Here is a 461,373-nt window from a genome sequence, read left to right as displayed (position 1 = left end):
GGGGCATTTTCACAGGCTATATATTTGGCAGGTTCGGTATCACTCAGATTCTGGTGCTTATGCCAGGCCCAGGAAGGAATATATACAGCATCACCAGCTTCCCAATGTACTCTTTCATCCTCTACTTCTGTCCAGCCTTTTCCTTCAATGACAAATAATACGGTTTCATACGTATGGCGGTGTCTGTTGGTTTGTTGCCCGGGAGTTAAGCCTCCAATCGTCATGCTCACATTCTTACTCGGTAGGTCTACAAAGAAAACGGGATGCTTTCTTTCTGTTGAAAACTGGTTGTGCTCTCCTGCATTTTCTACATTTTTATGGATCAAATGGCTTGGTTTTACATACTTTGGTCTTGCAAAAGTTTCGTGAAAATCTTTAGAACTGAATTGTTTCTTGTCCATGATTTTAAAATTATTATGGTTTTGTGCTTTATTGCATGACAAAATTATTTTATATTTGGACTGTTTAAATGATTCAGTTTTTACATAAATAGATAGTCCAGATGTTACGCCCTTGGAAATTGGAATTAGAAATTGATAAAAAGCTTGATAAAGCTGTTTACCTACAGATTGCAGATACTATTATCACTGATATCCGCTCAGGAAGATTAAAAGCGGGTGATGCACTTCCCGGAAGCCGAAATCTTGCACAGACTTTGAAAATAAACAGGAATACGGTTGTAGAAGCCTATCAGGTGCTGATTAATGAAGAATGGGTAATTTCAAGAGAAAGAAAAGGTATTTTCGTATCAGAAAATCTCCCTGTCTTGCATGAAAAAAATGCAGATGCACTGCATGATTCTAAAAATCAGCAGGTCTTGCCTAACGGAATTTTAATTAATTTCGATGATGGCCATCCCGATAGTAAAATTGCCCCTGTAACAGAACTGGCAAGAGCTTATAGGCAGATTTTCAGTATTAAAGCCAAATGGCAGATGATGGGTTATGGAGATGAACATGGAGATATGGAATTCAGAAAAATGATCTCCCAGATGCTTAATCATCAGCGCGGAATGCATATTCATGAAAACGAAATTTCTATTACCCGAGGCAGTCAGATGGGCATGTTCCTTACTGCTCAGAGTCTTTTAAGCCCTGGTGACATCGTTATTGTAGAAGATCCCGGCTATCAGCCTGCATGGCAAGCGTTTCAGTATGCGGGAGCACAGCTTTTGTTCGTGCCTGTAGATCATGAAGGAATCAGTGTCGAGGCTGTTGAAAAACTTTTAAAACAGCATCGGAATATAAAAGCATTATATAGTACTCCTCACAGGCAATATCCTACTACCGTTACGCTGAGCCTTTCAAGAAGATTAAAACTGATTGAGTTGTCAAATCAGTACAATATGACCATCATTGAAGATGATTATGATAATGAGTTTCACTTCGGATATCGTCCTATTCTCCCGATTTCAAGTTTTCCCGAACTGCACAATTATGTGTATATCGGAACTTTAAGCAAGGTGGTAGCTCCCGCTTTGAGGATTGGTTATCTGGCCACTAAAAATCAGGAACTGCTGAAAAGAATTGGTGATCTGAGAAAGATTATTGATGTGCATGGAGATGTCATTATGGAACAGGCAGTTCTTCAGCTCATTAAAGAAGGTGCCATAAAAAAGCATATCAGAAAAGCAACCGTACATTATAAGAACAAAAGAGACTTTGTTTTTGAATTGCTGAAAAAACATATGAAAGATATTGCTGATTTTACGCTCCCCGAAGGTGGTCTGGCTTTTTGGATTGTTCCTAAAGTACAATTGGATTGGGATGTGATAACAGCTTTATTACTAGATAGAAATATTAAGATTATTCATCCTAAACAATACAGTCAAAATCAGGTGAACGGATTCAGATTAAGTTATGGGGCACTTTCTGAGGAACAACTGGAGCAAAGTATTCCTTTGATTGCTGAGATTTTTTCAAGATTTGTGACCCAAGATAAGGTTGAATTATAATGGGAAATAATTTATGCCGGATGTTTTTATCCCTCGCAGATTTTACAGATTACACAGATTTGTATGCTATGTGTAATCTGTCAGATCTGGAAGATTTTTATGTAAAAAAAATTATTAATTTGGATAAGGCAGAAATGATTAAATGAGTATGGAACACTACTCTACTTCAAAGACAGCCTGAATCTCTACGGAAGAACCTACAGGAATAGAAGAAGCCCCCAAAGTAGCTCTGGCATGTTTTCCTTTTTCCCCGAAGACTTCAACAGCAAGATCGGAAGCAACGTTCATCAGATCTGCATGTTTTGTATAATCATCTTTGGTATTGAAAATTCCGGTAAGCTGTACACATTGTTTTACTTTGCTCAAATCTCCTCCCACTGCTTCATTTAACACTGAAATTACGTTCAGCATCGTTACTTTTGTAGCATCTTTTACCTGTTGCTCATTTACTTCAACACCTAATTTCCCAGGATTAAAAATTTTACCGTCTTTTAAAGCAACCTGATTGATAAATACCAGATTTCCCGAACGGACAAACGGCTGATAATTTCCTGCCGGTTTCGGAACCTGTGGAAGTGTAATATTTTTTTGCTTCAGTATTTCACTGAAATTCTGGTGATTTTGAGTAACAGCTACTGTTTTCTTAGGATGAGTATCCTTTAACGCCAGTGCTATTTTTGCGAAATTTCTTCCCTGAAGTTCAGCAATATTTCGTTCTCCTTTCGTTGGTCTTTCCACATCTTTCAGAGAAGCCATGCTGGTAACTCCCAACACCGTATTTCCCTGTGGGATAGCTTTATTTAGCTCTTCTGTTCCACGAATTCCATTAGATACCAATACCATCCCGTGCACAGCAAGGCTGTTCCAGAAGGCCTGAAGAGCAAGCTCCTTTCCTGCTCCACTTCCCGCTGACATAAAGACAGTGGCAGGAACTCCTTCCAAAGCATGATTGGTCCATAACTGAACGGTTTTCGATAAAAATTCACTCATCCCCGTACTGATATTCCCGAAATAAACCGGTGAACCAAAAGCAATTCCATCATAAGAGGTAAGTTCATCTACTGTTGCTACAGGAAGATTTTTCAGGGTTGAATTGGATGAGGCTTTGACTAATTTGATATAAGGAACCGCATTGTTTTCGCTTTCAATTCCTTTGGCTATTTCTTTAGCCAGTTCGTAAGTTCCGCCATTATCGGAATGGATAAGAACCAATATTTTAGCTTTATTTTGTGCCATGATCTGAGTGTTATTAGATAATAAAATTAAAATAAAAAAAAGACATAATTTTTTCATTCTGAATAAGATATAGATTATTTTTTGGATTAATCATGTAGTTATTACATTGATAATACAAAATTACTATTGTCGTTTTTATTAAATTTGCCAAAATATACATATAAAACGACAACATGAAATGTGGACTGATTGAAAAAACAGAAAGCCAGTTTGTAGATTCTATAGAAAAAGAAGCTTACGTATGGTGCGAAAAAAACTGGAAACATGATGATTACGAACACAGGCATAACCGTGCTCAGCTTACATTTGTGGAAGAAGGCTATCAGTATTTTCATATTGACAGGAAAATTTATCTTGTCCCACAACATCATGTCATCTGGATTCCCTCAGAAAAAGCCCACAAAATTACTTCAGAGGCACAAACCGTTAATCTGATGGTATTCCTTTTCAAATCTGTTTTTGAAGATGAATTTTATCAGAATGTTCAGGTATTTGCCGTTCCCCCTGTTTTGAAAGAAATGCTTTTGTATGCCTCAAAATGGAACCAATCTCTGGATGAAAATGAAGAACAGGATATCTTCTTTAAAGCTATTTTAAAAAGTCTTCCTAATTTCTGCAAGGAAAGCAGCGGCCTGGAAATTCCTGTACCTGCTGATACCAGGCTGATTCCTGTATGCAATGATATCAACACTAATTTTAAATATAATCTGGATATTGATTCTTTAGCCGAAAAAGCGCAAATGTCTGTGCGAAGTCTCCAGAGAATTTTCAAAAATGAAACAGGAATTACCTTACAAAAATATCTGCAGCTGACCAGGATTTTAAAAAGTATCGAATTGATAGATACCAAACAATATACCTTGAGTGAAGTAGCTTATAAAGTAGGATATCAAAGTCTTTCAGCGTTCACATCATCTTATTTTGCGATTATGCAGACCAAGCCAAAGGTGAATAAAAATTAAAATTTTTGGATAGAACTTATCATTTAATTCCAATACTTATTTTAGAATTAATACCCTATTGAGTTCACTTTTAAAACATCCCAGAATAAATTCTGTATAGTATAACTGAGCATTTAAAGCTTGAGTTTTAGGATGCAGTTCCAGTTTCTTTGTAAGAATAATTTCTCCTTTATAGGAAAATGAAAAATAAGCGAAAACCTTATAGCCTGAATTAATAATTGGAGTACAATAACCCGTTGTAGAAATAGACCAGTCTGATTCAAAAAGTTTTGCCACATTCAGAGCCATAGCCTGAGAAATAGCTTCTGCAGCTCCGTCATGATCATCAGGTCCGGGTCTGCTGACCTTAAGAAGTCTTACTTTTTCCGGCAGTGTATAAGTTGTCATACCGCCTTTGTAGAATAAAGGAGCATCCGGCATCTGTGAAAAAGCAAGCTGCAGGCAGCCGGAAGTAACACTTTCAGCGATGGAGACAGATTCATCAGCAGCTACAAGAAACTGGCTTATATAATTGAGAAGATTTTGTTGAAATTCCATAGTATTTTATTTTGTGAGGTTCATTTAAAACGGTCATACAAGAGACCAAAAAGCTGCTGAACAAATGAATACAGCAGCTTTCATGATTAAGTATTGAAATGGTGTGAAAGGTGTTTTTTATAACTTATTAAAATGTAAAGACATTTTCAACAAGGCTGTCTAAAACCTAATCTGTTTTACTGTTCTCAAGAATATCAAGAAACCTATTGATATATTCTTCTTCTTTCAAAACCTTATAATAAGCTGTTTTTGCATATAAAGTGAAAGAAGGTGATTCAAACCTTACTTCTGTTTCCCTCTCCGCAGTAACAGATGTATTTTGGGAATGAAATTCACGGATATGAAGAATATACTCTTCAATGCATGTATTGATTGTTCCTTTAAGGACATCACATGTTGCATTCTTTTTGATCTTCTCCAAAGACTTGATCAGAAAAGCCGTCACTCCGTATGAATTGATTATAGGCGGAAACAGAGATTCATTCTCTATCATATTATTTTTATCATTCAACCCGGAATGCCGTAAGGTGTCGTTCTCAAATATCATATTCAAAAAATGGTATTAGTTATGGGAAGCTTTTAAATATTGCTCGAAATAATGAAGGTCATTTTTATCTTTAATAGACAGGTAAAACATGATTTGTTCCGGTTCTTTCAGTCCAATGCTGCTGAAGCAGTCAAAATGGGCAATGAGTGCCTGTATGTTTTCAATATCAATATCTTTCAGGATGATGAACAAAAGAAAGATGTTTTCTTTAATTTCTTTAGCATAAACAGCTGCTCCATCTTCAAAGCAATCTCCTTGATGAGTTACTTTTACAAATTCTTTATGCTTCAGAGTATTTATTATTTTCTGACAGTTCATACATTTTGATTTCATGGTTAAAATAAGCCTGTTATAAGCAAGCTATAAAGTATACTGTACCCTTTTAATCTCCCTGTTTTTCATTAAAATTAACAGATGTGTCGGTACTATCTGTCAGTTCCCAGTCTTCATTTTCGGTAATATAAACATTGTTGACCGCACTTACAAAAAATGGGTGAAGCAGAGTTTTTTCTCTATCATTTTCCAGTATAAATCTCTCATTCTCATCCGGTTTTTTTATAGCGGAGTTGGTATTGTGGGATTCTGTGATTTTATCGGCTATAATATGAATATTTAGTTTGATTATTACAGCCCGTAACTGGCACTAACAGCAATTTCAAAAATGAATACTTTTATATTCAATTCAGTTAAGATCTTAAGAATGGTATTGAAAACTGCTCTATCAAATGTACATAAGAATAACTCACTTTTTTATGATCTGAGTCATTAAAATCATATTTAATATAAAATTTTACGATCTTTTAAAGACAGTATGCCATCTTTTTCCATTTTTTTTAAGTTTCTGATTACTGTTTCTACACGTAAGCCCGTAAGATTGGCAATCTGTTGACGTGTAAATGCAATATGGAAACAATGATGACAGTCTTCATCATGATAGCTTTTAAGATAATCCATTAAGCCTTTCAGTCTCTGCATAGGATTTAGTGAAGCCAGGCTCTGCATCATTTTCAATTTATAATAAATTTCCTGAGAAAAACAGGCATTCATTTCAAGAGAAAGATGAGGATGTTTATCGATCATTTCCAGAAAATTATTTTTGGGAAGCCTTATAATTCTGGAGGTATCAAGACAAACTGCATTCACAGGATAATCCTGACTAAGAAAAAGCATTGCTTCCCCAAAGCTTTGGTTTTTACCTAAAATATTATGAATAAACTCTTTTCCTTCTTCACTATAATTATTGAGCTTCACCTTTCCACTACCAATCTGAAAATAATAAAGCGCATGATCTTCTTCTTTAAAAATAACTTCCTTTTTTTTATATATCCTGTCTTCTGCGCCATAGGAGTACAAAAGATTTTCATCAATATTCATGCAGCTTATTGTTTTCATAATTTCAATGGATTTTTTTAATGAAAAACAAATAATATGCCTGAAATAAGGTTAATATAGAATTTTACGATTTTCAATTCTCACAATTTTATCTCTTTCCATGTGTTTAATCGTTCTTATCGCGGTTTCCACACAAAGCCCTGTAAGGCTAGCCATTTGCTGCCTGGTTAATGGAACTAAAAAAGAATAAGGACTCAGATCTTTTTGAGAACTTTTAAGATAATCCATTAGTCCTCTAAGCCGTATAGAAGGGTTTTGAGAAGAGAGGCTCTGCATCATTATGAATTTATAATAAAGACGTTCTGAAAGAAAACTGTTTACCTCCATATATAATTCCGGAGATTGATTCAGCAGATTGAAAAAAGCAGATTTATGAAGTCTCAGAACACTACATTCTGTAATAGCTTCTGCATTTACCGGATATGGTTTTTCTATAAAAAGGATAGATTCTCCACAGCTTTCCCCGTCTGATAAAATATTTTGAATAAACTCTTTCCCTTCCTCATTATAATTGTTGAGCTTTACTTCTCCTTTAACAATCTGATAATAATAATTAGGAATGTCCCCTTCAAAGAATATTACTTCTGAAGGGGTATAACGTCTCGTTTCTGCTCCCGCTGAAATCAAAATGTTTTCGTCGATAACCATAATAGCTTTTTTTGGAATTGTTTTCTTCTTCCTATCTTCCTAGTCTTAGTAAAAATATTATTGGTAATCGATTCTAAGATGCATGCAAAAACCGCACCTTAATTATTGTTATTAAAGTTAAAAAATGTTAAAAATTTCAACAACTTTAAATCTTTTTACATTTATTAATTAAATATCATTACTAAAAACACAATTAAATTGCTTTTTTGATATCTTATTTTAAAAATTTCAGTTTCAACAATATGTAAAAATACCAAACAATAAACCCCGCTTTATTTGATTAAAACAGGGTTTTCAAAGTAACAACAGGAAAATCTGTTATTTTTTTGATATTTTGTTGTTATGGGTTTTTGTGATATTTATAAGTTTTTTTGAAAAAACCGCACACCTTATATTGTACCGGAAGGGATTGGATTTATTTTGGAAATAAAATTCATCCTGATTTTTGTAGTGATGAGGCAAAAGGAAATTATGATGGACCTATTTTTGTTATAACTGAATTCAGGAATGCTCTATATTTCATTATTTTGCAAATTTCTTAGTTCCTGCAACACATAGTATCACTCCTACTGTTACGCCCAGCATTCCCATACTCACCTGCTCATGAAGAAGCCACGCAGCCAGGGCCAGGCCAAAGAAAGGTTGAAGTAACTGCAGTTGGCCAACAGTTGCAATTCCTCCTTGTGCCAATCCTTTATACCAAAAGATAAAACCAATAAACATACTGAAAAGAGAAATATAAGCCATCCCAAACCATCCCTGAAAGCTGACTTGCTGAATATTTTCAGGAAAGTAAATAAAAAATAAAGGAATCATTACAGGCAGTGCCAATACCAAAGCCCAGGAAATTACCTGCCAGCCTCCTAACGTTTTAGATAATTTAGCTCCTTCAGCATAGCCCATACCACATAAAATAACGGCAAGAAGCATCAGAATATCGCCAATAGGTGATGCTGATATTCCTTGTGAAACAGCATAGCCAATCACCAGAAGGCTTCCTACAATCGAAAAAAACCAAAATATAGGATGAGGTCTTTCCCCACCACGCATCACACCAAATACAGCAGTTGCCAAAGGGAGCATTCCCAGAAATACAATAGAATGCGCTGAAGTAAGATATTGAAGTGCCAACGCAGAAAGAAGGGGAAACCCAACCACACAGCCAAGAGAAACCAACAATAATGGAATCAGATCTTTTTTGACAGGACGTTTTTCTTTCCCCAGCCATAATACGATAAGCGCCAAAACACCTGCAACCGCTGCACGAACAATCGTTACAAAAGTAGGACTCATTTCCATTACGGCTAATTTAGTAGCCGGCAAACCGCCACTAAATAAGACTACACCTATAAATCCATTGATCCAGCCATTTATATTTTCATCTTTTGATAGTTGTTTTGTCATCATTTTATTCAAGCTTTTAATTAATATTCAAAATTAGAAAGGATAATTAAATAAACACAGTATCAGTTTTGTATATTTGCATGAGCACAGTTTAAAAATATGAGTAAAGAATTTTTATATACAGAAATTGCAGACGGCATTGCAGGACAGATCAGAAATGGTATTCTAAAGACAGGAGACAAGCTTCCTTCCGTGAGAATGCTATGCCAGGAACATCAGGTGAGTATGAATACGGCCAAGCGTGTTTTTCTGGAACTGGAATCACAGTCTTTGGTAGAATCTAAGCCACAATCTGGTTATTTTGTAAGCCAGCTGCTCTCTGCCAAACTTCCTTTACCCGAAGTAAGCCGCCCATCATTGATCGCCAATAATGATGAGCCGGATGAACTGATCAGTAAGGTATATGAAAATATGGGTAAAAAAGACCTTACTTTTTTCTCTATTGGTATTCCATCAGGAGCTCTCTTACCTCAGGCTAAACTTAAGAAAGAAATTGTAAACGCCACCAGGGAATTAAAAGACGGCGGCACCGAATATGAAGAACTTCAGGGAAATCTGAAATTAAGAAGAATGATTGCTGTACGTTCCTTGCAATGGGGAGGAAATCTGAGCGAAAATGACCTGATTACCACCAATGGTGGAATGAATGCTCTTTCTTTCTGTTTAATGGCTTTAGGAAAACCAGGAGACACCGTTGCTATCGAAAGTCCTTGTTACCCAGGAATCCTTCAGCTTGCCAATGGTTTGGGATTAAAAGTTCTGGAACTTCCTACCCATCCTACTACCGGAATAGAAATTGAGGCTTTAAAAAAATTAATTCCTAAAATAGATCTGTGCCTTTTGATTCCCAATTTCAATTCACCTTTGGGAAGCTGTATGCCTGATGAAAACAAAAAAGAAATTGTAAAAATACTTTCTGAAAATAATATTCCTTTAATAGAAGATGATGTCTATGGAGACCTTTATTTTGGTTCCAGTCGCCCGAAATGCTGTAAATCTTTCGATAAAGACGGAAATGTGCTGTATTGCAGCTCTATTTCCAAAACTTTAGCTCCCGGATATCGTGTAGGCTGGATTGCACCAGGAAAATATAAAGATAAAATTCTGAAGCTTAAACTTCTGCATTCTACATCTTCTATTTCGATTGTGAATGAAGCTGTTGCCAATTTTCTGAAATCCGGAAAATATGAAAAACATCTTCAGCAGCTTCGCAGAACATTACAGTTCAATTACCAGAACTATGTACAGACCATTGCAGAATCTTTTCCTGAAGGTACAAAAACCAGTCGTCCGCAGGGAGGTTTGTCTTTATGGGTAGAATTTGATAAAAAAATTCGAACAACAGAATTATACGATCTGGCCATCAAACAAAACATCAGTATCGCTCCCGGAAGAATGTTTACCTTTCAGGAACAGTTTGAAAATTGTATGAGACTTTGCATAGGACTCCCATGGTCAGAAGATACACAGGCAAAACTCAGACAGGTTGGACAGCTTGCCAAAAAGATTTATTTAAAGTAAGGAAGATGGAGGCTGGAAGATGGAAGTTATGTACATCCCTAACTAGAGTTGACCGTATTGTTATTTAATATCTCATTGTTAAATATATTCAAAATAGGTTTATTAATGTTCATATTTTGTCTCCAATATTCTTCAAATTTTTCTGGAGACATTTTACCAATTGCATTATGCGGTCGTTTAGTGTTATAATGGTTGACCGCTTTTTTAATAAACCTTTTAAGCTGCTCAAAGTTCTTTGGATTCCAATATTGGATATAATCATTCTTTATGGTTCTATTGATGCGTTCTGCATAAGCGTTCTCCTGAGCAGAAGCACCCATACTTATTGTACTGTTATGGGCTTTTAATAAATCAATATAATCCCTTGAAGTGTATTGACTTCCTCTATCTGAATGATGAACCTTTGGAGGCTGGTTATTTTTCAATGCCATTTTTAAAGCTTTCAAATTGGCTGAAGCACGCATATGATCTGATACACTAAAGCCTACAATTTTCTTGGTATAAACGTCTATAATAAATACGGCATAGTAGAACTTGTCTTCAATTGGAATATAAGTGAGATCCGATTGCCAGAGAGCAGAAGGAGATGATATTTTCATTCCTTTTATTACATTAGGAAAATAAATCTTTGAGGCAATTGTAGTTCTTTTATAATTTTTCTTGATGTTTAAACGATAACCCAACTGCATGAAAATCTCTATAAAATTATCTCTACCAATAAAGTTAGGTTTTAATGTATAGTACATTTTTTCAACTCCACAACCCGGATGTTCCCTTCTTAGTTCATCGGCATCCATGATCAATGCTGCCAGTTTTACATCAAATTCCTGTTGTCTTTTTACCTGTTGATGTACAGCCTGTTTACTCACGCCAATGGACCGATAAAACATATTCATGGAATAGTTTACTTTTTCTTTGTTTGATCTAAACCATTGGATTGTGGAGTGGCGAAGTTTTTTTTGATGTCAATATGTAATTCGGTTTTAGCTAAATCTATCATCTTCTCCAAATAATCTATTTTGATCTGCTTTTGCCCCACACTGCGTTCTAACTCACGGATACGATCCTCTAAGTCTTTAACTTTTTGTGTACTGCTTATTTTCATTTCAATAACTCTTTGTCCTGGTTCGTTAAAGGTAGAAAATTTATAAATCCAATTATAAATGCTGCTATTACTAATTCCATAAAGTTTTTCCAGCTGAAGAGTACTGTAGGTGCCTTTTTCAAAGAGAGAAACTATTTCACGTTTAAATTCTTCAGAATAAATCCTATTCTTTTTAATAAGTCTGATGTTTACTTTCATAATAAATTGATCTTTTTTTAGTCAACTTATTTCAGGGACGTACATTAAAATAGTTTTAAAAATAACTTATCTCAATTCTTATTGATATTGTAAAGGATATCTTATAACTCTTGAAGTTCTTTTATTCACCAGAACTTCAAGCCTCCTTCTTCCATCTCCCAGCCTTTCTTATTTATTATCCGGGATGAAATTTTTTCTCGCCAGCTCCTTTCTTACACGGCTCAGGCTCTCAGGAGTAATTCCGAGGTAAGAAGCAATCATCCATTGTGGAACTCTCAGGAGTAAATCCGGATACATTTTTATGAATTTCATATACCTTTCTTCTGCAGTCTCTCCCAATAAAGAGTTGATCCTGTTTTGAAGACTTCTGATATGTTTCTGAAGAAGAAAATCACTTCTTTCAATACTATTCGGAAATTGTTCTACCAGTTTGTTGAAGAAATCAGGATGAAGAAACAAAACTTCAGAATCTTCCACTGCTTCTATATAATAAATGGATTTCTCATTAAAATAAAGACTGCTTCGGTCAGAAATCAGCCAACTTTCCGGAGCAAACTGTATAATATGTTCCTTTCCGTTTTTATCAATGGAATACATCTTTATCAGCCCTTTTTCTACGAAGAAAATATGACGGCAGATTTCGCCATACTGAAGAAGAAACTGATTTTTAGGAATTTTCTTTACTTCATAGTGCAGACTACACGTATTCACATTCTGAAGCGGAACATTTAAAACTTTGGCTAAATAATTATTTATATTCTTCATGATACAATCTGGCTTAAAGAAATGTCCTGGTGTGAAGCACTGTTAAGAGGTTTTCCGTTCTCTATGACAATCAGTTGCGGACTTTCGTGTCTGATTTCAAAATCTGCTGCTATTTTGTTAGAAACAGGTCGGTGAGCCAATAAATCCAGGTAGTAAACATTCACCGGCTGATCTGAATTCTCTATTTCTTTTTCAAAATTTTTCAGAACAGTTCTGCTGATAAAGCAACTTGTAGAATGCTTGAATATGGCTATCTTATTCTGAAAAGAGTCTTCCATTGCTTTGGCTAGGTCTTCTTCAGATTCTATCTTTTTCCAAAATGTTTTTTGGTCAGGGGTTTCGTCTTTACCACCGAATATTTTATCAAAAAAACTCATACATTAAATTGTTTTAGATGATGATCAAGATGTTTGTACTCTAAAAATGTCCAGTCTTTTTCAGTCATTGTACCGAATAATCTATGGCGGTCCGGCAGGTTGTTTTTTTCACAGACTTCCCGGAATTCTTCCAGCGTTTTCAGCAGATTGGTTTTTGATACATCAAAATCACACTCAAAATTAACGATTAGTTTTTGAAAAGTAGGCATGTTTCTGGGAATTCCATTATTGAAAATATGCATTTCTATTTTAGTAAAAATCCCTACTGCCTCAAACATGACATTAATACGGGGAAGCTCGAGCTTTCCCAAAGCCACCTGAAGAACTAAATCACAATGCTTTAGCATTTGACATACATTCATCTTTCCCCATTTCCCATGAGAATTTTCAGATAACAGAGAAATTCTGTCTTTAATTTCCTGATAGTATATTGGATTATTGAGACTCTTCCTTACCAACCTTTTTCTATCTTCAGATTTTCAATATGAGCAAAATGATGATTACAGTGCCACACGTATAAAGCAAGGCTTTCTCTTAAATTATAATTCTTTTGATGCTCAGGATGATGAAAAGTTCTTTCAAACTGTTTATTGGTAAGACTTTTAAGAAGAACTACCCATCTTTGGTGTGTTCCTTTCAGCATTCTCATGGCCGGTTTTACGGGCATATGAAAACTGTCCTGAAGTTCCGCCCATTTCGCTTCATCATAAGGCTTTATGGTAGGGTTTTCTTCTGTCAGCGCCAGTTTGAACCGGATAAAACTGTTCATATGGCTGTCAGAAAGATGGTTCACAAGCTGTCTTACTGTCCAGCCTCCTTCTCTGTAAGGAGTATCCAATTGATCGTCTGTAAAATGTTCAATGAGATTCTTTAGCCGCCCAGGAAAGTCTTTGATTACTTTGATATAAGTATCCAATGTGGTATCACAAATGTTTTCAGGCACTTCAAACGGGCCTATTGGAAACTTTTTTTTCTCTAAATCACTCATTGTTCAGGTTTTAATTTTTTTATTATTACCGATTGGTATTACTATTATTTATTAGAATAATTGACGAATATCAGCTTGTGCGAATTTATCAAAAATTCAAGAATATAAAGTGAATAAAGCATTAATTATACCGATAATGATTTTTGTGGTATCGATTTTTCATTAAAAAAGGCTTCAATTGTATAAACTGAAGCCTTTCTTAATTATAATGAAGTATTAATATCCATGTAAATCAATACCTTCTGTTCTTTGCAGGGTTACTTTTCTCCCCATTTTCTTTTGAATCACTCTGAAATGCTGCAATTCATCATCCGTCAGAATACTGATAGCTGTTCCTTTTTCGTTGGCACGCCCTGTTCTACCAATACGGTGAATATAATCCAGTGGTGAACGCGGCAACTCGTAATTGATAACACATGGCAGAGATTCAATATGGATTCCTCGCCCAATTAAGTCTGTAGCCACCAAAATCTGAGCTCCGTTTACTTTAAATTCTTCCAGATTATTTCTTCTCGCTCCCTGAGATTTCTGGCTGTGAATAGCCACTGCTTTTATTTTATTCTTTTTAAGTTTCTCTACCAGATTATCTGCAGATCTTGTAGATGAAACAAAAATCAAAGCCTTTTCTACTTTCTTTTCTTTGATCAGGTATCTTAAAAAAGGTCCTTTATTTTCCGGAGCAACATGATAGGCTAATTGTTCAATATTATCAATTTCTACTTCTTCTTTTTTAATCTCAATAATCGTAGGATTGATGGAAAGACGTTCTTTCATTTCAGCCACTTTATCATTTAATGTTGCCGAAAATAAAGTAGTTTGTTTCGCTACAGGCATCATGGCAAAAAGTTTATTCATCTCTTCACCAAATCCTAGCTGAAACATTTTATCTGCTTCGTCAATCACCAAATGTTTAATTCCTGAAATACTCAATGCATTATGATCAATTAAATCCAGCAAACGTCCCGGAGTTGCAATCAAAACTTCCACTCCAAACATTCCCTTCATCTGTGGATTGATAGAAACACCTCCATACACGGCCATCGTACGCACTTCCCTCTTTAGATTTTCTGTGAATGCTCTGCAAACTTCATCGATCTGAATAGCTAATTCCCTAGTAGGAACCAATATTAAAACCTGAACATTACGGTCTTTTTTAACTTCCGCATTCTGTAATTTTTCTAGAATCGGCATCACAAAACAAGCTGTTTTACCGGAACCTGTCTGAGCAATTCCCATCAGATCCTTCCCTTGCAAGATGACAGGAACAGCCTGCTCTTGTATGGGGAATGGTTTTAAATACCCTAGTTTTTTGACAGAACGAATAATATTGTGTGATAATCCTAACGATTCAAATGACATAAAAATACTTATTTGCTGCAAAGATACGCTATTGATATTTGGTGTAAGCCTCAAAATACAATAGCCTGCAGATAAACTTCAATTATTTAAAATTTTATGCCTTTCATTCATAAACATTGAAAATTTATGTTGCCGATTTGTCCGATAATTCAGGTTTGGACAAATTTTTGAAGATTAGTTTTGTAAATTTATCAAAAATTCGAGAAATCAAAATATGAAAAAAGCGTTAATAATAGTCGATGTACAGAATGATTTTTGTGAAGGCGGAGCACTTGCAGTCCCTGGAGCCAGCGAAATTATTCCATACATCAATCTGCTGATGGAGGAAAATGAATATGATCAGGTGGTTCTTACCCAAGACTGGCATCCTGCAGGTCATAAAAGTTTTGCAAGCAGCAATGGAAGAAAGGTAGGAGAAAGTATTATTTTAAATGGAGTTCCACAATTTATGTGGCCGGATCACTGTATTCAGGGAACTTTTGGGGCAGAATTCCATAAAGATCTGAACAGAGACAAAGTAACCCACATTGTACAGAAAGGTAAAAATATTGAAATTGACAGCTACAGCGGTTTCCAGGATAACAACCACTTTATGAAAACCGGTTTGGATGACTTCTTGAAATATCATGATATTCAGCTGGTAGAAATCGTAGGCCTGGCATTAGACTATTGTGTTAAATTTACAGCGCAGGATGCCGTAGCCAACGGATATGTCACTTGTCTTCACTTCAATGGAACACGTGCTGTCAACGTAAAACCTGACAACGGCAGAGATGCCATCTATGAAATGATTGAAAAAGGAGTAACTGTATTAGGGTAATTCTTTTTAATGATGAATTATAAATGATGAATTATAAATGATGAGTTATGAATTTTAAAATTTATAGCTTAATAAAATAAAAAAGCGCAGAAAAAAATTCTGCGCTTTTTATTTTTATCCTAAAGATACTTTTTGAAAGGATGGAGTAAGTTAGAAATCTGAATCTGTTATTCATCATTTATAACTTATCATTCATCATTATTTTAAAGCATTTTAAGGTTGTTCACTTCCAGTTCTGTAAGGATTCTCCAGTGTCCTCTCTTGATATTCTTCTTCGTTAATCCTGCAAACATTACTCTGTCTAAAGATTCTACTTCGTATCCTAATCTTTGGAAAATTCTTCTGATAACACGGTTCCATCCGATGTGGATCTCAATTCCGATTTCATTCTTAGGTTTCCCTTCAATATATGAAATCTGATCAACCACAGCTACTCCTTCATCAAGACGGATACCTTCTGCAATAAGACGTAAATCTTCACCAGTAAGCTTCTTATCCAATGTTACATGATAAATCTTCTTAGCATCAAAAGATGGATGCGTCAGTTTTTTAGTCATGTGTCCGTCATTGGTTAATAAAATAACTCCTGTTGTAGAACGGTCCAGTCTTCCCACCGGGAAAAGTCTGTAAGGAGAAGCATTCGCTACAAGATCCATTACAGTTTTTCTTGCTTTATCGTCTTTTGTAGTAGAAATATAACCTTTTGGCTTATTCAAAAGTACATATACAGGTTTCTCAGGAGTAATGCTTTGTCCGTCAAAAACTACTCTGTCTGTTTTTTGTACCTGATATCCCATTTCAGTTACTACCTTTCCGTTGACTTCTACCAATCCCTGAGTAATCAGTTCATCAGCTTCTCTTCTGCTGCAGATTCCGGAATTAGCGATATACTTGTTAAGACGGATGCTGTCTTTATGAACGTCTTTTTCAATTTTATTCAGCCTTCTTTTCTGTACAAAAGATCTTGTTTTGTCATCATTTCTTTCTTCACCATTAGATGGTCTTCTTCCGTATTTCAGACTGCCTCTTTCATACTTATCTCTGGTATCGAAATTTCTTCCGCCTCTCTTCGGTTTTCCGAAAGATTTTTTCTCATAGCTCTCACTTTTGTTCGTGATATAAGGTTTTCTTTCAGATTTTGAACCTGAATCTTCGTTAGAATTTTCGAAACTGTCTGTATTTCTTTTGAAAGGTTTCTTTTCAAATCTTGAGTTGGATCCCTGATGTTCTGGTCCTTTTCTTCCTCCGTCTTTAGAGAACGGTTTCTTAAAAGGCTTTGATCCTGAAGAATTTCCAGATCTGGAAGCACGAGAATCATCAGAACTTTTCTTGGTTGAAATTCTTGGTCTCTTTGGTCTGTCTGAATTATTATTATCTCTGCTCATTCTAAAAATTTCTGCAAAGATAGTAATTTAGTTACGAGTTAAAAATTAAGAATCATAACTTTGCACTATAGTTTACATTTTAACTTTACATAAAATAGAAGATGATAACAATATTAAACGATAATTTTTCACAGCTCAACGAGTTTCTTCACGAAAAAACTTTCAGTAAAATTTTCATTCTTGTAGATGAAAACACACATGAATACTGCCTTCCTGTTCTTTTAGGAAATATGGAAACGGATCTTGGCTTTGAAATTTTAGAGATTGAAGCGGGAGAGGAAATGAAAAATATCCAGACAGCCAATCAGCTTTGGGAAATTCTTACAGAAATGCAGGCGGACAGAAAAGCGCTGGTGATCAACCTTGGTGGCGGTGTAATTACGGATATGGGCGGATTTGTTGCATCTACTTATAAAAGAGGAATACAGTTTATCAACATCCCTACTACCCTTTTATCAATGTGTGATGCTTCTATAGGCGGAAAAACCGGGATTGATCTGATGCACTATAAAAATATGGTGGGAACTTTTGCTTTCCCTGAGCAAATCTTTATTTTCCCGAAATTCTTAGAGACATTGCCTTTTAAAGAATTAAGAAGCGGATTTGCTGAAATGCTGAAACATGGGTTAATTGCTGATAAAAATCATTGGGATCAGTTGATCCAGATCCGTAAACTGGAAGTGGAAACGGTAATTCCACATATTCAAACGTCTATGAATATTAAGCAGAATGTTGTAGATCAGGATTTCCATGAGCAGAACATTAGAAAAACCCTTAATTTCGGGCATACCATAGGACATGCGGTAGAAAGTTTATGTCTGCAGCAGGAAAATCCAATCCTTCATGGTGAAGCAGTGGCTATGGGAATGATTGCTGAAGCTCATCTGGCTTATCTTGAAAACCTTATTTCTGAAGAAGATTCAAAAATAATCATTGAAAACATTCAGAGATATTATCCATACCTTGATATCAGCGATTTTAAGGATGAAGATATTACCGCATTATTACTAAACGATAAAAAGAATACAGACAGTAAAATCAATTTCTCTCTGCTTTCGGGAATAGGTTCATGCATCTATGATCATCAGTGTAGCCAGGAAAATATCCTTGAATCTTTATCTTTTTATAGAAAATTGAACGATGCTTAACGTTTTTTTCGAAAAATAAATTCATTTTAAAACCTGTTTTTGACAAAATTGTCAATTTAGACCATGTCTAAACAAACATTTATTTAAAATTGTAATCCATTAATAATCAACAATATATTCAAAAAATCACTTAAACACTAAGTGATTTTTTTATTGATTTTACTCATAAAAAATATTTTTGGCAAGCAATTTGAAAGATACTCTGCGTTCAACTGAAAAGCTGAACAAGTAGTAAAATTTAAAATTAAGAAAGAGTAAAATTAAAAAAATTAAAGTTATGAAAAAGTTAATTTTAGGATTAGCGTTAACTGCAGGAACATTCGCATTCGCTCAACAAACAGGAAACACATCTTCTAATCCGGTAACATTTGGGGTAAAAGGAGGTATGAACGTTTCTTCACTTTCAAAAGATAGCGGTCTTGATGATCAGAAATCTAAAATAGGATTCAACGCAGGTGTATTTGCCAACATTCCATTAGCAGCTTCATTCAGCGTTCAGCCAGAGGTTCAGTATTCACAATATGGTAATAAATCAAATTATACTTTAGGAAACACTAAGTTTTCTGCTTCTACCAAATTAGATTATATTACAGTACCGGTAATGTTCCAGTACAACCTGATTCCAAATCTTTATGTGGAAGCAGGACCGGAATTTGGTTTCATGGTAAGCGCTAAAAACAAGTTCAAAAATGAATCAAACGGAGATTCTAACACTACTGATAACTACAAAGACAATCTAAATACATTTAACTTTGGTATCGGTCTTGGAGCTGGATATTATTTCACTCCGAACTTAGGACTTACTGCAAGATATGTTGCAGGTTTAACAGATGTAGCGAAAAACAGACCTAGTGGATCTGATGCTACAAGAAACAACCTATTCCAGGTAGGATTAGCTTATAAATTTAAATAAGCTACACATTCACTAACAAATTTTATATTCAATAGAAAAGAACAGATTAATTTTTTAATCTGTTCTTTTTTTATGTTAAAATAACAAAGGGTTGTCAAAACAACAAAAATACATCCCAATTTGATGACTTATCAATTTGTTAAAAACCCATAAAGTCTTTATACAAGGGGTTTACCGGCATATTGTTCGTTGCTTCTCCGACGTTAAACAACGTAAAATTTAAACTAATCTATGAAAAAGATTTTTCTAGGCCTGGGCCTTATTGCATGTACTTTTGCTTTTGCTCAAAGCACTTCCACTTCTACTGAAGCTACTACTCCATCCACATCTACTTCTAAAATCAAATTCGGTTTGAAAGCGGGACTTAATGTTTCCAATCTTTCTAATATGGATATGAATTCAAAAGCGGGATTTTATGGTGGTGTTTTTGTGAATATTCCTGTCGCTAAGGATTTTTCAATTCAACCGGAAGTTTTATACAGCGCTACGGGAGCTAAAGAAAAAGGAGGTAGTAATGCAAAACTCAATTTAGAATATCTTTCCGTTCCGGTAATGTTCCAATATAAGGCACTTCCAAATTTCTATGTAGAAGCAGGGCCTCAATTTAATTTTTTAATTGATGCAAGGTTAAAGAAAAGTGAATCTACAAGCCTTCTTAAAAATGGAACTCAATCTTTCGATTTTGGAATCGGATTGGGAGCAGGCTACTATATTACCAAAAACATTGGGATAAATGTGAGATACACTGCCGGATTATCTGATATTGTAAAAACAAAATATCACTACGGATATGACAGAGAAGGATCTGTAAGAAATGGTGTATTCCAGGTAGGAGTAAACTACAAATTCTAAAGCTTTATTAAGCTTTTTTCATTAAGTTTTTATAATTAAAGTGGAGTCGGATTAATTTTAATCTGGCTTTTTTAGTACAATAAAAAAATTATTCTTCAAAAAATACAGTAAATAGTAGATTTACAGCACATTTAAACTTTGGCACGCCATTTGTTTCTTAATGAAATGTTAAATAAAACTTAATAACTATTAAAATATAAAACTTATGAAAAAGATTTTTTTAGGCCTTGCCCTAGTAGCAGGTACTTTTGCATTCTCTCAGAAGACTTCAACTTCTACTGCTTCAACTTCACCAGTTAGATTTGGTGTAAAAGCAGGTCTTAATATCTCTACTATTTCTAACAGCGATTTAAACTCAAAAGCTGGATTTTATGGTGGTGTTTTTGCTAACATTCCAGTAGCACAAGACTTCTCTGTACAACCAGAAGTATTATATAGTGGTATGGGTGGTAAATACAAAGGTAACAGTGATATAAAACTTAACACAGATTATATCGCAGTACCTGTAATGTTACAATATAACCTGATTCCTAACTTATATGTAGAAGCTGGTCCTCAATTCGGTTTCCTTATCAGTGCTAAAGGAAAGAGTAATGGTGGTTCTGTAGATGTTAAAGACAACCTGAAAACTTTTGATTTCGGAATTGGTCTTGGAGCTGGATATTATTTCACACAAAATATTGGAGTGAACCTAAGATATACTGCAGGATTATCTGATGTTCCTAAGAACAACAACGGTGATGCTGCCAGAAACGGAGTATTCCAGGTAGGTTTAGCTTATAAATTCTAAAAACAAACTTTCTATTCAATACAAAGCCGGGTTTACAATAATCCGGCTTTTTTATTGTTTGAATATTTTTTGGCAAGAAATTTGCCTATTGAATAGTTGATTGTACTCTATTCCGGAATTTCCAATTTTACAGTTCCTGTTTTACAATGAATAGGTATTGATTCAGTTGAGTATTCAATTGAAATTCAAACCTAAATCTAACTATTACCATTAATTTTTAACGAGAACTGCAACAAATGGCTGGACATTAGAGTGCACAACAGAATACTGAAAAGTGTTTTGTTTTATTTAAAATACATTTTGATTTCAATAGAAAAAGTCAGGTTTATTAGTTTAAGCCTGACTTTTTCGCATACTGCATGATTTTTATCACTTCTACTCTTTATGGCAGATATTTTGACGCAAACAAAAAAATAAAACCTAAACCATGAAAAAAATTTTTCTAGTACTTACACTTGTTGGCTCTTTTTTAATGAATGCACAGGAAAAAGAACAGCCTTCCACCACACCATCTTCAGTAAAATTCGGGATTAAAGCCGGTTTCAATGGTTCTGCTTTCAGCAGAGGTGAAAGAAATGAAGTTGATAATAGTGAAAAAATAAAAGCAGGTTCACATATCGGAGTGTTTGCCAATATTCCTCTTGCTGAAAAATTCAGTATACAACCCGAGCTTCTTTTCAGCCAACTAGGCTCAAAAACGGAAGACCTCTTTATTCATGATTCGGGAGACTATTTTACGAAGCAGGAATATGATTACAAAACAAATTTAAACTACCTTACTCTTCCTATTATGGTTCAGTACAATATTCTTCCTCAATTGTATGTGGAAGCAGGACCGGAATTCGGTTTACTTCTGGGAGGAAAAATAGAAGGAGACGGAAGAAACGAAATGAGATACGATGGTACAACTGTTGTTAGTACTGAGAATTTCTCCAATAAAATTCCGATGAAAATATATAATAAGTTCAATTTCGGAATCGGAATTGGTGCAGGATATTATTTTACTCAAAATTTTGGAGTGACCGCCAGATTTACGGCAGGTATAACAGGAATCTTCAAGAATGATTACGGTAGTAAAGTCAGAAATAATGCGCTTCAGCTTGGAGTGGCTTATCGCTTTAAATAGAGATATTTATTATTTTCAAAACTGATGCCGGGCTCTAAGAGTCCGGTATTTTTATTTCTATTCTTAAAAATAACCCAGAAAACTTAGTTAATTCTTGAAAAAGCTAATTTCAGTTTAAAATTTTTCATCATTTCAATTATCAACAATAAAGCCCATCAGGCGTTCAAGTATTTTCACAAAACATTCAGTTTGCAACATATTTATTCATCAAAAAGGGATAAATGATTGAAAAAAAACTTCCTGAAAACAGCCTGAAAACCCTTATAAACAGGCATTTTTTAACTTTGGCAAGCAATTTGCAAAATAATACGAGTCAGATTGAGAGATCATCCGGCACACAAATAGTAAAATTAAAAAATAAAATTATGAAGAAGTTATTTTTAGGATTAGCATTAACTGCTGGTACGCTAGCTTTTGCTCAGGAGACAGAAACAAAGACGGAAACGAAAACAGTAAATGCATCACCACTAAAAAAAGATGTTCAGCCTATTAGATTCGGGATTAAAGCAGGGGGAAACTCGGCTTATTTCAGTCAGCAGAAGTTTGGTATCAATAGCCAACAACTAGGTTTCCACGCTGGTGTATTCGTTAACATTCCAATTTCAAAACAATTCAGCTTCCAACCAGAGGTATTATACAACCAAATGGGTGCAAAGGATGTAATGTATTCTACAGAAACTGACAATGGTGTAACGAACGTAAAGACCAAGGTACAAAGCAGAGTAAAAATGGATTACATTTCAGTTCCTTTAATGGTTCAGATGAGACCAATGGAGAAGTTTTATATTGAAGCAGGACCTGAATTCAGTTATTTCATCAGTGGAAAGAATAAAGGAGAATCTACTGTAGCTAGTACTACAGGAGGGGTTACAACCACTACTGCAAGTTCTCACTCTACAGATATTGACAAAGATATGATCAACAGATTCAATTTCGGATTAGGTCTTGGTTTAGGATATGATATCACTTCCAATATCGGGATCAATGCAAGATATGTAAACAGCTTAACAAAGATTGATAAGAGCATGTCTGCTGCTGAAAATAACAACAGAGTATTTCAGTTAGGTCTGAATTATAAATTCTAATCAAAGAACCAATTTTTTAACCCTAAGTGCAGAGTAATCTGTACGCATAAAATAGCCGGAAGTTTTTCTTCCGGCTATTTATATTAGAATATAATTGTAACAGGCTTTTATTCAAATATTCTCGGATCATCACTGATGACACCGTCTATTCCCATCTCTTTTAATTCTTTTAATCTTTCTTTGGTATTTACAGTCCATGGGATTACTTTCATCCCTAATGAGTGGCATTCCTGCACTAATTGCGGGGTCACCAGCGTATGTTCAGGGCTGTAAATAGTAGGCGTAAAACTAAGGAACTTCATATCTCCGGCTACTCCAGTCAGATGATTAGGATACATTTTGAACTTTTCTACAGGAATATTTTTAAAATAAGCCTGTTGCTGTGCCAGTTTTTTATCATCTACCTTTTCTACAAGTAAAGCGGTCATGATTTTAGGGTAGTTTTTATGAAGAATTTCCAGTGTTCTGGGATCAAAAGACTGAATGATCACTCTGTCCTGAATCTTTTTCTCGATAATAATCTTCATCATCAGATCTACAAATTCTTTCGGTTCAGGATGAAAAATAGTATCAGAAAAAGGACGGGTTTTTGTTTCTATATTGTAAAAAGGCAATGGTCTTTTCAATTCTCGGGCATAAGCTTCAGATGCATCAATGACGTCTGAAAAGAGAGGTTTCTGAACCTTCATTTTCTTTTGATCAGGATAGTTATTCAATTTTTTTAATCCTACGTCAAATGTTTTGATCTTTGCATAAGGCATTTCATAAATTTTGTAATAAAAACCTGAATCTTTGGGAATATAGGTTCCATCTGGTTTTGTAACCAATTCCGGTGAAAGAAAAGCATCATGAGAAAGAATTATCTTTTTATCTTTCGTGATGGCCAGATCCATTTCCAGAGTTGTCACATTCATTTTCAATGCGTTCTTCATGGCCGGGATTGTATTTTCGGGGTAAAGAGATTTTCCTCCACGGTGTGCCTGATTATCAAAAGACTGTGAAGAGTAAAGCTGGGCAAACACCAGAAAGATCCCGGTAAAAAGTGCATTTTTCATATCCTGAAGTTTTAATCTGACAAAATTAAAACTCCTTTATATATTGTATAATACAGGAATATTAAGCTTTTGCTACATTTAAATAACAAAAGAGCCGGATTATAAATCCAGCTCTTCTATTTTGATATTTTTTCGATCAAGAGATTAATTGAATAAATCTACCTCTTCACCTTTTCCAACAGGATATTCTTCTGTAAAGCATCCGAAACAGTGATTAGCTGATCCTAAAATGTCTTTCAGGTTGTCTATGCTTAAAAACTCTAAGGAATCTACCCCAAGATAATTTTTAAGTTCTTCCGTAGTCATATTTGCTGAGATCAGATCATCTTTAGACGGAGTATCAATTCCCAGATAACAAGGAGCAATAATGGGTGGAGAAACACTTCTGAAGTGGATCTCTTTTACGCCTGCATCTTTTAAGATTTTAACCAGTCTTTTGGATGTTGTTCCACGAACAATAGAATCGTCAATAATGACTACTCTCTTATCTTTCATCTCAGAGATGATCGGGTTCAGCTTAAGGTTCACTACCCTTTCTCTCATTTCCTGTGTAGGAACGATGAAACTTCTTCCGATATATCTGTTTTTGATCAAAACAGGACGGAAAGGTATTCCTGAAGCTTTAGAGAAACCAATAGCAGCCGGAACTCCGGAATCCGGAACCCCAATTACCAAATCAGCTTCTACCGGAGCCTGTTCCCAGATTTTCTCTCCAGATTTTTCTCTGATCTCGTATACATTGATGTTTTCTAAAGTAGAGTCAGGTCTTGCGAAATAAATATATTCGAAAGAACAGATTCTCTGCTTACCTTTCGCTTCATCCATCATATAAGAATGAAGTTTTCCAGGCTCGTTTTCGTTGGTATAAATGATCTCACCAGGAAGGATATCACGCACATACTGAGCTCCTACAGCATCCAATGCTACAGATTCAGAAGCCACTACATAAGATTTCTCATCAATAGCTCCCAACACCAACGGACGGATTCCGTTGAAGTCTCTGAACGCAAAGAATTTATTTCTGGTCATCCCTACTACGGAATAAGCTCCTTCGATCTTTTCCATTGTAGCTTTGATCGCTCCACGAAGACCTAAATCAAGGTTTTTCTGGATCAGTCTCAGGATTACTTCAGAATCGGAAGTTGCTCTGAAAACTACGCCTTCAGCTTCTAATTCTGCTTTTAATTCTTTGGCATTGGTAAGGTTACCGTTGTGTGCTATAGAAAGTATAATCTGGTCATATTCGTTTTTCGCGAAAAATGGCTGGAAATTATATTTCTTCTTATCTCCTGCAGTGGTATAACGGGTATGCCCAATTGCAGAATTTCCCATAAAAGTTTCAGGTTCCTGAATTTCTTTATAAACATCCAAAACCAGTCCCTCGTCTTTCATGTTGGTGATTCTTCCATCCTTTAAAACGGAAATACCACAAGCTTCCTGACCTCTGTGCTGTAATGCAAAAAGACCAAACTGTGAAAGAGAGAAAGTATCCAGATCATTATCCGAATACATTCCGAAGATCCCACACTCTTCATTAGGAGCATCCAGTCTTTCCTCTTCCTGAGTTCTGAAAAGATTCCTTCCGTAAGTCTGGGTTTCAAACTGTTTTAAATATTCACTTTTATGAATGTCTAAACTTTTCATTTCTATTTTTTCTAATGATTAGAAGTTAGATATTAGATGTTAGAAATTAGTCTAAGTTAACTTCAATTATAATTTTAAACTTGCCTTTAATGAATAAATCATTTTTTGAATTTCAGCTAAAAGTTCCTTTAAAGGAGCTATTTTCATTTCAGATATAAAATTTAAATCAATCAGTAACTGAAGTTGAGTTTGTAGCTCATAAGTAGAACCAAACGCAATTCCAAGGAACTGATAAAATTCATTTTTATTATTTCTTCCGGCTCCCTCAGCAATATTAGATGGTATCGAAACTGCACATCTTCTGATTTGAGATTGTAGTCCGAATTTTTCCTCCGTGGGTAATTCAGCAGAAATCAAATAAACTTCTTTCACCAAAGCCATTGATTTTGTCCAAACCTTCAAATCTTCTATCCGGTGTGATTTCATCCTAATTTCTAATATCTAACTTCTAATTTCTGAAATTATTTTGCAAGTAAGTTCTTCAATCGGTTATAGATTTCAACATAAGCCTCAGTAACTTCTCCTAAGTCTCTTCTGAATCTGTCTTTGTCTAATTTCTTCATGGTATCTTTATCCCAAAGTCTGCAAGTATCAGGAGAGATTTCGTCTGCTAAGATGATTTCACCGTCTGAAGTTTTACCTAATTCGATTTTGAAATCTACCAGGATGATATTGATTTTGTCAAACAGGTCGATAAGGATATCATTGATATCTGAAGATAACTCATACATCTCGTCAAGCTCTTCATAAGTAGCTGCTCCTAAGAAAACGGCATGGTGATCATTGATAAGCGGATCTCCCAATTCATCTTTTTTATAGCAGATATCGAAGATCGTTACCGGAGATTTAATTCCTTCTTCCACTCCTAATCTTTGTGCCATACTTCCTGCAGAGTAGTTTCTTACTACCATTTCCAAAGGAATGATAGAAACTTTTCTTACCAGCTGCTCTCTTTCGTCTAATTTTTGGATGAAATGAGTTTTGATCCCTTTTTCATTTAAATATTCAAAAATAAGAGTGGTGATCGCATTGTTCATTTCCCCTTTAAGGTCTACCTGACCTCTTTTTTGAGCATTAAATGCTGTAGCATCGTCTTTGAAACGTACTACTACTTCATCAGGATTATCGGTTGCAAATACTTGTTTTGCTTTCCCCTCGTACAACATTTCTTTCTTTTGACTCATAATTTTACTTTCTAAATTGTAGTTAGATTTATTGATTTATTTTATTATTATTCCTGTTAAGACAGCCAGTCCAAAACTCAACAGTGTACCAATTAATACATATTCTGTAAGCTTTCTCTGTTTTGCCTGTGCAAGGTCGCTGAATCTGAAAACAGATTTGGCAGCCACCATGAAACCTACGCCTTCCCAGTGATTCACCATGATAAAAGTGAAGACCAGCAGACGTTCTAAAATTCCGATATATTTTCCGGCACTTGATAAAGATTCGGTTTGAATAGTGTTGGGGCCATCCGGAGCAGGCGTCCATGATGACAATAAGATTTTGATAAAAATAGAAGCTGGTGTTGTTAAAAACAGGGCAGCCATCATTACCTTTAAAAATTCCTGATTCTGTAAAAACTCAAAGCTGAATTCCTGGAAATATAAAGAAACTCCACCAATCACCAGAACATGCAGCAACTGATCTATGAAAAACCATCTTTTCTTAGTCTTTACATTCTGAAAACTAAGCTTGGCTGCATCAATAATAAAGTGAGTAATTCCCACCAGAACAGCCACCCACCAAAGCTGAAGATCCCAAAGAAAAACAAGACTTAAAATGGTGTGAATCAGAACATGAATGTATAAAAACTTACTTTTTAGTTTATAGTTTTCCTTATCTGCAACCCATGAATTTGGCTGAAGTATAAAATCTCCGAGTAGATGTGCCAATATGAGTTTGATAAAGATCATGCCTATAGTTCTGAGATTTTCTTTCTGAAATACTGATTGGTTTCCACGATGAGCTCATAGTTGGCTCGTTTCAGTCTCTGGCTTACCGAAGACTGTGAAATAGCAAATCTCTTAGCAAGATCTTCCTGTGTGATATCCTGATTCATGATCATTTCATGAATAATCTCTGCCGTAGCCATTGTCCAGTTATCAAAATCCTTGGACGACCATTTCAACAGGATATTAAGATCTCTGTCCACCGGATCACTGGAGGTTTTAATAGCAACCGTATGACCGTCGCTTTTAAGATCATTAAGCAGTCTTCCTGAATTCACATAAGCTGTACCGTTAGATTCAGTGATTTTCTCAGAAGAGAAACTTTCCTCACCAATACCTATGGCCATTCTTACATCCAGATTTTCGACACTTTTAATAAGAGATTTTATGGCTAGAAAACGCCAGAAAACGTCATCAATTTTGCACTTGAACTGAAACTCATCTCCTCTGTAGATTTCCCATGTGTGAGGAGCGCTTCCCCATTTTTCGAGAAGATGTTTAAGTCTGGTAATCCAAACTTCAGTGTCCGCATGCTGTGAATTTATAATATCACCGGTAATGACCGCTATCATACTGCAAATATAAGCATAATTACTTATATATAAAAAATATAAGCAGAAACACTTATAGATATTCATTATTAGCGAATCAGCTTATATCAATGATGCAGTAAACATAAGGCTTTTAAGACTTTATATAAAGCTACAAAATTACAGAAATGCAAAAAAAATGTTCGATCTTTTGTTATGTTGCCTACTTTAACTCTACTTTTTTATACTTTTTTTGATAGTAAGAAGCTATTCCTGCTATCCGCTCATACTCCTCGCTCCTTCCTGTTCCAGCTCCTTAACCCTCCAACTCTCCCACTTACGCTCCGGGGTAACCGCTGCTATCAGGGCTAAACAGTCATTGCAAACAAAGCGAAGCAATCTCCTGAATTATTTCTATACCATATAAAAATAACGAGGCTGTCTAAAAAGTCCAAAAAAATATCCCCGTTACTTAAAAAGTTTCGGGGATTTTTTTGTTGTTTGTCCTTTAAGATTTATCTTTAAGGTGCACCCAAACAAACATTGATATGAAAGTACGGTTTAAATCTTTACCCACCAATACTCCCAGCTTATTTCCTGAAGATATTTTTGATAAGATAGGTGCTAATGATCCGGTACGTCTTATCAATGAATTAGTGGATAACTTGAATATCGATCATATTATAAGTGAATATAAAGGCGGTGGAACGACAAGTTTTCACCCCCGGATGATGATCAAAGTTTTATTCTATGCCTATTTCAACAATATTTATTCATGCCGTAAAATAGAAAAGGCACTTGGAGAAAATATTCATTTCATGTGGCTTTCCGGCAACAGTAAGCCTGATTACAGAACCATCAATTACTTTAGGAGCAAACGGCTTAAAAACCATATTCACCGTCTTTTTGCAGATGTTACCGTTGTTTTGCAGAATTTAGGTTACGTAAGTTTAAATGTTCAATATATAGATGGTACAAAAATAGAATCATCTGCCAACCGATACAGCTTTGTATGGAAAAAATCTGTAGAAAAGAATAAATTAAAACTGGAAGCTCAAATTCATTCCGTACTTGAAGATATTGAATCCCAAATCAAAGAAGAGCGTTATGAATCCCATGAAAAGACCCTTCCAAAATCTATTGACAGCAGAGAGCTTCAGGATAAAATAGCAGAACTTAATCACTCTGTGGCACAGGACAATAAAACCGGTAAGAAGCTCATTAAAAAGCTTCAGCATCAGGACCTGCCCAGATTACAGAAGTATGAAGATCAATTAAAAATACTCTCAGGCCGCAACAGTTATAGTAAGACAGATCCCGACGCCTGCTTCATGCGGCTCAAAGACGACCATATGAAAAATGGGCAGCTTAAGCCAGCCTATAATGCACAGATCAGTACTGAAAACCAGTTTATCACCCATTACAGCATTCATCAGACTCCTGGAGATACCACTACATTGAAGGATCATCTTAACAGCTTTGAAAATCAGTATCACAAACAAAGTAAAGAGGTAGTAGCAGATGCCGGATATGGAAGTGAAGAGAATTACGAAATGATGGCAGAAAAAGCTATAGAGGGCTATGTAAAATATAATAATTTTCATAAAGAACAGAAGCGCAGTGAGAAGAACAATGCGTTTGCTGTACAGAACTTATATTATAATGAGGAAAATAACTTCTATGTATGTCCCTGCGGACAGCAAATGAACTTTATCGGTAAAGGCAAAAGAATCAGCAGTAACGGATATGAATCTCAGGTACATTATTATCAGGCTTTCAGATGTCAGGGTTGTCCTCTTAGAGAAAGCTGCCATCAAAGCCAGGATAATCGATTAATCGAAGTGAATTATAATCTGAACCATCACAGAATGAAAGCCAGACAAAGGCTGATATCTGAAAAAGGGCATTACCACAGAAGTAAACGGCCTATAGAAGTAGAAGCTGTATTCGGGCAATTAAAAAGCAATAATAAATTTTCAAGATTTACTCTAAAAGGACTTGAAAAAGTAAATATTGAATTTGGATTAATGGCATTGGCACATAATCTTAGAAAATTAGTGAAAAACAGAAAACTTAACCGTAAAAATTGGCTAAATACACTTAAATGCAAACAACATATGCATCTTTTCCATAAGTATATGAAAATCCAAAAGTATAAAATTGCTGCATAACTATACGCAGTCTCAAAACAAAAAAAAAGAGGCTGACCTTTTTGGACAGCCTCTTTGGCTGATAGTATTTAAATCTGATTTTATTTACTTTTTAATAAACTGATGCGCTTTCTCATCAAGCTTTAAGAAATATATTCCTGCAGGAATTCCCATCACCGGAATACTTTTCTTATATCTGAAAGGATCCTTCTCCGCATAAATTACTTTCCCGGAAAGATCTATAATCTGAGCTGTTTTTACATTGGTAACTTCTCCGTTCACATATAGATTATCGTAAACAGGATTCGGATAGATGGTAAACTCATTATTAACAGTAATCAATTCCGCTGTAGACAAAGCACCACCCAGATCCTGACAGTAATTGGACGGGTAAGAATCCCATTCACTGATAGTAAATGTATCGTTAGGCTGATTGATCGTATTCTTTCTATATAAAGATACATTCCCATTGTTGTTCGTTGTATATTTTACTCCGATAGCATCTACTGTCACCGTTTTATTATAAGCTAACTCAACATAGTTTCCACCTGCAAACATCATAGGATCAGAAGCTGTTACAAATCTTGCCTGGCCAGCGGTATAACATGACAGAGTACCTTTTGGATTCAGAATAACAAAAGTTTCGTTATTCCCTACTTTACCTTCCAGTTCATAAGTATCTCCACTGTAAATAGCTCCTGAAGAATTATTTTTAAACTGAATATTAATCCTGTAATTATTTAAATTAACTTCATGTCCCGTTTTATTAACGATTTCCAGAGCATTATTCTTAATAAATTCAGTATTCGTTCCCGATATATATTTTGTAATCATAAGATCCTGAGCATATGAATCCGAAGCAATCGTTGAAGCTGTCAATGTATTGCTGAATGGAGATTCCAGATATGCTTTATCAAAAGCTTTCACTGTAAAGGTATAAGTAGTTGAAGGATTCAGATGATCTATACTTATGGAAGTCCCTTTTGTAACAGCAACAGGCGTCGTTGATCCATTCATATAAACCCTGTACCCTAAAACATCAGTATCCGGAGAAGCTGTCCAGTTCAGATTGACAAAATAAGCATTCTGCTGGGTTGAGACCAGTGATCCCGGAGCTGCAGGAGCTATATTATCAGGCGTTTCGGACCAGATCATATCAATCCACTCGGGATGATCTATAAATGGATTTCTGTTTTTCTGTATCGTATAGATGGTATTGTTCCGGTCAATTTCTCTTTGGGAAACAGGATCTGCGGCACTCCATTGTTTCAGCATAGCAATATAGGCAAGATCAACCGCTCTTTCTTCCGTTCCATCCAATGGACATTGATCGGTAACCGGAGTAAGATTAGCAGAAGTAGTATAAGCCGTATTGAATGAGCCCAATTTTCCTTCATATCGAACTGCAAAATACAACAAGCTCCTGGCAATATCCCCTTTGAATTCATTAATAGGTTCATACACTCTTCCCGTATAAGGGTAGTTTGGAATGGCTGCATTGGATATTCTCGAAGTATTGGAAAAAATATGATGGTTGGTATTATTTCCTATCCCATAAGGATAATTGCTTCTTCGCTGATTGATATAGCCATCCACAGGAATAATAAAGTTCAGATCCGAATACATAGGATAATCACTGATGGACGAGCTTGTACTGAACGTACTTTGTGGCATCATATGCTCTCGGTTGTATCCCTGACCTTCCGCACCAACTCCCGCCACCATCTGGTCTACAGTATATTCATAGGAATCAGGCCCAGAAGGAATTTCAGAATAGATATCTAGTAAATATTGAGTATTGGAAGCATCATGATCATAATATTTATCCAGATCAGTCTGTCCATATAATACCTTAAGATCGTCATAATGCCAGTTGACCATCTTTTCGGAAATAATATCGTGAAGTTTTGATTTCAGAGCATACCCTGTCAATCCTGCTGTTCCATCGTAATATCCGGCAGGAGCCTGCGCAGAAATATAAGAGGAAATTAAAATGATAGGAAGTAGAATTTTTTTCATACTTTAAAAATTGGGGAACTAAAATAGTGAAATAAAAAACGGAAAAGACTGAATATTTTATTAAGAAAGTATTAATTCTCAAAATATAAAAATTTGAAAATTAAAGGGATTACCCTTTAGATATTACGATTGAAATAATTTATTTTAGCATTCCATCAATTTGGTTATCTTTGGGAACTAACTATTATTATATGAATACAGAGACTATTGACAACATCAAAATGATAGCGGAAACCGCTAGAGAATTCGCAGAAAAGAACATCAGACCGAATATTATGGAATGGGATGAAAGCCAAACGTTTCCAAAAGACTTATTCCACCAATTGGGTGAGATGGGTTTTATGGGAATTGTAGTTCCTGAACAATATGGAGGTTCTGGCTTAGGGTATCATGAGTATGTTACTATTCTGGACGAAATTTCTCAGGTTGACCCATCTATTGGTCTTTCTGTAGCAGCACACAACTCACTTTGCACCAATCATATTTATGAATTTGGAAATGAAGAACAAAGACACAAATGGCTTCCTCAGCTGGCTTCCGGAAAAGTAATCGGAGCTTGGGGACTTACAGAGCACAACACAGGTTCTGATTCAGGAGGTATGTCTACTACAGCTGTAAAAGATGGTGATGAATGGATCATCAACGGAGCTAAAAATTTCATTACTCACGCTATTTCAGGAGATATTTCCGTAGTAATGACAAGAACAGGAGAAATAGGGGCTAAAAATAACTCTACAGCTTTTGTTTTAGAAAAAGGAATGCCTGGTTTTACTTCTGGAAAAAAAGAAAATAAACTGGGAATGCGTGCTTCTGAAACAGCAGAATTAATTTTTGATAACGTACGTGTACCGGATTCTCACCGTTTAGGAGAGGTAGGCGAAGGTTTCAAACAAGCTATGAAAGTTTTGGACGGTGGTAGAATCTCTATTGCTGCATTAAGTTTAGGTACTGCAAGAGGAGCTTACAAAGCTGCTTTGAAGTATGCAAAAGAAAGACATCAGTTCGGAAAACCTATTGCAGATTTCCAGGCAATCAACTTCATGTTGGCAGATATGGCTACAGAAATTGATGCTGCTGAACTTCTTATCCAAAGAGCTTCTACGCTTAAAAATGCAAAACAAAAAATGACAAAAGAAGGAGCTATGGCTAAACTATACGCTTCTGAAGCTTGTGTAAGAATCTCAAACAATGCGGTTCAGATCTTCGGAGGATACGGATATACAAAGGACTTCCCTGCTGAAAAGTTCTATAGAGACTCTAAGCTTTGTACGATTGGAGAAGGAACTTCTGAGATCCAGAGACTGGTAATCGGAAGAGATATCACGAAATAACATTTTAAAATCCCAATACAAATGATTAAACAGGCACTTTTAGGTGAATTTCTGCATGAAGCTGAAAACACCAGAAAAATTTTACAGGCAATACCCGACAGCGCACTGGATTGGAAACCGTCCGAAAAAAACTGGACAACCGGTCAGCTCGCCTCTCACATTGCTGAAGTATACAATTGGTACGAATCCACTTTCAATAAGGATGTTTTTGATATGGGTACGTACAAGTATGACAAAGGAGATATTTCCAAAGCGGAGAATATCCTTGCAAAATTTGAAGAAAATGTTGCCAACGCACAGAAAGTTCTTGAAAACTCGGATGAAAACACTTATTTCAATGAGTGGAAAATGGAAATGGACGGAAATGTACTTTTCCCTCCTATGCCAAAAGTTCAGGTGGTAAGAGCATTTCTTTATAATCATTTGTACCATCACAGAGGTGAGTTGGTGGTTTACCTAAGATCAACCGGAAATAAAGTTCCCGGACTTTATGGTCCTACTGCTGATGATAAAATGTAATTAAAGATTGCATACATTCAATATAGTAAGCTGTTTCATTTTGAAACAGCTTTTTTTATTAACAGAATGAGTGGAGCAGTAATATTTAGCAAAATTTATTTCACTAATATTATTCATACATAATTACATAATCAATAAATCACATTGCCTCTTTTTGATAAATTAATAAATAAAATACTTATTTTTTATTTTTTTTAAATTAAAATTCATTTCATCACTTTCACTTTTCTTTTATTAATAAGCTTTTTCAATTATATTCAATGCATCGCATAATACATTAAGGCCAGAGTCCAAAATTCCCTTAAAAAATTTTGTTTTTCGTAACATATTTTTTATTAGATTTGGAATTCCACAATCAAATTTAATATTTAATATGAAAAAACAATTAACGCTGATTGGAATGCTCCTTATTTCGGGTATTTCTTTCGCACAGACTGACCGTCTTTGGTCTGAAGGTTCAAAAAGAACTTCATCAGAGATCTTTGAAAACAAAACCAGCATCAGCAATCCTAAGGTATACAACCTGGATATCAACGGATTGAAAAACATTCTGGCAAAAGCTCCCAAAAGACTGGCTGCAGGCGAAAAATCAGAACTCATCATCTCTTTTCCGAATTCTGAAGGCAGAATGGAAAATTTTAAAGTGAGGGAGAATTCCAATTTTGCCCCTGAGTTGGCAGCAAAATATCCGGATATCAAATCCTATGTAGGACAAGGTCTGGATGATCCTAATTCCACAGTCTATTTCAGTGTTTCTCCACTAGGACTGTCATCCATGGAAATTTATGGTGATAAATCGGCTGTTTTCATTGAGCCTTACACCAAAGATCTTTCTTCGTATGTAGTGTACAGAAAATCTGACAAAAAAGATGATCTTAACAAATTTGAATGTACCGTAGTAGATGCTGCACAGAAAGGAGTTTCCAATTCCGCTCTTGCAGCAAGACCTAACGCTGATGATGCTAAACTGAGAACATTCAGACTGGCATTATCCTGCACAGGAGAATACACTACTTATTTCGGAGGTACAAAAGCTCAGGCTTTAGCAGCAATGAATACCACAATGACCCGTGTAAACGGTGTTTTTGAAAAAGATTTCGCTGCAAGAATGGTTCTGATCGCTAACAACGACGCGGTTATTTACACCAATGCTTCTACAGACCCTTATTCTGCAGCTTCAGGAATGAGCAGCTGGAATTCTCAGCTACAAAGCACTTTAACCTCTGTAATTGGTGAAGCCAACTATGACATCGGACACTTGTTCGGAGCTTCAGGAGGTGGAGGAAATGCAGGATGTATCGGCTGTATCTGTACAAACGGATCTAAAGGAAGTGGTTATACTTCTCCGGCAGATGCCATTCCTTCAGGAGATAATTTCGATATCGACTATGTAGCTCATGAAATGGGACATCAGTTCGGTGGAAACCACACTTTTTCTCATGGAAATGAAGGTACAGGTGTAAACGTGGAACCAGGATCAGGATCGACCATCATGGGATATGCAGGAATCACCAGCCAGGATATCCAACCGCATTCTGATGCATTTTTCCATGCGGTAAGTATTCAGCAGATTACCAATAATATTAAAGCTAAAACCTGCTCCGTTAATACCAATACAGGAAATTCCATTCCTACAGCTAGTGCAGGTTCAGATTACACCATTCCAAAAGGAACACCATTCGTACTGACAGGTACAGGAACGGATGCTGACGGTGATTCTTTAACCTACATCTGGGAACAAATGGACAGTGCTTCTTCTTCTCAGACGGGAGCAAGCTCTGCAGCAAGCGCTACAAAAGCTTCTGGACCTAATTTCAGATCATGGACTCCTACCACTGCACCTGTAAGATATTTCCCAAGAATGGCTTCGGTTTTAACGGGGGCAACTACTACAGCTGGTTCTGAAATCACAGTAGAAGCTCTTTCTTCAGTAGCCAGAACATTAAATTTCAGATTTACCGTTCGTGATAACAAAGCCGGAGGTTCCGGAAATAATTCTGACGATGCAGTAATCACCGTGAATTCAACAGCAGGACCATTCCTGGTAACTTCACAAAACTCCGCAACAACTTATGCCGGAGGAAGTTCTCAAACCATTACATGGGATGTAGCAGGAACTACTGCAAATAATGTGAATACAGCCAATGTAGATATTCTTTGGTCTACAGACAGCGGAAATACATGGACAACTCTATTGGCAGCAACTCCTAATGATGGTTCACAAGCGGTAACGATTCCTAATGCTACGACAACAACGGGAAGAATTATGGTAAAGGGATCAAACCACATTTTCTTTGATGTCAACAATGCCAACATCTCTGTTAATGCAGGATCAGGAACTCCTGACACGGTTGCTCCTACAGCTCCTACCCTTGCTGCTTCAGGAACTACAGCTACAACCACTAACCTTTCATGGTCTGGAGCTACAGATAATGTTGGAGTTACCGGATATGACGTATATCAGGGTGCTTCATTAATTGGTTCTACAGCGTCTACTACATATACTGTAACAGGACTTTCACCAGCAACTACGTATTCTTTCTCTGTGAAAGCAAAAGATGCAGCTGGAAATGCTTCTGTATCCAGTAATACAGTAAGTGTGACAACTCTTTCTGGAGGAACTGTTACTTATTGTTCTTCTTCGGCCTCAAATACAGCAGATGAAAGAATCGGAAATGTAACCTTCGGATCTATTAATAATACGTCTACAGGAACTGCAGGATATGAAAACTTCACTTCAGTTTCTACCAATGTTACAAGAGGAAGTGCTTACACCATTTCCATTACTCCGGTTTGGACTTCTACAAAATACAGCGAAGCTTATGCAGTTTATATTGATTACAACGGAGACGGAGACTTTACAGACAGCGGAGAACTGGCATGGACAAAAGCAGGGTCTACAACAAGTCCGGTTACAGGATCTATTACAATCCCGGCTACTGCTACTGTTGGATCTACAAGAATGAGAGTAATGATGAAGTATAGTTCAATTCCTACTTCTTCATGTGAAGCCTTCACTTATGGACAGGTAGAAGATTATACGCTTAATATTGTTTCTTCCGGAAAAGGAGATCTTCATAGTACGAAAGATCTGATCACCGATGTGAAGCTTTATCCAAACCCTGCAAGAGATATACTTTATATTTCCAATACAACTTCTGAAGATTACAAAATCTTCGATATGGGTGGAAAACTAATCGACTCAGGAAAACTACAAAGAGGATCCGTGAACGTAAGCAACCTTATCAAAGGTGCTTATATGATTCAGATTGGAGAATCTTCTAAGAGATTTGTTAAAAACTAATCCCTTTACAATTAAACGATGTGAAAAAACTGCTCCTTATGGAGCAGTTTTATTTTTTTCCAATGTAAAATATCATCACAATAAACAATTACAAATGAAATTAATCACATAAAAACATTTTATTTAAACAAAATAACTATAATTTGAGTTTTTTAATTTAAATTTATCGCATAACAATATTTTATTGTGCCGTTTACCCAGATTGTATTTAAGGGAGCTCCAAAGCCGTTTTTGACGTCTCATGCAGCTGCTGCTTCTGACTCTATTTTGGCGTAAATTGATATTTCTACACTTTACTGTCAGAAAAGTGTATTATTAAAACAAATTCCAGTCTCAAAAATTTCTCTTACTGAACAGAAAATCATTACTCATCCTCATTTCAGTAATTCATTTAAGATCTTTGTAAATAATATGATGTTTCAAAAAGGTAATTCCCTCTAATACCTCAATATTTTAAGATAATTTAAAATTTTTTATATGAAACATTTATTTAAGTACATCTTTTTTTTAGCCATCACTTCTTTCTCGGTTGCCTGTAGCTCTGACGATGATGAAGTAATAGACATCAATCCGGATGTGACCACTGTATTCTACAAAAACGCAGATGAATTGGCAGTAACCTATGACCCCAGTAATTCGGTAAGTCAAGCCATAAAAAATCAGGCTTACGACTTGTATAAAAGAGGCAAATGGAGTGAATTGGAATCTCTTTTTAAGGCCAATAATTTAAATGGCGGATGGCCGCCTGCTAACGGAGGCTACAATATTGTTGATGATGTTCCTTTACAGGTTGGACAGAAATTTGACAGATACAGCGGAGCGGTTGGCAACTATACCGGCACGGGAGTTCCTACATTAGGAGGAAGTTTTACAAGTCCTATTATCAATGGTTACACTTATACTTTTACTCAAAGAGCTTTAAACCAACCTGAAGACAAGTACGATTTTTACTATGAAATTGATGTTTTGAATAGCTCTATGCAGTTTAAAACCCAAACCGCAGACATTATTCCATGGTTCAGTCAGGCGGGAAAAGGAAAACAAACCATGTGGAAAATCCCTATCGACATCAACACGGGTTATCAGAAAACATGGAATAAGCTGGCTGAAGAAGGTTATATAAAAGTTACCATTAAGAAAAGTCCCAGCGGAAAATACCCTAACTTAGTAGGCACAGTTATTCAGCCATAAATCAATCCAGATGTATTCAATATCAGAAAAAATAAGCATAACCGAAAAAGTTTTTGTTGAAAAAAGCACCTTCATCAACGATGAAACTCTCCCTTCAGCAATAACCACTTTCACCTGCTGCCATTGCGGAAACAAAAATACTATTGCAATAACACCTTATGAATCAGGATTTCCTATTCTACAACTGTACCATGATGATAAAGTATTATCCAAAGATGAATTGTTAAAGCACAAAATTGCCAATGGAACCTCTCAAAGAATGTTGCATTTCGGAGAATTAACAGTTAATGATTTACCTACTTTATATTTTGGTACCGATTGCACTTCCTGTCATTCAAAATATATAGGCGTTTTCAGCTATGGGGAAAAGCAGCCAGGATTGATGATATTGACCATCTCCGGAATCTGGAAATATGAGTAATTGAAATCCTATCTATATCCTATTAAAAGTCCACAAGTTTCAGATTGTGGACTTTTTTCTTACTTTAGCGAAGAAATTAATAACATTATCAATAACCAGGAAAACACGTTAATTCATGAAAAAGATTACTTTACTTCTTTTCATGCTGTTCTTTGAGTCAGCATATTCACAAAAAACACTTGCCCAATATCCTGATGGCCAGTTTCCTTACCAAGGAGGTTCCCTCCAGTTGTTCTCAGATATGCAGGACTATTTCCTGAAAAGCGGCTCAAAACCATGTGATCAAAATGAGATGTATTTTGTAAGCCTAAAGATTGATGAGAATGGTAAACCTGCTTTAATAAAGAAAAAGAGTGATGACCCTATTATAGAAAAGAACAAATGTGCTTTTACTCTTGCTGTCAAATCTTTAGGGAGCTTAAAAAACTGGCAGCCTGCAGAGCAAAACGGAAAGAAAGTTGCCGCTTATTTCGATTTTCTATTTCAACCCAAGGATTTTTTTGAAAATTACAAACCCGATTATGATATTGAAAAATCATATCAGTCCGCTGCCATGCCCGGTGGAATAAAAGCATTTAGAAAAGAGGTTCTTGAAAGCTTAAGTAATTATTTGGATTGGGAAACTTACAACCCAAAAGGAATATTTCTTATATCCTTTGCAATAGATGAAAATGGAGAGATCACCAATGTGGATATTGAACCCAAAGTAGAAAACAATAAAATTCTTCTTGAGGATGTAAAATTTGCTCTGAAAAAAATAAAAGGAAAGTGGAGTCCTGCAAAAACGAATGGAACACCAGTAAAATCATGGTTTAGAATGTCTATTAACTTTAGTTCGCGGGAGTAAAATAAAAACATTAGACAGCCTGCGCTTTTGGGTCTCATATTTTACTCGTGTACATTTCACATTTTACAAATCCTTTTCTATCTTTGTGGGAAATAAAAAAATTCATGGATAAAATTGATAGTCTGAACCAAGTAGCAGAATTCCATACTACTTTCAAAGCCCCTATTTTAGATACCCCACAAATTCCTTCTCCGGAAAGATGCAATTTGAGAGTAGAACTTTTACAGGAAGAATTAAACGAACTGAAGCAGGCGATTGCTGACAATAATATTGTAGAAATTGCTGATGCATTGTGTGATCTTCAGTATGTTTTGAGTGGTGCGGTACTGGAATTCGGACTTGGCAACAAATTTGTAGAGCTATTCAACGAAGTTCAGCGCTCCAATATGTCGAAGGCATGTGATAATGAAGAACAGGCAAAAGAAACTGTTGAATTTTACAAAGAGAAGGAAGTAGAATCTTTTTATGAAAAGTCTGGAGAAAAATTCAATGTTTACAGACAGGCAGATCATAAAGTATTGAAAAACAAATACTACTCTCCTGCTGATTTAAAATCAATTATCGAAAAATAAAATATGAAAAAATTTATTACCAATATTGTTGCCCTTTCAAGTCTGTTCTTAGCAGCACAACAATTTAGCGCTCAAAAAGTAGTGGTAAACCGTGAAGTTGAAACTACGAAAGATGGCAAAATGCTTTTGGGAAACCAGTTGAAAGAGCAGTTTTTAAAAGCTCCTTATGCAGATTGGTATGTAAAAGAACATGATGAATATGCTCTTGACCAAAAAGCAGTCAGTGAATTAAAAAAAGAGAAAATCGGGACTTATGATATTATTGTTTTCATGGGAACCTGGTGTGAAGACAGCCACAGAGATTTTCCTAGACTGATGAAAATATTGGAAGCCGTAGGTTATCCGGAAAATAAATTGAATATTATTGCTGTTAACCGTAAGAAAGAATCTCCTACCGGAGACGAAAGCCTTTACAATCTTCAGAAAGTTCCTACCATTATCCTGAAAAGATATGGAAAAGAAGTAGGTAGAATTATAGAAATGCCTACCACAGGATATATTGAAAGGGATTTGGTTCAAATTCTTAAAAAGAACGATTCATCTGTCATCAAAGAAATTTTTAAATAGATTTTGAGAAATTATAGAACAATATTATCCTTTGTAGCCGGTGCCGGTGCGATGGTGCTGCTATTTTTTGGTCTGAAATCCTGCCTGAACCTTGGAAATAAAACTGAAAAATCGGATTATTATATCCTGACCAATCAGATTTCCAAGATGAATAAGATGGTGGTTTTGGAGCAGAATACTTCCAGTATGCAGAAAACCAAAATGGGTTATGAAGTTTTTGGAAAAGAAATTTCCAGCAACAGCATTATTACTTACACCAAGACTAATGCGCAGGTTTCTTACGATCTTAACAAAATGAAGATCGAAGTAGATTCCATCAATAAGAAGCTTATTATTACAGAGCTTCCTGATGCTGAGATCAGAATAACTCCAAGTGTTGAAATTCAATCTCTGGATGATTCTTTTATTAACAGGATCTCGGAAAAAGACATTAAAAATGTTACAACTAAAGCCAAAGAAACGGCAGAAAAATCAATCGATCAGAATCAATTAAGAACTGAAGGCCGTAAGCAGTTGATGGAAAATCTGAATAATGTTTTTGTTCTGGCGAAGGCTTTGAATTATGAAATAGAGGATAAAACCGGAAAGATTGGTATTCTGGGACTTTAGGAAAAATATTTCTGTTTGGCAAACCCTTTGAATGATACTATCCATATTGTTGACATTTAAAAATCAAAGTCATGGATAAAAAAGGAAAAACCAATAAGAAAGAATCTGCCAATACCGCAGAAACCCAAAAGCAAAATCAGGATTTCCAGAATATTCCTGCAGCATCCAAAAACACCAATCCACCTGATATTGATAAAGAAGATATTCAGAAGTCTTCTAAAAATAAGACAGGAAAAACGGATAATACAAAGGAATAAAAGAGCTGTTAAGGCTTATTGATCACTAAAAAACGAAAAGTTCCGTCTCATATGAGGCGGAACTTCTCTTTCTAACTATCTAACTGAACTTTTGTTTCTATACAATGGTAGATTTTCCGATCTTGATATTTTCAAAATTATAATAAGACTTTTCGGAATATCTGATATGGTCAGCAATAAAGCTTCCCACTTCACTTGTTGAATAATATTGCTTGGTGTTAAGATCAACTGTAACATACTTATTTTCAATAGCATGTTCTACTGATTGCCTTAGTTTGTCTGCTGCAATCTTTAAATTAAGATGATCCAGCATCATCGCTACGCTTAAAATAGAAGCAATAGGATTAGCAATTCCTTTTCCTTTTGCCTGTGGATAAGACCCATGAATAGGCTCAAATAAAGCATTCTTCTCTCCTACTGAAGCTGATGGCAGCAATCCGATAGAACCTCCGATCACACTTGCTTCATCCGAAATAATATCACCAAACATATTTTCCGTTAGAATAACATCAAAATGCTTAGGATTAAGAATCAGCTGCATGGCTGCATTGTCTACAAACATATAATCAAGCTGTACATCAGGATATTCAGGAGCAATTTCCTGACAAGTTTTTCTCCATAATCTTGAAGTATCCAGAACATTGGCTTTATCAATAAGGGTAAGTTTTTTCTTTCTTTTCTGAGCTTCCTGGAATGCCATATGCGCAATCGGAATAATATCTTCACGACTGTATTTGCAGACATCATAAGCATAAGCTCCTTCCGGATCTGTAAATTTTTCACCGAAATAGATTCCGCTTACCAATTCTCTGAAAATCTGAATATCTGCTCCTTCAATAATTTCTCTTTTCAAAGGACTTTTATCAATCAGAGATGCGTACGTTTTCAAAGGGCGGATATTAGCAAACAGTCCCAATTCTTTACGGAGCTTCAATAATCCCTGCTCCGGTCTTACTTTCGCTTCCGGATCATTATCAAAAACCGGATCACCAATAGCTCCAAAAAGCACAGCATCAGATTCTTTACAGATTTTTAAGGTTTCTTCAGGCAAAGGATTTCCTGTTTTAAAAATAGCTTCTGCACCGATTAATCCATAGTCAAAATGGAATTTACATTGAAATGCTTCAGCAATAGCATCCAATATTTTGATGCTTTCACTGATGATTTCCGGGCCAATCCCATCTCCGGGAAGAACCGCAATTTTAAAATAATTGTCGCTCATTTGCTTTTTGTGTTTTTAATTCAAATTCTGTGATTGTCTGCTTTCTGCTTATTAAAAAATCAATATCGTCATAACCGTTTAGCAGGCATATTTTCTTGTAAGAATCAATTTCAAAGGTTTCTGTGGTATCTTTAAAGCTGATGGACTGTAATTCCACATCAATAGCGATTTCATTATCAGGATTTTCATTGATTCCTTCTAAAATTTCTTTTAAAAATTCTTCCGAAACTTTTACAGGAAGAAGTCCGTTATTCAGAGCGTTTCCTTTGAAGATATCAGCAAAATAACTGGAAATAATTACTTTAAAACCATAATCTGTCAAAGACCAGGCTGCGTGTTCACGGCTGCTTCCACAACCGAAGTTATTTCCTGCCACCAGAATTTCACCTTCGAATTTAGGATTGTTTAAAACGAAGTCCGGATTCGGTTCTCCGGTATGAATATTAAACCTCCAGTCTCTGAACAGATTTTCTCCGAAGCCTTTTCTGTCTATACTTTTCAGGAATCTAGCCGGAATAATCTGGTCTGTATCTATATTTTCTGCCGGCAATGGAACTGCGCGGGATTTTAAAACAACTAATTTTTGCATTTATTCTATATTGTTTAGACTTAGAACCACAAAAGGCACAAAAGTTTTCTTTTTTACTTTTCAATTTACTTAACTGAAGTTCACATAAGAATGAAAATCAAAGATTTTCAAAAAGCTTAAGTTTTCTTTTTCTACAAGCAAATGGAATCTTCTTCTTACTTAAGTGTTATCATCTTTTGTGTCTTTGTGGTTAAATTCTTTTTAGTTTACACTTTCAAAAGCTGAAATTTTACCTTCTATTGCTGCTTTTGCTGCGGTAAGCGGACTGGCAAGAATTGTTCTTGAACCTTGTCCCTGTCTGCCTTCAAAGTTTCTGTTGGAGGTGGAAACACAATATTCTCCTTCAGGTATTTTATCATCATTCATCGCCAGACATGCTGAACATCCCGGCTGACGGATCTGAAATCCTGCATCACTGAATATTTTATCCAAACCTTCCTCATAAATCTGCTTCACCACTTGTTGAGATCCGGGAACAATCAGTGCTTTTACAGCCTCAGACTTGCTTTTCCCTTTGATATACTGAGCGGCAGAGCGGAAATCTTCTATCCTTGCATTGGTACAGCTTCCTATGAAAACATAATTAACCTTGATACTGTTAACTGCCTGTCCGGCTTCCAGTCCCATATATTTTAATGCCTTCTCTTCAGATTCATTTTGCGGTGCCGGAATCACTTCACGGATTGAAATCCCCATTCCCGGATTGGTACCATATGTAATCATTGGGTAAATATCTGAAGCATCAAAGCTGAGTTCTTCATCAAAAACAGCTCCTTCGTCTGTTTTCAACGTTTTCCAATACCCTACTTTTTCATGCCATTCTTCTCCTTCCGGAGCAAATTTTCGTCCCTGTACATATTCAAAAGTGGTTTCATCAGGAGCAATCATGCCTCCTCTGGCTCCCATTTCAATGCTCATATTGCAGACTGTCATTCTCCCTTCCATGGACATTTCTTCAAATACATTCCCCGCATACTCACAGAAATATCCTGTTCCTCCGTCTGTTCCTAATTTTGAAATGATATAAAGAATCACATCTTTAGGCTGAACATTTTCATTCAATTTACCATTGACTGTAATCCTCATTGATTTTGGTTTGTTCAGCAACAAGCATTGACTGGCAAATACCTGAGCCACCTGACTGGTTCCAATCCCAAAAGCAATAGATCCAAATGCACCATGCGTAGAGGTATGGCTGTCACCACACACAATACTCATTCCCGGCTGGGTAATTCCCAATTCCGGAGCGATGATGTGAACAATTCCCTGATATTGGTGTCCTAATCCGAAAAGTTCAATATTGTTTTTCTTACAGTTTTCCGTAAGCTGCTCTACCTGATTTCTTGAAAGTTCATCTTTAATAGGCTGCTCCTGATGTAAAGTAGGTACGTTGTGATCTGCAGTAGCTACAATCTGTTCCGGCCTGAATATTTCCAGATTTCTGGATTCAAGTTCCGCAAAAGCCTGAGGGCTGGTTACCTCATGAATAAGATGTTTGTCTATATAAATGATCTGAGGTCCGTCAGGAATGGTTTCTACCACGTGAGCGTCCCAAACTTTATCAAAAAGTGTCTTTTTACTGTTGTTCATTGTTTACTTTATCTTGATTTAAATCAAACCTATCCTATTTTTCTACTGAAAGAATCCATCATCAGGCTCAGATCATCATTTCCTATTTCTTTTTTAAGGTCAGCGATTTTCAAAAATTCCTGATACAAATAATCAAGTTCATTTTTGGTCACCTCAAAGCCAATATGTTTGAAACGGTAGGCCAATGCTGAACGTCCGCTTCTGGCTGTAAGAATAATGGAAGAGGCATTCACACCTACTTCGGCAGGATCAATGATTTCATACGTTTCTCTGTTTTTAATCACACCGTCCTGATGAATTCCTGAACTGTGAGCAAAGGCATTAGCTCCTACGATAGCTTTGTTTGGCTGTACAGACATTCCCATCAGGTCAGACACCATCACACTCATTTCATTTAACATTCTGGAATTCACATCCGTATGCAGATTCAAGTCTTTATGCTGTTTTAAAATCATGACGACTTCTTCCAATGCTGTATTTCCTGCTCTTTCTCCCAATCCGTTGATCGTACATTCAATCTGACGTGCCCCGTTAATTGCTCCGGCAATAGAATTGGCAGTTGCCAGTCCCAAATCATTGTGACAATGGCATGAAAGCACTGCTTTTTCAATTCCTTTTACGTTTTCTCTCAGATATTTTATTTTCTGACCATACTCTTCCGGTAAGCAATATCCCGTGGTATCAGGAATATTAAGAACAGTGGCTCCTGCTTTGATCACCGCTTCACAAACTCTTGCCAGATACTCATTATCTGTTCTTCCGGCATCTTCTGCATAAAATTCAACGTCCTCCACATATGTTTTCGCATATCTTACTGCATCAGCGGCTCTTTCAATAATATCTTCTCTTGTGGAGTTGAATTTGTATTTAATATGAGAATCAGAAGTTCCGATTCCTGTATGGATTCTTGGTTTCTTTGCCAACTTCAGCGCTTCTGCAGCTACATCAATATCTTTTTTGTTCGCTCTTGTGAGTCCGCAAACCTTCGCATTTTTTACCAGCTTTGAAATTTCTGAAACCGATTCAAAATCTCCGGGGCTGGAAATTGGGAATCCTGCCTCGATAATATCAATCCCTAATTCATCAAGCCTTTCAGCAATAATCAGTTTTTGTTCCGTATTCAGTTTGCATCCCGGAACCTGTTCCCCATCTCTCAGTGTCGTATCAAAAATTTCGATTTTTTCGGAATTCATAAGTGAAGTTTTTTACTTAATTTTGGCTCAAAACTACAGCTTGCGATATTTTTTTATTTTCACTTTTTCTGAAAATTACAATATTCAACAGCTCGAAAAACAATTGTATTTATTTATTAATCAATAATTTAATTCCCCCAAATTTACAATGGCAGAATTGCAGAAAGATTTTTTGTTTGTACTGGTAAAGTCATTGACCACCTCTGAAAAAAGACAGTTTAAGTTATACGTAAACCGTCTCGGAATTAATGTAGATGCCAAATTTCTATTGTTATTTTCTGAAATGGATAAGATGAAGGAATATGATGAAAGCATTATCATTGAGAAAAAAATTTCCACCAAGCAGCAGCTTTCTAACCTTAAGGCTCACCTTTACAAACAGATTCTGGTAAGTCTCCGTATGAACCCGAGTCATCAGAACTACAGAATCCAGCTTCGTGAACAGTTGGATTTTGCAAACATTCTGTATCAGAAAGGGCTTTATAAGCAGGCTTTAAAGATATTGGACAAGACCAAGCAGACAGCTCTGGAACTGGATGAAAAAAGTATCGCTTCAGAGATTATAGACCTTGAAAAAGTAATTGAATCCCAATTTATTACACGAAGTATTGAAGGCCGTGCCGAAGAGCTTATCAAGCAGTCTCAGGAGATCAGTAAACAAAACCGCTATACGACAAAACTATCCAATCTTTCGCTGAAATTATACAGTGAGATGCTTACCCATGGCTATGTAAAAAACGATGCAGACCGACAGGAAGTGCTGGACGTCTTTAACTCCGAAATTAAAAATATCAACCCTGAGAAACTGAATTTCACCGAAAAACTATGGTATTACAAAGCCCATGTCTGGAAAAACCAGCTTTTACAGGATTATAAATACACGTTGAAATATGCCTATCAGTGGGTGGATCTTTTTCATAAAAAACCTGAAATGATCTACAGCCATCCTGTATGGTATATTAAAGGGAATACTTATTTGCTGAAAATCCTGTTTTTATATGGAAATATTGATATTCTGGAAGAACATTTTCAGAATTTCAATAAAATGGTACATGCGGAGAATTTTGTTCAGAATGAGAACCTTCAGTCTCTTATTTTTCTTACTCAGTACAATACGCTGATGAATATTCACTTTGTAAAAGGAGAATTCTTCACAGGAACCAAGCTTATTCCTGAAGTGGAATTAAAAATGGAAAAGCTTAGAGAAAGGATTGATGAGCACCATTTTATGATTCTGTATCTTAAAATGGCTGCCATGTTTTTCGGCAGTAAAATGTTTGAAAAATCCATTGAGTATTCTATGAGAGTCATAGAATCCAGAGGAAATGTACAGGAAGATCTTTTGTTTCATACCAGGATCCTGATCTTAATGGCAAAATATGAGTCTGGAAATGATGAAGATTATGATGAATTTATTGCTTCTACCTTGAAGTTTGCCCGAAAGATGAAGAAGCCGGAAGAATTCCATTTTGAAAGCATTCAGTTTTTTAAGAACCTGAATAATCAGGTGCCGGATCAAAGACAGAAAGCATTTGAAAGTTTTGATAAAAAGCTGGAAGAGTATTCCAACAATGAATATTACAGACGTTCATTATTCTATATTGATATTCATGGATGGATTAAATCTAAAGTTCAGAATGTGGATGTAATTGAAATTATCAAGCAGAAAGTAAAGTATAAAAGAAAACATTAATTAAAAAAACATAAAATACTATATTTAAATATTTTAACACATTTTATTTAATGTAAAATTGAATGTTAAAAATAATTAATTTCTAAAAAATTATCTCTCACAGACTGAGCTGATTTCGCGGATCAACATAAAAAATCTGCTTCATTTGCTACATCTGCGAGAGAATAAAATCATCTAAAATTGTAAAACGCAATATTTTAATTTCATTACTTTCCGATAGGGAAATATAAAAAACATTTAAAATATTAATATTTACAGCATGTATTACCAGGTCGCTCCTCTGGAGCTTTATTTTACGAGGACTTCATTTTTTTCTATTAGCAGTAAATCCCGATGGGATTAAAAAGTCCAGCTCCAATAGGAGCTAACGGTTAATAGGACGTATTTGTTTTAAAATTATTATAGCTCCAGAGGAGCGACCTGTTATTTATGCTTTGATTTAATCAGACAAAAATGATTTTATTTGTACAGGTTTTCTATAAAATTCAGTGCATTTTTATGACTGATTTTTTCAACCAGCTCTGATGAAAAGCGTTCTTCAATTTCTTTATTGATGGCAGGATATCCAGATGCATTGGAATGCTCCGGAAAGAAAAAAGGATGGCGGGATTTGTCCGGATGATCCTTCCAATAGAAATAATCTGCTCCATAGGCAATGCTGTCTTCTCCTCCAAGATCCAAACCATATTGAATATGTTCGTACAGTCTTTCCGGATGATCAATATCCACATAATCTTTGATAAAATTCAGACCTATTAAGCCTTTTCTGTTGATTACTTCCTTTGCCAGTTCATCAGGAAGGTTTCTGTTGTTTTTATAAACGGACCTGTAGTTGGAATGGCTCGCCAGAATAGGAATTGAGTAATTTTTCTGGTCAATATAAGTGAAAATATCATAGGCCAGCTGATCACTTGTGTGGGCTAAATCAATAGCAATTTTACGGTCAGCAATATAATCGATCAGCACTTTTCCATCGTCCTTTAAGCCGGCCGTGGCATTATTTCCGCCTCCAAAACGATTTTCAAGATGATGGGTAATTCCGATATAAAAAACATTCTGGGTATTTTCAATAATGGTTTCCAGATTTTTGAATCCGGATTCCAGACTTTGGCTTTCATCACAGAAAGCAGAAGCATTCTCTATAGAAGCAATAACTCCTACCCGATTTTTATTCTCCAAATCATTGTGATTGCCTTTATTAAAAAGGAAAAAGTTCTCATTTTTAATTAATTTTGAAAATAATTTGCTTTGTTCCAGACCATGAACTGTACTATTCGCTCCTGTTCCTGCGTACATAGCCATCACCTGAAGTTTTACATTTCCTTCATGTAAATAAGGTAGTGAACAGCCAATTTCTTTGTCATCAATAGCCGCATCGGATCTTAGCAGATAATATAATAAATCGCAATGCAAGTCAACATTTATAGCATTCATATTAATTTGTAATTTATTTGTTGTTAAAGACTTACAAAAAGAATAAGGATCTTAATATTGGCATTATCATTAATAAAAAATCAAAGGTATTTTTCTATGAAAAACGAAATATGGAATTCAGTGAGACTAAAACCATCTGCATCTTTTACATTTTTAATATTAATTCTCATTCTAAATATGTGCTAATATAGTATTTTATCTAAAAATTCCGTATTTTTGCATCTTAAAATTTCTTAGTAAACAATGATAAAAATTACACTTCCAGACAATAGTGTCAAAGAATTCGAAGGAGCAGTGACTCCTCTAGATGTGGCAAAATCTATAAGCGAGGGATTGGCTAGAAACACCATTTCCGCAATTGTTAATGACAAACAAGTAGAAACAACCACACCTATAACCACGGATTCTACGGTACAGCTTTTGACCTGGAATGATGATCTTGGAAAGAAGGCTTTCTGGCACTCTTCTGCCCACCTTTTGGCGCAGGCAATCCTTGAGTTTTATCCTGATGCTAAGTTGACCATCGGTCCTGCTATTGAAAGCGGATTCTATTATGACGTAGATTTCGGGGATGAAAGCTTATCTGAAAAAGATTTTGAAAAGATTGAGAAAAAGATCTTAGAAAATGCAAAGAAAGGTTCTACCTTCTCTCTATACCCGGTTTCTAAAGATGAGGCTTTAAAAACGTATGCAGACAATCCGTATAAAGTTGAATTGATCTCTAATCTTAATGATGGAGAAATCACTTTTGTAACGCACGATAACTTCACAGATTTATGTCGTGGTGGTCACATCCCGAATACAGGAATCGTAAAAGCGGTTAAAATATTAAATGCAGCAGGAGCTTATTGGAGAGGTAATGAAAAGAACCCTCAATTAACAAGAGTATATGGTATTTCTTTCCCTAAGCAGAAAGATCTTACTGAATATCTTGAAAGATTGGAAGAAGCTAAAAGAAGAGACCACAGAAAATTAGGTAAAGAACTTGGAATCTTTGCATTCTCTGAAAAAGTAGGTGCAGGTTTACCACTTTGGTTGCCAAAAGGTACTGCTTTAAGAAGAAAACTGGAAAATTTCCTTTCTGATGCTCAGAAAAAAGGAGGTTATGAATTCGTAATGTCTCCACATATCGGGGCAAAAGAATTATATGTAACTTCAGGACACTGGGATAAATATGGAGAAGATAGCTTCCAGCCGATTAAAACTCCGAACGAAGGAGAAGAATTTTTGTTGAAGCCAATGAACTGTCCTCACCACTGTGAAATCTACAAAACTTCACAATGGAGCTACAGAGATTTACCAAAAAGATATGCAGAATTTGGTACTGTTTACAGATATGAGCAAAGTGGAGAACTTCACGGTTTAACGAGAGTTCGTGGATTTACTCAGGATGATGCTCACCTTTTCTGTACTCCGGATCAGCTTTCTGAAGAATTTGAAAAAGTAATTGATTTAACGCTTTATGTGTTCAAATCTTTAGGTTTTGAAGATTTTGTCACTCAGGTTTCATTAAGAGATCCTGAAAACAAACAAAAATATATCGGTTCCGATGAAAATTGGGAGAAAGCAGAAAGTGCGATCATCAATGCAGCTCAAAAGAAAGGTTTAAAAACAGTAGTAGAATACGGAGAAGCAGCATTCTACGGTCCTAAACTTGACTTCATGGTGAAAGATGCTTTAGGAAGAAAATGGCAGCTTGGAACTATCCAGGTAGACTATAACCTTCCGGAAAGATTTGATCTTCATTATATTGGAAATGATAATGAGAAACACAGACCGGTAATGATTCACAGAGCACCATTCGGTTCTATGGAGCGTTTTATTGCTATTTTGCTGGAAAATACTGCAGGTGATTTCCCATTATGGCTAAGCCCGGATCAGTTTATTATTCTACCAATCAGTGAAAAATATGTAGATTATTCAAAAAAAGTTTCACAATTTTTGGAAAATCACGATATTAGCGGTCAGATTGATGACAGAAACGAGAAGACAGGTAAAAAGATCCGTGATGCGGAATTGAATAAAATTCCTTTCATGCTTGTAGTAGGAGAAAATGAAGAAAAAGAAGGCACGATTTCTGTAAGAAGACGTGGAGAAGGAGATCTTGGAGTAATGAAGATGGAGGATTTCGTTGCTTACTTCAAAAAAGAAGCAGCCATATAAATTTTAAATTAAAAGATTGAAGGATTCAAAAATTAAATAATTAATTGGAATCTTTCAATTTTAAATATTTAAATCAATTAAATTAAGTAATTAACCAATAAAATTATAATACAATAGCACAAAGATTTAACAACAGGGGCCCACAGAGACGTCCGGTACAAGAGGACTTACACTTGATCAACGATAAAATTCGTGTGAGAGAGCTTCGTTTAGTGGGCGATAACGTAGAGCCAGGAATTTACCCAATTGACAAAGCAAGACAAATTGCTGCGGAACAGGAATTGGATTTAGTAGTAATTTCTGACAAGGCAGAACCATTTATTGCAAGAGTATTGGAATACAAGAAATTCTTATACGAGCAAAAGAAAAAACAGAAGGAACTTAAAGCTAAGCAGGTAAAAGTGGTAGTAAAAGAGATCCGTTTCGGACCTCAGACTGACGATCACGATTACGAATTCAAAAAGAAGCATGCTGAAAAATTCCTTGAAGAAGGTTCTAAATTAAAAACCTACGTATTTTTTAAAGGACGTTCGATTATCTTTAAAGACCAGGGAGAAATTTTGCTTTTAAAACTTGCTCAGGAACTAGAGCACGTGGGTAAAGTAGACCAGCTTCCTAAACTTGAAGGAAAAAGAATGATTATGATGATGAGTCCTAAAAAACCAGCAAAATAATTAAGTCATTATTTTATATAAAAAAACCTCAAAGTAATTTGAGGTTTTTTTATGCTTACATTTTCAAAAGAGATTGCCCCGGACTACTCTATTGTTTATCCTTCAAAATCTCCACAGTCATGTTCTGTGAAAAGTGGCAAAGCTTTTTGGGTGGTAAAATATTTTGATATTCTTTTGTTCTTCAACTCCAGCTTTTTGCCTTCTATCACAAGTTCATAAACGGGTGCTTTATCTATTTGAGTTAAAATATAGGTTCTCTCCGGTGTTTTAAAAATAGTTTTACCTCCTTCATTAGAGAATGAAAAATCACTAATTTCAAAACTGTCTTTTTCATCACAAACATTGGTCCATTTGATTTGATTCTTTGTTATAGAAAGACTTGTCAAATCGCATGAATAGCAGTTTCCCGAAAATTCTATCCCATATTTTTCGTACACGTCTGTACTCTTGCTGTTCAAGAGATCAATCGGAACCAATGTTGAAAAATCAGCTGGTATTTCTACTGGTTCCGGATCATTCTTCACTGATTTCGGTTTAGATGCTACAACATCTTTTTTGGTGTCCGGAGAAATATTTGTTTCTACTTTTTTGTCTGTAGCGGGTGAACAGGATGCTAATAAAGCAGTCACAACTGAAAGGCTGATTATTAAGTTTTTCATTTTTATAAAGTAAATTACAATATTGGTTTTATCGTTTTGTAAAATTCTCCAAAATCCATCGTTCAATATATCCCTGTTTTCAGCCATTTATTCCCTATATCAGGCAGTTTTTGTTGGCTTCTGATCTGAATACTGATACATTTGCCCCAAAATATAGAAAATGAAAATACTCAATCAAATTTTTATATCATCTATGGTTGTTCTTGCAGGATGCAACCAGCAGAATAAAAAATCAGAAACGGATAAAGAAGAAACTGAAGTTAAGCAAAAAACAATAACCCTTGGTGATTTCAAAAAAATAAAAGGGGTGGATAATGTTCAGGAGGTACCGTTTCAATTATTTACCCAACTGGATTCTATACAATTTTTTGTAACGCCGAGTAAGGAGGCGGCCCATTTGAAAATGCCTTACAATAAGTTCGATAATTATTATGGATTCGAAGAGTTTGAGGATTTTTATTCTATTCACTACAGCATTAATAATAACATTTCGAACAGCATTGAAGCTTTTGTTTTGAAATCGGAATTCACGCCTTCTTTTGAACTGACTTTAAAAGATGTGGATCTTTATGAGATTCGAAGCAGTACATTTAAAAAATCATCTGATTTTAAAAACAAGTCTTTTAAAAAATTTGGAACTATTGCTGAGATTTCAGAGCAGGAATTTAAAACCAATTCAAAAAAAAGAATGGGTGAAGCATTGGTAAAAAATCCGAATATACAACTACAGGAAGGCAACTGGGTATACAAAGAAAATGGCAGAGAAGAAGTGATTACCCAACATGAAAATATATCCACAGAAACCGGACCTCTGGCTAATGAATATGTAGGAAGATCACCTTACTTAAACATGGAGGTTTTCAGAGAAAACTCTGATAAAGTTGTAGATTCTTACTATTCTTTTTTCAATATAAAAAATGCAGTATTGTTTGAACTCAGCACAAATGGTTATCCACAAATTCTTCCTTCCAAAAGCTGGGTTACCTGCATTTCATCTAACAATGATGTGGGAAGCGATTTTATCATCACTCAATACTTACCACAAACCAAGAAACAGGATAATCTTTTATACGTGAATTTCACCAAGTTCAAAATAGCTGATGATAAGAAGGCATTCTGGACCGATAACGATACCTTTTATGCAGAAGTATATCCGCTTAATTCAGCTGCTGCCAATGGTAAAAAGCAGAAAACAGCCTATATAAAAATTCAGCTGAAGGCTGATCTTTTTTAGTAAGGAAACTGAGAGAATTAGGATCTCAATGGAAATATAATTTACACTTAAAGGAATGAACTTATGCAAACTTTTATATTTTGAAACATTAAGATCGTATTAAGATGTTGAGAGTATTAAGATAAGCTCCGCTTTAAGCTTAAAGATAAGAATGATTTATCTTAATATACTTTATTTCTTAAACTCTTCTTAATGGTTTATTAGATAAAAATTTTAATAATTTCAATAATAAAAAACCCCTGAAATCAGCGAGTGTACAGGGAAATAAAGTCCAATATCTTTGCTGCAATAATTTAAAGAGATACAATGAAAAAATTAAGTTTGACTGTCCTTTTTTGTTTATTAAGTTTTATGACTTTTGCACAATCGCTAAAAGTAGTTATTAAACAGGACGGAAAAGTAATACAGCCGGTAAATGATGTTTATGAACTGAAGAAATCTCCTTTCCTGTTTGAGATTACCTCTACCAATCTTGAAGGTTTTTTAGTGGGCGCTACTACAAATAAAGATATCTATGGTGCAGCTTTGGGTGTTTTAAATGCTGAAGTTCCATGGTTTCAGAATACAGGTATGGCAGAGGAACTTTATAACAAGGATAAAGAAATGTTTCTGATGGATTCTGCTCCTTCTTATTGGTATTATACGGATGCGAAAGATCACAGATTTGATAAAAATCCTAAAGGTAATGCAAAGCAATGGACTGCCACACGTACTATAACAAGGTTTTATGATATCATGGTAGACCAGCCTATCAATTTAAAAGATTTTGACGGCAGAGTTTTCATCCTGATGTATCAACCTGAATATAATGACGAATATGATTTAATAGGAAAGAAAAACCTGTTTCAGGCTGCGTTGAAATTCAAAGATTAAAACAAACACACCAATTATTTGATTATATAAGAAAAAGGTCTGCTTTTACGATGTAAGCAGGCCTTTTTTGTAGATGAATATTTTATTCAATAATCAATCCATATTCTATGGCTAACTTTATAGCTGAACTCAGGTTGGATGTCTGAAATTTTTCAATAAGATTTTTTCGGTGGCTTTCTACGGTGTGAGGGCTTATAAAAAGCTTTTCCGCCATTTGATTGGTGGTAAGTCCTTTCGATGCTTCCGCCAGAATTTCTTTTTCTCTTCTGGTTAGTTTCGGAACCTGGCTTAATCCATCTGTTGATTTTTTCTCCAGAACAGATTTGGTTTGAGAGCATAAAAACCTGTCACCGCTATATACAGCATTAATTCCTTCGATAATTTCGGAAACTGAAGCATTTTTTTGAATGTATCCTAAAGCACCTTCAACCAGAGTACTGTTAATTACGGGCAGTTCATTATGAACACTAAGGATAATAATCTGAAGGCTGTTATACTTTTTCTTTAAAGGTTTGATGAGTTCAATGCTGTTGGTATCAACCAGATTGATGTCAAGCAACAGAATATCAACAGGCTGTTTTGCAAGACCTGCATTCATTTCCGAAACATTTTTGAAACAATCAACAACATCTATTGTATCACTGTTTCCTAAAATATTTTTAAGTCCTTCCAATAGAAGTGGGTGATCGTCTGTTATGGCTACTTTTATCATGTTTAATGAATAGGGATTTGAAGTTCTATACTGGTGCCAATATTCAATTCGGAGTTGATATTCATTGTTCCTTTTAAAAATTGGACTCTCAGTTCTATATTGTGAAAACCTGCCGTTTTTCTAACGTCTAAGTTGGCATGATCGAAACCTTTACCGTTATCCTCTACTGTAAGGTTTAATAGATTTTCTTCTTCGCTTATCTGAACAATAATTTCTGAAGTATCGGCATGTTTTATCGCATTATTGACTAATTCCTGAATAATTCTATAAATGATCAATTGCTTTTCTTTCGATAGCGAATTGCTGTAATTGATGAACTCTGTGTGGATTTCCAAAGCATTATTGGAAATTCGGGAAGCAAATTCCTGAATAGCTACTTCCAGGCCATATTTTGTCAATAAATCCGGCATTAAATTATGCGCTACCCTTCTTAGTTCTTCTACCGCACCATCAATCTGTTCAATTGATTTTGAAATTCCTTCTTCTATATTTTCAGAATGATGAGGATTTAAATAAGAAAGTTGATGCTTAGTTCCTGAAAGCAAACCTCCCAATCCGTCATGGAGATCACGCGCCAGACGACCACGCTCCTGCTCCTGTCCTTCAAGCAAGGCTGTAAGCGTAGAAATTTTGGAGTTCTGTTTCTCCTGTTCCATGGCTAAAGCATGCAGTTCGTCTCTTCGCTTAATGGATTTAGCACGTTGTTTATAGGCATAAAGCAATAAGAGGATCAAAACGATAAAGAAAATAATAAAAAAGACATAATAGGTATTGATCTTCTCTTTGAAGGCTAATAGTTTTTTGTAGCTATCAATATCATTATTCTTCTGTTGGGTTTCCAGTTTTGCTAAACGAAGCTGCTGTTCTTTTTTCTCTGATTCAAGTTCTGAAAATTTTAGTCTTTCACGCTGATTTTCTTCCACCAGTTTTAAGTTGTTGTAAACCTGTTCACGCTGTGCGCGAAGGATATTGATTAACTTAATTTCCTGTGCTTTTTTGTCACTTTCTAATTGTAGCTTGATGTATTTCTGCTCTTGTCGTTCTTTATCAAACTGAGATTCTAATCTTTTGGTAATATCAAGTTTTTCCTGATCGTAAACACTTTTATATTTATCAACATAGCTTTTATAATAAGTCAGGGCTTCTTTATAATTGCCCTGCTCTTCACTAATTCTGGATAAAGATTCAAGAATAGACAATTCTATATTATGATCCCTTACCGGGCTTTTTCCAATCTCCATGGAAGCTTTTAGAAAATAAGATTTAGCTAAATCATAATTTTTATCCTGTAAAGCTAATTCTGCCAGAATTCCAAATGATGAAGCAATATGAATAGGATCGCCTATCTCCAGACTCACATTATTGGCTAAGCTGGCATACTGTATTGCTTTATCTCTATCAAATTCAGTATATAAATTGGCTAAATTGATCGCAGCATATGAAAGACTGCTTCTGTTGAGCATTACACTCTTGTTTTTATTAAAAGTTGTTATAGCCTGCAGATAGTATTGCTCTGTCTTATTTCTAAACTCTGTATTCGATGGATTTTGGGTATATTTCTGTTCATATACATATCCCATTCTCATATAGGCATCGAAGATAAGGTTCGGATCATTTTGTTTGGATGCCAGCAGCAAGAACTGTTTGCTATACTTCTCTTCCAGCTGGAATTCATTAAGGTTGGAATAAATCGTAGATAATTCTTTCGCTACGTTACCAAATCTCCCATACAATGTAGAGGTTGTGGGTGAGTTTTCATAATATTCAATCGCTTTTAAATACGCAGTAACAGCTTCAGCCGTTTTATTATTGCGGGTGAGAATCCAGCCTTTTGCATAGTGAAAATACCCTTTCGCCTCATTACTATTGGTTTTTAAACTGTACCCTTTTGCCATCTCCAGGCTTTTCAAAGATTCAGCAGTTTTATTATCAAGGCGATAATTCATTGCCTGTACAGCATACAAAATAGTAGCATATTTTCCATCAGTCTGTTTTGCAGCAATAGAAATGTTGGTATTTAAAATCTGATAAGATTTAGGCTTAAGGTTATGGAAAAATAAAGCAGTAGCGTATTTAGGAGCAAGATTCAGCCGTTCAGCTGTATTATTTGAAACCTGATTATATTCTCTTTCCAATCTGTTCAAAACATCCTGTGCCTGAATGAAAAACGGACAAACCAACAAAGTAAATATAAATAATAACCTGTACATCAAACCCTTATCTTTATTAAGTTGCATTATAGTAAAGAACGTAAATATAGGTAAATACCTGCTAATCGATTGTTGGCTTGTATTCTTACCAAAAAAAATACTTTATATCTGTGTTGATGTTAGATGCATATTTTGTTGCAAAATAACTATCATCTCATACTTTTACAGCTTCTTCTTCACTCAATTCTATTTTGTTATTGTTTTTACCCATGTTTTTAATAGTGTGTTAGTTCGAAATAAGAATTGATCATTGAATTGGGTATGAAAAAGAAAGCTATAAAAGTTATAAATGAAAGATTTTAACCGTTTTATCTTTAGTAAATTTTGAGTCAAAGATAAAAATAGAAGTTGTACAAAAACATCCCTGATAACAGGGGTTTTTACATCTTTGCATCTTCTGAGAAAACCTCTTAAGATACCTAACCCGCAAAACACACTACAGCAACACCGTATAGAAATAAAATGCAACTAAAGCGACTCCAATAGTTCCGGAAATGAGAAATAGGAGCAAATAATATCCTCCACTTTTATTTTTCTTCTGTACAGAATTTATTATAAAAATAATAAGGGTGCACAAAAATCCTGCTCCGAAAAATAGAATCAGCACAGCAAAGAATATGGCTCTTTCAATCTGTAAATCTGCGGATGAAAGCATAATGATATAGGTTTATAAGTTAAATATGAATTCAGAAGACCTGAAAGAAATTATAGAAACCATCAAGTAGAGCTGAATTTGATCCTCAATAGTAGAAAGAATCAAAGAATAAGACAATCCCGATTATCAGCTATATTTCATCGGATAGGTATCATTTTCCAGAGATTATTGACCAGCAGTTTTTGAATTTTTACTCTGGTATATCCTCATAAGATAAAGAATACCAGCCTATTCATTATTTAAATAATTTTATTCATATATTATTATCATTTATAAATTTTTAATCAATTATTATCTTATATCAAGATATTGTGAAGATTTTCTATCTACATTTGTGATTATAAAAAAATCAAATACACTATTTATTAATTATTAAAAAAAGAAACAATGAGCACACTTACATTAAAAGACGGAACAGAAATTTATTACAAAGATTGGGGAAAAGGACAACCGGTTTTCTTTCACCACGGATGGCCATTATCCAGTGATGACTGGGATGCACAAATGTTCTTCTTTTTAGAACAGGGCTACAGAGTAATTGCTCATGACAGAAGAGGACACGGAAGATCTGAACAGACTCCTTACGGACATGACATGGATACTTATGCATCTGACGTAGCAGAAATTGTTGCAGCTTTGGATTTAAAAGATGTGATCCATGTAGGACATTCTACAGGTGGTGGTGAAGTGATCCGATATGTAGCAAAACATGGTAACGGAAGAGTGGCAAAAGCTGTTCTGGTAAGTGCAGTAACACCTATTATGGTTCAGAATGAGAACAATCCGAACGGAGTTCCTATCTCTGTTTTTGATGATATCCGAAACAATACTGCAAAACACAGACAGCAATTCTTCAACGATATTACCTTCCCTTTTTACGGTTACAACAGAGAAGGAGCTAAAGTTTCAGAAGGAATTCAAAGAAACTGGTGGAGACAGGGAATGAACGGTTCTATCAAAGCACATTATGACTGTGTGAAAGCATTCTCTGAGACAGATTTCACTGAAGATCTTAAAAGTGTAGATGTTCCTGTATTGGTAATGCATGGCGAAGATGACCAGATTGTTCCTTTTGAAACAACAGGTAAAGTAGCCGCTACTCTTCTTAAAAACGGAAAACTGATTTCTTATCCTGGATTCCCGCACGGAATGCCAACAACAGAAGCTGAAACGATCAACAGGGATTTATTAGCATTTTTTCAATCATAATTAAGTAACACTATTATATTACAAAACCGCAATTGAATAAGTTGCGGTTTTTTTATTTATAAACACTAAAAAGTGTTTTAAATAAATCTTATAACACCCATTAATAAATACTTTACACTAAAAATAAAATCTTTAATCAGTGAATTATATTGATAATTTATTATATTTGCGCTGTTAAAAAATAACCTATGAAAACAAAATTAATGACTTTTTTAAGTCTTTCAATGCTTTTGGCTTCTTGTGCTCAGGATGAGACACGCGATAATGTAATGCCAGTTGAAAAGCAAGTTGCAGCCAATGGAAGTAAAACTTCCGGTATTGCAAGTCGTTCAACTGTTACTTTAATAAAGGAAGTATATCACCCTTCTATATTAAACGCAGGACAAGCTATTACTTTAGAAAATAATGGTCAGAAGTACCAACTCATCATGCAATATGACCATAATCTTGTGTTATACAGAACCGTAGCGGGTCATACATATGCACTATGGAAATCAAACAGTTACAGAAATAATTTAAGTTCTCCTTCTACACTTGTTGCACAAAACGATGGAAATATGGTCATCTATAACAATGGAATTCCTCTTTGGAATACTAATAAAACTGCCGGTTTTTATGTGAATGATCCTCATATGAAGCTTCAACTCTTTTCAAAGACTGGAGCTGCCATTCCTACGGGATATAGAATGAAGTTTGTTCTGGGAGGGAATAATCTAAATATTAATGATGTCTTCGAGATAGATTTCGAGTAAAAGGACTAAACTTATTACTAAACCGTTTCTTTGAGACGGTTTTTTATTGATGCGATAAAATCAAACATTATAAACATCCGAATTGATTTTTTTTGTATCTTTGCAAACTATTATTCCTAATGTCTTTAGGAGTAGCCAAAACAGATATTGATAACAAAAACAATAAAAAAGCAAAACAATGCCAAAATTAAAAACGAAATCAGGTGCTAAGAAACGTTTTGCTCTTACCGGAACAGGTAAGATCAAAAGAAAAAACGCTTACAAAAGCCACATCTTAACTAAGAAAGAAACTAAGCAGAAGAGAAATCTTACGTCTACTTCTTACGTAGCTAAAGTGGATGAGAAAAGCGTTCAACGTCAATTAGCAATTAAGTAGTTTTTATAAATCTATATTCGGTTTATAAGAATTCAAACAAATTCACAATTTTAACCCTGAAACGGTGCAAACAAGAGCAATAACACTGCCGCCCTTTTCAAAAAAACAATTTAAATTATGCCAAGATCAGTAAATGCCGTAGCTTCAAGAGCTCGCAGAAAGAAAATTTTTAAGCAAGCTAAAGGTTTCTTCGGAAGAAGAAAGAACGTTTGGACTGTAGCTAAAAACGCGGTAGAAAAAGCAATGCAATATGCTTACCGTGGTAGAAAAGAGAAAAAGAGAAATTTCAGAGCACTTTGGATCACTCGTATCAACGCGGGAACTAGAGAGCACGGAATGTCTTACTCTCAATTTATGGGAGCTCTTAAAAAGAACAACATCGAACTTAACAGAAAAGTTTTAGCAGATTTAGCAATGAATCACCCTGAAGCTTTCAAAGCTGTTGTAGATCAAGTAAAATAATGTAGAATAGATTTTGTTATCAATATAAGTCCCGGGTTTTCCCGGGATTTTTTTTGTTATATACTTTTATTACCGTTAAAAATCCAGCTGACACTCTTATAAATCCTATTATAATTTCCATATTAACAGTAAACCTTATTAGATAGAATTAATAAAACATGAATTTATCATTGAATACACTTAATACTAAAGAAAAATTTACCTAAATATTATTCATTTAATGAATTTTAAACTAACATAATAATAAATTTAATAAAAAGATATATTATTATTAATAAATCAAGCAAACAGACACTATTCCATTTAAAAATCAACAATAAATGATGATTTATTGCTATATTAGCAATCTCTAAAGAAAGTATTAAAAATGAAAAAAGTTGCAGCTTTTTTGCTCACTTCCATTGCACTGCAAAATATGAGTGCACAAAGTTTTATTCAAGCTTATAAGGACAGAGCAGATATGGTTACTCAAACCAACATTACTACAAACCTTCAGGAATTTGCCGGGTTTGGAGTAAAAAAAACAGGTACAACAGCTAATAATAATGCTCTGGACTGGCTTAAAAACAAATATCTGTCTTACGGATATACAGCAACTAATATGTCTGAAGATTCTTTTACCTACGGAAGCAACACTTCAAAAAATTTAATTATTACCAAAACAGGAACAGTATACCCTAACCAATACATCATTATCTGCGGACATTATGACACAATTGTAGGTCCTGGAGTAAGTGACAACGGCAGTGGAACTTCCATTATTCTGGAAGCAGCGAGAATCTTGAAAAATGTTCCCACAGAATACTCTATCAAGTTTATTCATTTTTCCGGGGAAGAACAAGGACTTGTAGGAAGCAACCATTATGTAAACAATGTAGCTTATCAGAATGGTAATAAGGTTCTGGATATAAAATTGGTTTTAAATATTGATCAGGTAGGAGGTCTTATAGGAAATAATAACAATACCATCAACTGTGAAAGAGATGAAGGCGGAGTATCTTCCAATAATGCAATATCCAATACTCTGACTCAGGAATTGATGACCTGTACTACCCTTTATTCCCCTCTTCAAACGAATCTATCTCATGCTTACAGCTCAGATTACATGCCTTTTGAAGCGAAAGGGTACACTATTACCGGATTCTATGAAACCGTCCAAAGTAATAATGAACATACCGTAAGTGACACTTTTGCCAACCTGGATCCTGTATATGTTTTTAATGTAGGAAAAGCAGCCGTAGGAGCCTTACAGCATTTTGCTGTTGCATCTACTTCCAGCAACCTGTTAGGCACCAACGAAGCATCTGCACAAAAATCAGGTGAAGCAATCAGGATTTACCCTAATCCGGCTAAAGATCTTGTGACAGTGGAATTTCAGGAAAAAGTAAAACAATTCAAAGTTGAAATCAATGACATGTCTGGAAATACCGTGTTATCACTTGAAAACCAGGAAAAAATAAATACTTCAGGATTAACAAACGGGGTTTATACTTTTACGATCAAAACGGATAAGGGAAATACAACAAAAAAAATAATCATTAATAAATAATATCAGTCTGAATATTCTGAATAGGTTTTCTATTGAAAGGATATTCAGACTGAATACTGCAAAATGAAGAAAATCGCTACTTTTTTATTGACTTCTATCGCTATTCAAAGTATTGGAGCTCAAAGTTTTATTCAGGCTTATCAGGACAGGGCAGATATGGTAAATCAAACCAATATTACAACCTACCTTCAGGAATTTGCTAATTTAGGGGTAAAAACTACAGGGTCAACCGCTAATGCCAATGCACTGACATGGCTCAAAAACAAGTACCTTTCTTATGGATATACAGCCAGCCAGATGACAGAAGATCCTTTCACTGCAGGAAGTTATAATTCTAAAAATCTGGTCATTACCAAAACAGGTACCGTATATCCTAATAAATATGTAATCATCTGTGGACATTTCGATAGTATTACCGGTTTAGGAATCAATGATAACGGAAGCGGAACTTCTATTATTCTTGAAGCGGCAAGGATTCTGAAAGATGTTCCGACTGAATACTCTATAAAATTCATCCATTTTTCCGGAGAAGAACAAGGACTTCTGGGAAGCAAACATTACGTAAACAATGTAGCATACCAGAGTGGCGTTCGTGTTCTGGATATTAAACTTGTTTTCAATCTGGATCAGGTAGGTGGTGTGATGGGCAACAATAACAATACGGTTTACTGCGATGAAGATCAGGGCGGACTTTCTTCCAATAATGCCGCTTCGGCTGCTGTAACTCAGGAACTGAGAAACTGTACGGCACTCTACTCTCCTCTTTTAACCGCTGTAGATCCGGCTGCCGATACAGATTATATTCCTTTTGAACAAAAAGGCGAAGTGATCACAGGTTTCTTTGAAAGAATAAGAAGTACCTATCCGCATACGGTGAATGATACTTTTGCCAATACAGATCCTGTATACATTTACAAAATAGGAAAAGCATCTGTGGGAGCATTACAGCATTTTGCCGTTGCTACCGGCACATTGGGAACACATGAAACTGCTGTAAAAAATATGTTGGAAAGTGTAAAAATCTACCCAAATCCAGCAAAAGATGTCATCAATATTGAACTTCCTGATTCCGGAATTAAAAACTTTACTTTTGAAATCACTGATTTCCAGGGACGTTCTATTTTCAAAAGAAACAATGAAACAAAAATCAACGTTTCTTCACTTGAAAACGGAGCTTATATCGGAATTTTAAAAACCGGAGACCAAAAGGTCGTAAGAAAAGTGATGATCGAAAGATAATTTGCATTACTATACAACCATATGAATACAAAAACCTTTGAAGCAGTTCAGAGGTTTTATTTTTTCACACCAGACCCATATTACAGTATTTACAACACATACACAATAAATAATGTGATATTCATAATAAATATTCTTTTATTTCAAAATATTAAACACTTTGTTGTGATTTATTTACTACATTCGTGTTACCAAAATAATATTATTTATATGAAAAAATTCACAACACTTTTATGCTCTGCATTAATGATGCAGAGTATTGCGGCTCAAACTTTTATTCAGGCTTACAAAGACAGAGCGGATTTGGTAACCCAAACCAACATTACGAATAACCTTCAGGAGTTTAGTAATTTAGGCGTAAAAACTACAGGTTCGGTAGCTAATACCAACACATTGAACTGGATCAAAAATAAGTATCTTTCTTACGGCTATACTGCCAGCCAGATCGAGGAAAGTCCTTTTACCTTTGGAAGCACCAGTTCGAAAAATTTAATTATTACCAAAACCGGAACACTTTATCCTAACAAATATGTCATTATCTGTGGGCATTTCGATACCATTTATGGCCCGGGAGTAAATGATAATGGCAGCGGAACATCGATTATTCTAGAAGCAGCAAGGATTCTGAAAAATGTTCCTACTGAATATTCTATAAAGTTCATCCATTTTTCCGGTGAAGAACAGGGATTAAAAGGAAGCAGCCATTATGTGAACAATGTAGTATATCAGGGAGGTGTCCGCAAATTGGATATCAAACTGGTCTTCAATCTGGATCAGGTAGGCGGAGTGAAAGGAAATAACAATACAACGGTATATTGTGATGAAGATCAGGGAGGTGTTTCCAGTAACAATGCCGCTTCTGCAGCTGTCACTCAACAGCTTAGAAATTGTACAGCGCTCTACTCTCCTCTTTTAACTGCTGTAGATCCGGCAGCTGATACAGATTATATTCCTTTTGAGCAGAAAGGTGAAGTGATTACCGGTTTTTTTGAAAGGATAAGAAGTACTTACCCTCACAGCTCTAAAGATACTTTCACTAATATGGATCCTGTTTATGTATACAAGATCGGGAAAGCTACTGTGGGAGCATTACAGCACTTTGCAACAGCTTCTACTACAATGAGCAAGCCTGCCTCTAAAAATTCATTGGAAGCTGTAAAAATCTATCCTAACCCAGCCAATAATGTTCTGAATATTGAATTACCGGATTCTAAAGAAATGAATTTCAGTTTTGAAATCAGTAATTCTATGGGAAGATCACTTTTGAAAGTGAATAATGAAAGAAAGATTAATGTTTCCGGCCTTCAAAATGGAGTATATATTGGAGTTTTGAAAATGGGTGAAGAGACTTTGGTTAAGAATATTATGATTGAAAGATAAAAATTCACTCCATTGATAATAAAAAAACAGCAGGACTATTCCTGCTGTTTTGTTTTATGAATTAAATAATTTTAAAGCTCTTCAACAATCTGTTCTCTTGTTTTGTTATTCAAATCGATAGTCTTTGTTGGAATAAGCTTGTTAGGCACTATATTTCCTGCCGGCCTTATCCATTCTTTTACTCCAAAACGAAAATCCAGTTTTGTATTGGGAGTCTGGAAATTGATCAATTCTCCGAAATGATTGGGATGTCCTTTTTCAGGCATTTCTCCTGCTACTTCTGCCAGTTTATTATCCAAAACCATTACACTGAACATCATAGCGCTGGAGAAAGTATTTTTGCCAACAATGACATAAGTCTTTCCACTGAACCGCAACGGGTTTTTACCCGCGATTATAGAACGCGAGTGTATTGGATAATAATCTCCGTCCTTTATTTTATTATACTCAGGAGATTCTTTATTATTCGATTTTAAATAATCAGCATATTCTTTACTTTTTTTCCATTTTCCCTGGTAGCTTTGGTAAGGTTTGTCTGAAAAGTAATTAATAAGTAAATTTCCCACTGCAGAATTTCCTCCGGAATTGTTGTGAACATCAATGACCAGCTTTTTAGCATTGTCTTTTTTGATTTGGGTGAAAATACTATCAAATTTTGTTTTCCACTCTTCCAGAGTAAATGTATTCCTATCGTCAAAGGTATTGACTGTTAAATAAGCATAATCCTTTATCTTTTTATAATCAACAGGTTTAAAATCTTCTTTTTTCTTTGGCTGCATTTTTGACGCATTCGCTTTCAACTGTTCCAAAGAGATGCTTTTCACTAATGTATGCAATCCACTTTTAAATTTCAGATTGTAGTCATCTGTGATAAAATAGCAGAATTTATTAATCATTATCCAAAACCGATCAACAGCTGTTGGAATTCGTTCTTCTTTGGCTCCCGGAATGGTTTGTGCACAATTTTCCAACACTTCATTGATAGATATATCATTCAATGAAAGCAATTCATCACCAATGTTCAGCTTATTGTCTGAATAGTTTTCTGTAAGAAGCATTTTTCCATTTTCATACTTAAACTTCAACGGCAATACTTTCATGCTTCTTTTTATGCTATCTGTAACACAGAAATCAGACATTGAGCTATGTTCATCGTTTAATGTAACAATCAAGGGTTTTGCGAGGTAGTAAAAATCCTTTTGAGTCATGCCATCTTTCAGAGACTTACGGATATCTGTATATTTTTTTTCAAATTCGGATTTTGAGATCTCAGTATAGGGGTTTATATGTGCATTGACTATTTTGTCTTTAATAAAATCTATATCCTGCTCCAGTTGTTGTTTTGTGAATTTCTGAGCGTAAAGTTCATTACAATTTTTCTGAGCAAAAGCAATCTGAACAAAAAATGCGGCTATCAGGGTTAATTTTAATTTCATGATATTCTTTTCTAGCCAGATTAGTATTTCAGATCCGGTCTTTGTTACAGCATTTATTTACCATTGGGATTGTCAATAGTAACATCATATTTTAAAGCAAATCCTTTGATTTTAGAAACGATATCCTCTTCATTAATAAATCCATCTCTGATATCTGTCAATAATTCCTCCAGAGTTACTTTATAAAGATCGGCCTCATTACATGATAAAAAACGGAGCATTTCTTTTAAAGCATTATCAAAATCTTTAAGTTCACAATAGGATAAATATTTTAACTGAGATGCTAATTCATTGTGCTTGTCTCTTTGTAATAAATTATCCGCAATATCAATAGCCCATTGATATTCTCCTAGTTTATACCAGCAGTTTGACATGAATAATTGTCTGTAGTTTTCAGATTTGGGAGATAATCCATTTAAATTTTGCAAGATTGTAATGGCGGGCATATATTGTCCATCATTCATAAGATCCAGAGCTGTTTGTAACTCGTTAATCATATGTAAGTTTATTTTTTAAGGTTAAGAAACATTTTTCATTTTCAGGATGTATCAATTTTTTTCTTTTTATCTTAAAATAGTGTTTTTTATTTACCGAAACGCTGTCATTTTTCCCTAATGTACTTTGATATTGTGAAGTCAGAAGCAAAGTATCATTTTTCACAGCCCAAACTCCCGAGAATTGTTCAACAGATCCGGGATACATCAAAACAAAATTATTCTTCTTTAGGGTAAGTATAGAGCTTGGAGCATCAGTTACATAACAGATGTTCACATATTTCCCAAGCTTCAGTTGGGAATTGTAGCTTGCAAATGAAAAAATACAAAATAGTATAATTATTTTTCTCATTATACAGTTCCTGTATAAATTACTTAAAATATTTTATTCCTTTTATTATTGAAAAAATCATTAAGACTCCAACCATAAAGATTAAAAAGATATTCTTTAAATCAACCACACTAATACCTTTAACAGATTTATCCTGAAATAAAAAAATGAATACCGGGACAAGACAAATGGCTGACCAAATTACTAAAGCATATTTCATTTCCTAAAATAAACATTTTTTCAAAAATACTATGAATGAATGTCACGAAATGAACGAGACTGTCCAAAAAGTTTTGGCAGCCTCTTGTTGTTATAAAGAAATAGAATTTAGGAGAGTTTGAGGATCATATAAATGTCTTGAATCAACCTTAGATCTGACACTTTATATAAAAAGCCATTCTTGTTCGATAAAATTTAAATAGAATTAACAGGTCGCTCCTACGGAGCTTTATTTTATGGGGATTTCATTTTTCTACTAACAGTAGATCCCGACGGGATCAAATTTAGCTCCAATGGGAGCTGACTGTTAATAGAACGTATTTGTTTTAAAATTAGAGCTCCGGAGGAGCGACCTGTTAATTCATAGCATAAATATTAATATTTTCAATGTATTTATACTTTTTATCGGACAGTAATGGATCGCATAAAAAAGACTGTCCTTTTTGGACAGCCTCATTTTTATAAAAAGATTCAAATTAATAATTAAAATTAAGAGAAACCGTGTAATATCTTCCGTTTCCGCGTACATATTCTGCATCCCGAGCGGTATACATCGAAGTTGGTGTGAAATAAGAAGTGTTGAATACATTCTCTATTCCAAGTCCTATGGTCAGAAGTTTATTCAGTTTATAGCTTCCCTGAACATTGAACAGGTTAAAGCTTTTCACAGGGCCTTCTCCTTCATCATATTTTCCGGATGCAGCAGGTTCAAACTTATCTCTCTTAAACGAGTACATATGATAGACTCCCAACTGTAATTTCTGCGCCTTATCATTCCATTTGACGAAAGAATTCAACCTTGCGGGTGCAATTCTTAAACCGCTTAAATACTTTTCGTAGCTGTTGTCATTTTTCACATCCACTTTTCCTTCCTGATAGGTGTAATTAGTTCCGAAAGTCAATCCCTGTGTCGGATAGATATTCACCGCCAATTCTACTCCGTTAATGTACTGAGGAGCACGAAGCGGAGTCCAGAAACCATTTACAGAAACAAGATCAGCTCCCAGCTTGGAGTAATTATAAAAATAACTGGCTGAAAAATCTACATACTGCCCGATCTTACTGTTGAAACCAATTTCATAGTTGTCAATAACCACAGGATCTGTATTGATTTCACTCAGAACATTGCTTTTCGCATCTCTCAGCACACGGCCCAGATCATAGATATTAAATCCTCTGGAATAAGAAGTGAAGGGCTGGAAGAAATCAAATGCCACATAGCTCACTCCTACATTGTAAGACAGGTTTGAATAGTTTAATCTTCCTCCTTCTACATTGAAGGGAACATCTTTGTTAGAAGGTAAAGTAGTATAATCAGGAACTTTTACGGACATTTTATCCCATCGAACGCCTGCTTTTACCGTCAGATCATCAGTAAGAAATAGTTTTCCCTGTACGAAAGGCGCTGCAGCCAGCATATTCATTTCCGGAACCCACATTCTTCCGTCTACCAATGGCTGACTTGTTTTCTCATTTAAGAGATCCAGACCATAGGTCAATGAACCTTTTAATCCTTTCTCTTTTCCAAATTCTGTATTAAAATCTGCTCTGAAACCGTATTTTTTCTCTAAAATAGCTGATTGTCCTCCTGTTTTCCATCTTGGAGCATTCCTGTAATCATAAATCGTGTAAAAGTCCTGGAAATACAAGGTAGTGTTAAGCGTTGTATTGCGGAAAATATTCTTATTGATATACTTAAGATATCCGTTGTGGTTATATCTAGTTCCTTCTTTTACACCTTCCCGATCTCCTAATTTCCCGGTAGAAGGCTTCTCACCATATTTCCAAAGATCTAAAATATATTTGGAATCCTGCAGGCTCGAATAGTAATTATACATCACTTCCAGTCTGTTGCTGTCATTCAAATCATATCCTATTTTAGCAAAGATATTATTGACGGCAGTTTCTCCCAATCCATATCGTGGATTCTGAACCAATCCTTCGCCATCTATTTTTACTCCGCTTTGAGTAAGAGTTCCATTCACCAGATAATCGAATTTTCCTACTTTTCCGGAGAAACTTTGTGAAACTCTGTATCCTGCGCCACCCTCTGATTTGAACATTTTGTTATTAAACAGATCATGACTGGTAAATCCTAATACCGTTCTACCTGAAAAAGTTTTACCAGAAGTGCTTTTTTGAGTAATATAATTAATGATTCCTCCTTCTGCACCATTCCCATAAATGGAAGTTGCTCCTTTTACCACTTCAATTCGTTCTAAGACCGAAGGATCAATGCTTCTGATTTCTCTGTCGTTGTTACGTAACGGACTGGATTGTGGAATTCCGTCGATCATAATCAAAACATTTCTTCCTCTTAATGTTTGTCCTCTGTTGCTCACCAGATTATTTCCAAACGCTAATCCTGGTACTTTGTAAGCCAGGATATTACTGAGATCAGCAGAAATCAATGACTGCTCTGCAATTTCCTTTTTATTGATAATGTTGACGGTAGAAGCTGTTTTCTTTACAATTTCCGGAGATCTTGATGCGGTAACAATCACTTCATCAAGCCTGTTCTGTTCTAATGAATCTTTTTTCTGGGCAGCGACTTGAGAAAATGCCACAAGGCTTCCGATTAAGAAAATAGATTTATTCATACTTAAGTGTTATTTAGAATAATTAAAAACAAAAGTACGATTTTTAACAGCCTTTGAATTATGAGCGTTTTAACAACCTTTCTCCTGATATAGTTTTAAATTAATTCATTAAATACATTTAAATAAAATAATCCAACAATAAGATTTATATAGTTTATTTTATCAATATCAACTGATAATCGTCATGTATAAAAAATCCCAACACTTTATTGGGTTTTATAATTTTTTCTGCCTTAATAAAAAAGGAAGCGTCTCAAAAGTGTCATTCTGAACACTTGGCTTTTGTCATTCTGACGAAGGAAGAATCTCATTGATAAATAACTACATGGGATTCTTCACCGCGTTGTTGAACTACGTTCACAGACCTTCAGTAAGTTGCTTGACTTTTGAAACAATCTCTTTATTTATCTCTGTTTTTAAGAATTTCCTCAATCTCTTCCAGCGAAAATCCTTTTGCTTTCAATAAGATTAAGAAGTGATACAGCAGATCTGCAGCTTCATTTTTAAAAAGATCTTCATTGTCATCTTTAGCTTCTATAACCAATTCTACGGCTTCCTCTCCTACTTTTTGAGCCATTTTATTGATTCCTCTCTGATAAAGTGAATACGTATAAGAACCTTCAGTTTTGGCATCTATTCTCTGAGAAATTTTTTCTTCCAGCTCATAAAGAAATCCTTTGGCATTCTTTTCTCCAAAACAGCTAAAAGTGCCTGTGTGACAGACTACATTCTTTGGAACGGCTTTAATTAAAATGGTGTCCTGATCACAGTCGATGTCAATACTTTTTACCGTTAAAAAGTTACCCGATTCCTCACCTTTTGTCCAGAGTCTGTTTTTGGAACGGCTGAAAAAAGTAACAATTCCTTCTTTTTTTGTTTTCTCAAAAGCTTCTTCGTTCATATAGCCCAGCATCAAAACCTGCAGCGTTCTGTTATCCTGAATGACTACGGGAACAAGCCCATTATCTTTATTAAAATCTATTTTCATCGTACTTCTATTTTTTGAGTTTTTAACTGTTGTTTTAAATCCAGAATCCCTATTTCATTAAAATGGAAAATACTGGCTGCCAATCCTCCTGTAGCTTTGGTTTCATTAAATACTTTAACAAAGTCATCCACCTTACCGGCACCTCCGGATGCTATCACTGGAATACTGATATTGTCTGAAACCAGCTTTGTGATGCGAAGATCAAAACCATTTTTTGTGCCATCACCATCCATCGAAGTCAACAGAATTTCTCCTGCTCCAAGAGATTCGGCTTGTTTTGCCCATTCTAGCGTAGAGAGTTCGGTAGCCTCTCTTCCACCTTTGATATGCACCAGATCTGTATCGCCTACTTGCCTTGTATCAATAGCAACCACCACACACTGGCTTCCGAATTCCCGGGCCAGATCAGAGATAAGTCCTGGATTTTTCACCGCTGAAGAATTGATACTGATCTTGTCTGCACCTGCTTCCAAAAGCTTTCTTACATCTTCCACAGAGGAAATCCCTCCACCCACCGTAAAAGGAATGCTAAGCTCTTTGGCAATCTCTTTTACCAGCTCTACAAACGTTTTTCTGTTCTCAATAGTGGCAGTAATATCCAGAAAAACAAGCTCATCAGCTCCTTCCTGTTCATATTTTTTGGCAAGTTCTACGGGATCTCCTGCATTTTTCAGGTCTTCAAAATTGATTCCCTTCACCGTTGCTCCATCTTTGATATCCAGACATGGAATAATTCTTTTCTTAAGCATTTTCAATAAAATTTTGAAGTTGTTGTAAGCTTATTTTTCCTTCGTAAATTGCTTTTCCGATAATTGTCCCCGCACAGCCGATATCTTTCATTTTATATACATCAGCAATCCCTGAAATCCCTCCGCTTGCTACCAGCTGAACAGATGTTTTATATAAGATCTCAATATACAACCCTGTTGAAGGTCCTTCCAGCATCCCGTCTTTTGCAATATCAGTACAGATAGCAGTTTGTATCCCTTTTTCCTGATACTGAAGGATGAAGTCGATGATGTCATTATCACTTTCTTCGAGCCATCCGGAGGTTTTGATTTTTCTGTTGTCGCAATCAGCTCCAAGGATAATTTTCTCAGCGCCATATTTTTGAATCATTTCATAGCAGAATTCAGGATTTTGCACCGCAATACTTCCTAAAGTGATCTGTTTTGCTCCAGAATTAAAGGCTGTTTCAATATCTTCCTGAGTCTTTAATCCTCCTCCAAAGTCGATATGCAGCGAAGTAGCATGAGCAATATTCTCTAAAACCTTCTGATTCACAATATGTTTTGATTTCGCTCCGTCCAGATCCACCAGGTGAAGAAACTGAATGCCAAAACTTTCAAATTCTTTCGCCACTTCTAAAGGGTCTTCATTGTATATTTTCTTTGTATTGTAATCTCCTTTTGATAAACGGACACATTTACCGTCGATAATATCAATAGCCGGAATTATTTTCATCATTATAAATTTATAAAGTTTTTAACGATCTGATTTCCCACAATTCCTGATTTTTCAGGGTGAAATTGCACTGCATAGAAATTATCTTTCTGCAATGAAGCACTGAATGGCAGGATATAATCACAAACAGAAGTGGTAAAGTCTGAAAGCTCACAATAATAGCTGTGTACAAAATACACATCACTGCTCTTTTCAATTCCTGAAAACAATGGTGAAATCTGTCCTGAAACAGTATTCCAGCCCATGTGTGGAACAATATCCTTTGCCGGGAATTTTCTGACATTGATATCAAAAATTCCCATTCCTTCAGTATTTCCCTCTTCATTTTCCTTACACATCAGCTGCATTCCCAGACATATCCCTAAAACCGGCTGTGTAAGGCTTGGAATCAAAAGATCAAGTTCTTTTTCCTTCAACAGTTTCATGGTGGATGAAGCTTCTCCTACGCCTGGAAAGATCACTTTATCGGCTTTTAAAATCTGCTCAGGATCATCCGTGATCACAGAATCTATCTTCAGCCTGTTGAGGGCATTCTGGACAGAGTTTACATTTCCTCCGTTGTATTTTATTATGGCAATCATATTTATAAACTTCCTTTTGTAGAAGGTAAACTGTAGTTACTATCCGATTGATTCACTGCCATTTTCACTGCTTTCGCAAAGGCTTTAAAGATGGATTCAATTTTGTGGTGTTCATTATCCCCTTCTGCTTTGATATTCAGATTGGATTTCGAAGCATCAGTAAAGGATTTAAAGAAGTGAAAAAACATTTCTGTAGGCACATCTCCTATTTTTTCTCTTTTAAACGGCGCATCCCAAACCAACCATGGTCTGCCACCGAAATCAATAGCCACCTGAGAAAGACAGTCGTCCATCGGAAGCAGAAAACCATATCGTTCAATCCCTTTTTTCTTTCCTAAAGCTTTTAAAATAGCTTCTCCCAGCACAATTCCTGTATCTTCAATGGTGTGGTGCTCATCCACGGCAAGATCTCCGTTTACTTTAATGGTCAAATCCATATTTCCGTGTCTTGCAATCTGATCCAGCATGTGATCAAAAAAATGAAGCCCGGTTGAAATATCTGACTTTCCGTTTCCATCAAGATTAACTTCAATTTCGATATCTGTTTCATTGGTTTTGCGGGAAACTTTTGCCTTCCTCATTCCTGATTTTAAGAACTGATAAATCTCTGACCAGCTTGTAGTAGAAAGTTCAGATTCACTATTTAAGTTTTGGTTAAGATAAATAGCCTTAGATTTAAGGTTTTTAGCGAGTTGTACATCAGTACTTCGATCACCAATTACATAGGAATTTTCCAGATCATAATTGCCATAGATATATTTTCCCAACATTCCAATTCCTGGTTTTCGGGTAGGAAGGTTTTCGGATTCAAAGCTTTTATCAATTAAAATATCACTAAAAATGATTCCTTCATTTTCAAATGCCTGCAACATTTTTGCGTGAGGTTTTATGAAATCTTCTTCAGGAAAACTTTCTGTTCCCAGTCCATCCTGATTGGTTACCATCACCAATTCATAGTCTAACTCATTAACAATTTTTGCAAGGTTTTGAAAAACTCCCGGATAAAACTCAAGTTTTTCCAGAGAATCTACCTGAAAATCTGTTGGCGGTTCAATAATCAGTGTTCCATCACGGTCTATAAAGAGTACTTTTTTCATATGTTTTTTATAAAATTGTTTTAAACCATTAAGCTTTTTTAAGTGATTAAGAATTATTAAGATAGCTAAAGCTATTAATTTAGTTATATTCTTACTTATTCATCTTTGATGAATCTTAATTTTTCTTATCCTCTTCATCTTTCTTAACGGTTTATATTCCTTTTAAAAGGTTAATTAATTTTTCATTTTCCGAACGATTTCCCACATTAATCCTGATACATCCCGGAATGGCAGGATCTCTTCTGCTGGTTAAGATTTCTTCTTCCAACATTCTTGCATACACAGAATCCACATTTTCCATTCTGATCAGGAAAAAATTGGCATCTGTTGAAAAGACTTTGGAAATACATTGAATTCCTTCAAACTGCTGCTTCAACCATGTTCTCTCTTCCAGAATACGAGTTACGTTCTCCTGAAGTCTGTTTTCTTCTTCTAAAGTCTTTAAAATCAACTCCTGGCTCAAAACATTCACGTTATAAGGTGCTTTTACCGTATTAATAAGGCTGATAATTTCTTCAGATGCATAAGCCATACCTACTCTTGCGCCAGCAATTCCCCATGCTTTAGAAAAGGTTTGCAGTACAATCAGGTTCGAATATTTCTCCAACAGCTCCAGACTTGATTTTTTTCCGGAAAATTCAATATACGCTTCATCTACCACTACAATTCCGTTGAAATTCTGAAGATAAAATTCAATATCATCCACACTGTTTCCGGTAGGGTTATTAGGTGAACATAAAAAGAAAATCTTCAGTGAAGGATCTTCAATTACCTTTAAGAAATTCTCTTTTACAATTTCAAAATTTTCATCCAGATCCAGTTTCAAAACTTTATTCTCGTTGATCGTTGCATAGAAGCCATACATCGCAAATGACGGATTCATCATCAGAATGGCATCTTTTTTAGGCTCGCAGAAAATTTTGATGATAAGATCTATCAGCTCATCACTTCCGTTCCCTATGGCAATCTGTGAAGGTGAAACTTTTTTAAGCCCTGCAAGCTTGCTTTTAAGCTTTTTCTGGGTAGAATCCGGGTAACGGTTGCATTCTCCGAAAGGGCTTTCATTCGCATCCAGCATTACCGGAGCATTAAATTCATTGTGATCCCTGAAACTGATGTAGGGTTGTAATTGTAATATATTTTCTCTTACGAGTGTTTTGATACTGTTATTTTTCATTGTATTGATTTTCTTTTAAAAAACTGATTCAATATAAAATCGTTTTTAAACCATTAAGATGAATTGAGTTATTAAGAATAGTGAAGAAAACATCTTCCGATCTTTATTAAGCAATGAGCTGAATTCAAATGTATCTGAATCTTAATTTTGCTTAAAAGCTTCATTTTTTTTGATAAACGCAATGGACGCAAAGTTTTTTAATTCTGTAACGCTTTTTTAAGGCGCAAGAAAATCTAAGATTTTCAGCAAGTAAAGCGTCATACTTTTTCCCACAGATTTCACAGATTTCACAGATTTTTCATATTTGCCTTCTTCATTGCAGAATCTGCGAGAGATTAAAACTTTGATATTCAATTTTATCGGAGATAAAATCCTTGCGTCTTAAAAAGGGTTCTCATTATAATTCTCTTGCGTCTTTGCGTTTTCCAACATTCTTACTTTAGTCTTATTGACACTGCATTTTTGTGAGCAAACAATCCTTCTGCTTCTGCCATAAGCTCTATTGTTTTTCCTAAATTCTGAAGCCCTTCTTTCGAAAGATGCTGGAATGTTATTTTTTTTACAAAACTCAAATGTATTTGAATCTTATCTTTACTTAAAGGCTTCATTTTCTTAATGGTTCAATTTTTTTGATAAACGCAAGGGCGCAAAGTTTTTTTCTAATCTTTTACTTTTTAAGGTGCAAGAAAATCTAAAAGTTTTAGCAAGTAAAGCGTCATTCTTTTCCCGCAGATTTCACAAATTTCACAGATTTTTTATATTTGTTTTTTTCATTTGGAGAATCTGTGAGAAATCAAAATATTTGGTACTCAATTTTATCGGAGATAAAATCTTTGCGTCTTAAAAAGGTGTCTCATTATAATTCTCTTGCGTCTTTGCGTTTTCCAAAAATTATTATTTTAATCTTATCGAGACTGCATTTTTATGAGCAAACAGTCCTTCAGCTTCCGCCATGAGCTCTATTGTTTTTCCTAAATTTTGAAGACCCTCTTTTGAAAGATGCTGAAATGTTATTTTTTTCACGAAACTGTCCAGAGACACCCCACTGTAGTTCTTTGCATAAGCATTCGTAGGAAGTGTATGATTGGTTCCGCTGGCATAATCCCCTGCGCTCTCACAGGAATAATTTCCTAGGAAAACTGAGCCTGCATTCTGAACTTCCGGAATATATTTTTCAAAATTATCAATCGCCAGAATAAGGTGTTCCGGAGCATAAAGATTGCTGAATTCAAGAGCTTCTTCCAGAGAATCTACTAAAATAAAAGAACTGTTTTCCAAAGCCTGGCCGGCAAATTCATTTCGTGGCAAGTCCCTGACCTGCTGCCCAACAGCCTTTATAGTCTCCTCAAATACTTTAAAGTCTGTCGTTATAAAAACAACCTGACTATCACTTCCGTGTTCTGCCTGTGAAAGAAGATCGGCAGCGCAAAAATCAGGAACTGCCTTTTCATCTGCAATCACAAGAACTTCACTCGGTCCGGCTGGCATATCGATAGCAACTCCATACCGTTGTGCATATTCTTTTGCCGCTACTACAAACTGATTTCCAGGACCGAAAATTTTATTGACGGAAGGAATACTTTCTGTTCCAAAAGTCATCGCTGCAACAGCCTGTGCTCCGCCTGTTTTAAAGATTTTCGAAACTCCACAAAGTTTTGCAGCATAAAGAATGGCGGGATTAACATTTCCATTTTTATCCGGTGGCGTGCAAAGGATTATTTCTTTACATCCGGCAAGATTTGCAGGAACCGCCAACATCAACACTGTAGAAAATAAAGGAGCTGTCCCTCCCGGAATATAAATCCCAACGCTCTCTACAGCACGGTTTTCTCGCCAGCAAACAACTCCTTTTGTTGTTTCAATTTTCTGAATTTCCTGCTTTTGAGAAGCGTGAAATATTGAAATATTTTCTTTCGCCTGTTGAATAGCCTGCTTCAATTCATCTTGAATCTGATTTTCTGCTTCCTGAATTTCGGCATCAGAAACTTTTATGCTCCGGGTTTCTGCTTTATCAAACTTTTTGTTGAATTCTATTAAAGCTTCATCACCCTTTTTTTCCACTTCTATGAATATTTCTGTGATCAGACCTGAAATTTCTTTCTGTTCCAAAACAGGACGTTTTACCAGGTCTTTCCAGGTGTCTTTTGTGGGATATCTGTATATTTTCATTGTACTATTTTTTAAACCTTTTTTTGAACCATTAAGAGTCTTTAAGTTGTTAAGTTTCATTAAGATCATAGCTTAAGCTATTTTATTCAGCTACCTGATACCTTAATAACTCAATTTTTTATGAACGCAAAGGCGCAAGTTTTTTAAATCTTTACTTTTTTAAGGCGCAAGAAAATCGAAGATTTTCAGCAAGTATTTGAGTTATATTTTTTTTATTTCAAGCGACATTAAATTTTATCAGAGATAAAATCTTTGCGTCTTAAAATAGTATTAACTTTATTTTCATTGCGTCTTTGCGTTGAACAACATTTACAATTATCAATTTTCTAAATAACCATTTTATCAATGGGGATGATTAGGATATCCTGAGCACCATTTTCTTTGAGTTCGTCAATGACATCCCAGAAACGTTCTTCATCAATCACAGAATGAATACTGCTCCAGCCTTCTTCCGCCAATGGAATAACCGTAGGACTCTTTAATACCGGAAGAACACCGGCAACTTTCTGTATTTTTTCATTGGGAACATTCATCAGAATGTATTTTGAATTTTTTGCTTTTAAAACCGCTTTGATTCTGAATACGAATTTTTCAAGAATGGCTTCTTTTTCAGCTGATAACTGAGGTGTTTGAGCCAACACAGCTTCCGATTTCAGTAAAGTAACTGTTTCTCTTAACCCATTTTTGAATAAAGTGCTTCCAGAGCTTACAATATCACAAATTCCATCGGCCAGACCGATATTAGGAGCGATTTCCACTGAACCTGAAATAACGTGAATATCTGATACGATTCCTTCTTTTTCTAAAAAGTTTTTAAGGGTATTTGGGTAAGAAGTAGCAATTTTTTTACCCTGAAAATAAGAGATGTCGTCTGTTTCTACTTCTTTGGGAACAGCCAGTGAAACACGGCATTTTGAAAATCCAAGTTTTTGGATCGTTTTGATGTTTTTACCTTTTTCAACCAGAAGATTTTCGCCAAGAATGGCCACATCCACCACTCCGTCTTCCAGATATTGCGGGATGTCTGAATTCCGAAGGTACATGATTTCCATCGGAAAGTTATCTACTGAAACTTTGAGTTGGTCTTTACCATTATTAACAAAGATTCCGCAGTCTTTGAGAAGCTGAAGAGATTCTTCGTAAAGCCGGCCGCTTTTTTGGATTGCAATTTTTAATTTACTCATTTTGCCTTTTTTGGGTCCGAGCAAATAAAAACTGATCTATTGAAATTTCTGATGAGAATTCAGGAAACAAAAAAACCGTCTATTTACTCAGACGGTTTTTATTATTTTTGATTTTAGCACATACTTATATCAATCAATTCCGCCTAACAGAGATGATGATGATAATGATGTAATGCTAAAAATGTTGGTTTCATTGTATTGAATTATGATGCAAATGTAGGATTTATTTTTAAAATGCAAAGTTTTTTCAGATTAATTTTTGATAAAAATTCATCAGCTCCTTCGCAATGGGCTCGTCATTAAACTTCTGAACAAACCCGAAACCCTTTTCCTCACGGCGTTTTCTCTCGGATTCATTTTCCCAGAGAAATTTTAATTTGGCTCGGATATCAAGATCATTATCAGGATTCACATACACTGAATCTTTTCCTCCTGCTTCCGGCAGGCAGCTGGTATTGCTCGTCACCACAACCGTTTTGGAGAAAAGTGCCTCAATGACAGGGATTCCGAAGCCTTCAAAGAAGCTTGGATAGACAAAAATATCTGCCAGTTTATAGAGACAGGCCAGCTCATCCATAGAAACACCTTCAAGGAAAAGCACCTGCTTTTCTATTTTATTTTTTTTCAGGAAACGTTCTATTTTCTGGTAGTATTTTGTCTTTCTTCCCACCACAACCAATGGAATTTCTGTACCATTGATGGCTTTTACAACATTCAAAAGGTTTTTACGGTCTTCAATAGTTCCTACATTCAAAACAAACCTTCCGGGAAGCTTAAATTTCTCTTTGACAGCTTCCATCAGTTCCGGAGACTGCTGTTCTTTAAAAGCATGATGACATCCCTGATAAATAACTTCAATTTTAGTCTCAGGAACTTTTAAATACCGGATAATATCTCTTTTGGTCTGTTCCGAAATCGCAATGATTTTGTCAGCGGTATCAGCGGCTTTTTTGAATTTCCAGAAATGGATTTTCCTGTCAAAAAAAGAATAATACTGAGGATATCTTACAAAGATTAAATCATGAATGGTAACCACCTTTTTAATAGGTTTCGGATCCCATTTCAGAGGAAGTTCACCGGATAATCCATGGAAAATATCTGCTCCCTGTTTCTGGGCATCTTTACCCATTTTCAACTGACGGGAAAGGTTTCCTTTTGAGGTTTCAATATATTGGACATTCTGGCGTTCCAGAATATCTTTTCCTCTCTCGGATTTGTTTTTATTGAGTAACAGATATTCGTTCTCCGGTTCATACCTGGAAAGGATTCTTACAAGGTCTCTCGAGTAGTTTCCAAGGCCGGACGTATTGTGGAAAAACCGTTTTGCATCAAAGGCAATCTTCATCGTTCTATCTGTTTTTGAAATTCCTGAAATGTTCCGAATGTATGTCCTTTTTCTTTCAACCAGCCTACAAACGAATCAAATCTTTCCACCATTTCTTTTCCTGAGTTTTTTACAGTAAATCCGGGAAGTTTAAAGGCTTCATCTTTAATTTCTGCAAATTCCCAGGGATGGAAATAAATGTTTAGATATTTGTCTTTTTTCAAACAGTCCGAAGCCAGTTTTTTATAGAAAAATAAAGGAAAATTATGAAAACTTAACCAAAACAAAGGGATTCTGAAATTAGGAGAAACCGAAGCCGGAACCTGAGTCACATTTCCTTCTTTGAAATAGGTTCGGGATACTTTTAAATTATTATATCTTCCCGGCAAAAATGTAGGATTGATGGAGGAATTGTAAGAATATCCTGCTCTTTCCACTTCTTTTTCGTCCACAGGCATCATTCTCGGCATTCTTAATCCGGTCACCTTTGTGGAAAATAATTCTTCCAGTTTTTCTCTGGATTCTTTCAAATGTTTGTCTTCAAATTCTGAATGAAACCATGTGTGAGAAGCCAGTTCATGCCCTTCATGTAGCAACCTTTCAATAAGGTGTTTGCTGTTTTCCGCAAAAACTACTGTGGAAAAAAAAGTAGCTTTGGCATTATGTTTTTTAAGGATATCGAGAATTCTCTCTAATCCTGTCTGTGAAATTGAAATCTGCTTTTCAAAGGGAATTTCACCCTTATATTCTAATGGCATATCAAATTCTTCAATATCAAAACTCAATAAAACCATTCTAAAAATTTTTGTTTTTAATAATATAATTAGGTCTGTCTTTCACCTGTTTAAATATTTTACCTAAATAAATCCCCATGATTCCGAGGATGATCAACTGAAGGCCTCCGAAGAATACAATGGTCATAATCAATGATGCCCAACCAGAGATCTCAGTTTTTGCAATAAATGAATGAATCACATAGGCTCCATATCCAATGACTGACAGTGCCGAGAATAAAAATCCCAGATATGCCGCCAGATAAAGTGGTTTTACACTGAAAGCAGTGATTCCGGTGAAGGCAAAAGTAAACATCTTTTTAAGGTTGTAACTGCTTTTTCCTGAAAGTCTTTCTGCTGCTGTAAAGTCGATTCCTGTTTGTTTGAAACCCATCCAGCTCGTTAATCCTCTCAAGAATAAATCGTCTTCATTAAAGTTTCTCATGACTTCAACAGCGCTGGCATCCAATAATCTGAAATCTGAGCCGCCTCCTTTTGTTAAATTAACATCGGATAAACTTGATAAAAGCTTATAAAATAAGTCTGAGGTTTTTCTTTTAAAAAATGAAATCTCTTTGGGATAGGTTCTAAAGGTAAAAACTACATCATAGCCTTCTTCCCATTTCCGGATCATTTCAGGAATCAATGCAGGAGGATGCTGAAGATCTCCATCCATAGAAATGACTGCATTCCCAAGGGCATTGTCCATTCCGGCTTTTACAGCCGGTTGGTGACCAAAATTGCGGGAAAACTCGATGAATTTCACTTCATCATATTGACTGGAAAGTTCTTCTAATTTTTGTTGCGTATTGTCTCTGCTGCCATCATTCACAAATATGATTTCAAAGTCATAATTGTTTAAACCATCAAAAACTTCTTTAATTTTCTGATGGATCATGGCAACGTTTCCTTCTTCGTTATAAGCGGGAATTACAATTGAAATTTTCTTCATATGTATTAATTCAGGCTGTAATTTTTCTCAAAATCTTTAGTCAGAAGCTCATAAGTCACTCTCAACCAGATTACAATACAAGGTACGGCTTTTAATGAATATTTGATGATATAATTCTCTTTTACAAATTTCGGGAACAGATCCGAAGTTGAGAAACATGTGAAAATAATGACAAAAACCAACAATCCAATGATCAATGGTGTTCTTTCTTTCTGAAGGAAAAACCAGATCAAAACTCCTACTACCGCTATGATATACGTGGGAGATTCTGAACTTGAACTGAACAATACCAAGAACAGTAATGTGGAAGCCAGAATCATCAGTTGAAATGCATAATGCTTGTATTGCTTAATTCTGATGTAAGGTAAAGCAAAAAGAGGCAATCCACCTGCTAAGAACACAAGGTTAGAAATGGATGCATCTCCTAAAACTCTTCTTACAAAGCCCATTAATGAGATATCCTGCATATTTCCTAATACCTGATTTTCGCTATTCTTTTCTACAATAGACTGAAACCAATCCGAGTAGCACTGAATAACAAACTGCGGACTTGAATAGGCCATCGGAAGTACGAAAAACAATATAGCAATGCCAATTCCTGAAAGAATAAATTTAGTTTTATTTTTAATGAAGAAAAACTGTGTCAAACCTACAATTCCGTAGATTTTCACAAATATTCCTATTAAAATTGCGGTTACAGATTTGACTTCTTTTCTTTCGTAAATATATACTGCAGATAACAGTAAAAGACCTGTCAGCGCCACATTGAACTGCAGACTTAAAGCCGCAGTAATGTATTCCTGAAGGCAAAGCAATCCGAAAATGGCCTTCTTGCTGTCTGAAAACGGCAGTTTATAAATTCCGTAGATAAAGATAAAAGTATTAGCAATATTCCAAAGTGAAATTCCCAGCCAATCCGGCATCATGGCAAACGGTGCAATCAATGCACTGAAAAATACACCATAATGGTTCAGATCAAAATAAAGATCAGGATAATGGACAAATAAGTTTTTCTGATGAATGGTATTAAAGAATACATTTTTAAAAATCAGATAATTATTGATCGCATAATCTCCTCTCAGGTATTTGGAAATTGCTGTAACAACGGATATAATAAGATAAACCCCAAATATATATTTAGGGTTTAATAGTATTTTAAGAAATTTTTCTTTCAAGATTGTGGTATTAGATTAAAATATTAATCTTAAACGGCTACATTATTGTCTCTCAATGCATCATTCAGAGATGTTTTCTTGTCTGTAGATTCTTTTCTCTGACCAATGATCAGCGCACATGGAACCTGATATTCTCCAGCAGGATATTGTTTTGTATAGCTTCCAGGGATTACTACTGAACGTGCAGGAACTCTTCCTTTGATTTCAATTGGTGTATCTCCTGTAACATCGATAATTTTTGTAGAAGCGGTCAATACTACGTTTGCACCCAATACGGCTTCTTTTTCTACGTGAACTCCTTCTACAACGATACATCTTGATCCGATAAAGCAATCGTCTTCAATGATTACCGGAGCAGCTTGTAAAGGCTCCAATACTCCACCGATACCAACACCACCACTCAGGTGAACGTTTTTACCGATCTGTGCACAGCTTCCTACTGTTGCCCAAGTATCTACCATTGTTCCGGAATCTACATAAGCACCAATGTTTACGTAAGATGGCATCATAATTACTCCAGGAGCAATATAAGCACCTTCTCTCGCTACTGCATGTGGAACAACTCTCACCCCTTTTTCAGCATAACCTCTCTTCAAAGGCATTTTATCATGAAATTCAAACGGGCCTACTTCAATAGTTTCCATTTTCTGGATCGGGAAATACATTACCACAGCTTTCTTTACCCATTCATTTACCTGCCATCCGTTTTCTGTAGGTTCTGCAGTACGAAGTTCCCCTTTATCAACTAAAGAAATAACCTCTCTGATCGCCTTCTGGCTGTCTTCATTCTGCAATAATTCTCTGTTGTCCCAGATATTTTCAATAGTTTGTTGTAATGACATGTTTCTTATTTAAAATTATACCGGCCAAAGATACAAAAAAGTTCAGCAAAACGGGTTTTAACATCATGCTTTTAATAAAGTCTCAGCATGCGCTTCACCCTCTTTTTGTAATCCATATAGATTTGTCCGTGTTCTTTTAGCAGATACTCTTCTTCAAGCCTTATTTGAATCTGCATCAGAATACTACCAATCAAAAGGCAAGAAAAAGCAATTACAGTCGGGAAAGCAAGGAAAAATCCCACAAGACTGATGGTCATTCCCAGAAATATAGGATTTCTTGAGAATCTGAATAATCCGTGAGTAACCAGTTCGGTTTTTGTTGAATTATCAATCCCAATCCTCCATGAATTTTTCATTTGCATCTGGGCTATAACCACCCAAATCAAAGCAAAAAACATTAAAATAATTCCTGTGTACTGAAAAAGATCATATTCCAGCACATTGATTTTAAATGCAGGGAAAATTTCTTCCGGAAAAAACAAAAGAAGTATTGTATACATAAACAAAGCAAATAAAATCAGCTTAAAATACAACCCCACGAGCCCGTACGCAGAATCATCTTTGGGAAGAACATTAGGGTTTTTGCCAATCTGCCGGGCTACTTTATAACTCATTCCAACAAAGGAAATGATAAAGAAAAGCATGAAATAGAAAGGAATAAAAAATCGGATAAAATCTGCCATAGGACTATAGTTTTGAGCAAATTTGCTAAGTTTCGTGATGCAATACTATTGCAATGATGAATGGCAGATAGATGACAAACGGAAACATAAAAATTCCCCTCCTCTGGAGGGGTGGCGAAAATTCAAAGAATTTTTGACGGGGTGGTTAAAGAAGTTTTGGCTAAAGCCGGTTGAAGTTTTTGTTTTTCGATAAACGGGATTCCTTCGGCTAAGCTCAGGATAACAACCCGTTTCTATTGAATATTTTAACTGATATTTACTCCAAAATAATAAACTCCATTGTTTTCGCAATATGTTTTTCCTGAATAATTCCCTGTGAGTATGGGCTATTATGACTGGAATTATATTTTGTGAGATAGGCCTGATTAATTTCTTCAGTAAGATTATTGATATCCTCCGGGATGAGAGCTTTTATAGGATAAATCATTTCACCACATTGAATTTCTCCTAAAGAATTTTCTAAAAAGCTATTGTACCAGCTTCTTTCAGCAAGTCCCCATGATCTTGCGAATATCCGGTTTTGGACTACAACCATCCATATTTCGAGAAATTCAGGTCTTTGATATCCGGCTTTTATTCCGATAATCGTATGGTTTTGAATGTAATCTAATGCTGTTTCTTTATTCATTGTCTTAATTTTGTGTAAAACTAAAACATGAAAACAAGAATGAAAACTTATTTATGTATACTGTCAGAAATATGATGTCATCAGGTGTTTTTCTGATGTGTGGTGTTTTTAAAGCATCATATTACCAAGAGCTGTCTGCAAACATTCTTTATAACTTTTGGCGACTGTAATTTTTAAATCACCGCAGAGTAAACGGTTATCTTCAAAAGATTCAATATTGGTCAGATTGACAATGTATGAATTATGGACGCGCATAAATTCGTCCGGAAGGGTTTCTATAAGGTCTTTAAGTGTTTTGTAGTAAATATATCTTTTATGGTCTGTGGTATGAACTTCTACATAATTTCCAAGTCCTTTAATGACATTTATATCTTTAAAGAAAAGCTTTATCAGCTTTTTATCTGATTTGATGAAAGCAAAAGTCCGGTTCTCTATCATTTATTTAAGATATTTACAGTACTCTTTGGGCATGAAGGTAGGCCTTATTCCAGTATTTTTCGTTCAGGGACGAAATAATTACGCCTTTTGAAGTAGAAGCATGAATAAATTTCACTTCTCCGTCAGGACCAATATCGTGAACAATTCCCACATGAGAAACTCTGCTTCCTCCCGCTGTCGCAAAAAATAACAGATCACCTGGTTTTACGTCTTTGATATCAATATTCTTTCCGGCATCGGCCTGATCAGAAGATCTTCTGGGAAGATTAAAATCATTTTCTTCAAATACTTTTACAGTAAATCCGGAGCAGTCAAATCCCGAAGAAGTATTTCCTCCGAATTTATAGGGTGTTCCGATATACTTTTCGGCATCTTTCAAAACATCATTGATTGATCTTGAAACACTGCCACTAAATTTTGAATCCAGTTTTCTTAGATTTTCAGCTTTCGCTACGGCCTTTGTATTTGATTTTTTGCTTGCAGAAGCACTTTTAGAGGATCCGCAGGAAACTACAAAAACAGAGGCTGCCAGGACAATCACCATCTGCTTTACTTTTATTTTTTGTTGAAATAATTCCGTTCCCATACTCTTCTGATTTATAATTAATTAACAAAATACATCACAAATATACATTTTATAATTTAATTATGCTATAACTATACTACAACTATATTATAAATATATGTTAAAATTTTGGTTTTCATTATTTATTGGTATATTTGATTTCTATTTTGAAGATATGGCAACCTATGAAAGTGTAATCAAGATCACCGGAGCAGTGGGCGATCTGGTGTTTTATACTCTGAATGGCAAAAATGTGGTTCGGAAGAAAAGCGGTTTCAATAAAGCTGCGTTTAAGAAAAATCCGTCCTATGAGAAAGTAAGACAGAACAGTTCTGAATTCGGGCACTGTTCCAAAATGGGGAAGATGATCCGGAAAAGCCTGGAAATATATATTAAAGAAGCTGGTGATCCCCTCCTCTACCAAAAGTTTGCAAAGGTGATGACTACCATCAAAGATTTAGATACCATTTCTGAAAGAGGAAAAAGAACGGTTGAAAACGGTTTAAAGACTGAAGAAGGAAGAAAACTCCTGAGAGGATTTCAATTAGGCACGGTAAATCAAATTTCTGATTGTATAAGAATGAAAGATCATGTTCTGTATAAAAATGATCATTGTACCTCAGACCATGCAGTGATTTTAACTTTAAAATTAAATTCTGAAAAATATAGTATAGAAAGTAATGAAGAAATGGTGTATTGGAATCAGCAACAAAATACGTCTTTTAAAAAGCATTTTTCTGATGATGATTTCCTGCTCTATTTTATAGCATTAAAGAATGAAAATGATAAGATTACCCATATGGGATTTGTTTAAATAAAAAAGTCTGCAGTACATTCTGCAGACTTTCTTGTTTTATTTCTTCTCTCCTTTCCAGCTTCCTGATACTGCAGGGGTTGGAAGTGAGTTGGACCAGTTTCCGTTTCCTTTCTTTTCTGTTGTTAACGTTCCTTTGAAATCTCCTTGTGAAGGTAGTCCTACTCTGGCGTTAAGATCTCCTGTCTCACTTAAATTTCCGGTAATGCTGTAGTTTTCATTATTAACATCGGAATGCATTGTTCCTACCACTTTACCACTTTCATCTACCACAAAGTTCCAAACTCCTTTATCTGCTCCTTCATAAGAACCAGACCATGTTCCTACATAATCATAAATAGTATCATCATCAGAGCTGCAACCGATAAATAAAAACGCCGTTAATAAAAGTAAAAAAAGTTTCTTCATAGTTTCAGTAGTTTTATAACCTAAAATCCTGTTATTCTCCTATACTTTCCTTCCAAAAATCCAGTCATAGAGAATATTGCTTAATATTTATTATTTTTTTGTTCCGTGCAAATCTACTAATTTTTTTTATTCAAATTATCTGAATTTTAATTAGCACCCAATATGTTTATTAAAAAACAACATATTCCGGCTAAAATACAAATATTTTTCAAACAAATAGAGCCTCTATACATTTTGAGTTATTTAAAAAAATATACCTAAAGTTGGATATTAATACGTTTAATATTCATTTACAATTAGTTTACACTAGATTTCATGCCATTTGCATTCTATTTTAAAGATATTTCTTACCTTAGTGAAAAATTTAACCTTTTCAAAAAATTACATGAAAACAAAAACATTATTTTTGGCAGCACTTGCTATTTGCGGTAGTTCGACAGCACAGGTTGGGATTAACACCGCCACTCCAAGTCATACTTTGGATGTTAATGGTCTGGTAAGAGTAAGAGGACTTTCAAATGCTGAAAAAAAGATTGTTGCAGCGGATGCGCAAGGAGTTTTAACTCTTATTTCTCCTGAAGAAATTTTTGCGCCAAAGGCTATTTTGAACACATCAACCTCTTCCAGTGAACAAAGATCTACTGTATACGAAGGAAAATGTTTCCAACCTGGTGACAATGCTTCTTCCTGTACTGTTTCTGTAAACCATTACTCCTCTTGTGCGGGGTTCAGTAATCCCGTAGACACTCAAATCATTGTAGGACAAGGAATTAATACAGGAAACGGACAGTTTTTGGGAACATGGACAGCCCGATATGTTGATAATAAAGGATTTGCAAACGCAACTGCTGTTGCCAATCAGACAGCACCAGACTATCCGAGAATCTCTTACCCAAGTACCAATACAGTGAACTATTTAGGAAGTGGAAACTTTGCAGGTCAATGTAATACGGACTTGGTCACTACCATCAACCAGGCCACCGGAGATATAAAAGTAGAGTCTGTAAAGCGAAGCATGTACGCACACCTTGTGTACCTTATAAATATTGCCCGCTCCAGATCTTTATAATAGTTGATATTTGATTTCAAAAAGGCAGCCACAATATTTTCATTGTGGCTGTTTTTGTAAAATGAAAAACCCTCTGAATTTTGATAAATTTCTCATACATTGAACTTCACATTATAAAATTTATTTTCTACAGAAAAGCCTCCCTTTTTAGGAGGCTAAAAACTATTATTGAATGAATGAAAAACTTATCCCAAATGTATGAAATATTCATTCAGGCTTTTATGAGTACAGTCATAATCAGCTGTTTTCCATAATTCATTAATTGATAATCTCTCCTTTACCATTATCCAGTTTATCACGGAATTTCTGAAGATCTTCCGGAGTTGGCCTACTCCATTCTGTAATTTCTCCGATAATTTTCAAAGGCATTTCGGAACGATAAGATCGGGTTGGATTTCCCGGGAATTTTTTATCCGTTACATTAGGATCATTTTCGAAATTCCCTGTGGGTTCTACAATATATACACGATCTGCTCCATCGCCTTTTGCCAATGCTGCAGCAAGTCCTGCTCCATTGGTTAAAGCGGTGAAGTAAATATGATTCATTTTGAATTCTGATTTATAATTAGAATTTCCACCCGCTGTCAACAGCCCTCCTATTTGTAAGTCGGCTTTTGTTCCATGGTAAAAAGGACCTTTATCAGACGGATGGTTTTGAAGTAACACTGACAATTCAGCATTCTTTTTTGATTTTTCTGAATCTCCTAAATCCTCATAACATCTGGAAATATTCCGGTAAAGAGAAGGTAAGGCACTTTTAACGGTATCATCATTTATTTTTAAAGCCAACTCTAAGGAAGTTTCAAGCCATTTCAACCTATCAGCAGTGTTTTTTTGGTGACGTGCTACATAATAAGCTGCCAGAAACTTTTCATGATCGTCCGAAGCTTCTTCCGAAGCTTTTAAAAATGATTGAGCTGCTTCTTCAGGCATTCCTTTGTCTTCAAAGCCCATTCCTTGCAGACAAAGCTTGATCACAGGATTAAAAGGAGAAAATTCCATATTTTATTTTTTTTCAAATCTAGGAGATTCTATTGGAAATCTTTTATTTAAAAATGTATAGTTGGAAAATTGAAAAAATAAAAAATTCTTTTTTATAGTTTAAAATGAAAGCTATTTTCCTGCAAGTCACTTATAAAACGGTGTTATAATCTAAGAAGTAAGGAAACGGTACAACTAAAAAAGTTAAGCCCCAATTAAGGGGCTTTATTGTTTAATTTTGCTTTTTCTTCTCAAGATTTTCAGAGAATAAAAGAATCTCTTTATTTACTAGATCTGCATTTACTTTTTTTGTAATGATACTGCTATGACTTGCATTCATTATTATTTGTTTTCCTTGAGAAGAGAGTTCTTTTAGTTCTTTTTGCATACCGAACCATAATTGAAGTTCCTTTTCAGGATCAATTCCGGCTTTCCTGTATTTTTCTTTCTGGGATTCTTTATACTGTTCTGTAGCTGTAAATACCAAAACAGGTAATGAATCTAATTTCTTTGCCTCACCTGCACGCTTCAGTACATCATTAGTAAGTTCATTCTCTCTTAAAAACATCTTAAAAACATCACCAGAATTATAAGTTAGCGACTGTGAGCGACTATATGCTTCTTTGGGCAAATCATCACCCTGATATGGTTCTTTACTAAATATTTTGTTATAAATGCCCAAAATACCTAGATCCGCAAGTATAGATCCTATTTTAAATAGTTTTGCTTGTCCCTTGGGAACCAATTCTTTTTGGGCTAATCGGTTCCATTGTTCAGGATGACTTGAATCTATGAAAACGATTCCTTTCACTTCGTTTGGATAAAGATCTCTAAATATTCTATTATAAGGACCTCCCATAGAATGTCCCACTAAAATGTAAGGTGGCTTCTCTCCAGCTTTCTTTAATAATTCATGAAGCTGATATGCGTAAAACTCAGGAGATCTATCATTAGTGTTACTCGATTCGCTAAACCATTTTCCATCTCTGTCATAGCGTATAACTCTCGTTTTATCTTTTAAGCCTTCTGCAATCCAGTGCAGCATATCTGTATTACCATGTGCCCCTGCTTCAATAATAACCGTAGGTAGAGATTTTTTATTCCCGTCTATTCTTACATGGATGTTAGTTCCATTCACATTTACTAATTGACCTGGCGGAACTGGTTTCGGAGAAAATAATCGGTAACACATGCCTAAGAACAGGAATAATATGAGAATTCCTAGTATAAGTTTACCTAAAAACTTAAATATTCTTAAAATTGATTTCATAGTTATTTTTAAATTTCAAATTGATATCGAAAGAAGTGTCGAAACAGAATATTTTATGAAGATCTAAATTTGATCCGCATAAATATAATATAGAGAATCTTTGAGATGGGCATGATTAGAAGTTTTGTACTAATATAACAAAAGCCCTTATGAAAAGGGCTTTCCTGAAGTGGAGAATACGGGATTCGAACCCGTGACCTTTTGACTGCCAGTCAAACGCGCTAGCCAACTGCGCCAATCCCCCGTTTTTTATTGTAAGGCGGTACAAAAGTAAGTATTTAAATGATATTTGCAACTATTTTATAGTTTTAATTGAATTAAAATTAATAGAAATAGGCTCAGCGACCGCAAAAGCCATCATTCCTCATTGAATAACTTCCCAATTAATCCTATTTTTGTCTGAAATTATAATACAATCATGCAACTCTATACAGAAAGACTCCTTCTACGGGATATTACGATTGATGACAAACAGGATATTTTCGATTACCGCTCAGATGCCGAAGCCAATAAATTTCAAGGATGGATTCCTGAAACCCTGGAAGAAGTGGAAAGTTTTATCCAAAGAAATACTAAAGAATTCAACCAGCCTGAAAGTTGGTATCAGCTGTTGATTGCTGATAAAGAAACAAAAGCAGTCATTGGAGATATTGGAGTTCATTTTATAGGAGATGAAAATGTACAGGTAGAACTGGGAATTACCTTAAACACCTTATTTCAGGGTAAAGGTTATGCTTCCGAAGCTTTAAAAGGTATCATTAGTTTCTTGTTTAATGATTTGCATAAACACAGAATTACAGCTTCCGTAGATCCTGATAACACTGCTTCTCTTCAGCTGATGGAAAGAATCGGATTAAGAAAAGAAGGGCACTTTGTGAAAAGTCTGTTCTGGAAAAATAAATGGGTTGATGATATTATTTATGCAGTTCTTCGTGAAGAATGGATTACTAAACAAAAATAAATACAGCTCTTCAAAGCATTGCCCTGAGAAATATTCTATCCCAACTTACAATACTGTATATTTTTCATAAAATGGAGTGAATTTTGTTCTGACAATCGTTAAAGCAACCAAACCGTTGCAGATCAAATAGGATACAATCATTGTATGGAACAATTTTTTTATCGTAACTGTAATCCAGTTATCATTTTCAATCAATGAATACATCTCTTTTTTTAAGTGTGTAATAACATGTTCCTTCTTCTTTCCGTTTAATGAAAATAAGTCTTTCATAATCTTTGGTAATCTTTAATAATTTTTAGTTTAACAAGTTTTTATGTTGGCTTATTTCATGGGTTAGCTTTATTATTCCAAATATAGTGAAATATATAATGTTTACTTTATGACACAAATCATAAAACGAGTGTTAAAATATCCTAAAAAAGGCCTGTTTCAGTTATCTTTTCTTAAATTTTCTATTTCCAAAGTGTATTTTATTTGAGTACGTTCCTAAACAATCAGTCCTGGAAAATAGAAATTTATAGTCCTACCCTATAGACCAAAAGAGCCGAAATTGAATATTTCGGCCTTTTACTTCTTAAAAATAAAGGTTTTTACTTTTCAAATAATGGATCAGTTCTTTCGGACGGTCAGTCTGAATAATGTTGACTCCTTTATTAATATACCAATAAAGATCTGGATGATCCAGAACGAGGTCATCATTATTTCCGGCGTTATGATGCGGCCATAATGAATTGACCCAGATTTTAAACTTATTTTAAGTTTAAATCCTTAGCAATAACTCATCATCGGAGTTCCAAAGAAAAATTTTCTCTTCAGAAAGAAAAATCCAAATCATCAGCAGAAGGTCTGAAATTGGAATGCATAGCTGCTGTAAAATAATCACAGAATACCTGATACACAGCAGAATTGGTATCTGTTGCCCGGATTCCCAGCTGTGTATAAATAGTAAGAATCTGATGGGATAATCTTTGAACCAGCTCTACTCCATATTGGTGAATCTCGTGTTGTTGATCGTCTGAAATCTCTTTGTGATCACCGAGTATATTTTCTACTTCTCTGGCAATGTTTAGTACTTTTTCCAAATGTTTTTCAACAGACTTTGTGAAACTTTTGAAATGGATCTCGGGACGAATATCTACTGCCTCTTCAATAAAATGAGAAGCCATTCCTAAATAATTGACCAACAGCGTCAAGTCTGCAAAAACCCGAAACGGAATGGTATCCAAAATATCATTGGTGAAAAAGGTATCATACACAAAACTGTAATCTTCACTAACGAGAACATTTTCAACAGTGAATGAATAGGTACCGCTGGCTTTCATACCCATAGATTTCCAGTTGGGAATAATTTGAGCCCTTTCTTTCGGAATAATGAATGAGTGAATGATCTCATTACCGCCTTTATCCATTATAGGTTTCCCGTTTTCCGTAATCTTGGCATTCAATGTGAAATGGGTCAGATGAGGTGCTCCTGTTGCAAAATTCCATGAACCGTTGATCAGATAAGTGCTGTCATCTTGTTTTTCTGCTGTACCGCCAATCATTCCGCTGCCGCCAAAACAGGTTTCAGAATGGGTGAACAGTAATTGAGCAATTTCAGGTTTGATATTTCTTGAAAAGTAATTCGCTCCTGCACAAAGTGTCAGCATCCAGCCAAAACTTCCATCGGTTTGAGCCCAGCTGAATAAGGCTTTAAGTCCTTCTTCAAAACGATAACCGAGTCCTCCATATTTTTTGGGAACCCAGATTTTAAGTAATCTTTCTTGATGAATATATTGTATTACCTCATCAGAAATTCCAGAAGCTCCATGAAGTTCTTGTCTGATCTCTTTAGTACTCAGCATTAGCTTTGGATTTAATGATTTTCTGCCATTCTATATATCCGGAGATGGCTACTAAAAATAAGAATGACGTCAAAACAGCATAGAGATACAATTCTTTATGAATCATTAAAGGAATGGAAATAATATTACTGACATTCAGTATCACCCAGTTTTCAATTTTTCTTCTCGCCATCAGCCACATTCCTGCCCAGGCAAAAGCACTTACCAGAGAATCCCAGACCGGAACATCCGAATCGGTAAAATGGGTAAGAAAAGACCAGAATAAGATAAAAGTTCCCAAAACAATTCCTCCGGTAATCCATTTTTCCGTGGTAGTGGTAACCGAGATTTCCATTTCAGATTTTTGCTTCCCGAATTTCCAGTACAGCCATCCGTAGATGCTCATGACCAGATAATAAAGATTCAAGGTAAATTCAGCGTACAGCTTGGAAGTAAGCATCACATACAATGTAAGCAGAATTCCTGCAATTCCGAAAAGATAGTTGTTGACGTTGTTTTTACGAGCCAGTAAAACCTGAATGACTGAAAATAAGACTCCAAACCATTCCGGTAAGGTAATTTGTTTTAAAATGTCCTGCATCATATTAATTATTGGAAATCAAATGATGAGATGATCAGTAAGCAATCCCTACGCCGGCATTACCCGGATCAGGTGTGGAAGTACATTCCTGGGTATCATCTCAGCCACTTTTATCTGTAGCACCCCATTGTTGGGACAAAGGTGCAGCTTTTTTGTGGAAAAAGAAAGGACTTCAGGCTTTTAATTTTGGAAATATAATACTTCTATTTATGCTTTAAAATAAATATCCTATGCTTCACGAACTAACCGGAATGTAAGATTAATACGTTCCTTCATGGAGGATACAGACTTAGCAATTCTATGCTCCCAGTTTTCCTGAAGATCTCCTTTCATAATCAATAATGAGCCGTTAGGAAGTGGCAGACTGTATTTACTCTGATGATGGTCTTTTTTCCTGAAATCAAAGTTTCTGGTCTGCCCCAGACTTACGGATGCAATCACAGGACGTTTTCCATATCTGCTTTCCTTATCCCGATGCCACGCAACAGAATCATTATGATCTCTGTAAAGATTAAGCAATACAGAATTGAACTGATAACCGAATGTTTCTTCTATCCTTTGTTTTAAAGAAAATAATTCGGGAGTCCAGACATTATTATCCACTTCACCGTTTCCTAATGGATAATCCGTTTTCGGATCACCATACCAGGCTGTTAGGCGTGGCGTCAGAACCGTTTTATCATACATTTTCTGGGTACGCTGCTTCCAGGGGGCGGTTTCAAGCAGATGATTTTTAAGTTGGTCCGCTTCGTCCTGACTCAGGAAATGTTCTCTGTATTCCAAAAGGTCTTTTGGAAATTCATATAAATCTTCTGTGTCGAACAAGCTGAGCTGAGTCATATTTTTAGTTTTTAAAATAATAGAAAACCTTATGTTATCTTAGAAAATGGATTTGATACAAATAATATCTTCAAATATATTAATATTGATACAAAACAAACCAATCTTTAAACATCATTAGAAAAAAATACATTCCGTAGAAATTTCAGGTGAAGCACATCATTATTTTTATTCGTTAAAAACAATCCTCTTTTTTGTATAATTCACTTTTATAACAAATTGTAAATTAAACATCTGAAATAATTAATACTTCCAAAAAAACGAGTAATAATGCATTATATGCACACAATAGCATATCACTTCGGGAAGATTTAATACTCAATTCAAAAATAATTATTCATCTTTGCAGCCTTAAAATCAAACACGCTAGTTTATTTCATGAACATTACTTTTAAAAAGCGACTAATTATAGCGCTTGTATTACCTACGGCCGCCATCTATTATGGGCAGAGTACGAAGGATTCTTTAGAGAAATCTAAATCTATTGATGAGGTTATGTTGGTAGGTAGAAACCTTTCCCAAACAGCCAAAGAGAGAAAAACACCTGTTGCAGTTTCCAACATTAAGGCTGCAGAAATTCAGGAAAAACTGGGAAACAGAGAATTCCCTGAAATTATGAAGTCTACTCCATCCGTTTATGTTACCAAAGTAGGTGGTGGTTTCGGAGACAGCAGAATCAACATGAGAGGTTTTGACGGAGCTAACATTGCAGTGATCATCAACGGACAGCCGGTGAATGATATGCAAGGTGGAACTGTGTACTGGTCTAACTGGACTGGGTTGGCTGATATTGCAAGCAACATCCAGATTCAAAGAGGTTTGGGAGCTTCTAAATTTGTTGTTCCTTCTGTAGGAGGAACGATCAATATTGTAACCAAAGCTACCGATTCTGAGCAAAAAGCAATGGTGAAAGGAGAAGTTGGAAATGACAACTACTCCAGAATATCTGCTATGTATTCTTCCGGATTAAAAAACAAATGGGGAACAACCGTATTGCTTTCCCGTTGGCAAGGTGATGGATATATCAATGGAACAAAAGGTGAAGGTTACTCATGGTTTTTCTCTACAGGATTTAAGCCTAATGAAAAGCATGCGTTCAATTTTATCGCTACCGGAGCACCACAGGTACACGATACGAGAAGGTCTTCTGCAACCGGAGCTAATGTGGCAACACTGCAACAATTTGGAACTTATGGAAGAAGATATAACCCACAAACAGGAATGCTTAATGGTTCTCAATTCAATTTAGCACCGAACTTCTACCACAAGCCTATCGCTTCATTAAACTGGGATTGGAATATGAATGACAATCTGAAGCTATCCACAGTTCTTTATGGTTCATGGGGACGCGGTGGCGGTGGTACCGGACTTAACGGTTCTATCAAAAACGCAGCCGGACAAACCATGAATTTCATGAATTATGGCGCAGGTGGTGATGGTACAATCAACTGGGATATGATTTACCGTTATAACAGAGGCGGTATGGTAACGGATTATAATGGAAATAGCTTCCAGAAATCTACTTTTACTGCTCCTGCAGGTTCTCCTGGTGATTACAACGGGCAATATGTATCTACTCTGAACGGAACCAGCGGTATCGTGAGAAAGCAAAGTATCAATGCGCATGACTGGTACGGAGTAATTGCAGACCTTAATTACAAAAAAAATAACTGGACTTTCAACGGAGGAATTGATCTTAAGACTTATAAAGGAGCTTTGTATGACATTGTAACAGATATGTTGGGATCAGATGCTTTATTTGTTCCTGGCACAGCAAATGCTCCAAAAGGATATTATATTAATCAAACTGTAAAACCGGAACCGCTTACCAAGCTTAAAGATGCTCAGAAAGTATCTATCCATAATGAAGGACTGGTAAAATGGGCAGGTATTTATGGAATGGTTGAGTACAGTTCTGAAAAGCTAAGTGCTTCTGTTCAGGGATCTGTTTCCGAGCAATACTACAAGAGAGTGGATTATATGCTGTATACTCCAGGAAATCAGGAGACAAAATGGTATCATAAAACAGGATATATCGTAAAAGGAGGTGCTAACTATAATATAGATGATCACCATAATGTATTTTTCAATACCGGAGTTATTTCAAGACAGCCTTTATTCAATGCGTTATTCCCGTCCAACCAGAATATCTATAATGATGCTAAGAATGAAAGAATCTTCTCTGTAGAGTTAGGATATGGTTTCAAATCACGTTATATAGATGTGAACATCAATGCTTACAGAACGCAGTGGGATGACAGATTTATTTCAAGAACATTCAATGCTACGGCAGCAGATGTTGCAAAATTCCCTCAGCTAAATCTTGGAAGCGCTTATTTCTACAATGCTCTGAACGTAGGTCAACTTCACCAGGGAATCGAATTGGAAGCAAAGGCAAGACCTTTTACGAACCTAAGATTAAGAGGAATGGTATCAATGGGTAACTGGAAATATAAAGGAAATGCTAACTTCAACATCCTTGATGTTCAGAACAACCAGGAAATAGCTGGAGCAACCGGAACCATCAATATCAAAGATCTGAAAGTTGGAGATGCAGCCCAAACAACAGCAAGCATCGGAGCAGATTATAATATCACCAAAGCATTCAGTATTGATGCCAACTGGGAATATTATGACAAGCTTTATGCTCAGTTCAACCCGATCAACTTCCTTACTGAAGCAGCAAGAGAAAAAGGAATTGTAAAATTGCCAAGCTACCATTTATTTGATGTAGGGGCTTCTTACAAATTCACGCTGGATGCGAAAAAATCTTTAACATTGAGAGCTAACGTGTACAACTTATTCAACAAATATTATATTTCTGAATTAAGCTCCAATATCTTCGCAGGTGATAAAATTGCGAATGGTCCGGATGCCGGAAAAACTTATCAGGAAGCTGGTAGAGTGTATCAGGGTGTTGCAGACGGTAATACAGGATTCCTTGGTTTTGGAAGAACCTGGTCTGTTGCAGCCACTTTGAGATTCTAAGATAATATATTTTAATAATGAATCAATTGAAAAGGCTGTCTCACTTTTGGACAGCCTTTTCTTATTTTAATCACAGGCATCAAAAAATAATGTCTTGGATATTTTTACGACTTAAAAATTTTTAGGTTTTTTATTCTGGGCAGCCTGTCTGGCTATTTCATCAATACGATTTTTTCTGGTTTCGGGTCTTTTGGCAAGTACAATCCATTGCAGCAACATTTTTTTCATGGATTTGCTCAAACTTAGAAAATAGGTTTCAGAACCTTCATGCTCATTAAATGCTTCGCTCAGGTCTTCAGGGATTATAAGGTCTTCTACAGAATCCAAAATATTCCATGAACCATTCTCTTTGGCAATTCGAATGGTTTCAAATCCTGCTTGCTTCATCAGATTATTTTCTATCAGCTTCTGAACCTTATCCTTATTAATTTTTGACCAGGTACTCTTAGGCTTCCGTCTGCTGAATAGCTGCATAAACGAGCCTTCGTCTATGGTTTTTCTAGTACTGTCAATCCAGCCAAAACAAAGGGCTTCATCTACCAGATCCGTCCAATGAACAATGGGTAAATTTGATTTTCTGGTATTACAGATAAGCCATACAGACTGCTCTATATGGTGATTCTCTTCCAGCCATTGCCTCCATTCTTCCTGTGTATTGACACAGAAGGTTTGTTTCTCTGCAATTTCTCCCATAACTTTTCTTTTATTGATGTAAAAATAGAATACTTTAGTGACAACAGTTTGTCAGTATTAAATATATAACATCCTATCATTGTATTCGAGTAAACAATTCTGAAACAGCAAATAAAAATTACTTCGAGTTCTTCACCTGCAACGCTCTCTGATAAAAAGACTGATTGGCAATTTTCTCTTCTGCTTCATCAATAGCAGTCAGCAGATTGTTTTTATTGTCGGAAATATCGCCTAAAATCTGAGCCATCAGTTCCCAAACAGGTTTCATTTTTTCAATAAGTTCGTTCCCTTTTGAAGTCAGCTTAAAGAGTCTTTTACGTTCATCCTGCTTATCTTTTTCCCATTGTATCAATTCCTGTTTTTCCAGTTCTTTGAGTAGGGTTATTGTAGATGGATGGGTATACCCTATTTCGTTGGCTATTTCAACAACGCTTGCTATTTCTTTTTTATAAATGGTGAAAATAACCGGAAACCATTTCAACTCGAAATCAATTCCGAATGCTTTATAGATAAGTGCTCCATCTTTCCTCAATTGTTCACTAAGGCGGTGCAGTCTGGTGGATATGGCAAGAATTCCTGCTTCGTTGATTACATTCATATTCAGTCAAGATTTAAGTGGTAAAAAACATCATCAGCACTCATCAAAGGAAATTTAACAGGAAGATCGCTTTTTTCAATCTTTACAAATTCATTCCTTTCATAGAAACGCTGTGCTGCTTTCAGTACCGTTATGGTTCCCAAATATAAATCATCAATTCTGTTTTCGCGACAGAAAGAAATTAAAACTTCCAATAATTTCTGGGCAATATTCAGCTCTTTTCCTCTGAATTCTTTTTTCACAAACATTTTCCTGATCGCTCCTGCCCTTTCGTCAAATTTGACCAACGCTATAGAACCCACCAGCTCATCATCTACAAAAGCACCCCAAAAATTACCTCCGGCTTCGGTGTAAAAACTTTCTATCTGCAGAAGATCAGGTTGATCTTTAATAGTAATCGGAATATTAAACTCTTTCTGCTGAATCGTCAAAATCAGATCAATGGCCTGCTCTGAGTAGGAATTTCCTATGGGTTGTATCTGTAATTTCATAGTGTTTATATTTTAAAGTACAAAACTACGTAGTTGAATACATATATCCAAATTGATTTTACTTTTTAAAGAATTTTAACATCGAATTTAAAAGCCGGAACTTTGTATATGATCATATTTATGTAATTTTCTTTGCTCAAAAATTAATAATCAAAACATCATTTCAAAAATGAAAATAGAGAATCTGAAGGCTTTCGATGGACAGCATTGTGAGACTACTGCCACAGGAACATTATTACAACACATCGGAATTGAACTTTCCGAACCTATGCTTTTCGGGTTAGGTGAAGGTCTCGGCTTTATCTATTGGAATATGAAAACGATGGACTTCCCTTTCATCGGAGGACGAATAAAACCAGATTTGCTCACTCAGAATTTAGCCAAAAATCTGAATCTTGAATTAACGGTTAAAGAAACCTCTTCACAGCAAAAAGCATGGGATAATGTAAAAGAACTTCTTGATAACGGACAGGCAGTAGGCTTGAAATTGGATTGTTACCATCTGGAATATTTCTCAAACCCATTTCATTTTGCCGGACATTATGCTGCTATGTATGGTTATGATGATGAAAATGCTTTCCTGATTGATACCAGGCAACAAGGTGGAAAAGTACAAACTTCTTTAAAAAGTCTGGCCTTGGCACGTTCCGAAAAAGGTCCTATGGCTTCCAAAAATCTGTATTATACCATCAGGAAAACACACCCAAAATTTGATCTGGAAAAATCCATCATCACTGCAGTCCAAAAGAATGCAGCTGAATATCTGAATCCACCCATTACCAATATCTCCTACAAAGGAATTTTAAAAACAAGTACTGAAATTGTCAAATGGTTCAATACGAGTAAAGACATTGAAGGAGAATTTAAACAAGCAGCTTTGCTAATGGAAAAAGCGGGAACCGGTGGTGCTTTGTTCAGAAATTTATACCGTTATTTTTTGAAAGAAAGTTATGAATTGCTCCAGCTAAATCCGTTAAAGGCAGGTTATGAAGCCTTCACAGAAATTGCAAAACTCTGGACAAATGTGTCTCAGCTGTTTGAAAAAGTGAGCCAGACAAAGGAAATTCAATATATTCATGAGGCTTCGGATATTTTAAAAACAATATCTGAAAAAGAGAAAAAAGCGATGGAAACCTTAGCTGCTTTATAGTTTTTTTGTAAAGTCTTTAAGCTTATAATAAAAAAACGTATGCCATTTCTGACATACGTTTTTATGATATTAAATAACTAAATATTATTATTTCCAGCCTCCGCCTAAAGCCTGATAAAGCTCTACGGCTGCTTTCATTTTACTGTATCTTGCATTAGAAATGTTAAGCTCAGCATTCAATGAATTCACACTGGCATTCAACACTTCAAGATAATTCGCCATACCATAGTTCACCAATTCCTGGGAATAGTCAACCGATTTTTTGTAGGCATCCAGCTCTTTTTGTTTCAATTCAATGAATGAATCCTGAACAGAGAAAACTCTGATGGCATCCGAAACTTCTTTTCCCGCAGTCAGAACTGTTTTTCTGAAGTTTAAATAAGCAGTTTCTTTATTGGCTAGACTTACGTCATAGTTCGTCTGAATCTGTCTCTTATTTAAAATCGGCTGAGCCAGTCCAGCCACTACATTGGCAAATAAAGAGTTCACACTAAACAGGTGGTCAATATCTACCGACTGTACACCTCCGCTTCCTGTCAGTTTTAAAGTTGGATAAAACTGAGCTTTGGCAGCATTGGTCAGCTCAAAAGCATTCATTAGATTATACTCTGCTCTCATTACATCCGGACGGTTGGCCAGAAGTTGAGTCGGATAACCTAATTTCAAATCGATTGGAAGATTTTGCCCTTCCAATGTAGATCTTTCGATAGAGTGAGAAGGCTCTCCCATCAGAAGACTCATAGTATTTTCTAGCAACTGGATCTGTGTATCAATATCAATCAGTAATGATTTGGCATTGAAAACAAGAGCCTCACTTTGCTGTACTGCTACTTCAGTAACTGTTCCGGAAGTTTTTAAAGCCTTAGTTGCTTCAAGGTTTTTCTCTCTTACCGCAATGGTTTCTGAAATAATTCTCTTCTGTGCATCAAATGTCAACAATTGATAATATGCAGAAGCGATGGAAGATACCAAACTGCTTTTAACAGCTTTATGCGCTGCAACAGTCCCTAAATAAGTAGCCAGCTGTGCTTTCTCCTGTGCTTTTAATTTACCCCAGATATCCGCTTCCCATCCAATACTTGCCGTAATGTCAAACTGATTCACATAACGTCTTGATCCGATAATCTGTCCAAACTGTGTATTGATAGACTGTGTCTGAAATGTATAGTTGGGTCCTATGGAAACAGTAGGCTGATAGGCTGCTTTGCTTTGTTTAAGATATGCTTCCGCAGAATTAATACTTTCCAAAGCAATTCTGATATCAAGATTGTTCTCCAGTGCTTTAGAAATATGCCCCTGTAATATCGGATCCGTAAATATCTCTTTCCAAGAAATATCGGCAATACTAGCACTGTCCGAAGGAAGCATATCCGTACGGAACAGCTTTTCGTCTACAACATTCTTCGGTCTTTCATATTCTTTTCTTGCCATACAGGATGAAATGGCGCCGAGTATGAAAACTGAAAAAGTGATTCCTTTTATGATGTTTAATAAACTCTTCATTATAAAAAATTAGAAATTAGATGTTAGAGGCCAGAAGTTAGATAGAGCTTTAGACTAATTTCTAAATATCTAACTTCTAACTTCTCTAATTAATTTTATTCTGCTAAATTGATATCTTCTTTTTTGATAGGTTTGATCTTCTCCTGCAGTGTTTCAAAAATCACATACAGAACCGGAATTACAAATAATCCCAAAACAGTTCCTATCAATAGTCCGATTGCCGCACCCGTAGCGATAGATCTGTTACCTACTGCTCCAATTCCACTTGCCAGAACTAACGGCAATAAACCGAAAATAAAGGCGAATGATGTCATTAGAATAGGTCTCACCCTGGCTTTCGCTGCATTGATGGCTGACATTACAATGGTTTCACCGTGATGTCTTCTCTGAACAGCGAATTCAACAATAAGAATTGCATTTTTCGCCAGTAGTCCCACGAGCATGATCAGGGCAATCTGGAAGTAAATGTTATTTTCCAGTCCCATAATCTTCTGACCGAAGTAAGCTCCCATTACCCCAAGAGGAAGAGAAATAATAACAATCAGCGGAAGGATATAACTTTCATACTGCGCAGAAAGGATAAAGTAAACGAAGATCAAACTTAGTCCGAAAATCAGAAGTGTCTGAGATCCTGAATTTAATTCTTCTCTGGTTAACCCTGTAAATTCTACGGCATAGTTTTGATTCAGGGTTTCATCCGCCACTTGTTGTACAGCAGCAATCGCATCCCCGGAACTGTATCCGTCAGAGTTTGCTCCTGTCACCTTCACGGAAGTAAACAGGTTATAACGGCTTACAGATTGTGGTCCATAGGCTTTTGTCAATGTTACAAACTGTGAGATTGGAGTCATGATCCCTGATCCTGTTCTCACATAGAGCTGATTCAGATTGTCAATATTCTTTCTGTTCTCAGGAAGAGCCTGAACCATCACCCTGAACTGCTTTCCATACTTGGTAAAGTCGGCAGTATAAATACCCCCAATATACCCCTGCATAGTCGCCAGAATGTCGTTTACAGAAACCCCAAGCTGCTTGCTCAGAGGAACATTAATTTCCATCTGATACTGAGGATATTTTGTATTGAATGAAGTCTGTGCAAACTGAATTTCCGGTCTCTGCATCAGCTTACCGATGAATTCATTCGTTTTAGCATCTAAATCAGCATATTCACCCCCAGACTTGTCCAGCAATACCATTTCAAAACCGGCACTGTTACCAAATCCCGGTACACTTGGCGGTTGGAAGAATACCACTTTAGCATCAGGAACAGATCCTACGATTCCAAATAATTTTTTGGTGATATCTTCAGAAGTCTGTCCGTCTTTTTTTCTTTCTTCGAATGGTTTTAGTTTCACAAAGGCAAGACCGTTGTTACTTCCGTTTCCGGATAAGAATCCTCTACCCGTAGAAATTGTTACATTCTGTACTCCCGGAACTTTTAATGCTTTTGCCTGAAGTGTTTTCAGAGCATTATACGTTCTTTCCATAGAAGCTCCCGGAGGAAGCTGAACATCTGTAAAGATAATCCCTCTGTCTTCTGTAGGTACAAAACCTTTCTTCATGCTGCTGCTTGCCCAGAATAAGATCCCTCCGGTAACAGCAAAAATAATTAAGGTAACCCATTTATGTCTTAACAAGAATACAAATCCTCTTCCGTAACGCTCAGTAGTTGTTTTAAAAGCAATATTAAACTTATAGAAAAACTTCTGTAACAGATTCAGACTTTGATACTCTTTATGATGCTCTGCGTGAGGTTTCAGGAATAATGAACATAAAACCGGACTCAGCGTTAATGCGTTAATAGCAGAAATGATGATGGCAATGATCAGCGTAATACCAAACTGCTGGTAGAATACCCCTGTAGGACCAGTAATAAACGTTACAGGAATAAATACTGCCGCCATTACCAAAGTAATAGAAATAATAGCTCCTGTAATCTCATCCATTGCTTCTACTGTGGCTTTTTTAGCATCAGAAATACCATGTTCCATCTTGGCATGAACAGCCTCGACGACGACAATGGCATCATCCACTACAATACCAATGGCCAGTACCAATGCAAATAAGGTTAAGAGGTTCAATGAATATCCGAATAAATTCAGGAAGAAGAACGCCCCCACAATAGATACCGGAACCGCAATGGCCGGAATCAGCGTAGATCTGAAGTCCTGAAGGAAAATATACACTACAATAAATACCAGAATGAAGGCTTCGATCAGGGTATGTACTACCTTTTCAATAGAAGCTTCCAGGAATTCGTTGGTATCAAAGTTAAAAGTATACTTTACACCTTTTGGAAAAGTTCCCTCCGCAGATTTCAGATAGGCTTTGATATTTTTAATAATCTCCTGTGCATTAGATCCCGGCGTCTGGAAGATCCCCATACTGATGGAAGGATTGTTTCCGTTCTCCCCGATTCCTGTATAAGACTGTCCTGCCAGTTCTACTTTGGCAACGTCTTTCAGCATCAGGTTTTGTCCGTTTGCAAGAGATTTGATGATGATATTATCGTACTGTTCTTTATCGTTGAATTTACCTACATATTTGATGATATATTCAAAAGAACTTCCACTGTTTTGTCCGATAGAACCTGCAGCAGCTTCTCTACTCTGCTCATTGATAGCATTGGTAACATCCGTAGGAGTTACACTGTAGGCAGCCATTTTTGCAGGATCCAACCAGATTCTCATGGAATAGTTTTTACCACCGAATACGTTGGCATCCCCTACACCATTTACCCTTTTCAGGTTCGGAATAATGTTGATATTCAAAAAGTTCTGAAGGTATACGTCATCCAAATCTTTATTTTCAGAATAGAAAGACATATACATCAGGGCACTGGTCTGCTGCTTCTGGGTTACAACCCCTGAACGTGTTACTTCAGATGGCAAAAGAGGTGTTGCTCTCGCTACACGGTTCTGTACGTTTACCGCTGCAATATCCGGGTCTATTCCTTGCTTAAAGAAAACCTGGATCTGAGCAGAACCGTCATTCCCGGCACTGGAAGTGATATAATCCATACCTTCCACTCCGTTGATCTGTTCTTCCAAAGGGACTACCACACTTTTCATCACCGTCTCAGCATTGGCTCCCGTATAGTTCGCGGAAACACTTACCGTAGGCGGCGCAATATCCGGATACTGTGTAACCGGTAACGAGATCAGCCCTAGCACACCGAGAATCACAATCAAAATTGAGATTACGGTAGATAAAACCGGTCTGTTAATAAAGTTTTTTATCATTAGAATTTCGGTTTTATAGATTGAACAAGACTATCCATTTTAATTGGCTTCGGCTTCACAGCAGTTCCCGGTTTCAGACCTCCGATACCGGCTGCAATAACCGTTTCTCCTTTATTAACTCCTGATTTAAGAAGAGCCATATTGTCAATTCTGTCGATAACATTTACAACAACGTTTCTGGCAGTATCGCCTTTTTCTACTTTGTATACGTAAACGATACCTTGTTGCTCATAAGTAGCACTTTCGGGTACAACAAGAACATTATCGTAATGCTGAGGGAATCTGATGGTTCCACTGTTACCATTACTTAATAATTTCTGAGCATTCGAGAAAGCAACTCTGAACTGGATAGTTCCGGTTGTAGGATCAATCTGACCGGTAATGGCTTCAATTCTCCCTTTTTCAGGATAAAGACTTCCATTGGCTAACTGAAGTTCCACCATGGGTAAGTTTTTAATTTTCTCAGGCATAGATGCACCCGGAGATTTTTCAAGGAAATCAAAATATTCCTTTTCATTCATCGCGAAGTAAGCATAGATCTCAGACGTATCTGAAATTGTTGTCAGAGGTGTCTGATCAGACGGCCCTACCAAACTTCCTACTTTTAATGGCAGTCTTCCGATCACCCCAGAAATAGGAGCACGAATGATAGAATATTCAATATTGGCTTCTACTCCTTTATAATTCGCTTCAGCCTGTCTTTTGGCAGCATTTGCCTGTTGAAGCTGAGCCTGAGCCTGAGCCAACTGAGCCTGGGCAGTCTGTAGCTGTACGTTGCTGATGATATTTTTCTGAACCAGAGGTTTTAGTTTGTTTACTTCAACCTGTGCTGCATTTACAGAAGCCTGAGCCGCTGCAACACTGGATGCTGCTGCACCTATTCCTGCTTTGGAAGCTGCTGCATTTTCGTTCAGGATATTGGTTTCCAAACGGAACAAAGGCTGCCCTTTGGTAACATATTGTCCTTCATCTACCAATACCTGGGTAATATACCCTTGTATTTTTGCACGTACATCATTGTTTACTCTACCCTGAATGGTAGCCGGAAACGTCTGATAACCCACTATATTTTTTGACTCCACGGAAACAACCGGATACGGCTTGGCACCATCCTGTTTCGGAGCTTCTTTTTTGCAGGCTGTCAGTGAAAACGCTGCAATGGAAAGTATAACTAGCTTATTATTCATTTTATAGTTTATTAAGAGATTCCTGAATATTTTCTATGTTTTTATTTAAGAGTGCTTTGTAAACTTCTATTCTTTCGTTGTATCCATCATCTTTACTTTTTTTAAAATTGTTTAAATCATCTAATAGTCTTAATTCGTCCTGCATCTTTTGGACAATTTTTTCGAATCGTATTTTCTTGTATTCATCATTGATGAAAAAATACCGTTTCCGCTCATCCATTTTGTTATGGTCTACGATAAGCTGGGCATTGAGCAGTAATGAAATACTGGTAGAAACAGAGCTTTTGCTCGCAGAGAGCACTTCAACAAATTCGTCAAAAGTAATTCCTACTTTCTCATAGTCGAAAAGAAGGTAGGAATAAATTTTTGATGCTAAAGGGGGTAAGCTGAACACGGTGCCATAGAATTTTACGGCATCTTGAAAAATTTTTTCATCAATTTCTATACTTTGGTGCATAATATAAAAATTTGAACAAAAGTAGAAATTAGTTCAGAACCAAACGAACAAACCTGATAGAGTTTATAAATACAGGGCGTTTTAAAAATTCAATGAAAGTTGATTTAACTTTTTGATTAAATTATAATCTTCTCAAAAGCTTTTCTCATTCCGTCTCTTAAAAGAACTTCTCCGCAATAAGAATAACCTCTGCCTTCAAGGATTTTCAACATGGCAATATTGTCATGGTTCGTATCCACTTTAATACTTTGAATTCCATGGGATTTGGTAAATTCTTCAATCTTATCAAAAAGTTTTTTAACCATACCCTGCCCTGCAAATTTTTCATCTACAGCCACTCTGTGAACTACAACAAATTCACCATCACTTAACCATGCTCCTTCAATGGTGCTGTAAGCGGGTTCATCATTCATAATAAGTGCTGCATATACTGCAATCTCGCCATCAATTGTCATAACGTGACCAAATCCTTTCGCAATATCGCTTTCCACTGTCCCGAGATTAGGGTATCCGTTCTGCCATTGGGTACTTCCATCCTGTCTTCTTCTTTCAATGGACTGCTGGATGATTTCCCAAATAATGTTTCTGTCTTCAATTTCCGCTTGTCTTAGTTTAATCTCCGGATTCATGTTGTAAAATTTGATTAAAAGATTGATGTAAGAATTAAAAGAGTTACTGCTTGTTCAATTCTTAAATCAATGGTTTATAATTAATTAAAAAACCGAAAATTAATTAAAATTAATTTTCGGTTCGAAGTAGTAAAATTTAAAATTATGAAATTGTTTATTGATTTTCACTTTGTTGAAGGTAAGCATCAATAATTTCAAATGCTTTTTTTTCTTCTTCCAGATCTACCATTACTTTCAGCGAAGTGGCTGTTGGCGTAGTGGTAAACGTAAGATAGTTATTTTCAACGGTATTTGCAATTTGCGCATCATCCAATTTAGACTTAACCAACTGAATTTCTGAAGGGTTATCACTTACATAAACTGATACTCTCGTACTTCTTTCCATATTCTAATTGTTTGAGTATCTAAATATACGATGTTTTTTTCAAAATTACAAATCCCGGGTTTTAAATTTTATTAATATTGTTTTCAATTTTATCTAAAGCAAGTTGGATTTCTTCTTTAGTAACATTCAAGTGAGGTCTGAAACGAAGAGACTGATCTCCACAAGGAAGAATGATTAATCCGTCATTGAAAAGCTCATTCATCAGGTGGTTTCTCTGCTCTGCAGTAGGAAGATCAATAGCACACATCAAGCCTCTTCCTCTTGCGTTTGAAATTTTTTCAGGATATTTTTCAGCAAGAGCTTTTAAGCTTTCCAGTAAGAAGTCTCCAACTACTCTTGCGTTTTCAACAAGATTTTCTTTCTCAATCACTTCCATTACCAACTGGAAACGAAGCATATCGATAAAGTTTCCTCCGAATGTAGAATTGATTCTTGAGCTTTCTCTGAAAACATTGTTCGGAACCTGATCAAACTTCTCTTTATTGGCTAAAACCCCACAAACCTGAGCTTTTTTCCCGAAAGAAATGATATCCGGTTTTGCTGTAAAATGCTGGAAAGCCCACATTTTCCCTGTAATAGCAATACCTGTCTGAACTTCATCAAAAATAAGTAAGATTTCGTTATCATCACAGATTCTTCTTAATCCTAATAAGAATTCGTCTCTGAAATGATTGTCACCTCCTTCAGCCTGAATAGGTTCAATGATGATACAAGCCACTTTATCAGGGTGCATCAAAATTGCCTCTTCAATCTGAAGTAAAGCAAGATTTTCATTTTTGATGGTTTCTTCAAGGTTTTCTTCAGTAATCGGGAATTTTAATTTTGGATTTAAAATTCTCGGCCAGTTAAACAGCGGGAAATATTGGTACTTTCTTGGGTCAGAAGTATTGGTTAAGCTCAAAGTATAACCACTTCTTCCGTGGAAAGCCTGTTTGAAGTGAATACAGATTCCAGCTTCAGTATCTAATCCTTTTTCAAAGTTTTTGCGGGTTTTCCAGTCGAAACATGCCTTCATTGCATTTTCAACTCCCATTGTTCCGCCTTCGATAAAGAAAGCGTATTGTAATTCTTCAGGGATAACTACTCTTTCAAATACTTCAAGGAAATGAGCGTATTCTTCTGAGTAAACGTCAGCCAAAGTAGGTTTGTTCACCGCCATTCTTCCCAACCATTCTGATCTTTCAACAAGATAAGGGTGATTGTATCCGATGGATGCTGATGCAAACATAGAGAACATATCCAGGTATTCTCTGTCTGTCAGTTTATCATAAAGCCAAGATCCGTGTGATTTTTCAATATCCATCACAAAATCGAAACCGTCTGCCAACACATGTTTTCCTACTGTTTCTTTTACTTTATTTGCTTTTATATCTAATGTGTGTTCCATAATAAATTTGTAGTGTGATTTAATAAATGAATGATTAAAGGACGCTAATAATACAGCATTTAACCATTCAGGTTATTAATTTTTTTGTTTTTTTGAATACTTTAAGTAAAGCTTTTATAAATCAAATTTAATCCCTTGTGCCAAAGGAAGTTGTGCAGTGTAATTTATAGTATTGGTTTGTCTTCTCATATAGTATTTCCAAGCGTCAGATCCTGACTCTCTTCCTCCTCCGGTTTCTTTTTCACCACCGAAAGCTCCACCAATTTCAGCACCGGAAGTTCCGATATTGACGTTGGCAATACCACAGTCTGAACCTGCATGAGAAAGGAATAATTCTGCCTCTCTTAAGTTCTGAGTCATGATTGCAGAAGACAATCCCTGAGGAACATCATTCTGAATAGCGATCGCTTCCTCTAATGTTTTGTATTTGATCAAATATAGGATCGGTGCAAAAGTTTCGTGCTGAACAATCTCATAAGAGTTTTTCACTTCAGCCACGCAAGGTTTTACATAGCATCCGGATTCGTAATCTTTACCAGATAAAACTCCACCTTCAACAACGAATTTCCCACCTTCTTTTTTACATTTTTTGATAGCTTCTTCGTATTGATTTACGGCATCAGTATCAATAAGCGGTCCTACATGGTTTTTCTCATCCAATGGATTTCCGATTTTCAACTGACCATAAGCTTTTGCCAATCTTGTTTTCACTTCATTATATACACTTTCGTGGATAATCAGTCTTCTTGTTGAAGTACATCTCTGACCAGCAGTTCCTACAGCTCCGAAAACAGCTCCGATAATCGACATGTCGATATCAGCTTCTTTAGTAATGATGATCGCATTGTTTCCACCTAATTCAAGAATAGACTTCCCGAATCTTTCTGCTACTTTAGAAGAAACCATTCTTCCTACTCTTGTAGATCCTGTGAAAGATACCAACGCTACTCTTTTATCATCTACCAGTTTCTGTCCGATTTCGTGGTCTGATACCAATACACTTGAAACCCCTTCAGGAAGATTATTTTCCTTCAGAACTTCCATCATGATATTCTGGCATGCAATAGCACAAAGCGGTGTTTTCTCAGATGGCTTCCAGATGGTAACGTTACCACAAATCCAAGCCAGTGCAGTGTTCCAGGACCATACAGCTACCGGGAAATTGAATGCAGTGATAATCCCAACAACTCCTAGCGGATGGTATTGCTCATACATTCTGTGTCCAGGTCTTTCAGAGTGCATCGTGTACCCCTGAAGCTGTCTTGAAAGTCCTACTGCGAAGTCACAGATATCAATCATCTCCTGAACTTCACCAAGACCTTCCTGTAATGATTTACCCATTTCATAAGAAACAAGTTTACCAAGATCGTCTTTATATTCTCTTAATTTTAAGCCCAGCTGTCTTACCATCTCTCCTCTTTTTGGAGCCGGAATCAGCCTGAATTCCTGAAATGCCTTTTGAGCAGTTTCAATTACTTTGTCATAATCACTTTCTCCGGAAGTTTTTACTTTAGCGATCAATTTTCCGTCCACAGGAGAAATGCTTTCTATCACCTTTCCTGAAGCGAAATATTTTCCGCCCACTGAAGTCCCTTTGTTCTCTTCTTTGATACCAAGATTTCTAAGTGTTTTTTCAATTCCGAAATCCTTTACTTTTTTTGACATAAAATCTTACTTTTCGTTCTCTCTAAAGATAAAAATATTATGTGAACCTCAAAACTTTAATTTTTAATAGGCTTTTTATTTGGACTAATTATAAACATGCTTATCTTTGTAGGGTAATCTTTTTGATAATCACCAATGGAAAATTCACAAGAAAACAACTCAAAGCTTAAAAAGTGGTTCAAGCGTGTGGGATGGGCAGGATTAGCTTTCTTTACCATAAAAGGCTTAATTTGGCTCGTTATATTCTACGTTGGAGCAGATAGCCTTCAGAGTTGTATACAATAAAAAAGCAGAGAAAATTTCTCTGCTTTCTTTTTGGTAGAAGGTTAACCGAATTATTATTTCTTTATTGAAAGGCTAAAAAAGGAGGTCTTTTTTATATTTTCTCTAATTTAAAAAAAGGGAAAATAAAGGATTTTATTGAAAATATTTCCCAAAAAGATTATTTTTCTTCTGCCTTTCGTCCTATTAAACTACTCTTTCTTCTTTCTCCCTGCATTCACCAGGCTCTGATGCAACAGGTATTCTATCTGTCCGTTCACACTTCTGAATTCATCATTGGCCCACTTTTCAAGAAGTTTATAAGTAGACTCATCTATCCTTATCACAAAGGATTTTTTTCCTTTGCTTTCCGAAGAGTTCTGAGCTTTTTCTGATTTCATTTTCTAAATTCTCTAACATTATTTCTGACTATTTTTAGTGTAAAAGTTATCTGCACTAAAATCTAACTGTTAATTGTTCACTTCTTAATTATAAAGTGTTCCCGCATTTAATATTGGGGTTGCTGCTTTTTCACCGCAAAGAACCACCATTAAATTACTTACCATTGCCGCTTTTCTTTCATCATCAAGATCTACGATATTTTCTTCAGAAAGCTTTTTCAATGCAAGGTCTACCATTCCTACCGCTCCTTCTACAATCTTAGTTCTTGCAGCAACGATAGCTGTCGCCTGTTGTCTCTGAAGCATGGCTCCTGCAATTTCTGAAGCATAAGCCAGGTGTGAAATTCTTGCCTCCTGAATCACAATTCCAGCCTTTGAAAGACGATCTGTAAGTTCCTGTTCCAAAATAGAATTAATTTTATCTCCTCCTTCTCTCAATGTAATAGGAGCATGATCATCTTCCAAATTATCATAAGGAAAGCTCATCGCCAAATGTCTTACAGCCGCTTCACTCTGCATTTTTACAAAATCTGAATAACGCTCCACATCAAAAGCCGCTTTATAAGTATCTCCTACTTTCCATACAATTACAACTGCAATTTCAATAGGGTTACCCATTTTATCATTTACTTTCAAAGTCTGACCTTGTAAATTCTCCGAACGTAAAGACATTTTCTGTGACGAATACAAAGGATTGATAAAAAACAATCCGTTCTCTTTTACACTTCCCACGTATTTTCCAAAGAAGTTCAATACTCTCGAATGGTTAGGCTGAATAATCATTAACCCTTTTAAGAAAAAGCACGAAAGAAGAAAGCAAAGCATAGAGATAACCACATAGGCTATACTTTGATCTACTCCACTCACAAAGAAGTATACTGCTGCAACAAACAAGGCCAGGCAAATGACCAATGTAAGATAACCCGACATGGGTTTTAATGTTTTTTCCATGATTGAATTTTAATTTGATATTATTTTGATATCATAAAGATAGTAATGAATTTTGAATTACAAGTGAATAATTTTGTTTTTTTTGAGGTGCGAGTTTCGGGGTTCGGGATACAGGGTTCAGGTATTTTAGCTAACGCAAAGTTCGCGAGGTTAATTCATTAGGATGTATTTTATTTTTGTTCGCAAAGCCACTTCGTTTAGCTAAGACCAATAATTTCTGTGCTGAGTGAAACGTCTTTGCAAACGATATTTTAGCATTATCAAAATCATTGCGACCCTTAGCGTTTAGAAAACATCAACTCCTTATACTTTACAAAGCACAAGAAATAACAAGACAAAAAAAATCCCGGAAAGTGAATTCCGGGATTTTAGTGTATGTATTTAAAAGTCTATTTCTTCGTTAAAGCTTTAAACTTGATATAAGAAACAACTGATAGAAGGATCATTGTTCCGATTCCGATGTATACCCAAGCTGGTACTGGTACCGGATCTCCTGCTGCGTATGAGTGAAGTCCGCTAAGATAATAATTAACTCCAAAGTAAGTCATTACCATTGAACAGAATGCAAACATTGTTGCTACGTGAAATGCCCATCTGCTTCTCAATCCAGGTACTAATCTCATGTGCAATACAAATGCATATACCATAATGGAAATGAAAGCCCATGTTTCTTTCGGGTCCCAGCTCCAGTATCTTCCCCATGATTCGTTGGCCCAGATTCCTCCTAAGAAGTTTCCTACTGTTAATGCAAACAATCCGATCGTTAATGACATTTCAGAAACAATTACCAATTCTTTTAATGTAGTATCGTGGTGAATTTTATAGGTTTCTTTATTGGATATAATATAGAATACCAATGAGATTACCGCAATAATCATCGAGAGTGCGAAGAATCCGTAACTTGATGTAATAATAGCTACATGAACAATTAACCAGTAAGATTTCAATACCGGAACAAGTGGTGTAATCTGCGGATCAAGAGCAGAACCTCCGTGTGCAAATCCCATCATGATAACTGCTACCATAAATCCGGCTGCAGGAATTAATGCATTAGCATTTCTGTACAGGATTAAACCTGCTGTAATACCAACCCAAGAGATAAAGATAATGGCTTCATAACCGTTACTCCAAGGTGCATGTCCTGAAATATACCATCTTGCCACAAGTCCTAGGAAATGCAATAGATATCCAACTAAACCAACCGCAATAATTACTTTAATTACTTTGTTTAGTATTTTATTTGATTTGAATAATTCAACAAAACCTAGAATCAAAAGAAGACCACCAACAAGCGTGTAGAAAATCAACAATTTGAAGTTGATATCTGCTTTATTCATGAATACTTCAAGATCAACTTTAGATTTAGCAGGAACAACTGCTTTACCCCATTTCTGCTGGTATTCTGAAAGCTTCGCCAGTTCTGCATCTGCTTTGCTCCAGTCCCCTGTTTTCTGTGCTGTAAGCGCTTCTGCAAAGTAAGGTCCCATCACCTGCTGAGACTCCATATCCGGTTCAAATTTCTGGTCTAACCATGAATGCCATGTATGATTGGCGTCATTTTTCACAGGAACAATTCTCATAAACTGACCACTGAAGAACTCATTGAAGATCTGTACTCTTTCGTTTACAGCAATTACTTCTTTATCATAGTTCGTTTGTTCAGCCGGTTTTTTACGGAATGCAGTATTGTAATCATGCTCCAGAATATAATTTAAGTTTCCGTTAGCATCTGCCGGGAAAAGGTTCATCAGTGAAGTATAACCATCTTCATCTGCCTTTGTTTTATTTTTCAGTTCATCACCACCTTTAGGTCCTACTTTGATCATAGGAACCATTGTCCAGCTTGGTGTGTCTGTATTGATAGAAAGAAACCATTGGTTAGCCGTAAGAGACTTCCCGTCTGTTCCTTTGAATTCGTCTTTTTTGTATAATTTTCTTAAAACATCTAATGCTTCTGTGTTGATAGGAACAATTCTTCCTTCAAAACTTTGCACCAAAAGATATCCGAATTTATCAGCATGTTCTTTGCTGATTTTGTTTCTTGCAATGATTTCATCCGGAGAAATAGATCTCATTTTCCCCATTGGAGTAGCCAGAGAGTTCTGCTTTGGAGCAGCACCATCAAGTGGCTGGGCAGACGGAGCCGGAGCGTGAGAATGGTTATCTCCTTCCACGTGAATATGTTCTCTGCTTCCGTCAGTAGTTCCGTGAGTTTCGATTTTTTGAGCATTTAAACCTAAACTTAAGAACAATAAAAGTATACCTGCTGCTTTCTTTTTATTAACGTCAGCCAGCATTTTATTTAATTTCCAGAAATGAGTTCCTTTCCAGAAGAAAATAACAAACATTCCAAGGAATAAAAGTCCGTATCCGATATAAGAAATCAAAGTTCCCCAGTAATCGTGGTTTACAGAAAGAACGGTTCCCATTCTGTCCGGATCAAAACTCGACTGGAAGAAACGGTATCCTTTATGATTAAGAACGTGGTTCATATAGATTTTATAAGGAGTTTCTTTACCTTCATCAATGATTTTCACATGGCTTTCGTAAGCACTTGGAGATGAACTTCCAGGATACGTTTCCATTACGAAGTCATCCAGTTTCAATGCGAAAGGGGTGTTGTATACTTTAGGTCCGAAACCTACCATGATGTTTAAGCCATCCATCGTCACCTGCTTGTACGCATTTGGGTTTCCTTTTTCAACCGAAAGGTCAACAATTTGTTTGGTTTTTGGCCCCTGAAGCTCAATCTGAAGCATATCAGGAACATTGGCATCTTTCTTTCTGTCGCCTTCAATAGCCATCAGTCTTCCTTTTTTAAGACCTTCAGGAACTACAAGCTTCAGTTCGTTGATGGTATATAAACTTCTCAATGCCAAAGGTTGGAATTCATCTTTCACTGTGGTTCCAGTTGCCTGCGTAGCCATGGTCATGTAGTTTGCATCTACAGGAGTTTTGATGAATAATTTTCCGCCTTCATTTTTGAATTCAACAGCTCCTTCAATCGCTCTGTTGAATGTCACCAAAGTTCCGTTGATGGATTTTGTTTCTCCCGGTTTGATGTAAATGTTTTGTCTTCCGGTGTTTCCGGTAGAAACCAAATGAAGATACTCAGCTCCGTTTGGCTCAGCTACAAGGCTGTCTTTTTTTCTTTGGATGTATTCCTTGGCAAACACTTTCACTTCTTTTCCGTGGAAGTCATAAGTTGCTTTTAGATCCTTGTGTAAAGGAGACATCAGATAAGGAACATCCTGATAATTCAGTACATCACCCTTTTCTTCTATCTGAATTTTAAAGAAATTTTTATCGGTTACGATTTCGTTGGATGTTTCACCTTCTCTGATGTGCATTGTTCCTTCGAAACTGATGTATCTGGTGATAGCACCACCAATAAAAATAAACACAAAGGCAAGGTGGAAAACAAGAACCGGCCACTTATCTTTTTTCCACAGTCTGTATCTTCCGATATTTCCTATGAAATTGAGAATCAGTAAGACCATGATCAGTTCGAACCATTTAGCCTCATAAATTAATGCTTTTGCTGTAGGAGTTCCGTAGTCGTTTTCTAAGAACGTTGCATAAGCCATCGCGAATGCGTACACCAGCAACAATACAGCCATTGTCCTGGTTGAGATAAGAATATCTTGGAGCTTCTTCATGATTTATTGTACTTGACATGCAAAAATAAGCATGATAAACCACAAAGAGCTTAAAAAAAGCTGTTTTTTATCACTTTGGCCTCGGTTTTGCTTATTTTGAAACATTCTTAATAAGCCCGAAAACATTAGGAAAAATTCAATTTTTAAAAATGTGAAAATTCGGATTTATATTACCTATCCAGATAATCGAGACACTCTATTTCTCTCCTGCTGTTTTTACCGCAATTAATTGATATAAAACTCATTATAACCCCAACCTGTAACCCGCCTCCATTTTTAATTTTATTTCGCCTATTAATTCATCAATCCCACAGAATGATTCATCCATTTCTTTCGCTTTTAAAAACATATTCAGTGCATCCTGGTACTCCATTTTTCTCATATGATAAATTCCCCAATTTTTATATGCATCGGCATTTTGAGCATCAAGCTTTAATGAATCTTCAATATCCCGGAGTCCTTCTTCATAGAGGTCTAAATTAATCTTTGCAAGTCCGCGGTTATTATAAGAATATGAAAATTTTTTATCCACTGAAATGGCTTTGGTTAATAAAGGGATAGAGTCTTCATATTTTTCAAGAAGAATTAATGTATAGCCTTTATTATTTAAAGCAAATTTATTGTTAGGATCCATTTTCAAAGCTTTATCATAATATTCAAGAGACTCTTCCAATGTTCCTGTTTCAGTAAACGTTAATGCAAAATTCGTCCAGTCATCTGCAGTCATAGAAGGATTATTTTCTTTGAATTGAACAGCGATTTCTTTTGCTTTTTCATAATTCTTACTGTTAATATGGGATACTATTGCCATCCGATAGATATTGAGATCTTTTGATTCCTGTAATAAAGTATCAAAAATGGATGCAGCTTCAGGATACTTCTTCTCATGAAATTTATATACTCCTTCTGTATATTCTTCAGGGAGTTTTCTCTGCCGGATAAGATTGATGATAGCCCTTCCATCATTAAAAATCGATCTTCCATCACTCATACAAATAGTTTTCTGGCTCGGAAAAATATTGATTAAAAAATCAATTGCTGACGAAACCATTAATACGATGAAAAATAACGTAAGAAATTGAGTATTTGCAATGATAAAATAAGAGAGTAACGCTAATAATAAAGAGGCAGCCGGCCCTCCAAACACATATAAAACATGCTTATTGACCGAAAATCTTTTCTCTTCAGATTCACACAGCCCTCTTCCCCATTTAAGAGGATTTTTAAATATATAAAAAGAAAAATCTTTGAAATTGACAGGAAAACTGTTATCCTTATCTCCATAAGAACCAATAAAGACATGTACTTTTTTTCTTGTAATCAGCCACACGGTAACAGCATGTCCCATTTCATGAAAAAAAACCGTTAAAGGCCTGATCAATGCTAAAAAGACGAAAATAAAAATTCCAGGGACACCAAATAATTCCATTAAAAAAAGTCTTCAATCAGTTATTAATTATCATTCTTTGTCATATTGAATGCAATTTTTGAAATGACAAAAAACTGTGGCAATATACTTATTTTTCCAATGATATTTTCTTCCTGATTTTACTTAAAAACTCATGGGTGATACCAAGATAAGATGCCACCTGCTGTTGGGTAATTCTCTGTTCCAGTCCAGGATACTTTTCAAGAAATTCAAGATAGCGTTTGTCTGCCGTTTTACCCGTTAAGGAAAGAATTCTCCTTTGCAGCGCTACCGAAGATTTCTGGTTCATGATTCTGAAAAGCTTTTCTATCTGTGGCATTGTTTCATACAGATCTTCCTTATCTTTTTTAGAAATCATCAATACTTCACTGTCTTCAAGGGCTTCAATATTCAGAATACTGGGAACGTTATTGATAAGACTGTCAATATCTGTAATCCACCATCCTTCCACTGCAAAATATAAAGTCTGCTCAAATCCGTTTTCATTGAGATAGTAGATTTTAAAGCAGCCACTCAGCACAAATCCTTCAAAAAGACAATATTCTCCTTCTTTGAGAACAACCTCTTTCTTTTTAAACGCTTTGAGTTCAAAAGGTTTTATAAACTGCGTAAGATCCTCTTCTGACAGGTTGACGTATTGATTGATATTTTTAAGAAGTAAATCGGACATGGGATTATTTAAGCAAAATAAAGGTATCAAAATTATTGACACCTTCATGAAATTAAGTTATGTTAAGTTATTTTTGTTCCTAAGCAATAGAACTTCAATTTTTGTTGGGTAAATGCTAAGGCGCAAAGTTTTATCATACATATTGTTTATTTTAAGACGCAAGAAAATCGAAGATTTTCAGCAAGATGACCTGTTTTAAATTTTATCGGAGATAAAATCTTTGCGCCATATAGCAAAATTTTTAATATCATTTTGCGCCCTTGCGTATCCAAAGAAGCCTACTTGCTTAAAAATTCATTCGTATTTATTATACCAGCATAAAGACTTCCAAGAGCAGAGATCCCGGCCAGAAAAGACTTTTGTACATCTGCTGCTTTTACCACTTCCCCATTCAATTCCCGGTTTCTGGTTGCTGTTGCATCTCCGATAATCATATTATGAAAACCAAAATCGAAAGCAGCTCTGGTAGTTGCTTCTACACAAACATCTGTCATCATTCCTGTAATCACCAGATTTTTAATTTTCTTTGAGTGAAGATAATTCAACAGATCTGTTTCCCTGAAACTATTGGGAAAATGCTTAACGATAATTTTTTCATCTTCCTTCGGTAAAACCAGATGATTGATTTTAGCTCCCTCTGTATCCGGAAGGAAAAACGTTGCACCATCGTTGGTAGAAATATGCTGGATGTGAATAACAGGCAGATTGTTTTTCCTGAAATATTCTAAAATACTTCTGGTATTTTCGGCAGCCTGTTCACTTTTTTCCAGTGTCATCTTTCCTTCCGGGAAATAATCATTTTGTACGTCGATAATGATTAATGCAGTGTGTTCCATTTTTTGTTTTTGTGCGTTCATTGTAATCATTGAAATTAATATCAGACCTAAGGTCAGAAAAGTTGTGAATGTATTTTTCATATGTAAAATTATAGGTCAAAATTACAGATACTTCAAGTCCTGACCTTTGAACTAGTTCAAAAAGCACTATTGAGATACAATAATTTCTAATATTGTTATTTTTTTTTAATCTCCTTCTATTTAAATCGAAAATTTTATTATCTTTTTTAAAGAAAAACAAATAATAATCAGTTAATATAATTTAACGGTATCAGATTTGGATAAGCAAAAAAAATAGCCTTATTTTATTCTATCATAAAAGAAAATATTTTTAAAGTAAAAATTTTAAATAACCTTTATAAAAGCGGGATTACCAAAATGTTTTTTGGGTAAAAAAGATTCATTTAGTGTTGAATAAAACATTAAATTTGCGACATTGATATTATGGATAAAAAGACACAAAAAAAACCGACTGAATCGCCTGAGAAAGGCAGAATTTTATCTAAGCCACGTATTTTTTTCGGGCTTACTTTTATACTTTTATCGGCTGTTCTTGCATTCTCATTCGTCTCTTATCTGATGAACTGGAAAGCAGATCAAAGCCAGGCAGGAACCATGCTGGACAAAAGCATAAAATCTTCCAATATCTTTGGTAAGGTAGGTGACTGGCTGGGGAATATTTTCATTTTTGAAAGTATTGGTATTGCCTCATTCATCATCGCATTTTTACTGCTTGTGGTAGGAACACTGATTCTTAAGAAAAAAATATTCAAACCCTGGAAAACTATTGGACACTCTTTATTTTTTATCTGCTGGCTTCCTATTTTTATGGGAGCACTTACTAAAGGTCAGGGGGTTTTAGGAGGTGTCTATGGATATCAGATCATGGACTATCTTAACTCCATCATCGGAGCAGTAGGTTTGTGGACCGTATTAGCAGCAAGCATCCTTCTCTATTTTATTCTTGAATTTAATCTTCGTCCAAGTTCTATCAAAGCAAAACTGGATAAGATCAATGAAAATACGATTGGAAAAGTAAAATCTATGATGCCAGACTCCAATGATGATTTCGAAGCTGATGAGGAATTGAGAGAAGAAGCAGAGGAAGCGGAAGAAGAAACCACCTCCAGAGTTACAGTAAGTGATGTAACAAATCATACTGTCAATAATCCAATCAATACAATGAAAGAACCAGAACCAGTAAGTATTCCGAAAGGATTTCCTGAAGTTCCGGTTTCAAACGAGATAGAAACTATTACCACTCCGAACCATACTTCTTTTGATCCGGAACCCAAGGAGGTTTCTCAACCTGTAAGTTTAAATCTTTCTACCAAACCAATTGTTCCGGTTTCCAGCCCTGAGGAAGCATTTGACATCAGACCTTCTGCTCCGTCTCCGGCAGCAACAACTGCTCCGGCACAGGAAAATATTAAATTCAATGTAGAAGTAGCTCAGGTGATTGATGTTTTGGATGATTCTGATAAAAAGTCTCAGGAACTTGTAGAAAAGCATGGATTGTATGATCACAAGCTGGATCTTGCAAATTTCCAGATGCCACCTGTAGAATTACTGAAAGATTATGGAAATGAAGAGATTTCTATCAATAAGGAAGAATTAGAAGAAAATAAAAATAAGATTGTTGGACTTCTAAAGAATTTCAACGTTGGAATCGCAGAGATTAAAGCAACTATCGGGCCTACAGTTACACTTTATGAAATTGTTCCCGAAGCAGGAATCAGAGTAGCAGCGATTAAAAAACTGCAGGATGATATTGCATTGAACCTTTCTGCATTAGGAATCAGAATTATTGCTCCAATGCCAGGGAAAGGAACTATCGGTATTGAGGTACCAAGAAAAAATCCTACGATGGTTTCTATGCGTTCTGTTATTGCTTCTCAAAAATTCCAGAATACAGATATGGATCTTCCGGTAGTTTTCGGAAAGACTATTTCCAACGAAATCTTCATGGCCGATCTTTCGAAAATGCCTCACTTATTGATGGCTGGAGCAACAGGTCAGGGTAAATCTGTAGGGATTAATGCTATTCTTACTTCCCTTCTTTATAAAAAACACCCTAGCGAACTGAAGTTCGTCATGGTAGACCCTAAAAAAGTAGAACTTTCATTATATTCAAAAATTGAAAGACATTATCTGGCAAAACTGCCGGATGCAGAAGAAGCCATCATTACAGATACCAATAAAGTAATCAATACACTGAACTCTCTTTGTATTGAAATGGATACCCGATATGATCTTCTTAAAAATGCTTTCTGTAAAAACTTAAAAGAATATAATAAGAAGTTTACGGAAAGAAAATTAAATCCTGAAAACGGACACCGTTATTTACCTTATATCGTATTGGTAGTAGATGAGTTTGCTGATTTGATTATGACGGCAGGAAAAGAGGTTGAATTACCTATTGCGAGACTTGCACAGCTTGCCAGAGCTGTAGGAATCCACCTTATTGTAGCTACACAGAGACCTTCTGTAAACGTAATTACAGGTATGATCAAAGCCAACTTCCCTGCAAGAGCTGCTTTCAGAGTAATCTCCAGTGTAGACTCCAGAACGATCCTTGACTCTCCGGGAGCAGATCAGCTGATCGGTAAAGGAGATATGCTTTACTTCAATGGAAACGAAATCTTAAGACTTCAGTGTGCTTTCGTAGATACTCCGGAAGTGGAAAGACTGGCAGAGTTTATCGGCGAACAAAAAGGATATGCTTCGGCATTATTACTTCCTGAATATGTTTCTGAAGATTCAACAAGTACTGTAGGTGCTTTTGACCCGAACGAAAAAGATGCTTTATTTGAAGAAGCAGCAAGAATCATTGTTTCTACACAACAGGGATCTACCTCAATGCTTCAGAGACAATTGAAACTGGGTTATAACAGAGCCGGAAGAATTATGGATCAGCTGGAAGCAAGTGGTATCGTGGGAGGCTTTAACGGAGCAAAGGCAAGAGAGGTTCTGATCAGCGACCTGCATTCTTTGGAACAGTTTTTGGAAGATCTGCGTAGTTAAAGGAAAAATGAATAGTTTTAACCTTAAGAGTTAAAAAAAATCTAACGATTATTAAATAAAAAAATGAAGAATATTATTTCAAAAGTTATATTAGGAAGTTTTGTTGTAGGTGCAGTAGGTATGGCCAACGCTCAGAAGATTGATGCTAAAGCTAAAAAGATATTGGATGATATTACAGCCAACTACAATTCTAAAAAGAATTCTTACTTCAAATTTTCTTTTGGAAGCGGTCTTAACGGACAGGTGACGAAAACAGAACCTGGTATTTATTATGTAGCAGGAGAGAAATACAAACTGAAGATCATGGATACAGAACAGATCTTTGACGGTAATAAAATTTACAACATCAACGCGGATGATATGGAAGTAACCATTGCTAAACCTAACGGAAGCAGCACCATGTTCTCCCCTATCAACTATCTTACAAACTATAGAAATGATTATAATGTAACTTATAACGGTAAGAAAGTGGTCAATGGTGTAAATGCAGACTTTATTAAACTGACTCCGGTAAAAGCAAACGGAATAAAATACGTATACCTTTTTGTAGATTCAGCGAAAAAACAAATGGTAAAACTGGAACAGCATGGAAACAACAAAGATGTTGCTGTAATTGCTATTAAAGAGTACAAAGAAAACCAGGAGCTGGATCCTAATATGTTTGTTTTTGACAAAAATAAGTTTAAAAACTACATCGTTACAGAACTTTAAAAAGCTGAAAGTGAATTCGCAACTATGTAAATTTACTTTTAAAGTTAAAAAAATAACAAAATATAAAAAGCCACAAGTAAACTTTGTGGCTTTTTGATTAATTTTGGCGCATGTTAAAAATACTAGACCGATACATTATAAAAACCTTCTTTGGACCGTTTTTCTTTATATTCAGCGTATTGTTTTTCATTTTTATTGTAAACATTATCTGGGTACAGTTGGGACAGTTTATGGGAAAAGGATTAAGCTACTGGCAAATCCTTAAACTTCTTTTTTATCTTGGGGTAAATGTAATCAGTATGGTTCTCCCCCTTACGATCCTTCTGGCGAGTATCATGTCATTTGGTGAATTTGGAGAACGTTACGAGCTTGCAGCAATGAAAGCAGCAGGGATTCCATTGACCCGGGTAATGACTCCTCTTCTTGGAATTTCAACGGCACTTGCTATCATGTTGTTTTTCTTTTCCAACAATATTATTCCGGATTTTCAGAAGAAAGCCAAGAACATGCTTTTCAATATCGCCCAAACCAAACCGGCCATCAACTTTACTCCGGGACAGTTTATTGATCAGATTCCAGGTTATATGGTAAAATTTGACAAGATCTATGGGGAAAACGGAGAAAATATTGAAGGCGTTTTTGTTCATAAAAAGGCCAATGCTTACGAAAACCAACAATCTGTAGTGGCTGAAAAAGGAAAATTTGTTCCGGCTGTTAACAAGAATTTTCTAAAGCTTGTTCTTTATAACGGCTATGTATTCGAAGATGCTTTTGCCGGAAAAGGCGATAATGTAAGGCTAAAACAGCCCGATCAGGCTATTAAATTTGATACATTGGTATCTCACTTTGACATCAGTGAAATCATCAATAAAGCCATCGAAAAAGAACAGATTACCGATGACTACCGTTTCCAGACTTACAACCAGCTTGACGGAACGATTACAAAAACCAAAAAAGACAATAAACAGTTCTTTGATAACATCGGATCCGAGGTTCTTAACCAAACCAATTCTGTGATTACCTACATGGATAAAGGCAACAAACATAAAGTAGCTCCGAAGACCCAAATCAAACTGGACACAGTAAAAGGGGATAAAAAACTGGAAATCATTTACAATTCCTACAACAGATTAGACAATCTGAAATCAACACTGGAATCTAAAAAGAATGAATACAGTTCTAATGTAAAATACTTCAGTAAAGTGGTTATTTACCAGCAGAGAATTGTTGCATATTCTGTTACCTGTATTATCTTCTTCCTGATTGGATCAAGTTTGGGGTCTATCATCAGAAAAGGAGGAATGGGACTTCCGGTAATCATCGCTATCGTTATTTTCATCATCTTTTATGTAATGAATGTTGGGGTAGAAAACATGTCTTGGAGCGGAAAAATGAATCCTTACCTTGCAGCATGGCTTCCTAACCTGATCCTTCTTCCTTTTGGAGTCTGGATGACTTATAAAGCACTTACAGATTCACAATTGTTTGATGCAGAAAAATACAAAGCATTGTTCAAACCAATCACCAAAAGGTTTACAAAAAGCAAAGAACATCAGAGATATCAATAATTCTGATATAGAAATAAAAAAGCTTCGGAGTTTCTCCGAAGCTTTTTTCATATAAAGACGTGAAAACATCAATACAATGTCTATAAAACAAAAGAGGCTTCTCATCAGAAACCTCTTTATTATTTTTTAAAACTGATACACAAAAGCATTAATATTCATCCCTGCTCCTACAGACGCAAATAAAACTACATCATTCTTCTCTATTTTATGATGTTCCAGTTCATCCTTTAAAATCATCGTCAGCAAAGAAGGAATTGTCGCTACACTGCTGTTTCCCAGTTTATGAATCACCATAGGCATAATGTTTTCCGGAACTGGTTTTCCATATAATTGATAAAACCTGTTCACGATGGCTTCATCCATTTTTTCGTTCGCCTGATGAATGATAATCTTATTTAACTGATCAATGGAATATCCACTGTTGTCAAGACATTTTTTCATGGCATCCGGAACATTCACCAGAGCAAATTCATATATTTTCCTGCCATCCATCTTGATGTATCGGGTATCCGGGCATCTTTCGTTATTGTAAGATTTTCCAAAATACAGATAGTCTTTCTCTTCAAGTGTATAAGAAGCCGACAAATGAGACTTTATCCCCGAATCATCATCCTGATTTACTTCCAGAACAGCCGCTCCTGCTCCATCTGCATAGATCATACTGTCTCTGTCGTGGATATCCACTACACGGGAAAGGGTTTCTGCCCCAATAACCAAACATCGTTTTGCCAAACCGGATTTGATAAACGCATGAGCCTGTATTACCCCTTCAATCCAACCCGGACATCCAAAAAGAACATCATAAGCAACGCAGAAATTATTTCTGATTCCCAATAAATGTTTCACCCTCGCAGCAAGACTGGGTACCATATCAGACTGGACGGTACCGAAACGAACATCCCCGAAATTATGGGCAAATATAATATAGTCCAATGTTTCAGGATCAATTCCCGCATTTTCTATGGCCGAACGTGCCGCAATAACTCCAAGGTCAGAAGTAACCTGTGTACTGTGCGCATATCTTCTTTCTTCAATACCTGTAATCTTTTTTAACTTATCTGTAATGGAGGCATTATTCTCTTTTAATAATATCCCTTCTTCATTAAGAAAAACATGTTTATCAAAAAATAAATTGGTTATTGTTTCCGATGGGATATAGTTTCCTACCCCGATTATTTTTGTCATCATTATAGTATCTGTTTCCTGTTTTTTAATTAAACGTCAGGAATAATTCATTAAATATAATGAATGAACGTAAATACTTAACAATATAGTATGGAATAAGAATGTATTGCATTGTAAAAAGTAAAATGTAACAGTAAAAATCACAAAAAAAGAGGTCTCTCAAAAGAAACCTCTCTCATAATATTTTCAAAAACTGAAAATTATACTTTCATAATTTCAGCTTCTTTTGTTTTAAGATGCTCATCGCAAAGTTTTACATATTTATCTGTATACGTCTGGATTTCTTCTTCCACTCCTTTTACAACATCTTCAGAAACTCCTTCCAGTTTTTTAAGTTCTTTCAAACCTTCCTGTCTTGCGTTTCTTACTGTTACTTTAGTGTTCTCAGATTCTACTTTAGCCTGCTTTGCAAGTTCCTTTCTTCTTTCCTCAGTTAAAGGCGGAACATTAAGGATAATATTTTCTCCGTTGTTAGAAGGAGCAAAACCTAAGTTAGAATTGATGATCGCTTTTTCAATGGCATTGATTGCCGTTCTGTCCCAAGGTTGAATAGAGATTGTCATTGCATCCGGAACAGAAACATTCGCAACCTGGTTGATAGGAGTCATCGCTCCATAATATTCTACCATTACATCCTGAACCATTGCCGTAGAAGCACGTCCTGCTCTAATTCTTTGAAATGCGTGATCCAGGTGCTTTACAGCTGCATCCATGTCTTGTTTTACAGATTCTAATATAAGATCTAATTCTTCCATTATTATATTAAAGTTTGATAAATTACACATCTATTAATTCAACTGAATATCAATTAATTAAATCCAAAAACACCGTAAACATCAGGGTTTCCTTACTATTTTAAATTATTTTTTACTATTCAGTGCTGCAAAAATAATGATTATTTCCATATTTTGGTAACTGAACTCTCTATTTTACTAAAACTATGATTTTTTAAAATGGGAGTAGTTATAAAATTATTTTCACTATCAGCTTTTTTGATCATAGAAGCAAAAACCAATTATATAGGATTTTCTTGCTCCCAACACTAAGCCAACAGAAGTTTATTTTCTAAATTTGGCTTATACTCCTTATATATTTTTTTACTTACAACCATATTTTCACTAAGACCATCCAACAAGTTAAAGTTTTCAACTAACTTTCTAAAATTTGAATCTTCTTTTTTCGATATTGTATAGTAGAAGATAGTCAACCTCTCCACTCTACTTAATTGAGAATTAATAATTGACACATAGTATTGCTTATCAATTATTTCAGACTTATCTATAAGCTTCAATACATTATATAGTGTGGTAAAATATTTTGTTAGGCCGTCCCCGTAAATCGAAAAGTGTGCTAAGAATAATGGAATAAACTCTTCCTTTCCAACTTTTTGAAATTCCTGGTCACGAAAAAAATCATAAGGATTATCATTATAATTTTTATCATTATTTTGATTATACCTATTTCTTAAACCTATATCTAAGTTTCTTTCTACGCCGTCTAATAGTAAAGCAAATACTCCTGTACCTGCATATCTTTCTCCATCAGAATTAAACGCCATTGTTTTAATATTTCCATGAAATAAGGATATCATTTGAAAAAAAGTATTTTCGAACTGCTGGATTTTCATAGTATTACTTTGGACTTCAAATTCTTCCCTAGTTTTCTCCATTTCACTCCTAGTAAGCTCCAACTCTCTTTTTTGTAATTTTAACTCTTCCCTTTGCATCAAAATAGTCAATATAATTCCAGTAAGCGCTAATCCTGAAAATAGAGCGTTTACTGCACCAAAGGAGTCTCCTATCTCATTCCCTCTATCTACTAATAATCCTAAGACAATTAAAGAAATGATCCATAAACTAACAATTACCAACCCGACGGCTTTTGCAAGTCTTTTTAAGTCTAGTTCTTTATCATCTCCATTATTGTCAATCATAATTTTTAGTTTTCACAAATATAACAAAAAGCCTCTTCAAAAATAAAACCCTAATGCGCGGGCGGTTTTATTTATATCTAGACTTGTTAATTCTGTAAATTTCTAATTCATCCTTAAGAAGTGAGAGTAATTTTGAGCATTCATCATAAGCATCTTTAAAAAGTTGATCCAGACTATCATCCGATAATTCTTCCTCCCTAAAATAAACATTGTGAAATGCCTTATCCATCTTAAACTTTAGATCTCTAATTCCCTTTAACACATTATCACTTAAAAATATATAGTAATCTGAATAACCCTCAGTTAGTTCTTGCGAAATTTCTCGCGGCTTCTTTCTGTATGAATCAATATTATCACAATACTTAATGTCATTATTTAAGCTGATTATATCACCCATAGTAATTGTTAATCTCTGAGCTAAGTTTGAATATGATTTAGCCTTGTAGCTAAATAAATGATCTCTTATCTTGTCGCTCCTCTGAAATCTGTAAGTAAGATATGAACCTGTCATTGCGCCACCCAAAGCTGCGAATAAAGGAATTACAGTTTTGCTTATATCAGTAAAGAAAGCCATTTCCTCAGTTGTTAAACCAAATAATAACATAGTTTTCGTTTGGGGCAAATATAAAAAAAGTCCTCTTAAAAAGAAGGCTTGTGTATTATTGGAGGCTGTTTCTTTTGGCAATCCCAGATTTTCTTTCTTAATATTCCACAGATCATATTTCGGAATTAGCATTGTTTTCGCATAATAGCTAATTCCAACATGTATTTTATGCACTTGTCTCCTCTTTGAAAAAAAGAAAGTTATTTTTCATCTAAAATCCAACTTCAAGCAAAAAACTTCGGGTACAAATACCTATAGAACATTTTGGTTATTTCTACTTAGTGTGATATCATTTTTAATAACGTCCTTTACTCTGTTCTTTTAAACGAAACATTGGCAGGTATTTTAAATGAAATCCTTGCCATAAAAAACGGAAAGTCTTACAGAAGACATTTCTTATCAATTAAAAATTTTAACCTTATTTTAAACCAATCACATCATGACAAATCCATCATTAGATGCCTATCAACAAGTTTTCGGTATGGCAGGTCTTGCCAACCGTGCCGGAGGCTACAACGGTTTTGGTATCCAACTACAGCAACAGCTTCAGTATGATTTATCCTATTATTTTAACAATGTTCCTCCGGTTAAAATAATGGATCAGAAAACACCTTCCATAGCTAACCCTTCAGCCGTATCGGAATTAGGAAACTGGGATCTGGTCTGGGGTCCTGCCCTGATCGAAGAAAAAAATGAAAAGGGAGTTCCTACTGGTGTTGCAGATAATGCATTATATGTTGTTAAGTCTAATGCTGTCGCATTTCCGGGAGGTCCTACATTACCTACCTACGTTGTGGCCATTGCCGCCACTAATCCTTCATCACTTTACGATTGGGAAACAGAAGATTTCTCAGTTGCAGAAGTGGTAAACTGGACTACTTATAACCCTTCCAATTTCGCTCCATCGGCTTATAATGGCACTGACCCTTATATTTCAAAGGGAACTGCTACTGGTATCAGTATCCTTCTCGGGCTTGAAAGCCCACAATCTGCAGCTTCACCGAATACTACATTGCAACAATTTTTGGCAGGCTTAAATCCGGATCCGGATACCGCCATTATATTTTGTGGACACAGTCTTGCCGGAGCACTATCTCCTACCCTTGCTCTTTATCTGAAAGAAAATAAGGATCTGAATGCTTTCGGGGTAACGCTTGTATATCCAACTGCCGGACCAACGCCGGGTGAGGCAGCATTTGCCAATCTGTTCAATAGTAAATTCCCTCCATTGCCTCCGGGATGGCAGCAACAATCAGGCACTTATCAAAGCTGGAATACCATGCACTGGAATAATCTGGATGTAGTTCCTCATGCGTGGCCGGTATCAGAACTGGAGAAAATTGCAACTATATATGGTCAGGCCACTAACAATATGACTCCTTATATATTACAAACTTTACAAAAATTGGCTATTGATGATTCTTCAAAATCAGGAGCCAGTTATACAAGAATACAAAACCAATCGCTTCCAGGGCAACTCCAAACCACTATCAAAACACCTCCTGAAACTTTGCAGGATTATATGCTTCAGCTAGGCGTACAACATGTGGCCATGTATAATGGTATTCCTGCAGCAGGACCTAACCCTCAGGTAAATGGACTTATTTTACCACAGCCATTACCAAAACCGGCCGTTTTAAATCTGGTACCGGGAGTAACTGCTGTTACAGAATCTGAGATGGTTATAAAAATAATGAATCAGATCCTTGAATGGATTTTGTCCCATTACACTTTGGTTGAAAAAGAAAATGCCAAACAAAATGCCAGTGTGGATAAATAATTAAGATTAGTGTTAAAATGAAAACACCTGTCACAATTACTGTAACAGGTGTTTTTATATTTTTTAGGGCTTATATTGATTATAAATTAACCAAAGTACCTACATTTTCTCCGTCTACGATTTTTTCTAAATTTCCATCTTTGTTCATATCGAATACAATGATTGGCAATTTGTTTTCGTGGCTTAATGTAAAGGCAGTCATATCCATTACTTTAAGGTTTTTCTCAAATACTTCATCAAAAGATAATGAGTTGTATTTTACAGCATTAGCGTTCTTCTCAGGATCGCTGTCGTAGATTCCGTCTACTCTTGTTCCTTTTAAGATTACATCAGCTCCGATTTCGATAGCTCTTAATGTAGCCGCTGTATCAGTCGTAAAATAAGGGTTTCCTGTACCTGCTCCGAAGATTACAACTCTTCCTTTCTCAAGGTGTCTTACTGCTCTTCTTTTGATGAAAGGTTCAGCCACTTTATCCATTTCGATAGCAGACTGAAGTCTTGTTTTGATTCCTGCATCTTCCAATGCTCCCTGTAAAGCCATTCCATTGATAACAGTAGCAAGCATTCCCATATAATCACCCTGCACTCTATCCATACCTTTTGCAGCTCCGGCTACACCACGGAAGATATTTCCTCCTCCAATCACGATCGCTACTTCACAGCCTTTTTCAACTACTTTTTTGATCTCAGCTGCATATTCCTGCAGTCTTTCAGTATCAATACCGTATTGTCTGTTTCCCATTAAGGCCTCACCGCTCAGTTTCAGAAGGATTCTTTTATATTTCATCTTTTATTTTTAAGTAACTTTTTATTAGTATGGGTTTCCCCAGAATTTGATTTTGCAAATATAATCATTAATGATATTGATAAAAGAAAAATATTTAAATAGAAATAATGTAAGAAATATTTTGAAAAGTACGAAAAAGGATTATTTTTGCATTAATTATAAATTGAGTTGAAGAAAATTATCATTTTTTCATTATTTCTATCAGGAATTGTTTCTTATGCGCAAACAGGAACAAATGTCTATCCGTTCTTAAATGTACCTGTATCTGCAAGACAGGCTGCTTTGGGTGGAGATGCAATTTCGGTAAGAGATTATGATGTTTCCTTTGCTATTGCAAACCCTGCCCTTTTAAATAAAGATTCTGATAAACAGCTTTCTGTAAACGCAACGGCTTACCTTGCCGATTCGAAATATGGAACGATTGCTTATGCCAAAGACTTTGAAAATGGCCATATGGCTACCATCAATGCAAGGTATATGAGCTATGGAAGTATTCCGAGGACGGATGAAAGCGGTTTCGAAAACGGAGAATTTAAAGCTTCAGATGTAGCGATTGGTGCGGGCTATGCCTACCAGTTTGAAGAAGACTGGACGATTGGTGGAGGACTTAATTTCATCACCTCAAAAATTGACAACTATACTTCTTCCGCCATCTCAGGAACAGCGGGAATTACCTATCATAATAAAAAGAACAAAGAAGTACTATCTCTCGTGATGAGAAATTTTGGCTTTCAGCTGAAATCTTTTAACGGAACAAGAGAGAATCTTCCTTTCAGGGTTGATCTGGGATACACCAGAATAATCAAGAACTTCCCTCTTGCCATTACTATTACAGCGCATGATCTTCAGAAGTTTGATATTTCTTCAGAAGAAAATCTGGATGGGCAAAAAGTAGGTGCTGGCAGAAAAATCGCAGACCACTTTTCATTGGGGGCAGAATTGTTTCCGGAAAAAAACTTCAACATCAGACTGGGCTATAATGTAAAAAGAGGAAATGAACTGGCGGTTGCAGATCAGAGAAACTTCTCAGGACTTTCTGCAGGATTTGGAGTTAAAGTTTCCAGATTCCGTATTGATTACGCCCACGTAAGATACCACAACTCTTCGAATGTCAATCAGATAGGAATTTCTATGGACCTTTCCAGCCACAGAGGAGAATAACCTTCCTGACCGGAAATTTCTTAATTATTCCGAAATTTTCTTACTTCTTCTTGATTTTCTAAAAAAAATCTTGAAATTTGCAGTATGAAAAAACCTGTAATTGCTATCGATGGGTACTCGTCTACCGGAAAAAGTTCTATCTCTAAAGTCATTGCTGATAAACTGGGACTTATTCATATGGATACAGGAGCGCTTTACAGAGGAGTTACCTGGTATGCTTTGCAGCATTGTCTGAATGAAAACGGTGAGATTGATCTGAATACACTGTTCTCTTCTTTTAATCAAATCAAACTTGAATTTAAAAATAACGACGGCACCCTTATTCTTTTCCTTAATGATACCGATATCTCTAAGGAAATCCGAACCAATATTGTATCTGACAACGTAAGTCTTGTTGCCAAACAGAAAGAAGTAAGAGATTTCTTACTGCAATCGCAGCGCACTTTGGCAGAAAAAGGAGGTGTTATTATGGACGGACGTGACATTGGGACAGTAGTTCTGCCAAATGCAGACTATAAATTCTTTCTTACTGCCAGCATTGACGAAAGAACCAACAGAAGGTTTCTGGAACTGAAAGGCCTGGGAATAGAAGCAGATAAAGAACAGGTAAAGCAAAACCTTATAGAACGTGACAAGATCGACAGTGAGCGTGAAATAGCCCCATTGAAGCAGGCTGACGATGCTATCGTAATTGATAATTCGGCACTCACCAAAAAGGAAACCATAGAAGTTATTTTATCTCACATCAAAAAGATTTAACAATTTTTAATAGGCTTCAAGCCTCCTTTGGTATACAAATTGTAAGTTTTATTACTGTAAAAACTAATTTATTATTAATTATTAAAAAACTTAAAATGTCTAGAAAAGGAAATAATACAGCAGGTATATTGGCAGGACTTCTTGCAGGTGCTGCGGCAGGTGTAATCTTAGGAATGTTATACGCACCGGAAGAAGGTAAAGAAACCAGAAAAAAAATCAAAACTAAAGCAAATGATCTTAAAGATCAGGCTAAAAATAAATACGGAGAGGTTTCTGAAAAAGTAAAAGACCAATATGGCAATATTTCTTCTACTTTCAAAGAAACGGCGAGTAGCGTAGCACATACTGTGAAAGACGGATATGATAAGTACAAAGATCAGATTGTTTCTAAAACTGCAGATTTGGCAAAAGATGTAGAAGCGGAACTGAATGATCTGAAAAAATAAGTAATTTATCTTTTTTAAGTAAATTACGGAAAGGAACTTTTGTGCGAAAGTTCCTTTTTTTGTAACTTTAAAAAAAAACAATGATAGAAACTATTAAAGAATACGCCTCCAAGAGAATAGATCTTCTGAAAATTGAAGCGACTGAAAAGTCGTCACTTTCTGCCGGGCTCATTACTTACTTTGTAGTACTGCTTGTTGCTTTTGCTTTTTTTATTATCCTTTTCAATTTTGGAATTGCTTTCCTTATTGGAAAAGCACTGGATAATTACTCATATGGATTCCTCATTGTGGCAGCATTTTATGCGCTGGTAATGGCGTTTGTGGTGGCCTTCAAAACTAAGATTGTCAATACTGTTGCAGATCAGGTTATTAAATTTTTAAATCATTAAACTATGGGCAGAAAATACGAGAGCATAGAAGAATTAAGAAGAAAGAAAAAACTGCTTCAGGGTGAAATAAGTGATCTGGAAAATCTTCTTACCTTCAAAAATACAAAAGAAAGCTTAAGTGCATTTACCAATGGTTTAAGTGATCAGTATCTTCAGGAAAAGATTGATGAAGACGGTGATGAAAAAGTAGTTTTAAGAAAGGATGTCATTGCCAAACAGCTTACTTCAGAGGTGAAAGATCTTCTGATCAGCAAAAATACAGCTGTAGGAATTGCCAGCTCCGCATTCAAAGGAGGAAACATTACCGATGGTCTTGTTAAACTGGGAGTTACCGCTATCGTAGGAAATTACGCCAAAAAGAATATGAAAAGCTCCAACTGGAAGAAAAAACTGATTGGTGCAGCATTGATTTACCTTGCTCCTATTGCTCTGAAATATGTCAGAAAAAAGATGGAGGTCTATCAGAAAAACAAAAGTGTTTCAAGTATGGAACAACTGATATAAAAATAAGATATTAGAAACCAGACGCTAGATACTATTCAGTAATATTTTACAATAATTTCTAACCTCTGGTTTCTTATTTTTCTATTTTGAAAATAACTGTCCTAAAATAATCCCTGCAGCCATTGATACATTCAGGCTTTCTGTAGACTGGGATTTTCCAAATCTCGGAATACTGATACTTTTCTGTAAAAGCTTTTCTGTTTCCGGTCTCATTCCGTTTCCTTCGTTTCCTAAAATGAGATTAACCTTTTCAGGTTTTTCAAAAGTATAGATATTCTCTCCTTCCATATCTGTTCCGATATTTACATTCTCTGTCTTAGAAAGATATTCCACAAGATCAGTGTACACTACATTTACTCTGGTAAACGAGCCCATTGTCGCCTGAATCACTTTTGGATTGTACACATCTACGGTATCTTCACTGCAGATAATCTGTTCAATTCCGAACCAGTCTGCCAAACGTATAATAGTTCCAAGATTTCCCGGATCCTGTATTCCATCCAAAACCAATTGTATATTCTTATCTTCCCATTTTTCTTCCTCGGCAAGATAACATACCGCCACAGAATCTTTTGGTGTTTTAAGAAAACTGATTTTTTTTAATTCATTTTCAGAGATATGGGTAACAGGGATATCACTACGGTCCAATTTTTGTGGATCGGTTGATAATATTTCTTTAACTTTAAAGTTAGAATTAAAAAGTTCACAAATGATTTTATTACCTTCAACCAAAAACAAATTGTATTTTTGTCTGAACTTCTTTTTATCTAAAGATTGTAAAACTTTTATTGTATGAGCTGTAAGCATTATAAGAATTCTCCTCAAAAATATTATAAAATTATCTCATTTGCAACATTTGTTGGTCTCCTTTATGCTTGTAGTACGACAAAAAAAGTTCCTGAGGGCGAATATCTGCTTACCAAGAACAGTTTAGAGTTCGAGGATAAGAGAGAATTTTTCGACGAAGAGCTGAAAGATTACATCCAGCAGAAACCCAATAAAAAGCAATTTCTTTTCATGCCATTGAGTTTACTGCTCTACAATATGGCAGATACGAAATATGACACTATACTTAATGAATACATGACCTATCCCGGTGAGATGAGAAATCAGAAACTGAGAGACTCTTTATTCCTTAAATATAACATGAAAAGCAGTGTCGGAAAAAGTCTTCTTTTTGACCGTTTGCTGCACAATTGGGGTACAGCACCGGTAATTCTTGATCAGACCAGAAGCGAAAAAAGCGCTGAATCTATCAAGAAAAGACTTACCTACAGAGGATTTTGGGATGCTGATGTAAAGTTCAATCATACACTGGATTCTGCTTCCAAAAAAGCATCTGTTAATTATTCGATCAAGCATAACGAGCCTACACGTATCAAGGATTATTTCTATAATATTCCGGATCAGGGAATCAAAGGATATTACAACTATAATCTGAACAGAAGCCTTGTAAGATCAGGACAGATTCTTGACCAGACCGTTTTGGAAAGAGAAGTAACCAGAATTACTGATCTGATGAGAGAATTTGGTTTCTACAGGTTCAATGCTTCCAATGATGAGGTTTATTTTGTGGCCGATTCTCTTAAAAGCAGAAAACAGGTTCCATTAACCCTGGAAATTCATAAAGATTCACTGGATACGCCTTATAAAATAGCCACTTTTGGAAATATTGATGTTGCCATTGTGGATGAACCTGGTGATTATCCTAAAAATACAAAGAAAGACAGCTTAAGGAGAATCAGATTCCATACGGTGAATGATAAGTACAAACTTTCATCCATATGGAGGGCTATTATTCCGGACAGCAAAAAAGTTTTTGATCAGACGAAACTGGATGTAACCAAGAGAAATCTTTTATCGATGAATAACTTTAGCATCGTTAAAGCAAGAGACTCTCTGAGACAAGGCGGAATGACTTCCCCTAACGACAGTATTGTGGATGTTTTATATGTATTGAAACCACTTCCAAAGTATGAACTTAAAGTGGGAACAGATATTAATTATTCCCAGATTTTAAATCTCGGGATATCTCCTTCTGTAGATCTTACCACCCGAAATGTTTTCAGAGGGGCGGAAAACCTTTCAACAAGCCTTTCAGGTACATTTGGGTCTATCCGAAGTACCAAGGATATTGATAAGAGGGTTCCTGCTTACGAAATATCGGCTCAGACATCATTGAATTTCCCGAGGCTGCTGCTTCCTTTTAATTATTATAAATTCATTCCTAAACGATATACACCAACTTCTTCTATCCTGTTGGGAGCATCTATACAGAACAATATCGGTTTGGGAAGACTTATTTTCAATACGGGATTAAACTATCAGGCCAGTGTCAATGACCAGGTATATCACAAGCTTACTTTATTCAATACTCAGGTCAGTCTGACGAAAAATAAAGATGCTTACTACGATTACTTTGTGAATGACGGAAGGGTAAAAGATGAAGTTTTCGGAAATTACTTTATGTTTGATGCAGATACTCAACAAACCGGACAGGACTATAAAGATGGAAAACTCAGCGTAGATGAAGTTTCCAAGAAAATTATCGAGAACGATGCTTACCGTGCAAGTCTTAATCAGGAGGGAACTGATCTTTTAACAGCTTTCAGAGGGACATTGGTGAACAAAGACAGACAGACTCAGGATGTCCTTATTTCTTCCATGATCTACAACTTTGTATATAGCGAAATTGGAAAAAAAGAATATCCTAATGCATTTTATTTTAACGGAAAAGTAGAGCTTGCAGGTAACATCTTAAGCTTATTCAATAAAAAAGATAATGACGGAGGTATTGTTACCGGTCCACAGAGAACTATTTTCGGGTTACCTTATGCACAATTTGTAAAATTTGATATTGACACCAGAAAGTATTTCAAGTTTAACGGAAATCAGACGTTAGTACTTCGTCAGTTTATCGGAGTTGGAATTCCTTTTGGAAACTCTCAGGATATGCCTATCATCAAGTCTTATTTCAATGGAGGTTCCAATGATATCAGAGCCTGGGTAGCCTTTGGGGGATTAGGTCCTGCAGATTCTCAGGTGGATGAAAGAGTTCGTACCTATATGACGGACAATGTAAAACTTACCACCAATATTGAATATAGAATTCCTTTCAATAAAACTTACGAAGGAGCTTTATTTACCGATATCGGGAATACATGGAGTCTTCGTAACTATAATGACGGCTATGGAGATGAATTTAAATTCGGTAAGTTCTGGAAACAGGTAGGTATCGGAAGTGGATTCGGATTAAGATTGAATATCGCTTACGTTACTGCAAGAATTGACCTTGCGTATAAGATTTATGACCCGAATAAACCTGAAGGTGACCGATGGAGATTCAAAAACATCCAGCCTTTCAAACCAACAGTTAATATCGCGTTCGGATATCCTTTCTAGTCCGGAGAAACGCCTAAAATAAAATAAACTACAGCAATCACACGGGCGAGGATTTCCCTCGTCTGGTTTCTGTAGAAGCTCTCAGGTTTTGTGACATCCTGCGCATCAAAGCCCAAAGCATTCATATCATTATTTCTCGCAAAAAACAATGCTCTTAGGTTGTGATATCCCTGAGATACAATAATGACATTTTTCTTCTTATAAACATCCTTACAACGGAGAATACTTTTATAGGTATTAAAACCTTTCGGATCTTCCACAATAATATCTTCAGGCACACCTTCCTGATTGATCAGATAGTTTTTCATTGCTCCCGGCTCGTTATAACCTTTGCTTTTCTCCCCGCTTACTATAATTTTCTTGATTTTCCCATGATGATAAAGAAGTGCCGTGGCATCCATTCTTTTGGTGAAATAAGGATTGGATTTTCCGGATCTCATTTTTGGAGATGTTCCCAGAACTAATGCAATTTCCCGTGGCGGAATTTTTGATATTTTGGTATAGGTTCTCCCGTTGGTAAGCCCGAAAACCCACACATTACAGAAGCATATCATCAGAATTCCCAATTCCAATGATATAAATCCAAGGTTAAATATGTTCCTAATAATTCTCAACTAAGATCAAAGTTAAGCTTTATTTTTTTACTTTTCACAATAGACATACAAGCTAAAATATGTCCCTGCTCTTCCTCTTTTTCGGTAAGATACTCATTCTCCAACAGTTCCACCTCTCCTTCTTCCAGAGAACATTCACAACTTCCACAGATTCCGGACTTGCACGAATAAGGTACAGGGAACTTCTGCATCAGAAGCTGTTGAAGGATTTTATCCTTGTTATCAGGAAGCTGGGTCGTATATTTTTTTCCCAGCATGGTAAATTCTACCTCAATATTTTCAATCAGAGGAAATTCTTTTTCTACAGGATAAATATCATCATTGAATTCTTCAAAAAGTTCAAAATGGATATTCTTTTTCGGAATTCCGTGGTGATAGCAGGCGTTAGCCAATGTCTTGATCATTTCTCCTTTCCCACAAATAAGCACTTCATCTACCGCATCCCAAATAGTAGATTCTTCATCTGTATCGTCCAAATGAAGAATCTGGTTGATAATAAGATTCAGTTTCTTTTCATCCAGCCTACCATAGAAAAACTGATCTGCTGTTTTTTCCTGTGAGAAAAAGTAAAATATCTGAAGCCTGTCTCCACATGTTCTGGCAAGATTATCCAATTGCTCTCGGTAAACTAAATCGTCTGAGCTTTTATTTCCAAAAAATAAGAATAATCTCGTTCTGGGCTCGTTGTGAAGAATATTTTTAAAATGACTTAAAATCGGGGTAATTCCAATACCGGCTGCAAAAGCAACAATAGTCCTGAACTCACTGGGTTTAGATACAATGGTAAATCTTCCTGCAGGTTCACTCACCCACAGTTCATCACCAATATTATAATTTTGAAATAACTGCGAAGTGGCTCCTTCAGAGGAATTGACCTTTATTCCCAGACTTATTTTCCCTTCATAAGGAGCTGAAGTCATTGAATAATCATTAATAACCTCTGACCCATGTGATTGAAATCGTATACTAACGAACTGCCCGGCCTCAAACCTGAAATTTTCTTTTAAATTCTCAGGAATATCAAACTCCAGAGAAAAAGTATTTTTGGTCAGCTCTTCCTTTTTCGCTATTTTTAACGGATGAAACTGTATCAGTTTCCCTTTATAGATTTGTTGTTCCATAACTTCAATTCAAAAATAGATAAAAAATAATTTATGAAGAAGATAATTTTTTCCATGTTACTTCTTACTGCACTGTACAGCTGTAAAAAAGAAGGTCAGAAATCTGAAAATACCGCAGCTGCAGATTCTCTTTCTGTATCTCAAACTACAGAAACAGAAGGAAGTACAGCCATTCCCAAAGAACTTTCTCCTGAAAACGTAAGTCAGCATTTAGCAAAAAATAATGATACGTTATATGTAACCAACTTTTTTGCAACCTGGTGTGGCCCATGTATCAGAGAAATTCCAAGTTTTAAAAGTAAAATGGATGAGTTGAAAGGAAAACCTGTAAAGTTCACTTTCGTCAACCTTGATGATAAAGCAGATTGGGCTGGTGCTGTCAAGAATTTTGCCACCGAAAATAAATTGGGAGGTAATATTATCTTACTGGATGGACAAAAATTAGATCAAAACTTCTTTCACAACAACTTCAAACAATGGGACGGTGGTTCTATTCCTTTTACTTTCATGAGAAAAGGTGATAAAACCGACGAATATCTGGGAATGATGACAGAAGATGTTTTGAATTCAAAAATTGATTCTTTTTTAAAATAAAATAGACTGAACTCTTTCTGAATCATGTCAAAAAGATTTAAAATCCTGTGTTTTTTATTCGTGATCGCCATTATTATAAGTGCTGTCATTAATCTGAACACAGGATTTTTAGGTTTAAGTTTTCAGGATTTCTTTCAGGATTCGGCACATAGCCAGATTGCTGAGATCCGCATCAACCGAGTTCTCGTAATGATGCTGGCTGGAATTTCCATTCCTACTTCTGGTTTTCTGATGCAGGAATATTTCCAAAACCCACTCGCTGGGCCTGATATATTGGGAATAACCTCAGTCGCCAGTTTATCGGTTGCCTTTTATATTTTCTTTTCCCATAATATTTTACTTCCTGAATTTTTACAGAACAGTTTTCTCAGTTTATCAGCTATTGGAGGCAGTTTACTGTTAATGCTGATCCTGCTGTCAATGTCAAACAGATTTCAGGATAAATCCTATCTTATTATTTTCGGTTTTTTGGTATCTGCTTTTGCTGGTGCTATTGTATCACTGTTACAATTTTATGCAGAAAACCAGAGTCTTAAAAACTATATTTTATGGTCTTTCGGGGCGAATAATATGGTAACGAGAAACCAGATTTATGTGTTGTTTATTTTAGTTTCAATTGGTATGTTTATATGTTTCAGAGCGATAAAACCACTCATTGGAAATTCACTGGGCAATTCCTACGCACAAAGTTTAGGAGTGAATCTGAAACAGCTGAAACTTTTAATCATCGTTGCATCCTCTCTCCTATCCGCTTCTGTTACGGCATTTTTGGGGCCTATTCTTTTTATTGGAATTATTGTTCCCCACTTTTGCAGGCTGGTCTATAATCCTTCAAAATTATGGCAGCAATGGATTCTTAATATGTTTCTGGGAATGCTGATCATGCTATTCTTCTCAGTTATTGCAGAAAAAACACAGATCCCTTTGAATGTGATAAGCTCCGTATTCGGAATTCCTGTGATTTTGATGATGCTTTTGAAACAGAATAAAGTGTAAGATTTTTGTTGGAAAACGCAAAGACGCAAGGTTATTTTTAATTATAACTTTTTAAGGCGCAAAGATTTTATCTACGATAAAATTGAGCACTGCATATTCTAAACAAAGAACATCCCCAATCTCTTGCTGAAAATCTTCCATTGAGCGAAATCGAAATGTTCTTGCCCCTTAAATAATCACAATCTATTTATAAGCCTTTGCTCCTTTATGTCTACCCAACAGACTTCCCAATAAACTTAACACTATAGTTTTGGAAATGTTGATAAGTATACACTCACATCTAATATACTTATCTAACAATTCATATATCTAAGCTCAAATATGGTAGCGATGGATTCATAATATATTTCTGGGAATGCTGATCATGCTATTCTTCTCAGTTATTGCAGAAAAAACACAGATCCCTTTGAATGTGATAAGCTCTGTATTCGGAATTCCTGTGATTCTGATGATGCTTTTGAAACAGAATAAAGTGTAAGATTTTTGTTGGAAAACGCAAAGACGCAAGGTTATTTTTAATTATAACTTTTTAAGGCGCAAAGATTTTATCTACGATAAAATTGGATACGGTATATTCTAAACAAAAAAATATCCTAATTCCCTTGCTGAAAATCTTCGATTTTCTTGCGTCTTAAAATATAAAAATTGTATAAAAACCTTTGCGTCTTTGCGTTTACCCAACAACACACCTAAATAAAATATTTTAAGGTATAATATCCTTTCCCTAACAATTCATATATTTAAACTTAACAAAACACCACAAATGACAGAAAATGAAATTTCAAAAATTGTTTTTGAAGCAGGCTTAAAGATTCATAAAAAGCTTGGAGCAGGACTTTTTGAACATGTATATGAAGAATGTATGTTCTATGAATTAACAAAGTCAGGATTTCTTGTAGAAAAACAAAAATTACTTCCTATTATTTATGAAGATTTGAGAATAGAAAACGCTTTCAGACTTGATATGATAATTGAAAACAAAGTGATTCTGGAAATAAAAGCAGTTGACTACATAAATCCTACTCATAAAGCTCAATTACTAACCTATTTAAAAATGTCAAATTGCAAATTGGGTATGCTGCTCAACTTTCAATCTGATGTCTTCAAAAACGGAGTAACAAGAATTGTAAACAATTTGTAGAATAAAAGTTAGGCAAAGACAAATTCCTTGCACCTTAAAACATTATTTTTGTAAAACAATTTTGCGCCTTCGCGTATAACCAATAAAAACATGCACCTACAGATCAAACAGGCTAATATCGGCTACAATACAACATTAATCTCCAATGCTAATGCAGATTTAAAGCTTGGTGATGTCTGCCTCCTGATTGGTAATAACGGTGTAGGGAAAACAACATTGATCAAATCTATTCTGCATCAAATGCCTTTACTGCATGGAGAGATTGCTATTAACGGAAAAAATGTGAAAAATCTTTCCGTAAAAGAAATTGCGGAAAATATTGCTATTGTCTTTTCAAAGTCGGTTATTCCACAGCATTATACGGTTGAAGATCTTATTTCTCTGGGAAAATACATCTACTACCCTTTTTATTTTGAACTAAAAAAAGAAGACCGTGAAGAAGTGGCTCATATTATTGAAGAACTGGACCTGAATCAGTACAGATATACTCTTTTGAAAAACCTGTCAGATGGAAATCTTCAGAAGGCATTTATCGGGCGTGCTATTACTCAAAATTCATCTATCATTATTCTGGATGAACCGACTACCCATCTGGATGAAAAAAACAAAATTATTATTCTAAAAACCCTAAGAAAGCTGGCCAAGGAACAAAACAAACTTATCCTGTTTTCGTCCCACGACTGGAGACTCGCCAAAGAGTTTGCAGACAAAATATGGTATATAAAGGAAAATCACCTGTATTCAGGGATTGTGGAGGATATTTTGCTTCAGCACGATGAACTTACTAATGCTTCGTTATTTCAAATCAACGAGACCTTTATTCCACCTTTTATCTCGGCACCGCAATTTCACAAGGAAATGCTGTATTCTTTACTTCAAAAAAACTTCCAAAAAGACCTGTCTGAGCTAAATTTTGAATTTCAGGACAGTTTTTGGGTAATTAATAAAGATTCCCACACTTACCAATGTGAATCTTTTGAAGAAATCGTTAATTTGATTCCAAACATTCATTAATACTGAATTTTCTTTAATTTATTCACATATTATGCATGCATAGTATTATGCAAGTCATACAATTTAATCCGTTTATTTACAGCCTATTAACAAAATTTAACGTTAATAAATATTATGCATGCATAATATTTATTAAATTTGGGTAAAACCATTGGCGCAAAAATGATGGATAATAATAAGGAAAAAATAGAAAACGTAGATTTAATTTTAAAACAGACCTGGTTGGCTGTTTCTAAAATGTACACAGAACTGGCTCAGGAACATGATTCCACTGCAGTACAGGCACTCACTCTTCTTAAAATAGATCCCAAAGAAGGAACCAGAAGTACGAATCTTGGTCCGAAGATGGCTATTGAACCCACTTCATTAACAAGAATCATCAAACTTCTTGAAGATAACGGATACATCTATAAAGAAAAGACCACCACTGATAAAAGAGAGGTGATCATTAAACTTACAGACAAAGGATTAAATTCCAGAAACATGTCTAAGGAAGTCGTTGTCAACTTCAACAAGAAAGTGATGGAGAAAATAGCTCCGGAGAAACTGGATGCTTTTAAAGACGTGATGACTGAGATCATGAAAATCGCAAACGAATTATTGAATAACAGAAAATAAATTATGATGCAACCTTAGGGTTCATATAATATTATACAAATAAAAATTTACATATGAAAAGAAGAATCAAACATGTAACGGTTCTTGGTTCAGGAATTATGGGAAGCGGAATCGCTGCTCACTTCGCCAACATCGGCGTTGAAGTATCACTTTTGGATATTGTTCCTTTTGAACTTACTGAAGCTGAACAAAAAAAAGGTTTGACCAAAGATGACAAGGTCGTAAGAAACAGAATTGCTTCCGAAAACTTTGAAAAACTTAAAAAAGCAAGTCCTGCACTTCTTTATTCACCAAAGTTTGCAGACAGAATCAAAATCGGAAATTTCGATGATGATTTGCCGAAAATAAAAAACACTGACTGGATCATTGAAGTAGTAGTAGAAAGACTTGACATCAAGAAGTCTGTATACGAAAAAATTGAACAGTTCAGAAAACCGGGAACATTGATTTCTTCTAATACATCCGGTATTCCTATTCATTTCCTTACAGAAGGAAGAAGCGAGGATTTCAAAAAATACTTCGCGGGAACACACTTCTTTAACCCTGTAAGATATCTTCCTCTATTAGAGATTATCCCAACTAACGATACAGATCCTGAGATCATCGATTTCTATATGAATTATGGGGCAAAATTCTTGGGTAAAACAACCGTTTTAGCTAAAGATACCCCAGCTTTCATCGCCAACAGAATCGGTGTATTCTCTATGATGGATCTTCTTCACAATGTACAGAAATTAGGACTTACCGTTTCTGATGTTGATAAATTAACCGGTCCTGTCATCGGGCGTCCAAAATCGGCTACGTTCAGAACAGCTGACGTTGTAGGTCTTGATACTCTGGTAATGGTAGCCAACGGAGTTCGTCAAAGCGGTGCAGAAGCGAATGACTTCAATGATGTATTTGCTCTTCCTCCTTATATCCAGAAAATGATGGATAATAAATGGTTAGGTTCAAAAACAGAACAAGGTTTCTATAAAAAAGTGAAAAACGCAGAAGGAAAATCTGAAATTCACGGATTAAACCTTGATACTTTAGAGTATGAACTTCAAGGAAAATCATCATTCCCTACTTTAGAATTAACAAAAGCTATTGATAAACCGATTGACAGATTCAAAGTATTAATCGGTGGTAAAGATAAAGCTGGTGAATTGTACAGAAAGTCTTTAGGAGCATTATTCGCTTATGTTTCTCACAAAGTTCCTGAAATCTCTGACGAAGTTTATAAAATAGACGATGCGATGAGAGCTGGTTTCGGATGGGAAAACGGTCCATTTGAAATCTGGGATGCTGTAGGTGTTCAGAAAGGTATTGAACTGGCTAAAGATGCCGGATACGAGGTTTCTGATTGGGTTAAAAATGTAGAAACGTTCTATAAAGTTAATGACGAAGGACAAAGCATTTACGTTGATAAAAACTCAGGAGAATACAACAAAATTCCTGGCCAGGATGCATTCATCATCTTAGATAATATCAGAAAAAATAAAACACTTTGGAGCAATTCAGGTGCTGCGATTGAAGATTTAGGAGATGGTATCATCAACTTCGAGATCCGTTCAAAAATGAACTCTCTTGGAGGCGAAGTTCTTGACGGATTAAACAGAGCCATTGATTTAGCTGAAAAAGAATATGACGGATTAGTGGTTGGAAACCAGGGAGCTAATTTCTCTGTAGGAGCTAACCTTGCCATGATCCTTATGATGGCTATTGAGCAGGATTGGGATGATTTGAACATGGCAATTGCTTACTTCCAGAAATCAATGATGAGAGTACGCTACTCTTCTATTCCTGTAGTAGTTGCTCCTCACGGAATGACTTTAGGTGGAGGATGCGAAATGACCATGCATGCAGACCGAGTAGTTGCAGCGGCAGAAACGTATATCGGACTTGTAGAAACCGGAGTTGGAGTAATTCCTGGTGGTGGTGGTACTAAAGAATTGACTTTAAGAACTTCCAGAGAATTCCACAACGATGATGTTAAAAATAACAGACTTCGTGATGCTTTCATGAACATCGCCATGGGTAAAGTAGCAACTTCTGCTTATGAAGCTTACGATATGGGAATCCTTGAAAAAGGGAAAGACATCGTTTCTGTAAGCAAAAACAGACAAATTGCTGAAGCTAAAAAAGTAGCGAAACTATTAGCAGAACAAGGATATACTCAGCCAATCGAGCAAAAAGTAAAAGTTCTTGGTAAAGACGCATTAGGAATGTTCTACGTAGGAACAGACCAGATGCTAACCGGAAACTTCATCTCTGCACACGATAAGAAAATTGCTGATAAACTGGCCAACGTAATGGTAGGTGGAAACTTATCTGAACCAACAGTGGTAACAGAACAGTATCTATTGAACCTTGAAAGAGAAACGTTCCTTCAGCTTTGTGGAGAAAGAAAAACTCTGGAGAGAATCCAATATATGTTACAGAACGGAAAACCATTAAGAAACTAATACTTTCAAAAATAATTAACAAACACTTTGTCATTCCGAAGGAATCCAAACATTGGATAGATGCTTCCAGCATGACAAACAGTATGGTTAATTTTTATAACAATTAATTAATAAAACAATGTCAAAGACAGCATACATAGTAAAAGGTTTCAGAACTGCCGTTGGAAAAGCTCCAAAAGGAAGTTTAAGATTTACAAGACCTGATGTAATGGCGGCTACCGTTATTGAAAAATTAATGGCTGAGCTACCACAATTAGATAAAAACAGAATTGATGACCTTATCGTAGGAAATGCAATGCCGGAAGCTGAACAAGGGCTGAACGTTGCACGTCTGATCTCTTTGATGGGGTTAAATACCGATAAAGTTCCGGGAGTAACCGTGAACAGATACTGTGCATCAGGAAGTGAGGCAATTGCTATTGCTTCTGCAAAAATCCAGGCTGGTATGGCAGATTGTATTATCGCTGGAGGTACAGAATCTATGTCATACATTCCAATGGGAGGTTATAAGCCGGTTCCAGAAACGGATATCGCAAAAACAAACCCTGATTACTACTGGGGAATGGGCTACACAGCAGAAGAAGTTGCTAAACAATATAATATTACGAGAGAAGAACAGGACCAGTTTGCTTTTGAATCTCACATGAAGGCTTTAAAAGCTAATCAGGAAGGAAAATTTGCCAACCAGATTGTTTCGATTCCTGTAGAATATAATTTCCTTGACGAAAATCAGAAGCTTCAGTCTAAAAAGTTTGATTTTTCAGTAGACGAAGGGCCTAGAGCTGATACTTCATTAGCTGGATTAGCCAAACTAAGACCTGTATTTGCCAACGGAGGAAGCGTAACTGCCGGAAACTCTTCTCAGATGAGTGACGGAGCGGCTTTCGTAATGGTAATGAGTGAGGAAATGGTAAAAGAATTAGGACTGGAGCCTGAAGCTAGATTAGTGGCTTATGCTGCAGCCGGATTAGAACCAAGAATCATGGGAATGGGGCCTATTTATGCTATTCCAAAAGCATTGAAACAGGCTGGTTTAGAATTAAAAGACATCGATTTGATCGAGCTTAACGAAGCTTTCGCCTCTCAATCTGTTGCTATTAAAAAAGAATTAGGTTTAAATCCTGATATTTTAAACGTCAACGGAGGAGCTATCGCCCTTGGACACCCGCTTGGATGTACAGGAACAAAACTAACGGTACAACTTCTTGATGAAATGAGAAGACGTGGTAATAAATACGGAATGGTTTCCATGTGTGTGGGAACAGGACAGGGAGCGGCTTCTATTTTTGAACTGCTTTAGATAGACAAATAGATGATAGACAAATAGATGATAGACGGATAGATGATAGACGGATAGATAATAGAAGGTAAAAATATAAGGAATGCATGAATGATTTTAAAAGGCACAATTTTAAGAAGCTTAAAATTTGGCAAATGGGTATGGAATTATCAAAGTTGACTTTAGATATTACAGATACTTTTCCAACTTATGAAAAATATGGGTTGAAAAGTCAAATGGACAGATGTTCAATTTCAATTCCATCAAACATAGCCGAAGGTTCAAGCAGAACAAATAAGTCTTTTAGTCATTTTTTAGATATTTCTTTAGGTTCTTCCTTTGAATTGCAAACACAGATATTGTTGGCAAATCATAGAAAATATTTATCTGATGAAAAAACCGAAATCTTTGAAATTAAGATTGAAGAATTTCAAAAAGCGACAATGGTATTTCAGAATACTTTAAATAGAGATTAATAAAAAAGACAGAGAGATAATAGACAAAAAGATAATAGACAAAAAGATAATAGACAGAGAGATAATAGACAGATAGAAAATAGACCACGCTAAATCATCTATCATCTATCCGTCTATTATCTCAATATCTCAAAAAATTTTAAAAACAAAATAATATATGGCTACATTAAAAGGCGGAGAATTCCTAATCAAACAGATTCCTGCAAACGAAATTTTCAGTATTGAAGAACTGAATGAAGAACAAAAGATGCTTCGTGATTCTGCGAAGGAATTTATAGATAGAGAAGTAGTTCCTCAAAGAGAACGTTTTGAGAAGAAAGATTATGCATTTACTGAGGAGACAATGCGTAAACTGGGCGAAATGGGAATGTTGGGAATCGCTGTTCCTGAAGAATACGGAGGTCTTGGAATGGGCTTTGTGACTACAATGCTTGCTTGTGATTATCTATCAGGAACTACAGGTTCATTAGCTACAGCGTATGGAGCACACACCGGAATTGGAACGTTGCCAATCGTTCTTTACGGAACTGAAGAACAAAAGAAAAAATACCTTCCGGATTTAGCAACGGGAACAAAATTCGGAGCTTACTGTTTGACAGAGCCGGATGCTGGTTCTGATGCCAATTCAGGAAAAACAAAAGCAAAACTTTCCGAAGACGGAAAACATTATATCATCAACGGACAGAAAATGTGGATCTCTAATGCAGGATTTGCAGATACATTTACACTATTCGCTAAAATTGATGATGATAAAAATATCACAGGATTTGTAATCAACAGATCTGAACTTGAAAACCCTGGAAGCTTAACTTTCGGAGAGGAAGAGCACAAATTAGGTATCCGTGCTTCTTCTACCCGTCAGGTTTTCTTCAATGATATGAAGATCCCTGTGGAAAATCTTTTAGGAGAGAGAAACAATGGTTTCAAAATCGCTTTGAATGCATTGAACGTAGGCCGTATCAAATTGGCTGCAGCATGTCTTGATGCACAGAGAAGAATCTTAAACCACTCTATCCAATATTCTAACGAAAGAAAACAGTTTGGTGTTTCTATCGCTACTTTCGGAGCGATCAGAAAGAAAATTGCTGAAATGGCAACCGGAGTTTTCGTAAGTGAAGCAGGTTCTTACAGAGCAGCTAAAAACGTTCAGGATAAAATTGACGAATTGGTAGCAGGTGGATTAAGCCATCAAGAAGCCGAACTGAAAGGTGTGGAAGAATTTGCAGTAGAATGTTCAATCCTTAAAGTATTCGTTTCTGATCTTGCTCAACACACAGCAGACGAAGGAATCCAGGTATACGGAGGGATGGGATTCTCTGAAGATACTCCTATGGAAGCTGCATGGAGAGATTCAAGAATTTCAAGAATCTATGAGGGAACCAACGAAATCAACAGATTGCTTGCAGTAGGAATGCTTATTAAGAGAGCAATGAAAGGTGAATTAGATCTTTTATCTCCTGCAATGGCAATCAGCAAAGAATTGATGGGTATTCCTTCATTTGAAGTTCCTGACTATTCAGAATTCATGAGCGAAGAAAAAGCAATTATCGCCAACCTTAAGAAAGTATTCTTAATGGTTTCCGGTGCTGCCCTTCAGAAATATATGATGGATATTGAAAAACAACAGCATTTATTATTGAATGCTTCTGAAATCCTTAACCAGATTTATATGGCAGAATCTGCAGTATTAAGAGCAGAGAAACACTTCTCTCCTGAATCTGTAGAAGCAGCTATGGCTCAATTAAACCTTTACAAAGCGGTTGAGAAAATCATCACTGCCGCTAAAGAAGGAATCGTTTCTTTCGCTGAAGGAGATGAGCAGAGAATGATGCTTTCAGGATTAAGAAGATTCACTAAATATACCAACCATCCGAATGTAGTAGCGCTTACTGAAAAAGTAGCAGCACACTATATCGAGAAAGGAGCTTATTAGTCTTTAATAACATAAATTTGATTCAGCGTCTCAATTTTTGAGGCGCTTTTTTTATATGTGTTGATAATAACAACCACCGAATTTACTGGCATTCAGTGTTTTTATTCAAAAAAAATCATTATTTTTATTTTAAATAAAATAACACATGAAAATTTTATTATTTCCAATACTCCTTATTTCCGTTACTTTTTCAGCACAAAAAAAAGACAATTTACTTCCTGTTCCCAAGATGGATACCACAAAAATGGTTACTAAAGGGAAATTCCCGGGATATTTTGCTCTGAAACCAGATCAACCTCAAAAAGAACTTTACAAAATATTAACGGTTAAGCCCAATGATACCACTCTATATCTGGCTTTAAAAGAACCTTCTAAGGATTATTCACAATATAAAATTTTAAATACGATTACTCCTGATAGGCTTCAGGTCAATCGGAAAAAAATACTACCTTCCAAATAACATAACACAAACTAAAAACTATTACCATGGGAAAATTTATTATCTCTAAAAGAACAAATGGAGACTTTCAGTTCAACCTCAAAGCTGGAAACGGGCAGGTTATTTTAACCAGCCAGGGATACAGCACCAAACCATCCTGCGAAAGTGGAATCGGATCTGTAAAGACCAATGCACAGGAAGATGCAAAATTTGAAAGAAATACGGCCAATGACGGCAGATGCTATTTTAATCTCAAGGCAGGAAACGGACAAATCATAGGAACCAGCCAGATGTATGAATCTGACAATGGCATGGAAAACGGAATAGAATCCGTAAAAAACAATGCTCCACATGCTCATATAGAGGATGAAACAAACTTTTAAAATCATATAAAATATTCTTCATAAAATGCCTTATTTTTTTAAGGCATTTTTTATTTTTGTACTCTATTTTTCATTAGAAATGACAAAAGAAGAATTACTTAATAAAGCAATAAAAATCGCCGATAAGGCTCATAAAGGACAAACCGATAAATACCATGCTCCATACATTGCCCATGTAATGCGTGTAATGAATTATGGTAAAACACTGGACGAAAAGATTGTAGGGGTTCTGCACGATGTTGTGGAGGATCACCCACTGGAATTCAGCCTGGATTATTTAAGATCGGAAGGATTCCCTGAATATATTATTTTTGCCATCAGCTGCCTTACAAAGCTTGATCCGGAAGAAGACTATGATGAATTCATCAAAAGAACAGAACGCTCTCTCCTTTCTGTTGCAGTGAAGCTGAATGATCTTCGTGATAATATGGACCTCAGAAGAGTAAACAGAGAGCTTACTCCTAAGGATATTAAAAGATTTAATAAATATCTGAAAGCCTATCGTTATCTGATAGAGAAATATTAATCCGCACCCGGGAAATCGTAAGTTTTCGTGTGATGATCTGTTCCATCGATATTGATGTTTAACGCAAGGTAAACGAAATGTAAATTTTTGTTTCCTTTTGCTTCAAATTCACGCTGCCACAGATATCCGCTCACAATACCGAAATAATCATCAATCTGATAGCCGAAACCGCCATAGACTCTGTTTCTGGCGAAAGTAGGCTTCATCGGAGAGACAAAGAACACCTCGTCATAAGCATTGGCGAAAACAGTTCCTTTCTTAATGGTTTTTGCATTTAAAGGGACACTTACGTTCAGACGGTATCTGTAACGCATTCTCTGGGAAGTCTGATCTGTTTTTGGCTCATAGAACCAGCTCTTTTCAGCACGGAAACGGTTTTCAAACTTTACGATACCTTTCTTGATATCGATAACGTCCTGAAGCCATACCCTGAACTCTTCTCTGCTCAGACTATGTTCTTTATAGTTAACATATCTTCCAAGCCCCACGAAAGGTTTGTGGTTTTTGGTAAGATTATACCCTAATCCTCCTTTTATTTCATAATAATCGGGGTAGGTATAATCTTCGTTACCACGCATCTGCCCTTCAGCATAAAGGAAAAATTTCGGATGAAACTTATAGGTCAGAGTCACTGCATTGAAGCTGGAAATGTGTTCCTGTGCTTTAAAAAAAGATATTCCAAGTAATAAACCTAAGCCTATAAGACGTTTCATAAAAAATTTTTGCAAATGTATATTTTTTAACAATTTGTTAATATTAACTTTTATTCATGTTCAAATTAACAATTACTTAATATTGATTGTATAAGAAAAACCAATATGGAACCATCTTTGCGGCATTCCCACTCCAAATGCTTCGGTATATTTTGTGTTGGTCAAATTGTTAATCAACACATATACTGAGTAATCTTTTTTAGCAAAGCTCAGCTTCTCATCTACAAGGTTATACGTCCCAAGATTTACTCTTTCATTGTAGCGGTAAACAAGCTCATTGGTAAAGTTTTTCAGGAATTTCACCTCTAACTTGGAAACAAACTGATGTTTCAGATTGTCCAGAATATATCTTGAAACCACACCAGCTTTTTCCTCATATTTGCTGTCAATATATGTGTAGCCAACTGTATATTTTAACCATTCTGTCGGTCTATGACTCCACTCTGCTTCAATTCCTTTGGTTTTGATATCTCCTACATTCTGAGCATACCATACTTTATCACTCAGGTCTTTTTTTATCCAGTCAATAGAGTTGCTGGAATTTCTTAAAAACCCGCTGATTTTTGCCAAAATTCTGTTATTCTGATATTGATATCCTACTTCTGATGACAGAGCATTTTCAGGCTGTAAATCAGGATTTCCCTGTTCCGTTTTACTTACATAATAAAGCTCGGTAAAAGTGGGTACACGGTGTACTTTTGCGATGTTTCCGTAGATTTTAGAATTAGCATTAAAGTTATAGCCTACATCAAGCCCCGGATAGAAGAAATTTCCTTCCTTAGAATAATTAGCCCATGAAATTCCCGGACTGATGTTCAGTTTTTTATCCAGTAATGAAAAATGGTGTTCAAAGAAAACCTGAGACACAAAACGGTTTCGGTCACCCAAATTACTGCTTACTAAAAATTCTTTTCTCAGTTCAACCCCAATTCCGGTTGTTCCCAATCCCCACTGATAGCTGGAATTCACTTCTCCACCCACATTATTTCCGATGTGCATATTTCGGTAAAAATCCGGATTCCATCGGTCATAAAGGTACATATCCTGTCCTCTTCTCCAGTATACATTAGAGCTAAGCTTTAGCTTTCCAAAAGTCTGCTGATGAGCCACACTTACAATAGAAGCCTGTGTTTCCTCATACTGCTTTGTAGCAGCGCTGGAAGCATAAAAGCCATTGGCTCCGAATTTCTTTTCTGAAAACCCGGCCTGTACTCTCACATCTCCGTTTTTAATATTCAGCTTTCCCTGATAAAATACATTTCTGATTTCATAATCTGTATTGAACATATACCCTTCTGAAGAAGCAGAATTCGCCTGAAGGGAGTTCGTGAACTTTTCATTTCCAATCTGAGCGTTAAGTCCAAGACCATAAGAACCATAATCACCTCCTTCCGCACTGATTTTCACTTTCTTCCCTGGAGTAGTTCTGGTAACAATATTGATAACACCGGCATAAGCATTCTGTCCGAAACGTCTTGCTGCAGGGCCTTTTATAATTTCAATCTTTTCTACTTCATCCAGATCTACCGGAATATTCATATTGTTGTGTCCGGTCTGGGAATCATTCATCCTGATTCCGTTCAGAAGCAGCAAAACCTGCTCAAAAGAACTTCCACGAAAACCGATATCACTCTGCACTCCATTAGCTCCTCTCCTTCTGATATCCATTCCCGGTACCTGTTGAAGGATTTCGTCTATACTTTTAGCCGGAGAATTTACAATGTCTTCTCTGGTGATAACACTGATGTTTTGATTGGCACTTTTATAAGGTGTAGAGATAAATTTTCCCTGAAATTCGATGCTTTCAATATCTGTTGTCTTTTCCTGTGCATTTACCCAAAGTAAAGATCCCAGAAAAAAAGCACTTCCTATCTTTTTGATCATAATCGTTTTCGTAGTTTTTTTAACAGAGTCCAAAAGTAAGGGAGTTCACCAAGACAGGCAAATGATAGTTGTCATAAAAAAAGATGCAACGTAATGCTGCATCTGTGTGAGGGAGTAATTCTATCTTTTTCTCATTAAATGTGTAACTAGATCTCTGAATAATTTTCTCATTTCTATATTACATATTTACGGCTACAATTTTAAATAATTTTACAACATAAAACAATAGTTAAATAAAAAAACACAATATATTTTTAAAAATTATATAAAACACTGTAAAATAAACCGTAAAACAACATTAAGTCCACAAAAAATATTCATTTTTATCATTCATCAACAGATCTATTTCCTTTTTTGTCTTCTTATTTCATGCAGATAATAACAATTTTTAACAATAAGATAAGCGTAAATTTTTCGCTAAAATTTCGTAATTTTGTGGGTCTTAATTTTACGATGAAATTATTCTTTTTTCAATGGTATTTCTGTCAGCAATCTAAAAAAATATAGCTGCGAATATCAGATGAATCTGGGAATACAGGTAAGAGTTCAATTGATGACAGCCTAGGAAAATTCCAAGGCAAAACACCATTACTGGCAGCCTTAATGCTGTACAGTCTTTTTATGAATAAACAAAATATGGCTAACACAACAGAAATAGACATAAAAAAACAGATTTTCGTTAAGAATGCACATCTTAACAATCTGAAACATATAGACGTCCTGATTCCGAAAAATAAACTTATTGTTATTACAGGAGTTTCAGGAAGTGGAAAATCCTCTTTGGCCTTTGATACTATTTATGCAGAAGGACAGAGAAGATATGTAGAAAGTTTAAGTTCTTATGCCCGTCAGTTTTTGGGAAAATTAGAAAAACCAAAAGTGGATGATATCAAAGGACTTGCGCCTTCTATTGCCATTCAGCAGAAAGTAATTTCTTCCAATCCGCGTTCTACGGTGGGAACTTCTACGGAGATCTACGATTATATGAAGCTTTTATTTGCAAGGATCGGGAAAACCTTTTCACCGGTTTCCGGAGAAGAAGTGAAAAAAGATTCGGTGTCTGATGTGGTAGACTTCATTAAAGCTTCTAAAAAGGATACTTCTTTTCTATTGACCGCTCCTTTGGAATATGATGTTGATAATTTTAAAGAAACCTTAAATATTTTAAAACTGGCAGGTTTCACAAGGCTTGAAATCAATGGAAATGTTGCCGGAATTGAAGACCTGGAAAGCTTTGGATTCGCTCCTGAGAAAGGAATGACCATCAATCTTGTAATCGACCGTTTCTCGTACGAAGAAGACGAAAGTTTTTTACAGAGACTTGCGGACTCTATTCAAATGGCATTCTATGAAGGACGCGGCTATTGTTCACTAAAGAACACAGAAACGGAAAAAGTAAAGGAATTCTCTAATAAATTTGAGCTGGACGGCATGGAGTTCCTTGAACCCAATGTTCATTTTTTCAGTTTTAATAACCCATACGGAGCATGTCCGGCATGTGAAGGATACGGAAAAGTAATCGGAATTGATGAGGATCTTGTAGTTCCTAACAAAACATTATCCATCTACGAAGATGCTGTTGTCTGCTGGAGAGGAGAAACGATGAGCGAATGGAAAAAAGATTTCATCAAAAAAGCAGGTGACTTCCCTATCCACAAACCTTACCATCAATTAACAAAAGAACAGAAAAACTTCCTTTGGAAAGGTGACGGAAAGAGTAATTTCCCATGCATCAATAATTTCTTCAAAATGCTTGAAGAAAATCTATACAAAATCCAGTACAGAGTAATGCTTTCCCGTTACAGAGGAAAAACCCTTTGTCCTACGTGTGAAGGCTTGAGACTTCGTGAAGAAACGAGCTGGGTAAAAGTAGACGGACACAATATTCAATCAATGATTGAACTGCCTTTGGATGAGCTGGCTCCGGTCATTAATGGATTAAAGCTTTCAGATCACGACAAAGAAGTAGCTAAAAGACTGATTTACGAAATCACCACCCGTCTTGAGTTTTTATTAAAGGTAGGTTTAGGCTATTTAACATTAAACAGAACGTCCAATACCCTTTCAGGAGGAGAAAGTCAGAGAATTAACCTGGCAACCAGTTTAGGAAGTTCTTTGGTAGGTTCTATTTATATTCTGGATGAGCCTTCTATCGGACTTCATTCTAAAGACACCGAAAACCTGATCGAAGTATTGAAAAACCTTCGTGATCTTGGAAATACCGTCATTGTAGTAGAACATGACGAGGATGTGATGAGAGCGGCAGACTATATTATTGATATCGGTCCGGAAGCAGGTTATCTTGGTGGTGAACTGGTATTTGCCGGGGATTATAAAGACCTGAAAAAAGCCAATACTCTTACTTCAGAATATCTTACCGGAAGGCTTGAAATTGAAGTTCCGAAGAAAAGAAGAAAAGGAAAAGAATGGATTCATATTAAAGGAGCCCGCCAGAATAACCTTAAAAATATAGATGTAGATGTTCCTTTGGAAAGTCTGGTCGTGATTTCCGGAGTTTCAGGAAGCGGAAAGTCTACTTTGATGAAAGAGATCCTTACCAATGACATCCAGATCCAGCTTGGAATGGGTGGTAAAAAAGGAGATTATGATTCTGTAGAATTCCCTAAGAAACTGATCAAAAATATTGAATTGATTGACCAAAACCCAATTGGAAAATCATCCCGTTCAAACCCTGTAACGTACTTAAAAGCTTACGATGATATCCGTGATCTTTTTGCCAAGCAGAAAGTGGCCAAAATGATGGGCTATAAACCTAAACATTTCTCTTTCAACGTGGATGGCGGAAGATGTGATGAATGTAAAGGAGAAGGGGTGATCAATGTTTCCATGCAGTTTATGGCAGACATTGAGCTTGAATGTGAGGTTTGTAAAGGAACACGATTCAAGAATGAGATTCTTGAAGTAAGATTTGATGAGAAAAACATCTCTGATATCCTTCATATGACGGTAGATGAAGCATTGGCATTCTTTAAAGATAATAATGAAGAAAAGATTGTAACGAAGCTGAGACCTTTGCAGGAAGTAGGTTTAGGTTACCTGCAGCTGGGACAAAGCTCTTCTACCCTTTCCGGTGGTGAGGCACAGCGTGTAAAACTGGCTTCATTCCTTGTAAAAGGCGTAACCACGGATAAAACATTATTCATCTTTGATGAACCTTCCACAGGGCTTCACTTCCATGATATTCAGAAATTACTGAAATCATTGCAGGCATTGATTGATCTTGGACATTCGGTAATTGTTATTGAACACCAGCCTGATATTATCAAATGTGCCGATTATATTATCGATATCGGTCCGGAAGCCGGAAAACATGGTGGCGAAGTTGTATTTGCAGGAACACCTGAAGATCTGACTAGAAATAAAAAGTCCTATACGGCAAAATACATCAAAGAAAAATTGGAACAATAAATACAATCGGCTGTTTTAAAACAGCCGATTTTTATGGAGGTTTAGAAGAGTCTGAGAGTCATATAAATGTCTTGAATCAACCTTAGATCTGACACTTTATATAAAAAAACATTCTTGCTCGATAAAATTTAAATAGAATTAACAGGTCGCTCCTCCGGAGCTCTAATTTAAAAACAAATACGTTCTATTAACAGTCAGCTCCCATAGGAGCTAAATTTGATCCCGTCGGGATCTACTGTTAGTAGAAAAAATGAAATCCCCATAAATTAGAGCTCCGGAGGAGCGACCTGTTAATTCATAGCGTAAATATTAGTATTTTTATATTATTAATCTGTAACGATTAGTTAGGACTAGTCAATTATTTATCTTTATTCAACTTATTAACCCATTACAAAATTATTTTTTATGCCTTGGAATCCCGAATTATACGATCAATACAAAGATGTACGTTACAAACCCTTTTATGATTTAGCAGCATTAATTAAGCCCGAAAATAATATAAAAGCCATTGATTTAGGTTGTGGAACCGGAGAACAAACCTCTATTCTTACGGAAAAACTCACAGGTTCTACATTCTTAGGAATAGATTCATCAGCAGAAATGCTTGAAAAATCTAAGAAATTTGAAAATAATAATCTTCATTTTAAGCTTCAGACTATTGAAGAGGTAGCACAATCTGACCAGAAATGGGATCTTGTCTTCAGTAATGCCGCTTTACAGTGGGCTGATGATCATGAAACTTTATTTCCTAAAATCATTGGACTGCTTTCGCAAAATGGACAATTAGCCATACAAATGCCCGTTCAGAAAGAAAATATTCTGAACCAGATTCTAGCGGAAATGGCAGATGAGGAGCCTTATTCATCCCAATTAAATCATTTTAACCGTGATTCTCCGGTGCTTTCAATGGATGATTATGCCCAGATATTATTTGATAACGGAATTCAGGATATTGAAATATTTCAGAAGGTCTATCCTATCATTGCAGATGATCACGAAGCCTTATATGAGTTTATTTCAGGAACTGCATTATTGCCTTATTTAGAGCGTCTTGAAGGAGAACAGAAAAAAAAATTCATCTCTGAATTTAAATCGCGTATTGCAAAAAGGTTTACAAAATATCCTGCTATCTATGCATTTAAACGCATTTTGATGTATGGCCGCAAAAAATAGAAAATCTTAATACTCAATTAAAAAACTGCCACAATTGTCATTCTGACGAAGGAATAATCCCATTAATAACCAATGATATGAGATTCTTCATTACACTCGTTTCATTCAGAATGACAAAATTGTAGCAGCTTCTTCTTTATAGGTTCTTTACTCTTTCAGATTATACAGGAACGGACTTTCCCTGATATACTCTGAGTCTTCAATCTGAGACACCAAAAACTCAGCCAGATCAGCAGCACTGATTCCTTCTCCTTTACAGTCTGTAAGGTTTGCTTCCGTTAGAAAATTGTCCTGTGTAAGATGAATCAGAGGTAGTCTTACCAATGTCCAATCCAAGTTGCTATCCAGAAGAAATTCATATTCTCTCTGTTTATCTGCTGTAGTCTCAGGATAGTTCTGGTACATCCAGTCTGTCGCCATTTTTACGTTTTCATTTTTATGATCAAACGGTGTATTTACACTCAAACCTGTAGTTACAATATACCGCCTTATTCCATGATGATTCATTGCAGAGATGATATTTTTTGCAGCATCACTGAATATAGCCTTCTCTCCTTTTGGCTGTCCTAAAGTACTTATGACAAGATCAGTTCCTTCAATCAAAGTATGAATAGCTACTTCATCCCTTGCATCTCCTTTTACCACTTCAATTAATGGATTTTGGAGAGTGAAATTCTCAGGATGTTTTAGTAAAAGTTTAAGAGAATATCCTTTTTCAAGAAGGTTTTGTACCAGATATTGTCCGGATTTTCCTGTTCCGCCAATGATGGCAATTTTATAGGTTTTCATAATGATTTTTTTTAATATTAAATATCAATAATCAACAGCTGATTCATCGCTAATGACCATTAATATTACAAAAGACGAATTGTCTTTACTTTAGATAAGATATAACAGATGTATTGGGTTCAGAAAATTGAACCTAAGATGTTCAGGTCAAAACCTGACTCACAGTAATATGTATTACGAGATTTTAATGAATTAAAGTTACCTATTTTCCTTATTAAAAAAATTTAAAATTTATGATTTTGACAACATTTATTAAAAGAGAAAGTTTTTAACTTTGATAACAAGCTTACTATCAATATATTCCACTAAATCCACTTTACACCAATAAAATATAATAATATGGAACCCTTTACAGTAAACATTCCCGAATCAGTGATAACCGATCTTAAAAACCGTTTACAAAATACCCGCTGGCCGGGAGAACCCGAAGGCTCAGGATGGAATTACGGAACCAGCGAAGCTTACCTGAAAGAACTTACCCACTATTGGATCAACACCTATAACTGGAGAATGCACGAACAGCAATTGAATCAACATCCTCAGTATATCGCCCTGATAGACGGAATTCTTATCCATTTTCAATATATAAGAGGAAAAGGTCCCAACCCTAAGCCATTAATCCTGACCCATGGCTGGCCGGACAGCTATTACCGTTTTCATAAAATTATTCCGTTACTTACAGAAGGTGAAAAGAGCTTTGATCTTGTTATTCCTTCCATTCCGGGATTTGGCTTTTCTGATAAAACAGCAGTCAGCAGCGAAAAAGTGGCAGATCTTTGGAAAAAATTGATGACTGAAGTACTTGGCTATGAAAAATTCTGTGCTGCCGGAGGAGATATAGGAATGGGTGTCGTAAAAGCATTGACTTCAAAATATCCTGAAGTACTGGAAGCTGTTCACCTTACCGACGTAGGCTATCCTACCGGTCAGGAAGATTTCACTACAATGAGTAAAGAAGAACAGGAATTCGCACAGTTTGTCCAGCAATGGTGGTACAGCGAAGGCGCTTACGCAATGGTACAGTCTACCAAGCCACAATCGCTGGCCTATGGTCTCAATGACTCTCCTGTAGGGCTGGCTGCCTGGATCATTAGCTTTACCAATGCAGGAGCTTCTCCGGAACTGATTGAAGCAGCATTCGGAGGGAAAGATGAAATGCTTACTAATATTATGATCTATTGGGTAACACAAACTATAGGATCTTCCGCCAGAATGTACAAGGAAGATGCAGCGGCTTTATGGAGCGGTACGCAAGTACATCAAAAAAGCAATGTTCCTGCAGGAGTACTTGTATTTCCCCGTGAGGCCCAGTTTCCGAAAGAATGGGCAGAACGTTTTATAAATGTAACCAGCTTTAAAAAGATGAATGAAGGAGGACACTTTGCTGCATTGGAATTGCCTTATCTATTTGCAGATGAGTTAAGATCATTCTTTTATTCTGTCAGATAAACGATTCATGAAGTACGATCGATCCTACCTTTTAGCAGCTTCCTCTTGATGATAAACTGTTAATCCTTCTAAACCATTACTAAAATTTGTTAACAAAGCATGATTTTTTTGGCGAGTTCTTTTATTTTAGCTGAAATTAATAACTTATGAAAAAATTGACCTACACTATTGTAGCAGCATTTTTATTCTGTTCAGTGGAAGCTCAAATACAAAATGCCGGTTTTGAAAACATGACCGATGGATTACCTAACCATTGGAATATAAAAAAAACAGATTCATACGAGGGTAAAATAGATTACACCCAATATTTCGGAGGAAAAGCCTCTATGCAAATCGCAGGAAAATCTGATAATTACAAAGATTTTCAATCTTTTTCTCAAAAAGTTCCTCTTAATATTGAGCAATTACAGAAAATAGAAATCAGTGCTTATATAAAATCCAAGAACACCAAGGGGAAAATCCTTCTATGGACTCAGGTGAAGGACGAAAGTGGAAAAATGATTGACTTTGGAAATTCAGACTCACAGCAAAAGGTTATAGCTGTCAATAAAGACTGGACGAGATATTCTTTGATTTTCACTGTTGATAAAAATGTAAAAAGTCTTCTTCTTGGAGGAGTATTCTCAGGAAGCGGAACTGTTTGGTTCGATCATTTTGAGCTGAAAACAATTTCATTATCAGATGAAGAACCTTCAAAAGTATCTTCAAAATACATTCGGGATTTTAAAAATATTGTAAAAAAGAATTCGATCTTTTCAGATCAACTAGATTGGAAAAATATTGATAGCAATCTTGAACATCTTTCAAAAGGAATGAAAACTATTGATGATACCGATCCTGCATTGGGTTATATTATACAAAATCTAAGACAGGCTGGTGATAATCATTCATTTATTTCCGGAAAAGAACGTTCTGAAAAGCAAAAGAAAAGCAATACCAATGAAGCAAAACCCGATTCCAGACTGATAGATCAGCATATTGGCTATATTTCAGTTCCCGGTTTTGGTTCCTTAAACACAGAAGTTGGAAATGATTTCGCCTTACAGATCCACAATATGATTAAAAAACTGGACTCTGAAAATACGATTAAAGGCTGGATTGTAGATCTGAGAGGCAATACGGGAGGAAATATGTACCCTATGATTTCAGGTCTCGGAAGCCTGATTGGAGAAGGAACATTGGGATATTTTGTTTACAAAGACAAAAAATCTCCATGGGTTTATAAGAACAGAAAGTTTGGTGATAACAAAATTACAGAACCTTATGACCTTAAAAGCGGGCAGTCTAAAATTGCAGTTCTGATAGGCCCAAGCACGGCCAGCTCCGGAGAAGCTACAACGATTGCATTTATTGGAAAAAGCAATGTAAAACTCTTTGGAAAACCATCGGCAGGTTATACTTCAGCCAACAGTGTTTATCCGCTAAGTGACGGTAAAAGCTTTGCGCTGGCTTCTTCTTATGAAATGGACCGAAACGGGAAAGTGTATTACGGAAAAATTGATCCGGACGTTCCAGTAGAATCTAAAGAGGGTCAGGATATGGATATTGAGACCGCAAAAAACTGGATTTTAAATTAGTTCCAGACTTATCCACAAAAAAATGTGGATAACTTGTGAATTTTAACATTAAATTCATATTTCGTATTAAAATTATTACTACATTTACTATGTAATAAACATCGAAGTGGAAACTTTATTTGCTTTTCTTACTACTCTTGAAATTGCAATTAAATTTGAAATAAAAATTTAAGCACAGCATTGTCGGCTGTGCTTTTTATTGTTGTCTAATTAAAAAAATGAGATGTATTTATCTACTGGATCTGCCTCTAAAGGGCAGATTCTTTTATCCATATATCCCTTCAAATAAGGTTTTTAGAGTTTTTGAATCCCTGAACACCTATTCATTCTAAGCTGTATCAATGAGCCGGGCAGAAAGCCCTTCATCAATGCAAAATTCATTTTAATCAGATTGTTCTTTATGATGTTGTAATCTCCTCTGTTTTTTCCCCTGTACGGTATAACATTTGTATTTTACAATTTAATTATCAACATTATGGACGAAACGAAAATAGAATCTTTAGACCTGATTAATGATAAGTATTTAATAGATGAATATTTTAAACTTAAAGTGAATAAGGAATTAAATATTGACATTGATCTTAGCTCTGAATATATCACTGCACATAATATAGTTTCAAAAAAATTAATTCTTGTGCAGACATTTTCTCATGTCATTATGGAAAATCCCCAGCTCTATCTTTTATTACGTTCTTTAATTCATAACATCAACAGTTATCACATAACGAAAAGTCAAATGATTTCTGCTCTGAACAATAAATAAAAAAATCTCTCAAAGTTTGAGAGATCTTTTTATTGGGAAAATCGAAAGATTTACACCTGTTCTTTTATATGTTTTGCCACCATTTCTTCAAGATCATCCAGATTAAAAGGTTTTGAAACATAATCATCTGCCTGTGCTTCGGAAGCTAAGGCAGCAATATCATTGTTTGCCGTAACATAAATGACAGGAATGTGATTAAATTCTTCGCTGTTTTTCAAAAGTTTTGTAGCTTCCACTCCTCCAATTTTCGGAATCCAGTTATCCATCAGAATAACATCGGGATGATATTCAGCCACTTTCTCCAGAATATCATGTGAAGTTTCTGAGATTCTGACCTCGTAGCCATTCTCTTCAAATATGATGGTAATCACTTCCAAAATAGCAGCGTCATCATCAAAAATTAAAATTTTCTTTTTGTTCATATTATTTAGGTTATTCTATTACAACTGATTGATATAATCTGCCAGATTATCCGGTTTGATAATTTGGTCATAATCTATCTCTTCTACGGCATGTTTGGGCATATATTCCACTTCTGCCGTTTCAGGATCCTGAATCCATACCTGTCCGTTATTTTTTTTAATATAAGACAGCCCTTCTACTCCATCAGCATTGGCTCCGGAGAGAAGAATTCCAATCATATTCTCTCCATAAATTTCTGCTGCAGACCTGAAGGTGACATCTATTGAAGGACGAGAGTAATTCATTTTTTCTGAGCTGTCCAGTGACATATTTTTCTTATTTTCAAACAGCAAATGATAATCTGCCGGAACAATATAAATGGCATTATTGTCCATTTCAGTTTTATCTTCTACTTCTATCACCGGTATCTTCGTAAATTGCTGCAATAAGGTTCTCAGAATGTCTCCTGATTGGGCTTTACGGTGAACCACCACTACAATTGGGATTTTTAGAATATCATTCAGGTTTTTGATCATTTCAATAATGACCTGTAAACTGCCTGCTGATCCTCCTATAACAATTAATTCAATGTTTTTCTGTGATTCCATAGCATTGGTTATTAATGATGATCAAGCTTTTTCCAGATTTTCTGGTCTTCAATCTGATGATAATTCTTTTCAATAGTGGAAAACCTGAGTGTCTCTTTTGCTCCCAAAGCCAGAAAACCTAAATTTTCCAGACTGTTATCGAAAAGATTAAAAACTCTTTCCTGCAGTTCTCTATCAAAATAAATCAGAACATTTCTGCATATAATCAGCTGGAAACTATTGAAAGAACTGTCTGAAACCAGATTGTGGGTAGATAAAATAAGTTTTTCCTGTAAGCTTTTATCAAACTTTACACTATCATAATTGGCCGTATAGTAATCTGAAAAATCACGTTTCCCTCCTGAAAGCATATAGTTTTCAGAATATAATTTCATTTGGTATAACGGGAAAACACCAGCTCTGGCTGTCTCAAGAACTGCGGGATTTAAATCTGTACCATAAATCAGGGATTTATCATACAGCCCTGCTTCTTTCAATAAAATAGCGATAGAATAAGCTTCTTCTCCCGTAGAACAACCAGCAATCCAGATCCTGATCAGGGGATAAGTGCCTAATTGCGGCAGAACTTTCTCACGTAATGCTTTGAAAAAGGAAGGATCCCGAAACATTTCTGTGACGTTTACCGTAACTTCTTCTACAAAACGCTTTAAATATTCTGCATCATTCATGAGGGTATATCTAAGTTCCGCAAAGCTGGTAAACCTGTCCAAAAGGCATATTCTGTTTACTCTTCTTTTAAACGAAGCCCTGCTATAACCGGAAAAGTCATAGCCATACATTTCATAGACATCGTTGATCAGATATTCTATTTCTTCATCTTTTACGATACTTGGTTCCAGCATCTATGAAAGTTTTTCTATTGCCATTAGTAAAAGGTCTACATCAATGGGCTTTGAAACATAATCATTAGCGCCTACCTCAATGCATTTCTGACGGTCTTCAGGCATAGCCTGTGCAGTTACTGCAATAACTGGAATATCTTTGATTTCAGAAGTGTTTCTTATGATTCTTACTGCTTCATAGCCGTCTATTCCAGGCATCATCATATCCATAAGTACCATTGAAAAATCAGGGTCAGCTTTTAGCATATCCAGAGCTTCCTGAGCCATTGTACAGGTTTCTATTGCATATCCACGGGCCTTAAGGGTGAGTTTCAATGCGAATATATTGCGTGGATCATCATCCACAATTAAAATTTTCTTTTTCATCAGAATTTTATCTGTTTAACTTTCATATAACCAAACGCGAAGCAGCGACAACAGCTGATCAATATCTACAGGTTTTGAGATATAATCCGATGCTCCTGCCGTAATGCATTTCTCACGGTCTCCAATCATTGATTTTGCAGTTACCGCTATAATAGGCAGCCTTTTAAATGCCGGCATTTTTCTGATCTGCTTTATGGTTTCATAGCCATCCATTTCCGGCATCATCATATCCATTAAGATCACGTCTATATCAGGATTGTGTTGAATTTGTTCCAGGGCATGCTTTCCGTCCATGGCTACGATAACCTCCACTTTATATTTTTCCAGAGCTTTGGTTAAAGAAAAAATATTGCGTACATCATCATCGGTAATCAGGACTTTTTTGCCACTCAGAACCTCCGTTAGAGATCCCAGCATTCTGCCTGCAGTACTTTCTGCGGAATTGTTTTTTTCTTCCACCAGATGCAGGAACAATCCTACTTCATCCAAAATTCTTTGGTACGAATGTGCTGTTTTTACAACAATTGAATCTGCGTATTGCTTTATTTTAAGTTCTTCTTCTTTAGATAAATGGTGTTCTGTAAAGATGATGATAGGAAGGTTTTCCAGCCCTTCATGGCTTTTGATGGATTCTATTACGTGATAGTCATTTCCTTTTGCGCTTCCAATATCCAGAATAACGCAGTCTACAAGATCAGAAGTCAGGGCTTTTACGCTATCTTCCACGGTATGTTCTACAGATAAAGAAATATTAAAATTGCTCAGAAAATAGGATAATGCACTGGCATGTTTGGCATTTTCTTCTACAATCAGCACTTTTTGAGATCCTTTTTCTAAAGCTTCTTCAATCTTTCTGAAAACATCAGTCATTTTATCCAGTGCTACCGGCTTGTTAATAAAGTCTACAGCACCTTTCATCAGACTTTCTTTTTTAAGATGAAGAACAGACATCATATGAACCGGAATCTGTTTGATATAAGGATCAGATTTCAGTTCATCCATAACCTCCCAGCCATCTTTTACAGGAAGCTGAACGTCCAGTAAAATGGCATGCGGATGGTACTTCTGAGCCGCTGAAAGAGCATAATCTCCTCTTACCACAACCACACCTTTATAGCTCTGCATGTGGGCATATTTCAATAAAGCTTTTGCAAAATTGATATCATCTTCAATGATCAGAATTACTTTATCTCCTTCCTGAATATTTTCCCGGTCGTCTGTTACATCTTCAGGAATTTCAAGGGTATTTACGGGAATTACTTTAGTTTCTCCTTCGTCAAGAATATTCTGAATTTCTTCCACATCTTCACGAATCACCTCTACAAGATCCTGATCTGTCTCAGAATGGATAATCTCTGTCGCCGCATGTACAGGAATGATAAAACTGAATTCACTTCCTTTGTCTATCTCACTTTTCAGAACCAGTTCACCTCCAAGAAGCCTTGCAATTTCACGGCTTATGGACAGACCTAAACCTGTTCCTCCGAACTTTCTTTTGGTAGATCCGTCAGCCTGCTGGAATGCTTCAAAGATAATTTTCTGCTTATCCTCGGCTATTCCAACGCCTGTATCTTTCACTGAAAATATGATAAAATCAGGTTTTTCAGAATGTTTTTTGATGTGTAAACCGATGCTTCCTTTTGTGGTAAATTTTAGCGCATTTGATAATAAATTTCTCAATACCTGATCAATTCTTAGGCGGTCACTTTCGATTACTTTCTGCACATTTGCATCAATTTCGATATTAAACGGAAGCGCCTTCTCCTGAAATACCGGATTGAAAAGACTCTTCAGGTCTTTTACCACTTCTTCAAGGTTTACATCCTGATATTCAAGAGTCATTTTACCAGATTCTATTTTGGCAAGATCCAGAATTTCATCAATAAGGGTTAATAAGCTTGTGCCCGAACTATGAATTACTTTGGCAGATTCCATCTGATCTTCGTTAAGATTTTCATCAGGATTTTCCGTCATTAATCGGGATAAAAGAAGAATTGAATTCAGCGGAGTACGCAATTCATGAGACATATTGGCTAAAAACTCAGATTTGTATTTGGTGCTTAATGCCAGCTCTTCTACTTTTTTCTGAATTTCATTATTACGTTCAGCAATCAAATGATTTTTTTCTTCCAGCAATCGGGAACGCTCTTCCAGTTCTGCATTAGCCTGCATAAGCTCTTCCTGCTGCACTTTAAGCTCTTCTTCAGATGCCTGAAGCTTCTGGGTTTGTGCTTCCAGTTCAGTATTCAGATTTTCAAGCTCAGAGTGCTGAACCTGCAGTTCTTCAGACTGTGCCTGAGTTTCTTCCAATAATTGCTGCTCTTTTTCTCTGCTTTTTGCAGCACTCAGGGCGATTCCTATATTGGTACAGCATTCTTCAAAATAGTGTATTCTGTCTTCCTCAAAATTAGACGTGGAACCAAGCTCCAACACTCCTATTATATGGCCGTCTGCAAAAAGCGGAAGCAATATAATTCCGTAAATTTTAATCGTACTGCTGGCAAAAGTGACTACAAAGTCTTCTTCATGAAGGTTATTATAAACCTGTGTCTTAGCATTAACAAAAGCCTGTCCCACCATTCCTTCTCCGGGTTCAAAAGCTTTTTTCATATTGGATTCCAGCCCGAATGCTTTATTAAGTTTTAAAATGCCTTCATCATATAAATACAGGGAACCATTAATACATTTTCCGTATTCAATCAACTGCATTAAAGATTTATTGGAAACTTCCTGTACAGTCTTATTCCCTACCAGGGATTCATTCAGTAGCGCAAGCCCTTTCTGACGCCAGTCGCTCTTATTAATGGTATCAAAAGAGATTTTGAGAGATTCCGTCATATGATTAAGAGACTCTACCAAATCTCCAAGATCATCCTGAGCATTATCCACTGCTTTTTCACTGTAATCCCCGTTCGCTACTCTGTTGGCAATCTTTTGAATAGCACTTACACGGCGTGTCATTTCTTCATCTTTTGTCTTAAGCATTTTCTCAAGCTTATCTCTTCGGATAAGATCTGCACGCATTTTTATATAGAAAAACACCGTGACAACCACTGCGGCAATAGCGGAAAAAAGGATAAAAAGAACAGTTGTACCGGACGAACGGTTGAGATCATTATTTTTAATTTCAACCTGGCTTTCTTCATATTGTACAAAATCATTGACAATTTTCCGGCACTGATCCATATAGGTTTTACCCTCAGTAATCTCCTGTTGTGTCATGATAATGCCTCTTCGTCTGTTCTCAACCAAATGTTTCAGGTTCTGCATTACCTGATCAACTGCTGTTTTTAAACCTGCAAGTCTTTGGATTTGATTCTGATCATTGATATCCAAAGATTCAGCGCGTACCAAAGCTTTAGGGTATTCTCTTAATCCCCGTTTATAAGGTTCTAGAAAATCTTCCCTTCCGGTAAGCTGATACCCTCTGTTTCCTGTTTCTGCATCCAGTAAAGCAACCAGCACGTCTTTCACCGCTGTTACAGATCGTCTGCTTTTGGAAAGACTTTCACGGTGGTTCATTTGATTTTGGATACTCCAATAAGAGGCCAGAGAGCTGGTAATTAAAATCAAAAGTGAAAGACCTACTCCAAACTGAAGATTTCTTATTATTTTTTTAGGCATTAAAATTAGTTTAGTGGTAATGTGAAATAAAAAGTAGAGCCTTCATCTACTATACTGGAAACCCCAACGTGTCCATGGTGCTGTTTGATGATCTCGGAGCAGATAAACAATCCGATTCCCATTCCCTGGAACTGCAGTGAAGATTCTTCTACACGGTAGAATTTTTTGAATACAGCATCCTGTTTAAAATCCGGGATACCAATTCCAAAGTCGGTTACGTTCACTCTTACTTCTTCAGCTTCTTCATCTACAAAAGTGGTAACAATAACCTGATTATTATCTGGTGAATATTTTATGGCATTGGTCAGAAAGTTGATGAGAACCTGCTCTATACGGATTTCGTCTAAAGGAATTAAAATATCCGGTTTTGTTCCGTGACGCTCAATTTTCACTTCACGCTGATCATGAGTTTGTATGATTGTTTCAATCGCATTACTGATCAAATTTTCCAGATTCACCGGCTTTTTATTAATTTTTAGCTTGCCATTTTCTATTTTAGAAACATCCAGCAGATCAGTGATCAATGTATTCAGTTTTTCAATCTGTCCCTGAACTTTCGTTACAAATCCTGCTTCAGAGCTTTCTTTGTCGAGTTTCAATTTTCTTTCTAATAGCTGAACATAGGCTTTAATACTCGTTAAAGGAGTCTTCAGCTCATGGCTTGCAATGCTTAAAAATTCATCTTTTTCTTTTTCAACTTTCTTCTGATCATCAATATCGGTAAAAGTTCCCACCCAGTTTTTAATACGACCTTCATCATATACCGGCGTTACTCTAAGCAAATGATAACGGTAATTACCTGAAACCACATTTTTAATTCTAACTTCCAGTTCAAGAGCTTTTCCTTTTTTTCTGCATCTCTCAAACTCCTCTGTGATATCAGGGTCGTCGGGATATATTTCAGGAAAATTCTGCTCTGAAGTTGAATATTCATACCATTTACCATTCACGAAATCCACCGTTCCTGATTCATTCAGGGTAAATGCAATTTGTGGAAGTGACTCCAGCATTAAGTGAAAATGGTCAATCTGAGACTTCATTGTCACTTGTGATTCACGTCTTCCTTTAACTTCCAGCTCAAGATTCTGCTGGGTCTTCTTCATCGCTATATTCTGCTACTGAAGATTATAGAATGTTTTTACTTTCAGTAAAAGAATTTCAGGATCTACAGGTTTGGTGACATAGTCTTTAGCACCAGAAGCATAGCCTTTCGTTATAAATTTCTTGTCTGTATTAACAGCAGATAAAAATATAATGGGAACTTCTTTTGTTTTACTGTAATCTGCCAGTGTTTCTGCTACTTCAAAGCCATCCATATCAGGCATCTGAACATCCAGAATAATGAGGGCATAGTCATTCTTAAGGGCTTTACCCAGTGCCTCTTCACCGGAATTGGCTGTTTCCACCTGAAAATCCTTGGACTCTAGTAATTTTTGCAGTGAATAAAGATTACTTTGATTGTCATCAACAATTAAAATCATAGAAGTTAAAATCAATAATTAGTTACAGATATTTAAACCTCAAAAATACTTACAATATTTCAAAACATAGCAATTTTTAAAGTATTATGAATAACTAATTCATACCACATTTTATGCTTTAAATAGGAATAAAATGAGGATTAAGGAAGCTCATCCCTTTCTATCATTTCAGAGAAAGCCGGATTATAAAAGTCCTAAAACCTACTTGATCATTTGTTGCTAAAGTTTCCCTCATGAATCAACATCCTGATCATTACGCTACTCCGGCGAATAATTTGTAATTTTATGATCTTAGCAAGGCCTCATAGTTCAATGGATAGAATAGAAGTTTCCTAAACTTTAGATCCAGGTTCGATTCCTGGTGAGGCCACAAAACCTGAACTCTTTACTTAAGAATTTAAGAAAACTAAATACTCTTGATGATAAATTATCTAATTTGACAATTAAGTTTTGAACCATTACAAGAAAATAATAATATTAAAATAGGCTATCTTAAAAAGGTAGCCTATTTTTTATAGATTGTGTAAAATCTTTTTTGTAAAAGTAATTCCAAGTAAAAAGTAACTTAGTAGAAGAAGTCGAGCACCATTTTTTCATAAATTCTAAACACTAATATATTTTTTGAGCACTTCCAGAAGATCTGCTTTTCTTACAGGTTTGGGAAGGAAATCATTCATTCCGGCTTCAAGGCATTTTTCTTTTTCACCCAGCACATTTCCGGCTGTAACGCCTATGATAGGTACATGTTCATACCCCGGCAGCATTCTAATATTTTGTGTTGCCTCAATACCACTCATTATCGGCATCTGTACATCCATCAGGATAATGGAAAACTGCTTTTTCTTGCATTCCTCCACAGCCTGCAGCCCATTGACCGCTTCCGTTAGATGTATACCGGGAGCAAGAGACTTCATCATTCTATTATTCAGGACCATATTCACAACGTTATCATCCACCAAAAGCACTTCTAATTCCGGGGCAATTAAATGCGAGACTTTTTCAGACTGATCCTTATTAATTTCTACGGTATAACTTCGATCTACTTTTTTTAAGGTTTTGTATAGTTCATGTGATTTGATAGGCTTCAACAGTAAATGTGCATTTTGTATTTTCCTAACCGAAGCAAATATGCCCAGTTCTTCAGAAGAAGAAGAAAGTATTATAAATGGAGAAGTCTCATTTCGCTGATTGAACAATCCTGTCATTTTATCTATCGTTTCCAATCCGGACATAAGAGGCATATGATAATCCATCAGGATCACATCGAACCGTTCACCTTTCAACAAGATATCTAATGCTTCCATCCCATTAGAAGCCAGGGTGGATTTGATATTCTTATAGCTAAGCATGTGTTCAAGAATGATCCTGTTGGTTTCATTATCATCAACCACCAGGGCTGTTTTAATAGTTATTTCCTCCTCTTCTCTCAATTGAGAGATCTCGTAAGGAATCTCAATGTCGAAGAAAAATACAGAACCTCTTTCCTTTGCACTGCTCAGCGACAAATGGCTTCCCATATATCCCAGGATATTGTTCGAAATAGTAAGCCCTAGACCTGTACCACCATATTGTTTACTGATGGAACTGTTTTCCTGAGTAAAGGCATCAAAAATGTATTTCTGTTTTTCAACAGGGATACCGATCCCAGTATCTCTAACCGAGAAACGCAAAGCAATAGTACTATCATCCATGCGTAATTTCTCTACTTTTAGCTCGATCTCTCCCTTTTCTGTAAATTTCACAGCATTCCCAAGAAGATTGATCAAGATCTGTTTTAACCTTGCTTCATCCATAAAAAGTATTTTTGGAAGACCCGGTTCAATATTGAGAAGAAGTTCGATGTTTTTTTTCTGGGATTGATAAATAATAACATTGATAACCTGGCTCAACATATCATAAACATCACATTTTTCAATCAAAAGCTCCATTTTTCCGGATTCTATTTTAGAAAAATCCAATATATCATTGATAATGCTAAGCAGGTTTTCCCCTGACTCATTGATATAATTCAGATATTGCATCTGTGTTTCATTCAGTGGTGTCGTGAGGAGAAGGTCTGAAAAACCAATAACTCCGTTTAAAGGAGTCCTGATCTCATGACTCATATTGGCAAGAAATTCGGATTTTGCTTTGCTGGCTATATCTGCTGTTTCCTTGGCATTTTTCAGTTCTTCATTTATCTTTGCAGCATTTGTAATATTCTGTATGGAAATAATTACCCCTCCTACTTCATCTTTTGTAAGATACCAAGGTCCGACTTTAAGGTCGTAATGCTGAATTTCTTCTTTTCCTTCTACCTTTAGCGTATAATCACTGTTAATATAGGTTTTTCCCAACAGCGCATTGTCATAAATCTCTTTTCTTTCTTTGGGAATATCAGGTGATATCGTGAAAAGATTATTACCGATAAGATCTACATTATTCATACTAAATTCCTCTTTCCATCTGTTGCTTACAGCAACATAGTTAAGGTCTTTATCAAACATAGCCAAAGGAACAGGAACATCAGTGGCAAAAGACTGCATTATAGCTTCTTTCCGGGTAACCTCCAGAAACATCTTTTTGAAGGCATCAATGTCCTGGATGATTCCGAAAACCCTTTTGCAGCTATCACCTTCAAATTCGGGAATCCCTTTTACTCTTACCCAGATCGTAACTCCATCATTACGCAAAAGCTGAAGCTCCTCATCAAAAGTAATTCCTTGTTGTATTGCCCTGTTAAAAAGGTATTTTATTCTCTCCTTGCTTTTTCCTTTGTAAAATTCAAAGGCAGTTTCAAAAGTAGGCTGGAGACCATCTTGCAGTTTGTGAATTTCTCTTGTACTTTGAGACCAGAAGAGCTTTCCGGTCTTCATATTGGCTTCCCAACCTCCCACTTGGGCTACTAAGCTTGTTTCCTCAAGCATTTCCTTAGTGTTAAACAGATCTTTTTCTAACTTCCCGCGTCGGATAAGGTCAGATTTTAGTTGTATATAAACAAAAATAGTTACCCCAATGGCTGCCATGGCAGAAAAGACGATGAACAAAACAGTCAACTCGGAAGACTTGTTCAGTTCTTCATTTTTTATGGCAAGTTGAACTTCCTCCTTTTTTACAAATTTCTGAGCGAGCATGCGGCATCTGTCCATAGCTTCCTTGTTTTGTACAAGTTCTTCAGGGCTCATTAATATCCCTTTTTTACGATTCTCAATAAGCAACACATATTCTTTCATCATTATTTCTGAAGTATGCAGCAATTCATTTAGGATATTAATCTGATCTTTATCTCTAAGATGAAGTCTACCTTTGTTAGAAACAAGCAACGGATATTCACTCCTGCTTTTATTGAAAGGTTCAAGAAAATCTTCTCTTCCGGTAAGCTGATATCCCCGATTTCCTGTTTCAGCATTTAAAAGAGTATTTAAGATATCTTTTGCTAAGCTTATAGATTCCTTATTTTTTAATAATTCTTTCCTATTCTCCATCTGCTTATGGATGCTTATATAAGATGCTACAGAACTAGTAATCAGAAGTATCAAAGAAATCACTACTCCAATTTGAAGATTTCTTATAATTTTTTTTGGCATTAAATAGTATTTTTGTAATAAAATACTAAAATTAGATCATTTTATAATATTAACAAATTAATTTAGAAATTTGTCAGCAGATATGGGAATATGAGTACAATCTAGGTCGTTTAAATATAGAGTTGCTCAATTTTAAAGTTTATTTTGAATGTTTTCCTGATGGTTGATTATTATCTCATCTGACTTGAACGAATTAAATATAGATGACAATATACTTAAATGTACCTGATCATATTTTTATAAATTTTGGAATCAAAAAAGGCTTATCTATCGAATCAAAATATTCATATATCCTTTCTATCTGAAATAAATCTTCTTTAAAAAATTTCGAAAAATTATCCGTTGAGGCTACAAGTTGCGCTTTCTACGATTTTAAACTCAACGATCTATACCTGATAATAAATGATAAGGTAACTTTCCGGATAAGTCCCGCTCTGAATGATTATCCATACATTCTGAAGTTAAGTCTACAGAGGAGGGATGATCCTTCCTCATATAAACAAATGATAAGCATTAAAGTAAAAAAATATGTTGAAAGTTTGTAGAAACCGGAGAATTCACAACCATAAAGTTTTCAAAGGCTTGGCTGAACGTGGAAAATCTTCAATGGGGTTGGTTTTATGGGTTTAAGCCACACGAAAGGGTAGCAATGAGCAATTTTATAATTAACATTTTGGGAAGTCTTACTGCATATTGCTTCTTTCCAAAAAAACCGTCATTAAACTTAAAAAAAGTAAATGACGGTCAACTATTTTTAAACTTCGCTTAACCCGAATTCAGGTTATTTAAGTTTTAAAGCTTACCTGCGAGTCTAAAGAAGAAGAACTATTAAAGGACATTGAAATCTGCTAATAAGCGGACTATTATTTACAATTTAAAAATAAAATATGATGAGTTTTTTTACAAGAAGCTCAACTGATTTTCTATTTTATTGATTCTACTGAACCTACCATTTCCGGGCAGATATGGTAGGTTTGATTAGCAATATTGCCTCCCACAAATCATCTTTAGTTCTTAAATGAAGTCACAATTTGTGTTTAAAAGAATTCCTGTGATTTACTTTATGAATTCTACAGAAATTACTGCTTCCTGCACTTTATTTACACTTCTCACTTCTATATAAGAATCAGGAGTAGCATTAAAAACAGCTTGCATGTATCCATTCTTCCTTGTAGCATCTTTAGGGCCAATAACATCACAGTTATAATAAATGAAAGAACTGCCTGCATCAAATACAGCTAATTGGATATCATTGCAATCAATGCTGTTTCCAATTGTTCCATCAATAAAATCCATATAAACAATAACACGGTAGATACCAGTATAAGGTAAGTATATTTTATTACTGGTTAAGTCAATATTGCCCCCCGTACCATTAATAATAGTTCCGGATACTGTAGAAATATTTGAATTTCCCAGATCAAGATCTAATAAACTGGGAGCAGTTGAATCTGGGTCTGCATTTTTTCCCCCTCCATATGTATACGCAGACCAAGATCCAGCTAGTTCCTGCCAACGTCCAACTCCATTAGCATCACTCAGCAATACTTTTCCTGTTCCCTCTGTTCCATCCGTAATCTGGACCGCTCCATTGGTTGTACCATTGTCTATGATAACCTTTGCACTTGTTCCTCCTGTTGGTACTGTAGCAGTTCCCACCAAAACTTTCTGACTATTTGTAACCCTCATCGCCTCAGTATTATTGGTTTTAGTCACAAAATCCTGATTGTCTGTGGTCCCAATAAAATTCGTCCCGGCCGTTGTCCCGGCATTTCCCAAACGCTTCCAGTCATCGGTATCGCTTCCTCCGCCTCCGGCTCCTACTTTCTGCCATACATTGCCATCAAAATAATAATACCCTTCAGCGGTAATATTTGCTGTTTTAACACTGGCTACCGTTACTGCAGAAGTAGCATAAAGTAAGGTTCCTCGCTGGGCAGTAGTATACTGAGCATCCCCAGATTTGATCTGGTCTCCACTAAGTCTTGGCGCAATCATCCCTTCCGGCTTGCTTCCATCCGTCGTTTTCGCAGTTATATCCATTGTAGCCTGTGGAGTTTGATTGTTTACACCCATCTGCCCAAAAGCTGTTGAACAAAGAGAGAACAATCCTGCTATTGTAGCTATTTTTTTCATCTTTTTATTGTTTTATTAATTCAACAGCAACTACGCCCTCACTTACGGCATTTGCACTTCTCACCTCTACATAAGAATCAGGAGTAGCACTAAAAACAGCTTGCATGTATCCATTCTTCCTTGTAGCATCTTTAGCACCTACAATATCACAGTTATAATAAATAGAAGAACTACCCGAATTAAAAACAGATAATCGGATATCATTACAATCAGAATTAGTTCCAACTGTTCCTTCATAAAAATCTAAATAAACAATAACACGATAAATTCCTGTATAGGGTAAGTATATTCTATTATTGGCTAAGTCAATATTCCCCCCTGTACCATTAATAGTTGCAATCGTTGCTCCAAATCCACCCAGATCAAGATCTAACAAACTAGGATCAGTTGGATCTGAGTCTGCACCTTTTCCTCCTCCATATATATACGCAGACCAAGATCCAGCTAATGCCTGCCAATTCGCAACTCCATTGATATCACTCACCAATACTTTCCCAGTTCCTTCTGTTCCATCTTTGATCTGGATAGCTCCATTGGTTGTCCCGTTATCTATAATAACCTTTGCACTTGTTCCTCCTGTTGGTACTGTAGCAGTCCCCACCAAAATTTGCTGACTATTTGTAACCCTCATCGCCTCAGCATTATTGGTTTTAGTCACAAAATCCTGATTGTCTGTGGTCCCAATAAAATTCGTCCCGGCCGTTGTCCCGGCATTTCCCAAACGCTTCCAGTCATCGGTATCACTTCCACCACCTCCGGCTCCTACTTTCTGCCACACATTGCCATCAAAATAATAATAGCCTTCTGCGGTAATATTTGCTGTTTTAACACTGGCTACCGTTACTGCAGAAGTGGCATAGATTAAGGCTCCTTGCTGTGCAGTAGTATACTGAGCATCCCCAGATTTGATCTGGTCTCCACTAAGTCTTGGCGCAATCATACCCTCCGGCTTGCTTCCATCCGTCGTTTTCGCAGTTACATCCATTGTAGCCTGGGGACTCGTATTGTTGACCCCTACTTGTCCAAAAGCTGTTGAATAAAAGAATAATCCTAAAATTGGTAAAAATTGTTTTTTCATTGTATTTGTTTTTATTGTTATTGTATACTTTTACTATAATTAAAGTAATAAATACCCCTTTTTTATTTAAGTTTTAAAGCGTACCTGCGAGTCTAAACAAGAAGAACTATTAAAGGACATTGAAATCACTTTCACAAATCATCTTTGTACCAGCCATCTACTGAAAGATCTTTCCATCCAGCAGTGTACTTCACCTTTACCTTATGGTTGGATAAATCATATGCAAACGTCCCATTCACCGCTCCGGATACACCGGAGATATTATTTACCCATGGTAAAATTAATCCACGATTACCCGCACCAAATTCCAGTGATACAGAATTATTTGTAATAGACATCTGCCCAAAAACAGAAGAAAAAACTATGGTTGCTAATAGCGAAAAAAAAACTTTCATATTTTTTCTGTTTTATTGTTAATCTGATATTCTTTATAGATGTGTCTGAGTATTAAAACACTTTTTAAATCCATCAAAACTCTTTGCATAATCAACTCTGATCATAATCTGATCACCTAATTGCAAAAACAGTCTCTTCATCCTCTTTTTCTGTTTTTTGAACAAATAAAACTGAGATCTGTAATCTTTCTGATGCAGCTTTCTGGGCGTTTCTAATTCTATATTTACATAATTGAACACATCAATTTGAATTTCAGATGACCAATATTCTTTGTCTCCAGGAAATGTACAATCCGATAATTGTTCTTTAATATCTCTGAAATAGTGAATGTTGTAAATAGAGGCTGAACTTAAATCTGTATTTTGAAAAAGATTACTGATGAAACAAACCGCATGAAGTCTGCCACTATAAAAATGCATTTGCTGAAAGGAATAAAAACCTCTGTCTGGATAACAATATTCAGCGGTTAAGACAAGACTGATTAATTCCAAATCCTTTAGCTTTGGAAGCCGTCTTTGATAAGGCAGTAGATTTTCATTTAATATTTTTAGTGAAACTTCCAAAATTCTTTCGTAATTTACATTTATGCTGTTCGTTATAAATGTTTTTACAGCCAATACATTTACAATGAACAACGGGCTAATCAATTATTACTTAATCATTTCTGAATTACAAAAATAGAATAGTGATCACACATATCCAATGCTGATTTCACATAACGGAAAATAATTCAAAAACACTTAAACGCATACAACATATTGCAAATCAATCACTTGCAAAGACTGCCTTACAGAACTATCTTTTTGTTTCTATATTAGCATCCAACAAATTAACACCTATACAGGGTGATATTTGCATACGCATTATCTTTTTAAAAAAAATAAATAATATTCATTAAGAATAATTTTTGAAAAACTCTTTATCAGCCTTAACAAGTTGAAGCCTTTGATATTATTAACATCAGTAATATTATCGGAAAACACATTCGGAGGAGGTATCGGATCAAAACTATATGGTTGATCGTATTGTCATAATTTACGTTGAGTAGTTTAAAATTATCAAACTGGAATATTTATATCAGTTTTGGAATCAAAATATATATATACTTTCTATTTTCAATAATCTTCATTAAAAAGATTCGGGAATTATCCGGCGGGACTACTATTAATAATATAAGAACAGATTTTCAGGAAAAGAGAAAAACCTGAAGCCCCAAAATCGCCTCCCACAAAAAAACCTCCCGAATTGCCGGAAGGTTATACTGTAATTTGTCAGAAATATGAAATTTTCAATGCTCAAATATAATTAACTGCCTACTCCCTCGAATATGATCTGAATCATACTGTCCCCAAAACCGTTTCACATATAATTTAATATAATGATTTACAGCCAGACCACCAGGGAATTTCCCCTCTGATTTACTGACATATATTAGTTTAATATCAATTAAATCACTCGTTATTCAAGATCAATTTTCGTACATTTAAAGTATAAGTTTAAAAATATTAATTTATGAAAGCAGTACGTTTTTTCGGGCACAAAGATGTCCGTATTGTAAATGATATGGAAAAACCAACTCCCAAAGGAGATGAAGTTCTATTGAAAATTGGAGGTGCTGGTGTATGCCACTCTGATCTTCATATTATTGACGAGGGAACTGTAGGAGGTTCAGTATTCACATTAGGCCATGAAAATGCAGGTTGGATCGAAGAAATAGGACCTGATGTGAAAGGCTATAAAAAAGGAGATGCCGTTCTGGTGTATGGCCCCTGGGGATGCGGACATTGTAAACCCTGTCAGCAATCCAAAGAAAATTATTGTGACCATCAGTCAGAAATGGCTTATGGAGGTGGTTTGGGACTGGACGGCGGGATGGCAGATTACATGCTTGTGCCTTCTTCAAGATTATTAGTTCCTATTTATGATCTGGATCCTGTGATTGCCGCTCCGCTTACTGATGCAGCTTTGACTCCTTATTCCGCAATTAAAAGATCATTGTCTAAACTAACACCCGATGAATATGTTGTAGTGATTGGCGTGGGAGGCCTTGGACACGTTGCTCTGCAGATCCTTAGAGAAGTGAGCGGCAGTACGATTATTGCGTGTGATGTAACGGACGAAAAACTGGCCTTCGCTAAAGAACTGGGCGCAACATTCACTGTGAATTCCAAAGATGCAGATGCAGCGGAACAGATTCAGAAAATTACAGGGATCAAAAAAGCAAAAGTGGTTATTGATTTTGTAGGGGCTACATCAACCATTGAACTTGGAACTAAAATTGTGAGTCTGGATGGTGATCTTACCATTGTCGGATTGGGAGGCGGTCATTATCAATACAGCATGTCTGGACTTCCATTTGGGGTAAGTATGACAAATCCTTACTGGGGATCAAGAGTTGAACTTATGGAAGTGGTAGGATTGGCAAGACAGAAAAAAATTCATATTGAAATTGAAAAATATAATCTGGATGAGGCCAATGAAGTTTATGATCGAATGAGAAACGGAAAGATCAAAGGCAGAGCTGTTTTGATCCCATAATAAAATGAAAATAGAATATACAGCCGGAAGTAGTTTTGCTTTCGGTTTTTTATTATCTATCCACCATAAAATCAACTGTTTAAACTTGATAAAAATATAATATTCCCGAAATCTGCAGGAAACCCACTTAAAATGTATCTTTTTCCTTTCAAATAGCCATAATTTGATTAAATTTACGTCAATAACGTCTGCTGTTCAGACCTCATAAAAACGCTCAGAAAAAATCAGTATGAATAAGAAAAGTGCCACGATCTATGATATTTCCAATAAGCTCAACGTAAGTGTGGCAACTGTTTCAAGAGCATTGAATGACCACCCGCGAATAAGCGAGGCTACCAAAGAGCTGGTTCGTAAAACGGCCAAGGAAATGAACTACAAGCAAAATAACCTTGCCAAAGCTTTAAAAAGCGGTGAAACTAAAAATGTAGGAATCATTGTTCCGTATATCAATACCAATTTCTTTTCATCGGTAATCAGAGGAATTGAGGAAGAACTTTCTCCTCTAGGCTATCATGTCATTATCTGCCAGAGCCACGAAGATGTCAATATTGAAAAAAGACAGCTGAACACGTTGCTGAATGCACAGGTAGATGGTATTTTTATGTCTGTTTCCAAAACAACAACAGACATCAGTCACATCCAAAGCATTATAGATACGTCCAATACTCCGGTTATCTTTTTTGACCGTAAAAAAGATATTGCAGGGATCAGCACAGTGACTATTGATGATTATCGTGGCGGTTACATGGCTACAGAACATCTTATTAAAGAAGGTTATAAGAATATCTGCCATTTTGCAGGAGATCTTAACCTTGAAATTTATCAAAACCGTCTTAACGGATATAAACAGGCTTTAGCAGATCATCACCTTCCTGTAAAAGAGGATAATATTATTTTTACAGGCAGTTCTATTGAAGAAGGTACAGAAGCCATCAAAAAACTTTGGAGCAAAAAATCTGTTCCCGATGCTATATTTTCGTCCAGCGATTTTGCCGCATTAGGTGCCTGCCAGGAGTTGAAGAAACGAAACATCAAAATTCCTCAGGAAGTTGCTATCATCGGATTTTCCAATGAGCCTTTTACCCAATTTATGGAACTTCCGATCAGTTCTGTTGACCAGACGCCTGTATTGATGGGAAAAATGGCGGGACAGGTATTTTTAGAAAGCGTCAAAGAAAATGGTTCCGGGGTTTCTATTGAGAAAAAGGTAGTGCTTACACCACAGCTTTATATCAGGAAGTCGTCTAAGAGAAAATAGTTTTTCCCTTGAGATTAATACATTACGCAAATCATCAACAGCCTGTTTGTCATTCTGACGAAGGAAGAATCTAAATTACATTCTATTTATAAGTTTTGGCTAAAGCCAATGATCGTATCTCTTTTCATTAAACGGGCTTCCTTCGACTACGCTCAGGATAGTAACCCATTTCTATTGATGTAAAATTACTGTGTCAACTATTGTACTCCGTTAAGATATGCCACACAAGCCATCAACAGCCTGTTTGTCATTCTGACGAAGGAAGAATCTAAATTACATTCTATTTATAAGTTTTGGCTAAAGCCAATGATCGTATCTCTTTTCATTAAACGGGCTTCCTTCGACTACGCTCAGGATAGTAACCCATTTCTATTGATTTAAAGTTACTGTGTCAACTATTGTACTCCGTTAAGATATGCCACACCAGCCATCAACAGCCTGTTTGTCATTCTGACGAAGGAAGAATCTAAATTACATTCTATTTGTAGGTTTTGGCTAAAGCCAATAATGATGTTTTTTTTAATGGGCTTCCTTTGGCTACGCTCAGGATAACAGCCCATTCCTATTGATGTAAATGTTTGTAATTCTAATATTATTATCTAAAAGAAAATGCCTCCTACCATGTAGAAAGCATTTTCAATCCTAATTAATATTTATAATTAAAAAAACATATTTACAAACTAACTCCTCTTCTCCAGGGAATAAAGTCGTTTTGATTTAAAATGGCAGCCTTTGTTTTTACTTCTCCGCTGGCTACTTTAATGATGTATTCCAGCAACTCTTCTGCTTTTTCATCAATTGTTTTTTCACCTGTAATCACATCACCTGTGTTGAAATCGATAATATCAGGCATTCTCTCAGAAAGTGAAGTATTGGAAGATATTTTCACTACGGGAACAACAGGATTTCCGGTGGGAGTTCCAAGACCTGTTGTAAATAATACAATATTGGAGCCTGAGCCTACCAGAGCTGTTGTACATTCTACGTCGTTTCCGGGTGTACACAATAAATTCAATCCCGGTTTCTTAATATATTCCGTAAAATCAAGAACATCATTGATAGGTGATGAACCTCCTTTTTTAGCCGCTCCTGCAGATTTCATGGCATCAGTGATCAATCCGTCTTTAATATTCCCCGGTGACGGATTCATATCAAAACCAGATCCTGCAGCAACGACTGATTCTTCAAAGTCTTTCATCAACTGTAAAAATCTTTCTGCATCTTTTTCATTCACACAACGGTTCACCAGCTCCTGCTCTACTCCGCACAATTCCGGAAATTCTGAAAGAATAGTTGCACCGCCAATTCCGGCCATTAAATCTGACAGCTGCCCTAAAACCGGATTGGCAGAAATTCCTGAAAAACCGTCTGAACCACCACATTCCAAGCCTAATACCAGTTTGGAAATAGATGCTGGTTTTCTTTGAATCTCATTAGCTTTCTTAATAGCTTCGTAAGAATCTTTGATAATTCCGCTCAGCATTTCATCTACTGTTCCGGATTTTTGCTGTTCGTAAACAATAATTGGTTTTTTATTCCCAGGACTGATCTTTTCCAAAGCATCTTTGAAAATCTGTACCTGAAGATTCTGACATCCCAGACTCAAAACAGTGGCTCCGGCTACATTCGGGTTATTGACATATCCCGCCAATAAACGTCCCAAAGCTTCTGCATCCTGACGAATTCCGCCACAGCCGCCCTGATGGGTAATGAATTTAACTTCAATATTTTTAAAAATACGTTCATTCTGATCTTCCTCAGCAATGGTTTCCGTATCTGAATTATTAACCAGAGATCTCAGCAAAAGCTGGTGTTTTGATACTTTTTCGAATAAGAGTTCTTTTTCAAAAACATCTTTTAAAATCTCCACATTTCTGTTTTCACAAAAAACCAAAGGAAAAAACAGCCATACATTTTCTGTTCCTACCTGTCCGTCTTCTCTGTGATATCCCATGAATGTTCTGTCTTTCCACTCTTCTACATTAGGAGCTGTCCAGGCAGTTGTTTCTGTTTTACCTTCTACTTTTGCGCTCTGATGTTTTACGTTTTCAGTGGTGATAACTTCACCTTTCTGAATCGTTTGGCTGGCTTTTCCCACCAAAACACCGTACATGATAATGGCATCACCTTCCGAAAGATCTTCCGTGACAAACTTATGCTTGGCCTTCGTATCTTTTATAATTTCATAGATAAGATCATCCAAAGTAACCGTTTCGCCCTGATGAAGATCAATCAGAGCTACAGCAACATTATCTTTGGGATTTACCTTCAATACTTTCTTCTGCATGATTTCTAAGAATAGAATTGAACAAAATGGTGATACGCTGCTTCTACATTGTGATGATCAATTTCCCACAAAGCTTTTGCTACAGCGTCTTTCAAGCCTTCAATTTCTGTGAGATCTGTATCCCAGAAAGAAATTTCACTTAATACAAGTTCTGCTACTTTTTCATACTCATTGTTTAACCAGATTTCTTTGAATCGGTCAACAATCGTCTGCTCATCATTTAACGGAAGGGTTTTATCCTGAAAATTCCCATGATAGAATCTGATAAGAGCTGCTAAAGAGAAAGTTAAATTAAGCGGTAATTTTTGGTTAGTTTCCACATATTTCAATAAACTCGGCAGTACTCTTACTTTAAATTTAGACACAAAATATAAAGCGATACTTGCCAGATGATGTTTAATAAAAGGATTTCTAAATCTGTCGAAAACTTCTTCTGCAAAATCTCTCAACTCATTTTCATCCAATCCTAAAGTTGGGTTGACTTCATTGAAAATGGTGTCTTTTAAAAACTTCCCGATGAACGGATTATCAATGGATTCTTTTACCGTTTCTTTTCCTGATAAAATGGCTGGAGCCAGCATCAAAGTATGTCCACCATTCAGAATTCTTACTTTTCTGAGACGGTACGGCTGAATATCATCTACCACCAGAATCTGCTCATTAATCTGGTCAAAAGGAATTCTTTCTTTTAAATTCTTAACATCCTGAATGACAAAGAGTAAAAACACTTCAGAAACAACCATCATCTGGTCTTCATAATCCAACTGCTCTTCATAGGTTTCTGCATCGTCTTTTGGATAACCGGGAACAATCCTGTCTACCAATGTATTATGAAAACAGTTAAATTGTTCAATCCATCGCACAAAACCTTCTTCTAAATTCCAGAGTTCAGCATATTGAAGGATGATATTTTTTAAAGCCAAAGCATTATCTTCAATCAGTTCACAGGGAATGATTCTCACTCCTTTTTCCGGTGAACCATTGAAATATTTAAATCTTTCATACATTAAAACCGTCAGTTTTGCAGGAAAGTTTTTGTGTGGTCCTGCCTGATAGTCTTCGGTTTCATCATATGCAATCCCGGTTTCTGTGGTATTTGAAAAGATAAATTCAAGCTCTTCTTCCTTTGCTAAAGCGAGAAATTCGCCATATTGTGTATAAGGATTGATGGACTTCTGAATGGAAGAAATCACTTGTTTTTCATCAATAATTTCACCTTTTTTTATTCCTCTCGTAAAAAGGGTGTACAGATTATCCTGCTCTTCAAGCTTGTGAACAGAACCTCCCGGTGTAGGCTGAACATTTACAATTCCTGCGTTGAAATCTGTCTTTTTATTTAACTGATCTATAATATAATCTGTAAATCCTCTCATGAAATTCCCACCTCCAAACTGTATTATTTTAATAGGAAGCTTTTCCTGAGAACCATAGAATTCACGATTGAGTTTTTGTTTTATCTGATTTTCCATTTTTTCTAATCTTACTATATTTTTGAGTTGTAACGCAATGTCTGCAAAGACCTGTAAAATTGCGCTTACTTTCGTTCGCAAAGACGTTTACTCAGCAAAGAAGCTTTTTGCCTTTTGTTCATCTTTATTTTATCACTTTATATTTCGGAACCAGTGTTTTCATCACACTCCATGCAATAAGGTAAGCGACTGCACACACTGAGAAAATGATCATATATCCTTTATCAATTCCATCAGAAATAATAGCGCCCGATTTTTCCAGATCGTGAAGAAAATTCTCCGGTAAACGTTCATTGATGTATTGTGGATATTTCTCAAGCAAAGGCATTCCGTCAATAGTAGTCCATGCTTTATGAGCATGATCGAATAACACTCCTGATGATTTATTGATTAAAAAAGAACCGATTCCGCCTGCCATTCCGCCAATTCCTGTAATAGTCGCAATCGCTTTTTTGGGAAACATATCGCCTACTGTGGAGAATATATTCGCTGACCAAGCCTGATGAGCTGCTCCCGCTACTCCAATGATTAATACCGGAATCCAATATGAAACAGAGCCTAAAGGTTGTGCTAAAAGAGCCAACAAAGGGAAAAAAGCAAAGATCAACATCGCTTTCATCCTTCCGGAATATGCATCCATTCCTTTCTTCTCCACGAAATACTTCGGAAGCCATCCTCCAATAATGGAAAATAATGTAATCATATAGAGAACAAATAACGGTAAGGCACTTTGTGTAGAATCCATTTTATAAACAGAACTCAGATAAGCGGGTGTCCAGAACAGGAAAAACCACCAGATTCCGTCTGTCATAAACTTTCCGAAAGCAAAAGCCCAGGTCTGTCTGTAACTGAAACATTCTTTGAAGGAAAATTTCTTTTCTGTTGCTGTCGAACCTTCTCCAACCCAATCATCCTGATCCTGCTGAATATAAGTAAGCTCATGTTCATTGACTTTATGATGTTCGTGAGGTTTTTTGTAATAGAATACCCAAAGCCCCATCCACACAAAACCTAAAGCACCAATAATGATAAATGCCCACTCCCAGCCCATCGATTTTGCAATAAAAGGAATGGTAACCGGTGCAGCCAAAGCTCCAACCGTTGCTCCGGCATTAAAAATACTTGTAGCCAGTGCTCTGTCTTTTTTAGGGAAATATTCTGCAGTAGTCTTTATCGCTGCTGGAAAATTTCCTGCTTCCCCGACCGCCAAAACAAAACGGGCGAAAATAAACAAGGTAACACTTGTACTGATAATAGCGCCCACATTATCTACTCTTCCAATAATCTCTTTAGATTCCTGAAAACCTACCAGCCAGTTTCCCGTAAGAACTCCTGAAGTGGCAATTCCACAAAAAGCATGAATAACAGCTCCTATAGACCAGATTCCTATAGCCCAGAGAAAACCTTTTTTGGTATCCATCCAGTCTACAAACTTTCCGGCAAAAAGCATACTTACAGCATAGAAAATAGAAAATAATGCCGTGATATTTCCATAGTCATTATTATTCCAGTGAAACTCCGGAGCGATGAAATCTTTCCAGGTAAGTGACAGCACCTGCCGATCCATATAATTGATGGTCGTTGCAATAAAAAGAAGCACGCAGATCGTCCATCTGAACTGAGTCGGTTTCGGGGATATTTCTTTCTTCATATCAATCGTTAATAGTATTGATTTTTATTGATTTTAACAACAAAATGGGACAAAAAACTCCTTATCCATACTAATTTAGCACGGAAATAATTGATTTTTTAAACCATTTGAATTTAATTAGGGATTGATATTAATTAGATTGAATGTTTTATCTTATTTGACCTCTAATTAACCTGTCTGATTTCCCTTTATGGTTTTATTAAAGTGATAAAAAAATTATCTTAGTTCTTTAATGATCTGTATAGAATGAGCTACAGCTTCTGTGATTTTTACATAGTCATATTCCCCGGTTTCATTTTTCACAAACAGCTGCGAACCCAGTCCTACACAATAAGCACCTGCAGAAATCCATTCACTGATGTTTTCTTTTGTGGGAATCACTCCGCCTGTGGGCATTATATTTGACCACGGCATTGGGCCTTTCACCGCTTTGATGAATTCCGGACCGCCTACTTGTGTTGCCGGGAAGATCTTTACAATCTCTGCTCCTAATTCTTCCGCATAAGAAATTTCTGAAACAGAGCCACAGCCGGGCATCCACGCAACTTTTCTTCGGTTGCAGACCTTGGCCACTTCAGGATTTAAAACAGGAGCTACAATAAAGTTCGCCCCATTCTGAATATATAAAGAAGCAGTTGCCGGATCAAGGATGGATCCAATTCCCAGGATCATTTCAGGGATTTCATTGGCAACGTATTTTACCAGTTCAGCAAAAACCTCGTGAGCAAAATCACCTCTGTTGGTAAATTCAAAAACACGGGCACCACCATCGAAACAAGCTTTTACAATTTTCTTGCAAACGTCAATATCTGCATGATAAAATACAGGCACAATCCCTGTTTGCTTTGCCATTAAGGCTACTTCTATCCTATTAAATCTTGCCATAATTATCTTTTTATTCTTCCTCCTGAATTTCCTTTCATTACTTCCAGAATATCCTCTACACTTGCATAGTTGATATCTCCGGGAATGGTATGTTTGATTGCACAGGCTGCATTGGCAAAACTCAGCGCTTTTTTAGGATCAAAATGCTTTAAACCATAGATCAACCCTGCAGCAAAAGCATCTCCCGTTCCTATTCTGTCAACAACAGGATTAATTTCCAGAAGTTCCGTTTCAAAATAGGCTTCATCTACCCAAGCTCTTCCCTGTGTTTGCTGCGTACTTGCTGTAACCCCAATTCTTATTTTATCAAAAATCCTTTGAACAGAAGGAATTTGTTGTTTTAATTCTTTACAGGCTTCAATGAAACCTTCTTTATCGGAAGAAAACTGAGTTCCGAGAATTTCATTGATTTCGTTTACTCCTCCGATAAAAATGGTGGAATAAGAAACCAGTTCTTTCAGTACTTCATGCCCTTTTTTTCCATATTTCCAGAGATTGGAACGGTAAGCAGGATCTGTGGAAATCTCAATTCCTTTATTCTGTGCAGTTTTCAGACCTTCTTTCAATGCTTCATAAGCAGATTCTGAAATACCAGGACTGATGCCTGTCCAGTGAAAATATTCACAATCTTCAAGCGCCTTTTCCCAGTTGATATGTTCAGGGTTGATATTGGCAAAAGAACCGTTCAGTCTGTTGTAAGCAATTCTGCTGGCACGGACAGATGAACCAACTTCAAGAAAATACAGTCCTAAAGGATGCTCATTTTTATGAATGAAATTGGTATCAATTCCAAAACTTTGGATGAAAGAAACAGCAGATTCTCCTACAAAATCATCTGAAACACAGCTGATGTGTTTTACTTCACAACCCATTGTTGCCAATGAAGAAGCAACGTTTAGTTCTGTTCCTCCAAAAAAGAATTCCATTTCGTGGCTTTGCTTCATCATTCTGTTTCCGGGTGGGGAAAGTCTCATGATCACTTCACCGAATGTGACTATTTTGTTACTCATAATTTTAATTAGCTTTTTTTAACCACAAAAGACACAAGCGTTTTATTCACACTTTATTAATTTTGAAGTTGAATACATTGAAAATAAAAGATCATATCATTTAAAAATCTTTGATTTTCTTCTTAACAATTCTTCACCTTTTAAATTCTCTTAATGGTTAAAAATATTTTTTCACGCAGATTTAGCGGATTAAGCAGATCATTTTAAATCAACAAAATTTGCTCAATCTGCGAAAGGATATTATTTCTTCTGAAAACTAAAAATCAAAATAATTTTTTGCGTTATGGTAGCAGATATCTGAAATGGTTTTCCCGATCAGTTCTATATCATCCGGCAGTTCGCCGTTTTTCATTTCTTCCCCGAAAAGATTACACAATACCCTTCTGAAGTACTCGTGTCTCGGGTAAGAAAGGAAACTTCTGGAGTCTGTGAGCATTCCTACAAAACAGCTTATTAATCCCATATTGGAAAGGGCGTTCATCTGTTTGATCATCCCGTCTTTCTGATCAAGGAACCACCATCCGGATCCAAACTGTACTTTCCCTTTGATGCTTCCATCATTGAAATTCCCGATCATTGTTGCGAAAATTTCGTTATCCGCAGGATTTAAATTGTAAAGAATGGTTTTTGTAAGTTTATCTTTTCCGTCTAAAGTGTTCAAAAATCTGGAAAGCGTTTCTGCCTGTACAAAGTCTCCAATGGAATCCCAGCCGGTATCCGGTCCTAAAATTCTGTGCATTCTTTCATTATTATTTCTCAAAGCTCCTAAATGGAACTGCTGAACCCATCCGTATTGATGATAAGCTTCCCCTAAGAATAATAAAATGGCTGTTTTGAATTGATTCACCTGCTTTTCAGCAATCACTTTTCCGGCTAATTTATCATTGAAAATAGCATTCACTTCCGCTTCTGTAGCTTCTTCAAAAGAAATATTATTTAAGCCGTGATCACACAGTCTGCATCCATTTTCGTGGAAATATTCGATCCTTTTAAGCAAAGCATCACATAAAGTCTGGTAAGAATTAATTTCAATCCCTGCTGATGTTCCCAGTTTTGCAATGTAATCTGCGAAGTTGTGGTTTTCAATCAGAATCGCCTTATCCGGACGGAATGCAGTGCTTACTTTGATACTGAAATCACTTTTCGCCAGATCCTGATGGTAATTCAAGGTGTCTGTAGGGTCTTCTGTAGTACATAGAGATTCCACATTCATCATTTTCAAAAGACCTCTGGTAGATTTTTCAGGGGTTTGAAGCTGAGTGGTGATGTTTTCATAGATTTCCGATGCATTGTCTCCATTCAACAGTTCATCAATTCCGAAATATCTTTTCAATTCCAGATGAGTCCAGTGATACAAAGGGTTTCTCAAAGTATACGGAACCGTTTTTGCCCATGCTTCGAATTTTTCTTTGTCTGAAGCATCTCCCGTGATGAATTTTTCATTGACTCCCATCGTTCTCATAGCTCTCCATTTGTAGTGGTCGCCAGCAATCCAGACTTTGGAAATATTGTCAAAAACAGTGTCTTCTGCAATATCTTTAGGAATCAAATGATTATGATAATCGATGATCGGCTGTTTTTCTGCGAATCTGAAGTAAAGTTCTTCAGCGTATTTATTTTGTAATAAGAATTGGTCTGTTATAAAAGGTTTCATTTTTTGTCTAATCTGTTGTTATTCATTAGCAGGTTTTCCAATAGTCGCCAGGATTCCTCCATCTACGTAAATAATCTGTCCGTTGATGAATCTGCTTGCATCAGAAGCAAGGAAAATAGCGGTTCCCGCAAGGTCTTCCGGGTTTCCCCATCTTCCTTCCGGCGTTCTGCTTATGATAAAATCATTGAAAGGATTTCCATCCACACGGATGGGTTCTGTCTGGGAGGTTGCAAAATATCCGGGACCGATTCCGTTCACCTGAATATTGTGTTTTGCCCATTCTGTTGCCAGATTTTTGGTAAGCATTTTAAGGCCGCCTTTTGCTGAAGCATAGGCTACTACATTGTCACGTCCCAGCTCACTCATCATCGAGCAGATGTTGATAATTTTCCCCGATTTCCTTTTAATCATATATTTCCCGATTAATTTCGACATGATAAAAGGTCCGGTAAGATCTACATCAATTACTTTTCTAAAGTCATCCACTTCCATATCAATAGCCGGAATACGTTTGATGATTCCCGCATTATTGACAAGGATGTCTATTTTTCCATGAGTGGCTTCCATTAAAGCTACTTTTTGGGCAGCTTCCAGCTCATCCGTCACATCAAAAATATAGCCTGTTGCTTTATACCCTTTTTCATGGTAATAATTCAACGCTTCTTCCAGCTTTGATGGCGTTGTACTGGTAATGGCCAGCTCAGCACCAGCTGCAGCAAGTCCTTCTGCCATTGCCATTCCTAATCCGTGAGTACCTCCGGTAACCACAGCTACCTTACCGGATAAATCAAATAAATTCATTGGAAAAATTACTTTAGTTCGTTTGTTTTAATACCGTCCATATCACCATAGTCCATATTTTCTCCGGCCATACCCCAGATAAAAGTATAATTGGCAGTTCCTACGCCAGAGTGGATGGACCATTCCGGAGACAACACTGCCTGCCTGTTCTTCATAAACAGGTGACGGGTTTCGTGAGGCTGTCCCATAAAATGACTTACCGTCTGCCCTTCTTCCAGGTCAAAATAGAAATACGCTTCCATTCTTCTGGTGTGAGTGTGCGCAGGCATGGTGTTCCATACACTTCCGGGATGCAGTTCAGTCATTCCCATTTGGAGCTGGCAGGTTTCTACCACAGAATTAACAATCAGTTTGTTGATAGTACGTTTATTCGCATATTTCTCGTCGCCCAGTTCCACAATTTCAGCTTCGTTTTTGGTGATTTTCTTTGTGGGACATGCATGATGCGCCGGAGCTGAATTGATGTAGAAATAAGGCTGTTCTTTACCTGTCTTTTCAAAGATCACTTCCTGAGATCCTTTTCCGATGTATAAAGCTTCTTTATTTCCAAGCTCATATACATTTCCGTCAACAGTTACTTTTCCTGCTCCTCCTACATTGATGATTCCCAGCTCTCTTCTGTCAAGAAAATTTTCAGCTTTCAGATCATCAGTGGGCTCCAGTTTCAACGCTTTGGAGGAAGGCATTACTCCTCCTACAATAAGCCTGTCATACATAGAATACACCAGTTTTATCTTATCCTCATTGAATAAATCATCGATTAGAAACTCCCTCCTGAGATCTTCTGTGGTATATTTTTTCACATCTTCAGGATGATGGGCGTAACGAAATTCTGATTGTGCCATACTACTATTTTTACTTTTTCTTTTTTACGGTTTTCGCAAACCTGTTAAACTCAATGTAATCGATTGCATAAAATTACACTAAAATTGCAGAAATACTTGTGGGGTTAAATATATAATTATTCTTTAAGTAGTTAACAAAAAATTAATTTTATTTTAAAATAAGCTGATTATCAAATAAATAAAATTAAAAATAGATTTAAAAAGAGTTGGAAAAGAGAAAAAAAATATAGAATAAATTTCCCAAAATAAGAAACTAACCGACTTAAAATATAAAATCATGCCAAAATAACACAGAAAATAAGCAATGAAATATTGATTAAAATATCATCAAATTAATACACATATGATATATACTCGTAAATATTAATAAAAAGTACAAAATACAGAAGTGCTGATAATTTCAAAAAGATGACAAAAATCAGAAAATGATTAAAATTTTTCTTCCCAGGCATCAATTTCGGGATTTTTTATATCCGAAAACAGACATAGTTTTAATCAAAATTTAAGTTTTATAAACATTAAACACTTCCTTAACACATTTTTATTGTTAAGATTTAGAACAAAATAAAAACAATTATATACAATTGATTAACAATGAATTAAATTCATAAAACAAACATTTGTAAGGCTAAACACATTGTATTAAACACATAAATTAATGAAAAAATAACATTTTTTTCTTTGCGTATTGAAAAATAATATTAGTTTAGGAGCCAGATTAATTTATTATAAATAATTACGCAATCGATTGCACAAAAGCGTAAGAAAATGATTAAAATACGTAATGGCCACTAAAATCTGCAGAATACTTAAAAATCCTAATCAAAAACGATTGAAAAAACTTTCAACCAAGAATTAAAACTATAAGGATACATAATGGATAAAAGAGTACAATCAATAAAGTGGTTATATTTAACTGTTTTTCTGCTTCCTGTCCTTTCCATGGCTCAGGAAAAAGAAACGAAAAAAGATAAAGAAACCAAACTGGATGATGTGGTTTTGGTAGGCTATACAAAAGTTTCCAAAAAAGACGTTACCAACGCTGTTTCTTCTGTGAAAGGCGAAGCTCTTAAAGATATGCCTTCTACCAATGCTGCTGAAGCTATCCAGGGAAGACTGGCCGGTGTACAGGTTTCTCTGAGTGAAGGATCTCCCGGAGCAGATGTGGACATTGTAATCCGCGGTGGAAACTCCATTACCCAAAGCAATGCCCCACTCTATATTGTAGATGGTGTGCAGATGGATAATGCCCTGACCATCTTATCTCCCAAAGAAATAGAATCAATTGAAGTATTAAAAGATGCCTCTTCCACTTCTATTTTCGGATCAAGAGGAGCTAACGGTGTAGTTCTGATCACTACAAAAGGCGGCCGCAAAAAAGGAAAAACAACAATTAACTATAATGGTTTTGTAGGGGTAAGAAGCATTCAGAATAAGATCAGTGTACTTGATCCTTACCAGTATGTTCTTTATCAGTATGAACAATATTATAAGAATGGAGATGCAAAAGATATTGAAACTTTTAACACACGCTACGGAACTTTTGATCAGCTTGACAAATATAAGTCTGTAAAAAATGTAAACTGGCAGGATAAGCTTTTCGGAAGAGAAGCATTCAATTTTACGCACAATGTATCTTTATCCGGAGGATCTGAAAACTCTGCATTTTCATTGACACTTAATAATGTGGAGGAAGACGGAGTGATGATTGGATCCGGATTCAAACGTAATATGGCCAACTTCAGATATGATTATGATATTTCAAAAAAGCTGAGTATTGGTCTGAACGCCCGCTACAGCCGTCAGATGATCTACGGAGCGGGAACTTCTGCCTCAGGTTCACAAACCACCAACCGATTGAGAAATGCCATCAGATATCAGCCTTTTGAAGGTGGTTCTACGGTAGATGTTGATGATTTCGATCCATTATTTGCAGATCAGACGAATCTTGTCAATCCTGTTTTACTGGCCAATGATGAAGTAAAGGAAAGCGGAAGAAATGATTTATTATTAAATGGAACCATTGAATACAAAATCAGCAAAGACTTTACCTTCCGAAGTGTCATCGGTTATGTACAAAGAGATCAGATCGTGAATCAGTTTTCCGGTCCGGTTACCAGCCTTGCCAGACAGAATAATGATCAGCCAGTGGTGTTTATGAGTAATTCTCAAACCAGAAGAATTACCAATACCAACACATTGAATTATAGAAGAACATTCGGTAATCATAAGTTTGATCTTTTAGCAGGTCAGGAAACCGTGAGAACCGATGGTGAATCTACCTCCATCAATATCAAATGGTTCCCTAAATCTTCTTCAGCACAGGAAGCCTTTGCTAATTCACAGCTGGCATCACCACCTTCAGGAATGGTTCAGGATGCTCCTAAAACGGCAAGAGAGGTAGACCGTTTAGCATCTTTCTTTGGAAGGGTAAATTATATCTACAACAACAAATATATTGCAACGGTTTCCATGAGAGCCGATGGTTCCAGTGTTTTCAAACCTGGTCCCAATCAGTGGGGATACTTTCCTGCAGCTTCTTTAGCCTGGAAAATCAAGGAAGAAAATTTCTTGAAGCAGAGCAATTTTGTGAATGAACTGAAACTTCGTTTAGGATATGGAAAATCAGGAAATAACAGAATCGGAGCTTTTTTATATGATACCTTCTTTACATCATCGTCAGATTACGGCTACGCTTTCGGAACCAGTGTTACCCCAGGGGCTACCACCGGAAATATTATGGCCAACCCTAATGTAAAATGGGAAACAGCCACTTCATACAATGCCGGAATTGATTTTGGGTTGTTTAAAGGAAGGCTTTATGGAACTCTGGATGTTTATAAAACAGATACCAAAGACCTTTTATTATTAGCCAAAATACCACAGACTTCCGGATACGAGTATCAATACCAAAACTCAGGAAGCAGCGAAAATAAAGGGATAGAACTATCAATGGGAAGTACCATCATCAGCAAAGAAAACTTTTCGTGGAAAATTGATGCCAATATCTCCTCCAACAGAAATACCATCAAAAGTTTAGGAAATAATGCGTCTGCAAGTTCCAATTCCTACTACTACCCTTCCGGATGGCAGAATAACCTGTTTGATTTCCTTGTACAGGTAGGAAAACCGGTAGGAACTTATTGGGGATATGTAACGGCCGGAAGGTATGAAGTGAGTGATTTTAATTATGATGCAGCCACTCAGATCTATACTTTAAAAAACGGGATAGCAAGCTCGGCTGCTGTTGCTAACGGGGCAAAAGCTGTACAGCCGGGTGATCTTAAACTTCAGGATTTAAACGGTGACGGAGTGATTGATAATAAAGACATGACCGATCTTGGAAGTGCACAGCCTAAATTCTACGGAGGTTTTACCCAAACATTCCGCTATAAAAACTGGGATATGAGCTTACTTTTCAATTTCTCCATAGGAAACAAAGTATACAATGCCAACAAAATAGAATACACGACTCAATATCTGTATAAAGATAATAACATGCTTGCTGAAGTGGCGGACCGCTGGAGATGGTTTGACAATGCCGGAAATAAGGTGACAGATCCTACTGCTCTTGCGGCTCTTAACGCCAATACAACAATGTGGACTCCACCTGCAGGAGCATATTTCCTTCATTCTTATGCTATTGAAGACGGCTCTTTCTTAAGACTGAATAATCTTACGATTGGATACAGCCTTCCAAAAGGATCTCTTGAAGCCATTGGAGTGAAAAACCTGAGACTGTATGCTACCGTTAATAATTTATTTACGATAACCGGCTATTCAGGATTTGATCCGGAAGCCAATACAAGAAGAAATCCATTAACTCCAGGGGTAGATTATTCTGCTTATCCAAGAAGCCGATTTATTTTATCAGGAGTAGATATTACTTTCTAAAACGAACGCTATGAACAAAAATAAATTTTCAAGTTTTTTCTTATCTCTTGCCTGCGTGGTTACTCTTAATTCCTGCAGCGATTATTTAGAGGTAGAAAATCTTTCCAATACCGCTGAGAAACAACAGTTCGACTCAGCACCCGACACTTTTGCCGCTCTTGTAGGAGTCTATAATAGCGCCATGGGTGACAATACCTATGGACAGAGAATGAATCTCATCCTTTCCCAGTCCGGGGACGATCTCAGAACCTCCGGAGATTATAATGCCAACGACAGAAGAGGAATAAGCTGTTTCGGAGCAGTTCCCACCAATACGGAATTATTAAGACCTTTCCTGGATACTTACACAGGCATCGAAAGAGCGAATCTTGTAATCAAAAACATTCCTCTTTCTCCAGTTTATCAAACCGGATCTGCAGCTGATAAAAAACTGATGGACCGCTATCTGGGCGAAGCATTAACACTAAGAGCATTGTTTTATTATGATCTTATTAAAAACTGGGGTGATGTCCCTTTTCAGGATGTCCCTTCTGCAGATCTGCCATCCGTTTATATTCCGAAAACAGACCGTGATATCATCTATGAAAAACTTCTTGATGATCTGGCAAAAGCATCTGCTCTGGTGCCATGGAAATCTGAAGGAGGAACTACTGCACAAAGACTTTCCAAAGCAGCAGTAAAAGGATTAAGAGCCAGAATAGCCTTGGCAAGAGCCGGATATTCTTTGAGAAGAAGTCCGCAACTCATGACGCAAGGAACAAATCCTCAGAAATATTATCAGATTGCGTATGATGAATGCAAAGATATCATCACTTCCGGGCAGCACAAGCTGAACCCTAGCTATGAAGGGCTTTTCAGATCTTTGCATACCAACACTCCGGATACAACGAGTGAAATTATTTTTGCTGTCGGAGCTTTTGGCGGAAACTCTAGAACAGATTCAAAAATCGGATATTATAATGGGTTAAGGCATGATGATTCTGACTGGAAATCAGCCGGAGGAATCAGTGCTATTCCTACCTATTTCTATGAGTTCAGTAAATATGATTTGAGAAGAGATGTTAATATTGCCATTTTCAGGGTGAGCACATCAAAACAGGAGGATCTTCAGACTTCCATCAACTGGAATGACGGAAAATTCAGAAAGTCGTGGACGAGCATTACGGGAACTTCCCAGAACTTAGGAATCGACTGGCCGTTGCTACGATATGCCGATATTTTATTAATGTTTGCTGAAGCAGACAATGAACTTCACAGTGCTCCTTCTCAGGAAGCCATTGATGCTGTAATGGCTGTAAGACAAAGAGCTTATACAGGTAATTTGGGTCAGATAGGAACCATTCCTACTTCCAAGAATGACTTCTTTAAATATATTGTTCAGGAAAGATTATTGGAATTCGGAGGTGAAGGATTGAGAAAATATGATCTGATCCGCTGGAACCTTCTGGAAACAAAGATCAATGAAACCCGACAGAAACTTACAGATTTCATGAACGGTACAGGAGCTTATGCGAATGTTCCCGAGTATATTTTTTACAAAAAACCGGCTTCCACTGTTGCCAATTATGTTCCCACAAAAACAGCACAGCAAAACGTTCTGGATATGGACATTTATGTGAACGGAATCAACAAGGCTGATGTTTTCTACAATCCAAATCAAAGTGTGGCTACTCCTACAGGATACACAAAAGTGAACTGGAGACTGGCTATGACACAGCCTTACATCAGTGGAGATCCGGTGAAAAGTTATGCGTATTATTTCCAGCCTAACAAAAAGGAACTTCTTCCTATTGCGCTGGATGTGATCAATTCAAATTATAACCTTACTCAGGATTACGGATACTAGATAGTTCAACATTCATATCAAAATACAGGCTGTCTTCCACCAAGATCAGTCTGTATTTTACCTCAAAACTGCTTTATGAAATTTTCCATCTTTTTTAAAAACACGGCTCTGTTTTCTGTTGCTCTGATGGCTTTAGTCAGTCTTCTTTCTTTCAAAATCAAGGATAAAACCATCGTGGTTTCGAAAGATGGGAAAGGTAATTTCACAACCGTTCAGCAGGCAATTAACGCTATTGAAAACAATTCTTCAACAAGAACAAAAGTTTTTATTAAAAACGGAATTTATAAAGAAAAGATTACCATTCAGGAAACAAAAGGAGTCATACTTCTGGTAGGTGAAAATCCAGAAAAAACAATCATTACTTACAATGATTATGCCTCAAAAAAGAATGCTGAAGGAAAAGAGATCGGGACGACAGGTTCATCCACAATATTTATTTATTCAAATGATTTTACAGCAAAAAATATTTCATTTGAAAACAGTTCCGGAAGAGTCGGACAGGCAGTTGCTGTATTAACTTCCGGTGACAGAATCGCCTTTGAAAACTGCAGATTTTTAGGAAATCAGGATACTTTATATTTAAAAGGAGTTCAGGATCTCGAGGACAAGACAAAACCATCAAGAAACTACTTCAAAAACTGTTATATCGAAGGAACAACGGATTATATTTTTGGGGCTGGAACAGCTGTTTTTGAAAATTGTATTATTTACTCCAAAGAAACGGCAAGCTATGTTACAGCCGCTTCTACTCCACAGGGAAATGAATTTGGGTTCGTTTTTATCAATTCAAAGATTATTGGAAATGCAAAAGACCATTCCGTCTATCTGGGAAGACCATGGAGACCTTTTGCAAGAACCGTTTATATCGACTGTGAGCTTAACTCAACGATAAAGCCTGAAGGATGGCACAACTGGAACAAAACGAAAGCAGAAAAGACCACATTGTACGCAGAAAGCAACTCAAAAGGAGCCGGAGCCAATATGACTCAAAGAGTTCCTTGGTCGCATCAATTAAATAAAGAAGAAAGAAAAAAATACACTCCGGAAAATATTCTTAAAGGAAATGATCAGTGGAATATAAAAAAGAGCTTACAATAATTCATACAAGCATCTTCAATCATGACAAAAAACTTCATTAAACTATTCACCACGGGACTTTTATGCAGTATTTCTACGCTGGTTGATGCGCAGGAAATATTGAGCTTTCCCGGAGCTGAAGGTTTTGGAAGATTCACAAAAGGCGGACGTGGCGGAAAGGTCTATTTCGTCACCCATCTGAAAGACGATAACTCTGCAGGAAGTTTAAGATTCGCTTTGAATCAAAAAGGTCCGAGATATATTGTATTTAGAACCAGTGGAACTATTTACCTGCAGTCTCCTTTGAAAATGAAAGAGGGCGATGTCACCATTGCCGGACAAACCGCTCCCGGAGACGGAATTACGATTGCCAATTATGAAACATTTGTAGCTGCAGATAATGTTATCATCCGTTTCCTAAGATTCAGAATGGGTGATCAGAAAAAATTTGAGGGCGATGCTTTGGGAGCAAGATTTATCAAAAATCTGATGGTAGATCATTGTTCTATGAGCTGGTCTACAGACGAAACAGTCTCGATTTACGCCAATGAAAAAACCACTCTTCAATGGTGTCTCATTGCTGAAAGTCTCAGAAATTCTGTTCATCAGAAAGGCGCACATGGCTATGGTGGAATTGCAGGAGGTAAATTCGCATCCTTTCATCATAATATCTACGCGCATCATGACAGCAGAAATCCAAGATTAGGCGAATATGCAGGAAGTAAATTTGCGCTGACAGACCTTACTGATTTCAGAAATAATCTGATCTACAACTGGGGACACAACAGTATTTATGGAGGTGAAGGAATGAACGTGAATATCGTTAATAATTATTACAAACCCGGACCGGCAACACTTACAAGACAAAGAATTGTCGCCATCGATAAAAATGAAAACCCGAAAACCGAAGTCTATAATATCTGGGGGAAATACTACATCAACGGAAATGTGATGGAAGGAAGTCCGGAAGTTACCAAAGATAACTGGACAGAAGGTGTTTTCAGCCAGATGAAACCAAGCTACCACTTAACAGAAAAGGATAAAAATTCAATTAAAATCAATCAACCGCATGATATTGAGAATAACATTAAAACCCATTCTGCAGACGAAACTTACAGGAAAGTGCTCAAATCCGGTGGAGCAAGCCTGGTAAGAGATGCTGTTGATCTTCATGTTTTAAAAGACATTGAAACCGGAAGCTTTACTTACACAGGCTCAAAAGGAAGTAAAAACGGAATCATTGATTCCCAAAATGACACAGGAGGATTTCCTCATTTAAAACAGGTAAAGCCTCTCCCCGATTCCGACAACGACGGAATGCCGGATGAATGGGAAATCAAACATCATTTGAACCCAAAATCAGCCAATGCCAACGGCAGAGATCTGGATAAAAACTATGACAATATAGAAGTGTATATAAATGATATTGTCCGTGCAATAACTGATGAACAAAACTAATAACCATGAAAACTCATCAACAGAAATCGGTAACCCAACAGGAAAAAGTATGAAACTCAGTTTATTTAAAATAGTCATAGCAGGCGCTTTTATCAGCACCCATCTTTCAGCGCAGACTTCTGTGATTGAAGCCATTAAGAAAAACCCAAAAGCACCATTTTCTTACGCTGAACTTTCTGTAAAAGAAGGCGGAAAATGGGAAGGTAATCAATACATTGGAGGAACTTTCAAAAACGTTCAGGAACTCACGCTTCCCGAAGCCCACACAGATCATTCTTCTTATATCAGATACGAAGGAATTGGTCTTGAAAACAATCAGATTGGCTACAGACTTTATCTGGACTGGAGAAATGCTACAGATATTTTCGGTAAAAAAGTAACAGGACTCGTATTGCCGGAAGTAGGCCAAGACGGCTTTGAATCTTATCATCACGATGCTCCGTGGGGACAGGATATTCTGAAATCCGGACGTACCATAGGAGTTGGTTCTTACGGAAGATATGATGAGCAGAATGACTATGTTGAAACCTTTAAAATTGTAAAAAGCACGAATGCAAAAGTAGTGAATGCAAAAGATCAGTCTTATGCCCTTATCACTTACAAAGATTGGAAAACCTGGGGTGATGCTGTAGACCTGCAATCAAAACTGACGATTTTCTCCAAAGACCGTTTCGTAAAAGTAGATCTCAATCTGAGTAACAGTCTTTCAGGTCTTTGCACCGGAATCGTTGCTTTCAAAGACATCCCTATGAAACAGGGAATCAGTAAAAATAAAAAATGGGCTTATATTGCCACTTACGGACAACAAACTCTGGCTAAAAAAGAAGACAACCTGGGAATGGCAGTCTTCTACCCGCTTGAAAGCTTTGATAAATATGTGAAAACAAAATCTACCCATACCATCGTTTTCAAAAAAACTAAAAATGTATCCTATTACTTTCTGGGAGCCTGGTCTCAGGAATCCAACGGCTTAACAACCGAAGAATCTTTTTACCAGGATCTGGATCAAAAACTGGATATTCTCGATCAAAATCATCAACTTTAAAGTTTAACATCATGAACTTTATCAACAACACTATTAAAATCTACGCTGTGGCCGCTGCCTGTTCCGGATTATTTTTTTCCTGTGCACAAAAGCCATTGCAAAACACTTCATCAGAAATACATTCAGAAGCAAATGTCAAAATTTCAGCTAAGCTTCCATGGTCTCAAAGGATGCTCCTTTCTGAAATAAAAAGATTTCCGCAAGCCTGGATGCTGGATTATAATAAAGCCCCGAAATGGAGCTATCCAACAGCAATTGTCCTGGAAGGCGCAGAAAGATTATACGAAAAAACCGGGAACAAAGAATATTATCAGTATATCACAACCTTCGGTGATACCATGGTAAAAGAAGATGGAAGCATTGTTTCTTACGATCTTTCCAAATACAATATCGACATGCTGAATTGTGGGAACGTTCTTCTTTACCTGTATCAACAGGAGAAAAAAGATAAATATTTAAAAGCTTTACAAACCCTGCGTTCTCAGATAGATGGTCAGCCAAGAACATCAGAAGGTGGATTCTGGCACAAGAAAATTTATCCCAACCAGATGTGGCTGGACGGCTTATACATGGGCGAACCTTTTTATGCGCACTACACTCACTATTTTTCAAAAGGAGAAGATGCTGAAAAAGCCTACAATGATATCATCAACCAGTTTAACCTGATTCAAAAGCATCTTTTAGACAAAAAAACAGGGCTACTCTATCACGCATGGGACGAAAGCCGTCAACAACAATGGGCCGACAAAGAAACAGGACTTTCTCCCAATTTCTGGTCCAGAGCAATGGGCTGGTACGGAATGGCTATGGTAGATGTTTTGGATTATTTACCTCAGAACCATCCCGGAAGAGCAAAATTACTTTCCTATTTAAAATCGTATTGTGATGCCGTCATCAAAGTACAGGATTCCAAAACAGGACTTTGGTATCAGGTACTGGATAAAGGCGGAGAAAAAGGAAACTACCTGGAAGCTACGGGCTCATCTATGTTTGTATATACCATGATAAAATCTGTAAACAAAGGATATTTACCCCAATCCTATAAAGGTTACGCAAAAAAGGGATATGAAGGAATTATCAAAAACCTGATCACAGTAGATGAAAATGGTGTCGTAAGCTTAAATAAATGCTGTGCAGTAGCCGGACTAGGCGGAACACCCTACAGAAGCGGTTCTTATGAATATTACGTGAATGAAGAAGTACGCTCCAATGATCCGAAAGGAACAGGTCCTTTTATCCTGGCAAGTTTAGAATTTGAAAAATAAAAAAAGATTGAGAAATCCTCATCCTTGACAAGGATTGGTAAGTCAGGAAAAGTATAATTGATTGTATGAAGACAAAAAATATTGTAAATATCATTGCCATTACAGCATGTTCTGTGGCTTCTACCTATCTTCAGGCACAGGAAAAGAACTATGTTTCCGAGGTCTGGACGGCCGATCAGGGAAAAAATTATAAAAACCCCATTTTGTATGCCGATTATTCCGATCCGGACGTTATCCGTGTTGGCGGCGATTACTATATGACAGCATCCAGCTTCAATGAAACACCTGGACTTCCCATACTTCATTCTAAAGATATGATCAATTGGAAACTGGTCAATTATGCCATTCAGGATATTCTTCCTCTGGAACATTTCTCTACTCCCAAAAGAGGTGATGGAGTCTGGGCACCAAGCATAAGATTCCATAAAGGAGAATTCTACATTTATTGGGGAGATCCTGACTTTGGAATTTATATGGTGAAAACCAAAGATCCATTGGGAACCTGGGAAAAGCCGGTCTTGGTAATGGAAGGAAAAGGATTAATAGATTCCTGTCCGTTCTGGGATGAAGACGGAAACGCTTATCTTATTCATGGTTGGGCGGGAAGCCGTGCAGGAGTAAAAAGTATTTTAACACTCAATAAAATGAATCCAGAAGGAACAAAAGTTCTGGATAAAGGCGTTCATGTATTTGACGGCCATGATGCTCATCCTACCGTTGAAGGTCCTAAACTATATAAAAGAAATGGCTACTATTATATTTTTGCGCCTGCTGGCGGTGTGGCAACAGGATGGCAGCTGGTATTGAGATCAAAGAATATTTATGGCCCTTATGAAGAAAAAATAGTATTGGAACAGGGTTCAACAACCATCAACGGACCTCATCAGGGAGCTTGGGTAGATACTCTTTCCGGTGAAGACTGGTTTTATCATTTTCAGGATGTGGATGCCGGAGGAAGAATCATTCACCTACAGCCGATGAAATGGGAAAAAGACTGGCCGGTAATGGGAATTGATCATAATAAAAACGGAATTGGCGAACCTGTTTCAACCTATAAAAAGCCTGATATTGGGCAATACTACCCTGCTTCAACGCCTCCTGAAACCGATGAATTTGATGGTGAAAAACTAGGACTGCAATGGCAATGGAGTGCCAATGAAAATATTGTATGGTCATCCAAACTTACCGGACAAAAATTTTTAAGACTCTTCTCTATAAAAGTTCCGGAAGGAGAAAAAAATCTCTGGAATGTCCCTAATCTCTTAACCCAAAAATTTCCAGCTCCAACTTTTGCAGCCTCCACAAAGGTGAAGCTGACTCCTGAAGATGCCAAAGAAGGAAAAACTGCCGGATTATTAATCATGGGGTCAGATCATGCATCTTTAGTGATCACGAACAAACCTGACGGTTATTATCTCCAACTCAGGAAGGCGGAAAAGGCAGACAAAGGCGGGGAAGAAAAAATACTGTTTGAAACCCCGTTAAAAAGTAACGAGGTTTATTTAAAAGTCAATGTAAATGAGCCCAATGGTTTATGCCAGTTCAGCTACAGTGAAAACGGCAAAAATTTCATCAAAGCCGGTGAGATTTTCCAGGCAAAATCGGGAAAATGGATTGGAGCAAAAGTAGGTTTGTACAGCGTCAGTACAACAAAAGCTCCACGTGGAGGATATGCAGATTTTGATTGGTTCAGAATTACAAAGAAATAAAATGTAAAACGCTCGCAGATTATGCAGATAACGCAGATTTTAATGATAAATTGATACACAATCATCTGCAAAATCAGTTCAATCTGCGAGAGAGTAAAAAGAAAGTTATGTTGGAAAACGCTAAGACGCAATGAAATATCAGAATGTAAATAATTATAAGGACGCAAAGATTTTATCTACGATAAAATTGAATACCGCTCAACTTGCCGAAAATCTTATATTGAGCGAAGTCGAAGTGTTCTTACACATTAAAAACAAAATAAAGAATATAAAACCTTGCACCTCTGCGATTATTCAACAAAAATGTCATACAGAAAAATAAATAAAACGCTCGCAGATTATGCAGATAACGCAGATTTTAATGATAAAATAATACACAATCATCTGCAAAATCAGTTCAATCTGCGAGAGAGTAAAAAGAAAGTTATGTTGGAAAACGCTAAGACGTGATGAAATATCAAAATGTAAATAATTATAAGGACGCAAAGATTTTATCTCCGATAAAATTGATTACCGCTCAACTTGCCGAAAATCTTATATTGAGCGAAGTCGAAGTGTTCTTACACATTAAAAACAAAATAAAGAATATAAAACCTTGCACCTTTGCGATTATTCAACAAAAATGTCATACAGAAAAATAAATAAAACGCTCGCAGATTATGCAGATAACGCAGATTTTAATGATAAAATAATACACAATCATCTGCAAAATCAGTACAATCTACGAGAGAGTAAAAAGAAAATTATGTTGGAAAACGCTAAGACGCAATGAAATATCAGAATGTAAATAATTATAAGGACGCAAAGATTTTATCTACGATAAAATTGAATACCGCTCAACTTGCCGAAAATCTTATATTGAGCGAAGTCGAAGTGTTCTTACACATTAAAAACAAAATAAAGAATATAAAACCTTGCGCCTCTGCGATTATTCAACAAAAATGTCATACAGAAAAATAAATAAAACGCTCGCAGATTATGCAGATAACGCAGATTTTAATGATAAATTGATACACAATCATCTGCAAAATCAGTTCAATCTGCGAGAGAATAAAAGTAAAATCATGTTGGAAAACGCTAAGACGCAATGAAATATCAGAATGTAAATAATTATAAGGACGCAAAGATTTTATCTCCGATAAAATTGAATACCGCTCAACTTGCCGAAAATCTTATATTGAGCGAAGTCGAAGTGTTCTTACACATTAAAAACAAAATAAAGAATATAAAACCTTGTGCCTTTGTGATCCCCCAACAAAAAAGTCATACAGAAAAATAAATAAAACGCTCGCAGATTATGCAGATAACGCAGATTTTAATGATAAAATAATACACAATCATCTGCAAAATCAGTTCAATCTGCGAGAGAGTAAAAAGAAAATTATGTTGGAAATCCAACAAAAAAAGTAATGAAAAAAAGCATATACAAAACCGTTTCATTTTTATTCAGTGTAATATTGTTATCAGCATGCCAGTCGCAGGATAGAGCAAAAAAAACGATATCAAAACAGAATAAAAAAGTAACGCATATCTACCTCATTGGAGACTCCACAATGGCTGACTATACCGGAGATTATGATCCGGGAAAAGATTATATGAAAGTACGCTATCCTATCGCAGGTTGGGGGCAGGTATTTCAGCCTTTCTTTGCAAAAGACAGCATTGAAACTCTGAAACCAGCTATCAACACAGATTCAGTAGCTGTTATTGACAGGGCTCATGGTGGAAGAAGTACACGAACTTTTTTTCAGGAAGGAAGATGGCGGTATGTGTATGAACATCTTCAGCCTAATGATTATGTAATCATGCAGTTTGGGCACAATGACGGTTCAGAAAAGCATCCGGAGCGCTATGTGAATATTCAGGGATATAAAGAATTTTTAAGATTATTTGTTTCCCAGACCAAACAAAAGGGTGGAAATCCGGTTATTGTAACTCCTGTAGCAAGAAATTATCCCTGGAAAGACGGAAAGCTTGAAAATGTACACGGTGAATACTGGCAGGCTCCTATTGATATCGCTAAAGAAATGAACGTTCCTTATATTGATTTAAACAAACTATCCATGGAGTATTTTACTAAAAAAGGACAGGATTTCACCACCAGTCATTATTTTATGAATCTTCCGGAAAATACTTACGAAGCCTATCCTAAAGGGCAGAAAGACAACACCCATTTTCAGCCTGAGGGAGCAAAGATAGTCGCTTCACTGGTTTATCAGGAATTTAAAAATATAATTAAAACTCAAAAAAAATAACATGAAGAAGTCACTTACCATTATCAGTTTAGCAGTAGCAATGATGTTTTCCGGGCATGCCTATGCTCAGAATCTGGATATTTATAAAAACATTGAGTTTACAATGCCTCAGGTTGTAGAAGCATCTTTTCCTGCCAATACCGTATCCATCACGCAATTTGGTGGAATTTCAGGGGGAAATGTAAAAAATACACAGGCATTCAAAAAAGCAATCGATGAGCTCAGCAAAAAAGGAGGTGGAAAACTGGTTGTTCCCAGAGGAATGTGGCTTACTGGGCCTATTGAACTGAAAAGCAATATCAATCTTCACGTAGAAGAAGGTGCTTTCATTATTTTCAGCAAAGATAAAAATGATTATCCCCTGGTAGATGTAAGTTTTGAAGGATTAAATACAACTCGTTGTCAATCACCTATTTCAGCAAAAAATGCAACCAATATCGCTATCACAGGAAAAGGAGTCATTGATGGAAGCGGAGATGCATGGAGAGCCATCAAAAAAAGTAAAGTGGCAGAGTCTGAGTGGAAAGAAATCATCAAATCCGGTGGAATATTATCTTCCGACGGCAAAACATGGTACCCTTCAGAAAGCTATAAAAAAGGATTTGAAAGCAGCTCAAGCTTCAATGTTCCTGATAAAATCTCGAAAGACGAACTGAACACGGTAAAAGACTTTCTGTGTCCGGTAATGGTGAGTCTGGTGGGTTGTGACAAAGTATTGTTAGATGGTCCTACCTTCCAGAATTCCCCGGCGTGGAATCTTCATCCCTTGATGTGTTCCAACCTGATTTTAAGAAACCTTACCGTAAGAAATCCATGGTTCTCTCAAAACGGTGACGGTGTAGATCTTGAATCCTGTAAAAATGTACTTATTTATGATAATACATTTGATGTGGGTGATGATGCGATCTGTATTAAATCAGGAAAAAATGAAGACGGCAGAAAAAGAGGAATGCCTACCGAAAATGTCCTCATCAAAAACAATATCGTGTACCATGGTCATGGAGGATTTGTTGTAGGGAGCGAAATGTCCGGCGGTGCAAGAAATATTCATGTTTCTGACTGTACTTTTATCGGAACAGACATCGGACTTCGTTTTAAAACCACCCGTGGAAGAGGCGGAATTGTTGAAAATATTTACATCAAAAATATTGATATGATTAATATTCCGACACAGACGATTGGTTTTAATATGTTCTACGAAGGTTCTTCCCCGGTTTTAGAAGATGGACAAAAACAGGAAGGAAACAAAACTCCTGAAAAAGTGTATCCGATAACAGAAGAAACTCCGATTTTCAGAAATATATTCTTTAAAAATATTAATGCAGTCAACTCTTACGAAGCTATCACCTTGTTTGGGCTTTCCGAAATGAATCTTAAAAACATTGTGATTGAAGATTCAAAATTCGATACAAAAAAAGCATTGACTATTGTAGATGCAGATGGAATCCAGTTAAAGAATGTAACCCTGAAATATACTGAAGGAACGGGAGCAACGGTTTATAATAGTAAGAACATTAACCTATCTACTGTGAAATTTGAATCACCAATAAAACCTTATATCAAAGTTTTAGGAAACAAAACGGGAGCTGTAGCTGTACCTAAAGATTTACTCTCTGATAAAAACACAGTTTCTATAGGAACGGATGTAGCTAAGAACTCAGTAAAATAGTTGATTATCGTAAAGACGCAAAAGATTAAATGAACAAAACTTTGCGCCTTTGTGTATTCCAACATTTATAAAATTAAACAATTATTAAACCATTAAGATGAGTTAAATTTTTAAGAATATTAAGTTAGACTTCGCACTACAAATTCCACTTAAAAATCAGAAGGATTTTCTTCATTCATCTTAATAGCTTAAGATTCTTAATGGTTTCAATGTAAAAATCTGACAAAATGATTTTTAACAAAAGACATACTTATATTTCTATTTTCTTCGTAGGGACGATGGCATTCGGGCAGGTAAGCAGACCGAATGCTTCTCCTTACACCAATGAAGGAACTTTTGAAAAATTAAAGAAAAAATACCCTTTCATTACCCCTATTGATCGTCCGGTTCCTCCAAATATCCGAATCGACAGGAATGTTGAATACAAAAACAGTAACGGATTATCATTAAAAGCCGATGTATACTACCCTATTGATGATTCAAAAAAGCATGCAGGAATTGCAATGGTTCATGGTGGCGGATGGATTTCCGGAAGCAAGGAAAATGAAAAATATATGGCTATGGAATTAGCTTCAAAAGGATTTGTAGTGATTGCTGTTGGCTACCGTCTTGCAGATGCTGCAAAATATCCGGCCGGAATTGAAGACATAGAAACAGCTATTCAATGGTTGCAGACTCATCACAAAAAATATTCTTTAAACAAAAAGAAAATGGCCGTTTTGGGTGAGTCTGCCGGAGCGCAGATGGCCACCTTAGTCGGAGTACAGAAGAAAAATAATATAAAAGCGATCATCAATATTGACGGAATTGTATCCTTCATTCATTCTGAAGCAGAGGAAAGTACTTACGCCTCCTATTGGCTGGATGGAGACAGGAATACCAACCTAAAAAACTGGACAGAAGCTTCACCGCTGGAATATGTGGACAAAAATACACCATCTACCCTTTTTATCAACAGTTCTCAGCCTAGATTTCATGCCGGAAGAGACGATATGATGAAAAAATTAAAGGCTTACAATATCCCTACTGAATTTCATGAAATTAAAGATTCTCCGCATTCATTCTGGTCTGCAGAGCCATGGTTTACAGAAACGTTGAACTATACTGTTGATTTTTTAAATAAAGTGTTGAACTAGTTTTTAACCGGATCTTATGAAAAAATTATTTGTATTACTATTTCTCGCAGTTGCTCAATCTTTTTGGGCGCAAAGTAAACCTTATATCACTCTTACAGTGGCTCAGGATGGAAGCGGAGATTTTACCACCATTCAAAGAGCTATCAATTCTGTAAGAGATCTTGGGCCGGCAGAAGCTTTAATCAAAATCAAAACAGGAATCTATCATGAGAAAGTAATTATTCCCTCTTCAAAGCATAAAATCACGCTGGAAGGGGAAAATAAAAGCAATACGATAATTACCAACAATGATTTCTCAGGAAAAACAGATTCTTTCAATGAAAAGATGACGACTTTCAACTCCTATACTCTTTTGGTAATGGGCGATGATATCAAAATCAGCAATCTGACCATTCAAAATAGCTCATGCAACGAAGGACAGGCAGTTTCGCTTCATGTAGAAGGAGATCGTTTTGTGATTAAGGACTCTGATATCCTTGGCTGTCAGGACACTCTTTACTCCGCTTCCAACCATAGCAGACAGTATTTTGAAAACTGTTATATAGAAGGAACTACCGATTTTATTTTCGGACAGGCCACTGCTGTTTTTAAAAACTGTACGATTAAAAGTCTGGCTGATTCTTACATCACCGCTGCCGCAACGGAAATGGACAGAAAAAATGGATTTGTATTTTTCGATTGCAGGCTTACTGCTAAAGATGAGGTTTCTAAAGTGTATCTCGGAAGACCGTGGAGACCTTACGCCAAAACAGTTTTTATCAATACGGAAATGGGAAAACACATTCTTCCCGAAGGCTGGAATCCCTGGAAAGGAGACAAAATGTTTCCTGATAAAGAAAAAACTGCTTATTACGCAGAATACGCAAGCAAAGGCGAAGGAGGAAATCCTTCAAAACGGGCTAGCTGGTCACATCAACTGACCAAAAAAGAAATTAAAAATTACACCTTAGAAAAAATCTTTGACGGCTGGAACCCCTAATTAAATAATTGTTGGATAATCGCAAAGACGCAAGGTTTTGTAAGCATCATACTCTTTTAAGACGCAAGAACATTTCGACTTCGCTCAATGGAAGATTTTCAGCAAAGGATACAATTTACAATTTTATCGGAGATAAAATCCTTGCGCCTTATAGCATAAACTTTGAAAAAAACTTGCGTCTTTGCGCTTCCCCAACCTTTTTGCTCAACAATATCGAATCTTCGATTTCAAGACAAAAGAATTATACTAAGCAAAATAAAAATGAATAAAAAACTCACCTTTCTCATCCTCTTCCTTTCCCTCATCACCTATGCGCAACAACCTACGTTATTCCTCATTGGTGATTCTACCATGGCCAATAAAGAAAATCCAGATAAAAATCCAGAGCATGGTTGGGGGCAGATGCTTCCATCCCTTTTAACAACAGGAATATCTGTTCAAAATCACGCCACCAACGGGAGAAGCTCCAAAAGTTTCAGAACGGAAGGCAGATGGAATACCGTTTTGAATCAACTTAAGAAAGGAGATTTTGTCATCATTCAATTCGGGCACAATGATCAGAAAGTGAATGACTCGGCACGCTTTACCAATCCGTACACACAATACAGGGCCAATCTTGAAAGATATGTAAACGAAGCAAGATCTAAAGGTGCTATTCCCATACTTATGACGTCAATTGCAAGAAGGAATTTTAACGAAAACGGTGTTTTAGTGGATACACACAAAGAATATCCTCTTGTGGTAAGAATGGTGGCCAATGATCTTAAAGTACCCTTTGTTGACTTGCAGTTATTATCCGAACAGCTTGAAATTTCTTATGGTCCTGAAAACTCAAAGAAACTGCATCTGCATTATAAAAAGGGAGACGAATCTTATTACCCTGAGGGAAAAGATGATGATACTCATTTGTCAAAGCTGGGAGCCGAATCTGTTGCAAGGTTGGCAGCTACCTCTTTAAAAGCCTTGAAAACCGGCTTGGAGAAGTATATTAAATAACACGGATTGTATTGATTCCACAAAATTGTAATTAAAAAATATAAAATGGATTTCAAAAAAGAGCCTTTCTTCGATGGAAACTCAGCATGGGAAGATATAGGAAATGGTGTTTCCAGGCAGTTTGTTGGATATAATTCCCAGGTGATGATGGTTATTGTAAAGTTTGAGAAAGATGCTGTAGGAGCATTACATCAGCATTTTCATTCTCAGATCACGTATGTTGCTTCCGGAAAGTTTGAAGTTACCATAGATGGTGAAACAAAAATTTTACAGGAAGGAGATGGATTTTTTGCACAGCCCAATATTTTTCATGGGGTGAAGTGTCTTGAAGAGGGAAAACTCATTGATGCTTTTACGCCTTTCAGAGAGGATTTTTTTGTTTAATAAGACACTATAAATAGATTTCAAAAACGCTAAGACGCAAAGAAATTTCTGAAGTATTATCCCGTTTCTAAGGCGCAAAGATTTTATCTCCGATAAAATTGAGTTCTGCCTATTTTAATCTTTTACAGCGACACCAAAATAAGCAGCAACACAAAAAAATCTGTGAAATCCGCGAGATCTGTGGGAAAAATAAATACGGGTTATGTCTTGAAGAAGGAAAGTTAATTGATACTTTTACGCCTTTCAGAGAGGATTTTTTTGTTTAATAAGACACTATAAATAGATTTCAAAAACGCTAAGACGCAAAGAAATTTCTGAAGTATTATCCCGTTTCTAAGGCGCAAAGATTTTATCTCCGATAAAATTGAGTTCTGCCTATTTTAATCTTTTACAGCGACACCAAAATAAGCAGCAACACAAAAAAATCTGTGAAATCCGCGAGATCTGTGGGAAAAATAAATACGGGTTATGTCTTGAAGAGGGAAAACTCATTGATGCTTTTACGCCTTTCAGAGAGGATTTTTTTGTTTAATAAGACACTATAAATAGATTTCAAAAACGCTAAGACGCAAAGAAATTTCTGAAGTATTATCCCGTTTCTAAGGCGCAAAGATTTTATCTCCGATAAAATTGAGTTCTGCCTATTTTAATCTTTTACAGCGACACCAAAATAAGCAGCAACACAAAAAAATCTGTGAAATCCGCGAGATCTGTGGGAAAAATAAATACGGGTTATTTGAAAAAACTTATCTCCAACAAATTCAAAATATTCTTGCGCCATTTCGATAATCCAACAAAAAACCAAATACTGCCATTTTTAGCGACAAATTTAAAACAATAAATAAATTTTTAAACAAAACATAAAATGCAACCGATTAACCAAACTAAATACACAACATTATAATTATATAAATATTAATATAGTAAAATATAAAATACTTTAATATTAATACAATAATTTTACACCAAGAACAAATCACAAAATATAAACTATGAAAACAACGTTCAAGGCGGCCTTATTAACAGCCGCTCTAAGCTCTGCTTTTGCCTTAACCGGATGTGGTCGGGAGGAAATCAACAATGATCTGGCGCAAAGCGAACTCAGCATTAAAAACTCTTTATCACAAAAGATTGTTCCTCTGGCCAATTGTATAGCTCCGGGATGGGCTTCTCAAAATGGTGGAACTACCGGTGGTGGAACAGCAGCAGAAACAACCGTTTCTACTTACGCACAATTAAAAGCAGCTATTGAAAATACAGCCGTAAAAGTGATCAAAGTAACAGGAACAATCACCATCACGACCCGCTTATCCTTCCAGGACCAGACAGGAAAAACAATTTACGGAACTACCGGAGCCAAACTGGTTTCTACAGATCAGACGAAAGACGGTTCAGGAATTATCAATATTAAAAGATGTAATAATATCATTATCCGGAATCTGATTTTTGAAGGTCCTGGTGCTTATGACACCGATGGTTGGGACAATGCCATTCTGGACGACTGCCGAAATGTATGGATAGATCACTGTGAATTCAGAGATGGAGTGGATGGAAATTTCGACATTAAGAATAAATCCGATTATATTACCGTTTCTTATACGAAATTCCATTATCTGAAAGCTCCAAAACCTGGAGGCTCGGGAGGGACGGATGATCACAGATTCTCAAACCTTATCGGATCCAGTGATGGTGCCACTGCTGATGCAGGAAAACTGAATGTAACTTTTGTCAGATGCTGGTGGGCACCTGGATGCAGAGAACGTATGCCAAGAGTAAGATTTGGTAAAATTCATATCCTGAACAGTTATTTCAACAGTTCTGTAAGCAACAAATGTATTGCAGCAGGGGTTCAGGCCAATATTCTGGTAGAAAGAAATGTTTTTGAAAATGTAAAAGAACCTATCAATCTGATGAGTGGATTTACAGCGGTAACTCAATCCGGAAGCAGTTTTATCAATGTTACCGGAAATACAGCAGGAAGCGGAACAGCATTCACTCCGCCATACAGTATCACAAAACTTAACGTAGCAGATGTAAAGGCAGATGTAACGGCTAATGCAGGAGCTACTTTAGTAGGCAATGTTTGTGATCAGTTTTAAAAGAAGTTTTTAATAATAGCAGTAATAAAAGGAATAAAGGCTGTCCAAAAAGGACAGTCTTTTTTATACGATCCATTACTGTCCGATAAAAAGTATAAATACATTGAAAATATTAATATTTACGCTATGAATTAACAGGTCGCTCCTCCGGAGCTCTAATTTTAAAACAAATACGTTCTATTAACAGTCAGCTCCCATTGGAGCTAAATTTGATCCCATCGGGATCTACTGTTAGTAGAAAAATGAAATCCCCATAAAATAAAGCTCCGGAGGAGCGACCTGTTAATTCTATTTAAATTTTATCGAATAAGAATGGTTTCTTATATAAAGTGTCAGATCTAAGGTTCATTCAAGACATTTATATGACCCTCAAAATCTCCTAAATTCTATTTCTTTATAACAACAAGAGGCTGCCAAAACTTTTTGGACAGTCCTCTTTTTTATTTTACAAAAAAAGCGGGCCGAAACCCGCTCCTGTTGAATACCAATTATTCATCTAATTTATTTTTCTCCAGCCATTTCGGGTATTCCTTGGCTAAAAGCTTTTCTGCAAAATCACCAAACCAGCTGTATCCGTTTCGTCTTTCTTCTGAGACTTCATTATAATTGTATTTTACACTTCCGTCGCGGTCTCCAAACAAAGGTCTATTGGTATGGATATCATAAAACCTTGCCCAGATCACGGAATTTTTATCTTCAGCCAATACTCTTACCGCTTTTCCGTTCTGCTTGGTAACATTGTAGCTATACCCTTCTATTTTATTTTGCCTGAACCATTGTATAGCAGCTTTGATTGATTTTTCAATCTCAGAAGTTACAGGTTGCATCATTAAAAACCTTATAATTCCTACGGATTCTCCGGTGGCTAATGAAATGGGTTCGAAAGCCCTTGCCTTATCCGGCTGCAGTGTAATCTCATGATACTGATCTGCCCAAATGGAAGGAACTCCTTTCTGAAGAACCTGAGTTTTTAAAATACACCCAATTCCTTTTTGTACGGCAATTTTTGATTTTTCTTTTAATGATGAGGAAACCACATCAAAATTATTCTTTCCTTCCGCAGTATTGTAAAGAACTGTCAAAGCGTTGACCATCGCATTATCATTATAGGTCACCTGCTTTCTGTAGAGCCCTGAATTAGGGTAATACTGAGGAAAACCCCCATTATCATACTGCATCAGAATGAGGTAACTGATTCCTTTTTCCGCTGCTTTTAAATAATCCGGATTTTCGGTTATTGAATACGCTTTAATCAACGCATTGATCTCTCTTGAAGTAGCATTGTTATCAATTGTTGCGTGATCATCTCCTGTTGATTTTATCTTTTTTAAAAGAGTTTTATCAATGGTGAGATTATAATTAACCACCGATTTATCCTGAAGCTGTTTTCCCCAACCTCCATTGGGAAGCTGATACATCAGCATTTTCTCCGCTAATGTATCTTTCACTTGGGCAGAACAGTTAACCGCCAATATCCCTAATGCAAATGTGTATATTTTTAGATTCATTTTTTATTATTTAAAATTAAGCTGAGCATTTCACTCTAAAACACTTCCACCCTACAACTCTCAAACCCTCAAACTCTCTCACCTAATAACTTTCACCACCAATGGTTTCGCAATAATTTCCGACTGTTTCTGAAGCAAATTCTCCCAATCTTTCCGTGTCTGAACCTGTCCGCTTTTCTGCCACGCAAATCCGGCATAATAGGTTAAGACTTTTGAAGGCTTCGTCACAACATACAGATTACTTTCATCAGGAACATCAGAGGTGAAGGCAAGTGATTTTTCAACAATTCTGGGATCTATTACAATTCCTTCTCCTACAAATGCATCATCTATTTTTTCCCAGTGAAGATAATAGCCTTGTTTATTATTCAGCTGAGTTGTTCCTTCATTTTTATGCAAAGTAATTCCTACAGTAAAATTCGGAACAGGTTTTCCTGTTTCAAAAGTGGATTCAAATTTTGAAAAGTTAGAACCCAGATCTAAAGAAATTCTTTTGGTTTCTTTCACTCCGTATTCACTCCATGGCTGGTAGGTAAGTTCAAAAACAGTTCTTAAAGGACCTTCGGCAATGGTTCTGGATGTTATAAAATTCTGGGAGGTCTGGAGTTTTTCATTTTCCCATATTCCGATTCCGCCCGTTCCACGGCTGTTTCCTACATGATAGGGATCGTAGCCCTCACCTCTTGTATCTTTATGGTAATACATCGGATCTGTAAGATAACCTCTGTACCATTTGTTGATAACAGGCAGATCCGTTCTTTTCAGCCAGATGTCTACACCGCTTGAAAGGGTGCTGCTTTTTATTCCCTGTAAAGCTTCCTGCTGACCTTTCGGACCGTATACCCTGAAGGCAACCTTATCATTTTCCCAGGCATAATCATCTACTCTTTCAGGAACCAGCCTCGAATAAGTAGAAACCCTGCTTTCCGGAATCTGTCTCTTTCCGTCTGCTACAATAGTATAAGTATCTGTTTTTCCTGCACCAATATTCGCCTGAAAAAGTAATTCTTCCCCCTTTCCATCACCATCATAATCAATCCATTGAATGGGAATCCAGTTTCCTTTTGCATCTTTTATTCGAAGGTCTTTTTCAGTATGCTTACTTAAAAATGATTTCAATAAAGTATTGGGAACGGTTACCACTTCATTTCTGGCAAAACCCGAAGGATTTGTAACCTGAACAATACTTTGAGCGGATAAAAATCCGAAAGCAATGCAACCGATTGCACAATTTAAGCCCCGAAAGGCAGCTTTTGATATCAACATAAATTTAATCAATTAGTTAATTGACCAAAAATATAAATAATTTGCTAATATTTCACTGAAGTTCGCTTAAATTTTAAAGATTAAATCCATAAGAATCCCTCTACTTCACAAAGTATTTTCAAATCTGCTGATTTCAAGTAAAACTTAAAAATATCCGCTACTTTTTATTCATCATTCAATTTTTATCAAATTAAATTGTACATTTGTTTTTCTATTATGCAAAAATTTCTCAGAGTCTTTTTTGTTTTTTCCTTACTTCTGATATTTGTTTCAAATGTCAGCGGGGTAACTACATGTCTTGATCATGCCAGGCACGCCAAAAGTAAAATGATTTATAAAAAAGGTTCAAAAGAAGAGAAAATTCCTACCTTTTCCCAGGATGACGAATGTCAGTGTGCTCTTCATATGCATATGACTAATATTCTTCTCCCTGAACCTTTAAATCTGGATTTTGCTATCGACACTACTAATGACAACGAGATGCCACAGCCGAAAGCCATTTCATATCGTTGTCTCCTCGATTTTTTCAGCTCCAGAGCTCCCCCATCCACATTTTCTGCGGTAGCTTAATCTATGCTGCCCTGATATTTCGTTTACAGATTTTTTAGTCTGTATTGTAATTCCGTGGATACCTGTGTCTTCACACCAGTAAGGATATCCTTTTATTAATGGGCATTTTCGATGTCCGTACATCCCTATTCATGACTACCAGTAATTTTAATTATTCGGGAATAATTCATTGTATTTCCCCAAATTCTGTGAAACTTTTCAGTCTGAGTTTCATCACCGCATCGTCATTTCTGTATGCTCAGTCCCGTTCTGAAGATTCTTTATCTACAGTGGTTCAAACCGTTGAGGTTATCGGAAGAAAGTCTAAAGATTATACGTCCGACTACTCTTTTGCAGCCACCAAGATAGCTATGAAAAATAAAGATCTGCCTTTAACGCTTAATACCATTACCAAAGAGCTCATCACCGATCGCCAGGCTTTCCAGCTCGGAGATGTGATGAAAAATGTGAATGGTGTATCTCCTTCCAGCTATTATAACCAATACAACATCCGTGGGATCAGCCAGAATGAAGAAGGACAGATTATCAACGGAATGCGCACCAGGCAATATTATTTTTTACAACCTATGACTTCCAATATAGAACGTGTAGAAGTTTTCAAAGGTCCGGCAAGCATTACCATGTCCAGCGTAGATCCTGGAGGAACGATCAATATGGTTACTAAAAAACCATTGTCAAATCCCCGTCACGAAATCAGTTTGTCAGGTGGAAGCTTTGAAACTTACCGTGTCACCACAGATCTTACAGGCCCTTTAAATAAGAGCAAAACTTTATTATACCGTTTTAACGGAGCGTATCAGAATGCTCATTCATTCAGGGATCATGTTAAAAACAGTGGTATTCTGATTTCACCTTCTATCACTTTTGTTCCGAATGAAAAAACATCCGTGAATGTGGAAATGATTTTCAATGATCTTTATGGAAACCTGGACAGAGGACAGCCAATTTTCGGAGCAGTGGCAGGAAAAACAGATTTATACAGCACTCCAAGAAGTCTGAATTTAGGAGCTCCGGATGATTTTTTTAAAACCAGAGAACTCATAATAATGGGAACAGTTGCCCATCATTTTAACCAATCCATCAGTTTTAATGCTTCCTATATGAAGCAATATTGGAGAGAAAACCTGCAGGAGCACAGAACAACCAATTCTTTTGTCCCTGATATGGATAACAAACCGGTTTCCAGCCTTGCCATGATGCAGTTTGTACAGAGAAAACAAAACTGGGCTACAGATAACATTAATGCATATTTTAATTTTAAATTCAAAACAGGATCTGTACAACATCAGGCTTTGATAGGCTATGACAGTCAGATCTGGGAAAAACGCAAAGGCGGACAACAGAATGCGGCAAGAGGTTTTCTTTTGAAGAACGGTTCTGTAGCTTCTTCTTACAATCCAGCAAAAGCTTCGGAGTACCAGACCATTAATTATAATGGAACAATCATTCCAACACCTAATGTCACACCATTTGATCTGAATCCGGGAGCTGTAAATTATCAGGGTACTGATTTTAATACCCTTAATGTGATTACCCCTTTACCTTCTGCTCTTACTACGACTCATGCAGCTTATATCCAGCATCTTTTTACCTGGAAAAAGTTTAAAATATTATCAGGAATCCGTCAGGAATGGTTTCAGGATATTACCCACTTCAAAGAAACCAATGAGACCTCTTTTAACAATAATAAACTGTTGTACAGATTCGGTATTACTTATAGTGTAACGGATCATATTAATATATATGGAACGTATCTTACAGGCTATCAGCCTCAATCCAATACCGTAACACTGATGCCCAATACCTCCAGTCTTACAGGATCTGCAGCAAGATTCAAACCTTTGACTTCTGATCTCAAAGAATTGGGAATCAAAGCACAGTTTTTTGGAAGAATTTCACTGAATCTTGCGGTCTATGAAATCAACCAGAGAAATATTTTAATCAATGCCAATAATCCTTCAGAACCTGATGAACTTGTACAGCGTGGTGCTGACAGAAGCCGTGGATTTGAAGCTGAGTTTTCTGGACATATTCTTCCTCAGTGGCATATTTACGGAGGCTACAGCTATATTGATGCTAAAATACTGGATGACACCAACCGTGATCTTGTGGGGAAAAGAAAGGAAAATACTGCTAAGAATTCGGTGAATATCTGGACACGCTACAATTTTTCAACTATTGAATTCCTAAAAGACTTTGGAATTGGGGCCGGAATGCTTTATCAGAGTTCTAAAGTTCCGTGGTTCACAAGGAGCTTCGAGCTTCCCGCCTATACGACAATAGATGCTGCTTTATATTATACTCCGGCAAAAACTGTTCAGCTCTCTTTTAATCTGAATAACATTACCAACAAAGTGTACTGGATCGGGGCTCAGAACTACTTAAGGCTGTTTCCGGGAACTCCAAGAAATTATTTACTAACTGCTACTTATAAATTTTAAACTATGGCTATTTCAAACTTACAACTGATGGTGAGAAAAACCTGGCAGGATTTGTTTAAAGGAAAACAAAATCTGCTCACCACGATTGCCGTACTCCTTTTTTGTATGCTGAGTATTGGCATAGGATATACAAAATACACGGATTCTTTTTCGAAAATAAAAGAATACCGGAAAGAAGTCCGTGAAAGCTGGGAACATCGACCTGATAAGCATCCGCACCGTATGGCTCATTATGGCTATCTGGTTTTCAGAATCGGGCATCCTTTGAATATTTTTGACAACGGACTGGATGATTATTTAGGAAATGTCATATTTCTGGAAGCCCATAAACAGAATACCGCCAATCTTTCGGAAGCAGGAAGTTCCGGAACTTTAGTCCGATTTGGGGCATTTAGCAGTGCTTTTATTTTGCAGAGTATTGTTCCATTGATTATTCTTTTTCTGGGATTTGGATTAATTGTTCAGGAACGGGAAAATGCCACTTTGAAGATCATCAGTGTGCAGGGAACTTCCGGAAGGGATATTATCTGGGGTAAAATCCTGGGACTCTGGCTGTTTTCTTTATGTTTCCTCATTCCGGTCATTCCTATTGTTTTCATGGCTGCATTCATGTCAGAGACTACCAATACAGCGGATATTGTATTACGCTTATCATTTCTGTTACCTGCTTATATGATCTATTACTTTTTTATCTGCACGTTGACCGTAGTGGTTTCTGCGAATAGTAAAAGTACCTCATCTGCGTTGATCAGCCTTATTGGTTTCTGGCTTCTTTTCATCATTGTTTTGCCTAAAGGGATTCAGTTTGCAGCACAGAATTTATATCCTGCACCTTCCAGAATTGCTTTTGAAACCACTCTGGAAAAAGATATTTTAAAATCGGGGGACAGCCATAATCCTGATGATCCGCATTTCAAAAAAATTAAAGATTCTTTACTGGCAAAATATAAAGTAAAAACCACCAATGAGCTTCCTTTTAACTACGGCGGATTCGTCATGAAGGAAGGAGAAAAAATAAGTTCACAGATTTACATCAGACATCAAAAGGAACTACAGACCATTTACAACAAGCAGCAAAGTCTGACGGATTTTTCAGGACTGATTAATCCTGCCATTGCAATCAAAAATTTTTCCATGATTGCAACAGGTACGGATTTCTTCTCTTATAACCAGTTTCAAAAACAGGCAGAAGAATATCGTTATCAGATGGCTCAGCATCTAAATGATTTGCAGATTGAGAAGATCAGCAATATTAAACCTGAAAACGGCGGGCCGCCTGCTGTTATCGACAAACACAACTGGGAAAAGTTTCCGGATTTTCAATACCGGTATACTCCTGTTCTGGAAAGTCTGAAGAAACAACCCATACCTGCAGCTGCATTAGTTCTATGGATGGCTATCTGCGTTATTGCGATTGAAATAAGTGGAAGAAAATTAAAATTAATCTAAATGAATCGTTATTTATATACCCAATTTTACCGTAACAAAGCCTATATCATTGCACTGCTGTTTTTATTGATAGCCGGACTGATGGCTATTTATACAGGGAAAAAATTTTTAGACAGGAATGAAGATATTATCTCCAAAAGTGGAGCTTTCCAAAAAGAAAGTATAGAAAGGAATACAAAATTTCACAAAGATGATCTGGGACTGGTTCTTTATTATATTAAATTCAATCTGGTGAATGAAACACCCAAACTGGCTGCTTTAAATATCGGAATGCGTGATTTAAATCCTTCTATTCAGGGAGTAACCATCCGAAATCTGGAGGAACAGCGATATAATGCTGATTTTTATAATCCCGCTAATGCAGCAGTTGGAAATTTTGACTTTAGTTTTGTTATTGTTTTCCTTTTTCCACTGGTGATTGTGGCATTCTGTTATAATCTGATTTCAGAGGAGGAAGAAAGAGGAACATGGAAACTGCTTTCGGTGCAGAGCGGTAATTTACAAAAGCTTCTGGATCATAAAATGCTCATACGCCTTTTGGCTGTGACGGCTGTTTATCTTGCTCTCATCATTACTGCTTCGGTCTGGATAAAAATACCTTTAGACTCTTCCTATATTGCTTTTATGATCAGCGGTTGGTTGTATATTCTGTTCTGGTTTGCCCTGTGCAGATGGATTATTTCTTTCCGTAAATCATCAGCTCAGAACGCATTAATCCTTTTGATTGTATGGGTGGGAATCAATTTTATTATCCCGATGAGCAGCAATATTCTGATACAGAAACTCTATCCGGTTCATGAATCCCTTAAAGCAGTCATGGAACAGAGAGAAGGTTATCACAACAAATGGGATGAGGCCAAACGTCCCACTATGGAAAAGTTTTACAAAGCCTACCCACAATACAGCAATTTCACTGTAGAAGAAAATGATGCATTCACATGGATCTGGTATTATGCCATGCAGCATATGGGAGATCTTGAATCGGCAAAATCTTCAGAACAGTATACGGAAAAAATGAAGAAACGCAATGAAGCAGCAACCTATTTAGGCTATTTCCTTCCCAATTTACATACTCAGCTTGTAGAAAGTCATCTGGCAAAATCTGATCTGCAGAATCATTTGCAGTATGCTTCATCCCTCAAGAAATTTCATGAGAAAAAACGATTGTTCTTCTATCCTCTTATTTTTTCCGGAAAGAATGCTGAATCTATTAACTGGGCACAGCAAACGATAGAGGTTTTCAAACTCTCTTCCTCTATTAAATGGGTACAGATACTTCTTCCCTACCTCATCTTCATTGCTTTATTCATCATCCTTTCACAATACAAATACAGAAAACTATGTTAAAAACGATCAACTTACATAAAAAATACAACGATTTCACGGCCCTTCATTCTCTGAATCTGGAAGTAAAGAAAGGAGAAATTTTTGCGCTACTAGGGCAAAACGGAGCAGGAAAAAGTACAACCATCAATATTATTCTGGGGCTTATTAAAGCGACTTCCGGAGATGCTTTCATTAATGATATTTCGGTAAAAGAAGAACCACAAAAGATTAAGAAACACCTTGCCTACATTCCTGAAACAGTGCTTTTATATCCTAACCTTACCGGAATAGAGAATCTTGATTTTTTCTCTAAGATTGCAGGTTTTGATTATCAGAAGGATGAACTGGCTGCCTTACTCAAACACACAGGATTGCAGGAAATTGCACATCATAAAGCATTGGGAGGATATTCTAAAGGAATGCGACAAAAAGTAGGCATTGCCATAGCTCTTGCCAAAGATGCAAAAGTGCTTCTTCTGGATGAGCCTACCAGCGGACTGGATCCAATAGCTACAGCAGAATTTACAGAAATTGTACGTCAGCTGGGTAAAGAAGGAAGAACTGTTTTAATGGCAACACATGACATCTTCAATGCAGTAAGTGTTGCCACAAACATTGGCATTATGAAACAGGGAGAGTTGGTACAGAATTTACCTTCCAAAGCATTTACAGCACAGGAATTACAGGAGCTGTATCTGCAAACAATCTGATGATTCCGTTACTTCAGTAAGTAACTTTTCATATTAAATATCAATTGGTTGATGCCCGGTGACGTTTTCGTTGCCGGGCATTTTTCATATCACATTATTTATGTTAATGCTTTCTTGTATTCTGATAAAGCTCTTTCGCGGGCAAAGGTATGCTCTACGATGGGAGAAGGATATGCAAGTGTATTCCATTCCGGAAGCCATTTTTTGATGTACAGTAAATCTTTATCAAATTTTTCTGTCTGAGCCGTTGGATTAAAAACTCTGAAATAAGGAGCCGCATCACAGCCGCTTCCTGCCGCCCACTGCCAGTTTCCATTGTTTGCGGAAAGATCGTAATCGTTGAGTTTTAAAGCAAAGTAAGCTTCACCCCAACGCCAGTCGATCAGTAAGTGTTTACATAAGAAACTTGCAACAATCATTCTTACGCGATTATGCATAAAACCCGTCTGATTCAATTCTCTCATTCCGGCATCTACGATCGGATACCCTGTAGTTCCTTCGCACCAGTGTTTAAACTCATCTTCGTTATTCCGCCAATGGATATTGTCATACTGTTTTTTGAATGACTGATGAACCACCTGAGGGAAATGATATAAAATCTGCATAAAAAACTCACGCCAGATCAGCTCCGAAAGCCACACCGCATTATGTTTCAGCGCAAAATCAACACACTTCCGGATGCTGATGGTTCCGAAACGTAAAGCAATGCCGAGTTGTGTAGTATGCTGTAATGCCGGATAATCACGAAACTGATCATAATTATCTATAATAGAAGCTTCCAAAACAGGTTTTTTAAAATCAAAATCCGTTTTTTTGAAACCGATTTCCTTTAAAGTCAGAATCTCAGAATATTGCTGTGGAAAAAGGTTTTTAAAATTTAATTTAACAGATTGATAATGTTCAGGTGTTAACGCTTCCCGCCATTTCTTGGCAAAAGGGGTGTAAACGGTATAAGGAGACCCGTCTTTTTTAATTATCTGGTCTTTATCAAAAATCACCTGATCTTTATAGGCTTTAAAAGGAATATTCTTTTCCTTAAAAAAATAATAGACCTCCTTGTCCCTCTCAATCGCCTGAGGTTCATAATCCCGGTTACAGAAAACCCCTTCAATAGTATATTCTTCAGATAGTTTTTGGAATATTTCTATAGGTTTCCCATAATAGGTATTGACTTTTGAGTGGTATTCTTTTAATGAAATATTGATATCCGTCAAGGCCTGATGAATATAATCTACTCTGCGGTCCTCTTTATCTTCAAGCTTCCCAAGAATATCGGTATCAAATATAAAAATGGGTAGTACCTGAGCATCAGACTGGAGTGCATGATGAAGCCCGATATTATCCTCCAACCTCAAATCACGTCTGAACCAGAAAAGGGTGATTGTATTTTTCATATTCAAAGATAATTTGTTTATCTTATTGTACACAAAAATAACTGCATTATCACGATCAGTTTCAAAGACATTGTAAAGTTATATGAAGTAATAAAATAATTTAAATGGCTAATCTATACCTCAGTCAATTTCAAGAGCTATTCTTATGACAAGTTCTTCATTTTCAAACCCAATTCCTTCGTACTCAAAATCAAATTTCATGGATGCCTCAACCATCAACATTCCATCTTCAGCGTTTAGAAAACTCAATCTGATGAGATCTACAGGATTATGACTACTTCTTACATAGACAGAGCCATCTGCATACCCTTCTTCCGGATTTACAGGAAACACAACAGATTTTCCGATATAGGCCGATAGTGGTTCCGGCAGTGGAACAAAATCAAGTTCTATAGCGGTGTCCACAATGCTGTTATCAAGAACAAATTTAGAGACAGGAATGGAAATTTTATACAAAGATTCTTCCTGAAGGCGGATTGTTCCGGTTTGGAATTCAAGTTTTTGCACAGAAAATTCATGGGTTAAATCCCTATAATCCTCTATATTACCTACATCATTTCTTTCTTTTGAATAAAATTGCTCTACTTCAATATAGCTTTCCCCTTTTTCAAACTTATTAATAATTTCCTCTGCCCAGGGCGTGGTAGGTTGACCACCATATTTCCATAATATATACATCATTCTATAGTCATCCGCATAAGAACTCCATTCCATAGCAGGCTTATCCTGTTCTAAAAGAGTGTTAGGATCAAAGCCCTGTTGCAAAACAATTTCTGCTTCTTCATAATTCTGAAATAAGAGTAAGCGTGAAAATTCTTCTGTATTCATGATTGCAGCTGATTATTTTTTGATTTTCATTCTAGGGAATGATTTAAAACGTTTACTCACTGATGTTAAATGGTATCCATTTTTCGTTTATTTGCTTTCTTTCTGCTCCGGCATTCAATGGCATTTCATACAAATCATTAATGGTAGCATCCAATGTAACCGCCTGTAGTAAGGAAATAACTTTGATATCATCTTCGGTATGATGATCTTCACCGCATAGAAACTGCCAATATCCGTCAGAATCATGGGTTACATATAAGATAGGTTTGGATTTATCAAAAACGTGATTACAAACAAAACATGCTGTATTTTTAGTGTCTTTGAATTTAAATTCGACTTCTTTAGAACTGTTTTTATTTTGTCCCGATAGACTGGCTATGCCTAAGGGAAGTAGAATTGTGGTTAATAGTTTTTTCATTGTTTTTAATTGAAACCACAAGTATAAGTAAATATAGTAATTTAACTATGGGGGAAAAGCACATATTTGATCTTAATCTATTTCTACAAATAAGTTAATTCTTCAAATATTTCTAATAATTTCCCGACATTTGCACCAATTTTTAAATGAATAGAACTCAGCAATGGAAGAATTTGAAGTACCGGTAACGTATAAGGGTAAAGAACTGCTTTTCAACGGAAAGCTGGCCACATTCTCTTATGGATATAAACTGTATGTAGACGTAGATGGAACAGAAGTTGTTATTGAACGTGATGATCACGGTGATTTACGGGCTCTCCTTCCGGATGCTGCTTCGGAAAAAAATATAGACAAAGGACTTATTGAAGCCATTATAGAAGTATTTAAAGAGCTTCAGGTTTTATAATTGGCTCTGAATAAAAAGTCGTCTCAAAAGTTAAACAATTTGGTTTCTGTCATTCTGACGAAGGAAGAATCTCATTAATAACCAAGCACATGAGATTTTTCATTACATTTTTGAACTACGTTCGCAGATTTTCAGTCTGTTCAGAATGACATCTTGAAGACAATCTCTTTATTCAAAAACTACATAATTTACCTTATCTACACCTGTATTTCCGGTTTTTTCATGATAAGCATACAGAACAAGTTCATAATTTCCCGGAGAATTGATTGTGTGATTTCCTTCAAACAGATTGGTTGAAACTAAAGACATATCAATATTCTTTACCCATTTTCCGTCTTTCTTCAGAATTCCTTTCACTTCTATTTCATCGGAATTCCATACGCCTCCTTTATCAATGACACATCCGCACATCATCACAATATTTGCCTGAAACAGGAAAGGTTTATCTTTAATACTTTTCAGGGCAATATACTGATGGGTTCTTGGCTTCAGAATATCAATAATATACCCAGGAATTTCAAGGATAATTCCTTCCCCCAGAATATGTTTTCCGGGAATCAGCCATAGCTCTGTACTTACCACCGCCTGCGCCTGCTTACTGTTCAAAGGAGAAACCACTTCTATATTCACAAATGTAGGTTCATCAATATCTATGGCAGCCATAAAACCTCCTGTCTGTTCGTCTGCAATGGAGTTTCCTCTGATTTTAGGCGTTTTCATAATCAGATCTGTATTTCCGGTGCTTCCGGTAGTATTTCCTTCTGCCAGAATCCTTTGATTAAGCTTGTTTCTGATGATAATATGAGCTCCACCCAATGAAGTTCCGATAAACTTCGCATCTCTTGCTTTGGCTCTGATCATGATTTTCGTTTCCGTTGCCGAAATCAGATTCGTGGAAAAAAGAAATGCTGTAATGAGAATTAATGCTTTCATGATTGAATTGATTTTAAATATTCCTGTTTAAACCTGTGATGAAAAGATTCATTTTTTAATTCCTGATCAATATGATCCAGATAAGTGAAAATCGACAGATCTTCTGATAATACCTTCAGAATTGCTTTTTCACAACTATCCCAGATCTGCTCGAGCTGAGGAAGCATTTCAATAGCTTTGGGAGATAATGAAATGATCTGCTTTCGCTTATCCACATTATCTTTTTTGATGATGAGATAACCGCTTTCGTTCATTTTTTTAACGATAACCACAACTGAAGGATGGGAATATCCCAAAGGCTCAGCAATATCAGTAATTGAAATTTCACCCTTTTTTTGCAGCAGCATAAAAACCAGATACCAATTGGGTTCCACATCAATTCCAAATTCTTTATAAAATTTCCGCACATCATGAGACATCCGGTCACTGATTCTCTTCAATCTGCTATCCAATGCTTTATACCCTAGTTCTTTAATAAAGTCAAAATCCATCTGGAAATATATTTGCTGTAAATATATAAAAATATAAAGTCAACTATATAGTTAACTTTATATTTTTGAATTTTAATTTAAACCTTTAAAAAACTTTACTCCAAAATTTATTTATTTGAAACTTTTCCTGTATTCTCCGGGAGTTACTCCTCTGTATTTCTTGAACAGCTTGGAAAGATGGCTTTCATCACTGAACTGGAGCTCATAAGCAATCTCACTTAACCTGACACTGCTGTATTTTAGATAGGTTTCAACCAGTTTCAGCCTATAATCCAGCAAATAATCCTGATAAGAAATTCCTGTCTGCTGTTTAAAATATTCTCCGAAATAATTTCCGGAAATTCCAAAATGATCGGCAATAGTCTGAATTCCGGTCTTCTCACGGTCTTTTATATGTTGTTGAATATAAGCTATGATCTTCATGATAGAAAAAGCTTTCCGGTTTTCCTGCAAGTCTGAAGTTTCACTCTGAATGATATTCCGGGCAATCAGGTTCAGAAGGATCGACATGCAATTTCTGATAATTAGATAATCTTCCGCCTTATTTTTGAATTCATTAGCAATTTGCAGAATAAGGGTTTCTGCAAATTGTTCATCATTGTTATTTCTGAAAACGCACCCTGCTCTTGCATGATAATTATGACTGATATATTGTAACTTATACAAATTCTCACAACTTTCAATACGGTCTGCTTCCAGACGGATTTTATCAATAAATTCCACCGGACATTGAATATTGATAAGCTGAGCAGACTCACTTTCAAAGCGATAAACCTCATGTTGTGGAATAATGAAAAGCTTACCTTGAGAAAAATTAATGTTTCGCCCATCATAAGTAAGCATTCCTTTTCCTTTGACAATATAAACAAATGAGAGAAAAGCTTTTGTTTTAAAAATGATCTCTTCTTTCAGTTCTAATTCTCTTACATCAATCTCTTCAAGAGGCAATCCTTTCATGATACACTGTATTTTCCTCCAAAAGTACAATTTTAACAGAACACAAAGCGGGTAATTTTGCTTAAAAAAATATGACCGTACATCCGAAACGGTGGCAGGCACTCAACTTTCTGATTGCAGGTGCTTTTCTTTCACCACTGGATTATTTTATTGTCAATATGGCTCTGCCTTCTATTAAAAAAGCATTGAATGCCAGTGATCATGAACTTCAGATGGTTATAGCCATTTATGGACTCACCTATGCGGCACTTGTTGTTTGTGGCGGGCGGCTGGGTGATATTTTCGGTCGCAAAAAGATATTTATAGCAGGATTGTACACTTTTCTGTTTTCCTCTATTGCCTGCGCTTTTTCTCCGGATGTTACCTGGTTGATTATTTTCAGATTGTTTCAGGGTATTGGTGCATCATTGCTTGCTCCACAGGTATTGGCTTCCATAAAAGACCTTTTCAACAGTCAGGAACAACCTAAAGCTGTCAGCCTTTTCAGCTCGGTATTTGGTCTTGCATCAGTGATCGGACAGTTATTTGGGGGAATTCTTTTAAGCATGCATTGGGGACGATTTTCATGGGAAATGGTGTTTCTTGTTAATGTACCGATTACGGTAATTTGTATTCTGGGAATTCATTTTACCATGGACAATAAGGATAATAAAGCACAAACAGGTATTGATTTTATAGGAGCTTTGTTGTTAATTCTTGCTTTACTCATGCTCATCTGCCCTCTTATTTTCGGACAGAAATTTGGATGGGCTTGGTGGATTTTCGGAATTCTTATTACCGGAATTGTAGTATTAATTTCATTTTTACAATATGAAACGAAACAGCTTCAAAAAAATCGCCCGATTCTTATAGATCCGGCTTTGCTGCAACAGAAACCTTTTGCTTTAAGTCTTCTGATTATTTTCTTTTACAATTTCACTGCGGGTTTATTCATTTGCTATCCTTATTATCTTCAGCAATTTCTTCATCAAAATTCAATGGAGACAGGTTTGGCTATTGTTCCTTATGGGCTTGCTTTTTTCATAGCACCTTTGGTTACTTCCAGAGTACAAATGAAAGCATACAAAATGATCTACCTGGGATTAAGCTTATTGATGACAGGCTTTCTAATGAGTGCGGTTACTTTTTATTTTGAGCAAAAACCCTCTTTTCAGACATTTCTGACATTGTTTATTGCCGGATTTGGACATGGTACAATTATGCCGGTCATGATGCGGACAGCTATTTCTTTGGTTTCTAAGGATAAAGCTGGACAGGCTTCAGGATTGGTAAGTATTGGTATTCAGATTGGGAGTGTAACGGGAGGAGCTATTATTGGTACATTATTTTTTAATCTGATACCCGTTTTAGGATTCACGGAAGCATTTGCAACCGCTGTAGGAATGATAGGTATTTTTCAGGTGGCTGGGCTTTGGGCAGGAAACAGATTAAGGAAAATTATTAATTAAAGATCAGTTTAAATCAAAAAATATAATACATTTAACAATGAGCAATACAGAAAAGATCATCTGGGAAATAGAAGAATTTCACCGGAATATCGAAAAATGGTTTCAGGGGAAAACCGAAAATCAGGAAAGTCTTTATCAAGAGTTATTAGCCGGATTTTCACAAGATTTTAAAATGATTAATGGAAACGGAGATACTGTTACCCTATCGATGCTTGGAGAATGGCTTCCCACCGTATTTGGGAAATTTCCGGAGCGAAGCATTCAGGTGGAAAATATTGAAATTAATCATTCTGGCAATCATGGACTTGCGACCTATATTGAAACACAAGTCACTGGAGAAATCATAACTAAAAGAAAATCATCAGCGGTCTTTCTGCTCGATAAGGAAAAAGCGCTATGGCTTCATCTTATAGAAAACTGGATATAAACAATAACAGCCCTGATCATCTAATAATGTTCAGGGCTGTCAATTTTTTGAGAAAGCTATTTTCCTATTCAGACCACGGGGAATGTAAAATACAGTCGCAGAAGTTTTTTCTTTCAAAATTCGGGATCATGAAGGCGCAGACATCTGCTTTTATATTTCCAAAAGTAGTTTCTGTTTTATGCTCAAAACCACCGAAAAATGTAGGAATAATCTTCTTCTTGAAATCATTTCTCGGAAAAGCTCTGATAATTTCTTCCCGATGTTCTGCACTCAGGTTTTCATATCCTTCTCCCATCACATCCAATCCCACTCCTGAATACATTAAAGCAACTTCATTTTCTTTATGCTCTGCAATTCCAATGGTGGTATGAAGCGCAATAGTATCCCAAACGAGCTGAAGTTTATCCTGAGCTATCCCATGGCCTTTCAAAAAGTCTCTTGCCGCATTGGCTCCGTCTACCTCAAATCTCAGATCAGGGCTGCTGTAATGAGAAACAAGTCCAAGATCATGAAATACGGATGCTACATACAATAGTTCCGAGTCATGAGCTTTGTTTTCGCGCTTTGCATTTAATGATGAAAAAAGAAAAACACGCAGAGAGTGATTGTAGATAAACTCTGTGCCGTGTTCCAGGAGAAGTTCTGTGGCTTCGGCTGCAATTTTACTGTCCGGGATCATGATTCCCGCAACTTCTTTCATACGATGTACTGACATATCTTTATATAATTTTATCCAAAGATATCCTGATTACAAAGGTCTGAGAATAGCAATAAATACCGATGAGATGTCAAAATTTCAGTCGAAACTATATTCCGATATGAATAAACTTACTGCGATAATTTGCCGGAGATATTTCTGTATTTTTTTTAAAGAAGTGACTGAACTGTTCCGATGTACCGAAATGAAGCTGATAAGCAATCTCTTTTACAGAATGGGAACTGAACTGAAGAAGTCTTTTGGCTTCCGCGATAATCTGCCCGTTGATGATTTCTTTGGCACTTTTATCAGAACACCGCTTACACAATTCACTCAACCTTCTTGGCGTAATATTCAACAACTCCGAATAATCATTCACAGCATGAAGGCTGTGATACTGACTACTCAATAATTCCATAAACTTGCGGTAAATGATATAATCCTGGCTGTCAAAAGTTTCTTCTTTTACCATTTTTACATTCGCCAGCTTGATCATTATAATTTTCAGGTAGGCGGCCAGAACATCCATCTGGTTGGTATAAGATTCCGTTTTATACTCCGTTAGCAAGCTTTTAAATAAGCTTAAAAATTCATCTGTTTCGGTTTGATCCGGGATCAGTTTTTGATTGGCAGCAGCATTATTAAACAGAACAGCCTTGCAATTGCTGGCACTGGAAGGGACTCTTTCCCAGAAACAGTCTCCGAAGGAAATATGATAACCACAGACTTCAGAATCATTTTCAAATCTGCAGATCTGACCTTTTGAGAGTAAAAAAATTTCATGATCTGCAATATCAAAAGAATGCTCATCAATCGTCAGTACTCCTTTACCCTTTTCAATGATTACAATGTGATGATAATTAAGTCTCACAAAATCCACTAAATATGGCAGATCATATTCCAATCGTTTTACGGAAAAAGAATGGTCAATAACAGATTCTGGTACAATTCCTGAGACCGGTTTCATAAAAGGAAATTTTTAATAAAGATAAAAAGTATTTTGCAATGCAAGATTAGACAACGATCTTGTGTCATAACATGTCAAAAATCCCTTAAAAAGAAATTGATTATGATTTCCTGAAGACTTTCATCTGACCCGCCATAATCGCCAGTAAAATCCCAAAACAGGCAAAAAGACCATATGAATACCTGAGATCAAAACTTTCCGCAATATATCCGATAAGAGGCGGCCCCATCAGAAATCCTAAAAACGATATGCTGGAAACAAATGATAAAGCAATACTCGGAGCCACTGTACTCACCTTTCCTACTGTACTGTAAACGGAAGGCACACTCAGGGAACTTCCAAGGCCAATGATCATAAAAGCAATGATGCAGATCCACAGTTCCGGAAAGAAAACACTTAGGAAAAGACCACCGCTCATCAATAGGCCGCAACATTGCAGAACGATCTTTTTCCCATATTTTTCAATGATTTTATTCCCGACAAAACGACCTAAAGTCATCATTAAGATAAAACTTGTATATCCCAATATAACAAGGCTTTCAGGTGCTTTAACTATAGTTTGAAAATAAACCCCGCTCCAGTCGAACATCGCTCCTTCAATCGCCATACTCAGAAATCCTATAATTCCCAAACCAATCAATGTAGGATTCACTGCTTTAAAAATTGAACGGGTCTGCGGTTCTGCTTTATGAATAATATTGGTCAGATTTTTTGTACTGTAGAACCAAAGTATACCGACCAGAATGAAAATAATAACAAAATGATAAAAAGTTCCCACATGGAGATTAATCATTAACAAACCTATGACAGCTCCTGTAAGACCGGCAAAACACCAGGCACCGTGATATGAAGAAAGAAGGGTTCTTTTCGTGATAGATTCTATTTCAATCGCCTGTGTATTGATGGCAATATTGCACATGTTTCCGGAAACTCCAAAAAAGAAAAGTACCGCACCTAATGTCCAATAAGAAGGAGATAAACCAATCAATAAGAGAAAAAAGGGATACAGCATAAAGCATCTTTTAATAATCCCGCTGCTTCCGTAGATACTGATCAGTTTTCCAGCCAGAACCATCGTTGAAAGCTGTCCTATCGGCATAAGAAGCAAAAGTGTTCCCAGCTGTGCTTCATTAATGGAAAGAGCAGTTTTTATGATAGGAATCCGGCTCGCCCAGGAAGAAAAAACAAGCCCATGGGCAAAGAAAAGTAAAAAACAGGCTGTTGGCATTTTGGCATTAAAAGATTCTCTCTCGTTCATTATAACAGGGTGATAAAAATTCCTTTTGCAAATTTAGACACGCAACTCCATTAAAATCTAGTTCATTTTTGTCATTTTTATGTTCCATTTTAACCAATAATAGAAATTCAGACCTTATCATGGTAAAAAATCACTTTATTTTTTGAACACAGATATTCATTTTTTTTTAATTTCGATGTATAAAAATGAACCATGAAAGAAAAATGGATTGCCTATCCGACTATTTTGGAAGGAGAAACCGTTGAATTAATTCCTCTTGAAAAACAGCATTTTGAAGAATTATATGCTGCGGCTGCAGATAAAGAACTCTGGAAACTGGTTCCTACAGACTGTTCAGACAAAACCTTGTTTGATAAAAACTATGAATGTGCATTATCTGAAAGAGAAACCGGAAATCAATATCCTTTTGTAATCCGTCACAAAGAAACCGGAAAGCTGATTGGCTCCACACGCTTTTTTGAAATATATCCTGCAGACCGGAAACTGGAAATCGGATGGACCTGGATCATCAAAGAATTCTGGGGAACAGCCATCAACCTTGAATGCAAACTCCTTCTCCTAACCTTCTGTTTTGATATTCTGAAAACCAACAGAGTACAATTGAAAACAAAAGATGATAACTTCAGATCAAGAAAAGCCATCGAAAAAATCGGTGGTGTATTTGAAGGTATTTTACGTAAAGATAAAGTTCTCAGCGATGGCAGTACAAGAAATGCAGCTTATTACAGTATTTTGGATGATGAATGGGCCACTGCAAAATGTAAAATTGAAGCTTTGATCAAAGAAAAGCAAAATGCTGGCTAAAAAGCATACAATAAAAAACACCTGATATTTGAACCAGGTGTTTTTTATTTATTTAGTTGAAAGACTGTCTGTAACTCAACGGTGTTTTATCAGTTTTCTTTTTAAACAGCTTATTGAAGGACTGCGGATGTTCAAATCCAAGAGCATACGCTACTTCAGATACAGAAAAACCTGTGGTGGTAAGATATTCTTTCGCCTTTTCAATCAGTTTTTCATGAATATGCTGCTGGGCATTCAATCCCGTGAGATTCCGAAGCATGTCACTCAGATAATGAGGCGACAGATGGAGTGTAGAGGCCAGAAATTCTACTGTAGGAAGTCCTTTATTTAATGTTTCCTGCTGATTGAAATAGTTTTCCAGTACATCATCCATCTTGGTCAGCAAATCATTATTAACCGCCTTTCTGGTGATAAACTGTCTTTTATAAAAACGGTTGCTGTAATTGAGAAGAACATCAAGGTAAGACACAATAACGTCCTGGCTTACTTCATCAATAGCGGTATTCAGTTCATTTCCAATATTGTCAAGTAACCCTGTAATGGTTGTCTTTTCCTGATCAGACAAGTGCAGCGCTTCATTCGTATCATAAGAAAAGAAACCAAAGTTTCTGATATTCTTTGCCAAAGGATAACTTCTGATAAAATCAGGATGTACCAGCAAGGTGTATCCGCAATATTCAGCATTCTCATCAGTAGAAAGAACCTGTCCGGGTGCAGTGAACATCATTCCTCCCTCATTAAAATCATAATATCCCTGTCCATAGCCCATTTTTCCGTTGGTAGAATATTTATAAGAGATTTTATAAAAATTCAGGATAAAACTTCGCTTCAGCATATCCTTTTTGATACTCATTTTCGTGTTATCCACAAGGCTTACCAAAGGATGAAGCGGTTTAGGGAGCTGCAGCATGCTGTGCAGTTCTGATATGGATGAAATTTTCAAAGGAGCATTATCTTTCTTTTCCATGATATAAAATTATAAATTATTTGGTGGAAAAGGCAGCATAAAGAAGATTTACTTTATACTACCTTTAAAAAAATCCGGATTAAAGGAACTGTTTTCCTAACTGGTCTCTGAATACTTCATCACCCAATTCTAGACGCTGAGCATACAAAGCTTTGGCATCTTCTCCGGCTACATATCTCAGATTTCTTTTGCCATCAGTAGCTGCTTCATATACTACTTCTGCAATTTGTTCAGGAGTAGAAGCCACTTCCATCATTCCTCCCATTTTGGAAAATAATGATCCTATCATTTCTTCGTAGGCAGGACTTGATGCAGAATCTAAAGAACGGCTTACAAAATCAGTCTTAATTCCTCCGGGAGAAACGGTTTTAATATCAATACCAAACTGATTCAGCTCAAAAGCCATACTTTCACTCCACCCTTCCAACGCCCATTTTGTAGCATGGTAAATAGAATTTAAAGGGAAAGCGATCAAACCGCCAATGGAAGTGGTAGAAATAAACATTCCGTTGTTTTTCGCTCTGAAATATGGGATGAAGGCCTGCGTTACACGGATAACTCCTAATAAATTGGTGTTTAACTGTCTTGCGATCTGATCATCTTTTAACGCTTCCAATGGTCCCATAAGACCATACCCTGCATTATTAAAAACCACATCTACATCAGTGAGTTCCAGGGTTTGTTTTACGGTAGACTGTATTTGGTCAAAATTGGTTACATCAAGAGGAAGTACCGTTACGTTTTCCAAAGCGGCAAGATCAGCCGCTGCTTCAGGATTTCTCATCGTTGCGATTACTTTCCATCCTTTGTTTTGAAATAATTGGGCAGTTGCTTTTCCTAATCCTGTAGAAGCACCTGTTATAAAAATTGTTTTCATTTTTCTTGGTTTAAAATTACAGGACAAAGTTCAGCATTAGAAGAAACGCAGGAGTTGCCAAAATGGGGTAAGCTGTAGCCAAAACGGATTCTTCAATACATTTGTTTTTTGTAAGTTTGTCCCCATCTATTTTTATGGCAGAATATATTCTTGACAACATCAATATCAGTACACTTTCCGTATATGACCTGCTGAAACATACCTCAGACAGCGCATTTATCGGGATCAGGGATTTTCGTGAAATCTATCCCGTGGCTATTGAAAATAATACAGGAATATTTACAAAACAGTCTTCTTCATTCCAGGATTTTCCAGTGATTACCATCAGTAAAATAGGCAGCTCCTTGCTTTGTTCCTGTACCTGTGACCAAGAGAAAAACCAGCTTTGTGCTCATCAGGCAGAGATTATTCACTGCATTATTGAAGATAAAAATTACCGATTGTTTTTTGATGAAACGCTACGCAAAAAAATATTTCTCCCTAAAGCCAGAGGATATGGTCTGGAAAACGAGCCGGATCTGGATCAGTATTTTGAGCTTGAATACAAAGATGGCCAAATTGAAATATTGCCCAAAATCAAGGAAATGCTTCCTGTAGATGATGTAATGCTGACAAGAGATCTACTTCCTCAGCATCTTTCTAAACTGGATGAACTGGCAATACTGGAAACCGGGAAAAAGCAAATATTGGTTATCGGGAAACACCGTTATTACAATCATATGACCTTCTCTCTGATGGAGGCAGAAATAACGCAGACAGGAAAAATCAAAAATCCTGTCACTCCCATAGATTCCATGCAGCTGATATGGAAAGCAGAGAAACCGGCAGATATAAAATTTTATACTGCTATCACTTCTTTTCAGAATAATTATAATGAAGATTACAATCCGTCAGAACTGGAAGCTTTAAAGCTCATTGTACAGAATCCTCTGGAGCTTGAAGTCTATTATCATGACCGGGAAATCGCAGAAACCGTTTCCTCAAAGTCACTTTCTCTTATTGAATTAAATACTTTAGATGCGGAGATTCAATTATCTGTATTTAAGAAAGATCCATTTTTTGAAATAACCGGAGAATTGCTATTTAATGATTTTGCTCTCCCATTTAAAAATGTTGTTCTCAGAAATGAATATTTCGTCTGTAACCGTAACGTTTTCAGCTTTGTATACGATCCGGACATGCTTAAAATCATCAGGTTCTTTAAGGCTAATAATGAAATTTTACTGGTTCATTCTTCGAAATATGAAGCTTTTATGCAGAATATCCTCTCCTCTATAGAAGAACGTATTCATATTAATTACAGCTACATACAGCCTGCAACAGAAGTACAACTTGAAGATAAAAATTATCAGACTGAAAAAGTCATTTATCTCCGTCAGCAGGAAAATTATATAGGAATTACTCCCGTTATGAAATACGGTGATGTAGAAGTTCCGGTGTATTCCAGAAAGCAGATTTTTGATACTGACCAGAATGGAAATCCGTTTAAAATAGAAAGAAATGAATCAGCTGAAGCCCGCTTTACTTCATTGGTGATGCAGCAGCATCCTGATTTTGAAGAACAGATGGACGGCTATCAGTATTTTTATCTTCACAGGGATAAGTTCCTGGATAACAACTGGTTTCTTGAAGCATTTGAGGCCTGGAGAAATGAAGGAATCATCATACTTGGTTTTAATGAATTAAAAAACAACAAATTAAATCCTCACCGTGCTAAAATCAATATTCAGATCACCAGCGGACTGGATTGGTTTAATGCTCAATTAAAAGTAGGATTCGGACCTAAAGAAGCTTCTTTAAAACAACTTCACCGCGCCATCCGGAACAAGAGTAAATTTGTTCAGCTGGATGATGGCAGCATGGGAATTCTCCCTGAAGAATGGATGGAAAAAATATCCGCTTATTTCCAGGCAGGAGAAATTGATGAAGAACTTTTAAAAATTCCTAAAATCAATTTCACAGAGGTTACCTCACTGTTTGAAAAAGAAGTCCTGAGCCAGGAGATCCAGGAAGAACTTACCTCTTATTCTACGAAGTTTTCAAAAGTAAAAGACATTCCGGAAACAGCTATTCCTGCTGAACTGAATGCTGAATTGAGAGATTACCAGCATGACGGACTGAACTGGCTTAATTTTCTTGACAGCTTCAACTTCGGAGGATGTCTGGCGGACGATATGGGATTGGGAAAAACGATCCAGATCATTGCTTTTATTCTTTCACAGAGGGAAAAACGAGGTCACACCACCAATCTGATTGTAGTTCCTACTTCCCTGCTTTTCAACTGGCAGGAAGAGATAAGCAGATTTGCACCTTCTATAAAAGTTCTGCTTCATTATGGTGCAGACCGACCGAAAACAACGGCTCATATGTCTGATTATGAAGTAGTCCTTACTACGTATGGGATGCTGCTTTCGGACATTAAGTTTTTGAAAAATTTTAATTTCAATTATGTATTTCTGGATGAATCACAGGTGATTAAAAATCCTAATTCTGAAAGATATAAAGCCGCAAGACTTCTTCAATCAAGAAACAGGATTGTACTGACGGGAACTCCTGTTGAAAACAGCACATTTGACCTTTACAGCCAGCTTTCTTTTGCCTGCCCAGGATTGTTGGGAAGCAAACAGTATTTTAAAGATATTTATGCTATTCCAATTGATAAATTTGAGTACAGCAAACGTGCCATAGAGCTTCAGCAAAAGATAAAGCCATTTATCCTCAGAAGAACGAAGAAACAGGTTGCCAAGGAACTTCCGGAGAAAACAGAAACAGTCATCTACTGTGAAATGAATACGGAACAACGCAAGATCTACAATGCTTATGAAAAAGAACTTCGTGAGTTTATTGCAGCCAATGATGACGATGATCTGAACAAGAACAGTATGCATGTTCTCACAGGCCTTACGAGGCTCAGACAGATATGTAATTCCCCTGTTCTGATGAAAGAGGGATATTCCGGTGAAAATGCTGTTAAAATCGAAATTCTGATGGAGCAAATCCTTGGAAAGTCAAAAGATCATAAAATCCTTGTTTTCTCACAGTTTGTAGGCATGCTTGATTTGATCAAAGTTGAGTTGGAACGTCATAACATTCAGTTTGAATATTTAACGGGTCAAACGAAAGACAGAGGGGAAAAAGTCGCTCATTTTCAGAACAATGAAGATATCCGTGTATTTTTGATTAGCTTAAAGGCTGGAGGTGTTGGCCTCAATCTTACGAAGGCAGATTATATTTACCTTGTAGACCCGTGGTGGAATCCCGCCGCTGAAAACCAGGCTATTGACCGTAGTTACCGTATAGGACAGACCAAAAATGTAATTGCAGTACGGATGATCTGCTCCAATACTGTGGAAGAAAAAATTCTTACGCTTCAGAAAAAGAAAAAACAGTTGGCCCAGAATCTGTTGACCACAGACGGAAAGAAGCTTCAGGGACTTTCTAAGCAGGATTTGATGGATTTGCTGGGATCTGGTTCGTAAAAGATATTGTTCCTATTTCCGAACATTATATTCTACAACTTCATCTCATACATTTTAGCATCCAGCTCTTTCCAATTGAAAATATGTTTAGATAATTCTGCCCAAAATTCTTTTGAATGGCTTTTTACTTTGGTATGAACAAGCTCATGAACTACCAAATATTCTATTAATGAAAATGGAAGTTTAACTGCATGAAAATTTATTATTATGGTATTCGACGGTGTACAGCTTCCCCATCGTTTTTCAAGCTTCATAAACTTGACATTTTTGTATTGTAACCCTATCGTTCTGGATTTCTTTCTTAAAATAGGTTCTATTTTTTCCTGTGCTTTTAATCTGTAGTAGTTTTCAACTGCCTGGCGTAAATTTTCTTGAGTATTCAAGTGATCCGGCAATGTAATCTTGAATTTAGATTCTGTAAAATCAATTCTAATCTGATGGCTTTCATTTTCAATAATGATCTCAACATAATACTTTCTTCCCAGATATTGAATTCTGGAACCAGTAACAATTTCACCTTCATTAATGGAGCTTACCAAATCTAATTTATCTAAAATCCATTTGGCTTTTCTTAGTATTAATTTATCAGCTTGCTCAATTGAAATGGCTTTACCTTTGAGCGTAACACCAACGTCTTTTTCTACGCTAATATAATGCGATTGAAGACCATCTTTTTCCATGATTGAATACTCAATGGTTTTATTTCCATATTGTACACTATACATCTTTATTCTTCTTTAAAACATCAACCATTTCTTTTGCTTTAGCCTTAGCTTCTGACCGCTCCAACTTAGTACTCAAAAATCGTATTATCTTATTTTCAATATCTTTTTGAACTTGACCTTTACTCTCCCAAGATACAATACTCAGCTCGCCGCTGATAAGATCAAACAATGTTTTGGTTGCATCGTCGGCAGTACCATCAAAAAGCGTTTTCATCGAGTTATAAACAGCCCGTTCCCGTTCTGTCACAAAGCCTTTTTGCTCACCTTCTTTTTGTTCGTTGATAATTTCATCTTGAATTGTGGTGTAAGCCAGAAGTAATTGAGCTTCATCAATTCGCTGGGCTTCTTTTTGCTTCAACAGTTCATCTAGCCTTTGAGCCAATGGTTTGTAAAAATCAGGATTCTTATCTAATCCAACTTTAATGACGTGCTTCAAGTTATTTCGCATCTTTAATTCCTTGGTTGCCGGTGATGCGTTCATGATTTCCTCCTTAAATTTATTTTTGTCTATGATGGAAATTGGTTCAGATAATAAACTATGAACTCCGTTTGATTTTAGATGTTCGTCAATCATCATTTGGAGCATTTTACTTTCGTCCTTACTGATTTTCAATTCATCATCATCAGGAAATGTATTTTTAGCTCTTATTTTAATTTCATTAAATAACTTAAAGTCACTTTGATACTTCAAAGCTTTGGTATTTGGCAAGACAATATTGATTGATTTGTTAAAGTCTTTCAATAAAGATTTGAAATCGTCCCGTATATTGATGGGTTCAATATAACGTACTGCTAAATCAATATAGTCTTCTCTTTCGTATTTTCTATCAATTTTCAATGGTTTAAAGAAATCAACTAATTTGGTATGATTCATTTCTAACTTTGGAAATTCTTCATTGATATTCTTCAAAATATCATCAGGTCTTATGTCACCAGAAAAGATTTCTAACGCTTGAATTAAATATGCCGTGATTCCGTTATAATCTACAATAAAACCTGCATTTTTCCCCTTTCTGGAACGGTTCACTCTGGCAATGGCTTGAAGAAGGTTGTGTTCCTTCAAAGGTTTATCCAAATACAAACAGGACGCAATAGGAGCATCCCAACCTGTTAGCAACATATCTGAAACGATCATAATCGCTGTATTGTCAAATTTTTTCTTGCCAGTTTTTTCGGTTTCTTCTTCGTTTCCAAAAGGTAGTTTAAAATCCTCCGTAGCATTTTTGATGTTTTCGGGCGGTACAACGTATATTGGTTTTTTATGAGCAGGATTATTCCTGTTCCATTCTAAGGTTTCATAGTAATCTTTAGCAATGGCATCCGTTTTTGGTGAACTCATACTTACCACTACTTTGGAATCAAAACTATGATAGCCTTCTTCTTTGAGTCTGTGTAAGGTTTGCTGGTATTTAATGGCTGATTCTCTTCCGCTACATACTAACATGGCTTTATGACCATCTGGAAAAATTTTATCCCTGAAATGGTCAATTAAATGTCTGGAAATATCATCAATCCGTTCTGCTGATAATTGGTATTTTTTAAGAGCTTCTCGTTTTAGTTTATCTTTTTTTTCTTCAGATGCATCGCCAAACTTCACTTCAAATTCTTCATCAATAGCTTCTTTTTTAACATCCAACTTGCAGATCCCTTCATCATACAATAACTCAACAGTAGCTCCATCAGCAACAGATTCTGTAATGGTATAAACATCAATATATTCTCCTCCATAGAATTCTCCTAAAGTCGATTTATCTTCTTTAGAGATTGGAGTTCCTGTAAAAGCTATAAACTTAGCGTTGGGCAATACCGTTCTCATGAAGGAAGCTAAAAAACCATAGTGACTACGATGGGCTTCATCTACTAAAATATAAAGATTCTCTTTTCTCGAAAGCTCTTCTAATTCTATTTCAATACGATCAATTTCTATCCACTTCCCTTTTTGCAGCTCTTTGGTAATCTTGACAAGCGTTTTGTCTTTTATATGTTTTTCAATGATCAAATTACCCCGCTCTTCTAGCTCGGTTTGGTCGGTAGAGTCTGTTGCTTCTTTATCTGTTTCCTGAAATTTTTGTATCGTGGTCGTAATTATTCCTCCGTAATCATTGCGAAGCAATTTGTCTAAATGTACTACTGAGGAAGCTTGCTTTACATTCCTGAATCCCACACTTTGCAATGTCTTAGTGATTTGCAGATCCAAATCTTTTCTATCGGTCATTATCATCACCGTGGGATTATCAAAGCCATATTCCGGGGCCTGTAATTTTCGGGTGACATAAGCCATCGTTAAAGATTTACCAGAACCTTGCGTGTGCCAAACAACACCACCTTCTCCAGCTTGCAGGCGTTCTATTGTTTTATTAGTGGCTCTTATTTGTTGGTATCGTGGTAGTTTTTTTATGGTAATCCCATTCTCCAATTCAAATAAAACAAAATGACGGATAATCTCCAACACGCGTTCTTTCTTGAAAAGGGCGATGAGCAGTTTATCTTGTTCTGTTTTGGCAAGAGCCAAAATATCAGCATCCTCTTTATTGGTCTTAAAAACAGAATAAAACTGTTGCGGCGAATTGATCGCCCCATATCTCCCACCAGCTTTCCAAATCCCTGCACATATCTGGTTGAAATGAAACAGTTTCTCTGAGTTTTCCTGATAATATTTTAAGTCTCCGTAAGCAGAGTCCCAAGCTGTTGGAGCATTTGGAGATTTACATTCTATGATCCCAATAGGCAAACCATTGATGTAAATAACTAAATCCGGAATAGAGTGCTGAAACCTTCCATGGAATTTCATTTGACTCACCACCAAAAAGTCATTGTTTTCTATATTTTCATAATCGATGAAATGTACTGCATGAAACCCTTCTACGCCATCAATAATTTGTTTGACGGTATAGGTTCCTCCTCTCATCAGTTCCCAGACCTTCTGGTTAATCTCCATTAATGAAGTTCCCGTAACCGTTGTAATGAGCGCATAGGCTTTATTAAGATTATTGTCGTTTATCCAAGGATTGATGCGTTTAATAGCGTCTAATAATCTTTTTTTTAGAATTACCTCGGTGATATCATTGCGTTCCTGATGCTGCTCCCCATTAAAATAATGGTAGCCCATTTCTTGGAACAATGCTATGGCTGGCAACTCGCTATAAATATACTCCGGTTTGTTATTCATAGATCTTTTATTGTGTACATTCTACAATTTTTCTGAAACTAAAAAAGGTTTGACGCTAAAGTAGCAATCAGCGTTTTTATTTCATATCGCTTGGTAATTTTCCAGCTAAACTTTCACCCTAATTTTTCCTGTTAATAATTGTTGCATTAGGCCTTGTTTGAGTTCTTGGTAATGGGCTTTCTTTTCTAATAATACTTTTAATTTTTCATCTACTAAACTTAGAGTATTTGCTATCTTCTCTTGTTCAGTCTTTGATGGAAGAATGGTTGGCGTATTTCTAATTGTTTTAAGAGATAAATTTTTAATTGTAGACCCAGTTAACTCATCATAAAAATATTTCTTAGTATTTGAGTGTTGAAGATAATAATAAAGAAACAAATAATGTAACCTATCTTCTTTTGCGGATATATATGAAGCACTTTTCCCAAATACCACTTCCTCATTTTTATATAGAGCAAGATTTCCAATAGTTCCATTAATTGACATCAGTATCGAATTTAAATTAAGATGTATTCTTAATTTCTCATATTCATCTTTGCTAACGCATTTGGTTTTTTCGGATACTGTCAGTGTGCCATTTATTAAATTATTTCCATTAACAAAGTAATATTCTGAATTATCAACGTATTTTGGTGTTGAGTGAATTCCGTCACCAATTTTATGGCAGACATCTGAAAGTTTCACAACCTCCCAACTCTCAGGAATCATCCCCAAAGGAGAATCCTTAAACTCTGTATGTCCTATGCCTTTGGTTAACAAACGTTGCATTAAGCCTTTTTTGAGTTCTTGGGTTTCGGTAATTTGTTGGTCTATAACCTCAATTTTATCATCTACAGTGATTAATATTTCGGCAATTTTTTGTTGTTCACCAAATGGTGCAAGTGGAAACTTTAGTGATTTTATGTTTTCAGCATTTATGTTAACATTTGCATTTCCTTGAGTAATACCTCGAAGTTGATTATTACACAAATATGATTCAAAGAAATATCCAAAATAGCGATTCACTATATTATTGTTAAACCTAAATCTTATTAAATATGAAGCAAAAACAGCTGGATATTCTTCATCTTCAACAATTCCATATCTTCCTATTGCCCCGCTTCTTGCGAATAAAAAATCTCCTTTTTCAATTTTATAATTTTGATAATCAGAATCAGAAATGTTTAACATAGGCATTTCTGAAAAAACAACTTTAGGATTATTTAAATCCGTTATCCGAGCTAACCTAATTCCATCATTAGTGTAACTATCTTTAGTATAAAATCCCTGTTTATGTTCTTTTGTAATCTCTTTTACTGAGACTATTTCCCAATTCTTTGGAATCTTTCCTAATGGGGATTCTTTATATCCATCTATCATACTCCCAACTCTTTTAAAAATCCAGCCAATCTTTTATCAATTTCCTTTTCACGTTGTTCCAATTCATCCAGCTTGATATGTACTGCTTTAATATCCACTTCAATTTCATCTTCTGATGTATCAATAAAGCGAGAAATGTTCAGGTTATAATCATTTTCAGCTAATTCTGAAATAGGTACAATACGCATGTATTTTTCTACATCGGTACCGCCATCGTAAGCTTTTACGATCTTAGTGATGTGTTCAGATAATAATTCGTTTTGGTTTTTTCCTTCTTTGTAATCACTGCTGGCATCAATAATGGTTACTTTCCCTTTTTGGGCTTCGGTTTTATTTTTATTAATAATCCAAATTGAGGCAGGTATTCCTGTGTTGTAGAACAATGCACTTGGCAACCCTACAATTCCTTCTACCAAGTCAGCTTCAAGTAATGCTTTACGAATAGTCCCTTCGCTTCCGCTTCTAAACAAAGTACCATGTGGTAAGACAACACCCGCTTTTCCGTCTTGTTTTAAAACCGCTATCATGTGTTGTAAAAAAGCTAAATCGGCATAACCTCTTGGGGGTATTCCAAATTGGAAACGTCCGTATGGGTCTGTTACTGCTTTGGCGTAATTAGGGGTTACTTTTTTCTCTTTACCGTTCTTATCCAATTTTACCTCAATCGAGTTTTCAGCAGGTGTCCACCATCCATCCATAGAAAAAGGAGGATTAGCAATCACACGGTCAAATAAATCCAACTCGTTATTTTCGTTCTTGTGCTGGGGCGTGATTAATGTGTCTCCTTTTCGAATATCAGTATCCATAAAATTATGAAGCAGCATATTCAATTTGCCAATAGCCCATGTACCCAAGTTTTTCTCTTGCCCATACAAAGATACGTTGATATTGTTCTCTATTTTTCCGTTGGGTTGTTCGGCAATATAACGGGCTGATTCAATCAACATACCCCCTGAGCCACAAGTGGGGTCGTAAATTTTTTGTTTGGGTTCCGGTTTTATAAGTTGTACAATCAATTGCACCACACCACGGGGTGTATAGAATTCCCCTCCCTTTTTACCTGCATCATCAGCAAACATTTTAATCAAATACTCATAAGCATCGCCTAATAAATCATTTGATTCCAGGTTAGAATTTCTAAGCGAATACTGATTAAAGTGCCTTAAAAGACGTTGTAATAATTCATCAGATAACTTTTCTTTATCACCAAATTTGGTGGCAGTCATTACACCTTCCAGAGAAGTATTTTCACGCTCAATCCCTGCAAAAGCTTTATCTAAAGCAATACCAATATTCTCTGTTTCTTTTTTGATGGTTTCCCAACGAGATTCGATTGGCATTTGGAAATAAGTTCCTTCTTCTGCTTCCTCACGAGAAACACCATCACGAGTCATGATGTTTTCAACCTCTTCTTCAAATACATCATTGGAACGTTTTAAGAATAATAACCCAAAAATGTAATTTTTAAAATCTGAAGAGTCAATGCTTCCTCTCAATATATTTGCGGAATCCCAAAGCCAGCTTTCTAAAGTGCTTAGAGATAATTTATTATCAGTCATTACGGTATTTATCCTTTTATTTGAAGCGTAAATATAGCACAAAACAGAGGATCTTGGAAGGTTTTTATAAATTCTAAAGCAAAAATAAATCCATTATAAAAAGTCATTTTAAAGAACTAAAGCCTTGAAAATTGACATCATAGATCAAAAACAGCATTAACCATATGACTTTAACAATATAATTTAAAACTATTTAGCATTTCCACATTAATTTCAATCATAAACAACTTGTGATAATCATAGTTGCCGCTTCCTTTTTTATGGAAAAAGTACTCAGCCTGGCATCTTTCGAAAACTGAATATTATTGCCGATCAGAGAGTCTGCAATAAAAAAGTCTCTTACATACAGATATTCTAAAGTTCTTTAAAATAAAAAACCGACAGGTAAAGGACCTGTCGATTAAAAAACAAAAATTGATATGGATATGATTTAGATATGATGTGTCTATTTTTTAATAATCTTTTCTGTGACTGTTTTTTGATTTTTGGTCTGAAGTTTAATCAGATAGGTTCCCGGAACAAAACTATCCATGGAAACCGTCATAGAATTCCCTTCCAGCATCTTTTGTCCGGATATGTTATAAATTTCATATTTCTCCAATCCTTCTTTCATCTTGATTGTCACTGAACCTGATGTAGGATTCGGATATATTTTCACCTGGGCTGATGCCTCTTTGGAAACTTCAATGGTTGAAAGACTCTCAGGCTGAATATTTAAAGTATAATCCTCTGCCTGGCCGATAAACCAACCTGCAGGACAGGGAAGATTCTTCAAAGATCCCATCCATGAACTGGATTCATATGCTTTTACCAGTCTGAAACGGGTTTCTCCCAGCTGCGCTCCTGCCGGAATAGTAATATTGCCCGCTGTAACCCCAGATTCATGACCGGAAACCGGATTGGAATTATCCAGATAGCCCAGATTAAATTGCTCATCAGCATCAAACTGATTATTATGGTTAAAATCAATATAAGCATAAGCTGATACGGTAGTTTGGCCATGTGTACCTCCTGTAACGCTTATAGGATAGCTATTTCCACGGTTCACATTGAAAACGGTTGCTGTAAAGTTTTCAAGAACATCAGAATTCCCGTCAAGTGCACTGTTTCTAACAACTCCGGCAAATTCTACTGTACTGATCTCACTTACGGTCAAACTTGTAATATTTTCAGTTCCACAGTAAGGAGCCGGGAAACTCGCTGTATTTCCTATGATATTAACCGTATAATCTTCCGTCTGCCCTGCTCTTAAACCGCTGTCACAAGCTGAACTGATAGAATTAGCAGCTGCAGGATTTGAATAGGCCTGAACATTGGTATTTTTAAGAACTCTCATTCTTGTACTTCCACTGGCTGCATTGGCAGGAATCATGATGGTATTGCTGATGGTAAAAGCATTGGCTGGATTAGCCGCTTCAAGCCTTCCGATATAAAAACTTTCTCCGGCATCATCAAAATTACCATTCTGATTAAAGTCTATAAAAACAACTACATCGCTTGGAAATGTACTGGACGGACCTTTCACGGATATCGGGTAAGAGCTTCCCGACTGCAGATCTGTGGAGATGGCAGTAAAGTTCTCATAAATTTGTGCATTTCCAGACTGAACAGATGATGAATTATTAATATTTCCGAAAGTAACATTACTGATCATGTTGCTGTCAGCTCCATACTGAAAGGTTGGCATACAATATTGCAGCTGCGCATTCATCAGCGAGGCAAGTACAATACCAGAAAGAGTAGTTATTTTTTTCATTTTCTTTGTTAAATTTCTTGGGACAAATTTATATTTATTTAGAATGAATAAAAATAACAACACAATGATATTTGTCAGTTTAATAAAAATAAAGCATTTATCTTTCGCCTGCATTCATTGAATATTCTGTTTGATCAATGGATAATCAATCTGTTACCAACGGAAAAGAACCTTCTCAAATTTAACTTTAAGAAAGATCTTTTTATTAGAATAATTGAAATCTAAGGTAATTTATCCCTTTTAGCCTATATTTTCGATAAGAACTGCGGAAGCACCTCCTCCTCCATTACAGATAGCAGCAATTCCATACTTGCCTTTTTCCTGGCGTAAAACATTCACCAAAGTAGTCATAATTCGTGCTCCTGAAGCTCCGATCGGATGCCCCAATGCCACTGCTCCTCCATAAACATTTACTTTATTCACATCGTACCCAAGGATTTTCTGATTGGATAAAATAACAGAAGAGTACGCTTCATTAATCTCGAAAAAGTCGATATCAGACAGACTAAGACCGGTTTGTTTCAACAGTTTCTGAATAGCAATGGAAGGTGAAGTGGTAAACCATTCCGGTGCCTGAGCGGCATCTGCATAGGCTATTATTCTTGCCAGTGGTTTTAAATTATGCAGCTCTATAGCTTCAGAGGATGCTAATAATAAGGCTGCAGCCCCATCATTCAGATTGCTGGAATTGGCTGCTGTAAGTGTTCCGTCTGCTTCAAATGCTGGTTTCAACAGGGAAATTTTCTCTGGGATCAGTTTATCAATATCTTCGTCTTTATCAACAATTGTAGTTCCTTTTTTGCTTTCAATCGATATTGGGATTAATTCATTTGCAAACTTGCCATTTTTAGCCGCTTCCTGAGCTCTATGATAGGAAAACAACGCATACTCATCAAGCTCATGTCTGGTAAGTCCATATTTTTTAACGCCCAGTTCGGCTGCACTTCCCATGTGAAAATCATTGTAAACATCCCATAATCCATCTTTGATCAATCCATCAGTAAGAGTGGTATCTCCCAGCTTTGTTCCTTGTCGGATTTTGACATAATGCGGAACATTGCTCATGCTTTCCATTCCTCCTGTCATAACAATATGATCCAGTCCAAGCTGGATCTGCTGAGCTCCAATCATTGCCGCTTTCATTCCGGATGCACAGACTTTATTAACTGTTGTTGCATCCTTATCTATGGGAATTTTAGCAAAAATTGATGACTGCCTTGCAGGAGACTGTCCCAATCCGGCACTTAGTACATTTCCCATATACACACTATCAATGTGCTCAGGAGAAAGCCCAATACTTTCATAAGCATTCTGAATGGCAAGAGCTCCCAATTGAGGCGCTGTAAATCCGGACAGACTTCCCATAAAACCTCCTACCGGAGTTCGTTTTGCTGCTACTATAAATACTTCTTTCATAGATTTTATTTTTTACAATATACCGATCAGTATATTTTTAATTAAAAAAAATCCTTTTTATATTGACAAAGGAATCTCACAAAGATAATCAAAATATACCAATCGGTATATTAATAAGATAAAAAAAATCTTACTGCTCTGGTAAGATTCTATTGTTTATGCTCTGCTTAGCTGATCAAGTTTTTTTAGCAGTGTGGGCATTCTGTAATCGCCATGCATCTGTTCTACTTTTAATTGAACTTCATCTACATCTATTCCTTTCGCTGTTACAAAAAGTGGCGTTTTACTTTCTCCACGGAAAACACTTCTTCGCTGGGAATCCGGTGTTGTAAATTCATTTTTTGCAATCCCAACAATAGGATATTTTTCTTCCAATTCGTCGTAAAGGTGTCCACCAAGACCAATTTTCCCGTCATTATCCAAAGTGACATATCCATCGACAATGATAATATCTTCCGGTTTTAATGTTATTTTCTTCAGAAGACTTACAATGCAGGGCAATTCTCTTTTGTAAAAGGCTCCGCTTTCATATTCTGAACTCACAGGAATCTGTTCTATAAAGACTTCCACTTCTTTTTCCGAAGTCCAGTCTTCAAATGCAATACACACGGTATTGGCATAATCCTCATAATAGTAGGTATCGAATGCGTAAATCATATTTCTCTCTTAAAAAAACTCACCGAAATGCCACAATATCCCAGACGGATCGTGTACAAAACACTCCTTTCCCCAGTCCATGACTCTTACCGGAGTCAATTTTACATGTTGATATTTGTCTGTAAGGCCTAAAGACAGCAGTTCTTTCCAGAATTCATCGGTATTGGCAACTTCCATAAAGATCATGGTATTGTCCACCCAATCTTTTGCGTAATAATCCTGAAGATAAAAGCCAATTTCTTCACGTATAAAAAGTGATAATTTGGGCTCCAGAACAACTTCTTCAAAACCCAGATCTTTATAAAAATTTCTGCTGATCTCAAAGTTTTGTGCTCCGATAAAAGGTCTGATGGATTTCAGTTTTGGGGTCATAGTTTTTCTATTTTTCAAGGGGTTTCCGGTTTTTTCAAGCGGGATGGTAATTATTTACCCTTGTCAAGGTTTAAAACCTTGACAAGGGTAAGAACCAATCCGAATTAAAACTGGTGTTTATTTTTTGTCAACCACAATTCTTTCTTCCCTGTTGGCGATATCCCAGGCCGTTGTAAAAATAAGCTGGGTTCTTTTCTCCAACAACGGATAATCAATCTTTTCCGGATCATCCCCTGGTTTGTGATAATCTTCATGAATACCATCAAAGAAGAATGCTACAGGAATATTATGCTTGGCAAAATTATAGTGGTCTGAACGGTAATACAATTGTTCAGGATCATTCAAATCATCGTATTTATAATTGAGTTCCAGATTGTTGGTTCTTTTGTTTGCCGCTTCGTTGATTACTTTGAGCTGAGAACTCAACATTTCAGAACCAATCACATAGACATATTGCTTTCCTCTGTTGGCAGGATCATCACGTCCGATCATATCAATATTAAGGTCAACAATTGTATTGGCTAATGGGAAAACAGGGTTTTCGGAATAATATTCTGAACCAAACAGCCCATGTTCCTCTCCTGTAACATGCAGAAACAGAATGGATCTTTTAGGACCCTTTCCTGCTTTTTTAGCCTGCTGGAATGCTTTGGCAATTTCCATTACAGCTACAGTTCCACTTCCGTCATCGTCTGCTCCGTTGTACACTACTCCATTTTTTGTTCCTACATGATCATAATGTGCAGAAACCACCACAATCTCTTCCGGTTTTTCGCTTCCTTCAATGAAAGCCAGAATATTTTCAGAATCCGGAAGGTTGCCGCCTCCTCTTTTCTTCATGAATTCGGAAGGTACTTTCTGATAGTATGAATTTAATGTTTTAGGCCCTGAAATACCCAGATTTTTATAATAATTAACAATATACTCACCCGCTTTTTTCTGTCCTTTGCTTCCGGTGTCACGCCCTTCCATATCGTCTGCAGCAATGACGTACAGGTTTTTCTTTAAATCCTCTGCATTAATCTCTTTATAGGCATTGTTAAATGCTTTGTTATGTTTTGTTGAAACAGGATGTGAAGCATTCCCGTCAGATATTTTTGCCGTTCCACAACTGGTTACTAGAGCCATTGCCAATAACGGAATAAGTATTTTTCTCATAGAAGATAAATTTCTTAAAAATAACAATTTTTATTGAATCCCGGCATGCAGAGTGAATATGACAAAATAATATGCAATCCATTACAAATTGAACGGCACGTTATTTTTAAACACAATTTGGTGTTAAAATTTTATTATATTTGATAAAAATACAAAATAAGTGAAAGAAATTTACGGATTTACTCATTATTCCTTTTTTACGGAAATGTCCGAGCTGGCAACCAGGCACGGAAGCTTTGATCTTTCTTTGGGACTTCCCGATTTTGATATTGATGAACGCCTGAAAGTATTTTTAAAAGAAGCTGCAGAAAAGAACACTCATCATTACGAACCTCTTGCAGGGAACCCTCTTCTGATAGAAAGCATTATTCGTTTCAATACAAAAAGAACCCATACAATCTCTCTTACAGGCAAAGAAATCACCATTATCCCATGTGCAACCTTTGGTTTATATACTTCGCTTAAATCAATTCTGAATCAAGGTGATGAAGTCATCATTATTCAACCTTCATACTACACTTATGGACCAGCTGTAGTCATGAATGGAGGAATTCCTGTTTATTATGATCTTGATGGTGATTTTACCATCGATTGGAATCTGTTTAAAGACTGTATTACCGAAAAGACAAGAGCAGTCATTGTCAACTCTCCCCAGAATCCCACCGGAAAAGTATGGAAAAAAGAAGACTGGAATCAGCTCTATGAACTGATTAAAGACCGTGATATTTATTTGATTTCAGAAGAAATATATGATACTTATTGTTATGATAAAACTGAACATTACAGTTCTTTCATCCATCCTGGACTAAAAGAAAAAACTTTCTGCATTTTTTCTTTTGGTAAAATGTTTCATACTTCGGGATGGAAAGTGAGTTATATGCTTGCTTCAGAAGCTTTAACAGCAAGATTCCAGTGTCATCAGCAATATATTTCTTACAGTGCAAATGCTCCTGCACAATATGCTATCGCAAAATATCTCGATGTATTTGATCCGGATATCAGCAAAAAAATCATGCAGAGAAAAAGAGATATTTTTAATGAAATGATACAGGAAACTCCTTTTCAGGTTGAACAAAAATCGGAAGGAAGCGTTTTCCAGGTTGTTAATTTCAGAAGTATTTCAAAAAGCATGACAGATGTGGAATTTTCCAAGTGGCTAACGATTGAGAAGAAGGTTTCCTGTCTTCCACTTTCTGCGTTCTATAATTCAAGACAAAATTCTGATTATATCAGGTTTAGTTTTGCCAAAAAAGATGAATTGATTATTCAGGCTTTGGAGCATTTGAAAAGGAATCTTTGATGTTTCTGCAGTTGTTTTTCCCACAGATCGTACAGGTTTTCACAGATGATTCTGAATATTTTATTTGTGCAAGTTTTGTTTTTAAGAGTAATCAATAAAAAAAGAGGCTGTCTAAAAAGTCCAAAAAAATATCCCCGTTACTTAAAAAGTTTCGGGGATTTTTTTGTTGTTTGTCCTTTAAGATTTATCTTTAAGGTGCACCCAAACAAACATTGATATGAAAGTACGGTTTAAATCTTTACCCACCAATACTCCCAGCTTATTTCCTGAAGATATTTTTGATAAGATAGGTGCTAATGATCCGGTACGTCTTATCAATGAATTAGTGGATAACTTGAATATCGATCATATTATAAGTGAATATAAAGGCGGTGGAACGACAAGTTTTCACCCCCGGATGATGATCAAAGTTTTATTCTATGCCTATTTCAACAATATTTATTCATGCCGTAAAATAGAAAAGGCACTTGGAGAAAATATTCATTTCATGTGGCTTTCCGGCAACAGTAAGCCTGATTACAGAACCATCAATTACTTTAGGAGCAAACGGCTTAAAAACCATATTCACCGTCTTTTTGCAGATGTTACCGTTGTTTTGCAGAATTTAGGTTACGTAAGTTTAAATGTTCAATATATAGATGGTACAAAAATAGAATCATCTGCCAACCGATACAGCTTTGTATGGAAAAAATCTGTAGAAAAGAATAAATTAAAACTGGAAGCTCAAATTCATTCCGTACTTGAAGATATTGAATCCCAAATCAAAGAAGAGCGTTATGAATCCCATGAAAAGACCCTTCCAAAATCTATTGACAGCAGAGAGCTTCAGGATAAAATAGCAGAACTTAATCACTCTGTGGCACAGGACAATAAAACCGGTAAGAAGCTCATTAAAAAGCTTCAGCATCAGGACCTGCCCAGATTACAGAAGTATGAAGATCAATTAAAAATACTCTCAGGCCGCAACAGTTATAGTAAGACAGATCCCGACGCCTGCTTCATGCGGCTCAAAGACGACCATATGAAAAATGGGCAGCTTAAGCCAGCCTATAATGCACAGATCAGTACTGAAAACCAGTTTATCACCCATTACAGCATTCATCAGACTCCTGGAGATACCACTACATTGAAGGATCATCTTAACAGCTTTGAAAATCAGTATCACAAACAAAGTAAAGAGGTAGTAGCAGATGCCGGATATGGAAGTGAAGAGAATTACGAAATGATGGCAGAAAAAGCTATAGAGGGCTATGTAAAATATAATAATTTTCATAAAGAACAGAAGCGCAGTGAGAAGAACAATGCGTTTGCTGTACAGAACTTATATTATAATGAGGAAAATAACTTCTATGTATGTCCCTGCGGACAGCAAATGAACTTTATCGGTAAAGGCAAAAGAATCAGCAGTAACGGATATGAATCTCAGGTACATTATTATCAGGCTTTCAGATGTCAGGGTTGTCCTCTTAGAGAAAGCTGCCATCAAAGCCAGGATAATCGATTAATCGAAGTGAATTATAATCTGAACCATCACAGAATGAAAGCCAGACAAAGGCTGATATCTGAAAAAGGGCATTACCACAGAAGTAAACGGCCTATAGAAGTAGAAGCTGTATTCGGGCAATTAAAAAGCAATAATAAATTTTCAAGATTTACTCTAAAAGGACTTGAAAAAGTAAATATTGAATTTGGATTAATGGCATTGGCACATAATCTTAGAAAATTAGTGAAAAACAGAAAACTTAACCGTAAAAATTGGCTAAATACACTTAAATGCAAACAACATATGCATCTTTTCCATAAGTATATGAAAATCCAAAAGTATAAAATTGCTGCATAACTATACGCAGTCTCAAAACAAAAAAAAAGAGGCTGACCTTTTTGGACAGCCTCTTTTCTTCTATTTTTTCAGTGAATTTAAAGAGCCAGTACTCTTACATCAATTCTTCTGTTTTTTGCTTTGCATTCATCAGTATCATTAGCTTCGCATACCGGATGTTGAGATCCATAGCCTTCTGCTTCTATTCTGTCTGCAGAAATACCTAGCTCAAGCAGTTTAAGTTTGGCAGTCTGTGCTCTCAGATTGGATAACTTAAGGTTACTATCTTCATTACCGCTGTTATCTGTATATCCACCTAGTTTTATTTTTAAATTCGGATAAGCATTTAAGATTTCTGACAAAGTATTCAATTGAAGTACTGATTCTGCTTTCAGATCACTTGAACCTGTTTCAAAATAAAGGTTTTCAATAGTATACCACTTATTTGGATCTAATGCAGATTTATCTTTTTGTTTCACCACATTATAAAGTTGGTAAAGCTGGCTTCCGTCACCAATGGCAATTGTTTTTCCTCCGTCCAGTTTTATTTTCTGAATATTTCCTGTTTCATATACAAAATCTCCATTTTCATTAAGGTGCCCTTTGATTTCTCCCGGAATAACCGTAATTATTTTAGAATCTCCATTTACAGTGGGTGCACTACTTGAAATTCCTGTAAGACTTTCAATTTTTGCTTTTCTGTTGGCTTCAATTTTATCTTTATGTAAAACAGCCAACGTAGGTGCAATCACTAAAGAAACGATTGACATTAATTTGATCAGGATATTCATCGAAGGTCCTGATGTATCTTTAAACGGATCTCCCACTGTATCACCTGTTACAGATGCTTTGTGCGGTTCTGAACCTTTATAATAGGTCTGTCCATTGATATCAACTCCTTTTTCAAATGATTTTTTTGCATTGTCCCATGCTCCTCCAGCATTGTTCTGAAACATTCCCATTAAAACACCGCATACTGTAGCTCCAGCTAAAAATCCTCCTAATACTTCAGGTCCGAAAATAAATCCGATTAATAAAGGAGAGACGATGGCAATCGCACCAGGCAGCATCATTTTTCTGATAGATGCATCTGTAGAGATAGCAACACATTTTTCATATTCCGGCTGTGCTTTTCCTTCCAGGATTCCCGGAATTTCACGGAACTGTCTTCTTACTTCTTCTACCATTGCCATGGCAGCCTGTCCTACTGCGGTAATCGCCAATGAGGAGAAGATAAACGGAATCATTCCTCCTACAAAAAGTCCGGCAAGAACATCTGCTCTGTAAATATCAATACCGTCAATACCTGCAATACCTACAAAAGCAGCAAATAAAGCCAATGCTGTCAAAGCAGCCGAAGCAATGGCAAATCCTTTCCCTGTAGCAGCGGTTGTATTTCCTACGGCATCCAGAATATCTGTTTTCTCTCTTACTTCCTTAGGCAGTTCACTCATCTCAGCGATACCTCCTGCATTATCAGCGATAGGTCCAAAAGCATCAATAGCAAGCTGCATGGCTGTAGTAGCCATCATTCCAGCTGCGGCAATAGCGACTCCGTAAAGCCCGGCACACAGATAAGAACCATAGATTCCTCCTGCCAATACAATAATAGGAAGTAAAGTAGATTCCATTCCCACAGAAAGCCCACCGATAATATTGGTTGCGTGTCCTGTAGAAGACTGTCTCACAATACTGGAAACAGGTCTTTTCCCCATGGCAGTGTAATATTCTGTAATAATACTCATTAAAGTTCCTACTACCAGACCTACCATAATAGCTCCGAATACGCCCATCTTAGTAAACTCATGGCCTCTGAGAACCATTTTTTCAGGAAGAATATAGGTTACAAGGAAATAAGAAGCAATAGCGGTAATTACAATACTTCCCCAGTTTCCAAGGTTTAATGCGTTCTGTACACTGGAAGTAGACGAACCTTCATTATCATTAATTTTCACAAATAAAGTTCCGATCATTGAAAATATAATTCCTGTTCCTGCAATCAGCATCGGCAAAAGAATCGGGGCAAAACCTCCGAAAGCATCATCAGAAACAGTTTCTCTACCTAATACCATCGTGGCAAGAACTGTCGCCACATACGATCCGAAAAGGTCAGCTCCCATTCCGGCAACATCTCCTACGTTATCTCCTACATTATCTGCAATTGTTGCTGGATTTCGGGGATCATCTTCAGGAATTCCGGCTTCTACTTTTCCTACAAGGTCAGCACCTACGTCTGCCGCTTTTGTATAAATACCACCTCCTACTCTTGCAAAAAGCGCAATGGATTCAGCCCCCAGAGAAAATCCGGTAAGAATTTCGATGGTCTTTTCCATTTCATGAGAGTCTACTGTAGCTTCAGGGGCAAAAATCTGTTTAATAATAAGAAATAAAGCTCCTAAACCTAAGACCGCAAGCCCGGCAACTCCCATTCCCATCACAGAACCTCCTGTAAAAGATACTTTAAGGGCTTTTGACAGTGAAGTTCTTGCAGCTTCTGCCGTTCTCACATTCGCTTTGGTAGCGATTTTCATTCCGATAAACCCTGCTGATGCAGAGAATATAGCTCCAACAGCAAAAGCAAGTCCGATACTCCAGTGTGAGTTGGCATTACTTGAGCCCATTACTGCCAATAGAATGGCTACAACAACAACAAAGTACGTTAAGATTTTGTATTCAGCCTTTAGAAAAGCCATTGCACCGTCTGCAATATGGCCGCTGATTGTTTTCATTTTTTCATTTCCTGCATTCTGTTTGTTTACCCAGTTGCTCTGAAGAAATGTATAAAGCAAAGCTATGACACCAAAAATTGGCACTAACACAAATAGATCCATAGTTTATTATTTTATATTAAAAAATTGAGATTAGTCTTATAAATATAATGAAATTATAAACACGCAATAAAATTCACTAATAATTATCTATTATTTCGTAAATTTGTTTATCACCATGATTTGAATTAATTATTTATGAAAAGGATATTGTACACTATTTTTTTATCTGCAAGCATAAGCAGCTGTCAAAATAAGATTCCACAAGAAAAAGCTGAAATACTTTATTTCGGAGGTTCTATTATAACAATGGAAGATTCTTCTCCACAAATTGAAGCTGTAGCAGTAAAAGACGGGAAAATACTTTTTGCCGGAACAAAATCAGATGCAGAACGTTTCTCTGAACCTTCTACTAAAATGATTAACCTTAATGGAAAAGCTCTACTTCCTGGCTTTATAGATGTTCATGGACATCTTACTTCAAGAGCCGGGATGATGGATGTTGTAGATTTATCTCCTGAACCTTATGGTACAGTAAATTCAATTAAAGATTTACAGACTAGAATTAAAAACTATATTAAAGACAAAAAAATCACAGATAATATACCCGTTATCGGAAATGGTTATGATGATGCCATCATTACGGAGCACCGTCATCCTACAAAAACAGAACTGGACGCCATCAGCAAGACTAATCCTATCATTGTTATTCATGCTTCAGGCCATGCCAGCGTAGCTAACAGTGCCATGCTAAAGCTTCTGGGAATAACGGAATCATCAAAAGATCCTGAAGGAGGTCACCTTGGCAGGGACAAAAAAACAGGAAAACTGAACGGAAAATTAGAAGAGAATGCAAGTTTCAATGCGTTATTGGCCATCACAGAAAAAATGGGTAAAGGCAAAAACACCCAAGCTCATGCAATGGAAAATCTGATGAAAGCCCAGGATGAATGGCTCAGCTATGGACAGACTACTATTTGTGACGGGAGAACCATGGGAGAAAGTGTTGCTCTGTTAGAAAAAGCAGCATCTCAACATCTTCTTAAAGCTGATGTTGTTTACTTTCCTGATTATGAATATTTCAAAAAAGATTTCAACAACTTCAAACCAAAGTATATGAAGTATGAAAATCATCTGAAATTAGCTGGATTCAAATTTTCTGACGATGGTTCCCCACAAGGTAAAACAGCCTGGCTTACCCAGCCTTATTTAGTTCCACCTGAAGGTCAGTCTAAAGACTATAAAGGGTTCCCTATTTTTACGGATGAAACCTTATATAACGACCTGAAAGTCCTTTTTCAAAATAATATCACTGCCCAGCTTCATGTAAATGGAGATGCAGCAATTGATCAAGCTATCCGTGTTATTCAAAGGTTAAAAGATGAAAACATTTACAAACCGGAATTGCGGGCAACATTAATTCATGTACAGAATAGCCGACCAGATCATATTCAAAAGATAAAAGAATTAGGAGTAATCCCTTCTTATTTTTCTACTCATGCTTATTTATGGGGAGATTGGCATTATTCAAGTGTTTTCGGCCCTGAAAGAGCTTCTTTTATAAGCCCGGCAAATTCTGCATTAAAAGCAGGAATTACATTTACCATTCATCATGATGCTCCGGTTACACCACCCGATCTGATTACGGCAGTATACGCAGCAGTGAATAGAAAGACCCGATCTGGAATGATTTTAGGTCCCAATGAAAGAATTTCCACCCTTGAAGCTTTGAAAGCAATCACCATTAACGGAGCTTATCAATTACAGGAAGAAAACAGAAAAGGGTCTATTAAAGCTGGTAAATTAGCTGACTTTGTTATTCTTGATCAGAATCCTTTAACAGTAGCTCCTGAAAACCTCAGAAACATTAAGGTTCTGGAAACGATAAAAGAAGGAAATTCTGTCTACAAAAGAAAGTAGATCTTTGTACAATGATTTAATGAAAAGAGCAGATACTAAAGAGACTGTCCAAAAAGTTTGGGCAGTCTCCTGTTATTATAAAGAAATAGAATTTAGAAGATTTTGAGGGTCATGTAAATGTCTTGAATGAACCTTAGATCCGACACTTTATATAAAAAACCATTCTTGTTCGATAAAATTTAAATAGAATTAACAGGTCGCTCCTCCGGAGCTCTAATTTTAAAACAAATACATTCTATTAACAGTCAGCTCCCATTGGAGCTAAATTTGATCCCGTCGGGATCTACAGTTAGTAGAAAAATAAAATCCCATAAAATAAAGCTCCGGAGGAGCGACCTGTTAATTCATAGCGTAAATATTAATATTACTTTTTATCGGACAGTAATGGGTCGCATAAAAAAGACTGTCCTTTTTGGACAGTCTCTTCAATATGTTCAGGAAGAAAATCTTATCCTCCGAATTTATCTGCATAGTCTGTTTGAGAAGCTTTGATCACTTTTCTTGCGTGTTCAGCTCCGTAAACTTCCTGGATTCTGCATTTTGCAGGCTCATCCGGTAAGTTTTTATACGTAAGGAAGTAGTGCATTAATCTTTTTACTTCTGCTTCCGGTAATTCAGTAATGTCTCTGAAGTGTCCGAAAGCGTGGTCGTTAATCATTACTGCAACAATTTTATCATCCGCTTCACCTCCGTCGATCATTTTGAAACCTCCGATTGGAATAGCTTCCATCAATAAACCTCCAGCATGGATGTTGTGAGAACTTAAAACACAAATATCAAGAGGGTCATGATCACCCATAGTAACGTCAGTAGCTCCTGATTCTACAGCAAGTCTCATCACTTCTTTATCACAGTATGTTCTTGGAACAAAACCATATAAAGCAGGGATAATGTTAGAGAATTTCTGTGGTCTGTCTACCTTTAAGTATCCTGTTTCTTTATCTACTTCATATTTAATAGTATCTGAAGGAACAATTTCCACAAATACGTTGACAACATTTGGCGCATCTTCTCCTGCAGAAATTCCGTGCCATGGATGTGCTTTAAAATTTGGAATCATTATTTATCTGTTATTTTTTAAGTTATTATTAAAATTTCTTTTCTTAAATCTTCTATGGTTTCAGCAATATAATCGTTACTTTCCATATAGTTCATGATGAAAATCGTTTTGAATTCATCCAACTGAACTTCTCCTTTTAACCCGTCATACGTTTTGTGAAGAAGTTCTATAATCGCATTCTTTGAGTCTATGATATTCTTCCATGAATTTTTTGTAATGTATAACTGTTGTGAAGAGTTATACTCAAATTCTTCATTAATTGCTTTTTCCGTCAGAAAAATAAACTCGTGAACAGCCAGTCCCCTGTCGAACCTCTGGATAAGGTTGGAAGGTTTCATTCTGTCCAGAAACAATGTCATTCTTTCATAGGAATGTGCTTTGTTCTCTGAATTTGATTTCACGGTGAGTAGTTTGATTTCCTGGTTTTTAAGCGTAATGTATGAGTGTACAAATTGTCTGAGCAAAACCAGAAAAGGAATTGCAATAATCAATGCAAATGCATAGGGTAAATATCCTGAAAGACTCGTCATAATTTTAGACTGCAAAATTACTAATTATTTTCCGTCTTCTAAAGAGTTTTTAAAGATATCCACTTTAGAAATTTGTATATAGACCAATGCAAGGATAATTATAAGATAAAAGCCAAGCATCATCCTGTTTACCAGAGACGGGAAAACTAAGAATCTCAGCAATACAGTTCCATAAATAATTGCAAAAAACAAGGCCTGGGACTGGTTCTTTTTATTATGAAATGAAAAACGATTCGCCAGAATGACTACAATAAAAATCAACAGGATTGGAAAATAGGAAGCATTGAACTCCAGCATTATATTACTTTTAATAAAGTGAAAATAATCTGCAAAGGAAAATGGATCAGGCTGCGACACAGGATAGATCTGAACTTTAGTAAACTGATTCATAAAAAGTGTAGACCACGAAACCTGATTAAAAACCTGGATTAAAAAGAAGGAAAGAAATATATAGCCATATGATATCAATAATGGACCTGTTTTAATCTGAAGATTATTCCTGTAAAAATAAATAAGACCATACAGGAATGAATACAATATAAAATATTCCGGTCTTGTGAGTACACATAGCATGGCTAATATACCTGCCAAAAATAAATTTTTCCTCACTAAAAATACATAGAAGCTCAAAAGAAGTAGCAGACATGATAAAGAATCTGCTGAAACATGTCGGGCTGCCTCCGGTAAAGGCTTGAACAACGAAATTAAAACAGTAAGGATAAAGGCAACAGGATAATTTTTCAGAATTTTTATCAAAAAGCTGAAAATCAGGATAAGAATCAATGCGTAAGAAATAACTGAAATCAAAGAAATAGATGTAGAAGCACTGAAACCAAGCTTAAACAATAACCAGCTGATGAAATTATAAAAAGGTTTTACCACAAAAAGCTGTAGTTCTTCTTCGTAGGCTTTGGGGTTTTGTGAGATTATTTTATAGTAGGTACTCTCCCCTTTTGCCACTTCCTCAACCATTGGATTAACAGGCCCAAGTCCTGCAAAGTCGGGATTCTTTTCCCTCATTTCGTCATATACCTTCTGATGAATTTCTTCAATTTTCATTTCAGGATATTCCGTTTTATAAATCAGCCCCATATAGGCCTCCATATCAGTGTTGTAATAATGATGGGTATACAGGTAGTATGACATCATGCATACATAGATTGAAAATATAAAAACAAGAATATTCTTCTTTTTTTCCATATACTGATATTATAAGAATACAAATGTAAAAAAACTATCTTTTTAAATCCGAATTCCTATAAAAAGCTTTACGAATAGGATTTTTCTGTATTAAAGTTCAAACAGTGCCGGTCTCTGTGTTACTTCGTGGTAACAAACACTATTTTCATCGAAGAAGTGGTATACAAGACTTTTTCTCGTTCTGTTTTTATCTGTGTGAGGTTCTCCACCGTGAAGAATATTGGCATGCCAGATTAATAAGTCTCCTTTTTTCGCCTTAAAAACTTCTTTCTTTAATCCTAATTCTTTTACCTTATCTTCAAGGAAGGTTTCATAAGCTCTGTAGCTTTTTTTTCCGATTTTCAAAGCAGTTCCTTCATTATCGTAATCAGAATTCAGGAAGTAAGGAAGTTTGTGGCTTTTAGGAATATAATGCAATGCTCCGTTATTTTCATCCACATCTTCCAGGGCAATCCACACTCCCAGCAATCCTCCCAATGGATAAGTAGTCATGTGAATACTGTCAGAATGGGTTTTCTGCTGGCTACCGTTGATGAAATTGATACTTTGGAAAAGTTTGGATTTTCCGTCTAACAGAACAGATAAAAAATCTAACAGTTCTTTATCACTTCCAATATTTTTAATGATTTCTGAATGATGGATCGCAAACATCAGCTTTCCACCGTATATGAATTTCAAAGTTCCATCTTCCATCAACTTATCAATTTCAGTATTGATTTGATCCACCGTTTCCGGAGTGAGGAAATTTCTCAGTATCATATACCCATTTTCATCATATTGAAGAGCACTTTCTTTATTTTCTTCAGAAAGCTTCTTAAAAAAAGGAGTTTCCTTGAGTTTGGTATCATCTAGTGTTCTTTCTCTAGCCGGAAGATGTGCAAAATCTTTACTTGAAATACTTGAAAAATAGTTCTTATTGATTCCGTATTTTTTATATAAAGGAATGTTATGCTTTAATTTATTCTTTTTAAACAAGTTATAAAGCATATATGATAATTTGTACTGACGAATCTGTTGTAACATAACTGTTTTAATAAGGATTTTATAAAGTTACGGAATATTAGTTAATTAGAACCAATCTAAACAATGCTTTTCATCATAAAAAAGACTTTCTTCTAAATACAAGATATCCTAACTTTTTGAAAAGGTTCTTTTTTGAATTCTCAATAATTCCGTAGGGTCTTAATTCGGGACGAAATCCTCTGAAAAACTCTTCAATATTGGGTAATTCTCCTCCTTCAAAATCAAAAATATGAGTTTCTATATTTTCTTTAATGAGATGATCAATCAATACGGATGCTCCTGATAATTTGACATAATCTTTATCATTAAAATTTCCTAAAAGCGCAACCATATTACAATCCGAATAAGTAGCAATTACATTAACCATCTTATGCTGATAGTAAAAAGCTGTAAATTTCAGATATCCGGACTTATAAAAGCTTTCAAAAATTCTCATGAATTCAAACAAATCATGGTCTTTATTCAATCCTATCGTATTGGATTCAATAAAAGCTTTTGCTTTCTCATAAGGAATCGTTTTGATTTCTGATTCTTTTAAAACAGCTTCATCTAACCGAAGTTTTCTTTTTCTTTTGGGCGAATATTTCGAATATACTTTCTCATAAGCCTCAGGATATAATAAAAAGTTTTTCTTGATTCTGATCTTTGTGCGAAGCTGATTGACATCATTAAAAGGATACGCCCTGATCATGTAATTTTTCTCCAGATATTCTAAAAAAGCTTCATTAAGATCAACATCATCTTTGCAAGAAAAAACACCAAGCTGCTGACAAAGCTTAGGATTATGTACAATTTTCAACCCATATTTTCTTACAAAAGGTACGGGCATTACCGCTTCATAATCTTTATAAACCAGAATTTCCCAAGGCATTGTAGAAGTTGTATCTAAAAAATCTTTTGTTGCAGAATATTTTCTTTGTTCGGAATTTTCTAAACATTGAGCATATTTTACAAAATCAATTTCATGGTATTTCAATCTTCTAATCATAATAATCCTGCGTCTGAGAAACTAAAATAAGAATCCTGTGTGACAATAATATGGTCTAAAACCTGAATACTTAATGTATTTCCTGCTTCTTTTATTTTCTGTGTGATATTGATATCTTCCCGACTAGGTTTTAAACTTCCGGAAGGATGATTGTGGGCAATGATAATGCCTGTTGAAAAATGATCAAGCGCTGCCTTATAGAGCGTTCTCACATCTACAATAGACTGGCTGATCCCGCCTTGTGTAAGCTGGGAAACATGAATCACTTTATTGCTATTATTAAGAAAAATTGCCCAAAACTCTTCTGTTCTAAGATCAGAAAGCTGGTTTCTGAGAATCGCATAAGCATCATGACTGTTTCCAATAATTGTTTTTTCAGGAATCTCCTGTACCGCTCTCCTTTTTCCGATTTCTAAAGCTGAAATAATTGAAATGGCTTTTGATTCTCCAATACCTTTGAATTTCATCAGATCTTTGGCAGAAAGTAAGCTCAATTCATTCCAGCTGTTATTGACAGAGGCTAAAATTTTCCTTGCTAATTCCAAAGCATCTTCCTCTTTATTTCCGCTTCCCATAATAATTGCCAGGAGTTCAGAATCAGAAAGTGAGCTTTTGCCTTTCTGCAAAAACTTTTCTCTGGGTCTGTCATCTTCGGCAAGGAGTTTTATGGCCATGGAAAAAAATTATAGATAATATGATCAATTAGTAGAAAGCATATAAAATAACAGGCTTTATAGACCTATCAATATATTTTGCTGTTTCTTTAAGAGCATTTACGGAAAGCATAGGACATCCTAAGCTCAGACACGCAGGAGACTTTGATTCCGCATCAGGAATACATCCGTAAGAATGAAGAACTATTGCTCTCTGCATGGCATTGCTATTGGTAGCATCCAGTCCTTCCAGACGATAAGCTTTACCAAACTTTCCTATATAGCTTTCTCCAATGGCATATTTTCCAAGAGATGACTGATAAGAGCCTTCAATATTACTGAATTTCAAAGCATCTGACTTTGGAATGACGGAGCCTGAACCATGAGAAACAACAGCCTGTTGTAAAATCGTATTATTCTTTAGGTTATAAATAAAATAACGATACTTTCCGGAAGGGATTTTAAAATTGATAAAAACAGCCAGTTCCTGATTGTACTCTTTTCCTTTAATATAATTTTTAATCTCCGAAATTCTTGTTTGAGGAATACCCAAAGGGTTCAACTGCTGGGATTCAGCTTTTGAACAGGAAATTACAATTAAAAAAAGAAAAATAAAGTGTTTCATCATCCGGTTTTGTATGCTACTCTATGATCATTCCGTCTTTCATAACGAGCTTGCGGTCTGTAATTTCTGCCAGATTCGGGTTATGCGTTACAATGACAAAAGTTTGATTGTATTTATCTCTAAGATCAAAAAACAATCTATGAAGATCATCCGCATTCTTGGAATCAAGGTTACCTGTTGGCTCATCTGCAAAAATAATTTTCGGAGAATTGATTAAAGCTCTGGCTACAGCTACTCTTTGCGCTTCTCCACCTGAAAGCTGGTTGGGTTTATGATTCAATCTCTGTTCAATCTTCAGGTCTTCAAACAAAGCATAAGCCTTTTCAAGAGCTTCTCTTTCGTTGGCTCCTGCTATTTTTGTCGGAAGCAAGACATTTTCTAGCGCTGTAAACTCCGGAAGAAGCTGATGAAACTGAAATACAAAACCGATATTCTGATTTCTGAATTTTGACAGCTGCTTATCATTCATATTAATAAACGATTCTCCTGCTATTTCAATTTCAGTATCATATTTATTAGATTGGCTAGGGTGATCCAAAGTTCCCAGAATCTGCAGCAATGTAGATTTACCAGCTCCTGATTCTCCTACAATAGAAACCACTTCTCCTGTTTTGATTTGAATATCAACTCCTTTCAGTACCTCTAAATTCCCATAAGATTTATGGATATTTCTTGCTTTAATCATGATTCAAAAATAGTGAATTGCCTGCAAATAAAAAACCGCTTTTTGAAGCCGTTTATATTTTATTTTAGTTTTATCAGAATTAGATTTCTCTGATCTATTTATATACGTCTTTTCTATTAATTTTTTTAATTATTCCTGTCTTATTTTTTTGTAAAAATTTTTGTAATATAAACTTTTTTCTAAACCTATAAGGTTTTGTTAGCCATTTCAATTTACCAAAAACAAAAAAACCTCCCGATTTGGGAGGTTTCATATTTTCAATTCAGAAAATTACAGTAACAATGTTAATGGACTTTCTAAATATGTTCTTAATGTCTGTAGGAACTGAGCACCTGTAGCACCGTCTACCACTCTGTGGTCACAAGCCAATGAAAGTTTCATGGTGTTTCCAACTACGATCTGACCATCTTTAACGATTGGTTTCTCGATAATTGCTCCTACTGAAAGGATTGCAGAGTTTGGTTGATTGATGATACTTGTAAACGTTTCGATTCCGAACATTCCTAAGTTTGAAATAGAGAATGTAGATCCTTCCATTTCGTTAGCTTTAAGACCTTTACTCTTAGCTCTTGAAGCCATATCTTTTACGGATGCAGAAATCTGAGTATACGTCATCTGATCTGTATTTTTCAATACCGGAACTACCAATCCGTCTGGAATAGCTACTGCTACACCAATGTTGATATTTCCTCTGTGAATGATCTTATCACCTGCCCAGCTTGAATTTACCTGTGGGTGTTTTCTTAAAGCAATTGCAGTTGCTTTAATGATCATATCATTGAAAGAGATCTTAGTATCTGGAAGAGAATTGATTTCTTTTCTTGCCTCAATTGCTTTATCCATATTGATCTCAACCATCAGATAATAGTGAGGAGCAGAGAATTTACTTTCAGAAAGACGTTTTGCAATGATATTTCTTACTTGTGAGTTTGGGGTCTCTGTATCTTCACCCTGTACGAAGCTTACTGCAACAGGAGCAGCACTTGCTGCAGGAGCTGAAGCAGCTGGTTTTGCAGCTGGCTGATAGTTTTCAATATCTTTTTTAACGATTCTTCCGTTTTCACCAGAACCCTGAACACTGTTGATATCAACTCCCTTATCCTGAGCCATTTTCTTAGCCAGTGGAGAGATTGCTACTCTGTCAGAAGATGAAGAGTTCGCAACCGAAGCTGCTTTTTCTTCTGTTTTAGCTTCTGCTTTTTGTTCAGCTGGTTTTTCAGTTGACTGACCGGCAGCTTTTGGAGCTCCTACCGCGGAAACATCTGTTCCTGCAGGGCCAATGATTGCCAATACGGAATCAACCGGAGCAGCACCTCCTTCTTCTACACCTTGCTTCAATAATACTCCATTGAATTCAGATTCGAAATCCTGTACCGCTTTATCTGTTTCGATCTCAGCAAGAAGGTCTCCTTCTTTTACTGTATCACCTACATTTTTGTGCCATTTAGCCACTTTACCTTCTGTCATTGTATCAGAAAGTCTTGGCATTGTAATAATTTCTACTCCTGCCGGAACTTCTGCAGCAGGTGCAGCAGTTTCTGCTTTAGGCTGTTCTTCTGATTTTTTTTCTTCAGTTCCAACACTGGGAGCAGCAGCCCCACCTGTCAATCCTGAAATATCTTCTCCTTCATTCCCGATAATAGCTAAAACAGAGTCTACAGCAGCAGCACCTCCTTCTTCTACACCTACGTATAAAAGGGTACCTTCTATTTCAGATTCGAAATCCTGAACTGCTTTATCAGTTTCAATTTCAGCTAAAATATCTCCTTCTTTTACTTTATCTCCTACTTTTTTATGCCATTTTGCCACCTTACCTTCCGTCATTGTGTCGGACAGGCGGGGCATCGTAATTACTTCTGCCATAATTTATTTTAATTTGAAAATTTAGCAATCTGAAAATTTGAAAATTAAAAAAGGACATAATCTATCACATTTTTCAAATTCTCAAATTGTCAAATTAACTCATTATCTTTTAGTTTTCTAATTTGTCTAAGAATGGATAATCTTCCTGAGCATATACATACTCATAGATTTTTTCTGCATCCGGATACGGAGAGTTTTCCATAAATTCGATACACTCTTCAACAAAGTCTCTGGATTTGTTATCCATAACTTCCAGTTCTGCTTCTGTAGCCCATCCGTTTTCTAAAATTCTATGTTTTATCAATTCGATTGGGTCATCATTTTTATGAAGAGCTACTTCTTCTTTAGATCTATATGGCTCGGCATCAGACATAGAGTGTCCTCTGTAACGGTAAGTTCTTGCTTCAATGAAAGTAGGTCCGTCTCCTCTTCTTGCTCTTTCAATAGCTTCGTAAGCAGCTTCTGCCACTTTTTCAGGATCCATTGCATCTACAGCAAGGCAAGGCATTTCGTATCCTAACCCTAATTTATAGATATCTTCGTGGTTGGCTGTTCTTTTTACAGAAGTTCCCATTGCATATTGGTTGTTTTCTACAACAAATACTACAGGAAGTTTCCAGTTCATTGCCATGTTGAAGGTCTCATGTAAAGAACCTTGTCTTGCAGCACCATCACCAAAGAAACAGATGTTTACTGCTTTTCTGTCGAAATATTTATCAGCAAAAGCAATACCTGCACCTAATGGAATTTGTCCTCCAACGATACCATGTCCTCCGTAAAAACGGTGTTCTTTACTGAAAATGTGCATAGATCCACCCATACCTCCGGATGTTCCGGTAGCTTTACCACAAAGTTCAGCCATGATTCTTTTAGGGTCTACTCCCATCGCCATTGGATGGATGTGACATCTGTAAGCAGTAATCATACTATCCTTTGTAAGATCCATTGCATGTGTAAAACCGGCAGGGATAGCTTCCTGACCGTTATACAAATGTAAAAATCCTCTGATCTTTTGTTTTAGGTAAAGAGAACGGCATTTGTCTTCAAACCTTCTCCACATTGTCATATCTTCATACCACTTCAGGTATACCTCTTTAGAAAATTCTTTCATGTGTTAGCTCTTGCTTTTTTATGATGAAATAGTTGAGCAAAATTATGAAAAAAACTTTGTTTTTATTCTATACATAGATAACTTTTCGATTTTTCTGCAAAATCTATTTGCGGGCTGTATGGATTATTCTTAATTTCCGACCCCTTGGAAGCTTGATAAAGCTTCGTTTTATCTGTTACATTCTTTCTGTAAAATCTCAGGAGTCATCCTATCCATAAGGCTTTTCTGAAACGACAAATGATTCAGAGATATCAGGATTCTTTACATTTTGTTCTCCTATTTCATTCCTCTTTAATTATTGTTAATATATATTTTGGTTATTTCAACAGCTTCTTTTCCGGAGAAAAATCTGTAAGTTTCAGAGTTCTGTCTTCAATTTCATTAACGAAATTACCATATTGCTTTGCCGTTCTGGCTTTAATTTCCTTCCATTCTTTATCTGCCATAAATCCTTCCCACGCCATTTTCATTGCATCTTCATCTTTCCACTCAAGCAGGTAAACAAATTCTGTTTTTTCATTGAATTCCGATTCCCAGATTGACACAATGGTAAATCCATATTTCTTCATAATTCTCAGTGCGTGATCTCTGAAGCGGTCAAGAAAAACCTGCTTATTTTCTTTTGGAATTTCATAGATTCTTAATTGATGGACAGGTTGTGGTGTAGAAATATTTTCACCTGAAACCTTTTGACCAAAAATTAAATAGCCTGATAATATAAATAAGTATGTGAATAGATATTTCATGATAATAATAATTAAAACAGATCAATTAAAATTAAACATTTCTTGCAAAACTTAATACTCATTTAAAGACGAAAAAATATTTCACTCCATTAAAAACAACTGGTAATCAAACAACTTACCCATTAAATCAACTATTCCATCTCATGGTTTTCATTTGATTTTTGAGGTTATAATAGTATATTTGGTTTTTAAACTTGATTATGGAAGAAAAACAATCTTCATTATTACACAAAATTTCAAAAGTCATCTCTGATTTTTTTAATCCTTTGGTCTCTCTGATCATTTTCTTTATCTATATGAGCATCAGAGAATATTCCCTTAAAGATTCTATGCTTTATTTTCTTCCTGTATTATTAATGATTATTATTCCGGTTGTGATATGGCTGGTGTGGAATGTAAAGACGGGAAGATATACCAATATGGATGTTTCCAACCGTGTTCAAAGGAAAACGCTATATATATTTATTGCAGTCTGTGTGATCGCCTATCTTCTTTTTAATTATATCAGAAACGGATATATAGATCTTGTCATGCTATTTATCCTGGTGCTTCTTTTCGCTCTTCAGATCAGCAATCTTTTTATCAAAAGCTCGATGCATACAGCGTTCAATGTATTTGTAGCAGCGCTCTTTTTCTCATTGGACTGGAAGATAGGTCTTGCGTGGCTGGGAATCGCTATTTTGGTCGGAATCACCCGTATTATTTTAAAAAGACATACCGTAAAAGAGGTATTTATGGGGGCTGGAATAGCTTTTCTGGTATCTTTTATCTATCTTTATTGCAATATTCAATTTCAACATTAGAATACTCTATGAAAATAAATCATCTTACTGCCGCAGAAGAAAACTTTATGAAGCTGTTTTGGAAAATGGAATCTTTCTATCTGAAGGACGTTATGGAGCAGCATCCGGAACCGAAACCACACCAGAACACGGTTTCCACTTATTTGAAAATATTAGTTGAAAAAGGCTATCTATCTACTGTAAAAGAAGGAAGAATCTTCAAATACAGTGTGCTTGTTCCTTTAGAAGGGTATAAAAAATTCCTGTTAAAAGAGCTTTCACATAACTTTTTTAATAACTCAGGGAAGGAAATTCTGGAGCTTTTATTAAGTGAAAAATTAATTTCCCAGGAAGATATGAAGGGCTATTTTGATCTTAAAATTGAAATAAAGCCAGCAAAAGTGGAAGAGCCTAAGTTCGAAGTTGCTGAAGAAATCCTGAATCCTAAAAAAGAAAAGAAAACCAAAGGAAAAGAAAAAGACAAGGACAAAGACAAGGATAAAAAGAAAAAAAAGAAAAAAGATTAATCTAAACCTTAAAAACACCAAATCATGAAAACAAAATTCCAGGAAACTCTAAGCCGGGCCAATAAAGTCATTTTCCGATATCCTATGATTTTGGCAATGGCTTTATTAGCTGCTATTGGCACCATATGCATTGTGGAAACGGAACGTAGTGAAATTACTTCTTATATTAAGTTCACCATTTGTTCATGTCTCGGAATTTCTCTGATGTTTGCACTAAAAATGTTGTCACAGAGAATCGGGAAAGAATTACTACTACACGTATCCGGTATAATTTTCCTTATAGGTTTTTATTACATTCTGCCTGATAAAAAAAACAGCTTTACAGAAGTTTATGCTTACATCATTGCTATTACCGCCCTTCTCTCCCACTTACTGGTATCATTTGTTCCATTTCTGGAGAAAGACAGGGAGCTCAGATTCTGGCAGTACAACAAAAACCTTTTTATCAATATCTTTCTGACCGCCGTATTTACAGGAGTTCTGACAGGCGGTATGGAATTAGCAATCTTAGCCGTTGACAAACTTTTTGACTTTAACTTCCATGACAGAATTTACAGAGATACATTCTTTGTTCTTGCTATTTTTGGAAGCAGTTTTATTTTCCTTTTATTTAATGATAAAGGATTAAATAACCTTGAAAAAGACGGCACCTACCCTGTTGTTTTAAAGTTTTTCACTCAGTTTATTTTAATTCCGTTACTGCTTATCTATGTAACAATTCTTTATTTTTATTCGGTTAAAATATTAATCAACTGGCAGCTTCCAAGAGGCTGGGTTTCTTACCTTGTTTTAGCCTATAGTATTGTGGGTATCCTTGCATTACTTCTGGTTCACCCGTTAAAAGAAGAAAACGCAAAATCCTGGGTCAGAATATTTTCAAAAGCATTCTATTACACCATTGTTCCTTTGATTATTCTGCTTTTCACTGCTATTTTTACCAGAATTTTAGAATATGGATATACAGAACCAAGGTATTTCGTTCTCCTGCTTGCTCTATGGCTGTTAAGTATTGTTGTCTACTTTATTTTCAACAAAAAAGCTACGATAAAGTTCATTCCTGTCAGCTTATTTTTATTTGGCGCTTTTGCATTGATTTTCCCTTACCTTAATGCATTCAGTGTAGCTAAGAGAAGTCAGAAAACAGAATTGATGAATATTTTAAATCAGCATCAACTAATGAGTGCCGGCAAGATTAATTTTCAGAAAAAAGTTACCGATACTGTTCGTAATGAAATTGCTGATAAATTTGAATTTCTGGCTGAAAGAAAGCAAAGTGAATTTCTATCAGCGCTGCTGAACGAAAAAGACCAGGCTGAATTAGCCGATAATATTAAAAAAGGCACATTTTATAGTATCAATTACGATATTCAAAGCAAGTTTTCAGATGTGAATGTCACTGCAAAAAACAGAGCATACGAAATGGACAGACTCGTTCTTGTTCGTGAAGAACAGGCTGTAGAACTCGGGAATTATCAGTATTTAATTTCTTTCCATCGTTATAGCAGAGATCCCCAAAAACTGAATGATGACCAGTTTGAGCTGACAGATCAGCTGACAGAAGAATCCTCATTAAAATTAAGTTTAAATTCTAAAGAAGAAGTAGACTTCGGACCACGGATCATTAAACTATTTGAGGAAAATAAAAACAAGAAAGGAAATGTAGTAATCCCCGAAATTGCTATGGAATCTGATTTAGGAAAGTATCACGTCAAGCTTATTTTCAGTGAAATTACAAGAGAAAAGTATTCTGACAATGACACCGCCAGTATTTATTACGAAAATGTTTACATCCTTATAAGATCAAAATAAATGACCACAAAAAAAGACTGTCCTTCGACAGTCTTTTTTTATTATTGTATGTAACAAAAACTTTTGATTATCTTTGAGTTCCCGAGCTCCATATTGGAGAATTTCTTCCATAAATCACAAGATTTCCGTCATTTTGCACTGTAAGTTTAACGCCTCCTCTGTTTTCTGTATTTGAGCTCCATACAGGTCTGTTATAAGAATCGTAAACCACTAAGTTTCCATCCCCTTGAAATTCAGCTCTGTTACCTTTATTATCAGTTGCTGTAGCCCAAATAGGATTTCCGTTTCTATTAGCCAAAACAAGATTACCATCATCCTGAAATACAAGATAATAACGTCCGTCCGAAGAATACAGCTTAGCGTCCTTACGGAATCTGTATCCAGTAGACACATAATCATTACCTCGATAACGGTCACCACCATTATTATTTCTGATACCTCCCTGCGAAGCCCATAAAGGATTAGAACCATTATAGATTACAAGATTACCATCATCCTGAACTGATAATTTATCAGCTCCCTGACCATCAGTATTTGAACTGAAGGCAACACCATTTCCTCTTGTATACACTACCAGATTACCATCTCTTTGAAAAATTGCTCTCACTCCTCTGTTGGTAGTTTTTGATTCCCATGCAGGGGCACCGGATCTGTTATAAAAAACCAGATTACCGTCGTTCTGGAAGATAAGATAATATCCGTTGTTATCAGCCCAGTACTTTTTATCCTGTCTTAATGTCTGTCCTGCATAAATGCTTTGTGCGTTGACCAGCAACCCACCAAACACCATCATTACTACTAATAAATGTTTTTTCATTATAATTACTTTTTGATTGATTGATAATTTTCTAAAATTATGCCAAAACATCATAATATTTCAACCCAAGTTATAATTAAATGATTTACTGGAAATTAAATTCCATAAAAAAAGCGGCTTAAAAGCCGCTTCATATTTTTACCAACGATTTCCGCCTCCGCCACGGTTGTTACCATAGCCTCCGCCTCTATTGTTGTTGTTACCATAACCTCCACCTCTGTTGTTATCGAAGCTTCTTCTTGGCTTCTCTTCTCTTGGCTTAGCTTCAGATACGTTTAGAGTTTTTCCGTTAAATTCTTTTTGGTTAAGAGCTTCAATAGCTTGCTTTCCTTCTTCATCACCCATTTCTACGAAACCGAAACCTCTGGAACGACCAGTTTCTCTGTCTGTAACGATTTTAGCTGATGATACATCACCAAATTCTGCGAATAGATCGTGCAACTCATACTCTTTAGTTGCGTAATTGATGTTTGAAACAAAAATGTTCATTTTAAATAAATTAAAAAATTAATAAAAATTTGGTATATAAAAGAAAAACAACATAAATTAATGAACAAATATTGATTCCAAATATAAACGTATGCAAGATACAATTAAAAATTTCAAATCAAAGCTTTTTTTAAATATTTCTCACATTATGTTGAATCTAAAAACAAAAAAAGCACACAAAACAAGTTTAATCAATTGATATACAATTAATTAAACAAAAATAAATTTTATTATAAAATTAGTTAAAAATTTAAAACAAATGCTAACGTTGAGCCCTCAAAATCAAGTTAATATGATATACAACATTCTATTTATCAACTTCCTTACCGCCCTATTCTTCATAAAATTTTAAAACCTGAACCTAAATATGAAACTATACACCACAAATTATACCAACACACTCATTGAAGCTGCCGAAGATTGTCCTGTTTTCCGGGCGCAGATTCCTCCTGAAAAGAAGGAAAAAACACTCGCCAATCTGCAATATGAGAAACTTATAAAAAGTCCTTATCAATATTCTTCCGATGATCTAATTTTTGAATGCTATGCCATTAAAAATGAAATTTCAGAAAACGAGAAAGAGGATGAAAGGAAAAAGTTCTTTTCCAAAGGCCAGCCTTGCCTCCGTTGTTCTCCTTTAGCGAAAAAATATGGATTTGGATTCCATCATAATATAGAAGGGAAAGTTGCTCTGGTTGCTATAGAAAGTGAAGAATATCAAATATTGCTGAATGATTCTTCGATAGCAAAAACGAAAGCCATGCGTTCCAAAAGAAAATGATTGAGAAAATGAATGATTCTTTTCAGATCAATAAATACTATTCTTTTGAAAAGATCAGCTTTTAACACTAAATTTGTACTGCAAATTATTAAAAGATATGAACTACCATACCAGAAAATGGGTAAAACCCGAAGACTTAAATCCCAATCATTCACTTTTCGGAGGAAGACTTCTTCAATGGATTGATGAAGAAGCTGCACTTTATGCTATCATTCAGTTAGAAAACACAAAAGTAGTCACAAAATTTATTTCTGAAATCAACTTTGTCAGCTCAGCCAAACAAGGAGATATTATAGAAATAGGAATTGAAGCCACTCATTTCGGATCTTCTTCTATTACTTTAAGATGTGATGTAAGAAATAAAATGACTCATCAAACCATCATTACTGTAGAAAGAATTGTTATGGTAAACCTTAACGAAGAAGGCAATCCTGCTCCTCATGGCAAAACCCAGATAGAATTCGTAAAAGACAGGTTAAACAACAGCCTATGAAGATTTTCATAAAGAATATGGTCTGCAACAGATGCATTGCGGCAGTAGAAAATATTTTCCGTAGTGCAGATGTAAAGACAGCTAATATCTTACTGGGAGAAGTAGAAACGGAAGCTGATGTTTCTCCTGAAAAAATGCAGATCATAGAAAAAGAACTGCTTGATACAGGGTTTGAAAGAATTATGGATTCTGCTCATCAGACTGTGGAAAAAATCAAAAATCTGATCATTGTAAAAATAAGCGACCTTGATATCTCGGAAGACTTCCTGCTTTCCGAATTTTTAAGTTCAAAACTTCACAAGGATTACAGTGCTCTTTCCAAAACATTTTCTCAAAACGAAAATATCACATTAGAGCAATTCTTCATTCTTCAGAAAATAGAAAAGGTAAAAGAGCTTCTTTTATACAATGAATTCAATCTTACTGAAATTGCAGGAAAGCTTGGTTATAAAAGTGTACAACACCTTTCTTCCCAGTTCAGGAATACAACAGGATTCACTCCTACGGAATTCAAAAAACTCAAAGAACACAATCGTAAAGCGCTTGATAATCTATAAGTTTGAGTGTTTGAGCGTTTAGGGGTGAAAGAGTTAAATATTCCTATCTCACTTACAAACTCTCAAACGCTCACACAATACAACTCTCAAACCCTCTTACTCTTATACTCTCCCACTCTCAAACTCTCTCACTCCACCTAATTTTATAACTATTATCCTTAAATTTATAACAACCTTAGGTTTCCATTTTGGAAATTTGTACTATAAATTTAAGAATCATGGAACAACAGTATAAAATACTCGGAATGACCTGTTCCGGCTGCCAGAAAAAAATTTCCAATCAACTGAACAGTGTTGATGGTGTTAAAGCCGATGTAAATCTGGAAAACAATACCGCAACCATCACTTCTGATCATGGAGTGAAACTTTCGGTATTAAATGATGCCCTGGCAGAAATAGGAAAATACAGACTTGAAGATCCAAGCCATCCTGAGACAGCATTTGTAAAACCTCAGGACCGCGTATCTCCGTCTTCGGTATACTATTGTCCAATGGAATGTGAAGGAGATAAAGTATATTTCAAACAGGGCGAAAGATGCCCTGTCTGCAAAATGTATCTGGTTCCTATTGAGGAAAAACTGGCAAAAGATCCTAATCACAAACCTGCTTATTCAGCAACAAACCTTCCTGAAAACTTTAAAAACAGCATTGGGAAATATTATTGCCCTATGTTTTGTGAGGGGGATAAAGTGTACGATGACAAAGGAGACTGTCCGGTTTGTCATATGCATCTGGAACCTGTCACTGAGGAACTTGTTCATAAAGGAAGTTCACACCAGCATCATTCTCACTCCCACGCTCACCAGCATCATGATCACCACCATCATCACGAAGCTCCTAAAGTAACTGATGAAATGGCAGGCAGATATTACTGTCCGATGTATTGTGAAGGTGATAAAACCTATGATTCCAATGTAGGATGTCCCGTTTGTGGAATGGATCTTGTAAAGTATCCGGAAAAGAAAACCGCAAAATACACCTGTCCTATGCATCCGGAAATCATTCGTGATGAACCGGGAGACTGCCCGATCTGCGGAATGGATCTGGTAAGAATGCCGGACAGCAGTGATGATGATGAAGATGAAACCTATACTCTATTAAAAAGGAAATTCATTACTTCATTAGCATTTACCATTCCGGTTTTTATTCTTTCAATGGGTGGAATGTTTATCAATTTCCCTTTCTCTCATCAGATTCAGGGATTTATTGAACTTGCATTAACCCTTCCGGTGATGTTTTATTCCGGCTGGTTCTTATTGAAAAGAGGATGGGTTTCCTTCAAAACATGGAACCTCAATATGTTCAGTCTTATTGCTCTGGGAGTTGCTGCAGCATTTATTTTCAGTATTGTTGCCCTGATATTTCCAGACATTATTCCACATGAAATCCGTGGACATAATCATGAAATCCCTTTATATTTTGAGGCGGTCTGTGTGATTTTAACCCTTGTTATTTTAGGTCAGCTGATGGAAGCGGCAGCTCATAAAAAAACAGGCAATGCCATCAAAGAATTAATGAACCTTTCACCTGATGAAGCCAACCTTATGGTAAATGGTGAAGAAAAGAAAGTTCTGCTTTCTCAGGTAAAAATAGGAGATTTATTAAAAGTAAAACCTGGTGAAAAAATTCCCGTGGATGGAAAAATCACTGAAGGTAATTCTATTGTAGACGAAAGTATGATTACAGGAGAACCTGTTCCTGTTGAAAAAAATGTAGATGACAAAGTATCTTCCGGAACCATCAACGGTAATCAGGTATTTATTATGAAGGCGGAAAAAGTAGGTGACGAAACCTTGCTTTCCCAAATCATTAAAATGGTGAATGAAGCCAGCCGCAGCAAAGCTCCTATCCAGAAACTTACAGATAAGGTTTCAAAAGTATTTGTCCCTGTGGTAATTCTTATTGCTGTACTTACTTTCATCCTGTGGCAGTTTTTCGGTCCGGAAGGAAAAAGAACTTTATTTGCTTTCGTAAATGCGGTTGCCGTTTTAATTGTGGCTTGTCCTTGTGCCCTTGGGCTGGCAACTCCAATGTCCTTAATGGTAGGAATAGGAAAAGGTGCTAAAAACGGAATCCTTATCAAAAATGCGGAAGCTCTTGAGCAGATGAATAAAGTAAATGTTTTGATTACTGATAAAACAGGAACTTTAACAGAAGGAAAGCCTTCCGTAGAACATATTGAAACCGTAAACGGAGACCGGAATCAGATTTTAAAAATGGCTTTTTCTTTGAATCAAAATTCTGAACATCCACTTTCCAATGCCGTAATAAAAAGAGCAAAAGAAGAGAATCTGACGGCTGAAAAAGTAGACCAGTTTGAGAATATCTCCGGAAAAGGAGTGAAAGGAAATATCAACGGAAAAACAGCTTATCTTGGAAATGAAAGTCTCCTGACCTCGCATCAGATCATGATTCCTGACAGCTTAAAACAGAAAGCTGTAGAAGTTCAGTCTAAAGCCCATACGATTTCCTATATTGCACAGGATCATCAGGTGCTGGGATTTGTAAGTTTTACAGATAAAATCAAAGAGAGTTCCAAAAAAGCTGTTAAACAGTTGATGAGTGAAGGAATAGACGTCATCATGATGACCGGAGATAATGAACATACCGCCAAAGCTGTTGCTGATGAATTAGGAATTAAACATTTCAAAGCCAACTGCCTTCCTGAAGATAAACTCAATGAGGTAAAGAAACTTCAACAGCAGGGTAAAATCGTAGCGATGACCGGAGACGGAATCAATGACTCTCCTGCCCTTGCACAATCTGATGTGGGAATTGCTATGGGAACAGGAACAGACGTTGCGATTGAAAGTGCTGAGATCACTTTATTGAAAGGAGATATCTTAGGCGTTGCAAAAGCAAAGTTACTGAGTGAAAAGCTCCTCAAAAACATTAAAGAGAACCTGTTCTTTGCTTTCATTTATAATGTTTTAGGAGTTCCGGTAGCTGCAGGGTTATTGTATCCGTTCTTTGGAATTCTTTTATCACCAATGATTGCAGCTGCAGCCATGAGCTTCAGTTCATTATCTGTAATTCTGAATTCATTAAGATTAAATTCCGTGGATCTGAATATTAAATAATAGAAATCTTTACAAATAAAGAATAAAAGCAGCCCGTTCATAAGGCTGCTTTTTTGTATGTTTAAAGAAAGTAAAGTCTCAAATACCCCAAAAACACTCTTGTCAAAAAAAGATTGTGTTAAAATAAAAATAATTCCCCGCAAAAGGAAATTGCAATCATCTCAAAGAAAATAGAGAAAAACAATCGGTTTCATATTTATAAATGTTAAAACATAAAGAAAACAAAATCATAAATTAACAATCCATCAGCTGATGGAAATACGCTTTAAAATAAAGTTCTTAAAATAAACTTAAAAAGAAAAATAACTGCACAGCTTGGCATATAATTTGTTAATTTTCATCTGTTATTTTTAACGATTTTTAACAACTTAAACTCCATTATTTTTATGAGAAAAATTTTTGCGGGAAAGTCTAAAAATATGACTTTTCTCGGGATGGTTGTATTGATGAGTACAACTTCGGCTTTATTGAACAGCTGTAATTTCAAGAATGAAGTGAATAATGACCCCGTCGTCAGTTCACAGGAACATCCTTCCGCAGAAATAGTCTCCAATAATATGGATGATGAAAGCGTAGATCCGGATAAAAGAGTGATCTACCTTACCTTTGATGACGGACCTAATCAGGGAACCGAAAATCTTTTAAAAATCCTGGACAAGAGAAATGTTTGTGCCACTGCGTTTCTGGTAGGGAAACATGCTTATGGAAGTAAAAAACAGAAGGATGATCTGCTATTGCTTAAGCAAAATCCGTTGGTAGAACTTGCCAATCACAGTTTCTCTCATGCCCACAACAAATACACAGATTTTTATAAAAATGCTGATGCTGTGGTTCACGATTTTGATATCGCCAAAGACAGTTTGAAGCTTACCGATAAAATAGCAAGAACTCCCGGAAGAAATATCTGGAGGCTCAACAATATCAATGTAACAGATATTAAAAGTTCCACTTTAGCAGCAGATGGCCTTAAAAAAGCCGGTTATAAAGTAATTGGCTGGGATCTTGAATGGAGACCTTCTCAAAAAATGACTTTAAAAGGAAGTCATGAAGCCATGATCAAGAAAGTAGACAGTATTTTCCTGAACGACCTTGAGAAGACTTCAAGACATCTGGTATTCCTTACTCACGACCAGTATCTGAGAGATGCAGACTCTATCAATGAACTGGATATGTTTATTGAAAAATTACAGAAGAGCAACAAGTTTGTGTTCAGAAAAATCTCTCAGTATCCTAAGATCAATGAGGTCCTGAATTAATTTTACAGTAAAAGTACCGTGTAAAATGTATTCATAACTGGCAACTGTCAGGGAATTTTCGGAAATTTGCATCTATGAGTATTAAAGAAAATTATAAAGCTATAAAAGACCAGCTGCCATCAAATGTTCAGCTGGTTGCTGTTTCAAAAACACATCCGGCTTCCGCAGTACAGGAAGTATATGATCTCGGGCAAAAGGTTTTTGGAGAAAATAAAGTACAGGAACTGATGGAAAAAGCTCCTCTTCTTCCTCAGGATATCCAATGGCACCTAATTGGTCATTTACAGACCAACAAAGTGAAGTACATTGCTTCTTTCATAGATACCATACAAAGTGTGGATTCTGAAAAATTATTGACAGAAATCAATAAAGAAGCAGGAAAGCACAACAGGAAGATTAAAGTTCTTCTGCAAGTAAAAATCGCAGCAGAAGAAAGTAAGTTCGGACTTGAAATTTCTGAAGCGAAAGATCTTTTCCAACAATCTATTGAAGGCAATTTTCCCAATGTGGAAATTAATGGTTTAATGGGAATGGCAACATTCACAGATGATGAGCAGCAGGTTAGAAATGAATTTTTAACCCTGAAAAAGCTTTTTGATGAATTAAATCAATTAAAAACATTAAATACCTTATCAATGGGGATGAGTGACGATTTCCCGATAGCGATCGAGTGTGGAGCTAACTCTGTGAGGGTTGGATCTGCCATTTTTGGGAAAAGAGACTACTCGAAATAGAATATTTAGGTACAGTTTTTGCTAATAATTGAAACAAAAAATTTAAATTTGCAACTATGCAAAAAATCCTTATAGTAGAAGACGAAAAAGCAATCTCGGGAGTACTTCACAGTATTCTTTCGGATGAACTAACCGATTATGAATTTGTTATTGCCGAAGACGGCCTTGAAGGTTACAAACAGGTAGAAAAAGAAGATTTCGCCCTAGTGATTTCTGATATTAAAATGCCTAAGCTTTCAGGAACTGAGCTTTTGAAACAAAGTCTTGCATTAAAACCAGAAACTACTTTTATCATGATCTCAGGACACGCAGACATTGATTCCGCTGTTTCCTGTTTGAAAGAGGGCGCATATGATTTTATCTCCAAACCCATTGATATCAACAGACTTATTACAAGTGTGAAAAATGCATTGGTGAAAGAAACCCTGAAGAAAGAAAACAAAAATCTCCAGACTGAAAATAAAACTTTAAAGAGAAAAGTAAGTAAAAAATACCAGATGATCGGTACCTCTCCTGCTCTTCAAAAGATCCAGGATATGATTGAAAAGGTAGCTGCTTCTGATGCCAGAGTTCTGATCACAGGACCTAACGGTGCAGGAAAAGAACTGGTTGCTCATGCAATCCACAATCAGAGTGAGCGTGCAAGAGGCCCTATGATAGAGGTAAACTGTGCTGCTATTCCATCTGAACTTATTGAGTCTGAACTTTTCGGACACGTAAAAGGATCTTTTACAGGTGCTATTAAAGATAAGCAGGGAAAATTTGAGCAGGCCAATGGCGGTACCATCTTCCTTGACGAGATTGGAGATATGAGCCTTATTGCTCAGGCTAAAGTATTGAGAGCGCTACAGGAAAGCAAAGTTTCTCCTGTAGGAAGTGATAAAGAAATCAAAGTTGACGTAAGAGTAATTGCGGCAACCAATAAAAATATGCAGAAAGAAATTGAGGAAGGAAAATTCAGAGAAGACCTTTACCACAGACTTTCTGTTATTGAAATCTATGTTCCACCGTTGGATGAAAGAAAAGAGGATATCAAATTATTGGTTGAACATTTTTCTGGTATGATTGCTGATGAACACGGTACTTCTGCGAAAAAGTTTGAGGATAAAGCTATTGATGCTTTAAAAGCGCTTTCATGGACTGGAAATATCAGAGAATTAAGGAATGTTGTAGAGAGGTTGATTATTCTTGGTGGAAACACTGTTTCTGAAGGTGACGTTGCAAGTTTTGTAAGGAAATAATAAAGCTATTATTTACAATATATAAAAATTTGCAGTGTTCCACTGCAAATTTTTTTTTGATCCAATTTGAATTATAAACTATATGAATCTTAAAATATTATGAACTTTTTAAACAAAAATTATACAAAAGAATGCCTGACTTTGGCTCTGCCTGTAATGCTTACTCAGGTGGGGCAAGTTTCAGTAAACTTATTCGATAATATTATTGTCGGACAACTTTTGGGTGCCGATGCACTGGCATCTGTTTCATTGGGGAATGCTGTATTCTTCTCCATATTTGTATTAGCATTAGGCTTTTCATTTGCTATCCCTCCATTGGTTTCGGAAGCACATTCGAGAGAGGATCATGCTACGATCAATTCTGTATTCAGCCACGGTTTTATCATCAACATGTCTGTAGGAGTAATCCTGATGGTCATTCTCCTTTTGGGAATGCCACTCCTCTATCATTCCGGACAGCCTGCCAAGATCATTCCTGATACGGTAAGCTTCCTAAGCATAATGGTAGTGAGTATGATTCCGATTATGGCATTTCAGACGCTTCGTGAAGTTTCTGAAGGTTTATCCTATACCATTGGAGTTACCAAAGCAACCATTATTGCCAATATCATCAATATTGCTTTAAACTATGTCTTTATCAAAGGGCTTTGGGGAATTCCGGCAATGGGCGTACAGGGATCTGCATTGGCAACCTTGATTTCCAGAATTTTCATGGTGGTTTTTCTTTATTTTGTTTTGGTAAAAGAAAAAAGAACAAGACGTTATATCAAAGATTTTTCTTTAAAAATTCAGGATTTTTCAAAACAGATGTTTGATAAAATGGTAAGACTCGGATTACCTACAGCTTTACAGATGTTTTTTGAAGTAACCGCTTTTGCCGGAGCAGCATTTATCTGTGGACTGATTTCTGCTCACGATATTGCTTCTCACCAGATTGCTTTAAGCATGGCTTCATTTACCTTCAATTTATGTGTAGGGTTCAGTGTTGCTTCTACCGTAATGATTGGTAGAAAACTGGGTGAACAGAATTTTGTTGAATTGAGAAAAGTAGGAATCAACAACCTGAAAATCGCCTTTATTTTCATGTGTATCTGTGGATTGGTATTTATTTTAGGCAGAAACATACTCCCGACTTTCTTCACGAAAAAAGAAGAAGTGGAAGTTATTACCCTGGCTGCAAAACTCATGATTATCGCTGCTTTATTCCAGCTTTCTGACGGAATTCAGGTGACCGCTTTAGGAATGCTGAGAGGGTTACAGGATGTGAAAATCCCTTCTATTTATACCTTCATTGCCTATTGGGTAATTACTATTCCTTTAGGATATTTCTTGTGTGTTACTTTAGAGATGGGCGCATTCGGAATGTGGATCGCACTTGGACTGGGATTAACAGTCTCCGCTGTTTTCCTGGTAAAACGATTCCTGAATATGTCTGCGAAAAGAATTAAGCAGAATTCATAAAAATAAAAAGGCTGTTTCAATATTTGAGACAGCCCTTTTTATATTCGTTAATTTACAACAGAACAGTGAGCTATGCCCTTTCTATATATTTATATAATTATGCATATTTTCTAAACACGAATAGCACAAATTACATTCACAAATAGACACAAGCTTATTTGCTTTTCTGTTCAATTTAATCTATCTTCTTCCCTAAGATCTTTAAACTTCTCTCCACACCATCTAAGATTGCAACATTAGGAAGGCTTCCCCAATCTTCAAATCCAAAGTGTCTGAACAACTTCAAACTTGGTTCATTATGAAGAAAAATAAGCGCTACAAGGTTTTTTACTCCAAATTTTCCAGCGTTATCAATGCAATACTGAAGAATGGTTTTCCCATACCCTTTTCCTCTGGAGGTTTCGTCCAGATAAATGCTCACTTCTACAGTACCATTGTAAGCCGCTCTTTCATGGAATGAACTGAAACTTACCCAACCAACGGTTTACTTCTGGTCATCTTCAACTACCCAAAGAGGTCTTGTCTGAGGATTATGGTCTTCAAACCACTTTAGTTTGCTTTCTACAGAGACTTCTTCCATATCTGCAGTGACCATTCTTGAAGCAATAGTTGAGTTGTATATGGCTACGATTTTATTTAAATCTGCCAACTCAGCATTTCTGAATTTTAATTTTTCCATGAATATTGGATTCAACTTATTCTCATGCAAAAATACTAAATTTTAAAAACACCCCTGTAAATTTTATATATTTTATCCAAATTTTAATATTAAAATAGAAAAACCCCTTAAAATAACACCAATATTCACACCTATATCAATGTTTTGTTTTTTTTGAAGACGCAAAGGCGCAATAAGATTGAAGGCTAGAATATTTTTAAGACGCAAGGATTTTATCTCCGATAAAATTGAATACGCAAATATTGCCGTTCAGAGATTATGCAAATTTTGCAGATTGTTATGGAAAAATCTGCGCAATCTCCTCAATCTGCGAGAAAAATAATCGTAATTTCATTAGCATATTCAACAAAATTATTTCAAATCTTTTAAAATTCTATTTAAACTTCTTACCGCAATTCCAAGATAAGCCGCCATATCTTCTTTGGAGATCTGAATATTCTGCTTAGACTGCATTTGAAGCAATTGTTTTAAAGTATGTTCTACCGTATAGAGTTGCTGATAGGAAGCTCTGCTGGATGTATTAATAATTCGTTCTGCAAAAGACTCTAAAAGAAGATTGTTCAGCACAAGATCATTTTTAATTAAAGATTTAAAAGCGGTAATCTTTACAGCATATACGGTAACTTCCGTGAGCGCTTCAATACTGCATAAGCAATTTATATTCTTGATAAGCTCCACTTCTCCTATCACTTCACCACTTCCCAGAAATTCTACAATGTATTCTTTTCCGTTCTCTTCAACGAAATAACATTTGACAATGCCTTCTTTAATCAACATAACATGAGAAAGCTGATGATCCTGTACCAGTATTTTATCCCCTGCAGAAAAAGACTTTACTATAATATCATCACTATCATTCTGCTTTTCATACAGTTCATCCAGATAGTTTAAAAATGTCTGATTCGTTCTTAACATATTCATCTGGGACAAATGTCCTTTTCTTATTGAGTTTTTATATTGAATTTTGTGGACAGAAAATTACAAAACAAAAATGAATAATCATATTACTACGATTGCCTTTGATGCAGATGACACGCTTTGGATCAACGAACCTTATTTTCAGGAAGCAGAAAAAGAATTCTGCATGCTTCTTGAAGATTACCTTCCACAACATTCGGTATCACAGGAATTGTTTACAACAGAAATGCAGAATCTTCATTTGTATGGCTATGGAGTAAAAGGATTTATGCTGTGTATGATTGAAACCATCAGTAGAGTTTCTAATAATACAGCTTCATTAGAATTAGTCAACAAAGCTATTCATCTGGGTCAGGAGCTTCTTCAGAAACCTATAGAATTATTGGACGGTGTAACCGAAACCCTTGAAAGTTTAAAAGGAAAATACAGACTGGTTGTTGCCACAAAAGGCGATTTACTGGATCAGGAGCGTAAACTGAAAAATTCAGGGTTACAGGATTATTTCCATCATATTGAGATCATGAGTGACAAAAAAGAACTCGATTACAAAAAGCTTTTGAAACATCTGGACTGCCAGCCTGAAAATTTCCTGATGCTTGGAAATTCTATTAAATCAGATATTCTGCCGGTATTAGAAATCGGTGGATCAGCAGCTCATATTCCTTATCATGTGACCTGGAGTCATGAACAGCATGATGTTAACCTGGAGCATCCAAATTTTATGGAGCTTAAAAGTATTAATGAAATTCTGAAGCATCTTTAATTTTTAAAACCATTAAGTTTTATTAAGAGGATAAGATCATTAAGATGAGCTTCGCTTTAAGTTTTAATACAACCTTCCTTATTATATTTTTTAATCAAAAAAAGAGACTGTTTCCTATAAACAGTCTCTTTTATTATTTATTTCTTCAGGCACTTTTCAAGGAACTGATCCTGTTCCCATAAAAGGTGGAAGATATTCTCTTTAGCCTGGTATCCGTGGGCTTCTTTTGGAAGAAGAACCATTTTTACCGGAGCTCCAAGATTTTTCAGTGCCTGGAAGTATCTTTCCGTCTGCAATGTAAATGTTCCCGGATTGTTATCTGCATCCCCATGAATCAGAAGAAGTGGTGTCTTCATTTTGTCTGCATGCATGAACGGAGACATCGTGTTGTAGATTTCCGGAACATCCCAATAGTTTCTCTGCTCACTCTGGAACCCGAATGGTGTCAAAGTTCTGTTATAAGCACCACTTCTTGCAATTCCACATGCAAAAAGGTTAGAATGTGTCAGAAGGTTTGCCGTCATAAATGCACCGTAAGAATGTCCTCCTACAGCCACTTTCTTTCTGTCGATATATCCTAAATGATCTACAGCATCAATAGCAGCTGCTGCATTGGCTACTAACTGAGGAATAAAGGTATCATTAGGTTCTGTTTTTCCTTCACCGATAATCGGGAAAGCAGCATCATCAAGAACGGCGTACCCTTTCGTCGTCCAGTATACAAAAGACCCGTAGTAAGGGAATGTAAAATCGTTAGGGTTTTGGGTATTTTGCCCTGCAGTATTTTTATCTTTATATTCTGTAGGGTAAGCCCAAATTAACAGAGGAAGTTTATCTTTTTTTGCTTTTCTGTCATAATTGGCAGGAAGATAAAGAGTTCCCGTTAAAGTAACACCATCATTTCTTTTGTAAGTAATTACTTCTTTGTAAACGTCTTTGATACTTTCAAAAGGATTGGCAAAGTTGGTTACAGCTTCTGCTTTGTTAGATTTAATATTCTTTTTAAAGTAATTAGGGTATAGGCTTGGTGACTGCTGAGTAGTAAGAATTTCACCTTTTGATGCATTAAGAATATCAATGATTTCTTCTTTACCATTTTTTACATTCGAAGTGTATAGTCTTTTCTTTTTCAGGGATTTTACATCCATTTCATCAATAAAAGGATGCTGTCCGTCTTTGGTAAATCCATCTCCGATCAGGTAAGCTTTTCCGCCCTTCATATCGATTACATATCTTCCGTATTGGTTTTTTGTAGTGTTAAAATGTCCGGGATCACTGTAAACATCCTGATAGTTTCTGTCATCAAACACTTTAGATTCTCCATTATTGGTATCTATCAGGTAAGATTTTGTATTTCTTGTGTCATACCAGCCTTCTGAAACAATAGCATAATGGTCATTAGTCCAGACTACATCATCATATCTCTGCTTGGTTTTAAAGAAAGATTTAGGAGCTGCTGTAAAGGGAGCTTCCCAGGTAAATATCTCATCTCTGTACTCTGTTGTTTTAGACTGATCTCCTCCATCCAAAGCTTCAGCAAAAGTAAGTGTTGCAGGCGCATCACTTCTCCATGCCATATCTCTTTTTCCGGTTCTTACAGAGGAGAATCCCTTTGGCATAATTTCATTCAAAGGAACTTCATTCACTGTTTTCACTGTGTTTCCTTTCATATCATACACTACCGTTGTTGACGGAAATCTGTTAAGCGGAACAATATAGGAGAATGGCTTTTTGATCACGGTAGCCAACAGGTAATTTCCGTCCGGAGAGAAACTCAATCCGGTATACATATCCTGGTCTTTTAATTTCTTAAGATTTCCTGTAAGATCTACATTATAAATTTCAGAAGCTGTAAGCGTTTCAAAGTTCTTTTCGTCCTGAGGATTTTTCAAAAGATCCTGATAGGTTCTGTTTTGAGAAACTTTACCATCTGCGGTGGAGACAATCGGGCCTGTAGGAAGATCCTTGCTTGCATCTATCAGAGCGGGTCTGTTTTGTGGAAGTGTTCTGATCAGGAAGCTTTGAGAGTCATTATACCATACATAAGGTATTCCTAAATTGGCATTCAGATTATCAGTCGTAATTTTTTTAGCAGTGGCTGTTTCCATATCCACTACCCAAAGTTCTACACCTTTAGCGGTTGTATTGGTAAAAGCCAGTTTCTTTTCGTCCGGTGAAAAGGAAACGTAAGCAATTTTTGGATTAGAAGGCAGATCTTTTACCTGAATCTCATTTTTATCATTGATCTTTCTGATCTTCAGATTATTGGAGTAGGTCATGCTGCTTGAAATATTAGTAACCGGATTAATTCTAAGTCCGCCAAGCTTCATTTCATTCTGACTGAGGTCCTCCAACGTTTTATATGTAGGGCGATAAGTAAACACTACCCAGTCTTTTTTGCTGTTCATCAGAACACTTGGAGGTCTTTCATAATCTGCCAGTTTTAAAATCTCAGCAGAAGGTTTCTGATACGTAATATTTTCCTGTGCATCATAAAAATTGAGAAATGCCAGAAGGCAAATAGTCAGTTTTATCTTCATATAAATTCATTTTCTACGAATGTAGTGAATTTTAAAAGAATTTTAACATTGAAAAATAAGACTCCTTTTGGTGTCATGTTTATTTTTTTATTACATTTATCTTACAAATTAAAATAATATGAAAAATTTAAAAAAATTATCAAAAGGAAATTTAAAAATGATTAACGGAGGAAGTGCTCCATTATGTGATGCAGGCTTTATGGCTTGCAGAGTAAGGGATGAAAACGGAGCCCTGATTTGGGAATGCTTACCTAACTGTAATTATTAATAACAGAAAAGGCACTTCATTTCCTGAAGTGCCTTCTTTATTTTGTATGGTTGTAAAATTACCAGTCTGAAGCTCTTTTTCTTCTTTCAATCATATGATCTACTGAAACTTTTCCAGCTCCAATTACCATCAATAAAAGATAAACAGAAAGATAAATAAGGCTCATTTCTCTTTTTTCGAATGGATCTGCTCCATGAACTACAAAACCTGCAATGATCATTGTAAAGATTAAAAATCCCAGAACTACTCTTGTAAAAAGCCCCAATATCAGGAGTATTGAACATACAAATTCAGCAAAAACCGTAAGAATCAGTGATACCTGCGGTCCTAATCCCATAAAATCAAAAAACTCTATTTTACCTCCTGCCAATAGCATCTGAAGCTTTGGAAAACCATGAGAAAGCATAGCAAAACCAACAAACACTCTTACTGCCAGTAAAATAATATCTTTAGGTATTGAGCTGAAATTTGAATTATTATAGTTCATGTACTAAAAAATTTATACTAAGGTAGTAAAAAATCTTTTAATACAACGGGATTACAAGCTATTTTAGTCTATCTGTAACCGAAATTTTTAAGATCTCTATCGTTCTTTCTCCAGTCTTTTTTCACCTTTACAAAAAGGTTTAAATGAATTTTTTTGGTGAAAAACTTCTCAAGGTCTAATCTGGCTTCAGTTCCAACTTTTTTAATCGCTTCTCCTTTGTGCCCGATAATAATTCCTTTTTGGGTATCTCTTTCTACATAAATAATAGAGTCTATAAAGATAATTCCTTCTTTCTCCTTGAACTGTTCAGTCACAACTTCTACAGAGTATGGAATTTCTTTATCATAGTTCAAAAGAATTTTCTCACGAATTGCCTCATTAACGAAAAATCGTTCAGGTTTGTCTGTGTACTGATCTTTATCGTAGTAAGGCGGATTCTCAGGAAGCAAAGATTTTATTTTAGGTAAAATAACTTCTGTATTGAAAGCATTCAATGCAGAGATAGGTAAAATCTCAGCCTTTGGAATTCTGGCATGCCAATCTTCTACCAATTTTTCAAGACCTGCCTGATCCGTCTGGTCTACTTTATTTAATAAAAGAAGTACAGGAACAGGGATTTTATTCAATTTATCAATTAAAAATTCTGATGGTTCTGCTTTATCGGTAACATCTACAATAAATAGAAAAACGTCAGCATCCTGCAAAGAATCTTTTACAAAATCCATCATTTTCTCCTGCAGTCCGTATTTTGGATCCAATACTCCCGGAGTATCAGAAAATACAATCTGAAGATCATCTTCATTATAAATACCAAAAATTCTGTGGCGGGTTGTCTGAGCTTTCTGCGTTACAATCGCCAACTTCTCTCCCATCAATTGGTTAAGCAAGGTCGATTTTCCCGCATTGGGCTTTCCAACTATATTTACAAATCCAGCTTTGTGCATAAAAATAATATTACGAACTGCAAAGTTAGTAAAACAAAACTGGTCTTTACAGTTAATCTTGATTTTTAAAGAAAAAAGAGAGTTATATTGTGAAATACAGGATTGTAAAAGCTCAAACCACCCCGTCAAAAATTCTTTGAATTTTCGCCACCCCTCCAGAAGAGGGGAATTTTGCTCTTTCCTTGGTAATTTTGAAGATAAATAAGTTGAATCCGGAATAATTTTATTACAATATTTCTGATAAAAAATATCTGATAATTTTGTATTGCATTACTTAAAACTGATATTTTTGACTATTAGAATTCATCTTTATGAATATAGACCAGATTCTTGATAAGGTTTACCTTCTTCCTGAGACCTCAAAAAACAGTTTAAAAGAGCATATCACCGAAGTTTCCCATCCTAAAGGCTTTTGTCTGATGGAAGCTGATAAAGTGATTCCTTATCTGTATTTTATCCGGAAAGGAATTGCACGTGCTTATTCTTCAACAGCTGACAATGATATTACTTTCTGGTTCGGAAGCGAGGGACAATGCATTCTCTCGATGAAAAGCTATGTGGAGGACAAACCCGGTTATGAAAGCATCGAATTACTTGAAGACTGCGAGCTGTACAGAATGGAAACAGAAAATCTAAGAAAACTGTTCAATGAAGATATTCATATTGCCAACTGGGGACGAAAGCTGGCAGAAGCAGAGATGATAAAATCCGAGGAACTGATTATTTCAAGACAATTCAAAACGTCTCTGGAACGTTATAAAGATATTATTAATTATCAACCTGACTTACTTAAAAGAGTTCAGCTCGGCTATATTGCGTCTTATCTTGGAATTACGCAGGTGAGTTTAAGTAGAATTCGGGCGGAGATTAAATAAATTTAAAGATTTAAGAATTGAAATATTTAAAAATTCTTATGTTTCGGCTAAAGCCTGAGGTATGATTATTTATATTGAAAGCGAGCGGACTAAAGTCCGCCCCTATTGATATTGATATTGATATTGATATTGATATTGATATTGATATTGATATTGATATGTCTGCTGTTTTTCATCCAGCTCCCATCTTCCCTCCTTTAAAACTATTCTCAATTTCATTTTTTAACAATTGTAAAATTTTTTCTCCTGTCAAATTCTGAAATTTGCAGTAGTAAAATTTTAAAGAATGAATTGGTTAATATTAGTTATCGCAGGATTATTTGAAGTTGCCTTCGCATCATGTCTGGGAAAGGCAAAAGAAACATCAGGAACTGAAATGTACCTGTGGTACGCAGGTTTCCTGGTAACAATGACAATCAGTATGCTTTTACTGATCAAAGCTACTCAAACCTTACCTATCGGTACTGCTTATGCGGTATGGACAGGAATTGGGGCTGTGGGAACTGCTTTAATGGGGATTATTTTCTTTAAGGATCCTGTAAGTTTTTGGAGAGTATTCTTTATTGTAACGCTTATTGGTTCTGTTGTAGGATTAAAAGCTGTATCTTCTTCACACTAGAAAGTGCATAAACTTCTATCTATATTTAAAAATGGAAACCGTCTTTGTAATGAAGGCGGTTTTTTTTAAATCATTTTCAGGTTTTGATTTATTTGACAAGAAAAAGAAATTCTTTTATATCTTTATCGGAAACTTTTAACCTATGAAAAAAATTCTATTCCTTTTAGCAGGTGGTTTACTGACTGCCCAGCAAACCTCCGAATTACTTTCCAACAACTGGTATATTTCCAAAATGGTAACAAGCAGCGGACAAACCACCAACACACCTTTAATAGATAACGGAGTTCCTGCTACTACATTTAATTCGGCGGGAGGAACAAACTATGTTATGAATTCCAGATATTATAATACTTCCATAATGGGTTTCGGGATTATGCCCGGAAGCAATAATCTGATCAAAACATCGAACGCATGCACTCTTTTGTTTTACAACGGAGGAAATGCAGCACCTGTTCGTGCTTATGATCAGAAAAACTGTGATATTTATAATTTAGGAGCTTATGCATCCATATACAGTTACGAGATTACAAACAATGGCAGCGTAAAGACTTTGATGATTACAGATCCTTCGGGAAATAAAATCTACTATAACAATACTGACCCATTGAGCACTAAAGAAGCTGGCGTAGTAACGAAAACCTTTAAAGCATATCCCAACCCCGTAAAAGAGGTTCTGCATCTTGAAAATATTGAGAGAAACCTTCCTCTTAAGGTCTATGATCTGTCAGGAAAACTGGTATTTGAAACGATAACCAACAGCAACAAGATATCAATTGATACCAGCCGCTTACAAAAAGGGCAATATATGGTAACGATAGAAAATTATAAGTCATACCCTTTTGTCAAAGAGTAAAAACAGAACATTTTATGTATATAAAAACCCGTTTCAGTAGCTGAAACGGGTTTTATTTTATTTTTTATAAACTACAGGTAAGATCTCATTATGTCTTAATCCGTATTTTTTTATTTCTTCTTCAGAGAATTTCTGTGAATAGAAGTTGGGCTCTATTTCGAAGCCTGCTTTTCTTAGGCGGTCAAAATAATCCATACCATACCAGCGAACATGATCGTACTGTCCGAAGTGTTTCTGGCGTTCTTTCGGATCTTTAATGGTAAAATCTTCATAGGTTTTCTCCAATGAATTTTTCATCGGAACCTGAAGAATTCCCCAGCCACCGGGTTTCATTACCCTGTACAGCTCACTTATTGCTTTGGCATCGTCTTCAATATGTTCCAGAACATGGTTACAGAAAACAATATCAAAACTTTCATTCTCAAAAGGTAAATCCAGAATATCAGCCTTTACATCTACTATCGGAGAAAATAAGTCTGCTGAGATATAGTTCAGATTACTCATTCTCTTAAATTTCCTTAGAAATTCCTGTTCAGGAGCGATATGCAGAACTTTATAATTTTTAATAAAAAAATCAGTTTCATTCTGAAGATACAACCACATCTGACGGTGTCTTTCCAGACTTAAAGTCCCTGGAGAAAGAGCATTTTCTCTTTGTTTTCCATATCCATAAGGAAGAAATTTCCTATAAGATCTTCCGTCAATAGGATCATAGAACTTGTCTCCTTTGAAAAACTGATAAATAAGCGGTCTTGCCCAGATGCTCAATTTAATAAGCATAGGACGTGGAATTTTATTCAGTAAAAGCTTGGTAACCTTTTTCATTAAAAATCCAGTTGGAACTGCTTTTCTTCATCACTTACAATACCTAAAGCTTCATATACATATTCAAATGTTGAAAGCAATACCGGTTTACCGTTGATCACTGCCACATCATGTTCAAAGTGAGCAGAAGGCATATTATCTAAAGTAGTTACTGTCCAGCCATCATTATGGAACTTCACTTTTTCAGTTCCCATATTTACCATCGGCTCGATCGCAATTGCTAAACCGTCTTTAATTACTTTCCCGCTTCCCTGTCTTCCATAGTTAGGAACTTGTGGATCTTCGTGCATTTTTCTTCCTAATCCGTGTCCTACAAGCTCTCTTACTACTCCATACCCTTCTTTTTCACAATGTGCCTGAATTGCATGGGAGATATCTCCAATTCTTTTTCCTCTGACAACCTGCTCAATTCCTTTGTATAAAGATTCCTTGGTAACCTGTAATAATTTTTTAACCTCAGGCTTCACTTCCCCGATTTCAAAAGTATAGGCATGATCTCCTACGAAACCGTTAAGAATAACTCCACAGTCTACGGAAAGAACATCTCCTTCTTTCACTACATCATTGTTTGGGAAACCATGAACTACCTGCTCATTCGGAGAGATACATAGAGAGTTTGGAAATCCTCCGTATCCTAAGAATGCAGGCTCAGCACCATGATCTTTAATAAAATCATGAGCCAGTTTATCTAAATATAAGGTAGTAATCCCCGGTTTAATTTCTTTTGCCAACATTCCCAATGTTTTAGAAACCAGTCGGGCACTCTCCTTCATCAGACGTAATTCGTCTATCGTTTTTAATTGAATCATTGTATATAGATGTTAGATATTAGATGTTAGAAGCTAGATTACAACATAATGTGTATTTCTATATTATAACAATCTATAAACTCTTTTTGATAAAAAACAGAAGCTTTGATTGGCCGTTAAAAACTAACGTCTAATACCTAGCTTCTAATTTCTATTTTACCAAAAAAGTCCTTTTTTCTTTTCTTTTTTAAGTTTTGAATAGGCAAGAACTTCTTTTCCTTCTACACGGAATTCTATTCTTTCCTGAATAATGTTATAAATCTCACCCCATCCTGGAAATCCTCCTAAGTTTCTGTCATCAATAAACCAGTCTGCATCTAATTTTCTGGACTGATTTTCAGGGTCAAAAGTTTCTCCTTCGAAACTAGAGTTCACAGAATAAAATTCTATTCCGTTTTTTTTACAAAACTCTACTGCTTCATCTAATGTTTTTCCGTGTCTGTAAGTCCAAAGTATAAGTCTGTATCCTTCAGCCTGGAGTCTTTTCAACGTTTCGAATGCAAAGGTTTTTGGTTTTCCAATTGCCGGGTAAGCGTCATCAACAATAGTTCCGTCAAAGTCAACAGCAATCTTTTTATTATTTAACATTTTGTTCTTTTTTTAGCTTTGCAAAGATAAGAAATAAAAAGAGTGCCAAAAAGAAAGGCACTCAATACTTTTATATTTTAAATAATAATATAGATCTTATTAGCTTTTTACCCAGCTAAACTGGAACTGAAGATCCGGAGTAGAAACTCTGTCTGTGATCTTCTGTAGCCTTGCAGGAAGCTTCATCAGGTATTCCTGAGCTTTTTCTGCTTTTTCTGTAAGTCCTTTTACGTGCTCAATTTTCCATTCATCTAAAAGGTCTTTCATAATATTGATGTAATCCTGACCTGTGTAGACCATACATCTTTGTGCAGCATCTGAGAAATGTCCCCAAAGTTCACCAGCTTTTTGTCCGGACTGTCTCATTAAGTGAGCAGGCATTACAATTTTCTTACGCATCATATCTTCGAATGCAAGAATCATTTCTGAAGGATCTACTTCAAGGATTTTTGCTACGAAATGTTTGTATGCTTTAGCGTGTCTTGCTTCGTCTGCGGCAATAACCCCACACATTTTTGCTAATTTTCCGTTTCCGGATTGTTTTGCCAATGTTCCTACTCTTCTGTGAGAGATATTGGTAGCTGTTTCCTGGAAACTTGTATAAATGAAGTTTCTGTATGGGTCCATACTTGTTCCCAAATCGAATCCGTCATTGATAAGGTATTGAGTTGTGATTTCCACCTCTCTCATGTTTACTCTTCCGCACAGATAAAGATATTTGTTTAATAAATCTCCGTGTCTGTTTTCCTCAGCAGTCCATGCTCTTACCCAGTTGGCCCAGCCTACTTTTTCTTCCTGATTGATACCGTCAACACCCATCAACCAAGACTCATAGGAAGGAAGTGCCTCTTCTGTGATACAGTCACCGATAAGAGTTACAAAAAGATCATAAGGCATTTCACGGGCAAAAGTCTGAATTTCTTCTAAGTCATGTTTAAACTCATCGCTTGAAGGATCTGGTAAATAATCGGAAGGCTGCCAGATTTTTTCAATTGGCGTTAAAAATTTATCAAGAAAAGAACCTACTTCCTTTTCCAATAATCCCATTACTTCTTTCCTAACAAGCTTTTGATACATTTTACTATTCAGTTTTAATTTACAAAGATAAGATTTATTTATTATTTAACGCATAATAAAGTATGCAAGTCATACCTTATCTGACATAAATCATAAAAAAAATGCCGCTGCAAAAGCATAACGGCATTTTTTTAACAATATTATTGAATATTAATTAACCAAAACTTCTCCAGTCATTGCATCTGGTATTTCAACGCCCATTACTTTAAGAATGGTAGGCGCTACATCCCCCAGTTTTCCTGGTTTTAAATTCCATGTGTGGTCTTTATCCATAACGATAAAAGGAACCAGATTTGTTGAATGCTGGGTATTAGGAGTTCCGTCTGCATTAATCATAACATCAGAATTTCCGTGATCGGCAAGAATGAAGACAGCATATCCGTTTTCATAGGCAGCTGTAGCTACTTTTTCAATACACTGATCTACCACCTCAGCAGCTTTTACAGCAGCTTCAAAAACGCCTGTATGCCCAACCATATCTGTATTGGCGAAATTCAGACATACAAAATCAGCGGTTCCCTGCTCCAGTTCCGGCACAATAGCATTGGTGATATCATATGCTGACATTTCCGGCTTCAGGTCGTAAGTAGGAACATCTTTCGGGCTTGGGCAAAGCAGTCTTCTTTCACCTGAAAACTCCAGTTCTCTTCCTCCTGAGAAGAAGAAAGTAACGTGTGGATATTTCTCTGTTTCTGCAATTCTGATCTGGGTTTTTCCATTTTTTTCAAGAATTTCACCCATTGTTTCCGTCAGTACATTTTCATCAAAAACTACCTGTACATTCTGGAAGGTTTTATCATAATTCGTTAATGTGACATAATAAAGGTTCAGCTTTTTCATATCATATTCCGGGAAATCTTTCTGAGAAAGCACTTCCGTAATCTCTCTACCTCTGTCTGTACGGAAGTTGAAGCAGATTACTACGTCATTATCAATGATTTTTGCTACCGGCACTACATTTCCTGTAGCCGTAGTATTCATCAGAATAATTGGTTTCAGGAATTCATCGGTAACGTTGTTGTCATAAGAAGCTTTAATAGAAGCCAACGCGTCTGTTGATGGCTCACCTACTCCTTCTACAAGAGCATCATAAGCCAGTTTTACACGCTCCCATCTTTTATCTCTGTCCATCGCATAGTATCTTCCTACCACTGTTGCCAGTTTTCCTGTAGTAATTTCCATATGTTTCTGAAGCTCATCGATAAATCCTAATCCTGAGTGCGGATCACAGTCTCTACCATCAGTAAATGCGTGAACAAAAACGTTATCATTCAATCCGGACTCTTTTGCAGCGGTCAGTAATCCTTTTAAGTGGTTGATATGTGAATGTACACCTCCATTGGAAACCAATCCGATAAAGTGTACTTTTTTATTTTCTTTTTTGGCATATTCAAAAGCATCCTGGATCACTTTTTCCTGACCCATTGTTCCGTTTTCAACGGCCATATTCAGTTTTACCAGGTTTTGGTAAACTACTCTTCCGGCTCCCAGGTTCATGTGCCCTACTTCAGAATTCCCCATCTGTCCGGCTGGTAAACCTACAGCCAATCCACTTGCTTCAAGTGTAGTATGTGGAAATTTCTGGTAACAGCTGTCTATGAATGGTGTATTTGCTTTATCTATTGCAGAAACGTTAGGGTTTGTTCCCAATCCCCATCCGTCAAGAATGGCCAATATTGCTTTTTTCGACATTTTATAAAACTTTTGTTAGACAAATTTACCTAATTTCCTATGAATAGAAGAATTTGAAGGCTCGAATTTTATGGATTGCTGATGATCAGTCATCTAACTATGCAAAGGTTTAAAACCTTGACACCGTTAGAAAAATTAAAATTTCGTTGATTATTACCCTTCATTAATCAGTAAATCTTTTTAATTTTGCAGTATGGATTTACGAGATCAATTGAAGAATCTTTTTCCTGATCATGAAGAGCAGGATTTTGAGATGCCTGAAGAGCAATTCAAGCAGAAAGAGCCTTTGGTATGCAAATTTGAGAAAAAAGGGAGAAACGGTAAGCCTGTAACGATTGTTGAAGGCTGGGAAGGCAGTGAAGAAGACCTGAAAAAAATCTCAAAGAAAATAAAAACCACCTTGGGTATAGGCGGTTCTGAGAAGGATGGAACGATTATCATTCAAGGCGATAACCGTGATAAAATCATGAATATCCTTAAAGAAATGGGCTATAAAACCAAACGTGTTGGCGGATAGTTCTAGAAATAGATCTGGGTCTCCGGTAGTAAGGTTTTTAAGTTTTCAATAGTAGATTTTTCTATAGGATTTCCTGTAAGAATCAATGTTTTCAGATTTTTAAGCTGTTTGATTTCTACAGGAATATTTTTCAGATTATTGTTGGCCAGATTCATGCTGACGATATTTTTCAGTCCTTTTACTTTGGGAGATAACTCTGTGATATTATTTCCACTTATATTCAAAAATTCCAGATTCTTTGCTCTGAAAAGATTTTCCGGAAGTCTGATAATAGCATTCTGCTGCAGTTCAAGATATTTTAAATTTTCGGGAAAAGACAAATTCTCAAGATCATTGATCTGATTATCTGAAAGATTCAGGAATTTCAGGTTTTTGATTTGATCCAGTTTGTCTGCAATAAAGCTGATCTGGTTTCCCTGAAGGTTTATTTCTTCCAGCGTTGGAATTTCCATAAGAGCCTCGGGAAAAGTATTCAGATTATTGGCATCAAAATGTACAACTTTTAGGTTCTGAAGTTTTGCAAGATTAGGATTAATGCTTGTCAGGCTATTCAGATTCATTGAAAAAGTAGTCAGTTTCTTCAGATTGCTTACCTCATCCGGAATATATTTAATGCTATTTTCATTCACATTTAATATTTCCAGTTCTTTTAAGGCAAAGAGTTCCTGATCCATTTTCTCAAGCTTATTGGCCATAATATTCAAAAAGAATAATGAATTCAGCTTTACGATCTGAGGAGGAAGATTAAAAAGACCTTTCTCTCTGAAACTCATACTGTAAACTGTTTTTTCACTCTTTAATGCCTCTTCGATATTGGTAAAAGTAGGATACTTCACCGGATCAATCTGTGCTTTGATCTGAGAAAGAGAGACTATGGAAATCAATAAGAAAAGCTTTTTCATACAAATAAAAGGTCTGCCAGCAACCAAAGCTGCCGACAGACAAGAATTATAAATAATTTATTTCTTTAAAAGTTTAACTGTTTTCTGGAATCCACCTTCAGCTTCAATATTTAAAACTAAAACTCGTGATCCTTCCAACTGTTGTGTGAAATCAAGGTCCAATACTTTATTGGTTCCGTTGAATTTCTTCGTGTAAACGATTTTCCCATCCATGCTGTAAGCTGTTACAGAAATATCTTTCAATCCTTTTACAGAATTGATTTTCACAATTCCTGAAGTTGGGTTTGGTGCTACCGTTACTGTATTTTCTGCAGTTTTGGAATCAATAGTTCCTAAAGTCCCTTCAGTTCCAAGATTATTTTTAAGTGCAATGACAATCGTTGCTGATTTTCCTCTGTAATCAATCGTATTTCCTGTAGCATCTACATCTGTAGAAATCGTTGAATCCGGATGCTGAATAGAGAAGAAACCAAATTTGTGATCAGGGGTAAACGTCAATCCTGTAGGTTCTGAACCAGCCGGCATAGAAGCAAATAATCTTACTTTAGGATTAGCCTGCGTGTGATCAGGAGCAATGACCCAGATATAGTTTTTACCACCATCCTGAAGTACCCAAAGGTTTCCAAGTTCGTCGAAAGTAAGGTTGTCATTTCCATCTCCCCACGCTTCAGATTTCATTCCCTGAGCAGTGTTGAAAGAATATACAGAAGAACCTCCTCCTACAAATGTTTCTACCTGAGAAGCCGTAGTTCCGTTATCCTGTAAACGGTATACTCTGTCTAATCCTTTTGCCGTAAAATAGATTTTACCATCCAGCGGACTGATATCCACATCTTCTACTCCATTGAATTTTGTTCCACCTAATGACAGGGCATTGGTATTGGTATTATTCTGATCAACTTTAGTTTTGTTCGGAACCTGAATCCATGTGGCTGTTGTTCCTGCCGGATCTCCCGCAGCAGTTAATCCCTGATCCAGTTTCAACACGTAAAGGTTTCCTGAAGAGAGATCATTAGGAGTATCCATTACATATTTGTACACCAAGTGAGTTCCACCGTCTTCACCATAATAAGCTGTAGTTCCTGCATTATTGATCACTACATTTTCATGGTTCATGATTCCCATCTGCCAAAGTTTTCCTTTGGTACCGTCAGTATTCTTAGAAATTACCTGTGCTGTAGCAGGATCAATTTCTACCAACCAACCGTAATCTTTGTACCCATCATTATTCACATCATTGGAAGTAACAGATTCTTCAGCTGTCACCACAGTTCCCCAGGGCGTAATTCCTCCTGAACAGTTTCTGATCGTTTGCACCAAACTTGGATCTGAGAAACTTACGGCTCTTGATTTTGTCAGCTGCCAAAGCTTTGAAGTAGCGTTATAGTTAACTTCTGCCATGGTAACTCCTCCAGGATTCGTCTCATGGTTTACAGAAAGATATCCGTTTGTACTGCTTCCTGTTTTTGGAACATAAGCGGTAAAGTCATTCTGACCACCTACCAATCCTCCGCCTTCAGTATAGTTGTCTCCTTCTTTTAAAATCAGCTGGTATTTGTGTTCAGTCGGGATAATTAATTTATTGGTTTGAGCTGTAGGAACAATAGAAGTAAAACAGCTGATATGGGTTCCGTTACAAGCTACAGGGATAGTTGTATTGGTGGTTGTTTTCAGATAAGCATCAATTCTTAAATCTGAACTGGTTGTACTTCTGTTGTGTAATTCAATAGAAAATCTGTTAACACCGTTTACAAACTTGGATTTTGGAATAGAGAAAATGTTATAAACACTCTCTGCTGCACCGTCAATAGTAGTACTTGAGAAAGTATTGAATGTAACAGCACCTGCAGGCATATTGTCTCTTACAACTTCTTCTCCGTTAAGGTATACAATAATACCATCGTCTCTCATCACTCCAAGTTCCATAGTATCAGAAAGTGTTGAAAGATCTACTGTAAAATCTTTAGCAAAATAAGCGGTTGTAAGTCCTGAGTTGATGGTCGTTGTTACAGGATCTCCATATCCTAACGGGCCGTTTCCAACTGCCCATGTTGAAATGTCATACGTCTGAGCATTCCATCCGGCTGGTTGAGCCTGGTTGTTATCTTTGTAGCTCCATGACGCATTCTTATTGAATATCAAAGTCTGCGCCTGAAGACCAGAACTGGCCAGTATAGCCAAAGCTCCCACTGTTAGTAGTTTTTTCTTCATTTTTTATTTGATTTATTAGACCTTGCAAAACTATTTTTTTAGAGCTTTTTCTCTGTTAATAGGATTTTAAATCTAAATCGTCCAATATTAACTTATCAAAAACCTAATGTTAAGGGGATTAATTTTTTGTTAAATGATGCGGATTACGGGGTGCGGGATTCGAGATGCGAGGTGCGGGATTTCGGGATGTGGGTGCAAATACAGAAATTCAGGGATGAAATAAGCTGAGCAGCTGATGTGTTTTCTTGCGTATCTTCAATTATAACACATTATAATCCGAACCTCGTACCCCGAACCGCATTTCAAAACCCCGAATCTCGAATCCCGCACCCCGCCTATTTCGCTTTACTCACATCCGTAAGAGCATTCAGGAAGGCAATGATTTGTTTCATTTCTGTTTCGCTAAGGTTTAATTTATCAGGAGCAAGGGTTTGGTTTTTCATTTTTAAACCTAATCCTTCTCCTCCACCTTCGTTATAAAAATCAAGAACTTCTTCTAAGGTATTAAAAGCTCCGTTATGGAAATAAGGTTTGGTAAGGGCAATATTTCTAACGGTCACTGTTTTGAACGAATAATCATAAATCCATGATTTTTCCTTTTTCACAGGGCTGTTTCCTCTTCCCAGGTCCTGATCAAGCTCTACAGGAAGCTGTTTGATCGGTCTGGTAGTTATTCCAAGGACTTCAGATTCATTTTCATTAAAAAATGGTGGTACCAATCCGGAAAAGGTGGGTGCAAAATGACAGGTTGCACAATTGGCTTTTCCCATAAAGAGGTTGAACCCTTTTTTCACATCATCGGAAACATTCTTTTCATTTCTCATAAAACGGTCAAAATCGCTGTCAAATGAATATAATGAAGCCACATAAGAGCTTAATGCTTTTGAAAAATTTTCTTTACTGATCTTTCCATCCTTAAAAGCTGCACGGAAAGCCTTTTTATATTCAGGTTTTGTTTTTAGTTTCTGAATAATATTTTCGTAGCTTGTATTGAATTCCTGTTCATTATAAATGACGTGTTCTGCCTGCTGTTCCAGATAAAAAGCACGAAGATCATAGAAAAATCTTTTGGCAAAAACGGCATTATATAAAGATGGTGAATTTCTCAAAACTGTTTTCCCTTCCACATTACTTTGTGATTTTGGTTTCAGGTCTGTAAAAGCATTTTCCTGAAGATGGCAAGTCGCACAGCTCATTTTCCCGTTACCACTTAAGTTCTGATCGTAGAAAATGGATTTCCCAAGGTTTCGGAGTTCCGGATTATCTTCTGATGATTTTAATAAGGTATAAAAATAAGGGTCTAAAAAATCGCTACTGAAAAAATTTTTGTTTCCCACATTCCAGCCTGAGAATTCTTTAAGGTCATCTGGTCTTCCATCCCATTTCCCGAACTCTTCATACAAAGGCTGTACATATTTTTTATAAAACCCGATTCTGTCAAAAGTTTCAAAATCTGTATTTTTGGAAAGGTAGCTGATTGCTTCCGTTAAAGTCTGGTTGGCTTTCTGAATATTATAATTTTTAAAATAGGGATCATCATTGATGTATTTCTGTATTCCTGCAAGAGCATGACTTGTTTCCTCAGAAATATTCAGAGAACCCGGCGTATCAAAACCAGAAACCCCAAGTGAATAGATTCTGATCAGCTCTATACGCAAGGGCAATGTTTTGTTGTTTCCTTTGCTCAACCCATTTTTTAAAGCACTTAAATAAAACCCTGAATAGCTGTTGTATAAAAAGGTAGTGATAGTCTTAATCTTTTCTTTCTCATTTTCTGCATCATCTGAAAATATAAGTTCATCAAGCACCTGCAATCCTTCAGGAGGAAGTGTGTATGATGATGTCCCAGCCGCTTCGATGTGAAACAAAGGTGCTGCGTTAAGGTGAGTTTTGGTAAATTCAGGATAATGATAAGCGATATAGAATTCAACTTCTTTGAATGAATTTCTTGTACTACTTAGTGATTTTTGCAGCTCTTCCAGGGAAATACGGTCTTCAGAGAACTTATCAACATCTGATTTCAGCTGTTCAAGCTTGGTTTTAAAGTCGGACAACCCTTTATTGACAAATGTATTTTCGCTTTCTTTTCCTTTATAAACAGGATTAAAAGACATTACTGCAAATCCTATCAGAAGGACGATTACAAGCAGTGGATAAGATCTCATGAATTTTTAGCGGCAAAACTATTAAACTGATGTTATCTCAGTTTTAATAACAGATTAAATAATGTTTATATTTCTGATAACATATTTTTCACTAATTTTAAACCCCGAAATCAAATTCATTATTCTAAAGGAAACGGTTCTTCGAAATACCGGTAAAAATAATGGCGGGAGATTATTGGGCGAGGATTTTTTTAAATTGAATTCAACACATCAAAAACTAAAATAATATTATGAAAACAAAACTATGGTTTGCTGTTGCAGCAAGTTTCCTTTCTATGACGGCATTTTCCCAGAAAAAAAAGCAACCGGAAAAACAGTCCGGAAAGCCACAGGAAATGGCCGTATATGCTGAGAAAAAAGGTTCCGATTATTACCTGATCCGCCTTGAAAAGGATAAAGATATTCCTAATGTTTATGTGTATTCAAACGGTGTCACAAAACCCTATAAAAATTATACGGACCTGAAAGATATTGTCACAGAATTTCCGGGAATGATGACTTCCAACAATTCAACAAAGGAAGAACTGATTTCTATTCTTAAAAAAGATGATCACTTCTACGAAATCACTTCACAGAGGAAAGATCCTAAAAACATTGAAAAGACGGTCATTACTGTATATGAGGTAATGAATGGTCAGAAAAGGATTGTAGAAGAATACAATGACATCTACGAGGTTATGGCATCTCCTTATAAAGAAGCTATTATGATTAATTAAAAAAACAAAAAATATACATATTATGCTAAACAAACTTGCTGCCTCAGAACTTGTTCTGAATGAAGACGGAAGTGTATACCACCTGAATCTTTTACCTGAAGATATTGCTGACAAAATCATCCTTGTAGGTGATCCTGACAGAGTGGCAAAAGTTTCAAAATACTTTGATACTGTAGAAATCAAAAAAAATAAAAGAGAATTCTATACCCATACAGGAACGCTTCGTGGAGAAAGAATTACCGTAATGTCTACCGGAATCGGAACTGAAAACATCGATATTGTGATGAACGAGTTGGATGCTTTGGTAAACATTGATCTTCAAAACAAAGAATTCAAGACTGAGCACAAAGCGCTTGAGCTTTTCCGTATGGGAACTTGTGGTAGCGTAAACCCTGATGTACAGGTAGACAATATGCTGGTAACGCAGAATGTAGTAGGTTTAGACGGATTGATGCACTTCTATCAGGATTACAACTTCGAAAATGAATTTTCTAAGAGTTTCCTGGAAAAATTCCCTTACGAAAGAATCAAGCCGATGCTTTATTTCTCAGACTGGGCAGAAGAAATGGGAGAATACTACAAAGATGCCAAATACCACGGAAATACGGCAACATTCCCGGGATTCTATGCTCCACAGGGAAGACAGCTTCGTTTAAAAGCAGTAGATGATCAATTCTTAGAAACGTTGAATGATCTTGGCATTACCAATTTTGAGATGGAAACTTCTGCGATCTATGCTCTTTCAAAATTATTAGGACACAAAGCTATTACCGTTAATAACGTTATTGCCAACAGAAGACGTGGAGAATTCTCTGCGGACCACCATGCTTCTGAGAAAAACCTTATTGAATGGGTATTGGAAAGAATTATTAAATAATTATTTTATTGATAATAAAGATAAAACCTCCGGAAACAGTTTCCGGAGGTTTTTTATTAGGTTTTGGCTAAAGCCAATGGAATCTGATTTATTTTGAAAACGGGCTAAAGCCCGTTCCTATTGAATTTGTATTGTAGAATCCTGTTCATTTCATGACGAATAAAGCTTATTACTTACTCTGTCATTCCGATTTCTATGACAAAGGGTATCATAAGAATTGAGTATGTATAAATGGATGGAAGACCCAATCCAATTAATTATAAATGAAACATCCTCGGATCCGGATATTGAAATACATAATCCAGTTCTGAAACCAACTTTGAAGACAGAACCTTTTTTCCTTTCCCCTCAAATACTTCATCATCTTCAATATTTTTCTGGGCATTAATTACCTGGCTTTTTGCCGGATGAATCGGAGCTGTAACATTATATAGCTTTGATTGGGTTTCCTTTTCAATCATTTCCGAAATAATCCTACTGATATCAGCATAATGAATATGATTTACAGCGTGATCAAGGTTGCTCACATTATAGTTTTTCAAAAGTCTGTTGTCTCCCATCAGCCCGCCAAGTCTTAAAATATTAAGTTGGGGATACTTATTTCTCAACATTCTTTCGCCTGATATTTTTTCCAAAGGAATGTCTTCTTCTGTAAAATCCTGGGGCAGATCAGGATAAACTCCTGTAGAACTCATCAGGAACATCTGTCCTTTAAAGTCTCCTATAAAAGTTGACAAATTCTGAATTCTATTGTATAAAGAACTTACACAACAGCTTTTTTCAGAAACAGGAATTGTGATAATCAAAACATCCATGTTTTTAACTTCTTCCCATTGGGAAAGAGGTTCTGCCAGCTGATAGTCCGGGAAAGAAGCCATTACAGCATGAATTCCTTTATTATTCAGTTGATTTACTTTGCTTTCTGTTGTGGTCGTGGTTGCCAGCACATATTTTCCGGATAAGGAAGATGCGAGTCTTTCTCCCAGCCAGCCATAGCCTATAATTCCTATTTTCTTCATCATTTGGACACAGTTTGAATTGATAATATTTCGTCTAAAGAAGCCATCAGTTGAGTTTTTACTTCATCACTCAAATGCATACAGCTCTGAACGGCTTTAGGAATATCTTTTGCTTTTTCTTTAAGCTTTACTCCCTGCCCTGTAAGGTTGATCAGTACTACTCTTTCATCTTCTGAGCTACGGGTTCTGATAATCAGTCCGTTTTTCTCCATACGTTTCAATAATGGGGTAAGTGTTCCGTTGTCAAGATGAAGATATTCACCAATCTTTCCGATATTCATTCCGCCATGTTCCCATAAAACAGTCATTACCAGATATTGGGGATAGGTCAGTGAAATTTTATCAAGATAGGGCTTATACAACCCTGTAATATACCGTGAAACCGCATACGTTTTAAAACATAAATGTTCTGATAAAGGGATCATTGTTTTCTTTTAAGACACAAAGATAATTTATTTACTTTGTGCACAATATTTTTGTTTAAAATATTTTTTATTCAATTAAATAAAAGGAAACATCTTTGTTTCAGGCTGTGATTATTTTATTATTTTAGCAAAAACTAACCATTGATTGAACATGAAAAATTCACCTCAAACAGAAAACAATAAACTTTCAGAACTCTCCACTGAGGAACTTACAAAAGAAGAAAAAAAACGTTCTGCTGCTCATATTTCCTTTTGTATTATTATGGGAATGCTGGTAGGCGCCTGCATCTATGTTACCATTAAGAAAGGGTTCAATGGTATTACTCCGCTTCCTCTGGCTTTTTTCCCTTTATATCTTATTATTAGAAAAAGCTGGCAAAATGCCCGAAAAGAACTTCAGTCCCGAAAACTTAATTGAAATTGACGGTCAATAAAAAAAGGACTTCCACTCCGGAAGTCCTTCACACCATATCAACTATAATAAAAAATCTATTATTTAAAACTCATTGATCATCACATAAAAGTGTCCGGAGTACAAACTGTTAGCTGTTCCCGAAATATTAGTGAGATTAATTGTAATACTGGAAGCAGAAGTCAACCTTGGATTCGAGATGGAAAATGAGGAATTTCCTGAAAAATCTCCTGCCGGAGAAACTACGACTACAGCTCTTGTAGAACCAGGCTGATATTCTGCCGGAACAGAAATATCGATGGTTGTAGATTTTCCCGGAGGCAAATTATTGATCGAAATTCCAGGCCATGCTTCAAAACTGATCTGACTTTTCTGGACACTGCCCTTTTCTCCTAATTTAAACTGTCCGCTTACATCCAGTTTTGCAGAGACATTCGGAGTTCCGGTACCAATACCTACATTTGCATTGCTATTTCCCAGAACAATAGCATTGACCTGTGAAGTAGCAGCTCCATATCCTACAGCAGTTGAAAATTGTCCTAATGCATTGGCTTCCGAACCTAGAGCAGTAGAATTCTGGCTATTTGTTACCGCATTATATCCCAAAGCTGTTTCACTATTGGTATTCGTTTTTGCATTGTATCCTAATGCGATGGACTGAAATCCATCTGCTGAGGAGTTATTTCCTACTGCAACAGATTCATTACTGCCGGTCTGCGCATGAAAGCCTATTGCTGTAGATCTGAACCCTGCTGCTGTCGTTTTATTTCCTACTGCTAACGCTTCATTGCCAGAAACTGCTGTTGCACTCCCAATAGCAATTCCCATAAATGCCGAACTAGCACTTCCCAAAGCAATACCATTCTGACCTGCATTTGAACCTATCCCGAGGCTTACAGAATTATCAACTCCCAGTCTTCCGGCTGTTAAAGCATTTACTTTAAAGATGAGATCATCATAGGTTTTTGTTCCTAAAGCAAGCGTTGTATTAGAGCCTCCATAATTCCCGACATTTGTACCTGTAAGGTTCCAGTTGGTTCCATCCTCTGTTTTAGTGGTATTACCGCCGTTTGCTAAAATTTTATTCCATTTTGATTCAAACCAGTAATAAAAACCAATTTCTTTCAGGGTAGAGTTTCCGTTATTCCATATGATAAGACCTTCTGCCGGAGAAGGGATGGTAATATTGTCTGTTGTAGTGGTAAGCGCAATACTTGGAAGGAGTACTCCTTTATTATTGGCTTTAATGTGAAGCATTGCTGATGAATCCGGATTCGGTAATCCAATCCCAACTTGTGCATATGTAAAAATACTTATTAAAAATAAGAGAAGTGTGAACTGCGGTTTATAGTCTTTTTGCATTCCTTGCATTTTTTGCAGGTGCAAATATACAAATTTTTAATAAAATCACAATTATATTAAAAACTTAATAATTAAAAACACGTTATAGTGATTAAAATAAAACTTAATCACAAAACAATGAAAAATGTTTAATATCAATCAATTAACTAATGTAGCATTCATTAGACTTTTCAAATATCTCCTATTTTGCGTTTAATTTTTTAAATTATAAAATTAATAATAAACTTCACTAAATATTGAATAAAAAGCAACAGCTATTTTCTGAGAAAACAATTTTTTAAGTGATCATTGACCATTCCGGTAGCCTGCATATGGGCATAAATAACAGTAGAACCAACGAATTTGAAACCTCTTTTTTTAAGTTCTTTGGAAATAAGATCAGAAATCTCTGTTGTGGCAGGAACGTCGGATAATGTTTCGGGACTGTTGTCTATTGGTTTTCCACCAATAAAATCCCAGATATAGTTGGAAAAACTTCCAAACTCCTTTTGAACTTCTATAAATTTCTGGGCATTGGTGACAGCTGACAGAATTTTAAGTCTGTTTCTGATAATTCCGGGGTTGTTCATGAGCTCTTCAATCTTTTTATCTGAATAAGCAGCTACTTTCTTATAATCAAAATCATCAAAAGCTCTTCTGAAATTTTCCCTCTTAGATAAAATGGTATACCAGCTCAAGCCAGCCTGAAAACTTTCCAGAATCAGGAACTCAAATATTGTTTCATCATCATACACAGGTCTTCCCCACTCTTCATCATGATACTTCCTGTAGAGGTCATCTTTTTCGCACCAGCCACAACGTATTTTTTCCATAATAATCAATTTTTATCACTTAAAGTTACTACCGATTTAGGAAAATATAACAAAATATTATGAAAAGTTTAACAGAGAGGTTCAGTTTTAGGAATGGTTATTGTTTAATTACTGATACCAAACTAAAATTTATACTATTATGAACAATTCAGAGTACAACAAAGCGGAAAATGCAGTAAACAATGTAGAAAATTCTTTACAGAATGCAACGGACAAAGCCAAATGGAAAATCAATGAATTGGCAGACAAGGCTAAAGATTATATCAATGAAAAGAGGAGTAATGATCAGGAAGCCAGCCAGGAAGACTGGCTAGACAGGGTAAAAGCTAATGTATCCGATGCCTGGGAAGATATTAAGGATAAAGCGGATGAAGCATGGGAAAAAACCAAAGATGCGGCAGAGGATGTAAAGGCAGAATGGAATAAGAAAACCAATTAGTATTTCAGTCATATAAATATTTTCAATAAAATGGAGTCTTAAATTGATAAGGCTCCATTTTTTATTATGCCATAAGCACAATTATTGTTACATTTGTATTATAATAAACATTAAAAAATTATGTCATACGGTTTACTTAAAGGCAAAAAGGGAATTATTTTTGGAGCCCTTAATGAACAATCTATCGCATGGAAAGTTGCTGAAAGATGCCATGAGGAAGGTGCTGAATTCATTTTATCTAACGCTCCTATTGCTTTGAGAATGGGAGAACTTAATGGTTTAGCAGAAAAAACAGGTTCTGAAGTAATAGGTGCTGATGCTACTTCTATAGAAGATCTTGAAAAACTTTTTGATGCCGCTGTTGCAAAATTTGGAAAAATCGACTTTATCCTTCACTCTATCGGAATGTCTATCAACGTAAGAAAAGGAAAACACTATACAGAAATGAATTACGACTGGTTGGAAAAAGGCTGGGATATTTCCGCTGTTTCTTTCCATAAAGTAATGCGTGTAGCTTGGGAAAAAGACTGTATGAACGAATGGGGAAGTATTTTGGCCCTTACTTATATTGCAGCTCAGAGAACATTCCCGGACTACAATGATATGTCTGATAACAAAGCGTATCTGGAAAGTATCGCAAGAACTTTCGGAAACTATTGGGGAGAAAGAAAAGTACGTGTAAATACAGTTTCTCAGTCTCCAACAATGACTACTGCCGGTAGCGGTGTGAAAGGTTTCGGAGGATTCCTTGGATATGCTGAAGATATGTCTCCACTAGGAAACGCTACAGCTCTTGAATGTGCAGATTACTGTGTAACTTTATTCTCTGATCTTACTAAAAAAGTAACCATGCAGAATCTTTTCCATGATGGAGGTTTCAGCAGCTCAGGGGTTACTCAGAAAGTAATCAGTAAATATGACGCTGAATAATTTTAGTCAAAAAAGGCGTGAACTGAAAAAGTTCCTTTTAAAATAAATTAAAGAGGCTGTCCAAAAAGGACAGTCTTTTTTATGCGCCCCATTACTGTCCGATAAAAAGTATAAATACATTGAAAATATTAATATTTAAGCTATGAATTAACAGGTCGCTCCTCCGGAGCTTTATTTTATGGGGATTTCATTTTTCTACTAACAGTAGATCCCGATGGGATCAAATTTAGCTCCAATGGGAGCTGACTGTTAATAGAACGTATTTGTTTTAAAATTAGAGCTCCGGAGGAGCGACCTGTTAATTCTATTTAAATTTTATCGAACAAGAATGGTTTTATATATAAAGTGTCAGATCTAAGGTTCATTCAAGACATTTATATGACCCTCAAAATCTCCTAAATTCTATTTCTTTATAACAAACAAGAGGCTGCCAAAACTTTTTGGACAGTCTCTTGCTGTTGTTGTAATCACGGTGAATCTCCTTTATTTTAATTTTGGTAAAGTAAATCCGGCGGCCTCGAAGAGGCCGCCGGATCAGTCAAAAATAATATTAAATTAATATGAAATTATAAAATTACGGTCTGTATAGAGTGTGCAGGAGCATTCAGCTTAGCAGCCATTCCTTCTATCCATAGATTGGTTTCAATATCATTGTCCGAATCGTTCATGATAACGGTTACCAGCTGTCCGTTTTCATTCATAAAAGCAGAAGATGTAAGGGCAGCTCTGTTGGAAGAACTTCCAATTCTCTGGGCATTCGGCTTGATATATTTTGAAACATGTCCTATATAATAGTATTCATAGGTATAGAATACCTCTCCTGTTTTGGTGTCAGCAATAATTGGGGCAAAGCAGAAATTTCCTTTATGATTAGGTCCTCCGGTTTCATCCAATAGAATATTCCAGTCAGTCCATAATGCATTTCCTTTGTTGAAGTCGTTCAGCATATTTTTGCTGTACAGTTCTCCCAGGCTTACATCATAGATTTTATCCATATTGAACTGTTCTTTACATCCCTCGGTAAAAGCCAGGAATTTATCAGGAAAAGCTCTGTGTGTTTCTGCTAAATTGTCAAAAAGTTGGGTTTTGTTATTCCATGTTTCATACCAGTGATAACCGATACCATGGGCATATTTTGAGGTTTCAGGATCACTTAAAGTAGTCGTTGCTCTCTGATAGATCAAGTCTCTGTTATGATCCCAGATCATTACTTTTTTATCTTTATATCCGTTTTTCCAAAGGGTTGGTCCAAGGTTCTTTTTCAGGAACTCTCCTTCTTCTTCGGCAGTATAAATACATGATTCCCAGCTTTGGGTAGCCATGGGTTCGTTCTGCACCGTTAATCCCCAGATATTAATTCCTCTCTTTTCATATTCTTTGATGAATTTGATATAATAATCTGCCCACGTCTGGTAGTACTGATTTTCCAATCTTCCGCCTTTATACAAGCTTTTATTTGATTTCATCCATGCTGGTGGGCTCCATGGAGAGAAATAAAAGGTAAAATTATTACCAATGGCTTTCTGAGCTTCTTTAATCATTGGGATTTTATACTTTTCATCGTGAGCCACATTAAAGGTCTTTAACGAAGTATCATTATCCTCTACATAGGTATAAGAATCACTGGAAAAGTCACAGGAATTCATATTGGTACGAACTACTGTGTATCCCAATCCGTTTTTTCCGAAATAAGCATCCAGAATTTCTTTCTGCTTATTCTTTGGCATTTTATAAAAAGTTTCTGCGGAGGCGTCTGTAATAGCACCTCCTATTCCTATCAGTTTCTGATATTTAAAATGGGGAGCTACAAAAATACAGGCATCCGTTTCTTTAGGCTGCCCGAACTGTTCAAATGTAACGGCTCCTTTATCCACCATCTTCTCATTTGCTTTTGAGTTGGTAAGGACCACTTTAGCTGTTTTTCCTGCATTTTTTTTCCAATAATTCTGAGCATTGATATTGATGGCAATGCCTACTACAAAACAACTTACAATTAGTTTTCTCATGATTTTTTTCTGTTTTCGGACCCATTCGGCCCTCATTTTCATTATTTATTTTGATAAACTCTTACGTAATCTATATAATACTTCTGTGGAAAAACCGCATCATCAATGCCTTCTTTTCCACCCCAAAATCCTCCTACGGCAAGATTTAAAATGATAAAGTAAGGTCTGTCGAAAGGCCATGCTTCATTGTTTCTCTCTTTATTTTCGTAGGTGAAAAATTTCTTATCATCTATATAAACATCGATCTTTTCGGGAGTCCAGTCTGCTTTATAGACATGGAACTTTTCGCTTGCATCCTTTACAAACAATGTATCTGTTTTCTGTGTTCCCTGGATATGATTGTATTTTTTGGTATGAACGGAAGCATGGATATAGCCTTGGTGATAGCCCACATGTTCCATGATATCCAGTTCACCATCATCCGGCCATTTCTTCATATTTTCGCTCATCATCCAAATGGCAGGCCAGGTTCCACGACCTTTGGGAAGCTTTGCTCTTACTTCTACTGTTCCATATTGAAAGGCAAATTTTCCTTTGGTTAAAAGTCTCGCAGAGGTATACTTACTGTTTTCCCGGTTTTCTTTTCTGGCTTCAATGATGAGATTTCCTTTCTCCATTCTGGCATTCTCAAGTCTGTTTTTGGTATAAAACTGAGCTTCTTCATTTCCAAATCCGCTTCCTCCGGTATCATAATTCCATTTTAATGAATCCGGAAGCCCTTTGCCATTAAATTCATCACTCCAAATCAGTGTCCTGCCGGAATCAGGTTTGTGTGAAGCACAATTGAATACAGAAAGGAAGAAAGCTCCTGTTGCAAAAATTCTGATCAGATTTTTAGCTTTGAGATTCATATGTATTAGGTTTTAAGTTTTGGCTAAAGCCATTTTTCTGACGTTTTAATGAGCGGATTAAAACCCGTCCTATTGAATTGAATTTATTTTGTCCAGGTGATTCTTTTGGTCTGAACATTTTGAGAATCAGTTCCGATCATAATATCAAACTCTCCGCTTTCCCAGTCAAAATTCAGATTATCATCAAAGAATTTCAAATCTTCCGGTGTCAATTTAAAATCAACTTTTTTGCTTTCTCCTTTTTTGATAAATATTTTCTGGAAACCTTTCAGTTCTTTTATCGGTCTTACTACTTTTCCAAACAGATCTCTTATATAAAGCTGTACCACTTCTTCCCCGTCATATTTCCCTGTATTGGAAACAGTAACGCTGATATTCAAGGTCTGATTTCCTGTAAGGTTTGTGGAATTTAAAACCATATCAGAATATTTAAAATCTGTATAACTTAAACCATATCCAAACGGGTATTTTGGATCATTATCAAGATCTATATAGGCTGAAACATAGTTTCTGTCTGTATTATTTTTTGCCGGTCTTCCTGTATTATAATGATTGTAATACATAGGAATCTGACCTACAGTTCTTGGAAAAGTCATTGGAAGTTTCCCACCTGGATTTACAGAGCCAAATACCACATCTGCAATAGAGTTTCCTGCTTCTGTTCCCAACCACCATGTGTACATAATGGCAGGAATATTGTCTGATGCCCAGTTGAAAATCAAAGGTCGTCCGGCATTGATCATCAGAATGATGGGTTTACCTGTTTTGGCAATTTCTTTTAACAAATCTTCCTGAACGCCGGTAAAACCAATATTACTTCGGCTTTTGGCTTCTCCGCTCATCGCATGGCCTTCTCCCAATGTCATAATGACAACATCAGCTTTTTTTGCCGTTTCAATGGCTTCAGCAAACTGACTTTTATCCTGATCGTCAACATTGCACCCTTTTGCATATAATAAAGTAGAGTTTTTATCCAGCTGGTTTTTAATTCCGTCAAATTGTGAAACGATTCTTTGATTATCATCTTTGAACGCAACAGACCAGAAACCATGATTAGCTACCGTTTCTTTACCGAAAGGGCCAATCAGAGCAACTGTTTTTGTAGTTTTTGAAAGCGGAAGAATATTTCCCTGGTTTTTAAGAAGAACAATACTTTTTGAACCGAATTCTCTTCCGAATTTTCTGTTTTCCTGATTATCGGTCTGTTCTTTCTGTCTTTTCTCATTACTGAACCTGTAAGGATCATCGAAAAGTCCCATTTCAAATTTTTTGGTTAAAATTCTTCCCGTTGCATCATCTACCAGTTTAGGATCTACTTTTCCTTCTTTAACCAATTTGGGAAGTTCTGCCATATACACACGGCTTTCCATGTCCATATCACTTCCACCCTGTATTGCTTTTTCGGCTGCCTCAGTACCATCTTTAGCATAACCGTGAGGAACCATTTCTCCGATGCTTCCCCAGTCTGAAACGACAAAGCCTTTATAATTCCATTTTCCTTTTAAAAGGTTTCTCTGAATATATTGATTGGCTGTTGCAGGAATTCCGTTAATATCATTGAAAGAATTCATGAAAGTGGCCACTCCTGCTTCTGCTGCAGCTTTGAATGGGGGAAGATAAGTTTCATTCAATTGTCTGAGACTCATATCTACAGAATTGTAATCTCTTCCGCCTACAGCTGCTCCGTAGGCTGCAAAGTGTTTTGCACAGGCCATTACGGCATCAAGACTTCCCAAGCCTCGGCCCTGAAATCCTTTAATTCTTGCTAAACCTATTTTTGTTCCAAGATAAGTATCTTCTCCTGAACCTTCCATTACTCTTCCCCATCTAGGATCTCTGGCAATATCCACCATTGGCGCAAACGTCCAGTGAATACCGTAGGCTGCTGCTTCCGTTGCTGCAATCCTTTCTGATCTTTCTATCATAGCCAGATCCCAACTTGCTGCCTGTCCAAGATTGACAGGGAATGTGGTACGATAGCCATGGATAACGTCCTGCCCGAACAATAAAGGAATTTTCAGCCTTGACTGCATAGCCAGTTTCTGGAAAGCTCTGGTTTCTTCAGAACCTGCTACATTCAGCATGGAACCTACCTTTCCTTTTTTAATTTCTTCTAAAACAGCAGCCGAATTGGAGTGCTGTGGTCCTGTGGCATATTCAAAACCACTGTATTGAACCATCTGCCCTACTTTTTCTTCCAAAGTCATTTTAGACAATAGCTCTGCTACTTTCTGATCAATGGTCTTTTGTCCGTAAGCATTCAATCCCAATGCAGAAAATGCCAGTAAGAAATAAACTCTTTTCATAGTATAAAATTAAAAAATATAGGTTGCTGTAGAACGTCCTGAAATTGTTACTGCAGCAGTTTTGCCGGCAAATTTAATATTAAAATTCTCATCTGCCTGATTATCGTTCTGTACAATTAAAACTATTTTCCCAAATTGAGTCTTAAAAGCAGCCGTTGAAAGTTGATCCGTCTGCGTGGAAGCGATGCGCTGAGAACCTGCAGGGATAAATTTTGAGGCGTGTGCAATAATATAATAGGACACATTTCTGGTGAAATTCTCACTGTCGGAAACGGTTATAGCTCCTTTACATTCTGTACATCCGCCATCTGTATGAGGGGCAAATTTCGGATCGTTGGCAAGATTCCATTCCAGAGCTGTTTTACTCCAGTTTCTCATGGAACCTATGATTACATTTTTCGTATGCCAGTTCAGATCTTCGGTAAAAGTTCCTTTTGAACCTGTCCACTGCTCGGTAAAATATAAGTTTTTATCAGGGAAAGCATCATGTACTGTACTTAATGCAGAGATATCTCCTTCATACAAATGAAAAGCAGATCCGTCTATGTACTGATTGGCTCCGGAATCTTTTAAAATATTGATCGCATATTCAGGTTTGTTGCAATTGTGATCATATACAACAATTTTAGTAGTGATTCCGTTGGCTTTAAAAACCGGACCAAGATGGTTCTTAATAAAGTTTCCCTGTTGTTCAGACGGCATATACAAACTTGGATTATTTCCAGGATGTAAAGGTTCATTCTGAGGAGTTACAGCATCAATGGTGATCCCTTCTTTTTTCATTCCCTGAATATATTTTACAAAATATTGAGCGTATGTTCCATAGAATTCAGGTTTTAAACTTCCTCCTTTTGACTTTCCATTGTCCTTCATCCAAACCGGAGCAGACCATGGAGCGGCAATGATTTTAATAGAAGGATTGATCGCCAGAATCTCTTTCAGCATACCAATCAAAGCTTTGTCTTTTGCAAGACTGAATTTTGAAAGCGAAGGATCAGTAAGCCCTTCAGGAAGATCATCATATGAAAACACTTCACCATCGAGATCAGATGCGCCTATGCTTAATCTTAAATAACTGATGGAGATTGAATTTTTATTTTTTCCAAAAAGTTCGTGAAGCAGTGCTTTTCTTTTGGAAGGCGACAACCGGTTGATTACCTCAACACTTCCTCCTGTTAATGTATAGCCAAAGCCGTCAACATATTGAAACTTTTGAGAGTCATCAATTTCAATATTCTGAAAGCTGTTGGCATTATTTACAAATTTAACGGAAGTCTGCTGCTGTAATTTTACGCTTGCATCACCTTTTGTAAGCCAGTACTGTACTTCGTTTCCTTTATTGGAAGCCACTAAGGTACATGATAAAGGAAAAAGGGCCACACCACTAAGTAGTGCGGCACCTCTAAAGAAACTATATAAGTTGTGAAACTTCATATTTTAGTAACCAGGATTTTGTTTTAAAGCTGTATTCGGCAATTCGTTGAACGGAATGGGAAGAATTTCATTTTTATTGGCCTTAAACCCTTTGAATGCAAGTACTGATGGAGCATCTCCCCATCTTACAAGGTCGAACCATCTGTGCCCTTCTCCTGCAAGCTCTCTTCTTCTTTCATCTTTAATAGCCTGTAAAGAAACAGGAACTGATGCTAAACCGACTCTTGCTCTTACTGCATCTAATAAAGCCTGAGCTCTTGCTCCTGAAGCTCCTAAAGCTTCAGCTTCCATCAGATAAGTATCTGCTAATCTTATTGCAATATAATTTTGTCTGAAATTAAGCTCAGGAGGCCCTGGAAGTGATGTTTTTAAGGCGTTTGTAGGTAAATACTTGTTGAGGAAGTATCCGGTATCTGCAAAAGCAGGAGCATAAGTAACCTTACCCTCTGTCACTAGTTTTTTTGCATTGAAAACTGTAACGTTCAGTCTTGGATCATCCTGCATAAAAGTGACAAAGTTCTCTGTTACGGTATTAAATGCCCAGCCTGAATAAATATCAGGTGCATTATTATTCAGGATATTTTTTAATGAATAAGAACGAGGTCCTACCATTACGTTGATAGAGTTTCCTTCATCTTTTCCCTGCCCCCAGAATCCCCAGTCAGAGCTTCCTTTATTGGTATGCATTACTTCAAGGATAGATTCTGATAAGAATTTATATTTATTTGGATCCTGGTCAGTTTCCAAGGCAACTTTAAATAAATCAGCATAATTTGCCACAAGTTTGTAGCCATACTGACTGGTTCCTCCTGGCGTACCATTTACTTCAGCAAATTGTGCGGCGGCCTGGGGCATTTTTTTATCATAAAGATAAATTTTACCTAGTATAGCTCTGGCCGTTCCCTGCGTTATTCTCCCCTTATCACTGATACTTGGTGTCATCATGAGGTCTGGAATAGCTGCAACGATATCGCTTTCTATCTGTGTATAAACATCACTTGGCTTGGCCTGTGGAACGTTCCAATAATTATCATCAAACTTTATTGTATTAAGAATCAAAGGAATATTCCCAAACATTCTTAGTAATTCAAAATAATATAAAGAACGAAGAACTTTAGCTTCTGCAATATATCTTTTTTTAAGGTCCTCATTCATATTTGCCCCCGGAACTCTTTCTATCAAAAGATTAGCCCGTGCAACTCCCTGATAGTAATCCCTCCAGTAGCTGGCAGGCATTGTATTGGCATTGATCATATAGTTATTCATTCCCTGAATACCCGCTCCGTCATTGGAATTTCCCCCACCGGAATAAAAATCATCAGACCCTGCATTAAAGAAAGTAACGGTATTTTCAAATCCAGCCGAATATTTTCTTAAAGGATCATATACGGAAATCAATGCACTGAAAGACTGTTGCTCATTCTGAAAATACAAATCTGTATTAAAAGATCCTGAATTCTTTACATCATCCAGATAGGAATCACTACAACCGATATTGGTAAAACTCAGACCTGTCAGTAATACTACGGCAAGTCCTTTATATATTAAATTCTTATTTTTCATTTTGTTGGTCATTAAAATTGAATATTAGCTCCTATAAGGAATGTTCTGGCTTGTGGATAGTAAGCCCTGTCTACACCGATAATGTCCTGTTCAGAATTATTTCTTCCTGCAATTTCCGGATCATATCCTGTATACTTTGTAAAAGTAACCAGGTTTTCTCCTGTGATGTACAGTCTTACCTTGCTCATTCCAAAGCGTTTTGTAACATCCTGAGGAATGGTATATCCTAGCTGAACAATTTTCAGACGCACATAATCTCCTTTCTGAAGGTAGTAGTTAGACATCCATGAATAGTTGTGGTTAGAATCATTGCGGGTAAGTCTTGGATTATCATTGGTAGATCCTTCACCTGTCCATCTGTCTAGGATTCTTGTTTGGTAATTCGCATCAGGAATATCTAATCTTCTTAACCCCTGAAAAATCTTGTTACCAGCCTGTCCTTGCGCAAACATCATCAGATCAAAATTCTTATAGCTCATATTCACAGTAAGTCCAAAAGTATATTTTGGTATAGAGCTTCCTAAGTTTACTTTATCATTGTCGTCAATTTTACCATCTCCATTATTATCCTGCCAGATAAAGTCCCCAGGTTTTGCATCGGGTAATAATTTTACACCATTAGCATTTACATAATTGTCAATTTGTGCCTGATTCTGGAAAACCCCACTATAGGTCTGACCATAAAATGATCCGTAGGGCTGCCCTACTGCTACTCTGGATACCGCTCCCATAGTCTGGAAAGAAGCCAGATTGAAGTATTCAATATCATCCTCCAATCTAAGAACTTTGTTCTTTATAGTTGCGAAGTTACCATTAACCGAAATGCTGAAATCCTCCCAATTTTTCTTGTAGCCTAATTCAAGTTCAACACCTGAGTTTTCCATATCTCCTACATTTGCCCAAGGTGAAACAGGAACTCCTACATAACCTGGTATATTGATTTGTCTAAGAATATCGGTTGTTTTCTTTTTGTACCAGTCTGCTGTAAGGGTAAAATTGTTGAATAATTTCAAATCTGCAGCAATATTCAGCTGGCTTGTCTGTTCCCACTTCAAATTAGGGTTTTCCAGAGTACTTTTTGCATACCCAATGATAATATTATTACTGGAGTTGGTATAATTGCTACCGGAAACCATGAAACTTGCAAATCTGAAGTTATCCATTTCGTCATTCCCTAACACTCCGTAACCTCCTCTTAATTTTAAATTATTAACGACATTATTCTCTGGCCAGAAGTTTTCTTTATGAACATTCCACCCTAATGACATAGATGGGAAAGTTCCCCAGTGTTGATTGGTAGCAAATTTTGAAGAACCATCTCTACGGATTGTTCCTGTAAATAAGTATTTATCTGCGTAATCATAAATGATTCTACCAAAATAAGATGCTTTTCGGGTCTCGATCCCATCCCATCCTTTTGCTGTAATATTTTCCCTGGGAATATCAAAGTTGAAGGAAGCATCCTGCCAGTTATCAATAGGAAGGTTACTGTAGGTCAAACTGGCACCGCCCGCAATGTTGTATCGGTAAACACCCTGCCCAACCATAATATTGATGTTGTGATCACCAAACTTATTCTGATAGGTCAATGTATTTTCCATGCTCCATTCAAACTTATTTTCGTCCACCTTATTCAGACTGTTAAAACCGGTATTATTAAAATTTGGGCTTAAATAATATTTCGGTGTAAAGGAGCGGCTTCCCCAATAGGATTTCTTACCATTTAAACTTGTTTTGAAAGTGAAGTGATCAAGAAATTTAAGCTCTGCAAAAACATTCCCCACAAAATCATCAGACCAATTATAATTGCCTTGCTGTATGTGACGGAAAGCCTGCGGATTGGTCATCTCGTTATTTACATATGGGGAAATTCCGTAAGGTCGTCCCTCAGAATCACGGATGATATAAGGATTACTATAACCGTTCGAATCTACCATTGACCAGTCTGTCACGACAACCGGAGTGATAGGATCCAGGTTAACAGCTGAAGCTAAAGGCCCTCCAAATTCTTCGTTTGCACTTACTCCCTGAGATTTCACATGGGTATAGGCAAAGGTTTGCCCTATGGTCAGGTAGTCTGTAACTTTATGGGTTGAGTTGAATCTGGCATTGATTCTTTTGTAGTATGAAATATCACTCAATACAATACCAGACTGATCAAAATATCCGAATGATGTATAGTAGGTTGATTTTTCATTACCACCTGTAATGCTTACTTCATGAGATGATTTTTCACCTGTTCCGAAAATAGCATCCTGCCAGTTCGTTCCTTTTCCAAATGATTCCGGATTAGTAAATCTGGGAGCTTGTCCATCATTAACAAAGCCTTCATTGATAATTTTAGCATATTGCGTAGCATCTAGGAGATCCAGTTTTTTCGAAGCATTTGAAAAACCGTAAAACCCATTATACGAAAGAGTCAGTTTTCCTTTTTTTCCTTTTTTGGTTGTAACCAGAATTACTCCTTTGGCAGCGGAAACTCCGTAGATGGCAGATGAAGCACCGTCTTTTAGGACTTCAATACTTTCTATATCCGACTGGTTAAGCCATCCGATATTATCCACCACAATACCGTCTACTACCCATAACGGACTGTTACTTCCCGCTCCAAAACTGGTAATTCCTCTTACACGTACTGTAGCAGCAGCACCAGGTTGTCCTGAATTGGTCACTACAGAAACCCCGGCAGCTCTTCCCTGTAAAACCTGTTCCGGCTTACCAGACGGAATATTTTCTATGTCGCTGGCTTTAATACTCGCAATAGCTCCTGTTACGTTACTCTTTTTCTGAGTTCCATAACCGATGACTACCACTTCGTCTATTTTGTTTTCTTTCGCAAGTGTGTCCTTCGCCTTGGTGGTCTGGGCACTGAAGTTGGCCGTAAAATAGAGGACGGCAACCACTCCTACGCTTCTTGATATTCTTACATTCATATACAGTTATTGTTTAATTCTCAAATTGAGACAATAAAAATATATTTTTTTTTAATTAATTAACATTCTATTCATAAATATTTTAATTTTTCTTTTATTTTTCAGGGTTAGAAGCCCTATCTTCGCATCAATATTTCATAAAATATCATAAAAAATTAATAAAGTTATCTCCCAAAATGATCGTCAAGCCATCCAAAATTTCCCTTCCATTAAAACTTACCTTTCTCATTTTTTCAATGGTTTTGAACTGTATGGGATTGGTGATTCTGCAATTGTCAGAAGAGAAAATCACCTATGGAGAACTGGGTCTTTTAGAATCTTTTAAAGATCTACCTATTGCTTTTATTTCGCTTTTTGCAGTGAGCTTTATCAACAAAACTGGTCCTAAAAAAGCATTGATTCTGGCTCTGGCCATTGTTGGATTCTGTTCCTGCCTTCTTCCTTTTGTAAAGGTTTTCTGGTTTTATAAATTGTGGTTTGCCATTATAGGAGCCTGCTTCGCGATTGGAAAAATCTGTGTTTTTGGGATTATAAGGAATAATATTTCGGATGAAAAATCCCTGGCGAAGACCATGAATAATGTAGAAGCCTCTTTTATGATCGGAATTTTCGTAGTAAATACCGGTTTTGGATGGGTAATCTCCAGCCAGTATTCGGAATTCTGGAAGTTTGGGTTCTTATTGATTGCTTTATTATCTGTGTTGACTATTTTTCTGCTTTCGAAGATAGAAATAGTAGAGTCCAAGCCTATGGAAAGCAAGAGTATCCTCTCAGAACTATCAGGGTTTACCACACCAGCAGTAGCTTTGTTTTTAGGAGTAGTCTTTTTTATCGTCTTCGTGGAACAAGGATTCAATTCATGGCTTCCTTCTTTTTATAAAAACCATCTGAAGGTCAATTCATTTTTTGCACTTCAGGCCACATCATTTCTATCCATTTTTTCTTATGCCGGGCGAACGGTTACTGCCAATATTATCAAAAGGTTTTCATTACCCAGGTATTATATTACTTGCATGACTTTGATAATCACCTTACTGATCATTATACTGGGCATACAGTACTTTGACTCTGAAGATTCCAGGTTCTTACTTTTTTTATTTCCGGTTATTGGCTTGTTTCTTTCACCCCTCTACCCCGTGATCAATTCAAGAATGATTGCTCAGGTGGATAAAGATAAGATTAATCTTTTCACCTCTCTTATTGTTATATTTTCTTCCCTGGGTAGCTCTGTAAGCTCTATTATTATGGCTGTTTTGTTTGAAAAACAATTGTTAAATTATTATCCATTATACATCTTATCTTCTGTAATTCTGCTATTTGTGATTAGTTTTGTATATTTTACTGTCACAAATAGAAAATAGTTTTATTTTTACTGCCATGAAAATCAAAGACACAAAAAGTAAAGAAACGCTACAGGAACTCATTGACACGAAAGATTTCGTAGCGCATATTTCTGTTGACTGCACCATATTCGGCTTTCATAATAACATTCTGAAAGTTTTGCTTTTAAAATATCATGATCTGGATCTATGGTCACTTCCAGGTGGTTTTGTTTTCAATGACGAAGACCTTAGAGAAGCTGCTGAAAGGGTATTGTTTGAAAGAACACATCTTAAAGGATTATTTTTGAAACAATTTCATACCTTCGGAAGAATAGACCGTACAGAGAACAATGTACATCAGATTCTCCTTAAAAATAAAGGAATAACCGTTCCTGAAGATCACTGGATTTTCCAGCGGTTCGTTACAGTAGGATACTGCAGCCTTATCGATTTTTCACTAACGGACACTTTCCCTGATGCTTTCAATGAAAGCTGTGAATGGTTTGAAGTAAACAATCTTCCTAAAATGGCCTTCGACCATGACAGAATTATAGAGACAGGTCTTGAATATCTGAGAATGAATATCAATACAGAGGTTGCAGCAAGTAATCTTCTTCCGGAGAAATTTACTATGAAAGATCTTCAGGCTCTTTATGAAACTATTTTAGGACAGAAATTCAGAAGAAATAATTTTCAGCGAAAAATTTTAAGTTTAAATATTCTGGACAGAATGGAAAAACTGTATGACGGCTCGGCCAATAAAGCTCCTTATCTGTATAAATTTAAAACTGAAGTTCATAATTCTACCAATCAGTATCCTATCTCTAATGATGAGGAGTCATAAAAATATAAATTTAATTAAAATCATAAACAAAGTAGCAGTAGCCCTCTGAAAATCAATAGTAAAACAAGTTTTTAAAAAAATTTTCAAGACATCACGAAAAATGTTACTTTTAACCAAATCAAAAAATCATGTCATATTATCCTCTTACAAGCATCCCTGATTATTATGGAATTGATGCTTTACTTACTGAAGAACATAAACTAATCCGCCAATCTGTAAGAGACTGGGTGGAAAGTTTTGTAATGCCGCAGATAGATCAGGCCGCTCAAAATCATACAGATATTCCTAATCTTATGAGAGAATTGGGAAAAATCGGAGCACTGGGACCTTATATTCCGGTTGAGTATGGCGGTTCAGGATTAGACCAGATTTCTTATGGTCTGATTATGCAGGAGTTGGAAAGAGGAGATTCTGCAGTACGTTCTGCAGCTTCGGTACAGAGTTCATTGGTGATGTTCCCTATTAACGAATTCGGTTCTGAGGAACAGAAAAAGAAATATCTTCCAAAGCTTGCTGCCGGAGAAATGATTGGATCTTTTGGATTGACTGAGCCTAACCATGGTTCTGACCCAGGTTCAATGGAAACTTATTTTAAAGATATGGGCGATCATTATCTTTTAAATGGGGCGAAAATGTGGATCACCAACTCTCCTTTATGCGACATCGCTGTAGTATGGGCAAAAAATGAGGAAGGAAAAGTGCAGGGATTAATCGTTGAAAGAGGAATGGAAGGTTTCACCACTCCAGAAACTCACAATAAATGGAGCTTAAGAGCTTCCAAAACCGGAGAGCTGGTATTTAATGATGTAAAAGTTCCGAAAGAAAACCTTCTTCCAGGAGTAACAGGATTAAAAGGACCTCTATCATGTCTGAACTCTGCAAGATATGGAATTTCATGGGGAGTAATTGGTGCTGCTATTGACTGCCACTGTACTGCTGTTCAATATTCTAAAGAAAGAAAACAGTTTGGAAAACCAATTGGTTCTTACCAGCTTCAGCAGAAAAAACTGGCTGAATTCCTGACAGAGATTACAAAAGCTCAGTTATTATGTCTTCAGCTAGGAAATCTTAAAAATGCCCACAAAGCAACTCCTGCTCAGATCTCTATGGCTAAACGTAACAACGTACATATGGCTATTGAAATTGCCAGAGAATCCAGACAGATCCTTGGAGGTATGGGAATCATGGGTGAATTCCCGATGATGAGACACGCTGCAAACCTTGAATCTGTAATTACTTATGAAGGAACGCATGATGTTCACTTACTAATCACCGGATTGGATATTACAGGAATCAACGCTTTCTAAAAAAGATAAAAATATAAATAAAGAGTCTGGCCAATGGTCAGACTCTTTTATTTTACTCACTTTGCGGAGAATTGATATTCAATGAATAATTATTAATACTCTAAAGTTTTTGTGATTTTATTAAAATTATTACTTTAATACCACACAAAAACAAACAATATGAGAAAAATTACAACTTTTTTATTAAGTCTTACCGCACCATTTTACTTTGCCCAGCAGGCTGGTGATGTTGTAAGTGCCGAACAGAAACTGGATTTAACACCACAAGGAGTCATCAATTTTATCGCCAGTAATCTTGGTGATCAGAATGCTCCGGAATTTGCCAACTACCTGAACAGCTTCAATCTTGGGCTGAAAGGTTACAAAATCACCTATTACACCAAAAATGAAAACAATGTTCTTGTAAAAGCTACAGGATTATTGATGTACCCTAACGTACCCTTCAAACTCTCAACAGTAGTATCCGATCATGGAACAACAGACAGCAGAAATAATGTTCCGTCTAATTTTAAAGGGGCTTTAACCGCAGGATTTGTTGTTGAATTATCTTATGTACTCAACGGATATATTTTGATGGCTCCCGACTACGTAGGGATGGGAACTGGAGATGGCGTTCACCCTTATGTAGATTATGCCACAGAGGCTGGTGCTACCATAGATTTTATAACCGCAGCGAATAAAGTATTGGCACAGCTGAATATTAAACGTTATGACGAATATTTCTTAGCCGGATATTCTCAAGGCGCTCATGCGGCGATGTCTACATTAAAAAGATTAAGTATTTCAAATCCCAATAATATAAAATTCAAATATGCCTACATGGGAGACGGACCTTATGATTTCTCCGGAGTCACGTTAAATAAAGGAGTCCTTGAAAAAGATATCTACCCTTTCACCTCATTCCTGGCCAATGTACTTCATACCTGCAACAATACAGGTTATAAAACCTATAATAATGACATTTCAGAAGTTATTTCTGCAGAATATCTTGACAAATACAACTATCACGTCGTTCAGGATAACGGAGGACTTTTGTGGGGGCCTGTAATATGGAGAAAGCTCTTTACCACCAACTTTGTAAATGATGTCACCAACAATCCTAATAACAAGTTAAGATTATGCATGAAACCTAAAGATGTGTATGACTGGTACAATAAAACTCCAATGACATTAGGGCATTCTACCGTAGATTTAGCTATTCCACCTGAAAATACTTCTAAAACTATTGATGTTCAGCGTGGATATTACCCATGGTGGGACCTGAATAAGTATAAACTGGATTCTTTTTACTGGGGACCACTGGGCCATGTGGGAGGAATTCTACCATTCACCTTAGCATCTAATGCCAAGTTCAATACTTTGAGGAGCGGCGGACTTCTTAATGAATGGGCTATTGCAGGATCAATCTTCGGTAAGCAATCGACAGAGAAAACTTCTGACAAGCCTACCCTTTTATCCTCACAGATAAAACCAGATTTAGGTAACATGCAGCTTGTTGAAATTACAGATTTCAATAAAGAAAAAGCACAGAGCAGAACAGCCAGCAACCAAAATTTATCAACTTTAAAAGACGGAGTTTATTTATTGAAAGTATCAGAAAACAATGAAAATAAAATAATTCCATACATCAAAAACACGCCTCAGGAAGTTTCCGAAAACGAAATTGTACAATCTGTGAATGCATCCGTTTTGCAATTAAAAGTAGATCAGGAAGAACTTACTGCTGTGAATATTTTTGATGAAAATAAAACCCTGATCAGAAGTATTTCGCAAAAACAATATCGTGAAGCCGGAGGAATCAATATTCAGGAGCTGGAAAACAAAAACTATACGTTTGAGGTTGTTACTCCTTACTACAACCTTCAGTTCAGTAAAGCGGTTGGAGGAACAATATCATCAGAAAATAACACTGATATTTACACTCAAAGACAACAAATTGTAGCTAAATCCGGCAATGATATTAAAAACATTAGTATTTACAGCATTTCCGGTGCTCTGATCGTTCAACAGGAAGTTAATAAACCAGTGTTTGAATCCAGAAACTTAGAATCAGGAGTATATCTTGTACAAGTCACACTTTCTAATGGAAAAACCATCAGCAAAAAAATAAAACTGTAAAAACAATCACTCTTCATATCTCATTTCAAGTTAATTTTGGCACTTCAGCAATGAAGTGCTTTTTTATGGATGAGCAATTACAATAACTCCACTAAAAATAATTGGAGATAAATTTCATTTTAAAATACTTAAAATTACACAATCCATTATTAACTATCATTTTACGACACCTATTTTAAACTTTTAGCAAAAATTATATTAAAATAACATAAATGATTCTTGTCATTTATTTTGAATTATTCTAAATAAAATTAGCAAACTTACATTGAGGACGCTACTTTTGCCGAAAGAATAATGCCAGATGGTACATCATGACTCCCGCTTTCCTTTGAGGCTTCGATTTTTCAGTTTTCTTATTTTTATCATTACGATGACAGCCGTAAAGGCACAAAACCTACAATTCACCATCACTTTTGAAATAAAAAGTCTTGATTCAAACTTAATAAATGACTCTGAAATCAAGATCTACAACGAAGAAAATTCCTATTCAGTTTCTACAAATGAAAAAGGAATAGCAGTAATTTCATTGATTCCCGGAAAATATAAAACAGAAGCCTGGAAAAATGGTGTTCAGGGGTATTCCGGTAAAATTTCTGTGACAAAAACTGAAACTTTCACCCTACTATTTCAGGAGAAATTGAATACCATTGAAGAAGTAGTGATTACCGCCAAAGAAGGAAAAGGGCTTACCTCTTCTTCCATCATTAACCAGCGGGCAATGCAGCATTTGCAGCCTTCAAGTTTTTCCGATCTTCTGGAGCTTCTTCCCGGCGGAAGATCCAATGATCCGGTTCTTAATCAGGCCAACAAAATCAGTCTCCGTGAAACCGGCAGGCCTGGTACTGATTACAATACTTCTTCCATGGGAACTACATTTTTGGTGAATGGTGCTCCTTTAAATTCTAATGCCAATCTTCAGTATTCCTATGATTTTTTAGACAAAACCAATAACGGACTGAAGCGAAGGCTTACTGTAAATAGTGGTGTAGATATGCGAACCATTTCTACAGATCAGATTGAAAGCGTGGAAGTTCTTCGTGGAATTCCTTCTGTAGTCTATGGAAATCTTATCTCAGGAATTGTAAAAATCACCAACAAATCCGGCTATACAAGATGGAAAGCAAGATTTAAAGCAGATGGCTACAGTAAGCTATTTGCTGTGAGCAAAGGTTTTGAAAACAAAGAAAAAGATCTGAAAATAAATACAGGTCTGGATTATCTGAATGCAAAGACCGACCCAAGAGACCGATTGGAAAGCTATAAAAGAATCACCGCCCATCTTGGTATCATTAAAGAAAAAAAATATGATCATGGAACGGCAAAATGGCAAAGTAATCTCAGTTATACAGGTTCTCTGGATGGTTCAAAATCTGATCCGGATATCGATTTGTCTGAACTCAATTCTTATGAAGTGAATACTCATTTCCTGAGTCTTTCCAATGTATTTAATTATACTAAAAACAAACCATCGTTCTACCGTTCCACAGAAATTCAGGCAACGGTTAACCAAAGATTTGACAAAATAAAACAAACCAAGTTTATCCAGCTTGAAAATGCAACGGCCTTTCCCCTATCCAGAATCGAAGGAGAATACGATGGCTACTACCCTGAAGCACGCTACATTTCAAATTATACAGTAGACGGAAAGCCTCTTGATCTTTTTGTCAAAATGATTAATAATTTTCAGCTTAAATCTCAATCGATGACGCATGAGTTCAATGCCGGATTCGACTGGCAAATGAGTAAAAACTGGGGAAAAGGACAATTATTTGACATCTACAGACCTATAGATCCTAAGGCAACCTTCAGACCGCGTGCGTATCGTGATATTCCTGCTTATATGACTTCTGCCCTGTTTCTGGAATCTATCAATTCTTTAAATGCAGGTCAACACAAGCTTACATTGGCTGTAGGACTCAGAGGAAACACCATGATGAATCTTCCTTCTTCCTTCAAAATGAACGGAAAGTGGTATGCCGATCCCAGAGCCAATTTTCAGTGGGAACTTCCCTCTTTTGACTTGATGGATAAGAAAGCAACTGTAGCACTTACATTAGGATATGGAAAACAAAGCCTGTTTCCGGATCTCAATCTTCTGTATCCGGAACTTATTTATAAAGACATTCAGCAGCTTAATTATTTCCACAACAATCCAGACTACAGAAGAATCAATTATAAAACACTGATTTACAATCCACAGAATCCGGATATAGAACCGGCTATGAATGAAAAACTTGAAGCAAGAGTTGATTTCAGTCTGGGAGCACATCAGCTGTCTGTGACGGTTTTCAAAGAAAATATGCGTAATGCATTCCGTTCTATGAATGAATATGCTCTGTATCAGTATAAAAAATATGATACTTCAGGACTGAATCATGATGCCATTACTTCTCCACCGGATGTGAATACACTTCCCTACCAGACAGTGAGTGAAAACTTTCTCTATACGACTCAGCGAAATGGCAGCAAAGTGGACAAAGAAGGGATTGAATTTCAATATTCTTCCAACAGAATTCCTGTGATCAATACAAGATTTACTTTAAACGGAGCCTGGTTCCGAACAAAATATGGAAACAGTCTGCCCGTATACAGAGGAAGAGATTTACTGATCAACGGAAGACCTTATCCTTATCTTGGATTGTATGAAGGGATGGAACCCAATTCGGTGAATGAGGTTTTGAATACCAATCTGATGCTGGATACTTATATTCCCCGTCTGGATCTTGTTTTTTCATCATCATTCCAGTTTTCCTGGTATTCTACAAGGCAAATTCTTCCTATGAGCGGTATTCCAAGTCATTATGTGGACCAGAATGGTACTGTTCTTCCCTATAACCCGGATTCAGTAAAAGGAACTATCCTGGAAAGTCTGATCATTGCTCAGAATGAGGATTTATACAATAGCACAAGAAGGCCTATGGAAATGAATCTCAATCTGAAAGTGACCAAAAGCTTCAGAAATAAAGCAGTTGTGGTCTCTATGTTTGCCAACCGATTATTCAGTTATTATACACCCTACAACATCAACGGATTTACCATCAACAGAAAAGGAGCTTACGATCCTTATTTCGGAATGGAAATCAATTTCAACTTATAAACAATTTCAATTCAATAAATTATGTTAAAACATGTATTAAGAACACTGTTCGTATTGTGTGCAGCTTTTGCCATTACAGCCTGTTCTTCGGATTCAAATGAAGCTCCGGAAGCAAAAACCTCCTTAAAGCTGGAACTTAAAGTAGTTCCTGACAATATTCAGGTTAAAGAATATAAAAACCTTTCGATCAGTTTCAAAGAGCTAAACTCAGGATTTACTATTACTCAGGAACTTAAAAACACCAACATTTTGCAGGTTGTTCTTCCTTCAGGAACGTATAACATTACTGCGGAAGGAAGCATTGTATATGGTGACAACTCCGGATCGGTAGAAGCTAAAGTTGCCGGTGTACAGAACGGAATCGTTATCAATGGTAATGAAACCAACAAAACGCTGGATCTTTCTTTGAAATCAGGGAACAGCAGCGATCTGATCTTAGAAGAGGTCTTCTTTACCGGAACAAAAACACCAGAGGGAGCCATGTATTTTGGTGATCAGTATTTTAAAATTACCAATAATACAGATAAGACCTTGTATGCAGATGGTATGCTGTTAATACAATCCAGCTTTATGACCAATGAAAAACAGGATTACAGCCCTAATATTATGGGAACTACTCTATCTGCGGGTGCCATCATCAGAATTCCGGGAAATGGAACCATGTATCCCGTAAAAGCTGGAGAATCCATTATTATTGCAGAAGACGCTATTAATCATAAAAATTTCAACCCTTCTTCCATTAATCTTTCCAATGCCAACTTCCAGATTTTCAAGGAAGACTCAGATGATATCGACAATCCTTCCGTTCCGAAAATGGTGAATGTTTTTGAAAAAATGGTGATTCATACCCAAGGATATTACGCTTATGCATTGGCACGTATGCCACAGGGAATAACTAATGAAGCATTGGTTGCTCAAAACTCTTATACTTACACTTATAACCTTACCATTAACGGTGATGTATATCCTATGGACGGAACCGCTGTTAAAATCCCCAATGAATGGATTACAGATGCTGTTAATTTAAGTGTACAGGATTCTTTCCAATGGCTGGTAACCTCACCTTCTTTGGATATGGGATGGACTTCTGTAACTACTTTTGACGGAGATAAAAACCGTTTCGGAAAAGCTGTCCGCAGAAAAGTGACAGGAAAAACAATAGATGGTAAAAATATCCTTAAAGATACCAACAACTCCACAACAGACTTTGAACATGGTGTAAAGCCATCTTTATTTAATTAAAATGAAATATTTTCTTTCCATATCTATCCTGCTCAGCTCCTTTTCAGGGATAAGAATGTATGCCCAGATCAATGATACTATCAAAGAGAAAGTACGTGAAGAATATAGTTTTGAAAGGCTTATTAAAAACAGTATTACCATTAATCCGGCCAGTTATTCCGGGGCGAGGAAGTACAGCAGTACAATTTTTAATGTATTGACAGAAAAAAGCAACACTCCCAACCACCTGCAACAAAAAGGAAAAGGAAAAAACTTATGGGGTGCGGAAGTGTACAGCTTACAGAAGCTCAATGATAAAACATCAGTTTGGGGAAATGCTTCTTACACACAAGGGAAAAATAAGCAGGTGGTATGGAATGAAAATTCAGATTATGATCTCATCTATCCTTATGTAGCAGCGGACAGTGTGGGTGGTGATATGAAATTTGAAAACTATAGCTTTTCAGGAGGATATTCCAGAAAAATAGATACTTACACTTTAGGAATTGCAGGAAGCTATCAGGCAACATTGAGTTACAGAGATATAGATCCGCGACCGAAAAATACAGCGGCTCATTTTTCTTTGGCAATGGGAGCTGACAAACTGATTCTGGAGAAGTTCAGAGTTGGAGCTTATGTAAATGCTGAAAAATATACTCAAAAACATTATCTGAGCTTTGTCAGCAATCAGGGATATCCTATGATTTATAATATGAGCGGACTGGGAAATTACAATGAATTGCTTTCCGGAAAACTTCGTCAGGCCTATTACGAAGGCTGGTCTTACGGAGGAGGTTTACAGATCTTTGAAGCAGACAATAGAAACTGGTATCTGAATATAGGTCTTAAAAAGTTTAATCTTGATAAATTATTGACAGAATATGCAGATCTGAATGCCTCAAAAATTGATGAACAACAGTTGACTTTTTCAGCCGGAAAATTCTTTGATTCAGGGAATACAGTCTGGGGAATTTCTGCAGAAGGAAACAGTACGGAAAGAAAAGGAACTGAAAACCTTTTCCTTAATGAGAACTCGAGAAATTATATCCAGATTGGAAGTGTGGAAAAATACAACCATAAGATCAGTACTATTATTTTCAAAGGACTTATACAGATGGGCAATGAAAAGACAAAATTGTCTTTGCTTCCCTTCTTTGGATGGGTTCAGGAAAAAGAAAAGTACAGCAGTCCACTATCAAGAATAGAATTAAGTAAGCTTATGTATGGAGCGGATTATCAGTGGTTGAAAACTTTCGGAAATCTACAGACATTGTCTGTTGTAGCCGGACTTTCAGCTACCAGTGTCTATCAAAAAGATGCGCTTTTCAACAATTCCGGAAAGCCTTCCATCAATACGATGCTTCAGGAAAATTATGCCTTTCAGTCTTCGGATTTCTGGCAGGCAAAACTTGATATTCACTTTCATTTCAACTTCCCTGTCGTGAAAAATGCTTTTGTAGGAGCTAAGATAATCTACAGTAATTTTAACAATGGCAGCAATACTTTGTTTGCTATCAGTATAGGAAGTATATTTTAAACACATGATGATAAAATTTTCAGATATTAAATTATTCGTTGTTCTTGGAGGAATTGCTCTATTCTTTATGCAGCATACTCTTCAACAATACAAAGTAGACTATGGAGAAACTATAGAACAATATAAAAGGTCTGTACAATACTGGCCCAAACCTACAGTGGATGCAGAGGTGAACTGGAAAGAATTTGAGGCCATAGAATGGGATTCCAATTATTATGATACACAGGAATTACCCGAAGTAATGCTTGGAAAAAAACTGTTTTTTGATCCCAAACTGTCACAATCCAGCCAGGTATCCTGCAGTAGCTGTCACAACCCTGAACTGGGCTGGGCAGACGGTCAGGAAGTGGCATTGGGAACTGATCATTTGCAGGGGAAAAGAAATACACAGTCGCTTTTCAATATTGCGGATCGCCAATCCTATTTCTGGGATGGAAGAGCTAAAACATTGGAAGAACAGCTTGTAGGGCCTATTTCTGCTCATAACGAAATGAATATGAAGCCGGAAAAGCTGGCCGGAAAACTTTCAAAGTTTAAAGAATACAAGAAGCTTTTCAAAGAAGTCTATCAAACTGATAAGATTACATTTGATAAAATCGCCAAAGCTCTGTCTACTTTCCAAAGGACAATCAGAAGCCAGCCCAGCAAACTTGATAAGTTCATTAAAGGCGATTATAAAGCCATGAGTGATAAGGAAATCTACGGGATGCATCTCTTCCGTACCAAAGCCAGATGCATGAATTGTCACTACGGAAAAAATCTTACAGACGAATCTTTTCACAACATAGGGCTTACCTATTACAAACGGGAATATGAGGATCTGGGTCTCTATCATATCACCAAGAATTCTGATGATACCGGTAAATTTAAAACCCCTTCGCTGAGAGATCTTGATTACACTGCTCCATGGATGCATAACGGACTGATGGATGACATGCACGGCGTTGTCAGTTTATACAACAGCGGCATGCAGATGATTAACCCTACTCCGGAAGAAAAGAAGGCTGATCCTAATTTTCCGGTCACAGATCATCTGATAAAACCTTTACATCTGAATGAGCAGGAAATAGATGCCATTGTTGCATTTTTAAAAAGTATGTCCGGAAGCTATTACAAAATGCCAAGACCGGAAATCCCAAGAAAATAGATATAAAAAAATAAATAATTGATCCTAAAACAGTAAATCCTTTTATCTAAACAAGCACTTTAGATAAAAGGATTTTTAATATCTTCCAAAATGATTTTAATTATTCTTTAAAATTTGAAGCCAATACTGAAATAGATCCTTGAAAAATCAAGCTGACTGTTTCGGGAAATATTCATGCTGATAGGACCAATCAGGGATTCGTAGCCAAGGTTCAATCCATACCCAAACATATCAAAACTGTCATTAAAAGGAGAAAACTCTTCACTCACCTTTCCATAGCTGAACGAAGGAGTTAGATAGAGCTTTTTCATAATTCTGTACTGAAATGATATTGCAGCCTTAGCTACTGAAGTCATCGGAAGTTCTTTTTGGCGAAGACCGTTGAATTCAGGGCTTAGCAGATCATAATTATATTCGCTACCTCCCAGGTTATATTTCTGATTCAGGAACAAATACGGAACTTTATCTTCTTTCTTGGAACCGAAACTCGTTCCTAGAAACACATTCGCTTTTACGGTCAGTCTTCTTGTGATGGGATAGAAAAAGTTCTCATTCAATGTGAATGAAACAAGGTTTTTAGGCTCAGAATAGTAAGATTCTTTCGGGTTAAGGATCAGATACAGGAGAGGCTGCACGGTATTCAGATCATAAAGTTCATAGCGATCTCCGTAATAAAATCTCGTACTCACCTGCAGATGATTCCCTTTTGTAGTAAAATATCTTTTATTAAGATTGTTCTGTTCAAACTTCAGGAAAGTGTTGAAATTACTGTGGTTATACAGCTTCTTGCTGTAATTATCTACTTTCGACTGATCTACCTTATCCAGTAAACTATACATTCTTTCCGTACTGAATTCCGTTCCCAGAGATAGATAAGCATTGGGATTGATATTATAATTCAGCGCAATCTTTCCGGTTATATTACGGTACATATGGTTAGGAAAACGGTCGCCGCCATCCTCACTGATATCATATAATCTGAAGTTCAGGTCGTTACTTTTAAGATGAACCATCTTCGCCTCAAGATCCAACCATAAACGCTCCCCACTATCCAGAAACTGCTGATAAGCAAGTTTAGCTTTGAAACGTTCGGAAATATCCACTGTTGCCAGAAATCTTGATCGGTTCAGAAGAATATTTCTGTAGGTATAATTGATAATAATCCCTACGGACTGTTCCGTATCATAGTGCAGCGCGAGTTTAAACGCCCCTTTTTTCGCTCTTTTCACAAATACATTCATCACAAGACCATCGTTTACATTGGTGTAGGTATAATACACCTTAACGTACTGGCGCATTCCAAATACACGGTCTATGGCTTCATTAATTGTTTTTGCATCGTAATATTTCCCTTCCGTAAGTCCCATCTGCTTTTTCAGTACTTCAATTTCAGCTGCATCAGTAATAGGCGTTCCGTCTTCTTCGTTAAAAGTGAATTTTGTGGTAGGCAGTTTCACCTCTTCAATCATCGTATGCTCATACGTAATTCCGGCTTTTCGCTGCGCCTCTGCAAGAGCTACAAACTCAGGCAGGTGCTTTCTGGCTTCAACCTCTCCTATTTTGATAATCTTTCTGTATCTGGCAAAATCCTTCGTTGTAATTTCTCCCAAAGGATCTACAAAATCTACGAGAATATTAGAGAGTTCTTTTTGATGCTTAAAATCCTCCACCGAACGGATGGCATGAGTCTGATAAATCATCTTCATCGGGTTTTCAATCTCCTTTTTCGTAAAAAGCCTGAAACCCGTATATCCACCAATAACAAAATCAGCACCCATCTCACGCACCTCATTGGCTGGATAATTACGGTCCAAACCGCCATCTACCAAAAGTTTTCCATCAATATAAACAGGAGCAAAAGCGGCAGGAATGGCCAGTGTGGAACGAATAGCCAACGGTAATGATCCTTCTTTCTGCATTACAAGACCTCCGTTTTCAATATCGGAAGAAGTAAGCTGCACGGGAATCCTCAGTTTGCTGAAATCGTTGATATGTTTTGCATTGAAAGTAAGTGTATTAAGAACCTCTCCCATGTACTGCCCTTCAATATAAGAACTCGGAAGAGTTGGAAATCCTTTCACTACAGGAAATTCAAGAATATATTTGTCGTATTCGTCTTTTTCACTGATATTAACTTTATTGTAAGGGATTTTATTGCTCAGAATCCTGTTCCAATCCATTTTATAGATCGTATGTTTCAGTTGATCTGCATTATATCCCATTGCATATAAACCTCCCAGAATACCTCCCATACTGGTTCCAGTGATATAATCTACTTTTATTCCCAATGAATCAATCATCTTGAGAATTCCGATATGGGCAAATCCCTTTGCACCTCCACCACTAAGAGCAAGCCCAAATTTTGTGTCTTTGGTTACATTCTGAAGGGCAATATTCAGAGAATCATTCTTTTGCTGAGATTTGATAATAAGAGAAAAAGCAATAGCTAAAAATATCAGGATCTTTTTCATTGGTGCTGCTTAATGTATCTGATTTAAACTTTTAAAAGTTTTTAATAAGTAGTAAAGATACACAAAAAGTTACCTGCTTAATTGACTATTCTACGAAGTAAATAAATGTATTTCAGTCTATAACTTAAAAACAAAATTCCCTCATTTTTCAGGTCAGACATATTTCCCAATACATGTCAGCTATTTTCAATACGTTTTTATAGTTTCCACGAAATTAATATCCGGGTTAAGGATTTCAAGAATAAGGCTTTTAACCGATTTCATGGCATCGTCAATATTTCCTTTATCGAACTGCAATGAAACCATTCCTTTCTTAGCGTCTGCAAAACTCCATATTCCTGTTTCAATCGGGAATCCCCAAAACTCAGGAAGGTGCTGAACAACGTAATGATAAATACAAAGCTGAAGTGCCTGTTTTCTATCGCTGTTGTGAAAATATTCATCTACATTATCCTGATCAATTTTTACATTGAGATTTTTAATCTTCGCTGTTTTATAATCAATAATTCTTAGAGTACCGTTCAGCTTATCAATCCGGTCAATGAATCCGAAGAAAGAAATTTTATCATTATCATCGAGAGGAAAATCTATATTTTCAAACCTTCTTTCAATATCAATGATCTCCAGTTTATTACCCTGTTTTATGAGCTCAAGATCATGATTCAGCACATTTTCAATTACCTTTTTAGCAATAGCCTTATGGATGTAATTCATTCCTTTTTCATAGAATTCCGGCTGATGCTTCAGTTTCTCAATAGCAATATTTATATATTCATCTACTGCTTTAACTGAATTCTTTAAATCACTTTCTTTTAAAACCTTACCCTTTAACACCTCATACACTTCTTGAAGTGAATAATGGACTAGATTTCCGTAATTTTTTATCGACAGTTCTTCTTCAATTTCATCTGTTTCCGAAGTATTTAAAATCTTGGAAAGGTAGAAATCAATCGGATTATAAAGATAACTCGTCAGATGGGAAGCTGATACTTTTTCCTTCCATTTTTGAAGACGATCCTGTACAATTTGGGTCTTGGAAATTTCTATCGGTTTGGTGGCAATAGGTTCGGAAGAATTTTCAATAATGAGATGTTCGATGTCATGAGAACTCTCCATTTCGATCTGTGTAATGAAACGGCTCTTCTCGCCGGTATTAACTCCGGAGCTTAAAGCATTGTACAGCAAATGTACATTCTTCGCATCCTGAATCAGCCTGTAAAAGTGATAGGCATAAATGCTGTCATTTTCCAGGAAAGTATGAAGATCAAAGAACCTTCGGATATCAAAAGGAATATAGGTATTCTGGGAGTTTCCAAGGGGAAGTTTTCCTTCGTTTACGGAAAGAAGAATAACGTTTTCGAAATTCAGAAGACGTGTTTCCAGCAATCCCATGATCTGAAGTCCTCTCAATGGCTCTCCCTGAAAATCAATACTCTCAGAATTGATATGCTGATTGATCAGAATTTCCAGCGTTTCCATTTTGATCTCAATGTTGTAGGGAGTCAGCTGGTTTTTGATGATCCTGAATGCATTTTCAAAGTGAGAGACATTCTCATACTGAATATCATCTATCTCAAGCCATTTTACCTGCTGGCAGAACTCTATAAGCATATCCAGATAGCCATTGGTTCCTGTTGCTTTTTGAAGAAGTCCATAATAAGACAGACCACTAAGCAGTTCATGTAAAAGCTTCCGAGAAATATAGACAATATTCCTCTCTTCTACTTTGGCTTTAAAATCATTGATAATCTGTTCATCTTCTACAGATTTGGGAAGTTCTTCCAAAATGGGAAAAACATCTCTGTAATAATAAGACAGTTTGTTTTTTTCCAATTGTTTCTGCAGGTAGAAAAGACGTTTCACAGCATTGGAGAAAGATAAGTTTTTCAACGGAAATCCCATTGTAATATTCAAATTATCAACACCATGCATCACATCAAGACTGGCAGGAAGAAGGTTTTCATCCAGCAGCACTACCGCAGTATTGGAGTAAGTTTTATTATTGATCTCTTTAAAGATCTCAGGCAGTACTTTGGTCTGGGTTACATTTCCGGACACTTCGTATACCTTAATTTTTTTAGGTTGATTAAAATCGTCTTCTATCCATTGGAAAGCTCTGTTATCATCAAATTCTTTCCATGTTTTATGATTTCTAAGGAATTTTCCGGCTTCCTGTCTCTCATCATCGAAATAATAACGGTCTGCCTGAAAGAAGCACTGCGCTTTATTCCACTGCAAAAGGCTTCTTACAAGCTTTTCTTCTACGGGAGTAAAGGCATTGAAACCACAAAAAACAAATTCTTCTTTGGTATTTTTTGCAAAATCGGCAATCCTGGCTTTAGCCGCCTCGTGAATCATTCCGGAAGTTGCCCAGTTTCTCTCCTGCAATCTTTCTTTTAGAACAGGGAGAAAAACGCTCATATTCTGCCAGAAATTAAGAAACTTTTTTCGTGGAACATCGTCATCCTCTCCAAGGTCCTGAGCCCATTCTTTGATCCTTTCCTCATCAAACATATACTGCAGAACTGCCTGATCGCTATCTGAGAATTTGAGAATATCATCCCAATCCTTCTGTAAGGTGGGAAACCACTTCAGAAAATCGGAAAAATCATCTCTTGGGATAAGATTCAGGCTTCGGTACACATCAAAAGAGAAAAGCCACAACGGAATCCCCTGAATGGTCTGATGATCCGCTATTTTATTGATAAGTTCCTCAATCGTAAAAAAATTGGGAAGAAACCCTGAATAGTTATTTTCCTCCAGAATCTGTCTGATAAACACAATGGGACGTTTTCCGGGCAGAATGATATTAAACGCAGAAAGGTCAGTGTTTTGTGCTAGCAGTTCGTGGATGATCTTATTGAGGAATTTCAAAGGGTTTGGTAGCTTTTTAAGTTGTCTAGTTGTTCAGAAATCAACTGATTATATTCGGTTTGTTTTTCTTTATCGATTCCATGACGGGTTTCGCTGTCATAGGCCATCTGGAAGTTTTTATAATCAATAGCTATTCCGTCATAAATGGTTTTGAAATACTTATTATAATCTCCGGAATTTTTAATTTTTTCAGCAACAGCTTTTCTGAATTTTCTCACAAATAATTCTGCAATATCAAAATGCTTTTGCTCATGAAGAAGAATATAATCATCCATTCTTTTAGCATCTTTCCAGGATTTATCTTCATGAAACAGGGTTTTGATGGTAATCGTAACCGGTGCTTTTGGATCGGAAGATTTTTCAGAATAAAATTCCCAGCCACAATGGGTGTAAGCCACTACATCAGGATTCTTTTTCTTGCTAACCGGGCTTTTAAAGTTATCCCACGTTAATTTTTTGCCTTCTTCCCAGATAATTTTCTGTCCGGATACAGCCTGCGCTGCCAATAAACATAATACAAAAGTCAATCTCATTATTCCACTACAATTGTTTTCGTGATCCAGTTATTTCCTCCATTCCAGAATTTAAAAGTATAAGTACCTTTTCTTTGAGGACTGAAGTTTATTTGATTCGCTCCCACGTAATTCCCTTGTGTACAAGGTCCGTTGGTAATATATTTATAGGAAGTAACCGTTCTTTCCAGATTGGTATTGTAAACATAATCATATCCGTAAAAACCCTCACAATGAGACGGATATGTGGAATAAGTTTTAATGCTCTGTATTGCAAAAACATCCATGGTATCATTGACAATTTTTACACTGTCTATTTTGATTTTACCAATAGATTCAATGGTATGATAATCATCATCATCACACGAAACCAGAAGCACGCCCAACACGAATACTGAAAATCCAATATTTAAAAGTTTTTTCATAACCTTTACTTTTCTGATTATTAACAAATATTAGCAAAAATTATTCCTTATTCACATAAAAATCAGGAATTAAAATTACCTTTTGATACATAAACTACTTTCTTCGTATCAAAAAATTCTTCATCAAAATAGTGTTTAAGATTGAAAATTTCACATTTAAGTCCGGCAAGTTCTTCAGCAAGATCACCGCCTTTCAAATATAAAATTCCGTTATGTTTAGGGTTAAACTGTTCTTTTTCAAATTTCCCTTTCAGCCATCTTAAAAATTCCGGCATTTGAGTTACCGCTCTACTGACTACAAAGTGGAATTTTTCTTTAAGCTTTTCTGCTCTTCCATGGATAGCCGTTACATTAGTAAGTCCTACTCCATCTGCAACAGCCTGTACCACACTGATTTTCTTACCAATAGAATCAATCAGCGTAAATTCTGTTTCAGGAAAAAGGATCGCCAGAGGAATACCTGGAAAACCACCTCCGGTTCCGATATCCAAAACTTTGGTTCCCGGTGCAAATTCCATCACTTTTGCAATTCCCAACGAGTGCAGAATATGCTTTTCATACAGTGATTCCATATCTTTTCTGGAAATTACATTGATCTTTTCATTCCATTCATTGTACAGACTTTCCAGTTTTGAGAACTGTTCTTTCTGTTTTTCAGTAAGATCCGGGAAATATTTTAATAGTAACGATGCAGACATGTGAATTATTATAAACCGCAAAAATAAGTTTTATTTCTCTTGTATTCAAATCTACTTTTCCTGATCCGGCAGTAAATTCTGGTTTTCAGCAAAATCCATCACTTTGCAATTCCTGGTATGACAGGGACACTCAGGTTTCCTGACGGGCTCACGCTCTGTACTGCAAAAATATAATTGTCTTTCGAAAGCGGAATCTTCATAGAAAGTTCAGTGGTGAATATTTTTTTCTGCCATACCGGACTGTCTGTTTCCCTTGCCAGCACATAATATCCTGCCGGAATTCCGGATTTTGGTTTTTCCCAATGTAAAGTTGTTGAATTTGTCAGCTCTTTCACATCCATTTCCACTTTCTCAGGTTTCGAGGTAGATTTTGCAAGGCTTGCCAATACGGCAACATTGGCAGCGACATTCTTTTTCAGATATTTAAAATCTATAAACTCAGGAAGATCACCATATTGCCTATTGTTTTCACTTCTTATGTCCTGATGCTGATGATCGTAGTTTTCATAATATTCCGTCAGTCTTACAGAAGGAAATCCGTTATTCACAAAGCTGGTGTGATCTCCTCCACGCAAAAATCTGTCATTCCTATAGATCAGTTTAATTTCCAATCCTTTCACATATTGTTCTGTAATTTCTTTGATATAACGAGCCAGCTGCCTGGATTCACTATCGTTTTCAAAACCCAGATTCCTGATTGTCATTGCTTTTTTATCCAGATCTTTGTATGGCAGACCTTCGCTGAAAACACGAAGTATACGGGTGTTGATCTCTCCTGTTTCTCCTGCTTTGGGGTTACCGATCATATCATTATTCAAAACAGCTTCCAGTTGCCCATTTTCTCTTTTAATTTTCTCGGCCAATTGTTTAGAACCTAACAAAGATTGTTCTTCTCCCGAAAAGGCCACAAAAATAATAGATGCCGGAAATGAAGATTTGCTCAGTATTCTGGCAGATTCTATCACAGCACTTACTCCACTCCCATCATCATTGGCACCAGGCGCTTTGGAAGTTCTGTTCATCACATCGCTCACTCTTGAGTCAAGATGCCCTCCGATCAGGAAAATTCTTTTATCATTCGGATCTGTTCCTTTCAGAAAGGCAACAGCATTTCCAAGATTTACTATTTTATCAATTCTTTTTCCATCCGGCTGAATATCTTCCTGTTGTAGATACACCTCCATTCTTCCACCCGAATTTTTAGCATAATCTTTGAATTTCCTGATCACCCAGTTTCTTGCGGCACCTATTCCGTGCTTAGAATCATCTATCGAACTCAAGGTATGCCGGGTTTCAAAACTTACCAACTTTCCGATATATGATTTTAATGAATCTTCATTCACCTGCGAGACATATTTTTTCACGTCATCATCTTTTGAGTGCTTCTGGGAAAAAACAGTACACGAAATAAGTAATAAAAAAACGGAATATTTCATAGGGCAGATCTTAGATTGTTAAAGATACAAAACCCTACACAGCAAAATCATTTCTTATCAGAATTTATTTTAATCTCTTTCAATAGGATTAGTGCCCATTTTTAGCATTTCTGCGATCACATCATCCATTTTTGCTCCGTATTTTTTGAGCTTATTGATATCCAGCTGAGCAACATAACCATCTTTCAGCTGCATTTCCATCGTCCCGCTTTTGGAATCCATATTCATCGCTGCAATGTCTTCCGCCGGATTAAAAGTATAATTCTTAATAAGCTTTCTATATTCTTCACCATTCATCTGCTTATTATTTTTGGGTACAAGCGCTGTGACTGCTTTAATTTTCTTAATCTGAACCAATTCGAAAACGTGATCATTGTCCCCGTCCTTAATGGCAACAACAAGTCCCGGAAGACCACTGAATTTGTATGGGCCATCGCTTACGGGAAAATCCTTGCTAAACCATGCTTCCCATGTTCGGCCTTTATAATCTGCAACCGCTTTCTGGCAATTCAGATCGTTGATCTTTTTAAACTCATTTTCAATTTTCCATTTTGGGATTTCCTGATCTATAGTTACCAGACTTACACTTTTGTATTTATCATATAGGTTTATCGTCTTTTGGGAATAGTTTTTCTCAATAATATAGCTCAGGTTACGGTCATAATTTTTGCCTTTCAACAATGCAGAGTAGTTTTTGTCTACCCGATACACTGAATCTCTTTCATATTTAACGGCATTAGTGAAATAGGATTTCTTCCCATCCGTATCCAGGTTCATATAATTGATTACTACAGAATCCTTTTTTTCAATAGTCGGTTTCATCTTATATTCATAAACAAAACGGTAATTCTGTGCATATAAAAGTGGCACGGATAACAAAAACATTGCTTTGAATATCTTCTTCATGGAAATAAGTTTTTTGGCTAAAATAAGATTAAAATCAGTCCCATACATCAAAAGAAAAGATTTTTATAATCTAAAAGAAGATTTGACTAAAACCTGACAAAAATCTTTAAAGTACCCTTACTTTTATTACCTCCACAAGACGTTTTTATTATATATTTGTTAAAATTCAAAAAAATACAATGGATAAACTTTCAGATAGAGTAAAAAGATTAGGATACTCCCAGACATTTGTAATGTCTAACAAAGCCAGAGAAATGAAAGCCAGCGGAATAGATGTGATTAGCTTAACTCTTGGCGAACCGGATTTCGATGTTCCGGACAACATCAAACAGGCAGCATTCGATGCCATCAATCAAAATTACAGCCACTATTCTCCTGTTCCAGGATTTCTGGAATTGCGTGAGGCTATTGCATATAAATTAAAAAGAGATAATAATCTGGAATACAAACCTACTCAGATTTGTGTTTCCAATGGAGCGAAGCAGGCTATTATCAATGTTCTGGCTGCTATTATCAATGATGGTGATGAAGTTCTGCTTCCTGCACCATATTGGGTAAGCTATGATGAAATGGTAAAAATGATGGGCGGAACTTCTGTAATGCTTCCTACGTCGTATGTTACCGATTTCAAAGTGACTGCAGAACAACTTGAAGAAGCTATTACTGAAAAAACTAAAGCTGTCCTTTTCAGTTCTCCGTGCAACCCTTCAGGAGGATATTATACTTATGATGAATTAAAATCGATTGCCAAAGTAATTGCTAAATATCCTCAGATAACGATAATTTCTGATGAGATTTATGAATATATCAATTACGAAACCAACACCACTTCCATTGCTCAGTTCCCGGAAGTGTATGAACAGACTGCGGTAATCAATGGTATGTCAAAAGCATTTGCTATGACTGGATGGAGAATCGGGTATTCAGCATGTCCGGAATGGCTGGCAAAAGCTTGCGAAAAAGTACAGGGACAGATGACCAGCGGCGCTAATACGGTAGCACAGAGAGCTTCTATTGTTGCCCTGAAAACAGATCCTTCCGAATACAGATACATGATTGATGCTTTCAAAAAAAGAAGAGATCTTGTCTATGAACTGATCAAAGAAATCCCAGGATTCAAAGTGGTCCTTCCAAAGGCTGCCTTCTACTTCTTCCCGGATATTTCGTACTATATTGGAAAAACCCTTGATGGAACAGAAATTAAAAACTCTGACGACTTTGCCATGTTCCTTCTGGAAAATGCTCATGTGGGATGTGTAGGCGGATTCTCTTTTGGAAGCCCGGAATGTATCAGATTCTCTTATGCCGCTTCTGAGGAAGATTTAAGAGAAGCTATGAAAAGAATCAAAAACTTATTGGAAAAATTCAATTAACAAATTAATAACCCAAAATAAAACACGACAGCAATGAATCTGTTAAAAAAACTAACCATCGCTACAAGTATTGCCGCTGCAAGTTTCGCAGGATATGCTTTTGGCCAGGATTTCCAATGGAAAGAAGCGACTTCCAATGGCTACAAGTACAAATACGTGACCAACGACCCTACTTCTGCAAGGTATTACACTTTGAAAAACGGATTAACGGTTATTTTGAGTCCTACCAATAAGGATCCAAGAATACAAACGTATATTGCAACAAAAGCCGGAAGCAAAACCGATCCTGCAGACCACACAGGTCTTGCCCATTATCTGGAGCACATGCTTTTCAAAGGAACAAACCAGTTTGGATCTAAAGACTGGGCAAAAGAAAAACCTCTTTTAGACCAGATTGACGCTCTTTACGAAAAGTACAACCAGACTAAGGATGAAGCCAAAAGAAAAGAAATCTATAAAGAAATTGACAGGGTTTCCGGAGAGGCAGCAAAATTTGCAATCGCAAATGAATACGATAAAATGATGGCTGGTATGGGAGCTGATGGCACCAATGCCTTCACTTCTTTTGAACAAACGGTGTACACGGAAGATGTACCTGCCAATGTTCTTGACAAATTCCTTGCGGTACAGGCTGAAAGATTCAGAGAACCGGTTCTAAGACTTTTCCACACAGAACTTGAAGCGGTATATGAAGAAAAAAACAGATCTCTTGATGATGACGGAGATAAAGTTTTCGATACGATGTTTGCCAACCTTTTCCCTAATAACAATTACGGAAAGCAAACTACCATCGGAACCATTGAACACCTGAAAAACCCTTCTCTGCACGCTATCAGAGAATATTATAACAACTACTACGTTCCAAATAACATGGGAATCATCATGTCCGGAGATTTTAATCCGGATGAAGTGATTGCAAAAATTGACAAGGCTTTCTCTTATATGAAGCCTAAAGCAATTCCTGAATATAAAGTTGGACAGGAAAAACCTATCACCGCTCCGGTTGTAAAAGAAGTGGTAGGACCGAATCCTGAAAACGTAATGCTTGGATTCAGATTTCCGGGAGCATCTACCAAAGATGCCAGAATGCTGAACCTTGTTGGAAATATGCTTACCAACGGACAGGCCGGGTTAATCGACCTTGATCTGGTAAAAAAACAAAAATTACTTGGAGCTTACGCAGGTTCTTATGCTTTAAAAGATTATTCAGTTTTACTTTTACAGGGAAAACCTACTGAAGGTCAATCTCTGGATGAAGTAAAAAACCTTCTTCTTCAGGAAATTGACAAATTAAGAAAAGGGGATTTTTCTGATGATCTTATTCAGTCTATCGTGAACAACGAGAAGAAAGGTATTATTCAGAAAGATGAAAAATATTCTTCAAGAGCAAGCATCCTAATGGATGAATTCACTTCGGAGGTTGATCACAAAGCATCACTTGAATATGTTGATGAGATTTCAAAACTGACGAAAAAAGATATCATGGATTTTGTATCCAAATATCTTCAGAATAATAACTACGTTGCGGTTTACAAAAGAAAAGGTGAAGACAAGAGTATTGTAAAAGTTGATAAACCAACCATTACACCTGTTTCTGTTAACAGAGAAGACCAATCTCCTTTCCTTAAGAAGATTGATGAAATGCCTGAAAACCCTATCGCTCCGGTATGGTTGAATTATGACAAAGACATCGCTAAAAACAAATTAGCTGCTGTAGATGTACTTTCTGTAAAAAATACAGACAATGCTCTGTTCAGAATGTATTATCACTTTGATTCAGGAAAATGGAACAACAAAATCCTTCCACTGGCCGCAGAATATCTTCAGTATTTAGGAACGAAAGACAAGTCTTCTGAAATCATCAGTAAAGAATTCTATAAACTTGCCTCAAGCTTCAATGTAAGCGCAGGAAACGAGGAAACTTATGTATCACTGGAAGGTTTAAATGAAAACTTTGATAAAACCATTTCTTTATTTGAAGATTTAATCAAAAACTGTCAGGCAGACCAGGCTGCTCTTGATGCTTACAAAGTTAGGTTGAAGAAAGCCAGAGCGAACGCAAAACAGAATAAGGGAGTAATCATGTCCGGATTGAGAAGTTATGCTCAATATGGCGCTCAGAACCCTTTCAACAATGTACTAAGCGATGCTGAACTTGATGCATTAAAAGCAGAAGACTTAATTAATGTTCTTCATGATTTATTCAATTTCAAGCACAAAGTACTGTATTATGGACCAAAATCAGGAAATGATGTAGTAGCAGCTTTGAAACCTATCCACAAACTTCCTGCTACCCTGAAAGATCTTCCTAAGTCTAAAACTTTCGCTCAGATCCCAACTGATAAGAACAAGGTTTTATTTGCTCATTATGATATGGTACAGGCAGAAGTGTTCTGGGTAAGAAATTCTGACCCGTACAATGCATCCACTACTCCAACGGTAAGTTTATTCAACAACTATTTCGGAGGCGGAATGGGATCTATTGTATTCCAGACTATCAGAGAATCAAAAGCACTGGCTTATTCTACGTATTCTTATTTTGCACTTCCAAGTAAGAAAACAGACAAAGACATGGTGATGGCTTATGTAGGAACGCAGGCAGACAAATTCAATGAGTCTACAACAGCGATGAACGAGCTTCTGACTACCCTTCCAAAATCTGAGCAGTTATTTGAAACAGCGAAAAGCGGATTGAAAAAATCAATTGCTTCTGAAAGAATTACTCAGGATGGAATCATCTTCTCTTATCTGAAATCTCAAAAGCTTGGAAACAACTTTGATATGAGAAAAAATGTTTATGAACAGGCACCAAAACTGTCTTTCACAGACATCAACTCATTCCATGATAAGGAAATGAAAAACAAGAACTACACCTACTGCCTTGTCGCTTCTCAAGATAAAGTAAATGAGGCCGATATGCAGAAATTAGGCGAAGTAAAAAAACTTAATTTAACTGAAATATTTGGTTATTAAAATAAACAAAAAGCCCTGATATCAGGGCTTTTTTATTTAACAACACACCAAAAACGATTATAGATTTTATTTATCGATTTTAGTTTGTTCGATAGATGAATCTTTTATATATTTGCAACAGAAATTTAAATATAAAAACAGAAAATTATGTCTTTAGTAGGAAAAAAATTCCCAAATTTAACAATTGACGCAATGTCTGAAATGGGTGACGATTTAAGAATCAACATCCTTGATGAAGCAGTAAACAACCAGCAAAAAGTTCTTTTATTCTGGTACCCTAAAGATTTCACTTTCGTATGTCCTACTGAGCTTCACGCTTTCCAGGAGGCTTTAGGTGAATTCGAAAAAAGAAACACTAAAGTAATTGGTGCATCTTGTGATACTAACGAAGTACACTTCGCTTGGTTGAACACACCAAAAGATAACGGAGGAATTGAAGGAGTAACTTACCCACTTTTAGCTGATACTCACAGACAATTGGCTAACACATTGGGAATTGTTGATCAGGACTTCGAATATGATGAAGATGGAAATGAAGTTTTCACAGGTTCTAACGTAACTTACAGAGCAACTTACCTTATCGACGAAACTGGAAAAATCTTCCACGAAGCGGTAAACGATATGCCTCTAGGAAGAAACGTAAAAGAATTCTTAAGATTAATTGACGCTTACACACACGTACAAAAGCACGGTGAAGTATGTCCTGCAAACTGGGAAGAAGGGAAAGACGCTATGAAAGCTGACAGAACTTCTACAGCAGAATACTTAGCGAAGAACTAATATAATGTGTTAATTTGAAAATGAGATAATTGGAGAATTATCAAAAATTATCTCATTTTCTTCTTTACAAAGCATTAGCACATTTTCAAATTAACAAATTTTCAAATTACAATCATGTACACAGAATTAACCGAAGATACATTACAAAACATAGTGAACGACAATGAAAAAGTAGTTGTTCAGTATGGCGCAACATGGTGCGGAAACTGCAGAATCATGAAGCCGAAATTCAAAAAATTAGCATCTGAAAATGACTCTATTCCATTTTTATATGTAGATGCTGAAAAGCTTCCAGAAAGCAGAAAATTAGCAAAAGTAGACAACTTACCTACTTTCGCCATCTTTAAAAACGGAGAATTGGTAAACCAGGTTCAATCTAACCAGGCAGAAAGTTTAATTAACCTTTTTAACGAATTAGCATAATGAAATTACCCGTAATCAGACAGTTTTATCAGAATCAGACTCCTGAAAATCTTGAAAAGACTTTAGAAGTACTGGAAAGTTTCTGCGAATTCAGAGGAACAAGCGAAGAAGACCTGAATGTTGCAGGAGAATTGATCACTAACATCTGCGGAGCTCTGGAAGTTCACGCGAATGTACAAAACGGAATGAGCGAGAAAGATGCTTTAAACTCTTTTGCTCAGAAGGTTTTAGGATCAATTGACAAATAACATCTTTCGATTATTTTTAATCAAAAGATTGTAAAAACACAAACTATACAATACCTGAGGTTTTCCTCATTACTATACTTTTTTCTATTCTTTAAGAATCTTTTCTTTCAACTTAAAATGAACTTCAAAGGACTTTAACCGGTCACATGGAGCTGGAAGTTGTATGAAAAATTGTAAAGAATAACCAATTAAAATCCCGGTGATCATTTCATCAGGATTTTTTTGGTTTTTGGTTTAAAACACGAATAACACAAATGATTTCACAAATATCACAAATAAATTAAACGTAATCATTCGCGTCAATCTGTGGAATCTGTGGGATACTTATAAGTTTCGGCTAAAGCCGTTGGAAAGCACCCATAAAATATAAAACGGGTTTCCTTCGTCTAAGCTCAGGATTTTAGCCCATTCCTATTGATCCTATTGAATTAGTGTTATTTGTGAAAATATTAGTGACATTTGTGTTTAAATTTTAAAAACCACAAGTAACACAAATAAATTACACACAATCATCCGTGTCAATCTGTGAAATCCGTGGGATACTTATAAGTTTCGGCTAAAGCCGTTGGAAAAGATTCATTTAAAATAAACAGGCTTCCTTCGTCTAAGCTCAGGATTTTAGCCCATTCCTATTGATCCTATTGAATTAGTGTTATTCGTGAAAATATTAGTGACATTTGTGTTTAAATTTTAAAAACCACAAGTAACACAAATATTCCATCACAAATAACACAAATAAATTACGCACAATCATCCGTGTCAATCTGTGAAATCCGTGGGATACTTATAAGTTTCGGCTAAAGCCGTTTGATATTATTGAATTCGTGTTATTCGTGAAAACATTTGCGACATTTGTGTTTAATTTAAACCACAAGTAACACAAATAAATTACGCACAATCATCTGTGTCAATCTGTGAAATCCGTGGGATACTTATAAGTTTCGGCTAAAGCCATTGGAAAAGATTCATTTAAAACAAACGGGCTAAAGCCCATTCCTATTGATCCTATTAAACTGTGTTAACTAGTGTTATTCGTGAAAACATTAGTGACATTTGTGTTTAATTTAAACCACAAGTAACACAAATATTCCATCACAAATAACACAAATAAATTACGCACAATCATCCGTGTCAATCTGTGAAATCCGTGGGATACTTATAAGTTTCGGCTAAAGCCGTTGGAAAAGATTCATTTAAAATAAACGGGCTTCCTTCGTCTAAGCTCAGGATTTTAGCCCATTCCTATTGATCCTATTAAACTGTGTTAACTAGTGTTATTCGTGAAAACATTAGTGACATTTGTGTTTAATTTAAACCACAAGTAACACAAATGATTTCACAAATATCACAAATAAATTATACACAATCATCTGTGTCAATCTGTGAAATCCGTGGGATACTTATAAGTTTCGGCTAAAGCCGTTGGAAAAGATTCATTTAAAATAAACAGGCTTCCTTCGTCTAAGCTCAGGATTTTAGCCCATTCCTATTGATCCTATTGAATTAGTGTTATTCGTGAAAACATTAGTGACATTTGTGTTTAAATTTTGTGTTTAAATAATAAAAAAAATCCCGATGAAAAATCACCGGGACTATATTTTTAAAGCTAAGACAACTAATCAATTAGCTTCTTCTATTCATCAAAATACTCAGAATATACCAGAATAAAAGCATAATTGAAGCAAAAAGCTGCAATGCCGCTCCTACATACTGATTCGTTCCATAAGAATCTTTTAATTTACTTGTCTGATATAGAATGGTAGCTGACGCTAAAATCACCATTCCAACGGAAAACCACAACCCAAGGTTAAATCCGAAGATCATCCCTCCTACAATTAATCCAATGGAAATAAATCCACCGATTACAATAATATTTCTCAAGAAAGAAAAATCTCTTTTAGAAGTGAATGCTACTGCAGAAATACCCGCAAACATAGCAATCGTTAAAGTAGCAGCCTGGAAGATCACATTGGTACCACCCGTCATATTGGTTGCAATAAAAAGCAGAGGTAAAAAGATAATCGCTTCCAGCAAGATATAAAAACCAAGTCCCATATATTGGGTAGATTTACTTTGTGAAAGAGACCATTTGGAAGCTAAAACCGAAGCTAGCCAGAAAACTCCGATAATCAACAGCCAGATATACCTTTGGCTAAACATCATCGCAATAAGTTCTGCCGGAACAGTTTTCAATAATATCGTTTCAACTCCAATAAATGCAAGAATAGATAAAGCAACATGCAAATACGTCTTCTTGTAAAAACTCGCCTTCTCCACATCCGAAGAATGAGCGACTAAAACATCTGTCATCATAGTTAATATTTTTTTAGTTAATCGAAAATAAATTTTATTTACTTCGCAGGCAACACTCCCAGGATTTTCCCATCATCTTCAAATACAGCGGTAATAGCCTCTTTGGAAGACGACTCTCCTGCGTATTTATATTTAATACTTGGATGATTGGTTCCATCCATCGTTTTATAATATCCTGCTTTTAAGATTTCAAGCTTTTTATTAGGATTAATACCTTCTTTGACTTTTTTAAGAACATCATCCGTAACAATTTCCTTTACCTTATCAGAAAGCAATCCATCAATGGTTGTTCGGTCAGAAGCCTGTAAAGCCTCAACAAACTTCAGGAAGTTTTCATTATACAAACTAACCTTCTCCTTACTTATACTAGCCTGCTGCTCTTTTTTGGGACTGTTTTCAACCTTTGCACCTGTTACTTTCTGTGCAAAAATCAACTGTCCCCCTAAGAGAGCAAGTCCCAGCAATAATTTTTTCATAGTATTCATTTTTGTTCTGGTGAAATAAGTGATGGAAGATACGAAAATCAGACCAGTTCTAAAAATTTCATTGTATCTACATTATCTGCATACGTATCAAGGCCTGGATTTTGTGCTTCACCAAAAGGGATAGCATCCAATCCGACCTCTCCTTTTGCTACTACACACTGGATATTTTCCTCATTTTCAGCAATGAAATTTTTCACATCATCCAACGATTCATATCTGCTGAAATTGATTACAGAAAGCGGGCTGAAGAGCTTATCATCCTCTTTCAGCATTACAAAATTATTATCCCAGAATTTATCCTGGTTCAAAAGATAAACCGCTCTGTTATAATCATAATTGTTGGCATATTTGTTATGATTGATAATATCCTGGAAGCCTAAGAAGTTTTCAAACAACCTGTCAATCACAAAATCCTGAGGAATGAAAATTCTAGTCACATTTCTGCATCCTAATCCAAAATACTGGAAAATATCTTTCGCCAGAAGCTGCAATTCTTCATTCGTTTCATCACCTTTCAAAACCGCAACGGAAGTTCTGTTCTTACGGATAATATTCAAATGATTTTTAAAATAATATTCCAGATATCTTGCCGTATTATTACTTCCAGTAGCAATAACTGCATCAAAATTCTCTAATTTTTCTACAAATTCAAAAGCTACATTCTCATTGGAGAATTCATTCCATTTCTTTAATAAAAACGGAATCATATACTTATCCTTTGAAGACAGCTTAATTACTGGGATGTGATTACTTAAAACAACAGACATGACATCATGAAACCCTACCAAAGGGATATTTCCAGCTAAAATTAATCCAACTCTTTTAGAAATTTTAGAGATTGAATAATTTCCAAGCCATGTTTTGATATTTTCTTCAGTCAGAAGATCTGTCCATTGCTGTAAAGCAAATTTCTGATTATCAATGGTAAACCACGGATTCTCTATTTCAGATCTTTTTAACAATAATTCGATATCAGCATCATCTTCATTGTGGTTTTCCGGTTTCTTAGCTAAAAACGCTTTTATATAACCACTTAATTTAATAAGTCCTAAAACTTGATTTTCGGTATTCATAATTACTTTAAAATTGGGTAAAATTTTGTAATTTTGTGCAAATTTAAAAAAAATTAGCGATGGCTATTAAAATAACTGATGAATGCATTAACTGTGGGGCTTGCGAACCGGAATGCCCAAACAATGCAATATATGAAGGAGCTGTAGATTGGAAAGCTTCTGACGGTACGGCTCTTCAAGGTACGATTACGATGCCGTCGGGACTTACTGTAGATGCCAATTCACCACAGGAACCTGTAAGTGATGATGTATACTTCATTGTAACAGATAAATGTACAGAATGTAAAGGATTCCATGAAGAACCTCAGTGTGCAGCGGTATGCCCTGTAGACTGCTGTGTACCTGATGAAGATCACGTAGAATCTGAAGAAGCTCTTCTTAATAAAAAAGCATTCTTACACGGCGAATAAAAAATTCCGTCTCATCATCTGTGAGGCGGTTTTTTTAACCCAAAATCCAATTAAATCAAAATAAAGCAGAAGGATTCCAAGTCCTGAAGCACCCAAAAAATAAAAATATGAACAAAAAGCACAACTTCAGCGCAGGACCATGTATTTTACCACAAGAGGTATTTGAAAAATCAGCACAGGCTATCCTTGACTTTAATGGTATTGGATTGTCTCTTCTTGAAATTTCTCACAGAAGCAAGGATTTCGTTGCGGTAATGGACGAAGCGCGTGCCATTGTAAAAAGATTGATGAATCTTGGTGATGATTATGAAGTACTTTATTTAGGAGGTGGTGCCAGCCTGCAGTTTGCAATGGTTCCTTACAACCTGATGAAAGTAGGAGGAAAAGCAGCTTACCTGGATACAGGAACTTGGGCAGCCGGATCTATTAAAGAAGCAAAAAAAGTAGGAACTGTAGATGTAGTAGGTTCTTCAAAAGAAGAAAACTATTCTTTTATTCCTAAAGATTATACGGTAGGTGCAGAATACGATTATTTCCACTGTACTTCCAACAACACCATTTATGGAACTCAAATGAAATCTTTCCCTGAAGTAGATACACTGATGGTATGTGATATGAGTTCTGATATTTTCTCAAGACAACTGGATTTCTCTAAATTTGATCTGATCTATGCGGGAGCTCAGAAAAATATGGGACCTGCAGGAGTTACTTTAGTGGTTATCAAAAAAGAAATTCTTGGTAAAACAGGAAGAGAAAATATGTTCTCTATTCTGGATTATTCTCAGCATATTGCTAAAGAATCTATGTACAATACTCCACCGGTATTCCCTGTATATGCTTCTTTACTTACTCTTCAATATCTTGAAAGAAATGGAGGAATTGCTGCTGCAGAACAAAGAAATGAAGCTAAAGCCAAACTTTTATATGACGAAATCGACAGCAACCCGTTATTCGAAACTTTCTGCGTAAAAGAAGACCGTTCACTTATGAATGTTTCTTTCAAAATTACAGACGAAAGCAAGAAAGAAGAATTTGACAATGCATGGAAAGCAGCAGGGATCAGCGGATTAAACGGACACAGAAGCCTTGGTGGATACAGAGCTAGTTTATACAATGCCTTACCTATCGAAAGCGTACAGGTTTTGGTGGATGTAATGAAGTCAATAAAATAGCTTATATTAGGCGACCGAAAAATAAAAGGATTAAGACAAAAGATGTCGGATAACAGACCTCAAAATCTAACTTCTGACATCTTCAATCTAACATCAATAAAATAACTCATGAAAGTTTTAGCAAACGACGGAATTTCAAAAGCAGGAGAAAACACTCTAAAAGAAGCCGGAATTGAAATTCTGGACAATAGAGTGGCTCAGGATCACGTTATTAATTTTATCAACGATAATAATGTGGATGTTCTTCTGGTAAGAAGTGCAACGAAAGTAAGACAGGATCTGATTGATGCATGCCCGGGCCTTAAGATTATCGGAAGAGGCGGTATCGGAATGGACAATATTGATGTAGAATATGCCAAAAGTAAAGGCATCAAAGTCATCAATACGCCTACAGCATCTTCAAAATCAGTGGCAGAACTGGTTTTCGGACACTTCATTTCATTGGCAAGATTCCTTCACGAATCGAACAGATTGATGCCTCTGGAAGGAGAAACTCATTTCAATGCTATGAAAAAGTCATTCAGCAATGCGTATGAACTTTCAGGAAAAACATTAGGAGTAATCGGCTTTGGAAGCATTGGCCAGGAAGTCATAAAGATAGGAATTGCATTAGGAATGAAAGTAACCGTTCTGACAAGAAGCCCGAAAACAGAAGTTCTTACACTGAACTTCTTCAACGGACAGTCTGTGAACTTTGAAATCACTTCCACCAATGATATGGATGCATTCCTTAAAGAGGCGGATTTCATCAGTATCAATACGCCGAAAACGAATGAGTATATTATAGACACCCCTCAGTTTGAAAAAATGAAAGATGGAGTCTATATTGTAAATACTGCAAGAGGAGGTGTCATCAATGAAGTGACCCTTATCGATTTTATCGAGTCAGGAAAAGTAGCCGGAGCTGCATTGGATGTTTTTGAAAACGAACCAAGCCCGGAACTGCCTTTACTGATGAACCCTGCATTATCACTTTCCCCTCACGTAGGTGGCAATACGGTGGATGCGCAAGAAAAAATCGGTATCGAACTTGCAGAACAAATTATTAAGCTACAAAAAGAAACTATAAGATAAATATGCCTGTTTTTAAACCTTTCCGTGGAATAAGACCTCATAGAGACTTTGAGAGTACTTTCCCTACCCATCCACTGGATAATTTCACCCAGGAAGAGATCGCAGAGAAGGCTCAAGTTGAAAATACTTACATCAATATGATTAAACCCTATGTTGTAAGTAAATCTAAAGATATTGACCGGAACCTTCGAAAGATCCGTTCCACATTTGAAGAGCTTCTGGAAGAAAAGAAATTGGTCCAGGACAATTCAGCCTACTATCTTTATGAGCAGATCTACCCCAACAAACAGATGTTCAGAGGACTTCTGGGATTGGCAAGTATTGAAGATTTCTGGAATGGAAAAATCAAAAGACATGAAAGTACCATCCCGCAGAAAAAGGAAAAACTGGCTCATTACCTTGAAAAAGTAAACCTGCAGGCTGAACCTGTGCTTCTTACCTACCCTGCCAATTCAAAAATTGAATTGCTAATGAATCATGAGGAAAAAAATGTTCCTATCTTCAATCATGTAGATTCGATGGGGATCAGACATAAAATCTGGAGAATAGACAACCGTCTGAAGCTACAGCAATTTAAAGAAGTAATTGATCAGATTGATTCGTTTTATATTGCTGACGGACACCACAGAATTGGCTCCACAGCAATCAACGCAAAATATCATAAGGAGAAGAATAAGAAACATAACGGGACAGAGCTTTACAACTTTGTATACAGTTTCATTGTTTCCAACCAGTCGATAAAGATTCATGATTACAACAGAATCTTACATGACCTGAATGGTATTTCTCCGGCAGATTTCCTGAAAGAACTTGAGACATATTTCCTGATTCACGAAAAAGGAGAAGCATCATACTACCCTTCTCAAAAATTCCATATTTCAATGTATATGGATGGGAAGTTCTATTCTCTTCACGTGAAGCATGATCTCCGCTCCAAAGAAATGTCTCTGGATAATCTGGACCACCATCTTTTAGATAAGTATATTTTCAAAAATATTCTGAAAATTGAAGATCCGGACAGTTCTGAACTTATTTCTTACGTAAAAGGAACTTCCAATATCAATGGAATTAATCTTTTAAAAGAAAAAGTAGACAACGGTGAAGGTAAAGTTGGTTTTGGAATTTATCCTGTAAGCTTTAATGACATGATTAAAATTTCAGACTTAAAATTAAGCATGCCTCCAAAATGTACATTTATTGAGCCTAAATTGATTACAGCTTTATTAATGTACGATATGAAACCTTAATAAATTCCTATTTTTTCCCTACTTTTATCAATGGAAAAGATTAGTAAATAAAAAATGAAAAAAATATTCATTATACTTCCACTCTTTTTGAGTGGATTTTTATTTTCTCAGAAAAAGCCACAAAAAAGCCCGGCAAAAAAAGGTACTGTTGCCAAATTCAATTATCATGATGAGTTCAGAAAAATTTCAGATGAAATTATGACCAACGGTACTGCTTATGATAATCTCGGAGAACTCACCAAAAGAATTGGTCCACGTTTCAGTGCAACTCCCGGTTATACCAAAGCTGTAGAATGGGCAGAAAAAAAATTCAAGGAAATCGGGATTAATATGATCTGGAGACAGGAGGCCAAAGCACCAGTCTGGATCAGAGGAAAAGAATCTTTACAGATCAAAGCAGGAAATGGAGATTGGAAAAACATCAGAATGCTTTCTTTCGGAAATTCTGAAGGAACAGGAGGAAAAGATCTGGTGGGTGAAATCGTTTTAATCAATTCCACATCAGAGCTGAATGCCATGTCACTAGGCCAGTTAAAAGATAAAATAGTTTTCGTGAATGTTCCTATGGACCCGAAAATTATCAACACCAGTGATTCCTATTTGCAGACTGCAAAATCAAAATTAATTTCCGCTTCTGTGATTGCTAAAACAGGCGCAAAAGCTTTAATTATAAGATCACTTACCACAGCTAATGATGACACTCCTCATGCTAAGATGATTTACTACGAACCTGATGATAAAGTTAAAATTCCAGCTTTATCAATTGGAGTAAGATCTGCAGATGAATTGGAGAAAACCTTAAAAAAGCAAAAAGTCACAGCTAAAATTAACATGACTGCAGAGTCAAAAGGTGATACAACAAATCCCAATATCATTGCTGAAATTCAGGGTAAAAAAGACTCTAAAGTAATTGTTTTAGGCGCTCAACTGGATTCGTGGGATATTGGTGAAGGTGCAGTGGATGATGGAACAGGCGTTGTGCAGTGCATTGAAGTGCTAAGAACCCTGAAAGCACTTGGATATGAAAATAACCACACCATCCGTGTAGTTTTGTATGCCAACAGTGAAAACGGAGGACAGGGCCGTGAGATGTATGCAGCATATGTAAAAAAGAAAGACGAAAAGCATGTATTTGCCTTAGGAACCGATGCCGGAGGCTATTCTCCGAGAGGGTTTTCCTTAGATATGTCTCCTCAAAGAAGAAGACTGGTGTATCCGTGGAAAGAATATTTCCTTCCTTATGGCGTTTATGATTTCGACCAGACAGAAGCAATTCAGGATATTTCACCTTTAAAAAAACTGGATATTCCTTTAGCAGAGCTTGTAGTAGATACACAAAGGTATTTTGATTATCATCATTCTGAACAAGACACTTTTGATAAAGTAAATAAAAGAGAGCTTCTTCTTGGAGCTGTCGCCATAACACAGATGATTTTTATGGTTGATAAAAACTGGTAACAATGAAAAAGATATTAGGAACAACATTATTACTTCTTGGAATAAATGTTTTTAGCCAAACTAAAGAAGATTCCATCCAATTCAAAAGAATTTCCACTGAAATTCTGAACAACGGTAAAGGATACAATGAACTTCGAGAACTTACCAAAACCATAGGCAACCGTTTAAGCGGTTCTGAAGCCTATGAGAAATCCGTACAGTGGGCTGCCCAGAAGCTTCGTGATGCCGGAGCTGATAAAGTATGGCTTCAGGAAGTTATGATTCCGGTTTGGGCAAGAGGAAAAGAATCATTGTACATCAAAACTTCTAATGGAAATTGGAAAAGTATGAAAATGCTCTCCCTTGGAAATTCCGAAGGAACAGGAGGAAAAGACGTATCAGGTGATATTATTATGGTAAAATCACTGGAAGAATATGATCAGCTTCCCGCTGAAAAAGTGAAAGATAAAATTGTATTTTTCAACTACCCTTTTAATCAGGGAAATGTACAGACATTCATCTCTTATCGTGATGCAGGCGCTTACAGACGAACTGCCGCTTCATTAACAGCTAAAAAAGGAGGAAAATTTGCCATCATCAGATCTCTTTCTTCCGCTTTTGATGATGTACCTCACACAGGAAATATGCGCTATGACGAAAATATTTCCAAAGTACCCGCCATAACCATTGGAAATACATCAGCTGATGAACTGGAAGCTTTATTGAAAAACCAGAAAGTAACAGCTAAGCTCAATTCCAACTGTGGTATGAAAGGAGAAAAACTTTCCCATTCTGTGATCGGAGAAATTACAGGTAAAAAAGACCAAAGTGTTATTGTTGTTGGTGGACATTTAGATTCCTGGGATGTTGGAGAAGGTGCTCATGATGACGGGGCTGGAATTGTTCAAAGTATTGAGGTATTAAGAACCTTTAAAAAATTAGGTATTCAGAATAATCATACCATTCGCGCCGTTTGTTTTGCCAACGAAGAGAATGGAACAAAAGGAGGAAAACAATATGGCAAAGTTGTCAAAGAAAATAACGAAAAACATCTATTTGCCATAGAATCGGATGCGGGAGGTTTTTCACCACGGGGAATTTCTCTGGAAATGGATGAAACTCAAAGAAACCAGATTAAAAGCTGGGTGAATCTGTTTTTACCTTATGGCGTTTACAACTTTGAAGGTAAATATTCCGGATCAGATATCGCTCCACTTCATGAAATGGGAGTTCCCACTGCTGAACTGGTGCCGGATCCGCAACGCTATTTCGATATTCACCATACGGAAGAAGACACTTTTGAAAAAGTCAACCGAAGAGAGCTGTTGCTCGGTTCTGCGGTGATGACACAACTTATTTATATGATTGATAAAAATTGGTAAACAATGAAAAAGATACTAGGAACTTCATTATTACTTTTTGGAATGGTCGCTTTTGGCCAGTCTAAAGAAGATTCTATCCAGTTCAGAAAAATCTCAACAGAAATTCTGAATAACGGAAAAGGATATACTGAGCTGAGAGAGCTTACGAAAAACATAGGCCACCGTCTAAGCGGTTCTGAAGCCTATGAAAAGTCTGTAAAATGGGCTGAACAGAAACTTCGTGATGCCGGAGCTGATAAAGTATGGCTTCAGGAAGTGATGATCCCGGTATGGGTAAGAGGAAAAGAATCTTTGAACATCCAGACTTCCAACGGAAAATGGAAAAGCCTTAAAATGCTTTCCCTTGGAAATTCTGAAGGAACCGGAGGAAAAGATGTTTCCGGAGAAATCATCATGGTAAAATCCATGGAAGAATATGAAAAGCTTCCTGCTGAAAAAGTGAAAGATAAAATTGTATTTTTCAACTATGCGTTCAGCCAGTCTTTCATAGAAACCTTCAAAGCTTACGGAGATGCAGCAAAATACAGAACGACTGCTGCTTCTCTAACTGCTAAAAAAGGGGGAAAATTTGCCATCGTAAGATCTCTGTCTTCTGCTTTTGACGACGTGCCTCACACCGGAGCCATGCGCTATGAAGACAAGGTTTCCAAAATACCGGCAGTTGCCATTGGAAGCACGACTGCAGATGAACTGGAAGCTTTACTGAAAAGCCAGAAAGTTACGGCGAAACTGAATTCCAACTGTGGAATGAAAGGAGAAAAGCTCTCCCATTCTGTAATCGGGGAAATCACCGGTAAAAAAGATCAAAGTGTGATTGTTGTCGGTGGACACCTAGATTCCTGGGATGTAGGTGAAGGCGCACATGATGACGGAGCCGGAATTGTACAAAGCATTGAAGTACTAAGAACCTTTAAAAAGTTAGGTATTCCGAACAACCACACCATCAGAGTTGTTTGCTTCGCTAATGAAGAAAACGGAGTAAAAGGCGGAATCCAATATGGTAAAACGGTAAAAGAGAAGAATGAAAAACATCTTTTTGCGATCGAAACCGATGCCGGAGGTTTTGCACCGAGAGGAATTGCCCTGGATATGGATGATGCCAAAAGAAATCAGATCAAAGGCTGGTCAAATCTATTCCTTCCCTATGGAGTTTACAACTTTGAAGAGCGGTTTTCCGGAACAGACCTCTACCCGCTTCACGACATGGGAATTCCAGCTGCTGAACTGATGCCGGATTCTCAGCGTTATTTCGATATTCACCATACAGAAGAAGATACTTTTGAAAAGGTGAACCGAAGAGAGCTTTTATTAGGAGCCACAGCTTTGACACAGATTATTTATATGATTGATAAAAACTGGTAACAAATATAAAAACCGTCTTTAGAGGCGGTTTTCTTTTTTACTCATACTGCTAGTAATTCAATAGAAATGGGCTAAAATCCTGAGCTTAGACGAAGGAAGCCCATTTATCTTTATAGAGATTTTCCTCTGGCTTTAGCCGAAACTTATAAGTATTCCACAGATTGACACGGATGCTTGCGTATATACATTTGTGTTATTTGTGAAGGAATATTTGTGCTGCTTGTGGTTTTTAAAAATTAAACACAAATTACACTAATGATTTCACCAATAACACGAATTCAATAATATCAAAGGGCTTTAGCCGAAACTTATAAGTATCCCACGGATTCCACAGATTGACACGGATCCTTGCGTATATTTATTTGCGCTATTTGTGAAGGAATATTTGTGCTGCTTGTGTTTTTAAAATTTAAACACAAATTACGCGAATGATTTCACGAATAACACGAATTCAATAATATCAAACGGCTTCAGCCGAAACTTATAAGTATCCCACAGATTCCACAGATTGACACGGATCCTTGCGTATATTCATTTGTGTTATTTGTGAAGGAATATTTGTGCTGCTTGTGTTTTTAAAATTTAAACACAAATTACGCGAATGATTTCACGAATAACACGAATTCAATAATATCAAAGGGCTTCAGCCGAAACTTATAAGTATCCCACGGATTCCACAGATTGGCACGGATGCTTGCGTATATACATTTGTGTTATTTGTGAAGGAATATTGGTGCTGCTTGTGTTTTTAAAATTTAAACACAAATTACGCGAATGATTTCACGAATAACACGAATTCAATAATATCAAAGGGCTTCAGCCGAAACTTATAAGTATCCCACGGATTCCACAGATTGGTACGGATGCTTGCGTATATTTATTTGTGCTATTTGTGAAAAAATATTTGTGGTATTTGTGTTTATTAAAATTAAACACAAGTTACACTAATAATTTACGAATAACACAATTTCTATAGGAACAGACTATAATCCTTAGCTTAGATAAAGGAAGCCCAATTATCTTTATAGAAATCTTCCACGGGTTTTACTATAAATGTTTTTAAATTATATAAAAACGAAATGCTTCCGTAATATTTTCTTTACTTCAGATTATTCAAGCTTAAAAACAGAAAATTTTTCTTTGTTTAAGGAAATAATAGATAAAAACACGTTTAACAACAATCTCATCAATCCCGTGAAACAAAGTGTTAATCGCGAAAACAGAACTTTGGCATGATATTGGCATGTAAAATATTGAGAAAAAATTAAAAAAAACACTAAGGATGAGAAAAGAGGTTTTCTGTGGATTTTCAGTTTTTCCACCGATTCAAGTTCATATCTAGTATATGAATCCTTTTTTTTCTACGATGCCGTAAAAGATACGGGTCCGTGATTAACTAACCCCCGTTAGTTTTTCACAGCAGTTTTGCACCCCGTATCTAACTGGTATCACAATAAGCAAGAATCTTTATTGATTCGAAAAAAAACAAAAATATCCCGGACTTTTAGCCCGGTGTTATGATATAAATAAATGGCAAAGTCATCGTGAACCTTAGCCCAGTAAAGGAATTTATTCTTTTTACCGTGATGAGTGCGCCTTTATCCTATTAATTAATGTATAACCCTTAAAATGTTAGTAATGATGAGAGCCTTTTTTGAAATGATTTTTAAGAGAAATGAAGATGCTGCAAAATTGCATATATGGAGCCTATTGTTGGTGTTAAGTTTTGCTGCATTTTCTGTGTTGGTATACGCCTTAGAACCAAGCTTTAACAGCTTAATTATATACCTGACGGCATTTGCCGCTTATATCGGGTTTGGCCTTGTATTCATCAGTTCCTTAGCCGGAACGAGTATGAAGAAAAGATAACAGAACATATAACTTTCAATTTATTTTTACTGAAAAAACCGCCCTGTTTGGGGCGGTTTTTTATTTACAACCCTACTCCATTCTTATATCTCTAAAATGACCTTCAGTATTCAACAAAAAAGCCACTCCATCCGGAGCAGCTCTGGTGATAACAAAAGTTATCTTAACATCGTAAAAACTTATTCTTTAAACAGATCCTTCATCATTTCTTCGAGGATCTTTTTGGTTTCTTCTTCAATCATTTTCCCTGACTTTTCAACAAGCTCTTCTCTAAAAGGTTCACAGCAGGCTTTTATTCCGAAACCTTCGTCTGTTTTTACAAACTCCGGATGCATGCCGTGTTCTCCACATACTTCAGATTCTATTTCCGTCTTTATCTGGTCGTAATTCAGGTTAAACATATTCTTGTATTTTGTTCTTTTAAGTGCATGATAAAGATAGAAGGAATAAAGCCTTGCCGAAATCCGTATTTCTACGGTATTTACAGGAAACAAAAAAACCGCCATTTCAAGACGGCTATTTTAATATAAAAGCTAATGCTTACCTCTTTAAAACTTATCCAGAATTTTCTTCGGTAAGATCTTCACCAGTTCTTTTTTATATTCCTTTTCAAGCATTACAAATTTCCATGCCTTTTTATCTTTTGAAACCGCACAGGCTTTCATATTGGTATTGATGAGATACGAACTTTCGTTAGCCAGATATTTCACATTATTTACGCCATACTTGGCGGTTAAAGCACTGTTCATTTTCTTTTTCATATCATCGTTTAATGAACTGACATTACATTTCAGCTTCAAAAAATAATGGGTAATAGAAAAATATTCACCGGTAATAAGTTCAGGTTTCTCAATATTTCCAAAATTTAAATCCTGTACTTCAATTTTCATGAATGGATTATTGTAAGTCATATTCAGAATCTGTGTCATCTGCTCTTTTGAAATTATGGTGAAGAATTTCGGATATATACAGCTTACTGCCTGATCTATCTGTTTAGATTGAATACTGTTTACAAAATAAGTAAGCGACTTTTTTATCGTTGGATCGTCAGGATTCGCTTTAGTCTGTGAAAAAGTCATCAACGACAACAGAACGAACAGAAACAGGAGTGATTTGGTTTTCATGATTTAATGGCTATTATAAATTTGAAGATTACTTTTCACTGGAAAAACAGATAAGCTTTCCAGACTGTAAAATATGTCGTAACCTATACGCCAATCGTTACAGAATGTATTTGACACCAATAAAAAAAGCCATCCTTATGGACGGCTTTTAGTACTATTTTGAAGATTCAATTATTTTACTTTTACAAGCTCAACATCGAAAACTAACCAAGAGTTTGGCGGGATCACTCCTCCTGCTCCTCTTTCTCCGTAAGCCATTGCTGGCGGGATCAATAATGTAGCAGTTTCACCTTCTTTCAATAACAGGATACCTTCATCCCATCCTTTGATTACTCTTCCCATTCCGATTGGAATTTCGATCGGCTCGTTTCTCTTGAATGAAGAATCGAATTCAGTTCCGTCTACCAATTTACCTGCATAATGCACAGATACATTGTCACCAGCTTTTGGAGCTTTTCCGTCAGCTGTTTTTGTGATTTTATAGTAAAGACCTGATTCAGTTTTTTGCATACCAGCTTTTAAGTTTTCAACTAATTTCTCCTGGTTAGCTTTGAATTCTTCTTCTCTTTTTTTCTTTTCAGCTTCTTCTTTAGCGATGAAAGCTTTGTTGTTTTCTGCAATTTTAGCCTTTCCTTCGTTGAAAGTTTTAGCTGCATCGTAGTGCTTGTACTCATCACCTTTGCTGAAAACAGAAACCTTTTCTAAAACGATATCAGTTTTAGGTTTATCCTGAGCTCCTTTTTCAACGTTAGCAATAGCATCAATTACATCATTTCCTTTTACCACTTTTCCGAAGATTGTGTGTCTTCCGTCTAACCAAGGTGTAGCAACTTCAGTGATGAAGAATTGAGAACCGTTTGTATTAGGTCCTGAGTTTGCCATAGAAAGAACTCCTTTTCCTGTATGTTTAAGGTCGTTTCTTTCATCCTCGAATTTATATCCAGGATCTCCCATTCCTGTTCCCTGAGGATCTCCTCCCTGGATCATGAAATCTTTGATTACTCTGTGGAAAATAGTTCCGTCATAGTAAGGAACTCCTTTAGCCTTAGCTTTGTTGTCGATTTTCCCTTCTGCAAGACCGATAAAGTTGGCTACAGTTACTGGTGCTTTCTTGTCTTCAAATTTTACAATTAAGTTACCTTTTGTAGTTTGAAGATTGGCATAAAGTCCGTCATTAAGACCTTCGTAAGTTTCTTTGTCTACGTTCATTTTTTTATAAATTGGGGTACAACTCATCAGCGAAATACTTGCCGCTGCCAGAATTATATTCTTGTTAAACAATTTCATATATTATAGAGCTTTTAATTTTATGATTAATGGAATGTCGTTATCTATTTTCTTTTCGTCTCCGTAGGTTCCGTAAGCCAAAGAAGACGGTACCAAAAGCATTACTTCCTCTCCATCACGTATAAAACGTAAAGCATTCTCCACCGCTCTCAGTTCATCAAAATGCCCGAATCTGGCATCTCTTCTTTCAAAAGGCTGATCGTAGATTTTAGTCTGATCAAAATCATACAGATCATAAGAATAGGAAATTGTAGTTTCATCTTTCCTTCTTTCCCTTTGATCATAACCTTCTACCGTTACCCAATAATTAAGCTGCGTAGGATAAAACTTCACAGACTGACCGCTGATCCAATCCTGAATCTGCCCTCTTTCTATGACATTCAAATTTTTCATCCTGTTCTTGGAAACATCCAGATCTTTTTGGCTTAAAACCCCGCCTACAGGAGGATGGGCCGTCTGTGCATTTCTGTTGCAGCTCAACAGGCTTATGGCTGATATGAAGAGTATTTTTCTCATAAACTTTTGCGAAAATACACATTTCGGGAATCAATTACAAAACTTGACACAGAAATATGTAAATGGAAGAATGTATTCATCTTCTATAAAACTATTCTTCCATTTTAGATCAATGCATAAATACAAAAAAGCCGGGAAAAACCCGGCTTTCATATAATTATTTAAATACTATTAAACTGTTTCAAGAGCGTGATCTACCATAACTCTCCATCCGAACGGATCTTCAGAAAGGTTGTTTTGAAGGTCTACCAAATCTTTCTTAAGAAGAGCCGCATAGCTTTCTTCATCAGATAATCTTGGAAGTTCAAGTTTTTCACCCTGATATCCTAAAGCCTGGAACTGTGTAGTTACTACTGCTGTACCTACTCCCCAAACTTCTTTAAGCTCATTGTTCTTTAAAGCTTCAATAACTGTTTTCACAGGAATTGGTTCTACTTTTACTTCAATACCTCTTTTCTTAGCTAACTGGATGAAGCTGTCTCTTGTTACTCCATCAAGGATTTTCTCAGAAGTCGGAGGTGTATAGATCGTATCGTTAATTCTTACAAATACGTTCATTGTACCACTTTCTTCAAAATATTCGTGAGTAGCATCATCAGTCCAGATGATTTGCTCATATCCTTCTTCGATTGCCAGCTGAGTTGGATAGAAAGAAGCAGCATAATTACCTGCAGCTTTTGCGGAACCTACTCCACCGTTTGCAGCTCTTGAATAGTGATCAGAGATTTTTACAGATACCGGCTCAGAATAGTAGCTCTTTGCAGGTGTTGCAACGATAGCAAACATATATTTATTAGATACTCTTGCTTTCAAAGCTTCTTCAGTAGCAAAAATCAAAGGTCTGATATAAAGAGACATTCCTTCCCCCTGTGGAATCCACTCTCTGTCAATATCTACTAACGCCTTTAATCCGTCTAAAAACATTTCTTCAGTCACTTCCGGCATAGCAAGACGCTTCGCTGACTTGTTGATACGTTCAAAATTCTTTTCAGGCCTGAAAAGGAAAACCTGCCCGTCTTTGTCTTTATAGGCTTTCATACCTTCAAAACAAGCTTGTCCATAGTTTACTCCCATCATGGCAGGTGTAAATGGAATCGGACCGTAAGGAACTAATTTTACATCACCCCATTTTCCATCTTCGTACTCACAAATGATCATATGATCAATAAAAGTACCACCAAATGAAAAATTGTTAGGGTCAAATGTAGAAATTCTGGAGTTTTCAGTTTTTTGAATTATCATTTTTTAAAATTTTTACGATGTTCTACAAATTTAACATAATTTTCTAAATATAAAAATTTTAGAGTAAATTTGACAAAAAAATAGCTTGAAAAGAGAAATAAAGACCACAAACGACGGTAGTAAAACATTGTTTATCAATGAATTAAATGAAAACTACCATTCTCATCACGGAGCGCTACAGGAAGCCGAACACGTGTTTATCAAAAATGGACTTAATTTGATAAATGATTGCGAAATTAATATTTTAGAACTCGGTTTTGGAACAGGTTTGAATGTTTTAGTAACAATTAATGAATATTTAAAAACTGACAAAAATCATGTCATCAATTATTTTTCGCTAGAAAAATACCCCATAAATGAATCCGAAGTTAAGGATTTGGCTTACTTTGAACTTTTCGATAACCCAGAGTTTAAAAATATTTATCAGAAAATTCATCTGGCAGATTGGGAAAAGTCAGTAGAAATCATTAGTGGATTCAATTTAAAAAAGATAGAATGTGATTTTTTCGATCTGAAAGACATTGATCTGCCAAAAATCAACCTTGTTTATTTTGACTGTTTTGGAGCCAGAGTACAGCCAGACCTTTGGGAAAAGCCATTATTCGAACTGGTATCTGACAAAATGGCCATTAACGGATTATTAACTACCTACTCTTCTAAAGGAAGTGTAAGAAGAATCCTTCAGGAATTGAATTTCCAGGTAGAGAAAAAACAAGGCCCTCCAGGAAAAAGAGAGATGATTAATGCAATTAAGTTGTAGAAGAAAGCTTGAGGATGGAAGCTGGATGCTTAGGGTCGGCTGCTTAATTAATTCTGATCTTTTATTTTAAAATAATAATCAATATATAAGATACGTTAGTTCAACATTATTAAGAATAAATAGTGTTAAAACTTCCAGCTTCGCGCTTCCAACTTCCGGCTTTTTCCAACAAAATTCCTTACATTAGCTATACAAATATTATACATTATATATATGATAGATAAGATCAACATTAGAGTGTATGCCTGTGCGGTAAAAGATAAACAAGTTCTGACTTTATTTGAAGAATATGCCGGCGAGCCTTTAATGAAATTTCCGGGCGGTGGATTGGAATACGGTGAAGGAGTACTGGAATGTCTGCATCGTGAGTTTGATGAAGAATTGAATGTAAAAATCGATATTCTGGAACATTTCTATACTCAGGAAAACTTTCTGGTATCCCGTTTCAAAGAAAATGAGCAGCTTCTTACCATATATTATATAGTAGATATCGTCAACGAGGAAGACTTTATTATTTTGGATCCCTGCATCGAAAAAACAGAATGGATTGATATCGACAGACCAGACAATCCTTTTCCTCTTCCAATAGATAAGATTGTATTCGATAAATTAAAAGAAAAATTCCTGTAAGTATTCTTACAGGAATTTATATTATTTCTTTACTTTAAAATCATTTGCTCCGGGATAAGGCTGCAGATAACCTGAATTCCAATTGGACTGCAGTAATGACTCTATAAATTCATCACTTCTGTTAGCGTGAGGATCATAGCGTTCTTTCAGATCAATATCAGCCATTTTTCCTTTTACATTCCACCAGAAAGCACTCCATCCACCTCTTAATTCTTTGATAATCTCAAATACATTTTTTCCGGTTGCTCTGTTCATCAGCTTTGCAAAAACCTGCCCTTCAGTGGTAGTAAGATCTCTTAATTGTTTTTCATACTGATCAGCAAGCATATTCTGTCTTTCTCTTACAAACTTTCTTTTGGCTTTGCTGTCCATATCATTCATATCTTTCTGGATATCTCTGTACTGCTGGAGTGCAGTAACAAATAAAGGATATACTCTGTACAGCTTTTTATTCAGAAAATAATAGTAATTCTTATCCAGCTGATTATTAAATCTCGGTTTATTCACCAAAACCAACTCATCCAATACAACTACAGGCTCTCCATTGATTTCATACACCTTAATCTTCTGCTGTTCGTCATAATAATACTTATTACCAAATTCATCCACTTTCAGGGATTCGGGCGGATACTGATTGAGTGGTTTTGCCACTATTCCATCTTTCTGACCAAAAACACTGACTCCAAAAAAGAAAATAAAAAGGCAGATAATCTTACTAAAATTCATTATTTTTACACTTATAAGAAGAAAAATTAAACGCAAAAATCATTCCTTTTTATGAAATTTGAAAAGAAATCTTTGAAATTTTTAGAGAAATATTTAAACACATCATCCCCAACAGGTTACGAACACAAAGGACAAGAAGTCTGGATGGACTACATCAGACCTTATGTGGACAAAATAGAAGTAGACCATTATGGAACCTGTTATGGGATCATTAATCCGGAAGCTGAATTCAAAGTAGTGATCGAAGCACATGCTGATGAAATTTCATGGTACGTCAATTATATTACGGATGATGGATTAATCTACGTCATCAGAAACGGAGGTTCAGATCAAACCATTGCTCCTTCAAAAGTAGTTCATATTCACGGTGAAAACGGAATTGTAAAAGGAGTATTCGGGTGGCCGGCTATTCATACAAGAACCAATCAGAACGAGCCTACTCCAAAAATCGAAAACATCTTTATCGACTGTGGTGCTACTTCCAAAAAAGAGGTAGAAGAAATGGGAATCTTTGTAGGATGTATGATTACTTATCCGGATGAATTCTTTGAAATGAATGACAGATATTTTGTCTGCAGAGCTCTGGACAACAGAATCGGTGGTTTCATGATTGCTGAAGTGGCCAGACTTTTAAAAGAAAATAAGAAATCAATCCCATTCGGGCTTTATATTACCAACTCTGTACAGGAAGAAGTAGGTTTATACGGAGCAGACATGATTGCTGACACCATCAAACCAAATATCGCGATTGTAACAGATGTTACCCATGACACTACAACTCCGATGATTGAAAAGAAAAAAGAAGGAGATCAGAAATGTGGCTCAGGACCAGTAGTGTTTTTCGCTCCAAGTGTTCATCATACCATCAGAGAATTAATTATTGATACCGCAAAAAACAAGAAAATTCCTTTCCAGAGAGCCGCAGCAAGCAGAGCTACAGGAACCGACACAGATGCCTTTGCTCATTCTAATGGCGGAGTACCAAGTGCTTTAATTTCCTTACCTTTGCGTTATATGCATACTACGGTAGAAATGGTATCTAAAGAAGACGTAGGTAATGTGATCAAACTTATCTATGAAACCGTTCTTAAGATCAAGCCGGAAATGAAACTGAAGTATCATTAATTACAATGAAAAAGGTCTTTTATCATCTATTTAAAAACCCTACTTTTATTTCTATTATAACCATTATAATAGTCACGCTTGGAATTCCTTTGATTGTTTATCAATTATTTACATTCGATTCAAGTGAAAGTTTGGGAATCACAATAGAGGTAATTTTCCTTGTGGTCTTATTTGTATTGCTTATAATTGACAGGTTTTTACTCTTAAGCATTAACAATAAAAAGTTATCTGTCATAGAGGTGGTTTTAATAACAGGATATCTAGCCAATTATTATTTCACCCATGACCACTCATTTTCAATAGGATAATAAAAGTATAAAAAGTAAAAATGAAAACGAAGCTTATTGCTCCATCCCTTTTATCAGCAGACTTTGGGAATCTGCAAAGAGATATTGAAATGCTGAACAACTCTCAGGCCGACTGGTTCCACATTGATGTAATGGACGGCAGATTTGTTCCCAATATTTCTTTTGGTTTTCCGGTGATGAAAACCGTTCAGCAGCATGCTAAAAAATTTGTAGATGTTCACCTGATGATCGTGGAACCTGAAAAATATGTTGATGAATTCATCAATCATGGTGCTGATCTTGTTTCTGTACATTATGAGGCATGTACTCATCTTCACAGAACCATTCACCACATTCAGAGCAAAGGAGCAAAAGCAGGTGTTGTTTTAAATCCTTCTACTCCGGTATTAATGCTTGAAGACATCATTGCAGATGTAGATCTTGTATTATTAATGAGTGTAAATCCAGGATTTGGAGGACAAAAATTTATTGAAAACACCTACAAAAAGATTGCTGAAACCAAGGACCTGATCTTAAGCAACAACTCTACAGCGCTTATCGAGGTAGACGGAGGAGTAAACCTTGACAACGCTTCTAAATTATTTGAAGCCGGAGCTGATGTTCTTGTTGCAGGAAATGCTGTTTTCTCAGCGGAAAGTCCTGAAAGAACAATTGAACTTTTAAAGATCTAAAAGAATCAAAATAATAAACAAAAGGCAGCCAGTGGCTGCCTTTTCTCTTGTTTGGAAATTTAAGTCGTCTTGGTTATAATCTTTTTTTCAACTTATTTGAAAATGTTTAAAACTATCTTGCTAACAACACAAAGATCTGAATAAAACCCTACGTACACATCCGTAGAAACACCTAATTTAACAGTAAGTATTTTTACTTAATTCCATTATATTTTTCAAACTTCTTTATTCCAGACACAGGCACAAACCACAAGAATGATCGAAATAACTGAAAAGACCGTTCTGATATTATTCAGAAAATTCCATCTGTTTTCAAAATTTTCCCGCATCTTTCTGATGGCTTCTGTTGTAGATCCGGATATATCAAACTTATCCAAAGTATCATTCATAGGAACATTTCCGGCAACTGTTACTCCAAAAACACCAATCACATAAGCCAGTGTAGCCAACAGAAGAAAAATAAAAACAGGCTGCTGTCCACGGAGTAAAAAGGTAGATACAGGAAGAAGAATTACAGTTCCCATAAAGCTCATAAAGAAAACAGGGTTTAGGATTTCCCGGTTAATGTTCTGCATTGCTTTCAGGTATTCTGTATCAGAAAGTTTTCCGAGCCCAAGAACAACTGAGCATGAATAAGCATAGAAAAGTCCTCCTATCAGAGCAGTGAGGACAGCGGTAATGATCAATACTAATGTTGTCATTTTCATATATTTTGATTTTGGTTATCAGAGAATAGAATTAATAAGGATTCCATTTTTTAATAATATTCTGAGCTGTAAGAATCATTTCAGAGTCCCATTTTTCTGTTTTAAAATAATGAAAATCCAGATCTTTAATGGTTTCAATATTTGCATTATCATATAGAAGTCGGGTAAGCCTTGACTGCTCTTCATATAAAACCAGGTCTTCTAAAGGTCTTTCCGAGAGTTTCATTTCCATCTTACTCCAGCTACTTTTTTCTTTTCCATTAAAATCTGAAGTTTCAATAATGTCTTTAACTTTATTAAAATCATTCAGGAAATCATCTCTTTCTTGTTCTATTTTCACAGTATGTCCCAGCCTTTCAATAATAATATATTCCAGGTTTCCACATTGTGTAAGTACAGACGGCAGAACAGAAAGAATATCCTGAGGAATAATATCATCATGAGTATCCCTTCTCACCTGCTTTTTTCCATATACACTATCCTGCCAGCTTCCTCCGGAAAGATGGATTTCTTTTACTTTTTCCAAAGGATATAAAGCAATGATCTCCTGCATTCCTAATTCGAAATTACAGGATTGGCAGTAAATATTATGAAGATCAAGAATCAGAAAACCATTGGTATCTTCCGTCAGCTTGTCAAGAAAAATGCCTTGTTCTTTAACGTCATCTATAGAAAATGAGAACGCTAGATTTTCTATCCCTACAGGAATATTTACAGCATCCTGTAGTCTGTATAACCTGTCTTTTCCTATTTGTAAAGTTTTGGAATGTAAAGAAACCGGCAACGGTACTCCCTGATGAAAATTCTCAGTATTCATGAAACCAAAATGTTCCGTGATATGATTATATTTCCGCAGACTAACCTCTTCTTTAAGCTTTTTCAGCCATTTTTCCTGCCTTTCTGTCCATTTCGCATCAAATAAAGAATAATACACTCCATGTCCTATCAAGCGGTTATTTTCAGCGTAGAAATTCAACAGATCCCGAAGCCAATCCGGTTCATTGGTATGATAAAGGGTATCAAAAGACCATTCCATCACATCGATAGAATTATTCTGCAACAACGGCAAAATAGCAGAAACAAAATCTGCCTCTGCCATCATGGATACTCCTAACATTGGCTTTCTCATCTTCTATCCCATTCCGCAAGCCGGACAGCCGTGTCCACGAAGCACAAGTGTATCTTTTTTAACAACCGGCTTAGGTGTTCCCGGTTTTTTCTTTTCAACCGTATCCGTTGAAGTGGCTTTCTTTACTTTTTTAACAGGCTTTTTTGTTTTAGCTTCCGGTTTAGTTGTTTGTGCAGACACGCCCACCGCTAATAAACTTGCCATTAATATTGCTGGAATTTTCATAATTGCTTTTTCAGATAAATTTTACAATAAACGTTCCATTTATAAAAATACAATAATAAGAAACGTTTTGATAACAATTATTAATAAATATCAGCAACTCTTATATAAGGTACCGTTATCTTTATTTATATTTAGAGTTAAAATAAATCTATATATGAAAATCAGTCTGATTAAAGCTGTTTTCCTTGGGTTGATATTATCTGCAGATCATATCAGCGCACAGGTTCAGACAGCTGGCAACAGCAAAAAAATGGAATGGTTCAGCAATGCAAAACTGGGTATTTTTATTCATTGGGGAATCTACTCTGTTAACGGAATCTCAGAATCCTGGTCATTCTTCAATAATTATATTAACCACGAAAATTATATGAAACAGCTGAATGGTTTTTCAGCTTCAAAATATCAACCGGAACAATGGGTAAATCTCATTAAGGAATCCGGAGCAAAATATGCTGTCATTACCACTAAACATCATGACGGAGTTTCGTTATGGAATTCAGGAGCAGAAAAAGCGACAAGCATTCCTCAAAACTCTTTGGCAAAAAAGGATGTGTTAACTCCTTTTGTTTCCGCTCTGAAAAAATCAGGATTAAAAACAGGACTTTATTTCTCTTTGCCGGACTGGAGCCATCCGTATTATGATATTAATACCCGGACAAAAAAACGCTACGAACTCAAAAATGATCCAAAGCGCTGGCAGAATTTTGTCCGCTATTATCAAGGTCAGCTCAATGAACTTTCTACCCAATATTCTCCTGATCTTCTTTGGTTCGATGGTGACTGGGAACATACTTCCGAAGAATGGAAAGCGGCTCAGACCCTGGATTTACTCAAAAAATACAATTCTAATATTATCATTAATTCGAGGCTTAATCATCACGGAGACTATGATACTCCTGAGCAGGGCATTCCTGTTGTTCCACCGCAAAATCCATATTGGGAGCTTTGTTACACCATGAATGATTCCTGGGGATATCAGCCTTTTGATAAAAATTACAAAACCCCCAATATGATTGTCAGAACACTGGCAGATGTGCTCAGCATGGGAGGAAATCTTCTGCTTGATATTGGCCCGAAATCAGACGGTACAATTCCTGATGAACAAATTGAGATTCTTAAAAATCTTGGTCGATGGACTTCCAAAAATCAACATGCCATTTATGAAACTATCCGCGGAATTCCTTTTGGCAACTATAAAGGAAAATCTTCTTTGTCGACCTCTAAAAAATCTTTATTCCTTTATCTGGAAGAAACCAAAAACTTTGCAAAAATTTCCGGATTGACAACAAAACCTCTTTCAGTAAAGATCATCGGAGATCCATCCGCTGTTGTTACAATGGATTATAATGCAGAAAAAACACTGACACTGAATTTCTCCAATGTAAAATTTGACAAAGATGTCACTGTGGCAGAAATTACTTTTGACACACCTCCTGCATTTTTGAAAGATTTTAAGACGGAAAAACATCCTCTTCCCGAAATACTGGAAAACAAAAATACTCAGGAAGCCGTCTATGATATCGCCAATGCTCTGAACTATGATCAGAATATACTGACGCAAGAAGGCCTTACCTATGATGGTCTTGACATGAAAATTAAAAAAACGTCTAAAACAAATCCGGAAACCACAGAATGGATAAGTAAGCATGCTGAAGCTTTGTTTAAGACAGGAAAAGGTCTTCCGGCTGGTCACTACCCAGGAATAAGTGCTTTATCAAAAGACAAACAGACTCTTTATCTTTTTGTGGAAGGAATACCTACCGGCCCGATTGCCCTGAAAGGAATAAAAAATGAAATTGCCAGAATAAGAGTTGTTGGTGAAGGCACTATGCTGCCTCATACCATCTACAATAAGCTGTACTGGAGCGACAGACCGGGAATTATTTATATTGACGTTCCAAAGGAAAAACTTGACAAGCAAATGACCGTCATTGCTGTTTTATTGAATAAACCTCTTGAACTCTACAGAGAAAATGTGGGAGCAATTGAAAATAACCTTTAGTACACCTGAAAGATGCATTCATAAAAAACAAAATCCGGAGAAAATCTCCGGATTCTTTATTTTGTAAGATGATTTTCTTAGAAAATCTCTCTTCCTGAAAAATGGAATTGAGCTTCGATTAATGCATTCTCGTCAGAATCTGAACCGTGAACAGCATTTTCTCCGATGCTTCTTGCAAACATTTTTCTGATAGTACCTTCTGCAGCTTCTGCAGGGTTAGTAGCACCAATTAATGTTCTGAAGTCTTCAACTGCATTGTCTTTTTCTAAAACTGCAGCAACGATAGGACCAGAGCTCATGAATTCTACTAATTCTCCATAAAATGGTCTTTCAGCGTGTACTTCATAGAATTTTTTTGCATCAGCAACTGTAAGCTGAGTTAATTTTAAAGCTTTGATTTTAAAACCTCCTTCAGCAATCTTACCCAATATAGCACCGATATGTCCGTCAGCAACAGCATCAGGCTTAATCATAGTGAATGTAATGTTAGACATAAATGTATATTTTTTTAATGGCGCAAAATTACAAAAAATATCTTTGATTTTTATTTTAATTTTTTTTTAACATAAAAATAACTTTTATTAAGAAATCGTAAACTAAACTTTGGCACAGTAATTGTTTATTCTATTGCGATTCTCATGTTTAATTTGAGTTTTCATGGTTATTAGTTTTTACCCAGCTTCGGCTGGGTTTTTTATTTTCAAAAAACACCCTGTATTTTTATCAATTTAATAATTTTTCAACCCAAATAAATCCATATACAACATTATTTGAACTTTTATTGAAATTAATACAATATCCAAAAATCGAGTAATATCATTTTTCAGATTGGCAAAAATGTGACAAAAGTGGAGTTATGTGCCAAAAAAAGAGTGTCAGAAAGTAGAGTTATCTAAAAAGAGATTTTTTTTCATCAAAAACTAAAAAAAATAAGTTTAAAAAATACACATTTCAAAACAGGATTAAATCCAATCTTTAAAGAAATGATTTTTTAGAATATTATTCTGATATAGTGATACATAAAATAGTACAGATTGTCCGAATTAATCTGTAGCTGTTAAAAAAGAGAATGTCTGTTACTGATTATTTTTGGGAAGCTTCTTCTGCTTCATCCATCAATTTAATATACGTAGCATAGCGGGAATGTTGAATCTCACCCGTTTCAAGCGCATCGATAACGGCACATTTCGGTTCATTAATGTGAAGACAGTTATGAAATTTGCATTCTTCTCTCTTCTTGAAAATCTCGGGGAAATAATGTTGTACTTCTTCTTTTTCAATATCAATCATTGCAAATTCACGAACCCCAGGCGTATCAATAACATTTCCACCAAAATGCCAGAAATGCATCTGCGCAAAAGTTGTGGTATGCTTTCCTTTCAGGTGCGTATCTGAAATTTCAGATGTTTTTAAATTTAATCCTGGCTGTAAAGCATTCACCAAAGTAGATTTTCCACAACCTGAGTGGCCGAAAAATACTGAAGTTTTATCTTTAAGAATCTCCTGAAGCTGATCAAGATTCAATTTCGAATAGGAAGAAATTTCCAAAGTATCATATCCAATTTCCTGATATAGGAATTCAATATCCTTTACAATTTCAATTTCTTCTTCGTGTAAAACATCGATCTTATTAAAAAGAATGAGCGGGGTAATATTATAGGCTTCACAACATGCCAGAAACCTGTCCAGAAATCCTAAAGATGTTTCAGGATGTTTCAGAGTGAAGATAAAGCATGCCAAATCAATATTGGATGCAATAATATGGGCTTCTTTTGAAAGGTTAACTGATTTTCTGATCAGATAATTGGAGCGCGGTTCAATTTTTGTGATCCATGCGATATCATCCTGCTCCAGCTGAAACTCAACAAAATCTCCTACAGCGAGTGGATTGGTAAGTCTGGTTTTTATTAATTTGAATTTCCCCCGGATTCTGGCCTCGAAAATTTTATTTGTTTCCAATTCCAAAACCTGGTACCAACTGCCTGTAGATTTAATGATTTTTCCTTTCATAGATAATGCTGGTGCAAATATACGCAATTAGGGCTTAGCATTCAGGAAATAGGTTTAAAAACACATGTTTCAATTGCCCTAAATGCTGATGTCTAAGCCCTAATTTATTTTTTAGCTGAAAATTTAGTAAAAGTATTAGTCTCTTTTACTTTTTATCCACAGTTTATCTCTCAATCATAATATTATTCTGAACTTCAATAGACTCTTCATGAATTGCTTTGAATACTTTTTCAATAAATTCCTGAGACATTCCAGTTTCTTTTGCTTTCTGAGTAGCGTATTCAGTGATCACTTTCCAACGTTCAGGCTGGAAGATTGCAATATCATTTTCCTTTTTAAGTTTACCGATTTTCTCAGAAATTTTCATTCTTTGAGAAAGAAGTTCAATTAACTGGAAGTCAAGATCAGAAATCAAAGTTCTGTGTCTTCCCATTTCTCCTTCAAAACCTGCAAGATTGGAACTTCTTACTTTCAGATTCCCGATAAGATCTGCAAGAACTTCAGGGGTAATCTGCTGAGAAGCATCACTCCATGCCTCATCAGGATTGCAATGTGATTCAATGATCGCTCCCTGGTATCCTACGTTAAGTGCTTCCTGTGTAATATCAGCAAGACCAGTTCTGTTTCCGCAGATGTGAGAAGGGTCGATTAACATTGGAATATTTGGAAACTGACTCTTGAAATCAAGGGCAATCTGCCAGTTCGGATTGTTTCTGTATTTTGTTTTCTGGTATGTTGAAAATCCTCTGTGAATAACTCCAAGGTTTTTAATGTCTTGTCCTAAAAGTCTTTCCAAAGCTCCAATCCATAATGCAAGATCCGGATTAACAGGGTTTTTCACGAATACAGGTTTATCCGTACCTCTTAAAGCCATCGCAATTTCCTGTACTGTAAACGGGTTCACTGTAGAACGTGCTCCAATCCAAAGAACATCTACGTCTGCTTCCAGAGCTGCGAACACATGGTGAGCGTTGGCTACTTCAGTCGCTGTTTTAAAACCGTACTCTTCTTTTACTTTTTTTAGCCAGTTCAAACCGATCACTCCTACTCCTTCAAAACCGTTTGGTTTGGTACGGGGTTTCCAGATTCCTGCACGGAAAACGGATACATTGGCATTAGATTCTTTAATTCTCCTTGCAGTTTCAAGCATCTGAGCTTCACTTTCCGCACTACATGGTCCCGCAATCATTAGAGGCTGTGTAAGCTCATTGATCCACTCGTTTTTTAAATCATTTAAATTCATTATTCTAAATTTTATTGTTTTTTTATATAATTTTTTCGTTAACAGCAATAGCCCTTTGGATTATAAAATTTAATTTATAATTCTTTTCAAAAAATGCCGTTCAAAATTGTTTAAAGGAATCAGGAAAATAATAGGGCTCTACTTCTCCTGTATTTTTTGGAAAGAAATTCAGTTAACAATACCAATAAAATCGGTAATACGTTCTGAAATTTCTATAATAAGAAGCAGAAAAACTAAAATAACCGCTAAAAAAGTAATTAGCGGGTGCAAAGAAAGACTGATATGTGTTAGTCAAATTTTCCATTTTATTCTGGAAATGTCTTTATTTAGCGTTTCTGGTTGTAATTTGCTTTTGTCAAAAACTTATTTTCGACAGAAATATTTGACAAATATATAAAAATTATGTCAAATCAAACTTCATTAAATCATCAAGATCTTTCAAAAGTGGATTTTTTTCTATAAATTTTTCAAACATTTTTCTTTTCGTCACCACCTCAATCTTCAGATTTTCAACGTCTCTGACGTATTCTACCTCAATAATATGATTCTGAATTTTTCTTTTAAAATGATTAAAAAATTCTCCACTTATTTTATCAAATTCTACTTTTGCAGAATCTGAAGGGAACAAAACTTTGATTTTATGCTCTTCAGCTTTTACCAGTTTGAAGGTCTTGACTGCATTAAATACAAAATTATTTTTTACCTGAAGCTGTTTAAGCATAATTTTCCATTCCACCTGCAGATCTGTATCTGTAAAATGGTTCTGAGGAAGATTATCAGTTTTTACCACAACATCTTCTGTTGTTTCTACTTTATCTTCTTTATTCAAAAAGGAATTGATGCTGAAACCGGAAGAGATTCCCGGTCTTGACAATGGCTTGGTGGTTTTTGTTACTGAAACTTCCTGAACTGCCTGAGAAGCTGCAGGTTGTTGTTCTGCTTTAACTTCTTTCTTCTCCTGGGCTTTTTCCGGCATCTTCACTTCCTGCTTCTCACTGAGAAACGGAGCCAGTATCAGGAACTTTTTTTTTTAGTATCGCCTAAATTAGCTGTCAGTGAAGCCAGCTGCATTAATGCAATTTCAACCGTAAGTCTTGGGTTTTTGGAATTCTTATAATTAATATCTGCATGGTTACAGATCTCAATACCATCAATAAGCTGCTGGGCGGCCCATTTCTGTCCTTGCTCTACAAATTTAGCCTTGGTTTTCTCTCCTACTTCAATGAGTTCCATGGTGGAAGCATTCTGTGCCATCATCAGATCTCTGAAATGATTTCCTAATCCGGCAATGAAAATATGGGGATCAAAACCTTTCTTTACAATCTCATTGAATGCGAAAAGCACTTCAGGAATTTTGTTTTCCTTGGCGAGATCCACAATGTTCAGATATTGATCATAATCCAGAATGTTGAGTACTTCGGCAGCTTTTGCCAAGGTAATATTTTTCTGGGAGAAGGTAGAAAGTCTGTCGAAGATAGAAAGTGCATCTCTTAATGCGCCATCAGCTTTCTGAGCAATCAGATACAGTGCGTCATCTTCATACTGGATATTTTCTTTTTGGGCAATATTTTTCAGATGATTCTGGATGTCTTCAATGGTAATTCTCTTGAAGTCATAAATCTGACAACGGGATAAAATTGTTGGAATAATTTTATGCTTCTCCGTGGTAGCCAAAATAAAAATAGCATGAGCAGGCGGCTCTTCCAGCGTTTTCAGGAAAGCATTGAAAGCGGCAGAAGACAGCATATGAACCTCATCAATGATATATACTTTGTATTTACCAACCTGAGGTGCAAAACGTACCTGATCTATAAGTTCTCTGATATCATCTACAGAGTTATTGGATGCAGCATCCAGCTCATAGATATTGTAAGCAAAGCCATCTTCTGAAACCGAGCCATCTTTCTCATTGATCTTTCTTGCGAGAATTCTGGCACAGGTAGTTTTACCCACACCACGAGGACCACAAAAAAGTAATGCCTGAGCTAATTGACTTTCTTCAATTGCATGTTCTAAAGTATCCGTAATATGAGATTGCCCCACAACCGTATCAAACTCTTGAGGACGATATTTTCTTGCAGATACTATAAAATTTTCCATTGGCCAAAAGTAAGAAATATAGTTTTAATTTGAAAATTAAAAGTTTTCAAATTATTAACAAAAACGTATTTCTGCTCAAATCGGAAAACTTTTAATTTCTATTTCTTTTTGCTGTATGCAAAGTCGATCAACTCAACAATAGCGGCTTCAACCTCTTTTCTTCCTTCTTCAGTTTTCAGATCGATACCACAAAACTTATTGGCATTGTATCCTGTATAAAGGTTGAGATAGTAAGCTCCAGACACAATCAAAGCCATAATTGCTCTGTGTCTTGTTGCTACTCCTTCACCAAAGTAAGGATCTGAGATGTTTCCAAATAAAACCTCTCCTACTTCTTCACGTTGTTCAACCAATTTCTTAAGAATAGGCTTACTTTCCGAAAGCTCCCAAAGGATGATCTTCTGAAGTTCTTTATTTTTCTTCAGGTTTTCGAACTGGTTCAATACAACCATTTTAGTAAGTTCGTGCCCACCGTCCGAGAAATCCATATCAACATCCTGGTTGACCTGGCTCCAGTAATCCTGAGATTTGATATACTCATCGATCAGTTTATCAGTACTTCCAAAGTACTCATAGATCAATTTTTTATCAAATCCGGCAACGGCAGCAATCTTGCTTACTTTTAATCCGGAATATCCTTTTACTCTTAAAATTTTACCAACTGCAGCAAGCAGTTTCTGCTTTGTTTTTTCTTTGTCCCTAATGGGGCCCTGCACTACTTTTCTAGGCATAATTATTATTTTTTCGCAATATGCAATTTTTTATTAATATCATCAAACGCATTAAGCGTTTTGTCGAGATGTTCTTTTTCGTGTCTTGCCGTTACACTCATCCTGATACGTGCGTCTTTTCTTGGTACAGCCGGATAAAGAATCGGGTTGGTATAGATTCCCATTTCTATTAGTAGTTTTCCTACATCACCTGTTACATAAGGATCTCCAATTTTTACGGGAACGATCGCAGAGCAGGTAACTCCTGTATCTAATCCTAAATCGTCAAGTCCTTTTTTGAAATAATTGATGTTATCCCAGAGTTTTTCTCTCCAGATAGGTTCTTCGTCAATTAAATCAATGGCTTTAACAATTCCTGCGGATGATGGTGGAGCTGTGGCTGAGAAGATCTGCTGGCGTGAATGGAATCTTATAAAGGCAGCTATTTTTTTATCTGCAATGACATAACCTCCCAGATTTCCAAATGTTTTGCTGAATGTACCTGTGATGATGTCTACTTTATCCAATAACCCAGCCTGTTCCAAAGTACCTCTTCCGGTTTCTCCAAGGATGCCGACACCATGTACGTCGTCTACCATTAGAAAGGCATTGTACTTTTTCACAAGGTTATAGATCTCATTAATACGGGAAGTATCACCATCCTGGGAATACACTCCGTCCACAATAACGAGTTTCGTACGGTACAGATTTTCAGATACCTTCAAAATGTGTTCCAAAGATTCTAAATTATTGTGCGGAAATGTTTTTTTATTGGTAAAAGCACATCCTTCATGTACACTGGCATGCACTGCCATGTCTAAAATAGCAAGATCTTCTTTCTGCATTAAACACTGTAAACTAGCGCTATTAGCAGTATATCCGGTAGTAAATACTACGGCTTCATCTTCTGTTCTTTTAAAAAAACTTGAAATTCTTTTTTCTAAAGCATTGTGATAATCAAAGTAGCCACCGATAAGAGGTGTAGCTCCTGTTCCCGTTCCATATTTCTCTATTCCTTCAATAGCGGCTTGCTTTACTTTCGGGTGTTGTGTGAATCCTAAATAATCACTTGATACAAAACTAACAAATTCTCTGTTTTGGTTTGCAATATTTACATTCAGTATTGCATTGGTTCCTGAAGTGTTCTTCAGTCTGTAATTCATGTGTCCGTTAGACTTTACAAAGTCTAAATATTCATAAAAAATTTCAGCCCTTTGAGCCATATCATTATCTGGTATATTCTCAAAGTCTTTAATAGTTGCTGTTGTGAAATTGATGCTCATCCTTAATCTTGTTTGTTGTGGTTTAAAAGAAACAAATATATAACTATTTAAAAGGCTTAAGCGCCTCTGTTAAGATTAAATATTATTAAAGACACAATATTTTTATCTTATTATCTGGAAACCAAAGTATTTAAATATACATCTATCTTTTTTAACGTTTTCTGCTTTTGAATTAATTAGTTTTTTCTTACCTAAATTTAATAAAAAAATCAAACAATAAAGAAATATTAATACATAAATAATAAAAAAATGTAATTATTTTTCACAAACGACTCATTTATAAAAGATTATTTTTTCATTATTTTAACATTTTAATTCACTAAACAGCCTTTAAAACACATCAATCTGAGCGTTCAAATCCCTACTCTGAGACAAAAACCAGCGCAAATCTCTTGCAACAACAATATTAAACAAAAAAAGTAGTCAATTTAAACTTTTTTGGAATTTCTGAAATTTCCGGGAGTAAAGCCGGTCATTTTTTTGAAAAATTTTGAAAAATTGGAAGGATCATAAGTAAAAATACGGGCAATTTCTGCCACAGATTGATCGGATCCCACGAGCATTTGTTTGATCTGATCAATAATTTTTTCATCATAAAAGGAACAAGGGTGTTGTCCAGTTTCTTTTTTAACGGTATCGGTAAGATGCTTATGGGACACAGCAAGCTCTCTGGCGATCTCATTCAGCTCCAGAAATTCAGGAACAGCGCCGGAAATAACTTCCTGGATATGCTTGTCTAAAAAAGTAAAATACTGGTGGGTAATTTCTTCGCTTCTTTTCATCGTGTATGTTTCTAATGCTTATTCAAGATATAAATTTAATCATTAAGATACAAAATAACAAGGTAAGCTTTTCGGATATTTCAAGCTGGATATTTAAGAAAAACTATCTTTAAAAGCTTGTGTAGAATTTTTTACTTTCAGTTTTTCCAGAATATTCTGGCGGTGTCTGTTGACCGTATTGACGCTTATAGAAAGAAGACCTGCAATTTCTTTGCTTGCATATCCCTCTCCAATCCATTTTAAAACCTCCAGTTCTCTGGGGCTTAAAATATTTTTATAATCAAGCTTATCTTTTACAACCACTTCCCCTTTTATCATATTAACAATCATAAAATCTGGAAAGTTAGATGAAGTCAATGCAATATTGTAAAGACAAAGAGCCAGCCTCAGCCTGCCGTTATCGGGTGAATAAATATAAAACATACGGTGCTTCACCCATCTGTAGTCTTCATTTTTATCTTTCATTCTTATTTTTGAAACCACACTATATGCCGTACGTTCTTTTATTTCCATGGTATCCAGCAATTTGAAAAAACGGAGTTCATGGATGTATTTTTTCAGACGGTCATCAGGATGTATCTTTTTCAGCATTTCTTCTTCCCAGATGGAGTCTATTTCTGCAGGGTTTTCATCCATCTTTAGCCCAAGTTCATCTGCAGCTGCAGATTTATAAATAAAACTCTTATTCTCCTGCATATCGCTCAGCACACATATTGCACCTTCCATCTGAGCGTATGCTAACGCTCTCTGTTTATAGATCTCTACATCAAGTTGGCATTTTTTCGAGGCGTTATCCAGTAATTGATCGCTAAGCTGTTCACGGATTTCCATAATGGTTATTTATCAGTATTGACGCAAATGAAGTTTAATAATACTTTTGCTAAAATAATAATTTACCCTTAGAACTTATCCCAAAGAGAATGAAGAAACTGATTTTAGGCTTTTGCGCCTTATTCCTGATTCAAAAGTTTTCCAGCCAGAGTCTTGAGAAAATGACCTGGTTTAATGAACCTGAAAAATGGGAAATCAAAAATAATAGCCTTTCTATGTTTGTAACGCCACAGAGCGATTACTGGAGGGTTTCACATTATGGATTCACGGTAGATGATGCCCCTTTCTACTACACAACATATGGCGGTGAATTTGAGGCAAAAGTAAAAATAACCGGCAGTTATAAAGCAAGATTTGACCAGATGGGGCTTATGCTGAGAACAGATCAGGAACATTACATCAAAGCCGGAGTAGAATTCGTAGATGGTAAATATAATCTCAGCACTGTGGTCACCCACAATAAAAGTGACTGGAGTGTTATTACATTAGAAAAAACACCTCCTGCCATATGGATCAAAGCGGTAAGAAGACTGGATGCTGTTGAGATATTTTATTCTTTTGATGATAAAAATTATATCATGATGCGAAATGCTCCTCTTCAGGACAATACTCCTGTAATGGTTGGATTAATGGCAGCCTGTCCGGACGGAGAAGGATTCAATGCAGTTTTTGAAAACTTCAAAGTAAAACATCTGCCGGATCAGCGCCGACTCAAGTGGCTTGAAACCCACCAATAACGATTGAATTACACTTCAATATACAGTCAATTTTATTCACCTCCCATCATTTCCGGGAGGTTTTTTTGATTTAAAAAGGGATTCTAAATGTTTAAAAATAAAAAAAGAGACTGTTTACTTTTAGTACAGTCTCTTTTGTTTTTGAGATAAAAACCGTTTGTGTTCTTAGAATCATTATTTTGACAATAAAGCTTCTTAATTGTTGTGAGAATATTTTTGCAAAAATATGAATATCCATAAGCCCTGACAAAGTTATCATGTAGAATAAACCATCTTTTTTTTGTCGAAGTTTTACTACAAAATCAATTAAACATAACTTCAACCATTAATTTAAAAACTAATAAAATTATTCAGACACGATAATATTTCTCATTTATAAAATTCTAAAACAAATCAGAAATTCAGCACAATACAGAGATCTGTAAAAGATAATTTAAAATGAATGCAATATAAATTTATCACTTATTATTGAAATATGATAATGTGTCAAAAAAATTTGAATGATTTATTGTCTGCAATACATGATAAAACTTATAGAAAACAAAATATGCAATACTAATTTATCGCCATAATTTCACTATTTTTACACGATCAAAAAATATAAAACACAAAAGACCAGAAAACTTCAATGATAAAAATTTATTCCCAATCGTTCCTGCCCTTTAAAAAAACTTTGACTTGTACAAATACTATTATTAACCGTCTATTGCATTAGCAGCAGATATAGATCAGTTTTGCACATATATGAGAGTTTGGGCATTAATTTTTGCTTGTATCTATCTAAACATTTCCGGGCAGCACTATACATCTACGTGGTACAACATAGATAACGGGCTTCCCCAAAGCAGTGCAAAGGCCATTGTCAAAGACAAATATGGCTTCATCTGGATTTCTACTGAAAACGGGCTGGTACGGTATGACGGGAGTTCTTTCATTACCTTTAATAATTTCAGGGTAAATAATCTTCATTTTGGCGAATTCATAGGAGATCCTTGCTTTGACAGCATCACCGTTCTTAATAATTTCCAGGAAAATAAAATCATTATCAGAAACAGGTTTCCAAAGCTGGCAAGCCTTACTAAAGGTGATAAAATGACCTATTCTAATGGTACTGATATACTACACCGCATTGCCAATAATATCATTACATCGGATTTCTATAATGACATCCAATATTTTATTCAGCTTAGAAATTCTGTTTATCATTTTACAGAAAAGAATGCCATCATCTACAAGGAAGGAAAAAAAGAAATAAAAATTGCTTTTCCTTTTACCAATAAAGACCTGAACTACATTTTTGTACTGAATAATCACCTGTTCGTCAATGATCTGAAAAAAAGAAAAACCTACTCTATCTACAAGGGAAATCTTTCTGTTTCTGATAAACCTACACTTTTTAATCATCCTGACACTAAAATCTATTGGCAACAGATTACCAATCAGACTTTTATTATCAATCATGACAATATTTACCTTTTAGAAGGGAATGAAAAGGATCTCCGTTTGAAATTTCTTGTCAATTTTGAAGAAATCGGTAATCACTCATATTGCTCCATGTACTATGATGAGAGTTTCAACAAATTGTATCTGGGAACTCTCAATAATGGATTGAATGTGCTGCAGCTTTCCAATTTCTATGTTTCAAGAAAAGAGGCCGATTTTTCCAGTAATGTATATTTTGCATCCCTTCCTTTCAGCCAAAATACGATTATTGCCGAGGACGGAACAGAATTCGGACGAAATGGGATTGTAAAAAACCATCTATTCGGAAACAATGACGATTATCTGATGATGTATGACCATTCCGGAAATATTCTGATCAGAAAACGAAACAGTATTATCAGGTTTTATAAAAATTCCGGATATAAAAAGAAGGATTCAACTTTTGTTAAAAAAGGGCTTGAAACGTTTATGAAAAGCGGAAACCTTTATGGAACTACCTTTACAGATCTTTCCGGAACTCAGCTTCATCTTTACAGAAAAGATATATTTAAACAACCGGACTTCACCTATACTTTCAAAAGTTTTGTCAATATTTTTTATCAATACAATGAGAATGAAATTCTGACAGGAAACAGTGACGGACTTTATTCTATCACACTTGGCAGCAATACCATAACTCCGTTAATCAAAAACATCCATGTAAAAAGTATTATCAGAACAAAGGATAATCTGATATGGATTACTACGAATAAAAACGGATTCTATCTTTTCAGGAATCACAAGCTTACCAAGATGCCAAACGACGTGAACGATTATCTTCAGTCGGCTCATTATATTCTTGAAGATCAGAAAGGATATTATTGGATTTCTTCGAATAACGGAATGTTTAAAGTCGCTAAGAAACAATTACTGCGGTATGCGGAAGGCAAAAAAACTCCGGTTTTTTATTATCGTTTCACCAAAAAAGACGGTTTTCTTACCAATGAATTTAATGGAAGCTCAGAACCTAACGCTTACGCTCTTCAGAACGGGGATTTTGTATTTCCTTCAATGGACGGCTTTGTATTTTTCAATCCGGAAAGTATTCAGACTTATTATCCGGGAAGAAATAAAATTTACATTGAACGGGTAAAAATCGGAAATTCTGAGCCTCAGTATTTTCATCAGATCCTTGATTTGAAAAATGATTACAAAACAGCGGACGTCTTTATTGATATTCCTTATTTTTCCAATCCTGAAAACCTTTATATTGAAGCAAAAATATCAGGAAAAGAAAACACTGAATGGGAAAAGATTGCCACAGGAAAAGAATTAAAGTACACCATCAGCAACCTTCCTCCAGGAGATTACACCCTGAGTGTAAGAGTATTGATTTCTGCTGACGGCAAATATGAAGAAAAGGCAATACATTTTAAAATCCAGCCTCTTTTTTATCAGACCTTGCTTTTCAGGGTGTCTGCGTCCATTATTATCCTTATTATCATCATCATTATTGTTCAGTTAACCACTAATTTTCTAAGGATAAAAAATAAAGCTTTAAAACAGATTGTTCATAATAAAAACTCTGAACTGAAGGAAACCTCTCTTCACCTGGAAGTCGTAAAAAACAACCTGCAGAAAGAAACGGAATATCAGAAGAAACTGGTGGAAACGATCAGCCATGACATTACCACTCCGATCAGATTTATTGCCATGCTTTCTCAGAAACTGCATGAATCTGATGATGTGGAACTTCAGAAAAAGTACTTTGACAGTATTTATAAATCTTCCGAACAGCTGTATCAGTTTACCCTGAATTTGAAAGAGTACACTGAACTTTATAAGGCTGAAAATATTTTTGAAGAAAAGGAATATCCCATCAACAGAATTCTGGAAATCAAGAATAAATTATTCTGCGAAATTGCAAAAGAAAAAGGGACTACAATTACCAATCTTACTGAAGGTATTATATTTTCTAAGGTAAATGAAAGTATCTTAACCGCTATTATTCATAACATCCTTGATAATGCGGTGAAAAACACCTTTGAAGGGAATATAACCCTTACTATTACCGAAAATCCACAACAATCCACCATACTCATTACTGATACAGGAACAGGAATGTCTGAAGAACAGATTTCTATTTATATGAACCTGTTCAGAAATCCAAAACTGGAAACCCCCAGCTTTAAAGGGAAAGGATTAGGTCTGCATATGGTTATCCATCTGGTAAAAAAGATCAATGCTGAAATGAACTTCAGGCAAAACCATCCTAAAGGAACTGTTGTGGAAATAACACTCAAAAAAAACTAATCTTTATGAATGAAAGAATTTTAATTGCTGATGATCATTATGTGGTAAGAGCAGGAACCTCTCTGGTTCTTGAAACGGCTTATCCGGGACTGAATATAGATTTTGCGGAAAATTATGATCAGGTGAAAAAGAAGTTGGAAAATCAAAGGTATGATCTTATTATTTTAGATATTGATATGCCGGGAACTCAGTATAAAAAAATGGTTCCGGAGCTTAAAGATATACAGAATGACCTTAAAATTCTCATATTCTCAGGATATGACAAAGATGTAGCCATCCAATATATCAGAGAAGGAGCTGAAGGCTATCTGAATAAACAAAGCAGTGAAGAGGAAATTAAAAATGCTGTGAAAACAGTAATTGAAAAGGGATATTTCTACCCTGCAGAGCTGATTGGTCTTATTATTCAAAACAAAAGAAATAATCCTGTAGAAAAGTTATCATCCAGGGAATACGAAATCTTCAAACTTCTGGCGGATGGTAATGGCAATCTGGAAATTGCCAACAGACTCAATATTCAGATGTCTACAGTGAGTACTTATAAAAAAAGGATTTTTCAAAAGCTTAATGTTGGAAATATTGCAGAACTGATCAAAGTCTATGAAATGATGCATTAAGAAAACGGGGCCGGAATTTCAAATGGTTCCGGCCCCAGAAAAAACACAAATCTCATTAGATTTTTAAACAGCTAACCCATTGATTTTGTATAATTTCATAGGATCATTGTATTTTTAGAATCTTCAGGCAACAAATTAATACAGTCTCTGTACAGAGAGAAACAGTTCTCTGGTGTTGTCAGAAGTATTGGAATCTGTGGTTGTAGCATCACTGCTTCCGGTTGTAGACTTATTATCTACACGGAATGCATAATACACTCTGTACCACCTTGGTTCCGGTTCCTGTATGGTAATATCAAATGTTACAGTCTCATTATGAGTCTGAGTAAGATAAACACCATCATCAAACTGCCTGTAAGCACCTGGTGATAATTTAATATTTCCGTTGTCAGAATCACCGGTATGGGTAGACATTTCTGAGACCCATATTTTCACATCTGAAGTTCCTACATTATAAAGTCTCGGATTAAAAGTGGTAGCCGCTCCAGTTCCTGCTGAACTACTGTTAAATTGCGCATCCAGTCTTAGGAAACCTCCCAGAACAGGAAGATCAGTAAGATAGGTACTGGCTAACGTGGCAGCTCCGGAAGTGCCTGCAGGAATGCTTCCATGATAGTAGATCAGATCTCCAATGGTAATGTCATCATCTTTTCCTCCGAAAGCAAACTTCCAGGTTGTTCCGTTGAACATGTAATAACCGGCTTTATCTACTTTTGCCGTTTTTACTGAAGGGGCAGTTACAGCCTGAGTTACATAGACCAAAGCTCCGGTTTGAGCCGCTAAATAGACATCGTCTTTAGCTCTTAACTGGTCTCCTGTCATTCTGGGAGCCATTACACCATCAGGTACGGTAGTCACGTCCGGTTTTCCTTCCACATGTAATGTTACTTTAGGAGAATCTGTATTGATGCCTACCTGGGAATATGCAGCTATTGAAAAACACATCATTATGCTGGCAAGAGGTAATTTTATTTTTTTCATTTTAGTATATTTGTTTAAAAATTATTTGATTTATTTAAAAATTGAATAAATCATTTAAGGTCAATTGATAGATCATCAATCAGCCTTTGTTGAGCTAGCTGGTGCAAAGTTATCGGCATTGATAAATCAAATTCATGAATAATCAATGAAAAACCGGAAACGGCTCAACAAAACACAAATAACTAGTAATCAATAATTTAACACAGTCATTTTCTAACATCTGACTGGAGTAAAATATATTGGAATGATTTAAAATTATCTGTTACCACAAATGACCACTGAAAAAGACATAAAAATTGAACACTACAAAAGACAGCTCGTTTATTATTATAACATTCTGATGTCTGTCATTCTTGCTGTATTTGGTTTGATATACACCTTTATCATTCCGGATAAAATAATGGCCTGGTATCTTTTTGGTGGACTTTTTTTAATGGTCTATACGTATCTGATTGTACGCAAAACCTACTCGGTGAATGTCATGGTACATTCCTACATCATTATTGCTACTCTTTATAATTTCTACATCATGCTTGCTTTCTGGAACAATTCTATCGCAAGTTTTGTGTGGCTTATCCCGATTCCGCTTGCTGCCTACGTTTTCTTCCAAAGAAAGTATGTCTTTATTTACAGCATGTTTGTTTTAGTGAATATTATTGCGGGATACCTTATTTCCAAAACCTTCAGCTTTAAATTCCCGATACACAGACCTGAAGACGTGAGAGTTACTGATACCATTCTTATGATGTCCAATGTGGCAGTAATATCACTTCTGCTCTATTTTAAGGATAAAATAAAACGTGTTGAAATTTACCATGAAATTGAAGAAAAAAATGTACATACAGTAATTCAGCCAGTTTCGGTGACAGAGAAAGCGCCCTTTGCAGATGAATTGTTTGAAAAAATTGAGCATGTCATGAGAGAAAAACAGCTGTATAAAGATGTCAATTTTAATATTTCAAAACTTTCTACAGAAATGGATATTAACAGCAGTTATATTTCAAAATCAATTCGTGCAAAAGGATATCCCAATTTCAATAATTACCTGAATATGCACAGAATTGAGTGTGTAAAAAGGTTGCTGAATGAAAATGATATTGAAAAAGTTACCCTTATGTATATTTACACAGAGGCTGGTTTCTCTAATCAGTCTACCTTCAACAGGGTTTTCAAACAGATGGAGAACATTACTCCTTCAGAATACATCAGCGGTCTGCAATTTCATTGATTTGTTTCACCAATCAATATCATTGAGATAATGATTTTTAAATTCGGAAAATAATCAGGAAATTTACAGAACTTAATTTTTCTGTCAAACCACTGCATTTAATGCAAATCATAATGAATTCATCTGAAAAAGCTCTTCAGGGAAGCCAACGTCTCCGATATATAAAACTTTGTATATTCTTTTCCGGGCTGTCAGTTTTTGCACAGCTTTATCTTTTCCAGCCGATGCTGCCAATGGCTGCTGAACAGTTTGGAGTGTCTGTAGGTGATACTTCCCTGCTGGTATCATCATCCACAATAGGTATGGCATTGGGATTATTGTTTTTTGCTTTTAAAGCTGACAGTTATTCCAGAAAAAATCTGATGGTTTTTTCATTGATTTCATCTGCCATTCTCACCATTATTTCTACCTGGATTCCAAGTTTAAGCCTCCTGATTGCCATCGGAGTATTGAAAGGTTTTGTTGTTTCCGGAGTGTCCGCAGTTGCTCTTGCCTATCTTACAGAGGAAGTAAGTGCTTTGGCAGTACCGGCAGCCATCAGCATGTACCTGAGTGGGAATACAATCGGTGGGATGAGTGGAAGAATAATGGCTACTTTGTTTGCAGGAGAATTCGGATGGCGTAATGCTGTTCTTCTGATTGGCGTAGAAAGTTTTATTCTGGGAGCTGTATTCTGGAAACTGTTTCCGGAGTCAAAATTTTTCAATCCACAGAAAACGGATTATCACCTCAAGGTAAAACAGATGAAATTTTTCCTTACCAATCCTTATATGCTTCGTTTATATTTTACTGCGGCATTACTGATGGGCGTTTTCGTGAGTGTTTATAATTATCTGACATTCAGATTAGAGGCAAAACCATTTTCATTAAGCCACTTTATCATTGCCTTTATCTTTCTGATGTATATTTTTGGAGTTTTCGGGACGATGATCGCAGGTCGCCTTTCAAGAAGGTTTCCCATGAATAATATTCTTAAAGCATCTATCCTGTCTATGATTATCGGTGCTGCTTTATTGCTGTCTGAAAATATTTATATCCTTATTTTTGGACTCGGGCTTTTTACTTTATCATTTTTTGCAGCACATACTATGGCCAGCCAGATGACTGCTTTGTATGCCAAACGTGGAAAATCATCAGCTACTTCTATTTACTGGCTGTTTTATTATTTTGGTTCAAGTATTCTGGGAAGTGGTACCGGCTATCTTCTTCATGCTTATTCCTGGAATGTCTTCATAGGAGTTCTTATGATATCCGTTATTATCGCTCTTCTTCTGACAACTTTTAATACCACTCCAAAATCAAGAGTAAAAAACTAGTACCACATACATACCACATCCTGTTTTTCACGGAAAGCTGATAATTCGCTTATGAGTGTACTATTTTAACATATCATTAATTTTTTATAGTAAAAATTTAACCTAATCTTCACCAAAACAAGGCTTAACAATACAATGCCGGGCATACTATTTGCTGTTTATCTGAGACCATATCATCAACTAAAATTCAAAATATTATGAACGTAGCAGATCTAAAAATCAAGAACTTGGTAGAATATAAAAATCAGATTTATACGATCACTGAGATCTTTCACAATGTTGAGCAGGCTTATTTTGTTAAAATTGAAAATGATATTCAGAGTATTTCAGTTCCGGCAGCCTCCATCAAACCTATTAAGATTACTGAAGAATGGCTTGAAAAGCTTGGATTCTCAAGAACATACAGTTCTGAACAGAGCATCCGATATGAAAGGCCGGAACCCTTTATAAAATACGATATAGACCTGAGTTCCAGAAAAATACTGGAAGGACTAAAAATATACGGGAACGCTATAAAATGTAAATACATCCATGAGTTTCAGAATATTTTCTCAAGCTTATTCGGAAAGGAAACTGTTTTACATTATGGTTATTTGAAAACAGAATCGTAGTTAAATAGTTCTTAGTTGAGGAAGACCACAATTTAGCCCGTAAATTGTGGTCTTCTTATGTATAATAGCTTCATGTAAGTAAGTCCTGATAATTTAATATTTACGTAAATTTGTCCCCGTACACTATCAGTACAAGACTTCAAAATGGATACAGATATAATACTTTCGCAACTCATAGAACACTTTAAGGAAATTGTCTCTTTAGAAGAGAAAGATATTCACTGTATCCTGTCCAAATTAGAAATCACACAGCTTAAAAAGAAAGATTATCTGCTTCGTGAAGGGCAGGTATCCAGACATATGCGTTTCATTGCGCAGGGAAGTCTGTATGCGTATCACATTGACGAAAAAGGAAAAGAGAATACCACCCAGCTAGGCATTGAAAACTGGTGGGTAAATGATCTTTACAGCTATCTGAGTGAGCTGCCTTCAAGAATGTTTATTCAGGCCAATGAAGATACGATCATCATCCAGATCAGTAAAAGTAATCTGGAATTACTGTACAAAGAAGTTCCGGCTATCTCAGAATTCTGGCGCCTGAAAATGCAGTCTGCCTATGTTACTTTACAGGAAAGAACGTTTGAACACTCCCGCGTTGATGCCTACACCAAATACAGAACATTTGTTACTACCTATCGTAATATCGAGCAGCGTTTCCCTCAATACATGATCGCTTCCTACCTTGGAATAACGGTAGAATATCTGAGTTATCTGAGAAAAAAACACCTGTCTGACGTTTCTTAAGATTTCTTAAGTTTATTCCCCTCCAGCCCGAATAATTTTGCTCTCAGAAATTTAATGAGTGAAATATGAAGGCAAAAATTATCGCTATAACAGCTCTGGTATCAGCTTCCCTGAATCTGAATGCACAGAAACTTTCCTATACCCCTGATCTTGTTTTAGGACATCGCTCCTATACTTATATGCACAATATCAATTATCAGCTGAATGAACGGTTGAAATTGAACAATCTTACCCTATTTGATACGGAATATACCAAAGACAAGGAAAATATATTCTTCATCAGAAATACCCTCTCGTATAATCTTACCAAAAGATTGAGTGCCAATGCTGCATTTGGAATGAAAAACCCGGGAGCATTTTTCAGTGCTTACCTGCAGTATAAGATTATCCAACCCTCCTATTCTCTCTCCTATTCTATAGGAACTACGTATCAGAAAGGATTTTCCCTGGAACAATCTATATCATTTGAGTACACCCCTTATCTGACAGAAAATTTCAAAGGATATTTCAGTGTACTCGCTATTGGGAATATTGATGACAGCGGATATCCCAGAGGGTTGCAGTTTATCAGACTGGGCGTAAAACAGGATAAAATGATGTACGGACTGGCTTCCAATTTCGACCAGTTTAATAATGCCAAAAAGACCCTGGAAAATATCGGGGCATTTGTAAAATATAACTTTTAAATAATTATAAGATATGAAAAAGAACATTGATTTAGGACTACTTATCACCAGAATAGCAATCGCATTTCCTATGTCGGTTTATGGAATCAGTAAACTGATCCACGGAGTTGGGTTTATTGAAGATATGATGACCATGCATGGCTTACCATCATTCTTTGCCTATGGTGTGTTTGCCGGAGAAATTATAGCTCCTGTACTGCTAATCATAGGATTCAGGGCTCGTCTTGCAGGGTTGATCTTTGCGGGCAATTGCTTCACGGCTACCATTCTGGCACAAACAGCCAATATTTTCAAACTTAATGAATTCGGAGGCTGGGCTTTGGAACTTCTTGTAATCTATATGCTTGTAAGTTTAAGCTTTTTCTTTACCGGAGCAGGAAAATATGCAGTTTCTACCCAAAATAAATGGGATTAAAATACTCAGAAATTTTCTATTCACTATTGATAAATCAGAGTCTCAGGATTCTGGTTTATTTTTTTATTTTTACATTCAACTGAATTATTCTGATATTATTTTTTTGAGAATGTCCTCGTTATAAAAAATCGGTCGTCATGTATATGAATCAAAAAATTAAAAACAATGAAAGAATTCTTATTAGTCTTTCGTGCAGACTACAAGTCTATGCCCAAGACATCACCGGAACAGATGCAGGCTAATACACAAAAATGGATGAACTGGATAGCGGGAATCGCTGCTCAGAATAAACTGGCTGACAAGGGAAACCGTTTAGAAAGCACCGGACAAGTACTACAATCAGATGGAGTAATTTCCGATGGTCCGTATGCTGAGATTAAAGAATCCATCATGGGCTATACCATTATCAATGCAGAATCTCTTGAAAAAGCCACAGCTTTGTGTAAAGAATGCCCTATTCTGCTATTGGGTGGAAGTGTAGAAGTGAGAGAGATTAGTAAACTGTAATATTAACATCAGAATTTGATACAGCTTTTTCATAAGCCATGGCCAATCCCAATGAAATAACCCCGCATTTATTCAGAACTGAGTACAGCAAAATAGTTGCAGTGCTTTGCAAGACCTTTGATATAAAACATATCGAAATTGCAGAAGATATTGCCAGCGACACCTTTCTGAAAGCTTCTGAGCATTGGCCAATCAATGGGCTTCCAGACAATCCCGCAGCTTGGCTTTACACCGTAGCAAAGAATAAAACGAAAGATTATTTCAAACATCTTTCCGTGATTGAAAAAAACAAACAGGAAGATGTAAAAACAACTGAAAAGGAGTTTCCGGCAATAGACTTTGATACCAAAAATATCTCTGACAGTCAGTTGGAAATGATTTTTTCGATCTGTAATCCAATCAATTCCCAGGAAACCCAAATATCTCTGGCATTGCAGATCCTCTGTGGTTTCAGCATAGAAGAAATTGCCAATGCTTTTCTCTCCAAAACAGAAACCATAAAAAAACGATTACAACGGGGACGGCAAGCTCTCAGAACACATCATTTTACAATAGATTCTTTAAGCGAAAATGATATTCATCAACGCTTGGAAACCGTACTGACTACTTTATATTTGCTGTTCAATGAAGGGTATTTTTCCAGAACCAATAATCTTTTAATCCGGAAAGACCTTTGTCTGGAGGCAATAAGACTTGCCCTGATTCTTACTGACAACCCACTTACCAACATTCCTAAAGCCAATGCTTTGCTCGCTTTGATGTGCTTTCAGAGTTCAAGACTGGAAGCCAGAATCAATGGTGAAGGAGAAGCTATTCTTTTTGATGAACAGGACGAAGCTTTATGGGATCAGGCTTTGATTGAAAAAGGTAACTATTATCTGATAGAAGCCTGCCAAACTCACAGCAATGAAGTTTCAAAATACCATCTTGAAGCAGGAATTGCTTATTGGCATACTACAACTGCCAGCCCAGATAAATGGCAACATATTTTAACCCTGTACAATCAGCTTATCATTATTGAATATTCTCCTGTTACTGCTTTAAACAGAACTTTTGCTTTTTCCAAAGTCTATGGAAATGAGAAAGCACTTGTTGAAGCAGAAAAACTCAACCTCATCAGCAACGGGTATTATCATGGTTTACTCGGATATTTATATTCCGGACTTCATATTGATAAGGCTATTCATCATTATGAAGAAGCCATTCGTCTGACAAAATCAAAACAGGAAAAGCAGACTTTGCAGAAACATATTCACCTTTTACAACAACCAAAGTAGAACGTAAATAAAAAGCCTTCCTATCAATAACCGGGAGGCTTTTTTAATTATTGATTATCTGCCGTATTGAGAAAAAAATCTTCTTTTCCCATAAGGTATGTATTAATCAATGCATGCCTGTTGATCTCGATACGATCGCCGTTGGTAATTTTATATTTCTTCTGCAGCGGTTTTTGATTAAAATAAACTGCCTCTGAATCAAGCAGGAAGTTCAGTTTAGATGATGAAAGGCCTAAACAGGTTCTGAGTACTGTTGAAACTCTCATATTAAAATTAAAAAGAGACTGTATTTGAAAAGAAACTATCTCGCTCTCCATATGGATCAGATTTTCTACCGGAAGATTGGGATACAGAATTTCATATTCTACACTTTCCCAATCGGCCTCTACATTATTTTTTCTTATTATTTCCTGTGAAAAGGCATATTGCCAGGCCAATTCCGTATTGTTTTCTGAAAATTTGTTGAATATTTCTCTACTGATAGATTCTGTTCTGATTCTTGAAAACACCGTCATATTATAGGTGTTGTTACATTTTACACATCGGTAAATCAGCCATATATCAATATTCTTTTTCTGCGCATTCAGTCTGAATTTATCGCTGCATTGAAATCTGTCGCTGCTACATTGATTGCATTTCTTTTTGAGTAAGGGAGTATTTTTCGCTTTTACCTCCCAGATATGTTGGGTATTCATTACTTATAATCGTGCTTAATATTCTTTGTTGGATTTTTTCCATAATATTCACGCATTACAAGGGTTACCTATATCCGGATTATAGCTCAAAGATTATTTCTTAAGCCATGTCTTGCTGTATATTTCAGTTTTGATCAATACTCAAAACGAAAACAGCAGATAAAGTCACCTTTAGCAGGTAATACGATAAATAATATGATGAAATAAAAACCTGTTCGGGTAGAATTACCCAAACGAAAGAACGATCAGCCTGTGGTTACTGAGACTGATACTAAGCGAAAATAAGTTTAAGAGTGGTTCTCAAAACGAGTTATTTACTTGGTTATGATAAAAGTAGTCAATTTTATTGAAGAACAGAGCATTTTCACAGGTAAATTCAAAAAAACAAAATTTACAGCTTTTAAAATGGACCGTACAACAAAGAAAAATTGAGCTATACAACAAACCTATCCTTTCCGTTTCTGCCGAACTTTGTGGTATTAAAATCATCAAAATGAGACAGATTAATAAAATTTACATCAACGGCGAATTTGTTACGCCAAAAGGAACAGAAACTTTTGATCTTATCAATCCGGTTACCAATCAAAAAACAGGAGAAGTAATTCTGGGAAATGAAGAAGACACCCGAATGGCTATTGCAGCAGCGAAAAAAGCTTTTAAAACATTTTCAAAAACAACAAAAGCAGAACGAATCAATCTACTTAAGAAACTACACGCAGCCGTAAGCAAAAGAGAAGAGGAACTGGTTTCTGCTATGGTGAATGAATATGGTGGAACATTACAATTCTGCAGAATGAGTGTTCAAAATGCAATCTCTGCCTTTACAGCCACCATCAACACTTTAGAATCTTATGATTTTGAAAGAACAGTAGGACATTCTAAAGTACGTTTTGAATCTTTAGGTGTAGTAGGAATTATCACTCCTTGGAATGCCAGCAACAGCTTCATCTGTAATAAACTGGCTACTGCCATTGCTGCCGGATGTACAGCCGTCATCAAACCAAGTGAAATGAGTGCAGCACAAACCCAACTGCTTACTGAATGTTTTCATGAAGCAGGGTTACCTGAAGGAGTATTCAATATTGTCAACGGGTTAGGAAATGTAGTAGGAAATGAAATTACACAGCATCCTGATATTGCTAAAATATCTTTCACCGGATCTACATTAACAGGAAAAGCAATTGCTAAAGGAGCTGTAGATACGATGAAAAGAGTAACCTTAGAACTTGGAGGAAAGTCTCCTAATATCATTCTGGAAGATGCTGATCTTGAAAAAGCAATTCCTATGGCTGTTTTCGGGGCCTATATGAACAACGGACAGGCATGCATTGCTCCCACCCGACTTCTTGTTCCCCAAAACAGACTGGAAGAAGTGAATGAACTGGCTAAAAAAGCTGCAGAACAGGTAAAAGTAGGAAATCCTAATGAAGAAGATACACTTGTAGGTCCAATGGTAAGTGCCAAACAATTTGAAAGAGTACAAAGTTATATCCGTCTGGGACAGGAAGAAGGAGCTGTTCTGCTTGCAGGTGGTGAAGGTAAACCACAAGGTCTTGAAAATGGTAATTTTGTAAAAGCGACCATCTTTACCAATGTTCGTAATGATATGCGTATTGCTCAGGAGGAAATTTTCGGGCCTGTACTGTCTATTATTCCTTATGCTAATGAAGAAGAAGCCATTGCCATTGCCAATGACACCACATATGGTCTGGCCGCTTATATCAGTTCTGCTAATCAGGAACATGCAGAACGTGTAGCTGCACATATTGATGCCGGAAGAATCTGCATTAATGGGTTTGCCCATGATCCTTATGCGCCTTTCGGTGGTTTCAAACAAAGTGGTATCGGGCGTGAGTTTGGTGTATTCGGATTGGAAGCTTATCTGGAACCCAAAGCAATTCTGGTTTAATCTGATATTCTTCACAGCAAAATATTCTTATGATTGTTTTGCTGTGAAGATTCTATCATCCTAAAAAGTTTTGTAAGTTTGAATAAGAATCTATCAAGAAATACCCATCTGAGCCATGAGCGAAAATAACATTCCCTTTCCCATCAATTACTCCTGCCATTTCTCAGAATTCAGGGAAGGAGAACAATTTGCACGGATTCACAGTCTGGGTCTTGTTCTTTCAGGGGAAATGGAACTGAATGACGGAATCACAAAAACAATTTTTAAAGAAGGAGAACTCTATTCTGCAAGGAAAAACAGTTTATTGAAGTTCGCAAAATATCCTCCTAAAAATGGAGAAATCAGAACGATATCCATCTATTTTGATGATGCCATGCTTCATGATTTCAGCCGTGAGTATGGATATCAGGCAGAAAAGAAAGACAATGTTCCTGCCTATATAAAACCGGAGCAAAAGGCATTGCATTCATTTATGTACTCATTATTGCCTTATGAAGATCTTCCTGCTTCTGAGGAAATTCTTCGACTCAAACAAAAAGAAGCTCTCCTCTTGCTGTTGAATTATGATCCGGGGCTTAAGGATATTTTATTTGATTTTTCCGAGCCGTATAAAATAGATATTGAAAGTTTTATGAATAAAAACTTTCATTTCAATGTTAATATAGAGCGTTTTGCTTACTTAACGGGGAGAAGTCTGTCTGCATTCAAAAGAGATTTTCAAAAAATATTCGGAGTTCCGCCAAGACAGTGGCTGCAACTTCGCAGATTAAAGGAAGCGCATTTTCTGCTTACTCAAAAAGGGAGATCCGTTTCTGATATTTATCTGGATCTTGGATTTGAAAATCTATCCCATTTCTCTTTTGCCTTTAAAAAACAGTTCGGCTATCCGCCAAGTGCATTACAGGCAAAATAACTTAGATTTCCTCTAAAAAGAAATACCTAAAAGCAAGAATCACCAGAATAACGACTGCTATTGTAATGATTTTCACTTTCATATCGCTCTTAAGATTTTCCGGAGCGTAACGCAGTGTTTTTTCATCAAGATAAAAGTCTTTGTATACTTCAGGATTGATTTTCAGATCCGGGCGAAACACATGCACACCTTTCAGAAAATGCCCGATAAGATCATATCGGTTTTTAAGTGGAATCACATCCAGATTGATCAGTTTCTTTTGAGGGTTTCTGTTTTCATCTTTTTCATGAACATACAGATTCTTTCTGAAATCGCTGTACTTTCCGGAAGCACGGGATTCTGAAAATATATCTTTTGTATAAGGATTATCACTCTTTACCAAATCATAATATTTGATTGCTGACAGTACTTCATCATTCCTGTTGAGGAACAGAATTCCCTGATGATTGATAAGCAGACCACTGATTTTTTCATCCTGATTCCTCATCATTTCATACACCAGCCAACCCGCCAGTGAACCTGCAATAAGAAACAGTAATAAAAAGATCATATCAGAAGCGGTGTCTGTAGAAGGATCGGATAAAGCATCAATAAAAAATCTCAGTAAAACAACAGCAATGGCAGCAAAAAGAATGACAATACTCCACCTTACTCCGGCAATGTATTGAGGATTATAGGTTTCCGATCTCATTTCAGGAAATGCTTCTTTCATGGTTTTAATGTATAGTATATTAGTTTGATCAGCTTTTAACATCTATTTAAAAGATCATATGTCAAAATTTGCCGAGCTGCAAAAATAGAATATAAAAATGAATAGAATATTATAGGATATCCATTATTTTAACCACTAAAAATAACAGATCGCGTCATGATTTTCATGACACGATCTGAATTATAGAATCTAATTATTTTAAATTTTTCTAAACAGCATATTCTACTGAAGCTTCTTTAGCAGCAGCAACCATTGCGATTAAAGCTTTTTCAGTTTCTTCCCAATGTCTGGTCTTCAGTCCACAGTCAGGGTTTACCCAAAGCTGATGGGCAGGAATGACATTCTGAGCCTTTCTCAACAATTCAATCATTTCTTCTTTTGACGGAACTCTCGGTGAGTGAATATCGTATACTCCAGGACCAATTTCATTCGGATATTTGAAATCTGCAAAAGCATTCAGCAGTTCCATCTGAGAACGTGAACATTCTATGGTAATCACGTCAGCATCCATATCCGCAATGTTTTCAATAATATCATTGAACTCAGAATAACACATATGCGTATGAATTTGAGTGGCATCTTCTACTCCACTTGCTGAAATTCTGAACGCTTCCACAGCCCATTTCAGATAATTCTGCCAGTCTGTTTTTCTTAATGGAAGTCCTTCTCTGATCGCAGGTTCATCAATCTGAATAATTCTGATTCCTGCTTTTTCCAGATCCACCACTTCATCACGAATCGCCAAAGCAATCTGCTTACATGTTTCTGAACGAGGCTGATCATCACGGACAAAAGACCACTGTAAAATCGTAACAGGACCTGTCAACATTCCTTTTACCCATTTTTCAGTCTGGGATTGTGCATATTCAGACCAATACACAGTCATCGGAGTCGGGCGGGAAACATCTCCAAAAATTACAGGCGGTTTCACACAACGGCTTCCGTAGCTTTGTACCCAACCGTTTTTAGTGAATACAAATCCTTCCAGCTGTTCTCCGAAGTATTCTACCATGTCATTGCGCTCAAATTCTCCGTGAACCAATACATCAATTCCGATGTCTTCCTGCCAGCGGATTGTTCTCTGCGTTTCTTCTTTCAACAAGGTGTCATATTGTTCTGCGGTAAGCTCTCCTTTTTTGAATTTGGCTCTCCAGCTTCTTACTTCTGTGGTTTGCGGGAATGACCCGATGGTGGTGGTTGGAAATAAAGGAAGCTGCAATACTTCCTGCTGTTCTTCTTTACGGATTTTAAAGGTATTTATTCTCTGAGCATCTTTTTCAGTAACGGCATTCGCTCTTTGTTTTACCTGATCATTATGGATAAGAGAAGAAGTTCTTCTGCTTTCAATTGCTTTTTTATTTTCTTCGAATGCTTCAAGAATCTGTTCATTTTCCGTTCCGGATGCCAATTCTTTAAGGGTTACTACTTCTGTCACTTTTTGTTTAGCAAAAGCCAGCCAGTTTTTAATTTCAGGATTAAGATTGGTTTCAAAATCAAGGTCACAAGGTGAATGAAGCAATGAACATGATGGTGCAATGAAAATTCTTTCAGAGCCTAATTTTTCAACAGCTTTTCTGATGAATGACAATGATTTCTCATAATCATTTTTCCAGATATTTCTACCGTCGATTACTCCTAATGAAAGGCTTAAACTTTCAGGAATAACATTCAGAACCTCATCAAGTTGTTCAGGATTTCTCACCAGATCAACATGCAATGTATTCACCGGAAGGGAAACAGCAAGTGATGTGTTATCTTTTAATCCGTCAAAATACGTAGCTACAATAAATTTCAGTTTTGGGAAACGTTTTCTGATTTCGGCATACACAGAAAGATACGTTTCTTTGGCTTTTTCTGTTAAATCCAAGGCCAGAAAAGGTTCATCAAACTGAATCCATTCTGCTCCCTGATCCTGAAGTTTAGTTAAAATCTCTGTATAAACAGTAAGAAGATTTCCAGCCAGATCCAATTTATCGAAGTCTTCTTCTTTTTCTTTTCCTAATAACAGATAAGAAACCAGTCCGATAATCACCGGTTTTGCATTGATTCCAGCTTGTTTTGCTCCTGCAAATTCATTGAAAATTTTATCTGAGCTCAGTTTAAACTGTTGATTTTTATAAAATTCCGGAACGATATAGTGATAGTTGGTATCGAACCATTTTGTCATTTCCATTGCGGTAATGTCCAATCCGTCTTTCTGATATCCTCTTGCCATCGCAAAATAAAGATCCAACTCAGTATTGTTCTTTTTAAGCACCACTTCATGATAACGTGTTGGAATTGCTCCTACTACAAGGCTCATATCCAAAACCTGGTCATAGTATGAAAAATCATTACACGGGATAAGGTCTATTCCTGCTTCTTTCTGAATATTCCAGTTTTGGTTGCAGATCGTCCTTCCGGTATTCAGAAGTTCTTCCAAAAGGATTTTACCTGACCAATACTGCTCGCAGGCTTTTTTAAGTTCTCTTTTGCTACCAATACGCGGATAGCCAAGGATGTGAGTTTGCATTTTTTTAAACTTTTTAATTAAACTTATTGGGAAAGTTCTTTAAAAGGCTTCGTGATGTTTTAGCAGAAGAAGATTCAGGAAAGTCATGATATAGCAGACAGCGTAATTTCCTTTACAAAAGAAAATACTCAAATCCGATATATCATCTGTATGACCCCAAAGCTTCAGACCGCGAAAGCATTGTCAATTCAGTAAAGGCAGGTCTCCTGACTTGTAACAGTTTCCGTCATCCTTCCCGCTTTTGGCAGTGGATCTACAAGGACAGAAACCTTTGGTGTGTTACTTACAGTTGCGCGACAGCTCGTGATTTGCACACGATTCCCTATTAATCTACCTTAAGTAAAACCTTTCCTGTTTGATGAAGTATCTGTAAAGAACTGTACTTTTACCTTTGACTATGGCCATCAGTAAAAGTTTTTAATTTTGTGTAAAATTAACAATACAGAACAAAACCACAACAAACATCAAACAATTAAGCAAATTAAACTTTATAAAATATAAATAGAAGAATATAATTCTGTACATTTGACTGTTTTAATCATTTAAAAGAATAATATTCTGTGGAACAACTCGATGACAAGGATGTACAGCTGCTCAGGCTGCTCCAGAAAAATGCTAAACTGACCGTTAAGGAACTTGCAAAAGAAATCAACCTATCCACCTCACCTGTTTTTGAAAGGGTAAAAAGACTGGAACAGGATGGTTTTGTTAAAAGATATGCAGCTGTTCTTGATGCTGAAAAACTGAATCGTGGGTTTACGGTTTTCTGCCAGATCAAACTCAAAATTCACGACAGATCTGTAGGTTATGATTTTGTAAAAGAGATTCTGGAAATTGAAGAAGTTGCCGAATGCTACAATATTTCCGGAGATTTTGATTTCCTTCTGAAAGTTCAGGTAAGGGATATGAAGCATTATCAGGATTTTGTATTCAATAAGCTTGGATCTGTAGATTCCATAGGAAGTACGCACAGTACTTTTGTGATGGCTGAGGTAAAAAATAACCATGGGCTGACTATTTAACGGTATAAAACCGGAGAACCCATTTATTCTTCAATCCATTTTCTGAACGTGGAAGTATTGCTCTGGCTTGTGATAAGATGATCTTTCTGCCCTTTTATCTGAACAGAAAGTGTATTTTTATTGTATCGCTCTATTCTTTCAATATGATTTTTCTGAACAAGCTCACTCCGGTTGATCCTGAAAAAATCTGAAGGATTCAACTGCATTTCAATTTCTTTTAAAGTAGATTCATTCAACAGATGTTTTTTTCCTGCTGTATCAAAAGCAAAAACAACTCCTTCTTCTGCTCCAAAGAAAGAGATCTCTTCCGTGTTGATAAAATAAAACCCCTGGTGTGAACTGACGGTGAATCTTTTCTTATAATTTTTCTGCGTGTGGTTACTGCTCAGCATTTCCTGAAGTTTTGTCAAAACATCTTGCGGTTCTGAATGAGTTTTTCCTAATAAAAGAAATTTATCCCATGCTTTTTGGAAACGGTTCTGTGAAAAAGGCTTTAGCAGATATTCAATTCCGTTGCTTTCAAAGGCATTCATCCAGAACTGATCATACGCTGTGGTGAAAATAACAGGACATGAAATATGCACCTGGTCATAGATTTCAAAGGCATTTCCATCCAATAATTCAATATCGGAAAAGATCAGATCAACAGATGAGTTTTTTAAGAAAACAATTGCCTGTTCTACGGTATCAATTTCCGCAACAATTTCAACAGGAGTTTCCAGTTCGCTGATGAAACGTTTTAATTTGTTTCTTGCAGGAATTTCGTCTTCGATGATTACTACTTTTATCATATTTTATGCTGGAATTATGGGAATGGTAACTGAAAATACAGTTTCTGTTTTTAAAATATCTACCTGCTGATCAGTTGATAAAACGTATTGCTCTTTGAGATTATTCAGTGCTCTTCCTGAAGTTTTTTTACGGTTCCGTTTAGGGATTACATTATTCGAAACGGTTATTGTCTCGTCTATTTTTATTGTGATCCGGATAGGTTTAGAAACAGTTCCAAGGTTATGCTGAACAGCATTCTCAAGTAACAATTGTAATGAAAGAGGGATGATATAACCTGATGATTTAACAGAATTGATTGTTAATGAATAAGCATTTCCGTATTTGTATTGTATCAGGTTAAAATATTTCTGTGCAAAAACCAGTTCTTCTTCCATGGACACTATTTTTTTATCGGAAACATCTAAAACATAGCGGTATATTTCTGCAAATTCATTCAGAAAATCTGAAGCCTTGTGTTTGTCTTCTTCTATTAACTGATCCAGAATATTGAGATTATTGAATAAAAAATGAGGATTAAGCTGGGTTTTCAGTTGATTAATTTTACTTTCAGACAGGGCATGATCATATAGAGCCAGTTGTTTCTGATATTCTGTATTTTTTTTGTAGTAACGGTACGCCAGAAAAAAACTTCCATAGATAAAGCCTCCTATCAAATCTGAAAAAGTAGAAAGAATAACAACTTCCTGATTAAAATTTTTCTCAACTTTTCCAAAAATAAGGGCAATCGCAAAGCCTATTATTTTCATCACCAAAAGATAGGTTAGCAATGAAAAACTGAATATTTTTACGACTTCAGCTATACTGAACGTTGATGATTTCTGCCAGTTTTTAATAAAAAAATCAATGACAAAAAACAGAATACAGGAACTGATGAGTGTAACAACAGCCGCTTCCGGAGTGAAAATATACCAATCCAGTGTTCTTCTTATGCCAATACGGGTATGAATAGACTGTACATAGGCAAACAAAAGGATAAACAGCAGGAAGTATCTGTTTTGATTAATCTTTTTTAAAAGGGTTTTCATCGGTTTTATGAAGGATCACTTTTTTACAAAAATAGCCCTATATTTTTACAGGGCTGTTTTTTTACAGTATTATTTTTTCTTTTCAGGAAATGATGCGGTAACGTTTCCGTTATCATCTAAAAAATCAAGTTTGGCTTCATTATTTTTATCTACACAGAATCTGGCTCTTGGTTTTCCTTTGCTGTCAAATAAAAACAGTCCGTTATGTTCATCTTTGGTTTTCCCAAGCATCATTCTTGGTGCTCCTCCAATAAGCCCCTGCTGTTCATATTCTTTGTATTTTTTCTGTGCAGCTTCAGGATCTTTCATCTGATCCAGCTCCGCAAAGATTTCTCCTGTTTTGATTTGTGATTCTTTTGAGGGACGGTCATTGAAATAAAGCCCGCTGGACACTACTCTTTTGTCACCTTTCTTATAATCCTGGGTCAAAAGCTGCATGACCTGATCACCATCATACTGGTCGTAAGTTAGAGATAACCCTGAACTGTGGCCATTCTGATTTTTCTGTCCGTCATAGATAAAACCTCCGCATTCGATTCCTTCTTCATTGAAAAAGAGCATACCGGACCGTTTTTTCCTTGTTTTATTAGTCGGCCTTCCGTTTATTTTATCTTCTCCGGTAGGAAATTTTCCCACATTAGTAATAACCATCTTTACCGTACCATCTTTTTCTACGATATTGATTCTTTCCACATCTATTTCAGTAAACTTCTGATTTCCGGATGTCTTAAAGGCTGAAGCAGTTAAAAATACAATTCCAATGACTACTGTAAAGGCAAATGTTCTTAAAAAAATGAGTTCTCTGTTCATACTGTTATCTTGTTAATCGTTTTTGTTTTGACAGGTCAAAGCTATGATAACCCTGTCTGCCATTCAATCAGAAAACAATGAACTAAGGAAATAAAGAAATGAATGAAGGACTTTCATCATTGAGTATTTTTATATCCTTCTTCTTTCATACCTGATCCGGTAAATAAAAACACCCATCAAAAAATGACAGGTGTGATATAATGGTAATTTTTAGCAACTAATTGGCTGCCAGATCAATAAGCGCTGTTGTTAAGCCTAATGATTTCAAAAGGTTTTTACTGTCAAAAAACAATGTTGCATAATGTTTTCCTTTTTTAAAAACCAGTTTTGATCCCCCTGGAAATTCACTGCCAGCTCCTAATTTTTGTGTTTTAGCATTGTATTTAGTGAACTTGGTTTTACTATCCTGTAATGTACTTTTATTCAGCACAAGGCCAAAAGGAAGCCCTTCCACCACTAAAGATTTATTGTCTGAAGTTGCAAAAAACATCTCATTGACAGCATTATCTTTTCCCAAACTGCAATAAAGCTCCAGCCCTGTTTTCATTGGCCATTTTGCATATTTTTCTTCATTGGCATCTTCATAAAAAACAGTTTTTACATTCAGTGCTTTTGATATTTTATCGGGTGTCTGTGGGAAGATAAATTCTGAATTTTTATCCAATAAAGAATTCAAAGCGGCTGTTTTTTGTGAAAATACAGTCACACTTAATGCCAGAAAAAAGAGAGTTACAATGAAATTGAATGGTTTCGTCTGCATGAGAATGTTTTAAAATTTTAATAATTTGATGATTAAAGATATTAAAATTACACAATTTGTGTGATATAATTCTATGGTGAAACCTTATCTGTAAAATTCCCGATTTTACTTCTTTTGCTGCAAATTGAACACCGTCCCAGCAGGATCAGTAATCCAGTGCATGTTGTCAGGAAGTTCTTCAATCTCGTCACAGGTTTCCACACCATTTAACTGTAAGTATTCTGTTGCCGTTTCTACGTCAGGGACGGTGAGTTGTAACCAGGTTTCGGAATGGGTATAATTGTCGACACAATCCAGCCAAATAATATTATTCCCGAATTTTACTTCGTGAGTTCTGGAAACAGTAGGGTTATTAATTGGCCTTTCCTCCACTTCTAATTTTAAAATTTCTCTGTAAAAGGCAACTGTTTTTTCATATTTATTTTTGGGAATTTTTATAGCGATATTAATTCCTGCTTCAAATTTTGGATTCATACTCAAACTATTTTAAAAAATTATTCAGATAGTTCAGAATCATTGCTGTCTGCATCATGAGACTCACGTGAGTTTGTCCCGGAGCAATAGCCAATTGAGATTTCGGCATAGCTCCCATGTCTGCAAAAACATCACCACCTAATAGTTTATAGGTTTTTGAGAGTTCTGTTTTATCCAGTCCATCATTATCACCAGCTATGATTAAAACCGGTACGGGAATTTTAGAAATATTACTATCACCAAGATCAAAAGGTTGTCCGGCAGAAGCCATCATCTGCTCCAGAAATGGCGTCCATTTTGTTTTATCTGGCGCAACAGCATTATAGGCAGTATGCATAGGACTGTTTGTAAAGAGGTCGGGTTTCATTCCTTCCAATGCTTTATTTACTTCGGGCAGCCAGCCGTTAGTTTTATATGTTGACGAAATAATAACCAGTTTGTTCAGCCTTTCCGGACTTTGTATCGCTAATTGATAAGCCACTTCCCCTCCAAAACTATATCCTGCAACGTCTGCTTTATCAATTTTCAGATAGTCCATTACCTTTGTAACATCACTGGCTAAAGTTGCATGGGATAACTTCCGTTCTGAAAACGGGGTATGTCCGTGTCCCTGTAATTCAATCGCTATTACTTTTCTGTTTTTAGACAATTCCGGGATCAGCTCGCCCCAATTCAGATCAATGGTCATAAAGGCACCATGTAGCAGCACAATAGGCTTTCCTTTACCATAAACTTCATAATACACTTTGATTCCGTTGGCAGGCGCATAGCCGCTTTCAGAAGGTTTTATTTTTTGTCCATATATCTTAGATACTGTAAGAAAAACAGTTAGGACCAATAATGCAGAGAATTTGAATAAATTTTTCATAATATTATCAGATTTGGTGGATTAAACTTTTAATCAAAATTACCAAGTCATCCTGAAACCAGACTTGTCACAAGGCAAGATTTTATTGAAATAAGATGAATTTAAAAACAACTGAATCTCAAAACCTTCTCCACAAAATATTTTTACGCAATTTCACAAAACAAATACAAAACATCATACAATTAATCAATTAAAAATAAATATTTTTATAATAATTCTACAATAGTTGATAAAATTTGATTAATTTCGAATAGAACTAAACTTCAAAATTATTATGAAAAATTTAAAGAAAATCGAAAGACAAGAATTGAAAACAATTAAAGGTGGAATTGACTGCAGAGGTGGTCAGCTATGTTTAATCGGTGGTAAGTGGCAATGTATGCCTTACGACGGATGTGGTGGTGGAAACCAGCCTTAATCTTACGTTTAATACAATTACTTGACTATGAAAAATTCTAAAAAAATTTCAAGAGACCAATTAAAGAGTATTAATGGCGGAGCGGTAAGCTGTTCTGAAGCATGCTGCCCACCTCCGGGAATCAAAAGATGCCCATGGGTGATCTGTATAGCACCATGTGAGATTCTAAGCTAAAGAAAACTCTATTCTCAAAAATAAACCCTGTGATTTTGAATTGCAGGGCTTTTTATTTTTAAGATAGTACATTCTTATTTATACTGATGTAAGTCTGAATATACTCTAAAAATAAAAAAACCTTAAATCAATTGATTTAAGGTTTTCTTTGCGGAGAGTGAGGGATTCGAACCCCCGGACCTGTTACAGTCAACAGTTTTCAAGACTGCCGCAATCGACCACTCTGCCAACTCTCCTTTAACTCCGGTAGTACCGTTGTTTTCAGTGGTGCAAATATAGAAAGTTTTTTATTACTGACAAAATATTTTTTCAATAAAATTCGAATTTTCTAGAGTTTTAAAGGGATAGCGGTGTTCTCAATCAAAGAAAACACAGGTATTATGATCTCAACATCAGACATTTGAATTCAGAAATAAAAACATTTCTATCTGGATAATTTTTTTAAAAATATTTTTTATCCATAGTAATATTCGGTAGTGACATCTCCGCTAAACGCCGGGTACGCCTCCTGTTTTTCCATATGCAATTCGAATAACCGGTCTCCGTTTTTACTTCCTCCCCGAATTTTTAAAGAATACCACCCATTTTCTAAAGATAAAGTAATACTGTTTTCTTCATTTATTGTGGTAATATCTTTTAAATAGCCAATTCCTACAATTTTCACTTCATTATTGGCCGTCTGGAATACCCAGCCTCTGGACTCTACCTCTACTTCATCATCATTCAGAATTTTTTCTTCATTTACAGAAACCCGGAATGCATAATAGTCTTCCTCTACCCCTATGATTGGAATAGCAATTCCTGATTTTGTTATTTCATCCCCATGTTCGTTTTCTACAAAATATTTTAAAATATTATTACCTGTAAGATGATTTTCTTCCAGATATTTTGCTAAAAGCTGTGGACTAAACACCACAAAACCTTTAAGTTCTGAGAATATTTTTTTCATATATGGATTGGATTTGGATTAAATTTATCTGTTATTTCAGTATGATATTTTCTGTATTTTCTTTCTAATTATGTTGATATAATGTATTATTGGGAATAAAAAATCAGACTATTTTATGCTCTAATTTTTTGGTTAATTCATCTTTGGGAAGAGATTCTACTTCGAAAATAAATGGCAGGAAATTCAAAATCAATGGATGACTGATTCCCTCATTTGATAATCCCTTTCTTTTTCTAGCCATTAAAATGCTTATCATCTCCAGTGGAAATATTTTCCAGCAATCATGGTTAAAAGTATCTAAGTAGGATTCTCCTTTGTTATTGATATGAAATACAGCCATTTTTTCTAATACTTCATTAACAATATTGGGATCTTCACTTAAATAGTTATTAATGATAAACTCATAGGATATATCCGTTGAGACCTTAAGCATTTCTTTAAAAGAATTATGATAATCATTAGAAATTAATGACTGTAACAATTGAAATACATCAGCATAACCATAATACTTATCGTACTTCCTTTTTTCAGGAGCTATCTTTTCGCTTTCATTTTTCAGAGATTCATTATATTCAGCATATAGATAATCTAATGTCCCTTCTAGTGCCTGCGGGTAGAAAGAATATGCCAGGAAAGAAGCAAATACCGTATCCTGAAAAAACTCTCCTTTTAACTCTTGATTTTCCTTATATCCCTTTATAAAAGCCATGTTAAGCCAATAATAAGCATCAAGTAATTTTTTAAAATTTTCACTATCAGAATGTTTACTAAACTGAACGATATTAGTTTCTGATCTTACATAAAATATTTTTTGAAGAATGCCTGAGATATGGTATTTATTCTCAAACTGCATTCCAAATTCAGTAAAGGCTTCAACGAATTCTTCTTTGTCATTTTCAATAAAATCATTGATGCAGTTATAAAAGAACTCAAAATTATTGTTGTTTATTCTGCTGTTAAGATTTGATTCTATTTTTTTAATCTGAGTATCTAAATATTTTTTGTAATTCATATATCTATCTATAAATTTTAATCTGATTATTGGTATAATTTTCCTATTTCATCCCAATTGGATAACATTGTTTTCTCAACAAACCATTTTCCTTTTTCTCCTCTTCCCACATAGACATCAACTAAAAATTTATCCCCTATATTGGTTCGGATCCTTTCCGCCATTTGTGGTGATATGCCATATGTTCCGGCACCAGCCTTCTGATCACTCAATACATCATTGATGAATGCCGAAGGATTTGCCTGCCTATCAGAAAGTTTCCCTACATTCCCGGTAATATTGGTTTTTACTTCAAATACATCAAATTTACCATCATGTCTTAATCCCACAATATCAATTCCATGGTTGGATGCATTTTGTACGTGGAAAACACCTCCGTCAACGTATTTGCCACTATCCTTTAAACCTGCTATTACTTTCTCTTCTCCAAAATTACCGAGTCTTTGTACAAAAGTGTCAAGCCCATAAAGATCATATTGACTTAAACTATCCCACACATATCCATATAATGTGGGATTTCCTCCATTCAAATCTATTGGATCCTTAGAAATATAATTGCCCTGTTCGCTGTCATAATATCGGAATCGGTTATAATAAAGACCTCCTAATTCTTCATCTTCGTATTGCCCTAATTGCCTAAAAGGTATAAAACTACGATCTCCTTTTAGGTTTTTAACTTGTCCAAATATAGTATATTCTGTACTCCAAATTAAAGTTCCATCTTCATTATACGATTGTATGGGTCTGCCAATGTAGTCGTTAATTATGCTAAATTTTTCTTCATTGATTAATTTAGAAGAGGGTACATGACTTCCCCTTTCGTACACCCAGGTTACCACATTCTTCACCGGTTCTTTTCCTGTAATGACATTTCCCTCATCATCTACAGCTGTGACAGGATTTTCTTCAGCATCATAGCTCCATTCATGCAGAAGAACGTTACCATCCCAAATATAACGAGTTATTTTCTTTAGACCAATTTTTGAGATTCTTCTTCCGAGTGCATCATACTCAAAGTTTATTTCTTTACCATCAGGACGCTTTACTTTTGCCAGCATTCCGTTGGCATTCCAGATGTACGCCCAATCTCCGGATTCCCATTCTGGATTCTGGATTTCTTCTGAAAGCACAGTATGTACATTGGGCAGGTCGGTTTCTTTCAGCATTTTCGGATTACTTAACCAATCTGAAGCTATGGGTTTGTAATAAGGATGAATATTATCCTGTTTATCGGCATATTCTGGCTTGATATTATGGATAGGGCGTTTACTTTTTAAGAGTAAATTTCCTTCTTCATCATATTGATAAAACCAGTTTTTATCCCGCATAAGCTTTCCTCCTTTATCATAAATACGATCCGTTCGTCCGGTACTTTCATACAAACAACCTGTTTCATCAGGGTTTTTATACTGTACTTCACCATTGGAATATTCTGCTGCTACCAGACTACCAAAAGCATCATAGTCAAATCTGGTCCGCCCACCGGTAACCCTGTCTAATACATGTATCAGGCGGCTTCCTGCTGCCCAGTCATAATCTTTATGGAAAGCGGTATGGGTTTTATTCACTGTTACTTTCTGGCTTACCGGCATTCCGATATGATCAAATTCGAAGGTACTTTCTACCCCACCTGTCATTTCACGGGAATGCATCTGACCATTCCGACTGATTTCAAAATTCATCTGCCAAGGGGTATGTATATCCGGAGTGGCAGCGGTAACCGTTTTAAGCTGCCCGAGATCATTATAGGAATAGTCTATTTCTGCGCCCAAGCTGCTTTTTAAACTTATCAGATTTGCCTGGCTGTCATATTCATATTGAATGGAATGCTCACCTTGTTTTTCACTGGTGATCTGTCCTAATTTATTTCTTTGAAAAGCTACACTGCTGCTTTCATTATCTGCTTTCACCAATAATCCTGAAGTGTCATACTGATAAGCTTCCCAGGTTCCATCGGGATAATGGGTCTGTGTCAATCTTCCCGCCAGATCGTATTCATAAAAAATATCTTTTCCGTGAGGAGTTCTGCTTTGGGTTACCATTCCGTCTTTATCCCTTACAAAGAATTTTTTCTGACCATCGAAGCCTGTTTCTCCAATGATTTCATTGTTATTATTTCTTTCAAAAGAATAGATTTCTCTTTTTTCATTGGTAATACTCATTAAATTTTCATAAGCATCATATCCGAAGACTAAAGTTTCTTCTTTTTTATGGGTCCGTGCATTCCGTCGAATCTGACGTTTCAGGCTTCCCATCGGTGTATAACTCATCAACCATTCTGCACGCCCGTCTGTAGCATATACAGGAAGATCATAAGCATCATAACTGAGTTTTAACGGCAATTGCCCGTGTTCATTCATTTCTACAACCCTTCCTATTTTATCTCTGTTCCAAAGAGTTTTGGTCAAAGGTTTTGGACTATAAATCAGAAGTCTACCATAAGCATCATACTTCCAGTACTGCTCCGCTCCGGCACTATTCGTAAGCAGGATAAGCTGCCCTCTTTCATTATATCCATAATGTGTAATAATATCTCTTTTTAAACTTCTTTCAGGGATTTTCCCTCCCTCAGGATATTCATAGCTGATAGTTTCTTCTGCAGGATCGGTGTAGCTTAACAGTTTTCCATCTTGATCATAATGCCATATTTCCGAAGCTCCTGAAGGGGAAAAGCGGGCCGTAACCTGTCCGTATTCATTGTAATGATAATAATATTCTTCACCATCCGGAGTATGGAATATTGTAATATTTCCCATTTCATCATAAGTATACCCCTGAACCCGTCCTTCCGGTGTTCCCCACATCTTTAGTTCGTTGTGAGCAGTATAATCATACCAGGTTTCTCCACCTTCTCCATCTACTTTTTTATACACCAGAAAGTTTTCATCGTAATGATATTCCTCTGTTTTATTGTTTTGTTTCGGATAGATCACTTCTGTAAAGCCTTCCTCATCATGATAATGAAGTTTCCCTTCCATATATCCATCTACTCCTTTGGTATGTACTACCCTTCCTTTTTTATCATACTCCCACTGATAGCTCATTCCGTTTCGGTTGGTTCTTTTCACCACCTGATTTTTTCTATCATATTCAAATATAATGGCCTTTTTGTGGACATCCCAAACATGAGTGAGATTACTCCGTTCATCATAACTGTAACGAACCTGCAGATCTCTTTGGTTTTTATAGCAATAATAAACTTCTGTTATCTTTTTATGTTCAGGGTGAATCGTTGTTTCTATACTCGTTTCAGTATTAACATCTTTTATCTTTTTTAGAACAATGCTACGACTTTCATACTCATATTCACGAATGGTTCCGTCACCATATTCGATCCTGGCTACTTTGTATATCACTCCTTCTGTAGCATGGTGAAAGCGTTTATAAGTGTAGATATCAGTACCTTTTCGGATAACCCAAATACTGCTGTTAGGTCTGTACTGCCAGATTTTGTGATCTCTGAAATAGGTCATTTCCTCTCCAATTTCTGGTGCAGGAATGAGCATTGCTATATTTTCATCGGGATGCATCCACCCTGCAAACTTATGATCTTCTTCAGGCAGAATAAACAGGTCATGATTATTGAAAACACCATTTCCAAGAGGTCCAAAATCATAAGGCCTGTCACTGTGCCATATATTTTTCCAGGTTAAAGGTGTACTGCCCTGAATGATAAAATCATCCCATTCGAAAACCATTGCTCCTGTTGCAAAATTCACAGGTTCAAGTCCGTAATGACATAATTTCTTGGATAGGGCATTGGCAAATTTGAATTTATTGAAAGGAGCTTTTTTAAGGACACTGTTATTGAGTTTTTTTAAACCATTCGCTCCCAGTTTTCCTATTTTCTTGGTTAAACTTCTCATTAAAAACATTCCGGCAAGACGCATCAGCATTTCTCCGGGTGTATAAGTATGAGGAATAAATGCCCCTCCCACCAATACAGGTCCGCCCGTATTGATCTGGATATACATGCTTGAAAAGTTATTGTAGAAAGCAAAATAAGCCAACGGATTTTTCTTCGGTTTATCCGGCATTGCAGGCAGCATGGTCATTCCGAAAGGGAATCCCATACAGGTTAATACCTGTTGAGGCTGATTTCCGCTCATTTTACTTCCCTGTGCCAGAACGGTCTGTGAACCGTAATACACTTCTCCTTCATGGGGAGCTTCCTGAGGGAAAGGAATGAGATACACCGGAATAAGCGATGTAACGTGTCTGAATGGAATAACCACTCCCATCACACTGGTTGTAGTGGTTGCTTTATGCCTTCCGTGAACATATATTGAGCCTCCCATCGGAATACTTTCCGGAAGAGAGGGCATCAGATTTCTTGCAAATTGCGGAACCGGAATCTTGATGGTAATATAATCCATAATATCAAAAACAATCCCGATAAACGGATGCGGCAATGGCAAGGGAATAAACATGAATGAAGGTGGCGGCGGAATGAGAGTCCAATGGATATCAATGGCCAGCACGATATCAAAATGTTTACTTGTATGCTGAATGGCTGTGGAAGGCATTGCAGGGTTATTGACCTTAATCAGTTTTACTTTGCTTTCCGGAGCTGCGCGCTCTGCAGTCACCGCACTGTCTCCACCTCCGCCTCCGCTACTTTTTGCGGGCTGATCAGCCTCTCCGCCCGCAATGGACTTCACCATAGAAACAGGATTCAGGGAATCAAAATTATTTTTCATTCCGTTCTTCCAGCCCTGTGTGGTTTTATCCCAACTTACCGAAGTAACGTCTGCGTTTACCTTCCAGGAGCGGTCCGGGTTCATGTCCGGCTTTGCTACCTTGATCGGTTTTACTGTTTTTTTATTCAGATCTGCCATGATTCTTTTAATTTGAGATTACCCTGCTTTTGGTTTTTCTACACTCACCTTCCAGTCATCACCAAAATAAGTCTTCATTTCATTGTCCAGTATTCTTTTTTTATCAGTGTCGCCTTCATATTTTAGAATAAGCATTGAGGCTACAAACCTCAGACTGCTCTGTTCTCTTGCTGAAGAATCCATTACTTTTGCTATATCCAGACATTTTTCAAAATATCTGATCATTTTATCTTTTGTCAGAACCGTATCATTCAATGTAGCGATGATTCTGTAACACTCAATCGCCATTGCATATTCTCCTATTTTCTGAGCGGTTTCTGCAGCTTTTTCAAATATTTTTTCTGCTTTGGATTTTTTGGAGTTTCCTAACAGATAACTACCATAATTCATATACATCTGAACTGCTAAAGGGCTATCCGGTTCTACTTCTTCTAATATTGTGCGGTAGGTATCTTCTGCCTTTTCTTTCTTCCTGTCTGCGGTATAAGCCTGTGTAAGCATAAAATAAGCAGAAATCTCTCCTTGTTTATTCTTTTGTTCTTTAGCAAGTTTCACTGCTGTTTTCAATGCATGCTCTGCTTCTTTGAATCTTTCTTTGCTTAAATGATTACTTGCGATAAGAATCTGCTGTTGAAAATCCGTATCCGGGCTGTTCTTCTTGCGATTGGTATGAGCTGCCGTATTCTGCATTAACTGATGAATGTCTACTTCCACTCTGAAGCTATGTGCGGAAGAGATATTGGGTAAGGTTCTGTAGGTATGATGTTCTGCCCAAACCAGTTTAATATCTTTATTTTCTGAGTTCTCACAGATCCTGCACCACTCTTTCACCCACAAAGAAAGTTCCCCGGTATCACTGATCCTAAGTGGAGCAATGTAGATGTAAATTTTAGAATCCTGAATATTAGGGAAGTTTTTCTTTAATTCCATCAAAGGATAAAATGCCTTATACGCATCTGTTTTAAAGTTTTCTTCCGGATTTTTCAGATCCCATTGGGGTATATTCTCTTCGCTTTTTTTCAACATCTCATAGAACTCAGTCCATTCATCCAATAAGGTTTGTCCGAAAGAGTTCATTCCGTTAAATTCCTGATAGTGGAGTAAAAAAACATCATCACTTTCTTCATCTTCAGAAAGTTTCGACTTGATAAATCCGTCAAAAAGATCCGTTTCATGTTTTTCTCCTATACAGATCAGCATAGGTTTTTCTTCATTCTTTGAAACGACTTTCTGCCATTGTCTTTTTAACTTCACCAACTCCAAATCTACTGGATTCATCTGTCTTAATTCAGTTTTACAGTTCCACTTACAATATTTGTTTCACTTCCGCCTCCAACATTTATTTTTCCTCCACTGCTAAGATTGGCTTCAGTATCACCCCTCATAGAAAGTGTATTGGTTCCGATATCGAGCGTATCAGATTTGATTCCGACACCTGAAGTAGGTTCACCGTCTTCAGGTCCTACTCCTACTCCGATACTCGTTGTTCCACCAACACCAATATTGACTCCCTGTACAAATATTTCTTTTCCTTTAATCTGAATATTACCCTCTTTATCCATATAGATCGAACTGCTTCCACAATTCAGCGTAATGGAAATTTTGCTGTCTATCGTTATATTTCCGGCTCCATCCAGAAAAACAGAATTTTGATCTTTATCTTTTACGGTAATTCCACCAGCATCATCCAGACTCATCGTATGTCCGCTTTTACTGCTTAAGCTTTTAATATTATTTCCGGCTCCTCCGCCTCCGCCAACTCCTCCATGGAACATTCCTCCCATCACAAACGGGCGGTCAGGATGTTGATGGGCAAAATTGACCACTACCTGATCTCCTTCTTCAGGAATCGCCATGAAACCACGATTTTTACTCACTTTTTCGCTTCCTCCGCCATCCGGAGTCATTACTCTGATATATTCTGTTGTGGTAGAACCATTTTGCCAGTCGAACTGTACTTTAACTCTACCCTGATTCAAAGGATCTACATTGGAAATTACTTTGGCAAATTGTGCATCTGCTTTTGGGGTATGGAACTCCGGACGAGGGATAAATCCGGTATCAGAAGCTATTGCCTCAAAAGTTCCGGTATAATATCCTCTGGCATCTACCTCATGATACATATCTGTAATCATCAGTTTAGTAAAATAGGTCGTTTCGCTGCTTTCAGCTTTTCTCATTTCAATATCAGCAATACAGCCAGGGTAAAGAAATGGTACTGTGGTAATTCCTGAAATAACAAATACTTCAGCGGCTTTACTTCCTGCAGTTCCTTTTTGAGAATTTTCCACATCCATGAAAGACACAGCTTTTATGGGAGCCACTCTTAACGATGGAGTTGTAAAAGTTTTTTCTGAAATTTCATACGCTCTTTTGGCTATATCTGAGGTATGATTAATTTTTGAATTTCCTGCTGTTAATTTTTCATTTTTGCTGCTGTTATAGCCATAAAATGAAGGATTCACGTGCTGAGCTTTCATTTTTATCTTGACATCACTCACACTGCTTCCATACGTAAGCTTCACAGGTTTTTCCTGAGGTGGAAGCTTTCCGAAATGCAATACTTCACCATCGTAATAGAACTGTTCACCGTAGGCTTCTGCAATTCTGGCCAGATAGTTATAATGAGTCTCTTCATATTGTGAGCTGTAAGAAACATTTCCATGGGCTGCATCTACCCTGAAATCAAAACTGTTTTGTCCGAGTCCTTCTTTGATCACCTGATCTGCAATACTGTTGAGACTGATTTCCTGTGCTCCGCCAAAACTTTGAATATGAGGAGCTGCATCCAAAAGAACCGTAGGGCTTGATCCTGTAAGAACAATATTTCCCAGACTTCCTTTTTCCTGGCTGAAACCTACTTCTGTGATCACTCCTACAAAATTTCTTTCCGGGCCGTCTTCAACGTCTTTATATCTGAAAATCACAGTAATTCTCTTTCCAAGAAAGTTTTGGGCTTCTTCAAGATTATGATTTTCTGAGCTTCCTAAGGTATCGTGGGCCAGCATCAAATCAAATTCATGATGTTTTACAGCACTTTGTTTAAGCTGAAAATGCTTGAAATGTTTAATTACCTTTCCGTCAATTACAATTTCAAGTTTTACCACACGATTAATTCCTGCAACCTGATTTCCAGGAATTGTATTGGCATTATAAATTCCTGAAGTTGGCTGTTTGGACCATACTTTATCTTCTACCAGTGTGGGAGGGTTCGGTTGTTTAACCTGATTCATAAACATTTGAGAACCGTTTTGAACCAGACCTGTATACGCCTGAGCCTGAGCCATTTTTTCTGTAGCTTTCTTAACGGTTCCGCTCGATTTTTCCTGTACTTCCTGAGCAGCTTTGCTGACAGCCTGATCTGTCAATGTTTCTTTAATATTCTTTACAGCTGAAATTTTATCTTTGGAAACAGGCATTTTGGGTGAATGATCGTCCTGAAACATAATTGTAATATTTTGATTGATTGAGTGTCCGTTTTTTTAAGTCTGAAATTGATCCGGACAACAAAGTTCAGATACATTTTTCGTTATCCGCACTCCATTGGTAATGGTGAAATCCGGATATTGAGGTCAGAACAGGGTGTTAAAAAGGAAAAATATAAGAGTAAGCTTACTTTATAACCCTGTTGAATTTCAAGATTTCTCTTGATGTTATTCTTGTAATATGTGGGTTTTAATCATTATTAATTTTTTGTAATTGGATTGGTGGTATTACAAAGATAAAACGGTAATCGCTATTCAGAAAATTTTCATCATGTAATCTGAAATTTTGTCGTAGTTCTACGACTTTTTATAAATAATTCTAAAATGAATGATTAAAAAAAAGAAATAAATACCTCTATACCAAATAAATAATTAACAATTTTTAATAATTGAAAAACATTAATTTATCACTTAAAATAGAAATAATCTAAAATATTTTTGCTGATTGAAAATAAAAAAGCAGCTGTACACTTTTAATGTACAGCTGCTTTATAGATATGACTGAGTTTCTTTATTATTTTCTGATTTCTGATATTTTTTTCAGATAAACATCGGTCTGATCCAAAAATTCCTGATCGGTCTGCTGTATTGTAATATGAGGAATAATCCCCTGTCCTTTTTTCTGATCAGGAAGGTTTTGAGCATCCTGAATGACATGAACAATAGAAAATCCCGTCTGAATTCCTGTATTGGGTAGTTCATACACTAAGGGAAGATGTCCATTATGTTCATAATATCCGCCTACAGTTTCTTTTCCAATCACAACCGCATTGGTGTATGATTTAATAAGAGAGGCCAAATGTGAAGCTGCGGAAGCAACCCTCTGGTCTACAAGCAAATAAAGTTGTCCGTTAAAAGTTCTTTCATTAGGCATAATGGAAGAGTTTTTGTCATCTGCCCAATAATATTTTCCCTGAATACTTTTAGGGTAAAGCTGTTTCAAATAGGCATTCAGTCCATGCTTATCCTGTACGCCGTTAGAAAGGAAAAGAGGTGTAATAACCAGTTTTTCTTCCAAAGGAACTTCATTGAATTGGGTATACGCATAGTGACTATCCCTGAAAGGTCTTTGCGTAAGATAAGAGAATACTTTTTCATAAAGAGCTCCTGTGCCTCCTGTATTTCCTCTGAGATCAATAATCAGATTCTGTATCTTCTCTTTTTCCAGAGTATCCATCATCTGCTCAAGAAAAGCACTGAATTTTTTATAGGCGGGATCTTCTTTTCCGGTTGCAAAATCAAACCCTCTCAAAGATAACCTATAAATATCTTCCCCTTCTTTGCTAAAACTATATTTTTCAGACAGCAATTTTTTGTCAAAAGCAAGCGAATATCTGGATTCCTGGAGTTTTTTAAAATTTTCCAATGGTATTCCCGGCATAGAAATTTCTTTTACAATTTCATTCCATTTATACTGAATCACATAGTTTTTATGGTTTCCGAATTCCATATAAAATTTATCCAACATTCCTCTTTCAAAACCTGTTGTTTCCTTGTAAGGCATAGAAAATCCGTCAGAAAAATAGTATTGAGAAAATCTGCTGATTATTTCTTTTGCGGAAACCCCGTTGATAGAAAGAATTTCGCTCCCAAGAGGGATGGCATTATCTTTGGAATCCTGAAGAAGACGGCCATCAATATTCTTTAGTGTAATGGGTAAATATTCTGGTTTCTGAGTGAGATAATACGAAGCATGGTTGGGTAGATCTGTATAATTGTGACAGCTTCCTTCAAATGCGGTAAGTTTGGCAATGACTTTATAGAAATCAAAAATATTTTTACTGTTTCTGGCCTCTGCTTCCGCCTGCTGGTAGATGCTGTCTATCTGCTTTTTGTTTCTGTATACATAGAGTCCGGAATTTGCTTTTTCTCTGATAGAGCGGAATGTTCTTAGATCTTCTACAAACTGATCGGAACTGAACTGGCCATTCAGAACCGTTACACTTTTGGACTCTGTAATAGAGACTTTCGCGGTTTTACTTTTTTCAAGATAAGATTTAGCCCATATTTTCACTTCATATTTTTTTCCTTTTTCAGGAGTGAAATACAAGCGTTCAATACTTTCTATTCCTCTCGAATCATCCTGCTCTCTCATTTTTTTTCCATCTGTGAACAAAGCAATTCCCAGATTAGCATCAACTGACTGTACTGAGATCCACGATGATTTACGAGACTGTGGTAAATATTTCAGGGTGTCTCCCGGTTTAAGATCCAAATTGGTCTGTGCATATACATTGTTTAAGAATAACAAAAGAGGGAGTATAAGAGGTCTGGCCATTATTATTTTTTGAATGGGCTAATATACAAATTAACCTCAACCGATTGAACATTCTTCAATTATTCCCTTTGAACATTAACTTTCACACTGATCTCCTGCACTTCCTCTGCAGAAAGTCCATAAATCTGAGGTGTTTTTACATCCAAAAGATTCAGATAGATATATAATTCTGCCCTGTGGTGGATTTCATGTTCTATCATAGCACGAAGCCATTTCCATACGGAGATTTCACTGTTGGCTGGAGTAAGACATTTCCTTGTGAGATCTTCATCTGAAAGACTGCAAATAATTTCCAGAGTCTGTCTGTGCATTTCATTGAAAAACTTAACTGTATTTTCATAACCGTCGGCAAGATCCTTACCACATCCGGGATAAGCACTTCTCCTTCCCATGATGGTTTCTCCACACATATACCGTTCAATGGCAGCAATGTGTCTTATCTGATCGCCAATAGTAAATTTCCCAGGTTTATAAGAAAAATCAATATGTTCAGGAGGAACAACTTCAATAATACGATTGGTTCTTTCTCTTATTTTCCCATAATACTCCAGGAATGAGTGTACAGTTTTTATTTCCATATCTTTTGCTTTTTCTATAAAGTGAATATAAGAAATCTAATAATATTGGGTTTAGGGTTTTATCGTAAATCAGTCATAAGATTAAAAAAATCCCCAATAAGTGAGTCTAAAATTTGGAAGCTCAATAAATAACCAATATTTTAGTTAAAAAATAACCATGATGAAAAGAGGAATTTGCTTGTGTATTATTCTATTAAGTTTTAAAAATCTTACTGCCCAGTCTGCAAAAATTGATACTGAAAAACTTCTTGAATATTATGAAACACAACGTTATGCTGATGCAGCTACTTATCTTCAGAGCATATATCCCGGAGATACACAGGATATAAAAGCCCTTTCACAAATTGCTTACTGTAATATGATGGCTGGAAAACTGCCGGATGCAGAGAAAAGTTATCTGAAAATCAACACCATTCAACCCAACAACCTGCCTACTCTATTCAGCTTAGCAAGTATCAACTCCAGACGTGGAAATGTTTCTAATGCCAAAACCTATCTTCAACAGATTATTCAGCTTGACAGTCTTAATTTCAGTGCTTATAAACAACTTGCTGGTTATGCAGAAACACCTGAATCCAAACTTAATTATCTTAAAAAAGCCAATACCTTGAATGCCACCGATCCTGATGTAGCTTATGATCTTTCCATCACTTACAGCGGTCTCAAGCAATATCAACCCGCTTATGATGTATTGAAAACAGCAATCGCTGCTGATACTGAAAACTTTACTTTACAACAAGCTCTACTGCCGGTTGCCAATCAGCTCACCAAATATCCAGAGGTGATTGAGATTGGTGAAAAGCTTCTGAAAAATCATGCTGATGTCAATGTAATGAACGATATGGGACAAGCTTATTTTTATGTAAAGGATTATCAGAAATGCATTATGCTTTACAAAGCGATGCAAGATATGGGTATACAAAATGAAGGCACATTATATTTTCTGGCACTGAGCTATCGTGAACTGAAAGATTATAACAATGCGGCCATCTATGCACAAAAAACTATTGATGAAGCTATTTCAGACCACACCAACCTTTACTATGCTGCGCTGGCCGGTATTTATGAAGCCCAAAACCAATATAACGAGGCGGTAACAGCTTATAAAAGAGGACTGACTTTTGGTACCAGCAATATTATTTATTACCGTTTGGGACTTCTTTATGATCTCAACCTGAAACAGCCTAAGAATGCAGCGACATACTATCAGATGTATCTTAAAAACAATCCGGATCAGAACAAAGAAAAAGAACAGATTGCCTATGCAAAAGGAAGAATTCCCGTATTAAAATAAATTCAAAAAGAGATAAAAGCATTTTGTGATTATAGTCACAAGGGAATGCTCAGTGAACCTTTAATTTTGTATTCAACAATAAAAACAATCTTTATGAGCAATACCATTCAAAACGTTGCAGAACAGTTTATCCACTATTTAAATGAAGAAAATTTTGACAAGGCTGAAAGCTGTCTCGATCCTGATTTTAAATTTATAGGAGTATTGGGTAAGAGAGAAGGAGCTTCTGTTTATATGAAAGATATGAAGCAGATGAAATTTAAGTATGAAATTCTCAGGACTTTTACTTCCGGTGAAGATGTATGTTTTTGGTATAATATTAACATGGGAGAAAAAACTATTGAATCTTCAGGATGGTATCACGTACAGAATGGAAAAATCAAAACATTAAAAGTTCTGTTTGATCCCAGACCTTTATTGGATAAATAAAAACACCTTAAAAACGTTGTCCCTGTTCATCTATCTTAATCGTCATAAAAAAAAGAATATGATTATGAAAGAATTTGCATTGATCTTCAGACTGAAAGACATTTCTGATTTTAAACCTTCTCCTGAACAGATCCGGGAGCGTATGATCTGGCTTGGAGACATTGCTGCACAAAACAAACTGGTGGATGAAGGAAATACTTTAATACCTACTTCTGGAGCTGCCAAAACCGTAAAACCAGATAATATGGTAACGGATGGCCCTTATACCGAGATTAAAGAATTCATTAGTGAATATATTATTGTACGGGCAGAATCTATTGATGAAGCCGTTGAAATAGCGAAAGGAAACCCAATTTTTAAAATTGGAGGAAATATTGAAGTTCGTGAAGTCTTGAAGACCGGCAAGTAAGGTGGAATTTGGGAGGAATTACAGTTTAAGTTGAAAATTTCTTCATGCATTCAGCATTGCTTTAAATCCATCCTGCTTTTTTTCTCCAAACTGTATATTCAACGTCTTTGCTATCAATTTCCGGAATGTCTTCAGGTTCCGGAATTTTGTTAATATCTGATTCAGGCAGGACCCGCAGATTTACCTTTTCACGCTCTGCATTTAAGTTTTCTTTGTTTTCTACGGGATAAATTGTTCCTTCAGAGGTCAACTGTGTCCCATATTTTTGAGGTTTACTCTGAAAAACCTGAATCCTGTCGTATAAATAGGCTTTATGCAAAAGATTAATATCATTGGAATGCTCTTCCATCATAGCATAACATGTTTTCATAAATTCAGGTTCACCGATGGCATGCTGGATAATCAGCCAGGTTGCATCATTAGCATTCTCGCCCACTTTTGAGATGGTAGGATAACCTATTTCTGCTATAATTTCCCGCAGCCGTTTCGCATTGGCTCTATGAATATTTTCCATTTCAGGATGATAGCTTCCGGATAATTCTCCAGCCAGCAATAGTTTTTCTCTGACGGACAGATCCTGGCCAGCCATTTCGATCAGTTCTTTTTCAAAAGGAAGATTGTTCATATAGTAGTTGATAAATGATGATTGATGAATGAGCGTCTTTCTCTATGTGATTCGATCAAGAATAAAGTGCGCTCTGTTTTCTACTGAAACTTTAGGAACTTCGATAACAGTATAACCATATTCCTGATAAATGTCTTTCATACACTCAAAGGTTTCTACCGCTTTTTCAAAGGTTTGTTTTCTTTCAGGATCGTTTTCATAAATCTCTTTCCATGGGGGAAGAATGAAAACATTATGATGATAAACCATTTCTCTTGCTTTTGCTACCATAGATACCGGAATTGAAATGTGTTCAAGTTTCATATAGCCCAACGTATCCAATATCCCACGGTCAAAGAGAACAGGTTTCTTATGGGGCATCTTACTTATTTTCAGGTAGGTTTTTACAGATTCCTTAAACATCAGTTCTGCAAAAAGTTCTTTGTTAAGCCATGGAAGTCCTTCACCACAGGAATCTATCTGTTCTTTAATGATTTTTCTTCCTTCTTCAGGCACAGTTATCAATTCATGTCGGTTTAGTTCATCCAGCAACGTTGTTTTTCCTGCTCCCGGACCTCCTGTAAGGATATATAATGTTGATATATTCTGTTTCATGGATTTGAATTATAGTATAAAAACTCCATAGCACAACAGAAATTTCATACTGTGGAGTTTATCTATTATTTTTAATGATACTTTTATAAGTGTTAATACGATCTTCTTCCCGGTACATATTACATAAGATCAGAAGATCATCTGTATTGTACTTTTGGGAAATCTCAACTAATTTCTGATCAACAGATTGTGGTGTTTCTATAATAATTCTGTTTAAAATAGTAAAGAATTCTTCTTCATCCTTTGTTCCCAAAATTTTCTGTTCCACCGCTTCCGGAGAAAGAACCGCATTGGGACTTGCCAATTGTCTGGATTGCAAAAACTGATAGGCCATTCCATAAGCATTCCGTCTGGCATCTTCAATTTTATCTGCTACGGATACAGCCACAGCAACCTGTAATGAAGGCTGAGGAAAATATTGAGTGCTATCAAATTCTTTGAGATAAGTATCGGTATTTTCCTTTCCATTTTCACTATTCATAAAAGCAGCGAATGAATATCCGATCCCATGCCTGGCCGCTTCTCTGGCAGAAGTTATTCCTGAACCCAGCCACATGATTCCTGGGATATGCTGTACATGAGTTGGCTGTGCAATGAGCCCATCATATATCCCTTTTTCGTCTTTTATGAATTGAATGATCTCTTCCAGTTTGGTTTCCATATTGGATAAAATGACTGGTTTATGATTGTTCAGTGCCATTACAGCATCTTTTAATCCTCCCGGAGCTTTTCCCAATCCGAGAATAAAACGTTCAGGATACAAGGTAGACAGCATTTTGGCCCACTCTGCAATTTTATAGGCAGAATAGTTTCTCATCATAATTCCTGCCGTTCCTACTTTGATCCGGTTTGTTTTGCTGAGAACAATGGCTGCTAAAAGTTCAGGGCTGGAGCTTGCATACGCTTCTACACCATGATGTTCAGAATACATAATGCTGTGAAATCCTGTTTCTTCCGCTAATAGAGCAAGATGAAGACTGTTTTTCAATGCAGATGCCGCATGATCTCCCATTATTGCAGGTGACTGATCTAATATCCCCAATTTCAGCTTCATACTATTGAATCAATTTTATGGTGAAGTTATGAAAAAACCTTCCGCTTATCGGAAGGTTTCTTTATAAAAAGTGATTATGCACATAAAAGGGTTCCACAGCCTCCACCGCCGCCGTTTCCATTAAGATAATAACAGATCGGGGTTGGACAACCACATGCCATGCATTCACTGGCTGCAGGCGGGCGACCTCCTGTGATTGATTTTAAATTTTGTCTTGCGATTTTCTTTAGATTTTTCATAATAAATAAGTTATTAGTTTGAAATGGAAAAATAGTAAAAAAATGGCAAAGCACCTTTAGCACAGACTGTTAAATAGTAATAAATTTTGCGATTCTATTTTTAAAATTTAAGAGCATTCAATTGACCAAAATCTTCTTTTCTGTAGATCTTTTCAATTTTCCCATCTTGAAGAAGAGCAATTTTATCACAGGTATGAAAAAGGGTTTCAATAATATGGGAACTTACCACCACCACTTTATTTTCAGATTTCAACTGTCTGATAATATCATAAAGAATATGAACTCCTTCAAAATCTACTCCGTTGAAAGGTTCATCCAGAATATTAATAGGCTTATCCAGCATGAGCATTCCCGTAAGGGCCAGCTTTTTCTTCATTCCGCTGGAATAATACTGTACATATTTTTTTAAAGGAAGATTAAATCTTTCAAGGAAGCCTTTAATTTCTTCTTCTTTTTTTGAGGTGAAATAAGCAAGGTATTCTTCTCCTGTAATGTAGGGATAAAAATAGTTTTCAGTTTCAAGATAGGAAATCATTTCCCGTTTCAGCTGTTCGTTCTTCCATGTGATCTTTCCGGAAAACGGAGTACTTTGGTACAGAGATTCAAACAAGGTGGTCTTTCCAGCTCCGTTTTTTCCAAGCAATCCTAAAATGCAGCCTTCTTCTATGGTTAGATTCAGATCGTTTAAAACGTTCTGATTTTTAAAATGAACATGTACGTTTTTAATCTCCAACATAAGTTTTGATATTTTGAGAAGCTTCTTTTATATTTTTTTTCAATATAAATACTGCAGGAATGATGGTCATACTGCATATTGTATATTCAATAAAAACTCCCATATTAAAGTAATTCCCCTTTTCTTTATAATGATAATGTTTGTATTTTCTGGTCAGAATCAGTAAGAAATACAGATTCATAAAGACGAAATAATAAAGGATGTACAACGTTTCAGCAGGATGCAGAACGAGAAATAAACCATATGCAGGCAATAGCAAAATATTAAAAAACAGAGAATTTCTTCTGAGCTTTTCTTTTAAAGTATATTTCCTGAAATACATTTCAAGCATTTCTTTATTTTCATTAAGCTCATAAATATGTGAGACATAATCCAGCGCAAATACTCCCGCAAGAATCAACGTTACAGGATGATAAGCAGAGCCCCAGATCACCAAAAAGCCTAAAATGGCTAGCCCGGTATTTTTTCTCAGAAAACTTTTCCATTCAAATAAATCATCCGGAATATAATTCCATTGTAATGCCAGCCAGGATCTTGTCCTTGGCGTGATAAAAGCCAGCAAGACCAATGCAGGTAATGAAAACAATGCGGTTTTCTCCAGTTTATAATGGATGTTTCCACAAAGTAAAATACTGTAAATAAATGCAGCCTCCAACATAATAACCCATCGCCAGCTGGTGACAAAAACTTTTTTCAAAAAAGGAATGTCTTTTCTTTCATAATGAAACAGCAATGCCAGTATAAAAAACAAAGGTGGATAATAACAGGCTTCAGGCAGCTTCACTACAATCAGTGCTCCAAGTATGATCAGAACAGGAATACTTGCTCTTGGATTCAGGTTTAGCAGCCTGAAACTTTGATGTAGTCTGAATTTTAAATGGTGTAAAAGTTTTTTCAATGGGGACTAAAAGTTCTATTTTCAGAATATTTTCACCTGAAGGTTGCAGGTTTTTGATGCTAAAGATAAATATTTTTCATCAGCATACCTGAGATTCATAAAAAACCCCTTGTTTGTGCAAGGGGAAATTCTATTTAATAAAATGTAATATCTAAGTTTTGGGTTTTACTCCTGCATGATCTTTTGAACTTCATTAAATTCACTTTCAATAACAGCATCTGGTTTATATGTTGATAATGAAACAATCACGTTAGTCAACAGAGAAAGCGTAAACCCAGGAATGATTTCGTACCAGTCTTTCAGTGGATGCTGAAGATAAACCCAAGCTAATACAGTAATTCCTCCTACCATCATCCCGGCAAAACCTCCCTGCCATGTTGCCTTTTTCCATAAAAGAGACAGCAGGATCAGCGGTCCGAATGCAGATCCAAAGCCCGCCCATGCATTACCTACCAGATTAAGAATACTATCCTTAGGATCCAGAGATAAAAGTACCGCAATTACGGCTACAAGTAAAACAGAAAGTCTGCTCGCCATTAATAATTGCTTAGACGTTGCTTTTTTATTCAGAAAGGCTTTGTAAATATCTTCTGTTAAGGAGCTTGAAGTCACCAATAACTGAGAAGAAATCGTACTCATTACCGCTGCAAGAATGGCTGTAAGTAAAAATCCTGCAATAAACGGATGGAATAATATACGGGAGAAATAAATGAAAATAGTTTCTGCTTCTGTCTTTGATCCGTCAAATTTCATCATCGTATTCATATCGAACTTTTGCAGATAAGCGATTCCTACCAATCCTATGGCTAAGGCTCCTGCAACAGTAAAGATCATCCATGTAATCCCTATACGTCTTGCTTTGATCAGATCTTTCGGCTTATCAATGGCCATAAAACGTACCAGAATATGAGGCTGACCGCAATATCCTAATCCCCATGCCAATAAAGATACAATACTTACAGTGGTGGTTCCTCTGAACAGATCCAGATATTTTGGATTTTTTGCTTCGATCAGAGAAAACGTCTCTCCCACGCTTCCGATTTGGGTAATGGCTACAATCGGAACAATCACCAATGCCAATACCATGATGGTGCCTTGCACAAAATCAGTAAGACTAACCGCCAGAAACCCACCTAAAAATGTATACAGCACTACCACCAGACTTGTCAGGAGTAAACCCACCGTATAATCCATTCCGAAGGCTGATTCGAATAATTTTCCTCCGGATACCATTCCTGCAGAAGTGTACAGGGTAAAAAATACCAGAATGAAAATAGAGGATGTGATTTTCAGAAGCTGATTTTTATTTTTAAACCTGTTTTCGAAAAATACAGGCAGCGTAATGGCATTCTGTGCCACTTCTGTATAAATTCTGAGCCTTGGGGCTACAATAATATAATTGAGATAAGCTCCAATGGTTAAGCCTATTGCAATCCAGGAACTTGAAATTCCGGACAGATACATTGCTCCGGGAACGCCCATCAAAAGCCATCCGCTCATATCGGCTGCTCCTGCAGACAATGCTGTTACGGCAGCTCCCATTTTTCGGCCACCAATTAAAAATTCTTCTGAATTACTTGTTGATTTTCTATAAGAATATATGCCTATACCTATCATTAATAACAGATACAACCCCACAGAAATCCCTTCATATACTTGCATATTATTATTTTTACGAAGCCGAATATAACCTTTTTTTGAAAAAGGCTGAATTTCCTCCCATCCATAGAATCTTATGAAAAGGCTGAAAAAATCATAAAATCAATAAAATTTTAACACACAACTAATAATATAATCAAGGATAAAAGAAATTCATTCTCAGATCCTCCTGATTAATTATCCATTTATGAAAATTCTATTTATTACCAGTTTTAAACTTGATAAGAAGTTTCTCATCTCTCAGAAGATAGCCTTCTTTAGAAATAAAGCCTTTGTTGGTAAGTACAAACTCATACTCTTTATTCGGTTTAAGATCTACTAATACCAGCAACGTTTTATTATTATTTTCCATCCCTGCTATTTTGGTCATCGGATTATATTCTTTTCCCTTATCAGACAGGTTGAAGGAATATTTTCCGGGAACCATTTCCTGTGAAAAAGTAATTCGGAGTTCTTTGGTATTGGCACTTACCTCTACGGAACCATTGGCTGGCTCTATTTTCACTACATACGGTAATTGATTTTGATATTCTTTAACAAGCGTACTGGCCTTTTCTTTGAAAAACTTTGATTTGTCCAGAAAGTCTTCAACAGCTTTATTATCACTATAGTTCAGTTCAATAATATCTTTTATAGCTTGTTTTTTATCTTTGGTATTCTGGTAATACATTTTACTGATCACATATCCTACATAATATCCTAAATCCGCACCCTCTCCTTTTTGTCTTCCATTATAAAACCAGTTGGCAAGATTACCGGTAAACATTTCTTTTTTAAATTGAGCTTTAATTTCAGCTTCATGAGCCATTCCGTAAGAAATATATTTTCTTTGCGGAGATTCATTCATCACAAGTCCGGCAATCAGATCGCATGATCCTTCTTTAATGGCCTGGTTTAAAACCCTATTTTGGTATCCGGTCTGCTGAGTATGTATATATTCGTGAATATTGAGAGAAACGATATTATCCAGAGACTGATTGGCAAACATACCCTTCAGCCACTCATCTTTAAATTCTGAGACATCTGTAGACCCAATTCCCGTAGCAAGTTCAGCGCCTACCAATACCATATTTCCACTCACAGTTCCTCCAGCGTTAAGCCCGCCAATTGTAAAATACATTTCAGCATCTTTAAGTTCAGGATACAATTGCTTCAGCCTGACAACCCCAGCTTCCAACTCTTTGGTCTTGGTTTTTATCGTTAAGGTATTCGGTCTTACCGAATTCCAGAATTCAGGATATTTTTCTATGACTTTTACATACACACTATCATTATAATCTCTGGCATTCATAAAAGCTTTTAAACCTTTTGTTGCTTTATCAGTATATAATCTTTTGATAAGATCCAGCTTTCCGGAATAATCATTTGTTTTTTGAATGCTGTCATAAGCCACCCAAAAGTTATCAATATCTGAAGTGAAAATTCTGGTTGATTTCTGTGAAAAAGCAGTGGCAAATACAAGTGAAAAAATAATTGTAGTAAAACGTTTCATGGTTATTTTTAATACGGCAATTATACATACAATTATTGTATCTCACAACCATCTTTTACCTTGTAAACACTATAGATTTTAAAAGAACAGAAGGTAAAATCATATCGTAATAACTCTAAAAAAAGAACAACCGAAATAGGGGTTTTATTATTTATTTATATTAATTCCAAATAATTTTAATTCTTTCCATTTTATTGTCGCAAATATTTAATACTTTAGCTTAATAATTTGAACGAATGGGAATAATCCTTAAACCAATTGATATTGTAGATGACATTTCACAAGAAGATTTCCGTGAAAAATATCTAAAGCCATGTAAGCCAGTGGTAATCAGAAATATGGCAAGAAAGTGGCCCGCCTATCAAAAATGGACGATGGATTACATGAAGGAAGTAGTAGGCGACGTTGAAGTTCCCCTTTATGACAGTTCCAAAGCAGATCCTGCCGCTCCTATCAATACTCCGACTACGAAGATGCCTTTTAGTGATTATGTGGACCTTATTCAGAGAGAGCCTACAGATCTGAGAATCTTCTTCTTTGACCCTATAAAATTTGCCCCAAAACTGCTGGACGATTATGTTCCGCCAAAGAATCTTATGGGTGGATTTTTAGATAAATATCCAAGTATGTTTTTCGGAGGTAAAGGTTCTGTGACTTTCCTTCATTACGATATCGATATGCCGCATATTTTCCACACTCACTTCAATGGAAGAAAGCATGTTCTTCTATTTGAATACAAGTGGAAAACACGTCTGTATAAGCTTCCTTATGCCACCTATGCACTGGAAGATTATGATATTGCCAATCCTGATTTTGAAAAATTCCCGGCATTGGATGGTATTGAAGGAATTGAGTGTTTCCTTGAACATGGAGATACATTATTCATGCCCACAGGTTGGTGGCACTGGATGAAATATCTGGATGGATCTTTCTCTATTTCACTGCGTGCATGGGATAAAAGCTGGGCTGTAAAAGCACATTCTCTTTGGAATCTTGCTGTTCAGCGTAATTTTGATAATTTCATGAAAGGCCGATACAAAAAAAGGTATATGGACTGGAAAGAAAGAAAAGCTGTAGAAAGAGCTCATATTGCTTTGAAAAAAGGGCTTCCCAAAAAGTAATAAAACTTTTTAAATAATTAATGAGTGGATGATTTAACCTGAATCATCCACTTTTTTATTATCTTTTAAGATGCAATTCAAAAATTAGTTAAATTGCAAAATGTTCCCTTAATATCCGTCTATATGTTTGAAAAGTTGATCGATAGCTTTGAGAAGCTGTGCCTGCAGATTATTATTGAAATATTGTTGGTTCCGGTAACCATCTTCAAATTGTTTCAGGATCCCCGCCGCTGCTATGACCTGTCTGTGCATGAGATGGAAAAAGAAGAAACTGAGCGTTTTCACGACTACCTCTCTCCTATCAAACTTTCTGTTTACACCTCAGTCATTGTCTCCGTACTTTTAATGGATTATGGTGGTGAGCACAATATTATCTCAAAGATCAAAGGGCTAAGTATGGTAGAAAAAGCTCTGTTTATATTTTTGATGAATAATATTACTGCAGTAGTATTCAGTGTTGCTTTATTATGGTACAAAAAAGAGAAAGTGAATACAATAACCTTCCGGACATTATTATTTTCTTTCATTTATACAACGGTGTATACCTCCACTCCTTTTTTTATATTAATCAGTTCAGCTATGTTTCTGGGGCAAACATTAAATGTAGATGCTTATATGGACCGTTTGGGTAAAGTGAGTGAATATGGAACCAGAGACTATTTGTTTTTCCTGGTGTTTCTTGTGTTTATCATCATTGGAGCCATTGGTGTTTTCAAGCTGTTCAAAGCGCTGCATTATATTCTGAAAAATAACTTCAGCTATCACCCTTATGTTGTATGGTTTTTCACAGTACTCTTCTTTGTTATTCAGCTCTATTATGCGAGAGGATTTATTTAAAAACCTACCAGTCTGTTCATATTTTATTTAAATTTGTAAAAATTTTACATCATGCCCAAACCTCGCGAAAGAATAGTAAGCACTGCCATGGTTCTCTTCCATAGACAAGGTTACAACAATACGGGCATCAATCAAATCATTGATGAAGCTGATGTATCCAAAGCAAGTTTTTACCAGCATTTTAAATCTAAAGATGATCTTTGTATTGAATTCCTTAATAAAAGGTATGATTACTGGGTATCTGAGCTTGAAAAATTCACATCGGAAGCAGAAACATTGCAGGAAAAGTTCCAGAAATCCTTTGATTTCCTGATTTACATGAATGAAAGAGAAGATTTCAGAGGATGCAGCTTTCTGAATATTCTGTCGGAAATTCCTGCTGATAAAGAAGAAATTCACAAGGTCATCCGCAATCATAAAAACACATTGAGAGAATGTTTCAATGAAGATATTCAAAACGATATGATTTCAGCGCACATCTATCTTCTTTTTGAAAGCTCCATACTTACCAGCCAGCTTTACAGATCCAATGAACTGATAGAGAAATCTAAAATAATCGTACAGGATCTATTGAGTATTCCCCAATAAACGAAAATTCCAGGTTTGGGCCACTAGAATTATTTACAATTTGTAAGGCGGGCTAAAGCCCACCCCTATTGAATTTCAACAACAAAATCTTTCATCTTTCATCTTTTATCTTTCACCTTCTATATTAACAATTCTTAAGAAAACCTTAATTTTCTCTTCAACTCTTTTTCCAAACGGACGTTTAATTTTGCTCTGATTTTTATCTAAAACTAAGAAAAGTGAAAAAAATTTTTACATCCGTTTTATTTTGTGCCTCTATTTTTTTCTATGCACAAACCGGATCTCTTTCCGGAAACCTCAATGACGATTCTAAAATTGCCCTGCCTGGAGCCAAAATATCTCTAAGCCCGGGAAATATCTATACTACCTCGGATGAACATGGAAACTTTGTATTTCTCAATGTTCCTCCGGGAAGTTATACCATGAAGATTGATTATCTGGGTTATGGAGTACATGAATATAATGTAACAGTAGAGCCAGAAAAAAATACCCGTCAGAATATTATTTTCGACAGGAAAGAAACGTCAATTGCTGCCATTGTGGTATCGGGTGCTACTTTAAAAAATCAGGCGAGAGCTTTAAACAAGCAAAAAAACAACGCCAATATTACCAATGTGATTTCTTCTGATCAGATCGGACGTTTTCCTGATGCCAATATTGGAGATGCACTGAAGCGTGTTCCGGGAATTACCATACAGAATGATCAGGGTGAAGCCAGAAACCTTATCATCAGAGGTCTTGCTCCTAATCTTAATTCGGTTACTTTGAATGGTGACAGAATTCCGTCTGCTGAAGGAGATAACCGTAATGTTCAGATGGACCTGATTCCGTCCGATATGATTTCTACCATTGAAGTTAATAAGACTTTAACTCCGGATATGGATGCCGATGCCATCGGAGGTTCTGTGAACCTTATTACCAGAGCTTCCCCGAACGGACAAAGGATTTCTGCCACCGTTGCCGGAGGGTATAACCCCATCCGTGAAAAAGGAAATTATACCGCCGGATTTGTCTATGGAAACAGGTTTTTGGATAAAAAACTAGGCGCTGTATTCAGCTTTTCCTATAATAACAACAATTTTGGTTCAGACAATATAGAACCTGTATGGAGCCAGGCCAATGATCTTGCCCAAACGGTTTATGTAAGCAAAATGGGAGTACGCTATTATAATGAACACCGTATCAGACATAGTTTTGATCTTAATATGGATTATGAATTCAATTCTAAAAACAAGATCTACGCTTCTGCGATGTACAACTTCAGGAATGATAAGGAAACCAGATTTGCTTTAGGATATAAAATAAAACCTGTCTATAATGCTGATGAAACTGAGATTACAGACTGGAAAGGCAGCATCACAAGACAGAATAAAGGAGGTGATGCCGATAACGATAACACCCGCCTGGAAAAGCAGAAAGTTCAGAACTATGCTTTGAGAGGAGAACATTTATTGGGTTCCAAAGTAGATTTGGACTGGTCCGTAAACTATGCTATCGCAAGTGAGGATAAGCCTCATCAGCGTTATATAGAATTTGAAAACAGCAAGATAAATTTTGCTCCAGACCTTAGCAATCCTGAAAAACCAATGTTCAATTTGCTGGCAGCAGATAATTTAGGGAGCTATAAACTGAGTGATCTTTCTGATGCCAATAACTTTACACAAGAGAAAGAGCTTGGTGCCAAAGTGAATGTACGTTTTCCATTTTCCGTGATTGATGGGCAAAAAGGACGTCTTCGTACCGGTTTCCGCATGCGTTTGAAGAAAAAGGAAAGAGAGAATGATTTCTATGCTTTTACTCCGGTCAACAGTATGGGAAGTCTTTTATCAGTACCTACCCTACATCTTAATGGGGAAAACTTCCAGCCGGGAAATTATGTTCCGGGAACTTTTGTTGATCCTTCTTTTCTCGGAGGATTAGATTTATTCAATCCAAGTCTGTTTAATGGTAAGCTGAAACCTGAAAAATATCTTTCCAGTAACTACAATGCAAAGGAGCAGATCTATGCAGGTTACATCCGTTGGGATCAGGACTTCAATGATAAACTATCGATGATCGTTGGGGCACGTATTGAAACCACTCAAATTGATTATACCGGAAACTATGTGATGAATGAGAAGGATCTGGTAGGACAAATCAATAATACCAATACGTATACAAACGTACTTCCGAATATCTCCTTTAAATACGTTCCGATGCAGGATCTTGTACTTCGTGCAGCATTTACTACGGCTCTAGCCCGTCCGAATTATTACTCATTGGTTCCTTATTTGAATGTTATTTCAGAAGATGAAATTGTTGCAGCCGGAAATCCGAATCTGAAAGCAACCTATGCCTACAATTTTGATTTCATGGCTGAGAAATATTTCAAGTCTGTAGGGATTCTTTCCGGAGGTATTTTCTATAAAAACCTGAACGATTTCATTTATACCTATTCGAAAAGAAATTATACTGCGAATGACTTTGCCAATGATTTTGCAGGGCAAACCAACCCTATTCCTGCCGGAGAAAGCAACTGGAAATTTACCCAGCAACGTAATGGTGACAATGTAGATATTTATGGATTTGAAGTCGCTTTACAAAGACAGCTTGATTTCATTCCCGGAGCTTTCTGGAAAGGACTTGGGGTTTATGTGAACTATACGTACACTAAATCCAAAGCAAAAGGAATTACCAATGAAGATGGAGTGGAAAGAACAGATGTAGGGCTTCCGGGAGCTGCTCCTCACATGTTCAACGGATCGCTTTCATGGGAAAACAAACGTTTCTCAGCCAGAATTTCCATGAACTATGCCTCTCATTATATTGATGAACTTGGTGGCAAGGCATTTGATGACCGTTATTACGACAAACAGTTTTTCCTTGATGCCAATGCTTCTTACAAGATTACAAGCCAGCTGAGAATTTTTGCGGAAGCCAATAATCTGACCAATCAACCGTTAAGATACTACCAGGGAATCCAGAGCAGAACCGCTCAGGCTGAATATTACAGGCCAAGGTTTACCATGGGAGTGAAATTTGATTTTTAAAATACACATGAAAAACATACATTATATATTGGCTCTTTCAGTTCTTCCTTTTGTGATCAACTGTACAGGGCAGAAAGAAATTATAGAAAAATTAAAACCTGCCGTTATTACAGAAACGGTGGTTCATGATACGGACGATCCTGCCATATGGATCAATCCTCAGGATGCTTCCAAAAGTATTATCATCGGAACAGATAAAGATACTGATGGCGGATTATATGCTTTTGATCTTAACGGGAAAATTATCAATAAAGTGTTAGGATTGAAACGTCCCAACAATGTTGATCTTGAATATGGTTTTATTTTAAATGGGGAAAGAACAGATATCGCAGCTGTAACTGAAAGAGAAACCAACAAAGTAAAATTATACTCGCTTCCTGAACTAAAAGAAGTGGGAGAAATCTCAGTATTTGAAGGAGAAACAGAACGTGGTCCGATGGGAGTTTCAATGTATAAAAATCCGGAAACCGGAGATATATTTGTGATTGCCGGAAGAAAATCAGGTCCGGCTGACGGCTACCTCTGGCAGTACAGGCTTGTTGAAAAAAATGGATCTGTCACAGGAGAAGTTGTCCGCAAATTCGGAAAATACAGCGGATTAAAAGAGATTGAAAGCATTGCTGTAGATGACGAAATGGGCTACATCTATTATTCGGATGAGCAGTTTGGAGTTCATAAATATTATGCTGATCCAGAGAAAGGCAATGAAGAGTTATCCGTTTTCGGGAAAGGAGATTTTAAATCTGACGTGGAAGGAATTTCGATCTATCCTACTGCTAAAGGGAAAGGATATATTCTGGTTTCAAATCAGCAGAATGATACCTTCAATGTCTATTTAAGAGAAGACCAATCAAAAGGAAGAATAGCAGAAATTCCGGTTTCTACACTGGAAAGTGATGGATCTGAAGTGACCAATGTTAACTTAGGACCGAAATTTCCTAAAGGTGTTTTTGTTGCCATGAGTAATGGTAGGATATTCCACTTTTACGACTGGAGAATGGTTGAAAAAGCTATACAATCTGCGATGAAAGCGGGTAATAAAAAATAATCTTTTAACCATAAAGGTTGCTAAAGTTTTAAGAGTATTAAGTTGATCTGTCATTGATGAGATTGCTTCACCTTTGGTTCGCAATGACAGGCTGCTCATCTTAATACTCTTCATTTTTTCATTCTTCTTAATGGTTTATGATCTTAAAGTTTTTTACGCAAAGGTTATTTTAAATGATCTAATATTTTAAGGGTGCAAAGAAAGAGTTGATTTTCAATCAACTGATGAAGCAAAAGTTTTATTCTTAAGCGTCGTAAGCAGCTCTGCAGCTTTATTTTGAGTTTTTAACACTACTTTTCTATTCCACATGTTTCCTCAGAAACTCCGCAGTATATGATATTTTGTTTTTCAATAGCTCCGGCGGAGTTCCTTCAAACAATACTTCACCGCCAAATTTCCCCGCACCGGGGCCCATATCAATAATCCAGTCTGCCTGCGAAATAATATCAAGATTGTGTTCTATAACAATCAATGTATTCTTCTGATCTACAAGACCGTTAAAAAATGTCAACAACTTCTGGGTATCACTTGGATGCAGCCCGGTACTCGGTTCATCAAGAATAATAATCTGATTAGTGTTTTTCAATTCTCTTGTTAGTTTCAGACGTTGCCTTTCACCTCCGGAAAAGCTATCCAGTCTTTGTCCTAATGTCAGATAATCAAGACCTAATTGTATCAGCAGATCAAAATTTTTGAGAACAAATTCTTCCTTAAAAAAAACAACTGCCTCAGAAACCGTCATATTCATAACTTCTACAATTGTTTTTCCGTTATATGTATATTTCAATACATTTGGCTCAAATCCCGATCCGCCGCAAACCTCACATGGTTGCTCAATATCATCCAAAAAAGCAAGGTCAATTTTTTCTATTCCCAATCCATTACAGTTTTTACAGGCTCCTTCACTATTTCTACTGAACAGTTTGTCTGAAACATGATTAGATTGTGCAAAAAGCTTACGCACAATATCTGATATTCCCAGATAAGTAAGTAAATTGGAACGGGCACTTGCTGCAAATAGGGATTGATCAATAATGGTCACATCAGGATAAAGTTCTGGCAGAATACGATTAATCAGGGTACTTTTGCCAGATCCTGCCACACCTGTTACTACCGTCATTATTCCAGTCGGAATATTTACATTCACATTTTTAAGATTATACCTGTTGGCATTTTTAATTTCCAGATAATCGTCAGGCTTTCTGAATGTTTGCTTTACACTTGGCTTTTCAGCAAAATAAGAGCCTGTTTTACCTGCCGATTTTTTTAAATTTTTAAATGTCCCGTTATACACTACCTCTCCTCCATTTCTTCCTGAACCAGGGCCTATATCAATCACCCGATCTGCCATTTTAATCAGATCCGGATCATGCTCCACGATTAAAACCGAATTTCCTTTATCTCTGATCTGCTGTATAATGGTGATAATATTTTGCAGATCTTTTGGATGAAGGCCGATACTTGGCTCATCAAATATATATAAAAGGTCTATCAGGCTGTTTCCCAGACTACGAACCATTTTTATACGCTGAGATTCTCCTCCGGAAAGCGTATTCGTACTTCTGTCCAGAGTCAGATACTGCAATCCTATCGTAATGATATTCTGTAGCTTTGCGGAAAGTTCTTTGATGACAACTTCATACCTATCGGAATCCAGAGAGTTAATAAATTCCAACAATTCATCTACAGAGAGCGCCATACACTCTGCTATATTCATTCCCTGAATTTTACAGGATAAGATTTTTTCATTCAGACGTTTTCCACTGCATGAAGGACATGTTTTGGTGATAACGACATGTTTCAGGGCATCTTTTCTTGTTATATTTTCTTTTGAATCTTTTTTAAGAAACGCTTTTTCAATCCTTGGAACGATTCCTTCATATTTTACCGTTTTTCCCCATTCTTTATGTGGATGTTTAGGTTTGTGTTCCGGTGCATACAGCAGGATTTCCCATTCTTTATCGGTGAAATCCTTTAGTTTTTTATCATTATCGAAATAACCTGACAAAGTATATCTTGTTAAGCGCCATCCTCCGGGTTGAAAAGTTGGGAAACGGACTGCACCTTCGTGTAAAGATTTTTCACGATCAATTAAAACATTCACATTCAATGTCTGAACAAAACCTAATCCTTCACACTCCGGACACATTCCCTGTGGATGATTGAATGAAAATACATTGGAATATCCTACAAACGGCTCTCCCATTCTCGAAAACAGCAACCTCAGAGATGCAGACACGTCTGCTGCTGTTCCCACAGTAGATCTGGCATTTCCACCCAACCGCTTTTGATTGATAATGATAGGAACATTAAGATTTTCAATTTTATCTACATCCGGCACACCATAATGCTGTAAGCGGTTTCTGATAAAACTGTTCTGGGTTTCATTGATCTGTCTTTGTGCTTCAGCTCCAATGGTTTCAAAAACTAAAGATGATTTTCCGGATCCTGATACACCCGTAAAAACTACGATCCTATACTTTGGAATTTTTATGGAAATATTTTTGAGATTATTTTGCCTTGCATTGGTAATTTCTATATTTTCCATGATAAAAATATTTAACTTTGTTAATAATTAACTAAGTTAAGTATAATTCTCATGAAACCCATTGAAAAAGAATTCTTTAACACATTTACTGATTTCCAGTGCCTTATTCTGGCTCATATGAACCGGGGTGATATTAACGGAGTAACTGCTGCTCATTATAATATTATTGAATTTATTATGAGGAAAGGGACAGCTACTGGAAGAGAAATATCAATAGCTTTCAACATTAGCCAGGCAGCCATTTCAAAACAACTAAAATTTCTGATCGACCAAAATTTCATTGTCCGGGAACAGGAGAAAACAGATCACAGGAAATTCAACCTTTCAGTAACAGATAAAGGAAGATTTATTGTAGATAATTCTGAAACTTTCCGTAAAGCTATCACGCAACAGACGGCTTCTATACTTACCTCTGAAGAGTTAAAAAAATTTAATTATCTGCTGAACAAAGTACTGAATCATCTAAAACTTTAATATCCCTGGTTACTTATACGTCCCGAACAGTCTATCCCAGATAGAAGTATAAAACCCAAAGTTTTTACTTTCATCCAAATGATGCTGATTGTGAAACCTGGTTGTTCCTACAAAGAAACGGTCAAAAGAAGCCGGAAAAAACTCTCTGTTCAGATGCCCTATCGTTCCCCAGATGAGATTAAGCAAAAGATAAACTGAAATGGAAATCACAGAAAAATCATAACCTATAAGTAAAACCAGCATCATCAGTCCAAATCCTATGGTTTCAAAAGGATGCAGAACAAAAAGGCTCAAAAAATTGGTACTGATATGTTCATGATGTTTTCCATGCAAAACTTTGTAGATAAAAGGTAAGTGTGCTGCATAATGAAACAAATACATCAGAAAATCCATTAAGAGAAGTAAAACAGCCACTTCCGCTATTATCCCAATTACAGATTCTGTTTGTCCCAGCACTATCCATCCGTTTTTCCATAAGAAAGCTCCCAGAAGCATTACAAAGCTGTTACATGCTATAGTAAGCAGACTAAGATAAAAGTCAGATTGGGTAACAGGATGATTTTTTTCCTGCAACTGACTTTTACGGCAAGTTTTTTCGATAAAAATATACAACCCTATAGAAAACAGATATAGAAAAATATTAGCGATCAGACTGAATATAATCCATTGTGGCCAGGAAAACTGCCAAAATATCTGTAAATAACCGGAAAGTTCTGTTTGATTAAAATTCATAAGCCCTTCATCCTTCAGCTTGATGTCATAAAGGTATGAATTTCAAAGTAAAATTAATCGATAAAGTATATTCCATACCTTATTTCTGTCTTGCTTTTCTTCTCAACTCCCGCAGTCTTGACGTCAGTTTCTTTCTTAAACTGTTATGATATTCCCGATAGTTTTTAATGCTGTTCTCCAGATTTTTCTTGTTCAGAAGATATTCCTCATACAGATGCCCCAGTTCTGAAATCTGAGTAATGACTTCTGAAGGCTGGCTTTCGGGATCTTCCGCAGCTTCTATCAGCAGACGGTAATATTCAATACGGCTGGTCAGGTTCATGTGAAGTTTTGGTTCTATTCCCTGCATGATTTTATTATTTTGTGAATTGGTAAAGGATAAAGATATTTTTTATATTATTTTTTGTTTTTGGATCCAGCTTATTTCTCCATCATAACCGGAGGTACGTCACTCTGAAATAAAATTTTGATATTTCCATTCTTTTCGTGAGCTGCTGATTTGAAATATCCTCCGTTAAGAGCAGAAGAAATAAGCGTTTCATTAGGATCACCCAAAGGTAATAATGGAAGTCCTGCGAATTCATTGACGAGCACCTGTGGTGAAATTCCATTGCTGTATTCCCCGGCTCCGTTGGCATTAAAGACTTTATAGATCACTGGATGAATCTGCCAGGAAATTTTTCTCGGTTTACGCTTGTCTTCCACCACAAATCCTGCCATATCTTTCCCCAGCGTAGTATCTCCCAGCTGAATGACCTGCATATAAGGTTTCAGGTTATTCACTACAATTTCGGCCGCAGATGCTGTACTGTTTGATGTGAGGATAAAAACTTTCTGCAATCCCAATGCATTGGCTCGCAAAATTGTAAAATCCAAAGCTTTGGGATCGTAAGCAATCTGTTGGGCAAATGTTCTTTTTACTTCACCTCCGTTTTTATTTCCTTTAAAAATGATGAAGGGTGAACCGGATGATAATCCTGAAGGAATCAGGGAACAAAGTGCTGCGGCAGATGATACCGAACCTCCATAATTGTATCGAAGATCCAGAATTAATTCCTTCACTCCGGCGGCTTTCAATTCCCCAAACTTTTGATATAGCGTTTGAGTCATTCCATCAGGGAAATCATAGATGTACAGATAACCTACTTTTTTACCATTTTTTTCAAAAACTTTGGATAAAACAGGCTGTTCAAAAGAGAAACCATAGTACACGGTGATATTTTTTTCATCCGTAACACCTCCGTTTTGCCACTTTCCAACGGTAAGTTCTACAACTGTCTGGTCTTTAATGGATGAAGCCATTGCTTCGGCATTTGCAGCTGTCATTATTTTTCCATTCACTTTGGTAATGATCATTCCTCTTTCCAGTCCCGAATTAAAAGCAGGAGAATTTTGAAGCACCAGCTTTACCACCGTAACAACCTCATTATTGCCAAGTTGAACAACCGTATAATCAAAACCGTACATATTCCTTATTGAACGCGGATACGAAGAGGAATCTTCCGTATTCACCATGAAAGAAAACCGATCCTTGGAAGACAACAGACTTTTGAAAAAATCTTTTACAGGAAGCTGATAATCCGGTTTTACGGGCATCTCATCTGCCCAATAATAATACCGTTTCATACTGTCCTGAACCCATAGATTCACAGATGCTGTACTTCCTTCCGGAAAAACAGGTGTGCTTTCGTCATTATTATTGGTACACGAAATGAGAAAGACTGCGATGGCAATGCATTGAAGTTTTAAAAAGCTATTCATATACAATTACAGATATTCTGCTACGTCAATATCTCCTTTCACTACCCATTCTCCATTTTCCATTTTTTCCTGAAGGACAATCATATTGGCGCCCGTGTGTTGTTTTAATTTCACCTGAATCATTTTAGATCCAGAGTAAGGCTCTGTAGTTCCCGGTTTGTATAATTCAAGATATATGGGAGCTGTCGAGCTGAAGAAACTATAGATTTTCACTGCAGTAAAGTTGTCCTTTCCTATATTATCAAACTCGGCAAGCACTACTCCGTTTTCTCTTTTCAAAATTCCCTTTACATCTTTCAGAGAAGTTCCGGAAAATTCTCCCAGGTTGGGAAAAATAAATTCAAAACCTACTTTCCCGAGATTAACCTGAGGTTTTACCGCATAGGTCTGCAGGTAAATTCCCGGAAGATTAAAGAAATAGAGGTCTTTATAATCATTTATATTGTCATATGTAATATTGTATTTTGCAATTTCAGCGCCTGTTTCATTGTTATAAACAGACAGTTTATTGGTTTCTCCCTGATCCAGAACAAACTGAAGCTGGGTTTCAATTTTATTGGTATAGGACGTTTTTCCGGCTATAGATACAGGCTGTCCGTTCAACCTCAACTGAAGGACATCAGGTTTTGAAAATCCTTTAATATTAACCTCTCCGGGTCTCTGTACTTTATCAAACAACTCCATTGTATTGCTGTCTGTACATGAAAAAAGTGCAGTAAAAAACAGTAGTAATGCAAAGATTTTATTCATCTTTTTCAATTATTTCTTGTAAAACTTAAAAAATATTGCCCAGCCCATGAGCCGGGCAATATATAATTATAAAAAAACTAGTTGGATATATTCTGGATACTCTTCTTTCAAAGACTATCCATTATTTTATATAAAATTTCATGGTGTTTCTAAAAATCAGATTCTAAGGGGACAGAATGATTATTTTTTAATAAATTTCAGTCTTTCCGTAGTTTTTCCATCCGTAATTTCAGCGATATACGCTCCTGATATCATACCAGTCATATTAATCGCTTTAGCATATGGAGTTGTCAATACTTTTTGTCCTGCTGCATTGTAAATATTGACTACAGTTGTATTTTCTTTCAATGCCGGGTTAAGCTGCAGTTGTAAAGATTCTCTTACCGGGTTTTCTGCTATTTGTGTGAGTGTTTTGTTTCCTTTTACATCTTTAGTTCCTAAAAATTCCGTAGCATAAATTCCTATTTCATCAATATTGATATTCTGGATATTATTTCCGCTTGCTTTTCTGTTCGACCACATTCCGATATAGATTTTCTTCCCGGCAAAAGCAGAAAGATCTACAAGGGATTGTACAAACTGGGTAAGATCAGCAGGAAATGGATTGGCTGAGTCTCCTACCTGTATTTTATAAAGGCTTTGAACATCATTACCATCTGCATCTACTGTCATGGCCTGAAAATCCGCCAATGTGGGAACTTCTTTTTGCGGTGTACTTACATAGATAAAAAGTTCTCTGGCAACAATCGTATGGGTAGATCTCTGTCTTCCGATATTTGCAGCCAAAGTAACAGTACCTACAGTGTTCGTAAGGTCAATCTGAGGAGAAATGACCCAGTCATTTTCTGTTGCAAAACCAGTGGCGCTTCCGCTTGGTACTAAACTGATGGAATGGCGAAGAACGCCTGTGGTTCCATAGGTTAAGGTAGTTCCGTTGTGATAAATGTTCTCCCCCTGTACCCATCCGTTGCCATTGTTGTTCAGGTCATGAAAGGTCCATCCCTGAAGATCTGCAGGTGTATCAAAAGAATTCCCCCATACCAGAGACTGCGCTGCAGCCAGGTGAGATAAAAACAGAACAGATGATAAAATTATTTTTTTCATAATACTTATTATTAATGTTTTTGAAGTAAAAGCAAGGAATCAGCATGTGCTGTTCCCTGCTTTTTAAAAGTTTTTATTATTCTACAATAGAGAAATTGTATTTTGTCCAAAGCCCCTGGAAGTTTCCACAGTTTCTTGGAGATACATTCCAACCACCTTCGTTGAAGAAAGGCTGGCTCATACCCCATAGAGATGCAGGAGTACCAGTCGCTAAGTTAGCTGCAGGGATTCCTGCTGTACCTGTACCAGTAACAGAAGTAGTAAATCCGTGAACCTGGATTGTGCTGTAAGCTGAAGCTGAAGAAAGTTCAGAACCTGTACCTTCCACTTTGATTCCTACAGGGTAACCTGTAACAACAGCGTTATTTAATGTTAATCTTCCGTGTCTTCTGATGTGGATACCGTTTTCATACAAAGCACCTTTAGTAGAGTTCTTAGAACCAACGATAGTAAGGTTGTTGATTACGGGGTGAGTTAACAATGTAGTAGAAGAACCGTCTGCGTTGTTATCAAGCTCGATACCGTTAGAATCAGGGCTTGATCCGCTAAGACTGTGTGTAGAGTTATAATCTGCCAAAGCTAATGCACAAGTAATAGTTCCTGTATATCCGTTATCGAAATCGAAGTTATCATCATCTGCAGCAAAAGAAACAAGGTTTGAAGCGTTTACAGTACCTCCAAAGAATTCAAAAGAGTCATCTTTCCCGAAAGATACCTGGATATGATCCAAAGTAGTTCCGTTTCCAACACCTCCTAAAGTAAGACCATTGATTTCGTTTCCTGAGTTTGGAGCTAAAAGGTCGTACCCTGCAAATTCAATACGTACATACTTCAATGTTCCTGCATTATGAGAAGCATTGGTACCTCCGTAATAGAAATCAGGACCAGATAATCCTTCAATTGTTTTTGTGAAAGGGGTGTTGGTAGGAGCATCTCCTAATATGATAACTCCACCGAAGTCACCAGGAGCAGCAGTTGTATCTTCGTTTCCATCTAACAATTTGTAGCTTGTGAAAATGATTGGTTGCGCTTCTGTACCTGTAGCGTTGATTTTTCCTGTTTTAGAAATTACCAAAACTCCTGTAGCTGTATTGTTTGTGCTTGGCTTAGCTTTAATGAATGTACCAGGCTGGATTGTTAATGTAGCACCATTTTTTACAGTTACCACTCCATTAAGTTCAACCACCCCACTCCATGTAGTATTTGAAGTAATATCACCGCTTACGCTGGTTACCGGAAGCGCAGAAGCTGTAAGGTACTCCGCAGAAGTAGATTTCATTTCGAATGGAGAAGATGAATCTGCCAGTTGATCATTTTGACAAGCTGTAAGAGATAATGCTGCCACTGCAATTAGAGTTAGTCTTTTCATTGTTATAATTTTTAGTACAATCCGGTCGTGTTATTTTTATACCAGATCAGTTTTTTAATATTCAGGAATATCTTCCTCTCTATTCCTTCGATTTGTTTTTTGGTGTTCATCCCATCGCTGCAGGAGGAACTGCATTGCGGGCGTTCCCATGAGAATCGTTAAAGCCTGGGAAAAGCTGTTAACGTCAGGTTTTTTCAGAACTGTACTGCTGTGCGCATCATCAGTATTATTTCAGTTTTTGATCAGGTTCCCGAAACCTGTACGCTTCTATAATTAAGATATCTTTCTATACTGTAGTATCTGGTGTATTTATTATTAAAAAGTATAATTCACACTTAGGCTGAACATTCTTCCGCTATATGCCCGGAACATAATCTTATCAATATTTTTATCATACTTGTCTGTGGCTCCGGGAAGAAGCTCCCAGCCTTCTCTTTCTGTCCCTACGTTACTTCCGCCACCGTTTTTTGCAGCCAGATAAGAATTGAAGTTGTTATAATATTCCTTTACTCTGTTGAAAAGATTTCTTACATTAAATTTCACTTCAAAATTTTTGTTACGAAGGAATTTATATGAAATCTGAGCATCTGCTACAGCATAAGGACGCTGAATTTCCTCTCCTTTATAGGCATATCCTACTGTAATGTACTGGTCTCCTTTAGCGTTATATAGGAAACTCATCCCAAAACGGTTTCCATCATAGACCAGTCCAAGATTGTAGGCATAAGGAGTCTGCCCGTACAGCGGTCGTTTTACTTCATAGGTTTCATCATTATCGCCCGTTTTATACAGGTCTTTAAAAGCCACTACTTTTGTATGGTTATAAGTGAAGTTTCCACTTATGAAAAGCTTTTCCAGAAAAGTTCCGTCGGCGATAAATCCTAAACTTTTTCTTACCTCAGCTTCCACTCCTATCAGTTTTGCATTTTTTGAATTTCCATTGTACAGGAAAAGATTTCCTTCACTGGAAATATGTCCCTCACGTTCTATCGGCCGGTCTATATTTTTATAATACAATCCTGCAGAAAATATTTCTCCCAACCCTGGAAACCATTCAAATTTGAAATCATAATTATTAATGACTGAGGATGTCATTTCTGTATTATAAATTAAACCATTAGCTATCGGATCGAAATATGGAAGTCCTGTTCTTTCATTGAACTGAGGACGGATAACAGATCTGTTGTAAGCAAGTCTCAGATTGATTTTATTGGTAGGACTGTAGGTAAAATTCACAGAAGGCATCCATTGCCATGGTTTATCATCTATTGCTGCTCTCACGATGTATTTGGAATCGGAAGGATCCAGCTGCTGAGAAATCAGATCGTACTTAAAATATTCTGCACGAAGTCCCCATACTAATCTTAGTTTCTTCCAACGGTTATCAAACATCAAAAAAGCAGCCTGTTGATTAACCTCTCCTTCATACTTATCGTTTTTATAGAGTCCTCTGGTTTCCCAGCCAATACCACCCGGAACATAATGGGAACCATCAAACCAGCCAGCAAGCGAACCATACATCGTCAAATAGTTCTTCTCGCTATTGGGAACGTCCCGGTTTTCGTCAACACGAAGAAAAAACTTCTGCTGTTGGTTGGTATTGTTTTTTATGGCTCCGGCATATCCGGCTTTAATGGTATTTTTAAAACTTCCTGCATCCATATCCCATTTCACAGAAGCACCATAGTTGTAATCTGTTTCTCTGTTTTCAATATAGCCTCTGTAGAAATCTGCGCCGGAATTGTAGATCTTATGAAACGCCAGAATTTCCCTTCCGATAAAGTCATATCTGGTAATATACTGAGTGTAATCTTTGGTATCAGAAGCTACTCCTGTGCGGGCTGCAAACCAACTTACCTCAGCATTTCCAATTTTATGGTTTCCTTCCAGTTTATTTTGTAAAAAGGTTTGAAAAATCGGGTAATTGGTATTATCAGTATAAGGCCTGTCTAAGTTTTTGATCTGAACGGGATCATTATTGGGAATAATTCCGTTATAGAAATAATTATAGGCTAATTCAGCGTTGGCAGCCATTCCACTACCCGTTGAGTATTCGTTCCAACCTGTTACTCTTGTCAGGGTATTATCAAAAATATGAGTATATGAATTACGGAATGAAATTCTGCTTTTTCCCAGCTGCAAACCGAAATTTAACATCCCTGCAAGCGTTGAATTGTAATTATAGGAAGCTCCACTGTTTTTGAAGTTATAAAACGGAATCTGTCCGTTCGCATCAGGCATTCCTGTTGTATCCAGCCAGTTTCCCCTTCCGGTATGGTCAATATCCAGTTTGTTTTGCTCATTTCTGATGACAAATGCTCCGGCAAATCCCCATTTATTATTGTTTTTAAGCGCGTAGGTTCTTCCCAATGCCAGCTGTATATTAGATCCCATGTCACCTCTGGTTTTATAGGTACTGAAATTGTCATTGGTAAACTGCCTGGACTGTTCAAAAAACCTTGGATCTGTCCAGTTCATCGGCTCCAGTCCTTTTGGAAAATCTCTTGTACCGTCATCATATCCGAAATAATCATACTTTCCACGCTTACGGGTCAGAAATTCTTTGAAGGCCGACTGGTCATTATAAGAAGTTCCCAACGTTACGGTTGTAAAATTTTCATTGGGAATATCTTTCGTTCTCACTTCTACATAGCCTCCTGCAAAACTGGCGTTCATATCCGGAGTTGCAGACTTGCTTACCACCACACTTTCTACCATTGCCGTAGGAATGATATCAAATGAAAAATTCTGGTTATAAGCTTCGGTACTTGGCAGGTTGATTCCATCCATGGCAGCAGTGTTCCAGCGTTCTCCCATAGATCGTACTACAACATACTTATTATCAATAGTGGTAATTCCTGTTACTCTTTTCAAAGTTCCTCCTACATCGCTGTCCGGTGTTTTGGAAATCTGTTCCGCAGAAATACCATCACTCATCTGCGCTGCCTTCTTCTGCTGGGCAAGAAGTCCTGCCTGAGTATCTGCTTTGCGGGCAGCAGTAATCACAACTTCTTTGATGTCTGTAATTTTATCCGAAGCTTTATTTAAAGCAAATGAAACAGCATTGGTTTCTTTGTTCGTTACAGATAATTTTTCAACTCTCAGCGTATTATATTTAGGTGCTTTTATCGTCAGATTATAAGTTCCCGAGGGAAGATCTATGGTAAAGTCACCGTTATTATCAGTCACCACTGTTTTCTGAGCTACAGTAACTTCTGCTCCGGTAATGGGATTTCCTACTTCATCCACTATTTTACCGGAAATTCGTCCGTTTCCCAATGCAGAAATAGCAGAGCTTTCATATTTTATCGAAATAAGATCACCATGCAATCGGTACACTATAGGAAGTCCGTTGGTAATATCCTTCAGACAGTTGTTGACAGAAGTATTTTCACATTTCACTCCTTTTACCTTCAGCTCTTTAATATCAACCTTGGAATAAGCCAGTCTCATTCCCGTTTTTCCGGCAAATTCTTCCAAAACTTCAATCAACGGTCTGTTGGCAGGTACAGAAAATGTTACTTTCTGAACCAGCTCCTGAGCTTCTGCGGCTACAGTAAAAAATAAGGCTGCTATGGTAATCCCACATTTCAAACTTTTCATACTTAATAGTGTTCTCTTGATTATGATTATTTAATTTTTTTTGAATAATGATTTATTTCTTAAGGATATAGGTGTTTTCTTTTTTCTGTACTTCCAATCCCAGAATAAAGGCAAGGGATTCAATATTTTCGCCAACAGTTCCACCGGTAAAATCGGCAGTAATCTTTTTATTTTCAGATTCTTTAGGATACAGAACCGTTGTACTGTAATTACTTTCCAGAACTGCTACCACTTCTTTTAAAGGAACATCGTTAAAGCTCAAAGACAATATTGCAGGAGCTTTGTTTGCTGAATTTTTTACAGGCTTCAATGAAATAACCGCTGTAGTATGGGCAATTCCGAAATTGGTCCACTTCTGATTCGGTGTAAGGAAAGAAACCGCAACTCCAGGAGAGGATACCGCTACCTTGCCTTCATACAGATCCACAGCTTTATTCTTCCCTGATTGTGAGATTTTAAATACCGTTCCCAATACTTTGGTACTGAAGCCATCTGCACGAACGATAAAAGGATGTGTTTTAGATTTTGCCACAGAGAAAATTGCATCTCCTTTTAAATCCACCACTCTGGTAGACGCAGGAAAAGATTTTTCTACAGTCAGTACAGCGCCTGGCAAAAGAGTAACTACAGATCCGTCTTCAAGATGAACAATACGGTTTCCGGATTTTGCAATATATACATCAGGCTTAATGAACATGGTGTAGGTAAATATTCCGCCCAATGATAAAAGCAGAATAATAACTGCAGCTATTTTATAGAGATGTATTGTAAAGCTTTTTACAGATGAAATAGAAATACTATCTGTTTGAGGAAAGTAATGTTCCAGTCCGGATAATACTCTTTCTTTGGATTCTTTAAGATGAAGAATATCCAGATCTTTTTCTGTAAGATTCTTCCATTGATTTAAAAGTTCATTTTCTTTTTCAGAGATTGAGTCTTCCAAAACTTCCCTTTCCCAAAGTCTGAAAACAAAGGCTTCAATATTTTTATATGGTAAACGTTTTTTCATAAGGTCTTTCATCTATTCACAGATACTTCTATCTATAAGACAGTGAAAATGAAAAACTTCCCCGGAGCATTCTTAATGTTATATTCACATTACAACCAAATTGTTAATAATTTTCACCCTATTTCACATTTACTCAACATTAACGTCACATTTGAGTCCTGTTTTTCAGAAATATTTAATCTTATCACACCCAAAGTTCACAAAAAGTTAATTTTCCTTTAGGTAATTTTGTATCACAATATGAGCCCAACAGACTATACATTATTAAAGAAAATAAAATCAGGCGACCGTCCTGCATTTATGCTGCTGTATGACCGATACTGGGATAGTCTATATCGCTTTGTTTTTGTACGGACACGGGATAAAGAAGTCTCTGAAGAAATTCTCCAGAACTTATGGATGAAGATTCTTGAAAATACAGACGTGATACAAACCGATGATACAGAAAGTGCCAAAGGCTATCTTCTCCGTCATCTTCACTACCGGATTATTGATTTTTATAACAGCTATAAAAAAGCTCCTCCTACTCTGAGTATTGACGAGTTTGATATTCCTAATGAAATTGAAATGGCAGATTCAGATTATTTTGAGATTCTTGAGGAAAATGAAATTTCTGCTTTGTTATCTATGATTGATGAGGTGGTTGCTCAACTTCCCTCAACAGAGCAGCAGGTCTACGATATGAGAATCAGGAAAAATATGTCGGTCAATGAAACAGCAGAAGCACTGGGAATCAGCAATAAGACCGTGAGCAATAAACTAAGCAAAGCTTTGGGAGAAATCCGTGAACAACTGAATCCGGAGTATAAGTCTTCTAAAAAGCTGGTTTCTATTCTGTTATTGATGGAGGTTTTGACGAGGTATTGATGGGGTTACGGGATTTGAGGATATGTCAATGGTCAATTTGCTTCGCAGTCAATCGTCAATTTTTTACACCCATTATCAAAATTCACAACGAAGCGGATTCACTATTCACCTTTCACTTTTAAAGTCAATGGTCAATTTGCTTCACAGTCAATAGTCAATTTTTACAACATCATATAAAATTCACAGCGAAGCGGATTCACTATTCACCTTTCACTTTTAAAGTCAATGGTCAATTTGCTTCGCAGTCAATAGTCAATTTTTACAACATCATATAAAATTCACAGCGAAGCGGATTGACAATTCATTATTCACTAAAGATCGGCAGAAAACCAGTATTAAAGTCCAGGATTTTAAAATCGGCAAGATTTGAATCTATGCTTGCATCATTATTGGTGAAGATTACAGTCTGCATTCCAGCCTCTTTTGCTGCTTTTAATCCTGACTGACTGTCTTCAATAGCAATACAGTGCTCCGGAGAAATTCCCATATTTTTTGCAGAAGTAAGATACACGGCCGGATGAGGTTTTCCCTGAGTTTCAAACTCTGATGAATGAACGGTATCAAACAAATCACGAACCTGAAGTTTTTCAAGAACCACATGGGCTACACGCAAAGGAGCATTGGTAGCCAGTCCTATTTTATACTCTTTATTTTTAAGATCTTTAATGAACTGCTGTACACCGGACATTGTGCAGTCTTGATCCTGAATCATTTCAATCACTCTTGTAACCACTTTATTTTCCAGCTCAGAGGAATCAAAATTTTCCCATGGGAATCTTTCATACCAGAATTCTGTCACTTCCTGAGTGGTCATATATTTAGTTTGTGCCGCAAGATCATCTGTAACCTGCACTCCATAGGATGAAAATACATCCAGTTCTGCCTGAGTCCAGAATTGTTCTGAGTCTATCAGAACACCGTCCATGTCAAATATTACTGCTTTTAAAGTCATTTTTTTTAATGATAAATGATGAGTTATGGATGATGAATTATTGGCTGATTTTATATACACAGCGCTGTCCACCTGAAATGATGTGATCTACTCTTTCCACTTTATACTCCTTCCCTATCAGAGATTGGAAATTGGATAATTCAGCACGGCAGAAGCCCTGGCATTCGGTTGCAGCAGCACATATCGGACAATGGTTTTCAATCAGAAAATAATCTTCACCTTCTTTTTTCCATTCTGCCATATACCCTTCATCACTACGGACTTTTGAAAGGGATTCAAGACGCTGTTCCAGAGATTTTGTCTTAGAAAGTAGCTTTTCATACCGGTCATGGGTGTTTTTTTCCCGGTCACTGATCAATAATTCCAAAGCATTTTCACCCAAAAGATTTTTCACTGATTTCAAAATCTGAACTGTGACATCTGCATGAGTATCAGGAAACTGAGATAACCCCTTCTCTGTAAGCGTATAATACGTAGATGGACGGCCCACTCCTTCGCTCTTCACCGAAGACCGGATCAATCCTTCCTGAGCAAGGTTGAGCAAGTGTTTTCTTGCGCCTTCTTTAGTGATCGACAATTCTTCAGCAATAAGAAGTGAGGTGGCTTCACCTCTCATCTTTAAAAACATCAGAATACGATCTGCTGCCGGCTTCTTCATTTGACAATATTTAGGTTGTTTTATTTTTCAACAACAAATATAGTCATTTTCTATAACCTTAAAAAAATAAGCTTAAAACAAAGATTTACAACACTTTATTTATTCAAATCCAAAAACCAATAAAACAACCAATAAGTTGTTTTATTGAAATATATTTCTACCTTTGTCACATAGTAATCAAAAAAATAAAGACGATGAACCCATTTACATTACCACAATTACCTTATGCTTACGATGCCTTAGCACCATTTATAGATAAAGAAACAATGACGATTCACCATCAAAAGCATCATCAGGCTTATGTAGATAATCTGAATAATGCTTTGGCGCAAACCAACGAAACGAATCCTGATCTGGATTCCTTATTGCAAAGAATTAGCGAATACAGTCCGGCTATAAGAAATAATGGGGGCGGCCACTATAACCATTCTTTATTCTGGGAAATTCTTTCTCCTCAACCTAAACTTCTTCCTGAAGGAATGCTTCATGACGATCTTACAGCCACTTTCGGGAGTATTGACAATCTAAAAGCAGAAATGAAAAAAACAGGTTTGTCACAGTTCGGTTCCGGATGGGTATGGTTATTTGTAAAGTTCAACGGATCTCTGGCCATCAGCTCTACTCCTAATCAGGATAATCCGATGATGGATATTCTTCCCACAAACAGAGGTTTTCCGATTCTTGGAATAGACGTTTGGGAGCATGCTTATTACTTGAATTATCAGAATAAACGTGCAGATTACCTTGATGCTTTCTGGTCTGTACTGGATTGGTCTGCCGTTGAAAGAAAATATGAAGAAGCTTTGTCAAAAGTAAGATAAATAATACTGAATATAAACAAACTATGACTGAGGAAAATTTTATCAATAAAGCAAAGGCTTCGGGTATTATTGCCCTTGACCTTTCAGAATACAAACCCACTACGGAAATTGTAGAACTGGATATCAAAGATCATCTTTTTATGGGAATGATTGTGAAGGAGAAAGAATTTAAGGAATCAATTGCTGTGGTGGATTTTTCTATATACAATGAAAAAGCAGTGGGAATTATCTGCTCTACAGATGCCATCATTCCCCCGTGGGCTTACATGCTCATTATGGAAAAACTGTCTCCCTATGCTTCTTATGTAGATTTAAACAACGCAGAAACAATATTGCTCGATCTCTGGAAACGACGTCTCATTTACGCTGACCTTAAACAATATAAAAATCAGAAAGTGGTTGTCCGGGCAAGCACCAGTCATGATCCTGCTTTGTATTTATTAGCAGCAGGATTATTAAAACCTCTGGTAAAAACACTGATGTACGGTGAGATAGGATTACCCAAAGTAATTTTTAAACAATAAAAAAATGAAAGCAATCATATTCAACGGATCCCTGGAAAGAAGGGCATTATCTACTTCCGGACTGATTTCAGATTATTTTTCAGAACGTCTGAAAACGCTGGGAATTCAGACTGATATTTTTACGCTTGCTGATTCCGGTATTCCTTTATTTGATGTTACCCTTACCAAAACTCCTTTGGCTGTAGAACGTATGACTCAGATGTTTACTGATGCTGATTTGCATATCTGGCTGGCTCCTCTTTACCACGGAAGTATTCCTGGAGTGATGAAAAACTGTCTGGACTGGCTTGAAGTAACTGCCAACAGATACGAACCTTATCTTACGGATAAAACTGTGGGTTTGGTATGCTGGGCTGATGGTCTGCAGGCTATGCAGGGAATCAATGCCATGGATTCTATTGCCAAATCATTGCGTGCCTGGCCATTGCCATTCAGCGTTCCGATTGTCAGATCATCATTATTCGCAGCTGACCCATCTACGCAAATTTCGGAGCTCTATTCCGGTAAGTTTGATAAGCTTATCAGCATTGCCACCTCTAAAAAAATAGAAAAAACGACTATAAACCATTCATAACATGATAGAAACAGATATACTGATCATTGGTGCCGGCCCTGCAGGGTTATTTACGGTATTTGAAGCCGGCCTTCTCAAAATGCGATGCCATATTATCGATGCATTGCCACAGATGGGAGGCCAGTTATCAGAATTATATCCCAAGAAACCTATTTTTGACATTCCCGGATTTCCAAGTGTACTTGCCGGAGAACTCATTGATAACCTTTATGAACAGATCAAACAGTTTGAACCAGGCTTTACCTTTAATGAAACAGCCATACATCTTCTCAAACTGGAAGAGAATCTTTTTGAAGTCATTACCGATAAAGGAACAAAACACCGAGCAAAAGCCGTTATTATTGCCGGAGGACTGGGAAGTTTTGAGCCTAAAAAACCGCCTATTGAAAATATTTCAGCTTTTGAAGAGCGTGGAGTTAATTATTTTATCAAAAATCCGGAAGACTATGCCGGAAAACATGTAGTGATTGCCGGAGGTGGAGATTCAGCGCTGGACTGGACTATTCATCTTGCTGAGATAGCTTCCTCTCTTACTCTTATTCACAGAAGAAATGAATTCCGTGGCGCGCTGGATTCTGTTGAAAAAGTGAAAAAATTAAAACAGGAAGGCAAAATCAATCTGATTACTCCTGCAGAAGTAGTAGGATTAAATGGAGAGGATTATTTGAAGGAAATTCTGGTTGAAAAAGAAGGTTCAATACAGTCTATTAAAACAGATTATTTTATTCCTCTTTTCGGATTGGTTCCAAGGCTGGGACCTCTGGCAGAATGGGGAATTGAGCTGGAAAAGAATGCCATAAAAGTAGACAACAGCACCGATTTTCAAACCAATATTCCCGGAGTTTATGCCGTAGGTGATATTAATACGTATCCTTATAAAATGAAACTGATCCTGTGCGGATTCCATGAAGCGGCCATTGCCTGCCAAAGTATTTATCAGCGTCTTAATCCGAATAAAAAATTTGTCTTAAAATATACTACGGTAAGTGGAATCGAAGGTTTTGACGGAACAAAAAAACAAGCAGAAAAACAGGTAGTAGCCACTATTGACTAAGGATTATGGAGAACGAGATTACCATTACTGTTATTGACCAAAGAGGTACTACACACACTTTGCTATGCCCTTTAGAAATGGGGCTTACCCTTAAAGATATCTGCAAAGCTTATGAATTACCTATGGAAGCCATGTGTGGAGGTATGGCTATGTGTGCCACCTGTCATTGCTTTGTTTTGAGTGAAACATCTGCTCTTCCTGAAAAAAATGATATTGAAGAGGCGTTATTATCAGAACTATTTACCTCCAAGGCTACAAGCAGATTAGCCTGCCAGATTCATCTTACAGCTCAAATGGATGGGCTGTCGGTAGAAATTGCTGCAGATTAATGAGTTAAAAATAAAAATTAGCACACTTTATGCTGCTTATTTTCAAAGAACAGTGTTGAACTGCTGTAATTAAGTTTAGCGGGGATTTCCAAACCATTCAACGTTGAAGAAATCCCTTTTTTAAACCCTTTAAATTCAAACAATATGGCTATAAAAATAACAGATGCCTGTATCAACTGTGGAGCCTGCGAACCTGAATGCCCCAACTCAGCCATTTACGAAGGTGCTATCGACTGGCGCTGGAAAGACAAAACCAAGCTTTCAGGACATATTACATTCCCCGACGGCACAGAAGGTGATGCTGATGCCTACCATCCGGCGGTCTCAGATGAAGTGTATTATATCGTATCCGGAAAATGTACGGAATGTAAAGGTTTTCATGAAGAGCCTCAATGTAAAGCTGTATGCCCTGTAGACTGTTGTATAGATGATCCTGATCACAGGGAAACCGAAGAAGTACTATTGGACAGACAAAAATTCATGCACAGTGCTTAATAAATTTCTATCTTTTATATTTAATTTCAATAAAGGCGGGTTTTAACCCGCCTTTTTATCACTCTTTTTCATTGGGTTCGGCTTTAGCCTCAACCTATTTTGCTTTAATCTCAGTATAAATTTTTTGAGTAAAAGGAGTTTCTACACCTGTTTCAGCACCATATTTCAATACAGCACCTGCAAACAATTCCAATTCGTTATCCTTCTTTCCTGAATTGATATCAAGCTGTAAAGAAGTTGGAGTTTCAAAAGGAAATGTAGAGGCTTTATTAAAAGTAGCGTCAATAATATCTTCCTGAAGATCTATTCCTTTTTTAGCAGCAATCTGTTTGATTTCTTTCATAATTCCGGTGGCCTCATTCTTTTGCTGCTCATCGGTACATACGGCTCCCATGGACGAGTTATGCTTCGCTGTTACCAATCCAAAACTTGCTATGAATATGAATTTTGTCCAGATATCTTTTAATGAATTATCTTTAAAATCAAAGTCGATTTTACTTTCACTCAATAGCTCTGTAATCCATTCTACAGGTACAGAAAAATGTTCAGGATCTCTTCCCACAATAATTTTCCCTGCATTTCCTTTATGTTCTACAGTTCCTCTTTCCTTAATATGAGAAGCTACATACACACAGGTTGGAAGAACAGTATGATCAGGAATAATGGTGCGTATTCTGTCATAAATATCCGCTCCGTTCATCATCGGAAGAAGAACAGTATCTTTATGAATGACTAGCAGTAATTGTTTGCAGACATTTTCAAGATCATATTCTTTCACACAGATCAACACGAGATCAGGATTTTTAATCTCACTGATATTCTCTACAATAGCATTTGGATGTGTCTGTGAATTGGAATGCTCAGGAGATAACAACGTCAATCCGTTTTCTTTTACTTTATCATAAGTTTCTCCGCGGGCAACAAAAGAAACGGTATATTTTCCTGAAGTTTCATTGGTCTGATTGATTTTAAAACCAAAATAACCACCTACACCACCCAATCCTACTA

At 36.3% G+C, this 461,373-nt stretch carries 407 protein-coding genes, 3 tRNA genes, 2 pseudogenes and 2 riboswitches (2 of these 414 cut by a window edge); of the genes and pseudogenes, 177 read left to right on the top strand and 235 right to left on the bottom strand.

The genetic code is table 11. The features are described 5' to 3' along the window. Window positions 1-401: the 5' portion of a cupin domain-containing protein gene (locus ACKTTZ_RS20265; RefSeq protein ID WP_034698222.1), read on the bottom strand. 55 nt of this gene lie to the left of the window's left edge; the window shows 401 of its 456 coding nt (coding positions 1-401); its start codon is at window positions 399-401; its stop codon lies beyond the left edge, outside the window. 101 nt (window positions 402-502) lie between these two features. Here ACKTTZ_RS20265 and ACKTTZ_RS20260 point away from each other — a divergent pair, with 101 nt between their 5' ends. Continuing rightward, window positions 503-1,954: a PLP-dependent aminotransferase family protein gene (locus tag ACKTTZ_RS20260; protein WP_407846451.1), complete on the top strand. Its 1,452-nt coding sequence runs from the start codon at window positions 503-505 to the stop codon at window positions 1,952-1,954. A gap of 156 nt (window positions 1,955-2,110) precedes the next feature. On the opposite strand, the gene ACKTTZ_RS20255 is transcribed toward ACKTTZ_RS20260, so the two are convergent. Next, window positions 2,111-3,247: an NAD(P)H:quinone oxidoreductase gene (locus ACKTTZ_RS20255; protein WP_034698227.1), complete on the bottom strand. Its 1,137-nt coding sequence runs from the start codon at window positions 3,245-3,247 to the stop codon at window positions 2,111-2,113. Between the two features lie 116 nt (window positions 3,248-3,363). Between ACKTTZ_RS20255 and ACKTTZ_RS20250 the strand changes: the two genes are divergently transcribed. After that, window positions 3,364-4,152, top strand: coding sequence for an AraC family transcriptional regulator (locus ACKTTZ_RS20250; protein ID WP_407846450.1), 789 nt, complete (start codon window positions 3,364-3,366; stop codon window positions 4,150-4,152). Between the two features lie 36 nt (window positions 4,153-4,188). On the opposite strand, the gene ACKTTZ_RS20245 is transcribed toward ACKTTZ_RS20250, so the two are convergent. From ACKTTZ_RS20245 to ACKTTZ_RS20220, 6 genes are all read right to left on the bottom strand, one after another. After that, window positions 4,189-4,689, bottom strand: a complete 501-nt coding sequence (locus ACKTTZ_RS20245; RefSeq protein WP_407846449.1) for a CinA family protein — start codon at window positions 4,687-4,689, stop codon at window positions 4,189-4,191. A 166-nt stretch (window positions 4,690-4,855) separates the two neighbouring features. Beyond that, complete coding sequence (locus ACKTTZ_RS20240; RefSeq protein ID WP_407846448.1) at window positions 4,856-5,182, bottom strand: hypothetical protein; 327 nt, start codon at window positions 5,180-5,182, stop codon at window positions 4,856-4,858. Between the two features lie 69 nt (window positions 5,183-5,251). Beyond that, window positions 5,252-5,554 (bottom strand): hypothetical protein, encoded by a 303-nt coding sequence (locus ACKTTZ_RS20235; protein ID WP_407846447.1) that lies wholly within the window; start codon window positions 5,552-5,554, stop codon window positions 5,252-5,254. A 459-nt stretch (window positions 5,555-6,013) separates the two neighbouring features. Beyond that, the gene (locus tag ACKTTZ_RS20230) at window positions 6,014-6,628 is read right to left on the bottom strand and encodes a Crp/Fnr family transcriptional regulator (RefSeq protein WP_407846446.1); all 615 of its coding nucleotides are present in this window, start codon (window positions 6,626-6,628) and stop codon (window positions 6,014-6,016) included. 51 nt (window positions 6,629-6,679) lie between these two features. Next, window positions 6,680-7,276 (bottom strand): Crp/Fnr family transcriptional regulator, encoded by a 597-nt coding sequence (locus ACKTTZ_RS20225; protein WP_407846445.1) that lies wholly within the window; start codon window positions 7,274-7,276, stop codon window positions 6,680-6,682. Window positions 7,277-7,798: 522 nt separating this feature from the next. Beyond that, window positions 7,799-8,683 (bottom strand): DMT family transporter, encoded by an 885-nt coding sequence (locus ACKTTZ_RS20220; protein ID WP_407846444.1) that lies wholly within the window; start codon window positions 8,681-8,683, stop codon window positions 7,799-7,801. Window positions 8,684-8,779: 96 nt separating this feature from the next. Between ACKTTZ_RS20220 and ACKTTZ_RS20215 the strand changes: the two genes are divergently transcribed. Continuing rightward, a complete protein-coding gene (locus ACKTTZ_RS20215) occupies window positions 8,780-10,201 on the top strand; it encodes a PLP-dependent aminotransferase family protein (RefSeq protein WP_034698261.1) in 1,422 nt (473 codons plus the stop codon). A 38-nt stretch (window positions 10,202-10,239) separates the two neighbouring features. Here the strand turns inward: ACKTTZ_RS20215 and ACKTTZ_RS20210 are convergent, their stop codons facing one another. The 7 genes from ACKTTZ_RS20210 to ACKTTZ_RS20180 form a co-directional block, all read right to left on the bottom strand. After that, a complete protein-coding gene (locus ACKTTZ_RS20210; protein ID WP_081906501.1) occupies window positions 10,240-11,097 on the bottom strand; it encodes an IS3 family transposase in 858 nt (285 codons plus the stop codon). Window positions 11,098-11,105: 8 nt separating this feature from the next. Further along, entirely contained in the window at window positions 11,106-11,504 is a 399-nt protein-coding gene (locus ACKTTZ_RS20205) for a transposase (protein WP_034697610.1), read from the bottom strand. A 168-nt stretch (window positions 11,505-11,672) separates the two neighbouring features. After that, entirely contained in the window at window positions 11,673-12,269 is a 597-nt protein-coding gene (locus tag ACKTTZ_RS20200) for a Crp/Fnr family transcriptional regulator (RefSeq protein WP_034698263.1), read from the bottom strand. Continuing rightward, window positions 12,266-12,646 (bottom strand): bacillithiol system redox-active protein YtxJ, encoded by a 381-nt coding sequence (ytxJ, locus tag ACKTTZ_RS20195; protein ID WP_034698265.1) that lies wholly within the window; start codon window positions 12,644-12,646, stop codon window positions 12,266-12,268. The genes ACKTTZ_RS20200 and ytxJ overlap by 4 nt, the downstream gene beginning before the upstream one ends. Beyond that, complete coding sequence (locus ACKTTZ_RS20190; RefSeq protein ID WP_253316052.1) at window positions 12,643-13,104, bottom strand: DUF1569 domain-containing protein; 462 nt, start codon at window positions 13,102-13,104, stop codon at window positions 12,643-12,645. The genes ytxJ and ACKTTZ_RS20190 overlap by 4 nt, the downstream gene beginning before the upstream one ends. Further along, window positions 13,098-13,634 (bottom strand): YfiT family bacillithiol transferase, encoded by a 537-nt coding sequence (locus tag ACKTTZ_RS20185; RefSeq protein ID WP_034698267.1) that lies wholly within the window; start codon window positions 13,632-13,634, stop codon window positions 13,098-13,100. The genes ACKTTZ_RS20190 and ACKTTZ_RS20185 overlap by 7 nt, the downstream gene beginning before the upstream one ends. A gap of 216 nt (window positions 13,635-13,850) precedes the next feature. Continuing rightward, window positions 13,851-14,993 (bottom strand): DEAD/DEAH box helicase, encoded by a 1,143-nt coding sequence (locus tag ACKTTZ_RS20180; protein WP_034698269.1) that lies wholly within the window; start codon window positions 14,991-14,993, stop codon window positions 13,851-13,853. 214 nt (window positions 14,994-15,207) lie between these two features. Between ACKTTZ_RS20180 and pncA the strand changes: the two genes are divergently transcribed. Beyond that, the gene (gene pncA, locus ACKTTZ_RS20175; RefSeq protein ID WP_034698270.1) at window positions 15,208-15,813 is read left to right on the top strand and encodes a bifunctional nicotinamidase/pyrazinamidase; all 606 of its coding nucleotides are present in this window, start codon (window positions 15,208-15,210) and stop codon (window positions 15,811-15,813) included. A gap of 203 nt (window positions 15,814-16,016) precedes the next feature. Here pncA and ACKTTZ_RS20170 read toward each other — a convergent pair whose 3' ends face one another. Continuing rightward, window positions 16,017-17,198, bottom strand: a complete 1,182-nt coding sequence (locus tag ACKTTZ_RS20170; RefSeq protein ID WP_253316053.1) for a pseudouridine synthase — start codon at window positions 17,196-17,198, stop codon at window positions 16,017-16,019. 101 nt (window positions 17,199-17,299) lie between these two features. Between ACKTTZ_RS20170 and aroB the strand changes: the two genes are divergently transcribed. From aroB to ACKTTZ_RS20140, 6 genes are all read left to right on the top strand, one after another. Further along, window positions 17,300-18,346, top strand: coding sequence for a 3-dehydroquinate synthase (gene aroB, locus ACKTTZ_RS20165; protein ID WP_034698272.1), 1,047 nt, complete (start codon window positions 17,300-17,302; stop codon window positions 18,344-18,346). 277 nt (window positions 18,347-18,623) lie between these two features. Continuing rightward, complete coding sequence (locus ACKTTZ_RS20160) at window positions 18,624-19,259, top strand: porin family protein (RefSeq protein WP_034698274.1); 636 nt, start codon at window positions 18,624-18,626, stop codon at window positions 19,257-19,259. 231 nt (window positions 19,260-19,490) lie between these two features. Further along, on the top strand, window positions 19,491-20,111 hold the full coding sequence (locus tag ACKTTZ_RS20155) for a porin family protein (protein WP_407846443.1): 621 nt from the start codon (window positions 19,491-19,493) through the stop codon (window positions 20,109-20,111). 205 nt (window positions 20,112-20,316) lie between these two features. After that, window positions 20,317-20,901, top strand: coding sequence for a porin family protein (locus ACKTTZ_RS20150; protein ID WP_034698279.1), 585 nt, complete (start codon window positions 20,317-20,319; stop codon window positions 20,899-20,901). A 427-nt stretch (window positions 20,902-21,328) separates the two neighbouring features. Then, window positions 21,329-22,027 carry a porin family protein gene (locus ACKTTZ_RS20145; protein ID WP_034698281.1) on the top strand — a complete coding sequence of 233 codons (699 nt, stop codon included), beginning with the start codon at window positions 21,329-21,331 and terminating at the stop codon, window positions 22,025-22,027. Between the two features lie 365 nt (window positions 22,028-22,392). Continuing rightward, window positions 22,393-23,112, top strand: a complete 720-nt coding sequence (locus ACKTTZ_RS20140; protein WP_167595388.1) for a porin family protein — start codon at window positions 22,393-22,395, stop codon at window positions 23,110-23,112. Window positions 23,113-23,219: 107 nt separating this feature from the next. On the opposite strand, the gene ACKTTZ_RS20135 is transcribed toward ACKTTZ_RS20140, so the two are convergent. The 6 genes from ACKTTZ_RS20135 to ACKTTZ_RS20110 all read right to left on the bottom strand — a co-directional run bounded on the left by ACKTTZ_RS20135 (window position 23,220) and on the right by ACKTTZ_RS20110 (window position 28,335). Beyond that, a complete protein-coding gene (locus tag ACKTTZ_RS20135) occupies window positions 23,220-24,167 on the bottom strand; it encodes a glycerophosphodiester phosphodiesterase family protein (protein ID WP_253316056.1) in 948 nt (315 codons plus the stop codon). Between the two features lie 144 nt (window positions 24,168-24,311). Next, the gene (gene purF / locus ACKTTZ_RS20130) at window positions 24,312-25,811 is read right to left on the bottom strand and encodes an amidophosphoribosyltransferase (protein WP_034698287.1); all 1,500 of its coding nucleotides are present in this window, start codon (window positions 25,809-25,811) and stop codon (window positions 24,312-24,314) included. Between the two features lie 66 nt (window positions 25,812-25,877). Then, window positions 25,878-26,237, bottom strand: a complete 360-nt coding sequence (locus tag ACKTTZ_RS20125) for a four helix bundle protein (protein WP_407846442.1) — start codon at window positions 26,235-26,237, stop codon at window positions 25,878-25,880. 35 nt (window positions 26,238-26,272) lie between these two features. Beyond that, window positions 26,273-26,995 carry a phosphoribosylaminoimidazolesuccinocarboxamide synthase gene (gene purC / locus ACKTTZ_RS20120; RefSeq protein ID WP_034698289.1) on the bottom strand — a complete coding sequence of 241 codons (723 nt, stop codon included), beginning with the start codon at window positions 26,993-26,995 and terminating at the stop codon, window positions 26,273-26,275. A 36-nt stretch (window positions 26,996-27,031) separates the two neighbouring features. After that, the gene (locus ACKTTZ_RS20115; protein WP_407846441.1) at window positions 27,032-27,727 is read right to left on the bottom strand and encodes a DUF3307 domain-containing protein; all 696 of its coding nucleotides are present in this window, start codon (window positions 27,725-27,727) and stop codon (window positions 27,032-27,034) included. Between the two features lie 2 nt (window positions 27,728-27,729). After that, window positions 27,730-28,335 (bottom strand): SatD family protein, encoded by a 606-nt coding sequence (locus ACKTTZ_RS20110; protein WP_034698295.1) that lies wholly within the window; start codon window positions 28,333-28,335, stop codon window positions 27,730-27,732. 506 nt (window positions 28,336-28,841) lie between these two features. Between ACKTTZ_RS20110 and ACKTTZ_RS20105 the strand changes: the two genes are divergently transcribed. Next, window positions 28,842-30,464, top strand: coding sequence for an IS1182 family transposase (locus ACKTTZ_RS20105; RefSeq protein WP_407845762.1), 1,623 nt, complete (start codon window positions 28,842-28,844; stop codon window positions 30,462-30,464). 84 nt (window positions 30,465-30,548) lie between these two features. Here the strand turns inward: ACKTTZ_RS20105 and ACKTTZ_RS20100 are convergent, their stop codons facing one another. After that, on the bottom strand, window positions 30,549-32,462 hold the full coding sequence (locus ACKTTZ_RS20100) for an endonuclease (RefSeq protein ID WP_407846440.1): 1,914 nt from the start codon (window positions 32,460-32,462) through the stop codon (window positions 30,549-30,551). Window positions 32,463-32,653: 191 nt separating this feature from the next. On the opposite strand from ACKTTZ_RS20100, the gene ACKTTZ_RS20095 reads away from it, so the two are divergent. The 10 genes from ACKTTZ_RS20095 to ACKTTZ_RS20050 all read left to right on the top strand — a co-directional run bounded on the left by ACKTTZ_RS20095 (window position 32,654) and on the right by ACKTTZ_RS20050 (window position 42,080). Further along, window positions 32,654-33,793 carry an acyl-CoA dehydrogenase family protein gene (locus ACKTTZ_RS20095; protein ID WP_407846439.1) on the top strand — a complete coding sequence of 380 codons (1,140 nt, stop codon included), beginning with the start codon at window positions 32,654-32,656 and terminating at the stop codon, window positions 33,791-33,793. Between the two features lie 21 nt (window positions 33,794-33,814). Beyond that, the gene (locus tag ACKTTZ_RS20090) at window positions 33,815-34,312 is read left to right on the top strand and encodes a DinB family protein (protein ID WP_034698304.1); all 498 of its coding nucleotides are present in this window, start codon (window positions 33,815-33,817) and stop codon (window positions 34,310-34,312) included. Window positions 34,313-34,685: 373 nt separating this feature from the next. Beyond that, entirely contained in the window at window positions 34,686-37,616 is a 2,931-nt protein-coding gene (locus tag ACKTTZ_RS20085; RefSeq protein WP_407846438.1) for a reprolysin-like metallopeptidase, read from the top strand. A gap of 477 nt (window positions 37,617-38,093) precedes the next feature. Beyond that, window positions 38,094-38,807 carry a glycohydrolase toxin TNT-related protein gene (locus ACKTTZ_RS20080; RefSeq protein WP_034694501.1) on the top strand — a complete coding sequence of 238 codons (714 nt, stop codon included), beginning with the start codon at window positions 38,094-38,096 and terminating at the stop codon, window positions 38,805-38,807. A gap of 10 nt (window positions 38,808-38,817) precedes the next feature. Continuing rightward, window positions 38,818-39,228, top strand: coding sequence for a hypothetical protein (locus ACKTTZ_RS20075; RefSeq protein ID WP_253316626.1), 411 nt, complete (start codon window positions 38,818-38,820; stop codon window positions 39,226-39,228). Between the two features lie 115 nt (window positions 39,229-39,343). Then, complete coding sequence (locus tag ACKTTZ_RS20070; protein WP_407846437.1) at window positions 39,344-40,075, top strand: hypothetical protein; 732 nt, start codon at window positions 39,344-39,346, stop codon at window positions 40,073-40,075. 104 nt (window positions 40,076-40,179) lie between these two features. Further along, the gene (locus ACKTTZ_RS20065) at window positions 40,180-40,647 is read left to right on the top strand and encodes a nucleoside triphosphate pyrophosphohydrolase family protein (RefSeq protein ID WP_034694493.1); all 468 of its coding nucleotides are present in this window, start codon (window positions 40,180-40,182) and stop codon (window positions 40,645-40,647) included. A 3-nt stretch (window positions 40,648-40,650) separates the two neighbouring features. Next, window positions 40,651-41,214: a thioredoxin family protein gene (locus ACKTTZ_RS20060; RefSeq protein WP_034694490.1), complete on the top strand. Its 564-nt coding sequence runs from the start codon at window positions 40,651-40,653 to the stop codon at window positions 41,212-41,214. 3 nt (window positions 41,215-41,217) lie between these two features. Then, window positions 41,218-41,823 carry a DUF4230 domain-containing protein gene (locus ACKTTZ_RS20055; protein ID WP_034694487.1) on the top strand — a complete coding sequence of 202 codons (606 nt, stop codon included), beginning with the start codon at window positions 41,218-41,220 and terminating at the stop codon, window positions 41,821-41,823. A gap of 71 nt (window positions 41,824-41,894) precedes the next feature. After that, window positions 41,895-42,080: a hypothetical protein gene (locus tag ACKTTZ_RS20050; protein ID WP_034694484.1), complete on the top strand. Its 186-nt coding sequence runs from the start codon at window positions 41,895-41,897 to the stop codon at window positions 42,078-42,080. A gap of 97 nt (window positions 42,081-42,177) precedes the next feature. Here the strand turns inward: ACKTTZ_RS20050 and leuB are convergent, their stop codons facing one another. The 4 genes from leuB to ACKTTZ_RS20030 all read right to left on the bottom strand — a co-directional run bounded on the left by leuB (window position 42,178) and on the right by ACKTTZ_RS20030 (window position 46,674). Further along, window positions 42,178-43,302 (bottom strand): 3-isopropylmalate dehydrogenase, encoded by a 1,125-nt coding sequence (gene leuB / locus ACKTTZ_RS20045; protein WP_407846436.1) that lies wholly within the window; start codon window positions 43,300-43,302, stop codon window positions 42,178-42,180. Then, window positions 43,283-43,891 carry a 3-isopropylmalate dehydratase small subunit gene (leuD, locus tag ACKTTZ_RS20040; RefSeq protein WP_034694479.1) on the bottom strand — a complete coding sequence of 203 codons (609 nt, stop codon included), beginning with the start codon at window positions 43,889-43,891 and terminating at the stop codon, window positions 43,283-43,285. The genes leuB and leuD overlap by 20 nt, the downstream gene beginning before the upstream one ends. 201 nt (window positions 43,892-44,092) lie before the next feature. Continuing rightward, a complete protein-coding gene (leuC, locus tag ACKTTZ_RS20035; protein ID WP_407846435.1) occupies window positions 44,093-45,481 on the bottom strand; it encodes a 3-isopropylmalate dehydratase large subunit in 1,389 nt (462 codons plus the stop codon). A 29-nt stretch (window positions 45,482-45,510) separates the two neighbouring features. Continuing rightward, a complete protein-coding gene (locus tag ACKTTZ_RS20030; RefSeq protein WP_081906410.1) occupies window positions 45,511-46,674 on the bottom strand; it encodes a 2-isopropylmalate synthase in 1,164 nt (387 codons plus the stop codon). A 148-nt stretch (window positions 46,675-46,822) separates the two neighbouring features. Here ACKTTZ_RS20030 and ACKTTZ_RS20025 point away from each other — a divergent pair, with 148 nt between their 5' ends. Further along, entirely contained in the window at window positions 46,823-48,367 is a 1,545-nt protein-coding gene (locus ACKTTZ_RS20025; RefSeq protein ID WP_253316631.1) for a hypothetical protein, read from the top strand. A gap of 459 nt (window positions 48,368-48,826) precedes the next feature. Here the strand turns inward: ACKTTZ_RS20025 and ACKTTZ_RS20020 are convergent, their stop codons facing one another. Continuing rightward, entirely contained in the window at window positions 48,827-49,801 is a 975-nt protein-coding gene (locus tag ACKTTZ_RS20020; RefSeq protein ID WP_407846434.1) for a dipeptidase, read from the bottom strand. Between the two features lie 243 nt (window positions 49,802-50,044). Here ACKTTZ_RS20020 and thrS point away from each other — a divergent pair, with 243 nt between their 5' ends. Both thrS and infC read left to right on the top strand, forming a co-directional pair. Further along, window positions 50,045-51,964, top strand: coding sequence for a threonine--tRNA ligase (gene thrS, locus ACKTTZ_RS20015; protein ID WP_034694469.1), 1,920 nt, complete (start codon window positions 50,045-50,047; stop codon window positions 51,962-51,964). Window positions 51,965-52,137: 173 nt separating this feature from the next. Then, complete coding sequence (infC, locus tag ACKTTZ_RS20010) at window positions 52,138-52,638, top strand: translation initiation factor IF-3 (RefSeq protein WP_027372223.1); 501 nt, start codon at window positions 52,138-52,140, stop codon at window positions 52,636-52,638. A gap of 95 nt (window positions 52,639-52,733) precedes the next feature. Here infC and ACKTTZ_RS20005 read toward each other — a convergent pair whose 3' ends face one another. Further along, window positions 52,734-53,297, bottom strand: a complete 564-nt coding sequence (locus ACKTTZ_RS20005; RefSeq protein WP_407846433.1) for a hypothetical protein — start codon at window positions 53,295-53,297, stop codon at window positions 52,734-52,736. 160 nt (window positions 53,298-53,457) lie between these two features. Between ACKTTZ_RS20005 and ACKTTZ_RS20000 the strand changes: the two genes are divergently transcribed. Together ACKTTZ_RS20000 and ACKTTZ_RS19995 are read left to right on the top strand one after the other, a co-directional pair. Continuing rightward, a complete protein-coding gene (locus ACKTTZ_RS20000) occupies window positions 53,458-54,531 on the top strand; it encodes a resolvase (RefSeq protein WP_407846432.1) in 1,074 nt (357 codons plus the stop codon). 306 nt (window positions 54,532-54,837) lie between these two features. Then, a complete protein-coding gene (locus tag ACKTTZ_RS19995; RefSeq protein WP_253316635.1) occupies window positions 54,838-55,404 on the top strand; it encodes a hypothetical protein in 567 nt (188 codons plus the stop codon). 82 nt (window positions 55,405-55,486) lie between these two features. On the opposite strand, the gene ACKTTZ_RS19990 is transcribed toward ACKTTZ_RS19995, so the two are convergent. Both ACKTTZ_RS19990 and ACKTTZ_RS19985 read right to left on the bottom strand, forming a co-directional pair. Next, window positions 55,487-56,116 (bottom strand): response regulator, encoded by a 630-nt coding sequence (locus tag ACKTTZ_RS19990; protein WP_407846431.1) that lies wholly within the window; start codon window positions 56,114-56,116, stop codon window positions 55,487-55,489. A gap of 2 nt (window positions 56,117-56,118) precedes the next feature. Further along, window positions 56,119-58,326 (bottom strand): ATP-binding protein, encoded by a 2,208-nt coding sequence (locus ACKTTZ_RS19985; RefSeq protein WP_407846430.1) that lies wholly within the window; start codon window positions 58,324-58,326, stop codon window positions 56,119-56,121. A 1,042-nt stretch (window positions 58,327-59,368) separates the two neighbouring features. On the opposite strand from ACKTTZ_RS19985, the gene ACKTTZ_RS19980 reads away from it, so the two are divergent. From ACKTTZ_RS19980 to ACKTTZ_RS19950, 7 genes are all read left to right on the top strand, one after another. Then, window positions 59,369-60,190: an alpha/beta fold hydrolase gene (locus tag ACKTTZ_RS19980; RefSeq protein ID WP_407846429.1), complete on the top strand. Its 822-nt coding sequence runs from the start codon at window positions 59,369-59,371 to the stop codon at window positions 60,188-60,190. Window positions 60,191-60,393: 203 nt separating this feature from the next. Beyond that, the gene (locus ACKTTZ_RS19975) at window positions 60,394-60,942 is read left to right on the top strand and encodes a hypothetical protein (protein WP_407846428.1); all 549 of its coding nucleotides are present in this window, start codon (window positions 60,394-60,396) and stop codon (window positions 60,940-60,942) included. A gap of 178 nt (window positions 60,943-61,120) precedes the next feature. Then, a complete protein-coding gene (gene rpmI, locus ACKTTZ_RS19970; protein ID WP_034694453.1) occupies window positions 61,121-61,318 on the top strand; it encodes a 50S ribosomal protein L35 in 198 nt (65 codons plus the stop codon). A gap of 117 nt (window positions 61,319-61,435) precedes the next feature. Continuing rightward, window positions 61,436-61,780 carry a 50S ribosomal protein L20 gene (gene rplT, locus ACKTTZ_RS19965; protein WP_034694451.1) on the top strand — a complete coding sequence of 115 codons (345 nt, stop codon included), beginning with the start codon at window positions 61,436-61,438 and terminating at the stop codon, window positions 61,778-61,780. A 367-nt stretch (window positions 61,781-62,147) separates the two neighbouring features. Then, window positions 62,148-63,329 (top strand): M28 family peptidase, encoded by a 1,182-nt coding sequence (locus tag ACKTTZ_RS19960; RefSeq protein ID WP_407846427.1) that lies wholly within the window; start codon window positions 62,148-62,150, stop codon window positions 63,327-63,329. 63 nt (window positions 63,330-63,392) lie between these two features. Further along, entirely contained in the window at window positions 63,393-64,568 is a 1,176-nt protein-coding gene (locus tag ACKTTZ_RS19955; protein WP_034694445.1) for a M28 family peptidase, read from the top strand. Window positions 64,569-64,778: 210 nt separating this feature from the next. Beyond that, window positions 64,779-65,948 carry a M20/M25/M40 family metallo-hydrolase gene (locus tag ACKTTZ_RS19950; protein WP_034694444.1) on the top strand — a complete coding sequence of 390 codons (1,170 nt, stop codon included), beginning with the start codon at window positions 64,779-64,781 and terminating at the stop codon, window positions 65,946-65,948. A 71-nt stretch (window positions 65,949-66,019) separates the two neighbouring features. Here the strand turns inward: ACKTTZ_RS19950 and ACKTTZ_RS19945 are convergent, their stop codons facing one another. The 21 genes and pseudogenes from ACKTTZ_RS19945 to ACKTTZ_RS19845 form a co-directional block, all read right to left on the bottom strand. Next, window positions 66,020-67,384, bottom strand: a complete 1,365-nt coding sequence (locus tag ACKTTZ_RS19945; RefSeq protein ID WP_407846426.1) for a S41 family peptidase — start codon at window positions 67,382-67,384, stop codon at window positions 66,020-66,022. Window positions 67,385-67,437: 53 nt separating this feature from the next. Further along, window positions 67,438-67,881, bottom strand: coding sequence for a hypothetical protein (locus ACKTTZ_RS19940; RefSeq protein ID WP_253316643.1), 444 nt, complete (start codon window positions 67,879-67,881; stop codon window positions 67,438-67,440). Between the two features lie 1,023 nt (window positions 67,882-68,904). Next, window positions 68,905-71,028, bottom strand: coding sequence for a TonB-dependent receptor (locus ACKTTZ_RS19935; protein WP_407846425.1), 2,124 nt, complete (start codon window positions 71,026-71,028; stop codon window positions 68,905-68,907). A 400-nt stretch (window positions 71,029-71,428) separates the two neighbouring features. After that, on the bottom strand, window positions 71,429-72,016 hold the full coding sequence (gene hisIE / locus ACKTTZ_RS19930; protein WP_034694431.1) for a bifunctional phosphoribosyl-AMP cyclohydrolase/phosphoribosyl-ATP diphosphatase HisIE: 588 nt from the start codon (window positions 72,014-72,016) through the stop codon (window positions 71,429-71,431). After that, on the bottom strand, window positions 72,013-72,765 hold the full coding sequence (gene hisF / locus ACKTTZ_RS19925) for an imidazole glycerol phosphate synthase subunit HisF (RefSeq protein ID WP_034694429.1): 753 nt from the start codon (window positions 72,763-72,765) through the stop codon (window positions 72,013-72,015). The genes hisIE and hisF overlap by 4 nt, the downstream gene beginning before the upstream one ends. Further along, window positions 72,758-73,480, bottom strand: a complete 723-nt coding sequence (hisA, locus tag ACKTTZ_RS19920) for a 1-(5-phosphoribosyl)-5-[(5-phosphoribosylamino)methylideneamino]imidazole-4-carboxamide isomerase (protein ID WP_407849192.1) — start codon at window positions 73,478-73,480, stop codon at window positions 72,758-72,760. The genes hisF and hisA overlap by 8 nt, the downstream gene beginning before the upstream one ends. A 2-nt stretch (window positions 73,481-73,482) precedes the next feature. Next, window positions 73,483-74,061 (bottom strand): imidazole glycerol phosphate synthase subunit HisH, encoded by a 579-nt coding sequence (hisH, locus tag ACKTTZ_RS19915; protein WP_407846424.1) that lies wholly within the window; start codon window positions 74,059-74,061, stop codon window positions 73,483-73,485. A 2-nt stretch (window positions 74,062-74,063) separates the two neighbouring features. After that, entirely contained in the window at window positions 74,064-75,158 is a 1,095-nt protein-coding gene (hisB, locus tag ACKTTZ_RS19910; RefSeq protein WP_407846423.1) for a bifunctional histidinol-phosphatase/imidazoleglycerol-phosphate dehydratase HisB, read from the bottom strand. Window positions 75,159-75,309: 151 nt separating this feature from the next. Next, the gene (gene hisC, locus ACKTTZ_RS19905; protein WP_407846422.1) at window positions 75,310-76,335 is read right to left on the bottom strand and encodes a histidinol-phosphate transaminase; all 1,026 of its coding nucleotides are present in this window, start codon (window positions 76,333-76,335) and stop codon (window positions 75,310-75,312) included. A gap of 434 nt (window positions 76,336-76,769) precedes the next feature. Beyond that, window positions 76,770-76,904, bottom strand: a pseudogene (locus ACKTTZ_RS19900) (histidinol dehydrogenase); the annotation flags it as partial. A gap of 325 nt (window positions 76,905-77,229) precedes the next feature. Further along, window positions 77,230-78,504 carry a histidinol dehydrogenase gene (hisD, locus tag ACKTTZ_RS19895; protein WP_034694524.1) on the bottom strand — a complete coding sequence of 425 codons (1,275 nt, stop codon included), beginning with the start codon at window positions 78,502-78,504 and terminating at the stop codon, window positions 77,230-77,232. A 326-nt stretch (window positions 78,505-78,830) separates the two neighbouring features. After that, a complete protein-coding gene (hisG, locus tag ACKTTZ_RS19890) occupies window positions 78,831-79,688 on the bottom strand; it encodes an ATP phosphoribosyltransferase (RefSeq protein WP_034694421.1) in 858 nt (285 codons plus the stop codon). Between the two features lie 247 nt (window positions 79,689-79,935). Next, on the bottom strand, window positions 79,936-81,033 hold the full coding sequence (locus ACKTTZ_RS19885; RefSeq protein ID WP_407846421.1) for a glycosyltransferase family 4 protein: 1,098 nt from the start codon (window positions 81,031-81,033) through the stop codon (window positions 79,936-79,938). After that, window positions 81,030-81,806 carry a polysaccharide deacetylase family protein gene (locus tag ACKTTZ_RS19880; protein WP_034694418.1) on the bottom strand — a complete coding sequence of 259 codons (777 nt, stop codon included), beginning with the start codon at window positions 81,804-81,806 and terminating at the stop codon, window positions 81,030-81,032. Before ACKTTZ_RS19880 ends, ACKTTZ_RS19885 begins: the two co-directional genes overlap by 4 nt. 1 nt (window position 81,807) lies before the next feature. Then, entirely contained in the window at window positions 81,808-82,737 is a 930-nt protein-coding gene (locus ACKTTZ_RS19875; RefSeq protein ID WP_407846420.1) for a glycosyltransferase family 2 protein, read from the bottom strand. A 5-nt stretch (window positions 82,738-82,742) separates the two neighbouring features. Beyond that, window positions 82,743-83,912: a glycosyltransferase family 87 protein gene (locus tag ACKTTZ_RS19870; protein WP_034694415.1), complete on the bottom strand. Its 1,170-nt coding sequence runs from the start codon at window positions 83,910-83,912 to the stop codon at window positions 82,743-82,745. A 29-nt stretch (window positions 83,913-83,941) separates the two neighbouring features. Then, a complete protein-coding gene (locus tag ACKTTZ_RS19865; RefSeq protein ID WP_034694413.1) occupies window positions 83,942-84,754 on the bottom strand; it encodes a 2,3,4,5-tetrahydropyridine-2,6-dicarboxylate N-succinyltransferase in 813 nt (270 codons plus the stop codon). A gap of 71 nt (window positions 84,755-84,825) precedes the next feature. After that, the gene (locus ACKTTZ_RS19860) at window positions 84,826-85,437 is read right to left on the bottom strand and encodes an isoprenylcysteine carboxylmethyltransferase family protein (protein ID WP_253316653.1); all 612 of its coding nucleotides are present in this window, start codon (window positions 85,435-85,437) and stop codon (window positions 84,826-84,828) included. Window positions 85,438-85,693: 256 nt separating this feature from the next. Continuing rightward, window positions 85,694-86,065 carry a DUF2255 family protein gene (locus ACKTTZ_RS19855; protein WP_407846419.1) on the bottom strand — a complete coding sequence of 124 codons (372 nt, stop codon included), beginning with the start codon at window positions 86,063-86,065 and terminating at the stop codon, window positions 85,694-85,696. A 108-nt stretch (window positions 86,066-86,173) separates the two neighbouring features. Further along, window positions 86,174-86,503 (bottom strand): LytTR family DNA-binding domain-containing protein, encoded by a 330-nt coding sequence (locus ACKTTZ_RS19850; RefSeq protein ID WP_034694408.1) that lies wholly within the window; start codon window positions 86,501-86,503, stop codon window positions 86,174-86,176. A 13-nt stretch (window positions 86,504-86,516) separates the two neighbouring features. Next, entirely contained in the window at window positions 86,517-87,089 is a 573-nt protein-coding gene (locus ACKTTZ_RS19845) for a C40 family peptidase (RefSeq protein ID WP_034694406.1), read from the bottom strand. A gap of 97 nt (window positions 87,090-87,186) precedes the next feature. On the opposite strand from ACKTTZ_RS19845, the gene ACKTTZ_RS19840 reads away from it, so the two are divergent. Continuing rightward, window positions 87,187-87,882 carry a hypothetical protein gene (locus ACKTTZ_RS19840; RefSeq protein WP_253316655.1) on the top strand — a complete coding sequence of 232 codons (696 nt, stop codon included), beginning with the start codon at window positions 87,187-87,189 and terminating at the stop codon, window positions 87,880-87,882. Window positions 87,883-87,921: 39 nt separating this feature from the next. Here ACKTTZ_RS19840 and ACKTTZ_RS19835 read toward each other — a convergent pair whose 3' ends face one another. After that, window positions 87,922-88,290, bottom strand: a complete 369-nt coding sequence (locus tag ACKTTZ_RS19835) for a hypothetical protein (protein ID WP_034694405.1) — start codon at window positions 88,288-88,290, stop codon at window positions 87,922-87,924. A gap of 385 nt (window positions 88,291-88,675) precedes the next feature. Here ACKTTZ_RS19835 and ACKTTZ_RS19830 point away from each other — a divergent pair, with 385 nt between their 5' ends. Continuing rightward, window positions 88,676-89,359 carry a hypothetical protein gene (locus ACKTTZ_RS19830; protein ID WP_062669796.1) on the top strand — a complete coding sequence of 228 codons (684 nt, stop codon included), beginning with the start codon at window positions 88,676-88,678 and terminating at the stop codon, window positions 89,357-89,359. Between the two features lie 258 nt (window positions 89,360-89,617). Here the strand turns inward: ACKTTZ_RS19830 and arr are convergent, their stop codons facing one another. The 3 genes from arr to ACKTTZ_RS19815 form a co-directional block, all read right to left on the bottom strand. Next, window positions 89,618-90,031 (bottom strand): NAD(+)--rifampin ADP-ribosyltransferase, encoded by a 414-nt coding sequence (gene arr / locus ACKTTZ_RS19825; protein ID WP_407849190.1) that lies wholly within the window; start codon window positions 90,029-90,031, stop codon window positions 89,618-89,620. Window positions 90,032-90,572: 541 nt separating this feature from the next. Further along, window positions 90,573-91,610, bottom strand: a complete 1,038-nt coding sequence (locus tag ACKTTZ_RS19820) for an alpha/beta fold hydrolase (protein ID WP_407846418.1) — start codon at window positions 91,608-91,610, stop codon at window positions 90,573-90,575. 170 nt (window positions 91,611-91,780) lie between these two features. Then, window positions 91,781-91,854 (bottom strand) — tRNA-Ala (locus ACKTTZ_RS19815). A gap of 174 nt (window positions 91,855-92,028) precedes the next feature. Here ACKTTZ_RS19815 and ACKTTZ_RS19810 point away from each other — a divergent pair. Then, the gene (locus tag ACKTTZ_RS19810; RefSeq protein ID WP_034694400.1) at window positions 92,029-92,571 is read left to right on the top strand and encodes a GNAT family N-acetyltransferase; all 543 of its coding nucleotides are present in this window, start codon (window positions 92,029-92,031) and stop codon (window positions 92,569-92,571) included. 45 nt (window positions 92,572-92,616) lie between these two features. Here the strand turns inward: ACKTTZ_RS19810 and ACKTTZ_RS19805 are convergent, their stop codons facing one another. The 5 genes from ACKTTZ_RS19805 to ACKTTZ_RS19785 form a co-directional block, all read right to left on the bottom strand. Continuing rightward, window positions 92,617-92,841, bottom strand: a complete 225-nt coding sequence (locus tag ACKTTZ_RS19805; protein WP_034694399.1) for a hypothetical protein — start codon at window positions 92,839-92,841, stop codon at window positions 92,617-92,619. Window positions 92,842-93,145: 304 nt separating this feature from the next. Further along, window positions 93,146-93,313 (bottom strand): DUF4996 domain-containing protein, encoded by a 168-nt coding sequence (locus tag ACKTTZ_RS19800; protein WP_253316668.1) that lies wholly within the window; start codon window positions 93,311-93,313, stop codon window positions 93,146-93,148. Between the two features lie 70 nt (window positions 93,314-93,383). Next, window positions 93,384-94,415 (bottom strand): hypothetical protein, encoded by a 1,032-nt coding sequence (locus ACKTTZ_RS19795; protein ID WP_253316658.1) that lies wholly within the window; start codon window positions 94,413-94,415, stop codon window positions 93,384-93,386. Continuing rightward, the gene (gene pnuC, locus ACKTTZ_RS19790) at window positions 94,402-94,998 is read right to left on the bottom strand and encodes a nicotinamide riboside transporter PnuC (RefSeq protein WP_034694397.1); all 597 of its coding nucleotides are present in this window, start codon (window positions 94,996-94,998) and stop codon (window positions 94,402-94,404) included. Before pnuC ends, ACKTTZ_RS19795 begins: the two co-directional genes overlap by 14 nt. Window positions 94,999-95,023: 25 nt before the next feature. Continuing rightward, a riboswitch (TPP riboswitch) is annotated at window positions 95,024-95,132 on the bottom strand. Between the two features lie 91 nt (window positions 95,133-95,223). Next, window positions 95,224-95,835 carry an alpha-ketoglutarate-dependent dioxygenase AlkB family protein gene (locus ACKTTZ_RS19785; protein WP_407846417.1) on the bottom strand — a complete coding sequence of 204 codons (612 nt, stop codon included), beginning with the start codon at window positions 95,833-95,835 and terminating at the stop codon, window positions 95,224-95,226. A 378-nt stretch (window positions 95,836-96,213) separates the two neighbouring features. Between ACKTTZ_RS19785 and ACKTTZ_RS19780 the strand changes: the two genes are divergently transcribed. Beyond that, complete coding sequence (locus ACKTTZ_RS19780; protein ID WP_253316660.1) at window positions 96,214-98,823, top strand: TonB-dependent receptor; 2,610 nt, start codon at window positions 96,214-96,216, stop codon at window positions 98,821-98,823. 111 nt (window positions 98,824-98,934) lie between these two features. Here ACKTTZ_RS19780 and ACKTTZ_RS19775 read toward each other — a convergent pair whose 3' ends face one another. From ACKTTZ_RS19775 to ACKTTZ_RS19765, 3 genes are all read right to left on the bottom strand, one after another. After that, window positions 98,935-99,516: a YdeI/OmpD-associated family protein gene (locus tag ACKTTZ_RS19775; protein ID WP_407846416.1), complete on the bottom strand. Its 582-nt coding sequence runs from the start codon at window positions 99,514-99,516 to the stop codon at window positions 98,935-98,937. Window positions 99,517-99,634: 118 nt separating this feature from the next. Continuing rightward, window positions 99,635-100,114, bottom strand: coding sequence for a MarR family winged helix-turn-helix transcriptional regulator (locus tag ACKTTZ_RS19770; RefSeq protein ID WP_034694391.1), 480 nt, complete (start codon window positions 100,112-100,114; stop codon window positions 99,635-99,637). A 2-nt stretch (window positions 100,115-100,116) separates the two neighbouring features. After that, entirely contained in the window at window positions 100,117-100,605 is a 489-nt protein-coding gene (locus ACKTTZ_RS19765; RefSeq protein WP_407846415.1) for a GNAT family N-acetyltransferase, read from the bottom strand. A gap of 169 nt (window positions 100,606-100,774) precedes the next feature. Here ACKTTZ_RS19765 and ACKTTZ_RS19760 point away from each other — a divergent pair, with 169 nt between their 5' ends. Continuing rightward, entirely contained in the window at window positions 100,775-101,755 is a 981-nt protein-coding gene (locus tag ACKTTZ_RS19760; protein ID WP_407846414.1) for a BtrH N-terminal domain-containing protein, read from the top strand. Window positions 101,756-101,842: 87 nt separating this feature from the next. Here ACKTTZ_RS19760 and ACKTTZ_RS19755 read toward each other — a convergent pair whose 3' ends face one another. From ACKTTZ_RS19755 to ACKTTZ_RS19690, 14 genes are all read right to left on the bottom strand, one after another. Then, on the bottom strand, window positions 101,843-103,258 hold the full coding sequence (locus tag ACKTTZ_RS19755) for an efflux transporter outer membrane subunit (RefSeq protein ID WP_051934277.1): 1,416 nt from the start codon (window positions 103,256-103,258) through the stop codon (window positions 101,843-101,845). Between the two features lie 95 nt (window positions 103,259-103,353). Then, entirely contained in the window at window positions 103,354-106,500 is a 3,147-nt protein-coding gene (locus ACKTTZ_RS19750; protein WP_034694383.1) for an efflux RND transporter permease subunit, read from the bottom strand. Further along, a complete protein-coding gene (locus ACKTTZ_RS19745; RefSeq protein ID WP_034694380.1) occupies window positions 106,500-107,687 on the bottom strand; it encodes an efflux RND transporter periplasmic adaptor subunit in 1,188 nt (395 codons plus the stop codon). Before ACKTTZ_RS19745 ends, ACKTTZ_RS19750 begins: the two co-directional genes overlap by 1 nt. Window position 107,688: 1 nt before the next feature. Then, window positions 107,689-108,144 carry a hypothetical protein gene (locus tag ACKTTZ_RS19740; protein ID WP_034694378.1) on the bottom strand — a complete coding sequence of 152 codons (456 nt, stop codon included), beginning with the start codon at window positions 108,142-108,144 and terminating at the stop codon, window positions 107,689-107,691. A 116-nt stretch (window positions 108,145-108,260) separates the two neighbouring features. Next, window positions 108,261-108,773 carry a GNAT family N-acetyltransferase gene (locus tag ACKTTZ_RS19735; RefSeq protein WP_034694376.1) on the bottom strand — a complete coding sequence of 171 codons (513 nt, stop codon included), beginning with the start codon at window positions 108,771-108,773 and terminating at the stop codon, window positions 108,261-108,263. A gap of 154 nt (window positions 108,774-108,927) precedes the next feature. Beyond that, the gene (locus tag ACKTTZ_RS19730) at window positions 108,928-109,158 is read right to left on the bottom strand and encodes a DUF2007 domain-containing protein (protein WP_034694374.1); all 231 of its coding nucleotides are present in this window, start codon (window positions 109,156-109,158) and stop codon (window positions 108,928-108,930) included. A gap of 61 nt (window positions 109,159-109,219) precedes the next feature. Continuing rightward, window positions 109,220-110,545 carry an L-lysine 6-transaminase gene (gene lat, locus ACKTTZ_RS19725; protein WP_034694372.1) on the bottom strand — a complete coding sequence of 442 codons (1,326 nt, stop codon included), beginning with the start codon at window positions 110,543-110,545 and terminating at the stop codon, window positions 109,220-109,222. Between the two features lie 114 nt (window positions 110,546-110,659). After that, window positions 110,660-112,210 (bottom strand): aldehyde dehydrogenase family protein, encoded by a 1,551-nt coding sequence (locus ACKTTZ_RS19720; RefSeq protein ID WP_034694371.1) that lies wholly within the window; start codon window positions 112,208-112,210, stop codon window positions 110,660-110,662. A 473-nt stretch (window positions 112,211-112,683) separates the two neighbouring features. After that, window positions 112,684-112,872 (bottom strand): hypothetical protein, encoded by a 189-nt coding sequence (locus ACKTTZ_RS19715; protein ID WP_034694367.1) that lies wholly within the window; start codon window positions 112,870-112,872, stop codon window positions 112,684-112,686. An 84-nt stretch (window positions 112,873-112,956) separates the two neighbouring features. Then, entirely contained in the window at window positions 112,957-113,823 is an 867-nt protein-coding gene (locus tag ACKTTZ_RS19710; protein ID WP_034694364.1) for an SPFH domain-containing protein, read from the bottom strand. 389 nt (window positions 113,824-114,212) lie between these two features. After that, window positions 114,213-117,482 (bottom strand): cytochrome c biogenesis protein CcsA, encoded by a 3,270-nt coding sequence (gene ccsA, locus ACKTTZ_RS19705; RefSeq protein ID WP_034694362.1) that lies wholly within the window; start codon window positions 117,480-117,482, stop codon window positions 114,213-114,215. A 244-nt stretch (window positions 117,483-117,726) separates the two neighbouring features. Next, entirely contained in the window at window positions 117,727-118,911 is a 1,185-nt protein-coding gene (locus ACKTTZ_RS19700) for a M50 family metallopeptidase (protein ID WP_034694360.1), read from the bottom strand. Between the two features lie 88 nt (window positions 118,912-118,999). Continuing rightward, window positions 119,000-119,581, bottom strand: coding sequence for a Crp/Fnr family transcriptional regulator (locus ACKTTZ_RS19695; RefSeq protein WP_407846413.1), 582 nt, complete (start codon window positions 119,579-119,581; stop codon window positions 119,000-119,002). A 278-nt stretch (window positions 119,582-119,859) separates the two neighbouring features. After that, window positions 119,860-120,498: a cysteine hydrolase family protein gene (locus tag ACKTTZ_RS19690; RefSeq protein ID WP_407846412.1), complete on the bottom strand. Its 639-nt coding sequence runs from the start codon at window positions 120,496-120,498 to the stop codon at window positions 119,860-119,862. Between the two features lie 363 nt (window positions 120,499-120,861). On the opposite strand from ACKTTZ_RS19690, the gene ACKTTZ_RS19685 reads away from it, so the two are divergent. The 3 genes from ACKTTZ_RS19685 (at window position 120,862) to ACKTTZ_RS19675 (ending at window position 125,720) form a co-directional block, all read left to right on the top strand. Then, window positions 120,862-123,441 (top strand): DNA translocase FtsK 4TM domain-containing protein, encoded by a 2,580-nt coding sequence (locus ACKTTZ_RS19685; protein ID WP_407846411.1) that lies wholly within the window; start codon window positions 120,862-120,864, stop codon window positions 123,439-123,441. A 63-nt stretch (window positions 123,442-123,504) separates the two neighbouring features. Next, window positions 123,505-124,152 (top strand): outer membrane lipoprotein carrier protein LolA, encoded by a 648-nt coding sequence (locus ACKTTZ_RS19680; RefSeq protein ID WP_034694350.1) that lies wholly within the window; start codon window positions 123,505-123,507, stop codon window positions 124,150-124,152. A gap of 110 nt (window positions 124,153-124,262) precedes the next feature. Beyond that, window positions 124,263-125,720 (top strand): LptF/LptG family permease, encoded by a 1,458-nt coding sequence (locus ACKTTZ_RS19675; RefSeq protein ID WP_034694347.1) that lies wholly within the window; start codon window positions 124,263-124,265, stop codon window positions 125,718-125,720. A gap of 126 nt (window positions 125,721-125,846) precedes the next feature. Here the strand turns inward: ACKTTZ_RS19675 and ACKTTZ_RS19670 are convergent, their stop codons facing one another. The 4 genes from ACKTTZ_RS19670 to ACKTTZ_RS19655 form a co-directional block, all read right to left on the bottom strand. Further along, window positions 125,847-126,908, bottom strand: coding sequence for a 3-oxoacyl-ACP synthase III family protein (locus tag ACKTTZ_RS19670; protein ID WP_034694345.1), 1,062 nt, complete (start codon window positions 126,906-126,908; stop codon window positions 125,847-125,849). A 197-nt stretch (window positions 126,909-127,105) separates the two neighbouring features. Continuing rightward, window positions 127,106-127,660: a ribosome recycling factor gene (frr, locus tag ACKTTZ_RS19665; RefSeq protein WP_079241539.1), complete on the bottom strand. Its 555-nt coding sequence runs from the start codon at window positions 127,658-127,660 to the stop codon at window positions 127,106-127,108. 287 nt (window positions 127,661-127,947) lie between these two features. After that, entirely contained in the window at window positions 127,948-128,838 is an 891-nt protein-coding gene (locus ACKTTZ_RS19660) for a putative phage abortive infection protein (RefSeq protein ID WP_407846410.1), read from the bottom strand. A 67-nt stretch (window positions 128,839-128,905) separates the two neighbouring features. Further along, window positions 128,906-129,616 carry a hypothetical protein gene (locus ACKTTZ_RS19655; RefSeq protein WP_407846409.1) on the bottom strand — a complete coding sequence of 237 codons (711 nt, stop codon included), beginning with the start codon at window positions 129,614-129,616 and terminating at the stop codon, window positions 128,906-128,908. 265 nt (window positions 129,617-129,881) lie between these two features. Between ACKTTZ_RS19655 and ACKTTZ_RS19650 the strand changes: the two genes are divergently transcribed. Next, on the top strand, window positions 129,882-131,222 hold the full coding sequence (locus ACKTTZ_RS19650; protein ID WP_407846408.1) for a lipase family protein: 1,341 nt from the start codon (window positions 129,882-129,884) through the stop codon (window positions 131,220-131,222). A 79-nt stretch (window positions 131,223-131,301) separates the two neighbouring features. Here the strand turns inward: ACKTTZ_RS19650 and pyrH are convergent, their stop codons facing one another. Further along, window positions 131,302-132,009 carry a UMP kinase gene (gene pyrH / locus ACKTTZ_RS19645; protein ID WP_034694340.1) on the bottom strand — a complete coding sequence of 236 codons (708 nt, stop codon included), beginning with the start codon at window positions 132,007-132,009 and terminating at the stop codon, window positions 131,302-131,304. A 168-nt stretch (window positions 132,010-132,177) separates the two neighbouring features. Here pyrH and porQ point away from each other — a divergent pair, with 168 nt between their 5' ends. From porQ to ACKTTZ_RS19620, 5 genes are all read left to right on the top strand, one after another. Continuing rightward, window positions 132,178-133,170, top strand: a complete 993-nt coding sequence (gene porQ / locus ACKTTZ_RS19640) for a type IX secretion system protein PorQ (protein ID WP_253316665.1) — start codon at window positions 132,178-132,180, stop codon at window positions 133,168-133,170. Window positions 133,171-133,254: 84 nt separating this feature from the next. Continuing rightward, window positions 133,255-133,929, top strand: a complete 675-nt coding sequence (cmk, locus tag ACKTTZ_RS19635; RefSeq protein ID WP_034694336.1) for a (d)CMP kinase — start codon at window positions 133,255-133,257, stop codon at window positions 133,927-133,929. Window positions 133,930-134,024: 95 nt separating this feature from the next. Further along, on the top strand, window positions 134,025-134,375 hold the full coding sequence (locus ACKTTZ_RS19630) for a YtxH domain-containing protein (RefSeq protein WP_034694334.1): 351 nt from the start codon (window positions 134,025-134,027) through the stop codon (window positions 134,373-134,375). A gap of 80 nt (window positions 134,376-134,455) precedes the next feature. Beyond that, window positions 134,456-134,764, top strand: coding sequence for a phage holin family protein (locus ACKTTZ_RS19625; RefSeq protein WP_034694332.1), 309 nt, complete (start codon window positions 134,456-134,458; stop codon window positions 134,762-134,764). 3 nt (window positions 134,765-134,767) lie between these two features. After that, window positions 134,768-135,268: a hypothetical protein gene (locus tag ACKTTZ_RS19620; RefSeq protein ID WP_034694329.1), complete on the top strand. Its 501-nt coding sequence runs from the start codon at window positions 134,768-134,770 to the stop codon at window positions 135,266-135,268. 81 nt (window positions 135,269-135,349) lie between these two features. Here ACKTTZ_RS19620 and ACKTTZ_RS19615 read toward each other — a convergent pair whose 3' ends face one another. After that, window positions 135,350-136,075, bottom strand: coding sequence for an RNA methyltransferase (locus ACKTTZ_RS19615; protein WP_034694327.1), 726 nt, complete (start codon window positions 136,073-136,075; stop codon window positions 135,350-135,352). Between ACKTTZ_RS19615 and ACKTTZ_RS19610 the strand changes: the two genes are divergently transcribed. Further along, on the top strand, window positions 136,061-138,670 hold the full coding sequence (locus ACKTTZ_RS19610; RefSeq protein WP_253316666.1) for a BamA/TamA family outer membrane protein: 2,610 nt from the start codon (window positions 136,061-136,063) through the stop codon (window positions 138,668-138,670). The two genes, ACKTTZ_RS19615 and ACKTTZ_RS19610, sit on opposite strands and share 15 nt — an antisense overlap. On the opposite strand, the gene ACKTTZ_RS19605 is transcribed toward ACKTTZ_RS19610, so the two are convergent. Both ACKTTZ_RS19605 and ACKTTZ_RS19600 read right to left on the bottom strand, forming a co-directional pair. After that, entirely contained in the window at window positions 138,667-139,224 is a 558-nt protein-coding gene (locus ACKTTZ_RS19605; protein ID WP_373427997.1) for a vancomycin high temperature exclusion protein, read from the bottom strand. The genes ACKTTZ_RS19610 and ACKTTZ_RS19605 overlap by 4 nt on opposite strands. A 56-nt stretch (window positions 139,225-139,280) precedes the next feature. Beyond that, entirely contained in the window at window positions 139,281-140,405 is a 1,125-nt protein-coding gene (locus ACKTTZ_RS19600; RefSeq protein ID WP_407846407.1) for a 2Fe-2S iron-sulfur cluster-binding protein, read from the bottom strand. Window positions 140,406-140,438: 33 nt separating this feature from the next. On the opposite strand from ACKTTZ_RS19600, the gene ACKTTZ_RS19595 reads away from it, so the two are divergent. The 13 genes from ACKTTZ_RS19595 to ACKTTZ_RS19535 all read left to right on the top strand — a co-directional run bounded on the left by ACKTTZ_RS19595 (window position 140,439) and on the right by ACKTTZ_RS19535 (window position 152,251). Then, window positions 140,439-140,999: a TlpA disulfide reductase family protein gene (locus ACKTTZ_RS19595; protein WP_336702292.1), complete on the top strand. Its 561-nt coding sequence runs from the start codon at window positions 140,439-140,441 to the stop codon at window positions 140,997-140,999. Between the two features lie 24 nt (window positions 141,000-141,023). Beyond that, the gene (locus tag ACKTTZ_RS19590) at window positions 141,024-141,995 is read left to right on the top strand and encodes an iron ABC transporter permease (protein WP_034694314.1); all 972 of its coding nucleotides are present in this window, start codon (window positions 141,024-141,026) and stop codon (window positions 141,993-141,995) included. A gap of 355 nt (window positions 141,996-142,350) precedes the next feature. After that, window positions 142,351-142,473, top strand: a complete 123-nt coding sequence (locus ACKTTZ_RS19585; protein ID WP_407846406.1) for a hypothetical protein — start codon at window positions 142,351-142,353, stop codon at window positions 142,471-142,473. Between the two features lie 285 nt (window positions 142,474-142,758). Beyond that, the gene (locus ACKTTZ_RS19580; RefSeq protein ID WP_034694311.1) at window positions 142,759-143,136 is read left to right on the top strand and encodes a GxxExxY protein; all 378 of its coding nucleotides are present in this window, start codon (window positions 142,759-142,761) and stop codon (window positions 143,134-143,136) included. Window positions 143,137-143,226: 90 nt separating this feature from the next. After that, window positions 143,227-144,150: an ABC transporter ATP-binding protein gene (locus tag ACKTTZ_RS19575; protein WP_407846405.1), complete on the top strand. Its 924-nt coding sequence runs from the start codon at window positions 143,227-143,229 to the stop codon at window positions 144,148-144,150. 165 nt (window positions 144,151-144,315) lie between these two features. Further along, on the top strand, window positions 144,316-144,768 hold the full coding sequence (locus ACKTTZ_RS19570; protein ID WP_034694513.1) for a MarR family winged helix-turn-helix transcriptional regulator: 453 nt from the start codon (window positions 144,316-144,318) through the stop codon (window positions 144,766-144,768). 53 nt (window positions 144,769-144,821) lie between these two features. Continuing rightward, window positions 144,822-147,215 carry a 3-hydroxyacyl-CoA dehydrogenase/enoyl-CoA hydratase family protein gene (locus ACKTTZ_RS19565; RefSeq protein WP_114822154.1) on the top strand — a complete coding sequence of 798 codons (2,394 nt, stop codon included), beginning with the start codon at window positions 144,822-144,824 and terminating at the stop codon, window positions 147,213-147,215. Window positions 147,216-147,333: 118 nt separating this feature from the next. Continuing rightward, window positions 147,334-148,515: an acetyl-CoA C-acyltransferase gene (locus ACKTTZ_RS19560; protein ID WP_034694304.1), complete on the top strand. Its 1,182-nt coding sequence runs from the start codon at window positions 147,334-147,336 to the stop codon at window positions 148,513-148,515. A gap of 86 nt (window positions 148,516-148,601) precedes the next feature. Beyond that, window positions 148,602-148,970, top strand: coding sequence for a four helix bundle protein (locus ACKTTZ_RS19555; RefSeq protein WP_253317135.1), 369 nt, complete (start codon window positions 148,602-148,604; stop codon window positions 148,968-148,970). 157 nt (window positions 148,971-149,127) lie between these two features. Continuing rightward, on the top strand, window positions 149,128-150,903 hold the full coding sequence (locus ACKTTZ_RS19550; RefSeq protein WP_034694302.1) for an acyl-CoA dehydrogenase family protein: 1,776 nt from the start codon (window positions 149,128-149,130) through the stop codon (window positions 150,901-150,903). 145 nt (window positions 150,904-151,048) lie between these two features. Beyond that, window positions 151,049-151,363: a hypothetical protein gene (locus ACKTTZ_RS19545; protein WP_407846404.1), complete on the top strand. Its 315-nt coding sequence runs from the start codon at window positions 151,049-151,051 to the stop codon at window positions 151,361-151,363. 26 nt (window positions 151,364-151,389) lie between these two features. Next, window positions 151,390-151,725 carry a YegP family protein gene (locus ACKTTZ_RS19540; protein ID WP_079241522.1) on the top strand — a complete coding sequence of 112 codons (336 nt, stop codon included), beginning with the start codon at window positions 151,390-151,392 and terminating at the stop codon, window positions 151,723-151,725. Window positions 151,726-151,804: 79 nt separating this feature from the next. After that, entirely contained in the window at window positions 151,805-152,251 is a 447-nt protein-coding gene (locus ACKTTZ_RS19535; protein WP_034694511.1) for a phosphohydrolase, read from the top strand. Here the strand turns inward: ACKTTZ_RS19535 and ACKTTZ_RS19530 are convergent. Together ACKTTZ_RS19530 and ACKTTZ_RS19525 are read right to left on the bottom strand one after the other, a co-directional pair. After that, complete coding sequence (locus tag ACKTTZ_RS19530) at window positions 152,248-152,964, bottom strand: DUF2490 domain-containing protein (protein WP_034694295.1); 717 nt, start codon at window positions 152,962-152,964, stop codon at window positions 152,248-152,250. The two genes, ACKTTZ_RS19535 and ACKTTZ_RS19530, sit on opposite strands and share 4 nt — an antisense overlap. Before the next feature lie 72 nt (window positions 152,965-153,036). After that, entirely contained in the window at window positions 153,037-154,848 is a 1,812-nt protein-coding gene (locus ACKTTZ_RS19525) for a TonB-dependent receptor plug domain-containing protein (protein WP_407846403.1), read from the bottom strand. A gap of 636 nt (window positions 154,849-155,484) precedes the next feature. Here ACKTTZ_RS19525 and uvrA point away from each other — a divergent pair. Next, window positions 155,485-158,277, top strand: a complete 2,793-nt coding sequence (gene uvrA, locus ACKTTZ_RS19520; protein WP_407846402.1) for an excinuclease ABC subunit UvrA — start codon at window positions 155,485-155,487, stop codon at window positions 158,275-158,277. A gap of 405 nt (window positions 158,278-158,682) precedes the next feature. Continuing rightward, window positions 158,683-159,450: a methyltransferase domain-containing protein gene (locus tag ACKTTZ_RS19515; RefSeq protein ID WP_034694292.1), complete on the top strand. Its 768-nt coding sequence runs from the start codon at window positions 158,683-158,685 to the stop codon at window positions 159,448-159,450. 147 nt (window positions 159,451-159,597) lie between these two features. Here ACKTTZ_RS19515 and ACKTTZ_RS19510 read toward each other — a convergent pair whose 3' ends face one another. Next, window positions 159,598-160,239 (bottom strand): NAD(P)-dependent oxidoreductase, encoded by a 642-nt coding sequence (locus ACKTTZ_RS19510; RefSeq protein ID WP_407846401.1) that lies wholly within the window; start codon window positions 160,237-160,239, stop codon window positions 159,598-159,600. 339 nt (window positions 160,240-160,578) lie between these two features. On the opposite strand from ACKTTZ_RS19510, the gene ACKTTZ_RS19505 reads away from it, so the two are divergent. The 3 genes from ACKTTZ_RS19505 to ACKTTZ_RS19495 all read left to right on the top strand — a co-directional run bounded on the left by ACKTTZ_RS19505 (window position 160,579) and on the right by ACKTTZ_RS19495 (window position 164,028). Then, on the top strand, window positions 160,579-161,688 hold the full coding sequence (locus ACKTTZ_RS19505) for an epoxide hydrolase family protein (protein ID WP_034694288.1): 1,110 nt from the start codon (window positions 160,579-160,581) through the stop codon (window positions 161,686-161,688). Window positions 161,689-161,834: 146 nt separating this feature from the next. Beyond that, entirely contained in the window at window positions 161,835-163,265 is a 1,431-nt protein-coding gene (locus tag ACKTTZ_RS19500; protein ID WP_034694286.1) for a S41 family peptidase, read from the top strand. A gap of 475 nt (window positions 163,266-163,740) precedes the next feature. Continuing rightward, a complete protein-coding gene (locus ACKTTZ_RS19495; protein ID WP_034694284.1) occupies window positions 163,741-164,028 on the top strand; it encodes a hypothetical protein in 288 nt (95 codons plus the stop codon). Between the two features lie 50 nt (window positions 164,029-164,078). Here the strand turns inward: ACKTTZ_RS19495 and ACKTTZ_RS19490 are convergent, their stop codons facing one another. Genes ACKTTZ_RS19490 through ACKTTZ_RS19460 form a run of 7 tightly spaced genes read right to left on the bottom strand, consistent with a single transcriptional unit; the run spans window position 164,079 to window position 171,351 of the window. Continuing rightward, the gene (locus ACKTTZ_RS19490; protein ID WP_034694282.1) at window positions 164,079-164,450 is read right to left on the bottom strand and encodes a response regulator; all 372 of its coding nucleotides are present in this window, start codon (window positions 164,448-164,450) and stop codon (window positions 164,079-164,081) included. 18 nt (window positions 164,451-164,468) lie between these two features. Then, window positions 164,469-165,038 (bottom strand): chemotaxis protein CheB, encoded by a 570-nt coding sequence (locus tag ACKTTZ_RS19485; protein WP_034694281.1) that lies wholly within the window; start codon window positions 165,036-165,038, stop codon window positions 164,469-164,471. A gap of 11 nt (window positions 165,039-165,049) precedes the next feature. Beyond that, window positions 165,050-165,880, bottom strand: a complete 831-nt coding sequence (locus ACKTTZ_RS19480) for a protein-glutamate O-methyltransferase CheR (protein WP_034694279.1) — start codon at window positions 165,878-165,880, stop codon at window positions 165,050-165,052. Next, window positions 165,881-166,246, bottom strand: a complete 366-nt coding sequence (locus ACKTTZ_RS19475) for a response regulator (protein ID WP_407846400.1) — start codon at window positions 166,244-166,246, stop codon at window positions 165,881-165,883. A 15-nt stretch (window positions 166,247-166,261) separates the two neighbouring features. Beyond that, entirely contained in the window at window positions 166,262-169,870 is a 3,609-nt protein-coding gene (locus ACKTTZ_RS19470) for a response regulator (protein WP_034694274.1), read from the bottom strand. Window positions 169,871-169,875: 5 nt separating this feature from the next. Then, window positions 169,876-170,973 (bottom strand): ATP-binding protein, encoded by a 1,098-nt coding sequence (locus ACKTTZ_RS19465; protein WP_407846399.1) that lies wholly within the window; start codon window positions 170,971-170,973, stop codon window positions 169,876-169,878. Window positions 170,974-170,985: 12 nt separating this feature from the next. After that, the gene (locus tag ACKTTZ_RS19460) at window positions 170,986-171,351 is read right to left on the bottom strand and encodes a PleD family two-component system response regulator (RefSeq protein WP_407846398.1); all 366 of its coding nucleotides are present in this window, start codon (window positions 171,349-171,351) and stop codon (window positions 170,986-170,988) included. Between the two features lie 298 nt (window positions 171,352-171,649). On the opposite strand from ACKTTZ_RS19460, the gene ACKTTZ_RS19455 reads away from it, so the two are divergent. Next, window positions 171,650-171,721: transfer RNA gene (locus tag ACKTTZ_RS19455), tRNA-Arg, on the top strand. A gap of 232 nt (window positions 171,722-171,953) precedes the next feature. Here the strand turns inward: ACKTTZ_RS19455 and ACKTTZ_RS19450 are convergent. Beyond that, window positions 171,954-174,917: a response regulator gene (locus ACKTTZ_RS19450; RefSeq protein ID WP_407846397.1), complete on the bottom strand. Its 2,964-nt coding sequence runs from the start codon at window positions 174,915-174,917 to the stop codon at window positions 171,954-171,956. 531 nt (window positions 174,918-175,448) lie between these two features. Between ACKTTZ_RS19450 and ACKTTZ_RS19445 the strand changes: the two are divergent. Next, a pseudogene (locus tag ACKTTZ_RS19445) lies at window positions 175,449-175,554 on the top strand (transposase); the annotation flags it as partial. Between the two features lie 419 nt (window positions 175,555-175,973). On the opposite strand, the gene ACKTTZ_RS19440 reads toward ACKTTZ_RS19445, so the two are convergent. The 4 genes from ACKTTZ_RS19440 to ACKTTZ_RS19425 form a co-directional block, all read right to left on the bottom strand. Continuing rightward, window positions 175,974-177,053 carry a hypothetical protein gene (locus ACKTTZ_RS19440; protein ID WP_407846396.1) on the bottom strand — a complete coding sequence of 360 codons (1,080 nt, stop codon included), beginning with the start codon at window positions 177,051-177,053 and terminating at the stop codon, window positions 175,974-175,976. A gap of 4 nt (window positions 177,054-177,057) precedes the next feature. Next, window positions 177,058-178,131: a hypothetical protein gene (locus tag ACKTTZ_RS19435; RefSeq protein ID WP_407846395.1), complete on the bottom strand. Its 1,074-nt coding sequence runs from the start codon at window positions 178,129-178,131 to the stop codon at window positions 177,058-177,060. Between the two features lie 131 nt (window positions 178,132-178,262). Beyond that, window positions 178,263-178,526: a hypothetical protein gene (locus ACKTTZ_RS19430; RefSeq protein WP_407846394.1), complete on the bottom strand. Its 264-nt coding sequence runs from the start codon at window positions 178,524-178,526 to the stop codon at window positions 178,263-178,265. A gap of 33 nt (window positions 178,527-178,559) precedes the next feature. Continuing rightward, window positions 178,560-179,090 carry a hypothetical protein gene (locus ACKTTZ_RS19425; RefSeq protein ID WP_407846393.1) on the bottom strand — a complete coding sequence of 177 codons (531 nt, stop codon included), beginning with the start codon at window positions 179,088-179,090 and terminating at the stop codon, window positions 178,560-178,562. Between the two features lie 949 nt (window positions 179,091-180,039). Here ACKTTZ_RS19425 and ACKTTZ_RS19420 point away from each other — a divergent pair. Together ACKTTZ_RS19420 and ACKTTZ_RS19415 are read left to right on the top strand one after the other, a co-directional pair. Continuing rightward, the gene (locus ACKTTZ_RS19420) at window positions 180,040-181,065 is read left to right on the top strand and encodes an NAD(P)-dependent alcohol dehydrogenase (RefSeq protein ID WP_253317145.1); all 1,026 of its coding nucleotides are present in this window, start codon (window positions 180,040-180,042) and stop codon (window positions 181,063-181,065) included. A 229-nt stretch (window positions 181,066-181,294) separates the two neighbouring features. Beyond that, on the top strand, window positions 181,295-182,323 hold the full coding sequence (locus ACKTTZ_RS19415; RefSeq protein WP_253317146.1) for a LacI family DNA-binding transcriptional regulator: 1,029 nt from the start codon (window positions 181,295-181,297) through the stop codon (window positions 182,321-182,323). A 673-nt stretch (window positions 182,324-182,996) separates the two neighbouring features. Here ACKTTZ_RS19415 and ACKTTZ_RS19410 read toward each other — a convergent pair. The 8 genes from ACKTTZ_RS19410 to kduI form a co-directional block, all read right to left on the bottom strand. Next, window positions 182,997-184,610: a UxaA family hydrolase gene (locus ACKTTZ_RS19410; protein ID WP_407846392.1), complete on the bottom strand. Its 1,614-nt coding sequence runs from the start codon at window positions 184,608-184,610 to the stop codon at window positions 182,997-182,999. A 5-nt stretch (window positions 184,611-184,615) separates the two neighbouring features. Further along, window positions 184,616-186,079, bottom strand: a complete 1,464-nt coding sequence (locus ACKTTZ_RS19405) for a tagaturonate reductase (protein ID WP_407846391.1) — start codon at window positions 186,077-186,079, stop codon at window positions 184,616-184,618. Between the two features lie 124 nt (window positions 186,080-186,203). Then, the gene (locus tag ACKTTZ_RS19400; protein WP_407846390.1) at window positions 186,204-187,730 is read right to left on the bottom strand and encodes an MFS transporter; all 1,527 of its coding nucleotides are present in this window, start codon (window positions 187,728-187,730) and stop codon (window positions 186,204-186,206) included. 216 nt (window positions 187,731-187,946) lie between these two features. After that, the gene (locus ACKTTZ_RS19395; RefSeq protein WP_407846389.1) at window positions 187,947-188,615 is read right to left on the bottom strand and encodes a bifunctional 4-hydroxy-2-oxoglutarate aldolase/2-dehydro-3-deoxy-phosphogluconate aldolase; all 669 of its coding nucleotides are present in this window, start codon (window positions 188,613-188,615) and stop codon (window positions 187,947-187,949) included. Between the two features lie 2 nt (window positions 188,616-188,617). Next, window positions 188,618-189,625 (bottom strand): sugar kinase, encoded by a 1,008-nt coding sequence (locus ACKTTZ_RS19390; RefSeq protein ID WP_034694256.1) that lies wholly within the window; start codon window positions 189,623-189,625, stop codon window positions 188,618-188,620. A gap of 256 nt (window positions 189,626-189,881) precedes the next feature. After that, window positions 189,882-191,279, bottom strand: coding sequence for a glucuronate isomerase (gene uxaC / locus ACKTTZ_RS19385; RefSeq protein ID WP_407846388.1), 1,398 nt, complete (start codon window positions 191,277-191,279; stop codon window positions 189,882-189,884). An 18-nt stretch (window positions 191,280-191,297) separates the two neighbouring features. Beyond that, window positions 191,298-192,080, bottom strand: coding sequence for a gluconate 5-dehydrogenase (locus ACKTTZ_RS19380; protein ID WP_034694252.1), 783 nt, complete (start codon window positions 192,078-192,080; stop codon window positions 191,298-191,300). Between the two features lie 8 nt (window positions 192,081-192,088). Beyond that, entirely contained in the window at window positions 192,089-192,925 is an 837-nt protein-coding gene (kduI, locus tag ACKTTZ_RS19375) for a 5-dehydro-4-deoxy-D-glucuronate isomerase (RefSeq protein WP_034694250.1), read from the bottom strand. A gap of 876 nt (window positions 192,926-193,801) precedes the next feature. Here kduI and ACKTTZ_RS19370 point away from each other — a divergent pair. The 14 genes from ACKTTZ_RS19370 (at window position 193,802) to ACKTTZ_RS19305 (ending at window position 214,737) form a co-directional block, all read left to right on the top strand. Further along, entirely contained in the window at window positions 193,802-196,819 is a 3,018-nt protein-coding gene (locus tag ACKTTZ_RS19370) for a TonB-dependent receptor (RefSeq protein WP_034694247.1), read from the top strand. Between the two features lie 10 nt (window positions 196,820-196,829). Further along, window positions 196,830-198,665: a RagB/SusD family nutrient uptake outer membrane protein gene (locus ACKTTZ_RS19365; protein ID WP_253317153.1), complete on the top strand. Its 1,836-nt coding sequence runs from the start codon at window positions 196,830-196,832 to the stop codon at window positions 198,663-198,665. Window positions 198,666-198,740: 75 nt separating this feature from the next. After that, entirely contained in the window at window positions 198,741-199,763 is a 1,023-nt protein-coding gene (locus ACKTTZ_RS19360; protein ID WP_407846387.1) for a pectinesterase family protein, read from the top strand. A 21-nt stretch (window positions 199,764-199,784) separates the two neighbouring features. Further along, complete coding sequence (locus tag ACKTTZ_RS19355; protein WP_407846386.1) at window positions 199,785-201,200, top strand: polysaccharide lyase family 1 protein; 1,416 nt, start codon at window positions 199,785-199,787, stop codon at window positions 201,198-201,200. Next, on the top strand, window positions 201,187-202,245 hold the full coding sequence (locus ACKTTZ_RS19350) for a DUF4861 family protein (protein WP_407846384.1): 1,059 nt from the start codon (window positions 201,187-201,189) through the stop codon (window positions 202,243-202,245). The genes ACKTTZ_RS19355 and ACKTTZ_RS19350 overlap by 14 nt, the downstream gene beginning before the upstream one ends. 11 nt (window positions 202,246-202,256) lie before the next feature. Beyond that, entirely contained in the window at window positions 202,257-203,510 is a 1,254-nt protein-coding gene (locus ACKTTZ_RS19345) for a glycoside hydrolase family 105 protein (RefSeq protein WP_253317157.1), read from the top strand. A 65-nt stretch (window positions 203,511-203,575) separates the two neighbouring features. After that, window positions 203,576-205,219, top strand: coding sequence for a glycoside hydrolase 43 family protein (locus ACKTTZ_RS19340; protein WP_407846383.1), 1,644 nt, complete (start codon window positions 203,576-203,578; stop codon window positions 205,217-205,219). A gap of 1,409 nt (window positions 205,220-206,628) precedes the next feature. Beyond that, window positions 206,629-207,474, top strand: coding sequence for a rhamnogalacturonan acetylesterase (locus ACKTTZ_RS19335; RefSeq protein ID WP_407846382.1), 846 nt, complete (start codon window positions 206,629-206,631; stop codon window positions 207,472-207,474). A gap of 1 nt (window position 207,475) precedes the next feature. Then, window positions 207,476-209,143, top strand: a complete 1,668-nt coding sequence (locus ACKTTZ_RS19330) for a glycoside hydrolase family 28 protein (RefSeq protein WP_407846381.1) — start codon at window positions 207,476-207,478, stop codon at window positions 209,141-209,143. A 227-nt stretch (window positions 209,144-209,370) separates the two neighbouring features. Further along, entirely contained in the window at window positions 209,371-210,279 is a 909-nt protein-coding gene (locus ACKTTZ_RS19325; RefSeq protein WP_407846380.1) for an alpha/beta hydrolase, read from the top strand. Between the two features lie 16 nt (window positions 210,280-210,295). Further along, window positions 210,296-211,258 carry a pectinesterase family protein gene (locus ACKTTZ_RS19320; RefSeq protein WP_407846379.1) on the top strand — a complete coding sequence of 321 codons (963 nt, stop codon included), beginning with the start codon at window positions 210,296-210,298 and terminating at the stop codon, window positions 211,256-211,258. 261 nt (window positions 211,259-211,519) lie between these two features. Then, on the top strand, window positions 211,520-212,254 hold the full coding sequence (locus ACKTTZ_RS19315) for a rhamnogalacturonan acetylesterase (RefSeq protein ID WP_253317162.1): 735 nt from the start codon (window positions 211,520-211,522) through the stop codon (window positions 212,252-212,254). A 45-nt stretch (window positions 212,255-212,299) separates the two neighbouring features. After that, window positions 212,300-212,638, top strand: coding sequence for a cupin domain-containing protein (locus tag ACKTTZ_RS19310; protein ID WP_253317163.1), 339 nt, complete (start codon window positions 212,300-212,302; stop codon window positions 212,636-212,638). Window positions 212,639-213,630: 992 nt separating this feature from the next. Continuing rightward, on the top strand, window positions 213,631-214,737 hold the full coding sequence (locus tag ACKTTZ_RS19305; protein ID WP_034696649.1) for a pectate lyase-like adhesive domain-containing protein: 1,107 nt from the start codon (window positions 213,631-213,633) through the stop codon (window positions 214,735-214,737). A gap of 488 nt (window positions 214,738-215,225) precedes the next feature. Here ACKTTZ_RS19305 and pelA read toward each other — a convergent pair whose 3' ends face one another. Both pelA and ACKTTZ_RS19295 read right to left on the bottom strand, forming a co-directional pair. Next, window positions 215,226-216,245, bottom strand: coding sequence for a pectate lyase (pelA, locus tag ACKTTZ_RS19300; protein WP_034696650.1), 1,020 nt, complete (start codon window positions 216,243-216,245; stop codon window positions 215,226-215,228). Window positions 216,246-216,323: 78 nt separating this feature from the next. Then, the gene (locus tag ACKTTZ_RS19295) at window positions 216,324-217,511 is read right to left on the bottom strand and encodes a DUF4861 domain-containing protein (RefSeq protein ID WP_407846378.1); all 1,188 of its coding nucleotides are present in this window, start codon (window positions 217,509-217,511) and stop codon (window positions 216,324-216,326) included. Between the two features lie 327 nt (window positions 217,512-217,838). Here ACKTTZ_RS19295 and ACKTTZ_RS19290 point away from each other — a divergent pair, with 327 nt between their 5' ends. The 5 genes from ACKTTZ_RS19290 (at window position 217,839) to ACKTTZ_RS19270 (ending at window position 224,007) form a co-directional block, all read left to right on the top strand. Then, window positions 217,839-218,081, top strand: coding sequence for a hypothetical protein (locus tag ACKTTZ_RS19290; RefSeq protein ID WP_185103709.1), 243 nt, complete (start codon window positions 217,839-217,841; stop codon window positions 218,079-218,081). 188 nt (window positions 218,082-218,269) lie between these two features. Further along, complete coding sequence (locus ACKTTZ_RS19285) at window positions 218,270-220,522, top strand: TonB-dependent siderophore receptor (protein WP_407846377.1); 2,253 nt, start codon at window positions 218,270-218,272, stop codon at window positions 220,520-220,522. A 3-nt stretch (window positions 220,523-220,525) separates the two neighbouring features. Beyond that, window positions 220,526-221,971 carry a DUF3526 domain-containing protein gene (locus ACKTTZ_RS19280; protein ID WP_253317592.1) on the top strand — a complete coding sequence of 482 codons (1,446 nt, stop codon included), beginning with the start codon at window positions 220,526-220,528 and terminating at the stop codon, window positions 221,969-221,971. Beyond that, window positions 221,972-223,318 carry a DUF3526 domain-containing protein gene (locus tag ACKTTZ_RS19275; protein WP_034696657.1) on the top strand — a complete coding sequence of 449 codons (1,347 nt, stop codon included), beginning with the start codon at window positions 221,972-221,974 and terminating at the stop codon, window positions 223,316-223,318. It abuts the gene before it with no gap. After that, window positions 223,312-224,007 carry an ABC transporter ATP-binding protein gene (locus tag ACKTTZ_RS19270; protein ID WP_407846376.1) on the top strand — a complete coding sequence of 232 codons (696 nt, stop codon included), beginning with the start codon at window positions 223,312-223,314 and terminating at the stop codon, window positions 224,005-224,007. The genes ACKTTZ_RS19275 and ACKTTZ_RS19270 overlap by 7 nt, the downstream gene beginning before the upstream one ends. A 98-nt stretch (window positions 224,008-224,105) precedes the next feature. Here the strand turns inward: ACKTTZ_RS19270 and ACKTTZ_RS19265 are convergent, their stop codons facing one another. The 3 genes from ACKTTZ_RS19265 to ACKTTZ_RS19255 all read right to left on the bottom strand — a co-directional run bounded on the left by ACKTTZ_RS19265 (window position 224,106) and on the right by ACKTTZ_RS19255 (window position 226,647). Beyond that, on the bottom strand, window positions 224,106-225,401 hold the full coding sequence (locus tag ACKTTZ_RS19265; RefSeq protein ID WP_407846375.1) for a cryptochrome/photolyase family protein: 1,296 nt from the start codon (window positions 225,399-225,401) through the stop codon (window positions 224,106-224,108). Window positions 225,402-225,521: 120 nt separating this feature from the next. Next, complete coding sequence (locus ACKTTZ_RS19260) at window positions 225,522-226,229, bottom strand: hypothetical protein (RefSeq protein ID WP_407846374.1); 708 nt, start codon at window positions 226,227-226,229, stop codon at window positions 225,522-225,524. Between the two features lie 52 nt (window positions 226,230-226,281). Then, window positions 226,282-226,647 carry a hypothetical protein gene (locus ACKTTZ_RS19255; protein ID WP_034696665.1) on the bottom strand — a complete coding sequence of 122 codons (366 nt, stop codon included), beginning with the start codon at window positions 226,645-226,647 and terminating at the stop codon, window positions 226,282-226,284. A 163-nt stretch (window positions 226,648-226,810) separates the two neighbouring features. On the opposite strand from ACKTTZ_RS19255, the gene ACKTTZ_RS19250 reads away from it, so the two are divergent. Then, entirely contained in the window at window positions 226,811-227,053 is a 243-nt protein-coding gene (locus tag ACKTTZ_RS19250) for a hypothetical protein (RefSeq protein ID WP_047431165.1), read from the top strand. Window positions 227,054-227,221: 168 nt separating this feature from the next. Here ACKTTZ_RS19250 and ACKTTZ_RS19245 read toward each other — a convergent pair whose 3' ends face one another. The 3 genes from ACKTTZ_RS19245 to ACKTTZ_RS19235 form a co-directional block, all read right to left on the bottom strand. Beyond that, a complete protein-coding gene (locus ACKTTZ_RS19245) occupies window positions 227,222-227,986 on the bottom strand; it encodes a hypothetical protein (protein ID WP_407846373.1) in 765 nt (254 codons plus the stop codon). Continuing rightward, window positions 227,983-228,477, bottom strand: a complete 495-nt coding sequence (locus tag ACKTTZ_RS19240; RefSeq protein WP_034696671.1) for a MarR family transcriptional regulator — start codon at window positions 228,475-228,477, stop codon at window positions 227,983-227,985. Before ACKTTZ_RS19240 ends, ACKTTZ_RS19245 begins: the two co-directional genes overlap by 4 nt. Window positions 228,478-228,588: 111 nt before the next feature. Further along, window positions 228,589-229,434 (bottom strand): AraC family transcriptional regulator, encoded by an 846-nt coding sequence (locus ACKTTZ_RS19235; protein ID WP_407846372.1) that lies wholly within the window; start codon window positions 229,432-229,434, stop codon window positions 228,589-228,591. A gap of 71 nt (window positions 229,435-229,505) precedes the next feature. Here ACKTTZ_RS19235 and ACKTTZ_RS19230 point away from each other — a divergent pair, with 71 nt between their 5' ends. Next, window positions 229,506-230,882, top strand: coding sequence for an MFS transporter (locus tag ACKTTZ_RS19230; RefSeq protein WP_407846371.1), 1,377 nt, complete (start codon window positions 229,506-229,508; stop codon window positions 230,880-230,882). A 37-nt stretch (window positions 230,883-230,919) separates the two neighbouring features. After that, a complete protein-coding gene (locus ACKTTZ_RS19225; RefSeq protein ID WP_407846370.1) occupies window positions 230,920-231,309 on the top strand; it encodes a hypothetical protein in 390 nt (129 codons plus the stop codon). A gap of 64 nt (window positions 231,310-231,373) precedes the next feature. Here ACKTTZ_RS19225 and ACKTTZ_RS19220 read toward each other — a convergent pair whose 3' ends face one another. The 3 genes from ACKTTZ_RS19220 to ACKTTZ_RS19210 all read right to left on the bottom strand — a co-directional run bounded on the left by ACKTTZ_RS19220 (window position 231,374) and on the right by ACKTTZ_RS19210 (window position 234,231). After that, window positions 231,374-232,024 carry an HD domain-containing protein gene (locus tag ACKTTZ_RS19220; protein WP_253317601.1) on the bottom strand — a complete coding sequence of 217 codons (651 nt, stop codon included), beginning with the start codon at window positions 232,022-232,024 and terminating at the stop codon, window positions 231,374-231,376. 91 nt (window positions 232,025-232,115) lie between these two features. After that, a complete protein-coding gene (locus tag ACKTTZ_RS19215; protein WP_034696680.1) occupies window positions 232,116-232,973 on the bottom strand; it encodes a helix-turn-helix transcriptional regulator in 858 nt (285 codons plus the stop codon). A 100-nt stretch (window positions 232,974-233,073) separates the two neighbouring features. After that, on the bottom strand, window positions 233,074-234,231 hold the full coding sequence (locus ACKTTZ_RS19210; RefSeq protein WP_051934379.1) for an MFS transporter: 1,158 nt from the start codon (window positions 234,229-234,231) through the stop codon (window positions 233,074-233,076). Window positions 234,232-234,423: 192 nt separating this feature from the next. Here ACKTTZ_RS19210 and ACKTTZ_RS19205 point away from each other — a divergent pair, with 192 nt between their 5' ends. Continuing rightward, window positions 234,424-235,035 carry a GNAT family N-acetyltransferase gene (locus tag ACKTTZ_RS19205; protein ID WP_407846369.1) on the top strand — a complete coding sequence of 204 codons (612 nt, stop codon included), beginning with the start codon at window positions 234,424-234,426 and terminating at the stop codon, window positions 235,033-235,035. Between the two features lie 52 nt (window positions 235,036-235,087). Here ACKTTZ_RS19205 and ACKTTZ_RS19200 read toward each other — a convergent pair whose 3' ends face one another. Together ACKTTZ_RS19200 and ACKTTZ_RS19195 are read right to left on the bottom strand one after the other, a co-directional pair. Continuing rightward, the gene (locus ACKTTZ_RS19200) at window positions 235,088-236,002 is read right to left on the bottom strand and encodes a helix-turn-helix transcriptional regulator (RefSeq protein WP_034696684.1); all 915 of its coding nucleotides are present in this window, start codon (window positions 236,000-236,002) and stop codon (window positions 235,088-235,090) included. A 79-nt stretch (window positions 236,003-236,081) separates the two neighbouring features. Continuing rightward, window positions 236,082-236,879, bottom strand: a complete 798-nt coding sequence (locus ACKTTZ_RS19195) for an SDR family oxidoreductase (protein WP_407846368.1) — start codon at window positions 236,877-236,879, stop codon at window positions 236,082-236,084. 134 nt (window positions 236,880-237,013) lie between these two features. Here ACKTTZ_RS19195 and ACKTTZ_RS19190 point away from each other — a divergent pair, with 134 nt between their 5' ends. Next, complete coding sequence (locus ACKTTZ_RS19190; RefSeq protein WP_407846367.1) at window positions 237,014-240,358, top strand: DEAD/DEAH box helicase; 3,345 nt, start codon at window positions 237,014-237,016, stop codon at window positions 240,356-240,358. Window positions 240,359-240,390: 32 nt separating this feature from the next. Here the strand turns inward: ACKTTZ_RS19190 and ACKTTZ_RS19185 are convergent, their stop codons facing one another. The 9 genes from ACKTTZ_RS19185 to ACKTTZ_RS19145 form a co-directional block, all read right to left on the bottom strand. Further along, window positions 240,391-241,038 carry a M48 family metallopeptidase gene (locus ACKTTZ_RS19185; RefSeq protein ID WP_253317605.1) on the bottom strand — a complete coding sequence of 216 codons (648 nt, stop codon included), beginning with the start codon at window positions 241,036-241,038 and terminating at the stop codon, window positions 240,391-240,393. A gap of 37 nt (window positions 241,039-241,075) precedes the next feature. Beyond that, a complete protein-coding gene (locus ACKTTZ_RS19180) occupies window positions 241,076-244,252 on the bottom strand; it encodes a type I restriction endonuclease subunit R (RefSeq protein WP_407846366.1) in 3,177 nt (1,058 codons plus the stop codon). A gap of 105 nt (window positions 244,253-244,357) precedes the next feature. Continuing rightward, a complete protein-coding gene (locus tag ACKTTZ_RS19175) occupies window positions 244,358-245,611 on the bottom strand; it encodes a restriction endonuclease subunit S (RefSeq protein ID WP_407846365.1) in 1,254 nt (417 codons plus the stop codon). Then, window positions 245,608-247,170 carry an N-6 DNA methylase gene (locus ACKTTZ_RS19170; RefSeq protein WP_407846364.1) on the bottom strand — a complete coding sequence of 521 codons (1,563 nt, stop codon included), beginning with the start codon at window positions 247,168-247,170 and terminating at the stop codon, window positions 245,608-245,610. Before ACKTTZ_RS19170 ends, ACKTTZ_RS19175 begins: the two co-directional genes overlap by 4 nt. 445 nt (window positions 247,171-247,615) lie before the next feature. Continuing rightward, complete coding sequence (locus ACKTTZ_RS19165; protein WP_407846363.1) at window positions 247,616-248,926, bottom strand: T9SS type A sorting domain-containing protein; 1,311 nt, start codon at window positions 248,924-248,926, stop codon at window positions 247,616-247,618. 240 nt (window positions 248,927-249,166) lie between these two features. Beyond that, complete coding sequence (locus ACKTTZ_RS19160) at window positions 249,167-250,342, bottom strand: acetyl-CoA C-acyltransferase (RefSeq protein ID WP_407846362.1); 1,176 nt, start codon at window positions 250,340-250,342, stop codon at window positions 249,167-249,169. A 156-nt stretch (window positions 250,343-250,498) separates the two neighbouring features. Beyond that, window positions 250,499-250,999, bottom strand: coding sequence for an endonuclease V (locus ACKTTZ_RS19155; protein WP_407846361.1), 501 nt, complete (start codon window positions 250,997-250,999; stop codon window positions 250,499-250,501). Between the two features lie 9 nt (window positions 251,000-251,008). After that, complete coding sequence (locus ACKTTZ_RS19150; protein WP_407846360.1) at window positions 251,009-251,371, bottom strand: glyoxalase; 363 nt, start codon at window positions 251,369-251,371, stop codon at window positions 251,009-251,011. 117 nt (window positions 251,372-251,488) lie between these two features. Then, the gene (locus tag ACKTTZ_RS19145) at window positions 251,489-252,529 is read right to left on the bottom strand and encodes a M28 family metallopeptidase (RefSeq protein WP_407846359.1); all 1,041 of its coding nucleotides are present in this window, start codon (window positions 252,527-252,529) and stop codon (window positions 251,489-251,491) included. A 160-nt stretch (window positions 252,530-252,689) separates the two neighbouring features. Here ACKTTZ_RS19145 and ACKTTZ_RS19140 point away from each other — a divergent pair, with 160 nt between their 5' ends. Together ACKTTZ_RS19140 and ACKTTZ_RS19135 are read left to right on the top strand one after the other, a co-directional pair. Continuing rightward, window positions 252,690-253,829, top strand: coding sequence for an aminotransferase class I/II-fold pyridoxal phosphate-dependent enzyme (locus ACKTTZ_RS19140; RefSeq protein ID WP_407846358.1), 1,140 nt, complete (start codon window positions 252,690-252,692; stop codon window positions 253,827-253,829). A 217-nt stretch (window positions 253,830-254,046) separates the two neighbouring features. Further along, complete coding sequence (locus tag ACKTTZ_RS19135; RefSeq protein ID WP_407845762.1) at window positions 254,047-255,669, top strand: IS1182 family transposase; 1,623 nt, start codon at window positions 254,047-254,049, stop codon at window positions 255,667-255,669. A 77-nt stretch (window positions 255,670-255,746) separates the two neighbouring features. On the opposite strand, the gene ACKTTZ_RS19130 is transcribed toward ACKTTZ_RS19135, so the two are convergent. Beyond that, on the bottom strand, window positions 255,747-258,479 hold the full coding sequence (locus ACKTTZ_RS19130; protein WP_034696697.1) for a sodium-translocating pyrophosphatase: 2,733 nt from the start codon (window positions 258,477-258,479) through the stop codon (window positions 255,747-255,749). 135 nt (window positions 258,480-258,614) lie between these two features. On the opposite strand from ACKTTZ_RS19130, the gene ACKTTZ_RS19125 reads away from it, so the two are divergent. Next, window positions 258,615-260,336, top strand: a complete 1,722-nt coding sequence (locus ACKTTZ_RS19125; protein ID WP_407846357.1) for an amidohydrolase — start codon at window positions 258,615-258,617, stop codon at window positions 260,334-260,336. Between the two features lie 448 nt (window positions 260,337-260,784). On the opposite strand, the gene ACKTTZ_RS19120 is transcribed toward ACKTTZ_RS19125, so the two are convergent. The 11 genes from ACKTTZ_RS19120 to ACKTTZ_RS19070 form a co-directional block, all read right to left on the bottom strand. Next, window positions 260,785-261,396 (bottom strand): inorganic pyrophosphatase, encoded by a 612-nt coding sequence (locus tag ACKTTZ_RS19120; protein ID WP_034696699.1) that lies wholly within the window; start codon window positions 261,394-261,396, stop codon window positions 260,785-260,787. Between the two features lie 17 nt (window positions 261,397-261,413). Then, window positions 261,414-261,926, bottom strand: a complete 513-nt coding sequence (locus ACKTTZ_RS19115; protein ID WP_034696700.1) for a hypothetical protein — start codon at window positions 261,924-261,926, stop codon at window positions 261,414-261,416. Window positions 261,927-261,950: 24 nt separating this feature from the next. After that, on the bottom strand, window positions 261,951-263,126 hold the full coding sequence (locus tag ACKTTZ_RS19110) for a hypothetical protein (RefSeq protein ID WP_407846356.1): 1,176 nt from the start codon (window positions 263,124-263,126) through the stop codon (window positions 261,951-261,953). Window positions 263,127-263,216: 90 nt separating this feature from the next. Next, window positions 263,217-264,149, bottom strand: coding sequence for a phytanoyl-CoA dioxygenase family protein (locus ACKTTZ_RS19105; protein WP_034696703.1), 933 nt, complete (start codon window positions 264,147-264,149; stop codon window positions 263,217-263,219). A 73-nt stretch (window positions 264,150-264,222) separates the two neighbouring features. Next, the gene (locus ACKTTZ_RS19100) at window positions 264,223-265,137 is read right to left on the bottom strand and encodes a hypothetical protein (protein WP_051934383.1); all 915 of its coding nucleotides are present in this window, start codon (window positions 265,135-265,137) and stop codon (window positions 264,223-264,225) included. Then, complete coding sequence (gene radC / locus ACKTTZ_RS19095) at window positions 265,134-265,811, bottom strand: RadC family protein (RefSeq protein WP_253318156.1); 678 nt, start codon at window positions 265,809-265,811, stop codon at window positions 265,134-265,136. Before radC ends, ACKTTZ_RS19100 begins: the two co-directional genes overlap by 4 nt. Window positions 265,812-265,839: 28 nt before the next feature. Then, window positions 265,840-266,418 carry a murein L,D-transpeptidase catalytic domain-containing protein gene (locus ACKTTZ_RS19090; RefSeq protein ID WP_034696707.1) on the bottom strand — a complete coding sequence of 193 codons (579 nt, stop codon included), beginning with the start codon at window positions 266,416-266,418 and terminating at the stop codon, window positions 265,840-265,842. A 13-nt stretch (window positions 266,419-266,431) separates the two neighbouring features. Continuing rightward, the gene (locus ACKTTZ_RS19085) at window positions 266,432-267,100 is read right to left on the bottom strand and encodes an ABC transporter ATP-binding protein (RefSeq protein WP_034696709.1); all 669 of its coding nucleotides are present in this window, start codon (window positions 267,098-267,100) and stop codon (window positions 266,432-266,434) included. Window positions 267,101-267,370: 270 nt separating this feature from the next. Beyond that, the gene (locus ACKTTZ_RS19080; RefSeq protein WP_034696710.1) at window positions 267,371-268,963 is read right to left on the bottom strand and encodes a pyruvate dehydrogenase complex dihydrolipoamide acetyltransferase; all 1,593 of its coding nucleotides are present in this window, start codon (window positions 268,961-268,963) and stop codon (window positions 267,371-267,373) included. Window positions 268,964-269,072: 109 nt separating this feature from the next. Further along, entirely contained in the window at window positions 269,073-270,074 is a 1,002-nt protein-coding gene (pdhA, locus tag ACKTTZ_RS19075) for a pyruvate dehydrogenase (acetyl-transferring) E1 component subunit alpha (protein ID WP_034696713.1), read from the bottom strand. Window positions 270,075-270,391: 317 nt separating this feature from the next. Continuing rightward, window positions 270,392-270,820, bottom strand: coding sequence for an NIPSNAP family protein (locus tag ACKTTZ_RS19070; RefSeq protein WP_253318158.1), 429 nt, complete (start codon window positions 270,818-270,820; stop codon window positions 270,392-270,394). Between the two features lie 200 nt (window positions 270,821-271,020). On the opposite strand from ACKTTZ_RS19070, the gene ACKTTZ_RS19065 reads away from it, so the two are divergent. From ACKTTZ_RS19065 to ACKTTZ_RS19055, 3 genes are read left to right on the top strand one after another with little or no spacing between them, the layout of a single operon-like run. Further along, window positions 271,021-271,623, top strand: coding sequence for a phosphatase PAP2 family protein (locus ACKTTZ_RS19065; RefSeq protein ID WP_253318159.1), 603 nt, complete (start codon window positions 271,021-271,023; stop codon window positions 271,621-271,623). Between the two features lie 8 nt (window positions 271,624-271,631). Then, window positions 271,632-272,129: a BlaI/MecI/CopY family transcriptional regulator gene (locus tag ACKTTZ_RS19060; RefSeq protein WP_034696716.1), complete on the top strand. Its 498-nt coding sequence runs from the start codon at window positions 271,632-271,634 to the stop codon at window positions 272,127-272,129. Window positions 272,130-272,153: 24 nt separating this feature from the next. After that, complete coding sequence (locus ACKTTZ_RS19055; protein WP_407846355.1) at window positions 272,154-273,938, top strand: DUF4153 domain-containing protein; 1,785 nt, start codon at window positions 272,154-272,156, stop codon at window positions 273,936-273,938. Between the two features lie 67 nt (window positions 273,939-274,005). On the opposite strand, the gene ACKTTZ_RS19050 is transcribed toward ACKTTZ_RS19055, so the two are convergent. Then, window positions 274,006-274,755, bottom strand: coding sequence for a hypothetical protein (locus ACKTTZ_RS19050; protein WP_051934386.1), 750 nt, complete (start codon window positions 274,753-274,755; stop codon window positions 274,006-274,008). 138 nt (window positions 274,756-274,893) lie between these two features. Beyond that, window positions 274,894-275,244, bottom strand: coding sequence for an RNA-binding protein (locus tag ACKTTZ_RS19045; protein ID WP_034696719.1), 351 nt, complete (start codon window positions 275,242-275,244; stop codon window positions 274,894-274,896). A 367-nt stretch (window positions 275,245-275,611) separates the two neighbouring features. Here ACKTTZ_RS19045 and ACKTTZ_RS19040 point away from each other — a divergent pair, with 367 nt between their 5' ends. The 8 genes from ACKTTZ_RS19040 (at window position 275,612) to ACKTTZ_RS19005 (ending at window position 284,847) form a co-directional block, all read left to right on the top strand. Then, window positions 275,612-276,025: a DUF6157 family protein gene (locus ACKTTZ_RS19040; protein WP_034696720.1), complete on the top strand. Its 414-nt coding sequence runs from the start codon at window positions 275,612-275,614 to the stop codon at window positions 276,023-276,025. A gap of 97 nt (window positions 276,026-276,122) precedes the next feature. Continuing rightward, window positions 276,123-276,518 carry an acyl-CoA thioesterase gene (locus ACKTTZ_RS19035; protein ID WP_034696721.1) on the top strand — a complete coding sequence of 132 codons (396 nt, stop codon included), beginning with the start codon at window positions 276,123-276,125 and terminating at the stop codon, window positions 276,516-276,518. Continuing rightward, window positions 276,515-277,075: a helix-turn-helix domain-containing protein gene (locus ACKTTZ_RS19030; protein ID WP_407846354.1), complete on the top strand. Its 561-nt coding sequence runs from the start codon at window positions 276,515-276,517 to the stop codon at window positions 277,073-277,075. The genes ACKTTZ_RS19035 and ACKTTZ_RS19030 overlap by 4 nt, the downstream gene beginning before the upstream one ends. Before the next feature lie 218 nt (window positions 277,076-277,293). Further along, window positions 277,294-280,155, top strand: a complete 2,862-nt coding sequence (locus tag ACKTTZ_RS19025) for a heavy metal translocating P-type ATPase (RefSeq protein WP_407846353.1) — start codon at window positions 277,294-277,296, stop codon at window positions 280,153-280,155. A gap of 386 nt (window positions 280,156-280,541) precedes the next feature. Beyond that, complete coding sequence (locus tag ACKTTZ_RS19020) at window positions 280,542-281,411, top strand: polysaccharide deacetylase family protein (protein WP_034696724.1); 870 nt, start codon at window positions 280,542-280,544, stop codon at window positions 281,409-281,411. Window positions 281,412-281,485: 74 nt separating this feature from the next. Beyond that, complete coding sequence (locus ACKTTZ_RS19015) at window positions 281,486-282,145, top strand: YggS family pyridoxal phosphate-dependent enzyme (protein WP_034696725.1); 660 nt, start codon at window positions 281,486-281,488, stop codon at window positions 282,143-282,145. A gap of 56 nt (window positions 282,146-282,201) precedes the next feature. Further along, window positions 282,202-283,386, top strand: coding sequence for a sigma-54 dependent transcriptional regulator (locus ACKTTZ_RS19010; RefSeq protein WP_034696726.1), 1,185 nt, complete (start codon window positions 282,202-282,204; stop codon window positions 283,384-283,386). 99 nt (window positions 283,387-283,485) lie between these two features. Continuing rightward, complete coding sequence (locus ACKTTZ_RS19005; protein WP_407846352.1) at window positions 283,486-284,847, top strand: MATE family efflux transporter; 1,362 nt, start codon at window positions 283,486-283,488, stop codon at window positions 284,845-284,847. Between the two features lie 175 nt (window positions 284,848-285,022). Here the strand turns inward: ACKTTZ_RS19005 and ACKTTZ_RS19000 are convergent, their stop codons facing one another. The 3 genes from ACKTTZ_RS19000 to ACKTTZ_RS18990 form a co-directional block, all read right to left on the bottom strand. After that, the gene (locus ACKTTZ_RS19000) at window positions 285,023-285,268 is read right to left on the bottom strand and encodes an N-acetyltransferase family protein (RefSeq protein WP_407846351.1); all 246 of its coding nucleotides are present in this window, start codon (window positions 285,266-285,268) and stop codon (window positions 285,023-285,025) included. A 63-nt stretch (window positions 285,269-285,331) separates the two neighbouring features. After that, entirely contained in the window at window positions 285,332-285,526 is a 195-nt protein-coding gene (locus ACKTTZ_RS18995) for an N-acetyltransferase family protein (protein ID WP_407846350.1), read from the bottom strand. Window positions 285,527-285,877: 351 nt separating this feature from the next. Next, window positions 285,878-286,447 (bottom strand): Crp/Fnr family transcriptional regulator, encoded by a 570-nt coding sequence (locus ACKTTZ_RS18990; protein WP_407846349.1) that lies wholly within the window; start codon window positions 286,445-286,447, stop codon window positions 285,878-285,880. 70 nt (window positions 286,448-286,517) lie between these two features. Here ACKTTZ_RS18990 and ACKTTZ_RS18985 point away from each other — a divergent pair, with 70 nt between their 5' ends. Beyond that, window positions 286,518-287,207 (top strand): HAD family hydrolase, encoded by a 690-nt coding sequence (locus ACKTTZ_RS18985; protein ID WP_407846348.1) that lies wholly within the window; start codon window positions 286,518-286,520, stop codon window positions 287,205-287,207. Between the two features lie 137 nt (window positions 287,208-287,344). Here ACKTTZ_RS18985 and ACKTTZ_RS18980 read toward each other — a convergent pair whose 3' ends face one another. Beyond that, window positions 287,345-289,747, bottom strand: a complete 2,403-nt coding sequence (locus ACKTTZ_RS18980) for a prolyl oligopeptidase family serine peptidase (RefSeq protein ID WP_407846347.1) — start codon at window positions 289,745-289,747, stop codon at window positions 287,345-287,347. Between the two features lie 118 nt (window positions 289,748-289,865). Between ACKTTZ_RS18980 and ACKTTZ_RS18975 the strand changes: the two genes are divergently transcribed. Continuing rightward, window positions 289,866-290,015, top strand: a complete 150-nt coding sequence (locus ACKTTZ_RS18975) for a bacteriocin-like protein (protein ID WP_156106471.1) — start codon at window positions 289,866-289,868, stop codon at window positions 290,013-290,015. Between the two features lie 58 nt (window positions 290,016-290,073). On the opposite strand, the gene ACKTTZ_RS18970 is transcribed toward ACKTTZ_RS18975, so the two are convergent. Next, a complete protein-coding gene (locus ACKTTZ_RS18970) occupies window positions 290,074-290,502 on the bottom strand; it encodes a DoxX family protein (protein ID WP_407846346.1) in 429 nt (142 codons plus the stop codon). Window positions 290,503-290,570: 68 nt separating this feature from the next. Beyond that, window positions 290,571-291,446: a GTPase Era gene (era, locus tag ACKTTZ_RS18965; RefSeq protein WP_062670247.1), complete on the bottom strand. Its 876-nt coding sequence runs from the start codon at window positions 291,444-291,446 to the stop codon at window positions 290,571-290,573. A gap of 311 nt (window positions 291,447-291,757) precedes the next feature. Between era and ACKTTZ_RS18960 the strand changes: the two genes are divergently transcribed. The 3 genes from ACKTTZ_RS18960 to ACKTTZ_RS18950 all read left to right on the top strand — a co-directional run bounded on the left by ACKTTZ_RS18960 (window position 291,758) and on the right by ACKTTZ_RS18950 (window position 293,793). Further along, entirely contained in the window at window positions 291,758-292,321 is a 564-nt protein-coding gene (locus ACKTTZ_RS18960; RefSeq protein ID WP_407846345.1) for a Crp/Fnr family transcriptional regulator, read from the top strand. Window positions 292,322-292,607: 286 nt separating this feature from the next. Further along, window positions 292,608-292,940: a multidrug efflux SMR transporter gene (locus ACKTTZ_RS18955; protein WP_034696733.1), complete on the top strand. Its 333-nt coding sequence runs from the start codon at window positions 292,608-292,610 to the stop codon at window positions 292,938-292,940. A gap of 142 nt (window positions 292,941-293,082) precedes the next feature. Beyond that, window positions 293,083-293,793: a T9SS type A sorting domain-containing protein gene (locus ACKTTZ_RS18950; protein ID WP_407846344.1), complete on the top strand. Its 711-nt coding sequence runs from the start codon at window positions 293,083-293,085 to the stop codon at window positions 293,791-293,793. Between the two features lie 57 nt (window positions 293,794-293,850). Here ACKTTZ_RS18950 and ACKTTZ_RS18945 read toward each other — a convergent pair whose 3' ends face one another. The 5 genes from ACKTTZ_RS18945 to gpmI all read right to left on the bottom strand — a co-directional run bounded on the left by ACKTTZ_RS18945 (window position 293,851) and on the right by gpmI (window position 298,784). After that, window positions 293,851-294,618: a class I SAM-dependent methyltransferase gene (locus ACKTTZ_RS18945; protein WP_407846343.1), complete on the bottom strand. Its 768-nt coding sequence runs from the start codon at window positions 294,616-294,618 to the stop codon at window positions 293,851-293,853. Then, window positions 294,618-295,427 (bottom strand): type I methionyl aminopeptidase, encoded by an 810-nt coding sequence (gene map / locus ACKTTZ_RS18940; RefSeq protein ID WP_407846342.1) that lies wholly within the window; start codon window positions 295,425-295,427, stop codon window positions 294,618-294,620. Before map ends, ACKTTZ_RS18945 begins: the two co-directional genes overlap by 1 nt. A 156-nt stretch (window positions 295,428-295,583) precedes the next feature. After that, window positions 295,584-296,015 (bottom strand): BT0820 family HAD-type phosphatase, encoded by a 432-nt coding sequence (locus tag ACKTTZ_RS18935; RefSeq protein ID WP_407846341.1) that lies wholly within the window; start codon window positions 296,013-296,015, stop codon window positions 295,584-295,586. Between the two features lie 99 nt (window positions 296,016-296,114). Then, window positions 296,115-297,092 carry an acyl-ACP desaturase gene (locus ACKTTZ_RS18930; RefSeq protein WP_034696739.1) on the bottom strand — a complete coding sequence of 326 codons (978 nt, stop codon included), beginning with the start codon at window positions 297,090-297,092 and terminating at the stop codon, window positions 296,115-296,117. A 150-nt stretch (window positions 297,093-297,242) separates the two neighbouring features. Beyond that, window positions 297,243-298,784 carry a 2,3-bisphosphoglycerate-independent phosphoglycerate mutase gene (gene gpmI / locus ACKTTZ_RS18925; protein ID WP_407846340.1) on the bottom strand — a complete coding sequence of 514 codons (1,542 nt, stop codon included), beginning with the start codon at window positions 298,782-298,784 and terminating at the stop codon, window positions 297,243-297,245. Window positions 298,785-298,977: 193 nt separating this feature from the next. Here gpmI and ACKTTZ_RS18920 point away from each other — a divergent pair, with 193 nt between their 5' ends. Further along, complete coding sequence (locus tag ACKTTZ_RS18920) at window positions 298,978-299,301, top strand: translation initiation factor (protein WP_034696743.1); 324 nt, start codon at window positions 298,978-298,980, stop codon at window positions 299,299-299,301. Window positions 299,302-299,303: 2 nt separating this feature from the next. Here ACKTTZ_RS18920 and ACKTTZ_RS18915 read toward each other — a convergent pair whose 3' ends face one another. From ACKTTZ_RS18915 to ACKTTZ_RS18905, 3 genes are all read right to left on the bottom strand, one after another. Further along, window positions 299,304-300,203, bottom strand: a complete 900-nt coding sequence (locus tag ACKTTZ_RS18915) for a leucine-rich repeat domain-containing protein (RefSeq protein ID WP_407846339.1) — start codon at window positions 300,201-300,203, stop codon at window positions 299,304-299,306. A 57-nt stretch (window positions 300,204-300,260) separates the two neighbouring features. Next, complete coding sequence (locus tag ACKTTZ_RS18910) at window positions 300,261-302,414, bottom strand: alkaline phosphatase PhoX (RefSeq protein ID WP_407846338.1); 2,154 nt, start codon at window positions 302,412-302,414, stop codon at window positions 300,261-300,263. A gap of 335 nt (window positions 302,415-302,749) precedes the next feature. Continuing rightward, window positions 302,750-304,579: a cytochrome-c peroxidase gene (locus tag ACKTTZ_RS18905; RefSeq protein ID WP_407846337.1), complete on the bottom strand. Its 1,830-nt coding sequence runs from the start codon at window positions 304,577-304,579 to the stop codon at window positions 302,750-302,752. Window positions 304,580-304,809: 230 nt separating this feature from the next. On the opposite strand from ACKTTZ_RS18905, the gene ACKTTZ_RS18900 reads away from it, so the two are divergent. Together ACKTTZ_RS18900 and ACKTTZ_RS18895 are read left to right on the top strand one after the other, a co-directional pair. Further along, on the top strand, window positions 304,810-305,295 hold the full coding sequence (locus ACKTTZ_RS18900; protein ID WP_407846336.1) for a hypothetical protein: 486 nt from the start codon (window positions 304,810-304,812) through the stop codon (window positions 305,293-305,295). A 22-nt stretch (window positions 305,296-305,317) separates the two neighbouring features. Beyond that, on the top strand, window positions 305,318-306,172 hold the full coding sequence (locus ACKTTZ_RS18895) for a nucleoside phosphorylase (RefSeq protein ID WP_034696753.1): 855 nt from the start codon (window positions 305,318-305,320) through the stop codon (window positions 306,170-306,172). A gap of 257 nt (window positions 306,173-306,429) precedes the next feature. Here the strand turns inward: ACKTTZ_RS18895 and ACKTTZ_RS18890 are convergent, their stop codons facing one another. Together ACKTTZ_RS18890 and ACKTTZ_RS18885 are read right to left on the bottom strand one after the other, a co-directional pair. Continuing rightward, a complete protein-coding gene (locus ACKTTZ_RS18890) occupies window positions 306,430-307,194 on the bottom strand; it encodes a hypothetical protein (RefSeq protein ID WP_407846335.1) in 765 nt (254 codons plus the stop codon). Next, a complete protein-coding gene (locus ACKTTZ_RS18885; RefSeq protein ID WP_407846334.1) occupies window positions 307,191-307,616 on the bottom strand; it encodes a MarR family winged helix-turn-helix transcriptional regulator in 426 nt (141 codons plus the stop codon). The genes ACKTTZ_RS18890 and ACKTTZ_RS18885 overlap by 4 nt, the downstream gene beginning before the upstream one ends. A gap of 151 nt (window positions 307,617-307,767) precedes the next feature. On the opposite strand from ACKTTZ_RS18885, the gene ACKTTZ_RS18880 reads away from it, so the two are divergent. After that, window positions 307,768-308,034, top strand: a complete 267-nt coding sequence (locus tag ACKTTZ_RS18880; protein ID WP_253317711.1) for a hypothetical protein — start codon at window positions 307,768-307,770, stop codon at window positions 308,032-308,034. Between the two features lie 78 nt (window positions 308,035-308,112). Here the strand turns inward: ACKTTZ_RS18880 and ACKTTZ_RS18875 are convergent, their stop codons facing one another. After that, window positions 308,113-309,390, bottom strand: coding sequence for a hypothetical protein (locus ACKTTZ_RS18875; protein WP_407846333.1), 1,278 nt, complete (start codon window positions 309,388-309,390; stop codon window positions 308,113-308,115). Between the two features lie 254 nt (window positions 309,391-309,644). Then, entirely contained in the window at window positions 309,645-310,202 is a 558-nt protein-coding gene (locus tag ACKTTZ_RS18870; RefSeq protein WP_034697595.1) for a DNA-3-methyladenine glycosylase I, read from the bottom strand. A gap of 139 nt (window positions 310,203-310,341) precedes the next feature. On the opposite strand from ACKTTZ_RS18870, the gene ACKTTZ_RS18865 reads away from it, so the two are divergent. Both ACKTTZ_RS18865 and ACKTTZ_RS18860 read left to right on the top strand, forming a co-directional pair. Continuing rightward, complete coding sequence (locus ACKTTZ_RS18865; protein WP_407846332.1) at window positions 310,342-310,641, top strand: hypothetical protein; 300 nt, start codon at window positions 310,342-310,344, stop codon at window positions 310,639-310,641. 120 nt (window positions 310,642-310,761) lie between these two features. Then, window positions 310,762-311,571: an enoyl-ACP reductase gene (locus tag ACKTTZ_RS18860; protein ID WP_034697597.1), complete on the top strand. Its 810-nt coding sequence runs from the start codon at window positions 310,762-310,764 to the stop codon at window positions 311,569-311,571. A 566-nt stretch (window positions 311,572-312,137) separates the two neighbouring features. Here ACKTTZ_RS18860 and ACKTTZ_RS18855 read toward each other — a convergent pair. From ACKTTZ_RS18855 to ACKTTZ_RS18830, 6 genes are all read right to left on the bottom strand, one after another. Then, window positions 312,138-313,577 carry a glycoside hydrolase family 30 beta sandwich domain-containing protein gene (locus ACKTTZ_RS18855; protein WP_114821905.1) on the bottom strand — a complete coding sequence of 480 codons (1,440 nt, stop codon included), beginning with the start codon at window positions 313,575-313,577 and terminating at the stop codon, window positions 312,138-312,140. Between the two features lie 41 nt (window positions 313,578-313,618). After that, window positions 313,619-314,428: a family 16 glycosylhydrolase gene (locus tag ACKTTZ_RS18850; RefSeq protein ID WP_034698438.1), complete on the bottom strand. Its 810-nt coding sequence runs from the start codon at window positions 314,426-314,428 to the stop codon at window positions 313,619-313,621. An 83-nt stretch (window positions 314,429-314,511) separates the two neighbouring features. After that, a complete protein-coding gene (gene bglX / locus ACKTTZ_RS18845; RefSeq protein ID WP_407846331.1) occupies window positions 314,512-316,734 on the bottom strand; it encodes a beta-glucosidase BglX in 2,223 nt (740 codons plus the stop codon). A 9-nt stretch (window positions 316,735-316,743) separates the two neighbouring features. Continuing rightward, window positions 316,744-318,168 (bottom strand): glycoside hydrolase family 30 protein, encoded by a 1,425-nt coding sequence (locus tag ACKTTZ_RS18840; RefSeq protein ID WP_407846330.1) that lies wholly within the window; start codon window positions 318,166-318,168, stop codon window positions 316,744-316,746. A 3-nt stretch (window positions 318,169-318,171) separates the two neighbouring features. Then, window positions 318,172-319,731 carry a RagB/SusD family nutrient uptake outer membrane protein gene (locus ACKTTZ_RS18835; RefSeq protein WP_034698861.1) on the bottom strand — a complete coding sequence of 520 codons (1,560 nt, stop codon included), beginning with the start codon at window positions 319,729-319,731 and terminating at the stop codon, window positions 318,172-318,174. A gap of 11 nt (window positions 319,732-319,742) precedes the next feature. Next, the gene (locus ACKTTZ_RS18830; protein WP_034698446.1) at window positions 319,743-322,664 is read right to left on the bottom strand and encodes a TonB-dependent receptor; all 2,922 of its coding nucleotides are present in this window, start codon (window positions 322,662-322,664) and stop codon (window positions 319,743-319,745) included. Window positions 322,665-322,840: 176 nt separating this feature from the next. On the opposite strand from ACKTTZ_RS18830, the gene ACKTTZ_RS18825 reads away from it, so the two are divergent. The 8 genes from ACKTTZ_RS18825 (at window position 322,841) to ACKTTZ_RS18790 (ending at window position 335,257) form a co-directional block, all read left to right on the top strand. After that, window positions 322,841-324,025 carry an MFS transporter gene (locus ACKTTZ_RS18825; protein WP_081906514.1) on the top strand — a complete coding sequence of 395 codons (1,185 nt, stop codon included), beginning with the start codon at window positions 322,841-322,843 and terminating at the stop codon, window positions 324,023-324,025. Between the two features lie 16 nt (window positions 324,026-324,041). Then, window positions 324,042-324,830 carry an NrtR DNA-binding winged helix domain-containing protein gene (locus tag ACKTTZ_RS18820; protein ID WP_051934549.1) on the top strand — a complete coding sequence of 263 codons (789 nt, stop codon included), beginning with the start codon at window positions 324,042-324,044 and terminating at the stop codon, window positions 324,828-324,830. 128 nt (window positions 324,831-324,958) lie between these two features. Continuing rightward, the gene (locus tag ACKTTZ_RS18815; protein ID WP_034698448.1) at window positions 324,959-326,137 is read left to right on the top strand and encodes an acyl-CoA dehydrogenase family protein; all 1,179 of its coding nucleotides are present in this window, start codon (window positions 324,959-324,961) and stop codon (window positions 326,135-326,137) included. Between the two features lie 159 nt (window positions 326,138-326,296). Then, a complete protein-coding gene (locus ACKTTZ_RS18810) occupies window positions 326,297-328,255 on the top strand; it encodes a T9SS type A sorting domain-containing protein (RefSeq protein WP_407846329.1) in 1,959 nt (652 codons plus the stop codon). A 301-nt stretch (window positions 328,256-328,556) separates the two neighbouring features. Continuing rightward, entirely contained in the window at window positions 328,557-331,352 is a 2,796-nt protein-coding gene (locus ACKTTZ_RS18805; protein WP_407846328.1) for a TonB-dependent receptor plug domain-containing protein, read from the top strand. Between the two features lie 21 nt (window positions 331,353-331,373). Beyond that, the gene (locus ACKTTZ_RS18800; protein ID WP_034698463.1) at window positions 331,374-332,594 is read left to right on the top strand and encodes a DUF4876 domain-containing protein; all 1,221 of its coding nucleotides are present in this window, start codon (window positions 331,374-331,376) and stop codon (window positions 332,592-332,594) included. Window position 332,595: 1 nt separating this feature from the next. Further along, window positions 332,596-334,110, top strand: coding sequence for a DUF6850 family outer membrane beta-barrel protein (locus ACKTTZ_RS18795; RefSeq protein WP_034698466.1), 1,515 nt, complete (start codon window positions 332,596-332,598; stop codon window positions 334,108-334,110). Between the two features lie 7 nt (window positions 334,111-334,117). Then, on the top strand, window positions 334,118-335,257 hold the full coding sequence (locus ACKTTZ_RS18790; RefSeq protein WP_407849187.1) for a cytochrome-c peroxidase: 1,140 nt from the start codon (window positions 334,118-334,120) through the stop codon (window positions 335,255-335,257). A 107-nt stretch (window positions 335,258-335,364) separates the two neighbouring features. Here the strand turns inward: ACKTTZ_RS18790 and ACKTTZ_RS18785 are convergent, their stop codons facing one another. The 7 genes from ACKTTZ_RS18785 to ACKTTZ_RS18755 all read right to left on the bottom strand — a co-directional run bounded on the left by ACKTTZ_RS18785 (window position 335,365) and on the right by ACKTTZ_RS18755 (window position 344,579). Next, complete coding sequence (locus ACKTTZ_RS18785; protein WP_253317447.1) at window positions 335,365-337,728, bottom strand: patatin-like phospholipase family protein; 2,364 nt, start codon at window positions 337,726-337,728, stop codon at window positions 335,365-335,367. Between the two features lie 186 nt (window positions 337,729-337,914). Then, the gene (locus ACKTTZ_RS18780) at window positions 337,915-340,602 is read right to left on the bottom strand and encodes a PD-(D/E)XK nuclease family protein (RefSeq protein WP_034698476.1); all 2,688 of its coding nucleotides are present in this window, start codon (window positions 340,600-340,602) and stop codon (window positions 337,915-337,917) included. After that, window positions 340,599-341,135, bottom strand: a complete 537-nt coding sequence (locus tag ACKTTZ_RS18775; RefSeq protein WP_407846327.1) for a DUF922 domain-containing protein — start codon at window positions 341,133-341,135, stop codon at window positions 340,599-340,601. Before ACKTTZ_RS18775 ends, ACKTTZ_RS18780 begins: the two co-directional genes overlap by 4 nt. Beyond that, window positions 341,135-341,539, bottom strand: a complete 405-nt coding sequence (locus ACKTTZ_RS18770; RefSeq protein WP_034698481.1) for a hypothetical protein — start codon at window positions 341,537-341,539, stop codon at window positions 341,135-341,137. The genes ACKTTZ_RS18775 and ACKTTZ_RS18770 overlap by 1 nt, the downstream gene beginning before the upstream one ends. Before the next feature lie 62 nt (window positions 341,540-341,601). Continuing rightward, entirely contained in the window at window positions 341,602-342,237 is a 636-nt protein-coding gene (gene rsmG, locus ACKTTZ_RS18765; protein ID WP_034698484.1) for a 16S rRNA (guanine(527)-N(7))-methyltransferase RsmG, read from the bottom strand. Window positions 342,238-342,335: 98 nt separating this feature from the next. After that, a complete protein-coding gene (locus ACKTTZ_RS18760; RefSeq protein WP_407846326.1) occupies window positions 342,336-343,673 on the bottom strand; it encodes a M20/M25/M40 family metallo-hydrolase in 1,338 nt (445 codons plus the stop codon). A 69-nt stretch (window positions 343,674-343,742) separates the two neighbouring features. Beyond that, window positions 343,743-344,579 carry a GLPGLI family protein gene (locus tag ACKTTZ_RS18755; protein ID WP_253317449.1) on the bottom strand — a complete coding sequence of 279 codons (837 nt, stop codon included), beginning with the start codon at window positions 344,577-344,579 and terminating at the stop codon, window positions 343,743-343,745. A gap of 179 nt (window positions 344,580-344,758) precedes the next feature. Between ACKTTZ_RS18755 and ACKTTZ_RS18750 the strand changes: the two genes are divergently transcribed. From ACKTTZ_RS18750 to ACKTTZ_RS18730, 5 genes are all read left to right on the top strand, one after another. Continuing rightward, window positions 344,759-345,952 (top strand): pyridoxal phosphate-dependent aminotransferase, encoded by a 1,194-nt coding sequence (locus tag ACKTTZ_RS18750; protein ID WP_034698490.1) that lies wholly within the window; start codon window positions 344,759-344,761, stop codon window positions 345,950-345,952. Between the two features lie 33 nt (window positions 345,953-345,985). Further along, window positions 345,986-348,925 carry a pitrilysin family protein gene (locus ACKTTZ_RS18745; protein WP_253317450.1) on the top strand — a complete coding sequence of 980 codons (2,940 nt, stop codon included), beginning with the start codon at window positions 345,986-345,988 and terminating at the stop codon, window positions 348,923-348,925. Between the two features lie 147 nt (window positions 348,926-349,072). After that, complete coding sequence (locus ACKTTZ_RS18740; protein ID WP_034698496.1) at window positions 349,073-349,705, top strand: peroxiredoxin; 633 nt, start codon at window positions 349,073-349,075, stop codon at window positions 349,703-349,705. Window positions 349,706-349,819: 114 nt separating this feature from the next. Continuing rightward, window positions 349,820-350,128 (top strand): thioredoxin family protein, encoded by a 309-nt coding sequence (locus tag ACKTTZ_RS18735; RefSeq protein WP_034698499.1) that lies wholly within the window; start codon window positions 349,820-349,822, stop codon window positions 350,126-350,128. Beyond that, complete coding sequence (locus tag ACKTTZ_RS18730; protein WP_002980002.1) at window positions 350,128-350,376, top strand: DUF6952 family protein; 249 nt, start codon at window positions 350,128-350,130, stop codon at window positions 350,374-350,376. Before ACKTTZ_RS18735 ends, ACKTTZ_RS18730 begins: the two co-directional genes overlap by 1 nt. A gap of 1,623 nt (window positions 350,377-351,999) precedes the next feature. On the opposite strand, the gene ACKTTZ_RS18725 is transcribed toward ACKTTZ_RS18730, so the two are convergent. From ACKTTZ_RS18725 to ACKTTZ_RS18715, 3 genes are read right to left on the bottom strand one after another with little or no spacing between them, the layout of a single operon-like run. Beyond that, the gene (locus ACKTTZ_RS18725) at window positions 352,000-352,689 is read right to left on the bottom strand and encodes a Bax inhibitor-1 family protein (protein WP_034698502.1); all 690 of its coding nucleotides are present in this window, start codon (window positions 352,687-352,689) and stop codon (window positions 352,000-352,002) included. Between the two features lie 38 nt (window positions 352,690-352,727). After that, complete coding sequence (locus ACKTTZ_RS18720) at window positions 352,728-353,165, bottom strand: peptidylprolyl isomerase (protein WP_253317451.1); 438 nt, start codon at window positions 353,163-353,165, stop codon at window positions 352,728-352,730. Window positions 353,166-353,212: 47 nt separating this feature from the next. After that, window positions 353,213-354,247, bottom strand: coding sequence for an acyl-CoA reductase (locus ACKTTZ_RS18715; protein WP_034698508.1), 1,035 nt, complete (start codon window positions 354,245-354,247; stop codon window positions 353,213-353,215). A gap of 59 nt (window positions 354,248-354,306) precedes the next feature. Between ACKTTZ_RS18715 and ACKTTZ_RS18710 the strand changes: the two genes are divergently transcribed. From ACKTTZ_RS18710 to ACKTTZ_RS18675, 8 genes are all read left to right on the top strand, one after another. Continuing rightward, the gene (locus ACKTTZ_RS18710) at window positions 354,307-354,657 is read left to right on the top strand and encodes a 4Fe-4S binding protein (protein WP_034698512.1); all 351 of its coding nucleotides are present in this window, start codon (window positions 354,307-354,309) and stop codon (window positions 354,655-354,657) included. A 107-nt stretch (window positions 354,658-354,764) separates the two neighbouring features. Continuing rightward, complete coding sequence (gene serC, locus ACKTTZ_RS18705; RefSeq protein WP_034698515.1) at window positions 354,765-355,829, top strand: 3-phosphoserine/phosphohydroxythreonine transaminase; 1,065 nt, start codon at window positions 354,765-354,767, stop codon at window positions 355,827-355,829. Between the two features lie 108 nt (window positions 355,830-355,937). Further along, window positions 355,938-356,903: a D-2-hydroxyacid dehydrogenase gene (locus ACKTTZ_RS18700; RefSeq protein ID WP_034698517.1), complete on the top strand. Its 966-nt coding sequence runs from the start codon at window positions 355,938-355,940 to the stop codon at window positions 356,901-356,903. A 2-nt stretch (window positions 356,904-356,905) separates the two neighbouring features. Continuing rightward, on the top strand, window positions 356,906-358,150 hold the full coding sequence (locus ACKTTZ_RS18695; RefSeq protein WP_034698519.1) for a DUF1015 domain-containing protein: 1,245 nt from the start codon (window positions 356,906-356,908) through the stop codon (window positions 358,148-358,150). Between the two features lie 54 nt (window positions 358,151-358,204). Further along, a complete protein-coding gene (locus ACKTTZ_RS18690) occupies window positions 358,205-359,608 on the top strand; it encodes a M28 family peptidase (protein WP_407846325.1) in 1,404 nt (467 codons plus the stop codon). A gap of 2 nt (window positions 359,609-359,610) precedes the next feature. Then, window positions 359,611-360,969 carry a M28 family peptidase gene (locus tag ACKTTZ_RS18685; RefSeq protein WP_407846324.1) on the top strand — a complete coding sequence of 453 codons (1,359 nt, stop codon included), beginning with the start codon at window positions 359,611-359,613 and terminating at the stop codon, window positions 360,967-360,969. Between the two features lie 3 nt (window positions 360,970-360,972). Then, window positions 360,973-362,331: a M28 family peptidase gene (locus tag ACKTTZ_RS18680; RefSeq protein ID WP_407846323.1), complete on the top strand. Its 1,359-nt coding sequence runs from the start codon at window positions 360,973-360,975 to the stop codon at window positions 362,329-362,331. Window positions 362,332-363,969: 1,638 nt separating this feature from the next. After that, window positions 363,970-364,200 (top strand): hypothetical protein, encoded by a 231-nt coding sequence (locus tag ACKTTZ_RS18675; RefSeq protein WP_156106539.1) that lies wholly within the window; start codon window positions 363,970-363,972, stop codon window positions 364,198-364,200. A gap of 179 nt (window positions 364,201-364,379) precedes the next feature. On the opposite strand, the gene ACKTTZ_RS18670 is transcribed toward ACKTTZ_RS18675, so the two are convergent. From ACKTTZ_RS18670 to ACKTTZ_RS18650, 5 genes are all read right to left on the bottom strand, one after another. After that, a complete protein-coding gene (locus tag ACKTTZ_RS18670; RefSeq protein ID WP_407846322.1) occupies window positions 364,380-364,601 on the bottom strand; it encodes a hypothetical protein in 222 nt (73 codons plus the stop codon). A gap of 147 nt (window positions 364,602-364,748) precedes the next feature. Beyond that, complete coding sequence (locus ACKTTZ_RS18665) at window positions 364,749-365,324, bottom strand: hypothetical protein (RefSeq protein WP_253316670.1); 576 nt, start codon at window positions 365,322-365,324, stop codon at window positions 364,749-364,751. A gap of 171 nt (window positions 365,325-365,495) precedes the next feature. Then, on the bottom strand, window positions 365,496-366,533 hold the full coding sequence (locus ACKTTZ_RS18660) for a peptidylprolyl isomerase (RefSeq protein WP_253316723.1): 1,038 nt from the start codon (window positions 366,531-366,533) through the stop codon (window positions 365,496-365,498). Window positions 366,534-366,614: 81 nt separating this feature from the next. Next, on the bottom strand, window positions 366,615-367,127 hold the full coding sequence (locus ACKTTZ_RS18655) for an FKBP-type peptidyl-prolyl cis-trans isomerase (protein WP_407846321.1): 513 nt from the start codon (window positions 367,125-367,127) through the stop codon (window positions 366,615-366,617). Window positions 367,128-367,298: 171 nt separating this feature from the next. After that, window positions 367,299-368,369, bottom strand: coding sequence for a branched-chain amino acid aminotransferase (locus tag ACKTTZ_RS18650; protein ID WP_034698529.1), 1,071 nt, complete (start codon window positions 368,367-368,369; stop codon window positions 367,299-367,301). An 85-nt stretch (window positions 368,370-368,454) separates the two neighbouring features. Here ACKTTZ_RS18650 and mnmD point away from each other — a divergent pair, with 85 nt between their 5' ends. Then, window positions 368,455-369,129 carry a tRNA (5-methylaminomethyl-2-thiouridine)(34)-methyltransferase MnmD gene (gene mnmD, locus ACKTTZ_RS18645; RefSeq protein ID WP_034698530.1) on the top strand — a complete coding sequence of 225 codons (675 nt, stop codon included), beginning with the start codon at window positions 368,455-368,457 and terminating at the stop codon, window positions 369,127-369,129. A 213-nt stretch (window positions 369,130-369,342) separates the two neighbouring features. Then, the gene (locus ACKTTZ_RS18640) at window positions 369,343-369,759 is read left to right on the top strand and encodes an NUDIX hydrolase (RefSeq protein WP_253316672.1); all 417 of its coding nucleotides are present in this window, start codon (window positions 369,343-369,345) and stop codon (window positions 369,757-369,759) included. Between the two features lie 21 nt (window positions 369,760-369,780). On the opposite strand, the gene ACKTTZ_RS18635 is transcribed toward ACKTTZ_RS18640, so the two are convergent. Further along, on the bottom strand, window positions 369,781-370,485 hold the full coding sequence (locus ACKTTZ_RS18635) for a DUF4294 domain-containing protein (protein ID WP_034698532.1): 705 nt from the start codon (window positions 370,483-370,485) through the stop codon (window positions 369,781-369,783). A 51-nt stretch (window positions 370,486-370,536) separates the two neighbouring features. On the opposite strand from ACKTTZ_RS18635, the gene ACKTTZ_RS18630 reads away from it, so the two are divergent. Beyond that, window positions 370,537-371,610, top strand: a complete 1,074-nt coding sequence (locus ACKTTZ_RS18630; RefSeq protein ID WP_407846320.1) for a M42 family peptidase — start codon at window positions 370,537-370,539, stop codon at window positions 371,608-371,610. Window positions 371,611-371,938: 328 nt separating this feature from the next. Next, window positions 371,939-372,589: a ribulose-phosphate 3-epimerase gene (gene rpe, locus ACKTTZ_RS18625; protein WP_034698534.1), complete on the top strand. Its 651-nt coding sequence runs from the start codon at window positions 371,939-371,941 to the stop codon at window positions 372,587-372,589. 215 nt (window positions 372,590-372,804) lie between these two features. On the opposite strand, the gene ACKTTZ_RS18620 is transcribed toward rpe, so the two are convergent. Genes ACKTTZ_RS18620 through ACKTTZ_RS18610 form a run of 3 tightly spaced genes read right to left on the bottom strand, consistent with a single transcriptional unit; the run spans window position 372,805 to window position 374,650 of the window. Further along, window positions 372,805-373,290: a DUF1772 domain-containing protein gene (locus tag ACKTTZ_RS18620; RefSeq protein ID WP_253316673.1), complete on the bottom strand. Its 486-nt coding sequence runs from the start codon at window positions 373,288-373,290 to the stop codon at window positions 372,805-372,807. A gap of 37 nt (window positions 373,291-373,327) precedes the next feature. Beyond that, window positions 373,328-374,425, bottom strand: coding sequence for a DUF692 family multinuclear iron-containing protein (locus tag ACKTTZ_RS18615; RefSeq protein ID WP_407846319.1), 1,098 nt, complete (start codon window positions 374,423-374,425; stop codon window positions 373,328-373,330). A gap of 3 nt (window positions 374,426-374,428) precedes the next feature. Then, complete coding sequence (locus ACKTTZ_RS18610) at window positions 374,429-374,650, bottom strand: hypothetical protein (RefSeq protein ID WP_034698538.1); 222 nt, start codon at window positions 374,648-374,650, stop codon at window positions 374,429-374,431. 154 nt (window positions 374,651-374,804) lie between these two features. On the opposite strand from ACKTTZ_RS18610, the gene ACKTTZ_RS18605 reads away from it, so the two are divergent. Continuing rightward, a complete protein-coding gene (locus ACKTTZ_RS18605; protein ID WP_407846318.1) occupies window positions 374,805-376,652 on the top strand; it encodes an alpha-L-fucosidase in 1,848 nt (615 codons plus the stop codon). Between the two features lie 77 nt (window positions 376,653-376,729). Here ACKTTZ_RS18605 and ACKTTZ_RS18600 read toward each other — a convergent pair whose 3' ends face one another. From ACKTTZ_RS18600 to ACKTTZ_RS18560, 9 genes are all read right to left on the bottom strand, one after another. Continuing rightward, entirely contained in the window at window positions 376,730-377,146 is a 417-nt protein-coding gene (locus ACKTTZ_RS18600; protein ID WP_034687444.1) for a nucleoside-diphosphate kinase, read from the bottom strand. Between the two features lie 589 nt (window positions 377,147-377,735). After that, window positions 377,736-378,662, bottom strand: coding sequence for a ribosome small subunit-dependent GTPase A (gene rsgA / locus ACKTTZ_RS18595; protein ID WP_034698541.1), 927 nt, complete (start codon window positions 378,660-378,662; stop codon window positions 377,736-377,738). Between the two features lie 163 nt (window positions 378,663-378,825). Then, window positions 378,826-379,905 (bottom strand): chorismate mutase, encoded by a 1,080-nt coding sequence (locus ACKTTZ_RS18590; RefSeq protein WP_034698544.1) that lies wholly within the window; start codon window positions 379,903-379,905, stop codon window positions 378,826-378,828. A gap of 400 nt (window positions 379,906-380,305) precedes the next feature. Continuing rightward, the gene (locus tag ACKTTZ_RS18585; protein ID WP_253316675.1) at window positions 380,306-380,881 is read right to left on the bottom strand and encodes a hypothetical protein; all 576 of its coding nucleotides are present in this window, start codon (window positions 380,879-380,881) and stop codon (window positions 380,306-380,308) included. A gap of 38 nt (window positions 380,882-380,919) precedes the next feature. Next, window positions 380,920-382,005: a DNA polymerase III subunit gamma/tau gene (dnaX, locus tag ACKTTZ_RS18580; protein ID WP_034698546.1), complete on the bottom strand. Its 1,086-nt coding sequence runs from the start codon at window positions 382,003-382,005 to the stop codon at window positions 380,920-380,922. A gap of 98 nt (window positions 382,006-382,103) precedes the next feature. Beyond that, window positions 382,104-382,736, bottom strand: coding sequence for a TetR/AcrR family transcriptional regulator (locus tag ACKTTZ_RS18575; RefSeq protein WP_034698548.1), 633 nt, complete (start codon window positions 382,734-382,736; stop codon window positions 382,104-382,106). Between the two features lie 5 nt (window positions 382,737-382,741). After that, window positions 382,742-383,998, bottom strand: a complete 1,257-nt coding sequence (locus ACKTTZ_RS18570) for an aminotransferase class I/II-fold pyridoxal phosphate-dependent enzyme (RefSeq protein WP_034698554.1) — start codon at window positions 383,996-383,998, stop codon at window positions 382,742-382,744. A 428-nt stretch (window positions 383,999-384,426) separates the two neighbouring features. Then, entirely contained in the window at window positions 384,427-384,780 is a 354-nt protein-coding gene (locus tag ACKTTZ_RS18565; RefSeq protein ID WP_034698564.1) for an AraC family transcriptional regulator, read from the bottom strand. A 93-nt stretch (window positions 384,781-384,873) separates the two neighbouring features. After that, window positions 384,874-385,611 carry a LuxR C-terminal-related transcriptional regulator gene (locus ACKTTZ_RS18560; RefSeq protein WP_407846316.1) on the bottom strand — a complete coding sequence of 246 codons (738 nt, stop codon included), beginning with the start codon at window positions 385,609-385,611 and terminating at the stop codon, window positions 384,874-384,876. A gap of 89 nt (window positions 385,612-385,700) precedes the next feature. Here ACKTTZ_RS18560 and ACKTTZ_RS18555 point away from each other — a divergent pair, with 89 nt between their 5' ends. The 3 genes from ACKTTZ_RS18555 to ACKTTZ_RS18545 all read left to right on the top strand — a co-directional run bounded on the left by ACKTTZ_RS18555 (window position 385,701) and on the right by ACKTTZ_RS18545 (window position 390,700). Further along, entirely contained in the window at window positions 385,701-386,348 is a 648-nt protein-coding gene (locus ACKTTZ_RS18555; protein ID WP_407846315.1) for a DUF1349 domain-containing protein, read from the top strand. A 744-nt stretch (window positions 386,349-387,092) separates the two neighbouring features. After that, window positions 387,093-390,083 (top strand): ATP-binding protein, encoded by a 2,991-nt coding sequence (locus ACKTTZ_RS18550; protein WP_407846314.1) that lies wholly within the window; start codon window positions 387,093-387,095, stop codon window positions 390,081-390,083. A 5-nt stretch (window positions 390,084-390,088) separates the two neighbouring features. Next, a complete protein-coding gene (locus ACKTTZ_RS18545; protein ID WP_079241375.1) occupies window positions 390,089-390,700 on the top strand; it encodes a response regulator transcription factor in 612 nt (203 codons plus the stop codon). Window positions 390,701-390,835: 135 nt separating this feature from the next. On the opposite strand, the gene ACKTTZ_RS18540 is transcribed toward ACKTTZ_RS18545, so the two are convergent. After that, entirely contained in the window at window positions 390,836-391,681 is an 846-nt protein-coding gene (locus tag ACKTTZ_RS18540) for a hypothetical protein (RefSeq protein ID WP_034698573.1), read from the bottom strand. A gap of 271 nt (window positions 391,682-391,952) precedes the next feature. Between ACKTTZ_RS18540 and ACKTTZ_RS18535 the strand changes: the two genes are divergently transcribed. The 8 genes from ACKTTZ_RS18535 to ACKTTZ_RS18500 all read left to right on the top strand — a co-directional run bounded on the left by ACKTTZ_RS18535 (window position 391,953) and on the right by ACKTTZ_RS18500 (window position 398,465). After that, window positions 391,953-392,909 carry an AraC family transcriptional regulator gene (locus ACKTTZ_RS18535; protein WP_034698575.1) on the top strand — a complete coding sequence of 319 codons (957 nt, stop codon included), beginning with the start codon at window positions 391,953-391,955 and terminating at the stop codon, window positions 392,907-392,909. A 101-nt stretch (window positions 392,910-393,010) separates the two neighbouring features. After that, window positions 393,011-394,225, top strand: coding sequence for an MFS transporter (locus tag ACKTTZ_RS18530; protein WP_407846313.1), 1,215 nt, complete (start codon window positions 393,011-393,013; stop codon window positions 394,223-394,225). Window positions 394,226-394,422: 197 nt separating this feature from the next. Then, entirely contained in the window at window positions 394,423-394,836 is a 414-nt protein-coding gene (locus tag ACKTTZ_RS18525) for a hypothetical protein (protein WP_407846312.1), read from the top strand. A gap of 144 nt (window positions 394,837-394,980) precedes the next feature. Next, window positions 394,981-395,580 carry a Crp/Fnr family transcriptional regulator gene (locus tag ACKTTZ_RS18520; RefSeq protein ID WP_034698581.1) on the top strand — a complete coding sequence of 200 codons (600 nt, stop codon included), beginning with the start codon at window positions 394,981-394,983 and terminating at the stop codon, window positions 395,578-395,580. Between the two features lie 65 nt (window positions 395,581-395,645). After that, a complete protein-coding gene (locus ACKTTZ_RS18515; protein WP_407846311.1) occupies window positions 395,646-396,266 on the top strand; it encodes a hypothetical protein in 621 nt (206 codons plus the stop codon). Window positions 396,267-396,279: 13 nt separating this feature from the next. Then, window positions 396,280-396,681, top strand: coding sequence for a DoxX family protein (locus ACKTTZ_RS18510; protein WP_034698583.1), 402 nt, complete (start codon window positions 396,280-396,282; stop codon window positions 396,679-396,681). A gap of 165 nt (window positions 396,682-396,846) precedes the next feature. After that, window positions 396,847-397,188, top strand: coding sequence for a YciI family protein (locus tag ACKTTZ_RS18505; protein WP_253316680.1), 342 nt, complete (start codon window positions 396,847-396,849; stop codon window positions 397,186-397,188). Between the two features lie 38 nt (window positions 397,189-397,226). Further along, a complete protein-coding gene (locus ACKTTZ_RS18500; RefSeq protein WP_407846310.1) occupies window positions 397,227-398,465 on the top strand; it encodes an RNA polymerase sigma factor in 1,239 nt (412 codons plus the stop codon). A gap of 47 nt (window positions 398,466-398,512) precedes the next feature. On the opposite strand, the gene ACKTTZ_RS18495 is transcribed toward ACKTTZ_RS18500, so the two are convergent. Continuing rightward, window positions 398,513-399,160 (bottom strand): DUF1062 domain-containing protein, encoded by a 648-nt coding sequence (locus ACKTTZ_RS18495; RefSeq protein ID WP_407846309.1) that lies wholly within the window; start codon window positions 399,158-399,160, stop codon window positions 398,513-398,515. A 346-nt stretch (window positions 399,161-399,506) separates the two neighbouring features. On the opposite strand from ACKTTZ_RS18495, the gene ACKTTZ_RS18490 reads away from it, so the two are divergent. Together ACKTTZ_RS18490 and ACKTTZ_RS18485 are read left to right on the top strand one after the other, a co-directional pair. After that, window positions 399,507-401,069 carry an aldehyde dehydrogenase family protein gene (locus ACKTTZ_RS18490; protein WP_407846308.1) on the top strand — a complete coding sequence of 521 codons (1,563 nt, stop codon included), beginning with the start codon at window positions 399,507-399,509 and terminating at the stop codon, window positions 401,067-401,069. A gap of 115 nt (window positions 401,070-401,184) precedes the next feature. After that, a complete protein-coding gene (locus tag ACKTTZ_RS18485) occupies window positions 401,185-401,982 on the top strand; it encodes an AraC family transcriptional regulator (protein ID WP_253316684.1) in 798 nt (265 codons plus the stop codon). Window position 401,983: 1 nt separating this feature from the next. On the opposite strand, the gene ACKTTZ_RS18480 is transcribed toward ACKTTZ_RS18485, so the two are convergent. Beyond that, the gene (locus tag ACKTTZ_RS18480; protein ID WP_407846307.1) at window positions 401,984-402,694 is read right to left on the bottom strand and encodes a hypothetical protein; all 711 of its coding nucleotides are present in this window, start codon (window positions 402,692-402,694) and stop codon (window positions 401,984-401,986) included. 208 nt (window positions 402,695-402,902) lie between these two features. Continuing rightward, window positions 402,903-405,206, bottom strand: a complete 2,304-nt coding sequence (metE, locus tag ACKTTZ_RS18475; protein WP_407846306.1) for a 5-methyltetrahydropteroyltriglutamate--homocysteine S-methyltransferase — start codon at window positions 405,204-405,206, stop codon at window positions 402,903-402,905. Between the two features lie 178 nt (window positions 405,207-405,384). Beyond that, window positions 405,385-405,571: riboswitch (cobalamin riboswitch) on the bottom strand. 195 nt (window positions 405,572-405,766) lie between these two features. On the opposite strand from metE, the gene ACKTTZ_RS18470 reads away from it, so the two are divergent. Next, window positions 405,767-406,228: an Lrp/AsnC family transcriptional regulator gene (locus tag ACKTTZ_RS18470; RefSeq protein ID WP_034698598.1), complete on the top strand. Its 462-nt coding sequence runs from the start codon at window positions 405,767-405,769 to the stop codon at window positions 406,226-406,228. A 23-nt stretch (window positions 406,229-406,251) separates the two neighbouring features. Here ACKTTZ_RS18470 and ACKTTZ_RS18465 read toward each other — a convergent pair whose 3' ends face one another. The 6 genes from ACKTTZ_RS18465 to ACKTTZ_RS18440 form a co-directional block, all read right to left on the bottom strand. Next, window positions 406,252-407,019 carry a LytR/AlgR family response regulator transcription factor gene (locus ACKTTZ_RS18465; RefSeq protein WP_407846305.1) on the bottom strand — a complete coding sequence of 256 codons (768 nt, stop codon included), beginning with the start codon at window positions 407,017-407,019 and terminating at the stop codon, window positions 406,252-406,254. Window positions 407,020-407,022: 3 nt separating this feature from the next. Continuing rightward, window positions 407,023-408,045, bottom strand: coding sequence for a sensor histidine kinase (locus ACKTTZ_RS18460; RefSeq protein ID WP_407846304.1), 1,023 nt, complete (start codon window positions 408,043-408,045; stop codon window positions 407,023-407,025). 69 nt (window positions 408,046-408,114) lie between these two features. Further along, window positions 408,115-408,855 carry a hypothetical protein gene (locus ACKTTZ_RS18455; protein ID WP_407846303.1) on the bottom strand — a complete coding sequence of 247 codons (741 nt, stop codon included), beginning with the start codon at window positions 408,853-408,855 and terminating at the stop codon, window positions 408,115-408,117. Between the two features lie 217 nt (window positions 408,856-409,072). Continuing rightward, complete coding sequence (locus tag ACKTTZ_RS18450; RefSeq protein ID WP_407846302.1) at window positions 409,073-409,615, bottom strand: hypothetical protein; 543 nt, start codon at window positions 409,613-409,615, stop codon at window positions 409,073-409,075. A gap of 105 nt (window positions 409,616-409,720) precedes the next feature. Continuing rightward, window positions 409,721-410,089 carry a VOC family protein gene (locus tag ACKTTZ_RS18445; RefSeq protein WP_034698608.1) on the bottom strand — a complete coding sequence of 123 codons (369 nt, stop codon included), beginning with the start codon at window positions 410,087-410,089 and terminating at the stop codon, window positions 409,721-409,723. Window positions 410,090-410,096: 7 nt separating this feature from the next. After that, window positions 410,097-410,957, bottom strand: coding sequence for an alpha/beta fold hydrolase (locus tag ACKTTZ_RS18440; protein ID WP_167595387.1), 861 nt, complete (start codon window positions 410,955-410,957; stop codon window positions 410,097-410,099). A 274-nt stretch (window positions 410,958-411,231) separates the two neighbouring features. Here ACKTTZ_RS18440 and ACKTTZ_RS18435 point away from each other — a divergent pair, with 274 nt between their 5' ends. Both ACKTTZ_RS18435 and ACKTTZ_RS18430 read left to right on the top strand, forming a co-directional pair. After that, entirely contained in the window at window positions 411,232-411,375 is a 144-nt protein-coding gene (locus ACKTTZ_RS18435) for a bacteriocin-like protein (RefSeq protein ID WP_002980068.1), read from the top strand. 27 nt (window positions 411,376-411,402) lie between these two features. After that, window positions 411,403-411,549: a bacteriocin-like protein gene (locus ACKTTZ_RS18430; protein ID WP_165835290.1), complete on the top strand. Its 147-nt coding sequence runs from the start codon at window positions 411,403-411,405 to the stop codon at window positions 411,547-411,549. Window positions 411,550-411,700: 151 nt separating this feature from the next. Here ACKTTZ_RS18430 and ACKTTZ_RS18425 read toward each other — a convergent pair. The 8 genes from ACKTTZ_RS18425 to ACKTTZ_RS18390 form a co-directional block, all read right to left on the bottom strand. Then, window positions 411,701-411,785 (bottom strand) — tRNA-Ser (locus ACKTTZ_RS18425). 218 nt (window positions 411,786-412,003) lie between these two features. After that, a complete protein-coding gene (locus ACKTTZ_RS18420) occupies window positions 412,004-412,498 on the bottom strand; it encodes a hypothetical protein (RefSeq protein ID WP_407846301.1) in 495 nt (164 codons plus the stop codon). A gap of 103 nt (window positions 412,499-412,601) precedes the next feature. Continuing rightward, a complete protein-coding gene (locus ACKTTZ_RS18415; RefSeq protein ID WP_407846300.1) occupies window positions 412,602-413,510 on the bottom strand; it encodes a hypothetical protein in 909 nt (302 codons plus the stop codon). 26 nt (window positions 413,511-413,536) lie between these two features. Next, the gene (locus tag ACKTTZ_RS18410) at window positions 413,537-418,348 is read right to left on the bottom strand and encodes an RHS repeat-associated core domain-containing protein (protein WP_407846299.1); all 4,812 of its coding nucleotides are present in this window, start codon (window positions 418,346-418,348) and stop codon (window positions 413,537-413,539) included. An 18-nt stretch (window positions 418,349-418,366) separates the two neighbouring features. After that, window positions 418,367-419,626, bottom strand: coding sequence for a tetratricopeptide repeat protein (locus tag ACKTTZ_RS18405; RefSeq protein ID WP_407846298.1), 1,260 nt, complete (start codon window positions 419,624-419,626; stop codon window positions 418,367-418,369). 5 nt (window positions 419,627-419,631) lie between these two features. Beyond that, complete coding sequence (locus ACKTTZ_RS18400; RefSeq protein ID WP_034698617.1) at window positions 419,632-421,794, bottom strand: type VI secretion system Vgr family protein; 2,163 nt, start codon at window positions 421,792-421,794, stop codon at window positions 419,632-419,634. A 553-nt stretch (window positions 421,795-422,347) separates the two neighbouring features. Continuing rightward, window positions 422,348-424,111, bottom strand: a complete 1,764-nt coding sequence (locus ACKTTZ_RS18395) for a S41 family peptidase (protein ID WP_407846297.1) — start codon at window positions 424,109-424,111, stop codon at window positions 422,348-422,350. 59 nt (window positions 424,112-424,170) lie between these two features. Then, window positions 424,171-424,689 (bottom strand): DinB family protein, encoded by a 519-nt coding sequence (locus ACKTTZ_RS18390; protein ID WP_407846296.1) that lies wholly within the window; start codon window positions 424,687-424,689, stop codon window positions 424,171-424,173. Window positions 424,690-424,846: 157 nt separating this feature from the next. Here ACKTTZ_RS18390 and ACKTTZ_RS18385 point away from each other — a divergent pair, with 157 nt between their 5' ends. The 3 genes from ACKTTZ_RS18385 (at window position 424,847) to ACKTTZ_RS18375 (ending at window position 426,821) form a co-directional block, all read left to right on the top strand. After that, the gene (locus ACKTTZ_RS18385; RefSeq protein ID WP_407846295.1) at window positions 424,847-425,983 is read left to right on the top strand and encodes a tetratricopeptide repeat protein; all 1,137 of its coding nucleotides are present in this window, start codon (window positions 424,847-424,849) and stop codon (window positions 425,981-425,983) included. 93 nt (window positions 425,984-426,076) lie between these two features. Further along, window positions 426,077-426,412 carry a nuclear transport factor 2 family protein gene (locus ACKTTZ_RS18380; protein ID WP_253316495.1) on the top strand — a complete coding sequence of 112 codons (336 nt, stop codon included), beginning with the start codon at window positions 426,077-426,079 and terminating at the stop codon, window positions 426,410-426,412. A 64-nt stretch (window positions 426,413-426,476) separates the two neighbouring features. Beyond that, window positions 426,477-426,821: a YciI family protein gene (locus ACKTTZ_RS18375; protein ID WP_407846294.1), complete on the top strand. Its 345-nt coding sequence runs from the start codon at window positions 426,477-426,479 to the stop codon at window positions 426,819-426,821. A gap of 61 nt (window positions 426,822-426,882) precedes the next feature. Here ACKTTZ_RS18375 and ACKTTZ_RS18370 read toward each other — a convergent pair whose 3' ends face one another. From ACKTTZ_RS18370 to ACKTTZ_RS18335, 8 genes are all read right to left on the bottom strand, one after another. Continuing rightward, window positions 426,883-427,446, bottom strand: coding sequence for a DUF6624 domain-containing protein (locus ACKTTZ_RS18370; RefSeq protein WP_034698631.1), 564 nt, complete (start codon window positions 427,444-427,446; stop codon window positions 426,883-426,885). Window positions 427,447-427,488: 42 nt separating this feature from the next. Beyond that, window positions 427,489-428,040 carry an AAA family ATPase gene (locus ACKTTZ_RS18365; RefSeq protein WP_407846293.1) on the bottom strand — a complete coding sequence of 184 codons (552 nt, stop codon included), beginning with the start codon at window positions 428,038-428,040 and terminating at the stop codon, window positions 427,489-427,491. Window positions 428,041-428,098: 58 nt separating this feature from the next. Beyond that, complete coding sequence (locus ACKTTZ_RS18360; RefSeq protein ID WP_407846292.1) at window positions 428,099-429,094, bottom strand: MsnO8 family LLM class oxidoreductase; 996 nt, start codon at window positions 429,092-429,094, stop codon at window positions 428,099-428,101. A gap of 74 nt (window positions 429,095-429,168) precedes the next feature. Continuing rightward, the gene (locus ACKTTZ_RS18355) at window positions 429,169-429,333 is read right to left on the bottom strand and encodes a bacteriocin-like protein (protein WP_156106547.1); all 165 of its coding nucleotides are present in this window, start codon (window positions 429,331-429,333) and stop codon (window positions 429,169-429,171) included. Between the two features lie 100 nt (window positions 429,334-429,433). Continuing rightward, window positions 429,434-430,069, bottom strand: coding sequence for an ATP-binding cassette domain-containing protein (locus tag ACKTTZ_RS18350; RefSeq protein ID WP_034698637.1), 636 nt, complete (start codon window positions 430,067-430,069; stop codon window positions 429,434-429,436). Then, window positions 430,056-430,967 carry a hypothetical protein gene (locus ACKTTZ_RS18345; protein ID WP_407846291.1) on the bottom strand — a complete coding sequence of 304 codons (912 nt, stop codon included), beginning with the start codon at window positions 430,965-430,967 and terminating at the stop codon, window positions 430,056-430,058. Before ACKTTZ_RS18345 ends, ACKTTZ_RS18350 begins: the two co-directional genes overlap by 14 nt. 165 nt (window positions 430,968-431,132) lie before the next feature. Next, window positions 431,133-432,629: a sodium/proline symporter PutP gene (gene putP, locus ACKTTZ_RS18340; RefSeq protein WP_034698643.1), complete on the bottom strand. Its 1,497-nt coding sequence runs from the start codon at window positions 432,627-432,629 to the stop codon at window positions 431,133-431,135. Between the two features lie 193 nt (window positions 432,630-432,822). Further along, window positions 432,823-434,118, bottom strand: coding sequence for an Ig-like domain-containing protein (locus ACKTTZ_RS18335; protein ID WP_407846290.1), 1,296 nt, complete (start codon window positions 434,116-434,118; stop codon window positions 432,823-432,825). Between the two features lie 236 nt (window positions 434,119-434,354). Between ACKTTZ_RS18335 and ACKTTZ_RS18330 the strand changes: the two genes are divergently transcribed. The 5 genes from ACKTTZ_RS18330 (at window position 434,355) to ACKTTZ_RS18310 (ending at window position 440,741) form a co-directional block, all read left to right on the top strand. Beyond that, window positions 434,355-435,239, top strand: a complete 885-nt coding sequence (locus ACKTTZ_RS18330) for a cupin-like domain-containing protein (RefSeq protein WP_034698646.1) — start codon at window positions 434,355-434,357, stop codon at window positions 435,237-435,239. A 123-nt stretch (window positions 435,240-435,362) separates the two neighbouring features. Further along, window positions 435,363-436,076 carry a hypothetical protein gene (locus tag ACKTTZ_RS18325; RefSeq protein WP_034698649.1) on the top strand — a complete coding sequence of 238 codons (714 nt, stop codon included), beginning with the start codon at window positions 435,363-435,365 and terminating at the stop codon, window positions 436,074-436,076. Window positions 436,077-436,127: 51 nt separating this feature from the next. Further along, complete coding sequence (locus tag ACKTTZ_RS18320) at window positions 436,128-436,664, top strand: TetR/AcrR family transcriptional regulator (RefSeq protein ID WP_407846289.1); 537 nt, start codon at window positions 436,128-436,130, stop codon at window positions 436,662-436,664. 218 nt (window positions 436,665-436,882) lie between these two features. Beyond that, a complete protein-coding gene (locus tag ACKTTZ_RS18315) occupies window positions 436,883-439,693 on the top strand; it encodes a TonB-dependent receptor (RefSeq protein WP_407846288.1) in 2,811 nt (936 codons plus the stop codon). Between the two features lie 7 nt (window positions 439,694-439,700). Continuing rightward, window positions 439,701-440,741 carry a phytase gene (locus ACKTTZ_RS18310; protein WP_407846287.1) on the top strand — a complete coding sequence of 347 codons (1,041 nt, stop codon included), beginning with the start codon at window positions 439,701-439,703 and terminating at the stop codon, window positions 440,739-440,741. A gap of 298 nt (window positions 440,742-441,039) precedes the next feature. On the opposite strand, the gene ACKTTZ_RS18305 is transcribed toward ACKTTZ_RS18310, so the two are convergent. Next, window positions 441,040-443,289, bottom strand: coding sequence for an ATP-binding cassette domain-containing protein (locus ACKTTZ_RS18305; protein WP_407846286.1), 2,250 nt, complete (start codon window positions 443,287-443,289; stop codon window positions 441,040-441,042). A 51-nt stretch (window positions 443,290-443,340) separates the two neighbouring features. Here ACKTTZ_RS18305 and ACKTTZ_RS18300 point away from each other — a divergent pair, with 51 nt between their 5' ends. Then, a complete protein-coding gene (locus ACKTTZ_RS18300; RefSeq protein WP_407846285.1) occupies window positions 443,341-443,763 on the top strand; it encodes a MarR family winged helix-turn-helix transcriptional regulator in 423 nt (140 codons plus the stop codon). Window positions 443,764-443,772: 9 nt separating this feature from the next. Here ACKTTZ_RS18300 and ACKTTZ_RS18295 read toward each other — a convergent pair whose 3' ends face one another. The 8 genes from ACKTTZ_RS18295 to ACKTTZ_RS18260 form a co-directional block, all read right to left on the bottom strand. Continuing rightward, window positions 443,773-444,495 (bottom strand): sterol desaturase family protein, encoded by a 723-nt coding sequence (locus tag ACKTTZ_RS18295; protein ID WP_407846284.1) that lies wholly within the window; start codon window positions 444,493-444,495, stop codon window positions 443,773-443,775. Between the two features lie 79 nt (window positions 444,496-444,574). Then, complete coding sequence (locus tag ACKTTZ_RS18290) at window positions 444,575-444,844, bottom strand: hypothetical protein (RefSeq protein ID WP_034698669.1); 270 nt, start codon at window positions 444,842-444,844, stop codon at window positions 444,575-444,577. Between the two features lie 71 nt (window positions 444,845-444,915). After that, on the bottom strand, window positions 444,916-446,256 hold the full coding sequence (locus ACKTTZ_RS18285) for a S41 family peptidase (protein ID WP_407846283.1): 1,341 nt from the start codon (window positions 446,254-446,256) through the stop codon (window positions 444,916-444,918). A 6-nt stretch (window positions 446,257-446,262) separates the two neighbouring features. Then, the gene (locus ACKTTZ_RS18280; protein ID WP_407846282.1) at window positions 446,263-447,006 is read right to left on the bottom strand and encodes a hypothetical protein; all 744 of its coding nucleotides are present in this window, start codon (window positions 447,004-447,006) and stop codon (window positions 446,263-446,265) included. Between the two features lie 180 nt (window positions 447,007-447,186). Beyond that, window positions 447,187-448,110: a T9SS type A sorting domain-containing protein gene (locus ACKTTZ_RS18275; protein WP_253316509.1), complete on the bottom strand. Its 924-nt coding sequence runs from the start codon at window positions 448,108-448,110 to the stop codon at window positions 447,187-447,189. Between the two features lie 76 nt (window positions 448,111-448,186). Continuing rightward, window positions 448,187-449,479, bottom strand: coding sequence for a hypothetical protein (locus tag ACKTTZ_RS18270; protein WP_034698675.1), 1,293 nt, complete (start codon window positions 449,477-449,479; stop codon window positions 448,187-448,189). 315 nt (window positions 449,480-449,794) lie between these two features. Then, entirely contained in the window at window positions 449,795-453,082 is a 3,288-nt protein-coding gene (locus ACKTTZ_RS18265; RefSeq protein WP_051934564.1) for a TonB-dependent receptor, read from the bottom strand. Window positions 453,083-453,134: 52 nt separating this feature from the next. Continuing rightward, on the bottom strand, window positions 453,135-454,091 hold the full coding sequence (locus tag ACKTTZ_RS18260; RefSeq protein WP_407846281.1) for a FecR family protein: 957 nt from the start codon (window positions 454,089-454,091) through the stop codon (window positions 453,135-453,137). 240 nt (window positions 454,092-454,331) lie between these two features. On the opposite strand from ACKTTZ_RS18260, the gene ACKTTZ_RS18255 reads away from it, so the two are divergent. Continuing rightward, window positions 454,332-454,958, top strand: coding sequence for a sigma-70 family RNA polymerase sigma factor (locus ACKTTZ_RS18255; protein WP_034698681.1), 627 nt, complete (start codon window positions 454,332-454,334; stop codon window positions 454,956-454,958). A 304-nt stretch (window positions 454,959-455,262) separates the two neighbouring features. On the opposite strand, the gene hxpB is transcribed toward ACKTTZ_RS18255, so the two are convergent. Both hxpB and ACKTTZ_RS18245 read right to left on the bottom strand, forming a co-directional pair. Beyond that, window positions 455,263-455,910, bottom strand: a complete 648-nt coding sequence (gene hxpB / locus ACKTTZ_RS18250; protein WP_407846280.1) for a hexitol phosphatase HxpB — start codon at window positions 455,908-455,910, stop codon at window positions 455,263-455,265. A 37-nt stretch (window positions 455,911-455,947) separates the two neighbouring features. Continuing rightward, window positions 455,948-456,568 carry a metalloregulator ArsR/SmtB family transcription factor gene (locus tag ACKTTZ_RS18245; protein ID WP_034698686.1) on the bottom strand — a complete coding sequence of 207 codons (621 nt, stop codon included), beginning with the start codon at window positions 456,566-456,568 and terminating at the stop codon, window positions 455,948-455,950. 194 nt (window positions 456,569-456,762) lie between these two features. Between ACKTTZ_RS18245 and ACKTTZ_RS18240 the strand changes: the two genes are divergently transcribed. The 6 genes from ACKTTZ_RS18240 (at window position 456,763) to ACKTTZ_RS18215 (ending at window position 460,365) form a co-directional block, all read left to right on the top strand. Further along, window positions 456,763-457,389 carry a superoxide dismutase gene (locus tag ACKTTZ_RS18240; RefSeq protein WP_034698689.1) on the top strand — a complete coding sequence of 209 codons (627 nt, stop codon included), beginning with the start codon at window positions 456,763-456,765 and terminating at the stop codon, window positions 457,387-457,389. Window positions 457,390-457,412: 23 nt separating this feature from the next. After that, entirely contained in the window at window positions 457,413-457,913 is a 501-nt protein-coding gene (locus ACKTTZ_RS18235) for a DUF2480 family protein (protein ID WP_034698691.1), read from the top strand. Window positions 457,914-457,917: 4 nt separating this feature from the next. Then, window positions 457,918-458,487 (top strand): NADPH-dependent FMN reductase, encoded by a 570-nt coding sequence (locus ACKTTZ_RS18230; RefSeq protein ID WP_034698693.1) that lies wholly within the window; start codon window positions 457,918-457,920, stop codon window positions 458,485-458,487. A 1-nt stretch (window position 458,488) separates the two neighbouring features. Further along, window positions 458,489-459,541: an NAD(P)/FAD-dependent oxidoreductase gene (locus ACKTTZ_RS18225; RefSeq protein WP_034698695.1), complete on the top strand. Its 1,053-nt coding sequence runs from the start codon at window positions 458,489-458,491 to the stop codon at window positions 459,539-459,541. 5 nt (window positions 459,542-459,546) lie between these two features. Then, a complete protein-coding gene (locus tag ACKTTZ_RS18220; protein WP_407846279.1) occupies window positions 459,547-459,870 on the top strand; it encodes a 2Fe-2S iron-sulfur cluster-binding protein in 324 nt (107 codons plus the stop codon). 144 nt (window positions 459,871-460,014) lie between these two features. Beyond that, window positions 460,015-460,365, top strand: a complete 351-nt coding sequence (locus ACKTTZ_RS18215; RefSeq protein ID WP_034698700.1) for a 4Fe-4S dicluster domain-containing protein — start codon at window positions 460,015-460,017, stop codon at window positions 460,363-460,365. Between the two features lie 94 nt (window positions 460,366-460,459). Here ACKTTZ_RS18215 and ACKTTZ_RS18210 read toward each other — a convergent pair whose 3' ends face one another. Further along, a protein-coding gene (locus ACKTTZ_RS18210) for a ketopantoate reductase family protein (RefSeq protein WP_407846278.1) crosses the window boundary here: on the bottom strand, window positions 460,460-461,373 show its 3' portion. It continues 22 nt past the right edge of the window; the window shows 914 of its 936 coding nt (coding positions 23-936); its start codon lies off the right edge, out of view — the gene reads right to left on this strand; the stop codon is at window positions 460,460-460,462.

It is taken from the genome of Chryseobacterium sp. KCF3-3 (assembly GCF_045865955.1).
In the GTDB taxonomy this organism is placed as follows: Bacteria; Bacteroidota; Bacteroidia; order Flavobacteriales; family Weeksellaceae; genus Chryseobacterium.
Note: the sequence above shows the minus strand (reverse complement) of the source record. Positions and strands in the feature narration are given on the sequence as shown.

Excerpts from the sequence above, each read along its gene's own strand:
- ACKTTZ_RS20260 (WP_407846451.1), top strand. The coding sequence starts at position 503 with ATGTTACGCCCTTGGAAATTGGAATTAGAAATTGATAAAAAGCTTGAT.
- ACKTTZ_RS20255 (WP_034698227.1), bottom strand. The coding sequence starts at position 3,247 with ATGAAAAAATTATGTCTTTTTTTTATTTTAATTTTATTATCTAATAAC.
- ACKTTZ_RS20250 (WP_407846450.1), top strand. The coding sequence starts at position 3,364 with ATGAAATGTGGACTGATTGAAAAAACAGAAAGCCAGTTTGTAGATTCT.
- ACKTTZ_RS20245 (WP_407846449.1), bottom strand. The coding sequence starts at position 4,689 with ATGGAATTTCAACAAAATCTTCTCAATTATATAAGCCAGTTTCTTGTA.
- ACKTTZ_RS20240 (WP_407846448.1), bottom strand. The coding sequence starts at position 5,182 with ATGATAGAGAATGAATCTCTGTTTCCGCCTATAATCAATTCATACGGA.
- ACKTTZ_RS20235 (WP_407846447.1), bottom strand. The coding sequence starts at position 5,554 with ATGAACTGTCAGAAAATAATAAATACTCTGAAGCATAAAGAATTTGTA.
- ACKTTZ_RS20230 (WP_407846446.1), bottom strand. The coding sequence starts at position 6,628 with ATGAAAACAATAAGCTGCATGAATATTGATGAAAATCTTTTGTACTCC.
- ACKTTZ_RS20225 (WP_407846445.1), bottom strand. The coding sequence starts at position 7,276 with ATGGTTATCGACGAAAACATTTTGATTTCAGCGGGAGCAGAAACGAGA.
- ACKTTZ_RS20220 (WP_407846444.1), bottom strand. The coding sequence starts at position 8,683 with ATGATGACAAAACAACTATCAAAAGATGAAAATATAAATGGCTGGATC.
- ACKTTZ_RS20215 (WP_034698261.1), top strand. The coding sequence starts at position 8,780 with ATGAGTAAAGAATTTTTATATACAGAAATTGCAGACGGCATTGCAGGA.
- ACKTTZ_RS20210 (WP_081906501.1), bottom strand. The coding sequence starts at position 11,097 with ATGAATATGTTTTATCGGTCCATTGGCGTGAGTAAACAGGCTGTACAT.
- ACKTTZ_RS20205 (WP_034697610.1), bottom strand. The coding sequence starts at position 11,504 with ATGAAAGTAAACATCAGACTTATTAAAAAGAATAGGATTTATTCTGAA.
- ACKTTZ_RS20200 (WP_034698263.1), bottom strand. The coding sequence starts at position 12,269 with ATGAAGAATATAAATAATTATTTAGCCAAAGTTTTAAATGTTCCGCTT.
- ytxJ (WP_034698265.1), bottom strand. The coding sequence starts at position 12,646 with ATGAGTTTTTTTGATAAAATATTCGGTGGTAAAGACGAAACCCCTGAC.
- ACKTTZ_RS20185 (WP_034698267.1), bottom strand. The coding sequence starts at position 13,634 with ATGAGTGATTTAGAGAAAAAAAAGTTTCCAATAGGCCCGTTTGAAGTG.
- ACKTTZ_RS20180 (WP_034698269.1), bottom strand. The coding sequence starts at position 14,993 with ATGTCATTTGAATCGTTAGGATTATCACACAATATTATTCGTTCTGTC.
- pncA (WP_034698270.1), top strand. The coding sequence starts at position 15,208 with ATGAAAAAAGCGTTAATAATAGTCGATGTACAGAATGATTTTTGTGAA.
- ACKTTZ_RS20170 (WP_253316053.1), bottom strand. The coding sequence starts at position 17,198 with ATGAGCAGAGATAATAATAATTCAGACAGACCAAAGAGACCAAGAATT.
- aroB (WP_034698272.1), top strand. The coding sequence starts at position 17,300 with ATGATAACAATATTAAACGATAATTTTTCACAGCTCAACGAGTTTCTT.
- ACKTTZ_RS20160 (WP_034698274.1), top strand. The coding sequence starts at position 18,624 with ATGAAAAAGTTAATTTTAGGATTAGCGTTAACTGCAGGAACATTCGCA.
- ACKTTZ_RS20155 (WP_407846443.1), top strand. The coding sequence starts at position 19,491 with ATGAAAAAGATTTTTCTAGGCCTGGGCCTTATTGCATGTACTTTTGCT.
- ACKTTZ_RS20150 (WP_034698279.1), top strand. The coding sequence starts at position 20,317 with ATGAAAAAGATTTTTTTAGGCCTTGCCCTAGTAGCAGGTACTTTTGCA.
- ACKTTZ_RS20145 (WP_034698281.1), top strand. The coding sequence starts at position 21,329 with ATGAAAAAAATTTTTCTAGTACTTACACTTGTTGGCTCTTTTTTAATG.
- ACKTTZ_RS20140 (WP_167595388.1), top strand. The coding sequence starts at position 22,393 with ATGAAGAAGTTATTTTTAGGATTAGCATTAACTGCTGGTACGCTAGCT.
- ACKTTZ_RS20135 (WP_253316056.1), bottom strand. The coding sequence starts at position 24,167 with ATGAAAAATGCACTTTTTACCGGGATCTTTCTGGTGTTTGCCCAGCTT.
- purF (WP_034698287.1), bottom strand. The coding sequence starts at position 25,811 with ATGAAAAGTTTAGACATTCATAAAAGTGAATATTTAAAACAGTTTGAA.
- ACKTTZ_RS20125 (WP_407846442.1), bottom strand. The coding sequence starts at position 26,237 with ATGAAATCACACCGGATAGAAGATTTGAAGGTTTGGACAAAATCAATG.
- purC (WP_034698289.1), bottom strand. The coding sequence starts at position 26,995 with ATGAGTCAAAAGAAAGAAATGTTGTACGAGGGGAAAGCAAAACAAGTA.
- ACKTTZ_RS20115 (WP_407846441.1), bottom strand. The coding sequence starts at position 27,727 with ATGATCTTTATCAAACTCATATTGGCACATCTACTCGGAGATTTTATA.
- ACKTTZ_RS20110 (WP_034698295.1), bottom strand. The coding sequence starts at position 28,335 with ATGATAGCGGTCATTACCGGTGATATTATAAATTCACAGCATGCGGAC.
- ACKTTZ_RS20105 (WP_407845762.1), top strand. The coding sequence starts at position 28,842 with ATGAAAGTACGGTTTAAATCTTTACCCACCAATACTCCCAGCTTATTT.
- ACKTTZ_RS20100 (WP_407846440.1), bottom strand. The coding sequence starts at position 32,462 with ATGAAAAAAATTCTACTTCCTATCATTTTAATTTCCTCTTATATTTCT.
- ACKTTZ_RS20095 (WP_407846439.1), top strand. The coding sequence starts at position 32,654 with ATGAATACAGAGACTATTGACAACATCAAAATGATAGCGGAAACCGCT.
- ACKTTZ_RS20090 (WP_034698304.1), top strand. The coding sequence starts at position 33,815 with ATGATTAAACAGGCACTTTTAGGTGAATTTCTGCATGAAGCTGAAAAC.
- ACKTTZ_RS20085 (WP_407846438.1), top strand. The coding sequence starts at position 34,686 with ATGAAAAAACAATTAACGCTGATTGGAATGCTCCTTATTTCGGGTATT.
- ACKTTZ_RS20080 (WP_034694501.1), top strand. The coding sequence starts at position 38,094 with ATGAAACATTTATTTAAGTACATCTTTTTTTTAGCCATCACTTCTTTC.
- ACKTTZ_RS20075 (WP_253316626.1), top strand. The coding sequence starts at position 38,818 with ATGTATTCAATATCAGAAAAAATAAGCATAACCGAAAAAGTTTTTGTT.
- ACKTTZ_RS20070 (WP_407846437.1), top strand. The coding sequence starts at position 39,344 with ATGAAAAAGATTACTTTACTTCTTTTCATGCTGTTCTTTGAGTCAGCA.
- ACKTTZ_RS20065 (WP_034694493.1), top strand. The coding sequence starts at position 40,180 with ATGGATAAAATTGATAGTCTGAACCAAGTAGCAGAATTCCATACTACT.
- ACKTTZ_RS20060 (WP_034694490.1), top strand. The coding sequence starts at position 40,651 with ATGAAAAAATTTATTACCAATATTGTTGCCCTTTCAAGTCTGTTCTTA.
- ACKTTZ_RS20050 (WP_034694484.1), top strand. The coding sequence starts at position 41,895 with ATGGATAAAAAAGGAAAAACCAATAAGAAAGAATCTGCCAATACCGCA.
- leuB (WP_407846436.1), bottom strand. The coding sequence starts at position 43,302 with ATGAGCGACAATTATTTTAAAATTGCGGTTCTTCCCGGAGATGGGATT.
- leuD (WP_034694479.1), bottom strand. The coding sequence starts at position 43,891 with ATGCAAAAATTAGTTGTTTTAAAATCCCGCGCAGTTCCATTGCCGGCA.
- leuC (WP_407846435.1), bottom strand. The coding sequence starts at position 45,481 with ATGAACAACAGTAAAAAGACACTTTTTGATAAAGTTTGGGACGCTCAC.
- ACKTTZ_RS20030 (WP_081906410.1), bottom strand. The coding sequence starts at position 46,674 with ATGAATTCCGAAAAAATCGAAATTTTTGATACGACACTGAGAGATGGG.
- ACKTTZ_RS20025 (WP_253316631.1), top strand. The coding sequence starts at position 46,823 with ATGGCAGAATTGCAGAAAGATTTTTTGTTTGTACTGGTAAAGTCATTG.
- ACKTTZ_RS20020 (WP_407846434.1), bottom strand. The coding sequence starts at position 49,801 with ATGAATGCTATAAATGTTGACTTGCATTGCGATTTATTATATTATCTG.
- thrS (WP_034694469.1), top strand. The coding sequence starts at position 50,045 with ATGATAAAAATTACACTTCCAGACAATAGTGTCAAAGAATTCGAAGGA.
- ACKTTZ_RS20005 (WP_407846433.1), bottom strand. The coding sequence starts at position 53,297 with ATGAAAAACTTAATAATCAGCCTTTCAGTTGTGACTGCTTTATTAGCA.
- ACKTTZ_RS20000 (WP_407846432.1), top strand. The coding sequence starts at position 53,458 with ATGAAAATACTCAATCAAATTTTTATATCATCTATGGTTGTTCTTGCA.
- ACKTTZ_RS19995 (WP_253316635.1), top strand. The coding sequence starts at position 54,838 with ATGAAAAAATTAAGTTTGACTGTCCTTTTTTGTTTATTAAGTTTTATG.
- ACKTTZ_RS19990 (WP_407846431.1), bottom strand. The coding sequence starts at position 56,116 with ATGATAAAAGTAGCCATAACAGACGATCACCCACTTCTATTGGAAGGA.
- ACKTTZ_RS19985 (WP_407846430.1), bottom strand. The coding sequence starts at position 58,326 with ATGTACAGGTTATTATTTATATTTACTTTGTTGGTTTGTCCGTTTTTC.
- ACKTTZ_RS19980 (WP_407846429.1), top strand. The coding sequence starts at position 59,369 with ATGAGCACACTTACATTAAAAGACGGAACAGAAATTTATTACAAAGAT.
- ACKTTZ_RS19975 (WP_407846428.1), top strand. The coding sequence starts at position 60,394 with ATGACTTTTTTAAGTCTTTCAATGCTTTTGGCTTCTTGTGCTCAGGAT.
- rpmI (WP_034694453.1), top strand. The coding sequence starts at position 61,121 with ATGCCAAAATTAAAAACGAAATCAGGTGCTAAGAAACGTTTTGCTCTT.
- rplT (WP_034694451.1), top strand. The coding sequence starts at position 61,436 with ATGCCAAGATCAGTAAATGCCGTAGCTTCAAGAGCTCGCAGAAAGAAA.
- ACKTTZ_RS19960 (WP_407846427.1), top strand. The coding sequence starts at position 62,148 with ATGAAAAAAGTTGCAGCTTTTTTGCTCACTTCCATTGCACTGCAAAAT.
- ACKTTZ_RS19955 (WP_034694445.1), top strand. The coding sequence starts at position 63,393 with ATGAAGAAAATCGCTACTTTTTTATTGACTTCTATCGCTATTCAAAGT.
- ACKTTZ_RS19950 (WP_034694444.1), top strand. The coding sequence starts at position 64,779 with ATGAAAAAATTCACAACACTTTTATGCTCTGCATTAATGATGCAGAGT.
- ACKTTZ_RS19945 (WP_407846426.1), bottom strand. The coding sequence starts at position 67,384 with ATGAAATTAAAATTAACCCTGATAGCCGCATTTTTTGTTCAGATTGCT.
- ACKTTZ_RS19940 (WP_253316643.1), bottom strand. The coding sequence starts at position 67,881 with ATGATTAACGAGTTACAAACAGCTCTGGATCTTATGAATGATGGACAA.
- ACKTTZ_RS19935 (WP_407846425.1), bottom strand. The coding sequence starts at position 71,028 with ATGAATAAATCTATTTTCTTAATCGGAAGCCTTGTGGCATTTTCTCAA.
- hisIE (WP_034694431.1), bottom strand. The coding sequence starts at position 72,016 with ATGAAAATAGATTTTAATAAAGATAATGGGCTTGTTCCCGTAGTCATT.
- hisF (WP_034694429.1), bottom strand. The coding sequence starts at position 72,765 with ATGCTTAAGAAAAGAATTATTCCATGTCTGGATATCAAAGATGGAGCA.
- hisA (WP_407849192.1), bottom strand. The coding sequence starts at position 73,480 with ATGAAAATAATTCCGGCTATTGATATTATCGACGGTAAATGTGTCCGT.
- hisH (WP_407846424.1), bottom strand. The coding sequence starts at position 74,061 with ATGATTGCCATAATAAAATACAACGGAGGAAATGTAAACTCTGTCCAG.
- hisB (WP_407846423.1), bottom strand. The coding sequence starts at position 75,158 with ATGAAAAAAGTACTCTTTATAGACCGTGATGGAACACTGATTATTGAA.
- hisC (WP_407846422.1), bottom strand. The coding sequence starts at position 76,335 with ATGAAAAATAACAGTATCAAAACACTCGTAAGAGAAAATATATTACAA.
- hisD (WP_034694524.1), bottom strand. The coding sequence starts at position 78,504 with ATGAAAATATACAGATATCCCACAAAAGACACCTGGAAAGACCTGGTA.
- hisG (WP_034694421.1), bottom strand. The coding sequence starts at position 79,688 with ATGAGTAAATTAAAAATTGCAATCCAAAAAAGCGGCCGGCTTTACGAA.
- ACKTTZ_RS19885 (WP_407846421.1), bottom strand. The coding sequence starts at position 81,033 with ATGAAGATTGCCTTTGATGCAAAACGGTTTTTCCACAATACGTCCGGC.
- ACKTTZ_RS19880 (WP_034694418.1), bottom strand. The coding sequence starts at position 81,806 with ATGGTTTTATTGAGTTTTGATATTGAAGAATTTGATATGCCATTAGAA.
- ACKTTZ_RS19875 (WP_407846420.1), bottom strand. The coding sequence starts at position 82,737 with ATGAAGAAAATTTCAATTGTAATTCCCGCTTATAACGAAGAAGGAAAC.
- ACKTTZ_RS19865 (WP_034694413.1), bottom strand. The coding sequence starts at position 84,754 with ATGTCATTACAACAAACTATTGAAAATATCTGGGACAACAGAGAATTA.
- ACKTTZ_RS19860 (WP_253316653.1), bottom strand. The coding sequence starts at position 85,437 with ATGGCAGATTTTATCCGATTTTTTATTCCTTTCTATTTCATGCTTTTC.
- ACKTTZ_RS19855 (WP_407846419.1), bottom strand. The coding sequence starts at position 86,065 with ATGAATAAAGAAACAGCATTAGATTACATTCAAAACCATACGATTATC.
- ACKTTZ_RS19850 (WP_034694408.1), bottom strand. The coding sequence starts at position 86,503 with ATGATAGAGAACCGGACTTTTGCTTTCATCAAATCAGATAAAAAGCTG.
- ACKTTZ_RS19845 (WP_034694406.1), bottom strand. The coding sequence starts at position 87,089 with ATGGGAACGGAATTATTTCAACAAAAAATAAAAGTAAAGCAGATGGTG.
- ACKTTZ_RS19840 (WP_253316655.1), top strand. The coding sequence starts at position 87,187 with ATGTTAAAATTTTGGTTTTCATTATTTATTGGTATATTTGATTTCTAT.
- ACKTTZ_RS19835 (WP_034694405.1), bottom strand. The coding sequence starts at position 88,290 with ATGAAGAAACTTTTTTTACTTTTATTAACGGCGTTTTTATTTATCGGT.
- ACKTTZ_RS19830 (WP_062669796.1), top strand. The coding sequence starts at position 88,676 with ATGAAAACAAAAACATTATTTTTGGCAGCACTTGCTATTTGCGGTAGT.
- ACKTTZ_RS19820 (WP_407846418.1), bottom strand. The coding sequence starts at position 91,610 with ATGAAATCAATTTTAAGAATATTTAAGTTTTTAGGTAAACTTATACTA.
- ACKTTZ_RS19810 (WP_034694400.1), top strand. The coding sequence starts at position 92,029 with ATGCAACTCTATACAGAAAGACTCCTTCTACGGGATATTACGATTGAT.
- ACKTTZ_RS19805 (WP_034694399.1), bottom strand. The coding sequence starts at position 92,841 with ATGAAAGACTTATTTTCATTAAACGGAAAGAAGAAGGAACATGTTATT.
- ACKTTZ_RS19795 (WP_253316658.1), bottom strand. The coding sequence starts at position 94,415 with ATGCTGAGTACTAAAGAGATCAGACAAGAACTTCATGGAGCTTCTGGA.
- pnuC (WP_034694397.1), bottom strand. The coding sequence starts at position 94,998 with ATGATGCAGGACATTTTAAAACAAATTACCTTACCGGAATGGTTTGGA.
- ACKTTZ_RS19785 (WP_407846417.1), bottom strand. The coding sequence starts at position 95,835 with ATGACTCAGCTCAGCTTGTTCGACACAGAAGATTTATATGAATTTCCA.
- ACKTTZ_RS19780 (WP_253316660.1), top strand. The coding sequence starts at position 96,214 with ATGAACATTACTTTTAAAAAGCGACTAATTATAGCGCTTGTATTACCT.
- ACKTTZ_RS19775 (WP_407846416.1), bottom strand. The coding sequence starts at position 99,516 with ATGGGAGAAATTGCAGAGAAACAAACCTTCTGTGTCAATACACAGGAA.
- ACKTTZ_RS19770 (WP_034694391.1), bottom strand. The coding sequence starts at position 100,114 with ATGAATGTAATCAACGAAGCAGGAATTCTTGCCATATCCACCAGACTG.
- ACKTTZ_RS19765 (WP_407846415.1), bottom strand. The coding sequence starts at position 100,605 with ATGAAATTACAGATACAACCCATAGGAAATTCCTACTCAGAGCAGGCC.
- ACKTTZ_RS19760 (WP_407846414.1), top strand. The coding sequence starts at position 100,775 with ATGAAAATAGAGAATCTGAAGGCTTTCGATGGACAGCATTGTGAGACT.
- ACKTTZ_RS19755 (WP_051934277.1), bottom strand. The coding sequence starts at position 103,258 with ATGAAGAGTTTATTAAACATCATAAAAGGAATCACTTTTTCAGTTTTC.
- ACKTTZ_RS19750 (WP_034694383.1), bottom strand. The coding sequence starts at position 106,500 with ATGATAAAAAACTTTATTAACAGACCGGTTTTATCTACCGTAATCTCA.
- ACKTTZ_RS19745 (WP_034694380.1), bottom strand. The coding sequence starts at position 107,687 with ATGAATAATAAGCTAGTTATACTTTCCATTGCAGCGTTTTCACTGACA.
- ACKTTZ_RS19740 (WP_034694378.1), bottom strand. The coding sequence starts at position 108,144 with ATGCACCAAAGTATAGAAATTGATGAAAAAATTTTTCAAGATGCCGTA.
- ACKTTZ_RS19735 (WP_034694376.1), bottom strand. The coding sequence starts at position 108,773 with ATGAATCCGGAGATTAAACTAAGACAAGCGGAAATTGAAGACAGAAAC.
- ACKTTZ_RS19730 (WP_034694374.1), bottom strand. The coding sequence starts at position 109,158 with ATGGAAAGAAGTACGAGAGTATCAGTTTATGTAAGTGATAACCCTTCA.
- lat (WP_034694372.1), bottom strand. The coding sequence starts at position 110,545 with ATGGAACACACATTAGATATAAAAGCAAATAAAGTAAAAGAAACAGTA.
- ACKTTZ_RS19720 (WP_034694371.1), bottom strand. The coding sequence starts at position 112,210 with ATGTCAAAAAAAGTAAAGGATTTCGGAATTGAAAAAACACTTAGAAAT.
- ACKTTZ_RS19715 (WP_034694367.1), bottom strand. The coding sequence starts at position 112,872 with ATGAAATCAGAAAAAGCTCAGAACTCTTCGGAAAGCAAAGGAAAAAAA.
- ACKTTZ_RS19710 (WP_034694364.1), bottom strand. The coding sequence starts at position 113,823 with ATGGAAAAAACATTAAAACCCATGTCGGGTTATCTTACATTGGTCATT.
- ccsA (WP_034694362.1), bottom strand. The coding sequence starts at position 117,482 with ATGAAGAAGCTCCAAGATATTCTTATCTCAACCAGGACAATGGCTGTA.
- ACKTTZ_RS19700 (WP_034694360.1), bottom strand. The coding sequence starts at position 118,911 with ATGGAATTATTTGGTGTCCCTGGAATTTTTATTTTCGTCTTTTTAGCA.
- ACKTTZ_RS19695 (WP_407846413.1), bottom strand. The coding sequence starts at position 119,581 with ATGTCCGATTTACTTCTTAAAAATATCAATCAATACGTCAACCTGTCA.
- ACKTTZ_RS19690 (WP_407846412.1), bottom strand. The coding sequence starts at position 120,498 with ATGAAAAATACATTCACAACTTTTCTGACCTTAGGTCTGATATTAATT.
- ACKTTZ_RS19685 (WP_407846411.1), top strand. The coding sequence starts at position 120,862 with ATGGATAAAAAGACACAAAAAAAACCGACTGAATCGCCTGAGAAAGGC.
- ACKTTZ_RS19680 (WP_034694350.1), top strand. The coding sequence starts at position 123,505 with ATGAAGAATATTATTTCAAAAGTTATATTAGGAAGTTTTGTTGTAGGT.
- ACKTTZ_RS19675 (WP_034694347.1), top strand. The coding sequence starts at position 124,263 with ATGTTAAAAATACTAGACCGATACATTATAAAAACCTTCTTTGGACCG.
- ACKTTZ_RS19670 (WP_034694345.1), bottom strand. The coding sequence starts at position 126,908 with ATGATGACAAAAATAATCGGGGTAGGAAACTATATCCCATCGGAAACA.
- frr (WP_079241539.1), bottom strand. The coding sequence starts at position 127,660 with ATGGAAGAATTAGATCTTATATTAGAATCTGTAAAACAAGACATGGAT.
- ACKTTZ_RS19660 (WP_407846410.1), bottom strand. The coding sequence starts at position 128,838 with ATGATTGACAATAATGGAGATGATAAAGAACTAGACTTAAAAAGACTT.
- ACKTTZ_RS19650 (WP_407846408.1), top strand. The coding sequence starts at position 129,882 with ATGACAAATCCATCATTAGATGCCTATCAACAAGTTTTCGGTATGGCA.
- pyrH (WP_034694340.1), bottom strand. The coding sequence starts at position 132,009 with ATGAAATATAAAAGAATCCTTCTGAAACTGAGCGGTGAGGCCTTAATG.
- cmk (WP_034694336.1), top strand. The coding sequence starts at position 133,255 with ATGAAAAAACCTGTAATTGCTATCGATGGGTACTCGTCTACCGGAAAA.
- ACKTTZ_RS19630 (WP_034694334.1), top strand. The coding sequence starts at position 134,025 with ATGTCTAGAAAAGGAAATAATACAGCAGGTATATTGGCAGGACTTCTT.
- ACKTTZ_RS19625 (WP_034694332.1), top strand. The coding sequence starts at position 134,456 with ATGATAGAAACTATTAAAGAATACGCCTCCAAGAGAATAGATCTTCTG.
- ACKTTZ_RS19620 (WP_034694329.1), top strand. The coding sequence starts at position 134,768 with ATGGGCAGAAAATACGAGAGCATAGAAGAATTAAGAAGAAAGAAAAAA.
- ACKTTZ_RS19610 (WP_253316666.1), top strand. The coding sequence starts at position 136,061 with ATGAGCTGTAAGCATTATAAGAATTCTCCTCAAAAATATTATAAAATT.
- ACKTTZ_RS19615 (WP_034694327.1), bottom strand. The coding sequence starts at position 136,075 with ATGCTTACAGCTCATACAATAAAAGTTTTACAATCTTTAGATAAAAAG.
- ACKTTZ_RS19605 (WP_373427997.1), bottom strand. The coding sequence starts at position 139,224 with ATGATATGCTTCTGTAATGTGTGGGTTTTCGGGCTTACCAACGGGAGA.
- ACKTTZ_RS19600 (WP_407846407.1), bottom strand. The coding sequence starts at position 140,405 with ATGGAACAACAAATCTATAAAGGGAAACTGATACAGTTTCATCCGTTA.
- ACKTTZ_RS19595 (WP_336702292.1), top strand. The coding sequence starts at position 140,439 with ATGAAGAAGATAATTTTTTCCATGTTACTTCTTACTGCACTGTACAGC.
- ACKTTZ_RS19590 (WP_034694314.1), top strand. The coding sequence starts at position 141,024 with ATGTCAAAAAGATTTAAAATCCTGTGTTTTTTATTCGTGATCGCCATT.
- ACKTTZ_RS19585 (WP_407846406.1), top strand. The coding sequence starts at position 142,351 with ATGCTGATCATGCTATTCTTCTCAGTTATTGCAGAAAAAACACAGATC.
- ACKTTZ_RS19580 (WP_034694311.1), top strand. The coding sequence starts at position 142,759 with ATGACAGAAAATGAAATTTCAAAAATTGTTTTTGAAGCAGGCTTAAAG.
- ACKTTZ_RS19575 (WP_407846405.1), top strand. The coding sequence starts at position 143,227 with ATGCACCTACAGATCAAACAGGCTAATATCGGCTACAATACAACATTA.
- ACKTTZ_RS19570 (WP_034694513.1), top strand. The coding sequence starts at position 144,316 with ATGGATAATAATAAGGAAAAAATAGAAAACGTAGATTTAATTTTAAAA.
- ACKTTZ_RS19565 (WP_114822154.1), top strand. The coding sequence starts at position 144,822 with ATGAAAAGAAGAATCAAACATGTAACGGTTCTTGGTTCAGGAATTATG.
- ACKTTZ_RS19560 (WP_034694304.1), top strand. The coding sequence starts at position 147,334 with ATGTCAAAGACAGCATACATAGTAAAAGGTTTCAGAACTGCCGTTGGA.
- ACKTTZ_RS19555 (WP_253317135.1), top strand. The coding sequence starts at position 148,602 with ATGAATGATTTTAAAAGGCACAATTTTAAGAAGCTTAAAATTTGGCAA.
- ACKTTZ_RS19550 (WP_034694302.1), top strand. The coding sequence starts at position 149,128 with ATGGCTACATTAAAAGGCGGAGAATTCCTAATCAAACAGATTCCTGCA.
- ACKTTZ_RS19545 (WP_407846404.1), top strand. The coding sequence starts at position 151,049 with ATGAAAATTTTATTATTTCCAATACTCCTTATTTCCGTTACTTTTTCA.
- ACKTTZ_RS19540 (WP_079241522.1), top strand. The coding sequence starts at position 151,390 with ATGGGAAAATTTATTATCTCTAAAAGAACAAATGGAGACTTTCAGTTC.
- ACKTTZ_RS19535 (WP_034694511.1), top strand. The coding sequence starts at position 151,805 with ATGACAAAAGAAGAATTACTTAATAAAGCAATAAAAATCGCCGATAAG.
- ACKTTZ_RS19530 (WP_034694295.1), bottom strand. The coding sequence starts at position 152,964 with ATGAAACGTCTTATAGGCTTAGGTTTATTACTTGGAATATCTTTTTTT.
- ACKTTZ_RS19525 (WP_407846403.1), bottom strand. The coding sequence starts at position 154,848 with ATGATCAAAAAGATAGGAAGTGCTTTTTTTCTGGGATCTTTACTTTGG.
- uvrA (WP_407846402.1), top strand. The coding sequence starts at position 155,485 with ATGGCTAACACAACAGAAATAGACATAAAAAAACAGATTTTCGTTAAG.
- ACKTTZ_RS19515 (WP_034694292.1), top strand. The coding sequence starts at position 158,683 with ATGCCTTGGAATCCCGAATTATACGATCAATACAAAGATGTACGTTAC.
- ACKTTZ_RS19510 (WP_407846401.1), bottom strand. The coding sequence starts at position 160,239 with ATGAAAACCTATAAAATTGCCATCATTGGCGGAACAGGAAAATCCGGA.
- ACKTTZ_RS19505 (WP_034694288.1), top strand. The coding sequence starts at position 160,579 with ATGGAACCCTTTACAGTAAACATTCCCGAATCAGTGATAACCGATCTT.
- ACKTTZ_RS19500 (WP_034694286.1), top strand. The coding sequence starts at position 161,835 with ATGAAAAAATTGACCTACACTATTGTAGCAGCATTTTTATTCTGTTCA.
- ACKTTZ_RS19495 (WP_034694284.1), top strand. The coding sequence starts at position 163,741 with ATGGACGAAACGAAAATAGAATCTTTAGACCTGATTAATGATAAGTAT.
- ACKTTZ_RS19490 (WP_034694282.1), bottom strand. The coding sequence starts at position 164,450 with ATGAACAAAAAGAAAATTTTAATTTTTGATGATGACGCTGCTATTTTG.
- ACKTTZ_RS19485 (WP_034694281.1), bottom strand. The coding sequence starts at position 165,038 with ATGGAATCACAGAAAAACATTGAATTAATTGTTATAGGAGGATCAGCA.
- ACKTTZ_RS19480 (WP_034694279.1), bottom strand. The coding sequence starts at position 165,880 with ATGCTGGAACCAAGTATCGTAAAAGATGAAGAAATAGAATATCTGATC.
- ACKTTZ_RS19475 (WP_407846400.1), bottom strand. The coding sequence starts at position 166,246 with ATGAAAAAGAAAATTTTAATTGTGGATGATGATCCACGCAATATATTC.
- ACKTTZ_RS19470 (WP_034694274.1), bottom strand. The coding sequence starts at position 169,870 with ATGCCTAAAAAAATAATAAGAAATCTTCAGTTTGGAGTAGGTCTTTCA.
- ACKTTZ_RS19465 (WP_407846399.1), bottom strand. The coding sequence starts at position 170,973 with ATGAAGAAGACCCAGCAGAATCTTGAGCTGGAAGTTAAAGGAAGACGT.
- ACKTTZ_RS19460 (WP_407846398.1), bottom strand. The coding sequence starts at position 171,351 with ATGATTTTAATTGTTGATGACAATCAAAGTAATCTTTATTCACTGCAA.
- ACKTTZ_RS19450 (WP_407846397.1), bottom strand. The coding sequence starts at position 174,917 with ATGCCAAAAAAAATTATAAGAAATCTTCAAATTGGAGTAGTGATTTCT.
- ACKTTZ_RS19440 (WP_407846396.1), bottom strand. The coding sequence starts at position 177,053 with ATGAAAAAAATAGCTACAATAGCAGGATTGTTCTCTCTTTGTTCAACA.
- ACKTTZ_RS19435 (WP_407846395.1), bottom strand. The coding sequence starts at position 178,131 with ATGAAAAAACAATTTTTACCAATTTTAGGATTATTCTTTTATTCAACA.
- ACKTTZ_RS19430 (WP_407846394.1), bottom strand. The coding sequence starts at position 178,526 with ATGAAAGTTTTTTTTTCGCTATTAGCAACCATAGTTTTTTCTTCTGTT.
- ACKTTZ_RS19420 (WP_253317145.1), top strand. The coding sequence starts at position 180,040 with ATGAAAGCAGTACGTTTTTTCGGGCACAAAGATGTCCGTATTGTAAAT.
- ACKTTZ_RS19415 (WP_253317146.1), top strand. The coding sequence starts at position 181,295 with ATGAATAAGAAAAGTGCCACGATCTATGATATTTCCAATAAGCTCAAC.
- ACKTTZ_RS19410 (WP_407846392.1), bottom strand. The coding sequence starts at position 184,610 with ATGCAGAAGAAAGTATTGAAGGTAAATCCCAAAGATAATGTTGCTGTA.
- ACKTTZ_RS19405 (WP_407846391.1), bottom strand. The coding sequence starts at position 186,079 with ATGGAAAATCAGATAAAACAAAAACTCAATCGTGAATTCTATGGTTCT.
- ACKTTZ_RS19400 (WP_407846390.1), bottom strand. The coding sequence starts at position 187,730 with ATGAAGAAAGAAATATCCCCGAAACCGACTCAGTTCAGATGGACGATC.
- ACKTTZ_RS19395 (WP_407846389.1), bottom strand. The coding sequence starts at position 188,615 with ATGGCAAGATTTAATAGGATAGAAGTAGCCTTAATGGCAAAGCAAACA.
- ACKTTZ_RS19390 (WP_034694256.1), bottom strand. The coding sequence starts at position 189,625 with ATGAGTAACAAAATAGTCACATTCGGTGAAGTGATCATGAGACTTTCC.
- uxaC (WP_407846388.1), bottom strand. The coding sequence starts at position 191,279 with ATGAAACCTTTTATAACAGACCAATTCTTATTACAAAATAAATACGCT.
- ACKTTZ_RS19380 (WP_034694252.1), bottom strand. The coding sequence starts at position 192,080 with ATGAATTTATTTGATTTATCCGGTAAGGTAGCTGTGGTTACCGGAGGT.
- kduI (WP_034694250.1), bottom strand. The coding sequence starts at position 192,925 with ATGGCACAATCAGAATTTCGTTACGCCCATCATCCTGAAGATGTGAAA.
- ACKTTZ_RS19370 (WP_034694247.1), top strand. The coding sequence starts at position 193,802 with ATGGATAAAAGAGTACAATCAATAAAGTGGTTATATTTAACTGTTTTT.
- ACKTTZ_RS19365 (WP_253317153.1), top strand. The coding sequence starts at position 196,830 with ATGAACAAAAATAAATTTTCAAGTTTTTTCTTATCTCTTGCCTGCGTG.
- ACKTTZ_RS19360 (WP_407846387.1), top strand. The coding sequence starts at position 198,741 with ATGAAATTTTCCATCTTTTTTAAAAACACGGCTCTGTTTTCTGTTGCT.
- ACKTTZ_RS19355 (WP_407846386.1), top strand. The coding sequence starts at position 199,785 with ATGACAAAAAACTTCATTAAACTATTCACCACGGGACTTTTATGCAGT.
- ACKTTZ_RS19350 (WP_407846384.1), top strand. The coding sequence starts at position 201,187 with ATGAACAAAACTAATAACCATGAAAACTCATCAACAGAAATCGGTAAC.
- ACKTTZ_RS19345 (WP_253317157.1), top strand. The coding sequence starts at position 202,257 with ATGAACTTTATCAACAACACTATTAAAATCTACGCTGTGGCCGCTGCC.
- ACKTTZ_RS19340 (WP_407846383.1), top strand. The coding sequence starts at position 203,576 with ATGAAGACAAAAAATATTGTAAATATCATTGCCATTACAGCATGTTCT.
- ACKTTZ_RS19335 (WP_407846382.1), top strand. The coding sequence starts at position 206,629 with ATGAAAAAAAGCATATACAAAACCGTTTCATTTTTATTCAGTGTAATA.
- ACKTTZ_RS19330 (WP_407846381.1), top strand. The coding sequence starts at position 207,476 with ATGAAGAAGTCACTTACCATTATCAGTTTAGCAGTAGCAATGATGTTT.
- ACKTTZ_RS19325 (WP_407846380.1), top strand. The coding sequence starts at position 209,371 with ATGATTTTTAACAAAAGACATACTTATATTTCTATTTTCTTCGTAGGG.
- ACKTTZ_RS19320 (WP_407846379.1), top strand. The coding sequence starts at position 210,296 with ATGAAAAAATTATTTGTATTACTATTTCTCGCAGTTGCTCAATCTTTT.
- ACKTTZ_RS19315 (WP_253317162.1), top strand. The coding sequence starts at position 211,520 with ATGAATAAAAAACTCACCTTTCTCATCCTCTTCCTTTCCCTCATCACC.
- ACKTTZ_RS19310 (WP_253317163.1), top strand. The coding sequence starts at position 212,300 with ATGGATTTCAAAAAAGAGCCTTTCTTCGATGGAAACTCAGCATGGGAA.
- ACKTTZ_RS19305 (WP_034696649.1), top strand. The coding sequence starts at position 213,631 with ATGAAAACAACGTTCAAGGCGGCCTTATTAACAGCCGCTCTAAGCTCT.
- pelA (WP_034696650.1), bottom strand. The coding sequence starts at position 216,245 with ATGAATCTAAAAATATACACATTTGCATTAGGGATATTGGCGGTTAAC.
- ACKTTZ_RS19295 (WP_407846378.1), bottom strand. The coding sequence starts at position 217,511 with ATGTTGATATCAAAAGCTGCCTTTCGGGGCTTAAATTGTGCAATCGGT.
- ACKTTZ_RS19290 (WP_185103709.1), top strand. The coding sequence starts at position 217,839 with ATGATTTATAAAAAAGGTTCAAAAGAAGAGAAAATTCCTACCTTTTCC.
- ACKTTZ_RS19280 (WP_253317592.1), top strand. The coding sequence starts at position 220,526 with ATGGCTATTTCAAACTTACAACTGATGGTGAGAAAAACCTGGCAGGAT.
- ACKTTZ_RS19275 (WP_034696657.1), top strand. The coding sequence starts at position 221,972 with ATGAATCGTTATTTATATACCCAATTTTACCGTAACAAAGCCTATATC.
- ACKTTZ_RS19270 (WP_407846376.1), top strand. The coding sequence starts at position 223,312 with ATGTTAAAAACGATCAACTTACATAAAAAATACAACGATTTCACGGCC.
- ACKTTZ_RS19265 (WP_407846375.1), bottom strand. The coding sequence starts at position 225,401 with ATGAAAAATACAATCACCCTTTTCTGGTTCAGACGTGATTTGAGGTTG.
- ACKTTZ_RS19260 (WP_407846374.1), bottom strand. The coding sequence starts at position 226,229 with ATGAATACAGAAGAATTTTCACGCTTACTCTTATTTCAGAATTATGAA.
- ACKTTZ_RS19255 (WP_034696665.1), bottom strand. The coding sequence starts at position 226,647 with ATGAAAAAACTATTAACCACAATTCTACTTCCCTTAGGCATAGCCAGT.
- ACKTTZ_RS19250 (WP_047431165.1), top strand. The coding sequence starts at position 226,811 with ATGGAAGAATTTGAAGTACCGGTAACGTATAAGGGTAAAGAACTGCTT.
- ACKTTZ_RS19245 (WP_407846373.1), bottom strand. The coding sequence starts at position 227,986 with ATGAAAGCATTAATTCTCATTACAGCATTTCTTTTTTCCACGAATCTG.
- ACKTTZ_RS19240 (WP_034696671.1), bottom strand. The coding sequence starts at position 228,477 with ATGGATTTTGACTTTATTAAAGAACTAGGGTATAAAGCATTGGATAGC.
- ACKTTZ_RS19235 (WP_407846372.1), bottom strand. The coding sequence starts at position 229,434 with ATGAAAGGATTGCCTCTTGAAGAGATTGATGTAAGAGAATTAGAACTG.
- ACKTTZ_RS19230 (WP_407846371.1), top strand. The coding sequence starts at position 229,506 with ATGACCGTACATCCGAAACGGTGGCAGGCACTCAACTTTCTGATTGCA.
- ACKTTZ_RS19225 (WP_407846370.1), top strand. The coding sequence starts at position 230,920 with ATGAGCAATACAGAAAAGATCATCTGGGAAATAGAAGAATTTCACCGG.
- ACKTTZ_RS19220 (WP_253317601.1), bottom strand. The coding sequence starts at position 232,024 with ATGTCAGTACATCGTATGAAAGAAGTTGCGGGAATCATGATCCCGGAC.
- ACKTTZ_RS19215 (WP_034696680.1), bottom strand. The coding sequence starts at position 232,973 with ATGAAACCGGTCTCAGGAATTGTACCAGAATCTGTTATTGACCATTCT.
- ACKTTZ_RS19210 (WP_051934379.1), bottom strand. The coding sequence starts at position 234,231 with ATGAACGAGAGAGAATCTTTTAATGCCAAAATGCCAACAGCCTGTTTT.
- ACKTTZ_RS19205 (WP_407846369.1), top strand. The coding sequence starts at position 234,424 with ATGAAAGAAAAATGGATTGCCTATCCGACTATTTTGGAAGGAGAAACC.
- ACKTTZ_RS19200 (WP_034696684.1), bottom strand. The coding sequence starts at position 236,002 with ATGGAAAAGAAAGATAATGCTCCTTTGAAAATTTCATCCATATCAGAA.
- ACKTTZ_RS19195 (WP_407846368.1), bottom strand. The coding sequence starts at position 236,879 with ATGAAAACAATTTTTATAACAGGTGCTTCTACAGGATTAGGAAAAGCA.
- ACKTTZ_RS19190 (WP_407846367.1), top strand. The coding sequence starts at position 237,014 with ATGGCAGAATATATTCTTGACAACATCAATATCAGTACACTTTCCGTA.
- ACKTTZ_RS19185 (WP_253317605.1), bottom strand. The coding sequence starts at position 241,038 with ATGGAAAAAGATGGTCTTCAATCGCATTATATTAGCGTAGAAAAAGAC.
- ACKTTZ_RS19180 (WP_407846366.1), bottom strand. The coding sequence starts at position 244,252 with ATGAATAACAAACCGGAGTATATTTATAGCGAGTTGCCAGCCATAGCA.
- ACKTTZ_RS19175 (WP_407846365.1), bottom strand. The coding sequence starts at position 245,611 with ATGATAGATGGATATAAAGAATCCCCATTAGGAAAGATTCCAAAGAAT.
- ACKTTZ_RS19170 (WP_407846364.1), bottom strand. The coding sequence starts at position 247,170 with ATGACTGATAATAAATTATCTCTAAGCACTTTAGAAAGCTGGCTTTGG.
- ACKTTZ_RS19165 (WP_407846363.1), bottom strand. The coding sequence starts at position 248,926 with ATGAAAAAAATAACTACTCTTTCTGGTATTGTACTTGCCTCGCTGATG.
- ACKTTZ_RS19160 (WP_407846362.1), bottom strand. The coding sequence starts at position 250,342 with ATGAAAGAAGTATTTATAGTAGCAGCAAAACGAACTCCGGTAGGAGGT.
- ACKTTZ_RS19155 (WP_407846361.1), bottom strand. The coding sequence starts at position 250,999 with ATGATTTACGCATTCGATACCTACTATTATGAGGATTATGCCAATACC.
- ACKTTZ_RS19150 (WP_407846360.1), bottom strand. The coding sequence starts at position 251,371 with ATGACCCCAAAACTGAAATCCATCAGACCTTTTATCGGAGCACAAAAC.
- ACKTTZ_RS19145 (WP_407846359.1), bottom strand. The coding sequence starts at position 252,529 with ATGAGAAAAATACTTATTCCGTTATTGGCAATGGCTCTAGTAACCAGT.
- ACKTTZ_RS19135 (WP_407845762.1), top strand. The coding sequence starts at position 254,047 with ATGAAAGTACGGTTTAAATCTTTACCCACCAATACTCCCAGCTTATTT.
- ACKTTZ_RS19130 (WP_034696697.1), bottom strand. The coding sequence starts at position 258,479 with ATGGATCTATTTGTGTTAGTGCCAATTTTTGGTGTCATAGCTTTGCTT.
- ACKTTZ_RS19125 (WP_407846357.1), top strand. The coding sequence starts at position 258,615 with ATGAAAAGGATATTGTACACTATTTTTTTATCTGCAAGCATAAGCAGC.
- ACKTTZ_RS19120 (WP_034696699.1), bottom strand. The coding sequence starts at position 261,396 with ATGATTCCAAATTTTAAAGCACATCCATGGCACGGAATTTCTGCAGGA.
- ACKTTZ_RS19115 (WP_034696700.1), bottom strand. The coding sequence starts at position 261,926 with ATGACGAGTCTTTCAGGATATTTACCCTATGCATTTGCATTGATTATT.
- ACKTTZ_RS19110 (WP_407846356.1), bottom strand. The coding sequence starts at position 263,126 with ATGGAAAAAAAGAAGAATATTCTTGTTTTTATATTTTCAATCTATGTA.
- ACKTTZ_RS19105 (WP_034696703.1), bottom strand. The coding sequence starts at position 264,149 with ATGTTACAACAGATTCGTCAGTACAAATTATCATATATGCTTTATAAC.
- ACKTTZ_RS19100 (WP_051934383.1), bottom strand. The coding sequence starts at position 265,137 with ATGATTAGAAGATTGAAATACCATGAAATTGATTTTGTAAAATATGCT.
- radC (WP_253318156.1), bottom strand. The coding sequence starts at position 265,811 with ATGGCCATAAAACTCCTTGCCGAAGATGACAGACCCAGAGAAAAGTTT.
- ACKTTZ_RS19090 (WP_034696707.1), bottom strand. The coding sequence starts at position 266,418 with ATGATGAAACACTTTATTTTTCTTTTTTTAATTGTAATTTCCTGTTCA.
- ACKTTZ_RS19085 (WP_034696709.1), bottom strand. The coding sequence starts at position 267,100 with ATGATTAAAGCAAGAAATATCCATAAATCTTATGGGAATTTAGAGGTA.
- ACKTTZ_RS19080 (WP_034696710.1), bottom strand. The coding sequence starts at position 268,963 with ATGGCAGAAGTAATTACGATGCCCCGCCTGTCCGACACAATGACGGAA.
- pdhA (WP_034696713.1), bottom strand. The coding sequence starts at position 270,074 with ATGAAAGAATTTTCTAAAGAGGTATACCTGAAGTGGTATGAAGATATG.
- ACKTTZ_RS19070 (WP_253318158.1), bottom strand. The coding sequence starts at position 270,820 with ATGAAATATCTATTCACATACTTATTTATATTATCAGGCTATTTAATT.
- ACKTTZ_RS19065 (WP_253318159.1), top strand. The coding sequence starts at position 271,021 with ATGGAAGAAAAACAATCTTCATTATTACACAAAATTTCAAAAGTCATC.
- ACKTTZ_RS19060 (WP_034696716.1), top strand. The coding sequence starts at position 271,632 with ATGAAAATAAATCATCTTACTGCCGCAGAAGAAAACTTTATGAAGCTG.
- ACKTTZ_RS19055 (WP_407846355.1), top strand. The coding sequence starts at position 272,154 with ATGAAAACAAAATTCCAGGAAACTCTAAGCCGGGCCAATAAAGTCATT.
- ACKTTZ_RS19050 (WP_051934386.1), bottom strand. The coding sequence starts at position 274,755 with ATGAAAAAACATTTATTAGTAGTAATGATGGTGTTTGGTGGGTTGCTG.
- ACKTTZ_RS19045 (WP_034696719.1), bottom strand. The coding sequence starts at position 275,244 with ATGAACATTTTTGTTTCAAACATCAATTACGCAACTAAAGAGTATGAG.
- ACKTTZ_RS19040 (WP_034696720.1), top strand. The coding sequence starts at position 275,612 with ATGAAACTATACACCACAAATTATACCAACACACTCATTGAAGCTGCC.
- ACKTTZ_RS19035 (WP_034696721.1), top strand. The coding sequence starts at position 276,123 with ATGAACTACCATACCAGAAAATGGGTAAAACCCGAAGACTTAAATCCC.
- ACKTTZ_RS19030 (WP_407846354.1), top strand. The coding sequence starts at position 276,515 with ATGAAGATTTTCATAAAGAATATGGTCTGCAACAGATGCATTGCGGCA.
- ACKTTZ_RS19025 (WP_407846353.1), top strand. The coding sequence starts at position 277,294 with ATGGAACAACAGTATAAAATACTCGGAATGACCTGTTCCGGCTGCCAG.
- ACKTTZ_RS19020 (WP_034696724.1), top strand. The coding sequence starts at position 280,542 with ATGAGAAAAATTTTTGCGGGAAAGTCTAAAAATATGACTTTTCTCGGG.
- ACKTTZ_RS19015 (WP_034696725.1), top strand. The coding sequence starts at position 281,486 with ATGAGTATTAAAGAAAATTATAAAGCTATAAAAGACCAGCTGCCATCA.
- ACKTTZ_RS19010 (WP_034696726.1), top strand. The coding sequence starts at position 282,202 with ATGCAAAAAATCCTTATAGTAGAAGACGAAAAAGCAATCTCGGGAGTA.
- ACKTTZ_RS19005 (WP_407846352.1), top strand. The coding sequence starts at position 283,486 with ATGAACTTTTTAAACAAAAATTATACAAAAGAATGCCTGACTTTGGCT.
- ACKTTZ_RS18995 (WP_407846350.1), bottom strand. The coding sequence starts at position 285,526 with ATGGAAAAATTAAAATTCAGAAATGCTGAGTTGGCAGATTTAAATAAA.
- ACKTTZ_RS18990 (WP_407846349.1), bottom strand. The coding sequence starts at position 286,447 with ATGAATATGTTAAGAACGAATCAGACATTTTTAAACTATCTGGATGAA.
- ACKTTZ_RS18985 (WP_407846348.1), top strand. The coding sequence starts at position 286,518 with ATGAATAATCATATTACTACGATTGCCTTTGATGCAGATGACACGCTT.
- ACKTTZ_RS18980 (WP_407846347.1), bottom strand. The coding sequence starts at position 289,747 with ATGAAGATAAAACTGACTATTTGCCTTCTGGCATTTCTCAATTTTTAT.
- ACKTTZ_RS18975 (WP_156106471.1), top strand. The coding sequence starts at position 289,866 with ATGAAAAATTTAAAAAAATTATCAAAAGGAAATTTAAAAATGATTAAC.
- ACKTTZ_RS18970 (WP_407846346.1), bottom strand. The coding sequence starts at position 290,502 with ATGAACTATAATAATTCAAATTTCAGCTCAATACCTAAAGATATTATT.
- era (WP_062670247.1), bottom strand. The coding sequence starts at position 291,446 with ATGCACAAAGCTGGATTTGTAAATATAGTTGGAAAGCCCAATGCGGGA.
- ACKTTZ_RS18960 (WP_407846345.1), top strand. The coding sequence starts at position 291,758 with ATGAATATAGACCAGATTCTTGATAAGGTTTACCTTCTTCCTGAGACC.
- ACKTTZ_RS18955 (WP_034696733.1), top strand. The coding sequence starts at position 292,608 with ATGAATTGGTTAATATTAGTTATCGCAGGATTATTTGAAGTTGCCTTC.
- ACKTTZ_RS18950 (WP_407846344.1), top strand. The coding sequence starts at position 293,083 with ATGAAAAAAATTCTATTCCTTTTAGCAGGTGGTTTACTGACTGCCCAG.
- ACKTTZ_RS18945 (WP_407846343.1), bottom strand. The coding sequence starts at position 294,618 with ATGAAAAAGGTTACCAAGCTTTTACTGAATAAAATTCCACGTCCTATG.
- map (WP_407846342.1), bottom strand. The coding sequence starts at position 295,427 with ATGATTCAATTAAAAACGATAGACGAATTACGTCTGATGAAGGAGAGT.
- ACKTTZ_RS18935 (WP_407846341.1), bottom strand. The coding sequence starts at position 296,015 with ATGTTAAATAATAAAAAGATTGCTGTTGACTTTGACGGAACTATTGTT.
- ACKTTZ_RS18930 (WP_034696739.1), bottom strand. The coding sequence starts at position 297,092 with ATGTATCAAAAGCTTGTTAGGAAAGAAGTAATGGGATTATTGGAAAAG.
- gpmI (WP_407846340.1), bottom strand. The coding sequence starts at position 298,784 with ATGTCGAAAAAAGCAATATTGGCCATTCTTGACGGATGGGGATTGGGA.
- ACKTTZ_RS18920 (WP_034696743.1), top strand. The coding sequence starts at position 298,978 with ATGGATTTACGAGATCAATTGAAGAATCTTTTTCCTGATCATGAAGAG.
- ACKTTZ_RS18915 (WP_407846339.1), bottom strand. The coding sequence starts at position 300,203 with ATGAAAAAGCTTTTCTTATTGATTTCCATAGTCTCTCTTTCTCAGATC.
- ACKTTZ_RS18910 (WP_407846338.1), bottom strand. The coding sequence starts at position 302,414 with ATGAAGAAAAAACTACTAACAGTGGGAGCTTTGGCTATACTGGCCAGT.
- ACKTTZ_RS18905 (WP_407846337.1), bottom strand. The coding sequence starts at position 304,579 with ATGAGATCTTATCCACTGCTTGTAATCGTCCTTCTGATAGGATTTGCA.
- ACKTTZ_RS18900 (WP_407846336.1), top strand. The coding sequence starts at position 304,810 with ATGAAAACAAAACTATGGTTTGCTGTTGCAGCAAGTTTCCTTTCTATG.
- ACKTTZ_RS18895 (WP_034696753.1), top strand. The coding sequence starts at position 305,318 with ATGCTAAACAAACTTGCTGCCTCAGAACTTGTTCTGAATGAAGACGGA.
- ACKTTZ_RS18890 (WP_407846335.1), bottom strand. The coding sequence starts at position 307,194 with ATGATGAAGAAAATAGGAATTATAGGCTATGGCTGGCTGGGAGAAAGA.
- ACKTTZ_RS18885 (WP_407846334.1), bottom strand. The coding sequence starts at position 307,616 with ATGATCCCTTTATCAGAACATTTATGTTTTAAAACGTATGCGGTTTCA.
- ACKTTZ_RS18880 (WP_253317711.1), top strand. The coding sequence starts at position 307,768 with ATGAAAAATTCACCTCAAACAGAAAACAATAAACTTTCAGAACTCTCC.
- ACKTTZ_RS18875 (WP_407846333.1), bottom strand. The coding sequence starts at position 309,390 with ATGCAAAAAGACTATAAACCGCAGTTCACACTTCTCTTATTTTTAATA.
- ACKTTZ_RS18870 (WP_034697595.1), bottom strand. The coding sequence starts at position 310,202 with ATGGAAAAAATACGTTGTGGCTGGTGCGAAAAAGATGACCTCTACAGG.
- ACKTTZ_RS18865 (WP_407846332.1), top strand. The coding sequence starts at position 310,342 with ATGAACAATTCAGAGTACAACAAAGCGGAAAATGCAGTAAACAATGTA.
- ACKTTZ_RS18860 (WP_034697597.1), top strand. The coding sequence starts at position 310,762 with ATGTCATACGGTTTACTTAAAGGCAAAAAGGGAATTATTTTTGGAGCC.
- ACKTTZ_RS18855 (WP_114821905.1), bottom strand. The coding sequence starts at position 313,577 with ATGAGAAAACTAATTGTAAGTTGTTTTGTAGTAGGCATTGCCATCAAT.
- ACKTTZ_RS18850 (WP_034698438.1), bottom strand. The coding sequence starts at position 314,428 with ATGAATCTCAAAGCTAAAAATCTGATCAGAATTTTTGCAACAGGAGCT.
- bglX (WP_407846331.1), bottom strand. The coding sequence starts at position 316,734 with ATGAAAAGAGTTTATTTCTTACTGGCATTTTCTGCATTGGGATTGAAT.
- ACKTTZ_RS18840 (WP_407846330.1), bottom strand. The coding sequence starts at position 318,168 with ATGAAGTTTCACAACTTATATAGTTTCTTTAGAGGTGCCGCACTACTT.
- ACKTTZ_RS18835 (WP_034698861.1), bottom strand. The coding sequence starts at position 319,731 with ATGAAAAATAAGAATTTAATATATAAAGGACTTGCCGTAGTATTACTG.
- ACKTTZ_RS18830 (WP_034698446.1), bottom strand. The coding sequence starts at position 322,664 with ATGAATGTAAGAATATCAAGAAGCGTAGGAGTGGTTGCCGTCCTCTAT.
- ACKTTZ_RS18825 (WP_081906514.1), top strand. The coding sequence starts at position 322,841 with ATGATCGTCAAGCCATCCAAAATTTCCCTTCCATTAAAACTTACCTTT.
- ACKTTZ_RS18820 (WP_051934549.1), top strand. The coding sequence starts at position 324,042 with ATGAAAATCAAAGACACAAAAAGTAAAGAAACGCTACAGGAACTCATT.
- ACKTTZ_RS18815 (WP_034698448.1), top strand. The coding sequence starts at position 324,959 with ATGTCATATTATCCTCTTACAAGCATCCCTGATTATTATGGAATTGAT.
- ACKTTZ_RS18810 (WP_407846329.1), top strand. The coding sequence starts at position 326,297 with ATGAGAAAAATTACAACTTTTTTATTAAGTCTTACCGCACCATTTTAC.
- ACKTTZ_RS18805 (WP_407846328.1), top strand. The coding sequence starts at position 328,557 with ATGGTACATCATGACTCCCGCTTTCCTTTGAGGCTTCGATTTTTCAGT.
- ACKTTZ_RS18800 (WP_034698463.1), top strand. The coding sequence starts at position 331,374 with ATGTTAAAACATGTATTAAGAACACTGTTCGTATTGTGTGCAGCTTTT.
- ACKTTZ_RS18795 (WP_034698466.1), top strand. The coding sequence starts at position 332,596 with ATGAAATATTTTCTTTCCATATCTATCCTGCTCAGCTCCTTTTCAGGG.
- ACKTTZ_RS18790 (WP_407849187.1), top strand. The coding sequence starts at position 334,118 with ATGATAAAATTTTCAGATATTAAATTATTCGTTGTTCTTGGAGGAATT.
- ACKTTZ_RS18785 (WP_253317447.1), bottom strand. The coding sequence starts at position 337,728 with ATGAAAAAGATCCTGATATTTTTAGCTATTGCTTTTTCTCTTATTATC.
- ACKTTZ_RS18775 (WP_407846327.1), bottom strand. The coding sequence starts at position 341,135 with ATGAGATTGACTTTTGTATTATGTTTATTGGCAGCGCAGGCTGTATCC.
- ACKTTZ_RS18770 (WP_034698481.1), bottom strand. The coding sequence starts at position 341,539 with ATGAAAAAACTTTTAAATATTGGATTTTCAGTATTCGTGTTGGGCGTG.
- rsmG (WP_034698484.1), bottom strand. The coding sequence starts at position 342,237 with ATGTCTGCATCGTTACTATTAAAATATTTCCCGGATCTTACTGAAAAA.
- ACKTTZ_RS18760 (WP_407846326.1), bottom strand. The coding sequence starts at position 343,673 with ATGAAATATTCCGTTTTTTTATTACTTATTTCGTGTACTGTTTTTTCC.
- ACKTTZ_RS18755 (WP_253317449.1), bottom strand. The coding sequence starts at position 344,579 with ATGAAGAAGATATTCAAAGCAATGTTTTTGTTATCCGTGCCACTTTTA.
- ACKTTZ_RS18750 (WP_034698490.1), top strand. The coding sequence starts at position 344,759 with ATGGATAAACTTTCAGATAGAGTAAAAAGATTAGGATACTCCCAGACA.
- ACKTTZ_RS18745 (WP_253317450.1), top strand. The coding sequence starts at position 345,986 with ATGAATCTGTTAAAAAAACTAACCATCGCTACAAGTATTGCCGCTGCA.
- ACKTTZ_RS18740 (WP_034698496.1), top strand. The coding sequence starts at position 349,073 with ATGTCTTTAGTAGGAAAAAAATTCCCAAATTTAACAATTGACGCAATG.
- ACKTTZ_RS18735 (WP_034698499.1), top strand. The coding sequence starts at position 349,820 with ATGTACACAGAATTAACCGAAGATACATTACAAAACATAGTGAACGAC.
- ACKTTZ_RS18730 (WP_002980002.1), top strand. The coding sequence starts at position 350,128 with ATGAAATTACCCGTAATCAGACAGTTTTATCAGAATCAGACTCCTGAA.
- ACKTTZ_RS18725 (WP_034698502.1), bottom strand. The coding sequence starts at position 352,689 with ATGATGACAGATGTTTTAGTCGCTCATTCTTCGGATGTGGAGAAGGCG.
- ACKTTZ_RS18720 (WP_253317451.1), bottom strand. The coding sequence starts at position 353,165 with ATGAAAAAATTATTGCTGGGACTTGCTCTCTTAGGGGGACAGTTGATT.
- ACKTTZ_RS18715 (WP_034698508.1), bottom strand. The coding sequence starts at position 354,247 with ATGAATACCGAAAATCAAGTTTTAGGACTTATTAAATTAAGTGGTTAT.
- ACKTTZ_RS18710 (WP_034698512.1), top strand. The coding sequence starts at position 354,307 with ATGGCTATTAAAATAACTGATGAATGCATTAACTGTGGGGCTTGCGAA.
- serC (WP_034698515.1), top strand. The coding sequence starts at position 354,765 with ATGAACAAAAAGCACAACTTCAGCGCAGGACCATGTATTTTACCACAA.
- ACKTTZ_RS18700 (WP_034698517.1), top strand. The coding sequence starts at position 355,938 with ATGAAAGTTTTAGCAAACGACGGAATTTCAAAAGCAGGAGAAAACACT.
- ACKTTZ_RS18695 (WP_034698519.1), top strand. The coding sequence starts at position 356,906 with ATGCCTGTTTTTAAACCTTTCCGTGGAATAAGACCTCATAGAGACTTT.
- ACKTTZ_RS18690 (WP_407846325.1), top strand. The coding sequence starts at position 358,205 with ATGAAAAAAATATTCATTATACTTCCACTCTTTTTGAGTGGATTTTTA.
- ACKTTZ_RS18685 (WP_407846324.1), top strand. The coding sequence starts at position 359,611 with ATGAAAAAGATATTAGGAACAACATTATTACTTCTTGGAATAAATGTT.
- ACKTTZ_RS18680 (WP_407846323.1), top strand. The coding sequence starts at position 360,973 with ATGAAAAAGATACTAGGAACTTCATTATTACTTTTTGGAATGGTCGCT.
- ACKTTZ_RS18675 (WP_156106539.1), top strand. The coding sequence starts at position 363,970 with ATGATGAGAGCCTTTTTTGAAATGATTTTTAAGAGAAATGAAGATGCT.
- ACKTTZ_RS18670 (WP_407846322.1), bottom strand. The coding sequence starts at position 364,601 with ATGTTTAACCTGAATTACGACCAGATAAAGACGGAAATAGAATCTGAA.
- ACKTTZ_RS18665 (WP_253316670.1), bottom strand. The coding sequence starts at position 365,324 with ATGAAAACCAAATCACTCCTGTTTCTGTTCGTTCTGTTGTCGTTGATG.
- ACKTTZ_RS18660 (WP_253316723.1), bottom strand. The coding sequence starts at position 366,533 with ATGAACGTAGACAAAGAAACTTACGAAGGTCTTAATGACGGACTTTAT.
- ACKTTZ_RS18655 (WP_407846321.1), bottom strand. The coding sequence starts at position 367,127 with ATGAGAAAAATACTCTTCATATCAGCCATAAGCCTGTTGAGCTGCAAC.
- ACKTTZ_RS18650 (WP_034698529.1), bottom strand. The coding sequence starts at position 368,369 with ATGATAATTCAAAAAACTGAAAACTCCAGAATTTCTACATTTGACCCT.
- ACKTTZ_RS18640 (WP_253316672.1), top strand. The coding sequence starts at position 369,343 with ATGATAGATAAGATCAACATTAGAGTGTATGCCTGTGCGGTAAAAGAT.
- ACKTTZ_RS18635 (WP_034698532.1), bottom strand. The coding sequence starts at position 370,485 with ATGAATTTTAGTAAGATTATCTGCCTTTTTATTTTCTTTTTTGGAGTC.
- ACKTTZ_RS18630 (WP_407846320.1), top strand. The coding sequence starts at position 370,537 with ATGAAATTTGAAAAGAAATCTTTGAAATTTTTAGAGAAATATTTAAAC.
- rpe (WP_034698534.1), top strand. The coding sequence starts at position 371,939 with ATGAAAACGAAGCTTATTGCTCCATCCCTTTTATCAGCAGACTTTGGG.
- ACKTTZ_RS18620 (WP_253316673.1), bottom strand. The coding sequence starts at position 373,290 with ATGACAACATTAGTATTGATCATTACCGCTGTCCTCACTGCTCTGATA.
- ACKTTZ_RS18615 (WP_407846319.1), bottom strand. The coding sequence starts at position 374,425 with ATGAGAAAGCCAATGTTAGGAGTATCCATGATGGCAGAGGCAGATTTT.
- ACKTTZ_RS18610 (WP_034698538.1), bottom strand. The coding sequence starts at position 374,650 with ATGAAAATTCCAGCAATATTAATGGCAAGTTTATTAGCGGTGGGCGTG.
- ACKTTZ_RS18605 (WP_407846318.1), top strand. The coding sequence starts at position 374,805 with ATGAAAATCAGTCTGATTAAAGCTGTTTTCCTTGGGTTGATATTATCT.
- ACKTTZ_RS18600 (WP_034687444.1), bottom strand. The coding sequence starts at position 377,146 with ATGTCTAACATTACATTCACTATGATTAAGCCTGATGCTGTTGCTGAC.
- rsgA (WP_034698541.1), bottom strand. The coding sequence starts at position 378,662 with ATGAAAGGAAAAATCATTAAATCTACAGGCAGTTGGTACCAGGTTTTG.
- ACKTTZ_RS18590 (WP_034698544.1), bottom strand. The coding sequence starts at position 379,905 with ATGAATTTAAATGATTTAAAAAACGAGTGGATCAATGAGCTTACACAG.
- ACKTTZ_RS18585 (WP_253316675.1), bottom strand. The coding sequence starts at position 380,881 with ATGCCGGAAAAAGCCCAGGAGAAGAAAGAAGTTAAAGCAGAACAACAA.
- dnaX (WP_034698546.1), bottom strand. The coding sequence starts at position 382,005 with ATGGAAAATTTTATAGTATCTGCAAGAAAATATCGTCCTCAAGAGTTT.
- ACKTTZ_RS18575 (WP_034698548.1), bottom strand. The coding sequence starts at position 382,736 with ATGCCTAGAAAAGTAGTGCAGGGCCCCATTAGGGACAAAGAAAAAACA.
- ACKTTZ_RS18570 (WP_034698554.1), bottom strand. The coding sequence starts at position 383,998 with ATGAGCATCAATTTCACAACAGCAACTATTAAAGACTTTGAGAATATA.
- ACKTTZ_RS18565 (WP_034698564.1), bottom strand. The coding sequence starts at position 384,780 with ATGAAAAGAAGCGAAGAAATTACCCACCAGTATTTTACTTTTTTAGAC.
- ACKTTZ_RS18560 (WP_407846316.1), bottom strand. The coding sequence starts at position 385,611 with ATGGAAATCCGTGAACAGCTTAGCGATCAATTACTGGATAACGCCTCG.
- ACKTTZ_RS18555 (WP_407846315.1), top strand. The coding sequence starts at position 385,701 with ATGAAGAAACTGATTTTAGGCTTTTGCGCCTTATTCCTGATTCAAAAG.
- ACKTTZ_RS18550 (WP_407846314.1), top strand. The coding sequence starts at position 387,093 with ATGAGAGTTTGGGCATTAATTTTTGCTTGTATCTATCTAAACATTTCC.
- ACKTTZ_RS18545 (WP_079241375.1), top strand. The coding sequence starts at position 390,089 with ATGAATGAAAGAATTTTAATTGCTGATGATCATTATGTGGTAAGAGCA.
- ACKTTZ_RS18540 (WP_034698573.1), bottom strand. The coding sequence starts at position 391,681 with ATGAAAAAAATAAAATTACCTCTTGCCAGCATAATGATGTGTTTTTCA.
- ACKTTZ_RS18535 (WP_034698575.1), top strand. The coding sequence starts at position 391,953 with ATGACCACTGAAAAAGACATAAAAATTGAACACTACAAAAGACAGCTC.
- ACKTTZ_RS18530 (WP_407846313.1), top strand. The coding sequence starts at position 393,011 with ATGCAAATCATAATGAATTCATCTGAAAAAGCTCTTCAGGGAAGCCAA.
- ACKTTZ_RS18525 (WP_407846312.1), top strand. The coding sequence starts at position 394,423 with ATGAACGTAGCAGATCTAAAAATCAAGAACTTGGTAGAATATAAAAAT.
- ACKTTZ_RS18520 (WP_034698581.1), top strand. The coding sequence starts at position 394,981 with ATGGATACAGATATAATACTTTCGCAACTCATAGAACACTTTAAGGAA.
- ACKTTZ_RS18515 (WP_407846311.1), top strand. The coding sequence starts at position 395,646 with ATGAAGGCAAAAATTATCGCTATAACAGCTCTGGTATCAGCTTCCCTG.
- ACKTTZ_RS18510 (WP_034698583.1), top strand. The coding sequence starts at position 396,280 with ATGAAAAAGAACATTGATTTAGGACTACTTATCACCAGAATAGCAATC.
- ACKTTZ_RS18505 (WP_253316680.1), top strand. The coding sequence starts at position 396,847 with ATGAAAGAATTCTTATTAGTCTTTCGTGCAGACTACAAGTCTATGCCC.
- ACKTTZ_RS18500 (WP_407846310.1), top strand. The coding sequence starts at position 397,227 with ATGGCCAATCCCAATGAAATAACCCCGCATTTATTCAGAACTGAGTAC.
- ACKTTZ_RS18495 (WP_407846309.1), bottom strand. The coding sequence starts at position 399,160 with ATGAATACCCAACATATCTGGGAGGTAAAAGCGAAAAATACTCCCTTA.
- ACKTTZ_RS18485 (WP_253316684.1), top strand. The coding sequence starts at position 401,185 with ATGAGCGAAAATAACATTCCCTTTCCCATCAATTACTCCTGCCATTTC.
- ACKTTZ_RS18480 (WP_407846307.1), bottom strand. The coding sequence starts at position 402,694 with ATGAAAGAAGCATTTCCTGAAATGAGATCGGAAACCTATAATCCTCAA.
- metE (WP_407846306.1), bottom strand. The coding sequence starts at position 405,206 with ATGCAAACTCACATCCTTGGCTATCCGCGTATTGGTAGCAAAAGAGAA.
- ACKTTZ_RS18465 (WP_407846305.1), bottom strand. The coding sequence starts at position 407,019 with ATGATAAAAGTAGTAATCATCGAAGACGAAATTCCTGCAAGAAACAAA.
- ACKTTZ_RS18460 (WP_407846304.1), bottom strand. The coding sequence starts at position 408,045 with ATGAAAACCCTTTTAAAAAAGATTAATCAAAACAGATACTTCCTGCTG.
- ACKTTZ_RS18455 (WP_407846303.1), bottom strand. The coding sequence starts at position 408,855 with ATGAACAGAGAACTCATTTTTTTAAGAACATTTGCCTTTACAGTAGTC.
- ACKTTZ_RS18450 (WP_407846302.1), bottom strand. The coding sequence starts at position 409,615 with ATGCAGACGAAACCATTCAATTTCATTGTAACTCTCTTTTTTCTGGCA.
- ACKTTZ_RS18445 (WP_034698608.1), bottom strand. The coding sequence starts at position 410,089 with ATGAATCCAAAATTTGAAGCAGGAATTAATATCGCTATAAAAATTCCC.
- ACKTTZ_RS18440 (WP_167595387.1), bottom strand. The coding sequence starts at position 410,957 with ATGAAAAATTTATTCAAATTCTCTGCATTATTGGTCCTAACTGTTTTT.
- ACKTTZ_RS18435 (WP_002980068.1), top strand. The coding sequence starts at position 411,232 with ATGAAAAATTTAAAGAAAATCGAAAGACAAGAATTGAAAACAATTAAA.
- ACKTTZ_RS18430 (WP_165835290.1), top strand. The coding sequence starts at position 411,403 with ATGAAAAATTCTAAAAAAATTTCAAGAGACCAATTAAAGAGTATTAAT.
- ACKTTZ_RS18420 (WP_407846301.1), bottom strand. The coding sequence starts at position 412,498 with ATGAAAAAAATATTCTCAGAACTTAAAGGTTTTGTGGTGTTTAGTCCA.
- ACKTTZ_RS18415 (WP_407846300.1), bottom strand. The coding sequence starts at position 413,510 with ATGAATTACAAAAAATATTTAGATACTCAGATTAAAAAAATAGAATCA.
- ACKTTZ_RS18410 (WP_407846299.1), bottom strand. The coding sequence starts at position 418,348 with ATGGCAGATCTGAATAAAAAAACAGTAAAACCGATCAAGGTAGCAAAG.
- ACKTTZ_RS18405 (WP_407846298.1), bottom strand. The coding sequence starts at position 419,626 with ATGAATCCAGTAGATTTGGAGTTGGTGAAGTTAAAAAGACAATGGCAG.
- ACKTTZ_RS18400 (WP_034698617.1), bottom strand. The coding sequence starts at position 421,794 with ATGTTTCAGGACGATCATTCACCCAAAATGCCTGTTTCCAAAGATAAA.
- ACKTTZ_RS18395 (WP_407846297.1), bottom strand. The coding sequence starts at position 424,111 with ATGGCCAGACCTCTTATACTCCCTCTTTTGTTATTCTTAAACAATGTA.
- ACKTTZ_RS18390 (WP_407846296.1), bottom strand. The coding sequence starts at position 424,689 with ATGGAAATAAAAACTGTACACTCATTCCTGGAGTATTATGGGAAAATA.
- ACKTTZ_RS18385 (WP_407846295.1), top strand. The coding sequence starts at position 424,847 with ATGATGAAAAGAGGAATTTGCTTGTGTATTATTCTATTAAGTTTTAAA.
- ACKTTZ_RS18380 (WP_253316495.1), top strand. The coding sequence starts at position 426,077 with ATGAGCAATACCATTCAAAACGTTGCAGAACAGTTTATCCACTATTTA.
- ACKTTZ_RS18375 (WP_407846294.1), top strand. The coding sequence starts at position 426,477 with ATGAAAGAATTTGCATTGATCTTCAGACTGAAAGACATTTCTGATTTT.
- ACKTTZ_RS18370 (WP_034698631.1), bottom strand. The coding sequence starts at position 427,446 with ATGAACAATCTTCCTTTTGAAAAAGAACTGATCGAAATGGCTGGCCAG.
- ACKTTZ_RS18365 (WP_407846293.1), bottom strand. The coding sequence starts at position 428,040 with ATGAAACAGAATATATCAACATTATATATCCTTACAGGAGGTCCGGGA.
- ACKTTZ_RS18360 (WP_407846292.1), bottom strand. The coding sequence starts at position 429,094 with ATGAAGCTGAAATTGGGGATATTAGATCAGTCACCTGCAATAATGGGA.
- ACKTTZ_RS18355 (WP_156106547.1), bottom strand. The coding sequence starts at position 429,333 with ATGAAAAATCTAAAGAAAATCGCAAGACAAAATTTAAAATCAATCACA.
- ACKTTZ_RS18350 (WP_034698637.1), bottom strand. The coding sequence starts at position 430,069 with ATGTTGGAGATTAAAAACGTACATGTTCATTTTAAAAATCAGAACGTT.
- putP (WP_034698643.1), bottom strand. The coding sequence starts at position 432,629 with ATGCAAGTATATGAAGGGATTTCTGTGGGGTTGTATCTGTTATTAATG.
- ACKTTZ_RS18335 (WP_407846290.1), bottom strand. The coding sequence starts at position 434,118 with ATGAAACGTTTTACTACAATTATTTTTTCACTTGTATTTGCCACTGCT.
- ACKTTZ_RS18330 (WP_034698646.1), top strand. The coding sequence starts at position 434,355 with ATGGGAATAATCCTTAAACCAATTGATATTGTAGATGACATTTCACAA.
- ACKTTZ_RS18325 (WP_034698649.1), top strand. The coding sequence starts at position 435,363 with ATGTTTGAAAAGTTGATCGATAGCTTTGAGAAGCTGTGCCTGCAGATT.
- ACKTTZ_RS18320 (WP_407846289.1), top strand. The coding sequence starts at position 436,128 with ATGCCCAAACCTCGCGAAAGAATAGTAAGCACTGCCATGGTTCTCTTC.
- ACKTTZ_RS18310 (WP_407846287.1), top strand. The coding sequence starts at position 439,701 with ATGAAAAACATACATTATATATTGGCTCTTTCAGTTCTTCCTTTTGTG.
- ACKTTZ_RS18305 (WP_407846286.1), bottom strand. The coding sequence starts at position 443,289 with ATGGAAAATATAGAAATTACCAATGCAAGGCAAAATAATCTCAAAAAT.
- ACKTTZ_RS18300 (WP_407846285.1), top strand. The coding sequence starts at position 443,341 with ATGAAACCCATTGAAAAAGAATTCTTTAACACATTTACTGATTTCCAG.
- ACKTTZ_RS18295 (WP_407846284.1), bottom strand. The coding sequence starts at position 444,495 with ATGAATTTTAATCAAACAGAACTTTCCGGTTATTTACAGATATTTTGG.
- ACKTTZ_RS18290 (WP_034698669.1), bottom strand. The coding sequence starts at position 444,844 with ATGCAGGGAATAGAACCAAAACTTCACATGAACCTGACCAGCCGTATT.
- ACKTTZ_RS18285 (WP_407846283.1), bottom strand. The coding sequence starts at position 446,256 with ATGAATAGCTTTTTAAAACTTCAATGCATTGCCATCGCAGTCTTTCTC.
- ACKTTZ_RS18280 (WP_407846282.1), bottom strand. The coding sequence starts at position 447,006 with ATGAATAAAATCTTTGCATTACTACTGTTTTTTACTGCACTTTTTTCA.
- ACKTTZ_RS18275 (WP_253316509.1), bottom strand. The coding sequence starts at position 448,110 with ATGAAAAAAATAATTTTATCATCTGTTCTGTTTTTATCTCACCTGGCT.
- ACKTTZ_RS18270 (WP_034698675.1), bottom strand. The coding sequence starts at position 449,479 with ATGAAAAGACTAACTCTAATTGCAGTGGCAGCATTATCTCTTACAGCT.
- ACKTTZ_RS18265 (WP_051934564.1), bottom strand. The coding sequence starts at position 453,082 with ATGAAAAGTTTGAAATGTGGGATTACCATAGCAGCCTTATTTTTTACT.
- ACKTTZ_RS18260 (WP_407846281.1), bottom strand. The coding sequence starts at position 454,091 with ATGAAAAAACGTTTACCATATAAAAATATTGAAGCCTTTGTTTTCAGA.
- ACKTTZ_RS18255 (WP_034698681.1), top strand. The coding sequence starts at position 454,332 with ATGAGCCCAACAGACTATACATTATTAAAGAAAATAAAATCAGGCGAC.
- hxpB (WP_407846280.1), bottom strand. The coding sequence starts at position 455,910 with ATGACTTTAAAAGCAGTAATATTTGACATGGACGGTGTTCTGATAGAC.
- ACKTTZ_RS18245 (WP_034698686.1), bottom strand. The coding sequence starts at position 456,568 with ATGAAGAAGCCGGCAGCAGATCGTATTCTGATGTTTTTAAAGATGAGA.
- ACKTTZ_RS18240 (WP_034698689.1), top strand. The coding sequence starts at position 456,763 with ATGAACCCATTTACATTACCACAATTACCTTATGCTTACGATGCCTTA.
- ACKTTZ_RS18235 (WP_034698691.1), top strand. The coding sequence starts at position 457,413 with ATGACTGAGGAAAATTTTATCAATAAAGCAAAGGCTTCGGGTATTATT.
- ACKTTZ_RS18230 (WP_034698693.1), top strand. The coding sequence starts at position 457,918 with ATGAAAGCAATCATATTCAACGGATCCCTGGAAAGAAGGGCATTATCT.
- ACKTTZ_RS18225 (WP_034698695.1), top strand. The coding sequence starts at position 458,489 with ATGATAGAAACAGATATACTGATCATTGGTGCCGGCCCTGCAGGGTTA.
- ACKTTZ_RS18220 (WP_407846279.1), top strand. The coding sequence starts at position 459,547 with ATGGAGAACGAGATTACCATTACTGTTATTGACCAAAGAGGTACTACA.
- ACKTTZ_RS18215 (WP_034698700.1), top strand. The coding sequence starts at position 460,015 with ATGGCTATAAAAATAACAGATGCCTGTATCAACTGTGGAGCCTGCGAA.